This is a genomic window from Halomonas sp. IOP_6 (assembly GCF_021151565.1).
GTDB lineage: Bacteria > Pseudomonadota > Gammaproteobacteria > Pseudomonadales > Halomonadaceae > Vreelandella > Vreelandella alkaliphila.
The window spans coordinates 230,231-579,729 of record NZ_JAIRBO010000002.1 but is presented as its reverse complement, the minus strand read 5'-3'; the positions used below and the strand labels follow the sequence as shown (position 1 = coordinate 579,729).

Annotated in this window: 297 protein-coding genes, 9 tRNA genes, 5 pseudogenes and 1 riboswitch; of the genes and pseudogenes, 129 read left to right on the top strand and 182 right to left on the bottom strand. The window is 52.6% G+C overall.

What is annotated here, in order from left to right:
• Positions 1–46 precede the first annotated feature (46 nt).
• Positions 47–259, bottom strand: a complete 213-nt coding sequence (locus K7H08_RS06185) for a hypothetical protein (protein WP_231657474.1) — start codon at positions 257–259, stop codon at positions 47–49.
• A 740-nt stretch (positions 260–999) separates the two neighbouring features.
• Here K7H08_RS06185 and K7H08_RS06180 point away from each other — a divergent pair.
• The gene (locus tag K7H08_RS06180) at positions 1,000–1,797 is read left to right on the top strand and encodes a MipA/OmpV family protein (RefSeq protein ID WP_231657473.1); all 798 of its coding nucleotides are present in this window, start codon (positions 1,000–1,002) and stop codon (positions 1,795–1,797) included.
• 116 nt (positions 1,798–1,913) lie between these two features.
• Positions 1,914–3,572, top strand: a complete 1,659-nt coding sequence (locus K7H08_RS06175) for an alpha/beta hydrolase (protein ID WP_231657472.1) — start codon at positions 1,914–1,916, stop codon at positions 3,570–3,572.
• A 129-nt stretch (positions 3,573–3,701) separates the two neighbouring features.
• Here the strand turns inward: K7H08_RS06175 and K7H08_RS06170 are convergent, their stop codons facing one another.
• Together K7H08_RS06170 and K7H08_RS06165 are read right to left on the bottom strand one after the other, a co-directional pair.
• Complete coding sequence (locus K7H08_RS06170) at positions 3,702–4,388, bottom strand: type 1 glutamine amidotransferase domain-containing protein (protein ID WP_231657471.1); 687 nt, start codon at positions 4,386–4,388, stop codon at positions 3,702–3,704.
• 108 nt (positions 4,389–4,496) lie between these two features.
• Entirely contained in the window at positions 4,497–5,234 is a 738-nt protein-coding gene (locus tag K7H08_RS06165; protein ID WP_198350206.1) for a MauE/DoxX family redox-associated membrane protein, read from the bottom strand.
• 158 nt (positions 5,235–5,392) lie between these two features.
• Here K7H08_RS06165 and K7H08_RS06160 point away from each other — a divergent pair, with 158 nt between their 5' ends.
• Positions 5,393–6,178, top strand: coding sequence for a CLCA_X family protein (locus tag K7H08_RS06160; protein WP_231657470.1), 786 nt, complete (start codon positions 5,393–5,395; stop codon positions 6,176–6,178).
• 793 nt (positions 6,179–6,971) lie between these two features.
• On the opposite strand, the gene K7H08_RS06155 is transcribed toward K7H08_RS06160, so the two are convergent.
• The 13 genes from K7H08_RS06155 to K7H08_RS06095 all read right to left on the bottom strand — a co-directional run bounded on the left by K7H08_RS06155 (position 6,972) and on the right by K7H08_RS06095 (position 12,890).
• Positions 6,972–7,736 (bottom strand): SDR family oxidoreductase, encoded by a 765-nt coding sequence (locus tag K7H08_RS06155; protein ID WP_231657469.1) that lies wholly within the window; start codon positions 7,734–7,736, stop codon positions 6,972–6,974.
• Positions 7,737–8,079: 343 nt separating this feature from the next.
• Positions 8,080–8,167, bottom strand: a tRNA-Ser gene (locus tag K7H08_RS06150).
• 93 nt (positions 8,168–8,260) lie between these two features.
• On the bottom strand, positions 8,261–8,779 hold the full coding sequence (locus K7H08_RS06145; protein ID WP_231657468.1) for a YiiD C-terminal domain-containing protein: 519 nt from the start codon (positions 8,777–8,779) through the stop codon (positions 8,261–8,263).
• Positions 8,780–8,784: 5 nt separating this feature from the next.
• Positions 8,785–9,345: a nitroreductase family protein gene (locus tag K7H08_RS06140; protein WP_120385486.1), complete on the bottom strand. Its 561-nt coding sequence runs from the start codon at positions 9,343–9,345 to the stop codon at positions 8,785–8,787.
• Between the two features lie 47 nt (positions 9,346–9,392).
• Positions 9,393–10,226 carry an NADPH-dependent 7-cyano-7-deazaguanine reductase QueF gene (gene queF, locus K7H08_RS06135; protein WP_231657467.1) on the bottom strand — a complete coding sequence of 278 codons (834 nt, stop codon included), beginning with the start codon at positions 10,224–10,226 and terminating at the stop codon, positions 9,393–9,395.
• Positions 10,227–10,283: 57 nt separating this feature from the next.
• Positions 10,284–11,057 (bottom strand): ABC transporter permease, encoded by a 774-nt coding sequence (locus K7H08_RS06130; protein ID WP_095602341.1) that lies wholly within the window; start codon positions 11,055–11,057, stop codon positions 10,284–10,286.
• Positions 11,054–12,016 (bottom strand): ABC transporter ATP-binding protein, encoded by a 963-nt coding sequence (locus K7H08_RS06125; RefSeq protein ID WP_231657466.1) that lies wholly within the window; start codon positions 12,014–12,016, stop codon positions 11,054–11,056. The genes K7H08_RS06130 and K7H08_RS06125 overlap by 4 nt, the downstream gene beginning before the upstream one ends.
• A gap of 265 nt (positions 12,017–12,281) precedes the next feature.
• A tRNA-Gly gene (locus K7H08_RS06120) sits at positions 12,282–12,356 on the bottom strand.
• Between the two features lie 32 nt (positions 12,357–12,388).
• Positions 12,389–12,464: transfer RNA gene (locus K7H08_RS06115), tRNA-Glu, on the bottom strand.
• A 21-nt stretch (positions 12,465–12,485) separates the two neighbouring features.
• Positions 12,486–12,560, bottom strand: a tRNA-Gly gene (locus K7H08_RS06110).
• A 27-nt stretch (positions 12,561–12,587) separates the two neighbouring features.
• Positions 12,588–12,663 (bottom strand) — tRNA-Glu (locus K7H08_RS06105).
• Positions 12,664–12,684: 21 nt separating this feature from the next.
• Positions 12,685–12,759: transfer RNA gene (locus K7H08_RS06100), tRNA-Gly, on the bottom strand.
• 55 nt (positions 12,760–12,814) lie between these two features.
• Positions 12,815–12,890, bottom strand: a tRNA-Glu gene (locus K7H08_RS06095).
• A 338-nt stretch (positions 12,891–13,228) separates the two neighbouring features.
• On the opposite strand from K7H08_RS06095, the gene msrB reads away from it, so the two are divergent.
• The 4 genes from msrB (at position 13,229) to htpX (ending at position 17,016) form a co-directional block, all read left to right on the top strand.
• A complete protein-coding gene (gene msrB, locus K7H08_RS06090; RefSeq protein WP_038482587.1) occupies positions 13,229–13,627 on the top strand; it encodes a peptide-methionine (R)-S-oxide reductase MsrB in 399 nt (132 codons plus the stop codon).
• 120 nt (positions 13,628–13,747) lie between these two features.
• Positions 13,748–14,701: a ribosome biogenesis GTPase YlqF gene (ylqF, locus tag K7H08_RS06085; protein ID WP_095602343.1), complete on the top strand. Its 954-nt coding sequence runs from the start codon at positions 13,748–13,750 to the stop codon at positions 14,699–14,701.
• A 55-nt stretch (positions 14,702–14,756) separates the two neighbouring features.
• Positions 14,757–16,004 carry a pyridoxal phosphate-dependent aminotransferase gene (locus K7H08_RS06080; protein WP_089038711.1) on the top strand — a complete coding sequence of 416 codons (1,248 nt, stop codon included), beginning with the start codon at positions 14,757–14,759 and terminating at the stop codon, positions 16,002–16,004.
• Positions 16,005–16,110: 106 nt separating this feature from the next.
• Complete coding sequence (gene htpX, locus K7H08_RS06075; protein ID WP_038482579.1) at positions 16,111–17,016, top strand: protease HtpX; 906 nt, start codon at positions 16,111–16,113, stop codon at positions 17,014–17,016.
• A 97-nt stretch (positions 17,017–17,113) separates the two neighbouring features.
• Here htpX and pdxB read toward each other — a convergent pair whose 3' ends face one another.
• Entirely contained in the window at positions 17,114–18,289 is a 1,176-nt protein-coding gene (gene pdxB / locus K7H08_RS06070; protein WP_231657465.1) for a 4-phosphoerythronate dehydrogenase PdxB, read from the bottom strand.
• 84 nt (positions 18,290–18,373) lie between these two features.
• Between pdxB and K7H08_RS06065 the strand changes: the two genes are divergently transcribed.
• Positions 18,374–18,655, top strand: coding sequence for a hypothetical protein (locus K7H08_RS06065; protein ID WP_038486583.1), 282 nt, complete (start codon positions 18,374–18,376; stop codon positions 18,653–18,655).
• 98 nt (positions 18,656–18,753) lie between these two features.
• On the opposite strand, the gene K7H08_RS06060 is transcribed toward K7H08_RS06065, so the two are convergent.
• Both K7H08_RS06060 and rlmKL read right to left on the bottom strand, forming a co-directional pair.
• Entirely contained in the window at positions 18,754–19,089 is a 336-nt protein-coding gene (locus K7H08_RS06060) for a glutaredoxin family protein (protein WP_231657464.1), read from the bottom strand.
• Between the two features lie 19 nt (positions 19,090–19,108).
• The gene (gene rlmKL / locus K7H08_RS06055) at positions 19,109–21,331 is read right to left on the bottom strand and encodes a bifunctional 23S rRNA (guanine(2069)-N(7))-methyltransferase RlmK/23S rRNA (guanine(2445)-N(2))-methyltransferase RlmL (protein WP_231657463.1); all 2,223 of its coding nucleotides are present in this window, start codon (positions 21,329–21,331) and stop codon (positions 19,109–19,111) included.
• Between the two features lie 342 nt (positions 21,332–21,673).
• On the opposite strand from rlmKL, the gene rmf reads away from it, so the two are divergent.
• Positions 21,674–21,883 (top strand): ribosome modulation factor, encoded by a 210-nt coding sequence (gene rmf, locus K7H08_RS06050; RefSeq protein WP_009722578.1) that lies wholly within the window; start codon positions 21,674–21,676, stop codon positions 21,881–21,883.
• A 71-nt stretch (positions 21,884–21,954) separates the two neighbouring features.
• Here the strand turns inward: rmf and K7H08_RS06045 are convergent, their stop codons facing one another.
• From K7H08_RS06045 to K7H08_RS06025, 5 genes are all read right to left on the bottom strand, one after another.
• The gene (locus K7H08_RS06045) at positions 21,955–22,968 is read right to left on the bottom strand and encodes a quinone-dependent dihydroorotate dehydrogenase (RefSeq protein WP_231657462.1); all 1,014 of its coding nucleotides are present in this window, start codon (positions 22,966–22,968) and stop codon (positions 21,955–21,957) included.
• Positions 22,969–23,239: 271 nt separating this feature from the next.
• Positions 23,240–28,063, bottom strand: coding sequence for an NAD-glutamate dehydrogenase (locus K7H08_RS06040; protein ID WP_231657461.1), 4,824 nt, complete (start codon positions 28,061–28,063; stop codon positions 23,240–23,242).
• A 194-nt stretch (positions 28,064–28,257) separates the two neighbouring features.
• Complete coding sequence (trmA, locus tag K7H08_RS06035; RefSeq protein WP_231657460.1) at positions 28,258–29,373, bottom strand: tRNA (uridine(54)-C5)-methyltransferase TrmA; 1,116 nt, start codon at positions 29,371–29,373, stop codon at positions 28,258–28,260.
• Positions 29,374–29,431: 58 nt separating this feature from the next.
• Positions 29,432–30,229, bottom strand: a complete 798-nt coding sequence (gene murI, locus K7H08_RS06030) for a glutamate racemase (RefSeq protein ID WP_231657459.1) — start codon at positions 30,227–30,229, stop codon at positions 29,432–29,434.
• A 113-nt stretch (positions 30,230–30,342) separates the two neighbouring features.
• The gene (locus K7H08_RS06025) at positions 30,343–30,888 is read right to left on the bottom strand and encodes a hemerythrin domain-containing protein (protein ID WP_038482554.1); all 546 of its coding nucleotides are present in this window, start codon (positions 30,886–30,888) and stop codon (positions 30,343–30,345) included.
• Positions 30,889–31,142: 254 nt separating this feature from the next.
• Between K7H08_RS06025 and K7H08_RS06020 the strand changes: the two genes are divergently transcribed.
• Positions 31,143–32,477, top strand: coding sequence for a replication-associated recombination protein A (locus K7H08_RS06020; RefSeq protein WP_095602351.1), 1,335 nt, complete (start codon positions 31,143–31,145; stop codon positions 32,475–32,477).
• Between the two features lie 64 nt (positions 32,478–32,541).
• On the opposite strand, the gene lolA is transcribed toward K7H08_RS06020, so the two are convergent.
• Positions 32,542–33,195: an outer membrane lipoprotein chaperone LolA gene (gene lolA, locus K7H08_RS06015; RefSeq protein WP_038482548.1), complete on the bottom strand. Its 654-nt coding sequence runs from the start codon at positions 33,193–33,195 to the stop codon at positions 32,542–32,544.
• 168 nt (positions 33,196–33,363) lie between these two features.
• On the bottom strand, positions 33,364–36,840 hold the full coding sequence (locus K7H08_RS06010; RefSeq protein ID WP_120385495.1) for a DNA translocase FtsK: 3,477 nt from the start codon (positions 36,838–36,840) through the stop codon (positions 33,364–33,366).
• 118 nt (positions 36,841–36,958) lie between these two features.
• Here K7H08_RS06010 and aat point away from each other — a divergent pair, with 118 nt between their 5' ends.
• The 3 genes from aat to infA all read left to right on the top strand — a co-directional run bounded on the left by aat (position 36,959) and on the right by infA (position 38,882).
• Positions 36,959–37,711: a leucyl/phenylalanyl-tRNA--protein transferase gene (gene aat, locus K7H08_RS06005; protein WP_120385496.1), complete on the top strand. Its 753-nt coding sequence runs from the start codon at positions 36,959–36,961 to the stop codon at positions 37,709–37,711.
• A 78-nt stretch (positions 37,712–37,789) separates the two neighbouring features.
• Positions 37,790–38,524 (top strand): arginyltransferase, encoded by a 735-nt coding sequence (locus K7H08_RS06000; protein WP_038482539.1) that lies wholly within the window; start codon positions 37,790–37,792, stop codon positions 38,522–38,524.
• Positions 38,525–38,663: 139 nt separating this feature from the next.
• On the top strand, positions 38,664–38,882 hold the full coding sequence (gene infA, locus K7H08_RS05995) for a translation initiation factor IF-1 (RefSeq protein WP_007111068.1): 219 nt from the start codon (positions 38,664–38,666) through the stop codon (positions 38,880–38,882).
• A gap of 171 nt (positions 38,883–39,053) precedes the next feature.
• Here the strand turns inward: infA and clpA are convergent, their stop codons facing one another.
• From clpA to K7H08_RS05980, 3 genes are all read right to left on the bottom strand, one after another.
• Positions 39,054–41,330 (bottom strand): ATP-dependent Clp protease ATP-binding subunit ClpA, encoded by a 2,277-nt coding sequence (gene clpA, locus K7H08_RS05990; RefSeq protein ID WP_095602355.1) that lies wholly within the window; start codon positions 41,328–41,330, stop codon positions 39,054–39,056.
• A gap of 138 nt (positions 41,331–41,468) precedes the next feature.
• Positions 41,469–41,813, bottom strand: a complete 345-nt coding sequence (clpS, locus tag K7H08_RS05985; RefSeq protein ID WP_174412716.1) for an ATP-dependent Clp protease adapter ClpS — start codon at positions 41,811–41,813, stop codon at positions 41,469–41,471.
• 309 nt (positions 41,814–42,122) lie between these two features.
• Positions 42,123–44,360, bottom strand: a complete 2,238-nt coding sequence (locus K7H08_RS05980; RefSeq protein WP_120385497.1) for an NADP-dependent isocitrate dehydrogenase — start codon at positions 44,358–44,360, stop codon at positions 42,123–42,125.
• Between the two features lie 305 nt (positions 44,361–44,665).
• Here K7H08_RS05980 and K7H08_RS05975 point away from each other — a divergent pair, with 305 nt between their 5' ends.
• The 9 genes from K7H08_RS05975 to K7H08_RS05935 all read left to right on the top strand — a co-directional run bounded on the left by K7H08_RS05975 (position 44,666) and on the right by K7H08_RS05935 (position 53,512).
• A complete protein-coding gene (locus tag K7H08_RS05975; protein WP_231657458.1) occupies positions 44,666–45,268 on the top strand; it encodes a pseudouridine synthase in 603 nt (200 codons plus the stop codon).
• Positions 45,265–45,726, top strand: a complete 462-nt coding sequence (locus tag K7H08_RS05970; RefSeq protein WP_231657457.1) for an NUDIX hydrolase — start codon at positions 45,265–45,267, stop codon at positions 45,724–45,726. Before K7H08_RS05975 ends, K7H08_RS05970 begins: the two co-directional genes overlap by 4 nt.
• A 73-nt stretch (positions 45,727–45,799) precedes the next feature.
• Positions 45,800–46,942 (top strand): tRNA 2-thiouridine(34) synthase MnmA, encoded by a 1,143-nt coding sequence (gene mnmA / locus K7H08_RS05965; protein ID WP_231657456.1) that lies wholly within the window; start codon positions 45,800–45,802, stop codon positions 46,940–46,942.
• Positions 46,939–47,577, top strand: coding sequence for a high frequency lysogenization protein HflD (gene hflD, locus K7H08_RS05960; RefSeq protein ID WP_125746560.1), 639 nt, complete (start codon positions 46,939–46,941; stop codon positions 47,575–47,577). The genes mnmA and hflD overlap by 4 nt, the downstream gene beginning before the upstream one ends.
• A 93-nt stretch (positions 47,578–47,670) precedes the next feature.
• Positions 47,671–49,056 (top strand): adenylosuccinate lyase, encoded by a 1,386-nt coding sequence (gene purB / locus K7H08_RS05955; protein ID WP_231657455.1) that lies wholly within the window; start codon positions 47,671–47,673, stop codon positions 49,054–49,056.
• Positions 49,057–49,111: 55 nt separating this feature from the next.
• Complete coding sequence (locus K7H08_RS05950) at positions 49,112–50,293, top strand: cupin domain-containing protein (protein WP_038482513.1); 1,182 nt, start codon at positions 49,112–49,114, stop codon at positions 50,291–50,293.
• Between the two features lie 6 nt (positions 50,294–50,299).
• Positions 50,300–50,722 carry a GNAT family N-acetyltransferase gene (locus K7H08_RS05945; RefSeq protein ID WP_231657454.1) on the top strand — a complete coding sequence of 141 codons (423 nt, stop codon included), beginning with the start codon at positions 50,300–50,302 and terminating at the stop codon, positions 50,720–50,722.
• Positions 50,723–51,170: 448 nt separating this feature from the next.
• Complete coding sequence (locus tag K7H08_RS05940; protein ID WP_038482507.1) at positions 51,171–52,769, top strand: isocitrate lyase; 1,599 nt, start codon at positions 51,171–51,173, stop codon at positions 52,767–52,769.
• A gap of 275 nt (positions 52,770–53,044) precedes the next feature.
• The gene (locus K7H08_RS05935) at positions 53,045–53,512 is read left to right on the top strand and encodes a glycine zipper 2TM domain-containing protein (RefSeq protein WP_030070161.1); all 468 of its coding nucleotides are present in this window, start codon (positions 53,045–53,047) and stop codon (positions 53,510–53,512) included.
• A gap of 122 nt (positions 53,513–53,634) precedes the next feature.
• Here K7H08_RS05935 and K7H08_RS05930 read toward each other — a convergent pair whose 3' ends face one another.
• Entirely contained in the window at positions 53,635–53,916 is a 282-nt protein-coding gene (locus K7H08_RS05930; RefSeq protein WP_193061612.1) for a hypothetical protein, read from the bottom strand.
• Between the two features lie 179 nt (positions 53,917–54,095).
• Between K7H08_RS05930 and K7H08_RS05925 the strand changes: the two genes are divergently transcribed.
• A complete protein-coding gene (locus tag K7H08_RS05925; RefSeq protein WP_009722554.1) occupies positions 54,096–54,578 on the top strand; it encodes an FKBP-type peptidyl-prolyl cis-trans isomerase in 483 nt (160 codons plus the stop codon).
• 67 nt (positions 54,579–54,645) lie between these two features.
• Here K7H08_RS05925 and nikR read toward each other — a convergent pair whose 3' ends face one another.
• Positions 54,646–55,047 (bottom strand): nickel-responsive transcriptional regulator NikR, encoded by a 402-nt coding sequence (gene nikR / locus K7H08_RS05920; protein ID WP_231657453.1) that lies wholly within the window; start codon positions 55,045–55,047, stop codon positions 54,646–54,648.
• Between the two features lie 106 nt (positions 55,048–55,153).
• Here nikR and K7H08_RS05915 point away from each other — a divergent pair, with 106 nt between their 5' ends.
• Genes K7H08_RS05915 through K7H08_RS05895 form a run of 5 tightly spaced genes read left to right on the top strand, consistent with a single transcriptional unit; the run spans position 55,154 to position 60,009 of the window.
• Positions 55,154–56,734 (top strand): ABC transporter substrate-binding protein, encoded by a 1,581-nt coding sequence (locus tag K7H08_RS05915; protein ID WP_231657452.1) that lies wholly within the window; start codon positions 55,154–55,156, stop codon positions 56,732–56,734.
• Positions 56,725–57,705 (top strand): ABC transporter permease, encoded by a 981-nt coding sequence (locus K7H08_RS05910; RefSeq protein WP_231657451.1) that lies wholly within the window; start codon positions 56,725–56,727, stop codon positions 57,703–57,705. Before K7H08_RS05915 ends, K7H08_RS05910 begins: the two co-directional genes overlap by 10 nt.
• Complete coding sequence (locus K7H08_RS05905; protein ID WP_095602368.1) at positions 57,702–58,502, top strand: ABC transporter permease; 801 nt, start codon at positions 57,702–57,704, stop codon at positions 58,500–58,502. The genes K7H08_RS05910 and K7H08_RS05905 overlap by 4 nt, the downstream gene beginning before the upstream one ends.
• Positions 58,503–58,517: 15 nt before the next feature.
• Positions 58,518–59,372, top strand: a complete 855-nt coding sequence (locus K7H08_RS05900; RefSeq protein WP_231657450.1) for an ATP-binding cassette domain-containing protein — start codon at positions 58,518–58,520, stop codon at positions 59,370–59,372.
• Positions 59,365–60,009, top strand: coding sequence for an ABC transporter ATP-binding protein (locus K7H08_RS05895; protein ID WP_231657449.1), 645 nt, complete (start codon positions 59,365–59,367; stop codon positions 60,007–60,009). Before K7H08_RS05900 ends, K7H08_RS05895 begins: the two co-directional genes overlap by 8 nt.
• Here the strand turns inward: K7H08_RS05895 and K7H08_RS05890 are convergent.
• From K7H08_RS05890 to K7H08_RS05875, 4 genes are all read right to left on the bottom strand, one after another.
• Positions 59,966–61,153: an MFS transporter gene (locus K7H08_RS05890; RefSeq protein ID WP_231657448.1), complete on the bottom strand. Its 1,188-nt coding sequence runs from the start codon at positions 61,151–61,153 to the stop codon at positions 59,966–59,968. The genes K7H08_RS05895 and K7H08_RS05890 overlap by 44 nt on opposite strands.
• Positions 61,154–61,189: 36 nt before the next feature.
• The gene (locus K7H08_RS05885) at positions 61,190–61,828 is read right to left on the bottom strand and encodes a C40 family peptidase (RefSeq protein ID WP_231657447.1); all 639 of its coding nucleotides are present in this window, start codon (positions 61,826–61,828) and stop codon (positions 61,190–61,192) included.
• Positions 61,829–61,935: 107 nt separating this feature from the next.
• Positions 61,936–64,401, bottom strand: a complete 2,466-nt coding sequence (locus K7H08_RS05880) for a DUF1266 domain-containing protein (protein ID WP_231657446.1) — start codon at positions 64,399–64,401, stop codon at positions 61,936–61,938.
• Positions 64,402–64,660: 259 nt separating this feature from the next.
• Complete coding sequence (locus K7H08_RS05875; protein WP_009722543.1) at positions 64,661–64,903, bottom strand: GlsB/YeaQ/YmgE family stress response membrane protein; 243 nt, start codon at positions 64,901–64,903, stop codon at positions 64,661–64,663.
• 159 nt (positions 64,904–65,062) lie between these two features.
• On the opposite strand from K7H08_RS05875, the gene K7H08_RS05870 reads away from it, so the two are divergent.
• From K7H08_RS05870 to K7H08_RS05855, 4 genes are read left to right on the top strand one after another with little or no spacing between them, the layout of a single operon-like run.
• Complete coding sequence (locus K7H08_RS05870) at positions 65,063–65,932, top strand: D-hexose-6-phosphate mutarotase (RefSeq protein ID WP_120385512.1); 870 nt, start codon at positions 65,063–65,065, stop codon at positions 65,930–65,932.
• 60 nt (positions 65,933–65,992) lie between these two features.
• The gene (locus K7H08_RS05865; RefSeq protein WP_038482470.1) at positions 65,993–66,181 is read left to right on the top strand and encodes a hypothetical protein; all 189 of its coding nucleotides are present in this window, start codon (positions 65,993–65,995) and stop codon (positions 66,179–66,181) included.
• Positions 66,182–66,185: 4 nt separating this feature from the next.
• Positions 66,186–67,574, top strand: coding sequence for a YcjX family protein (locus K7H08_RS05860; RefSeq protein WP_231657445.1), 1,389 nt, complete (start codon positions 66,186–66,188; stop codon positions 67,572–67,574).
• Positions 67,571–68,608, top strand: a complete 1,038-nt coding sequence (locus K7H08_RS05855) for a YcjF family protein (protein WP_038482464.1) — start codon at positions 67,571–67,573, stop codon at positions 68,606–68,608. The genes K7H08_RS05860 and K7H08_RS05855 overlap by 4 nt, the downstream gene beginning before the upstream one ends.
• Before the next feature lie 402 nt (positions 68,609–69,010).
• Here K7H08_RS05855 and K7H08_RS05850 read toward each other — a convergent pair whose 3' ends face one another.
• From K7H08_RS05850 to K7H08_RS05815, 8 genes are all read right to left on the bottom strand, one after another.
• Positions 69,011–69,808: a Cof-type HAD-IIB family hydrolase gene (locus K7H08_RS05850; protein ID WP_231657444.1), complete on the bottom strand. Its 798-nt coding sequence runs from the start codon at positions 69,806–69,808 to the stop codon at positions 69,011–69,013.
• Positions 69,809–69,927: 119 nt separating this feature from the next.
• Positions 69,928–72,618: a beta-N-acetylhexosaminidase gene (locus K7H08_RS05845; RefSeq protein WP_231657443.1), complete on the bottom strand. Its 2,691-nt coding sequence runs from the start codon at positions 72,616–72,618 to the stop codon at positions 69,928–69,930.
• A 17-nt stretch (positions 72,619–72,635) separates the two neighbouring features.
• Positions 72,636–74,042 (bottom strand): OprD family outer membrane porin, encoded by a 1,407-nt coding sequence (locus K7H08_RS05840; RefSeq protein WP_231657442.1) that lies wholly within the window; start codon positions 74,040–74,042, stop codon positions 72,636–72,638.
• A gap of 191 nt (positions 74,043–74,233) precedes the next feature.
• On the bottom strand, positions 74,234–75,973 hold the full coding sequence (gene nagE, locus K7H08_RS05835) for an N-acetylglucosamine-specific PTS transporter subunit IIBC (RefSeq protein ID WP_231657441.1): 1,740 nt from the start codon (positions 75,971–75,973) through the stop codon (positions 74,234–74,236).
• A 1-nt stretch (position 75,974) separates the two neighbouring features.
• On the bottom strand, positions 75,975–78,554 hold the full coding sequence (gene ptsP / locus K7H08_RS05830) for a phosphoenolpyruvate--protein phosphotransferase (RefSeq protein ID WP_231657440.1): 2,580 nt from the start codon (positions 78,552–78,554) through the stop codon (positions 75,975–75,977).
• Positions 78,555–78,583: 29 nt separating this feature from the next.
• Positions 78,584–79,603, bottom strand: coding sequence for an SIS domain-containing protein (locus K7H08_RS05825; protein WP_120385520.1), 1,020 nt, complete (start codon positions 79,601–79,603; stop codon positions 78,584–78,586).
• Entirely contained in the window at positions 79,604–80,719 is a 1,116-nt protein-coding gene (gene nagA, locus K7H08_RS05820) for an N-acetylglucosamine-6-phosphate deacetylase (RefSeq protein WP_231657439.1), read from the bottom strand.
• An 8-nt stretch (positions 80,720–80,727) separates the two neighbouring features.
• Entirely contained in the window at positions 80,728–81,462 is a 735-nt protein-coding gene (locus K7H08_RS05815) for a GntR family transcriptional regulator (protein WP_038482427.1), read from the bottom strand.
• A 254-nt stretch (positions 81,463–81,716) separates the two neighbouring features.
• Here K7H08_RS05815 and K7H08_RS05810 point away from each other — a divergent pair, with 254 nt between their 5' ends.
• From K7H08_RS05810 to K7H08_RS05800, 3 genes are all read left to right on the top strand, one after another.
• Positions 81,717–83,657: an exoribonuclease II gene (locus tag K7H08_RS05810; protein ID WP_089040889.1), complete on the top strand. Its 1,941-nt coding sequence runs from the start codon at positions 81,717–81,719 to the stop codon at positions 83,655–83,657.
• A 132-nt stretch (positions 83,658–83,789) separates the two neighbouring features.
• Complete coding sequence (locus tag K7H08_RS05805; RefSeq protein ID WP_231657438.1) at positions 83,790–84,908, top strand: glycosyltransferase family 4 protein; 1,119 nt, start codon at positions 83,790–83,792, stop codon at positions 84,906–84,908.
• Complete coding sequence (locus K7H08_RS05800; protein WP_231657437.1) at positions 84,886–85,926, top strand: lysylphosphatidylglycerol synthase transmembrane domain-containing protein; 1,041 nt, start codon at positions 84,886–84,888, stop codon at positions 85,924–85,926. Before K7H08_RS05805 ends, K7H08_RS05800 begins: the two co-directional genes overlap by 23 nt.
• Positions 85,927–85,992: 66 nt before the next feature.
• Here K7H08_RS05800 and sucD read toward each other — a convergent pair whose 3' ends face one another.
• From sucD to sdhC, 9 genes are all read right to left on the bottom strand, one after another.
• Complete coding sequence (gene sucD, locus K7H08_RS05795) at positions 85,993–86,865, bottom strand: succinate--CoA ligase subunit alpha (protein WP_009722518.1); 873 nt, start codon at positions 86,863–86,865, stop codon at positions 85,993–85,995.
• Positions 86,865–88,031 (bottom strand): ADP-forming succinate--CoA ligase subunit beta, encoded by a 1,167-nt coding sequence (gene sucC / locus K7H08_RS05790; RefSeq protein ID WP_095602385.1) that lies wholly within the window; start codon positions 88,029–88,031, stop codon positions 86,865–86,867. Before sucC ends, sucD begins: the two co-directional genes overlap by 1 nt.
• A 149-nt stretch (positions 88,032–88,180) precedes the next feature.
• Complete coding sequence (lpdA, locus tag K7H08_RS05785) at positions 88,181–89,620, bottom strand: dihydrolipoyl dehydrogenase (RefSeq protein ID WP_231657436.1); 1,440 nt, start codon at positions 89,618–89,620, stop codon at positions 88,181–88,183.
• A gap of 114 nt (positions 89,621–89,734) precedes the next feature.
• Positions 89,735–91,300 (bottom strand): 2-oxoglutarate dehydrogenase complex dihydrolipoyllysine-residue succinyltransferase, encoded by a 1,566-nt coding sequence (odhB, locus tag K7H08_RS05780; RefSeq protein ID WP_038482415.1) that lies wholly within the window; start codon positions 91,298–91,300, stop codon positions 89,735–89,737.
• Between the two features lie 38 nt (positions 91,301–91,338).
• Positions 91,339–94,173, bottom strand: a complete 2,835-nt coding sequence (locus tag K7H08_RS05775; RefSeq protein WP_038486567.1) for a 2-oxoglutarate dehydrogenase E1 component — start codon at positions 94,171–94,173, stop codon at positions 91,339–91,341.
• A 433-nt stretch (positions 94,174–94,606) separates the two neighbouring features.
• On the bottom strand, positions 94,607–95,317 hold the full coding sequence (locus K7H08_RS05770) for a succinate dehydrogenase iron-sulfur subunit (protein WP_009722513.1): 711 nt from the start codon (positions 95,315–95,317) through the stop codon (positions 94,607–94,609).
• Between the two features lie 27 nt (positions 95,318–95,344).
• Positions 95,345–97,117 (bottom strand): succinate dehydrogenase flavoprotein subunit, encoded by a 1,773-nt coding sequence (sdhA, locus tag K7H08_RS05765; protein ID WP_009722512.1) that lies wholly within the window; start codon positions 97,115–97,117, stop codon positions 95,345–95,347.
• A gap of 3 nt (positions 97,118–97,120) precedes the next feature.
• Positions 97,121–97,468, bottom strand: a complete 348-nt coding sequence (sdhD, locus tag K7H08_RS05760; protein ID WP_038482412.1) for a succinate dehydrogenase, hydrophobic membrane anchor protein — start codon at positions 97,466–97,468, stop codon at positions 97,121–97,123.
• Positions 97,462–97,839 (bottom strand): succinate dehydrogenase, cytochrome b556 subunit, encoded by a 378-nt coding sequence (sdhC, locus tag K7H08_RS05755; protein WP_171880175.1) that lies wholly within the window; start codon positions 97,837–97,839, stop codon positions 97,462–97,464. The genes sdhD and sdhC overlap by 7 nt, the downstream gene beginning before the upstream one ends.
• A 486-nt stretch (positions 97,840–98,325) precedes the next feature.
• On the opposite strand from sdhC, the gene gltA reads away from it, so the two are divergent.
• The gene (gltA, locus tag K7H08_RS05750; RefSeq protein ID WP_083002030.1) at positions 98,326–99,612 is read left to right on the top strand and encodes a citrate synthase; all 1,287 of its coding nucleotides are present in this window, start codon (positions 98,326–98,328) and stop codon (positions 99,610–99,612) included.
• Between the two features lie 145 nt (positions 99,613–99,757).
• Positions 99,758–100,639, top strand: a complete 882-nt coding sequence (locus K7H08_RS05745; protein ID WP_231657435.1) for an NAD(P)-dependent oxidoreductase — start codon at positions 99,758–99,760, stop codon at positions 100,637–100,639.
• A 420-nt stretch (positions 100,640–101,059) separates the two neighbouring features.
• Here the strand turns inward: K7H08_RS05745 and K7H08_RS05740 are convergent.
• From K7H08_RS05740 to gltX, 3 genes are all read right to left on the bottom strand, one after another.
• Positions 101,060–101,135: transfer RNA gene (locus K7H08_RS05740), tRNA-Glu, on the bottom strand.
• A gap of 82 nt (positions 101,136–101,217) precedes the next feature.
• A tRNA-Ala gene (locus K7H08_RS05735) sits at positions 101,218–101,293 on the bottom strand.
• Positions 101,294–101,417: 124 nt separating this feature from the next.
• Positions 101,418–102,896: a glutamate--tRNA ligase gene (gene gltX, locus K7H08_RS05730; RefSeq protein WP_231657434.1), complete on the bottom strand. Its 1,479-nt coding sequence runs from the start codon at positions 102,894–102,896 to the stop codon at positions 101,418–101,420.
• A 285-nt stretch (positions 102,897–103,181) separates the two neighbouring features.
• Here gltX and K7H08_RS05725 point away from each other — a divergent pair, with 285 nt between their 5' ends.
• On the top strand, positions 103,182–103,706 hold the full coding sequence (locus K7H08_RS05725) for a helix-turn-helix domain-containing protein (protein WP_038482396.1): 525 nt from the start codon (positions 103,182–103,184) through the stop codon (positions 103,704–103,706).
• Positions 103,707–103,729: 23 nt separating this feature from the next.
• Here the strand turns inward: K7H08_RS05725 and K7H08_RS05720 are convergent, their stop codons facing one another.
• Entirely contained in the window at positions 103,730–104,311 is a 582-nt protein-coding gene (locus tag K7H08_RS05720; protein WP_231657433.1) for a hypothetical protein, read from the bottom strand.
• 328 nt (positions 104,312–104,639) lie between these two features.
• Here K7H08_RS05720 and dusA point away from each other — a divergent pair, with 328 nt between their 5' ends.
• Positions 104,640–105,668: a tRNA dihydrouridine(20/20a) synthase DusA gene (gene dusA, locus K7H08_RS05715; RefSeq protein ID WP_231657432.1), complete on the top strand. Its 1,029-nt coding sequence runs from the start codon at positions 104,640–104,642 to the stop codon at positions 105,666–105,668.
• Between the two features lie 62 nt (positions 105,669–105,730).
• Here the strand turns inward: dusA and K7H08_RS05710 are convergent.
• The 5 genes and pseudogenes from K7H08_RS05710 to K7H08_RS05690 form a co-directional block, all read right to left on the bottom strand.
• A pseudogene (locus K7H08_RS05710) lies at positions 105,731–105,838 on the bottom strand (catalase); the annotation flags it as partial.
• Positions 105,839–105,854: 16 nt separating this feature from the next.
• Complete coding sequence (locus K7H08_RS05705; protein WP_038482390.1) at positions 105,855–106,223, bottom strand: hypothetical protein; 369 nt, start codon at positions 106,221–106,223, stop codon at positions 105,855–105,857.
• A gap of 75 nt (positions 106,224–106,298) precedes the next feature.
• The gene (locus K7H08_RS05700) at positions 106,299–107,966 is read right to left on the bottom strand and encodes a phosphoethanolamine transferase (protein WP_231657431.1); all 1,668 of its coding nucleotides are present in this window, start codon (positions 107,964–107,966) and stop codon (positions 106,299–106,301) included.
• A 24-nt stretch (positions 107,967–107,990) separates the two neighbouring features.
• On the bottom strand, positions 107,991–108,677 hold the full coding sequence (locus K7H08_RS05695; protein ID WP_231657430.1) for a phosphatase PAP2 family protein: 687 nt from the start codon (positions 108,675–108,677) through the stop codon (positions 107,991–107,993).
• Positions 108,659–109,036 (bottom strand): diacylglycerol kinase, encoded by a 378-nt coding sequence (locus K7H08_RS05690; protein ID WP_231657429.1) that lies wholly within the window; start codon positions 109,034–109,036, stop codon positions 108,659–108,661. Before K7H08_RS05690 ends, K7H08_RS05695 begins: the two co-directional genes overlap by 19 nt.
• 246 nt (positions 109,037–109,282) lie before the next feature.
• Here K7H08_RS05690 and K7H08_RS05685 point away from each other — a divergent pair, with 246 nt between their 5' ends.
• Positions 109,283–109,945 carry a response regulator gene (locus tag K7H08_RS05685; protein ID WP_198348457.1) on the top strand — a complete coding sequence of 221 codons (663 nt, stop codon included), beginning with the start codon at positions 109,283–109,285 and terminating at the stop codon, positions 109,943–109,945.
• Positions 109,942–111,354 (top strand): ATP-binding protein, encoded by a 1,413-nt coding sequence (locus K7H08_RS05680; protein WP_231657428.1) that lies wholly within the window; start codon positions 109,942–109,944, stop codon positions 111,352–111,354. The genes K7H08_RS05685 and K7H08_RS05680 overlap by 4 nt, the downstream gene beginning before the upstream one ends.
• 71 nt (positions 111,355–111,425) lie before the next feature.
• Here K7H08_RS05680 and K7H08_RS05675 read toward each other — a convergent pair whose 3' ends face one another.
• On the bottom strand, positions 111,426–112,457 hold the full coding sequence (locus tag K7H08_RS05675; protein ID WP_038482376.1) for a succinylglutamate desuccinylase/aspartoacylase family protein: 1,032 nt from the start codon (positions 112,455–112,457) through the stop codon (positions 111,426–111,428).
• 209 nt (positions 112,458–112,666) lie between these two features.
• Between K7H08_RS05675 and K7H08_RS05670 the strand changes: the two genes are divergently transcribed.
• Both K7H08_RS05670 and K7H08_RS05665 read left to right on the top strand, forming a co-directional pair.
• Positions 112,667–113,278 carry a TetR family transcriptional regulator gene (locus tag K7H08_RS05670; RefSeq protein ID WP_038482373.1) on the top strand — a complete coding sequence of 204 codons (612 nt, stop codon included), beginning with the start codon at positions 112,667–112,669 and terminating at the stop codon, positions 113,276–113,278.
• A 62-nt stretch (positions 113,279–113,340) separates the two neighbouring features.
• A complete protein-coding gene (locus K7H08_RS05665; protein WP_198348459.1) occupies positions 113,341–114,273 on the top strand; it encodes an alpha/beta fold hydrolase in 933 nt (310 codons plus the stop codon).
• 10 nt (positions 114,274–114,283) lie between these two features.
• Here the strand turns inward: K7H08_RS05665 and K7H08_RS05660 are convergent, their stop codons facing one another.
• The 16 genes and pseudogenes from K7H08_RS05660 to K7H08_RS05585 form a co-directional block, all read right to left on the bottom strand.
• Positions 114,284–114,958, bottom strand: a complete 675-nt coding sequence (locus K7H08_RS05660; protein ID WP_120387284.1) for a hypothetical protein — start codon at positions 114,956–114,958, stop codon at positions 114,284–114,286.
• A gap of 247 nt (positions 114,959–115,205) precedes the next feature.
• Positions 115,206–117,224, bottom strand: coding sequence for an oleate hydratase (locus K7H08_RS05655; RefSeq protein WP_095602442.1), 2,019 nt, complete (start codon positions 117,222–117,224; stop codon positions 115,206–115,208).
• 210 nt (positions 117,225–117,434) lie between these two features.
• Complete coding sequence (locus K7H08_RS05650; protein ID WP_231657427.1) at positions 117,435–120,620, bottom strand: efflux RND transporter permease subunit; 3,186 nt, start codon at positions 120,618–120,620, stop codon at positions 117,435–117,437.
• Positions 120,620–121,888 carry an efflux RND transporter periplasmic adaptor subunit gene (locus K7H08_RS05645; protein ID WP_038482361.1) on the bottom strand — a complete coding sequence of 423 codons (1,269 nt, stop codon included), beginning with the start codon at positions 121,886–121,888 and terminating at the stop codon, positions 120,620–120,622. Before K7H08_RS05645 ends, K7H08_RS05650 begins: the two co-directional genes overlap by 1 nt.
• A gap of 92 nt (positions 121,889–121,980) precedes the next feature.
• Positions 121,981–123,456 carry a TolC family outer membrane protein gene (locus K7H08_RS05640; protein ID WP_198348462.1) on the bottom strand — a complete coding sequence of 492 codons (1,476 nt, stop codon included), beginning with the start codon at positions 123,454–123,456 and terminating at the stop codon, positions 121,981–121,983.
• Between the two features lie 380 nt (positions 123,457–123,836).
• Positions 123,837–124,681 (bottom strand): annotated as a pseudogene (locus K7H08_RS05635) (fructosamine kinase family protein).
• Positions 124,682–124,770: 89 nt separating this feature from the next.
• A complete protein-coding gene (xylB, locus tag K7H08_RS05630; RefSeq protein ID WP_231657426.1) occupies positions 124,771–126,255 on the bottom strand; it encodes a xylulokinase in 1,485 nt (494 codons plus the stop codon).
• The gene (locus K7H08_RS05625) at positions 126,255–127,742 is read right to left on the bottom strand and encodes a mannitol dehydrogenase family protein (RefSeq protein WP_231657425.1); all 1,488 of its coding nucleotides are present in this window, start codon (positions 127,740–127,742) and stop codon (positions 126,255–126,257) included. Before K7H08_RS05625 ends, xylB begins: the two co-directional genes overlap by 1 nt.
• Positions 127,743–127,779: 37 nt before the next feature.
• The gene (locus K7H08_RS05620) at positions 127,780–128,400 is read right to left on the bottom strand and encodes a nucleoside/nucleotide kinase family protein (RefSeq protein WP_231657424.1); all 621 of its coding nucleotides are present in this window, start codon (positions 128,398–128,400) and stop codon (positions 127,780–127,782) included.
• Between the two features lie 7 nt (positions 128,401–128,407).
• Positions 128,408–129,193, bottom strand: coding sequence for an L-iditol 2-dehydrogenase (locus K7H08_RS05615; RefSeq protein WP_231657423.1), 786 nt, complete (start codon positions 129,191–129,193; stop codon positions 128,408–128,410).
• Positions 129,177–129,875: an HAD family hydrolase gene (locus tag K7H08_RS05610; RefSeq protein ID WP_231657422.1), complete on the bottom strand. Its 699-nt coding sequence runs from the start codon at positions 129,873–129,875 to the stop codon at positions 129,177–129,179. Before K7H08_RS05610 ends, K7H08_RS05615 begins: the two co-directional genes overlap by 17 nt.
• On the bottom strand, positions 129,872–131,029 hold the full coding sequence (locus K7H08_RS05605; RefSeq protein WP_231657421.1) for an ABC transporter ATP-binding protein: 1,158 nt from the start codon (positions 131,027–131,029) through the stop codon (positions 129,872–129,874). The genes K7H08_RS05610 and K7H08_RS05605 overlap by 4 nt, the downstream gene beginning before the upstream one ends.
• A gap of 11 nt (positions 131,030–131,040) precedes the next feature.
• Complete coding sequence (locus K7H08_RS05600) at positions 131,041–131,895, bottom strand: carbohydrate ABC transporter permease (protein ID WP_083001876.1); 855 nt, start codon at positions 131,893–131,895, stop codon at positions 131,041–131,043.
• A gap of 48 nt (positions 131,896–131,943) precedes the next feature.
• Positions 131,944–132,807 carry a carbohydrate ABC transporter permease gene (locus tag K7H08_RS05595; protein WP_442908337.1) on the bottom strand — a complete coding sequence of 288 codons (864 nt, stop codon included), beginning with the start codon at positions 132,805–132,807 and terminating at the stop codon, positions 131,944–131,946.
• A gap of 78 nt (positions 132,808–132,885) precedes the next feature.
• The gene (locus K7H08_RS05590; protein WP_231657420.1) at positions 132,886–134,208 is read right to left on the bottom strand and encodes an ABC transporter substrate-binding protein; all 1,323 of its coding nucleotides are present in this window, start codon (positions 134,206–134,208) and stop codon (positions 132,886–132,888) included.
• A 251-nt stretch (positions 134,209–134,459) separates the two neighbouring features.
• Positions 134,460–135,416 (bottom strand): sugar-binding transcriptional regulator, encoded by a 957-nt coding sequence (locus tag K7H08_RS05585; RefSeq protein WP_231657419.1) that lies wholly within the window; start codon positions 135,414–135,416, stop codon positions 134,460–134,462.
• A gap of 95 nt (positions 135,417–135,511) precedes the next feature.
• On the opposite strand from K7H08_RS05585, the gene K7H08_RS05580 reads away from it, so the two are divergent.
• Positions 135,512–135,823, top strand: coding sequence for an NGG1p interacting factor NIF3 (locus tag K7H08_RS05580; RefSeq protein WP_120385533.1), 312 nt, complete (start codon positions 135,512–135,514; stop codon positions 135,821–135,823).
• A 60-nt stretch (positions 135,824–135,883) separates the two neighbouring features.
• Here the strand turns inward: K7H08_RS05580 and K7H08_RS05575 are convergent, their stop codons facing one another.
• Complete coding sequence (locus tag K7H08_RS05575; protein WP_089038795.1) at positions 135,884–136,441, bottom strand: NUDIX hydrolase; 558 nt, start codon at positions 136,439–136,441, stop codon at positions 135,884–135,886.
• 94 nt (positions 136,442–136,535) lie between these two features.
• Between K7H08_RS05575 and K7H08_RS05570 the strand changes: the two genes are divergently transcribed.
• The 4 genes from K7H08_RS05570 to K7H08_RS05555 are packed head-to-tail and all read left to right on the top strand — an operon-like array spanning position 136,536 to position 140,121.
• Positions 136,536–137,195, top strand: coding sequence for a CoA pyrophosphatase (locus tag K7H08_RS05570; RefSeq protein WP_198361489.1), 660 nt, complete (start codon positions 136,536–136,538; stop codon positions 137,193–137,195).
• Complete coding sequence (locus K7H08_RS05565) at positions 137,192–137,881, top strand: 2OG-Fe(II) oxygenase (RefSeq protein WP_231657418.1); 690 nt, start codon at positions 137,192–137,194, stop codon at positions 137,879–137,881. The genes K7H08_RS05570 and K7H08_RS05565 overlap by 4 nt, the downstream gene beginning before the upstream one ends.
• 6 nt (positions 137,882–137,887) lie before the next feature.
• Positions 137,888–139,420 carry a PAS domain-containing sensor histidine kinase gene (locus K7H08_RS05560; protein WP_120385535.1) on the top strand — a complete coding sequence of 511 codons (1,533 nt, stop codon included), beginning with the start codon at positions 137,888–137,890 and terminating at the stop codon, positions 139,418–139,420.
• A 32-nt stretch (positions 139,421–139,452) separates the two neighbouring features.
• Complete coding sequence (locus tag K7H08_RS05555) at positions 139,453–140,121, top strand: response regulator transcription factor (RefSeq protein ID WP_038482337.1); 669 nt, start codon at positions 139,453–139,455, stop codon at positions 140,119–140,121.
• Here the strand turns inward: K7H08_RS05555 and K7H08_RS05550 are convergent.
• Positions 140,114–141,079, bottom strand: coding sequence for a L,D-transpeptidase family protein (locus K7H08_RS05550; protein WP_038482333.1), 966 nt, complete (start codon positions 141,077–141,079; stop codon positions 140,114–140,116). The genes K7H08_RS05555 and K7H08_RS05550 overlap by 8 nt on opposite strands.
• 531 nt (positions 141,080–141,610) lie before the next feature.
• Between K7H08_RS05550 and K7H08_RS05545 the strand changes: the two genes are divergently transcribed.
• Positions 141,611–142,075: a PRC-barrel domain-containing protein gene (locus K7H08_RS05545; protein ID WP_231657417.1), complete on the top strand. Its 465-nt coding sequence runs from the start codon at positions 141,611–141,613 to the stop codon at positions 142,073–142,075.
• A gap of 212 nt (positions 142,076–142,287) precedes the next feature.
• Here K7H08_RS05545 and K7H08_RS05540 read toward each other — a convergent pair whose 3' ends face one another.
• The 3 genes from K7H08_RS05540 to K7H08_RS05530 all read right to left on the bottom strand — a co-directional run bounded on the left by K7H08_RS05540 (position 142,288) and on the right by K7H08_RS05530 (position 144,495).
• The gene (locus K7H08_RS05540; protein WP_038482328.1) at positions 142,288–142,710 is read right to left on the bottom strand and encodes an OsmC family protein; all 423 of its coding nucleotides are present in this window, start codon (positions 142,708–142,710) and stop codon (positions 142,288–142,290) included.
• Positions 142,711–142,815: 105 nt separating this feature from the next.
• Complete coding sequence (locus K7H08_RS05535; protein ID WP_231657416.1) at positions 142,816–143,703, bottom strand: flagellar motor protein MotB; 888 nt, start codon at positions 143,701–143,703, stop codon at positions 142,816–142,818.
• Positions 143,704–143,706: 3 nt separating this feature from the next.
• Positions 143,707–144,495 (bottom strand): MotA/TolQ/ExbB proton channel family protein, encoded by a 789-nt coding sequence (locus tag K7H08_RS05530; RefSeq protein WP_231657415.1) that lies wholly within the window; start codon positions 144,493–144,495, stop codon positions 143,707–143,709.
• 247 nt (positions 144,496–144,742) lie between these two features.
• On the opposite strand from K7H08_RS05530, the gene K7H08_RS05525 reads away from it, so the two are divergent.
• Complete coding sequence (locus K7H08_RS05525) at positions 144,743–145,648, top strand: DMT family transporter (RefSeq protein WP_231657414.1); 906 nt, start codon at positions 144,743–144,745, stop codon at positions 145,646–145,648.
• Here K7H08_RS05525 and K7H08_RS05520 read toward each other — a convergent pair.
• From K7H08_RS05520 to K7H08_RS05495, 6 genes are all read right to left on the bottom strand, one after another.
• Positions 145,602–146,447 carry an MOSC domain-containing protein gene (locus K7H08_RS05520; protein WP_231657413.1) on the bottom strand — a complete coding sequence of 282 codons (846 nt, stop codon included), beginning with the start codon at positions 146,445–146,447 and terminating at the stop codon, positions 145,602–145,604. The genes K7H08_RS05525 and K7H08_RS05520 overlap by 47 nt on opposite strands.
• Positions 146,448–146,553: 106 nt before the next feature.
• A complete protein-coding gene (gntR, locus tag K7H08_RS05515) occupies positions 146,554–147,549 on the bottom strand; it encodes a gluconate operon transcriptional repressor GntR (protein ID WP_231657478.1) in 996 nt (331 codons plus the stop codon).
• A gap of 132 nt (positions 147,550–147,681) precedes the next feature.
• On the bottom strand, positions 147,682–148,206 hold the full coding sequence (locus K7H08_RS05510) for a gluconokinase (RefSeq protein ID WP_084183663.1): 525 nt from the start codon (positions 148,204–148,206) through the stop codon (positions 147,682–147,684).
• A gap of 12 nt (positions 148,207–148,218) precedes the next feature.
• Positions 148,219–149,499 carry a TRAP transporter large permease gene (locus tag K7H08_RS05505; protein ID WP_009722466.1) on the bottom strand — a complete coding sequence of 427 codons (1,281 nt, stop codon included), beginning with the start codon at positions 149,497–149,499 and terminating at the stop codon, positions 148,219–148,221.
• 2 nt (positions 149,500–149,501) lie between these two features.
• Positions 149,502–150,128, bottom strand: a complete 627-nt coding sequence (locus K7H08_RS05500; protein ID WP_231657412.1) for a TRAP transporter small permease — start codon at positions 150,126–150,128, stop codon at positions 149,502–149,504.
• 72 nt (positions 150,129–150,200) lie between these two features.
• Positions 150,201–151,274 (bottom strand): TRAP transporter substrate-binding protein, encoded by a 1,074-nt coding sequence (locus tag K7H08_RS05495; protein ID WP_038482312.1) that lies wholly within the window; start codon positions 151,272–151,274, stop codon positions 150,201–150,203.
• 249 nt (positions 151,275–151,523) lie between these two features.
• Between K7H08_RS05495 and K7H08_RS05490 the strand changes: the two genes are divergently transcribed.
• Positions 151,524–151,973, top strand: coding sequence for a MarR family winged helix-turn-helix transcriptional regulator (locus tag K7H08_RS05490; RefSeq protein WP_038482309.1), 450 nt, complete (start codon positions 151,524–151,526; stop codon positions 151,971–151,973).
• A 158-nt stretch (positions 151,974–152,131) separates the two neighbouring features.
• The gene (locus K7H08_RS05485) at positions 152,132–152,557 is read left to right on the top strand and encodes an organic hydroperoxide resistance protein (RefSeq protein WP_231657411.1); all 426 of its coding nucleotides are present in this window, start codon (positions 152,132–152,134) and stop codon (positions 152,555–152,557) included.
• Here K7H08_RS05485 and K7H08_RS05480 read toward each other — a convergent pair.
• Positions 152,554–153,249 carry an aspartate/glutamate racemase family protein gene (locus K7H08_RS05480; protein WP_231657410.1) on the bottom strand — a complete coding sequence of 232 codons (696 nt, stop codon included), beginning with the start codon at positions 153,247–153,249 and terminating at the stop codon, positions 152,554–152,556. The genes K7H08_RS05485 and K7H08_RS05480 overlap by 4 nt on opposite strands.
• Positions 153,250–153,403: 154 nt before the next feature.
• Here K7H08_RS05480 and yghU point away from each other — a divergent pair, with 154 nt between their 5' ends.
• The 3 genes from yghU to K7H08_RS05465 all read left to right on the top strand — a co-directional run bounded on the left by yghU (position 153,404) and on the right by K7H08_RS05465 (position 155,891).
• Positions 153,404–154,267 (top strand): glutathione-dependent disulfide-bond oxidoreductase, encoded by an 864-nt coding sequence (gene yghU, locus K7H08_RS05475; protein WP_231657409.1) that lies wholly within the window; start codon positions 153,404–153,406, stop codon positions 154,265–154,267.
• A gap of 161 nt (positions 154,268–154,428) precedes the next feature.
• Positions 154,429–154,659, top strand: coding sequence for a DUF2798 domain-containing protein (locus tag K7H08_RS05470; RefSeq protein WP_038482296.1), 231 nt, complete (start codon positions 154,429–154,431; stop codon positions 154,657–154,659).
• A 167-nt stretch (positions 154,660–154,826) separates the two neighbouring features.
• Positions 154,827–155,891, top strand: a complete 1,065-nt coding sequence (locus K7H08_RS05465) for a linear amide C-N hydrolase (protein WP_095602463.1) — start codon at positions 154,827–154,829, stop codon at positions 155,889–155,891.
• Between the two features lie 247 nt (positions 155,892–156,138).
• Here the strand turns inward: K7H08_RS05465 and K7H08_RS05460 are convergent, their stop codons facing one another.
• The 11 genes from K7H08_RS05460 to K7H08_RS05410 all read right to left on the bottom strand — a co-directional run bounded on the left by K7H08_RS05460 (position 156,139) and on the right by K7H08_RS05410 (position 167,878).
• Complete coding sequence (locus K7H08_RS05460; protein WP_038482290.1) at positions 156,139–156,456, bottom strand: DUF6693 family protein; 318 nt, start codon at positions 156,454–156,456, stop codon at positions 156,139–156,141.
• 152 nt (positions 156,457–156,608) lie between these two features.
• Complete coding sequence (locus tag K7H08_RS05455; RefSeq protein WP_038482287.1) at positions 156,609–156,929, bottom strand: hypothetical protein; 321 nt, start codon at positions 156,927–156,929, stop codon at positions 156,609–156,611.
• A gap of 26 nt (positions 156,930–156,955) precedes the next feature.
• Entirely contained in the window at positions 156,956–157,945 is a 990-nt protein-coding gene (locus tag K7H08_RS05450; RefSeq protein ID WP_231657408.1) for a lipid A deacylase LpxR family protein, read from the bottom strand.
• A 196-nt stretch (positions 157,946–158,141) separates the two neighbouring features.
• Positions 158,142–158,681: a YaeQ family protein gene (locus tag K7H08_RS05445; protein ID WP_231657407.1), complete on the bottom strand. Its 540-nt coding sequence runs from the start codon at positions 158,679–158,681 to the stop codon at positions 158,142–158,144.
• 124 nt (positions 158,682–158,805) lie between these two features.
• Entirely contained in the window at positions 158,806–159,423 is a 618-nt protein-coding gene (locus tag K7H08_RS05440) for a LysE family translocator (protein WP_231657406.1), read from the bottom strand.
• Between the two features lie 100 nt (positions 159,424–159,523).
• Entirely contained in the window at positions 159,524–160,297 is a 774-nt protein-coding gene (locus tag K7H08_RS05435; protein ID WP_231657405.1) for an enoyl-CoA hydratase-related protein, read from the bottom strand.
• A gap of 121 nt (positions 160,298–160,418) precedes the next feature.
• Complete coding sequence (locus K7H08_RS05430) at positions 160,419–161,267, bottom strand: 3-hydroxybutyryl-CoA dehydrogenase (RefSeq protein WP_231657404.1); 849 nt, start codon at positions 161,265–161,267, stop codon at positions 160,419–160,421.
• Between the two features lie 18 nt (positions 161,268–161,285).
• A complete protein-coding gene (locus K7H08_RS05425) occupies positions 161,286–162,917 on the bottom strand; it encodes an acyl-CoA synthetase (RefSeq protein WP_231657403.1) in 1,632 nt (543 codons plus the stop codon).
• 46 nt (positions 162,918–162,963) lie between these two features.
• Positions 162,964–164,337 (bottom strand): solute carrier family 23 protein, encoded by a 1,374-nt coding sequence (locus K7H08_RS05420; RefSeq protein WP_231657402.1) that lies wholly within the window; start codon positions 164,335–164,337, stop codon positions 162,964–162,966.
• A gap of 199 nt (positions 164,338–164,536) precedes the next feature.
• Complete coding sequence (locus tag K7H08_RS05415) at positions 164,537–166,327, bottom strand: acyl-CoA dehydrogenase (RefSeq protein ID WP_231657401.1); 1,791 nt, start codon at positions 166,325–166,327, stop codon at positions 164,537–164,539.
• Between the two features lie 180 nt (positions 166,328–166,507).
• The gene (locus K7H08_RS05410; RefSeq protein WP_038482256.1) at positions 166,508–167,878 is read right to left on the bottom strand and encodes an MFS transporter; all 1,371 of its coding nucleotides are present in this window, start codon (positions 167,876–167,878) and stop codon (positions 166,508–166,510) included.
• A 348-nt stretch (positions 167,879–168,226) separates the two neighbouring features.
• Here K7H08_RS05410 and K7H08_RS05405 point away from each other — a divergent pair, with 348 nt between their 5' ends.
• From K7H08_RS05405 to K7H08_RS05390, 4 genes are read left to right on the top strand one after another with little or no spacing between them, the layout of a single operon-like run.
• The gene (locus tag K7H08_RS05405) at positions 168,227–169,729 is read left to right on the top strand and encodes an efflux transporter outer membrane subunit (RefSeq protein WP_231657400.1); all 1,503 of its coding nucleotides are present in this window, start codon (positions 168,227–168,229) and stop codon (positions 169,727–169,729) included.
• A 17-nt stretch (positions 169,730–169,746) separates the two neighbouring features.
• Complete coding sequence (locus tag K7H08_RS05400; RefSeq protein ID WP_038486553.1) at positions 169,747–170,817, top strand: HlyD family secretion protein; 1,071 nt, start codon at positions 169,747–169,749, stop codon at positions 170,815–170,817.
• Positions 170,814–173,573: a ribosome-associated ATPase/putative transporter RbbA gene (gene rbbA, locus K7H08_RS05395; protein ID WP_231657399.1), complete on the top strand. Its 2,760-nt coding sequence runs from the start codon at positions 170,814–170,816 to the stop codon at positions 173,571–173,573. Before K7H08_RS05400 ends, rbbA begins: the two co-directional genes overlap by 4 nt.
• A gap of 1 nt (position 173,574) precedes the next feature.
• Complete coding sequence (locus tag K7H08_RS05390; protein WP_095602474.1) at positions 173,575–174,699, top strand: ABC transporter permease; 1,125 nt, start codon at positions 173,575–173,577, stop codon at positions 174,697–174,699.
• 36 nt (positions 174,700–174,735) lie between these two features.
• On the opposite strand, the gene K7H08_RS05385 is transcribed toward K7H08_RS05390, so the two are convergent.
• The gene (locus K7H08_RS05385) at positions 174,736–175,371 is read right to left on the bottom strand and encodes a class I SAM-dependent methyltransferase (protein ID WP_038482247.1); all 636 of its coding nucleotides are present in this window, start codon (positions 175,369–175,371) and stop codon (positions 174,736–174,738) included.
• 39 nt (positions 175,372–175,410) lie between these two features.
• On the opposite strand from K7H08_RS05385, the gene K7H08_RS05380 reads away from it, so the two are divergent.
• The 4 genes from K7H08_RS05380 (at position 175,411) to K7H08_RS05365 (ending at position 177,579) form a co-directional block, all read left to right on the top strand.
• Positions 175,411–175,794: a VOC family protein gene (locus K7H08_RS05380; RefSeq protein WP_038482244.1), complete on the top strand. Its 384-nt coding sequence runs from the start codon at positions 175,411–175,413 to the stop codon at positions 175,792–175,794.
• A gap of 87 nt (positions 175,795–175,881) precedes the next feature.
• Positions 175,882–176,274 (top strand): DUF4870 family protein, encoded by a 393-nt coding sequence (locus K7H08_RS05375; protein ID WP_038482241.1) that lies wholly within the window; start codon positions 175,882–175,884, stop codon positions 176,272–176,274.
• Positions 176,275–176,277: 3 nt separating this feature from the next.
• The gene (locus K7H08_RS05370) at positions 176,278–177,210 is read left to right on the top strand and encodes a lysophospholipid acyltransferase family protein (protein ID WP_120385549.1); all 933 of its coding nucleotides are present in this window, start codon (positions 176,278–176,280) and stop codon (positions 177,208–177,210) included.
• Between the two features lie 18 nt (positions 177,211–177,228).
• On the top strand, positions 177,229–177,579 hold the full coding sequence (locus tag K7H08_RS05365) for a DUF4870 family protein (RefSeq protein ID WP_038482235.1): 351 nt from the start codon (positions 177,229–177,231) through the stop codon (positions 177,577–177,579).
• Between the two features lie 13 nt (positions 177,580–177,592).
• Here the strand turns inward: K7H08_RS05365 and K7H08_RS05360 are convergent, their stop codons facing one another.
• Entirely contained in the window at positions 177,593–179,002 is a 1,410-nt protein-coding gene (locus tag K7H08_RS05360) for a mannose-1-phosphate guanylyltransferase/mannose-6-phosphate isomerase (RefSeq protein WP_231657398.1), read from the bottom strand.
• Positions 178,999–180,612, bottom strand: a complete 1,614-nt coding sequence (locus K7H08_RS05355) for an alkaline phosphatase (RefSeq protein ID WP_231657397.1) — start codon at positions 180,610–180,612, stop codon at positions 178,999–179,001. The genes K7H08_RS05360 and K7H08_RS05355 overlap by 4 nt, the downstream gene beginning before the upstream one ends.
• A gap of 176 nt (positions 180,613–180,788) precedes the next feature.
• On the opposite strand from K7H08_RS05355, the gene K7H08_RS05350 reads away from it, so the two are divergent.
• The 4 genes from K7H08_RS05350 to K7H08_RS05335 are packed head-to-tail and all read left to right on the top strand — an operon-like array spanning position 180,789 to position 185,898.
• Entirely contained in the window at positions 180,789–182,318 is a 1,530-nt protein-coding gene (locus tag K7H08_RS05350) for a glucan biosynthesis protein (protein WP_231657396.1), read from the top strand.
• Entirely contained in the window at positions 182,311–184,290 is a 1,980-nt protein-coding gene (gene mdoH / locus K7H08_RS05345) for a glucans biosynthesis glucosyltransferase MdoH (protein WP_231657395.1), read from the top strand. Before K7H08_RS05350 ends, mdoH begins: the two co-directional genes overlap by 8 nt.
• The gene (locus tag K7H08_RS05340; protein WP_231657394.1) at positions 184,290–185,072 is read left to right on the top strand and encodes an FkbM family methyltransferase; all 783 of its coding nucleotides are present in this window, start codon (positions 184,290–184,292) and stop codon (positions 185,070–185,072) included. Before mdoH ends, K7H08_RS05340 begins: the two co-directional genes overlap by 1 nt.
• A 37-nt stretch (positions 185,073–185,109) precedes the next feature.
• Entirely contained in the window at positions 185,110–185,898 is a 789-nt protein-coding gene (locus K7H08_RS05335; protein WP_231657393.1) for a creatininase family protein, read from the top strand.
• Here K7H08_RS05335 and ribA read toward each other — a convergent pair.
• On the bottom strand, positions 185,895–187,001 hold the full coding sequence (gene ribA, locus K7H08_RS05330) for a GTP cyclohydrolase II RibA (RefSeq protein ID WP_231657392.1): 1,107 nt from the start codon (positions 186,999–187,001) through the stop codon (positions 185,895–185,897). The genes K7H08_RS05335 and ribA overlap by 4 nt on opposite strands.
• Positions 187,002–187,065: 64 nt before the next feature.
• Between ribA and K7H08_RS05325 the strand changes: the two genes are divergently transcribed.
• Complete coding sequence (locus K7H08_RS05325; RefSeq protein WP_331460282.1) at positions 187,066–187,920, top strand: RibD family protein; 855 nt, start codon at positions 187,066–187,068, stop codon at positions 187,918–187,920.
• A gap of 90 nt (positions 187,921–188,010) precedes the next feature.
• Here the strand turns inward: K7H08_RS05325 and K7H08_RS05320 are convergent.
• The 4 genes and pseudogenes from K7H08_RS05320 to K7H08_RS05305 form a co-directional block, all read right to left on the bottom strand.
• Positions 188,011–188,880: pseudogene (locus K7H08_RS05320) on the bottom strand (lysylphosphatidylglycerol synthase transmembrane domain-containing protein); the annotation flags it as partial.
• Positions 188,881–188,884: 4 nt separating this feature from the next.
• Positions 188,885–190,849 (bottom strand): glycosyltransferase, encoded by a 1,965-nt coding sequence (locus tag K7H08_RS05315; protein WP_231657391.1) that lies wholly within the window; start codon positions 190,847–190,849, stop codon positions 188,885–188,887.
• A complete protein-coding gene (locus tag K7H08_RS05310; protein ID WP_231657390.1) occupies positions 190,846–191,244 on the bottom strand; it encodes a 6-pyruvoyl trahydropterin synthase family protein in 399 nt (132 codons plus the stop codon). Before K7H08_RS05310 ends, K7H08_RS05315 begins: the two co-directional genes overlap by 4 nt.
• Positions 191,245–191,278: 34 nt before the next feature.
• Positions 191,279–192,268: a zinc-dependent alcohol dehydrogenase gene (locus K7H08_RS05305; protein WP_231657389.1), complete on the bottom strand. Its 990-nt coding sequence runs from the start codon at positions 192,266–192,268 to the stop codon at positions 191,279–191,281.
• A 227-nt stretch (positions 192,269–192,495) separates the two neighbouring features.
• On the opposite strand from K7H08_RS05305, the gene K7H08_RS05300 reads away from it, so the two are divergent.
• A complete protein-coding gene (locus K7H08_RS05300) occupies positions 192,496–193,230 on the top strand; it encodes a CDP-alcohol phosphatidyltransferase family protein (RefSeq protein ID WP_231657388.1) in 735 nt (244 codons plus the stop codon).
• A 167-nt stretch (positions 193,231–193,397) separates the two neighbouring features.
• Here K7H08_RS05300 and K7H08_RS05295 read toward each other — a convergent pair whose 3' ends face one another.
• A complete protein-coding gene (locus K7H08_RS05295) occupies positions 193,398–196,559 on the bottom strand; it encodes an efflux RND transporter permease subunit (protein ID WP_231657387.1) in 3,162 nt (1,053 codons plus the stop codon).
• Between the two features lie 6 nt (positions 196,560–196,565).
• A complete protein-coding gene (locus K7H08_RS05290) occupies positions 196,566–197,750 on the bottom strand; it encodes an efflux RND transporter periplasmic adaptor subunit (protein ID WP_231657386.1) in 1,185 nt (394 codons plus the stop codon).
• 480 nt (positions 197,751–198,230) lie between these two features.
• Between K7H08_RS05290 and K7H08_RS05285 the strand changes: the two genes are divergently transcribed.
• Positions 198,231–199,190 carry an AraC family transcriptional regulator gene (locus K7H08_RS05285; RefSeq protein WP_231657385.1) on the top strand — a complete coding sequence of 320 codons (960 nt, stop codon included), beginning with the start codon at positions 198,231–198,233 and terminating at the stop codon, positions 199,188–199,190.
• Between the two features lie 393 nt (positions 199,191–199,583).
• Positions 199,584–200,150 (top strand): manganese efflux pump MntP, encoded by a 567-nt coding sequence (locus tag K7H08_RS05280; protein WP_231657384.1) that lies wholly within the window; start codon positions 199,584–199,586, stop codon positions 200,148–200,150.
• Positions 200,151–200,581: 431 nt separating this feature from the next.
• On the opposite strand, the gene K7H08_RS05275 is transcribed toward K7H08_RS05280, so the two are convergent.
• The 5 genes and pseudogenes from K7H08_RS05275 to K7H08_RS05255 form a co-directional block, all read right to left on the bottom strand.
• A complete protein-coding gene (locus K7H08_RS05275; RefSeq protein WP_231657383.1) occupies positions 200,582–201,778 on the bottom strand; it encodes a multidrug effflux MFS transporter in 1,197 nt (398 codons plus the stop codon).
• A gap of 159 nt (positions 201,779–201,937) precedes the next feature.
• On the bottom strand, positions 201,938–202,366 hold the full coding sequence (locus K7H08_RS05270; RefSeq protein ID WP_231657382.1) for an SRPBCC family protein: 429 nt from the start codon (positions 202,364–202,366) through the stop codon (positions 201,938–201,940).
• Positions 202,353–202,844 (bottom strand): SRPBCC family protein, encoded by a 492-nt coding sequence (locus K7H08_RS05265; protein WP_231657381.1) that lies wholly within the window; start codon positions 202,842–202,844, stop codon positions 202,353–202,355. Before K7H08_RS05265 ends, K7H08_RS05270 begins: the two co-directional genes overlap by 14 nt.
• Complete coding sequence (locus tag K7H08_RS05260) at positions 202,837–203,166, bottom strand: ArsR/SmtB family transcription factor (protein ID WP_083007844.1); 330 nt, start codon at positions 203,164–203,166, stop codon at positions 202,837–202,839. Before K7H08_RS05260 ends, K7H08_RS05265 begins: the two co-directional genes overlap by 8 nt.
• Before the next feature lie 37 nt (positions 203,167–203,203).
• Positions 203,204–204,655 (bottom strand): annotated as a pseudogene (locus K7H08_RS05255) (MFS transporter).
• Positions 204,656–204,877: 222 nt separating this feature from the next.
• Between K7H08_RS05255 and K7H08_RS05250 the strand changes: the two are divergent.
• On the top strand, positions 204,878–205,672 hold the full coding sequence (locus K7H08_RS05250) for a helix-turn-helix transcriptional regulator (protein ID WP_146942716.1): 795 nt from the start codon (positions 204,878–204,880) through the stop codon (positions 205,670–205,672).
• 48 nt (positions 205,673–205,720) lie between these two features.
• Here the strand turns inward: K7H08_RS05250 and K7H08_RS05245 are convergent, their stop codons facing one another.
• Positions 205,721–206,569, bottom strand: coding sequence for a LysR family transcriptional regulator (locus K7H08_RS05245; protein ID WP_231657380.1), 849 nt, complete (start codon positions 206,567–206,569; stop codon positions 205,721–205,723).
• A 141-nt stretch (positions 206,570–206,710) separates the two neighbouring features.
• Here K7H08_RS05245 and K7H08_RS05240 point away from each other — a divergent pair, with 141 nt between their 5' ends.
• Positions 206,711–207,379 carry an FMN-dependent NADH-azoreductase gene (locus tag K7H08_RS05240; RefSeq protein ID WP_231657379.1) on the top strand — a complete coding sequence of 223 codons (669 nt, stop codon included), beginning with the start codon at positions 206,711–206,713 and terminating at the stop codon, positions 207,377–207,379.
• A gap of 61 nt (positions 207,380–207,440) precedes the next feature.
• Here K7H08_RS05240 and K7H08_RS05235 read toward each other — a convergent pair whose 3' ends face one another.
• From K7H08_RS05235 to K7H08_RS05210, 6 genes are all read right to left on the bottom strand, one after another.
• Positions 207,441–207,776: a TfoX/Sxy family protein gene (locus K7H08_RS05235; protein WP_231657378.1), complete on the bottom strand. Its 336-nt coding sequence runs from the start codon at positions 207,774–207,776 to the stop codon at positions 207,441–207,443.
• 159 nt (positions 207,777–207,935) lie between these two features.
• Positions 207,936–208,556, bottom strand: a complete 621-nt coding sequence (locus K7H08_RS05230; RefSeq protein ID WP_231657377.1) for a GNAT family N-acetyltransferase — start codon at positions 208,554–208,556, stop codon at positions 207,936–207,938.
• Positions 208,557–208,671: 115 nt separating this feature from the next.
• Positions 208,672–209,160, bottom strand: a complete 489-nt coding sequence (locus K7H08_RS05225) for a hypothetical protein (protein ID WP_231657376.1) — start codon at positions 209,158–209,160, stop codon at positions 208,672–208,674.
• 188 nt (positions 209,161–209,348) lie between these two features.
• Positions 209,349–209,675 (bottom strand): hypothetical protein, encoded by a 327-nt coding sequence (locus tag K7H08_RS05220; protein ID WP_231657375.1) that lies wholly within the window; start codon positions 209,673–209,675, stop codon positions 209,349–209,351.
• A 158-nt stretch (positions 209,676–209,833) separates the two neighbouring features.
• A complete protein-coding gene (locus tag K7H08_RS05215) occupies positions 209,834–211,294 on the bottom strand; it encodes a DUF835 domain-containing protein (protein ID WP_231657374.1) in 1,461 nt (486 codons plus the stop codon).
• Positions 211,291–216,138 carry an AAA domain-containing protein gene (locus tag K7H08_RS05210; RefSeq protein ID WP_231657373.1) on the bottom strand — a complete coding sequence of 1,616 codons (4,848 nt, stop codon included), beginning with the start codon at positions 216,136–216,138 and terminating at the stop codon, positions 211,291–211,293. Before K7H08_RS05210 ends, K7H08_RS05215 begins: the two co-directional genes overlap by 4 nt.
• A 726-nt stretch (positions 216,139–216,864) precedes the next feature.
• Positions 216,865–217,021, top strand: a riboswitch (TPP riboswitch).
• Positions 217,022–217,111: 90 nt separating this feature from the next.
• Between K7H08_RS05210 and tenA the strand changes: the two genes are divergently transcribed.
• Together tenA and thiC are read left to right on the top strand one after the other, a co-directional pair.
• Positions 217,112–217,810, top strand: coding sequence for a thiaminase II (gene tenA / locus K7H08_RS05205; RefSeq protein ID WP_231657476.1), 699 nt, complete (start codon positions 217,112–217,114; stop codon positions 217,808–217,810).
• Between the two features lie 44 nt (positions 217,811–217,854).
• Positions 217,855–219,801 (top strand): phosphomethylpyrimidine synthase ThiC, encoded by a 1,947-nt coding sequence (gene thiC, locus K7H08_RS05200; protein ID WP_231657372.1) that lies wholly within the window; start codon positions 217,855–217,857, stop codon positions 219,799–219,801.
• 60 nt (positions 219,802–219,861) lie between these two features.
• On the opposite strand, the gene K7H08_RS05195 is transcribed toward thiC, so the two are convergent.
• Positions 219,862–220,941: an NAD(P)-dependent alcohol dehydrogenase gene (locus K7H08_RS05195; RefSeq protein WP_231657371.1), complete on the bottom strand. Its 1,080-nt coding sequence runs from the start codon at positions 220,939–220,941 to the stop codon at positions 219,862–219,864.
• 188 nt (positions 220,942–221,129) lie between these two features.
• Between K7H08_RS05195 and K7H08_RS05190 the strand changes: the two genes are divergently transcribed.
• The gene (locus K7H08_RS05190) at positions 221,130–222,596 is read left to right on the top strand and encodes a DASS family sodium-coupled anion symporter (protein ID WP_231657370.1); all 1,467 of its coding nucleotides are present in this window, start codon (positions 221,130–221,132) and stop codon (positions 222,594–222,596) included.
• 65 nt (positions 222,597–222,661) lie between these two features.
• On the opposite strand, the gene K7H08_RS05185 is transcribed toward K7H08_RS05190, so the two are convergent.
• The 8 genes from K7H08_RS05185 to K7H08_RS05150 form a co-directional block, all read right to left on the bottom strand.
• A complete protein-coding gene (locus tag K7H08_RS05185; protein ID WP_038486547.1) occupies positions 222,662–222,841 on the bottom strand; it encodes a CsbD family protein in 180 nt (59 codons plus the stop codon).
• Positions 222,842–222,947: 106 nt separating this feature from the next.
• Positions 222,948–224,030, bottom strand: a complete 1,083-nt coding sequence (locus K7H08_RS05180; RefSeq protein ID WP_231657369.1) for a DUF2955 domain-containing protein — start codon at positions 224,028–224,030, stop codon at positions 222,948–222,950.
• Positions 224,020–225,081 carry an HlyD family secretion protein gene (locus K7H08_RS05175; protein ID WP_231657368.1) on the bottom strand — a complete coding sequence of 354 codons (1,062 nt, stop codon included), beginning with the start codon at positions 225,079–225,081 and terminating at the stop codon, positions 224,020–224,022. Before K7H08_RS05175 ends, K7H08_RS05180 begins: the two co-directional genes overlap by 11 nt.
• A 173-nt stretch (positions 225,082–225,254) precedes the next feature.
• Positions 225,255–226,583, bottom strand: coding sequence for a TRAP transporter large permease (locus K7H08_RS05170; protein WP_231657367.1), 1,329 nt, complete (start codon positions 226,581–226,583; stop codon positions 225,255–225,257).
• Positions 226,580–227,095: a TRAP transporter small permease subunit gene (locus tag K7H08_RS05165; protein ID WP_231657366.1), complete on the bottom strand. Its 516-nt coding sequence runs from the start codon at positions 227,093–227,095 to the stop codon at positions 226,580–226,582. Before K7H08_RS05165 ends, K7H08_RS05170 begins: the two co-directional genes overlap by 4 nt.
• A gap of 95 nt (positions 227,096–227,190) precedes the next feature.
• Positions 227,191–228,243, bottom strand: coding sequence for a C4-dicarboxylate ABC transporter substrate-binding protein (locus tag K7H08_RS05160; protein WP_231657365.1), 1,053 nt, complete (start codon positions 228,241–228,243; stop codon positions 227,191–227,193).
• Positions 228,244–228,590: 347 nt separating this feature from the next.
• Positions 228,591–229,100, bottom strand: a complete 510-nt coding sequence (locus tag K7H08_RS05155; RefSeq protein ID WP_038482147.1) for a porin family protein — start codon at positions 229,098–229,100, stop codon at positions 228,591–228,593.
• Positions 229,101–229,217: 117 nt separating this feature from the next.
• Positions 229,218–230,138, bottom strand: coding sequence for an EamA family transporter (locus tag K7H08_RS05150; protein WP_120385579.1), 921 nt, complete (start codon positions 230,136–230,138; stop codon positions 229,218–229,220).
• A gap of 153 nt (positions 230,139–230,291) precedes the next feature.
• On the opposite strand from K7H08_RS05150, the gene K7H08_RS05145 reads away from it, so the two are divergent.
• Together K7H08_RS05145 and pta are read left to right on the top strand one after the other, a co-directional pair.
• Positions 230,292–231,476, top strand: a complete 1,185-nt coding sequence (locus tag K7H08_RS05145) for an acetate/propionate family kinase (protein WP_231657364.1) — start codon at positions 230,292–230,294, stop codon at positions 231,474–231,476.
• Positions 231,473–233,656: a phosphate acetyltransferase gene (gene pta / locus K7H08_RS05140; RefSeq protein ID WP_231657363.1), complete on the top strand. Its 2,184-nt coding sequence runs from the start codon at positions 231,473–231,475 to the stop codon at positions 233,654–233,656. The genes K7H08_RS05145 and pta overlap by 4 nt, the downstream gene beginning before the upstream one ends.
• 181 nt (positions 233,657–233,837) lie before the next feature.
• Here the strand turns inward: pta and cyoE are convergent, their stop codons facing one another.
• From cyoE to K7H08_RS05110, 6 genes are all read right to left on the bottom strand, one after another.
• The gene (gene cyoE, locus K7H08_RS05135; protein ID WP_038482136.1) at positions 233,838–234,761 is read right to left on the bottom strand and encodes a heme o synthase; all 924 of its coding nucleotides are present in this window, start codon (positions 234,759–234,761) and stop codon (positions 233,838–233,840) included.
• On the bottom strand, positions 234,719–235,048 hold the full coding sequence (gene cyoD, locus K7H08_RS05130) for a cytochrome o ubiquinol oxidase subunit IV (RefSeq protein WP_009722391.1): 330 nt from the start codon (positions 235,046–235,048) through the stop codon (positions 234,719–234,721). Before cyoD ends, cyoE begins: the two co-directional genes overlap by 43 nt.
• Before the next feature lies 1 nt (position 235,049).
• Positions 235,050–235,661, bottom strand: coding sequence for a cytochrome o ubiquinol oxidase subunit III (cyoC, locus tag K7H08_RS05125; protein ID WP_038482132.1), 612 nt, complete (start codon positions 235,659–235,661; stop codon positions 235,050–235,052).
• Entirely contained in the window at positions 235,661–237,688 is a 2,028-nt protein-coding gene (gene cyoB / locus K7H08_RS05120; RefSeq protein WP_231657362.1) for a cytochrome o ubiquinol oxidase subunit I, read from the bottom strand. The genes cyoC and cyoB overlap by 1 nt, the downstream gene beginning before the upstream one ends.
• A 2-nt stretch (positions 237,689–237,690) precedes the next feature.
• Entirely contained in the window at positions 237,691–238,743 is a 1,053-nt protein-coding gene (gene cyoA / locus K7H08_RS05115) for a ubiquinol oxidase subunit II (RefSeq protein WP_193084776.1), read from the bottom strand.
• A gap of 274 nt (positions 238,744–239,017) precedes the next feature.
• A complete protein-coding gene (locus K7H08_RS05110; protein WP_231657361.1) occupies positions 239,018–239,785 on the bottom strand; it encodes a DeoR/GlpR family DNA-binding transcription regulator in 768 nt (255 codons plus the stop codon).
• Positions 239,786–240,045: 260 nt separating this feature from the next.
• On the opposite strand from K7H08_RS05110, the gene K7H08_RS05105 reads away from it, so the two are divergent.
• The 7 genes from K7H08_RS05105 (at position 240,046) to cdd (ending at position 247,072) form a co-directional block, all read left to right on the top strand.
• Entirely contained in the window at positions 240,046–240,888 is an 843-nt protein-coding gene (locus K7H08_RS05105) for an outer membrane protein OmpK (RefSeq protein ID WP_231657360.1), read from the top strand.
• A 33-nt stretch (positions 240,889–240,921) separates the two neighbouring features.
• Complete coding sequence (locus K7H08_RS05100; protein ID WP_038482121.1) at positions 240,922–242,205, top strand: NupC/NupG family nucleoside CNT transporter; 1,284 nt, start codon at positions 240,922–240,924, stop codon at positions 242,203–242,205.
• Between the two features lie 83 nt (positions 242,206–242,288).
• Positions 242,289–243,107, top strand: a complete 819-nt coding sequence (gene deoC / locus K7H08_RS05095) for a deoxyribose-phosphate aldolase (protein ID WP_231657359.1) — start codon at positions 242,289–242,291, stop codon at positions 243,105–243,107.
• A complete protein-coding gene (gene deoA / locus K7H08_RS05090; RefSeq protein WP_231657358.1) occupies positions 243,108–244,460 on the top strand; it encodes a thymidine phosphorylase in 1,353 nt (450 codons plus the stop codon).
• Positions 244,460–245,704 (top strand): phosphopentomutase, encoded by a 1,245-nt coding sequence (locus K7H08_RS05085; protein ID WP_231657357.1) that lies wholly within the window; start codon positions 244,460–244,462, stop codon positions 245,702–245,704. The genes deoA and K7H08_RS05085 overlap by 1 nt, the downstream gene beginning before the upstream one ends.
• Before the next feature lie 211 nt (positions 245,705–245,915).
• The gene (deoD, locus tag K7H08_RS05080; RefSeq protein ID WP_038482109.1) at positions 245,916–246,641 is read left to right on the top strand and encodes a purine-nucleoside phosphorylase; all 726 of its coding nucleotides are present in this window, start codon (positions 245,916–245,918) and stop codon (positions 246,639–246,641) included.
• A gap of 5 nt (positions 246,642–246,646) precedes the next feature.
• On the top strand, positions 246,647–247,072 hold the full coding sequence (gene cdd / locus K7H08_RS05075) for a cytidine deaminase (RefSeq protein ID WP_268764130.1): 426 nt from the start codon (positions 246,647–246,649) through the stop codon (positions 247,070–247,072).
• Positions 247,073–247,076: 4 nt separating this feature from the next.
• Here cdd and K7H08_RS05070 read toward each other — a convergent pair whose 3' ends face one another.
• The 6 genes from K7H08_RS05070 to K7H08_RS05045 form a co-directional block, all read right to left on the bottom strand.
• Positions 247,077–248,069 (bottom strand): LacI family DNA-binding transcriptional regulator, encoded by a 993-nt coding sequence (locus K7H08_RS05070; protein ID WP_231657356.1) that lies wholly within the window; start codon positions 248,067–248,069, stop codon positions 247,077–247,079.
• Positions 248,070–248,145: 76 nt separating this feature from the next.
• Entirely contained in the window at positions 248,146–249,408 is a 1,263-nt protein-coding gene (locus tag K7H08_RS05065) for an ABC transporter substrate-binding protein (RefSeq protein WP_231657355.1), read from the bottom strand.
• Positions 249,409–249,468: 60 nt separating this feature from the next.
• Positions 249,469–250,518, bottom strand: a complete 1,050-nt coding sequence (locus K7H08_RS05060; RefSeq protein ID WP_231657354.1) for a Gfo/Idh/MocA family protein — start codon at positions 250,516–250,518, stop codon at positions 249,469–249,471.
• On the bottom strand, positions 250,515–251,294 hold the full coding sequence (locus K7H08_RS05055) for a ThuA domain-containing protein (protein ID WP_231657353.1): 780 nt from the start codon (positions 251,292–251,294) through the stop codon (positions 250,515–250,517). Before K7H08_RS05055 ends, K7H08_RS05060 begins: the two co-directional genes overlap by 4 nt.
• Positions 251,295–251,488: 194 nt before the next feature.
• Positions 251,489–252,178 carry a CBS domain-containing protein gene (locus K7H08_RS05050; RefSeq protein WP_231657352.1) on the bottom strand — a complete coding sequence of 230 codons (690 nt, stop codon included), beginning with the start codon at positions 252,176–252,178 and terminating at the stop codon, positions 251,489–251,491.
• A gap of 123 nt (positions 252,179–252,301) precedes the next feature.
• Positions 252,302–253,732, bottom strand: a complete 1,431-nt coding sequence (locus K7H08_RS05045; protein WP_038482088.1) for a hypothetical protein — start codon at positions 253,730–253,732, stop codon at positions 252,302–252,304.
• 112 nt (positions 253,733–253,844) lie between these two features.
• On the opposite strand from K7H08_RS05045, the gene K7H08_RS05040 reads away from it, so the two are divergent.
• A complete protein-coding gene (locus K7H08_RS05040; RefSeq protein WP_231657351.1) occupies positions 253,845–254,837 on the top strand; it encodes a J domain-containing protein in 993 nt (330 codons plus the stop codon).
• 65 nt (positions 254,838–254,902) lie between these two features.
• A complete protein-coding gene (locus K7H08_RS05035) occupies positions 254,903–255,334 on the top strand; it encodes a hypothetical protein (RefSeq protein ID WP_231657350.1) in 432 nt (143 codons plus the stop codon).
• Here K7H08_RS05035 and K7H08_RS05030 read toward each other — a convergent pair.
• The gene (locus K7H08_RS05030) at positions 255,251–257,749 is read right to left on the bottom strand and encodes a mechanosensitive ion channel family protein (RefSeq protein WP_231657349.1); all 2,499 of its coding nucleotides are present in this window, start codon (positions 257,747–257,749) and stop codon (positions 255,251–255,253) included. The two genes, K7H08_RS05035 and K7H08_RS05030, sit on opposite strands and share 84 nt — an antisense overlap.
• A gap of 128 nt (positions 257,750–257,877) precedes the next feature.
• Here K7H08_RS05030 and K7H08_RS05025 point away from each other — a divergent pair, with 128 nt between their 5' ends.
• Both K7H08_RS05025 and K7H08_RS05020 read left to right on the top strand, forming a co-directional pair.
• Entirely contained in the window at positions 257,878–258,885 is a 1,008-nt protein-coding gene (locus K7H08_RS05025) for an amidoligase family protein (RefSeq protein ID WP_231657348.1), read from the top strand.
• Between the two features lie 29 nt (positions 258,886–258,914).
• Positions 258,915–259,586: a gamma-glutamyl-gamma-aminobutyrate hydrolase family protein gene (locus K7H08_RS05020; protein WP_095602523.1), complete on the top strand. Its 672-nt coding sequence runs from the start codon at positions 258,915–258,917 to the stop codon at positions 259,584–259,586.
• Between the two features lie 21 nt (positions 259,587–259,607).
• Here K7H08_RS05020 and tpx read toward each other — a convergent pair whose 3' ends face one another.
• Complete coding sequence (gene tpx / locus K7H08_RS05015; protein ID WP_231657347.1) at positions 259,608–260,111, bottom strand: thiol peroxidase; 504 nt, start codon at positions 260,109–260,111, stop codon at positions 259,608–259,610.
• A gap of 136 nt (positions 260,112–260,247) precedes the next feature.
• On the opposite strand from tpx, the gene K7H08_RS05010 reads away from it, so the two are divergent.
• Positions 260,248–260,964 (top strand): glutamine amidotransferase, encoded by a 717-nt coding sequence (locus K7H08_RS05010; RefSeq protein WP_231657346.1) that lies wholly within the window; start codon positions 260,248–260,250, stop codon positions 260,962–260,964.
• Here the strand turns inward: K7H08_RS05010 and nfi are convergent.
• Together nfi and K7H08_RS05000 are read right to left on the bottom strand one after the other, a co-directional pair.
• A complete protein-coding gene (nfi, locus tag K7H08_RS05005; protein ID WP_231657345.1) occupies positions 260,957–261,649 on the bottom strand; it encodes a deoxyribonuclease V in 693 nt (230 codons plus the stop codon). The genes K7H08_RS05010 and nfi overlap by 8 nt on opposite strands.
• Before the next feature lie 161 nt (positions 261,650–261,810).
• Positions 261,811–263,523: a DEAD/DEAH box helicase gene (locus K7H08_RS05000; RefSeq protein WP_231657344.1), complete on the bottom strand. Its 1,713-nt coding sequence runs from the start codon at positions 263,521–263,523 to the stop codon at positions 261,811–261,813.
• Positions 263,524–264,030: 507 nt separating this feature from the next.
• On the opposite strand from K7H08_RS05000, the gene K7H08_RS04995 reads away from it, so the two are divergent.
• Positions 264,031–264,228, top strand: a complete 198-nt coding sequence (locus tag K7H08_RS04995) for a CsbD family protein (protein WP_038482059.1) — start codon at positions 264,031–264,033, stop codon at positions 264,226–264,228.
• A 52-nt stretch (positions 264,229–264,280) separates the two neighbouring features.
• Positions 264,281–264,763 carry a PRC-barrel domain-containing protein gene (locus K7H08_RS04990; RefSeq protein ID WP_038482057.1) on the top strand — a complete coding sequence of 161 codons (483 nt, stop codon included), beginning with the start codon at positions 264,281–264,283 and terminating at the stop codon, positions 264,761–264,763.
• 124 nt (positions 264,764–264,887) lie between these two features.
• On the opposite strand, the gene K7H08_RS04985 is transcribed toward K7H08_RS04990, so the two are convergent.
• Together K7H08_RS04985 and K7H08_RS04980 are read right to left on the bottom strand one after the other, a co-directional pair.
• Positions 264,888–265,925, bottom strand: a complete 1,038-nt coding sequence (locus tag K7H08_RS04985; RefSeq protein WP_038482054.1) for a glutathione S-transferase family protein — start codon at positions 265,923–265,925, stop codon at positions 264,888–264,890.
• Positions 265,926–266,024: 99 nt separating this feature from the next.
• Positions 266,025–266,945 carry a LysR family transcriptional regulator gene (locus tag K7H08_RS04980; RefSeq protein ID WP_038482051.1) on the bottom strand — a complete coding sequence of 307 codons (921 nt, stop codon included), beginning with the start codon at positions 266,943–266,945 and terminating at the stop codon, positions 266,025–266,027.
• 632 nt (positions 266,946–267,577) lie between these two features.
• Between K7H08_RS04980 and K7H08_RS04975 the strand changes: the two genes are divergently transcribed.
• Positions 267,578–269,239: a peptidoglycan DD-metalloendopeptidase family protein gene (locus K7H08_RS04975; protein WP_231657343.1), complete on the top strand. Its 1,662-nt coding sequence runs from the start codon at positions 267,578–267,580 to the stop codon at positions 269,237–269,239.
• Between the two features lie 134 nt (positions 269,240–269,373).
• On the opposite strand, the gene K7H08_RS04970 is transcribed toward K7H08_RS04975, so the two are convergent.
• A complete protein-coding gene (locus tag K7H08_RS04970) occupies positions 269,374–271,014 on the bottom strand; it encodes a L,D-transpeptidase family protein (RefSeq protein ID WP_089038895.1) in 1,641 nt (546 codons plus the stop codon).
• A 127-nt stretch (positions 271,015–271,141) separates the two neighbouring features.
• On the opposite strand from K7H08_RS04970, the gene K7H08_RS04965 reads away from it, so the two are divergent.
• The 8 genes from K7H08_RS04965 (at position 271,142) to K7H08_RS04930 (ending at position 279,816) form a co-directional block, all read left to right on the top strand.
• Positions 271,142–271,867 carry a murein L,D-transpeptidase catalytic domain family protein gene (locus K7H08_RS04965; protein WP_231657342.1) on the top strand — a complete coding sequence of 242 codons (726 nt, stop codon included), beginning with the start codon at positions 271,142–271,144 and terminating at the stop codon, positions 271,865–271,867.
• A gap of 254 nt (positions 271,868–272,121) precedes the next feature.
• Positions 272,122–273,219, top strand: a complete 1,098-nt coding sequence (locus K7H08_RS04960) for a CZB domain-containing protein (protein WP_231657341.1) — start codon at positions 272,122–272,124, stop codon at positions 273,217–273,219.
• 104 nt (positions 273,220–273,323) lie between these two features.
• Complete coding sequence (locus K7H08_RS04955; RefSeq protein ID WP_231657340.1) at positions 273,324–274,343, top strand: patatin-like phospholipase family protein; 1,020 nt, start codon at positions 273,324–273,326, stop codon at positions 274,341–274,343.
• A gap of 301 nt (positions 274,344–274,644) precedes the next feature.
• The gene (locus K7H08_RS04950) at positions 274,645–276,006 is read left to right on the top strand and encodes a NarK family nitrate/nitrite MFS transporter (protein WP_231657339.1); all 1,362 of its coding nucleotides are present in this window, start codon (positions 274,645–274,647) and stop codon (positions 276,004–276,006) included.
• A gap of 115 nt (positions 276,007–276,121) precedes the next feature.
• Positions 276,122–277,408 carry a nitrate regulatory protein gene (locus tag K7H08_RS04945; RefSeq protein ID WP_038482027.1) on the top strand — a complete coding sequence of 429 codons (1,287 nt, stop codon included), beginning with the start codon at positions 276,122–276,124 and terminating at the stop codon, positions 277,406–277,408.
• Between the two features lie 77 nt (positions 277,409–277,485).
• Positions 277,486–278,172: an SDR family oxidoreductase gene (locus tag K7H08_RS04940; RefSeq protein ID WP_038482024.1), complete on the top strand. Its 687-nt coding sequence runs from the start codon at positions 277,486–277,488 to the stop codon at positions 278,170–278,172.
• Positions 278,173–278,305: 133 nt separating this feature from the next.
• Positions 278,306–279,298, top strand: a complete 993-nt coding sequence (locus K7H08_RS04935) for an LLM class flavin-dependent oxidoreductase (protein ID WP_038482020.1) — start codon at positions 278,306–278,308, stop codon at positions 279,296–279,298.
• A gap of 23 nt (positions 279,299–279,321) precedes the next feature.
• Positions 279,322–279,816, top strand: coding sequence for a GNAT family N-acetyltransferase (locus K7H08_RS04930; RefSeq protein ID WP_038482017.1), 495 nt, complete (start codon positions 279,322–279,324; stop codon positions 279,814–279,816).
• A gap of 54 nt (positions 279,817–279,870) precedes the next feature.
• Here K7H08_RS04930 and K7H08_RS04925 read toward each other — a convergent pair whose 3' ends face one another.
• Positions 279,871–280,419: a DUF1415 domain-containing protein gene (locus tag K7H08_RS04925; RefSeq protein ID WP_038482014.1), complete on the bottom strand. Its 549-nt coding sequence runs from the start codon at positions 280,417–280,419 to the stop codon at positions 279,871–279,873.
• A 97-nt stretch (positions 280,420–280,516) separates the two neighbouring features.
• Entirely contained in the window at positions 280,517–281,185 is a 669-nt protein-coding gene (locus tag K7H08_RS04920) for a GntR family transcriptional regulator (RefSeq protein WP_193084762.1), read from the bottom strand.
• A gap of 190 nt (positions 281,186–281,375) precedes the next feature.
• Here K7H08_RS04920 and K7H08_RS04915 point away from each other — a divergent pair, with 190 nt between their 5' ends.
• From K7H08_RS04915 to K7H08_RS04890, 6 genes are all read left to right on the top strand, one after another.
• Complete coding sequence (locus K7H08_RS04915; protein WP_120385600.1) at positions 281,376–281,933, top strand: chromate transporter; 558 nt, start codon at positions 281,376–281,378, stop codon at positions 281,931–281,933.
• Entirely contained in the window at positions 281,930–282,460 is a 531-nt protein-coding gene (locus tag K7H08_RS04910) for a chromate transporter (protein ID WP_095602539.1), read from the top strand. The genes K7H08_RS04915 and K7H08_RS04910 overlap by 4 nt, the downstream gene beginning before the upstream one ends.
• Before the next feature lie 20 nt (positions 282,461–282,480).
• Positions 282,481–284,088, top strand: coding sequence for a gamma-glutamyltransferase family protein (locus K7H08_RS04905; protein ID WP_231657338.1), 1,608 nt, complete (start codon positions 282,481–282,483; stop codon positions 284,086–284,088).
• A 170-nt stretch (positions 284,089–284,258) separates the two neighbouring features.
• The gene (locus K7H08_RS04900; protein WP_231657337.1) at positions 284,259–286,109 is read left to right on the top strand and encodes an ABC transporter ATP-binding protein; all 1,851 of its coding nucleotides are present in this window, start codon (positions 284,259–284,261) and stop codon (positions 286,107–286,109) included.
• 161 nt (positions 286,110–286,270) lie between these two features.
• Positions 286,271–287,953 (top strand): methyl-accepting chemotaxis protein, encoded by a 1,683-nt coding sequence (locus K7H08_RS04895; protein WP_231657336.1) that lies wholly within the window; start codon positions 286,271–286,273, stop codon positions 287,951–287,953.
• Positions 287,954–288,104: 151 nt separating this feature from the next.
• Positions 288,105–289,289: an EAL domain-containing response regulator gene (locus tag K7H08_RS04890; protein ID WP_231657335.1), complete on the top strand. Its 1,185-nt coding sequence runs from the start codon at positions 288,105–288,107 to the stop codon at positions 289,287–289,289.
• Between the two features lie 6 nt (positions 289,290–289,295).
• Here K7H08_RS04890 and K7H08_RS04885 read toward each other — a convergent pair whose 3' ends face one another.
• Together K7H08_RS04885 and K7H08_RS04880 are read right to left on the bottom strand one after the other, a co-directional pair.
• On the bottom strand, positions 289,296–291,524 hold the full coding sequence (locus K7H08_RS04885; RefSeq protein ID WP_231657334.1) for an ATP-binding protein: 2,229 nt from the start codon (positions 291,522–291,524) through the stop codon (positions 289,296–289,298).
• Positions 291,525–291,577: 53 nt separating this feature from the next.
• Positions 291,578–292,090, bottom strand: a complete 513-nt coding sequence (locus tag K7H08_RS04880; protein ID WP_231657333.1) for a hypothetical protein — start codon at positions 292,088–292,090, stop codon at positions 291,578–291,580.
• Between the two features lie 159 nt (positions 292,091–292,249).
• Here K7H08_RS04880 and K7H08_RS04875 point away from each other — a divergent pair, with 159 nt between their 5' ends.
• A complete protein-coding gene (locus K7H08_RS04875; protein ID WP_231657332.1) occupies positions 292,250–292,990 on the top strand; it encodes a response regulator transcription factor in 741 nt (246 codons plus the stop codon).
• A gap of 66 nt (positions 292,991–293,056) precedes the next feature.
• Here K7H08_RS04875 and arfA read toward each other — a convergent pair whose 3' ends face one another.
• From arfA to K7H08_RS04860, 3 genes are all read right to left on the bottom strand, one after another.
• On the bottom strand, positions 293,057–293,206 hold the full coding sequence (gene arfA / locus K7H08_RS04870; protein ID WP_084183661.1) for an alternative ribosome rescue factor ArfA: 150 nt from the start codon (positions 293,204–293,206) through the stop codon (positions 293,057–293,059).
• A gap of 162 nt (positions 293,207–293,368) precedes the next feature.
• Positions 293,369–294,268, bottom strand: coding sequence for a uroporphyrinogen-III C-methyltransferase (cobA, locus tag K7H08_RS04865; RefSeq protein WP_231657331.1), 900 nt, complete (start codon positions 294,266–294,268; stop codon positions 293,369–293,371).
• Positions 294,228–296,966 (bottom strand): nitrate reductase, encoded by a 2,739-nt coding sequence (locus K7H08_RS04860; protein WP_231657330.1) that lies wholly within the window; start codon positions 296,964–296,966, stop codon positions 294,228–294,230. Before K7H08_RS04860 ends, cobA begins: the two co-directional genes overlap by 41 nt.
• A gap of 655 nt (positions 296,967–297,621) precedes the next feature.
• On the opposite strand from K7H08_RS04860, the gene K7H08_RS04855 reads away from it, so the two are divergent.
• From K7H08_RS04855 to nirD, 3 genes are all read left to right on the top strand, one after another.
• Positions 297,622–298,962 (top strand): NAD(P)/FAD-dependent oxidoreductase, encoded by a 1,341-nt coding sequence (locus tag K7H08_RS04855; RefSeq protein WP_231657329.1) that lies wholly within the window; start codon positions 297,622–297,624, stop codon positions 298,960–298,962.
• A complete protein-coding gene (nirB, locus tag K7H08_RS04850) occupies positions 298,963–301,470 on the top strand; it encodes a nitrite reductase large subunit NirB (protein WP_231657328.1) in 2,508 nt (835 codons plus the stop codon).
• 81 nt (positions 301,471–301,551) lie between these two features.
• A complete protein-coding gene (nirD, locus tag K7H08_RS04845) occupies positions 301,552–301,941 on the top strand; it encodes a nitrite reductase small subunit NirD (RefSeq protein ID WP_198348528.1) in 390 nt (129 codons plus the stop codon).
• A 23-nt stretch (positions 301,942–301,964) separates the two neighbouring features.
• Here the strand turns inward: nirD and K7H08_RS04840 are convergent, their stop codons facing one another.
• Positions 301,965–302,852 carry a MurR/RpiR family transcriptional regulator gene (locus K7H08_RS04840; protein ID WP_231657327.1) on the bottom strand — a complete coding sequence of 296 codons (888 nt, stop codon included), beginning with the start codon at positions 302,850–302,852 and terminating at the stop codon, positions 301,965–301,967.
• A 188-nt stretch (positions 302,853–303,040) separates the two neighbouring features.
• Here K7H08_RS04840 and K7H08_RS04835 point away from each other — a divergent pair, with 188 nt between their 5' ends.
• The gene (locus tag K7H08_RS04835) at positions 303,041–304,366 is read left to right on the top strand and encodes an aspartate aminotransferase family protein (protein ID WP_231657326.1); all 1,326 of its coding nucleotides are present in this window, start codon (positions 303,041–303,043) and stop codon (positions 304,364–304,366) included.
• 32 nt (positions 304,367–304,398) lie between these two features.
• On the top strand, positions 304,399–304,956 hold the full coding sequence (locus K7H08_RS04830) for a carboxymuconolactone decarboxylase family protein (RefSeq protein ID WP_231657325.1): 558 nt from the start codon (positions 304,399–304,401) through the stop codon (positions 304,954–304,956).
• 291 nt (positions 304,957–305,247) lie between these two features.
• On the opposite strand, the gene K7H08_RS04825 is transcribed toward K7H08_RS04830, so the two are convergent.
• On the bottom strand, positions 305,248–305,766 hold the full coding sequence (locus K7H08_RS04825) for a GNAT family N-acetyltransferase (protein ID WP_231657324.1): 519 nt from the start codon (positions 305,764–305,766) through the stop codon (positions 305,248–305,250).
• Positions 305,767–305,908: 142 nt separating this feature from the next.
• Between K7H08_RS04825 and K7H08_RS04820 the strand changes: the two genes are divergently transcribed.
• The gene (locus K7H08_RS04820; protein ID WP_198348533.1) at positions 305,909–306,844 is read left to right on the top strand and encodes a cation diffusion facilitator family transporter; all 936 of its coding nucleotides are present in this window, start codon (positions 305,909–305,911) and stop codon (positions 306,842–306,844) included.
• Between the two features lie 115 nt (positions 306,845–306,959).
• Here the strand turns inward: K7H08_RS04820 and K7H08_RS04815 are convergent, their stop codons facing one another.
• On the bottom strand, positions 306,960–308,120 hold the full coding sequence (locus tag K7H08_RS04815; RefSeq protein WP_231657323.1) for an MFS transporter: 1,161 nt from the start codon (positions 308,118–308,120) through the stop codon (positions 306,960–306,962).
• A 136-nt stretch (positions 308,121–308,256) separates the two neighbouring features.
• On the opposite strand from K7H08_RS04815, the gene K7H08_RS04810 reads away from it, so the two are divergent.
• Positions 308,257–309,693: an aminotransferase-like domain-containing protein gene (locus K7H08_RS04810; protein WP_231657322.1), complete on the top strand. Its 1,437-nt coding sequence runs from the start codon at positions 308,257–308,259 to the stop codon at positions 309,691–309,693.
• Here the strand turns inward: K7H08_RS04810 and K7H08_RS04805 are convergent.
• Complete coding sequence (locus K7H08_RS04805) at positions 309,639–310,403, bottom strand: metallophosphoesterase (RefSeq protein WP_231657321.1); 765 nt, start codon at positions 310,401–310,403, stop codon at positions 309,639–309,641. The two genes, K7H08_RS04810 and K7H08_RS04805, sit on opposite strands and share 55 nt — an antisense overlap.
• 34 nt (positions 310,404–310,437) lie before the next feature.
• A complete protein-coding gene (locus K7H08_RS04800) occupies positions 310,438–311,265 on the bottom strand; it encodes an alpha/beta fold hydrolase (RefSeq protein ID WP_231657320.1) in 828 nt (275 codons plus the stop codon).
• Positions 311,266–311,870: 605 nt separating this feature from the next.
• Between K7H08_RS04800 and K7H08_RS18385 the strand changes: the two genes are divergently transcribed.
• On the top strand, positions 311,871–311,993 hold the full coding sequence (locus K7H08_RS18385) for a hypothetical protein (protein ID WP_267900575.1): 123 nt from the start codon (positions 311,871–311,873) through the stop codon (positions 311,991–311,993).
• 117 nt (positions 311,994–312,110) lie between these two features.
• Here the strand turns inward: K7H08_RS18385 and speG are convergent, their stop codons facing one another.
• Entirely contained in the window at positions 312,111–312,635 is a 525-nt protein-coding gene (gene speG / locus K7H08_RS04795) for a spermidine N1-acetyltransferase (protein ID WP_038481953.1), read from the bottom strand.
• A 98-nt stretch (positions 312,636–312,733) separates the two neighbouring features.
• Here speG and ltaE point away from each other — a divergent pair, with 98 nt between their 5' ends.
• Positions 312,734–313,741, top strand: coding sequence for a low-specificity L-threonine aldolase (ltaE, locus tag K7H08_RS04790; RefSeq protein ID WP_231657319.1), 1,008 nt, complete (start codon positions 312,734–312,736; stop codon positions 313,739–313,741).
• A gap of 16 nt (positions 313,742–313,757) precedes the next feature.
• Here ltaE and K7H08_RS04785 read toward each other — a convergent pair whose 3' ends face one another.
• The 4 genes and pseudogenes from K7H08_RS04785 to fhuB all read right to left on the bottom strand — a co-directional run bounded on the left by K7H08_RS04785 (position 313,758) and on the right by fhuB (position 317,912).
• Positions 313,758–314,369, bottom strand: a complete 612-nt coding sequence (locus K7H08_RS04785) for a LysE/ArgO family amino acid transporter (protein ID WP_038481947.1) — start codon at positions 314,367–314,369, stop codon at positions 313,758–313,760.
• Positions 314,370–314,544: 175 nt separating this feature from the next.
• Positions 314,545–315,044 (bottom strand): annotated as a pseudogene (locus K7H08_RS04780) (multidrug ABC transporter permease/ATP-binding protein); the annotation flags it as partial.
• A gap of 91 nt (positions 315,045–315,135) precedes the next feature.
• Positions 315,136–315,915, bottom strand: coding sequence for a siderophore-iron reductase FhuF (gene fhuF / locus K7H08_RS04775; RefSeq protein ID WP_038481942.1), 780 nt, complete (start codon positions 315,913–315,915; stop codon positions 315,136–315,138).
• Positions 315,912–317,912, bottom strand: coding sequence for a Fe(3+)-hydroxamate ABC transporter permease FhuB (gene fhuB, locus K7H08_RS04770; protein WP_231657318.1), 2,001 nt, complete (start codon positions 317,910–317,912; stop codon positions 315,912–315,914). Before fhuB ends, fhuF begins: the two co-directional genes overlap by 4 nt.
• Before the next feature lie 174 nt (positions 317,913–318,086).
• Between fhuB and K7H08_RS04765 the strand changes: the two genes are divergently transcribed.
• From K7H08_RS04765 to K7H08_RS04755, 3 genes are all read left to right on the top strand, one after another.
• The gene (locus K7H08_RS04765) at positions 318,087–319,031 is read left to right on the top strand and encodes a siderophore-interacting protein (protein WP_231657317.1); all 945 of its coding nucleotides are present in this window, start codon (positions 318,087–318,089) and stop codon (positions 319,029–319,031) included.
• A 206-nt stretch (positions 319,032–319,237) separates the two neighbouring features.
• Positions 319,238–320,035 (top strand): inositol monophosphatase family protein, encoded by a 798-nt coding sequence (locus K7H08_RS04760; RefSeq protein ID WP_198348540.1) that lies wholly within the window; start codon positions 319,238–319,240, stop codon positions 320,033–320,035.
• 279 nt (positions 320,036–320,314) lie between these two features.
• The gene (locus tag K7H08_RS04755) at positions 320,315–321,082 is read left to right on the top strand and encodes an ABC transporter ATP-binding protein (protein ID WP_231657316.1); all 768 of its coding nucleotides are present in this window, start codon (positions 320,315–320,317) and stop codon (positions 321,080–321,082) included.
• Between the two features lie 83 nt (positions 321,083–321,165).
• Here K7H08_RS04755 and K7H08_RS04750 read toward each other — a convergent pair whose 3' ends face one another.
• From K7H08_RS04750 to K7H08_RS04735, 4 genes are all read right to left on the bottom strand, one after another.
• A complete protein-coding gene (locus K7H08_RS04750; protein ID WP_038481928.1) occupies positions 321,166–322,254 on the bottom strand; it encodes a DUF1513 domain-containing protein in 1,089 nt (362 codons plus the stop codon).
• A 3-nt stretch (positions 322,255–322,257) separates the two neighbouring features.
• Positions 322,258–323,289, bottom strand: a complete 1,032-nt coding sequence (locus K7H08_RS04745; protein ID WP_038481925.1) for an imelysin family protein — start codon at positions 323,287–323,289, stop codon at positions 322,258–322,260.
• Positions 323,290–323,338: 49 nt separating this feature from the next.
• Complete coding sequence (locus K7H08_RS04740; RefSeq protein WP_231657315.1) at positions 323,339–324,778, bottom strand: di-heme oxidoreductase family protein; 1,440 nt, start codon at positions 324,776–324,778, stop codon at positions 323,339–323,341.
• Positions 324,779–324,855: 77 nt separating this feature from the next.
• Entirely contained in the window at positions 324,856–326,136 is a 1,281-nt protein-coding gene (locus K7H08_RS04735; RefSeq protein WP_231657314.1) for an imelysin family protein, read from the bottom strand.
• Between the two features lie 173 nt (positions 326,137–326,309).
• On the opposite strand from K7H08_RS04735, the gene K7H08_RS04730 reads away from it, so the two are divergent.
• Entirely contained in the window at positions 326,310–327,176 is an 867-nt protein-coding gene (locus K7H08_RS04730) for a LysR family transcriptional regulator ArgP (RefSeq protein WP_231657313.1), read from the top strand.
• Between the two features lie 141 nt (positions 327,177–327,317).
• Positions 327,318–329,111 (top strand): diguanylate cyclase, encoded by a 1,794-nt coding sequence (locus K7H08_RS04725; RefSeq protein WP_231657312.1) that lies wholly within the window; start codon positions 327,318–327,320, stop codon positions 329,109–329,111.
• Between the two features lie 22 nt (positions 329,112–329,133).
• Here K7H08_RS04725 and K7H08_RS04720 read toward each other — a convergent pair whose 3' ends face one another.
• From K7H08_RS04720 to K7H08_RS04710, 3 genes are all read right to left on the bottom strand, one after another.
• Positions 329,134–329,691, bottom strand: a complete 558-nt coding sequence (locus K7H08_RS04720; protein ID WP_038481916.1) for a cytochrome b — start codon at positions 329,689–329,691, stop codon at positions 329,134–329,136.
• Positions 329,692–329,772: 81 nt separating this feature from the next.
• Positions 329,773–329,967: a tautomerase family protein gene (locus K7H08_RS04715; RefSeq protein WP_038481913.1), complete on the bottom strand. Its 195-nt coding sequence runs from the start codon at positions 329,965–329,967 to the stop codon at positions 329,773–329,775.
• 37 nt (positions 329,968–330,004) lie between these two features.
• Entirely contained in the window at positions 330,005–330,877 is an 873-nt protein-coding gene (locus K7H08_RS04710) for a LysR substrate-binding domain-containing protein (protein ID WP_095602591.1), read from the bottom strand.
• Between the two features lie 102 nt (positions 330,878–330,979).
• Here K7H08_RS04710 and K7H08_RS04705 point away from each other — a divergent pair, with 102 nt between their 5' ends.
• On the top strand, positions 330,980–331,858 hold the full coding sequence (locus tag K7H08_RS04705) for a DMT family transporter (RefSeq protein ID WP_198348548.1): 879 nt from the start codon (positions 330,980–330,982) through the stop codon (positions 331,856–331,858).
• A gap of 4 nt (positions 331,859–331,862) precedes the next feature.
• On the opposite strand, the gene K7H08_RS04700 is transcribed toward K7H08_RS04705, so the two are convergent.
• Together K7H08_RS04700 and K7H08_RS04695 are read right to left on the bottom strand one after the other, a co-directional pair.
• On the bottom strand, positions 331,863–332,636 hold the full coding sequence (locus K7H08_RS04700) for an RsiV family protein (protein WP_231657311.1): 774 nt from the start codon (positions 332,634–332,636) through the stop codon (positions 331,863–331,865).
• 114 nt (positions 332,637–332,750) lie between these two features.
• Entirely contained in the window at positions 332,751–334,190 is a 1,440-nt protein-coding gene (locus K7H08_RS04695) for a hypothetical protein (RefSeq protein WP_038481901.1), read from the bottom strand.
• A gap of 315 nt (positions 334,191–334,505) precedes the next feature.
• Here K7H08_RS04695 and K7H08_RS04690 point away from each other — a divergent pair, with 315 nt between their 5' ends.
• The 3 genes from K7H08_RS04690 (at position 334,506) to K7H08_RS04680 (ending at position 338,837) form a co-directional block, all read left to right on the top strand.
• A complete protein-coding gene (locus K7H08_RS04690) occupies positions 334,506–334,886 on the top strand; it encodes a septal ring lytic transglycosylase RlpA family protein (protein WP_009722293.1) in 381 nt (126 codons plus the stop codon).
• A 194-nt stretch (positions 334,887–335,080) separates the two neighbouring features.
• Positions 335,081–336,085, top strand: a complete 1,005-nt coding sequence (locus K7H08_RS04685; protein WP_231657310.1) for an NADP-dependent oxidoreductase — start codon at positions 335,081–335,083, stop codon at positions 336,083–336,085.
• Positions 336,086–336,359: 274 nt separating this feature from the next.
• A complete protein-coding gene (locus K7H08_RS04680) occupies positions 336,360–338,837 on the top strand; it encodes a glucose/quinate/shikimate family membrane-bound PQQ-dependent dehydrogenase (protein WP_231657309.1) in 2,478 nt (825 codons plus the stop codon).
• A 74-nt stretch (positions 338,838–338,911) separates the two neighbouring features.
• On the opposite strand, the gene K7H08_RS04675 is transcribed toward K7H08_RS04680, so the two are convergent.
• A complete protein-coding gene (locus tag K7H08_RS04675) occupies positions 338,912–340,960 on the bottom strand; it encodes a TonB-dependent receptor family protein (RefSeq protein ID WP_231657308.1) in 2,049 nt (682 codons plus the stop codon).
• A 204-nt stretch (positions 340,961–341,164) separates the two neighbouring features.
• On the opposite strand from K7H08_RS04675, the gene K7H08_RS04670 reads away from it, so the two are divergent.
• On the top strand, positions 341,165–341,338 hold the full coding sequence (locus tag K7H08_RS04670) for a YqaE/Pmp3 family membrane protein (protein ID WP_035538925.1): 174 nt from the start codon (positions 341,165–341,167) through the stop codon (positions 341,336–341,338).
• Positions 341,339–341,489: 151 nt separating this feature from the next.
• On the opposite strand, the gene K7H08_RS04665 is transcribed toward K7H08_RS04670, so the two are convergent.
• Complete coding sequence (locus K7H08_RS04665; RefSeq protein ID WP_095602597.1) at positions 341,490–341,963, bottom strand: nucleoside deaminase; 474 nt, start codon at positions 341,961–341,963, stop codon at positions 341,490–341,492.
• A gap of 362 nt (positions 341,964–342,325) precedes the next feature.
• Here K7H08_RS04665 and K7H08_RS04660 point away from each other — a divergent pair, with 362 nt between their 5' ends.
• A complete protein-coding gene (locus K7H08_RS04660) occupies positions 342,326–342,532 on the top strand; it encodes a cold-shock protein (protein ID WP_009722287.1) in 207 nt (68 codons plus the stop codon).
• Positions 342,533–342,691: 159 nt separating this feature from the next.
• Here the strand turns inward: K7H08_RS04660 and K7H08_RS04655 are convergent, their stop codons facing one another.
• Positions 342,692–343,555 (bottom strand): putative RNA methyltransferase, encoded by an 864-nt coding sequence (locus K7H08_RS04655; protein ID WP_038481884.1) that lies wholly within the window; start codon positions 343,553–343,555, stop codon positions 342,692–342,694.
• A gap of 42 nt (positions 343,556–343,597) precedes the next feature.
• Positions 343,598–344,356: a helix-turn-helix domain-containing protein gene (locus tag K7H08_RS04650; protein WP_120385631.1), complete on the bottom strand. Its 759-nt coding sequence runs from the start codon at positions 344,354–344,356 to the stop codon at positions 343,598–343,600.
• Positions 344,357–344,490: 134 nt separating this feature from the next.
• Between K7H08_RS04650 and K7H08_RS04645 the strand changes: the two genes are divergently transcribed.
• Positions 344,491–347,655: an acyl-[ACP]--phospholipid O-acyltransferase gene (locus K7H08_RS04645; protein WP_231657307.1), complete on the top strand. Its 3,165-nt coding sequence runs from the start codon at positions 344,491–344,493 to the stop codon at positions 347,653–347,655.
• 56 nt (positions 347,656–347,711) lie between these two features.
• Here K7H08_RS04645 and K7H08_RS04640 read toward each other — a convergent pair whose 3' ends face one another.
• Positions 347,712–349,442: a mechanosensitive ion channel family protein gene (locus K7H08_RS04640; protein ID WP_231657306.1), complete on the bottom strand. Its 1,731-nt coding sequence runs from the start codon at positions 349,440–349,442 to the stop codon at positions 347,712–347,714.
• Between the last annotated feature and the right edge of the window lie 57 nt (positions 349,443–349,499).

The window sequence follows — 349,499 nt, the reverse complement described above, 5'->3', positions numbered from 1 at the left end:
CTAGCACTTCCCCTTGCCGGGCGTGCAGGGGACTTTCACCCCCAAGTCATCCTGAGGCACCACCCTCAGGAATAGCGCCTGTTAAGGCGCTGCGCGCCATGCCTGGCGCACCATAAAAAAACCCCGGCCATTCCTGGCCGGGGTAGTGGTATTTCCTCCGTAATCCTTCTTCACGAACATCCTGTCCATGCATCCCTGGTTTAACAAGCTTTCCTGCTTGGTCGTTATCCCTAACACCTTTCCCTGTGTTGTTACTCACCTTGAACCTCATATATGTCAAAAACATTAACCTGGGATATCAAAACATGAATTTTTTACTACCCGCTCATAAATAGATAGCTGCTTACATAAATGGCGAACTAGCCGTTTGCTGTTTATACTTTTTAAGCATCGTCACGGATGCATTTCTACACGGACGTTACCACGACTGAGCCCATTAACTCCCTTGCGGTAGGAGGTCAGCGTGAGACATATTATGATCAGCCCGACTGTATACGGCGTGGATATTATTTGCCGTCATTGCGGCAACGCGGAATCCTCGACAACGTCGTACCTAAAACGATTTCGCCTTGAGGGCACCGGCAAAGACAGCGCGACACTACGCTGCATGAATTGCCAAACGGCGGTATCCACACCAATGAGCAAACTCAGCGCACTGTTTTATCATCACGCTTGTTAGTCAGCAGTGCCGTTTGCCCATAAAAAAACCCCGACCATCGCACTGGCCGGGGTTTTATCAGGTCCTCCTTGAGCTTCCTTCACGAACCTCCTGTTCATGCGTCCTTGTGCACCACAAGCACTCCCTGCTTGCACTTCCCTGTAGCGCCATCCCTGCGCTATGTGCACACAGTGCGCCCTATAGCTGTTGAATTATCTAACCTAAGCTATGAAACAAGAAATAGTTTCAATTCATGAACCACACAGGCCTCTAGAGAGCTTGCAGTCGCTTGAATCAAAAACATACAATCACGCACGTTTGAATAATTAAAAGGACACCCCGTGACGACTTTCGTTTCTCGCGCGACTCAAAGCGCTTCTAAATATAAGTGTTTTACCCCCTGGTTAGCGGCTGCTTTTAGCATCGCATTAACCGCTCCCGCATTGGGAGACAGCTGGGAAGGCAGTATCGGCGCAGGCGTGACCTACTCACCTGACTACCTAGGCAGCGACGACTATGACACACGAGCGTGGCCTGTCCTTAACCTGACATACGGCGATCAGCTCTCAATCAACGTGCGCAACGGTATTGAGTGGCACGCTGTCCGTAACGGTAACTGGACCGCTTCGCCGTTCATTGGCTACACCTTTGGGCGAGACAATAAGGGCGATATCAGCCAGTTTGAAAAAGTCGATGCCGGGGCCACGTTAGGTTTGCGGGTTAGCTATCAACAAGGGTTCTGGCGTTATAGCGTTGCAGGCAGCGCGCCGGTAAGCGGCGACGTTGAAGGCGCAAAGTTTTCAGCCAATGCTGCTTTGCGTATGCCGGTTAGTGAACGGACACTTTTCACGCTAACGCCCAGCGTTACCTATTCAAACGAGAAATGGACCGAGTCGCTGTTTGGCGTATCAATGCAAGACAGCGCACGTAGCGGCGTGGCGGCCTATGCCCCAGACGGCGGTTACTGGCGAATGGGGGTGAATGCTAGCCTCAGCTACTTCCTGACGCCTGAATGGACAGCCACTGGCTTCGTCGGCACAACCCACCTAACTGGCAGTGCTGCCGACAGCCCAATCGTTAATGAGCTAGGCAGCAACTGGCAAGCCCTCACCGGAGTATCGCTAAGTTATCGTTTTTAAAGCTATCACTTCTAAAGTCGGCGGTTTTTAAAATCGGTCGTTATTGATACTGGCAGTTGACACTATCTTTATTATATAAGACTTTAATGCATCGTTTCATAACTCGAGAGCAAGCAATGGATAATAGCGCCAAGCGACTAGGGAAGGTCTTAAGCCTTAACCGCCTTTCGGGAACAGGGTTAGTGCTAGCAACGTTATTTTTTGCCCTCTCGTTAACTCCAAGCTTAGTTCCTCGTCCGCTGGTGGCCCAAGGGATTGTTTCCGGGCTTAGCTTTACAGCAGGTTATGCCCTTGGCGTGATTAGTCATATGCTTTGGCGCTACCTGCACTTGCCAGAGCCAAATCCCACATTAAAACGCTACCTGAAATGGCTAGCGGCGCTAGTCTGTTTAAGCATCTCAATTATTTTTCTTTGGCGTGCTGCTGAGTGGCAGGACAGTATTCGCGAGCTAATGGGCATGACTCCTGCTGAAGGCACTCGCCCGCTCTCTATTGCACTCATTGCACTGGGCATCTTCGCGTTTCTGAGTATTATTGGTTTGCTGTTCAAGCGCACCTTCAAACTGCTTTCTCACAAACTCGCCCATATACTCCCCCGCCGCACTGCCTATGTATTGGGAACGGTCGCTTCTTTCGCACTATTTTGGATGGTCATTGAAGGCGTACTTTTTACCTATGCATTGAAAGTGGCTGACCGTTCCTATCAAGAAATGGATGAAATATTCCAGGATGACCTCGACCCACCTGACGACCCTATGAAACCAGGTAGCGCCGATTCATTGATTAGCTGGGAAGCGCTAGGTAGCCGAGGCAGGCGTTTTGTGACTAATGGCCCAACCGGTGCTGAAATCAGTGAGTTTCTAGGCGAACAAGCCCTAGAACCGGTCCGCGTCTATGTAGGCCTCAATGCTGCCGACACGCCTATTGAGCGAGCCCAACTTGCCCTTGAAGAACTGATTCGCGTAGGTGGTTTTGAACGCTCTACGCTGGTGCTAGCCACGCCCACCGGCCGCGGCTGGATAGATCCCGGCTCTCAAGACCCCGTGGAATACCTTCACCGAGGTGACATTGCAACAGTAGCAGCACAATACTCCTACCTCCCCAGCCATCTATCGCTAATTTCCGAAGCGGAGTACGGCGTCGAAAATGCTCGCGCACTGTTCACTACCATCTACGAGTACTGGTCTGCGATGCCCCGCGATCAACGCCCCAAACTATACCTATTCGGGCTAAGTTTAGGCGCACTTAATTCAGATCTCTCCTTTGATTTATACGACATCATCAATGACCCCTTCCACGGCGCACTGTGGGCCGGCCCTCCCTTTCGCAGCGATACATGGCGCAATGTTACCGCCGACCGCGATCCAGGTAGCCCTGCATGGCTACCCACCTTCCATAATGGCAACGTGGTCCGCTTCATGAACCAATACCAAGGGTTGGATGAAGCCACAGGCAAGTGGGGAAATTTTCGTATTGCTTATCTACAATACGGCAGCGACCCCATTACTTTTTTTGAACCAGAAGCTTTCTGGCGCGAACCCGATTGGATGCGTGATCCGCGTGCCCCCGATGTTTCACCGCAATTACGCTGGTACCCAGTCGTGACCATGCTGCAGTTGCTAGCCGACTTAGCCACCAGCAGCGCCCCATCAGGCTTTGGGCATGAAATTGCAGCTAAACACTATATTGATGCCTGGGTAGCACTATCCGAACCTCCCGGCTGGAATGAACAAGCGCTCCAACGCCTGCGTGAGCGCTTTACTCAACGCCACTAAACACAAATGCATGCACTCCTACTTGTTAACTGCGCACGCCCATATTGACGTATAGCTTTTCATAGTCGCACATAAAAACGGCGGGCATTATGCCCGCCGTCATAGTTTCTGATGCTAAAAAAGAACTACTTAACGGGCCAGCCATGCCATCAGTGCTTCGGCGGTAGCCGAAGAAGAAGGCGGATTTTGGCCAGTAATTAGCTGGCCGTCTTCGCGCACATACGGCGTAAAGTCGTCTGCTTTGCTATAAATACCGCCACACTGTTGCAACGCGTCTTCCACCAAATGTGGAACGATATCCGTTAGACCAACCGCATCTTCTTCGCCATTGGTGAAACCTGTCACTTGGCGCCCTTTTACCAGCGGTTCACCACTGCTGCTTTTTGCATTAATCAACACGATAGGCGCATGGCAAACCGATGCCACTGGCTTGCCCTGGGCAATAAAATTTTCGATCAATTGGATAGAATCTTTATCATCAACCAAGTCCCACAGCGGACCATGGCCACCTGGGTAGAACACAGCATCGAAATCATCAGCACTCATATCGCTAAGGCGGTGCGTTTCCGCTAGCGCCGCATTCGCTTCATCATCTTGCTTAAAGCGCCGCGTTTCATCGGTTTGACTATCGTCTGCGTCACTTTTCGGATCAAGTGGCGGCTGCCCGCCGTTTGGCGAGGCCAGCGTTACGTCTGCACCTGCATCTTTAAAGACATAGTACGGCGCTGCTAGCTCTTCTAACCAAAAGCCAGTTTTTTCGCCGGTGTCTCCTAACTGATCATGTGATGTCAGCACCACCAAAATACGCTTGCTCATCTAATGACTCCTAAGTGTGAAGCGTGCGATAGCATCTTGCGTTACTTACTCTACCTTGGGGCGTGTTTTCTGGGTTACAAGGCGTATGACCTTTTCTACTCACTTGCGTTACAGCAGACTCTTCAGCGGCATCCATAACCCCATGGCGATCATGACAAGGTTTTCCGTCAACGAAATAAAGCCCAGCGGCACATTGCTATTACCGCCCGCACAGGCACATTTCAGTTCTCGCTTATCGATATACACCGCCTTAATCACCGACACAGCACCCACCGTACCAATGAACAGCGCCAGCGGTGCTGCCAGCCATATCAATGCCCCCGCCAACATCAATATACCCGCAAAGGTTTCCGCATAAGGGTAAACATACCCATAGGGGACATAGCGCTTAGCCAGCAAATCGTAATTCAGAAACATGGTGCTGAAGCTTTCCACGTCTTGAAGCTTCTGCAACCCAAGCAGCACCATGGCGGTAGCCACTGCATATTCAGGTAATCGCGCAGTCAATAGCGCCCCATGGGCCAGCCAACTAACCGCCAAACCGATCAACAGCGCCGTGATAAAAATGGCGATCACTGGCCGATAAGACGTTTCCTGAGCACTCGGCACGCTTAAGCCCAAATACTCGCGCACCTCTTCATAGCCACCGATGCGCTTATCATCAATATAGGTTTGCGGCGTCGTATCGACCTGCTCTTTCGCTTTAAATGCATCGATTTCGTCGCGGGATGTTAACGGGTGGTCATGCACCTCGTAGCCCTTACGCTGCAGCAATGAAACGGTTTTCAAACCAAAGGGGCACTGGTGCGCATCCGTTTTCATGCGATAAACATGTGCCGTTGCCATACTCCCTCCCTGATGTGGAACACAGTGCAGCCAATCATTCGCTGCCTAGGTATAAGGGTAGACACCTTAGCCGGTCTTGCCGAACAGCCTTTGGCGCTGACTCGCTACCTTCGATAAGATAGCTCAGTGAACTTCTTTTTTAGGTTAGCGAGCACGCCGTGAGCATTGAAGCACGAGAGTTTTACCGCCAAGGGCCAATGCACCGCCCGGAACGTGCCAGCAGCTTTGCGCTGATCCGTCGCCAGTTCGATTTTCGCTCAATTGAAATAGGCCGCTGGGTGACCACCGCAGAGCGCGACCGCGCCGCCGAGCTTTTCCACGATGCGCTGTGCGACTTAATGCTGATACTGCACGGCAATGAAGCGCTGATTTCACTACGTGGCTCGTTAGCCCTACAGTACGGCAGCGGTGGTAGACCCGGCGTTTCTGCCCATTACGACCCCAGCCAGCGCAGCTTTTCGCTCGCTAAGAATGCGGGGCCTGGCAGCATTGCCCACGAGTGGTTTCACGCCTTCGATCACTACATTGCCCAGAAGTGTTTTGACAATGTGCCGACTAGCACCTTCGCTTCGGCAGCATGGCTAGCGGATGCAGCCCCGATTAACCACCCGCTCAACCAGAGCCTACTCGCCTGCTTCCACGCTATTCTGCTTCACCCCGACGGCCAGCAACCCAGCGCGCTTTTCACCCACTCCGCCGCCATGGACAAAGCTCACGGCCAGCTCTATTACAGTAAGCCAGAAGAGCTATGCGCCCGAGCCTTTGAAGCCTTCGTGCAAGACGCCAGTATCAAAAACCACTTCCTGGTGAAAGGCACCAAAACCTCTCCCGAAGCAGAACGCGGCCTGTACCCACAAGGCGAACAGCGCGAACGCATCAATGCGCTGTTCAGCGCCTATTTTGCCAGTTTGGGGAAAGCACTCAGCAAAGAGAGCCGTTCATAAAACGTGGGATGTGCGAAACACGCCAATGACGGCTACGCTTCAATGACACTCATTTCTCAAAGGAAGAGAAAAATGCCATCTACCACCACCATTGTCGTTATCGTTGTTGTAATCGTCGCCGTCGCAGGGATAGGCTTCAGCGGCATATTTCCCTTTTAGAGGGAAGTGATACTCAGCTAACTATGGCCACCTCATCGCCGAGTGCAGGGTGATTGAGAGGCTGCGGTGGGTGAGCGAGGACATCTTGCAGCCATCAATTCCGACGCGGCACCTCTCGGGGTTTAGCCCAATCGGCAATCAAGGAACTCAGTACGATGAGCACGCTGGCGCTCAATACAGCTATCGTGGCCTCGCCGAATCAGGAGCATCACGGAGATCAGTGGCGCGCTATAAGCCAGGGTGCCTGCCCGGCAAACGCCATACCGGGTTACCACAACAAACATAGGTCCCAGCGGGGTAGCGTGTACGCCGCACTCGATATGAATCGGCTTACCTCGACTTTTATACTCGCCTGGTGTGACTGCTCAAGTGGTCATGTAACCTTGAACTGCCGCTTAACCCAAGCTCATGTGATACCTCGAGCAAGGAACGAGAACTCTCCAGCAACACTTTGCCCCGCTCCAATGTCTGGACCTGTTAAAAGCGCTTCGGTGTAGCACTTACCCACCGACAAAGCAGCCTTTGAAAGTGATACAGACTCAAATTCACGTGGGCGGCTATCTCTTCAAGCCTGGGTTGATCAATTGCCCGATCAACCAAATGATTCGGTCATAGCCTGACATGGCGCAGCCTCTCAGACACGATTTATGGATACACCGCCATCTACCAGCATCGCAGAACCCGTTGTGAAACTGGAGGCATCGGATGCTAAGTACAAGGCGGATTGAGCAATTTCATCTGGTGTCGCCATACGCTTGAGAGCATGCAGGTTATGAACAAACGCCAATGCTTCCGGCGTATTGGCAAATTCACGTCCCGCTGGTGTATCAATACCACCGGGCAGAAGGGCATTGACCCGGATATTCTGAGGCCCATGCTCTGACGCCAGCACTTGAGTCAACCCAATAAGGCCCGCTTTACTGGCTGCGTAGGCAGCCATGCCAGGCATACCTGCGGTGTAACCAACGAAGGTAGAGGTGAAAATTAATGAACCTCCTTTTCGGGCAGCCATGGCAGGCAGTTGGTACTTTGCGCCCAAAAATGCGCTGGTTAAGTTGGTCGCAATAACCTGATTCCAGTCCGTATGCGACATCTCCGGAACAGGACCCATAGCACCCAGGATAGCCGCATTGTTGAAAGCGATATCCAATCCACCAAAGTGACTTACCGCCTTATCTACCAACGCTTTGGCAAAAGCTTCCTCGCCAACGTCGCCCGCTACTGCCAGCACCTGCCCTCCTTCCGCGTTGATTGCGTCCGCAAGGTCATCAAGCTCCTTTTGTCGCCTTGCGGCCACCACGACGGCAGCTCCTTCTTTCGCAAAAAGCTTCGCGGCTGCGTAACCAATTCCGGTGCTGGCACCGGTAACAATAGCTACTTTATTGGAAAGTATAGTCATCGTTATTCCTCTAGGATCTGCTTACTATAAAAGGGCATATGCCCGAACAGATGCCATATTAGGAGACCGAACGACTACTGCCGACCCGAATCTTGCTGTACTTCAATGCGCTATAACAGTTTATTAGTGCGCATACGCGTTAGCATCATAGTCAGCCTTTGAAAATTGCGTATAAAAACAAACACACTAATCATAAGCCATTGTTTTATATATATTTATGCGCAATTTTATCACCTTGCATGGAAAAAAACAGGACTAACGTAGCGCAAACTGCATGTGGATAACTTAAATGGCAGGCACGAAAAAGCCCGCTGATTGCTCAGCGGGCTTTTTCTATATTCTTTGGCGGAGAGGGAGGGATTCGAACCCTCGAAGCCTTTCGACTTACACACTTTCCAGGCGTGCTCCTTCGACCACTCGGACACCTCTCCACTTTTTCGCTCGGTTGTTAAGGCGTTGCCTTTCCCAACAGAACGGCGCATATTCTATGGTCTAAGACCTAAAATAGCAAGCCTTTTAAAGATTTAAGCAACAGGCAGCACGGCGTAGCGCCCGCTGGCTTCCAGGCAGAGCGTGTCGCCACAGTAGAGCTGCTGAGTGAGCGCAATACTGCCCCTGCCCCGCGCATTAAGCTTTTCCGCTAGCTGCTCAGGGCCTTGGGAGTCGATGGGAGTGCAAATGATGCGGTAGTCGCTAGTGACTGGCGCAAGAAAGCGCTGGCTGGCTTCGGCTACCACAACATCTTGCGCCCGCCCTTGGGCACGCAGCCATAGCGTTACCCAACACCAGCCCTGCAGCGTGGTTTGCGCCGTTAACGCACCACCGAAGCCTGTACCTTTGTCGTTTAGATTGGGGCTAAGCGCTAGCTCCCACGTCAAGGCCCCGCCCTCTCGGGCGGCGCTTTGGGTCATGCCCTGAATTCCCAGTGCGCCCACCATGGGAATTGCTTCCCCTAGCCACCGCTGAAAGGCGACAAGGTCTTCCTGGGTTTCAGGGAGTGGCAAACGGGGGTAAGGCACTCCTGGTTGACGTGGCTGGCTCATTACCGTTAATCCCAACGCTCTACAAAGTCTTCCACATTGTGCTGAGGTAGCGGTTTATGGCGACCTGCCAGACTACCCAGATAGATAAACGCGACCACTTCGTCATTTTCGTCTAGCGATAGGCCTTTACGCACCACGGGGTCAAAGGCGTACTTACCGCTGCGCCACATGGCACCTAATCCTAGCGCGTGGGCGGCCAGCAAAATACCGTGGGCGGCGCAGCCGGCGGAAATCACCTGCTCCATTTTCGGCACGCCCGGAATATCCGGGGTGACCTTGGCAATCACGGCAATGATCATCGGCGCACGCAGCGGTTTTTTACGTGCGGAATTTAGTGTGTCGTCGCTGGCACTGGGGTCTTCTTGAAACTCTGCTTCTGCAAACAGCTCACCAAGGCGCTCGCGCCCTTCGCCGACAAATTCGATAAACCGCCAGGGGCGCAGCTCTTTATGGTCTGGGGCGCGCAGCGCAGCTTGGTAGATAGCGCTGAGCTGGTCGGTACTGGGCGCAGGCTCGGTGAGTTTCCCCATAGAACTACGTTCGTGAAGCAGCGTGAGTGCGTCCATTATGACTCCCCTTTTATTGATCGTTGAGCGCTAGGTTAGCGCCGTTGTTACTGCCTTGCTAGGCGCAATGGGCTGGGCGGCGTTAATCCTGGAGTTGCTCGCCATGGGCTGATATCAAGCCCGCCGCGGCGAACATAGCGGGCCAGCACCAGTAGCTCTTCAGGCTTAGCCAGTTGCATCAGGTCGGTAAAAATATGCTCGACACAGTGCTCGTGAAAGTCCTGGTGCTGACGATAACCGATTAGGTAGCGTAGCAGCCCTTCACGGTCGATTTTAGGGCCTTTATAGCGAATTAATACGCTACCCCAATCGGGTTGGCCAGTCACAGGGCAGTTAGATTTAAGTAGATGGGAGTGCAGTGTCTCTTCAACAATCTCTTCGCTGACGGCCAAATGCGCTGCACTGGGCGTGTAATCGCTGATGTCGATATCCAGGTCATCCAGGCATTTGCCCGGCAAGCGCTGGGGGGCAAGCTCAGCGTCGTCTACACCTAATAGCTCTACGCTAACGGCAGCACCCGCCGCGGCGGCCAGGTCGCGCACAAGCACGTGTTGCACCGCTTCTCGGCTTTCAAAGCGCGTTTGATTTAGGCTATTGAGATAGAGCTTCCAGGATTTGGATTCGATCAGGTTGGGTGAATCCGCAGGCAGGCGAAAACGGGCAACCGCCACAATGGGCTTACCACGGTTATTCAACCAGGAAACTTCAAACGCGTGCCACTCATCTTCCCCAACAAACGGCAGCTTATTGTCTTCAATGCCCAATGGGGCACGGTTAGCAGCACGGGGAATAGGATACAACAGCCCAGCGTCATACTGTTCTGGGTAGGCGGAATCGCGCCCTAAGGGCGCGTGTTCTAAGGTATCGGGGCGATGTGCCATGACTGGTTGCTCTCTTGATTAGTAGCGTGCTTTTTCCTACTGGGCGTTATCACACGCTTAACTGCGAATACCTTTGCCGCGCTCTAGCATGGTGAGTGCCACCATAAACAGCACAACGATAAAGGCAAAGATAGCGGCCAGCGCCCAGACGACCGGAATGTCAGAAACGCCTAAAAAGCCGTAGCGGAAAACGTTCACCATATACAGTATTGGGTTGAGCATGGAGACGCTCTGCCAGAAATCGGGCAGCATCGAAATCGAGTAAAACACGCCGCCTAAATACGTCAGCGGGGTCAAAATAAACGTCGGCACGATGGAGATATCATCGAATTTATTGGCCAACAGCGCGTTAATAAAACCGCCGATGGAAAACAGCGCCGAGGTCAGCACAACGACCAGCACCGTGAGCAGTGGATGCTCGACAGTTAAACGGGTAAAGAACAGCGACACCAGCGTAACAATTAACCCCACCCCCAAGCCACGGGCCATACCACCCAAAATAAAGCCGGATAAGATCACCCAGTTAGGCATGGGAGAGACCATCATCTCTTCAATAGAGCGCTGAAACTTATTGGAAAAAAAGCTAGAGGCCACGTTGGAGTAGCTGTTGGTGATCACCGACATCATAATCAGCCCTGGCACAATGAAGTCCATGTAGCTGAAGCCGTCCATATCGCCAATGCGCGAACCAATTAAGTTACCGAAGATGATGAAGTACATCGCCATGGTGATTGATGGCGGCAGCAAGGTTTGCGGCCAAATCCGCGTAAAGCGTTTGATCTCTTTAAGCACTAAGGTCCACAGCGCAATGAGGGTCTGCGTTGCATTCATGCCCGCGCCTCCTGCTGCTTGCGTTGATCAATCGCTTGCTGGCTACTTTCCACCATGGAAACAAACATCTCCTCTAAGCGGTTGGCGCGGTTGCGCATGGAAACCACGTTTAGCCCCCGCTCGCTTAAGGCACTGAACACATCGTTAAGCTGCTGACCACGATGAATCACTAACGCCAGTTGGGAAGGCTCGATCTGCTGAATTTCAAATCCTTCAATGACGGGCGCTTGCTCAACCGGGGCGGACAAGTCGAGCAGGAAGGTTTCAGTGTTCAGCTCGGTCAGTAGTTCACGCACACTGGTGTTACGCACGATTTCGCCTTGATTGATAATGGCGATATTGCGGCACAGGCTCTCGGCCTCTTCGAGATAGTGTGTCGTGAGAATAATGGTAGTGCCCTCATCGCGGTTAATACGCCGCATGTATTCCCACATACTGCGGCGCAGCTCGATGTCGACACCCGCTGTTGGCTCATCAAGAATCAGTAGCTTTGGGCGATGCATCAGCGCACGGGCAATCATCAAACGACGCTTCATACCGCCAGAAAGCATACGCGCACTGCCGTTGCGTTTGTCCCATAGCCCAAGGTCCGTGAGCAGTTGCTTAGCACGGGGCAACGCCTCTTTACGGGTCATTCCGTAATAACCCGCCTGGGCCAGAATGATATCAATGACCTTTTCAAACTGATTAAAATTGAATTCCTGGGGCACCACGCCAAGCTGGTATTTGGCTTTCGCGAAGTCTTTATCGATGTCGATGCCAAAAATCGACACCTTACCGGCGGACTTCTGCACCAGCGAGCAGACCACCCCCAGGGTGGTCGACTTACCCGCGCCGTTGGGTCCTAACAAAGCAAAAAAATCGCCCTGCTGGACGTCTAAATCAATACCTTTTAACGCTTGAAAGCCGTTGCCATACACTTTTGTGAGGCCACGGATAGACAATGCCGGTTCGGCCATGAATATGTCCTGTCAGCAAATGGGGAGCACAAGAAAAACAAGTTAGACGAGAGGATATCGGGGCATCCGTATGTTTTTTCAAGTCGCTCGAAAGACAGCCACGCAAAAATATCGCCAATTGATGTGCGATACGGTGTTCAAAAAACATAGGAAAACAAGCAATAAAGGGGGATAAAAAGAGAGTGTTTGCTTGGAGCGGGAAAAGAGATTCGACCGGGCTGGCGCTCCAGCTCTCGACCCTTGGCACCTATGTAGAACCGTTGTATGGAGCGGGAAAAGAGATTCGAACTCTCGACCCTCGCCTTGGCAAGGCGATGCTCTACCACTGAGCTATTCCCGCGTACAACAAACAGTGCTACGAAAAATGCGAGATGGCGTCCCATAGGGGGTTCGAACCCCTGTTACCGCCGTGAAAGGGCGGTGTCCTAGACCACTAGACGAATGGGACACTGTAAGCATATAAAATGCTTGGAGCGGGAAAAGAGATTCGAACTCTCGACCCTCGCCTTGGCAAGGCGATGCTCTACCACTGAGCTATTCCCGCTTAACCTGCATTACTCGCAAATCGGATTGGCGTCCCATAGGGGGTTCGAACCCCTGTTACCGCCGTGAAAGGGCGGTGTCCTAGACCACTAGACGAATGGGACACTGTAAGCATATGAAATGCTTGGAGCGGGAAAAGAGATTCGAACTCTCGACCCTCGCCTTGGCAAGGCGATGCTCTACCACTGAGCTATTCCCGCAATTCCGATACCTTGACGACCTCTTACTTTATACCACTAACTCTATAAGAGTAAGTGGCGTCCCATAGGGGGTTCGAACCCCTGTTACCGCCGTGAAAGGGCGGTGTCCTAGACCACTAGACGAATGGGACGTTTCATTGCCTCGTCGAGGTGGCGCGTATATTACTCAGCCCTTAATGTGCTGTCAAGCACTCTGAAATCGAAACGTTTTATCCTGCCACGAGCCGCGCCTGCTAAATGGGGTGCTTTGATCCCCCCAGCACTTTATATAAGAGCACCCGCTTATTTCTCATATACTTGCTACACCGTCACGGTAATGTCGCTAGCGTGTAAACGCCACACTGGCGGTTTTCTTACCTTTCACACATGCTGAACCTGAACAGGCTATCTACTGTCACTGTGCGTAGTGATACGCTAGCCTGCTTAGTAAGCCTCTGTTTAACGATAACCAGAGGGAGAGGAGATCCCCATGGCGAAAATAGAAAAATCCCCTGATGAATGGCGCAAGCAACTCACCCCGGAACAGTACCATGTGGCACGTGAGAAAGGCACTGAACGCCCCTTCACCGGAGATTATCAGGTCAGTGATGCCCAAGGTATTTACCACTGTGTGTGCTGCCATGCGCCGCTGTTTGAAAACGAACATAAGTTTGATGCAGGTTGCGGCTGGCCAAGCTTTGATCGCCCACTGGGAACACGCTGCATTGAAGAGCACAGCGACACCTCCCACGGCATGCGGCGCACTGAAGTTGTTTGCTCTCACTGCGATGCCCATCTGGGTCACGTATTTCCTGACGGTCCGCCAGACACGACGGGGTTACGTTACTGCATCAATTCGGTGTCATTAGAGTTTCATCCTGACGAGTAATCGTCACTAAATCCTCGTTCAACGTCAGAAAGGCGGGCGCCATCTGCTAGAATGGCAGCCCGCTTTTTTTGTGCCCGTTTTTCGTGCTTGTATTTGCTTTGCGCTAATTAGGAGAAACTCATGCTCGGCTGGTTCCCCGGACATATGAACAAGGCCCGCCGCCAGATTAAGGACGCGCTGCCCGAAATTGATGTCGTGATTGAAGTACTTGATGCGCGTCTGCCCTACTCCAGCGCCAACCCGATGCTGGCCGAGCTGACTCGCCATAAGCCGGTATTGAAGATTTTGTCGCGGGCGGATCTTGCCGACCCTGAACGTACTGCTGAGTGGGTAGCTTTTTTCGATGCCCAAGAAGATACCCGCGCCCTGGCAATTACCACTACCAATATTCGCGAGCTTAAAAAAATCCCTAAGCTATGCCACGAGCTGGCAGGCGCGGTACGCGCTGATAGAGATGTCCGCGTGATGGTGATGGGCATTCCCAACGTAGGAAAATCGACGCTGATCAACGGGCTCGCTGGCCGCAAAATTGCTAAAACTGGCAATGAGCCCGCGGTCACCAAGCGCCAGCAAAAGGTGCGTATCGACGGCCGCGTCGCGCTGATCGACACCCCTGGGGTGCTATGGCCAAAAATCGAAGACCAGGCTAGCGCCTATCGCTTGGCTGCTAGCGGTGCAATTCGTGATACTGCGATTGAGTATACCGATGTAGCCATCGTCACCAGTGCCGAGCTTGCCAAGCGCTATCCTGCAGAGTTGACCACCCGCTATAAGTTAAAGGCGCTGCCTACTTATGAAGCGCCCGTAGCACAAGAGGTGGATGCTGATGGCCCACAAAAGCCGGACTTCTTAGCCATTGCCGGTTTTGACGGCCACGCCATTTTGAAAGAAATTGCGAGTAAGCGCGGCGGCTTACGCCCCGGTGGCGAGGTCGACATACACCGCGGTGCCGAAGTACTGCTTCACGAACTACGCGATGGCAAGCTCGGTAGACTTACTTTAGAAACCCCAGGTGATATTCCACCGCCGCCGATACAAAACGACGAAGACAGCCACCTACAATCCGACGCATAATGGGCTGATCATCAGTAACACCCACGGCCACAGGACATTTTGGATAATAAACCCCATGGACACCCCGCAGCCTACAGAATCACACACACTGAAAAAATCGCACAAACTGCATAACGTCTGTTACGACATTCGCGGCCCAGTGCTCGACCATGCCAAGCGCCTGGAAGAAGAAGGCCAGCGAGTTTTAAAGCTTAACATTGGCAACCCGGCGCCATTTGGCTTTGAGGCACCGGAAGAGATTCTTCAAGACGTGATGCGCAACCTGCCCACTGCCCAGGGCTACTGTGATTCTAAAGGCCTTTACTCGGCGCGTAAGGCAATTATGCAAGAGTGCCAACGTAAACGGATTCCCGGGGTTGGCATTGAAGATATTTACATCGGCAACGGCGTTTCCGAGCTGATCGTGATGTCCATGCAGGCGCTGTTAAACGACGGTGATGAAGTACTGATCCCCGCTCCCGACTACCCGTTGTGGACCGCCGCAGCGAATTTATCTGGCGGTCACGGCGTACACTACTTGTGCGATGAACAAGCCGATTGGGCACCGGACATAGCAGACATCCGCGCCAAAGTTACCAGCCGCACCCGGGCTATTGTGATTATCAACCCGAACAACCCTACCGGCGCGGTTTACCCGCCTGAAGTGGTACGGGAAGTGCTGGATATTGCCCAAGAGCACAATTTGGTGGTGTTCTCCGATGAGATCTACGACAAGATTCTTTATGACGGCGTAGAGCACACTGCCACGGGTGCACTGGCGGATGATGACCAACTGGTCATTACCATGAATGGGCTATCGAAAAGCTACCGCTGCGCGGGCTTTCGTTCCGGCTGGATGACCATTTCCGGCACGCTAGCCAAACAGCGTGCCAGTGATTTCATTCAGGGCTTAACCATGCTGGCCTCAATGCGCCTGTGCGCTAACGTCCCAGCCCAGCATGCTATCCAGACCGCACTGGGTGGCTACCAGTCAATCAATGATTTGATTCTGCCGGGCGGCCGACTATTGGCTCAGCGAGATATTACGATAGAAAAGCTTAACGCCATCCCAGGGGTCTCTTGCGTGACGCCTAAAGGTGCGCTGTATGCCTTTCCCCGCTTAGACCCTAAGGTGTTTAACATTCAGGATGACCAACAGCTGGTGCTGGACTTACTGCTCCAGGAAAAAATCCTGCTGGTGCAAGGCACTGCGTTCAACTGGCCAGAACCGGATCACGTGCGCATTGTTACTCTGCCATGGGCCGATCAGTTGGGTGATGCGCTTGATCGCTTTGCTAATTTCTTGTCTCGTTATCGTCAATAAAAATAGCCATCAATAAAACGGCGACTTGAAACTGACATTAACAGCACGTATCTAAACTGTCATTCCACTAACGCTTTTTAATGACCTTTGAGGGAGAACCTGCACCATGATGCGAATTGTGCTGTTTTTAGCCACTAACTTAGCGGTGTTGCTGGTTGCCAGCTTAACGCTGCGACTGTTTGGGGTGGAAAGTTACCTAAGCAGTCAGGGTATCAACTTTACTAGCCTGCTGATTTTCTGCTTTATCTTCGGCATGGTCGGCTCGCTAATATCGCTGTTTATTTCCAAGTGGATGGCAAAGCGTTCGACTGGCACCGTGATTATCGAAACACCCTCTAATTCAACGGAGCAGTGGCTGCTGGATACGGTGGCTGAACTTTCCCGCGAAGCGGGTATTAAAACGCCAGAAGTGGGCATTTTTCCTGCTCAGCAGTCCAACGCGTTTGCCACCGGCTGGAATAAGAACGATGCATTAGTCGCCGTTTCAGCGGGCCTATTAAACCGTATGCGCCCTGAAGAAGTGCGCGCGGTGCTGGCCCACGAAATCGGCCACGTGGCCAACGGCGATATGGTCACGCTGGCGCTGATTCAAGGCGTCGTGAATACCTTTGTTATGTTCTTTGCTCGGGTCGTGGCTCAGTTAGTCGACAACTTCTTAAGAAGCCGTAGCGACGGCGAAGGTGGCCTTGGTTTTATCGGCTATTTTGCCGTGGTGATCGTGGCAGAAATCGTCTTTGGTCTTGTCGCCTCTGCAATCGTTGCCTGGTTCTCACGCTATCGTGAATACCGTGCTGATGAGGCAGGCGCACGCCTAGCGGGCACCGGCGCGATGGTGAATGCGCTGGCACGTCTGAAAGCCGAAACTGAAATGCCTGACCAGATGCCGGATACCCTGCGCGCGATGGCTATTACTAAAGGCCAAACCCGCTCTTTGCTAGAGCAGCTGTTCGCCAGCCACCCGCCGCTGGACGATCGCATTCGCGCTTTGAAAGAAGCGGCTTACCGTCAGTAAACGCATGTTCGCTAGCTGCATAACACACAAGGCCCGCAAATGCGGGCCTTGTGCTTTCTAAACACCACCTCACAATCAACCCACCGTCACCACACAGCTATACGCAGCGCACTTGAAAACCAGCCGCCAGCAGTGGCGCTTCCAACACCGTTGCGTCGTTCTCTAACAACACGCGCAGCGTGGCAAACTCTCGACGCAGTGGGTAATTTGACCGGCAGTCATCAAAGCCCTTTTTGATTCCCTGGTGAAACACGTGCCGCTGCAACGCATCGTGGTCGCGGCGCACATCGTAAACCGCGCGCGTGCATAGCCGGAGTGCTTCTTCTATCGGCATCGCTTGCTGCAGCGTTAATGCTGACAGCGCGGGTCGCGGGCAGAGTTCGCTAAACGTAACGCCACTTGGCCGCTCGATATGCTGAGCCAGCGCCTGCTGAATCATCCACGTACCACGCAACTTGCCATCAAGGCTATGCCCGGCAATATGTGGTGTCGCCAGCGCTACCAAATCACGCAACCCGGCATCAATCTCCGGCTCATCTTCCCAAACATCGAGAATCGCCGTGATATCCCCTTTACCCGCTAAACGACTACGTAGCGCCAGACCGTCAATACAGTCGCCCCGCCCGGCGTTTAGCAACACGGTCCCAGGGATTAGGTCATTAATACGCTCAGCATTAAGCAGTTGATACGTGGCATGGGGGCCCTCTTTCACCAGCGGAGTATGCAGGCACACTACGTCGCAGTGTTCGATGACGCTATCCAGCGAGCAAAACAGGCCCGCCTCCTGCACTGCTGCGGGCCCTTTTCCAGGATGTTCTTTTTCTGCGCGAGGCGGATCACACACCATGGTTTCCACACCCAATGCTTGCAAACGCTGCTGCAAACGGCTGCCAACGTTGCCAGCCCCCACAATACCCACCCTACGTGCCAGCAACGACCAACCTTGTCGCTCACTCATCAGCAGCAAGCTGCTAAGCACGTAGTCCACCACGGCGTCAGCATTACAGCCAGGCGCACTAGCAAAGCCAATGCCGCGATCACTTAATAACGCGCGATCAATATGGTCAGTGCCAATGGTGCAGGTACCCACAAAACGGACAGGGCTTTGTGCCAACAGCGCGTGGTTGACCTGAGTAATCGAGCGCACTATCAGTGCGTCGGCATCAGCCACATCGGCAGGACGGATCTCACGCCCAGGCAAGCGATGTAACGTGCCAAACGATTCAAAACAGAGGTCTGCGGCGGGAATATTAGCGTCGATAACAAGTTTCATAGGCGTTTTCGTATCCGGGCTTTACAATACGCCCGCAACGGCTTGCTGTGCAGGCATGATCAAGAAGCAGTTAAGGAGATGGGTGTGATCGTACGCTGGGAAACCGACCATGACTATGTGTTGGTGCATATTCACCAGGATATGTTTGGCGACTGGATTTTCAGCCGCGCCTGGGGGCAAATCGGCACCCAGTTTGGCGGGCTAAAGCATCAGTTGGCAGATACCCTGGAGCAAGCACAAATGTGGATGGAAGATGAGGCCACTATCCAGGCCTCGCGAGGGTTTCGCAAGGTACTGGAAGCAGCCGATCATACGCCCGAAGGACAGGAAGCCATGCGGCAGTTGTCGCTACTTGATGCACTTTAGGTGCATCGAACTCCATGTTAGCGACAATGATTCAAACCTTAAAGGCTGTTTTAAGAGCGGTTTCAATGACTGTCTCAAGGACTGTCTCAAGGGCTATCTCAACCCAAGTAGCGCCGTCCATTGCGCTGATGCGCGCCAATTGGCGGCGCATTTTCGGACGGTGTGGTAAGTGCCGCCAGCGCAGCCTCATCCAACCAGCCGCGCGCTTGTAACCAAGCGCTCAGCTTATCAAGATCAAAGCCTCGATCCAGCTCTTCCCCATTACCATCCATCAAAACCGGAATGCGTACGCCATAATGCTCCGCTAGCGTATCGTCGTCGCTGATTTCAATGTGATGCAGCGATACCTCTTGGTTCGCCAACGTTACCACCAGCGCTTCTAACTGAGCGCACAAGTGGCAGCCTAACGTTGTATAAATCGACAGCTGAATCATATCCGATCTCTTTGTGCCCTTACGCTTTATGGCGTAGCAAAAACACGTGATGCAGGTTGGTTCGGCGTTGAAAATCCGGATCAAACGTACGCGATGTAATATCTTCCACTGCGTAGCGCTCGCTGAGCCCCTCGTCTAACTTGAAGCGCCGCTGATTGTTCGAGAACACCAGGGTACCGCCGGGCGCAAGACGCGCCATGGCCAGTTCCACCAGCCGCGGATGGTCACGCTGAACATCAAGGGTATCGCGCATTTTCTTGGAGTTAGAAAATGTCGGCGGGTCCATAAAGATCAGGTCAAACTCGGCGTTCGCGGTTTCAAGCCAACGGAAACAGTCATCCCGCACCACACGATGTAGCCTTGGGTCCAGCTTGTTCAGCGCAAAGTTGTCTCTCGCCCACTCAAGGTAGGTATTCGACATATCGACGCTGACGCTGTCGCTTGCACCGCCCAAGGCTGCTTGCACGGTTGCTGTGGCAGTGTAGCAAAACAGGTTTAAGAAGCGCTTCCCGCTAGCCATCTCGTTAAGCAGGCGGCGCACTGGCCGATGATCCAAAAACAAGCCGGTATCCAAGTAGTCACGCAGGTTAACCCACAACCGAGCGTCACCTTCCTGCACTTCAAAGCGTTCACCGCTGGCATCCCGTTTCTGGTACTGGGCACTGCCAGTTTGCCGCTCACGACGCTTTATATACACCTTGCCTGGGTCGACGCCGAGGGCATCTGGCAGCACTTCCAAGGCATCAAACAAGCGCTTTTGCGCCTGAGCGGGGTTGATTGAGCTGGGTGCGGCGTACTCTTGAACGTGCACTCGGTCACCGTAACGATCGACTGCCAACGCATACTCCGGCATATCAGCATCGTAAACACGATAGCAAGTCTCAGCGCTTTTCTTGAGCCACTTTTTCAGACGTTTTTGGTTTTTCGCCAGTCGGTTGGCAAACATTTGGGCATTTTCCGACACAGCAGGCTTGGCACTGGTACTTGTTTGCTGCGCCTCTCCACCATTTTCTGAGACAGAAGAAACGCTGTCACTGCCTGGCATGCTGGCCGTGTGAGTGGCAATTTCCATCAGCAGCAACTTCGCATCCAGAGCACCGTTCTTCAGCGCATACTGCTTGTGAGCACGTAGCCCAAGGCGATGCCCCAAATCGGGGTTACCGGTAAACAGCGCCAGTGTCCAACCGGGAAACAGCGCTTTCGCCTTTTCTCCCAGCTGGGCATACAAACGCACCAACTCAGGCAATTCGCCTAAGCGCTCGCCATAAGGCGGGTTAGTTATCAATAGCCCACGTTCGGCAGTAATAGTCTCTGGCCTGGTTAGCTGACTTAGGCTCTGCCCATGCAAGGTAATTAGCGCAGGAATGCCCGCACGCATGGCGTTAGCTTTCGCTGCTGTCAATGCTGCCGGACTCTGATCAAAGCCCACCAGCGCCGTTTTACAGCGTTTACGGCCTATCGACGCCCGTGCCTCAGCTTCGCGCTTTAACTCTTTCCACAGCGGCTCGTCGTGGCCTGCCCAGCCCTGAAAGCCAAAGCGCTCCCGATTGAGATTGGGCGCTTGGTCGGCAGCCATTAGCGCCGCTTCAATCAGCAACGTGCCTGCACCGCATAGCGGGTCTAACAGCGGCTCACTGGCTTTTGCTCGTTCAGGCCAGCCAGCACGCACTAGCAATGCGGCTGCCAAGTTCTCTTTCAGCGGTGCATGTCCAACATCACGGCGGTAGCCACGGCGGTGCAAACTTTCGCCTGAAAGATCAATTCCCAGACTTAAGTTAGCGCGGTGTAGATGGGCGTAGATGCGCAGATCAGGCGTTTTGGTATCAACATTTGGACGCTCCTGACCTGCTAGCTGCAGCGAATCAACAACGCCATCTTTCACCGTCTGGGCACCAAACCGAGTATGGCGAATGTGGTCGCTGCGGCCATGAAAATCTACCGCCAGCGTTTTGCCTGGCGTTAAATGCTGTGTCCAGGAAAGCCGGGCAACCACGTCACGCACTTGCTCAGCGGTATCAATCATCGGCTCCCGAGCCAACAGCAAAATAATGCGGTTAGCTAGCCGTGACCATAGGCATATGCGATAGGCGGTTGCTAGATTGGCGGAAAAATAAACGCCCGCCACGGTCGTTTTACCTGGCTCGGCTCCTAGCGCTGAAAGCTCATCAGCTAAAAGGCCTTCAATGCCTTTTGGGCAGGTAGCAAGGAGGTTTAGAGGGGCAGTTTGGCTCGACTCAGTCATGTTTATCGCCGCGCGTAAGAGCGCGATATTCCTATATATGGCAAATGAGTTTACGTCTTATGACAATTTGATGGTCGACAAGTGACCCCATAATGAGCTAACAATAAGAGTGTAGCTACTGAAAAACGCATGCGTTGTTTGTCAGGGTTCTATTAGCAACTTGCTTTCAAGACCCCTAATTTGTCGAGTCTGCCGCTTTGCCCGTTCAGCACGTGAGTGCTAGGCACTAGCGTTGAGTGGCGGCTTGCCAAAGTTATCTATCGAAATAGCACTGATGCAAATATAGCATTTTTGCCCAGCGTGCTTTTCTTATCAAAGGCTTTCGTGAAAAGAGGTTAGCCAATGAAACGACAAAAACGTGATCGCTTCCAACGGGCTTATGTTCACGGCTATAAAGCGGGCATTACGGGTCGCTCCCGAGATGACTGCCCCAGTCAAGATGTCAATTTACGCGAATATTGGATGAGTGGTTGGCGTGAAGGTCGCGGTGATCAGTGGGACGGGATGACCGGCGTTTCCGGTATCCATAAAAATCCCATGGTGATGACCTAGTTTTTTTACCTTTTTAAACATGACATTTGGAGTACGGAGCCCGCTGACAAGCGGGCTTTTTTATTACTCAATTATGGCTGCTTCAATGCCTCGGCGCACGCTTTCACTAACCCAGGCCCTTGGTAGATCAACCCTGAATAGAGCTGCACCAAGTCTGCACCAGCGGCAATTTTAGCAGCAGCGGCCTCACCGCTATCAATCCCGCCCACACCTATAATAGGCAGCGTTGGAAGTCGCGCGCGTAACAGGCGAATCACCCTATTCGATGCTTCAAAAACGGGTTTTCCAGAAAGCCCACCCGCCTCTTCTGACTGAGGGTCACTCTTAACAGCATCGCGAGCTATCGTAGTATTTGTCGCAATAACACCATCCAGCGCATTACGAGCAATACTGCCAGCCACCAGGGCGACCTCTTCTTCACTCATATCTGGGGCGATTTTAACCAGTAGCGGTACCTTGCGGCCTAACGCGCTGTCCAGCGCTTGGCTGCGCGAACGAATAGGCCCAAGCAATGCATCCAGCTGCTCGCCGAACTGTAATGTCCGCAGCCCGGGCGTATTAGGCGAGGAAATATTGACCGCAATATAATCAGCCACGCTGTGCACCGCCTCTAAACAAAGCAGGTAATCATCGAGCGCATTTTCCACAGAGGTGGTTAAGTTTTTGCCAATATTGATACCCACAACGCCTCTGTAGTGGCGCTTTTTCACCTGGGCGACAAGGTGCTCAACCCCTTTGTTATTAAATCCAAAGCGGTTAATGATCGCCTCGTGGCCTGCAAGCCGAAACAGGCGTGGCTTCGGGTTGCCTGGCTGCGCTTTGGGCGTCACGGTGCCTACTTCTACAAACCCAAAGCCCAGCGCGCCCAGCGCATCCAAGTGATCGGCATTTTTATCCAGCCCTGCGGCAAGCCCTACCCGATTACTAAAATGCAGCCCCATCAGTTCGACAGGGTCGCTCACAGGCTTACCATATACCCGCTGCACACCACCCACCCGATGCAGAGTATCTAACGCACCCAGCGCCAACCCATGAGACGTTTCTGGGTCGAGTCGAAATAACAGCGAACGAGCGAAGTTATACATCAGCGAGGCTCTCCAGAGCAGTGGGCATAAAGCAGACGAGCGAACACGCTACATGTGGGCAAATAGACGACATAGCGCGCGGCGCGCAGAGTATAGCGTAAATCAAGTTATCTTCGCAGCGCTGAGCGGCGAGAAAGGCAATACCGTGAAAAAGCGATCACAAGAGCGGTATCAAGAACGGTCTCAAGAACCGTTATAAAAAAACCGCGCCCTGATTCAGGGCGCGGTAGGTGGTGTTACTTATCGAGCAAGTCGATAGCTAGCTTGCGACTTACGCTTCGCTATCACTTTCAGCAAGGTCGACCAGTTCACGTACGGCGACGGCAAACAGTGCAAAACCACCTTCACTGCCACCGCGCACCTCGTCAATCAGATGGCACCAGCGGCGGTGTAGCTCGGCGTGCTGCTCAAGCCACTGAGCCACACGCTCTTGAGTGTCACGACTACCCGCTTCCAGCTTCAGAACACTGGTCGTTAGTGCCAGTTGCTGGCGATCAATATCGTCACGGAAGGTTTCTCGCGCTTGCGCTTGCCACGCATCACGCACTTCCAGCTGGGTCACCTGCTGGATAATCCAAGGTAGCTCTAGACGGCTGCCAATTTCGTAGAACACTTCGGCCACACGCTGAGGCTTCTCATTGGTGACCCGTGCTGCGTGAATAATGCCCAAACCTGCATAGAGACTAGGCGATGCAGCCACCGTAGAGGCTAGCGCTTCTGGCACACCTGCTTCTAGCAGCTCGTCGCAACGCTTACGCCATGTCGCCTTCTCTTCTCCGCTGAGCAGTTCACCAATCCCTTCTTGCAGTTGAGCAAGGCGAGGTCCGAAGTACTCAATTGTATCTTGGGTCGACAATCCCAAATGCTGACGCAGGAACCAGCGCGTCGCGCGGCGAATCATGCGCATCAGGTCGAGCATCATTGAGTACTGCACACGGTTCGGCACTTGGTTGTCCAGCGCCTCAATCTGTTCCCACAGTGCCGTCAGGTTAAACGCGTCTCGAGCGACCACGTAAGCACGAGCAATATCAGCTCGACCTGCGCCGGTAGAGTCCATTAGACGACGAACGAAGACGATACCCATGTGGTCAACTAGATCGTTGGCCACTTGGGTGGCAACAATTTCACGCTTCAGACGGTGGTCGTACATCTCGGTCTGGTAGCGTTCCGTCAACACCTCAGGGAACAAGCGTTCTAAATGACGATGAATGTAGGGATCATCCGGCACATCAGAGTTGATCAAATCGCCTTTCAGGGTGCTCTTAGCGTAAGAAATCAGCACCGACAGCTCAGGTAACCGCATGCCCTGATCATGACTGGCGCGCTCTTTAAGCACATCATCGCCAGGCAAGAACTCTAATTCACGATCAATTTGACCGGCTGACTCAAGCTCACTGATAAAGCGACGGTATGGCCCCATGCCTTGGTGAGACAGAATTTCTGACAGATCCAGCGCTTGGGTTTGACGATAGTTATCGAGAATGACTAGGTTAGCAACTTCCTCGGTCATATCTGATAGCAGCTGGTTACGCTGTTTGTCGGTCATGTCACCACGCTTAACCACTTCATCAATCAATATCTTGATATTGACCTCATGGTCAGAGCAGTTAACCCCACCCGCATTATCGATAAAGTCTGTATAAACGCGCACACCTTTAGCGGCCGCTTCCATCCGGCCACGCTGGGTCAAGCCCAAGTTTCCGCCCTCACCAACAACGCGGCAATTCAACTCAGCGCCGTTAATACGCAGCGCGTCGTTGGCTTTGTCGCCCACGTCGGCGTCGGTTTCATCGGAGCTCTTCACATAGGTGCCGATACCACCGTTCCACAACAGATCAATCTTCGCCTTCAGCATGGCGCGGATCAGATCATTGGGTGAAAGGCGCGTTTCTTCGATACCAAACACCTGCTGCATTTCCGGAGTAATCGGAATCGATTTCGCGCTGCGGCTAAAGACACCGCCCCCCTGTGAAATCAGTTCAGCATTGTAGTCTTCCCAACTGGAGCGCGGCAGATTGAACATGCGCTTACGCTCGGCGAAAGCCGCTTCTGCGTCGGGGTTCGGATCGACAAAAATATGCAGGTGGTTAAATGCGCCTACCAGCTGGATTTTATCCGACAGCAGCATGCCGTTGCCGAAAACATCGCCGGCCATATCGCCAATGCCCACTACCGTGAACAAATCTTGTTGGGTATTCACGTCAAGGTTTTTGAAGTGACGCTTGACGGATTCCCAGGCACCACGCGCGGTAATCGCCATTTTCTTATGGTCGTAACCGTTAGCACCGCCAGAAGCAAAGGCATCCCCGAGCCAGTGGCCATACTCTATGGATATCTCATTTGCGATATCCGAGAAAGTTGCGGTTCCTTTATCAGCAGCAACGACAAGGTAGCTATCGTCGCCATCATGGCGTACCACATTTTGCGGTGGCACAACTTCACCACCCACTAGGTTGTCAGTGACATCCAGCAGTGCGCGAATAAATATTTTGTAGCAGGCGATACCTTCTTTCTGCTGGGTTTCACGATCAGCATTTTCTGGCATGCGTTTGCATACGAAACCGCCTTTAGCTCCCACAGGCACGATAACCGCATTTTTCACCTGCTGGGCTTTTACCAGGCCTAACACTTCCGTACGGAAATCTTCGTGGCGATCTGACCAGCGCAAGCCACCGCGAGCGACTTTACCGCCACGCAGGTGAACACCTTCTACGCGGGGTGAACAGACAAAAATCTCAAATGCCGGACGGGGCTTGGGCATGCCCGTAACTTTCGAGGGCTCCAGTTTATAGGAGATGTAATCTTTAAAACGGCCATCATCCGCTTTCTGGTAGTAGTTAGTGCGCAGAGTCGCTTGAATAAGCTCCATAAAGCGACGCAGCAACTGGTCATCATTGAGGCTGGCGACACTTTCCAGATTCTCATTTAAACGAGCAATACAGTCATCTAAGCTGCTTGGCTGATGCTTGGGATCAAAGCGCAACCGGAATAGCTCAACGAGCGCCTGGGTGATTACCGGGTAATTAGCTAGAGTAGCTGCGATGTAATCCTGCGACATACCAAAGCGAATCTGCTTAAGGTAACGGGCATAACCGCGCAGCATGGCGACTTCACGCCAATCAAGGCCAGCACCAATTATCAGACGGTTAAAAGCGTCGTTATCCGCCTCACCGGCCCATATACGCTTAAACGCTTCGCTAAAGGTGTCACGCATTTCGCTTAAATTAACGCCTTCGCGACTATGTTCCAGTTCGAAGTCATGAATCCAGTAACGCTGCTGCGGAGCATTAATGTCATAAGGGCGCTCGCCAATAACGCGCAACCCCAGGTTTTCCATCATCGGTAGCACATCAGACAGCGGGATCTGCGTTTCACGATGGAAAAGCTTTAAGTTCATACCGCCCGCTTGCTCTTCCAGGGGGCGATAAAGTGACAACGAGAGATCGTCACCGCTATCCAGGGTCAGTAGATGCTGAACATCAAACACTGCTGTGCGCGCGTTGAAATCTTCTCGGTAACTGGCCGAGAATGCGTCATGGAAGTTATCCATTTGGTGATTGGCACGCTCTTCACCAAAGCCTTCAATCATCGCTTCCTGAAGCTCATCACGCCAGCTACGTGCCAAACGTGCCACTTTGCTTTCTAAGCGCTTAAGATCGTATTGACTTGGTCCTTCACCATTAAAGCGCAGAATAAGCTGAATACGGGCTAAAACCGACTCTGATAAATAGGTGTTAAAGTCGCCAAAATGAGCGTCTAGTTCATCGCATAGCATCGTTTGTATGCGCTGGCGCAGGTCGGTAGAGAACACATCTCTTGGAACAAAGACTAAGCAAGAGTAGAACTTACCGCTGAGGTCCGCGCGAATAAACAAGCGCACTTGGCGGCGTTCGCGGATATTAAGAATACCGAGCGACGTGCTGGCCAGGGATTCGGTGCTGATCTGGAATAGGTCATCACGCGGATACACTTCCAACACTTGCAACAGCTGTTTACCGTTATGCCCCTGGGGGTTAAACCCGGCAATATCCATCACGGCTTTCAACTTGCGACGCAGTAGCGGAATATTGCGTGGCGATTCGTTATAAACCGTAGATGTGAACAAGCCAAAGAAGCGCCGCTCGCCGATCACATTGCCGTCGTCGTCATAGCGATCAACGGTAATGTAGTCTGGGTACGTGGGGCGATGCACCCGGGAGTGATGCGCGCTTTTAGCAAAAGACAGTAGCTGGGGTACTAACACATAGTCGCCATTCTCATCAACCCCCTCTTCAGTGCGAATACGCTCACGGTAACGCGGCTGATCAAGGCGGAAAACCCCCAGAACACTATTAGGATCGCGCTGCAGCTCTTTGCCTTCCAGCAGGTACTCGTCGTAACCCAGGAAGGTAAAGTTGTCTTTGAGCAGCCACTCTAAAAACGCGATGGCCTCTTCATGATCGTCAGGATCAATTTGCGGGGGGCAGTTTTTCTCTAACTCTTGAATAGCCGACGTGATTTGACCGCACATCTCGTCAAAATCGCTGACTGCGGTTCTAACATCACGTAGCACTTCATGTAACTTATTCTCAATTTTGGTCAGCGATTCAGGATCCGAGTGACGATCCACTTCAATAACCATCAGCGACTCACGCGCCTCAGGCGCATCTTCATCTCTTGGCGAGGCAAGTGCTTTGAGCTGATGCTGACCGTCACGCGCCACGGCAAGCACAGCGTTCTGAATAGCGTGAACCGTCAGTCCGCGACGATTAAGCTCAATCCGTACCGAATCAACCAAAAATGGCATATCTTCGTGCAAAACGGCAACGAAGGTGTGGGTTGACTGCCAGCCATGCTCTTCAAAGTCGGGGTTGAAGATGCGCACCTTGGGATTTTGGGGATCGTGATGCTGTAAAAACTGCCAAATCGACAGTGTGGCCCCATACAAGTCGTCTAAACGCCGGTCAACCAAGTCTTCAACGGGTACCGTGGCGTAGAAGTGGCGAGCAAAGGCTTCGACATCTGCTGCTCGCTCCGGCTCCAGTCGCGCATCCAATCGCTCTTGTAGCTGCTTCAAAAGATCCCGCCGACTCTCTTCAATCGCAACGTAATGCATCCATCACCTCGACTGCCTGGGGCCACAATTTAGGCCAAAAAACGAAGGACAATAGGCCTTTAGGCCACACTATCCACTAGCTTACGCTACCGTTGCTTATCCCCCTAACCATCTGACAGCTTATTCATGGTGTATGCCGCTTATGCATCATAAGCACTATTGACAAGAGCTCTTAAACATTATCGGCAACTTCTCTATTGCCCAGCGCTCTTTCGTGTGAGTAATACACCGCATTCACAATGCTCGGTAAACGGAAACTGATCAAAAAGCGCGAACCGTTCAATATGGTGTGTTTGAGTCAGTATGGTTAAGTTTTCGGCTAGCGTTGCAGGATTGCATGAAATATAGACGATTTGAGCGTATTCGCTGATTTGATGACAACTTTCGGCGTCCAGACCCGCTCTTGGTGGATCGACTAGCACGGTGGAAAACTCATACGCATCCAACGCCATCTCCGCCACTCGGCGACCTGTTTTCTCGCCCTTTAGCGCCAAGGCGAACTCTTCAGCGGACATTCTTGCGACCTGAGCATTGGTTACACCGTTAGCGTCCAGATTGACGTTAGCACTGGCAACCGAGGTGCGGGAAATTTCCGTCGCCAAAACGCGGCGGAAGTTATCCGCTAACGCAATGGTAAAGTTACCGTTACCACAGTAAAGCTCCACCAAGTCTTCACCCTGCCGTCCGGCGGTGGCCTCCCTGGCCCAGCTAAGCATGGTCTGGCAGATATGCGCATTTGGCTGAGTAAAGCTGTTTTCGACCTGTTGATACACCAGTTCACGGCCATCAACGGTTAAGCGCTCCCACACATGATCTCGGGTTAGCACCAAGCGCTGCTTGCGAGAGCGACCAATAATCATGATGCCAAGCGTCTCCTCCAGTGCGCGCGCTTCGGCTTCCCAGGCTTCGCCTAGCGGACGGTGGTAGATCAGCGTTACCAAGGCTTCGCCAGACAACGTGGTTAAAAACTCAACTTGAAATAAGCGCCGACGAAGTTCATCGCTGGCAAGAAACGCTTCTCGCAGACGCGGCATCAGCGCATTGATATGCTCACTAGCGACAGGGAACTGATCCAAACGCACGACACGCTTGTTTTTGGGATTGTGCGAATCGACCTCAAACATGGCGTAGAAGAGGTCATCATCTTCATGCCAAATACGAAATTCGCAGCGTTGCCGATAGTGGCTTGGCGGTGAGGGGTAGACTTCAAGCGTGGGCGTGGTGAACGCTGCAAAGGTTTTCTCCACGTAGGCTTGCTTTTCAGCGAGCTGTTCGGCATAGCGTTCTGGTTCTACAGTGGGGATCGCCAAGGTAGTTCCTCATTTAATTAAAAAAACATCAATAGAAACAAACAACCTAACAGAGGGACTACACCGCGTTAGGAATCGTTAATCGTTGTGGCGCGTGAAAACCAAAGCGTGCCAACCCGCTAGCAAGTTGCGACGCCGATGCTGTCGTGAAGCAACGCCCATCTTGAGCGCTGTTGGCTATGGTCGGTACCACTTGCCCTACCCGACGGGCAATTGCGTCGCCAGAATCCACCCACACCAAGGGTACCGGCGACAACCGGATTAGCTCAGTTTTCAACAGTGGGAAATGGGTACAGCCCAGCACAACCGTATCGAGTGCTGGGTTAGCCTGGGTAGCCTGCCATAAAGGTGTTAGCGCTAGGCTTAATCGCTGCTCGTTAATCGGTATGCCGGATAGCCACGCTTCCGCTTCTGTGACCAGTGCATCTGCCGCCACCCTGGTGACCACACAGTCACTCGCGAAGCTATTAATTAACGTCTGAGTATACGGCCTATTGACGGTCGCCGTTGTGGCGAGCAAGCCAATGTGACGTGTCTGACTACTCAACGCAGCAGGCTTGATAGCAGGCACAGTTCCAACAACCGGAATATCTAAAGTTGCACGCAATCCCTCTAACGCTAGGGTGCTAGCGGTATTACAAGCAACTACCAAGACACTCGCTTGACAGGCATCTACTGCCGCTTTACATACCGAGACAATACGCTGTGAGAGCGTCACATCATCACGTAGGCCATAGGGTAGCCACGCATTATCACAGGCATAACACATTGCCAGATGCGGATAATGCTGGCGAAGCGCATGGGCAACCGAAAGGCCGCCCACACCTGAATCAAACAGTAGTACAGGCCCAGACATCACTGCTTAACCATCCGATACGCGTTGTACATGCCACCCTCCTCAAGCCGCCAATAAAAAACGGGGCGTTAGTTTAACACGCCCCGTTACACCTTGAGTGATCAGCTTGCGCGCTACATTGATGGCACTTCGGCACCACGCAATTCAGCGTAAAGTTCGGGGTACGCTTGCTGTAAACGCTCTAGTTCTTTTTCAGCCCCCTCAGGTAACGCTTGACGAAGCTCCTCCATATCCTCTTCGCTGAAATGCTTATCTATCAACGGGAACAGACCCTCTCTCTCATGACGGAGATAGGCACGGTGTGCATCAAGGTACGCTTTCAACGCCTCTGCAAAGCGATCCATGGGGAGCACGTTATCCATTAGAATCATGTCGATATCATTGGATAAACGGGACAGGCGCGGCTTTAATTTTCGATAGTCACTGGCCATTTGCTCCATCAATGGAAGGTGCTCAGGAGCCTGCTCTTGCAGACGTTCCACGCAAATCTTTTCCAGCGGAGAAGCAAAACCATCCATATAAGACAAAATGTAGTCCACCACCTCACGCATCAACTGGAAGTCGGGCCGTTCACCGCTCACGAGTGTTTTTTGTTTTAGCTGCAACACATGGAGCATTCGCGCCATGTTGGCATGATCTAGACGCAGTTGGTTTAACATCTTGCCGTCTCCTTTGTAAGTGCCTTACCTTTCGCCCATTGCCTACTAGCGCTTAAGCGCATGGCATGAGCTGGGTTCAACTACACTGGTGTTAATCGTTACCATGCGCCTTTGGCATTACCTAGGCAAGCAGGCGCTTATCCGTCGGTTATGCCCAAAGGTAGCCCGACGTAACATTATTTACCACAGACACTTGTTAATCGTTGATTGTTCAACGGCAAGATTTACGATGGAAATTTATAGGGAACGTTTATATGGATCTTTTTGACCGCGCGTCCGTTACCACGAGTGAAGACGCGCCCCTTGCCTACCGTATGCGCCCTCTAACCCTTAACGATTACGTCGGCCAGCAAGCATTAGTGGGGCCTGAAAAACCCCTACGTCGTATGGCAGAGTCCGGTGCCGTGCGCTCAATGATTTTATGGGGGCCGCCCGGTGTGGGGAAAACCACGCTAGCAGAGTTACTAGCACGCGCTTCTGGCGCTCATCTTGAGCATTTAAGTGCCGTCATGGCCGGTGTAAAAGAAATTCGTTTAGCAGTAGAGCGAGCACAGCAACGCACATCACCCACACTTCTATTCTTAGATGAAATCCACCGATTGAACAAGAGTCAACAAGACGCGTTGCTGCCCCATGTGGAGTCCGGCCTGCTAACACTGATCGGCGCAACAACAGAAAACCCCTCTTTTGAGGTCAACTCGGCGCTACTTTCCCGTGCTCGGGTCTATGTACTTAAACCGCTGAGCCATGACGAACTTCTACAGGTGTTATCTCAAGCATTAAACGATGCGGAGCATGGTCTGGGTAAGCGCCGCATCGAGATGGAAGAGGGAGTATTAGAGGCTCTTGCTCATGCCAGTGCAGGCGACGCACGTCGCGCGCTGGGACTACTAGAAACGGCCTGCGATTTTACTGAACAGCATGGTGATAAAGAGGTGCTACACAAAGCGGTGTTAGCCGATGTGGTAGGTCATCAATCAAGCGCCTTTGATAAGCAGGGTGACGCTTATTACGATTTATTATCAGCCGTTCATAAATCAATTCGCTCATCACGTCCTGATTCAGCCCTGCTGTATATAGCACGCTTTTTACAGGGCGGCGGCGACCCGCTTGATATTGTGCGCCGCTTAACGGCGATTGCCTCAGAAGATGTAGGAAATGCTGACCCTCGAGCACTCCCCCTGGTCATTGCTGCCTGGGATGCCTATTTACGTTTAGGCGATTACGAGGGCCAGCGGGCGATCGCCCACGCCGCCATTCATTTAGCGGTTGCTCCAAAAAGTAATCGTATTGATCGTGCCTGGAAGGCTGCACAGCAGTTTGTGCAGCAGCAACCACAGCTGGAAGTTCCCAGCTATCTTCGTAACGCCCCCACCAAACTGATGGAGCAGCTAGGACATGGCCAAGGTTATCGCTACGCGCATAACGAAACCTATGGCTACCCTGCGGGCAGCGCTCATGACTGTTGGCCTGATGATTTACCCAAAACACGATTTTATGAACCGAGCGCCTTTGGTCAGGAGAAACGCTTTGGAGAGATAATGGCGTGGCGGGAACAGCAGGACCTAGAAGCAGATCAGGCACCATAAGGTGCCTGATCTAGTCATCGTGCGACATTATTACGAGAGTGTATTGCTCTTCTCACAACATTTTTTACAGCTCTTCGCGGATAACATCCGTACCTTCAGGAATATCAAAATTGAATAAGCTACGGTCAATACTACCGTTACGGGTAATGTCGCTAAACGTAATCGCAGTACGCTGACCAGTACTGTCCATCATCCACAGTTCCGTTAAGGTCTGATTGTCAAAGACCATGCTTAGCTCTTCAAATAACGTATCCGCTGAGATAGGAATCAGCGTAAATACGTCATCACCGTTCTGCTGCTCATGAAATACGTCATAGCTAGCAGTTAAATCGCTTGCACTGCCTGAAAGCAACAGCGCGGGGGTATGAGTGACCCGGTCATCCATTGCCTGAACAGTGACTTGCTCAAGATCAGGGTCATAGAGATAAACATCATCACCATCCGAGACGACGACTTGCGTATAAGGCGCATCTACTTCCCAACGTAGCATGCCAGGGCGCGAGAGCCACATTTCTCCACGCGCGCTTTGTAAACGCTCACCTCCACCGTCCAAAATTTGCTGTTCAAACGTCGCTTGATAGTTCTCAAGCGGGTCAAGCCGCTCAGTAAGGCGCTCTGCAGCCTCGTTTGCCCACGCAATAGGCGATGCAAAGGCTAACCCTAGCGCACTGGCTGCTAACGCTAACGCTGATGAGCGTCGAGTATGTGTATCGCGCATTATATTCTCCCTAGGCAGTCATTGCCGGATAGCGGACAAGGCAAGGAGCGTTAAGACGATCCGTGTAGCCTCTCAGACGCAAAACGCGCCGCAGGGTTTCACCTACGGCGCGACTTTCACGCTTATTGCATTATTGAGCCAAGCGCCGGGCACTCATTAACAGACAAGTCAGTGGCCTATCGGTGGCGGTGCCAACACTTCACGGGCACCGTTAGATCCCATAGAGGTAACCACACCGGCACCTTCCATTGCTTCCACCAGGCGTGCAGCGCGGTTATAACCGATTTTGAAGCGACGCTGAACGGCAGATATAGAAGCTTTGCGTGTTTCGGTAACGAACTGAACCGCCTCATCATAAAGCGCATCCTGCTCAGCATCATCGCCATCTACGCCCTCAGCCTCAAGACCCGTCAGTGCATCGGCGGTTACACCGCCTGACAAAATCTCTTCAATGTACTCAGGCGCGCCACGTCGCTTCCAATCATCCACGACCCGGTGCACTTCGTCATCGTCTACAAAAGCACCATGAATCCGGTTAGGTGGCCCTGAGCCAGCGGGTAAGTAAAGCATATCACCATGGCCGAGCAGGCTCTCGGCGCCCCCCTGATCCAGAATGGTACGCGAATCAATCCGCGACGATACCTGGAAGGCCATTCGCGACGGAATATTCGCCTTAATCAGCCCGGTCACCACATCAACAGAGGGGCGCTGAGTAGCCAAAATCAGGTGGATACCCGCTGCACGCGCCTTTTGTGCCAAGCGAGCAATGAGTTCTTCAACTTTCTTCCCGACGATCATAAACATGTCGGCGAATTCGTCGATCACCACCACGATGTAGGGCAGTTTTTCAAGGATTGGCGGCGTTTGATGCATTTCCCATGGCTGTGGCTCCCAAAGCGGGTCGGCAACTTGTGCGCCGGCACTCTCAGCCTCATCTAAACGACCATTAAAGCCTGCAATGTTACGCACCCCCATTGCCGCCATTAATTTGTAGCGGCGCTCCATCTCCGCAACACACCAGCGCAGACTATTTGCAGCTTCTTTCATATCCGTGACCACGGGAGCCAAAAGGTGTGGAATGCCATCGTAAACTGACAGCTCCAGCATTTTTGGGTCAACCATGATCAGCTTCAGCTCATCTGGGGTCGCTTTTAGCAGCATGGAAATCAGCATGGCATTAACACCCACTGACTTACCAGACCCCGTCGTACCAGCAACCAGAAGATGGGGCATCTTACCTAGATTAGCGACAACGGGCCCGCCGCCAATGTCCTGACCCAACGCCATGGTCAGTGGCGAGCTTTCTTGTTGATAACGGTCAGAGTCAATTACTTCACGCAGACGAATCATTGCTCGATGGGGATTAGGTATTTCAATGCCGACCGTTGGACGTCCAGGAATTACCTCAACCACACGTACACTCTTGACCATTAACGAGCGTGCTAGGTCTTTAGCAAGGTTACTGATTTTGGAAACCTTCACCCCAGCCGCTGGCTTAATTTCAAATCGGGTGATCACAGGGCCAGGCCATGTATCAACGACTTCCGCTTTAACACCATACTCACGCAGCCGCACTTCCAAGAGCTCCGCCATATCAGCAAGCTGCTCGTCCGTGTAATTTGGCTCATGCGGCTCTGGAGGCGTCAGCAGCTGGAGACTGGGCACATCCCCTTCTGGCTCATCAAATGTTTCAAACGCTGGACGCTGGCTCTGCAGATGCTCAACGGTCCACAGAGTAGGCCCATTGTCAGATTCTTTTTCCTCAGAAGACGCCTCGTCGGCAGACATGTCATTTGAATCCACCGTCTCAGAAGACTCACCTTGGGGAACCCCAACCCTGGGTGCCTCCGCCCTGGATACCTCAGTCCTGGATACATCAGTCCTGGATACATCAGAATCATGTAGCGTTGGCTCTTGGCGCGTAGCAGTAACGGCTGGTCGTGCGACAGGGAGATCATCTTCCTCATCATCCCATACTGGCTCTGGCACGACTTCAGGTACTCGTTCGGAACGAGGCTCAGGGGGCGTCGCATGTACAGGGCGAGAGTCACCAGCATCTCGCAGCGTGATTGCGGGCGTATGCTCGGGTTCAGGCATGCTGGTAGAAACAGGCGCCATCTCGCGTTCAACGTCGTCGCCTTGCTTAGCTGTATCATGCTGTTTTATTTCATGCGCTGCATAAGACATCGCCTGAGACGTAGCTTGATGCTCTGTTTCATCGCGTGATACGTCTGCCGATGAAGTAAATGGCTGCGTTTCTGCTGGCTGAAAACTAGGTGCAGGATGAGAAGCCGATTTTTCACCGGCTAGCTCATCACGCGCTGGCCGATCGAACGTTGGCTCTGCCTCTCTCGCGGAGAGCGGTACTGAAAGTGTTGGCTCGCTGCTTTCGTCCTTGATGCGCACCGCAAAAGCATCCTCGCGAGGCGCGCTGGGCAATTTTTCCTCGGCGTCTTCTACAGCGTCTTCCGCAGCCTTTTCCACATCGTTGTTCACAACAGGCTCTATTTTAGGCTCTGTTTTAACCTCTGTTTTAACTGCTGCTTTAGCTTCACGCCGCTCTTCAGCCGTGGTTTCAAGCGGCTGGTCATTAGGCTCAACCGACGGAACATCCTGAGGGGCGTCCATCTCAGAAGCAGGCTGTTCAGCCGCAGTTGAGGATGCACGCTTGGGCATCTCTTCCTCAGGCAACGCCCCTGAAAATGCAGCCGCTGCCCATGGAATTGAGGTATCTGTCGTAGTGGTTGAAAAACTAGGCTCACGACGTACGCGGCTGCTTTCTTGGGCGGGTGCTTGCTGGTGACTACTCTCTTTTGGACTTGGGCGTTGCGAGTCACTCTCTGGCTTAGCCGCTTTAAATTCAGCTAGTGGTTTCTCTTTTACTTTCTGAGACGCCGCTTTCGCGGCGGCACGCACAGCAGCACGCTGGGAGCGCCTCTCACGCCCTTTAGCACGCCGAGCGCTGAACCAGCCCCCTACTTTACACAGACGACGACCAAGCTCATCAGCCACCTGTAACCACGACATGCCGCTAAACAGTGGAAAACCGATCAAGATTAGCGCAGCAGAAATAAGACCAACACCACCATTGCTGACAAGTGGTTTTAGAGTGCTGACTAACCCTTCGCCCAATATACCGCCAGAGGCGTAAGGCAAAATGCTGTCAGGATGATAAAAATGCAGCGCACCCAACATCGTCGTGCCGAAGATAAGCAGCACTAATCCTCCGGTGTGGACAGCAATCGCTACCGGATCGATATCAAACCGCACTTGGCGTGACCTCATTAGCCACCAGGCTGCATAACCAAACATTCCCGGCCACCACAAGGCACTTGCTCCCAGCAGCGAATAAAGCACGTCCGCAAGCCAAGCACCAACAGGCCCCATCCAGTTATGAACATCCGTTTCCGGCCCTTGATAAGACCAACCTGGGTCGGCAGGGTCATAACTAAACAGTGCCAATAACAAAAATACGCACAGCGCAAGCAGCACCACGACCACGCCTTCGCGCGCCGAGCCCTGCAAGCGCAGGCCAAATCGACGAGCTTTATCCTTTGCGGCTTTAACTCGCCCAGTTGAGGCCGTTGATGATGGTTGACGCGAGTTACGTTGCGTTCGCTTGTCTACCGCCTTATTTACTTTCAAGCGATTCTCCCTTTACACCTCAATGGTGTCTTTAATCCACTTGCGAGTTTGCATCATACCGAGCATCCTTTCGCCGTCACAGCGCTTCTATCGAAGTGTTCAGTAACAGGAGCAAACAATGCTACCTTGGCTTTCATCGCCACAGCCTATCTTTCCGTCTACCGACCTTGCCCTCGAGTCACCGAACGGCCTTCTTGCCGCAGGCGGAGAGCTCTCCCCCCACTGGTTAATCCACGCTTACCGAAAAGGTATTTTTCCATGGTATAGCGATGATGAACCTATTTTGTGGTGGAGCCCCAACCCACGTATGGTATTGCAACCACCACAGTTTAAACGACGTCGTAGCCTTGTTAAGCGATTGCGTCATGGTGGCTTTATCGTCACTGTGGATCAACAGTTTGAAAACATTGTTAAAGCATGCGCTGCGCCACGCTCTGGGGAGCCAGGCACTTGGATCAATCAAGATATGCGTCACGCTTACCAACGTCTACATGAGCTAGGCATCGCGCATAGCATTGAAGTACATCTTGAAGGCCAACTGGTTGGCGGGCTTTATGGATTAGCAATGGGGCCAATCTTCTTTGGTGAATCAATGTTCTCGCAAGTGCCCGATGCCTCTAAAATCGCCCTCGCCCACTTAGCCCATGCTATGCAACACCATGAGGGTAAACTGATCGACTGCCAGATGCACACACCTCACTTGGCGAGCCTTGGTGCGACAACAGTCGCTCGTAAGACGTTCATCAACTATCTTGAAAAGTGGTTGCCTAACGAGGCATTTAACTTAACGAATATGACCAATGAAGCACCTACTATACCTGGATCACCGTGGCTTGGTGCCATTGCCTCAGGCCACTCTTCAGAATGGTAAGCGTATTCAAACTAGTCCATATTCAAGCTAGTCCATATTCAAGCTAGTCCATGTTCAAACTAAGCAAGGAGGCAAGCCGTGAGTAGTAACGCTCCTCGCCGCCCTGTGCGGGATTTGCGCTTCTTCCTAACCGTTCCCCACGCCTGCAGCTATCTTCCTGGCAAAGAGGCAACCACTCTGTTTCTGGATCCCCAGGAATCTCCCGTTCCCGGCGTTTATGACTCACTTTCGTTACTCGGCTTTCGTCGCAGCGGTCGCCACCTATACCGCCCTCACTGCGAGGGTTGCAATGCCTGTCGCTCAGTACGCATTCCTATCAGCGACTTTAGCGCTAATCGCACCCAACGCAAACTCCGGCGTCTTAATGCCGATATTGCTACACGTGTAGTGCCTGCACGCTATGAGGCAGAGCATTATGCACTCTATGCAGACTATATCCGCTTACGCCACGCCGATGGTGACATGTATCCGCCTAGCCGGGAGCAGTATCGTACCTTTTTAACGCTTGAAGAACCCTATGCACACCTTTTAGAGATGCACCTGGATGGGAAGCTCGTCGCGGTCGCGGCATTTGACCAACTTGAACATGGGCTATCGGCTATTTACACGTTTTTCAGTGTCGATAAGGCCTTGGAAAAGCGATCACTGGGAACGTTTGCTATTCTCAAACTTATTGAGCTGTGTGGTGAAAAGTCTCTCCCCCACTTGTATCTTGGGTATTGGATTGAAGAGTGCCGTAAGATGCGTTACAAGCGCGCGTTCACCCCAATAGAGGTGCTCGACGGGCGACATTGGCGGCCTTTAATTTGCTAAACTTGCCAGCTTTTTTGCCTTGATGGCAGGCTTACGGCACAATATAGCGCTGCTTGCTGGGTAACCGTCACCTGACGACACCCATTGAAGTGACTAATTAGACCAAACCATTACGTTAAATAAGTGAGGATCTGCCTATATGGCACGCGAAGATCATATTGAAATGGAAGGCGTTATTGTTGATACCCTTCCCAACACCATGTTCCGTGTTGAGCTGGAAAACGGCCACGTCGTCACCGCTCATATTTCAGGCAAGATGCGCAAAAACTACATCCGCATCCTGACAGGTGACAAGGTAAAGGTAGAGCTGACGCCCTACGATCTGTCAAAAGGCCGTATTGTTTATCGCTCGCGCTAAGCCTTGGTAACGCCTACAAGCAAATACTGCCCGCGCATGCACGCATCTTGACTGAAAATATAGCGTAAGTACGGCGCCGCTCTCTGGAAACGACAACGCCCCGTCGGATGACAGGGCGCTGTGCTTTAGTGAGGCATGAGATAAGGGCTTAATGTAGACTTAGCGCCCTTTTCAGGGCGCATCCGCCATCTCCGACTCCGTTGACAAATGCAGCTCACCTTCTTCAAGGCTAACGTGCACAATGCCGCCTTGATCAGCCAGCTCGCCAAATAGAATCATCTCAGCCAACGGCTTCTTCAGTTTCTCCTGGATCAAGCGAGCCATTGGGCGTGCTCCCATATCGGGATCGTAACCCTTCTCTGCCAACCAGTCTCTCGCGGTATCATCCACTTCAAGCTGTACACGCTTTTCGTCCAGCTGTGCCTGTAGCTCGATCAGGAACTTATCGACTACGTTACGCACAACAGACGTTTGCAGCGCATGGAACTGGATAATACCATCCAAGCGGTTGCGGAACTCAGGCGAGAAGGTGCGACGAATCACTTCCATCGCGTCGGTTGAGTGGTCTTGGCTTTGGAAACCGATAGAGCGCCGTGATGCCTGCTCTGCCCCTGCGTTCGAGGTCATGATCAGGATCACGTGACGGAAATCCGCCTCGCGGCCATTGTTGTCTGTCAAACGACCGTGATCCATAACCTGCAGAAGCAGGTTAAACACTTCAGGGTGCGCCTTCTCAATTTCATCTAGCAGCAATACACAATGCGGCTGCTTGGTGACGGCTTCCGTTAACAGGCCCCCTTGGTCATAGCCAACATAGCCTGGAGGGGCACCAATCAAGCGTGAAACAGTATGACGCTCCATGTACTCCGACATATCAAAGCGTACTAGTTCGATACCCATGATATGCGCCAACTGCTTAGCCACTTCGGTTTTACCAACGCCGGTTGGGCCAGCAAACAAGAAACTACCTACTGGCTTATCTGGCGATTTCAAACCGGCACGGGAAAGCTTAATGGCAGCGGAGAGAGTATCGATGGCCTCATCTTGACCGAACACCAACATTTTCAAGTCGCGGTCGAGCTTCTCTAGCAACTTACGATCAGAACTTGAAACACTCTTTGGCGGAATGCGCGCAATAGACGCCACTACCGCTTCTACCTGTTCAACATCAATAGTGTTAGTCCGCACTTCTGGCGGTAACATACGCTGGTGCGCGCCTGCCTCATCAATCACATCGATGGCTTTATCGGGTAGGTAACGGTCATTGATATAGCGATCAGCCAAACGAGCGGCACTCTCTAGCGCGCCATCGGTGTACTTAAGCTCATGGTGTTCTTCAAAGCGCGAACGTAACCCTTTGAGGATCTTGATGGTGTCATCCACAGAGGGTGCTAGCACATCCACTTTTTGGAACCGACGAGCCAGGGCGCGATCTTTCTCAAAAATACCGCGGAACTCTTGGAACGTTGTCGAACCGATACACCGCAACTCACCGGAGGAAAGCAAGGGCTTCAGCAAGTTAGACGCATCCATTACGCCACCCGAGGCAGCACCCGCGCCTATTACGGTATGAATCTCGTCAATAAAGAGCACGGCGTTAGGCTGCTTGCGTAATTCACTAAGCAAGCTTTTTAGGCGCTTCTCGAAATCACCGCGGTATTTAGTACCCGCTAACAACGCTCCCATATCAAGCGAGTAAACCACTGCATCAGCAATCACATCCGGCACATCTTCTTCAACAATGCGCTTTGCTAAGCCTTCTGCGATAGCGGTTTTACCAACACCAGCCTCGCCGACCAATAGCGGGTTATTCTTGCGCCGGCGGGCAAGGATTTGCACCACGCGCTCAAGTTCATGATCGCGACCAATCAATGGATCTATTTTGCCTTGGCGCGCCTGCTCATTCAGGTTGGTAGCATAACCGGTTAACGGATGCGCAGCCCCTTCAGAACTACCCTCTTCAGCATCTTCACTCTCTTGAGAAGACGGCGATGGAGCAGCCCCATGGCCAGCCACCTTAGAAATACCGTGAGCGATATAGTTAACAGCGTCTACGCGCGCAACGCTTTGTTGCTTGAGGAAGTAAACGGCTTGGCTTTCCTGCTCAGAGAAAATAGCGACCAGCACATTAGCGCCAGTCACTTCACTCTTTCCAGATGACTGCACATGAAATACAGCACGTTGCAATACGCGCTGAAACCCAAGGGTAGGCTGGGTTTCGCGATCCGCCTGACTCTCAGGAATCAATGGTGTGGTCGAATTAATAAAATCCTGCAGATCAGACCGCAGCTTATCGAGATTCGCCCCACACGCCTTTAGCACGTCAACTGCTGACGCATTATCCAACAACGCCAGGAGCAGGTGCTCAACGGTCATAAACTCGTGGCGCTTTGAGCGAGCCACGGTGAAGGCCGTGTTCAGGGTAAGTTCAAGTTCTTTGCTCAGCATGGCAGTCCCCTTTTCGCTACTACCTAGGGCGTGTCGCCACCTAGGGCTTGCGTCGGATCAGTTTAGTCGACCGGCACTTTCAACATCGGGTACAAATGGCGCACTTGCAAGGCCCATCGCTAATTTTTTTCAACGCTTTCAGTCAGCAGCTTCGATATCACACATTAAAGGATGCTCGCATTCGCGGGCATATTCATTGACTTGGTAACTTTTCGTTTCTGCAATATCCCGTGTAAAGATACCGCACGTCGCTTTACCTTGGGTATGCACCGCAAGCATGACCTGAACCGCCTGCTCACTATCCATATTAAAAAATTCCTGTAATACCTCAACAACAAACTCCATCGGTGTGAAATCATCATTGTGAAGTATCACTTTGTACAACGGCGGCCGAGCAAGCTCTGGCTCAGCTGGCTGAACGGCTAGATCATCATCATATTCAGGCGCATCTGGCCGAGTCATTCCTGCGTGCAGGATAGCCATGACGTATGGGCTGTCTGTAGTAGGCATAAGCAGCAAGGGTTATCGTCTCTTAGCTGGCAAGTGGTGTCTTACGGCGCTTGAATCATCCATCCTAGCTTGAAACTCACTAACTTTAACTAAGCTAGATTTAATCACTCTGATTTTGCTCTCCAAAGTAAGACGCCCGTTACCAGCAAGGGTTCATGGAAAATACAAAATTAGCATACTAAATAAGACAAAAAACCCTCGCCCACCAAAGCGGGCGAGGGATATCACAGCGTTTTCATGCGTATTGCCCAGCGGCAACGCAGACTGCTGATGATTTAAGTCTTAACCGTTTGCGACCATTGCAAGGGCTTCATTGAGCGTCTTACTCGGGCGCATGACTTGACTAGCCACTTCCCCATTCGGGTGGTAATAGCCTTTAAGGTCAACAGGCTGGCCTTGCACGCCATTCAGTTCGTCAATGATCTTAGCTTCATTGGCTTTCAGCGTTTCTACTAAACGGGCAAAGCGTGTTTTCAGCTCAGCGTCTTGATCCTGAGCGGCTAGTGCTTCTGCCCAATAGAGCGCTAGATAGAAGTGGCTTCCTCGGTTATCAAGCTCACCCACTTTGCGCGAAGGTGATTTATTGCTCTCAAGGAACTTGCCGTTAGCTTCATCCAACGCTTTCGCCAGCAACTTAGCACGGTCATTGCCAAAACGTTTGGCGAGGTGTTCCAAAGAAGCAACCAGCGCCAGGAACTCGCCAAGGCTGTCCCAACGTAGGTGGTTCTCTTCAAGCAGTTGCTGAACGTGCTTAGGTGCGGAACCACCGGCACCCGTTTCAAACAGACCACCGCCATCCATCAACGGCACGATAGAAAGCATTTTGGCACTAGTGCCCAACTCAAGAATCGGGAATAGGTCTGTCAGGTAATCACGGAGAATATTGCCCGTCACCGAGATCGTATCGAGACCACGAATCACGCGCTCAAGGGTGTAACGCATCGCCCGAACTTGAGACATGATATGGATTTCGAGGCCATCTGTATCGTGATCTTTAAGGTACGTTTTGACCTTTTTGATCAGCTCATTCTCGTGCGGACGGTAAGGATCAAGCCAGAACACCGTCGGCATACCAGAATCACGGCAGCGCTCAACCGCCAACTTCACCCAGTCGCGAATCGGCGCATCTTTGACCTGACACATGCGCCAGATATCGCCCTGCTCCACTGTCTGTGATAGCAGTACTTCACCCGTGTCCAGATCAGTGATGTTGGCAACACCATCCGCTGGCACCTCGAAGGTCTTATCGTGAGAACCATACTCTTCGGCTTTTTGCGCCATCAAACCAACATTGGGAACGGTACCCATTGTGGCCGGATCAAACGCGCCGTGCCATTTACAGAAGTTGATCATTTCCTGATAAATACGCGCGAACGTCGACTCAGGCATAACGGCTTTGACGTCCTTGAGACGACCATCAGCACCGTACATCTTACCGCCAGCGCGAATCATCGCCGGCATCGAAGCATCGACAATCACATCACTGGGTGAGTGGAAGTTGGTAATGCCGCGAGCCGAATCAACCATCGCCAGCTCTGGGCGCTTGTCATGGCACGCATGCAGGTCACTAATGACTTCATCACGCTGGGATTCTGGCAAGGTCGCAATCTTATCGTAGAGATTAGCGATGCCGTTGTTAACATCGACACCCAACTCTTTGAAGAGCTCACCGTGCTTCTCAAAGGCGTCCTTGTAGAAAATTTTGACGCAGTGCCCGAACACGATGGGGTGCGAGACCTTCATCATCGTCGCTTTTACGTGCAATGAGAACATCACACCGGTCTTACGCGCATCCTCGATTTCACGCTCGTAAAACTCCAGCAGCGCTTTCTTGCTCATAAACATGCTGTCAATGATTTCGCCTTCCAGCAGCTCAACCCGAGGCTTGAGCACCTTGGTTTCACCGCTGGCAGTGATCAGCTCCATCTTGACGTTGCGGGCGCGATCCAGGGTCATCGACTTCTCGCCGTGGTAGAAGTCGCCACTATGCATGTGCGAAACATGGGTACGCGACGCCTGGCTCCACTCCCCCATAGAATGCGGGTACTTGCGGGCGTACTCTTTCACGGCTTTCGGTGCGCGGCGATCAGAGTTACCTTCACGCAATACGGGGTTAACTGCGCTGCCTTTCACTTTGTCATAGCGCGCTTTGATATCTTTCTCTTCATCGCTGCTTGGGTCGTCCGGATACTCGGGCAGCTTGTAACCTTGTTCTTGCAGCTCTTTGATCACCGCCCGCAGCTGCGGCATAGAGGCGCTGATATTCGGTAATTTGATGATATTAGCTTCGGGAACCTTAGCCAGCGCACCTAATTCGGCCAGGTGGTCTTCGATACGCTGCTCTTCGGTCAAGTAGTCGGGAAATAAAGAGAGAACGCGAGCCGCCAGGGAAATATCCCGGGTTTCCACCTCGATACCCGCAGCGTCGGTGAAAGCGTCAATAATCGGTAGCAAAGAGTATGTCGCGAGCGCAGGCGCTTCGTCGGTGAGCGTGTAAATGATCTTCGGCGTTTTAGACATTTTGCGTTAACCTCTTTTTTCTATCGCTGTGATTATAGAGATCCTGAGCGACGCGACTTCTTCAACGAGAGACCATGCCGCGAAGCAGGCGGGGCCATTTAATTTGGCTTTCCCGGTTATCAATCGGTGGTTTTTACGGTGGTTATTTCAGTGGAAATTACGACAACTCCGGCACGACATAAACGCTATTCAAAGGCGGCTTTTCAAGAACTGCCTTTGAAATATTAGCCTCAAAGTATACCAGCGCTGCATTTTAATCGCATGAGAGATTGTCGACAAATCAAGGGCACCCTTCTAAAGAGATTATGAGCACTTTATATTTACTGCATAAACCCTATCGTATGCTCTCTCAGTTTACCGACAAACAAGGCCGCGCCACATTAGCCGATGTTATAGATGTGCCTGGCGTGTACGCCGCAGGGCGGCTTGATTATGACTCTGAGGGCCTGCTGTTATTAAGTGATGACGGCAGCCTCATCCACCGTATCGCCCACCCACGTCACAAGCAGCCCAAAACTTACTGGGTGCAGCTCGAAGGGCAGATTAATGATGAGGCAATTCGTGCTCTCAAAAACGGTGTCACCTTAAAAGATGGCCCAACCCAGCCAGCAAAAGCCCGGCGCATTGAGCCACCGGTCATCGCACAACGCGACTCAAGGATTGACCCGAAGCGCCACCCCACCACCAGCTGGTTAGAGTTAACAATTAGCGAAGGCCGCAACCGCCAAGTACGGCGCATGACCGCCCATGTAGGGTTTCCTACGTTGAGATTGATACGCGCGGCGATTGGCACATGGCAACTTGGCGACTTGGCCCCAGGCGAGTGGCGCAAACAAACACTACACGCTCCACGCCCCACTAAAGCGCCAAAGCGCAGCGGCGCACCTCGGCACAGGCACTCCAAATGAGCAGTGAGATGATAAAAAATGCCATCATCAGAAGTACCGTTGCCTGCGTGATTCAGCGCAATGACCACTTTTTGATGGTGGAAGAAGCCCGCGGCGGTAGGCAAACCGTGTTTAACCAACCGGCTGGACATGTAGAGCCAGGCGAAGGTCCTATGGTAGCCATCTTGCGTGAAGTGCAAGAAGAAACTGCTTGGCAGGTGACGCTAACCGACTACTTAGGTCTTTATGTCTTCCACACGCCAGAAGGCCTTACCTTTCATAGCCATGGTTTTATAGCCACACCAGACGTCATGCTCTCGTCCCCCATTGATAGCGACATCACCGCCACTCACTGGCTCACATTAAATGACATCAAAGCCCTCGGCAATGCCGGTAGGCTGCGCAGCCCCCTGGTGCTTAAACGGATCGAAAACGCCATTAACGGCCAATGTTATCCCCTGGCCGTGATTCATGAGTGAAGCACTCGAAGCACCAAGCCTCCATCGTGTATAATCAGCATCCAATTGCACACCACTTCAACTGAGGATGCCAATGACATCCACCCATGGCACGTCTATTCCTGAAGCGCCCGAGACCCAAAAAGTAATTGTTGGCATGTCGGGCGGCGTTGATTCATCGGTTTCTGCTCTCCTTCTACTCCAACAAGGGTATGAGGTTGAGGGCCTGTTTATGAAGAATTGGGATGAAGACGACGGCACCGAATACTGCACGGCGAAAGAAGATCTTGCCGATGCAGAAGCTGTGTGTGAGAAGCTGGGCATCAAATTGCATACGGCCAATTTCGCATCCGAGTATTGGGATAACGTCTTCGAGCATTTTTTAGCCGAATATAAAGCGGGCAGAACGCCCAATCCCGATATCCTGTGCAACCGAGAGATCAAATTTAAGGTCTTTCTAGACTACGCTGAAATGTTAGGCGCCGATAAAATCGCAACCGGGCATTATGTTCGCCAAGGAGTTCGCGGAGGACGCCCGCGCCTGCTAAAAGGTGTGGATAGCAATAAAGATCAAAGCTATTTCCTACACGCGGTGCCTGAAGCAGCGATTGCGCGCACCCTGTTTCCGGTTGGTGAGCTTGAAAAACCTGCCGTTAGAGCCTTGGCTGAACAGCACGATCTTATTACCGCCAAGAAAAAAGACTCTACTGGTATTTGCTTTATCGGCGAGCGCCGCTTTCGCGACTTTTTGCAGCAATACCTGCCCGCACAACCCGGCAATATTGAAACGCCCGAAGGCGATGTCATTGGTAAGCATATGGGACTGATGTACTACACCCTGGGGCAGCGCCAAGGGTTAGGCATTGGTGGTCTCGCCAACTATTCGGAAGACCCATGGTACGTAGCGGCCAAAGACCTTGAGCGTAATGTATTGATTGTCGTCCAAGGCAAGCATCACCCACTGCTGTTCACCAATGCGTTGGCCACTGAAGCCATGGACTGGGTAGCAGGTGAGCCGCCTGCCGCACAGGGCCGTTACACCGCCAAAACCCGCTATCGTCAAAGTGATTGCCCATGTGAAATCCATGCGCTGCCCGACGGCACTGTTGAGGTGGTGTTTGATGATCCTCAGTGGGCAGTCACACCAGGCCAGTCATTGGTACTTTATGATGGTGAAATTTGCTTAGGCGGCGGCGTTATTCGCGCCACTTGGAATACCACGGAGACCACTGCATGAGCGCTACCCCTATTCATCGCGCACCGGAGTCTCAAGCCGCCCGCCAAGCACTGGCGCTGGCTGGCGTTTTTCAATCCGCTAGTTTGGTAGACGAACTCGCGCGGACTGGACAAGTAGATCCTCGCGCCTGGGAAACACTCATCAATGCAACCGTGGACACCAACCCGGAAAGCTTTGAAGCTATTTATGGCGGCCACCCCAATAATTTACGCCGCGGGTTAGAAACACTCGAAGCCCTTGTTGGCCGCAAACAAGCCAATCCTGTGGTTCTCCGCTACGGTTTTTCGCTGCTACTGTTAATGAATAAACTGCGCACTGACCGCCATATGATGGATTTACTTGGTCAAAAGCTGTCCCACGTACAGGGGCAGGCAGAGCACTTCGGCAGCACTCATGAAAATGTGATTGCAAGCCTCGGTGATGCCTACCAAGAAACCATTTCGACGTTTAAAACCCGCATCGTGGTTCAGGGCGATCCCTCTTTACTGCAGACTCGCATGATGCCCGAGCGGGTGCGCGCCTGCTTGATGGCAGGCATACGTTTTGCGCTGCTATGGCACCAGCAAGGCGGCCGTCGCTGGAAGCTTGTTTTCCAGCGTAAAGCGTTGAGGCGCGCGCTTGATAGCCTTGGCTAACGCGCCCAAAGATCATCTCGGCACTTCGAGCAATTTCTTTTCGACATATTGCTGTTCGAACCATTGACTTCAGACCACCTTGGAAACCAAGCCATGCAACTCTCTGCTTTGACCGCCCTCTCCCCCGTTGACGGACGCTACGGCGCAAAAGCCGCCGCACTACGGGAGCACTTCAGCGAATTCGGTCTTATCCGTGCTCGCGTGATTGTGGAAGTGCGCTGGCTGCAGCGCCTTGCGGACCACAGCCAAATTGTCGAAGTACCGCCGCTGTCAGTCGAAGCGACGGCTTTTCTTGAGCAGTTGATTCGTGACTTTTCTGTCGAAGATGCCGAACGCATTAAAGAAATAGAGCGCACCACCAACCACGATGTCAAAGCGGTTGAGTATTTCTTGAAAGAGAAGATTGCGGGGCAGCCCGAACTCAACGCGGTCACTGAATTTATTCACTTCGCTTGCACCAGCGAAGACATCAACAATCTTTCCTACGGCGTTATGCTGGCAGATGGGCTAAAGGCCATTCTGCCCACCCTGCATGAAGTCGCCGATGAGATTGCCAAATTGGCCATTGCGCATGCAGCTCAACCGATGCTTTCACGCACCCATGGACAAACCGCCAGCCCCACAACGCTAGGCAAGGAAATGGCCAACGTGGCCTACCGGCTTAAGCGCCAGCTCAAGCAAATCGAACGCGTTGAGATTCTGGGTAAAATTAACGGTGCTGTGGGCAATTACAACGCCCACCTGACGACCTACCCAGACATTGACTGGGAAGCCAACGCACGCACCTTTGTGGAAGGCTTAGGACTAAGCTTCAACCCCTACACCACACAGATTGAGCCCCACGACTACATTGCCGAGCTTTTCGATGCAGTTTGCCGCTTCAACACTATTTTGATCGACTTTGATCGCGACGTATGGGGCTATATTTCGCTGGGCTACTTTAAGCAGCGCACCGTCGAAGGCGAAATTGGCTCATCGACCATGCCGCATAAAGTTAACCCAATTGACTTTGAAAACTCGGAAGGCAACCTTGGGCTGGCCAATGCCGTGCTTAATCACTTGGCCCAGAAACTACCGATTTCACGCTGGCAGCGCGACCTGACGGATTCCACTGTGTTGCGCAACCTAGGCGTTGGCTTGGCTTACGGCCTGATTGGCTATCACGCTAGCCTCAAGGGTATCAGCAAGCTTGAAGCAAATCCTGAGCGCCTAGCTGAAGACCTGGATAACAGCTGGGAAGTACTGGCTGAGCCAATTCAAACGGTCATGCGTCGCTATGGCATCGAAAAGCCCTACGAAAAGCTTAAAGAATTAACCCGCGGCAAACGTATTGACCAAGCAGGCTTTGCTGCCTTTATCGATACGCTTGAACTACCCGAGTCGGTTAAAAATGAGCTGAAAGCCCTCTCTCCTGCCAGCTATATTGGTAATGCGAAGGCTCAAGCCGAAGCACTTAACCAGCGGCTTGCTGCACTCTAAACGACGCACTGCGCCCTTAGTAAGGCGCAGCGCTCATTTGAACTAGGATAACGCCATGAGCCAACACGATAAGCCACTCACATTGCTGGGCGATTTAACGCCCGAAGACTTCTTGGCCAATTACTGGCAGCAGAAGCCGCTGCTGATTCGTGGCGCTATCCCCGACTTTATTAGCCCCATCGACCCCGATGAGCTAGCCGGGCTTGCCTGCGAACCCGGTGTAGAAGCGCGCCTTGTGGAAGAAAACGGGCCTGATGGTCCCTGGCAGGTTTCCCACGGCCCGTTTGACGACGCAACCTTTGAGCGCTTGCCGGAAGGCAACTGGAGCCTCCTGGTTCAAGCCGTCGATCACTATGTACCGTCTATCGCTGCACTAATGGATGAATTTGACTTCCTTCCCCGTTGGCGGTTAGACGACATCATGGTCAGCTATGCGCCGCCCGGTGGTAGCGTCGGCCCACATATCGACCAATACGATGTTTTCCTGTTACAGGCTAGCGGCCACCGGCGCTGGCAACTAGGCGGTAAGCAGCCAGACAACGCGCCCATTATCCAAGGTATCGATCTACGTATTCTTGAAACCTTTGAGATTGAAGCTGACTCTGACTGGACGCTATCACCGGGCGATATGCTGTATCTCCCCCCTGGTTGGGCGCACCACGGCGTTAGTCAAACCGACGATTGCATGACTGTTTCGGTAGGGTTTAGGGCACCATCAGCGGATGAAGCCATCACATCCTACGCCGACTATCTAGGAGAGCAGCTTTCTGACTCCCACCGCTATAGCGATGCGGGCATGTCTCCCGCAAGCCAAGTGGGTGAACTAGATGATGCGGCCGTTGAACGTATGCGCCAGTTTGTACTCTCCACCTTGGACAATCCTGAGCAAATAGCCCAGTGGTTTGGTCGCGTCATGACCCAACCGAAATACATTGACCAAGTAGCGCCCCTTGAAGAGCCAATGACGGAAGCTGACCTTGTTGCGCAACTACAACACGGTGAACCACTGTTTCATATGCCGGGTTCCCGCGTTGCTTGGCGAAGCGATGCCAACGGCACCACGCTCTTTGTCGACGGCGACGGACACTCCTGTTCAACTGAGTTAGCCAAGCGGCTTGCCGACCCATCGCCTATGTATGAAGACGTACTTGCCATTGATGGGGCAGCAGCGCTGATAACACAGTTAGTAAACACCGGAAGCCTAGGCTTTATGGGCGAAGAGGATGATGAGGAGTAGCTAGCGGTGTCGACGACAACCATTATTAACGGTGATTGGAGTACGCTAAAGGATATAGCTTCCGAGATCCGCCGCGTGGTGTTTATCGAAGAGCAGTGCGTGCCTCAAGAGGAGGAGTGGGATGGCCGTGACGAGGAGTGCAGCCACTTCATTGCCTATCTTGAGGATCAGCCAGTGGGGACTGCGCGACTGCTGCCCGACGGCCATATTGGGCGCGTCGCGGTACTCGATAGCGCGCGTGGCGCTGGCATTGGCTATCAACTCATGGAAGCAGCCATTCAGGCTGCTCGAGAAGCAGGCCATACCCATGTAGCGCTGAGCGCTCAATTGCACGCCCTCGCCTTTTACCAACGCTTGGGATTTGTGGCGCATGGTGGCACCTTTATGGATGCCGGAATACCTCACCGGGAAATGCTGCTAACGCTGTAGTCGCTTTTTTTTGACTACGATTGTGATCAATCAATGAGAGCGCCACTGCTATGTGGCGCTTTTTTTTGCTCCATTTTCAGCCCACCTGACGAAAAACGACTACACAAACAGAGCGTTTCAGTACGCTCCTGTAGTTGAACTACAACCCCTTCTGCCCCCAAGTGACAATTGTTGAACCTGCCGTTCTCGTTGATAGTTATTGCACCGCAGCGTTATGGCGAAACATCGAATTTAGCCAAACAGGAAACGCTGTAACCGACGTTTAAATAAGCGTCTCCACAATGATCACTCTCCGATGCGACGTTTGACTAAGAGACGTTTTGCTCAGAGACAATTGGCGTAGAGACAGCGCGTTAAATTTCGATAATGCTGAACACATCTTCGCAGGTGCAGCATAAGAATAAGCTAACTTGCGAAATAGCTATCATGACCCTGGAGGAAACAGCTTATGTCAGGACTGCTCGACGATATCAAAGCAATGGCCCAACTGCGCGAAGCTCAAGGCGGCAAATGGGAAGCGATCAAACCTGAATACGCTGCACGCATGCGTGCTCAGAACCGTTTTCATACCGGTTTGGATATTGCACGCTACACTGCAAAAATTATGCGTGACGATATGGCGGCCTACGACGCTGATACGTCTAAGTACACGCAGTCTCTGGGGTGCTGGCACGGTTTTATTGGCCAACAAAAACTGATTTCCATTAAAAAGCACTTTGGCACGACTAAGCGCAGTTACCTCTACCTGTCAGGCTGGATGGTAGCCGCCTTACGCTCCGAGTTCGGCCCACTGCCCGATCAGTCCATGCATGAAAAAACATCGGTCGCTGATCTGATCGAAGAGCTGTACACCTTCCTGAAGCAGGCAGATGCTTGGGAACTTAACCACCTGTTCCGTGCCTTGGATGAGGCCAAAGAAGCAGGCGACAGCGCTCAAGAGCAAGAGCTAATCAGCAAGATCGATAACTACGAGACGCATATCGTACCGATCATTGCTGATATCGATGCCGGTTTTGGTAACGCTGAAGCGACTTACCTGCTGGCCAAGAAATTCATCCAAGCGGGCGCTTGCTGTATCCAGCTTGAAAACCAAGTTTCCGATGAGAAGCAGTGTGGCCACCAGGATGGTAAAGTCACCGTTCCCCACGAAGACTTCCTGGCAAAAATCAATGCTGTGCGTTATGCCTTCCTTGAGCTCGGCATCGAAGATGGCGTTATCGTGGCGCGCACCGACTCATTAGGTGCAGGCTTAACCCAGAAAATCGCAGTGACTAACGAACCTGGCGATCTAGGCGACCAGTACAACAGCTTCTTAGATGGCGATGTCATCGAAAATGCTGGCGACATCAACAATGGTGATGTGGTTATCAAACAAAACGGTAAGCTTGTTAAGCCGAAGCGTTTAGCGTCAGGCCTCTACCAGTTCAAACCGGGCACCGGCGAAGACCGCGTTGTGCTTGACTGTATCACCAGCCTGCAAAACGGTGCTGACCTGCTGTGGATTGAGACCGAGAAGCCCCACGTCGGCCAAATTGCCAGCATGGTTAACCGCATCCGCGCCGTCGTGCCCGACGCCAAGCTGGTTTACAACAACTCACCGTCATTTAACTGGACGTTGAACTTCCGCCAGCAAGTATTTGATGCCTGGGAAAAAGAAGGCAAAGATGTTTCCGCTTACCAGCGTGACAAGCTAATGGGTGTTGAATACGACAACACTGAGCTTGGTCAGCTAGCGGATGAGTGGACACGTAACTTCCAACGCGATGGCGCTCGTGAAGCCGGTATTTTCCACCACCTGATCACGCTGCCAACTTACCACACAGCGGCACTATCGACTGACAACCTGGCTAAAGGCTACTTCGGTGATGAAGGCATGCTGGCCTACGTCGCAGGGGTACAGCGTCAGGAGATTCGTCAAGGCATCGCTACCGTAAGACACCAGGACATGGCTGGCTCTAATATTGGCGACGACCATAAAGAGTTTTTCCACGGCGACGCGGCACTTAAAGCCGGTGGTAAAGACAACACCATGAACCAGTTCGGCTAATCATTTAATTAGCACGACACAACAGGGGGCTTAGGCTCCCTGTTTTTTTATAAGCTAGCCTTACAACATCCCTCTCCTGATCAAGCATCGTAGTCACTTTTACACATTGCTTTCTTAATACTTGTCTACACTTTAATCCATGATCTTTCCTGTTGATGGCTAGTCAAAACTAGTCGCTTAGGTTATCTTTGGCGAACGCTGTTCTATAACTAGCTTACGTATTACCCCCGTTGCGGCTTAGCAGCCATGCGGGTCAAGACACACTGGAGGTTTGAATGAAACGTTTACTACCTATTGCAGCATTGAGCATTCTCACGCTGGCAGGTTGTGCCAACACTGCGCCTTATTCAGGTGATGTATACCGTGGCAATCAAGCGCAAACAGGCCAAAGCGTGACCTATGGCACCATCGTGGCGGTCCGTCCTGTACAAATCCAGGCAGACAGCCGTACAGGCAACCTGTTGGGCGGCGGTGGCGGTGCTGTCATCGGCGGCCTGCTGGGTAGTCAAGTTGGTGGTGGCTCTGGTCGTCAACTAGCAACCGTTGCAGGCGCATTAGGTGGCGCAATTGCCGGTACCGCAGCAGAAGACCGCGCTAACCGCATTAATGCGTTGGAAATGGAAATTCGTCGCGACGACGGCACAGATGTGATCGTGGTTCAAAGCGCAGACCGTCAATATCAAGCAGGCCAGCGTGTTCGCCTGATCGGTAGCGGCGCTAACTTAAGCGTAGCTCCTTACTAAGTTCGTCTTACCAAACGCTTCCTAGCCAGTAACACAGGTAGCGCCGTAATAGAAAAATGCCCGACCAAGCCTACTTGGTCGGGCATTTTTGTCGCCTTCGTTAATGGCTAACAAGGCATAAGTTAGTGAGCTACTTTATTGCTCGCCCAGCTTGCCAGCTTTGCGATTACCAAACCAATAATGGTCAACAGGATAACGACCAGAAGAATATCGACTGGACGAATCAACGTTGTAGCACCCAACACGGCTAATGCTGCCACCCATAAATAGCGGTTGTCGCCATGTGTTTTTAATACCTCAGGCAGCATTTTATCCAGCCCCTGACTGACACTGCTATCCCAGCGTTTGTTCGCAAAGTAGGCAATTAGCACAAAGGCGATAACCCAAATCAAGAAGATCGTCATAACCAGCTCCAGTGAATGTTGTCTAAAGGGGGAAAAGAAGTTGTCGTAGGGTATCCCCGGTTACCCCGTGGCGCAATAGCGCCAAAGGAGTGGGAGGAGGAAAAAGCCTGTTTACCCCCTGACAAGCAAGCTCTCACGCGTTACCATGTTGGGACATGCACTCACCGAAAGGTTATTAAATGCAAATTGCGCAAAACTCGGTTGTCGCGTTCCACTACACCCTGACCAATGATGCAGGTGAAGTGCTAGACAGTTCCGAAGGCCGTGAGCCGCTGACGTATCTACACGGCGCTGGCAACATTATTCCGGGTCTGGAAAAAGAGCTCGAAGGCCGTGCCGAAGGCGATAAGCTGAACGTAAAAGTAACCCCAGAAGAGGGCTACGGTGAAGTTCAAGAACAGCTGATGCAAGAAGTACCTCGCGATGCGTTCCAAGGCGTTGAAAGCATTGAGCCGGGCATGCAGTTCCAAGCCCAGACTCAAGGCGGCCCGCTGATGGTTACCGTCAAGAAAGTTGAAGGCGACACAGTTGTAGTTGATGGCAACCACCCGCTGGCTGGCCAACATCTTAACTTCGACGTTGAGATTGCAACCGTTCGTGAAGCAAGCCAGGAAGAAGTCGAGCACGGTCATGTGCACGGCGAAGGCGGCGTAGAGCACTAAGTTGCTTAACGCGTGCTTATAGGGGCGGCCTTGGGCTGCCCTTTTTAATGAGCGCCCCCCCCCCACTTTACTCCTCAGGGATAATCACTAACTGCCCATAGCGCACGCTACGTGATGAAGTCACTTCATCAGAAAACTGCTTCAACGCGCTGCCCTGCCCCTTTAATAACGCCACTTCCAGACAGCTATCATGATTAATATGCACATGAAGCGTCGATAGCGTTAGATCATGATGATCATGAGAGTGTCGGGTTAAGCGTTTCGATAAGTCTCGCGCCGCATGATCGTACACATAGACAAGCGCGCCCATACACGACGCTTCGGGCGTAACCTCCTCGTTGGCCTGCTTTAACCCACTGCGTGTTAAATCGCGTATCGCTTCTGAGCGGTTTTGGTAGCCGCGCGCATGCATCAATGCATCGACCTCGCTCAGCAGTTCCTCATCCAGCGTTACCGTTACCCGTTGCATATTCTCTCCTAAACTAACGCCGCAAGCGCGGTGCTGCCGTGACTTCCAGCCCTTATAGTATGATGTTATTGTAAAAACATCATACGGTTGGTTTCTGGGGTGCCTCATGCGTCGTACTATCTTACTGGGTCTGGCGGCTACGTGCGTCGCGTTTAGCTCCCCCGCCATCAGCAAAGAGCAATTGGTGTTGGCAATCGGCGGAGAGCCCGAGCAGGGATTCGACCCACTGCTTGGATGGGGCCAGTACGGTAGTCCGCTTTTTCAATCGACGTTGCTAACCCGCGGACGTGACCTTACACCAGAAGCCGGCTTAGCAACGGCATGGACACTGTCAGAAGATCGACTCACCTGGATACTCACTCTGCGCGATGACGCTCGCTTTAGTGACGGCACACCGTTGACTGCCAAGGATGTTGCCTACACCTTTAATGCCGCAAAACAAGCCGGTGGCCGGGCCGATTTAAGCGCACTGAACAACGCCAGCGCCATCGATAACACTACCGTGGAACTGTCTTTAAACGCGCCGCGGATTACCTTTATCGATCAGTTAATGACGCTTGGTATCGTTCCTGACGCTAACAGAGAAAATGGTTATCGCGAAGGGTACGGTAGACAACCGCTGGGCTCAGGCCCTTATCGGCTAGTCGAATGGCAAGAGGGCGAGCAACTAATTGTAGAGCGGAACCCCTATTTCCATGGCCCCATACCGGCCTTTGAACGACTGGTGTTTGTATTTACTGGCGAAGAGTCCACGTTAAGCGCGGCCCATGCTGGGCAGCTCGACCTTGCCGCTGTGCCACCAGCACTCGCCACCAACCTACCAAGCGATATGCAGCGCATCGTAATGGAAAGCGTCGATAATCGAGGTATTCTGTTTCCTATGCAGCCTGCCACGGGCGAGCAGGCCGCGTCTGGTGCGCCTATCGGTAACGATGTTACTGCCGATAGTGCGATACGCCGGGCGGTTAATCTTGCCCTTGATCGAAACACACTCGTTGACGTCGCCCTAAATGGTTTTGGACGCCCCGCCTTTGGCCCAGCTGATGGGCTACCCTGGAGCCTGGATGACGAAGCCTTTGCAGCGCCCGACAGCGACCGTGCCAATGCGCTACTCGATGCAGCAGGCTGGGAGCGCCATGCCGACGGGCTACGCTATAAAAACGGCCAGCCCGCCCGTTTTCGCTTGACCTACCCTGCCAGCGACACCACTCGCCAACTGCTCGCCCAGGTAAGCGCCGAGATGGTACGCCCCCTGGGCATTGAGATGCAGCCGACAGGCCGTCACTGGGACGAAATACAGCGTGAAGCACTGCACCAAGACGCCATCGTCTTCGGCTTTGGCAGTCACAGCCCACAAGAGGTGTACTACCTGTTTCATAGCCAGCACGCGGGGTTTGGCTTCTATAACAGTGGCTATTACTCAAACGCGACAGTGGATAACCACCTAGAAGCCGCTCAAGCGGCCGCAGGGGCAGAAGAAGCGAACCGCCACTGGCAAGCCGCCCAGTGGGATGGCAATACGGGCTATGGCTTTAGGGGAGATACTAGCTGGGCATGGATGGTTAACCTAGCCCATGTATATGCAGCCAATACCTGCCTGGACCTTGGGGAATTAGGCATTGCGCCTCACGGCCACGGCTGGCCAATTACCGCCAACCTGCTTGAATGGCGCTGGACGTGCGATTGATTAAGATCCTGGCAAGCCGCTTAGTACGGCTAGCATTGGTATTGCTGTGCGTCGCGATGGTGACGTTTGGGTTAGTCATGCTTTCGCCTATTGACCCTGTGGATGCCTATCTTGGCCCCCAAATGGCACAGGTAAGCCCCGAACAGCGCGCCCTGATCGCAGAAAGGTGGGGCTTTGATGCCTCGCCTGCCGTTCAGTTTGGTCATTGGCTAAGCCAATTGCTAAGTGGCGAGTTAGGCTGGAGCCATATCTACAATCAACCGGTTAGCGAGGTTATCAGTCAGCGTTTCCAACGCTCTTTTATCTTGCTGGGTAGCGCTTGGCTAATGTCGTTGCTTGTCGGCTTTGCGCTGGGCGTCATCGCCGGTGCGAAAGAAGGCTCACCACTCGACCGGATGATTAGTGGCTACGCCTATGTCACCGCCTCAACGCCTGCTTTTTGGCTTGGCATGCTGGCTGTACTAATGTTTTCCGTTTATCTCGGCTGGACCCCGACCTGCTGCGCCGGACCGGTGGGCGTACTCAACCAAGACGTTAGCATGCTGACTCGATTGCACCACTTAGTACTACCAATGACGACACTGGCCCTGCTAGGCATCGCCACAATCACCCTTCACACCCGCGCACGCATGATAACGCTGATGAACTCCGACATCGCCCTTCACGCTTTTGCCCAAGGAGCCAGCCGATCAGATATCGCCTGGCGTCATGGCCTACGTCATGCCAGCCTCCCGGCACTAACGCTCGCTTTTGCTTCGCTGGGAGAGTTGTTTGGCGGCTCAATACTAATTGAGCAGGTATTTGCCTACCCCGGCCTTGGACAAGCCACTGTTGAAGCAGGGTTACGTAGCGATGTTCCCCTACTGCTTGGGATAGCGTTGTTTACCGCGCTGTTTGTCAGTGTCGGCAATCTGATCGCAGATAGCCTGTATCCACTTATCGACCCACGCATGGCACAGGAACAGCCATGAGGATGATCCAACCACGCTTAGCCGCCGCTGGCTATATTGGCCTTCTACTCATAGTGTTGGTTTTGCTGATAAGTAGCCCATGGTGGGCAGGTCATAGCGCGGCACAAATGCAGTTTGATGCGCGCCTTATGCCACCGAGCACCAGCCATTGGCTGGGCACCGACGCTTTGGGACGCGAGCTATGGTCGCGAACACTGGCTGGGTTAAGACTCAGCTTTTGGGTAGGGCTAAGCGCTGCGCTACTCGGCACACTCATTGCGTTGACACTAGCGACGTTAGCCACACTTTCAACCACGTTAGATGCTCTCGTTAGCCTGCTGATTGACACACTGCTAAGCGTACCGCATCTGATATTGCTACTACTGTTAGCCTTTGCTTTAGGTGGTGGTACACAGGCAGTGATTATTGCCGTGGCGCTTACCCATTGGCCAAGTTTAGCTAGGATACTGCGGGCGGAACTCTTTTCATTACGCCATGCTCCCTATGTCGCTATTTCCCAGGCACTAGGAAAAAGCCGCCGTTTTATTTTAGTACACCACTTACTCCCCCATTTAATTCCCCAGTGCATTGTTGGCGCGCTGTTGTTGTTTCCTCACGCCATTCTGCATGAAGCCGCTCTGACTTTTCTGGGCGTAGGTTTAGACCCAACCCAACCCGCTATCGGGGTATTACTCGCCGATGCCATGCGCTACTTAACCGGGGGCTTTTGGTGGTTAGGGGTATTCCCAGGCCTAGGGCTACTGCTGATGGTGCTATCGATTGATCGTTTAGCGGTGCAATTGCGTCGCGCTCTATAACGGGAGGAAGCTAGTATGCTGAATATAGAGAACCTGATGCTGCAATTGCCCTACTACAAGCACTGGTGGCGACGAGAGTGGACCACCTGCATTGATAACCTGTCGTTAAGCATACAACCTGGTGAAGTACATGCCGTCATTGGTGCATCTGGCGCCGGAAAAAGCCTGCTAGCTTACACAATTATGGGATTACTGCCGGAAGCGGCAAAAACCAGTGGTCAGCTATTTTTTAAAGATGCGCCATTGACCACTGAGCGCCAGCGCCAGCTAAGAGGCCGCCAGTTGGCCCTCATTCCGCAATCGCTCAATGCCCTAGACCCTCTCGCGAGTAGTCAACGCCAAGTCAGCTGGGCAGCTCGCCGGGCAGGGCAAAGCAAAATCGTCGCTTGGCGCAGCGCAGAGCGCGCACTAAATCATTATCAGCTCAATCATCACGCCCAGCGGGCATACCCCCACCAGCTTTCAGGCGGCATGGCGCGGCGTGTTTTAGCCGCCATGGCCCAAATAGGTAACGCTAGCCTGATTATTGCCGACGAACCAAGCGTAGGTTTGGACCCTCAACAGCGCGATCGTGTATTGGCCTCTCTAAAGGCGCTCGCGCTTGAGGGGAAGGCCATCATGCTAATTACTCACGATTTGCGCCATGCATTACCTATAGCCGACCATGTAACGATACTGCGCCAGGGAAAGTGCATTGAAGCTACCCCTGCCATTGCCTTTCAAGGCAATGGGGAACAGCTTAAAAGCACCTATGCCTGCGCGCTATGGAATGCGCTACCCGACAACACCTTTAGTAATCAGGTGCGTGCTAACGAAAGCGCCACCCATGCTGATGCCATCGCCCCGCCTAAGGAGCCAACCATTGCTTGATGCGCGAAAAATCACCTTTGGCTTCCGTTCTCAAGCACCTCTATTAACGCAACTTTCGCTATCACTTGAACGGGGAGAATGGCTGGGGCTAAGCGGTGACTCAGGGGCAGGCAAATCTACGCTGGGAAAACTCTTGGCTGGCTTACTGCGGCCACAACAGGGGGCGATTTATAGCGACGGTAACCCATTCCCCTCTCGTGGACTGCGGCCGGTACAGTGGCTGCCGCAATCACCGGAGCTTGCCGTCAACCCACGTTGGCGAGTAAAGAAAGTACTCTGCGAGGCATGGTGCCCTTCCGAATCATTAATACAGGACTTTGGCATCCAACCTGATTGGCTATCGCGTTTTCCAAGTACCTTATCTGGCGGAGAATTACAGCGGGTATGCGTATTGCGGGCGTTAGCCCCTGGTGTGCGCTATCTGATCGCTGATGAAATCTCAACCATGCTCGATCCCATCACCCAAGTGGAGCTATGGCAGGCAATAAGAAAAGTTGCCGACCGCCACCAACTTGGCGTGTTAGTGATCAGCCATGACGCGGCACTGCTAGCGCGATTGTGTACTCGACGCCTCCATTTAGCCCAAGGTACGCTTAGCGCAGTTCACGACGCTCGAAGCGCCATAAACCAATGCTAATGATTAGCGTGACGCAAAGCAGTAGCCAAGACCCCACCGCTACGCCCTGCCACTGCGCCCAACGCCAAAATGGCTCTAGCCAGAATCCACCAATACTTGCCCCGAGATAGTAAAATACTAAGTACAGCGCTGAGGCACTGCCCCTAGCACCTTGTGCATAGCGACCCACCCAGCTAGAGGCCAGGGAGTGTGCTAAGAAAAACCCAAACGCGTTAATGGTGAGACCAACAATAATCAGCGGCAGCGAATTGGCCAGCGTTACCGCCGTTCCTAGCATCAAAATTAAGATGCCCACGCTCATGCAGCTTGCGGGTGAAAAACGTCCGGCTAATCGGCCTGATAGCGTAGAGCCAAGCGTCCCCCCCAGATAGGTCAGGAAAATCAGCCCCAAGCTGCTAGCCGCTAATTGATAAGGCTCACCAGCCAAACGAAACGTGATATAGCTGTACTGATTGATAAAAATAAGAAAGTTAATTCCGCCCAGGCAATAAGCCGCCAACAGCACCGGCGTGCGCAGATGCCCGAGCAAATCACCGGCCGCTTGGCGAAATTTAAAACGCTTGGGTGTAAAGGCCCGACTATTGGGTAGCAGTCGCCAAAAAACCGCGCACCCGACTACCGTCATGATTCCCACCGCTAAAAATGCCGCTGAGGGGCCACCTAAGGTCGCCGCCCCACCGCCTACAATTCGGCCGCTAATACCACCCAACGAATTGGCGCCGATATACAGACCAACCGCACTGAGCAAAGCGGGCTTTTCAAACTCATCCCCCATCCATGCAATCGCAACGGCAGGCAATCCTCCCAGCACAAAACCCTGCAGTAAACGCAGCAATAATAAGCTTTCGAACGTAGGTGCAAACGCCAATGCGAGGGAGAGACCGCCTGCTAATAGCAACGTGATGCGCATAATAGCCTCACGACCAATCGCATCAGACAGGGGGCCAAATACGAGTAGCGCGAAAGCAAGGGAAAGCGTGGAGGCGGACATCAAAAAACTAACACCTAAGGTAGATACCCCATAGGTGTCTTTCAGCCCGGGTAGCAGCGGTTGCGGGACATATAAGTTGATAAAAACAAGGAACGACCCTAGGCAAAGAGCCGCAGTCGCGCGCCACCAGGCGCGCGTTCTAGCCTCGATCATATGATGTCCACACTAAGCAAAACTGATAGCAGACATTTACGGCATATAGCGGTTACTAAGCTGGGCTAAATTGGTCGGCTCTAGCGCGCGCCGGGACTGCCAATAGTAGCGCTGCCAGTAGCTGTTATCCAAACGAGAGATCATGACTCCTTTGGAAGAGGACGCGTGTAAAAAGCGGCCATCCCCTACATAAATGCCCACATGGTTGTATCGACCTGGGGGGCGGAAGAAGACCAGATCGCCCGCCTGCAGCTCTTGGCGGTCGATCGGGCGTCCCTCATGTACTTGATCATAGGTAGAGCGTGGCAGCTCTAAATTAAACGTGTCACGAAACACATTTCTTACCAGAGCAGAGCAATCAATGCCTTGTTTCGAGGTGCCGCCAATTCGGTACGGCGTCCCCGCCCATCGCTGATGCTGCTCTAAAAGCGCTTGCCGAATGATCGTAGGTGGCGGCGTCTGAAGGCTACGCAGTTGGCCAGTGGCGTTACTGACCGGGGACATTGCGAGGTTTTCACCTTCTGCCAATCCCGGCAGCGCCATTGAGAAGTAATTCTCGGGTGGCTCCATGCCCTGGCGTGAGGCAGAGCCCGCACAACCAGTTAAAACAGCGACAACAGCACAAACACTTACAACACGGACAGCGGTCACAGCGGGGGGTGGTGACGCAACCATGCGCTTAACCTCGTAACAATAAAAATATTTAATGGGAATGAAGTATGAAAAAACTCATTTTTTTCAAACCCTGGACTATAAGCTAATTACCCTGTGCTTGGCGAGCTTCAATGCAATATTCGCTGATCGCCCGGTAACGTATCGATATGTAGCGGCGCAAAGTGGCGCGGTTTATTACCAGGAAAATCAAGGCTCGCCCAGGGACCAGCCAGTATAGGGGCGCCACACAACCATGCGACTAACGCCTGCCGAAACCCAGCCAGAAAGCTTTCTCGCTCAGGTGTTTCGCCCATAAAAAACGAAAAACCGGCGTACATTCCCGCGGAGTACTCTTGCCAGCCAGAATAGTGATTAGCCGCCAGCTTATAAGCACGATCCAACACGTCGGCAAACGCTTGCCGGTCTAACCAGCCAAGCTGGCGCGCCGCAATGGCGAGGTCGACTAATTGAGCAATGTCCCAGGCAGCCATATCTACATCGTTACAACCATCTTCATTACTTTGCACCCGACGCAAGCGAAGCAGATGATGGCGCTCCTCCTCGGCACAATCGCCCGACTCTAAAATAGCGATTTCGGCATCTAAGCGATCAGGATTAAGTGTGTAGGGCGCATAGTTAATCTGGTACTCCTGACGATCCCCAGACTCGAGCATGAAGGTCAAAAATTCCTGCATGTCATCGGCACTGGTCAGATGATAATGGCTTTCCACCCATTCACGGATATCAGCGCACTCTCTAGGGCTTTCCACTTGAGGCTCACTCCACACAGCGCTATTAAGCGGCCCAACCAGCGACATGGCCGTAAAATGACTTAGCGTTGGCCGTTCACCAGGTTCACACCACGCATCAGGATGCCAATTCAACCAATGGAAAAGACTGCCGGGATCCTCTAAGTGCCAGGCAATTTCATTAATTAATGAATCGTGCTCCGGCTCTGGTAAGCAGCTTTCCCAGGCAAACCATGCTTCAAGCAAACGCTTTGGTGTGGCATAAAAGCGACACAGGCAACTACGCAAAGCGCTGGCATGCGTCATCAGTGGTTCACGCTCAAAGAGGCTGCTGTCCAGCGCCATATGTAAGTAGAACGCGAACTTCTCTGCCATATGAATAGTGGCAGCATGACGGCTAACCCCTTTTACTGCATTACGCTGCTTTAGCTCGTCAGACGTAGGCTGACCAAACGGCGTCTGCGATGGCGGCATAACGCCATGAACGGCGTCTGCGGCAAGCTGATTAAGATGATGCGCCTGGGCCGGTAGCCAATAGCGCACCAACGCTTGGTGTCCCTCATCAGCATGCAGGTCTAACGAATCCTGAAGGTAGACCGCCGCCTCGGCACGGCGCTGCTCTGAAATAGGCGCTGATGGATTCAACTGGCGCAGCATTACATCAGGTTCTCGCACGCTGGCCAGGGCCAGTAACCAATGATGGGAAGTATTTCTCCAATGTTTAATACGTTCACGAGACGCACTCAGCGTTGGCTCATCCAGCAGCGAGCTTAGTGGACATTTCCACGGACTATGAGGTGCCTGCGTCAGTAGCTTATGGCGTGTACTCGGCGTCATACCACGCCGATCGACCCCTTCAAACAAGCTTTGGCCTCGCATATAGGCTTTCAGCACCGCGTACCAATCATGGTAACGACGGCTTATTAAGTCAGCCGCATGCGCTGCGAGATCATCAGCCTCCGCTTGGCTTAACCAGCCACAGCAAGCGCCCGCCCACGCCAATTCAACCAGTCGTAGCCAATCCCAAGCGGCCCACTCCAGTGGCTCACCTTGGCTGACGAATGTAGTCAACACCGGTGCATAAGGGGCATCTGCAACAGCACCCCGCTGCCACTCTTGGCGCTGAGCATGGTCCATAGTGAGCAGTTCACGGGCTTCGATATCCCAGCTCTGCCTCTCCCCCTGGGCGCTTAACCACAGCATCACTTCAAGCAACTGATCGCGATCATGAACCTGCCAGATACGTGCTAGCCATTCGGGGGCGTCTGGCCAGTCAGCAGCACTTGCCGGGTAACTGAGCACAGAGCGAAACAGCGCACATAGACGCCACGGCTGTGCTGATTGGCTCTCTGGCCATAGCGCCTGGGGTTCAGGTAATCGTGCCAGTGCGGCGTCAAGAACTTGCCAAGTGATGCCTTCGCCTTCACTTTCTAAATCCGCTAGCGCCTGACAAGCGTCAATAAAGCGATCATCCGCGCCGGTTTCCCACCCTTTCACGCCAAGCGCTCGGCGCAGGTCGGAAAGCCAAGCGCGCAGATCGCTGTAGTCAGACGTAATACGAAGGGTAATATGATGCGCCCACGTTTGCGCCTGAGATTGTGTCAGCCAGCCTGCCGCGCCTGCTAGCGCTGCCCACTCTAGCGCCCCCAATAGTCGATCAGCTTCACCGGCTGGGGCATCCAGCGCAAAAAAGAGCTGATCAGCCAACTCGCCACGGTGTGCAATACCCAGCTGTAGCAGACGTTGTTCGGCCGCTCCCGCATCCACCGTCAGCGGATGCGGCGTAAAGGCCCAATCACACAGCACAAGCTGTTGAGCCCACCAGGCATTCAGTGCATCGGCCAAAAGACACCTCTAAGAAACAGGAAGCTATTAATGAAAATAAAAAAGAGTGAGCAGCCTACACAATAAGGCCGCTTAAAATAAAAAGAGACGCCGTTATAACGACATCGTCAAAATGGCATTGCTAAGAGGGCATAGTGTAACGGAAAGTGGCGCGCAGGCCGATAGCGATGAAACGTTAAAACAAGGCAAAAATCGAGCGCCTAAAACAGCACTGCCCGGCGCAGGGCCGGGCAGTAAATAATGCACTAGGTTGGCTATGCTAAGCGCTTTTAACTTTACTGATTATCCATAACAACACGACTGCACCGACGGTTGCGGTCACCAACGAACCGATAAAACCGCCCGCTTGCAGACCTAACAGGCTAAATAAAAACCCGCCAAGCACTGCGCCAACAACACCGACACCAATATTGCCCAAAATACCAAAACCACCGCCACGCATGATGTTGCCAGCGATCCAGCCAGCCAAACCACCAATAATCAACCACGCAATAAAGCCCATAGTGCCTCCTTGATGTTCACTTTCGTCAGGGTTTTACCTATAACATCTTAACTGCAACGTTTTATCCGCATTGTTTTACGTATAACTGTTGCTTGTCCTACCATAGCACACGGCGCTACGGTCCTGCCCATTTGATACCCTTCCTTACAAGGAAACCCTATGATTCCCGATTCTCTCAAGCAATTACTGTCCGATGTAGACGGCCACCAGCAGGTAACCTGGCAAGGGCGCGACATAGCGCTGTTCAAGATGGCTTGGGGAGAAATGGCAATTAGCCTACAGGGCGCACAAGTGCTGCATTTTGCACCCGCTGACGACACCGGCTGGCTTTGGGTTACCCCCACACCGCAGGCGCTTCCAGGTGCGATCCGTGGTGGTATTCCCCTATGCTGGCCCTGGTTTGGCGACGAACGCTATGCCGATGAAAGCCCTGACCGTAACGGCCCTTTTCACGGACTTGCTCGTCACGCTCAGTGGCGTTTAGACGCGATTGATGATCACGCTGAAGGTATTGAAGTGCATCTCTCTCCTATCGAGCGTCTACATAGTCAGCTAACCGCTCGCGTCGTCATTCAAGCGAATGCCCAACGCTTGAACGTCGAATTAATTAGCGAAAATATTGGCGAAGTACCGGTCAAAATCAGCGGTGCGCTACATACCTATTTGGCGGTTAGTGATGTGCACCAGTGCCGCCTGGAAGGGTTGGCCGGCGCACGTTATTTAGACAAACTGCGCGGTTTTGGCGAAGACCAACAACAGGGCACGCTGGCTATTCGCGGAGCCGTCGACCGTATTTATCACACCAATGAAGCCGTACTGTTGAACGATGGGCAGCGTACGCTGCGTATTGCCAAACAATCCAGCGACTCCACCGTGGTGTGGCACCCAGACAGCGATTTGCCCAGCGATACGCCTGCCGACGCGGCACGTCACTTTTTTTGCGTTGAAGCTGCTAACACCCGCCTAGATCCAGTATGGCTAGTCCCCGGCGCACAACACCTATTAGGTACGACATTAAGCCGCGGTTAATCCTCGGTTCATCAAGGCTTTGTTATCATCAAAGCAATTAATGTTTTTAAGGGAGACATAATGGATCCACAGCAATGGCTGGAGGCTGCCACCTTTGCCTTTAACCTGATCGGCATGGTGGTATGCTTAGTTGGCTTAACACTTGCGCAAAAAATGCAGCGCCGCTGGCCAGGGTATAGCGTCGCTGTGGTTGGGTTTATCATCGCCACCCTACCCATGCTTTCCCAGGTTGTACTAATAAGGAATTGATAGGATGCGCCAGCCGTTAAGTCGCGAACTGAGCAATTTATTAGAGCGAGGCCGTGACCGGCAATTAAGGCTGGCGGTAACGGGGCTGTCTCAGGCAGGGAAAACCGCGTTTCTAACGTCACTGGTTAACCAACTGCGCCACGCTGGGGTAGAGGCTCAACTAGACTTGTTACCCGCCGCCCGTGAAGGGCGTTTGCTGGGTGCGCAGCGGTTGAACCAACCTGACCTTGGCGTGCCGCGTTTCCCCTATGACCCAGGCATGGCGGCGCTACGTGCTACGCCGCCGCGCTGGCCCGAACCCACCCGTGGCATCAGTGAACTGCGCTTACAGCTACGCTACCGCCCTGCCCAACAAGGCTGGTTCACCCCAGACATTGCCCACTTAACCCTCGACTTGTTCGACTACCCAGGCGAGTGGCTGCTGGATTTACCCCTGCTACAGCACGACTTTTACAGCTGGTGCCAGGCGCAGTCACTGCATGAAGGGCCATACCGGAAGGTGTTATTCAACGAATGGCTAGCGGAGGCTGAACAACTAGACCCTGCCGCCGAGGCTGATGAAGCTAAACTGGCAGCCCTCGCAGATGCCTATGCCCAAGGTCTTCGCCGGGCTAAACAGGCAGGCTTTTCCGATCTTCAGCCAGGACGTTTTTTGCTCCCTGGCGAGCTAGATGGCGCGCCAGTACTGCAATTTTTTCCGCTACCTGAATTAAATGCACCAAAAGAAACCCTGGAAGCACTACCTGATACTAGTATTTACGCCACCTTGGCCGCGCGCTTTCGCTACTATCAGCAGCAAGTGGTACGGCCCTTTTATCGTGACCATTTCCGTCGTTTCGACCGTCAGATTGTGCTGGTCGATGTGCTTGGTGCGCTTAATGCCGGGCCGGAACGCTTTGAAGACCTCTCCCATGCGCTGCGCCAGCTGATGCAAAGCTTCGATTACGGCAAGCGCAGCCTGTTGACGCGTCTATTTGCGCCGAAAATAGACCGTCTGGCCATTGCTGCAACTAAAGCTGACCACGTGACGCCCGACCAACACGGCAATGTTGTGCAACTGCTGGAGGCGTTACTTGCTGAGCCACTTAAAGACCTGCGTTTTGCCGACATTCCGGTGAAGGCATTGTCACTGGCTGCCATACGCGCCACTGAAGCCCGTGAAGTGCTCCACGAAGGCAAGCGCACCCCCGCGCTAAAAGGCACTACCCTTGAAGGCGAAGATGTACTGGTCTACCCAGGTGACGTGCCAAACCGTCTTCCGAAACCCGATTTTTGGCTGCAGCAGGGCTTCGACTTTCCCAGCTTTCGCCCAATGTCTGTTGACAGCGAAGCGCTTTCACACATCCGCATGGACGCCGCTATCGACTGGCTGATTGGAGATAAATTGATATGAGTAATCCTCAGCCGCGCCGGGATTTCCAGACAGAAGAAGCACCCGCCCCCAGCCCCGAACAGTTGCGGCAGCGTGAAAGCTTTGCCGCGACTGAATCGCATCAGCCGCTAACTCCCCAGGCAGACCTCCAAGCACTTCCGGAAGCGAGCCTGAGCACACCCCGAAAGCGCCGTTGGGGGTTGATGTTTGCCCTGGTAGGCGGTGCCACTTTGGGCAGCGTAGAACTTGCCACCGGCATTCCAGACGCCTTTTCCCAGTCACAGTGGATGACCATGGCCTGGCAGCTGTTTGGCATTAGCTTGATTGGTTTAGGCGGTCTGTCGTTGTTGAAAGAGCTTGGCCGCCTGCGCCGCTTAAAGCGCCATGACCGATTACGCCATGACCTAGCCGAGCTGCCACAACGCTCTACCAAGCAAGCCCAATCCATGGCAGAGCAGCTCAAGCGCCAGCTAAAACTGAGCGACGATGATCCTCATTGGCAGGCGTTTCAACGCGCCTGCCAGCCCCATCATAGCGGTGAAGAGATACAAACACTGCTGCGCTACCACCTACTAGCACCCCGCGACCGCGAAGCCCAACGCCTGATTACCCGTATGTCTGGCGAAACGGCCATTATGGTGGCCATCAGCCCGCTTACATTGGTGGATATGGCACTGGTGGCCTGGCGCAGCCTTGCCATGGTCGACAGACTCTGCCGACTTTATGGATTGGAACTAGGCTATGCCAGTCGCTTGCGGCTTTTCCGTAATGTGCTGCATAACATGGCCTTTGCGGGGGCCAGTGAACTGGCCACTGATGCCAGCATGGATATGCTTTCGCTTGATTTGGCAGGCAGGCTTTCCGCCCGTGCGGGCCAAGGTTTGGCCACAGGCCTACTGAGCGCCCGTTTAGGGCTACGCGCCCAGCGTCTATGTCGCCCGGTGGCCTTTACGGATGAAGAGCAACCCAAGTTGGCCGATCTACGCCAAGACCTGTGGAGGCAAATCAAACGGCTCGATAAAGAGCCTACCCCCGCCACGCGTCATCAAAAGTAAGCGCACTTTGTAAGCTAGCGCTCCCTCCCACAAAGTAGCGCTGAATGCCTTTGTGGGAGGCCGATCTATTTACGCCAAGCGCTGTTCAGTCTCGGCATCAAACAGCACGGCGCGGGCCATATCGACGCGTAGCGACAAGCGTTCGCCGGGGGCAATTGCGCTGTCATTCTGTAGCCCAGTAAAGTTCACTCAATTAGTCTATACCGGTCATATATAAGTATCTGTAGTTCGCGGATTTCCGAGTCGTCATCAATGACCATCAAGGTAGCAGGCGTGGTTGTCATGGTAGCAAAGCGCCCTTGGGTGGTTGGCTGGTTATTATCATTTTAGGGGCTAGATGATGGTGGAGTGGCCACCCTATCGCAAGCAGCCATCGACCAAGGTTGCAGCGTGAAGCGGTTATTACAGCGCGAAGCGTTTTGCTAGCCACCGAGCCACAGCCGCTTCGCCATGATGGCCGATACGCTCAGCGTTGGAAACTCGATCAAAAAGCTCAGGGTGGGCGTTGTTCATTACCTGGGCTTCCCCTGCCAGATTAAGCATTTCAGTATCGTTTAGGTTATCGCCAAATGCTAAGCACTCTGCCGGCGTCAGCTTTAGCTTTTCCAGCAGCGCCGTTAAGGCCACGCCTTTATTAACGCCACCCGCCATAATTTCTAAAGAGTCGATCGTTGAGTATGTGATATGTAGGCTGTGGCCATGCGCCTCCTGGGCCTGACATTCCAGTTGCGCTAACGCAGCCGGATCGCCTATGTAGAGCACTTTACCAACCCCATCAGCATCCATCGCTGCCTGCGGCACAACCTCGTAACGAAAGCCCGTCGAGGCATGCAATGACAACAGATGCGGTGCGTCGGCATCGATATACCAGCCGCTTTCACGGTAAAGGTTGAGCCTTACCTGGGGCGGGCGCGGCAACTGAATAAGCGTTTCGACGTAGGCTGGTTCAAGATGGGTCGCACTCAAAAGTGTGCCGTCTGGAGCATGGATATATGCCCCGTTGGTACTGATTAAATAGGCAGGGATATCCAACTGATCGCGAAACACGCGCATATCGTTATAGTGGCGACCAGACGCCAGCGCGACATGATGGCCCTGCGATACAAGCGCTCTCAGCACCTCAATAGTGTTGTCGTGCAGCTGGTGGTCGCTGCCTAACAGCGTACCGTCAAGGTCGGAAACGATAAGGCGTGATGTCATGGTGCACTCCTGATGATAGAACTTCTCAGCTTATCCGATTACGCTCGTCGCTCCCAGCCGGATCAGAGCCCTCTAAGGCAACGCCGCCTGAAGAGGGCTCTTCGCTATCTTAACGCTGGTTAATTTAGCGTCACGACACGGCTATGCCGCTGACCATTGGCACTGGCACTGCGTAATAGCACCGTATTTTCCACCTCGGGGGGCACGTTGTCCTGATAGACCTGCCAGCTCGCCCCGTCGTCCAAAGAGTACTCAATACTTACTCCTGGTAGCGCGACATTGGCCACTAGCCTACCCGCTTCAACCCGGGCTCCTGGCAGCGGCAGACGATAAGCGATTCCATCACGGTCTAGCCGTGGTAGGACACGCTGGCCAAGCAGGTTGGCAAAACGCTGCCAGTCCTCGATCAACGACTCATCGTCAACAAAGGACGTCTCGCCACCGATGAACGCCTGACCCGGTTGATGATCGAGTTCCCACTCGGCTTGGTGCCAGGCTCGCTCGGCCAACGCTAGCAGACGCGGGAAGATCATGTACTCCATCTGCGTCTCGCTACGTACCGTTTCACCCCAGGCTTGCGCGGAAATCCCCCGAGCACCTTGCCACCCCTGGGCGCTCTCGGAACGAAAGGTATTGCCGTCTCGGTCAACTGAGGTTTCCGCATTTTGCGCTAGATTATCGGGGGCAAAGGAGAACACTTTGCGAGTATCGGTGAAACGTGTCGCCCAGTAGTAGCCTCGTTCGTGTGGATTGACCTCGTAGGGCATATCGAAGTAGAGATAATCTGGGCTCGAAAGAATCACCTCATAGCCCCGCGCCTGCCACTCGGCCACTGACTGGCTACCGCCCCAAAACAGCGGATCCCAGAAATTGACAGCAACCTGCGGCGTCGCAAACTCGGCGGCGGACTCAACATGCTTAAGGCCGTCTTGCCAGGCTGACATCCGCGCTATTCCGTAGCTATCAGCGAGTTGATTGACCTGTAGGGCAAAACGGCTCGGCAGTTCCTCTACAGAGGCGACCTCTCCATCGGCAACGCTCTGTTGGCAAATTGGCGACGCCTCCCAGGGATGGTGCTGATCACTCTGGTCGATAGTTCCTCGCCAGTCGACCGGTTCTTCGGCATCGATATCCTGAAAACCATGACCCAGCAGGATATTCTTGGCTTCATCACCACCAAAGTGCCAGTTGTCCAGCGCCTGGCCCGCCTCTTGGTGCATCAATACCACTTCGCCCATCACTTTATCGACAAAGCGGTTCGTCGACTCAAGACAGGGATTGAGGTAGCTGCGACGATCATAGAGCTGAACCGACAGCGTATTGGACGTATCTTCGGGGTCGATTAATCGATACTCGTTGGCTGCCGCACTATCGCCCTCCATCAGCCGACGATGTCGCGCTTCCATAGCCACCACAGCGGCGCGAGCATGGGCCGGCATATCAATCTCAGGCACCACCTGAATATGGCGAGCCTCGGCATAGCGAACGATATCGATATAATCCTCACGGGTGTAGAAACCGCTACCGGCAGTATCGTCCTCTGGCCCAGAGCCCAGCTGAGGTAAAAGGCAGTTCGTTTCTGCCAGATCATGACAGCGCTTGCTGCCTACTTCGGTTAATTCCGCCAACCCCGGAATTTCCAGCCGCCAGCCCTCATCATCAGTGAGATGGAAATGGAAACGGTTGAGCTTGTACGCAGCCATCTGATCAAGCAAGCGCAACACTGAGGCCTTATCTTTGAAATTCCGTGCAACATCCAGCATGACACCGCGATAGTCGTAACGTGGAGCGTCATCAATGTCCATCGCTGGCACCAATCCCGCCTCATCCATGGCCGCTATTAGCGACTGGACAGCGTAGAAAGCCCCAGTGGCGTCAAAGGCCAGAATATCGGCACCGGACTCATTGAGCTGCAGGCGATAGCCCCCCTCCCGTGCCAATGCTTCATCGAGAACGTCTGACTCAGAGGCCAAGCGGGCTCGGATCACCAAGCTGTCGCCACCTTTGTTGACGGGGATGTCGAGCCGTTCAAAGCGCTCTCCCAGTACCGCTAGGCTGGCCTCGCTCAGCATTGGCATCTCGAGGCTGACCCCTTCAGACAAATCGAGAGTAGCCTCTCCCAGGCGAGATGAGCGCGGTGTCGGCAAAATAGCTCCACGCAATGCGTCGGCGGGCATTGCAGTGGCCGCAGTGTTGCGCTCGAAGCGTGTCTCGGCCGTCATCACCACGTTGTTATCGTCCGGTGTACGCATAAGCTGCTCACCGAAAGGCGCACGGACAAAATCGGTCAGCACTTCGTCACGGGTATTATCAATAACCGCTGTTTCATCGCCCACTGCCAGGTACCAGTTGGGCATCACATCGGTCATGAATAGCTGCCAGTACTCACCCACGATGGGAATTTCCAGGCTCTCTCCAGCGTCCAGTCCAGTAAAGGTGTCATTGGGTTCAAGGCGATGGAGATCCCCTGTGATACGCGTCAGCGACAGTTCAGGATGATCCATCTGCAGCAGACGACGAATACTCGAGAAATACAGCCCCCAGTCGCTCGCCTCAATGGCCTTATCGGAGGTATTGGTCAAAAGGATCGTCGCGGTGAAGCAGGCGGCGTAATCCGCCCCCAACCTCTGGCAGTCGATATCATGCGCCTGTGGCTGGTTGGCGGTTATCGTGTACTGCACGTCCAGCCGCTGCGCCAAGTCGCGGGCAGACGACGCGTCAAGCTGAGTGGTTTCGCTGGCTTGGGCTGCCGCCGAGCTGATTGCAACCCCGATAGCCAGTGTCGTTAGGGCCTTCGTCAATGTTGTCATTGTTTTCACCTCAAGCATTACAGAATCGAGAAAGGAGCCACGACCGTGAACTTGATGTCGTGTTCATCTTGAAAGGCATTTTTAAAGCCGCCATCTCCCCAGGAGGCGTAGTCGGTGCGGTTGTCGTAGCGGGTATAGTGCAGTTGAAAACGCGTGCCCTCGGCCCAGCCATTCTGAACTTTGTAATGCACGTCAAAGTTCCAGGCGGACTCACTAAAGCGGCGCCCGGGGTCCTCAAAACCTGAGTAGGGACGAGCATCCCAGCCATAAGCATGAGCCAAGCCCAGTGACCAACCAGGCAAATCCCAGCCTTCCAGGTCATAGGTGACACCGGCGTAGAGGGACTTTTCACCATCGTGATTCCAGTCGGACCGGGCATCCCACCAGATATCTAAGCGGCCGTTGGACGATGCATAAGGAGTGGTCATTCGCGGCAGGAAGTAGCCCTGAGACCCAGGTGCATGCACCCAGCTAAACTCAAGCCGCCAATCGAAGGCACCTTGATCATAGTGAGCGGTAAGCACCTGTTGCCAGGCAGTGCCGTCATAGACGTCGTTGGCCGAACCATCGTCATGACGGTCACGGGCGGCGTAGGCCTGGTAACTCAAACGCAGCGGGGAATCGTTCAGCTGGGTGGCATAAGAAACCTTACCGAACCCTTGATCCATATAGCCCTGGGCTTGCCCAAAAGCCGCCTCGAGCACCAGGTCTTCGGTGATTTCGTAGCGTGCTCCCAGCGAGTGCAGATAGTCGATCGTCTCTCCATCAGCTTGGCGGAACTCGTAGAAGCTCTGATACCAAGGGGCCTTGTAACGATCAGCATGAAAATAGCTCAGCGATAGGTCACCTATCCTGGCGCCGAGTTCTCCACCGCGATAAGTGCCTGGTAGGAAGGACCAGTTAGGGGCGATGACACTGGTGCCTTGGGGCTGCAGATACCCTAACCGCCCCCACATATCGCCAAACTTGAACTTGAGTGCGGCCCGGTAGAGGCTGGCACCATTCGTTTCCTTACCGTCCCAGCGCTCTTCCCACAGAGTGCTTGCTGGACGAAAATTGAATTCCGTGCCCTGGTGACGGTTCTGAAAGTCGTAGGCAGCAAAGGCGGCTAGATCCAGCCCCACAACGCCCCCCGCGTGACCACTCGAGAAGTCGACAGCCAGATTGGCGGTGGAGTGCTGCAGATTGGAAGCGTAAGCCCCTGGAGTGCCCTCGCCATCCGGCCCCATACCTCCCGAGCGACGATCACGGTCGCGATAGATATAAAACAGGGTGGTCTCAAGGCTGGCCTCTTCCATAAAGCCCTGAGGCTCGTCGGCGGAAGACGTCAAAGGAACCAACGATAAAGTACCGATCAGGGCTAGTTGACCAAAGCGACCTAACGGCTGCCCTTTTTGGGGCGTAGGTATGCTTGATATCAGCATGGCGTCGTATCCGATTGTTGTTGATTTTGTATTAGCGTTGCAGTGATGTGCGCGTTTTAAAGACGTGCGGGGTCTGTGGGGCAGCGCAACGCTGCCCCATAAACATGGGTCTATACGTAGAAGTCTTGGCTAAATCGCCACGGCTCCCCGTTACTCAGCCGTTGCCGAGTAACGGGTGTCGATTACGAGCGTTAGGCTCTTAGTGAATGCGCGATAGTAGCGGCTTGATCGCCGACGATCAGATGCCATGTATTGCCGTTCAACGCTTGGATGCCTCTACATCCCAGTTGGTCAAGCGCTGCGCTGTCTAGACCAGCGCCATCGACTAGCTCCACGCGCAGGCGTGTCTGGGCTTGGACGTCCAGCCGTTGCACGTTGGCATTACCACCTAAGGCAGCCATCCAGCGTTGGGCCACCTCGGCGGGCAATGCAGTCGGTTGAGAAGGGTTTGCGGGGGTACCAGGGCTATGTTCAGAAGGACTATGTTCAGAAGGGCTATGAGAAGAGGTATTAGCATCAACCGCCGCTCCACTCTGCTTGAGCGCTTGTCGAATCTCATCTGCGATACCATCTGCAATGGGCCCCATCACTACCTGGAGACCACCGCCCTGGAGACGCATAATCCCCCGAGAGCCCAACGATTTCAGAGCCGGCTCATCAATTGCCTCAGGATTCTCCAGCACCAAGCGTAACCGAGTCGTACAGGCACCTACGCTTTGCAGGTTGCTCGCGCCACCTAACGCCGTGACAAACGCGGGGCCACGCTCACCGAGTGGTGTTGGGGCTGCTGCGGAGGAAGCACTTTCCGGCTCGCGCCCTGGGGTAGGTAGATTAAAGCGGACGATGGCCCAGCGAAATACCGTGTAGTACAGAACAAAATAGACGAGGCCGACAGGCAGCATCAGCCAACCATTGGTGGAAAGCCCGTAAGAGAGTGCAAAGTCAAAGGCCCCTGCGGAGAAGGTGAAGCCAAGCTTCACGTCCAGCCAGTGCAGCAGCGCCATGGAAATGCCCGTTAACACTGCGTGCATGCCATAAAGCAGCGGTGCCAGGAACATAAAGGTGAATTCGATGGGTTCGGTGACACCGGTCAGGAAAGCCGTCAATGCCAGCGAAAGTAACAAGCCACCCACCTGGGCACGGCGTCCTTTTGGTGCGGCATGATACATGGCCAACGCCGCGGCTGGCAGGCCGAACATCATTACCGGGAAAAAGCCCGCCATAAAGCGCCCTGCTTCAGGGTCACCGGCAAAGAAACGATTAAGGTCGCCATTGGCCACTACCCCAGAGGCTGTCTCGAAATTACCGAAGACGAACCACACCAGGCTATTCAGCACGTGGTGCAGCCCCGTCACAATCAACAAACGATTAATCGTTCCGTACACGAAAAGTCCCAGCTCACCGGCGCCAATCAGCCAGTGACCAAGTGCATCAATGCCATGTTGGATGGGCGGCCAAATCACCCCAAAAACAACCCCCATTGCTACTGCAGCTAGGCCAGTGGCAATAGGCACAAAGCGTCGCCCACCAAAAAAGGCCAAATAATCAGGGAGCTGAATCGACTTATAGCGATTATAAAGCAGGCCTGCAACGCTGCCGGCAATAATCCCTGCCAGCACCCCCATATCGATCTCAGGGTTAAGCGCGGTTAGCACCGCATCTAGCACCAGATAGCCAATCACCCCGGCCAGGCCAGCAGCGCCGTTACTATCATCCGCGAAGCCTACGGCTAGGCCGATAGCAAAAATCAGCGCCAGGTTGGCGAAAATGGCCTGGCCAGCGCCAGCAATAAAGGCAATATCCAGCAGATCAGGCTGCCCAAGTCGCAGCAATAGACCTGCAATGGGCAATACTGCGATAGGTAGCATCAGAGAGCGGCCAAGCCGCTGTAGTCCGCCCATTAGGCGGGAACCGAAGGTCGTAGAAGACATTTCAGCACCTCTCAAGGGTCGTTGTTGTTATGTCGGTTTGGTTGGCCTTAGCAAGCCATGCGCTTAAGTGCTGGCGTACAGCGGTCGCATCGTCCAAGGCCAGTAGTGCGGGAAGTTCATCTGCCAGTGCGGCAGCATTCAGGCAACGCAGGGCAGCTTTCACTGCAGGCACACGTGCAGGTTCTACAGAGAGTTCATCGACACCCAGCGCGACGAGCAGAAGCGCGACCCGTTCATCACCCGCGGCGGCACCGCAGACTCCCACGGGGCAGTGCCCTTTCGCGCCGTCTACCGTCGCTTGAATCAGCCGCAGCACCGCGGGATGCAATACATCCGCTCGTGCGGTGAGCGCCGGGTCCTCACGGTCCATCGCCAGGGTGTACTGGGTTAAATCGTTGGTGCCGATTGACAGAAAGTCGGCTTCAACAGCGAGGCTTCTGGCGCACAGAGCAGCACTAGGCACCTCGATCATGGCACCAAGGCGCGGCCGCGCATCGAGTCCCATTTCGCTGGCCAACGTCTCTAAACGCTTGCGCACTTCGCGCAGCTCGCCAACCTCCGTCACCATCGGCAGCATGATATGCAACGTTTCCAACGGCGTAACGCCGAGTAGCGCTCGCAGCTGGGTCTCCAGCAGTTCAGGCTGGCTGGCCCACAAACGAGCGCCCCGCACGCCCAGCGCTGGGTTAGGTACTGACGGCAATCGCAGATAAGGAAGCTGCTTGTCTGCACCAATATCCAGGGTGCGAATAATCACAGGCTTGCCATCTAAGGCCTTCACCGCAGCCTGATACTCATCACGCTGAGTCGCTTCACTGGGGGCACTATCTCGCTCAAGAAAAAGAAACTCACTGCGCAGTAGGCCGACACCATCAGCCCCCGAATCTGCCGCCAAACGCGCCTCTTCGGCGCCACCGATATTGGCGCATACCTCAATTTCTCGCCCGTCCAGAGTCATCGCTGGTTCATGCGCCAACGCTTGCGCTTGCTCAGCTTCATAACGGCGAGCATCAATGCGCTCTGCCACTTCCGCCCGTTGAGTAGCGCTAGGGCTCAACGCCAAGCGCCCATTTTCCGCATCTAGAATGACGCTCTCGCTTGTGGCGCTATTAGCAGCGTCGATTAGGCTCGCCCCCATGGCCACGAGGCAGGGAATACCTCGGGCGCGTGCCAAAATGGCCACATGGGAAGTGGTGCCGCCGCCCGCGAGACACAGCCCAGCAGGGTGCTGGGTAGCAACGGCCACCAGCTCTGAGGGTGTCAGCTCATCAGCAACGACGACGGCCCCTTTAGGCAACTCAGGAAGTGCCGCTTGCTGGTCGTCGCTTAGTTCCACCATCACACGGCGCTGCAAGTCGCGCAGATCAGCAACTCTTGCGGCAAGCAGCGCATTTCCGCTCGCCGCAAGCCTTGCGGCCTCGCCATCAAGCGCCTCACGCCAAGCTTGGCCAGCGCTGCGACCTTCACTAATGTGCTTACCTGCAGCTGCCGCCAAATCGGGATCATCGAGCCAGGCGCCATGGGCAGCAAAGATTTCCGCCTCGGCGCTCTGCCCCTGGCGCGTTGCTTGCGTTTCAGCGTTGGCTAACGCCTCGCCAACGCTTAACAGCGCCTTTTTCAAGCTAGCTGTCTCAACGGCTTCGCCCTCGCCCATCAAGGGCACGGCGGGTAGCGGCAATTGATAAGAGACAAGCGGACCGATGGCTAAACCAGGGCTAGCCACTAAGCCAGCTAGTTCGCCCTCTTTAAGTGCCACTGCGGTTAATGTAGACGACGCAGGTGCGCTATGTTCTTCGGCTTCAGGCGTAGTCAACAGACGCTCGGCGGCATCCAGCGCGGCCTCAGCAGCCTCTCCCTGGGCAGTCAGTTTTAACGTTGCGCCTTCGGTCAGGCCCAAGTTCATTAATGCGCTAAGACTAGCGGCGCTAGCACTGGCAGCGTTGTCGCTTGAACACTCCTGTTGCACCGTCAGATTAACGTTATGCTTTCGAGCAATAGCACGCAGTCGAGCAGCCGGTCGCGCATGCAGCCCCGATGCCAAGGCTAGGGTCACGCGGCGTTCAGCTAACGGCCCATCGGCACGTGTATCGGATTGCTCAATAGCCGTGCGGGTTAGCACCAGTAAAGGCTCACCAAGGGAAACACGCTCACCCTCACGGTGCTTCGACGGCAGTAATTGCCAACCAGCCGCTTCGGTGATCACTAATGGAGTAATCAGCGCACTTGCGCCCAGCGCTAACGCATCGGCATCGAAGCGGCACAGCGGGTCACCCGCGCGCACTTGATCACCTACGGCGACCAAAGGCTCAATACCTTTCCCGTTTAACTCAACCGTATCCAGGCCAAGGTGAAGCAGTAATTCAACACCAGCCGCGGTTCTCAAGGTGAACGCATGATGGGTACGCGCGCACTGCACCACTTCACCATCACAGGGGGAATGCAGGCATTCGCCCAGTGGATCGAGAGCAATGCCCTCTCCCAGGGTTAGGCTGGCGAAAACCGGATCGGGCACTGCTGCTAGGGGTACCACAACCGCCGCCACGGGGGCCCGCAGCGTTAATGATTGATTTGAATCTGACATGGGAGGACTCCCAAGATTGTTGTTATACGTTACAGGGTGCAGGTAACTTTATTGAGGTGCCGTGGGCGATCTGGATCGCTTCCCCGGGCCTCAGCAAGACCAGCCACCATTTGATAAAAGCTCTGAATCACCGACAGTGGCTGCAGAGCCTCATGACCAGCATCTACCAAGGTCAAATTGCGCTGTACCACGCTCTTGTCGGCAGCAAGGACTACCCGGGCGCCAACACTCTTGAGCCACTCGGTTAACTCCAGCAAGCCAGCCTGTTCGGGCCCTGGTGGCGCGAATACCAGCACCGGATAATCAGGGCCAATTAGCGCCATCGGACCATGGCGAACTTCGGCACCGCTAAAGGATTCCGCTTGAATCGCACAGGTTTCTTTAAACTTGAGCGCCGCTTCCTGAGCGACTGCAAGACCTGCTCCACGACCAATCACCATCATCTTGTCGGCATTTAGTAATGCCTCGATGGCTGGGGACCAATCCATCGCCAGGGCCTGGGTCAGTCGTTCTGGAAGTTGTTCCAAAGCAGTGAGTAGCAGGCGGTCTTCCTGCCAGTGGCCGATAAGCTGCGCCATGGCAGAAAGCGTGGCCAAGTAGCTTTTGGTGGCAGCGACACTTTTTTCTTCTCCCGCGTAGAGCGGAATTTCACTATCGCTGGCCGCGCCCAGAGGCGACTGCGGCGTATTGACTAACGCTATCGTTCGAGCCCCAGCGGCAGCGAGCGACTGCTGCATCGCCACTAGGTCAGGGCTTTGTCCAGATTGGGAAACCGCCAAGGACAATTGCCCTGTTAGTCGCCAAGGTGCCTTCGCCAGGGTGGTCAGCGAGGGAGGCAGCGAGGCCACAGGAATGCCTTTACGCTGCATGCATTGGTAGGCGAAGTAGCTGGCGGCATGATCGGAACTACCCCGCGCCACGGTGACTGCGGCAGTCGGCTCGGCAAGGCGCAAGCGTTCACCTAGTGCAGCAAGCAACGCGTGATTACGCTGCAGCTGACCGCGAACACGTTCAGGGGCGTTGCGAGTTTCTTCAAGCATCAAAGACATTTAAGAGGCTCCTTGGGCGTTTCCACAGATATGACGGCCTTCGACATAGACCGCTTGGAGTTGAAGTTGGGGGTCAAGGATGACCAGGTCCGCCAATGCGCCCTCTTGCAGGCGGCCAATGTCGTCGATCTCTAGGAAGTCGGCAGGGAAACGTGACAGGCGATCCGAGGCGTCCGCCAGGGTAAGACCGAGACTAACGAAGTTACGTAACGCCTGATCCATGGTCAGCGTACTGCCTGCCAAGGTGCCGTCAGCCAAACGCACACCTCCCAGACATTTGGTGACGGTCTGCTCACCTAGACGGTAATCACCGTCTGGCATGCCTGCCGCTGCCGTGGAGTCGGTAACCGCATAGAGATTAGGGATGCAACGTAAGGCGGCACGGATGGCACCAGGGTGTACATGCAGCAGATCAGGAATCACTTCGGCGTACTGCGCATGGGCGAGCGCTGCGCCGACCATTCCCGGCTTGCGGTGATGCAGTCCGGTCATGGCATTGAACAGATGAGTAAACCCGCAGGCACCATGAGCCAATGCCTCAACGCCCTCTTCATAGCTGCCAAGCGTATGCCCTATCTGAACCCGCACGCCGCGTTCGCTGAGATGGCGAATTAATGCATAGTGGCCAGCTAACTCAGGGGCAAGTGTCAGTAAGCGGATGGGGGCCAAAGCACACAGCTCATCCACCTCCTCAATCACGCCATTACGCGCATGGGCAGGTTGAGCACCCAGCTTGCCGGGATTGATATAGGGACCTTCCAAATGAACGCCCAATACCTTAGCGGCGTCCGGCTCCTGCGCTTCCATATAGCGGGCGATATCGCCTAACACCTGACGGATCCGCTCATCTGGCGCCGTCATGGTGGTAGCAAGAAAACGGGTGGTGCCAAAACGCACGTGGGTGCGCGCTAGGGTGGCAAGAGCTGTGCCGCCCTCCATGGTGTCGGCACCACCACCACCATGCACATGCAAATCTATAAAGCCGGGAATAATGCGTGGATGGTCATTGGTATCAGGATCTACCGGATCGCCGTCAATGCGCCTAATACGCCCGTCTTCCCAGTGGATCTCTCCCAGGCGCCAGCCCTCAGAGGTGAGAATATTGCCAAACTGCATAAAACCTCCTAGCGGGTCATCTCGACCATAAAGTCGTAATAATCAGTGCGGCAGTAGGTAACGGTAAGCTCCGCCGGAGAGCCATCTGAGAGATAGCCTAGACGCGTCACTTTGAGCAGTGCCTGGCCCTCAGGCACCTCAGCAAGCGCCGCCAACTCCTCGCTGGCATTGATAGCCGTCACATGCTGCAAAGCACGTGCTATGCCTTTGCCGCTGGCTTCCAGCACCGCATAAAGGGATGTATCGACCCGGAGAGGATCGGGCAGCACCGAGATGGGGAGGCAACTCTCTTCGACCGCCATTACCACCCCATCGGCTAAACGCAAACGCTTGAGACGCGCGACTTGGGCATCAGCCCCCAGGCCAAGGCGCATGCTCTCTTCTGCACTGGGGTTGGCCAGCTTGCGTTCCAACCAAAGAGAACTCGGCGTAAACCCACGCTGGGTCAGCAGCTCGGTAAAACTGGCGAGCCGTGACAAGGATTGATTGAGGCGAGGGGTAATAAACGTGCCCGAGCCACGGCTTCGGCGAATCAGCCCAAGTTCTGCTAGGCGATCTAACGCCTTCCGCGCAGTAATGCGCGAAACCGCTAAGCTTTCGGCCAAGTTGCGCTCAGAAGGCAACGCCTCGCCGGCTTGCCAGGCTCCCGTATCAATTGCTTGTTCTAGCTGACGCGCTAACTGCTGATAAAGCGGTGTTGCGCCCTGAGGATCAAGATGTAGCTGAGTAAAGCGTGGGTCCATGAGTGTCTCCCAGTAGCGGCCATACCAATTAGATACCACTATAGACCCAATGAGATACCAATCAAATACCAATTAGCTACAACTATGGTTGAATAGTGACGTTCGAGCTGGCCAATAAGGCAATAAAGCACGCACAAGATTGAACGCAGATCGTTGATAGTTTGGGGCCAAAGCGAACTTCAGGGTAACCACGATTGGCGCGGCCTTTGGGAATCCGTATAGTGGCAGGCTACTCTCGCCAACTGATTGAACACATGCTGCAAAACAACTCATTGCTTGCCCAGCTCAAGCAACAGATCCGTGATACCACCCCACGCGCTGAAGGGGTGATCAAAGCCACCGAAAAAGGCTTCGGTTTCCTTGAAACCGACAGCGGTGAATCTTATTTCGTGCCGCCCCCCGCCATGAAGCAAGTACTCCATGGCGATCGCGTCGAGGCGGTGATCCATGAAAACGGCGACAAAAAGTCCGTAGAGCCTGAAAAGCTGATCGAAGCTGGGCTTGACCGCTTTGTTGCCCGTGTTCAGAAGCGCGAAGACCGTTTAGCCGTTGTGCCCGACCATCCGTCGATTCGCAATGTGCTAAAGGCGCGCATAAAGAACAGCCTGGATGAAGCCACCATTGCTGATGGCGACTGGGTTGTCGCGCGGCTGGTACGCCACCCGCTGAAAGAGAACGATCGCGGCTTCTTTACGCAAATTGATGAGCTAGTGGCTAAGGCCGACGATCCCGCCGTTCCGTGGCGTGTCACCCTTGCCCGCCATGCGCTGGAACAGGAATGCCCGGACGCAGGTACCGAGTGGCCACTGCATGATGAAGGGTTAACCCGTGAAGACCTCACGGCACAGCCCTTCTTTACTATCGATGGCGAAAAAACCCGCGATATGGACGACGCGCTTCACGTGGAAGCGCTGGAAAGCGGCGGCTGGCGACTAAGCGTTGCGATCGCTGACCCAACAGCCTACGTTGAAGAAGGCCACGCGGCCGACCTTGAAGCGCGCACCCGTGCTTTTACGGTCTACTTACCCGGCCAGAACGTGACCATGCTGCCTGAACAGCTGGCGGATGACCTCTGTTCGTTGTGGGAAGGCCAGGATCGCCCTGCCCTTGCCTGCTCGCTGGACATTAATGCCGACGGCAGCCTAGGTGATTACCGCTTTTTTGCGGCTAACGTAAAATCCCACGCCAAACTAGTCTATGACCGCGTTTCCGACTGGATTGACGGTCAAGGCGAGTGGGCTCCCGCTGACAATATCGCTGAACAGCTGAAAGCACTACGCGATTTGACCGAAGCGCGCACCGCTTGGCGCAACGAACATGCGCTGGTGTTTAAAGATCGTCCTGATTACGTTTTCGACCTGGACGACGCGGGCAACGTCTTAGGCATTCGCACCGAAGATCGCCGCATTGCCAACCGTATGATTGAAGAGTCGATGATTGCCGCTAACGCTTGCTGCGCGGACTTCCTCGCCAAACATATCGGTCACGGTATCTTTAATGTGCACCGCGCTTTTGAGCCTGAAAAAGCCGAATCTGCTCAAGAGTTCTTAGCAACTCAGGAGATTGAAGTTGCCCAGGAAGCGCTGACTGAGCTAGCTCACTACAAAGAGCTAAAGCGCGCCCTCGAAAGCCGTGATGATGCCTGGCTGGACGCGCGCCTGCGCCGCTTCCAAGGCTTTACCAGCATGTCAGCTCAACCTGGCCCGCACTTTGGTCTTGGGCTACCGGCTTATGCCACCTGGACGTCGCCAATTCGTAAGTACGGCGATATGGTCAACCATCGTTTGATCAAGCGTGTGCTTAAAGGTGAACAGGCTCCGGCAGAAGCCAGCCAGCAGCTCACCGAGCAACTCACTGAGCGGCGGCGCCTGAACCGTATGGCAGAACGCGACGTAAAAGATTGGCTCTACGTTCGCTACTTAACGCCAGCGGCTCAAAACCAAGATGCCTTCGACGCAGAGATCATGGCGATCAACCGTGGTGGTATGCGAGTACGCCTGTTGGAAAATGGTGCTACCGCCTTCGTACCCGCCCCACTAATGCACAGCGATCGCGATAAAGTGGTCATTGATGATAAAGAGGGGCGCATTCAGATTGAAGGCGAAGAGCGCTACAAGCTGGGCGACAGCCTGCGCATTGCGCTAACAGAAGCCCGTGAGGAAACCCGCTCACTGGTCGCCAAACCCACAGAATAACGTTACCTTGCCCTGCCCACGCCACGGCATTGCCGTGGCGTTTTATTTTCCCGCCGCCCATTAACTGTCGCAGAACTGACTTATTTCTTCCTTATGGTAATCCGATGACACCCTTGTAGTTCGGAGGTTACCTTGCACATCGCTGATGTGACCATGTTTCACGCCCCGGCAAGCGGCGGCGTTCGTACTTACCTGCAAGCTAAACACCGGGTGCTAGCGCACACGGCAAACCTACGCACTAGCCTGTTAGTGCCGGGAGCTGAGCGCGATAGCCTGGGTGACCACCACACCTTGCCAGCGCTACACCTCCCCCTGGGCCAGGGCTACCGCTTTCCGCTGAAAGGGTCACGCTGGCGCGATGCGCTGATTGATCTTAAACCTGATATTATCGAGGCTGGCGACCCTTATGTAACGGCGTGGGCAGCCCTCGCCGCAGGCCAAAAGCTTGGAGTGCCGGTGGTAGGCTTTTATCACTCAGACCTTCCGCGCTTAATGGGGGATCGCTTTGGCCGCTACGTTGAGAAACGCTTAACGCGCTATGTCAAAGACCTCTACTGCCAATTTGATAGCGTGCTGGCACCCTGTAACGCTATGGCTAATCGACTCAGGGAGTGGGGAGTCGATAACGTTCGCGTACAGCCATTAGGGGTCGACTTAAACCATTTCCACCCCCAGCAGCGAGATCCCTCCTTCCGCCAAGGCATGGGTATTCCCAGCGATAAAAAGCTGCTGATCTTTGTCGGTCGCAATTCCCGCGAGAAAAATATTGATGTGCTGCTGGCGACGATGCGCCAGCTCGGCAGTGATTACCATTTATTGCTGATGGGTCCCGGCATGCCCCATCAGGTACCCAACAATGTCACTGTCGTGGATCGCTGCTGCGGCGCACATGAAGTGGCCAAAGCACTCGCCAGTAGCGATGCCCTTCTGCATGCGGGAACTCGGGAAACCTTTGGCTTGATCGCTCAAGAAGCGATGGCCTGCGGTATCCCTATCGTGGGTGCCAGGGCCGGTGCGCTGGCTGAAAATGTGCCATTAGGCGCAGGCATTCTGTGCCAGCCACTCGACCCGGGGGCCATGGCCGAGGCATGCACAGCCTTGTTCAGCAATGACATCGCTGCCAGCGGGCGTTATGCCCGTCATTTTGTCGAACGACAGTTCAGTTGGGATAGCGTTATCCAGTCTCTTCTCGAGCACTACATCGACCTTTGCAAAATTGAACGGCCCAATGCCCTCGTCCACCACCACTAAGCCCCAACGACTACTGCGTTTTCGCCCGCTGCATGGTTTGCTACTGGCGGGGGCGCTCTTGGCTCCGCTAGTGCTTACCACTTGGCTGGGCGGTGCTGAGGCGCTGCAGCGTATTAAACATTTTCCATTCGCGTTATTGCTGTTGATGCTGGTATTAGCGTTTCTGTGTTGGAACCTGAATGCAACAAGGCTGCGGCTAATGTTAGGTGGCCGTGCAGGGCAACTTGGTCAACGTGGTGCACTGGGCATCGAACTGGCATCAAAGTTTGCGTTGTGCGCTACGCCTGGAGGGAGTGGAGGACCAGCCACTCTACTTATCCTGCTTGCACGACGAGGCTTTCCTCCCGCCAAAGGGGCAGCGGTGTTTTTGATTGACCAAGGCTGTGATTTGCTGTTCTTCCTTACCATGCTGAGCGGTTTGGTGCTCTTTTCGCTGGCCAGCGATACCCAGTGGCCGCATCAGTCACTAGTACAGTGGTCACTGGTCGGTTTAGCATTTATGGCGACGCTGGTCAGTGGTGTGATGTGTTATTTACCCAGCCTGCTGCGTGCAGGTGGCGTTATAACGACATGGCCAAGCCGTTACCGACGGCGCTGGTTAGTAAGGCGCTTATTACGATGCCGATATGCGCTCAAGGTCACACTCGCGCTTCCCCCTACGACGCTGCTCGCGATGATGATGCTTACCGCAGCGCATTGGCTAATGCGCTATAGCTTACTCTATGTCGCGGTGCTGGGCGTGGGCGGCCATGCCGATTGGATGTGGACGTTTTTAACCCAAATGCTGGCCATGGCGGCCAGCCAGCTGAGCTTTCTTCCTGGCGGCGCAGGTGCCGCCGAAGTGGGCGTTGGCAGTTTGTTGCTGCCCTTGATGGAACGCGAGCAGGCCGCAGCAGCCGTCTTAGTGTGGCGACTGGTGAGCTACCACCTCTATTTAGCGGTGGGGGCGCCACTATTTATTCTGTACAGCTACCGAATGCTACGCAGAAAACCCGACCATAAAACGCCGGAAGGATAACCATGCACCAACGAATAAGGGCGCCCCGAGGGGCGCCCTTATCGCGTGCGACTAGAGGTCGATAGCTTACCAGCCAGTGACTTCTTTCAGTGCATCGCCGATTTCAGCCAGAGAACGCACGGTTTTAACACCAGCATCTTCCAGGGCAGCAAACTTCTCATCCGCAGTACCTTTACCGCCAGAGATGATTGCGCCCGCATGGCCCATACGCTTGCCAGGAGGTGCAGTGACACCGGCAATGTAGGAAACCACAGGCTTAGAAACGTTGGCTTTGATGTAAGCCGCTGCTTCTTCTTCAGCCGTACCACCGATTTCACCGATCATCACGATCGCTTCGGTTTTCGGGTCTTTCTCGAACATTTCAAGAATGTCGATAAAGTTAGAACCCGGAATCGGGTCACCACCGATGCCTACACAGGTAGACTGACCGAAACCATGGTCAGTTGTCTGCTTAACGGCTTCGTAAGTCAGGGTGCCTGAACGCGACACGATACCGACTTTACCCGGCTGGTGAATGTGGCCCGGCATAATGCCAATTTTACATTCGCCAGGCGTGATAACACCTGGGCAGTTCGGGCCGATCAGACGTACGCCCAGCTCGTCACATTTTACTTTTGCTTCGAGCATGTCTAGCGTCGCGATACCTTCGGTGATGCACACGATCAGCTTGATGCCAGCGTTAGCAGCTTCAAGAATCGAGTCTTTACAGAACGGTGCCGGAACGTAGATCACGCTGGCTTCCGCGCCGGTTTTCTCAACTGCTTCTTTCACGGTGTTGAAAACGGGCAGGCCCAGGTGCGTCTGGCCGCCTTTGCCCGGCGTAACACCACCGACCATTTGCGTGCCATAGGCAATCGCCTGTTCGGAGTGGAACGTGCCCTGGCCACCCGTGAAACCTTGGCAGATGACCTTGGTGTTCTTATCGATCAGGATGCTCATTACTTGCCCTCCGCTGCTTTTACAACCTGCTGAGCCGCGTCGGTCAGACTGGTAGCAGCGATGATGTTCAGACCGCTAGACGCCAGTTTTTCAGCGCCCAATTCAGCGTTGTTACCTTCCAGACGCACAACCACTGGAACGTTAACACCAACTTGTTCAACAGCACCGATGATGCCTTCAGCAATCATGTCGCAACGAACGATACCGCCGAAGATGTTCACCAGAACCGCTTTGACGTTGTCATCAGACAGAATGATCTTGAACGCTTCTGCAACGCGCTCTTTGGTCGCACCGCCGCCAACGTCCAGGAAGTTAGCAGGCTTGCCGCCACTCAGGTTGACGATGTCCATGGTGCCCATGGCCAGGCCAGCACCGTTAACCATGCAGCCGATGTTGCCATCAAGCGCTACGTAGTTCAGTTCCCACTTCGCTGCATCAGCTTCACGCTGATCTTCCTGGGAAGGATCGCGCATCGCTTGAAGGTCCGGATGACGGTACAGCGCGTTGCTGTCGAGTCCCAGTTTCGCGTCGAGGCAGTGCAGATTGCCTTCGTCGGTAATAACCAGCGGGTTAATTTCTAACAGTGCCAGATCTTTGTCATGGAACAGCTTAGAAAGGCCCAGGAAGATCTTGGTGAACTGCTTGACCTGGTCGCCTTTAAGGCCCAGAGCAAATGCCAGCTCACGCGCTTGGTAGGGCTGTGCACCAACCAACGGATCGATTTCGGCTTTCAGAATTTTTTCTGGCGTTTCTTCTGCAACGGTCTCGATTTCAACACCGCCTTCAGTAGAGGCCATGAAGACCACGCGACGAGTGGTGCGATCAACGACGGCGCCGAGATACAGCTCGTCAGCGATATCGGTGCAAGTCTCAACCAAAATTTTAGCAACCGGCTGACCTTTTTCGTCAGTCTGGAAGGTTACCAGGTTCTTGCCTAACCACTGCTCGGCGAAAGCTTTTGCTTCAGCCGGATCTTTAATCAGCTTAACGCCGCCCGCTTTACCGCGGCCGCCAGCGTGAACCTGGGCTTTAACCACCCACATGTCACCGCCGATCTTTTTACACGCTTCTTCAGCTTCTTCGGGAGTGTCCACGGCAAAGCCTTTAGACACTGGTAGACCATAATCAGCAAACAGCTGTTTGCCTTGATACTCGTGAAGGTTCATCGATTCATGCCATTGGTTGCATGTGACTCGAACGATGACCCGCTGCTTTAAAAGAGCGGGGCATCCCCGTACCTTCGTCCCCGCTGATTTCTCACAGAGCCGAAAGTGTTGCGCCACCTGACGGTGGCGCTTGGTTGTTGCTTAGCGAATTACTTGCGCTTCTTACGGTTAGCCATATGAATGGCATGGCCATCTACCGCAAGAGCTGCTTCGTGCACAGCTTCCGACATAGTCGGGTGTGCATAGCAGGTCAGAGCCAGGTCTTCGGCGCTGGAGCCGAATTCCATTGCAATCACGCCCTGGGCAATCATCTCACCCGCGTGCTGACCAACGATATGCATGCCGAGAATACGGTCGGTTTCCGCATCGGCGATAATCTTGGCGCTACCTTCGGTGGCGTTGTTCGCCATCGCACGACCACTTGCCGCGAACGGGAAGCTACCGGTCTTAACTTCAATGCCTTTCGCTTTGGCATCTTGCTCAGTCATACCGACCCAAGCTACTTCCGGGAACGTGTAAATCACGTTCGGAATCGTGTCGTAGTTCATCTCGGCTTTGTGACCAGCGATGATATCAGCGACCATGATACCTTCTTCAGATGCCTTGTGCGCCAGCATGGGGCCACGCACACAGTCACCAATGGCATAAACACCGGGTACGTTAGTGCGGCACTGGTCATCAACAAAGATAAAACCGCGTTCGTCCAGCTCAACGCTCACACCATCAGCAATCACACCCTTGGTGTACGGACGGCGACCAACGCAAACAATCAGCTTGTCGAAGATCATTTCCTGTTCGCCATTGGCATCGGTGTACTTAACGATGACTTCGTCGCCGTTGGTTTCCGAACCAGTCACACGGGCGCCCAGTTTAATATCCAGCCCCTGCTTTTTGAGCAGTTTCTGCGTTTCTTTCGCGATCGCCGTATCGACCATCGGCAAGAAGCTATCCATCGCTTCCAGAACAGTAACTTCAGAACCTAAGCGGTTCCAAACACTACCCAGTTCTAGGCCGATAACGCCAGCACCAATAACGCCTAAACGCTTCGGCGTTTCCTGGAATTCCAGCGCGCCAGTAGAGTCAACAATCAAGCCTTCGGTTAGCGGCGTCGGCGGAATTTCAACCGGCACGGAACCTGCAGCAACTACGATGTTATCAGCGTCGTAAGTGGTCGTATTGCCGTCTAGATCGGTAACTTCGACTTGCTTACCGGAAACCACTTTACCGGTACCTTCAATAGCCGTAACGCCATTGGCTTTAAATAAGCCAGAGATGCCGCCGGTCAAGTTCTTAACGATCTTGTCCTTGCGAGCCATCATTTTTTTGACGTCCATCGTGACGTCACCGGCATTAATACCCATGTCGTCGAAATCGTGCTTGGCTTCGACGAACTTATGCGAGGCTTCAAGCAACGCTTTAGACGGGATACAGCCGACGTTCAAACACGTACCGCCGTGAACGACATTGCCTTCTTTACCAATCCATTTTTCAACACAGGCGGCTTTCAGGCCCAGCTGCGCAGCGCGGATAGCCGCTACGTAGCCACCGGGACCTGCACCGATAACGATCACATCAAACTTGTCAGCCATGTTGGCTCCTTTAGCTTGGTTGCCTCCCCCCATTTGAACCTAAAACGGGCAGGAGGCAAGGTGCGATTGCATTAGAACGCTAATACAGCAGAGGAGGCGGATCAGCGCGCTCCGTTATACGTCCAGCAGCAAGCGAGCCGGGTCTTCCAGCAGCTCTTTAATAGTAACCAAGAATCGTACCGCATCTTTACCATCAATCATGCGGTGGTCGTAGGACAGCGCCAGATACATCATCGGGCGAATCTCGACCTTACCATTCACAGCCATTGGACGATCCTGGATTTTATGCATACCCAGGATAGCGGTTTGAGGTGGATTGATAATCGGGGTCGACATCAAAGAACCAAATGTACCGCCGTTAGTGATAGTGAAGGTGCCGCCGATCATGTCATCCATGCCCAGCTTACCGTCACGACCACGCTTACCGAAATCAACAATGGTGCGCTCAACGTCGGCAATTTTCATGCTATCGGTATCACGCAGCACCGGTACAACCAAGCCACGATCCGTTGATACCGCAACGCCGATATCTTGATAACCGTGATAAACGATATCGGTACCATCAATAGAGGCGTTAACATCCGGGAAGCGCTTGAGTGCTTCAGAAGCCGCTTTCACAAAGAAGCCCATAAAGCCCAGTTTAATATCGTGGGTTTTCTGGAACGTATCTTTGTACTGCGCACGAAGCGCCATGATTTCAGTCATGTCCACTTCGTTATAAGTGGTCAGCATTGCAGCTGTTTGCTGTGCCTGAACCAGACGCTTAGCAATAGTTTGACGCAGACGCGTCATTGGAACGCGCTTCTCGACGCGATCACCTTCCACTGCCGGTGCGGCGGCGGCTGCTTTCGCCGGCGCTGAAGATTTCGCTGCTTTTTTGGCAGAACCATCTTTCACGGCTTTTTGCACGTCTTCTTTCAAGATGCGGCCACCTTTGCCGGTGCCCTCAATCTTGGCAACATCCAGATCATGCTCAGCAACCATCTTACGTGCCGCCGGCGCTAGGATCTTATCGCCGATTTTCTCATCAGAACCTTCATCATCGCTACCCGCAGCGCTTGAAGAAGAGGCACTGCTGCTCTCTTCACCAGCGCCACCAGCACCTTCGGTAAAGATGGCCAGAACCGCTTCGGATTCAACCTGGCTGCCTTCTTCGGCTTTAATTTCTGCCAGTGCGCCGTCGGCAGGTGCGACAACTTCTAGCACCACCTTGTCGGTTTCGATGTCGGCTAACACTTCATCGCGCTTAACCGCTTCACCTACCTTCTTGTGCCATGTTGCCACGGTGCCTTCCTGGATAGACTCAGGGAAGCTTGGGGCTTTTACGTCATGTTGCTTACCACCGCCGTTACCGCCGCTGGCTTTTTTCTCTTCGCTTTTCTCAACAGACTTTTTAGCACTAGCATCGTCAGAAGATTTTTCTTCTTTACTGCTAGACGCGCTGCCTTCACCGATTTTGCCTAACACTTGCTCAGACTCGACGGTCTCGCCCTCTTCGGCCATCACGTCAGTCAGGGTACCCGCTTCCGGTGCGACGACTTCTAGCACCACTTTGTCGGTTTCGATTTCAACAATCAGCTCGTCACGTTCAACGCTGTCACCCGGCTTTTTATGCCACGCAGCCACAGTGCCTTCGGCAACGGATTCCGGAAAGGTTGGCGCTTTGATATCAGTAGCCATGTCGTTTCCCTTATATGTTCTCTAAACCCGGTGGGCGCTTATAGGTTAAAAGCGTCTTCCACCAGCTGGCGCTGCTGTTCAGTGTGGACGGACATATAGCCCGCTGCCGGTGCGGCAGAGGCAGGACGTCCTGCAAATTTCAAATCACGTCCGAGGCCATCTTTCAGCATATCGGCGACGGCGCGCATGTGGTGCTGACTTGAGTACCAAGCGCCCTGGTTTAGGGGCTCTTCCTGGCACCACACGATGTCTTCCACATTGGCATACGCCTGGAGCACTTCCAAAAGTTCTTCTTTCGGGAAGGGGTAGAGTTGCTCAAGACGAATAATCGCCGTGTCATCACGCTCGTTTTCTGCACGCCAGTTGGCTAGGTCGTAGTACACCTTACCGGCACACATGATAACGCGAGTCACCTTTTCTGCTTCAAGATTCGCCTGATCCGGTAGCACCATGTAGAACTTGCCGTGAGCAAGATCCTCTAGGCTAGATACCGCTTCTTTGTGGCGCAGTAGCGACTTCGGCGACATGATCACCAGCGGCTTACGCAACGGACGAATGACTTGACGTCGCATCAGATGGTAAATCTGTGCGGGAGTCGTCGGCACACACACCTGCATGTTGTGCTCAGCGCACAGCTGCAAGAAGCGCTCTAACCGCGCGGAGGAGTGCTCCGGCCCCTGACCTTCATAGCCATGTGGCAACAGCATGGTCAGTCCACACAGTCGTCCCCATTTGGTCTCACCAGAAGAGATAAACTGGTCAACCACTACTTGGGCACCGTTGAAGAAGTCACCAAACTGGGCTTCCCAAATGACTAAGTCACCCGGCGCTGTCGTGGAGTAGCCGTACTCAAACGCCAGCACAGCCTCTTCCGATAGGAAAGAGTCGTGAATGGTAAAGCGCGGTTGACCGTCTGACATATTCTGCAGCGGTACGTACGTAGAACCATCTTTCTGGTTATGGATAACCGCATGCCGGTGAGAGAACGTCCCACGACCAACATCCTGACCGGTAATACGAATCGGATGCCCCTGATCAAGCAGCGTGGCATACGCTAGCGTTTCAGCGAAGCCCCAGTTAAGCCCCATGCCGCCCGCCTGCATTTTGCGACGGTCTTCATAGATTTTAGCGACTTGACGCTGAACTTCGACGCCATCAGGAATCTCGCACATTCTCGCGGCCAACTGCTGCAGACGCTTCATATCGAAGGTAGTGTCTGCATCACCGGTCCACTCATGCCCCAGGTAGGGAGCCCAATCCACAAAGAGTGATGTATTAGGCTCTTGCACCAAGGCATTGGCTACGTGATTGCCTGCCACAAGATCATCGCGGTAGGTTTCAACCATTGCCTTAGCGTCTTCTTCTGACAATACGCCCTGCTCGACCAGACGTTTTGCATAGAGTGAACGCGAAGAAGGGTGATCTTTAATCTTGGCGTACATCATCGGTTGGGTGCCCGATGGCTCGTCGGCCTCGTTGTGGCCGCGGCGGCGGTAGCACACCAGATCAATAACAACGTCTTTCTTAAACTGTTGACGGTAATCCAACGCCACTTGGGTCGCATGGATAACCGCATCTGGATCATCGCCGTTAACATGGAAAATCGGCGCCTGAACCATCTTAGCGATATCAGTACAGTATTCGGTGGAGCGCGCATCCAAGGGGTTCGACGTTGTAAAGCCCACTTGGTTGTTAATCACGATGTGTACTGTGCCACCGGTTTTATAGGCACGGGTTTGAGACATCTGGAATGTCTCCATGACCACGCCCTGACCAGCAAACGCTGCATCGCCATGAACGTTGATTGGCAGTACTTTGCTGCCCTCTTCATCATTACGGCGATCTTGACGTGCGCGTACCGAGCCTTCTACTACCGGCGCAACAATTTCCAAATGCGACGGGTTAAACGACATTGCCAAGTGAACTTCGCCACCAGGCGACATGACGTTAGAGCTGAAGCCTTGGTGATATTTCACATCACCAGAACCACGCTCAATCACCTTTTTACCGTCGAACTCGTCGATCAATTCAGCGGGATTTTTCCCCAGAATATTAACCAACAGGTTCAAACGGCCACGGTGAGCCATGCCAATAACAACTTCTTTAGTGCCATAGCCGCCGGAGCGCTGAATCAACTCGTCCATCATCGGAACAAATGATTCACCACCTTCAAGACCGAAGCGTTTGGTACCTGGATATTTAGACGCTAGGTAATTTTCCAAACCTTCGGCAGCGGTAAGGCGCTCAAGCACATGCTTACGCACATCGTCGCTGAATTTCGGCGCACTGCGCACCGATTCAAAACGCCGTTGCAACCAACGTTTCTCTTCGGTATCGACAATGTGCATGATCTCGCAACCGATAGAGCGACAATAGGTCTGCTCCAGCGCATCAACAATCTCACGCAGCGGTGCTTTATCAATACCTAAAAAAAACGAACCGGTCTGGAACTCGGTATCAAGATCAGCTTTGGAAAGCTGATGAAATGACAGATCGAGGTCTGGGACGGGGGTGGGATTACGCAGTCCTAGCGGGTCGATATTGGCCTTCTGATGACCACGAAAGCGGTATGCGTTAATCAGCTGCAGGACCTTCACCTGCTTTTTATTCTCACCGCTATCGGAGGCGGCGGCTACCCGGCCTGGGCGACTTTCACGACCCAGTTGGTAGAACTGATCACGAGTGGGGCTTAGTGGAACATCGTGGGAGGCACTGCCCTCAGAACGAGGCAACTGATCAAAATAGCTGCGCCATTCATCTGAGACAGAATCAGGATCGGCGAGGTACTGCTCATAAAGCGCTTCCACGTAGTGGACATTGCCACCACTAACGTGAGAGGAACGCCACATCAACTCCATTATGCCTTGTTGCATCTCTCGGTCACCCTGCACTGATGGGGTGGTATCGGTATCGCTGCAATCGCGCAACGACATCGCTATTGCCCTGCCGGCGGGGCGGGACATATGCCGGCGGCGCCGACCGAAGGCCGGAAGCCCTATTCATACTAGCTGTAAGTACTACATTTTCACTACGTACCACTTCAGTACGCTCTATTTCATACGTACTATTATACCTTCGTCTACTTACTACGTTAATACGAAGGCTTCTTTTATCTAGTCGTGCTCAATCAGTTCATGCTCAAAAGCCGGTACTTGCGGCACCGGCTTTTAAACTTGACTGGCTAGGTAGTGCGACGTGTCGCCGCACCACCTAACGCCCCTATGATAACAAGCGAAGCGCCACGATTTAAGTGGCTTTGTGCAGCAACTTACGTAGCGATCGCATTTTTTTCATAGGATTAGGCGTTTACGTCGCATCAGCCAACAACATTTCACGAATTTTACCAATTGCACGGGTCGGATTTAGCCCTTTTGGACAAACCGCAACGCAATTCATGATGCCGCGGCAACGGAACACGGAGAACGGATCTTCCAGGCTGGTAAGACGTTCGCGGGTAGCCGTGTCACGTGTATCCGCAAGAAAGCGATAAGACTGAAGCAAACCAGCCGGACCGACAAACTTGTCTGGATTCCACCAGAACGATGGGCATGACGTAGAGCAGCATGCACAAAGAATACACTCATACAGGCCATCTAGCTTGTCGCGCTCTTCTGGTGATTGCAGACGCTCAATCGCTGGTGCAGGCTCATCGTTCTGCAAGTACGGCTGAATGCGCTCGTACTGCTTATAGAACAGTCCCATATCCACAACCATATCGCGGATAACCGGCAGACCCGGCAACGGGCGCAAGGTCAGCTTATTGCCTTTCACAACATCTGACAGCGGCGTAATACATGCCAAGCCGTTTTTACCGTTCATGTTCATGCCATCGGAACCGCATACGCCCTCACGGCAGCTGCGACGGAACGCAAGTCCGCTATCCTGCTCTTTCATCAGATGCAGAACATCCAGCACCATCAGATCGCGGCCTTTGGTATCGACCTGGAACTCCTGCATATAGGGCGCGGAGTCGGTTTCCGGATTGTAGCGGTATACGGATACCTGAAGGTTAGACATGGTGACTCCCTCTCGTCAGTGCAGAGATTAGTAGGTGCGAACCTTAGGCTCGAATGTATCAACAGTTTTCGGCTTGAAGTTAACGTCGCGCTTCTTCAGCTCTTTCGTGGCCGGGAAGTAAAGCGAGTGCTTCAGCCAGTTGACATCATCACGGTCAGGATAGTCGTAGCGCGAGTGCGCACCACGGCTCTCATTACGCTCAAGGGCAGCAATCGCCGTTGCTTCTGCCACTTCCATTAGGTTATCAAGTTCTAAAGCTTCAACACGCGCCGTGTTGAACGCATTGGACTTGTCAGGCAGGTGCGCGTTGGCAATACGGCTGCGCAGATCCGCCAGCTTTTTGACACCTTCCTGCATATTCTTCTCTTCACGGAATACACCGAAAGAGGTCTGCATGATGTCTTGGAGCTCTGCTTTAAGCTCAGGAATGCTCTCGCCACCTTCCGATTCATTCCAGCGCGTAATACGTTTCATCGCTGATTCGATATCAGATTCAGAAGCATCCAGGTAATCAATACCTTCGTTCAGCGCGCCTTCAATAAACATACCCGCCGCACGACCGAAGACCACCAGATCCAGCAGCGAGTTACCGCCCAAGCGGTTAGCACCGTGAACCGATACACACGCCGCTTCACCACAAGCAAACAAACCGTTAACGATATGATCGTTGCCGCTTTCGTCCTGGGTAATTGCCTGCCCATGAATATTGGTCGGAATACCGCCCATCATGTAGTGGCAAGTAGGCACGACAGGAATCGGATCTTTAGCAGGGTCAACGTGAGCAAACGTTTTCGACAGTTCAACGATACCCGGCAGGCGCTTACCAAGAACTTCTTCACCCAGGTGATCAAGCTTCAAGAAGACGTGATCGCCCTTCTCACCACAACCACGACCTTCCAGAATTTCCATGACCATTGAGCGTGCAACAACGTCACGGCCTGCCAAGTCTTTGGCATTCGGCGCATAGCGTTCCATGAAGCGTTCGCCATCTTTATTGATCAGGTAACCACCCTCACCACGGCAACCTTCAGTGACCAGCGTACCCGCACCATAAATACCGGTCGGGTGGAACTGCCACATTTCCATGTCCTGCATCGGGAAGCCAGCACGTAGCGCCATGCCGATACCATCGCCAGTATTAATCAAGGCATTAGTAGTAGAGGCGTAGATACGACCTGCACCACCCGTGGCCAGAACAGTGGCTTTCGATTTAACGTGGACAACTTCACCCGTTTCGATGCACATGGCGATACAACCAACCACATCACCGTTGCTGTTTTTCACCAGATCTACCGCGTACCACTCATTCAAGAACGTGGTGTTATTCTTGAGGTTGTTTTGGTAGAGCGTGTGAAGCAGTGCGTGGCCAGTACGGTCAGCGGCTGCGCAGGTACGTGCCGCCTGACCGCCTTCGCCGAAGTTTTTCGACTGACCACCAAACGGACGCTGATAAATACGGCCATTATCAAAGCGCGAGAACGGCAGCCCCATGTGCTCAAGCTCAAACACCGCTTTCGGGCCTTCTGAACACATGTACTCAGCTGCGTCTTGGTCGGCAATGTAGTCGCCACCTTTAACAGTGTCGTACATGTGCCAGCGCCAGTCATCGTTCGGATCTGACGATGCGATGGCGCAAGTAATACCACCCTGGGCAGAAACCGTGTGAGAGCGTGTCGGGAACACTTTGGACAGTACGGCTGTCTTTTTGCCAGATTTGGCAAGCTCTAAAGCAGCACGCAAGCCAGAGCCACCGCCACCGATGATAATGGCGTCAAATGTCAGGCTACGAAGGTTAGACATGTATCAAGCTCCCCACAGAATTTGAATGCCCCACACCAGATATACGAAGATGGCCAGAATAATCAGAGTCTGGGCACCCACGCGCAGGCGAGTGGACTTGAGATAATCGGTGGTGACCGTCCACAAACCGATCCAGGCGTGCGCTGCAATGGAAACAAATGCGAGCAGCGAGAAAATACGCATCCAAGTTTGATCGAACAGTCCACTCCAAGCGTAGTAATCCAGATTAGGATTGAGCAGCAGGTAGGCGACGATAAAGACGGTATATACAGCCAGGATTACCGCTGAAACGCGCTGCATTAGCCAATCGGATAACCCGCTACGGCCAAAACTTGTGATGTTGGTTACCATACCCAAACTCCTGCCAGGATGATCAGAACGACACTGACGACAACAGTGATTTGTGCTTTTTTCACGCCACCTTCTAGGGTCACGCCGATATCCGCATCCATCAACAGGTGTTTGATACCTGCTACAAAATGGAATGCCAATGCGGATAACAATCCCCAGGCAATGAACTTGGCGAAAAAGTTATTGGCCAATGCGTTGCTGACGGCATCAAAGCCAGCCGGAGACGATAGTGATTTACCCAGCGCCCAAAAAGCGAAAATCAGGCCAACGAAGAGGATGACACCCGTAATACGGTGTGTAATCGACGTTAGCGCCGGTAGTGGGAAATGTATCGTAGTAAGGTCTAAGTTTACGGGTCGTTTGCTATTCACGGCGTTATACACACTCTCTTGGCCCGCTCTGCGACAGGTCGGGCATGGCCCGAGCGGGCAGTGGTTGCTGGAAGGGGCTCGGCCGTTGCCAAGTCGAGCACGACCTCCTACCTGCCGGTCGCGCGCCGTGGATTATAAGAACCTTCGCCCCTGCTGACAAACCGAACTCAAGCTTAACTCGACTATGGTGCAAGAAAAATGAGGTCAACCTGAGTCGATTTTGCGTTGCAGCATGGTTATAGTGACAGGAGATTGATGGTTTGATAAGTCCGTTAACGTGTCGTCAACCCCCTGACGCCTCTACCACGAACTCCACGCTTATCATATACAAAGATTATCCAACACAACAACAGCTGTACAAGGATACCTAGCGCTTAGGCTAATTGACAAAATGTCGCACACTTCTATAGTAGGCGAGCCTTTTCGCCGGCGCGGTATGCGAAACAACGACATTACGTCCCAAACCGAATTCGAAAGGAGGCCAGCATGGCTGACAGGAAAGCGACATTGACGGTAGACGGTCTAGAAAAATCGATCGAACTACCCATGTATTCCGGCACACTTGGCCCCGACGTCATCGACGTACGCGGCTTAGGTGCTGAAGGCCTGTTTACCTACGATCCCGGCTTCATGGCCACCTCTTCCTGCCAGTCCGCTATCACTTATATTGATGGCGGCAAGGGCGTGCTGCTACACCGCGGCTACCCTATCGACCAACTGGCCAAAGAGTCTAATTTTGTCGAGGTATGCTACACCCTACTATTCGGTGAACTGCCTAACGATGAACAGTATGCAGATTTCGAGTCGCGCATTCGTAACCACACCATGGTGCACGACCAAATCAACAATTTCTTCAAAGGGTTTCGCCGCGATGCGCACCCAATGTCTATTCTTTGTGGCGTCGTTGGCGGCCTAGCTGCCTTCTACCATGACCACATGGACATTACCCAAGAAGAAGATCGCGTGATCAGCGCTATTCGCCTCATTGCAAAAATGCCGACCCTGGCCGCAATGTCGCACAAATATAATGTCGGCCAGCCGTTCAACTACCCCCGCAACGACCTGAGCTATGCAGAAAACTTCCTCTACATGATGTTCAGCAATCCGTGCGAAGAGTACAAAATCAACCCAGTGTACGCGAAAGCCATGGACCGCATCTTTATGTTACACGCGGATCATGAGCAAAACGCATCGACCTCTACAGTACGCTTAGCAGGCTCAACCGGCGCCAATCCCTTTGCCTGTATCAGCGCCGGTATTGCGGCACTTTGGGGCCCAGCACACGGCGGTGCCAACGAAGCCGTACTGAATATGCTTGATGAAATTGGCGACGACTCTGAAGAAAACATTCAGCGGTTTGTCGACAAAGCAAAAGATAAAGACGACCCCTTCAAGCTGATGGGCTTTGGTCACCGCGTATATCGCAACTTTGACCCGCGCGCCAAAGTAATGAAAGAGACCTGTGATGAAGTCCTTGCCGAGCTTGGCTTAGCTGACGACCCGCAGCTCAAAATCGCCAAGCGCCTAGAGCAAATCGCCCTTGAAGATGAGTACTTCATTGAGCGTAAGCTGTATCCAAACGTCGACTTCTACTCTGGCATCATTCTCAAAGCCATGGGCATACCGACCAATATGTTTACCGTTATTTTCGCGGTATCTCGCACCATTGGCTGGATCTCTCACTGGCATGAAATGCTCAGCGAAAGCTACAAAATTGGCCGCCCACGTCAGCTGTATATCGGCCACGATATGCGCGACTATCCTAAAAAATAACGCCACGGTAACAACGTAGCGTGACTAGGATAATAAAAGGCCACCCACGGGTGGCCTTTTGCTTGTCGTAAGTTCTCTTTTCTTTATTACTCTACACATAATATTCCAGCCCCCTAATACTCATCACACACCCACAAGGTGCTCTATGCGAACCATCACTACTGTTGCTTTTATTGGCCTGGGCGTTATGGGCTACCCCATGGCAGGCCATCTTGCCAAACAAGGCCTTACAACGCGTGTTTACAACCGCACAAGCAGTAAAGCAGATACCTGGGCAAACGAGTATGGCGGCACCGCACATGCCACCCCCAAAGAAGCCGCTGACGGCGCTGACCTTGTTTTGATATGCGTAGGCAATGACGACGACGTCAGGCAAGTAACTATCGGCACCGATGGCGTGCTGAGCAGCATGACAGCCGGCACCTATCTCATCGACCACACCACCGCCTCTGCAGACCTAGCCCTGGAGCTAGACACCATCTGCCGCAAGCAAGGCGTGGCCTTTCTAGATGCCCCCGTTTCTGGCGGGCAGCAAGGGGCAGAAAATGGCGCACTGACGATTATGTGCGGTGGAGAACAGGCACACTTTGACGCTGTACAACCCATCCTTGATCACTATGCTCGCGCCGTCACTCTGATGGGCAGTGCTAGCAGTGGCCAGCTTACCAAAATGGTTAACCAGATTTGTATTGCTGGCTTGGTACAAGGTCTTGCCGAAGGCTTGCACTTCGCTGAACAAGCAGGGCTGGACCAACAACAGGTGATCGATGTGGTGTCTAAAGGCGCGGCAGGCTCATGGCAGATGGAAAACCGCCACAAAACGATGATTGCCAATGAGTACAATCATGGCTTTGCAGTGGACTGGATGCGCAAAGATTTAGGGATTTGTTTAGAGCAGGCTCGTCGACTGAGCGCCACGCTACCCGTCACCGCCCTTGTTGACCAATTTTATGCTGATGTGCAACGCATGGATGGAGGACGCTGGGACACTTCGTCGCTTTTGAAACGCCTCCAAAAGCCAGAATAATGCTTGACTTTTAAGCGTCTCGATCTTGAAAAGGGTTTTCCACACTATCTGTGGATAACCCTGTTCACAACCACTACAAAACGTCCCACAATCGCCATGAACAGTGACCCAGCCTTAAATTGATCATTTTTTAACCTAATATAACTTATTGATTTAAAAGGAATAATGCTAAATCACTGATTTTTTGAGACAACAGCCCGGGGTTGTGCACAACCCCTTCCGCAAACTTGCAAAAGTGGACAAGTCAAGCACAAAATCGTCCAAAAACGATTGAAATGAGAATGATTTCAGCCAGCAGCTATAATAACGGGAACGCAAAAACCGACAGATGAGTTGCCTCATTGTCTTTAATTAAAATGCGTATTTTGAGAAATGTTTGCCGACAATAAATCTGCAAATAAATTTCGGGGAAGTAGGAGATGGCGTCCCATAGGGGGTTCGAACCCCTGTTACCGCCGTGAAAGGGCGGTGTCCTAGACCACTAGACGAATGGGACGTTATTAACCTAAATAAATACGGCCTTGAGACGCCATATTGAAAACTTTGAATTGAAAATTAACAACCAGAGTTTTCGATATTGGTGGAGCCTAGCGGGATCGAACCGCTGACCTCAACACTGCCAGTGTTGCGCTCTCCCAGCTGAGCTAAGGCCCCACATGTCTCGAAGACGGAGCGTATGTTACTGATTACGCCCGCCTTCGTCAAGCCTTTCAAGCACCCGTATCACAGGCACCTCTGGAAAGCCCGCTAGTGCCAAGCCCTAAACATCAACTAGGCATTAGAGATCACGAAACTCTTTTTCAAAGCGTTTGGCTTGCTTCTTAGAAACACCGCCTAGTACTTCAATGGCATTACGTAGCCGTGCTCGCGTCACGTCAGAACCTAAGATCGCCATGGCATCCATTACAGAGGTACTCGACGTACTGCCAGTAATGGCAATAAAGACAGGGGCTAGGAAAGCCTTCATCTTAATATCGAAATGCTCAGCAAGCACTTTAACCTCGGCTAAGAGCACCTCTTTTGACCAAGCAGGTACGGCTTCAAAACGCCACACCAAGAATTGCAGCAGCTTAACCAGCTCTTCTTTCTCAAGCTTCACGCTAGCAAAGTCGTTTTCCGTTAGCGCAGGCAACCCAGAGAAGAAGTGCCCCGCCAGCGGAATTACTTGGGAAAGGGTTTCCACACGAGGACGCACCTGAGGAAGTATTTGCTTCACGTACTCTTCATTGAATGCCCACTCGCGAAGCGCCTGAAGTAGCGCGTCGTCATCTAAGTCTTCACGAATATAAACGCCGTTCAACCAGGTCAATTTTTCCAAATCAAACACTGGCCCACCTAACGATACGCGCTGAATATCAAACTCAGCCATCATATCTGACAGGCTAAACTTCTCGCGTTCGTCAGGCATCGACCAACCCATACGGCCTAAGTAATTAGTGACGGCCTGAGGCAAGAATCCCATACGACGATAATAGTTAATCGACGTCGGATTTTTGCGCTTGGATAGCTTTGACTTATCGGGGTTGCGCAGCAGCGGCATATGGCACAACTGCGGCATTTCCCAGCCGAAGTATTCATAAAGTAACTGATGCTTAGGCGCTGAATTAATCCACTCTTCACCGCGCAGTACATGGGTAATGTGCATTAGGTGATCATCAACCACGTTTGCCAGATGATAGGTAGGCATGCCATCTGACTTCAGCAGAATTTGCGCATCAACTTGCGCCCATTCAACTTCGATTGTGCCGCGCAACATATCGTTCACCACACAAACGCCGGTACTCGGCACCTTCATACGAACGACATAAGGCCAACCTTCCTGTTCACGACGAGCCTGCTCATCCGCAGACAACGCTAAATCAACGGGCTTCAAAGCCAAGTGCATACCAGCCGCTTTGCGAGCTTCCCGCAGTTCATCCAACTCTTCACTGGTGCGGTAACACTTAAAGGCATGCCCCGCATCCATAAGCTGCTGGGCGTACTGAGCGTAGATATCACCACGCTCGCTTTGCCGATACGGGCCGTGAGGGCCGCCCACATCAGGGCCCTCATCCCACTCCAGCCCCAGCCAACGTAACGAATCTAAAATCATCTGTTCTGATTCAGCGGTAGACCGAACCCGATCGGTGTCTTCAATGCGCAGAATGAACTGGCCACCGTGCTGGCGCGCAAAACAGAGATTAAACAGCGCGATATAGGCAGTACCTACATGCGGATCACCCGTTGGAGAAGGCGCGATACGAGTACGAACGGTCATCAAAATGTCCTTTTGGCAATAAAGCGTCTCGCCATTATACGCACCCTTACGGCAACCAGCAGTACCTTGCAGGGAACGAGTTTGACTTAAAAGCGTCTGATCAAAAGTTGGAAGCTCACTGATAGGAAGATGCGCGTTAAAGCACAATCGCTTAGTATGGCGCAGCCCCTATGATTCGTGTCCATACTTGAGAGCGCCTCGCGATTTTTAGTATGCACAGAGCGCCGCCGAATAGGGTGGAAGTACACTCAACGAGCTTGTTTAGCTCATCGATAGGAAAATGAAATGGAATCGCTAGGCTCACGTATAAAGCAACTGCGGCTTCGGGCCAAGCTCAACAAAGCTGCCCTCGCACGTAAAGTAGGCGTATCAGATGTCACCATTTCTTACTGGGAATCCGGTGCGATCAAACAAATCGGCCACGAACGCCTTGTTGCGCTCGCTGATGCCCTTGATTGCTCTTTGGCAACCCTGCTAGAAGGTGACAGCGCCGCCCCTCTGTTGACCCTGACACATACTGGCCCCCTCCCCTGGGAACAGGTTCAGGCAACTATGATGACGGTGCCGCATCATCTGCCGCTAAAGATTGACTGGAAAGCTCCCTGCATAATGGCAACTCCCGGCCAAGAAACGGATTTCTCACCGGTGTCAGCAGGCGACTTAGTGCTATTAGGCCCTACCCATGTGTTTCACAAAGCTGGTCATTATCTGATCCAGCAAGAACAAGGTTATGTTATTGAGCATTTTGCTAAAGCGCCCAGTGACACCACCATACATGCGGTACTGCTAGCACACTGGTCTCCTGCCTAAAGCATTTTTATCTCCCCCACGTCCTACATTTCTTCAACTACGTCCACCTGGTCGCGCGTACGTCTTGGTTCACTGCCCACTAAGAAACTGCGCGAGTAGGTGGCAACCTGCCCTAATCCATGGCGAGTTTGACTAACCAGCTCGCCAGCCAAGTGCTCCCCTTCACTTCCAATGCGCGCCTGAACCACTTCTGGCTGCACAGATGCTACTGAAAGCTGGACCTGCACAATATATCGTCCATCCGGTAAGCCACTGCCAGAACCAAAGGGGCCAGCATTAAACCGCCCTTGTAAAACACTGGTACGCTCCTGCCAACGCACTCGGCTTATCTCACGCTCAATAGTTACCTGAATAAGAGCGCCATCCGGCAGGTTGGTTTCGCCTTCTACCATTAAACGACGATCAGAGCGCAGAGAGGCCCTAGCCGAAATGGCTACAACGAGAGGATCGACCACCTCTTGTGGTTCGGCGCTTTGCTGTGGGCTAGGCATTTCAACGACCGACTCAGGCGGATCTGAGGGTGACTCCTCCTCCTGACCGCCACAGCCAGCCAGCAGCAGCACGCTCACCAACACTAAACTGATACCACCTAGTGTCTTATGCATAGAGACTCCTCAACAACGAAATATCAGCTTACCACTGCCTAGCCCTCATCACATTGAATTAGACCGCAAAAGAAGCAAAGTGCTGCAGGGCTCACAGGGGTTATTTCATTGACAAACGAAACTAATTTCGTTTTGTAGATTCAATACCTACGCGCCGGACTTTGAACAAGCGACATCTTCCACCTTTGCCGGCCTCTACCTTCACAATTAAGCAGCGCCTACTTTGTACTCAAACCCGCTTTTTGCGTACAATCGCTCGCCAATGACTCCCCCGCTGTTAAGCAACCACGACTGGCTTATACCGCATCGAATGATGCAAGTGATTGATATGACTAAAGCAAGCCCAGCAGACGCTGCTCGTCTGTTTTCTGTGGCCCCCATGATGGATTGGACAACCCGCGATTACCGCGCGTTTGCACGCACGTTAACCAAGCGGACATTGCTGTACACCGAGATGGTGACCACTGGTGCCATTTTGCATGGAACGCCCCGTGAGCGCTTTTTAGGCTATAGCGATGTTGAGCATCCGATAGCGTTGCAACTGGGTGGCAGCGATGCGGGAGAGCTGGCCGAGTGTGCAGCCATTGCCGAGGCGTGGGGGTACGACGAGGTCAATCTGAATGTCGGCTGCCCCAGCGACCGAGTGCAGAACAATATGATTGGCGCTTGCTTGATGGGCTACCCTGAAAAAGTGGCAGAGGCGGTGAAAGCTATGCAGGCGGCAGTGTCGATTCCGGTCACGGTGAAGTGCCGTATCGGGATTGACGATCAGGATGAAGATGCTGACTTGGCGCGGTTTATTGAGATCGTAGCGAATGTCGGTTGCGACGTCTTTACCATTCATGCGCGCAAGGCATGGCTGCAGGGTTTGTCGCCTAAGCAAAACCGGGATGTACCGCCCCTTAACTACCCCCGCGTGTATCGTCTGAAACAGAGCCACCCAGAGCTGCATATTGGCATTAATGGGGGGATTAAAACCCTTGCCGAGTGCAAAGCCCAGCTTGAGCACGTAGACAGTGTGATGGTGGGCCGCGAGGCGTATCAGAACCCGTGGCTACTCGCCGGGGTCGATGAGCAGCTGTTTGGTGAAGTGGGGCCAGCGCGCACGCGCTTGGAAGCGGCTAACGCATTTCGCCCGTATATTCAGCAGCGGTTAGATGAAGGGGCCAAGCTGAATCACATAACCCGCCATTTGCTGGGGTTATTTCAGGGCTGTCCCGGTGGCAGACGCTTCCGTCGCCACCTGTCTGAGCACGCGCACAAAGAGGACGCGGGCCTGCGGCTTTTCGATGAAGCGCTTAGCTTAGTTCGCGAACCCGAAACAGAGACCCAGGAAGCACTACAACCCGCGACCTAATTCGGCTTACATGTTAATACGTCGCCTAGCGACTTGGGCGCGCTAGGCGTAAAACGCCGCTATGGATTGCGGCCGGGCGACAGCTTACCAACGTCGATTGATGGGTAATCTTTATGGGACCAGACCTTGGTTAAATCGAAGGGGTTGATGCGGTATTTTTTGGCATCATCACGCATATTAATCGTGCTAACCCAATAAATATAAAATTATTACTGTTCCAACCCCAGCAGCTCCTAATGCACCGAGAGCATCTATTAAATCATTTCCAACAATTTTCAATACATTTACATAATAATAGCGTCTAATTAACTGAGATATACCGTTCGACGTTACACTGAATATGGCAATGGTGGTCTCGATTTTTTCTATTCCCATTAACCACAGTAGCGTCGCTAGCAAAGTAATTAAAACAACGCTAGCTCTAAAGGAAAGCCATTTAGCAGAATTAATAGATGTATTGCCACCGTCTACCAAGCCCTCCGCTGTTGCCATTTTCTTGGGTAGAAGCCGTCTCCAAAAACCTTGGTTAGAGTCCAATAGATGCGATAAAACCATGTGCATACACCAGAATAGTTGAGCGGAGTGAAAAACAGCTTGCCATGTAATACTTAACGATCACTTAAACATTCATTAATTGGTGCGGCTCTGGCACAGTTGGCTAATATCTTCTGCCTGCTGGTAAACGTCCGTTGCTATGTCTAGCAAACCCAGTACGCTGTGAAATAAGTTATCGTGCGAGGCGGCTTGATCAGAGATTTGTCGTAGGCAGTCCGTATCAAGCCCTTGCTGCTGTGAAAATGAGCTGGACAGCCACCAAACCATAGGCACATGCGTCTGTTCGTCAGGGGCAATGGCGTAGGGAATACCGTGCAAATAAAGCCCTTTTTCGCCCAGTGACTCACCATGATCAGAGAGATAGACCATTGCTGTTGCGTATTCATCCTGATGCTTTAGCGTCTCAATCACCTGATCCAACACAGTGTCGGTATATAGAATGGCATTGTCGTAGCTGTTGGTAATGGCATCTCTTGAGCACTTGGCTAAATCAGCGGTAGTACAAGCGGGAACAAAACGTTCGTAGTCATCAGGGTAGCGTTGGTAATAGCTGGGGCCATGGTTGCCTAGCTGGTGCAGCACGACCACCTGATCAGCTGAGGTACCGCTAATTTGCGTGGTTAAAGCTTGAACCAGTGCCTCATCCAAGCATCGCCCATCTTGACACAAAGACGCATAGTCCTCTGGCGCAAGCGCTTTTGTCGTCACTCCCTCGCAGACGCCTTTACAGCCTGACTGGTTATCAAGCCAGGTGACCTCTAAACCGGCGTGGGCTAATACGTCCAGCAACGATTCATGTTCCTGTGCATAAGATTTAGCGTAATCGGCACGCCCCGGTAATGAAAACATGCAGGGTAATGAGACTGCTGTGCTTGTACCACATGAGGAAACATCTGAAAAATTGATAACGTCAGGCTGCTGGGCAAGCTTAGGTGTGGTTTGGCGTTCATAACCATTTAACCCCCAGTTCGACGCCCGTACCGTTTCGCCCACCACAATGACGAGTAGTGTAGGTTTGTCGCCCACTTGCGAACTGATACGGGCGTCCTCCCCCACAGGAGAACGCACCGTATTCGCGGTAGCGTGTTGGCTGGAAAGAGCCTGCGCCATCGAAACAATATAATTACCAGGGGTCACCAAGTAGCGAAGCTCTTTATTGTTGCGCATGAGTGACGACAACTCTTGATAAGATAAGAAGATCGCCAACAGCAATATAGCAGTGCTGGCAAGACAATAAGCCGAGCGACGTAATATTGCTTTCTTCCAGGTTGAAGGTGTTACTTTAACTCGCCAAATCATGACGGTAGGCAAACCAAAAAAGATCGCCAAATGAATCAGCAAACCAACTGTGAGCAGTTCCTGTGCTTCGTTAGTGTCCGTTTGAAGCACATTTTCTAGCATGGAGGTATCAAAATAGGTGCCGTAGTAACTGGTAAAGTAACTAACGAAGGCGGCAATTAGAAACAGCAAGATTAATAAGGGTTTTACCAGCATTCGAAAAGCAAGGCTAACGAAGACCAAATAGTTAAGACAGGTCATCACCAAAAACATATTGACAAAGGTTAGCCACGTTTTGGCGGCAAAAGGGTCATAGCCAGCAAAGGCTTGTTGCCAAAAAGGGACATTGTAAAAAACACTGAAGATGACAACGGCCCATAAGACAAGCTGCTCCGTGCTTAATGCGGGACGATAATGCCAAACGGTGTCAAAGGTTTTTGAAGGCAATGATAGCAAAGAGGACATCGAAAGGATCTCTGTATGAAAAGATTAATGAACGCTTGGGCGTAATAAAAATCTTGAAAGAACAAAACTTACGGTCCAACAAATCATGACGGTCCAGAGGTCATGGGAGAGAAAGTGCGCCCCGCGAAACTGTTGAGTGATTCCAAACGTAAGGCCAAGCCCTAAACCCAGTGCGAGCCCTGCCCATCGCCATTGGGGCCGTATGGCGGCAAAAAAGAAGTAGCAGGCTATCCACGTATATCCTGCGCTGGCATGCCCGGCGGGAAAGCAGGCGGACGCTGGCATTGAGGAAGGCCGCATGTTGAACAAGCCAATAAAGTCACGTGCTCCACCATAGCGAACTAAATCCCAAGGGCATTCCATGCTCACCAGGTGTTTAATAGTTGCTACAAGTAACGCTGAAAGAAGCGTTGTGGAAAAAAGATAAAAAAGTGGCGTGCGATACGCTTTAAGACAAGTAACCGTGGTGCTTAGTATCAATAGTAGGAGTGTGGCTAACCCCATAGCCAAGCTTAGCCATTTACCGCCTTTATGAACGATATCTTGGGTAAGATAGATATCTTTCCATGCCCAAGCATTACCCTGAAGGCGATAGATAAAATCAGTTATCGTGAAGTCTATATTTAAAGCACTAAAAACCGACATGACGATTAGAAACAAAATCCATGCGCATGCTACTGGTTTGATAACATTTAGTTGATCAGTACGCATAGCCATACACCCATCATCATAAAAATGGTCATCATGACGGCGGCAGCTCCCATGTCTTTAGCACGCCCGCTAAGTTCGTTATTTTCTAGTCCGATACGGTCAATCGTGTTTTCTATGGCGGAGTTAATGAGTTCCACTATCACTACAAGGGTGAGTGAAGAAAACAACAACGCTTTTTCTACAGAAGTGGCATTAACAAAAAATATAACAGGGTAGAGAATGAGACAGAGCATCACCTCTTGTCTAAAGGCAGATTCATTTACCCAGCAAGCTTTTATACCCGACACTGCATTTATAGAGGCGCGAAAGATGCGTTTAACACCCGTGCCATTGCGTTTTGGTGTAGTTGAGATAGGCAAGACAGTACACTCGATAACGTAATAGTAGCGTCACTATAAAGTGCAAAACTTAACGAACAGTTATGCCGTTAATTCAGTCGCTAGAACATAAGTGGTCATCACTGTGTGGTGGTGCTACCCACTGCATTGGCTGGCTTACTGGTTGAATTCAGATGAGTGTGCTATTTGGAATAGTAAGTTACCGTATTTAAGAAAAGCTTAAGTTTTGGTAGCGAAGATAGCAGCTTGTCGATTGAGGGGATCAGCATGCGCGCACTGCTAATAGAAGATGACCCCTTGCTTGGGGATGGCATTAAGACGGCCCTAGAGCGTGAGGGCTACACGGTCGATTGGTTTATGCTTGGCCGCGAGGCAATCAGCGCTATCGACAGCGATACCTTCAGTGTGATTATTTTGGATCTTGGCCTGCCCGATATGGACGGTATGCAGGTACTGCGTTTACTCCGACAGCAATCTACTCTACCTATTCTGATTTTGACGGCTCGTGATGCGATGGAAGACCGTATTGGCGGTTTAGATGCGGGAGCGGATGACTATGTGCTCAAGCCGTTTAATTTGCAGGAGCTACTCGCCCGTTTGCGGGTCGTAATGCGGCGCGCTGAGGGGCGAGCCTCGCAAATATTAACGCTGGGTGCACTGAGCATTGATGAAGCTCGTCATACAGTGAGTTGGCGGGGCAAAGACGTAAAATTGGGTCGACGCGAGTATGCCTTATTGCTAGAGCTAGCTAGACACCCGGACAGGGTGCTATCTCGCCCTCGTTTAGAAAGTTTGCTGTACGGCTGGGGCGAAGAAGTAGAGTCCAATACGGTGGAGGTTCACATTCATCATCTGCGTAAAAAGCTTGAAAAGCATTTGATTATTAACGTGCGCGGGATTGGCTACCGGCTGGATAGCCAGGCGCAATGAGATCGATACGGCATTATCTGCTTCGCACGCTAGCCATTACCATGGTTGTCGCCGGGGGTGTTGCGGTTACCGCGGCTTATTTAATTACCGATCACGAGCTAGAGGAAATTCTCGATACACAGCTCAGTCTGCATAGCCGGATTGTGTCTAGCCAGCTCGATCCCAACGCGACCATTGACGACTATGCTCGCCTGGCTTCGCGTATGGGCCTTCCTGAACATCCAGCTCAACTATATCGCGACGGTAACCCAGTGCCCGTGAGTAGCTCTGAATCAGATCCCAAGCTTTATCATGAGGAAGAGCTTAAATTAGTCCTGGGTTTTTGGAATGCCGATGGCTCACCCAAGCTGCTAGGAGGCAAATGGAGTGATGCAGGCCCCTTCCCTGCGCCTTTAAAAGAGGGTTTTCGCTGGGAAAGCTACGACGGGCATCGTTGGCGAGTTTTCAGCATGTTCGATGTTGCCAGCGATACCTGGATTAGCATGGGGCTGCGAGGTTCGTTTCATGATGCAGTGGTGGAGCGCATTACCTGGAACAATTTGTTGCCGATGCTCCTGTTGCTGCCACTCCTGCTTTGGCTGATGAGTCGTATTATCCAGCGGGGTATTGCCCCCATCCAAGCGCTTTCCAGGCAGGTACAAGGCCGCTCCGCCCACGACCTGCGTAAAATTGATCATTCGGTTCCTCAAGAGCTTAAAGGGTTACGCCAATCGCTAAACGACTTTATCACTCGGTTGAAAGAAACCTTAGAACGCGAGCGGCGCTTTACTGCAGATGCAGCCCATGAGTTACGCACACCCTTGGCGGCGCTGAGAATCCACTTAGATAATGCGCAGGCAGGCGGAGAGCAATCATTACAAAAGGCTTATGTCGGGGTTGAACGGCTTCAGCGGGTGGTAGAACAACTGCTTATTTTGGCTCGATTGGACCAAGTTGCCATAACCTCAACGGCCACTATCGACCTCTATCCGATTATTGCTGAATTGGTAGCCGAGCTGTGGCCACTCGCTGAAGAGCGTCATCAGCACTTGAGGCTAATAGGCTTAACCCAGCTGGAGGTTCGTGCCGACGCAATTGAGGTAGGAATTCTCTTTCGCAACCTACTGGATAACGCCCTACGCTATACGCCGAAAGGCGGTCAAGTGGAGGTAGAATTAGCGCTTTGGGAGGGGTTGCCTCAACTCACAGTGAGAGACACGGGCCCCGGACTCCCCGAAGCACTTTTGGATAAAGTCACTGAGCGCTTTAGGCGCGCTGCTGGCCAGGGTACCACCGGTAGCGGATTGGGTTTATCGATTGTCTCGGAGTTGGCTCAGCGCCAAAAAGCACGCCTTACGCTTAGTAATCGCACGCCCAACGGGCTAGCGGCAAGTGTGACGTGGGAGCAAAACCAACATCAAGATAGTTAATTAGCTTCAACACAGTGATTGTCACCAACTCCAAACACTAAGTAATACGCACCACGCACTAAAGCCGAGTATCAATACATCGCATCAGGCTGAGGCGTCAGGCTTGATTGAAAATTCTCAATCGCCGTCTCAGCTTCTTCAATCTCATCAAAGCGGGCAATGTGATAAAGCGCTTCACCTTCGTTCGCTAGTGGCAGACGGCTCATACCAATAACAATGCCGTCGGCCATAGAAAGCACCTCACCTTCATCATTGCCGAAGGGATCTGCCACTTTACCGAGCACCTCGCCTTTTGCTACCCGAGCGCCCAGGCGCACCTTGGGGCGCAAAATGCCGTCGATAGGCGCCCTCGCCCAGCTGGAACCATTGGCAAGTTCAGCAGGCATTGGCGAGCGGCGACGCTGCTCGCCCGCCAGCATGCCTAAACGGCGCATCACGCGTAAAACACCACGCACGCCGGGGGCAATTGCCCACTCATCAAAACGTAGCGCCTCACCGGCTTCATAAGTAAGCACCGGAATGCCACGATTTTGAGCATAGTGGCGCAAGCTACCTTCGCGAAGCTCTGCATTGAGTACCACGGGGGCACCAAACGCATCGGCCATGCGCTCGGTTTCACTGCCTGGCTGTAACTGAGCACGAATTTGTGGAAGATTAGTGCGATGAATAGCACCGGTATGCAAGTCGATAATATGCGTGGCATGATCGACAATTTCATCGCGAAATAGCGCCGCAATGCGCCCACCTAACGAGCCCTTTTCACTGCCCGGAAAACAACGGTTCAAATCGCGGCGGTCTGGCAAATAGCGCGTTTGCTGTAAAAAACCGAAGACATTGACGACGGGCACAGCAATTAACGTGCCACGCAAGCTATTGATTGCCTTGGAACGCAGCAAGCGACGAACAATCTCGACCCCATTAATTTCATCGCCATGAATCCCACCGCACACCAGCATGACCGGACCATCTTTACGCCCATGCACGACTTCAACCGGAATATGCAGCTGCGTGTGGGTATATAGGCGTGCCACAGGCACATCAATTTGTAAGCGTTGGCCAGGCATTACAGTGCGCCCAGCCAGGGTAAAAGGTGCTCGCGCCATGCTGAAAATCCTATAGCGTGCCTAATAACGGTTTCGTTTCGAAACGGCGTTTCCAAATAAATCTTATACGCTTTTTACTGACAAATGACGAATTTGTTAATCCACGTTATGAGCTAAAGTAATTAACCATACAGTTTTGAATGTAAAAAGTGGTGCACATAAGATAAAATGGGCTTATCACGTGTCAATTACTGAGGTTACGTTTTTATATGGCAAGAAAAACCAAAGCGGAGGCTGCTGCAACTCGCGAAGCGCTGTTGGATGCGGCTGAAGAGGTGTTTTTCGCAAAAGGCGTAGCTCGCACATCGCTGGAGCAAATTGCTCGTCACGCCAACCTGACGCGCGGTGCTGTTTATTGGCATTTTAAAAATAAAGGCGACCTTTTTATGGCGCTAGTGGAGCGTGTGCGTATGCCCTTCCAGTCGCTAATGGAAGAGGTAAACAACGCCGACCCGACTATCTCACCACTAACTGCCATACAACTTGCCTGCCATGCCGGCTTAAACCGCATGGAGCAGCCGTCCCACCAACGCATTTTATCGATTCTGCTGCATCGCTGTGAATTCTTTAGCGATATCAACCCGATTCAGATGCAGGACGAGATCGCAGACGAGTGTTTTGATGAAATGCTGTCGGTATTTCAACTGGCCCAACAGCAGCAGTTGCTACGCGATGATTTAACCCCCGAGGTGGCAACGCGTCTTATGCAGGCGGCACTGGGTGGCTTGTTTCATGATTGGTTACGAAACCCAGAATCGTTTTCATTGCGCGAACGCGGCGGTGAGATCATCGATACATTGATCACCATGATGAAGCGCTAACCATCTCGCTGCGATGCAGCAATACACCTATACTGAGCAGATTGTCAGCATAGGATAATTTTATGGATGCATTGGAATTTGTTCGTATCCGCGAACTTGATATCGCTGTGCGCATTTGGAATCCCGACGCACCCCGCACGCTGATAGCATGGCATGGCCTTGCGCGCCACGGCGGTGATTTCGAAGCCCTAGCCCATCAGTTGGGCAGCGAATGGCGTATTCTTGCACCAGACACGCCTGGTCGCGGCCTTTCCAGCTGGTCACTGTTCCCTGCCCACGATTATCTCTACAGCCACTACATGACCGTGGCGATAGGCGTGCTAGATCATTTTCAATTAAAGCAGGTCGACTGGCTGGGCACTTCCATGGGCGGGCTATTGGGCATGCTGCTGGCTGCTGACAAAACACATCAACATCGGATTTCTAGGCTTATCCTGAACGATGTTGGGCCTGAGTTGAATAAAGACGGCCTAATCGCGCTCTCCAGTTATTTCAGCCTAACCCACCGCTTTACGAGCTTTGTAGACCTACAAAAAGAGCTGACACAGCACTATGCAAGCTTTGGAATTACCACTGATGATGAATGGCGAGCGCTGGCATTGGGAAGCGCTCGGCGACTACCTGATGGTAGCTGGACCTATCACTTCGACCCCCGTATTGGCGAGCAATTCATCCATGACACACCGCGAGACACATGGGCAGATTGGGCGAACGTTCACTGCCCTGTGATGGTGATTCGGGGTGCCGAATCAACGTTACTGGATGCCGAAACGCTGCCACGTATGAAAGAGGTGCAACCCGGTTTAGTTACTTTCACCGCCTCAGGCTGTGGCCATGCTCCTATGCTGAATCAACCCGAGCAAGTAACACCACTCCGTCAATTTCTCGACACGCCACTAAGCGCCTTCCCCCGCAGTAAACCAACAAGCGCCACCGCTACATTGAACCCTATTGGCCAGTGGCTCGTTAAGCAATGGCGGCGCCTATTTGGCTAGACAACACTCGCTAGGTGGAATAGCCATTTGAATGGTGCTTGCGGTGCAAGCGCAGCTTATTCACGCGAACCCGCGTATCGAGATATTGTTGCTCAAGCACACTGCGGTACGCGCCTTCGTTGGCAAGATATTTCACAAGCACCCGGCGCTCGCCAGCTTGCGGGCAGTCTCCCGCTTTGCAATGCAATTTAACGGCGCTGCTGGGTTCGTTTTCCAGCTGAGCAGATGCGTATTCATCATTTTGACGTTCTGAGACAACGACCGTAGCGCCCAATAAACAGCGGCGATTGAATGGCTGATAGCGATGAAGCGCACGCTGTAATGAATGGCACACCGCTGCCGCAACTGGCGACGCAACTGCAAATGAGACCCACAGCACAAGCACGCCAACAGGCACCCTCAACATACCCAGCGATAACCAGCGGAGGGCTAGTAGCTCAATAGCCAGCGAAATAGCACCCGCAAAAAGTACTAAGAGGCTTAATGCAAGCGTAGCAGGCACACCTGCAAAGCCCAGTGATACCAGCGTGCTGGCCATATGATCGTCGCGTAGGCTATCGCGCTCAAATAGCTCCAACGGTGCAAGCCTGATTAACACTAGCAGCCAGTAGAGCGCTATCAAAGCCAACAAGAAGGTAAAGACAATCGTTGGAAATTGCAGTAAGGCGGAAACAAGTGATTGCATCATGGCGTGTTCTCCTCCAGACGAAGCCTGGTGATGTTTTCGCTTGACGTTATATTTATTAGCACAAGCTAAAAACAGGGTCTCTTTTAGCGTAGACCACCTTACGCGTTTATGTGTTTAGCTACCTTGACTGCCATCACTTATCGACCAAAAACTAAGCCCTGCGTTTTGTACAAAAACTGCTTCAACTCACCGCACAAAGGCGGCGAGCTGAGACAACTAATCAACTAAGATAAATTACCTTAAATCAGCGACGCCCCCGCAGCTTATCCCGTAACGCTTGAAACCGGCTTTTAACTTCATCTAGAGTATGGCTTTCGCCCATCAAACCACGTATAGCCTGGAGCTGATGTTCAAACAGTCCATGATGGTGGAGATCCTCAGTGGTTTCTTCTCGGCCAAGCGGCAGGATATTTTCGAAGTAGGTTCCCCCCAGAATACGCCGTAATACGCCTTCTCCCAGAAATGCTTCATCACTGTTCAGAGTGCGAGTTGCCCGCAGCAAGCGACGCACATCGTATTGACCAGGATAGATGTCCGGCACCTGCTTCTTGAGCCCAAGTAAGCTATAAACACCAATACGGGCAGTTCTTACCGAGCTTTCCAGTGTGAACACGACATCGTTATGGGTTTCTACAAACTGCCCCATGCAGGCTAGGTTGGTACAGCCTTCAGGAACCACGCTGGGGCGATCTCCCTTGGCTCTTGGCATGAATTGAGCGGTGATATAAGGCATTAGCGCGATACGTGTTTTGGTGGCAGCCAGTATGGCGTCGAGCTGATCAATCAGGCCAAGGTGATAACACATCTCAGTCAGCACTTCTTTCCCAGTACACTCAGGCATTGGCTTTTTGACATAATCGCCGGGCTTGTCCATCAACAATGCGTATGTCCATAGCACAATCACATCATCGGGCTGGTCGGGAAAATGCGGTTGGCGATTACAGGTAAAGCTCATTAACCAGGAGGAGTCGGTAAAGGTGATAATCCCACCTGTAGCCGTGAATCCTGAATAGGGATCATTAACCGACAGTTCTTTAAGTTTATCCATCAGAGGCGAAGGTTTACAGGTAAGCGTTACTGACTCCCAGGTAGAGCGTGGAACGTCCCCGCAGAACTTTTCTGGCTTCCCGAAGATATCTGATTTTTCTGCGAGATTCTTCCACAGTTGCCAGCCTGATCCCTCGCCAGCCTGCACGTTGTCTTTCAACTGTGGAACGGTGTCATCATCGCCATAAGCCGTATCTTCGGTCATAGAACCGGTGGTGACAAACACCAGATCGCGAGTGCCGATAGGGATAGACTTATCGCCATCACTGCCTCGGCACTGAAGAGCGGTGACGGTTCTGCAGCCGTCCTGGGTATCCATGTCCAGGTTCTCGACAACCGTGTCGTACTGGATATTCACGCCCTGATCTTGCAGCCAGTTCATCAGCGGTCGAACAAAACTGTCGTACTGGTTGTACTTTGGAAACACCAGTGACGTCATGTCGTTAAGCCCATCCATCAAGTGCAGAAAGCGATGCATGTACAGCTTCATTTCAAGTGCTGAATGCCAGTTCTGGAAGGCAAACATAGTGCGCCAGAAGGTATAGAAATTGGTTTCCAGAAATCCTTCACTGAACCACTGCTCTACTGTGACATCATCCAGATCCTCTTTGCGTGCTAGCAGTAGCTTAACAACCTCTAACTGCTGGCGTTTGGTGAGATTCATGGTGGAAAAGTCTTTGATCTGGCCCTGCTTTTCCAACAGGCGCGCTTTTGACCAGTTTTTGTCGGCGTCATTCACGATGCGGTACTCATCCAGCACCGTAAATGGTGGCGGTAACTCCAGAGCCGGTATTTCCGAGAAGACGTCCCAGAAATTCTGGTAGGTCATCTCCATTTCACGACCTCCACGCACGATATAGCCTTCTTCCGCGTTGCCAGCACCATCCAGCGAGCCACCTTCTATGCCCTGTTCCTCTAGGAAGGTGATATTGCCAGCCGGCATGTGGCCATCACGAATCAGAAAGAAGGCAGCAGACAATCCTGCAATGCCGCCGCCAACGATCCAGGCACGGCGCCCCTCAATCCCCTCGGTCGGAAGCGGACGGTGATTGGTGTAGCTTCCATGCAGATCGGCAGGTGGGAATGACGTATCGATACCGTTGTGTAAGTGTCTTGATGAAGCATCTGGCGCAATATCGAGAGGCTGTCTCTCGAGTGCTTCAATATGGGTTTTCAGCGTTGAACCAGATGTTGTTGAGGCGTTAGATTTACTCATTGATAGATATCCTTTTCTGGGTAGCCACTATCAATTAAGTGTAGTTTAAAAAACTCACTAAACGCCTAAAACCATAAATAATTAACACAGAAAGCCGCTTAAGCAGCAGTATTTATTACAAGCATCGGCAATAACAGAGATAACGCATTCAAAAAAACGGGCACCATGAAAACAGGGTGCCCGCTAGCAAGTCGCTAAACAGCGTTACGCTTAGTCATGGCCTAGCGCTGCCTGCTCGTTGTTACCATCACGGTCGGGGTGGCGTTTCCGATAGAGCCAATCAGACACCGTGGCAATCATTGCGTAGAAGCTTGGAATAAACAGGCTTCCCAGCACGGCAACAGACGCCATACCGACCGCAACGGTGGTACCTATGTGGTGGCTGCTCACATCGCTCGCGCCAGAAGCCAGTGCCAATGGCAAGGTACCGAAGATAAAGGCCAGTGAGGTCATAACGATAGGACGGAAACGAAGCTCCGCGGCAGTAATCGCTGCTTCACGAATCGATTTACCATGCTCTTTGCGCTGCAACTCTGCAAACTCAACGATAAGGATCGCGTTCTTAGCGGCCAAGCCAACGACCACCAGCATCCCAATTTGGACATAGACACTGGTATCCAGGCCTCGCAACGCAATACCACCCACGCCGCCCAAGAAAGCAAACGGCGTGGCAGTAAGTACCGCTAGTGGTAACGACCAACTCTCATACTGTGCCGCCAGTATCAAGAACACCATCAAAATACCAAACACAATGGCGAGCAAAGCGGTATTACCAAGGTTAGACTCTTGGTAGGCAGTCCCCGTCCAGCCCATTCCCCAGTTTTGGCCCAATGTTTCCTGAACCACTTCCTCCATCGCCTCGATAGCCTGTGTAGAGCTATAGCCTGGCGCTGGATTACCCTGGAACTGAGCCCCCGCATAAACACCGAAGCGAGAAACAACAGATGGACCCGTTTGGCGTTCGAGCGTTACAAACTCAGAAAGAGGAATGCGCTCACCATTGCCACCACGTACATAAACGCTGCTCACATCATCGGGCGTTTTACGGAATTTATCTTCATTCTGTAAATAGACCTGGAAGTTACGGTTTTGGTAGCTAAAGAAGTTCACAAAACCATTACCGAAGGTGTTAGCTAGCGCCGAGTTGATATTCTCAAGGGCGACACCATAGCTCAGCGCTTTTTGCTGATCTATTTCCGCACGGTAAGAAGGCACATTGACGTTAAACGTTGTGAAAACGCGGCTTAATGCAGGATGCTGGTTAGCCGCCTGCATAATTTGCAATGACGCTTGATACAGCTCGCGAGGTGACGCGCCTTCAAAAGATTGCAAATAACCAGTGAAACCACCCGTTGTTGAAAGCCCCATGATCGGCGGTACGTTAAATGCCATCGCCGAACCACCATCAATGCTAGCCCCCAACTGCATAATACGGCCAACCAACTCATTAGCCGTTAAATCGCGTTCTGCCCAGGTTTTCATGTTGATAAACATAATGCCCCGTGCGGTATTGACCGCACTCGACAGAATGTCGTATCCAGCGACAGCAGAGGAGTACTCAACGCCCGGAATGGCTTCTATCTGTGAGCTAAGCTCATTCATATAGGCTTGAGTTCGGCTAAGCGATGCAGCATCAGGCAATGAAACGCTAACCAGCACGATACCTTGGTCAGTTTCCGGCACAAGAGTGGAAGGCGTATTTACATAGAGCCAGTAAGAACCGGCCCCCACCGCCACAGTCAGCGCAAGCGCTAACACCCAGAAACGCACCAGCTTTTTCACAAACCACATATAAGCGGCGGTAAAGCCAGCGAAGAGGCGGTCAAACAGACGCAGCGGTGTGGTAATTGCACGCTTAAACGCGGACTGTTTGCTTATGTGCAGGTTATGCTTAATGAAGATGGCCGACAGCGCAGGGGTGAACGTCAGTGCCATCAGCGCCGATAGCGCCACCGATATCGCCACGGTAATCGCAAACTGCTGATAAATCTGGCCGGTAAAGCCACCCAGGAACGCCACGGGTACAAACACCGCAGCCATAATCAGCGATGTGGCAATAACCGGGCCACCCACCTCTTTCATCGCGCGGATAGTGGCATCACGAACCGTAATATCATCCTCTTCGCTCAATACCCGCTCAACGTTCTCCACCACTAGAATCGCATCATCCACCACGATGCCTATCGAAAGCACCAAGGCAAACAGCGTTAACAGGTTAATAGAGAAACCAAACAAGTAAAAACCAGCAAAAGTGCCGATAACCGAGACCGGCACGACCGACATGGCAATGACCGTGAAGCGCCAGTTCTGCAAGAAGATGAACAGAATCACGATAACGATCAGAAACGCTTCGACGAAGGTTTTTAATACGGTTTCTACCGAGGCATCAATAAACAGCGTGGTGTCGTAAGGCGTTACATACTCAAGCCCTGGCGGAAAACGTCCCGATAGTTCTTCCATCGTGGCACGCACTGCTTCAGCGGTTTCCAGTGCGTTGGCACCCGGCTGCTGGTTAATAATAATGGGCGTCATGGTGGCGCCGTTTAAACGAGCATCCACGCCATAAAACGAAGCACCCAGCTCAATACGCGCCACATCCTCTAAACGAAGCGAGGAACCGTCCGGATTGGTGCGCAGAAAGATATTGCGAAAATCATCGGTTCCCGATAAACGCCCACCGGCAGTAATCGTATAGGTATAAGCACGCGGTTCACTTTGCGGTGTTGCCGCTAAGTTACCTGCGGGAATTTCGGTATTCTGCGCGCGAATCGCACTGGCCACTTCACTGGGCGTGAGGTCATACTGAGCCAGCTTGTCAGGGTTCATCCACACCCGCATCGCAAACTCACCGCCGCCTAACACTTCGGCATTACCTACGCCGGGCACTTGGCGTAGCTCATCCAAGATATTAAGCGTGGCGTAGTTTTGCATGTAGATTTTGTTGTAGTCACCGCTAGGAGACGTCAAGGCAACAAGCATCAGGATAGAGTCAGAGCGTAACTCAACCGTCACCCCTTGAGACTGAACCGCCTCAGGTAACTGCGAAAGCGCGCCCTGCACTCGGTTATTGACATTGATGGTGTTGATATCTCCATCAGTGCCAATGTTAAACGCAACACTCAGGCTCATAAGACCGTTATCAGCGCTGTTTGAGGTCATATATAGCATGTCCTCAACACCATTGATGGCCTCAGCAAGCGGTGCCGCGACGGTTTGCGCAACCGTCTCAGCATCTGCCCCGGGGAACTGAGCCTGAACTGACACAGTAGGAGGTACAACGCTGGGATACTGCTCTATCGGCAGTATTCGCATCGCCATCGTACCTACCAGCGTCAAGATAATCGCCAAAACGGTGGCGAAAATCGGTCGGCTGATAAAGAAGTTGGAAAAGTTCATTATTGCGCGCCCTCTTCCCCTTCAGCGGGCTGTGCGTCAGCCGCCTCATCCTGCATTGCCTCTGCCTGCCCGGTTTCTTGCTGGGCGTCTTCCTGCTCAGCTTCAGCGACGATGTCGGCAGCGTTACCTTCAAATGGCAGGGGGTCAATTAGCATTCCCGGCTCCAGACCAGCGGGGTCGCCTACGATGACACGCTCGCCAGCAGTAAGGCCATCATGAATGATTTGCCATGGACCAGCCACTTCACCGAGCTGAACCGTGCGCTCACGCGCTTTATTTTCATCATCGACAATAAAGACCCGCGGCCCCATCAGCCCCTGAGTAACGGCAATTTCTGGTACGGCCAGTACATCAAAACGCTTCAAGCCTTCAATACGAACCCTTACAAACTGACCAGGCAACACAGCACCCTCAGGATTCACAAACGTTGCTGACGCTTGAACCGTGCTAGTGCCGGTATCAACACGAGAACCCAAGAAGTCCAAACGACCTTCAAGCTCAGTGCTGTCGCCGCCATGTTGTCCTGGCACGCTCAAGCGCGCGGTAATGTCTGATGCATTACCGCTCTCACCCAGTTGTCGACGCAACTCAAAGGCATCACGTTGAGGTAGTTGAAAACGAACTTCAAGAGGATCAAGCGGCGTAATAGTAGCTAACTCAGTTCCTGGCGTTACCAAATTACCAACGTTTATCTGGCTTAAGCTGATCATGCCAGACACGGGGGCGGTAACGTTTGAGTAGCCTAAATCCAGGTTAGCACTAGTTAAGGCCGCTTCTGCTTGGGCTACACTGGCTTGGGCAACCCGCTGGTCAGCCAGTGCTTGGTCATACTGCTGACGACTCACCGAGTTTTGGCTTAACAACTGCTCAAAACGCTGCGCATCGCGCTGGGCTCGGGACAGTTCAGCGCGCGCACTTTGCAAGTCAGCCTCACGCTGATTGACCGTTGCTTGGTAGAGATCTGGCTCGATGGTGTAGAGGCGATCGCCCTGCTCTACCAGTTGACCTGGCTCAAAATGGCGCTCTTCAAGAAACCCGTTTACCCTTGCCACAAGCGTAACTTCGCTGTCGCTTCGCAGCAGGGATGGGTAGGATTTATCCAGAGGAATATCCTGGCGGGCTATTTCAGCTACTTCTACCGCATGGGGCGGAGCTTCCTGCTGCCCAGCCTGCTGTTGCTGAGGCTGCTCCTGGCCACATGCGGCTAGCGCCAATGCGGCTATCAGCGTCACTAGACTCGCTCGACCTGAGTGAATCATTTTCTTCATACGTTTGTTTCCCATTAATCTTTTCAACATTGACGGATAGCAGCACAGCGCGTGTTTTGTTTAATATGTTAGAAAACTAACAACTCGCTAGCTTATGCGCCCGGCGTGGGTGGAGCGCCAATATCCATAGCCCGCTGGTAGGCGTCGGGGTCGCCGCTTTCGGGCAGCGTGAAGTTCACCTCATCCCCCGTTAGCCACGCATTGACTTCTTCAATCGCCTCAACGTCTAACAGGCCCGCCTGCTGACGCAGAGAGAGCAAGTTCACCACATAGTCATAACGCGCTTCAGCATAGTTGGCGATAGCGTTATAGAGGTTTTGTTCAGCGTTCAACACGTCCACGATATTACGTGTGCCTACTTCATAACCGGCACGGGTAGCTTCTAAAGCACTGCGGTTAGAGACGATTGCCTGCTGACGAGCCTCAACGGTATCGACGTTGTTGCTGACCTGGGTATAGAGTGAACGCACTTGCTGGATAGTCGTACGGCGTTGGGACTCGAAATCGTATTGGCTACTTTCTAACTGGAAGGTACCTTGGCGGATACGAGCGCTGGTGCTGCCACCGGTATAAATAGGCAAGTTCGCTGAGACACCCACTTGGCTTGATGTGTTGTAGCCACTCACCAAATCACTATCGCTGTCCGAGTACTGGTAGTTAGCAAATGCTTGAACCGTCGGCATACGTCCGGCACGCGCCAGCTCGACGCCCACGCGAGAAAGCTCAATACCCGCCTGCTGCGCTAATACCTGCGGATTACGCTCTATTGCTTGCTCTACCCAATAGTTACGATCCGTGGGGCTCGGCAGGGCGATAGGCATGCTGTCGCCAAGTGCATCGATATTGGCATAACGTTGCCCAGTTAGTTGTTCAAGCACCTCAAATGCCACCTGAAGATTACTTTCTCCAGCAATGCGATCAGCGCGGGATTGATCAAAACTCGCCCGCGCTTCCTCTACTTCAGTGATGGCAATGAGGCCAACTTCAAACTGTTCCTGGGCCTGTTCTAACTGGCGGCCAATCGCACGCTCTTGAGCTAAGCGCGCTTCGAGCACTTCATGGGCACGTAAAATATCAAAATAAGCGGTAGCAACATCAATCAACAATTGCTGTTCAGTAGCGGCCAATAGGTACACTTGTTGATCAATCTGACGCTCAGCCTGATTCACTTCCTCACGCGTGACGGCATTAAATAGTGCCTGGGTCGCTTCAAGCTTTAACGACGCCGTATTATAACGATCATCGCCAACACCCCCACCATCTACATTAGAAGCAGCACCAGCACTCTGCTCCCCTCTTGATGAGGACTGGCTTTCGTACTTCTGGTTATGAATGACATTGCCAGAGGCATTTACCTGAGGCAACAGGGCACCACTTGCCACATCGCTTGCCGCTTCAACACTTGAAAACTCAGCGCGTGCTGAGGCCAAGGCAGCGTTATTGTTAAGCGCATCGCGGGTGATATTGACTAAATCTGCCGCTTGAGCAGGCAGGATGAAAGAAGATGTCAGCACTGCTAATAGCAGGGGACGAAAAGGGGCATTGACTGCCCAGTGTGCCAGTCGCATGGGATTGCCTCTAGGTGTCAACGTAGGGTGGCGATAATGATAGCCATTCTGAAAGGTGGCATTATAGTTACATTCATGTATGTATGCTAGGCTTGAACTTAGCCTAAATATATGAACAGCGTCACGTATAGATAACCGCACTACACAAGACTCTTTATTACCTTAGTCCAAAGCCCCATGAGCTTGCAGCTTTTTAGCGCTCCTTTTGCTCACTCGAATATTAAGTGAACTGTGTTACAGCTAATGTAATAACACGCTAACTCAAGTGAGCGTTTGAGTCTCTCAACAACATGCGAGAGTGATTGGCAATCCAAACAGATAGCTAATAAAGCGAGAAAAGCAGCACCATCACCACTATTGCTCCGTCAAACGCTGACCCATTAACTCTCAAAAGCTTCCAACACTGCTACACAGCGTTCAACGGCACTGCGATACTCTGAACCAAATAACAGTAGATGGTTAAGCAATGGATAAAGCTGAAACAGCGCTTCGCGTCTTGGCCAGTCGGTTGGCTTATCGCCGTTCCAGTAAGCATCAAAAAAGGTGCACCAGGCGACCCAAACAGGGCCAGCATGGCCAAATCAACGTCGGGATAATGGCGATAAACAGCAGGATCAATCAGTGCTGGCCCTCTAGTGGTCGTCAGCACATTACCCGACCATAGGTCACCGTGAATAAGGCTGGCAGGCGAATCTGGCAGCCATGTTTCTAGTTGCTCTGCTTGGTGTTCAACACGGCGGCACAACGCGCCATTCAGTAGGCCCTGCTGATAACAAGCTTGAGTAAGAGGCAGTAGACGCCGTTCGCGCTGAAACGCACGACCATCTGCCAGTGGGGAGTTGGGTTGGGGCGTACGCCCACACGCATTGTCCTGATGCCAGCCATGGGCATCACCTATCACACCATGCAACTCACGCAGCCCTTCGCCTAAAGCGACGCTACTTTGGGTATTTGCGGGTTGGGTATCGAGTGACTCTATCACCAGCCACCCCATCGTCTCTCCCAGCACCTCAGGTATCACTAATGAAGTGCCCGCCCCCTTGAGCGCGCGGAGTCCTTCTGCTTCACCAAGCAATCGCGCGGAATCGTCGTGTTTGATAACGACTTGCCCTTGGCGGGTAGTTAAGGCGTAAACAGCGGCTATGTCACCACCACTGAGTGGCTGAAGCTTATCAGTGGGGATTAATCCCAGCGCATCTAGTAAATCGCGCAAAGTGGCATCCATGACTCTCTCCGCTCAAGCGTAGCGTGTACTCCGTATCTCTCCTTAAACGGTACAAGGCAAAGCAATATCTTTCTAGGCAATCCGCATTATTAAACGCCATGACGCTGAGCAAGCGCCTCGCGATAACGCTGATAAATCACCTCATAAGCAGAAACACGCTCAGCATCAGGATCCGCAAGGGAAGCGGCATCCAGGTGCACCAAGCGCTCACAAAGCGATGCCAGGGTCACACCCTCCTGATGTAAGTCGCACCAAGCCGCTTGAATGGCTGCCCCTAACGCGGCGGCATCGGTAATCTCTGGGCAGATTACCTGGGTATTAGTAATGTCAGCCACCATTTGCCGCCAGACTGGGCTCTTGGCACCGCCGCCAATCAGCCTAATCTGGCTGGTGCCGTCAGCTAGATCACCTAATAATTCCAAACCATAGCGCAGGCCAAAGGTAGCGCCTTCCATCACCCCTCGGCAGAGGTTAGCTTGAGTCATATTAAGGCTGGTCAAGCCAAGGAAGTCGCCAGTCGCATTGGGCAGCATCGGCACCCGTTCGCCGTTAAAAAACGGCAGTACAATCACTCCCTCGGCCCCAATCGGGGCGCTTGCCACCTGCTCGCTGAAGGTAGCTAAGTCCAGCCCAAACAGCTCACGCACGCGAGTAGTCGCAGAGGTAACGTTCATAGTACAGATTAACGGCAGCCAGCCACCGTGGCTGGCACAGAAGTTGGCCACCATGGCGCTGTCGCACACCACCGAATTAGGTGAATAAGCGCACACCGTGCCGGAGGTTCCTAAACTAAGCGTTACCAGCCCCTGAGTAATATTACCGGTGCCAATTGCGCCCAGCATGTTGTCGCCGCCGCCAGAAGACACCACCACATCATCATGAAGCCCCAACTCTTGCGCCACTAGCGGGCGCACTCGCCCTGCTGGCTCGTGCGCCTGGATAAGACGAGGCAGCACACGGTCAGGGTCAAGTTCCGGCGCAATGGCTGCAAATACCTCTTTCTGCCAGCATTGGGCACGGGTATCGAAATAACCGGTGCCCGATGCATCACCCGCCTCGGTGACCCGCTCACCGGTCAGCCAGAAGTTGAGGTAGTCGTGGGGCAGTAGCAGAGTGGCTATACGCTGGTAGGCGTCAGGGTGATGCTCCCGCAGCCACGCCACTTTAGATGCGGTATAGCCAGTCTGTAACACCAGACCAAGCTTCTCCAGGCAGCCCGTTTCGCCTCCAAGCCGGTCGACTAAATCGCTGTTTTGAGCACTGGTTTCGGTATCGCACCACAGTTTGGCGGGATACACCGGCACACCATCCGCATCAAGTGCCACCATGCCGTGCTGCTGTCCGGAAACGCCAATCCCCCGCACCTGCTTGGCATCAATGCCAGCACGCTCAAGTGCTTGAAAAAAAGCCCCTTTGAGCGCTGCCAGCCACTCTGCTGGCGCCTGCTCCCGGCGGCCATGCTCTCCCTCGTCTAGGCTATGAGGACGACTGCCTTCACCCAGGATGACGCCACGCTCCACATCTACCACCACGACTTTGGTGCTCTGCGTACCGCAATCTACCCCGATATACATCACAACGTTCCTTTGGACGCGACCAGAGCCTCAAGAGTAGCCCGTGTTCCCCGTTCATGCAGCGACGTCAATGTCTTTAGGTAAGCGTTTAGAAAGCGAGGCTGGTCAGCCAAGTCACCAAACAGCTCGCGGTTCTCGACAAACGCAGCGGCGTACGTGCTGTTGTTAGTGGCAATAGCCATCAATGGCTCACGCAGACGGTCAACAATATCGATAGCCTCTCCCTGCTCATCGACGCCTTCAGCGTAACGTGCCCAGCTGGCGACCACGGCGGCGCTGCGCTTAATCTCACCTCCCAGGGCAAGTTGCTGGCGAATGACAGGCACGAGCCATTTGGGAATACGATCAGAGCTTTCAGCACATAGTCGTGCCAGAGTGTCTTTAATTTGCGGGTTGGCGAAGCGTTCAATCAGGGTCAGCCGATAGGTTTCTAAATCTACTCCTGGCACTGGCGCCAGCGTAGGCGTGCCCTCTTCACGCATATAGCCCAGCAAAAACTCGACAAACAGCGGGTCTTGGCACACTTCATGGGCGTAACGGTAGCCTGCCAAGTAGCCGAAGTAAGCAAGCGCCTGATGGCTTGCATTGAGCAGGCGCAGCTTCATCAGCTCATAAGGCTCTACATCATCGACAAGTTGCACGCCTACTTTCTCAAGCGCAGGGCGACCCAAGGGAAAGTGATCTTCCAACACCCATTGGGTGAAGGGCTCGCATACCACTGGCCAGGCATCTTCTACATCAAACCGCTGGTCCAGCTCTTCAATATCTGTAGGCGCTGTCACTGGTGTGATGCGATCCACCATGGCATTGGGAAACGCCACTTCGGCAGCTAGCCAGTCACCAAGCCCTGCGCTGCGGGCACGGGCGTAGGCACTGAACATGCGTTTAGCCACGTCACCGTTACCTTGAATATTGTCGCAGGACATCACCGTAAAAGGTGCAATGCCTCGCGCCCGGCGGCGAACCAGAGCTTCCACCACTAAGCCAAAGCTGGTGGAAGGCTGCTCTGGATGGGCGAGATCATCACGTACCTGTGGAGAATCCAGATTGAATTCTCCGGTCACTGGATGGAAGTTGTAGCCACCTTCCGTCACGGTGAGCGACACAATCTTGATGCTGGGATCGGCCATTTTTTCGATCACCGCTTCGGGGTCTTCCGGCGCAAATAGGTAATCCACCATACTGCCGATCACACGGGGCTGATACTCGCCGTCGGGGTGTTTCACCACGAGCGTATAGAGGTAGTCTTGCGCAGCAAGGGCCTTCTGCATACGCTTATCGCCGGGCATTACTCCCACCCCCACAATGCCCCATTCAAACGCCTCACCCTGGTTCATTAGTGCGTCTAGGTACATCGCTTGATGGGCACGATGAAAACCACCGACGCCAATATGCACGATGCCTGGCGTCACGGCCTGCCGATCATAAGTAGGCGTCTCAACCGCCGCGCTGAGGGCACCCATGTTGTGATTATTAAGCTGGGTCATCGTCACTCTCCGGGTCATTTGTTAGGCACGCCGCGTCCTAGCGCCAGCGCTGGTCAGGTGGCACGCTGCCGTTTTTTACAAGTTCAGCGTTAAGCATGTCTTTTTGATGAGCGCGCTCGAGGGCGCCGATATGATCTTGGCCCATGCACAGCCAGCGACTCACCAACCGCTCAACCAGTACGGCATCGTCCACATCGATAAACAGCGTCCAGTCGAACAGCTTGTGCAGCGCCTGCCAGGGCTCTTGATCCAGCAGCAGGTAATTACCTTCCACAATCACAATGCGGTGCGCTGGAGTAATCAACCGCCCCCCGGCTCGAGCAAGATCCAGCGGACGGTCAAACACCGGCACCGCTACCGGTTGATCTGCGCGACGAATGCGCGCTAAATCATGATGTAAGCCATCGACATCGAAGGTGTGCGGCGCGCCTTTCAACGGCAGTTGCTCATCACCCAACACGGCGTTATCGAAGTGGTAGCCATCCATCGGCACCACGGCGGCCAGCCCTGGCCGCTGCTGATTAATCGCATCGCATAACAGCGCGCTGCGATAAGACTTGCCTGCCCCGGGGGGCCCCGCCAGGGCAACCATAAAGCGCGCTTTGCCTTCAGCGGCATCCAACAGCTGGTGGCTTAACGAAACAAGATCAGGGGTCATAGGCGTCTCAACTCATCCAGTTGCCACCATCGACGTTGAGCGTCTGGGCAACGACGTAGTCACTATCCTGACTAGCAAGAAATACGGCGGCCCCCGTGTGGTCTTCCGGCAATCCCATACGCCCAAAGGGCACAGATTCGCCCACCAAACGCTTTTTCTCGCCCAACGGGCGATTCTCATAGCGTGCAAACAGTGCATCGACTTCTTCCCACATCGGCGTATCCACTACCCCCGGTGCAATGCCGTTCACGTTAATACGGTGCTTGATCAAACCCAGCCCGCAGGACTGGGTCAGGCTAATCACAGCGGCTTTACTCGCACAGTAAACGCTGACGAGTGGCTCGCCCCGTCGGCCTGCCTGAGACGACATATTAATAATTTTACCCCCTTGGCCTTGTGCCACCATGGCGCGAGCCACAGTCTGCAGGGTAAAAAATAGCCCCTTGGCATTCACCGCAAACTGCTTATCAAAGCTGGCCTCTGTCACCTCGAGCACCGGTGCCATATCAAACACTGCGGCGTTATTGACTAAAATATCGATCCCGCCAAATTGCTCGGTAACGCGTTCCACCATGGCGTTGATAGAAGCTTGATCGCACACGTTCAGCACGACACCCATCACACGCTCGGCGCTAGCGTCTTGTTGCAGCGTGGCGAGCGCATCGTCAATGGCGTTGGCATCGATATCGGCCACAATGACCTTCGCCCCTTCGGCGAGGTAGCGCTGAGCAATGGCTAAACCGATACCACGGGCACCGCCAGTAATGACGGCGCGTTTATTGAGCAGTTTCATTGTTATCTCGTCCTTGCAAATGGGATTGCCACTCGTCTACTAAAGCGTGAAGTCCGCGCATATGGGGCAAAATTCGCCAAGCGCCCGCCGCTAGTAACCGTGAGGACTGCTGTTCATCAACATGACTTGCCCCCACAAAACCAATCACTCGCATGCCCGCAGCATAAGCAGCGGTTACCCCTGCCACGCTATCTTCTACCACCAGACAGCGGCTGGGTGGGCAGCCAAGAGAACTGGCCGCTAAGTGATAAATAGCGGGGTCCGGCTTGGGGTTTTCGACCTGCTCGGCGGTGAAAATCGGCACATCGCCTAGCGCGCCGTTCAGTTGGGTAGTGGCGAGCGATGCCAGCACGCGGCAACGGCGGCTGTTCGAGACCACGGCCTTGGGTAAATCGATCCCGCTGATGGCTGCATGCGCCCCCGCAATGGCGGTTAATTCCCTCGCCAAGCGCGCCTCTATGGCGCTATCGACCAGTTCAGCGGCATTGGGCGGCAACAGGTGGCGGCTTAGCTGTTCCAGGTGCTGGAGGATGTTGGCCGTCGTCATACCCAGCGCTTGGCTAAGCAACGTCGGTATATCCAGATCCGGTAGCCACTGTCCAAGGTGGGTTTCCAGAGTCTCTTCAGCGAGTGCTTCGCTATCCACCAGAACGCCATCACAATCAAAAATCAGCGCTTTCATACCTGCTCCCCCGGAGAGGCAGATTCCGTAGCCGCGCGATTATCTTGGCGGGTCAGCCCCGCTAACGGGTGCTGCTGCAGGCTAGGTAGGGCTAGCCCGTCTGCGTCAAACAGATGGGCGCGCTCGGGGGCAAAACCAAAACGCACGCTATCGTTGACCCGGTAGGCCACATCACCATCAGCCATAATAGTGATCAGCTCATCGTCCATTTGAACGTAGAGCGAGGTTTGACCGCCGAGGCGCTCAAGCACTTTGATCTGCCCACTCAGCGGCCCCTGTTCATCAAGTACCAAGTGTTCTGGGCGAACACCCAGCTCAAGAGTGGCGTTAGCATCCAAGTGTGCACCATCGACCGGCACGCTGCGCTCACCGCCGCCGGGCAGACGAATCGCGACGCCTTCAGGCGTTACGCCGGTCAACGTCACCGGTAGAAAATTCATTTTCGGTGAGCCAATAAAGCCCGCCACAAAGCGATTGCGCGGATGGTGGTAGAGCGCCATTGGCGAGCCCACCTGTTCCACCACGCCATCGTGTAGCACAACGATTTTATCGGCCATGGTCATGGCTTCTATCTGATCGTGGGTGACGTAAATCATCGTGGCATCTAGCTCTTCATGCAGCCGTGCCAGCTCAATACGCATCTGCACCCGCAGCGCTGCATCCAAATTGGAGAGCGGCTCGTCAAACAGGAAGATGCTGGGATTACGCACAATCGCCCGGCCAATCGCCACCCGCTGGCGTTGTCCACCGGAGAGCGCTTTAGGCTTACGATCTAACAGCGGCTCCAGCTGCAGAATTTTGGCCGCCTCCAGCACTTTGGCGCGGCGCTCCTCTTTGGGCACTCCAGCCAGGCGCATGCTGAAACCCATGTTGCCCTCAACCGTCATGTGCGGATATAGCGCATAACTCTGGAACACCATGGCCAAGCCGCGGTCGGCGGGGCCCACATCGTTTATTCGCTTACCATCGATCAAAATGTCGCCGTCGCTTGCACTCTCCAAGCCCGCGATCATGCGCATCAGCGTAGATTTACCACAGCCCGAAGGGCCAACAAACACCACGAACTCACGGTCGTTCACCTCGAGATCAATGCCTTTGATGACCTTGGTGTCGCCAAACTGTTTGATAATGTTCTTCAGTTGTAAGGTTGCCATGGGGAACTCCTTTACTTGACGGCGCCAAAGGTCAGGCCGCGCACCATTTGTTTTTGGGTCATCCAGCCGAGGATCAGGATGGGGGCGATTGCCATGGTGGAAGCCGCTGAAAGCTTGGCCCAGAATAGCCCTTCAGGGCTTGAGAACGAGGCAATATACGCGGTCAGCGGTGCCGCTTTCGACGAGGTTAAGTTGAGACTCCAGAACGCTTCGTTCCAGCTCAAAATAACTGAGAGCAGTCCGGTAGAGGCGATGCCCGGCAACGTTAGCGGCAGCAGCAGGAAAAACACCTCCTGCAGAGTGGACGCGCCGTCCATCCTGCCGGCTTCCAGAATGTCTTTGGGCATATCCTTGAAGAAGGTGTAGAGCATCCACACCACAATGGGCAGGTTCATCAGGGTATAAATAATGATTAGCCCGGTACGGGTATCCAACAGCCCCACATCTCGGAAAATCAAATAGATAGGTACCAAGACACCGACAGGTGGCAGCATTTTGGTAGACAGCATCCAGAGCAGCGTGCCCTTGGTTCGCTTAGTGGGCAAAAAGGCCATGGCATACGCCGATGGAATGGCAATCAGCAGTGCTAAAAAGGTCGAGCCAAATGCCACAACTACGCTATTTAGCGCAAAACGCGCATAGCCCGAGCGTGCCTGAACGGCTTGATAGCTCTCAAGGGTGGGGGAAAAGATAAAGCTTGGATCTGCAATCGCTGCTGTTTCGGTTTTAAACCCGGTCAGCACCATCCACAGGATGGGAAAAAAGATAATCAGGGCAATTGACCAGCCCACTAGAGTTAAGACCAGTTGCCTGATGGGCAACGAGCGAGCGTTAGCTGGCGCAATGCTATTACGATGAAGTGTCATTGAAATGCTCCCAAGACGCCCTGTCACCGGGGTTAGTCTTCTAAGTTCTTAGCGACCGAAAATCGCGACGATATTGGCGAGAATGATGGCGATCCCCCCACCCGCTGAGGCCAAGCCCACATCGAAATCCAGCAGCGCTTGGATATAGATCAAATAGGCTAAGTTAGTGGTCGCGAGTCCCGGCCCGCCGGAGGTAGTGACAAAAATCTCGGCAAAAATCGTCAGCAAGAAGATCATTTCAATCATGATCACCACGCTAATGGCACGCCTTAGGTGCGGCAGCGTAATGAAGAAGAAAATCGCCAGTGGACCAGCACCATCCATACGCGCTGCTTCCACTTGGTCTTCATCCAGCGACTGCATGGCGGTGAGCAGGATCAATAGTGCAAACGGCAGCCACTGCCACGACACAATAATGATGATGGAGGTCAGCGGTAGCGATGAGAACCAGTCCAGTGCAGGAAGCCCCAGCGACTGCGCCAGCCACGCTAATACCCCATTAGAGGGGTGCATCATCATGTTTTTCCATACCAGCGCGCTCACCGTTGGCATGACAAAAAAGGGAGAAATCGCCAGCACGCGGGCGATGCCACGCCCGGCAAACTCCTGTTGGAACAGCACCGCGAGCAGCGTGCCGCCCACCACCGTAACTACCAGTACCGACCCTACCAGCAACAGGGTGGTGCCCATCGCCGACCACAAGGCAGGGTCAGTCAGCAAGTATTCATAGTTTTCCAGCCCGGCGAAGCCGGTCATCCCGGGCATGAGTAAGTTATAGCGCTGAAAAGAGAACCAGATCGTCATGCCCAGGGGCACAATCATCCAGAGCAGCAGCAGCGATACCGCGGGCGCTTGAAGCGAAAGCGTTCTTAGCCCGCCGACCGTTCGGCCGGAAGCACGTGTTCTATTCATGGAAATACCTGCAAGAAAACAGACCTGCTAGAACCACTGAAATACGTCTGCCCATAACTGGGCAGACGCAAGAGTGCATTAACGTTCGATGTAGCCAGACCGCTGCATGGTGCGCTCGGTGGCTCGCTGTGCGCTATCAAGCGCCTGAGTTACTGAGGTGTCACCGGTCAGGGCGGCGGCAATCGTTTGGCCCACTTGTGTTCCAATCGACTGGAACTCTGGAATACCTACAAATTGAACGCCGATATAGGGGGTTGGCTCTAGGCTGGAGTCGGTAGGATCAGCTTCTTGTATGGCGTTAAGTACAAAATCGGCAAATGGAGCAGCATCAACGTACTGCTCGTTGGCGTAGGTGGATTCACGAGTCCCCGGCGGCACGCTGGTCCAGCCGTTCGTTTCACCAACAAGCTCGATGTACTCCTGTGAAGTCGCCCAGGTAATGAATTGCTGGGCTGCTTCTTTGTGCTCAGAGGAAGCGGGAATCGCCAGCGCCCAAGACCACAGCCAATGAGAGCCTTTAGGGGTTTCGGCGATGGGTGCTGGCGCAAAACCTAGCGTACCTGCCACGTCCGACTCGTTTTCATCGTAGAGTTTGCCTGCTGCCGAGGTGGCATCAACCCACATGGCGCAGTTCCCACGAGAAAAAAGCGCTAGGTTTTCGTTGAAGCCGTTGGAGCTGGCACCAGGCGGACCGTAGTTGCTTAGCAGGTCAACATAGAACGCAATCGCATTGTTCCAGGCCTCGGAGTTAAGCTCCGGGTTCCACTGCTCATCAAACCAGCGGCCGCCAAAGGTGTTCACCAGCGTCGAGACAAAGGCCATGTTTTCGCCCCAGCCCGGCTTACCGCGCAAGCAAATACCTGCCAGGTTCTCTTCGGTCCCGTGTAGCTGCTCGGCCCAGTCGCGTACCTGCTCCCAAGTGGGCTGCGCTGGCATCTCGATGCCAGCCTGCTCAAACAGATCAGTGCGGTAGTACATCATGGAGCTTTCCGCATAGAACGGCAGGGCGTGCAGCGTGCCATTTAGGCTTAGGCCATCGCGTACCGATGCCAGCAAATCATCTTCATTGTAGTCATCGGGCAAGTTTTCCAGCGGCTCAAGCCAGCCACGCTCTGCCCAGATGGGCACTTCATAAGTACCGATGGTCATCACATCGAACTGCCCGCCACCGGTGGCAATATCCGTGGTCATACGCTGACGCAACACATTCTCCTCAAGCACGACCCAGTCCAGAGTGATGTCTGGGTGCGCTTGCTCAAAGGCATCGGTCAGGCTCTGCATGATGACCATGTCGTTATTGTTTACCGTGGCAACGGTGATTTCTGTTTGAGCGTGGGCTTGGCCAGCTACCGCAATAGCGGCCGCTAGGGTCGTGACGGGTAAATGACGGGCAAGACGCATACAGCTTTCCTCTTGGCAAATATTGGCATTATTTTTATCGGCACAGCTATTACTGGAATTGTCGTTATTAGCGCTGTCGTTATTAAGGACTGTGGTTATTGGCAATGTAGCTATTGGCACCGCAGCCAAATTGATCATATTGATCAACTGTCGATCAAATGATCGTACGAAAGCCAAAAAAAAGCAAAGCCTACTCTTTTAGACTTTATGCTAATTCATTCAGCTATTTGCATGTTGCACTGCGCTATAAATCATTGCGTAATGGTGTTAACGATTTGTCTCGCCGCAATTTCATCCGTTATCAATCCTTTTAACCAGCCTCCTCGCAATGCTGCCCGTATGGCGGGTGCTTTATCGTGCCCACCCGCTATTGCCACCATAAGATGCTTACCGAACCGCTCTAGAGGTAAACTGGTCACTCGCCGTGTTATTGAGCAATCAATTACCTCTCCCTGGTCGTTAAGCGGCCAGCCCAGCAACTCACCTACTGCTTTAAGGCTTAATAGCTCATCTAGCTCACTTTCGCTGATGAAGTGGTCTTGAAACAGCGTGGCTTGCCGATCAATTCTGCCGACTCCAATAAAGGCAGCTTCAGATTCTCTCGCCACATCAGCAATCGCTTTAAACAGGCGCTGTGTCAGCATGGCCTCTTTCTCGACTAACGACTCCGCTACCACGGGTGCAGGTAGTAAAAAGCGCTCGCCGCCCGTTTTATCCGCCAGCAGCATGACCGCGTCGTAGCGGTTAGCCGAACCATCCCTGGCAACATTACCCACCAGAGAAACAAAGCGATGTTGGGGCCGCTCAACACGGCTAAGAGCCTCTACCGCAGCCCGAACCGAGCGCCCAGTCCCCAAAGACAGCGTTAATGGATCGCTGCGCTCCACCAAACGAGCCATCCGTTCAGCACCTGCAACAGCTAAATAATACGCAGCATTTTCAGGTGCCTGGCTATCGGCGGGCACAACATCGCAATACGCCAAGCCGAAATGATCGCGAAGCACACTGCCTAATGTCATACAGGTAGAAATAGGATGGTCAATATGGACCTTTACCAACCCTTCTTGCCTTGCGAGCGCTAACAGGCGCTGGACACCGGGTCGAGAAACCCCTAGTTGGTTGGCAATTTCATCCTGAGTCATACCGCCGACATAAGACATCCAAGCTGCTCTGGCCGCCTGATCAAGCTTCACCTCAAACTTATCCATTGACACACTCACTGCCCTATAATTTGAAATATTGTCGCACAACGCCTTCACTAGGGCTCTTGCGCCATGGTTTATTAATAAGGATAAAGATGACTATGTACAAGCTTGCTTTTTTTGTTCCCATTGAAGATGCCGAGAGTGTTAAAGAAGCGGTCTTTGAGACAGGAGCTGGCCGACTTGGTGATTATGAGGCCTGCTGTTTTCAAACCCACGGTACCGGCCAGTTCCGCCCGCTAGAGGGCGCGCACCCCCATATTGGACACGTAGGGTCACTTGAAACTGTCGAAGAAGTGAAGGTTGAACTTGTTTGCCGCGATGAGTATATACGGGCAGCAATTGCGGCATTGAAGTTAGCCCACCCCTATGAAGAGGTGGCCTATGATGTTTGGCAATTGGCCGAGCTGTAATTCAGTAATACAAGGCTTTAATAGATGACGTTGCTAGCAACGCCTAAACAGCAATAAAACTTAGGCACTGCCAAAATATCGCTCCCTATCTTCAGGGGTAATCGAGCTGATGTGCAGCGGGTAGTGCGCATTTTTACGGTCTTCATAGAAGTGCTGTAACGTGCGCTCAATCGTTGGAAAAGCAAGCTCGTCCCAAGGAATTTCATGCTCTTCGAACAGCGCGACTTCCAAGCTTTCAGGGCCTGCGCTAAAGCCACCGAGAAGCTCTGCACGGAAAATCATATACACTTGATTGATATGAGGCAGATCAATGAGCGTGTATAACCCCTCCAGTTTGACCTCTGCAACGGCCTCCTCCCAGGTCTCGCGTGCGGCGGCCTGCTGAGTGGTTTCGGCGTTTTCCATATAGCCCGCGGGGAGTGTCCAATAGCCTTTACGCGGAGAAATCGCCCGTTTACACAGCAATATTTTATCGTCAATCACCGGCAGCGTACCCGCCACAATACGCGGGTTCTGGTAATGAATAGTGCCACAGGCATCGCATAAATAGCGCGAACGGTCATCGCCTTCAGGAACAGCAAAACGGACTTTTTCACCACACTGACTACAAAAATTCATCGCGTTTTCTCTACGGCTGATGGGGCAAGGCTTTAACGTACTTGACGTCAATAACCGCTGCTGGGTAAAAGAGAACAAAGTAAATGGAAGCCCTATGTTAGAGAAACTACGCAAACAACTGCAACAGCACTCCCCCCAACGGCTAGACCACGTTGTAATGCCCGAGGCTGCCGTGCTAATGCCTATTGTTGAGCGTCCATCGCCCACGCTGCTGTTTACACGGCGAGCGAGCCATCTCAGCACTCACAGTGGCCAAGTGGCATTTCCCGGCGGCAAACGCGAGGCCTGCGATGCCGACCTCTATGCTACGGCTCTTCGCGAGGCACAAGAAGAGATTGCGCTAGCGCCTTCCCTTGTACAACCCTTGGGAAGGTTATCAGACGTTATTTCACTACATGGCATCCGAGTTACGCCATGGGTCGGCATTATTCCGCCAGATTTACCGTTGGTAGCAGATCCCTCAGAATTAGACACCATTTTTGAAGTGCCACTCAGTCATTTTCTAGACGACAAGCGCACCCACACCGATGTAATAACGGTAGATGGCGTTGCTCACTACGTACCTAGCTACCATGTCGACGGCCACGTGATTTGGGGGCTTTCTGCCATGATGCTGGTAGAACTACTGGCGGAAGGGTTTGGCATGCCAATTGACCTTTACCAGCGCCCACCAGGGGCGTTACGTCACTACCCTGAGAGAAGCAGTCGCCTACCAAAAGCAGCTCGCATGCCGACTAAGAGAACCATGAAATGATTGCCTCTGCAGCGCCAAACTCTTTACCCAGTAGCAATACCCCCCCAGCGATCAACCCTATCGCCCATATTGCCCTGGTTGATGCGCTCGTTGAGCAAGGCTGGTACGTGGGTAACAACGTGATAGACCTTGATCTTTGCCAAGCGCTGCACCGAGAGCTGAACCATATGGCCGAACACGATGTGCTTGATGAGGCAGGCATTGGCCGCGGTAAAGAACATCACCTTCGCAAAGATATTCGTGGCGATGCCATTCACTGGTTGGATAGAGAAAGCGCAGCCCAGCGCCGCTACCTTGACGCCATGGCAGAACTCCAGCTATCCCTCAATCAAGCGCTTTTCCTGGGGTTGTTTGAGTATGAGGCCCACTTTGCCCACTACCCGCCCGGCGCGTTTTATCAACGCCACTTAGACAGTTTTCGAGGGCGAGCTAACCGGGTTATTTCAACCGTCGGTTACTTAAACCCTAAGTGGCCCTTAGATGGCGGCGGAGAGATGGTCATTTATCACCCCGACACCCCTTCTCTGGAAGTCGCCCGCGTAGTGCCTGAAGCAGGTACGTTCGCCTGTTTTTTATCCGAAACCATTCCCCATGAGGTACTGCCAACCCAGCATCCGCGTGCCAGCATCGCTGGTTGGTTTAGGCGCAACGCCTCACTGGGTGGCGTGCTCGACCCGGCGCGCTGAAACACTATGGACACCAGTAACGAAGCCACATTAATCGCCAGAATCAAAGCCCTAGAAGCGCAAAATGCAGTGCTAGAAGAAGAGAAGCGTCATTATCAGTGGCTGGCAGAAAGCACCACTGATTTGATATCTCGCCATGCCCGCGACGGTACTTTTTTATATGCTTCCCAGGCGGCGCGAGACTTACTAGGGTACGAACCAGAAGAGCTGATTGGCGTATCGGCCTATCAGCTGTTTCATCCCGCCGACCTAAGTGATCTGCTGAACAAATCACCCCGGGTCTACTATCACGACGGTTTTTATCAGCAAACGTATCGGTTTCGGGCTAAAGCAGGTCACTACATCTGGTTTGAAACCACCAGCCGAACCCGCCGAGATGATGCCACAGGCGAGCTAATTGATATTTTATGCGTCTCTCGGGACGTGAGCCGCCGAGTTCATGCCGAAGCCACAAGAGAGCGTTTAGCACAGGTGGTCGAATCCACTACCGACTACGTACTTTTTTTAGGGCCTAATCAGCATATTTTTAGTGCCAACGAAGCGGCACGGCGCTGTTTTTCACTCCCACGAGATGCCATGCAAGTTGCCCTGTCAGCGCTTTACCCTAGTGACTCGTTGGCACTATTGGAGCAGGTGGTATTCCCCGCCGTTGAACGCTATGGCTCCTGGAGCGGCGAGCTGGAAATGCTCAGCACGCACGGCTTAGTTCCCGTGCTTAGTGTCGTGCTTACCCACCGCAGCCGAGGGGCAGAACCAGGGCACTTTGCATTAATTAATCGCGATATTAGCGTGCGTAAAGCTGCCGAAGCCCAGGCACGTCGGCACCAAGAACAAATTGCCCATGCCAATCGGTTAGCTGCCGCCGGAGAGCTTGCGTCTAATATTGCTCATGAACTCAATCAGCCCCTTGGTGCAATCGCCAACTACACCAGTGGCGCCCTTTTGAAAACAACGCACACGCCCAACTTACCCGCCAGTGAGCTACGACTGCCACTGGCCCGCATTGATGAGCAAGTACAGCGTCTTGCCGAACGACTCCGCCATATGCGCAGCTTTGTGCGTAAACGCAGCCACTGTGTCAGGCCCCTGGTGCTTGAACAGGTCATTGCCGCCGCCTTTCAACTGTGCGACTGGCAGTATAAACAGGCCTCAGTTCAACTTACCCAACAATTGCCCCACGGGTTGCCACGTATTTATGCGGACCCTATTGCCCTTGAGCAAGTAATCGTTAACCTATTGCTCAACGCGCTAACCGCGAGCCGTGATACCCCTGGTGCCGATCAGGTCATCGTTTCAGCGCTAAAAAGCGGCAATCGACAGCTGACTCTTAGCGTTGAAGACCAGGGCCCAGGTGTAGCGCCAGCACATCAAGACACCATTTTTGATGCCTTCTTCACCACCCGCGATGAAGGGTTGGGAATGGGCTTGGCAATTAGCCGTTCGCTAATTGAGAGCATGGGCGGGGCGCTTACTCTGCGCCCCCAACAAAGCGCGAAAGGCGCCTGCTTTGACATCACACTTCGCACAGAAACAATATGAATGCGCAATCAGTGCATTAACAGGGGCCAGTAATGACCAGCAGTGTTGAACGACAGTCTACCGCCACTATCGCGGTTGTTGATGATGATCAAGCATTGCGTGAATCGCTGGTTTGGCTGCTTGAATCCGTCGGATTAACCGCTCAAGCGTTTCATGACGGCGAGCAATTCTTAGCGAGTCAGCACGATAAGTTGGGCGCGCTGCTGCTTGATGTTCGCATGCCAGGAATGAGTGGACTGCAAGTGCAGCAGCAGTTGGTTGATCAAGGCAATACCCTGCCGGTCATTATGATGACAGGGCATGGTGATGTCCCCATGGCAGTGGCTGCACTAAAGAACGGCGCATTTGATTTTATTGAAAAGCCGTTTAATCACCAGCAGTTGATTGACAGCGTGCAACAGGCGTTGGGCGATGCTCATCAACAGCAACGCGCTAAGCAGCAGTTGGCAATGCTGCGAACACGTTACCAATCGCTACGCCCGAAAGAGCAGCGCATTGTGATTCATGTAGCAGAAGGAATGACCAGTCGTGAAATTGCCGAGCACATGGAGATTAGCGGTAAAACCGTCGAGGTCTATCGGTTAAGAGCCATGAAGGCCATGCACGCTGCAAATTTGGCAGAACTGGTGCGACAAGCGGTGGCGCTGGAGCTCGTTTCCTCGCTCAGCGCCCCCCATGTTCATAGCGAACGGCCTAGCTAAGTGGAACAACCTGGCCATTGGCTTTTTCCAGCACATTACGCACCTGCTCGTAATCAATGCCGTGCTCATTACCTTCATGAGCCTCAATTAGGCTGACCACTTCTAACAGCGTTTCCATACCAAAACTCTGTTCATCCGTGGGCGTAAAAGCTTGAACATAGGCATTTCCGTTACTTTCCCAGCCCACCTTAACGGGGCTGTCGATAATGTTTACCTGCGTACCTACTGGAACACGCCAGAATACAGACTCAATGTCTTCTGGATGCATCCGAATACAGCCCCGGCTAGCACGCATGCCAATACCGTCTGGCTGATTAGTGCCATGAATTAAGTAGCCTGGGATATCCAGCAAAATAGCGTATTGCCCTAACGGATTATCTTCACCTGGTGGAACAACCGCGGGCGCAGGATCACCGCGCTCAGCAGCTTCTTGGCGAATAGACTCAGGTGGATACCATGCAGGGTTCTCAAGACGCATAGTGGTCTTAGTAATGCCCAGCGGCGTATTGTACGCATCGCGACCAATGCCAATAGGATACGTCTCTACTCGCGGCGCCTTGCCCTCTTCCACCTCTGGATAATAATAGAGTCTAAGCTCAGCAACATTAATCACAATGCCAGTGCGCGGCTCATCTGGCAGAATATATTGGCCGGGTATTTTCACCTCAGTACCTTCGCCAGGTATCCAAATACTGGTATCTGGATTGGCCATACGAATCTCTTCGTAACCCACATTATGCTCACGGGCAATGTCGAGCAGGGTATCCTCTTTTTTCGCCGTAACGGTATACACCTCGCCCACCATATTCCCTTCATCAGGGAGCAAAAAGTGGCCTTTGGGTAATTCACTTTCACTAGCAACGGCACTGGATGCAAACAACCAAGCTCCCAGAGCGACACTGCTAGCCCACAATTTTTTAACCTGTCGAAGCGTTTGATACCGCGCGGCAACTGTCATGGGGTCTCCTTATGATGTGGCCTCGATGCTGTGCTAATTGGGCCACTTGAGCATGAATATGCCGACTCACCATTACGGGGTCAACTCGATAGACTGTCGCAGGCGTTTGAAGCATCAGAATGATACGTTTATTGGTTAAAAAACGACATCCAGCCTAATTATAAACAACCGACATTAAAGAGCATCGATATACAACAACCACTTAGCTTTAAAAATTAAAAAAACATTAAAACTGTCATTGTAAAACTTGTCATAACGTCTATCTTACTAAGTACCTTATCGCATTGACGCGAAAGGCTCTGGCCTACTTTTATTGTGGTATTAAAATACCAAAAATAAATAGTCACGCTTAATTTAAAAATAAGCGTAATTATTTATCACCAGGAATAACAGCGACTCAACAACCGATATCATGGAATATATCAACAGCTTTCCAGGAAGGATTAAAAAGCTAACACTATTCGCTGTTAATTTGTTTAGACATCGACGTAGAAACGTTATGTCTTTATGCAAACGCAAGGAGCAAGAGCAATGAAAATGATCAAACCTGCACTTTTAGGTACGCTGATGGTACCCGCATTCATTTTGGCAGCAGGCGCTGCCAATGCTGAAAACACCACCGGCATGGAAGCTTCGTACTTGACCCAAGCGCCGCAAGGCACTTTCCACTCGGATTCTCTAACGGGCAATCAAGTAAAAAGCAGCGTTGAAAACGATGAAGATATCGGCACCATCAATGATTTAATCATTGACGAGGATGGGCAAATTAATGCTGTTGTTGTCGGCGTTGGTGGTTTCCTTGGTATGGGCGAAAAAGATGTCGCTATCGAATGGGATTCGCTTGAACTTACCAAGGATGAAGATGGCGAAGATTACATTATATCGGTAAACGCCTCTCAAGAAGCGTTGGAAAGTGCCGAAGAGTATGAGCGTGGCAATGACCTTCATACAGAACGCGATACTGAGATGAATAACAGCGAAAATGACGACGAGTAACGCGTGTTTTAACAAGCGGCTTTCGCAAACATAAATCCTGTTAAACTCGACTGCTATAGGGCCTTGCTTAGCTGCAAAGCCCTCTTCACAAGTGCCTTTTCATAAGCGCTTTTTCATAAGTGCTTGAAGCGGCTATTGTGCTTCCCCGAAAAAGAGATCATAAAAAAGCGCTGCATGTCTGCAGCGCTTTTCGGCGTTATCTGGCGTTCGAATCACCCCTTTAAGGTTGCGTCCATAGTAATGTCAGCATTTAATACTTTGGAAACAGGGCAGTTCGCTTTAGCTGTTTCAGCAGCTTCTTGAAAGGCTGCGTCATCGGCACCGCTTACGCTGGCTACAACGTCCAAATGAATACTGGAAATATCGAAACCATCTGCACTTTGTGAAAGCGTTACACGCGCATTGGTATCAATAGCATCAGCGGTAAAGCCTTTCTCTCCAAGAATCATGGAAAGCGCCATTGAGAAACAGCTTGCATGGGCAGCGCCAATTAACTCTTCCGGTGTGGTGCCGGGTGCTCCTTCAAAGCGCTGTTTGAACGAATAGCCAGCATCCAATGCTCCACTTTCCGTCGCCACATTGCCTTGACCATCTTTGAGTCCACCTTCCCAACGTGCGCTTGCTTTACTATCCATTCCGTTCTCCTTTCCTTTGATAGTTAGCGTAAACTCGTTTTAAGGACGCAAACACTACGTCCGCCAACTCAATCAGCGTAGCTGATTCTATCGCCGCTGCCGAATTTACTCGGCAGACAGACTGTCTAATTGTGCAGCTACATCACGTTCTGTACTGCTTTGCTCTGTAATGCCCTGCAGTGATCGAATGGAACGCTCTCCACGCTCTTCAAAAGAGTCGTTAAGATCGATCCTTAACTCAACGCGGCGATTGTCCGCCCGCCCTTCAGGCGTGTCATTGGAAGCCAACGGCCTAGTATCAGCGAAGCCTTGTATCATCAGTCGCTCTGCCGTTAGCTCTTCAGTGGCAATAAGCACGTTTGCAACAGAAGACGCACGCAACGCGGACAAATCCCAGTTACTTCGAAAACGGGACGTGCGGATAGGCACGTTGTCCGTATGCCCCTCAATTGAAACCGTTCCGGTGACAGCGGCTAATACCGTTGCCAGCTCTTCTAGCAGATCAGCAAACGCGGGCATGACATCGGCGTTACCAGAGCCAAATGTGCCCTGCTCAGAAATCCTGACGACCACTCGAAACTGATCGACCTCAATGTCGGCAACACCTTCTAACGACGATGCTTTAAGCAAATCTTCGAGACTAGCGGCCACTTGAAGGGTTCGCTGCTGTCGTTGTACATCCAGCATGCTACGCATGGATTCCAACTGTGGTTGCTGCTGGGTAGTTCGTTGTCGCACTTCGTCTAACAAGGTGCGGTCAGGTACTGCTGGAGAAAACTGCTGGAATACCGCACTGGTCCCCATAGGGATTTGGGTAGCCTCAACATCGCGCTGCACGCCGAAGGCTTTTGATAGCTCCTCCGCCACACGGCGAAACTTTTCAGCATCAATTTCTGCAAACGACAATAGCAACACAAAAAAGCATAACAATAGCGACATTAAATCTGCGTATGTCACCATCCAAGCAGGAATATTGGTCTGTTTTTGCGCCATGGATTACGTTCGCTCGCCAGCAGGGCCGGTTTCACCTGAACCTGGCAAGCCACGGTGCTCCGGGGGCAAATAGATGCTCAGCATTTGCTCAAGCACTCGTGGATTTTTATCGCTCTTAATGGCAATCAGCGCGTCGATCCACAGCTCCTGCATTTTGGCTTCCTGGTTCATCCGCACCCATAGTTTTTGAGCGATCGGGTTGGCGATCATCGTTGCAATCATTGCACCATATAAGGTGGTTAACAGAGCAACCGCCATAGCAGGCCCAATTAAAGAAGGGTCGCCCATATTGGAAAGCATTTGTACCAAACCTACCAGGGTGCCAATCATTCCCATCGCGGGAGACACTTCACCTAACGCCGAAAATACTTGGCCGCCTGCTTCGTTTCGTTCCAGCGTCAACAGGCGCTCTTTTTCCATCATATCTTTAATCATTTCGGCGCTGTAGCCGTCGGCCAACATTTGTAGGCCTTTCTTAAGAAACGGAGAATTCACCTCTCGGCTTTCTAACGCAATCATCCCCTCACGGCGGGCAACTTTCGCCAGCTCGACTAATTCATCGATACTTGCTTGAACGCTAGGCAACTGGAATTTAAACGCCCGCGCCGCCGCTTTTAAGGCAAATTTAAATTGGGTGATACTAAACTTCGCCAACACAACAAACAGGCTTCCCCCGACCACTAGCAGCAACCCCGTCGGGTTCATAAACACCTCAGGCGAAGTGCCCATGATTACAGAGGCCCCCACTAACACAGCAGCCCCTACCAAACCTATTAGCGTTGCGAGATCCACGGCCTTCCCTCAAGAATGTAAAAAAATGCTAACTAGCGATTTGCCGAGACAGTAGAGTTTCCTTGCAACAGCGTCAACGCCAAATCGATAACGTTACACAGGTTGACAAACGCACTAACTCTTTTTTAGCAAACGCTGATGCACGGGCAGTCTTGGGTATTCGCTTTCCAACGCTTTATCGTTAAGCTGAGCAGCACTATGGCACTCACCACACCTATGGTCGCCGCAATGAATCTAAGGACACATCATGTCATCGGCTGATGCGCTGCGTTTGGTTTTGCTCTCCTCCCTATGGGGACTGTCGTTTATTTTTATGCGCGTCGCAGTACCGGAGTTTGGCCCAGTCCCGCTCGTGCTAATAAGAATGGGCATCGGCGCATTGCTCTTAGTACCGTTGCTAATGAGCCTGCGCTATCTAACGCTCATTTGGCAGCATAAAGGGGCGTTATTGATTTTAGGCATCATTAACCATGTGCTGCCTTTTTCATTACTGGCGTTGGCAACGACTCGTTTAGAGGCGGGTTTTACGTCGCTTATTAACGCCACTACACCGATTTTTACCGCGTTATTGGGCGCTGCTTTTTTTGCCACACCCATTCAGCGCCAACAATATCTAGGGTTAGCGTTGGCGTTGTTTGGTGTGTATGTGCTTTCTGCTGATCGGCTAGACTTCGCCCTAGGCGGCGACGGCTGGTTTATTGTTGCCGTACTCGGCGCGACGTTTTGTTATGGGCTTGCCGGTAACTACTCGAAAACGCGCTTGAGTCATCTACCCAGCCGCGTGCTGGCGGCCGGTAGCAGCGCGATGTCAGCACTGGTGTTACTAGTACCTGGTCTGCTGCTCTGGCCAAGCGAGCCAGTCAGCGTGCTCGCCTGGGGTAACGCCCTGGCGCTGGCGATGCTAAGCACCACACTCGCGTTCCTGCTTTACTTCGGACTTTTAGCCAGCGCAGGCGCTACCGCAACGTCAACCGTTACCTTTTTGATTCCTGTCAGCGCGCTACTGTGGGGATATTTACTGCTTGATGAAACGCTTAGCCTTCAAGTGGTGACTGGGATGGTGATTACCCTGTCAGGCACCGCCATTGCCACCCGGCTATTAAAGTTTAGGTCTCGCGGTGCGTTGACACCACCTCGTCCCCCACACGAATAGTGCCTCCTTGCCCTGTGGTCAGCGTGGCATTTTGGCCAAAGTGAGCACCCTTCAGGTGAGGCTGAGTGTTCAGAGAAAGCAGTGTTTTCAGTGGTTCTGCCTGCGCCGGTATGGTGCCAGTATGCTGATCAACCGTGGTGATTTTGCAGCGCTGACAGGGCTTACGAAGCGTCAGCTCATAGCCGCCTTCACCCGCGAGTGTTGCCCACTGGTCTTCCGCCCAGGCATCATCACAGTCGACCACAATATTCGGCCGAAAACGGTTCATCGGTACAGGGGATTGCCCATTGGCAACAAGTGCTTGATTCAAAGCATCCAGAGAGCCGGTGGTGGTTATCAGGAAAGGGTAGCCATCAGAAAAGTAGGTATGGGCCTCGCCTCCCGCCAGAAAATCCTCTTCAACAGAACGCGTAAACTCTGTAGCAAAGCGCACCAAACTGATGCCTTGTGCTTGCTCCCCCAGCGCCGCCACAAGCCAGCGGGATACGTCGTCGCTTTCTGGCAGTGCTTTGCAGTGGTCGTTCCACACTTTTACAAGACGCAAATTGCCTTGGGGGTCTTCAAGGGGAATCGCGATCGGATCTACCTTGGGGTGAGAGAGCACCAGTGCTTGATCGGTTAATTCAACCGCGATGGTCGCAAGCTCTGGTAGCTGGCGCTGGGTGACAAAACGCTGCTGAGCATCCACTAACATCCACCGGCGATCCCAGGCCAACCCATGGCCATGGAGTTCACTTTGGGTAACGTTAATTCCCTTTAAGGATTTAACCGGATAGACAATGAGTTGGGTAATATTCACGGCGGTCTCATGCTCTCTATAGCGATTTTTTTAATGGCTTTTTTAATGACCAATCTTTAATTAACAGCCTATCGAGTTTACTGGCTCGCCGCTAGCTATCTAGAAACTAAAGTGTTTTACCCGCCTCAATTCGATACCCCAAATCCATTACTTGGTGTTCAGGTGTTTCGCCACGAATGCGCGACAATAGCGCTTTCGCAGCGACTTCCCCAATGGCTTGCCGAGGTGTAATGACACTGGCAAGGCGCGGGCTCATCGCCTGGCCGACATCGTGGCCATGAAACCCAGCAATCGCCATCTGTTCGGGGACATTAATGCCATGGCGCAAACACTCAAAGTAAGCCCCCACCGCAACATCGTCGTTGGTGCAGAAAACACCATCGGCACTAGAGTGATCTCGTTGAATTTCCTGCATAAGCGCCGCCCCGACGCTATAGGAAGAACGCTGACTGCTCTGCAGCGTTATCGGCTTTAAGCCATGCTCTTCCATAGCTTGGCGATAGCCTTGCTCGCGCTGGCGTGTCCGCTCATCCAGACGCACAGCTAGATAAATCACCTGACGCCTGCCACGGCGAATCATCTCACTGACCATATCGTAAGCGGCCTGCACGTTATCGTAACCCACCGCCTGCTGCAGCGGTGGGCGACGGGTATCCATAATTTCCACAATAGGAATACCGGCTGTCTCCAACATTCGCAGGCTACGCGGCGTGTGATCGCGGTCAGACAAGATGACGCCATCCACATTATAAGAGAGCAGCGAGGCCAAACTGCGCTCTTCAAGCTCAGGGCTGTAACCGTAGTGAGAGAGCATCAAGTGATAGCCGGCAGGCTCGGTGTACGCTTCGATACCGACAATGACATCAGCAAATACCTGGTTGGTCAGCGATGGTACCAACACGCCGATAGAGTGGCTGGTAGCCCGAGAAAGCAGGTCTGGTGCCCGATTGGGAATATAGCCAATCTGTTCAGCAACGCTGAAAATACGTTCGCGAAGTCCTTCTGATACCGTATCAGGGTCCCGCAAGCAGCGACTGACGGTCATTTTTGTCGCGTCAACGCGATCAGCAATATCTTGTAATGTCGGGCGTTTTTTCTTCAATGGCGTCACTGACTGTTCTGTTAAGTGCGTAAGTCTGTTAAGTACGTAAGCCTACTAAATACAGGTCTGTTAAATGCGCAGGGGCCATACCATAGCGAATAGTACGGCCCCTCGCCTATCCCATCCTTTAGCCTAATGAACGCGTAGCGTAGGCGCTAGCGCCGCCGTAAAGTGCTCGACAATCTCGCTAGGCGATAGCGCAATGGAGACCGTCATCGCTTCATCACTGCTTGGCGGCTCTAAATCGGCGAGCTGGCTTGCCAGCATATTATCACCTTTAAAGAAGTGCCCTGCCCTGGTTGCTAACCGTTCACGCAGAAGCGCATGGCTTCCTTCTAGATATAAAACATGCAGCGCAGGGTCACCTTCGCGCAGGCGATCCCGATAGCGTTTTTTAAGGCCGGAACAGGCGATGACCACGGACGCATTGCGCGCTTTATGAGCCGCGAACAAGTCAGCAAGCGTTGCCAGCCAGTCACGACGATCGTTGTCATTGAGTGGCGTGCCGCTGGCCATTTTCGCCACATTAGCCGGTGAATGATGGTCGTCACCGTCAATAAACGTTGCGCCCAGCTCTGCTGCTAACTGTTGTCCGATATGCGACTTCCCTGATCCAGAAACGCCCATGACAAGAATACGATGTGATGGCTTATTCACTCGATGCTCCTATCAATTGCCGCGCACGGCGGTGAGGTCAGGCAGCCAAGTAACGATGCCAGGGAACGCAATCAGCACCACCAGAACAACGATCAAGGCGGCGTAGTAAGGCAGCATGGCTTTTACCAGAGACTCCATAGACACCTTGCCGACACCACACCCAACGTACAGACAGGTACCAACCGGCGGGGTTAACAACCCAATGCCTAAAATAAAGGCCATTAGAACGCCAAAGTAAGCGGCATCAACACCCACCGATGTCACGATCGGTGCAAGCATTGGCGCCATAATCACCATGGCTGGCGTTAGGTCCATTACAAACCCCACCAACAGCAGTAGCCCCGCCACAATCAGCAGCAGCAAAAACGGCTCCTGGGTAATCGCCTGTACTTGGCGCACTAAGGTTTGTGGAACCATGTTAATGGTTAAAAACCAGGCAATAACGGTGGCAAAAGCCAACAACATCATCACCATCCCAGTAAGCCTTGCGGTGCGAATTAACATACCGCCCAACTCGCTGAGCTTAAATTCGCGGTATACCAGCAGGGAAATCGCCAACGAATAGAGCAGCGCAGCAACGGCGGCTTCTGTGGCGGTAAACACGCCGCCAATAATGCCGCCAATAACGATCACAGGAAGTACCAGGGCTAGCCAGGCATCCTTAAACGCTTTCCACAAGCGATCCCAGCGGAATTGGCGAACGCCGCCACCCTGCTTGCTCGCTAGAATAAAGGTGGTCACCATTAGCGCCGCGCCAATTAACAGGCCAGGCACAATCCCCGCGATAAACAGACGACTGATCGACGTCTCGGTAACAATGCCATATAAAATAAGCGGTATAGACGGTGGAATAATAATGCCGATCACCGACGATACGGTGTTAATCGCCGTGGCATTTGCGGCGGTGTAACCTTGCTGTTTCATCGAGGGGATCATCATCGCGCCGGTCGCTGCGGTATCCGCAACCGCCGAACCGCTGATCCCGCCAAAAAACATCGAACCGGTAATGGCTACCTGGCCAAGCCCGCCGCGCATAAAGCCAACTAACGCGCCAGCAAGCTCCATCAAGCGTCGTGCAATGCCACCATTACTCATCACTTCGCCGACGAGAATAAAGAAGGGAATCGCTAGTAGCGGGAAGCTATTCACGCCACGAATTGACTGCTCAATCATAATCGATAGCGGGATATCAGACAGCACCGCCATGACTAAGGCTGCTACCCCTAGGCCAAACGCAATCGGCAAACCAATCACAATAGACGCCAATAATATGGCTAGAAAAATCCACAGCATGATTAACGCTCCCCTGGTAAGTCAGCCGATTGGCGATGTGGTTGACGGATAACTCCCACGCTGATCCACATACGCCAGAGCGATACCGCCGCGATAAAAATGACGCACAACACCAACGACAGGCTGACCAAACTTAGCGGTACGCCCATGATCGCGGAGCGTCCGCTTGAGCGCGTGAGCACTTGATAACCACCCCAAATCATCACTAGCATCAACCCAGTAATAATCAGGTGTTGTAAGAAATAGAGCATGTGCGCAACACGCAATGGCAAACGTCTCACCAGCGCATCGACAGCAATATGCTCATAGCGTGCAAACGCCGCCGCTGCGCCGATAAAGACCAGCCAAATAAACAGCATGCGCGCCAGCTCATCGACCCAAGGCAGTGAATGATTGAACACAGAGCGGCCAACGACATTACTGGAAACCGCGACAATCAGCGCCACCAAAATAGCGCCAATCAAATACTCCATAGCGAGTGTTAACCAGCGGAACAGCGCAGGACCCTGACGTGTCTCAGTATCAATTTCAAGCAGCTTGCGATTAGGGTCGTTTAAATAAACCGACGGATCTTCCAACGTTGGTGCTGTAGAGGTCACCACGTTTGGGGGAGTAGAGGAGGTAGTCATAAGAACTCCGAGGGGCACTGACAAGTCGGGCAGGCGTGTGGGCCTGCCCGATGGTGCGCTATACGCAGCAGATTAGTGGCTGCTGTCTTCGACGATTTGTTGAATTTCAGCGATCAGATCTTCACCGATACGCGGCGCCCACTCTTCATAAACAGGCTGCACGGCGTCTTGGAAAGCGGCTAACTGCTCATCATCTAAGCGGGTAATTTGCATACCGCGTGCTTCTAACTGATCACGCGACCAGTCGTCATACTCGGCAGAAAGCTGGATTTCGTACTCAGCCGACTGTCGGGCGGCTTCCTGCACCAGCGCTTGATACTCAGGCGCCATGCGGTTCCAGGTACGCTCGGAAAGCATCATGATAAATGGCGTATAAACGTGACGCGTTTCGGTGCCGTAATCCTGCACTTCATTGAAGTTAGAAGTAAGGATGGTGCTCCACGGGTTTTCCTGGCCGTCTACAACGCCTTGCTCAAGCGCCGAAAATAGCTCGCCGAAGGCCATTGGTGTTGGGTTGGCACCTAACGCTTCCCAAATTGCCAGGTGAACCGGGTTTTGCATCGTACGAACACTGAGGCCGCGAACGTCCAGGCCCGCCACATCTTCTGGTGATTCGACAGGGCGTGCACTGTTAGACAACTGACGATAGCCGTTTTCAGAGAACGTCAGCGCTTTTAAGCCTGTACCCTCGAACGCATCCAGCATTCCCTGAGCCACGTCACTCTGCATAACAGCCACTGCGGCTTCTCGGCTCGGTAGTAGGAACGGCAAATCAAATGCTGACAGTGCCTCCACGTACCCAGTCGTTGCAGAGCTTGAAGGATAGGTCATATCCAACGTGCCGGTTTGCAGCATTTCCATCATTTGGACATCGTCGCCCAATTGGCTGTTGGGAAAAACATTGACCGTAATACGACCATCGGTACGCTGCTCAAGAATTTCACCGAAGTACTGGCTAGAGAGAAACTGCGGCGATGTTTCGGACAGGCCAATGCCCATACGCAGAGTGTGGCTTCCGTGGTCAGCCACTACGTCGCCTTCAATCGCGGGCGGATCAGAAAGTTCAGGGCCTTGCGCATGTGCCATGCCAAAAGTCAGAGTGGTCGCGCCGACCAGAGTAAGCGTGCTGCGCCAAATCGTTGTCATGACGTTATCTCCAGAATAGTCGTTGTTGTTGGTTGGCTATTTACCGAAAGGCTATCGAATCGTATCGGCCATTAGGTTTGCGGTTTATGTTCCAACAAATTGTTACCGGTAACATTCGATACGTGAAGGCTAGCCATCGCAGCACTCGGTGTCAAAACAAAACGTCCAACTTACGACCAACGTCTAGGGATAGCTACTCACTTCCCCGCGCGCTACATTACGCGTTATGCACCCTGTCCTGGAGTCGAGATGCCAGCGCTAGACCCTTGTAGCGAATTAGAGCTAGATCACCAGCTCTGCTTTGCGCTGTATTCAACATCACTGATGATGACCAAAGTTTATAAACCTCTGCTCAAAGAGCTGGGGCTCACTTACCCGCAATACCTCGCCATGCTGGTACTGTGGCAAGAAGATGGCCTAACAGTAGGTGCCCTAAGCAAACGCTTACTTACAGATCCTGGCTCATTAACGCCACTACTAAAACGGCTTGAAAGTGACCAGCTACTTATCCGGCAACGTAGCCTGCAAGATGAACGTGTCGTCGAGTTATTCCTGACCGATAAAGGCCGCTCGCTTCGTGAACAGGCGCGCCATATCCCTGGCTGTGTCGTCAACGCCAGCAAAACGTCGGTTGAAGCACTCAACCAACTGAAAGAGGATTTAGTCCAACTGCGCGAAAACTTACTTAAGGTCAAGTAACCCGCTGAACGTTGTGACCGGGTAGGTAATTTCTTCAGCTATTTACTTGCGCGCAAAATAAAGCTGCACTAAATTAAAACCCCAAACGCACGTCATGGCTCATAACAACTATGTCCATAACAACCATGTCCATAACAACCAAGTTTAGGAAATAATCTATGTCTATTGAAACTGTTGCTTACCGCGCACATGCTCACGCCACTGGCGGCCGCGAGGGCCATGCTAAGTCCTCTGACGGCGCGCTGGATGTTCAGCTCAGCACACCCAAAGAGCTAGGTGGCGCCGGCGGTGAAGGCACCAACCCCGAACAGCTGTTTGCTGCGGGCTACTCTGCTTGCTTTTTAGGTGCTCTTAAGCACGTCGCCAGCCAGGAAAAAGTTAAACTGTCCGACGATACTCAGATCGATGGCAGTGTGGGTATTGGCGCCATTCCCACTGGCTTCGGTATTGAAGTTGAGCTAAAAATCAGCTTGCCTGGTCTTGAAAAAGACGTTGCCCAAACTCTGGTCGACAAAGCCCATATTGTTTGCCCCTACTCCAACGCTACCCGCGGAAATATCGATGTCACACTGACGCTGGTTTAATTACCTAGCGCCCACTCCACCGCTTTGCTTGCGTGCAGAGCGGTGGTGTCATAAAGCGGTATCTGGGTGTGTTTCTGCTCGACCAATAGCGCTATCTCGGTACAACCTAGAATGATGGCCTCAGCACCCTGCTGGTGTAGCGACGTCATAATATCCAGATAACGCTCACGCGATGAAGCGCAGATATGACTATGGCATAGCTCGTCGAAAATGACTTGATGAATCTCAGCACGCTCTTGTTCATTCGGAATGACGACATCAATCCCAAAGCGCTCTTTTAAGCGCGTCTTATAAAACTCCTGCTCCATCGTAAAACGGGTGCCTATCAATCCAACCCGAGCCACGCCATCAATCTGACATTTTTCCCCGGTAGCATCAGCGATGTGCAAAAAGGGAATCTGAATAGCGGACTCAATCGCAGGCGCGACGTTGTGCATGGTATTGGTGGCCAACAGCAAACATTCTGCTCCAGCCTTTTCAATGCGTTTGGAGGCGCTTGCGAGTAACTGGCCAGCAGTCTGCCAATCGCCCTGTTTTTGCAGCGTTTCTATCTCAGCAAAATCGACACTTACCATCACAATCTGCGCCGAGTGGAAACCGCCGAGTGCCTGATTAACGCCTTGGTTCAGCGCCTGATAATAGCTTTGTGTCGACTCCCAGCTCATGCCGCCTAATACGCCAATAGTCCGCATAACATTTCTCCATGGTAAATAACTATTTATTATCAGGCTAACAACCCACTATCCTTGTACCCACGTTTTATGGCCCCATAACGCCTTAGTAGCCGCAACATTTCGGGTGAGTCGCTGCACCGCCCTTTTTAATTGTAGGAATAGCGAGGACATCATGAGCGACAACACGACCTATACGCCACCGCGGGTTTGGAAATGGGAACCTGGTAACGGTGGAAAATTCGCTAACATCAATCGCCCCGTTGCTGGTGCGACCCACGAGAAAGTATTGCCCGTGGGCAAGCATCCGCTGCAGCTTTACTCTCTTGCAACCCCAAACGGCGTGAAAGTCACCGTAATGCTTGAAGAGCTGCTGGAACAGGGTATTAAACAAGCGGAATACGATGCTCACCTGATAGAAATTGGCGAAGGTGATCAGTTTGGCAGCGGCTTTGTTGAGGTAAACCCCAACTCTAAGATTCCAGCGCTAATGGATTACAGCACCACCCCGCCCCAGCGTGTCTTTGAGTCAGGTGCGATTCTGCTTTATTTGGCTGAGAAATTTGGTGCGTTCTTACCCAACGACCCGGCGAAGCGAACCGAGTGCCTATCCTGGTTATTTTGGCAAATGGGCAGCGCGCCCATGCTTGGTGGCGGCTTTGGTCACTTTTATGCTTACGCACCAGAAAAATACCAGTACCCGATTGATCGCTATACCATGGAAGTGAAACGTCAGTTGGATGTACTGGATCGCCACTTAGCGGATAACCGCTTTATGGCGGGTGATGAGTACACCATCGCGGATATGGCAATTCACCCATGGTACGGCGCACTGGTAAAAAACCGCGTGTATGAAGCCGCTGAGTTTTTAGAAGCTCATACCTATCAGAACGTCTTACGCTGGACCGATGAGATTGACGCACGCCCTGCCGTTCAACGTGGCCGAATGGTTAACCGCACCTGGGGAGAGCCTGGCGAACAGCTCCACGAGCGCCACGATGCCAGTGATTTTGATCACAAGACCGAAGATAAACGTTAAACCCAAGACAACTGTGAACCGGTAAGGCGGCCGCATTGGCTAGCAATCGCTAAGGATGGCGATTTACCGTGTTCCACTATCGCTCTTTACTGCATTATCGATCCTGATTTAGTTAGCAATTTTTACTTCATTATTCATAGTGTGTCTGACAGAGGCAGTCCATGTTTGATCCAAAATACGCCCAGCTGATATTTTCTTTCTTAATGGCACTGTTTATGTCGTGCATTATGTCGCTGGTGATTACGCTCTACAATGTCGGCTTCATCGAGGGCATTGCCTTTGTTTGGTTGAAGGCATGGCTATTTGCTTTTGCGGTTGCTCTACCGGTAATTAACCTAGTATCTCCTATTGTACGGCGATTGGTTAAGGTGCTTATTAAGCACCCACACTGACCGCCTAAACTAACCGTTCACACTAATCTTCTATACTAAACACCTAAGCTGAGCACCTGCTTGTTTTTGACTTGACCAACAGCATTGGTGGAGCCGACAATTTTACGAGTGGTGCCGCACCACCAGTCGCGTGGACTGGTCGTCATATTTGATGGGAGATCAATGTTTTGAAAAGACACAATTCAGTTTGGCGCAGTCTGGCCTATGCGGCGTTGCTGTCGGTTGCAATCGCTTCAATCGCCGAAGCTTGTACACGCGTTGTCTATCACGGCCCAGAGGAGCGCATCCTGACCGCACGCTCGATGGATTGGAGCATGCCGATGCTCTCCAATCTGTGGGTGTTCCCACGAGGCATGACCCGTAATGGCGAAGCGGGACCGCGTTCTTTGGAATGGACATCAAAATACGGCAGCATGATTGTGTCGGGCTATGACTTCTCGACCGTGGATGGCATGAATGAAGCCGGCCTGGTCGCTAACATGCTGTGGTTAGTCGCGTCAGAATACCCCGAAGATGACGGCACCACCCCGCAAATGTCCCTTTCAATTTGGGCGCAGTATTTTCTTGATAGCTACGGCAGCGTCGCCGAGGCGGTGGCCGATATGGAAAATAATCCCTTCAACGTGGTGACGGCGGATGTGCCCGATCAGCCAGGCCGTCTGGCCAAGGTGCACCTGTCTCTGTCGGATGCCACCGGCGACAGCGCCATCCTGGAATGGCTGGACGGCAAACTGGTCATCCACCACGGTCCCGAATACCGCACCATGACCAACGATCCGCCCTATGATCAACAACTGGCGCTTGTCAGCTATTGGCAGGATGTCAACCCGCGCGAGGTTCTGCCCGGCACGACACGTTCGCCCGACCGTTTTGTGCGCGCCGACACATATATCAACATGGTAGAGCAATCGGCCGATCCACGGATCGCCGTAGCCGCCGCGATGAGTGTGATCCGCAACGCCTCGGTCCCCTTTGGAATCAGCACTCCTGATGCTCCGAACCTGTCTACGACGCGGTGGCGGGTGGTGGCCGATCACAAAGATCAGGTGTTCTACGTCGAATCCGCGATTTCACCGAACCTTTTCTGGGTGGAACTGAAAAATCTGGACTTCTCGCCCGAAGCCGGCGTGCGGATGCTTGATCTCGGCGTGGACATGACGTCCCTGCAAGAGGGCGAAGTTTCAGGAAGTTTTACCCCCGCCGCCCCCTTCCAGTTCGAACCAGTCAACTGATCTCTCTCCGACTGCGGCATAACCATGTGGCGCAGTCGGATCAATTTCTTCCATTTGTACAACTCAACAATAGATATCTTCCTTGACTTGGCTAAACGTGAGCCAAGACGTAGTAACTCGGCTGCCAAGAAAGGCAGACCACATGAGGCGGTCGGAAAATGACCGCCGATACGGTGATTGAGTCACTCTGAGCCCCTCAGCCGCTCAGAACCGAATTGATCAGTGGTTCCTTAAAAACACCTTCTACTTACTGAATACGAGAGTTATTCAGTGCGTAATTCCAAACACGATAGAAGTAAAAAATATATCCAAGACCAAACGTTAAAATTGAGATAATCATCCACAAAATAATATGACCAATATTGCTAAAAATATTGATATCACACACCATCTTACGCTCTGCGCCTGTTGTAATATCCACGACTGAAGTACGGTTAATCACAAAGCGTGAAAACGAATAGGGGAAGAAAAACAGTGCAATCCCGAAGGTAATAATCGTTAGCACCACCCAAATCAACAAGTGGCCAATAATATCTAGAATAGAGAGATTCGCTTTAATATTCATGGTGCGCCCTTAAGTGTTAAGAAATAAAGTGGCGCAGATTACCATCCACTTGTGTAAGCGTGAATGGAAAATTTCCGTTATAGCTATAAATTTATGATTTTTAATCATTTAGTAAGAGACACTAACACCGTTCAAGCTTGAACCCGTGCCATTTAGGAGTGCGACGCCCACCACTCTGCATAAGAACTATTGTGAGGGGCAAGACCACCTTCATCGGGGGCGCCGTCTTGCCACCATACCGGACCGCGCTCCCCCAGCAGTTCCTTGGCAGACTGCACTGCCTCGCGTGCTTGGCGTAGCGCTATTTCATCGTTTTGTTGCTGAGCATTGCGCACCGCTCGACGGGCTTTCATCAGTGTCTTTATGTGGGTACGTTTCTCGTCATCGCTCAATCGGGGGTCGGTACAGCGCCATAGCTGGTTTTTAGCTATAAAATAGCGGCCATCCGGCGTATGTGGATACTTATTGGCCATACCGCTCCCCTTCGCTTGTAGTTTTCTTAAAAGCGTTTCGTTAACGTAATCGCCCCGAATTTGTCCTGCTCATCTTGTCCGTCAAATTCACGAGTACGCTGAACAGCAGCATACGTTACTTGCCAGCCCTCCCAGGCCATGGCAAGCCCTGCGGAGGCTTCTGCTACCCATTCTTCACGGTCAACGGAGTGGCTATCTCTGAACGTATTACCATCCAGTGTTAGGTTCTGCGCCATGTAATAGCCTTCTACATTTGCAAACAGATACCACTGCCACCCACGATGGCCACTCATTAGGTGACGACTACCTGGGTTGGGTGTCAGCGAAGGAATACCTTCGGCATCGTCCCCCCAACGTACGCTATAGCCAGCACTGGCATAGGTATACAAGTTGCCTAACGCTGCCCCCACACTGGGGCCGTGGGAAAACTGTTTACCGGCTAGCGGTATGTCATTCCACCATTGGCGACGAACGGTTACATTCACCAGCACCTCATCGCCCAGCTGATTTTTCCAGCCTCGAGGACGATCACTATCGGTGACACGGTGTACTTCACGCTGAATACTGTCAGCAAGGGAGGATGGTCCCACGAGCCCAATATCGAGATGTAAATCAGTAGCTTGCGTCCATTGCCCCATCGGCACGTCTTCATAGAGCGACACTCCGCCGTAGACAAGACCTGCATAGGGGCGATCATCCTCGATCAACGCGCGGCGCTCGATATTGTTCGGCGTATAAATCTGGTGAATCAAACGATAAGACGCTCTATCCGCTCTGCCGATAAGGCTATCGGGCAGCGCTGTCGAAAGGCGCTGTAGCCAATTTGTTTCTTGCGGCGTAAAGGTCCAGTTAAGCTCGAAACCACTGGTAAAGTGGCCGTCATCGCTACTGGCAAAACCATCATTTTCAAACTTTACCGACAGAGAGCTGTCGCTAGCCACGGTCAATGTGGGTATTAGGCTTAACGGTAAAATAAGCAGCAGCACCTTTCTGCCTAGAGCAGAGGTATTATTCATGGCTCAATCCTTGAGTATTGGGGAAAGCAAGAGCGATCAATTATTAACAAACATGAATGATTGTATGTAATGGCACGAATAGATAGCAAGCGTACTTTCTTGCTATCTACATCGCTAACTCAATGCCTATCACGACATCCTGTCGTGAAAAAAACGTCGCCACACCATGCATGGCCACTCGCTAGCTTTGAACTTTCTAACGATCCCGGAGAAGCCACTGAGGAGTTACTTCATGCTGGCCATTCTCATCGGTAATGAACAGCGAGCCGTCGCTGATCATGACTGCCCAGTTAATGGACCGTGGCAGACCCTCTGCGATAGTAGCAAGTGCCTCTTGCGGTAGCCCCGCTACATGTACATTCTTAAGCGACGCCACCGCCGGTAGCACTTTATTTTCCCAAAGATCTACTCGCCCATAAGCTAATAGTGACACCCGCTCCGCACGGCGTGAACACCAAGTAAGACGCTCGGCATCCGGCAAACCTACTTCTATCCAATGCAGCACGCGGCCATCCAAGCTTTTTTCCCACAAGGCGGGTTCGTCCACATCGGAAAGGCCACGACCAAAAGCGAGCGCTTCGTTGTACCACAATAGGTAGGCGATTAAACGTGCGCACATCCGCTCTTCGGTTTCAGAAGGGTGCCGAGCCACGGTAAAACGCAGCGTCTCATAGACATTGCGATCAAGGTCGGTCAGGTTGACATCAACTTTGTAAGGGGTAGCACTCAACGCCATTGGAAATATCCATCTAAAATTTGCGCCAGTGTAGCGGATTTATCGAAACACAGGGCATATCCGAAGCGCTGCAAATAAGTAAAGCACAGGATGGGAAATTAAATCTGTCGATATAAAGCCATCCTTAACGCGCCGCCTGAGCTAGGGTATTGCCTCCTAATCCCATTAATACGCCGCCGCCAATGCGTTGAATCAATCTGGAGGAGCCATGGGACTTTTGTAGCCACTCCCGTAGCGGGCTAGCCAGCAGCACCACCATGACATCTGCAGAAGAGAACAACACATTGGTGGCGATACCAAGCCAAAGCAGTTGCCATGCCACCGGTATGGCACTGTCGGGCTGGACAAATTGAGGTAGAAAAGCCACAAAGAAGAGCGCCGTCTTAGGGTTGAGCACTTCCACCAGAAAGCTGTCACGTAGTACGCGCTTAGTGGTTGCCAGTGGAACGTCATCGCCATGGGAGCGGATGCCCTGCTTCCAGAGGCGCAGCCCCATCCAGAGCAGGTAAAGCCCACCGATAACCTTCATCGCAATGTAAGCTGGCGGAATAGCCGCAAACAGTAGCGCCAAGCCTAGCGCGGCAGCAATAACGTGGACGTAGCAACCGATATGCACACCGATAACTGCTAACCATCCTGCCCGTCGGCCTCGCCCCAGCGTTTGCGCTGCGGTGTACAACATCGCAGGTCCGGGTAGGTAAGCAAAACCAAGCGCGGCGAGGATAAACGCGGCCCATTGCATCGTGGCAACTCCAAAGAGAGCTAAGGTAGTAAGCCTGAGAATAAAACGGGGGTAGCGCAAGCGCTACCCCCTAAAGAAGTAAAATTGAATGAGTGAACGCTTAGAAGTTGGGTTTACGCTTCTCAACGAAAGCGCCCATACCCTCTTTCTGCTCTTCGCCAGCAAAACAGAGCGCAAACAGGCTGGTTTCCAGCGCCAAGGCGCTATCAAGATCTTGATCTAACCCATCGTGAACGGCTTGCTTCGCGCCGCGTACTGACAGCGGGCCGTTGCCTTTAAGTTGCTTGGTGAGCTCTTCTACATAGCTTTCAAGCTCAGCCTGGGGCATGACACGGTTGACTAGCCCAATGCGCAGCGCTTCCTGAGCATCGATTTTGCGGCCAGTGGTTACTAAATCAATCGCCATGGCAGGACCAACACGACGCGGCAACCGCTGAGTGCCGCCAAAGCCGGGAATCACACCTAGCAACACTTCAGGCTGGCCGAAGACAGCGTTGTCGCTAGCTACCGCCCAGTCGCAGGCCAACGCCAATTCGCAGCCGCCGCCAAGGCAAAACCCGTTCACTAGCGCGACCACCGGCACGGGCAACGTTTCTAAGCGCTTAATAGTACGCAGCGCCTGGGTAGCAAAAGCACGCGCCTCTTCTGGCGTTTTATCGCGCATTTCGGTGATATCAGCACCAGCAACAAACGACTTTTCACCAGCACCGGTAATGATGACAGCGCGTAAACGTGGATGCGTTTCAAGCTCCACAAGATAAGCTTCTAAGGCACTCAGCACATCACTGTTCAGTGCATTCAATGCCTTAGGGCGATTAATCGTTAGGTGTACCACACCATCGTTATCAACTTTTTCAATCACTGCATCGCTCATACAGGCTCCTTAATTGTTATTACGCATTTAAAGTGAACACCTACCAACCCTAGCGAACGCTTGGTTGGTAGGCAATCACTTCTTTTGTCGCGCTTGACTGACCTGATGCGCTTACGCGTGCTCACTCGTATATATGAAAGCCGCGACCACTCTTACGCCCCAGATACCCCGCATCCACCATGCGCTTTAGCAGCGGGCAGGGGCGATATTTAGGATCGCCAAACCCTTCCTGCAACACGTTCATGATCGCCAGACAAACATCAAGGCCAATCAAATCCGCCAGCGCCAACGGTCCCATTGGATGGGCAGCGCCAAGCTTCATCGCGTCATCGATGGCCTCTGGCGTTGCGGTTCCTTCCTGAACAATAAAGGCGGCTTCGTTAATCATCGGCACCAACAAGCGATTAACCGCAAAGCCTGGCGAATCACCAATCGGTACCGCCGTTTTACCCAGCGCTTTTGCCAACGCTTCTATGCGCTCAACGGTGGTATCAGAGGTCTGCTCGGCACGAATCACTTCCACTAATTTGAGCACCGGCACTGGGTTAAAAAAGTGCATACCCACTACCCGCTCGGGTCGCTCACACACAGCAGCCAGCCGAGTTAGCGAGAGTGACGAGGTGTTAGAGGCAAGAATAGCATCGCTGCTTAAATGACTCAGATCACGAAACAGCTTTTCTTTCAGCGCGGTTTGTTCTGGTGCGGCTTCAATAATAATACCGCAGTCACTCAATGCTTCGAGATCAGTGGTCGTGGAAAGCCGCGCCAGTGCTTCCTGCTTAGCTGGCTCACTCATTTTTTCTTTTGCGACCAGCTTGCCAAGGCCTTTATCAATATTGGCTTGGGCGCGGGTAAGCTGCTCATCAGCGACATCAAAGAGACGAACCGTAAAACCACTGGCAGCGACGACCTGAGCGATCCCTTGCCCCATGGTGCCTGCTCCCACTACACCGATTGGTTGTTCACTCATCGTTATTTATCCCCTGAATCAGTGCTGTTTCGCTTCTTCGCGCAAAACAAATTTTTGAATTTTGCCCGTTGACGTTTTTGGCAGTTCGCTAAAAATAATTGTCTTCGGTACTTTGAAGCTCGCTAAATGCTCTCGACAATGAGCAATAATGTCGGCTTCGGTAATTTCACCATAACCGATTTTTAATTTAACAAACGCGCATGGAGTCTCGCCCCACTTTTCATCAGGCTTGGCCACAACAGCGGCTTCCTCTACCGCTGGGTGGCTATAAATGGCATCTTCTACTTCAATAGTGGAGATATTCTCACCGCCAGAAATGATGATGTCTTTAGAGCGGTCTTTAATTTCGATGTAGCCATCCGCGTGCCAAACTGCGAGATCGCCGGTGTGATACCACCCCCCTTCCAAGGCTTCCTCAGTAGCTTCTGCATTCTTCAGATAGCCCTTCATTACGTTGTTGCCGCGCATCAAAATTTCACCAATGGTCTCGCCATCTTTCGCGACGGGTTCAAGGGTCAACGGGTCGGCGACACAAAGCGCTTCAAGCATGTGGTAACGCACCCCTTGGCGCGCCTTGATTTTGGCACGGGCTTCCAGCGGCAACTCATTCCACGATTCACGCCAAGCGCAAACCGTCACTGGGCCATAAACCTCGGTTAACCCGTACACATGGGTCACTTCAATACCAAGTTTCTCTACACCAGCAATCACTGATGCAGGCGGCGCGGCACCGGCAGTGGTCACTTTAACGGGATGATCAAATTCACGCTTCTGATCAGCAGGCAGGTTGACAAGGCCGTTCAGTATAATCGGCGCACCGCTGAAGTGTGTGACCTTCTCATCCACAATCAGGTCGTTAATCCGCTTTGGATCAACTTTGCGCAGGCACACGCTAACACCGGCGTTGGCGGCAATTGTCCAGGGGAAACACCAGCCGTTGCAGTGGAACATCGGTAAGGTCCAGAGGTAGACCGGATGATGCGGCATGGCCCACTCTAAGATATTGCTGACCGCGTTTAGGTAGGCGCCACGGTGATGGTAAACCACCCCTTTGGGCTTACCCGTGGTGCCCGAGGTGTAGTTCAATGAAATAGCTTGCCACTCATTTTCAGGCAGTTTGTAGGCATAGTCAGCATCACCTTCAGCGAGCAATGCTTCGTACTCAACCTCACCGATGCCTTGAGTTTCGCCTAAAAACTCTAGATCGAAAACGTCAATAATCAGCGGCTTATCGCCTAATAAGGCAACGGCTTCGTTGATGACCTGTGCAAATTCAGGGTCAACAAGAACAGCTTTCGCTTCACCATGGGCCAACATGTAGCTGATTGCTTCGGCATCCAGGCGAATATTCAAAGTATTGAGCACGCAGCCAGCCAGAGGCACCCCAAAATGGGCTTCAAGCATCGCCGGAATGTTAGGCAACATCGCCGCTACCGTTTGGCCGGGCTGAAGGCCGCGTTTTTCAAGCGCTGACGCCAATTGGCGACAGCGGGTCCAGGTTTCTGCCCAGGTGCGGCGTGTTGTGCCATGCACAACCGCCGGGTAATCGGGATACACCGCCGCCGAACGCTCAATAAACGTCAACGGAGAGAGCGGTACATGATTAGCAACGGTGGGCGGCATGCCCTGCTCAAAAATGGATGCGTTCATAAATCACCTTTTATGTTGATCGTTTTGGTGTTGGTCATCTTTATCGTTAGCGCTGATCTTGCTCTTCCGCGTCTTGGGTAGCCGAAGGCTCACGCCCGAACATATTTGTTTTTTGCACTAACACGTACAGTACGACTCCAGCGGCTAACCCCCACCCTGCACCATATACAGCCAGAACGACGGCCATCGTGCCTGCAACGCCACGCTCAGCAGTGGTTTTAGTCTGTTCAATACCCACCATTAAGCAAATATAGCCAGTCAGCAGCAGAGTAAGCGAAAGTGCAATGGGCAGCACCGGCTGAAACATGCTGACCAATGGCAGGGTGAATAGCGCAATAAAGCCGGTAATCCAGAAAGTGCCACCGCCGCTATAAATCGATTCCATCGCATGGCGGCCATTTTTATAACGCTCTGCCATGGTGGCCGTTACAGCAGTCCAGATCGGGCCCGCCAAACCAGGATAGGGAGCAAAGAAAGCATGCATGCCGTTACGAATAGCGGTGACGTGGTGGATACGATCCGTGCTGTAGTCGATTTTTTCATCGCTACGAATATGGTCAACACGAGACATCAACGTCCGCCCGACGACAATATCGCCGAACGCGATGACGTAGGCGATCACCGCGGTGGGTATGGCCAGCATAAAGACATCAGCGCCAGGAAAGCCGACCGTAAAGGGTAGGTAGTTCCACATCTCGGTGAAGTTCGGCTGGGTAATCCCCCACTCAATAGTAGGGCGCGGGTACTCACCAATCGCCCAAGCCACCAGGATCGCAATAATCATGCCTGGCACCATGCCGTAGTTGGCAATTTTGCGCATGATCGCGTGATCTTCTACCCAGCGCTTAAAGGCCGCCGAAAAAAGCATAAATATGGCAATTAACATACCAGCGATCAGTGACACCGGGGTCTCAGCTAAGCGCCCACCTTGCTGTATTTCACCAGTAATAGCCGCAATACCGGCACCGATAATAATGCCTGCCTGGAGGGAGTTAGGCACCAAGTGGACCAGCTTACGGCCCAGCCCAGTGACGCCTAAAATTAAGAAGATTAAAAAGACCAAGAATTGAAGTGCAAACAGCGCCTGAATAGCCTCTGGGCCTGGCTCAAAATCTCCTAGGAAGGCTAACACCACCGGCACCGCAGGCGTAATCCAACCAGGTACCATGGGCACGCCTAGCAGCGCAGGAAGCATAAAGCCGACGCCGCACACCACCACATAAGCCAAGGCAACATCATAAGGTAAACCAAGGTACTGCTCTAAAAGCGGAATCATCGCCAGGCTAACCACAAACATGATGAGCCCTTGAATCATCTCCGCCATTTCCCAGCGATAATGGACAAAGGGGAGCCGCACTTTAAACGGCCCTAAGGGCCAGTAGGGCTGCTCTTCGCCGTGCTGGCGGTGTTTAAGTTGCATGAAGTACTCCTTGGTTTGAGTCATTAATGTTGTTGTGAACCGGGAAAAAGAGTCAGCGCAACGATACGCATAGGCGCACTGGCGCGGTTAAGCACAATGATACGTTTTAAAACGACCGTTTCATTGCGTCTTAACGTAAGCCGCCGACCCAATGGGTCGGCGGAAATAAGTGGTTAAAGCACTTAAGCTTGTCGGTGGTTTATGGCGTTAATTCGAAATCACTCAGGCACTGCATACCCGCTTCGATAACCGCGCGTTGCGCGCGGCCAGCAGGCAGCCACTGGGTGATAACAAAGTTGGCACTGGACAACTTGACGCGATAAAACGGCTCATCGCTGCCTTTTTGCAGCGCTCTGGTCGCGTGAAGTGCAGCGTTGCCCATTTGCCAAGCACATAGCACATGGCCAGCTAGGTTGAGCAACGGCGTTGCATAGGCCTGCACTGCATCTGGGCCAGTTTCCGGGTCACTGCCTTGCTCAAGCACAAGCTGCATGGCAGCACGCAGATCATCGGCACCGACCGCCAGCGCACTGCCCATACCCGCAAGGCTAGGCTCTGAACGCAGTGTCTCAGCGGTTTTTTGCACTTCATCAATTAACGCAGATAACGCGGCTCCACCATCACGCTGTAACTTACGCCCCGCCAAATCGAGGGCCTGAATGCCATTCGTGCCTTCATAAATAGGCGCGATTCGTGCATCCCTAAGTAGCTGGGCGGCACCCGTTTCTTCCACATAGCCCATACCGCCATGTACCTGAATACCCATTGAAGCGATATCCACGGCCTGGTCGGTCGAAAAGCTTTTGACGATAGGGATCAGTACATCGGCGCATGCCTGAGCAGTTTGGCGCTCGCTGTCGCTTTCACTGTGTCGGGCAAGGTCAAGCTGGCCAGCGCAGTAAAGCGCCAGAGCCCGAAGGGCATCGGTGCGGGCACGCATTGAGAGCAGCATCCGGCGCACATCTAAGTGATCGCTGATCGTACATTCCTTACCACCACGAGATTTAGGCGCTCGCCCCTGAGTGCGATCCAAGGCGTAAGCAAACGCATGCTGGCAAGCACGCTCAGCCACTCCAATACCTTGAATACCCACTTTGTGGCGCGCTTCGTTCATCATAGTGAACATGTGGTTAAGACCACGTCCCTCTTCACCCACCAGATACCCGATAGCACCGTCGTTTTCGCCAAAGCTTAAGGTGCAGGTAGGCGAACCATGAATGCCCAGTTTATGCTCGATAGAGGCGCAGGTGACGTCGTTGCTCTCGCCCAACGAGCCGTCTGCGTTAACCATGAACTTCGGCACTAGAAACAGCGAAATGCCCTTGTTGCCTTCGGGCGCATCGGGTTTTCGCGCCAACACAAGGTGAATGATATTTTCGGCGGCGTCGTGTTCGCCCCAGGTGATATAGATTTTTTGGCCGCTAATGCGGTAATGGTCGCCTTCAGGGATGGCTTTGGTCCGTACTTTAGAAAGGTCGGAGCCTGCCTGAGGCTCTGTCAGGTTCATGGTACCTGTCCAGATACCTTCAACGAGCTTGGGGAGATAGGTCGTTTTTAGCGTTTCACTGCCATGATGCGCCAGTGCTTCGATTGCACCTGCCGTCAACATGGGGCAAAGACCCAAGGCCATATTGGCACCGTGAAGCATTTCTTGAACAGCGCTGGCGACCACCTCAGGTAGGTTTTGTCCGCCTAACGCTTCAGAAACACCAATGCCGTTCCAGCCGCCTTCTACATATGCCTGATAGGCCGCTGCGAAACCCTCTGAGGTGGTGACACTGCCATCGGTGTGGCGCTTAGCACCTTGTCGATCACCGACACTATTTAGCGGCCCCCACACATCGCCTGCAAGCTTTGCTGCCTCTTCCAGCACCGCCTCGACCAAGTCGGGCGTGGCTTCTTCGAAGCCAGGCAGTGCAAGCGAGCGGTGCGCGAGTAGCTCTTCGAGTACAAAACGTAAATCGCGTACCGGCGCGGCATAATAATTCATGGCGAAACCTCAGAGAAAATCGGTGATAAATAGCAATTAGTAAAAACACTATCACGAATAGTAGTTTCACTACTTTCATCACACCATTAGCCCAAGGTCTCACCTGCTGAATTAACGTCAGTCCGCTAGCTGCGTTTTTGGCTACGTTTTTGGCTACGTTTCACTCACTCCCAGCACTGGCTATCGACGCGCCTCAGTTTCCACATCATCGTAATAAACAATATGGGTTTGATCTTCTGAGGGTGGGCCAACGATGGGTTCGACAGCATCCACGTCAGGTACAACATCAGAAAGGTCTTCAAGGTGCTCGTGCTCGAGCGCGCCTTGCATCAGTTCCTCAGTAACCACTAGCTCGGCACCTGCTGCGGTCATCGGCGTTGTCGGTGTAAAGGGAGCCACAGGAACTGGCGCTGGCCGCACACTGCGTCGCCAGCTGAAAAATACAACAAAAAACAGGCTCAGCGAGCCAAACGCCCAGAACAACCCAGCATCGCCCATCGCGGTCATTACTGGAGAAATCATTAGCGGGCTGATGGTAGCCCCAATAGAGTTGATCAATAGTAGGCCCTGGCTCATACGTACCAGCGCTCCCGCCGGAGCACGGTCGGCGGCATGGCTAACCGCCACCGGGTAAAGCGCAAAGACACCGCCACCGAGTAAAAACAGCAGCGCCGCCAGTAAGGGGGTCGACATCGGAAGCCATATCATGGCTGCAGAAATCACCACACAAAAAGTGCTGATGGCGATCAATACGATTTGGCGGTCGTGACGGTCAGACCAGCGTCCAATCGGATACTGAAGCAGCATGGCGCCAAGAATCACGACGGCCATCATTTGCCCCACCTGGTTGACGCTCATACCAATGCGCTGCAAATACAATGGCAGCAAGGTGTAGGCAGCAGCCACCACCATGCCAGACCCTAAACTCCCCATTACCCCTGTTGGCGTCATTGTAATCAAGCGGTGCGGCGGTAGCGGCTCAGCGTGTTCCATGATGGGTGACACCCGCGGAATCATGGCCATGGGCAACACCGATAACGATGCCAATAGGCCAATCACCATAAAGGGCGCTGTCACCCCCATGGCACTGGTGACGCCTAATAGCAACTGTCCAATCACGCCCGCGGCATATAGCGAGATCATATACATCGCTAGCAATCGGCCACGTACTTTCTGCTCGCCTGATGTCAGCAACCAACTCTCAATCACTAAATAAACGCCCACGGTGGCCCAGCCGCCAATTAAACGCAGCACAAACCACGCCCAAGGATCGAAAAACAGCCCTTGCAATAGCACCGTGACAGCGACCAACGAGGCGAAGCTACCGTATGCACGAATGTGCCCTATGCGCAGCAGCAGGCGGTCATTGAATAGCGCGCCAAGTGCTAAGCCAATAAAGTAAGCCGAGGAGACAATACCTATCACCGTTGCCGACTCACCCGCAGCGTCTAGCCGCACAGAGATCAGCGTGGCGAGAAAGCCATTGCCAATCCCAAGAATAAACAGCCCTAATAAGGGCGCTAACGCCATGGCTAGCAGTTGCCGCGACATATCGCTATCTTGCCTCGCAGAATAAAAGCCCCCTACAGGGCTAACACATGGCTGGAGAAAACTCCAACCGCAGAATCGGGCGGCGAATCTACACTCGTTCCGTGGGTTTCACCAGTTTTTTTCGCTATCCATTGCCAGTGTAATCGGCAATAGTGAGAAGCGCATTTGCAACTCACCAGAAAGCATCCGATATTGAAAGCGGTGGCTCTGTCATGAGCCCTCTTGCCCTACATCAACAAATGCTAGAACAAACAGTGCCATACTTACGCTTCCCAGGCTGAGACACACGCATTGTATCGACACCCTTGACACGGAGAGGTCTCCTTTCTATTTGCTATGGCCAATCAGATGCCCAATATGTTCGCCCCCTTACCTGCGGTCATTCGCATGAAATATCGGCTCGCCCCTAAGAAAAAAGACAAGGTGGCATATTTAGCGATCATGCTGCTAGTCCTGGGCCTATCTGGCTGTACCTCGCTGGCACCACCTCACTCGGTGCCAGAAGCAACATTACCCGATGTTTACCCAGATGAGGGCATGCCAACAACGGCTGCTGATGCTGATATTGCTTGGCGCAGCTACTTTACCGACATCAAGCTACAAGCGCTGATAGAACAGGCACTCGCCACCAATTATGACTTGCGTGGTGCTTTATTGCGTGTTGAGCAGGCACGTGCTGCCTACGGCATTCAACGTGCTGAGTTGCTACCTACCCTTGGTGTGGAAGCCGCCGGTGAGCGTTCACGCACCCCTTCTGACCTGAGCCCTAGCGGCCATACGCTGATTGGCAATCGGTTCCAGGCGGGTATTGGTTTTAGCACCTGGGAACTAGATTTCTGGGGGAGAGTACGCAGCCTTAATGAGGCTGCCCTCGAGCAGTATCTAGCCACCGACGAGGCGCGGCGTGCCACCGAAATCAGCCTAATCGCTCAGGTTGCCGATAGCTATTTCCGCCTTCAGGAGCTAGATGAACGCTTGGATCTAGCCCGCCGCACCATCGACAGTCGGCAGGAATCACTGCGGATATTTACCCGGCGCGTAGAAGTGGGCGCCACTTCACCACTGGAACTCACCCAGGTTGAAATGTTGCTGCAGCAGGCTAAGGCACTAGGCGCTCAGCTGGAACAAGCCCATGCTCAGCAGGCAAATGCCCTGGTACTACTGGTTGGCTCACCCATCGAAACAGCAACAAGTGATGAGCATAAAATAGCGGAGGATACTCTAGCCCCTCTCGCGCCGGGGCTGCCATCAGATTTACTGATCCGCCGACCTGATATTCGCGCAGCCGAGCACCTGCTGCGCTCTGCCAACGCCAATATTGGCGCAGCGCGGGCAGCTTTCTTCCCGCGTATCGCGCTGACCGGGAGCTTGGGCACGGCAAGTGCCGACTTGAACGGCCTGCTAGGAGCCGATAGCCAAGCATGGAATTTCTCGCCCACCCTGTCACTGCCCATTTTTGATAGCGGTCGCCGACGGGCCAACCTGACTCTGACAGAGTTGCGCCGAGAACAAGCGGTAGTCGAATACGAACAAGCCATCCAGCAAGCTTTCCGTGATGTTGCTGACGCGCTGGCCGCAAACCGCTGGCTAGCTGAACAAGTGGAAACTGCCAATGACATGTTAGCAGTGCAGCGTGAACGCGCTCGCTTAGCCATGCTGCGCTATGAAAGCGGTGCGGTGCCCTACCTAGAAGTTTTGGATGCCCAGCGCGACCTGCTATCGGCGGAACAACAGCGGGTAGAGGTTCGCCGCCAACTGCTGTCAGCCAGAGTGGCTTTATATACCGCCCTGGGCGGCGGATCAGTTGCTGTGGTAAGCAACTCTGCCCTTATTCCACCTCATGCTGAATGACACTGGGGCCTCGTAATATGCATTTTCCACTTAAGAAACTGATCCTTGCCGCTGGGGTAGCCCTTATTGCTGCCGGAGGCTACTACTATTGGACTGAGTTACGCGACGAAGGCCTAGGGGAAGACTTCGCTAGCGGCAATGGGCGTATCGAGGCCACTGAAATAGATATCGCCACCAAGCTTCCTGGACGTGTTGACGCAGTACTGGTCGATGAAGGCGAGTTTGTCACCGTTGGCCAACCCCTGGCGCGCATGCAGATCCAGGTACTGGAAGCTCAGCGCGACGAGGCAATAGCTCAGCATCAACAGGCACTCAATGCTGTACTCAGCGCAGAAGCGCAAGTTGCTCTGCGCCAAAGCGACCATCTCGCCGCCCAGGCCGTAGTGACTCAGCGTGAAAGTGAACTTGATGCGGCTCAGCGCCGCTTGGCTCGCTCAGAAACCTTATCGCGGGAAGGAGCCGCTTCAGCACAAGAACTCGATGATGATCGCGCTCGGGTCAATAGTGCACGAGCAGCTGTTGCCGCCGCTAACGCCCAGGTAGATGCTGCACAGTCGGCCATCACGGCGGCTCGCGCCCAGGTGACAGGAGCCCGCTCTGCAGTCACTGCCGCCGAAGCCACTATCACGCGTATCGACGCAGACATCACCGATAGTCAATTGGTTGCGCCTCGTGCAGGGCGTGTGCAATTTCGCATTGCCCAACCCGGCGAGGTGCTTCCAAGCGGGGGGCGAGTGCTGAACCTAGTCGATCTTAGCGACGTACACATGACGTTTTTCCTTCCTGCCGAGCAAGCAGGTCGTGTGGCCCTGGGCAGCGAGGCACGTATTATTCTAGATGCGGCACCTGAGCTAGTCATACCGGCACGTATCTCGTTTGTTGCCAGCACTGCACAATTTACGCCTAAGACGGTAGAGACAGCTTCGGAACGACAAAAATTGATGTTCCGAGTGAAAGCACAGATTGATCGAGACCTTCTACAACGTCATCTTGAGCAAGTTAAGACCGGTGTCCCTGGAGAAACCTGGGTCAAGCTCGACCCCGACGCCGAGTGGCCCGCTGAGCTGGCTATTCGGGTACCGCAATGATAGTGACACCGCCCTCATCGCCAGCGGTAGTAACACTATCTGGCATTCAACTGCGCTACGGTAAGCAGGTTGCCCTGGCGGGCATTGACCTGGAAATTCCTGCGGGCAGTATGATTGGGCTGATAGGGCCTGATGGCGTTGGAAAATCTAGCCTGTTAGCGCTTATTGCTGGAGCGCGCGCTGTCCAAGAAGGGCAAGTTGAAGTGCTCGGTGGCGATATGTCCAGTAAGCGTCATCGCGATAGCATTTGCCCACGCATTGCCTATATGCCCCAGGGATTAGGCAAGAACCTCTACCCAACTCTTTCAGTAGAAGAAAACCTGCAGTTCTTCGCTCGCCTTTTTGGCCATGGGAATATCGAACGACGTCGCCGAATCGACGATTTGACCCGTAGTACAGGGCTGTACGGATTCCTAAACCGTCCAGCAGGCAAACTTTCCGGCGGTATGAAACAGAAGCTGGGGCTGTGCTGTGCGCTGATACATGACCCCGACTTATTGATCCTCGACGAACCAACCACTGGCGTCGATCCACTGGCCCGCGCCCAGTTTTGGGAATTGATCGCGCGTATTCGTCGCCAACGACCGCAGATGAGTGTAGTGGTAGCAACCGCTTACATGGATGAAGCCCAGCGCTTCGACTGGCTAGTGGCCATGGATGACGGCAAAATTCTTGCTACCGGAACGCCGGCGGCGTTGCTAGAGCGAACTGACAGCAGTTCCCTGGAAGCTGCCTTTATCGCCTTGCTACCGGAAGAGAAAAAACGCGACTATGCACCAGTGCATATTCCGCCGTTGGCGCAAGATGACGATGAAATCGCCATCGAGGCTAAGGACCTCACCATGCGCTTTGGCGATTTTGTCGCCGTCGACCACGTCAGCTTTCGGATCCGGCGTGGCGAGATTTTCGGCTTTCTTGGCTCCAACGGTTGTGGCAAATCAACCACCATGAAGATGCTTACTGGTCTGTTACCGGCCAGTGAAGGCCAGGCGTGGCTGTTCGGCAAACGGGTGGATACCCGCGATATCGACACCCGCCGCCGCGTGGGCTACATGTCCCAGGCGTTCTCACTGTATGGCGAACTAACCGTTGAGCAGAACCTAATCTTGCACGCCCGCCTTTTCCAGGTCCCTGAAGCGGAGATAGCCACCCGCGTGGATGAGATGGTGAAACGCTTCGGCCTACAAGAGGTACGCGGCAGCCTGCCGGAAAGTTTGCCACTAGGCATCCGTCAGCGTCTGTCCCTGGCGGTGGCAATGGTTCACAAGCCCGAGCTACTCATCCTGGATGAACCGACCTCCGGGGTTGATCCCATTGCCCGCGACAACTTCTGGCGACTCATGATTGAGCTAGCTCGCCGTGACCGGGTGACCATTTTCATTTCTACCCACTTCATGAATGAAGCCGAGCGCTGTGATCGCATGTCGATGATGCACGCTGGTCAAGTACTCGATAGCGACACGCCAGCAGCACTGGTGGAAAAACGTGGGGCAGCGACTCTGGAAGAGGCGTTCATCGGCTACTTGACCGAAGCTGGCGCCGGCGAGCAGGACCAAGCCCCCCCCGAGACAACGTCCACTCCAGAGGCCGCATTACCGCCCTCCATGCCTCATAACGCGGTAAAACACAGCGCTTTTAGTCTCCAGCGTCTACTTAGCTACACTTGGCGAGAATCGTTGGAGCTTCGCCGCGACCCGGTCCGCGGCACCCTCGCCCTGCTTGGCTCGCTAATTCTGATGTTGGTCATTGGCTATGGCATCAGCCTGGACGTGGAGGATCTCAGCTATGCCATCCTCGACCGCGACCAGACGACCTTGAGCAATAGCTATGCTCTGAATCTATCCGGCTCCCGCTATTTTATCGAACAGCCGCCATTGATTGATTACGCAGATATGGACAAGCGCATGCGCAGTGGCAAACTCACCCTAGCCATTGAAATCCCTCCCGGCTTTGGCCGTGATGTGAAGCGAGGAAGCCAGGTTGAAATCGGCGCCTGGATTGACGGTGCGATGCCCCAGCGTGCTGAAACCGCACGCGGCTACGTGCAGGGTATCCATCGACAGTGGCTACTCGAGCAAGCAGGGCAAGCCGCGACTAATTTCAGTGCCCCCGCTGCTAATGTCGAAACCCGTTTTCGCTACAACCCTGATGTTCAAAGCCTGCCAGCCATGGTGCCAGCAGTCATCCCACTACTGTTAATGATGCTACCGGCGATGCTGACCGCTCTGGCCGTAGTGCGGGAAAAAGAGCTGGGATCGATCATCAACCTCTATGTCACACCCGTCACCCGTAGCGAATTTCTAGTCGGCAAGCAGTTGCCTTATATCGCTCTCGCTATCATCAATTTTCTACTGATGGCATTACTCGCGGTCACGCTATTTGGTGTGCCCATCAAAGGCAGCTTCCTGACGCTGCTGCTAGCAGTAGTGATCTACAGCATTATCGCTACGGGTATGGGGCTGCTCGCCTCGACCTTAACGCGCAGCCAGATCGCAGCGATGTTCTTCGCCATCATCGGGACGTTGATTCCCGCCGTGCAGTTCTCAGGGATGATCGACCCGGTCAGTTCACTAGAAGGCGTGGGGCGTTTCATTGGCACCATCTACCCCACCTCCTACATGTTAACCATCACTCGCGGTGTATTTAGCAAAGCGCTGGGGCTTAGTGACCTCTATACCCTGTTTGTACCACTGTTGATCGCAGTTCCAACAATCATGGGGCTTTCTATTTTCCTGTTAAAAAACCAGGAGCGCTGAGATGCATAGTGTCTTGACTATCTACCGGCTGGGCGTCAAGGAACTATGGAGCCTTATCCGCGACCCGATTATGCTAATACTGATCGCCTACGTGTGCAGCATCTCGGTCTACACCAAAGCGACCGCCTTGCCCGAAAGTCTGCACATGGCTCCCATCGCTATCGTCGATGAAGATAACTCGCCGCTGTCATCTCGTATTGTCACGGCGTTCTATCCCCCCCAATTCGCCACCCCAGACAAGATATCACTTCATGAGGTTGACCCTGGACTCGATGCAGGCCACTACACTTTCGTCCTCAATATACCTCCCGATTTTCAGCGCAACGTGCTGGCTGGCCACGCTCCTCAGATTCAACTCAATATTGATGCCACACGCATGAGCCAAGCCTTTACTGGCAATGGCTATATACAGCAAATCGTCATGGACGAGATCAACGAGTTTACTCAACGTTACCGCAATCATAGTGCCCCACCCGTCGACCTAGTACTGCGAGCGCGCTTTAATCCAGGGCTCGAAAAAGCTTGGTTCGGGTCGCTGATGTCAATCATTGATAACATTACCATGCTCTCTATCATTCTCACTGGCGCAGCGTTGATACGCGAACGCGAGCACGGCACCATTGAGCATCTATTAGCAATGCCAGTCACCCCGACAGAAATTATGCTGGCCAAGGTCTGGTCAATGGGTCTAGTGGTTCTAATCTCTGCGCTGCTTTCGCTCTATTTAGTCGTTAGTTGGGCCTTACAGGTACCGATAGCAGGCTCGGTGGCACTGTTCACCGTGGGGGCAGCACTTCACCTCTTCGCTACCACGTCTATGGGTATCTTTCTCGCCACCCTAGCACGCAACATGCCACAGTTTGGCATGTTGATGGTACTGGTACTGTTACCGCTGCAGCTGCTATCCGGGGGTACGACACCACGCGAAAGCATGCCGGAAATTGTCCAGCACATCATGCTGCTTGCCCCAACCACTCACTTCGTCGAACTGGGTCAGGCAATCCTCTATCGCGGTGCGGGAATAAACGTAGTGTGGCCGCAGTTTCTGCTTCTACTGTTGATCGGTAGCGCTCTATTCGCTTTTTCTTTGTCTCGTTTTCGCAAGGCCATCGGCCAGATGGCATAAGTGATGTGTTATGGCACCTGGTCATCAAGATAATGGTCAGCGGCGAAGCAACACCACATCCGCCGCTGGAAACTCCACCGCCATATCCCAACGTTCGGCTATCCAACAAAACGTCGCTTCGCTGAAAAAGCACACATGCGTCGGGTCGTTTATATAGTGCCAGCGGGCAAATGCCTCTGGAGTACTGACACGCTTTGTCATTACCCCAAGATAGCCCCCAGGGACTAATTTCTCGACCAATTGACTAAGCTCTTCGCCTGGCCTTGCAAGATGCTCTAACACCTCGGTGGCAGTAATAAAGTCATACTGGCGGTTGAGTACTTCAACGTCAGGGGCGTAAAAAATATCGTAAACCGCCATCGCGAACCCCGCCTCCTCAAACATCACCGACAGCGTAGGCCCTGGGCCGCAGCCAAAGTCCAGCCCATGGGAATCTTGTGGCAGCTTAGCCACTAGCGGGGCAAATAAACGCCCCAAAAAACGCCGATATCCCGTATCATGCGGCGAATTCTGGTGCTGGTCGTACTCTGCTTTTTCTTGACGTGCATCTAAGTGCTGTTCGGCAGGCACAAACACCAAGGCGCACGTGGCACACTGGTAGTAATCGCGGCGACGGTCTTGGTGATAAAGGGCCGGTTTAGGCGTATTGCATAGCGGACAGCGTCGCATCATCGTATTCTCATGTTTTACGTTTGTTTTAAGGAAAGTGGCATGCTCTCAGGTTTTGACCATCTTGTTGTTACGGTGACTGATATGGGTCGCGCCGTGGATTTTTATTCCCGTGTGCTGGGGTTAGACGTGCGCTACCGAGACGCGCAGCGGGTGGATCTTATGCTAGGCGACACGGCACTACGCCTGCATCAAACCGACACTGATATTGCGCCTGTTTCTGCCACCCCTACCCCAGGCAGCCTGGATTTATGCCTGCGCTGCCAATTGCCACTGGATGAGTTCAAACAGCACTTGGATGCACTTGCTATTGACGTAGAACTTGGCCCGGTTGCTCGCCAAGGCGCTAATGGTCCAATTGAGTCGATTTACTTACGCGACCCAGACGGTAATTTGCTGGAAATCTGCCGACCTGCTACCCGCTAATGATAAGCCGCGCCAGCCGCGCTATCATAGTGAGCTTTAACGGCGTCCTCGGGGACGCCTCATAGCGAATAGCAAAAAGGATCGGTTATGCACGACGATGCCAACAAAGCACCTTTAGAAGGTGAAGTAATTAACGAAAGTACGTCTTCAGAACAGCCGGATACCACCATGGCGATGGTGATTTACGCGCTTTATTTGGCAAGCTTTTTGGTAGGGTTCACCTCGTTGGTCGGCATCGTTATCGCCTATGTCTATCGTGGTAAAGGCCCTGAATGGCTAGATGAGCACTACCGTTACCAGATCCGTACGTTTTGGATTGGGCTGCTCTACGGCAGCATTGCCACGTTGCTAACGTTTATTCTGATTGGCATTCCCATGCTATTGGCGTTGGCCGTATGGTTTATCGTTCGCTGTGTGAAAGGCTTTAAGGGGCTGCAGGAGAAGCGTGCGCCAACCAACGTTGATAGCTGGTTCCTGTAACTTATGACAGAGCAGTCACCTTCTAAAAAATCACGTTTCCAAGCACGTGCCATCACATCAATTTGGAAACTACTGGCGCGCTGGCCGCTTGGCGCGCTTTGGCGTATCGCCGTGCTGTTGGGTCCGCTGGTCTATCGCTTTAGCAAACGAGAGCGCCAGGTGACGGAAATCAATTTGGAAGTGGTCAACCCAGAAGCCACTGCCAGTCAGCGCAAAGCCCTTGCCATACAAAGCCTGCGCCACTCGGCAGCGACTATGCTGGAACTTGGCCATGCCTGGATGGCTGCGCCCGAAACAGTAGAGGCCAGCATTTTATCGGTTCATGGCCGAGATAAGCTAGACAGCGCCCGCGCCGATGGCCGCGGCGTCATTGTGCTTGCTCCGCACTTTGGTAACTGGGAGGTGCTTAATTTTTGGCTCTCCAGCCACTTCCCTTTTACCGCCATGTACGAACCACCCAAAATTGCCGACCTTGAGCCTATTATTCGCCATGGCCGCGAGCGCATGGGAGCCAGCTTGGTACCCACCAACGCCAGAGGCGTCGCTGCCCTTCTCAAAGCACTTAAGCGCAGCGAAGCTATTGGCATCTTGCCGGATCAAGAACCTAACTGGGGCAGCGGTGTATTCGCCCCTTTTTATGGGCGCGATGCCTATACGGCAACGCTGCTACCGAAACTGGTCGCCCGCACTCAGGCAAGAGTAGTCACTGGCGTTGCCTTACGAGTGCCTGGAAAGGGATTTGAAATTCATTTCCTTGACGCCGATGAGCAGGTTTACAGCGCCGATGATGTGGTTTCAGCCACCGGTGTTAATGCCAGCGTCGAAGCGTCAATTGCGCTTGATCCAACGCAGTATCAGTGGGAGTACAAGCGCTATCGCAAAGTCATAGAGCAACAGCAAGGACTGGCAAACGCCAAAGAATTTCGGATTTACTAACGGGTAACGAGGTAATTTATGACCCAGCGTTATAGTCCCACTGAGGAAACGCGCCCACCCCAGATCATTTACGCGCTCTACTTAGCGGGTCTAGTAACAGCCAATATTACACTGTTGATTGGCGTTATAGTCGCTTACGTGTATCGCAAAGAGGCAGCGCCGTGGTTGCAAGCGCACTACCGCTATTTGATCCGGACTTTTTGGATAGGCTGCCTCTACTTTATCGCCACCTTTACCCTTAGCTTAATGTTAGTAGGCACGCTGCTATGGCCACTATTAGCCGTGTGGCTTGGTGTCCGCTGTATTATTGGCTGGATCGCAGTGCGCAAGGGAGAGCCACCGGCTCGTCCTGGCAGTTGGCTCTGGTAACAACTAAGCTCCCCTACTCATCAATGTGTCGAGCGTATACATCATCTAATCGCTCGATATCATCTTCTCCTAAATAGCTGCCCGACTGGACTTCGATCAACTCCAAAGGGATTTTTCCAGGGTTCTCCAGCCGGTGTAGTGCGCCAATTGGGATATAGGTGGACTGGTTCTCACTGACAAGATAGGTCCGCTCGTCGACAGTGACTTGGGCGGTGCCACTCACGACGACCCAGTGTTCAGCACGGTGGTGATGACGCTGCAGCGAAAGCCGCCCTCCAGGTTTCACCGTGATGTGCTTCACTTGATAGCGCTCGCCACTATCCATAGCCTGAAAGCTTCCCCAAGGGCGATGAACTAACGGCGCAGCGTGGGGTTCACGTCGCCCCGCTTGAGTGAGTGATGCCACCAGTTGTTTAACCTGCTGAGCCTGATCGCGGTGGGCAACCAGCACGCTATCTGATGTTTCCACCACGATCAGATCTTCAACACCGAGCGTTGCCACCAGGCGGTGCTTAGCAATAACAAGCGAGCGTTGTGTATTGGTCAGGATCCCGTCACCGTTAACCACATTGCCTGCTTTGTCGGGCGTTTGCGCTGCCCATAATGCATCAAAGCTACCAATATCGCTCCATTGGGCATCCAACGGGACGACTGCCGCTCGGTCGCAGTGCTCCATGACGGCGTAGTCGATCGACTCCGCCGGAGATGAGCAAAATGCGTTTTCACCCAAGCGTAAAAAATCTAAGTCACGATGGGCTTCGTTAACAGCCTGTTGGCAGGCTGCCAGCATGGTTGGCTGCAGCAGTTCAAGTTGAGACAGATAAGTTGAGGCTTGCAGTAAAAACATACCGCTATTCCACAGGGTAGTGCCTGCCTCTAACAGATGCTGAGCACGCTCTGCGTTAGGTTTCTCGATAAATGATGCTATCTGATGGCCTCCGCCCAAGGGGCGGCCGCAGGCAATATAGCCATAGCCTGTTTCTGGATAGGTGGGAACTACGCCAAACGTAACGAGATACCCTTGGGCAGCAAGCGGTTCCGCGCAAGCGACACTGTGAGTGAACGCTGCTAAGTTGCCAATAACGTGATCTGCTGGAAGCACCAGCAGCAGTGGATCGTCGCCCGCTTGACGGGCTAATAGCGCAGCGCAAGCAATTGCCGGTGCCGTGTTACGCCCTTCTGGCTCTAACACCAACGTTCCCGATAGACCGCTCTCCCGCAACTGCTCCGCCATTAAGAACCGATGGGCATGGTGCCCCATCAATACAGGCGGCTGAGCATCTAACCCTGCCAAACGCGCAAGCGTTTGCTGCAGCAGGCTTTGGGAAGACGTTAACTTCAAGAACTGCTTTGGCATCTGCTCTCGTGAAAGTGGCCAAAGCCGCGTGCCACTACCACCGCTAAGAATGACGGGCTGGATCATGGTGTCGTCCCTGTCGTTGACCAAGAAGAGGTTAATGCTGGTGTGCCAAAGTCTTGCTGTAACCAATGACGCAGCTGGCTCATTTTCGCGGCTTCCTCAGGGCTTTCCAGTGACGGCAGCATGCCATCAATAAAACCACGTGCCTTAAAAGGTGCTAAGAGCTGGGGGTCACCGCTAATCACATGGACAGGCACCGCTGCACTGGCGTTGTCGCCGGTAATCAGCGGTGCTGCCTGATGATCTCCCAGTACAATCAATAGAGTATTGTCATCAACCACTCGCTCGGCCCAGCGCCCAGTGACCTTCACAGCGTAGTCTATCGACCAAGCGTAATGATCGCGGATGCGTTCAATATCCTGCCAGAGCACTTCTGGCGGATCGCCGGCCTCCTCCCAAGGGGCGAAAATACGCCCATCGCCAATCATCGACCAGTCTTCGAAAACGGGTAAAATTGGCGTCCATGGTGCGTGGCTAGAGATAAGTGCGAGTTGCGCGAATACCGGCGCCTCACCTAATAAGTGTCGTTGGGTGTAATCCAGCGTGAACTGATCGGGCATCGTGACCCAGTTCAGCGGTGGGCCGGCATAGGGTAAGTCTTTCGCTGCTGCAATCTCATCAAATCCGTAGGCCAGCCCTTCTGGCCAAGCCAATGTAATGGCAGGCATGACACTGAGCGTCCGCTGCCCAGTGCTACTAAAATCATTAATAAGCGTTGAATGATCGCTTTCCAGCATCAGCCGATACCATAGCTGATTATCAATCCAGCGTCCGCTTAGTGCCGTGGCATGGGCAAGCCAAGACTGACCTCCTCGAATAGGCGCTTCTAGCAACCCCGAAACAGCGTGTAGATCGCGCTGTCCCAAACGTTGCTGTATGTCATCTAGCGTAGGCAGTACGACATTGCTGTAGCGAGCATCATTAATGGCCGACACACCATAAGATTCAATAAACGTTAATAAGACGTTGCGCCCTAACAAACCAGGCAATGGTCTAGGCTCCAACGGTGTATCCTGTAACTGCTCGGTAAACGCCACTCTTGCCTGATGAGTCGCCACTACCTGCTTCCACTGGAAACGCGTGGTGTTAACAGCAGGCAGCGCTGATTTAGCAACTAAGCGCTTGCCATTAGCCTCGGAAACCGCGAAACCTGCTGCAGTGATCATGACGAAGATGGCTAAAGCACCTGGAGCACTCCTCACCGATAAAGGCTTAGCAGGCAGCAGCAACCGCAGCATCACCCATAAACTACCTAGCAGAGCCGCACTGCCCAGCAACATCAGGAAAGTTGCGGCGAGTTGACCTACATTACCTACTAGCAAATGGTAGATAGAGCGCACCAAGGGCACGTCCAGATAGAGGTTAAGTGATCGCCCAAACGCAGTGTGTGTCGCGGCATCACCTAGGTTGGCTGCCGATACCAAAGCAAGCCAGCCCACCAACAAAATAGCCAACCAGCGACGTAAGCTACCAGGGCGAATAAACAGCATTACGGGGGCTATAAGCCATGCTTCCCAAGCAATTAGAGGAGAGCCAATCTCACCGAAACGCCACCAAAGCGGCAATACCAGTAGAAAGTTGAGCGTTATACATGTGAGTAGAAGACGAATCATCAGCGCTTCAACAGCATAGCAATCACCTAAACATTACACGCTTAATGGAGTTTAAAGCTTGCACACGACCATAAAAATCATATACCAATAGGCTTAATGGTATAACTTTTGTTGAAATATTTCATATACTGATTTTATGGTTACCACGTTGGCATGCAATCGAAAGGAACTCGCCCATGAGTGTTCGTACTGCAGCAAAATGGATGTTGTCATTTAACTGCCTGATCGCCTTTTCTGCGATTGCCAACGATGATGGTGTTTTTGACCACGTTATTGAGCGTGCCCAAACCCTGGCCGATGCGCCTTATCAACCCCCAAATGAGACGCTTCCCAGCGCTTTGAAGTCGTTAGATTACGACCTGTATCGACAAATCCGCTTTAATCCCGAACGCGCCTACTGGCGCGATGAAAGCCCTTTTAGTATGCAGCTATTTCATAGCGGATTTATATTTCAAACCCCCGTCACAATTAATGTGGTCGAAAATGGTGACGTTGAACCACTCTCTTTCTCGGCAGATGACTTTCAGTACGATGGTGATTCCAACCGCTTGTTGGAGAATGACTTAACGGGCAGCGGACATGCAGGTTTTAGGCTGCACTACCCTATCAATAATGAGGATTATGCCGATGAATTTGCTGTTTTTCTTGGCGCAAGCTACTTCCGTCTAGTAGGACGCGACCAAGCCTACGGCCTTTCTACCCGCGGTCTTGCCATTGATACCGCACTAGCCAATGGTGAAGAGTTCCCTGAATTTCGTGAATTCTGGCTTTATAAGCCTGATGAAGATTCTGACAGCATTACGCTACTCGCCCTCATGGATAGCCCATCACTAAGCGGTGCCTACCGCATTACCCTAACGCCAGGCGAGAGCACTGAGGCAGCTGTAGAAGCAACACTGTTTGCACGTTCTGATATAGCAAAGCTAGGGGTTGCCCCGCTCACCAGCATGTTCACCTTTGGGGACGCCAGCACCGAACGAACTGACGACTTTCGTCCTCAGGTACATGATTCTGATGGCTTGCTAATACACACGGGGTCCGACGAGTGGATTTGGCGGCCGTTGCAAAATCCCTCATCCGTACGCGTATCAACGTTTATAGATGATGCACCCAATGGGTTTGGTTTAATGCAACGGGAGCGGGACTTTAGCCGCTACCTGGACCTTGAAGCCCACTACCATCGCCGCCCTAGCCAATGGGTCGAACCCCTTGCTGACTGGGGGCCAGGGCATGTAGAGCTCGTCGAAATCCCCACGCCAGATGAGACTCACGACAATATAGTGGCTTATTGGGTGGCAGAGGAGGCGCTCACTGCTGGCGAATCACGCCACCTTCACTATCGAACGTTTACGCTCAATGAACAGCCCGAGGCTAATTCACTGGGCAAGGTTGTGCGCACCCGCCATGGCAGCGCAGCGGTTCCAGGTGAGGCCGACTCCCCCTCTGCTGATCAGCGCCAATTCATCGTCGATTTCCAGGGCGGCAAACTGGATGACCTGACCTCAAGCGAGCCAATCGAGCTGGACATCAGCGTGCTCAATGGCGAGGTATTACTACCTCAGGTCAAAACACTGCCCAACAACGGACAACGGGCCACTTTCCGATTGCCCCCCAGCAGCGAGCCCAGCGATATCCGGCTACGGCTGACGGTTGAAGGAGAGCCGATTACTGAAACCTGGAATTACGTGTGGTATCCCGATGCCTGATCTCCACGCGTTGCGGCCTTTGATGCCCTGGCTTAACGGTCGCCGAGTCTTCCTTGCTTTCACAGTGTTAGCCACCAGCATCGGTGGCTGTATCGCAATGGCGAAAGTCGTTGCCAACCTTGCCATTGGTTGGCAGCTCACCATGTTGATCCTATTTGCATTAACGTTTACTTGGATAGCGCTGGCTTTCTGGGGAGCACTGTGTGGCTTTGTGCTTTGTGCGCTACGTCGCGATCCACTCAGCTTACGTCGCCAAGCCATTGTGAACCCCAATGCCAGCCTGCTAGTCAGCCGCACCGCGCTAATAATGCCTATTTATGCAGAACCTCCCATCCCGACCATTGCAGGGCTAGAAGCAACGTGTCGTTCACTTCTCCAGCAAGCAGAAACGTATGGTGCAGGGACACCCAGTGCTATCAACAAGCACTTTGAAGTGTTTGTATTGAGCGACACCCAAGATTCGGCCATGGCAGACATCGAAGAGGCCCATGTAGCTGCCTTGCAACAGCGCCTTGCCGGACAGATAGCCGTGCATTATCGGCGACGCCCTAATAATGACGGCCGAAAAGCTGGCAATATTGCAGAGTTTTGCCGCCGCTGGGGCCGCCGCTATGACTACTTGGTGGTGCTAGATGCCGACAGCCTAATGAGTGGCGCTACACTGCTGCACTTAGTCCACCGGATGCAGCGCCAACCCAGCGTAGGACTTATTCAAACGGTGCCTATTCCCGTTGGCCAACGCACGCTATTTGGCCGTTTTACCCAGCTAGCCTCAGCACTTTACAGCCCGATGTTGGCAGCGGGCCAAAGCTTCTGGCAGGGTGATGCGGCAAATTACTGGGGCCACAATGCAATTATTCGCACACGCGCCTTTATGGCCCATGCAGGGTTACCTATCCTTTCAGGTAAGCCACCGCTGGGAGGGGAGCTATTAAGCCACGATTTCGTCGAAGCAGCTCTCCTGAAACGGGGCGGCTGGCAGGTGTTACTGGATACCTCTGCGACCACCGCCGTATCTCGTCACAACCCTTACGCTAGCGCGTCACACAACAGCTTTGAAGCCATGCCAAGCAACATGCTCGACTTTGCCAAGCGTGACCGCCGCTGGCTACAGGGCAATCTGCAGCACTTACGCTTACTCACCGGCGCAGGGTTTCACCCGATTAGTCGGCTACACTTTTTATTTGGCGCGTTTGCCTACCTTTCTTCGCTTGTTTGGCTTGGGCTGCTACTCTGCACCAGCCTGATGGTGGGTTATCAAGCCATTGAGACCACCTCAAACCCGCCTCTGCCTGAAGCCCTCTCTTTGGGGCTGTTAAGCGTAACGCTGGGTATGTTGATTGCGCCCAAGCTGCTGGGTCTATTATTGACGTTCTGGCAATGTCCACATGCGTATGGTGGGCGACTCAAGCTTGTCACCAGCACGCTATTGGAAATTCTGTTTGCTGCATTGATTGCACCACTGATGATGGCGTGGCACAGCTTATTTATCGTTAACGTGCTGATTGGCCGGGCCATTGACTGGCAAACTCAACACCGGGGAGAGCGTTCGCTAAGCTGGCGTGAGACATGGCACCACACTGGGTGGATGACGCTGTGTGGTATTGCTTGGGCAGGCACGATGATGCTTTTTTCACCCTCTGCGTTTGGTTGGTTAACCCCCGCATGGCTGGGGCTGATTGGAGCCGCGCCACTGGTGAAATATTCCAGCAGTGCCACTTGGGGAGGCCTCGTTAGCCGCAAGTTCGGCTTACTGCAAACGCCGAGTTCAGCACAACAACCACCTCTTTTGGAGGAGTTTGCCGCGTTAGAAAGCCGTAGCCATCAATCCAGTGCCACCTTATCTAACCCGTCGCTAACACTTTCTCTAGCGCTTCCCCAAGAACAGCCAGGCGATATGCCCTGCCAATCGTTTCGCTATCACGTTCAAACAGCAACCAAACATGCCCCACCCGTTAAGGAGCCTTACTAATGCCTTCTGCTTTTTTCCATCGGCTCCGCAGTACCAGCGGTATGGCGCGTTCACTGTTTATTTACTGGCGGCCAGGAAGGCAAAGGAGTCTGAAGCAGTTATATCGTCCGTTTATTCAACCGGGCGATATCGCTTTTGATATTGGCGCTCACTTAGGCGACCGTAGTGCCGCCTTCCACGCGCTAGGTGCTAAGGTAGTGGCATTAGAGCCACAGCCAGCACTGGCCAAATGGTTTAAACGGATACTTAATCAGCCTAACATCACGCTCTTACCACTGGCCGCTGGACCGCAGCCCGGCTATGCGGATATCGCTATCAGTGTTAGCAACCCGACCCTCTCTACCCTAGCGACCGAATGGCGACATCAGGTGGGCGAACGAAACCCCGGCTTTCAGCACGTGCAGTGGGAACAGCAGTTAAGCGTGGAAGTCACTACACTGGATCAACTGATCGCCACTTACGGCGAACCAAGCTTTATAAAAATTGATGTTGAAGGGTTTGAAGCAGAAGTGCTGATGGGGCTTAACCACCCGGTAGCAGCGCTTTCAGTGGAATTTGTTGCGGGCGTGTTAGAGGTCAGCCATGCCTGCGTTGAACAGCTGTCCCGCCTTGGCGACTACCGCTTTAATGCAATTGCCGGTGAGCAGCGCCACTTCCGCTGGTCAACCTGGCAATCCCCTGAAACCATTACCCAATGGCTTAACGATGGCGTTGACGGCTTAGCCTCTGGGGATCTCTACGCCTGCCGCGCCGACCATCCGCTGTTAAACGCATCCGCATAAGTCTTTAAAACACGGGCTTTAAAACAAGAGAATCTACATGATTTATCACTGGCAAACCCTCACCGCTCCCCAGCTCGCCTCGATTGTCGAAGGTGATCCAGTCGCAGTGATCACCCAGGGGGCCATTGAGCAGCACGGTACTCACCTGCCGCTGGGCACCGACCTGATCATTGGTGAAGGGTTACAAGCAGCCATGTTAGACATGATCGACCCAGCGCTTGATGTATTATGCCTACCATCAATTGCCGTCGGTGCGAGCGACGAGCACGCCAGTTTTGCTGGAACGCTTAGCCTACCCGCCCCACTCGCCATCGCGACATTAGAAGCTTATGGCACAAGCATTGCTCAGGCCGGGATAAAAAAGCTGGTGCTAATTAATAGCCACGGTGGCAATAAAGCCGTGATGGACCTTGCCGCGCTGACCCTACGCAAGCAGTTTGAAATGCGCGTGGTGAAAGCCACCTATACGCGGCTACCGCCGTTGGAAGGCGCTATCAACGCCGATGAGCTGCGCTATGGATTGCATGGTGGCATGCTGGAAACCGCCATCATGCTGCATTTAGCACCGGAGCTAGTTCAGCTCGATAACTACCAACCTACCCCACCGGCAATGCCTAAAGGTGACGCCCTGGTCAGCCCAGAGGGTAGCGCCGCGTTTGCCTGGCTTGCCGAGGACTTAAGTAGGTTCGGCGTTGCCGGTGATGCAACGGAGGCTAATCAAGCATTAGGTGAACGGTTAGTCAGGCACTACGCCTCTCAGCTAGCGCAGGTGGTGGCCGAAACCGCCCACCTGCCACCGCTTATCACTGGTAAAACGCCAGATTAACGCCCACGACCTTCAAGCACTTCGTCTAAGAAATGCCCTGCCCGGTTGGCTTTGGCGCTTAGGTAGCGGTGATTGTGATCAGTCACACTGCCGTAGAGCGCCTGACGTGAGACGACCTCAATCCCCCCTTCACGCAGCGCCGCCATTTTTAGCGGGTTGTTGGTCAACAGCTGAACTTTATCGATCCCTAGCGCATTGAGCATATCCACCGCGACCGCGTACTGCCGCTCGTCGTCGCCAAACCCTAGCACTTGGTCGGCATCGACGGTGTCTAAACCGCCATCTTGCAAGGTGTAGGCACGCAGTTTATTGGCTAAGCCAATTCCCCGCCCCTCTTGTGCCAAATAAAGCAGCACGCCGCCCCCCATCGCTTGAATATCGGCCACTGCATTACGCAACTGTTCGCCACAGTCACAGCGCAGGCTGCCGAACAGGTCACCGGTGAGGCAAGCCGAGTGCATACGCAAAGGAACCGCCCCAGGGATAGAAGCCAAATCGCCAATCATCACGGCCACATGCTCTCGCAGGCCATCAGGTTCACGAAACAGCACGAAGCGACTCTCAGGCGCATCTTCAAGAGGAATACGCGCTTCACTGACACGCTTTAGCATCCCCGGCGCACCGGCTAAACACTTCTCTGCATCGCGGGCATTAACTTCTAACAGCTCGCCTTTTGATAACTGCTGAGCAATATGCTCGGCTGATGTCGCACTTACCTCTGCGCACAGCGCCGCCGGTATCAATAGCGCACGACGCATAAGTGCCACAGCGCCTCTCTCCCCCACGCCAGCAGGCTTCAGGCCGCTTAACAGTGAGTGGGACATCTTCGACGCTTCATGGGACACGGCAAGATGGTGCAGATCACGCTCACTGATTTGCTCAGTGAGCGGTAAGCAGGCCGCATCCGCCTTAAGCGACATGCCCATTGCCTGCAAGCGATGACGCGTTAATACTAGTGCTGGCCGAGAGCCGGAGAGTTTCGCCAGTGAATCGACCGACACACTGCCTTCAAGAGCCTGTACCAACAGACGTTGCTCTCCGGTATTAATTACCACGGGCAGTCCACGGCGAATATCGAAAATAGCGCGTTCAATGTGATACATGTAGGCCTCCAAGTTGCCGGTTGGGGCGGACAACGTTTGCTTGCGTCGGGCAACATGGCCCCGCATGATGAGTTGCTGTTTTTTGAGTGGAGATACCATGCCTAGCACCAATGAAGTGACGATCGATACCGACCAAGCGTGGGCATGGTTGTTGGACACTAAGCAGGGCATCAGAAGTGACGTCACAATGACGCTTGATACCCATGGTTGGCACTCTTCTGCCCCTGTTACAAGCGCCGCACAGGAGCTGTTGACGTGTTTGCTGCCAATGGTGCGTCATTCGAGCTGGGTGGTTGCCCAACTGGGGCAAAGCCTGGATGGGCGCATCGCTACGGAAAGCGGTCACTCCCACTACATCAATGGCGTTGAAAGCTTGGTGCATCTGCACCGACTGCGGGCGCTGGCCGATGCCGTGGTGATCGGCGCGGGTACGGCGAGTGCTGATAACCCCCAACTCACGGTACGCCACGTAACTGGCAAGCACCCTACCCGAGTGGTGATTGACCCACGAGGGCGCGTACCAGCTGATTTGGCGCTGTTTACCACGCCTACCGCACCCACGCTGCACCTCACCGGGCCAGAGGCAACGGTGGCGCCAACGGCCGCCGAACACTGCGTGCTGCCGTTGGATACCAATGGTCAGTTCCGCCCCGCCGACGTTATTACCTGGCTGGCAGATCGTGGCCTTAAGCGGGTATTGGTAGAAGGCGGCGGCGTCACTGTTTCGCAGTTCATTGAAGCGAACGCGGTTGACCGCCTGCATTTGCTGGTTGCGCCACTGATTATCGGTTCCGGCAGGCCTGGGCTGCAGATGACGCCCATCGACACCCTTGAGAGTGCGTTGCGCCCGACGATGCGCTCTTTCCGGTGCGGGGACGACACACTCTTCGACGTAGTGCTGAGCGGGCGCACTGCCTGACGCAGCACTGGATGGCGGATAACTGGATGGCATAGAACGTGTTCGCGAGGCCAGCGCCACCCAAATGCCTGGCAGGCTAGAAATCAGCACTAACACACCATAAGCCAGTGATATCGCCACACCTTGCGCCGAAGGCAAGCCAACAAACATCCAAATGCCTGCGGCGGCGCCTTCCCGCAACCCCCATCCGGCAATCGAAAGGGGTACCAGCATGGCAAGCAGTAACACTGGAGCCAACGCCAAAATATCTAATGTCGCCAGTTCAATGCCGATTGCCCGAGCCGCGCAGACCATCACCAGGCCATAGCTAAGCACAATAGCAAGAGAAGAGACCAGTTGCCGTGGCCATACGTCACGCTGCAGTAGCCCGCGACGCATATCCTGCCCTAATGCAGCGCACCAAGCGGGTAGCGTTACCGCCGAACGCCGCAACCAGATCATCAGCGTCACACCGGCCACCATCACGATACCCACTACGCCCACTACTACCATCAAGCCACTGAAGCCCAGTGCCATTAGCCAGAGTGGTGACGTGAACAAGGCGACTAGTGTGTAAAGTGCAATCGCCAGTTGCCCAGAGGCACGCTCAATCACCACCGCACGCCAAGCACTGCCCTTTGAAGAAGACTGACGGGCATGGCGATGGGCACGACCTGCATCACCCAGCACGCCACCAGGCAGCAACTGGTTAACCAACAACGCTAAGTAGTACTCCCGCAGTGCATAACGGTAGCGCAGCGGCACGTCGATTAAGCCTGCCGTCAATTGCCATCGCCACGCGCTCAGCATCACTTGCAGCACACTGATAAGTAGTGCGAGGGCCATCCAGCCCGGCGCAAAACGCTGCACTTCTGCCATTACCGCGTCTGGCTCTACCCACAGGGCAACAGCGGCCAGCAGCCCTAAGCTCACTAACCCTTTTTGCACCCACGGGGTTCTCAGCCAGCGCCAGCGTCGCATGGGGTTAGCCCTCGTCCGCTGGCAGCGCCAGCAAGTCGCGGTGGCCCACCCAAATACCGATCTCGCCTTTGGCTACCTGACCTAAGCGCTCATCACGCCACCGAGCAATACGTGACGCCGCTTCTGGAGCCTGTTCGGTAGCAGCGCTCGCCCATCCTTCAATCAACGCGCACATTAAGGGGTACTGCGCTGGCTTACCCGCCGCCAATCGCCACGGCGTTTCAGCCTCGTTAACACGATAACCGTAGTCAGCCATCGCTTTAACTAGCGCGCTGTGAGCAGCGCCGCCTAATGCATCGCCTAAGCCCTTATCCCGGCTTTGGTGTGCGTTGAACAGCTCGCTGACCCAACGATCGTCAAGGTCGTTCAGAGGTTGCTGCTGGGCATTGGTAAAGTACCATTCGCCAGTAATGCTTAGAGTGATAAGAAGCGCTTGGCGATGTTTAGCACACTGTGCAGCCAAGGCATCAATCCACTCTTGAGATACTAAATCGATCAGCGCAGATGCCGTCACTACGTCGCAGTGCGTAAGTGCTGGGTGGTCAAACTGTTTAAGGGAAACACAGTGGGTTTCCACCTGCAGCGGCTCACCTTTACCCGTGTTCAATTTCCCGGTTCGCGAGTAGGCTTCATTAAGTAAGGCAGAATCATGGTCAATCAGCATCCAGCGCTGGGCATGGTGCAAGCGAGGCGCAAGAAACTGGCTATTACTTCCCCGTCCACAGCCTAAATCCGCCAGTATCACTGGCGAGGAAGCTTCTGTCAGCAGCGAAGCTTCTGCTCTCCGCTGATGTTCTGATAACCAGCTCGCTAATCCATCGACCAATGTTTGGCTGCGCGAACTGGCATCGACGCTTTCACGCAGCGATAACCAATCCGCTGCAAATTGGCTTCCCGCCGACAATGTCGAAGATTGCTGCAGCGCCTCGGCAAACGCCTTTCCTGCAGCCTGCCAGTCGCCCAAGCGGGCACGCGCAGCGGCAGCACCTGCACGTAGTTCAGTGCGTAGTGTCTCATCATGGCAGAAAGCCGCCAGCGCCCTCGACAGCGCCTGAACATCCCCCGGTGCTACGCTGATGCCAGCCCCTTTGGGTAAGGTATCTCTCAGCGCACCGCCGGTGGTGGTGATAACCGGCAAGCCATGAGCTAGCGCTTCAGTCACCACCATGCCGTAGCCTTCATACCAAGAAGGCAACACCAGTGCATGGGCATTCTGATACGCAGCTTCCAGGGTCGCTGCATCACATTCGCCGTGCAGCGTTACCCAATCACCAAGTTGATGGTTGTCGATCAGCGTTTGAACGCGATCCGTAAACGCAGCATCACGAGCACCGCCAAAGCAGTCACATCGCCAATGCCCCCTCTCAACATTCGCCAAGGCTTGAACTAAAATGTCCTGCCCTTTACGCGGGGTAAGCGTTGCCACGCATAGCAGGCGGATAGGTTCGTTGGGTTGCGCCGCGGGGCTGACCGGGGCACGTTCAACCCCAGGTTCCACCACGCTGATAGAGGCACTAAATGGCAGCGCGTACTGTTCCGCCAGTGCTGTTACACGGCGTTCAGTAAAGCGACTGGTCACAATCACTCTATTCACATGCGCCAGCCCGAGCAGTTCGCAACGGTGAAAACGCTGCTGATCCATCTCACTCAAGCCCTGCTCATCACCTAACGGATGATGCAGTAACGCAGTGATATCAAGGCGCTCAGCATGGTCAGCTACCACATCGGGCAATGCCCCCATGGCTAGGCCGTCAATAATCACTCGCGAACGATCCTGTAATGCAGAAAGCGCACTGGCTAGCGCTTGAGCCGCCTCATCATCGGCATCAGGAAAACGCCCTGCCAACCCCACCACATTGATAGCCAGCCCACGCTTGCGCAGCGCAGCGACAATATGGGCGTCGTAAATATACCCGCCGGTACGCTGGTCTGGATCGCCAGCCACTATCAAGGTCAATGGCTGACTCATAGCGCTCCTTCATAACTTGCCCACGCCACATGAGATTCATGCAGTTTGATCTCCATATGCGTCAGCCCCTGAGCGGTGGTCCCCATTTTTCCTGCATTGATGGCAGCCACCAGCTGGTCAAAAATCACCTTGGCCATAAATTCCGTGGTGGTGTTTTTACCGCTAAACTCGCCCACCTCATCAAGGTTGCGATAGTTGTAATCCGCCAGCACCTCTTTAACCGTCTCACTAGCCAAACCGATATCAATCACTAGACCATCCTGGTCAAGTTCAGGGCGCTGAAACACCACGTCTACTACATAGGTGGCGCCGTGGGTGCGTTGGGCAGGGCCGAATATTTCCCCATTAAAACTGTGGGCAATCATAAAATGGTCACGAACGCATAAACGGTACATAGACACTCCTGTCGTGTTAAATAAGCCACATCGCCTAAGCGGGCAATGGATAACGAATTCGATGGCAAAGCGCTGTGCTACCTGGCCCAAACAGAGTAGGTGCCAGCGTTGGAAAATCGGCAAAATCGCTCTCACCGCTGATCAGTGCATCTAACCGCTGGTCGGTGAGTAAGCGTAAAGCGAGCGCTAAACGGCGGCGATAATTCCAGCGTGGCTGCAACTTGGCAGGCAATTGCCCAACCTGGCTGGCACGAAGCGTTAAACGCTGGGAGTGAAAAGCGCCACCGAGAGGCAGCGACACATCGCCTTCGCCAAACCAGCTCATTTCAATCACGCGGCCTTCGTTGCCCAACAAGCCCATAGCCAGCCTCAGGCCATCCGGCTGACCACTAGCATGGATCACGCAATCTTGGTCGGTGGGTGCCTGTTCCGGCGTACAGAAAGGAATGCCTAAATGCGTTGCCAGGTTTTCTCTCTGAGGATTAATGTCGATCAGGCGTACTTCTACACCTGGAATTTGCGCACACAGATACGCCACCAGTACACCGACGACGCCAGCGCCCACCACACACACACGCTCGCCAAGCATAGGGTTGGCATCCCACACGCCGTTAATGGCAGTTTCCATATTGGCGGTTAGCACGGCACGGTAAGCGGGCACATCGTCGGGGAGCGCTAAAACAGCGTCGACAGGCACGACGTAGTAGTCCTGGTGCGGAAAAAGGCAAAAAACGGTTTTATTAAATAAATGATCTGGCCCCTGCTCCACATAACCAATGTTGCAGTAGCCATATTTCACAGGAGTAGGAAACTCCCCTGCTTGAAAGGGGGCGCGCATGCGCGAATATTCACTTTTCGGCACTCGCGCGTTAAATACGAGCGATTCAGTGCCGCGGCTAACACCGCTGTATAGGGCACGAATCAGGACCTCATTTTCAGCGGGTGACGCTAGTGGCTCCTGCTTGAGCTCACCATGCGTAGGGTGGGTCACCCAAAAAGCCGTAGCGGTATCAGGCGGCAACATGACATTTCCTTATGGTTTAAGCGCTTCATCCCTCCATACAGCGTAGTCTAGAAAGCGAAGCGGCTGCTTAAGCCCTGGCTGCTTAACCCCTGTAAGCGCGAAGATGATTTGAAACAACTATATTCACATCATGGACAACCTTACCTTCTTATACAAGAATGGTACATAAGAAATAGTTTGCACACTTTAATTCAACCGCGGGCCGGTCAGCCGCTTTGCGAGTAAGCATGCCCTCTTTCTCCAACACCTCCAGCATCTCTTTACCTAAGCGGTTTTACACCTTGGCGGAGATAGCCCTGGCCAGCCTATTACTCGCAGGCTTAGGATCGATGCTGCCGGGATTAGTCGCCAGCGCTGCAAACTGGTGGTTGGCAGCTGGCTTCTACGTCGTGATGGGCGCACTGGTGGTAAGTTTTTGGCCCCATGGCCCGCTCGGTTGGGCAAACCGGGTAACGCTTGGGCGTGGCGTACTCGTCGCCATCGTGGCAGGGGCACTGGCAGCGAATGCCTTTACTGACGCAATTTGGCTATGGTTAGCGGTGGCCGTCATTGCACTATTACTGGACGGTGTGGATGGATGGATTGCTAGACGCACAAAGACTCATACCCCGTTCGGTGCGCGCTTTGATATGGAACTGGATGCAGTATTAATCCTGATACTCTGCATCGGATTATTGCAGAGCGAACATCTAGGCGCTTGGGTACTACTCATTGGCGGCATGCGTTATTTGTTCATCGCCGCCAGCTGGCCTTTTCCGTGGTTAAAAGCACCGCTCTTTGACAGCTTCCGCCGTAAAGCAGTGTGCGTGTGGCAGGTCGTTGCATTGCTGCTGGCGTTAACGCCACTCACCTCTCCTCTTGCTGCCAGCCTGCTCGCACTGAGTGCGTTAGTCACACTCAGCTACTCATTTGGCTTCGATGTGTGGTGGCTATACCGGAAACACAAAAATGACGCCCACTAACAAAGCGAAGATCACAGCATCATCTCGGCAAGCGTGTTCAACACGCCACTTTGGCCGAACCAAAGTGGCGTGTTGGATTACTCTACTGCACTAAACCCTCTTGGCCAGAATGGCTATGAGTAGTTCAGGTGGGCCCTCCTTCTAGCGCCCCTTCTTGGCTGGCATCATTATTCAGCGGCCAGAGTCGCGCTGTGATGACTGACAAGCGGGCGAGAGCCAGAGAGTTTACGCAGCGCCACATAGAATACCGGCGTGAGGAAAAGCCCAAACAGGGTGACCCCAACCATGCCGGCAAACACCGCCGTACCCAGCGCAGCCCGCACCTCGGCGCCCGCCCCGGTAGCAATGACCAACGGTAGCACGGCGGCAGTGAACGTGATTGAGGTCATAATAATGGGGCGCAGTCGCAGTCGGCAGGCTTCTAGGGCCGCGTCCACCACACTTTTGCCCTGCAGTTCCAGCTCGCGGGCGAACTCCACAATCAGAATAGCGTTCTTACACGCCAAGCCAATTAGCACCACCAATCCTACCTGTACGAAAATATTGTTGTCGCCATCACCAAACCAGACACCGATGAGCGCCGAGAGCATGCACATGGGGACAATCAGGATCACCGCTAAGGGCAACGTCCAGCTTTCGTAGAGAGCCGCCAGCACCAAAAACACCAGCAGAATCGACAGTGGAAAGACCACCAGCGCAGCGTTCCCCTGGGTGGACTGCTGGTAACTTAGGTCGGTCCATTCGAACGCCATGCCCGGCGGCAGCACCTCCATTGCCAAGGCGTTGATCGCATCCATTGCCTCGGCAGAGGAGAGCAACCTAGGGTCAGCCTCCCCGGCTAAGTCCGCCGCCGGGTAGCCGTTGTAGCGCAACACCGGGTCTGGCCCGAAGGTTTGTGTGATATTTACCATAGTGCCAATAGGCACCATTTCGCCCTGGTCATTGCGGGTACGCAGGCGGGCAATGTCTTCCTCGCTGGTCCGGTAAGGAGCATCCGCCTGGGCAATTACCTGCCAAGTTCGGCCAAAGCGATTGAAGTCATTCACATAGGTCGAACCCAGATAGATCTGCAGAGTGTCGAATAGCTCGGTTAATGCCACTCCCTGGGCTTTAGCCCTCAGCCGATCGACCTCTGCATCTAACTGCGGCACATTCGATTGGTAGCTGCTAATCGGGAACCCCATCCCTGGCGTTTGGGAGATAGCGCCCTGGAACTGATTAACCGCTCCCTTCAGCGCTCCGTAACCCAGGTTGCCGCGATCTTCGATGAACATCTGGTAGCCCGACCCATTGCCAAGCCCCAGAATTGGGGGCGGCATAAACGCAAACGCAAAGCCCTCTTTTAGGCCACCTATACCCTGATTAATCCTGGCGTTTATCTCTGCGGCGGTGAGGCTACGCTCGCCAAAGGGGCTAAGGGTGAGAAACACTACCCCTGTGTTGGAAGTGTTAGTGAACTGCAGCGCGTTAAGGCCAGGAAAGGCAATGGCGTGCTCAACACCGTCGGTCTCCATGGCAATACCTACCACCTCTTGGAGCATCTGATCGGTTCTCTCCAGGGATGCCCCCTCTGGCAAAATAACGCCGGCAATCAGGTACAGCTTGTCCTGCACCGGAATAAAGCCGGGTGGCACCACCTTGAACATCAATCCCGTTCCGGTGAGTAATAGAGCGTAAACCATGAATACCGCCCCCCTCCGTTTTAAGGAGCGCGCCACGCCGCCCTGATACTTTTCTGCGCTGGCGTTGAAGAAGCGATTGAAGGGCCGAAAAATCCAGCCGAATAGCCAATCGATTAGCCGGGTGAGTCGATCCTTAGGCGCGTCATGGGGTTTAAGCAGCATCGCCGCCAAAGCGGGCGACAGGGTTAAAGAGTTAATCGTGGAGATAACAGTAGAGATGGCAATCGTTACCGCAAACTGGCGGTAAAACTGCCCGGTCACCCCGGAAAGAAAGGCCATCGGTATAAACACCGCACACAGCACCAAGCCAATAGCAACGATCGGGCCTGAGACCTCTTTCATCGCCTGATGAGCTGCGGCCTGGGGATTAAGCCCTTCACCGATGTTGCGCTCGACGTTCTCCACCACCACGATGGCGTCGTCGACGACGATGCCGATGGCCAACACCAGCCCGAATAGGGTCAGCGTGTTGATGGAGTACCCCAACAGATAGAGCGCCCCGAAGGTGCCGATCACCGATACTGGCACCGCCAACAGCGGAATGATGGAGGCGCGCCAGGTTTGCAGAAACAGAGTAACGACCAGTACCACCAGCAGCACAGCTTCCAGCAGGGTTTTGACGACTGCCTTGATCGAATCGCTAACAAAGATAGTGGTGTCGTAGACCGCCTCATACTCAACACCGGTAGGGAACTGCGTGGCCAACTCATCCATGGCGGCCACCACCTGTTCGCGGATAGCCAGCGCATTGGCACCCGGGGCCTGGAAAATACCAATGGCGACCGCGTCATTGCCATCAAGCTGCGAACGCAGAGTATAGTCCCCAGCGCCCATCTCCAGTCGAGCCACATCCGATAGCCTTAGAATGTCGCCACTGTCACCGCGCTTCAGCACGATGTTGCCAAACTCCTCCGCCGTCTCCAAGCGCCCACGGGCGTTGATCAAGGTTAGAAAATCACTCTCTCCGATGGGCTCAGCGCCCAGCTGCCCGGCGGATACCTGGACATTTTGCTCGCGCATGGCAGCCACTACATCACTGGCGGTGAGACCACGCGCCGCCACCCGCTCAGGATCGAGCCAGGCACGCATGGCGTAGTCACCACCACCAAATATCTGGGCGTCCCCTACCCCTTCGAGCCGGGCCAGGCGATCTCTGACATGCAGCCGCACGTAGTTGCGCAGATAGAGAGTGTCGTATTCGCCCCCGGGCGAAGTAAGGTGAACAACCATCAGGAAAGTGGGCGACTGCTTCTGGGTGGTCACGCCCTGGCGGCGCACGGCTTCCGGCAAGCGCGCCTCGGCTTGACTTACCCGGTTCTGCACCCTGACGGCGGCCTCCTCCGCATCAGTACCAGGGCGGAAGGTGACGGTCATCTGCAGTACGCCATCAGAGCCTGCGACGGACTTGAAGTACATCAAGTCCTCGACACCGTTGATGGCTTCCTCCAAAGGCGTCGCCACGGTTTCGGCGATCTCCTTCGGGTTGGCACCCGGATAGACCGTCCGCACCACCACCGAGGGTGGTACCACATCCGGGTACTCGCTGATCGGCAGGTTGGGGATGGAGATCAGTCCGATCGCCAGGATGATAATCGACAGCACCGCCGCAAAGATCGGTCGGTCGACAAAGAAACGGGAGAAATTCATAGCGGTTTACTCTTCCCTGGCAGCAAGGGTGGCGGATGGGGCATCGACAGTCGATGCGGCAACGGCGCTTTGCGGGCTCACTTCCATTCCAGGGAAGAACACTTTTTGCACACCGTTGACGATGATTCGATCACCGGAGCTGAGTCCCTCGGTGATCACCATCTGCTCCCCCATCTGACGACCGGTCGCTACTTGGCGACGCTCTGCCCGATTGTCACCATCAACGACATAGACATAGCGACGATCTTGGTCGGTCAAAATTGCCTTACGTTCCACCAGCAGCGCCTGTTCCAAACTAGCTATCGGCATTTCAACCCGGGCAAACTCTCCCGGCCGGATACGGCCATCAGGGTTGGCCAACCGAGCTCGGAACTGCAGTGTTCCCGTGCTGGGATTTAAACGGTTATCAATAAAGTCCAGCGTGCCACTGTATTGACGCTGTGGGTCGCCGCCCAACTCAATCTTCAGGCTGCTTTCTTCATCAGTTAGCAGGGCTTGGCTGGCAAAAGCGGCCTGTTCATCCGCTTCGAAGTAGACATGAATCGGGTCGATGGTAACGAGAGTCGTCAGCAGGCTTTGGTCAGCATTAGCCAAATTGCCTCGGGTCACCATTGCCCGACCGGCACGACCACTGACCGGCGCTGTAATGCGGGTGTACTCAAGGTTAAGCTCGGCGGTCTGCAACGCTGCCTCAGCGGCATCGACCATGGCACGAGAAGTACTCAGGGCCGATTGACGCTGGTCGTGTACCTCCTGTGAAATCGCCTGACGCCCCAGCAAGACCCGAGCACGCTCAGCTTCACTGCCCGCTTGAGCCTGCTGGCTCCTGGCCTGGGCTAGATCCGCCTGGGCGGCACTAACACGGGCTTGGTATGGGCGCGGATCAATCAGGAACAGTAGATCCCCCTGCTCCACAAGCTCTCCCTCCTCGAACGCCACCTCCTGGATATAGCCGCTGACGCGGGGTCTTAGTTCCACCGTTTCCGCCGCTTCTACTCGCCCGGTGAAGGTTTCACTCAACACTACCGATTGGGAAACCATACTCACCACCTCTACCTCTGGCGGCGGTGGTGGCAAAGCTGCTGCCTCCTCGCTCTTGGCCTCGCATCCAGTCAGCAAGACCATTACCAGTAGCAACGGGATGATTCCCCGGCTACTCGTTGAACGAGCACTTTGATCTAAACTTCCCATGATTACTTGCTCCAGTGACTATCGGAAACCGATATCAGCGTTGGTTATATAACTGCGTACCGCATTGGTGGTTAGCGTTTAACTAGTCGGTTGGGTAGCGTCAGATTCGACATCCACTTTGCAACCTCAAGTTAAGTTGAGGTCAATAGGTCAACGGTCGATTTTTTATCAAGGAGGCTGACAGGGGGTTGCTAGCTCCTAATCAGAAGCTCTCTACGGTAGGGTCTTTAAGGGCAATGGAGGTATCGGGTTCCTGCGGTAAGATTGCCTATTTCTGTCGTGAGGAGTGACAGGCTTCACTTGGCGAGGTATTTGGATCATCGCGCTGTTTCGATTTTTTAGCATAATGACCGTTTTCTGACACGCGGCACGGATTGCCGGTTTCTACCCAGTGCTTGCCCGATCCTGCAAAAACAACTGAAAAAGCCTTCTATGCTCGCGGCAAAGACATATACTGCAGGCTGTTAGGGAGGAGAGCCATTGACCGATACCGTGCCTGAGCAGACCACCTATTTCAGTGACGGCCTGCCGCAGCAATTAAGCAAGCTCATCCGTCGTTGGACGCCCTTGGAGGAGCTTCAGAATACGGCGATTCCCGAGGTGCAACTGATACGTACTGACGCCCCCACCACCTTTCACTGCGCCGTATACGAGCCGTGCCTGTGCTTTGTCATTCAGGGCAGCAAGACGGTACTACTGGGTGACAAGGAGATCGTCTACACCGGGCCTAGCTACATTGGGAGCGCCGTTCACCTACCGGTGGTAGGCAGGATTGACCATGCCACTCCGGAAACCCCCTATCTAGCGGTTAAAGTCTCGGTAGACCCACAGGAGGTAGCAGGGCTGATACTGGAACTGGGTGATAAAGCACCACCCGCGGGAAATGATACTATCTGCCCCGAGACAGACTGCGGATTAAAATCGGCTCCCATGGACACACCTATGCTGGGTGCGCTCTATCGGCTGTTAAGCCTGCTCGACACACCGGACGATATTCAGATACTTTCGCCCCTAGCTAGGCGCGAGCTGATCTACCGGGCACTCATGGGTGCAATGGGGCCTCACATGCGCCGATTTGCCGCCTCTGACTCCCAAGCCAACCGGATTGCCAAGGTCATCTGCGCTCTTAAAGAACGCTACACGCAACCGTTCAAGATCAGCGAGCTGGCCGCCGCCGCCAACATGAGCGAATCGACGCTTTACCATAGCTTCCGACAAGTCACACGCATGTCGCCGCTGCAATACCAGAAGAAACTACGCCTGCACGAAGCCCGACGGCTGATGCTGGCAGAAGGGCTGGAAGCGGCCACGGCCAGCTACCGGGTGGGTTATGAAAGCCCTTCCCACTTCAGCCGCGAATATAGCCGCATGTTTGGCGCACCACCACGTGCTGATGTTACCCAACTACGCGGCATCGCTGCTGCCTCGCAGCCAGCTTAATTCTGAGTGTATTGTCGCTATGATGAGCCGATACTGGCAATACCACTCTGATTACTGCGCGTTCTTACTCAATATCCATTACTTATGAAACTAAGCTAACAAACTCACTACTCTTTTTAACATCCACTTTTAGCCTCACACTATTTAAAAACCTTGAATCAACTATTATAAAATATATAAAAGCTAAGAAAATAAGCTAATATAAACACTGTTAGCCAAGGCTATACTAGTTCACAACTACAAACTTTATTTTTAACTACGCTGCTTGTTTGCTTAATAAAATATGGTAGGATTCATCGCAACTGAATACCCGACCTTGTTACTCAGGCATACCTCTCTAGGTGATGCCCAAGGCATTTATACGCGGTAATTTTTGGCGAGAGTTCACACTCCATGACACCGACCACCATGTTGTTTCTAGCCGTTTCCATGTCGGCCGATGCGTTTGCCGCCTCGATAAGTAAAGGTGCCGAGTTAAAAAAACCCAGATTCCGACATGCCATTGGTATTGGTCTCGTCTTCGGCATTATTGAAACGTTAACCCCCTTGCTAGGCTGGATAGCGGGCAAGGCATCTCAACAGTACGTTGAAGCCTGGGACCACTGGATTGCCTTTACCCTACTAGCACTGATCGGCCTGCATATGATGCATGCTGGGATCACAAAGGAAGACAAAATAGAGCATCGCAAACAGACGCTCTGGTTATTGGTGTTGACCGCCACTGCTACCAGCATTGATGCCATGGCTGTGGGCGCCAGCCTCGCCTTCATCGATGCCAATATCATCGCCACCAGCCTAGCTATCGGCCTCGCTACTACGGTAATGGCCTCTATCGGCACTTTTCTGGGCAATAAGCTTGGCCATTTTGTCGGTCACTGGGCCGAACTTATCGGCGGTATTGTGCTAATCGGAATTGGCTTAGCAGTATTGGCCGAGCACACAGCTTTTTTTAATCCTTAACCAGCCAATTATAACCTTGCCCTCCTTTTAAACTTGGAATTCTTTCTTAAGCGATTGAGCTTTGACACATGAAGCCACCATAAAAAGCGTAAGAAGAAGCCAGTTATTTAACTAAAGACTAAAGCTTCGTTAGCAGGTCAGCCAAATGGCGTAATTTATCTGGATTACGCACAACGTATAGTGCCTGAATACGACTATCCACGACTTCCAGTGTCATGATCTGGGTTAGCCCTTCGTATTCGATCGTTAACCACCCAGGAAGCCCATTAACAATTACAGGGCTTACCCTGCAAGGGCTGGATGACGTCAACTTGTGGGCCAAGCCTGCAAACCGCGCCAATATTGCAGGTCTTGTTGCTTGGATAGCGAGGCCTGAGAGCAGATCGGTAACAGCACTCGTGCGCGGTTCAATGTGACATCTTTCAAAAGTCCTAGACCACGGCCTCTTGTGGCGTACCGCGCAAGGTCAACAGCGACAAGCCCGCGGCCACCAACGCGCACAGTGCGATGGCTGCGGTCAGCATCAGTGGGGTGCCGTCGAACACCACACTGACCACAGCGATGGCGACCGCGCCCAGCATCATTTGCAAGGTGCCGCCCAGAGCCGCCGCTGTACCGGCAATGGGGCCGTGTTCCTCCAGTGACAACACCATGGATGTGGGAATCACCAGACCAAGAAACGCAAAGGTTGTAATCAGCATTCCCACCAGCAGCGGGAAACTGGTGTATCCCAGCGCCATCAGCGTAAACATCAGACACGCCGACACGGCGTAACCGGCCACCGCCCATTTCACCACCGTGATGGAGCCGAAACGGACACCGAGATTGGAGGCAATCTGGCTGGTGGTAAAGAACCCTAGGGCGTTCAGTGCGAACGCAAGGCTGAACTGGAATGCTGTAAGGCCGTAGTAGCCAGTATAGAGAAATGAGGCGGTGGCCAGAAAGGCAAAGAAACTGGCCATGCCCATACCACCAATCAACGTCAGGCCCATATATCCCGAGTCCCGGAACAATACGCCGAAAGCGTTCATCATGGCGTTGAAGCGAAAAGGTGCGCGGTCGGCCGGGGCCAACGTTTCCTTCAAAGCGAAGCCGGTCAGAAACAGGCCCAACACCGTGGCAATGGCGACCGCGACAAAGACAGCACGCCAGCCGAAGGGCACGATGATCGAGGTGCCCATCAGGGGTGCCAGCATGGGTGAAACGGCAATCACCAGCATGATGGTGGACATCATGCGAGTCGCCTCGGTGCCGGTGTAGCGGTCACGGATCACCGCGCGCGGAATAGACATGACCGCAGCCGCCCCCATACCTTGCAAAAAGCGCAAAGCAATCAGCCATTCGATGGTGGGCGCGAATGCACAACCAATCGAGGCGACACCGAAGATACCAAGGCCAAAGTAAAGCGGTGGCTTGCGGCCAAACACATCGGAGGCCGGTCCGTAAAAAAGCTGGCAGATACCAAACGCAATGAAGAACGACATCAACGTCCACTGCGCGGCCGACACCGACGCCCCCAGGTCTTCACTGATGGTCGGCATAGCGGGCAGGTACATATCAATGGCAAAAGGGCCGATCCAGCTCAGCAGGCCGAGCACCAGTGCCATTTTGATCATATCGGCTTTCACTGAATATTCCTTTATCAATAAGTGTGTTCATCCGAAAGCCGAAATGGCTTCGTCCTATGCCAAGCAGTCGTGTGGGGAAGGTAAATATCGACAACAATTTGCAAAATATTATTCTAAAGGCTGATCGTGATTGCTTGTCACAATTGAACAGCGGCTCTACTAAAACGTCCGGGTCTGGTAATGAATACCGGCCCCTTCTTCACAGTATTGCTTAAGGCTCAGCAGGAATATCGCCCAGTTATAGTTGCAGAAACGGTAGAACTCGGTCACTTCACGCCAATCGGTATGTTTGAGAGTGACAGCCGTTTTGCCTCCTCGTTGTTCTAGCTCGAAACTGACGCTGGTCCCAATCCACTCCGGGTCTGAATCGATACATTGCCAAGTCATCTTAGCATTGGGCACCAGCTCCACGATCGTCATCCATGTCGGGTGCTCATCCCCAAATCGGAATTCATTGACCGCATCAAGTTGGGCAGTGAATGTTAAATCCTGGGTCCACACCTCGGCCAGGCCACGAGCCGTGGTCAACACTTCGTAAACACGTGAAAGAGGGGCATTGACGTATTGAATATGTTCAATGTGTACCATCAGTATCACTCCTTAGCAGAGGGCTGCTGCCTTCCAGCAAGCTTTTTAGGCTGGAAAGAATGACTGGCCAGCCGACGCTAATGCCTTGTAGTACTTTGCTGTTCTCCTCGAATTGATCGTGAATCAGCGTTAGGCGTACTTGGCCCATATACTCGCTAATTTCAAACGTCACCCGAGACGGTTTCTCAGGTCTCGTCAGATCAACTTTTTCGCCCTCGTATCCTGGCATCTCGTCATCGTTTTCAGGAATGAAGGTATAGGACAAACGGTGCGGCGGGTCTGACTCCAGCACCTCGCCGCGCCAATCCAGTGATCCATCGGCCTTGACGAGTTTAACCGTTGCTCCCGCCGTCCACGCCGACGTAATCTGCCGCCCACCCCAGTATTGGCGGGCAAACTCCCCTTCCGTCAACGCTTTCCACAGTTGCTCGGGCGTCGTGTTAATGTAAATAACGTAGGCAAAATCGGGCTTACTCATTGTGATGGTCCTCAAGCTTCTGTTTGAGACTGTCCACCGCCGCAATCCGCTGGTGAGTGAACTTACTGACCCAGCGTTGGTGGATCTGCTGAATTGGCTCGGCATTGAGGTAATGCAGCTTTTCTCTCCCCCGCCACGCCGTAACCACCAGCCCCGCTTCTTCCAGCAGCGCCAAGTGTCTGGTAACGCCCTGTCGACTCATGGAGAGTCGTTCGCACAGTTCATTGAGTGCCTGCCCATTATTTTCAAACAGGCTATCCAGCAGCTGGCGCCGCGAGGGATCAGCGAGCGCTTTGAAAACAAGATTGAGATTAGTTGTCATAACGACATTATGCAACCAAATAGTTGCATGTCAAAATTTAGTGCTCACCCTCACCAACTGCCTGTACATGCCGAAGGCTAGCAGCCGACAACAACGCCAGCGCCAAAATAGTGATGCCACTGACGATGGCCACAGCATTCATTCCTTGCGTAAACGCTGACTGTGCTTGCTCAAGTATCCCGTCGGGAAGTCGTTCAGCAACGGACGTTGCGGACCACAAGCTTTCTCCAAGGGCACGGGAGACATCGTCTGGCACCTCATCAGGAATCGCACTGGCAATCTGCACGCGATACAACAGGGTTGCCAGGCTGCCGAGAAGTGCGATGCCCAGTGCCACACCCAACTCCTGAACCATCTCAGACATCGACGACGCGGACCCGGCTTTTTCCGCAGGAGCCGCGCCTACCACCAAGTCGGTGCCCAGCGCAGCGATGGTGCCCAACCCCAGATACACTAATGAAAATCCCAAAACGACCTGGAGTACCTGAACAGACAGCGGGTCTACTTGAGCCAGAAAACCACAGCCGATGCTTGCAAGCATCAGCGCGACAGCAATAACAAACGCAGGCCGAATACGGCGCGCCAAGATAGGAGCAAGGATACCGGCAAGTACCATCATCAGCGCTGGCGGCCCCATCCACAGCCCAGCAATCAGCGGCGTGTAGCCCGCCACTAGCTGAAGATATTGAGTGACTAGAAGCATCATCCCTGCCACTCCTACCAACCCTAGCAACATTATGACCAGCGCAGCAGTGAAGGTTTTACTGGCAAACAGTTTGAGATCAAGCAAAGGATCGAAAAGCTGCTTTTGTCGACGAACAAAGAGCAATGTTCCTACGATCCCTAGCGCAAGTGTCATCACTACCAGTGGCGTCACACCTGCTTTAGAGAACGCCTTTATGGCATAGATACTGGGCAGAATTGCTATCAACAGCAGTAGAACACTCAAAATATCCAGACGACCTGCCTGCGGATTGCGATACTCCGGCAGCAGTAATGGCGCAGTTAATAACAGTACGATGACGATGGGCACGGCAATTAGGAAAGCCGCTCCCCACCAAAAGGGGGCTAACAGCAACCCACCAACCACCGGCCCCAAGGCCATCCCCAGTGCAAACATGGTGGCCCATATCCCAATCGCCAATGCGCGCTGGCGCAGATCAAAAAACATATTGCTAATCAAGGCCAGCGTAGAAGGCATCAACGTTGCTCCGGCAACACCCAGCGCTGCCCGCGCCACAATAAGCCACTAGGCATTAGGCGCATAAGCGGCAAACACTGACGCGACCGCAAACGCAAAGGCCCCGATCATTAGTAGTCGACGTCGGCCAACCCGATCCCCTAGCGTGCCCATCGTGATAAGAAAACCAGCGATCATGAAGCCGTAGGCATCCATAATCCACAGCGCCTGAGTACTGCTAGGCTGTAGATCTACCGCTAAGGCAGGAAGCGCAAGGTAGAGAATAGTGACATCGAGCCCAAGCAGCATGGTGGGCAGGGCCAATACCGCAAGCCCCGCCCACTCTTTAATGCCAGCTTTGTTGCAGGGGCTTCCGCCTGTATCCGTATAACCTGTGTCCGTATTACCAGGGGTGTGAACATCACAGCTGAATGACATGTCGCCTCCGACTTCATCAAGGAAGCAGGCATTCTCAGACACTCAATATGGGGTTACAATATAGCTAATTATCCTATTACTAGAGGTAATAGTATGGCCAATCATCGGCTTGAGCGAACACAGAGTGATCTCACTGAATTCATGCTGCGGCATCGTCAAAAATTAACGCCTGCTGACGTCGGGCTTCCCACTAGCGGGCGAAGGCGTACCCCGGGCTTAAGACGAGAAGAGGTTGCTGCGCTCGCTGGGGTAGGCCTGACGTGGTACACCTGGTTTGAGCAGGGCCGTGACATTAAGGTCTCCGAACGTTTTCTGCTCAACCTCTCCCGTGCCCTAAAACTGGATGACGCCGAGTGCTGTCACCTATTTCTATTAGCGCACCGCCGAGCACCGCCTGCAGAAGCGTATCAAGAGCAGAGCACTTCCCCCCGAATTCAGTCGCTAATGGATGACCTCTCTCGCCCAAGTTACGTGATGAACCTGCGTTGGGATGCTATTGGCTGGAATGCGCAGGCTGATGAACTACTACAGTTCAGCAGCCGAGAAGCGTCTGAGCGCAATCTATTAAGGATGGTATTTACCGCTCCCGACCTGCGTCGACGACTCCCTGACTGGCAACAGGATGCGTCGAATATGCTGGCACAGTTTCGTTGTGACTTAGCTGTCGCCCCTGAAGACCCAGTCATGCAAACGCAAATTGAAGAGCTTTGCCAGTTATCGCCAGACTTCCGGCACTGGTGGGAAGCGTCAAGCATGGAAGGTTACAACCGAGGAATCAGCAGCCTCCTTGATACAGAGGGCGAGCATCATACCTATACCCATGAGACGCTCATAGTTGATGAGCACCGTCATCTCAAGATGGTTGTTTACTTCGCAGCAGAAGAGTGAACAGACAAACCCTCTTATGGAGGAAGCTGATCACTCAGAATATAAATCTCAATCAATCATAGACTTAAGCCAATCGACAAAAGCCTGCATTTTGGCGCTATGCTGCCAGCTTTCGGTCGGGATGTAGTAACACAGCAATGAATCGACGCCTTGATACGAAATGGGCTGCAATGCGTTGGCTTTCACAAAGTCAGAAACCAGGGTCTCTGAACAAAACACCAGCCCTTTCCCAGCTATAGCTTCATACACACCATAAAGCTCCTGGTCAAAATACCTTATTTCAAAATTTGGCAGTGACGCTCCATTTTCAATTAGCCAGTTTTTCCAAGGTGAGTCCGGCAGTTTATTGTTCTTCCACTTAGTCAGATAGACCATAGGTGGCTTATCCACTGTGATGGAGCGGATAAAAGGAGAGCTCCCATATAGGTTAAAACGCTCTTTTTTTAATAAATTTGACTCATCAACCCGGGTTACTTCCCCCAAACGGATAGAGAGGGTATTCACTTTTGATGCCACTACTTCACCCGTTGATATTTCAACATCAATATTTTGATAAATTTTATTAAAGTCATGTAGCAACGGAATTAGCACCAGGGCGGCAAAGGATGAGGTGGTATCAACATTCAGTCGCGAGGCATCTGACTTTATATTATCTAGCGCAGTCTGAATTTTCTGCAAACCGGCGGTTGTCGCCTCAGAGAGCTGGTACCCTTCTGACGTTAAAGTCACGCCTCGATTGATTCGGGTAAACAGCCGCACTCCCAACCTATTCTCAAGGTTGCTGATGTGATGCGATACATTCGCCGACGTTATCGACAGCTCCTCCGCAGCATCTTTAAAGCTCCCCAGCCGAGCGGCTGCTTCAAACACCTTAATCGCCTGTAGCGAAGCATTCACCGCTAGCCTCCTATTTTTTTGTCTCAACCCGGCTTCTCAATAGATAAGTTTTTCTCACCTATCGATCCAGTTTATTCATTTGTCGCAGTATTGGCAAAAGGGCAGCATAGCCACTCCACACCGCTATCTGCTGAGGCCATCATGCGCACATTACTTCATATAGACGCTAGCGTACGTAAGGCGACAAACCCAAACCCCGATCACAACTCAATATCAAAACGTATTGCTATGCAGTTTGTTGATAAATGGCAATCTGCTAACAGTACAGATAATTACATTTATCGTGATATTGGCTTGAACCCACCTGATTTTATTGACCAAGATTGGATAGGTGCCGTTTTCACACCGGATGAGCGAAAAAGCTCTGAGCAACGTGAAAAACTAGCGTTATCAGATCAGTTATTTAGCGAGTTAGCGCAAGCGGATGTCATCTTAATATCTTCACCTATGTACAACTACGGCATGCCTGCCCCTCTTAAAGCGTGGTTCGACCAGGTAATGCGTATAAATAAAACATTTAGCTTTGATTTAGCTCGTGGCGACCATCCTATAGAGCCACTTTTGTCTGGGAAGACTCTTATTTTAGTCTCTTCATGCGGAGAGTTTGGCTTTGGGCCAGGAGGTGAACGTGAGCATATGAATCACCTAGGGCCACATATTAAAACACTGGGTAGATACTTGGGCGTCGAGTCATTTCATGAAATAACGTCAGAGTACCAAGAATTTGGAGATGAAAGGCATCAGAGATCAGTTGCTAATGCGCTTAAAAATGCCGGATTGCTAGCAGTGGATTTGGCTAGCAACGCATAAACCTTTGCTTTGAGTGGCCGCCGGGCAGTCTTAAGGGACTGCTCTCGTTGCTCTGGTCGCGTCAACGAGCTTTTTGCCGCAATGCCGCTTTATAAGCACGGTCAGCCCACTCCTTAGCATGTTCTGGATCTTCAAATATCTCCTCAGGTGCAGCGTAATAAGTCATTTTCACCCTTTTGCCGCTCTTCTCGTACTCAAACTGCTCCATTCCCAGCTCGATAAAAGAGCCTACCGAACGTTCGTCAACTTTAAGGTAAAGAACATCATCGGCGACTAGCGCAAACATAAGGCCATCGTGATAAACGCCATATCCTCCAAACATGCGCTTAGTTTGGATTTCACCAAATAGTGCGAATACGTCGCTAAGGTTTGCGATAAATTCGCTGGTAGCTTTCATTCCCCCTCCCCGATTTCGGCCGCATCGCGTAGCAGTGTTGATAAAGTTGCGAGGCTTGGTACTAAAGGGCATCCGGACATAGCAATCGATGCTGCTTAGCCTAGTTGTAGCGCCAGGCCAACCTTAGAAGCGATTCATTCCAGTCTCACACCATAAATCTCACTGGGCGCAGGATCGGCTTATCAAGTAGTTGAGGTGTGAGCACACCTCTGGCCACTCGCCCCTGCTCAGGCTATACATCACTGTATCGCGAATGGTCCCATCGCGGCGCAGCGCATGGCCACGGATTACACCATCTTTCTTTGCGCCTAGGCGCTCGATTGCACGCTGACTGGCGAAGTTGAAGTTGTCGGTACGCCAGCCGACCACGTTACAGCCCAATGTGTCGAAAGCGTGTGTCAATAGCAGTAGCTTACAGGTGGTGTTGACATGCGTACGCTGAACCCGCTTGGCGTACCACGTGTAGCCAATTTCAACGCGTTTTACGTTGGGCAGAACATCATGGTAACTCGTGGTGCCAACTAGCTTGACAGGCATCGCAAGTACCATACCACTAGCCTCTTCAATAACGGCGAAAGCAAAGCGATGGCCTTCCTCGCGGCTTTTCAAGGCGGTATCAATATAGTTGCGTGTCTCGTCGGGCGTTGGCACCGAGGTAATGCGCAGATTCCACAACTCGCCATCCGCAGCGGCGGCGCGCAAACCGGCTTCGTGATTGAGTGAGAGCGGCTCGAGCGTTACGCCATGCGCAGTAAGGGTGATAGGTGCGATAAAGGCCATGTGTATACTCAACTATCTTCTTGGAAGGTGGGGCAAACGCTTAACCAGACTGAGCCATCTTAATATCGGCATTCAGCCAAATAACCATAATTCGCTAACGTCTCAATATTATGCACTAGGCACTATAACTGCCACTGGCCTTGCCCCTTTCTACAGCCGCAACGCCTGAGTTAGAGCGCTTTTTCATAGATGGATACGTTATCCCCTCCGTAAAGCACGGTTTCGATATACGACCAGCCACTTCGCTCCAGAAGGCTGTTTGCTGTGCTTGTGCCGGAGTAGATTTTTTTGTACCCCAGCTTGCGTGCAATGCTTTCAAGCTCAACAGCCAATGTTGCGCCAATTCCACGACGCCGGTACTGGGGGAGTACCATGCCGCCACCAATCCAGCCTTCAATACCGCGATACCAAGCGCAGAACCATCGAGCATCGCAACGACCCCAATAGGAAGTTTATTGTGATTGGAGTATGCCAGCAGGTCTTCTTCTGCGTTTCCCCTGCCCCGCGCACCGTAATGCTCCGGCCATCCACACTCAAACATTTCTCGAAGTGCTGGCAGTAGCTCGGGATGACTGGCTAGAAGAGCCAAGTCTAAATTACTCACCATGGTTTCCAAAGCGCTCTAATGCCCGGCTCACCGAGCAAATTTTTGATGGCGGCTTTTGTGCGTGTTTTTGCACAAAATGTGACAGCGGAAATTTGTCCGGTGCAGCCGTTTGTTATGCAATTTACCCGAACATCTGAACATTGGCATCTTTGAACTCAAGACCGTCAAATGATGTGACGAATACACTATGCCCCCCAAAACAGATCATTGGGTTTATACCAGAACTCAACGCAATCAGCTCCACAAATAGAAATGCTACCTAACTCAAACTGGCTGATAAGTTGATTAGAATCCAATTTTGGATTCACCACTGCTTTTGTTGAGCCATCTTCTTGTACCTCATCATACTCATTCCAGCCCGAGTTATACGTTTCAAGCAAATCGCGGCTTACAATAGCCGCAGCCTTATTTTGGAGGCTTGAAATAGAAAAAACGACCTCTTCAGCGAGCTTTAAAACCAGGTCTTTTGGTGCCGAATCCAGGTCTATATTCAGGTAATATTTCACTTCCATCGATTATCACCTCACCTTCGAATGAGCTTATTTCCGCTTCTTTTGAAACAAGTTGCCCTAAAATCGGATGATTCACGGAACTCTCCTGATAAGTGCATAACGCTTGGCTTTGCGGCGTGCCGGAGCGCAGCGTAGGCGCGTCCGACAACAGCCACTTTTTAGCAAGTCGACTGAATTTGCTGAAGTATTGGCATAAAGATTTTATTCCGAACTTTTTGTTCTTCCTTCATACCTTTCTTATCAAAGAAGTCATTGTAATTAGGTTGAAGCGTTGTCCAATCCAAAAGCTTGTTGGAAACTTCAGAAATAAACCTAGGTTCAAAGCTCACATAACCTACAGGGAATGAAATATCACGTTTATCATCTAGTTGTGCATGGAACAAACTTGCAACCATTAGGCCGGGAATAATCATAAATTCCGCATTTTCACCGCCAAACCTAGCAGGTAAATCCATTAGTTCAGCATCAGACAGCTTCCAAAAATTATTCTTTAGGGTCATCGACTCCTGATAACTCTCACAAGCCATACCTAAAACTACTTTTGACGTTTTCTTCCTTTTGTCGAAAAAACTATAAACTTCATCTACTAATTTACTTAAATCAGTAGTTTTTCCCCACGTTTTAGATTCGGCATTGGTTAGCCAAATCAAACCAGAGTTATCTGGCTTATCTTCAAATACTACCTTAAGTCGACTCATTAGGATGTCTCGATTTCTCTCGGTATAAAAATTACCAAGTAGCATAAATGTGTCGTCATTTAGCTTGGTTAGTCCATTTTTATAATGATTAACTATAGCTTTAATATTGAGTGTTCTAGCATCATCATCCCAATACTGAACTAGCAGTGGATCATTCGATACCTCAAGGTACTCTTTGAAACTTTCATACAAGTCTTTTTCCGTATCAGCTTGAATAGTAGCGTCCATGAGTGAAAACATTGCTTTGTCCTCATCCCAGTCATCAACAGTATTTGAAACATATTTCATTTTCAAAATATTAGGTGATTCGGTATCTACAAAATACTCAACCTCAAGCGGGAGTGTTGAGTCAAACCTATCTGAGACTTGATTTATTTTATACAGATCTTTCACCTCTGAAAACACATCCTCTTTCAACACAACCTCTCTAAATAAATTGAAGTTTGTATCGAAAGCATTTTGAGCTTTACCCAATAAATTCCGGTAGCATTCGTCTGGCAAGTTGAGTGATACACTAAAATCTTGAGAGCCAGAACGTCTCACATCAGTAGACAGCATTCGGAAACTATACAATTCAAACTCGACTGGAGATGCTTCGTCAGTTACTTCAAAAAAGGTAGGTCTTAAATTCCCATCCTCTTCTGTAAACTTACTCATCGCATAGTACGTAAGTTTTATCTTTCCAGATTCCCACTCAATCAAATTCTCTTCTTGCAAATCATCAACAATAGCCAGCATTTCTTTACTCGTGAAACCAAAGTAATCCTGAATAGTTTCCATGCTAGTAGAAGTCAATGAATAAATAAGTCTAATTACAAACTCTTTAACAACCGGTAACTCGCGCTTCTTACTAACAGTATAATCCATAAAAAAAGACTTCATTGGTAAGCCAAAGCAAACCTTACTTATTTGAATCTTCATTTTTTAGCCTCCAGAAGTTGTGAATTTATAACCGAGTACTCTTTTCCGTTATTCCCTGAAATATACTTAAATACTCGTCCAAACGCAGAGCCTTCATTGTGACTCTGCCACATATCCGAATTACCAATTATGAACAAAGCTTCCTTAGCTCGGGAAAGTGCTACGTTTGCTCGGTTCTCTGAAGAAACATGACCCTGACTACCGCTTGAGTTACTTCTAACCAAAGAAACAATAATAATATCGTTTTCTTTACCTTGATAACTATCGATCGTGTCTACCTTTATGATTCCTTTTTCTAGTAATGTTCGAGCCCAGGCAACGCCATTGATCTCACGAATTAGATGCTTAACTTGTTCACCATACATACAAATGATGCCAATCTTAGGCTCATCATCTTCGATGAGGAGAAATTCAGCATTCTCATGAGACACTAGCTTACTCAGTAACTCCAATATAATTTCAGACTCATATCTATTGACATAACTTTTCTGGTTTGCATTCTTAGCCGTTGGTTTAGACTCAAAAGATTTACTTATAGCTTTACTAGTGTCAATCCAAGTCACTGGCGTACATATCTCTTCAAATATCTCTAGATAAGCTTTTTCCGTTACCCCCCTACCAGTTTCTAAACCACCTTCTTCTGAGTAAAAACATTCCGATACTAGGTTTCCTACAGCCGGAATCATTCGATATTGAATTTTAAGGAAACGCCCTACAGTCTTTCCATAACTAGACACAAATGCTCTTTCAAAATCACTGCGCTTGAACTCATCAGTGCTAACTGTTGGTAAGATTCTTTTTGCTGCCTTTATATGCTCATCATCAAATAATGGAGGGAGTTGCTTATGGTCCCCAACTAAAAGGACTTTTCGACCTACCTGCATTGCAATGGCAAGTTCACTTGCTGGCGATCTAGCAGCTTCATCAATAACTACTAAATCATAAATGTTCTCTTGGATCCCATAGTGGTTACGTCCTATCCCAACACAAGTTCCGCATACTAAAGTACGTGTCTTTGATAAGAAGTTTTGGAATTGCGATTGGCTAGAAGCCATAACGCTCAGCCACTCATTTGAAATAGAGACAATATTTTTGAATTTTGACAATAAATCACCAGAGAAAATTTCATAGTGTCTCGCCAGTGCTGAATAAATATACTCTCTATAATAAGCAAGCTCGATATCGACTAGGTTCAGATCCATACCTGCTTTCCGGGAAAAGAATTCCGATAATTTTTTGTTTAATCCTGTGATCTGATTCACTAAAGCGCCTGCGATGTCACTATCCGTGTCCTTCATGCGTGAAAGTATACGGTCTAATTGCTTACCAAATGACCTCTCAAATTCAGTAGCTACTTTTGTAAACTCTTCATCAATGCCTAACTCTCGTGCGACCCTAGTAATACGTTCTTCGTATTCAGCCTTAAATCTATCTCTATAGTGTTCTTGGAGCGCCTTCTCTCCTACATCGTCAAGCTGCTCAGAAAGTACATGCTGATCACCAAGACGAACGATATCTATTTCGGTGTTATTCCGTCCGAATAATGATCTAACTTTCTCAGTGGCATTATTGACAGCTTCGTGAGATTGACTGACCAATAGCACCCTTCTAGCACCATTAGAAATACAGTAATGGATGAAAGAACCAATAAATGCCGTTTTGCCGGTGCCCGGAGGACCTTGAAGCAAGCTTACCGGACCATATTTATACAAGCCTTTGAAAGCTTCTCGCTGCTGTTCATTTAGCTTAAAGATCACCTTCCCACTAGAGTCTAACTCAGTGTAAGAATCTAACTCAGCATCAGTTGGCTCTGATTGTTCAGTTGGTTCAACGGCAACTCCTGGGGAGAAGTAATCTGCAATATTACGGATAACACTTCTTTTATTTACCAAGTTCTCCGTCGCTAACTTCCTTTTATTTAATGATGATGCCGTCAATGCACCTTCAAGAACCAAAGTATCACCCTGCTCAACTCTCGCTTTACTCCGAATGTTTATTGCCATCGAATTTGGACCAATATCAACGAGAGTTCCTATTCTTCGCAGCTCTCCATGCCTCTCTGCATACACAAAAACACGTTCTGTATTTAAGTTAAAGTCTAAAGAAGCACTTTCGCTAGTATATTGAAACGTATACTTATCTCCCTGAATTCTCGGGTCTGTAGATATTTCAACTCTTGGGTTACTTTCATGTTCGGTTTCAACAAGAGCTTTCCAAACATCTCTTACATCCGTTACTTTGGAGCCTTTTATGTTAGTTGACGCTATTGTCACTTGATTAGAACTACCTCCCTCCGAGCTTGCAACATCTTTACAAAGTTCTTGGTATACCGGGCTTTCAAGTATTTCATCAAAAAAAACTTCAGAGCTTTCACCCTCAGACTCGCAAAAATGAATATCTCCACTTAGCTCGAAGGTTGATCTTTTCTTGTTACTGATGAAATCGTTGTGTTTAATCTCATCAAATTTAGCTGAAACAATAAATTTCTTTTCTGGATGAATAAGCATACTCAAGCGATGTTTCACGCCTGTGATTCGAACAGAAACTAAATCACCGTTATTTCCCTTATTTATTTCTAGATCTAGGTAGTACTTACCATCATCAGACAAAAACCCGCTCTGCCTATTCTGAAGGTTTTTATGATAAATCTTAAAAGTATTTACTAGTTTGAGAGGTGGGGGACTAATAATGCCCTCTAACTCATCATGCAGCTTTATAATTTCTTGGCTTGATATTTCAGGTAGTTCGCACAGTTGATTTACATATTTATTCAAATGAGTTAACTGCTTAAATACTGCCAATTCACTAATTATCTTCACAACAGCGTAACGATCTATACTTGCCGTAGGAATATTTTCGTGATTATCAGGAGAGTAAGTAGGCGTATATCTACTCTCATCTAGTTCGATGATATCGATAAACACCAAACCGTTGTCACTGACAATGATATTCTCGGGGTGTATATCACCATGATGAATATTTTCTGAATGCAATTCAATTAGTGACGATAGTAGCTGCTTGATCTGTAAAGTAGGATCATCAATTTGTTGAGACTCAACAAACTGCTTCCAGGTGCTGCCTTTTATCCATTCAAACTGGAAAAAGGCACAGGTCATTTGTGGGTTTAAGCCATAGTCAAAAATTTTGGGTAGACACTTTATATCTGCATTTTTTCTAATCTCTAACCTATTAAAAAATGACAGTAGCTGACTATTAACACCACCATCAGCTGACACGTCGCTCACCCCAAACCAAGCTTTCAGGCCAAATGAATCATCGATAGCTTTTAAGAAATTGAATGTCCCGTCAATCCTTACCGGGCTAGTGCCTCCAAAATCAACATAGATATTTTTTGAAGAGTGAAAGTTTGCTAACAGGCCTAGTTTATCTTCACCATCAGACTCACCTACATTCAATAGTTTATTAAGCTCAGTAAGAGCTTCTCGCAGATCTTTAAAACGAGCAGAAGCTTCAAGCTCTAACCCCCTTTCAAACCATTTTCCGAGCAGTTGGCATATTGAATTATCTTTAATTGGTTCCCAGAGGTAAATGCCATCTTCTTTTACAGGCGGCTTGCCGAACGCAATATAGTGACATGCAGCTGTAGCTAAATATACATCACGAGTAAAATGTGTACCGTCAGAATCATCGTACAACTCTTCAGGTGTTGCAATCTGGTTGTGCTGAAGAATTTTACGAATGTTAGACACTGTTTTATTTTTCGGGTCTGGATAGGTTGCCGTTAGGAAATTAGACAATACAACCTTACTTGGTAAAGATACCCAGATACTGTGATTGCCGAGGTCGCGGTGTGCTACGTCAATATCATGAAGGCTAGCTAAACGACTTACGAGAGCTTGAATTAGGTTGAGCCTATTTTCTTCAGTAAGCTTTGCACTGTTCTTTCTCACAAATGTATCTAGGCGTTCTTTTTTATTTGGCCATTCATACAATTCAACAAAATCAGAAGATAACTCGCTAGGTATATACTCTAATCGAAGATATGTATCCTTAAGTTCTTCATCTTGGCTTGCTATGTAGCCAAGTACATCACTTTCTCTGTGAGCTATTAAAGATCTTTGTTCTGGAGTTCTAGCATGCTCAACGATACAAGGAGAGGTGAAATTCCATCTACGCATCAGCGCTTTATAATTATGATTATCAGAACGTTGGCTGTGGTATTCAGAATACAATCCATCTCTATGCTGGAATAGAGGTTGGCCTTGTAAGACATAATTATTAGCTGAGTAATTTTTTGCTTTAAAATCGGCACTATTACTAGAAAATATTTTATCCCATTGTTTTAAGTTTTTATTAGGAGCATCCTCTTTTCGCTTTACCATCCATGATACATCATTTTTAAAATACTTCTTATAGACTTTTTCTTCGCCTATTTTAGAGAACTCCTCTAACGTGAACACATAGTCTTTTTCATCAGAATGTAGGTCCTCTTTACCAGCGGTTCCACATAAGACCACACAATGATCAACCCAAGGTACAAACCTGTTACTTAAGCGCTCTTTTAATTTAGTCGCTAATACTTGAGCCGACCTTCTAGCTTGGCGCACACCATTACTTCGATGTTCTTCTCGCCCATCAGGAAACTGTACTACCCACTTGCCATTTTTAGAAAAGATTTTCCCTGACCACTTTTTAAACTCAACGTTTATTATTCGGTCATGGGTTACGAGAATTAAATCGCCTTCAAATTCTCCACTTTTTCTTCCCCTCATCTCTAGGGATGAATAACCTTTCCAATTGTTAGGTAAAGTAGCCTCAAGCCTTTCGTTCGCTTCTCTTTCATAGCCGTTTATCCCTAGTGGGTCTAAACATTGTATTTTCATTATTTGACCTTCTATCCTCAAGAATAAATATTCTAAAGTTTGTCACATGCAACAAGGAGGAGAAAGCTCTAACATGAGCCCCCTGAAAATTTAAAAATAAGCTTTTATAGTCTTAACGGGTCTCAAACCTTGTACCACAAAACATGATCGCCAAAGTAGCCTACTAACTCACACGTAGATGGATAGAATCCATCTACGAAGACTGGACTAGGAAGAATCCTCTGAAAAGCTAACAGTGATTATACACCCCGCTACAAAACCCCAATAAACGCGCGACGGCACATTCATTGGGGTTTTGCAGCCACCCAATTTGACTCTACCCCATTGATTCCCAAGAGAGCAAAGCCAATTTTGGCAGCCTATCCAAAATTCGCGTGCTTGCGTGTTTTTCCCTGCTCAATAATTCTGTGCTCATGAACAGTATCTGAAGATATCTCTTATGAAACTGGTGGAACACGTCAAGGCGACCCTAAGGGTCAAGCGCTATAGCCTCCGTACTGAGAAAACCTATTGTTACTAAATTCGCTTTTTCATTCGATTTCACAACTTACGGCCCCCTGCCGCCCTATCAGGCCATGAAGTGCAGTAATTTTTAGAGTGTCTAGCAATCGAGAGACGCGTGGCGGCGTTAGGTTAGCCAAGTACATCAACGTTTCTAAGAAGCCTACTATTCACTCACTATCCCCCTTGCATCTCTTCTCTCGTCCTCCTAGACTGCTTGGCACTAACTGCTTGACGGGGTGCCGGTGAATCCGGCTGAGATGGCGCAGGGCGTATCCACTTGATACTGCCAAAGCGCTGGTCCCGCTGAACCTGATCCGGCTAATGCGCTGCTCCTATGACGAGCGCGGGTACCGGCGTAGGGATCAAGCGATGGCCTTGGCTAGCTCTTTCTCACGATCGCACGCCACCTTCAGCGCCATTCACTCGATCTCAATCGCTCGCCCTCCGGATCATTACTACCGGAGGCACCATGGGCTACCGCTTTGCTGATCTTACTAATGCCTGCCATGACGACTGGCGCGCCTATATTGAGCACGATTTTGTCCGCCAGCTGGGTACCGCCACGCTGCCAGAAGCATCCTTTCGCCACTATTTGAAACAGGATTACCTGTTTTTGATTCACTTCGCCCGCGCCTACGCGTTGGCCGCCTATAAAAGCCCTACGCTGGCTGATCTGCGCCAAGCCCATGAAGGTTTAAAAGCTATTGTGGATGTGGAGTTGGGTCTGCACGTGGGCTTTTGCCAAGAGTGGGGAATTTCCGAGCAAGAGCTGGAGGAGCTGCCCGAAGCCAGGGCTACCCTGGCGTATACCCGCTACGTATTAGACACCGGCAATCGCGGCGACCTGCTCGATTTACATGTAGCGCTGGCTCCTTGCTTAGTGGGCTACGGCGAAATCGCTAACTGGCTGAACGCTCAGCCTTCTACCCTACGCGGCAGCCAAAACCCTTTTGATGCCTGGATAGCGATGTACGAAAGCCAGGAGTTTCAGGCCGCCATGCAGGCTGAGCTTGAGTGGCTCAACGCCCGCCTTGCCGATGTTACCCCCGCCCGCTTTGCCGAGCTAAGCAAGATCTTCCGCGACGCCACGCGACTGGAAATCGATTTCTGGCAGATGGGTCTGGATCTGATAGACAGCGATCTAACAGACAAAAGTCGCACCCATTAAGCCAACACAATAACCATAATCAACAACGAAGGAAGACGACCGTCATGACGAAGACTTTAGAAACTAAAACTGTAAAAACTGAGACCTCAAAAAGTAAAACCAGCCACTTTTTAGCGGAAACTGCCCAGGTCGATGCCGCTGCCATTCAGCCGCTGCCCGCATCGCGCAAGGTGTACGTTGAAGGCTCACGGCCCGATATCCGCGTGCCGTTTCGGGAAATCACCTTGTCGCCCACTAAAACCAGCAGCATTGATGAAGAGAACCCGCCGCTGCTGGTGTACGACACCTCTGGCCCTTACACCGACCCAGCCGCCAACAACGATTTACGCAAAGGCCTACCCGCCCTGCGCCGCGCCTGGATTGAAGAGCGCAACGATACCGAGTTCCTTGACGGCCCCACCAGTGAGTACGGCAATCGCCGCGCTAACGACCCCACGCTTGCTCAGTTGCGTTTTGATTTAACGCGCACCCCGCGCCGGGCAAAACCAGGTAAGAATGTCACCCAACTGCACTATGCGCGCCAGGGCATTATTACCCCTGAAATGGAATTTATTGCCATTCGCGAAAACCAGCGCCGCCAAACATTAGGCACCGCTGAAGTTGAGCGTATTCTTGGTCACCAACATCCTGGCCAGAGCTTTGGAGCAAAACTGCCAGAAGAGATCACGCCGGAATTTGTGCGCGACGAAGTCGCCCGAGGGCGCGCAATTATCCCCAACAATATCAACCACCCAGAATCCGAGCCGATGATTATTGGCCGTAACTTCCTGGTCAAGATTAACGGCAACCTGGGTAACTCGGCAGTTACCTCGTCGATTGAAGAAGAAGTCGACAAAATGACCTGGGGTATCCGCTGGGGATCGGACACCATCATGGACCTTTCCACTGGCCAGAACATTCACGAGACCCGTGAGTGGATTATCCGCAACTCGCCGGTGCCGATTGGTACAGTGCCGATCTATCAAGCGCTTGAGAAGGTCAACGGCATTGCCGAAAACCTGACCTGGGAAGTGTTCCGCGACACCTTGATTGAACAAGCTGAACAGGGCGTGGATTACTTCACCATTCACGCGGGTGTGCTGCTGCGCTATGTGCCACTAACCGCCAACCGGGTGACCGGTATTGTCAGCCGGGGCGGTTCTATTATGGCCAAATGGTGTCTGTACCATCACCAGGAAAGTTTCCTGTATACCCACTTCGAAGAGATTTGTGAGATCTGCAAGCAGTACGACGTAGCGTTTTCTCTGGGCGATGGCCTGCGCCCCGGCTCAGTCGCCGATGCCAACGACGAAGCGCAGTTCGCTGAACTGGAGACCCTGGGTGAGTTAACAAAGATTGCCTGGAAACACGACGTTCAGGTGATGATCGAAGGCCCTGGCCATGTGCCCATGCACTTGATTAAAGAGAACATGGATAAGCAACTCGAGGCGTGTCATGAGGCACCTTTCTATACCCTCGGCCCACTGACCACCGATATCGCCCCCGGCTATGACCACATCACCTCCGGTATTGGCGCGGCGATGATCGGCTGGTTTGGCTGTGCGATGCTTTGCTATGTCACGCCGAAAGAGCATTTGGGTCTGCCGAATAAAGATGACGTGAAAACCGGCATCATCACCTACAAGATTGCTGCCCACGCAGCGGATTTGGCCAAGGGACACCCGGCCGCCCAGCGCCGTGATAATGCGCTTTCCAAGGCACGCTTTGAATTCCGCTGGGAAGACCAGTTCAACCTGGGGCTAGACCCGGACACCGCCCGTGAATTCCACGACGAAACCCTGCCGAAAGACTCCGCCAAAGTGGCGCACTTCTGCTCCATGTGTGGGCCGAAGTTCTGCTCCATGAAGATCAGCCAGGAAGTACGCGATACCTATCGGGACCGCGCGCCGGAAAATACCGCTGAAAGTGATTCCGAGGCAGTCAAACGTGGCATGCAGGAGCAAGCGGAGAAGTTCCGCCGCGAAGGCAGCGAGCTGTATCAGGAGGTGTAAAGTAGCACCTTGCTGAAACGTCTCGCTGACTAACGTGGCCCCTTGAGTGTTAAAGGAACACTATGAGACCTCAAGGGCCACTTTCAACACGCCGTCGCGCTGATGGGAAAACAGATCGTAAGCATCAACGATGTTTTCCAGGGCGTAGCGGTGGGTCACCATGGGGCCAAGATCCAGTCGCCCTGCGGCAATAATGCTCATCAGTCTGCGCATGCGCTCTTTGCCGCCAGGGCAAAGTGACGTGATGATCTTGTGGTCACCCAGGCCCGCACAGAAAGCACTCAGCGGTATGGTCAGGTCTTCAGAGTAAACGCCAAGGCTTGATAGCGTGCCGCCGGGCTTTAACACCCGCAATGCCGATTCAAAGGTTTGCTGCAGGCCGAGTGCTTCAATCGCGGCGTCCACACCGCGCCCGCCGGTCAGCTTTAGAACCTCCTCGACGACATCAACCTGACGAAAATCTAGGGTGACATCGGCGCCCATCTGCTTGGCCATTGCCAAACGTTCATCGACACCGTCGACAGCAATAATCATCCCCGCCCCACGTAACCGCGCACCTGCTGTCGCACACAGTCCAATCGGGCCTTGCGCGAACACCACCACCGTGTCGCCAATATTGATTCCCGCTTTTTCGGCACCCGCAAAGCCGGTCGACATGATATCGGGGCACATCAGCACTTGTTCGTCGGTTAGGCCGTCTGGCACGGGCGAGAGATTGGCCTGGGCATCAGGCACCAATAAGTACTCCGCCTGGGCACCGTCGATGGTATTGCCAAAGCGCCAGCCGCCCATTGGTTTATAACCGTGGCTGTGGTGGCCACCATCTTGCGAGGAGCAACCATCTTGGCAGGCATAAGAGGTGAAGCTCGGGCAAATCGCACCGGCGATGACGCGCTGGCCCTCTTGGTAGCCCTTTACGTTGGCGCCCAACTTTTCAATCACGCCCACCGGCTCATGGCCGATGGTTAAGCCTCGCTCAACGGGATATTCACCCTTGAGGATATGAATATCGGTGCCGCAGATTGTGGTAGTGGTGACACGCATCAGCGCATCATTGGGGCCAATCTCGGGAATGGGCTTGTCGTCAATCTCAATGCGGCCAGGCTCAACAAAAATAGCGGCTTTCATCATAGTAGGCATGGAACGGCTCCTATTGAAGTGAGTGATACCCCATCACTATTGAGCCCACTGGATTAAGGAACAGCAATTGACGTGGAACAATGAGAGATACATTAGATATATATAGACTTAAATAGCATTTACCGCGCTATCTTATTTATACCAAGTGTACCGCTAGCTGCTGCTTTTTTAATTTATAGGTATCCATTATGCTCACACTACCTTTCAAACCCTGGTCGACCGCAATTGCTGTGGCCACCACACTATTGATTTGGCTGGTAATTCCTTTGCCAGAAGGGCTGACACCAAACGCTTGGCTTATGCTGGCAATATTTGTCGGCACTATTGTCGCTATCATCGGCAAAGCCATGCCTATTGGGGCGATCTCTGTGATTGCGATTTCTATTGTCGCGGCAAGTGGTGTTACCGGCGACACGCCAGGTGAGGCCATCAATGTCGCCTTAAGCAGTTATGCCAACCCACTTATCTGGTTAATTGCCATTGCGATCATGATTTCACGTGGGTTGATTAAAACTGGTCTGGGTGCACGTATTGGCTACTACTTCATCTCGATTTTTGGCAAACGTACGCTGGGGATCGGCTATGGCCTCGCCTTTTCAGAGCTAACAATTGCGCCAGTTACCCCAAGTAATACGGCGCGAGGTGGCGGTATTATCCACCCCATTATGCGCTCTATCGCTCACAGCTTTGACTCACACCCTGAAGACAACACGTCTGGTAAAATCGGCAAATATCTAGCGCTGGTGAATTACCACAGCAACCCCATCACCTCGGCTATGTTCATCACTGCCACCGCCCCTAACCCATTAACCGTTCAACTTATCTCGTCCGCCACTGGAGCAGAAATACAGCTGAGTTGGTTAACCTGGGCGGTCGCCATGCTGCTGCCGGGCTTGGTCGCCATCCTGGCGATGCCGTACATTCTGTACTTGCTTTACCCGCCGGAAATTAAAGAAACCCCGAATGCCACCCAGTTGGCGAGAGACAAACTTGCCGAACTAGGAAAGCTAAGCCGAAACGAAGGCATCATGTTGCTCGTTTTCTTAGTGCTGCTTTTGCTTTGGGCGGATATCCCAGCGATTTTCCTGGGGGATGCGGTCACGCTTAACACCACAACGTCTGCGTTTATTGGCTTATCGCTACTACTGCTAACAGGGGTTTTGACCTGGGAAGATGTGCTGAAAGAAAAAAATGCGTGGGATACGCTGCTGTGGTTTGGTGCTCTTATCATGATGGCTAGCCAACTTAACGAAACAGGCCTAATTAGTTGGTTTTCAGCGAATATGCAGAGCTGGATTACCACGATGGGGATTGGTTGGGCGGGAGCCTCTGCACTTCTGGTACTCACCTTTCTTTATACCCACTACTTTTTTGCCAGCACGACTGCACACATCACCGCGATGATGGCAGCATTTCTCACCGTTGGCTTAAGTCTCGGCGCCCCACCTATGCCTTTTGTGCTGATTATGGCGGCCACATCTTCGATTATGATGACCTTAACCCATTACGCCACAGGCACTTCACCAGTCATCTTTGGCTCAGGCTACCTAACGCTGGGAGAGTGGTGGAAAGCAGGTTTCATTATGAGCGTGGTGAACCTGCTCATTTGGGTAATCGTTGGTGGTTTATGGTGGAAGCTGCTTGGCCACTACTGAGTTACCACCTAAAAGCCAACAGAGGTTATTGACCTCTGTTGGCATTGAAATGCCCAGGCTAGACGCTATTTCTTAGCCTTCTCCTTGGCCTTACCTTTACCTTTCTGCAGTTCGCCCTTTACTTGTTGGGCTTTACCCTTAGCTTCTGTTTTACTACTTCCGGTTACTTTGCCAGCTGCTTCCTTCACTTTTCCGGCGGCCTTATTGACAGTACCTTTCACTTTATCTTCTTTGCCACTTGCCATGACGAACACCTCTAATCCGTTAGTGGGGATGATGCCGCTCACTAAGTGAATACTCACTTCGAATGGCGACACCTTCCTTAGCGTAGCCTTTGTTAGAAAAGTTACCTCAATTACTTTTAGGCAGGCGCGTTGGCTGCCAGCAATTTAGCAAACAGTGTAAACAAGCCATGACCAACAAGGTGCCCACGAGCGCAACGCTCATCGAAGAGAACCGATAAAGCGCACTATAAACAAGGTCTTGCTGCGGGCCTAACGATTGTCCAAAGAGAATACCCAACGTTGTCAGCCCTCCAAAGCCAATGCCTGAGCCGCCACCTTCCAAAATATGTTCTCTAGCAAACAGCATTAGTCCAAGCCAATAGAGCAAAATCACCAGCAAAAAATGATGGCTTTGGGTGTAAAGCAATAGCTGCATTGCCAGCGCCAGATTACAGCCCAGTAGCGTGCCGATTGCTCGCTTACCTGCCGACACTCGAGCGCCGGAATAACCTAAAGCAAACAGAATCAGAATGGTGGCCATTTGCGCTGACAGTGAATCTCTGAGGTCAAACATTTGGAACACTACAAACGAGAGCGTGGCCGTAATGCCGCCCATCAATGTTTCATGGCGAATTTGAGCTGCGGGCTTTGCACTGCGCGGTGGTGGCTGGCGGGGATCAATATCGGGAAATAGCGTATGCATCAACATGGCGATAAATACCGCCAGCAGGCTAGCCATAATATTACTCGCCAATAGATCGCTTAAATCAACACCAGGGTAGCTAGCAAAGTGCAGCAATATGCTTAGCGTCAACACACCATTCGCGCCAAACAGAAACAGCGGGCCTTTTGCCATTAGATTGAAGCGCAGCAAAAACAGACCTAGTACGACCAGCGTCATCACTACCGGCATATGCTTTAGAAGCCCCACCACCATGCTGACTTCCAAAGCATTCAAGCTAACGTTGGCCAAAAACTGGCGAATGATGCTGCCATTTAAAATGGGCACCATACCCAACAAGAACATCGGGAAAACAGTAAAAAAAACTCCATAATTCCAGCCCATCAATTGGCTAATAATAAACCCCAGCGAACCGCCTCCCGCTACCCGCAGGCACTGGCGCAGGCCGTTTTGAGAGAGCGCTGGCTTATTAACAGCCTCTATGGGCGTTTTTTTAATAACCGTTTTAATAGCCGCTTTAATAAACATAGTGCAGCCAACTAATCAGGTGCGCCTGCAACCACGCAAACGGCTTAGCCATTGCATGTTCGCCCGGCACTAGTTGCACCGTTGCCCGCGCACCACTCGGGGGTAGTTCAGTCAACGGCGTATCTAACGCCACATGAATACGCGCACGTTGCGCATCTCGTATCCAACGATCTGAAGCAGGAATATCCACAAGTTGACCATCCACTGCCTGCTGGCCTGCGCGGGTACCGGCGTCAAAGGCACTGACATGCCCTTCAAAAATTCGTCCAGGCAACGCATCGAATACCACTTTTGCTTCATCGCCAAGCGCCACATGGCGCAGGCTCTTTTCACGAAAATCAGCCACGACCTCTACCGTGCTTGCGACCAGCGCCACCGCAGGCTGCCCCGCCTGCACATAATGGCCAGGCTGTAGCTGAAGATTAGCGACCACACCGGACTCTGGCGCTTTTACCACCGTATGGGCTAAATCCAGTTCAGCTTTTTCAAGGGCATTATTCGCTTGGCGAAGGCGTAAGTTATCGTCGCCCTCTTCTCCCAACTGTACCTCTAAGCTTTCAATCTGTGCCTGGGCAGATGCCACAGCCGCCTGTGCGGTATGTTCGGCCGCGACCTGCTGTTCGTATTGCTGGCGAGAAATCCCCTGACGCCCAAGCAGCGCTTCGGCACGACGGCGCTCACCGCTGCGCTCATCGAAAGTAGCCTGTGCCGAGGCAAGTGATGCCCTGGCAGCCGCTAGCTCTGCATTTAAGCGGGCGTTTTCTTGCTCCGCTTGCTCCCGGTTTAATTGGGCTTGGGAGTGAGCGATTTGAAAGGGCGATGGGTCTAAGCGAAACAGCACATCACCCTGGGTTACCGGCTGATGGTCGCTCACCACGACTTCTTGCACAGGGCCGCTTAGCTCAGGAGCAATGCTGGTGACGGGGCGCATTGCCCGCGCCTCAGGCGTCATGGGCATAAAGCTATCGGCCATTAAGAAGTAAACGAATAGCAATAAAAATACGGTCAGGGCTATTTTCACCCAGCGAGTAAATTTTTGATCAGGGGACATTGGGATTTCTCATTGACGAGCACCAAAGCGGCGATGTCACCGCTTGGAGATATTATTAGGTGGAATACTTTAGTCTAACAAATCATTAGCACGCTAACAATAATCTTGCTCCCCATAAAAAAACCGCCCTTAAAAAAGAGCGGCCAATAGAAAGCCATTCTACAAGTGATTAATTAACGCCAGGAAGGTCCTCCCATGACATCTGGTAACCACAAAGCAATTTCTGGAAACGCTAACACCAAAGCCAACACGACAAGCTGAGCCAAAATAAATGGCACAACCCCTTTATACATATGCTTCAGTGTTACTTCAGGAGGTGTAATTGCCCGGAGATAGAAAATAGCAGGTGCCAAAGGCGGCGTCAGATAACTGGTTTGCAGCACCACTAAGAAAGCGACACAGAACCAGATTTCGTCAAAGCCCAGCATCCTAACAATGGGCATTGCCACAGGGATAATAATGAGCACCACAGAGATCAAATCCAGTACAAAACCTGCGATAAAAGCGATCAGCAGAATAAGGCCTAAAATCATCCAAGGGCTCAAGCCCGTATCCATCAGCAGAGACTGCACTGTTGCCATGCCGCCTGAGGCAAAAAACACCCCAGCGAACATACTGCCCCCCATAACGATAAGCAGGATCATTGCGGAAATATTGACGGTCTTCACTGCTGACGACCAAAGTACCGCTACATTTAAATTACGGTAAGCAACTGCCAAGATGATGGCACCCAAGGCACCGCATGCTGCAGCCTCTGTGGGTGTTGCCATGCCCAAAAGAATAGTGCCCAGCACGGTAAAAATCAGCAGCATGGTTGGCACCAGCGCGACTAGCGTAATACGAATTTTTTCACCTAGAGCAATATCTGGCTCCTGCTCTTGAACACGTGGTGCCATTTCTGGTTTAAGGTAAGCAACCCCGATGATATAGATCAGGAACATTACCGCCATCAAGAACCCCGGTATTAGCAAACCACTAAATAGAGAACCAACCGACACCCCTGCGACAGGTCCAAGTACCACCACAGTAATAGAAGGCGGAATTGCGGTACCCAAAGAACCACTGGCGCAAATCGTCCCTGACATCAGACTTTTACTGTAGTGATGCTTGAGCATGACCGGAATGGCAAGCATACCAATCACGGCTTCTGTTGCACCAACAACGCCACTGGAAGCGGCAAACAATGTCCCTAATATAATGGCACCGATACCTAGCCCACCGGGTAAGCGACGCGTCCACATATGAATCGCTTCGAACAAGCGCTCAGCAATGCCTGAACGCTCAAGCATTGCGCCCATAAATATAAACAGTGGTACCGCAGCAAGAATCGAGTTAGAGGCAGTGTCTTCAATTTTGGTCAACAGTTGATAAGCCGCAACATCGCCAAACTGAATAATGCCAAACCCCGTTGCCACCAGGATCATTGAGAAAGCTATTGGAAAGCCAGCAATAATTAACGTCATCAAGGCAGGAAACATCAGCAACGCAAGATAGCTACTCATTCGGCTGGCTCCTCAAATTGATGTTTACCAGTTAATAAACAAATTGACTTCAGTAACTCAGCGAACACCTGAAGAGCTAGCAGTGCAAAACCAACAAACCATACTGTAAAAATCGGCCATACGACGGGGTTCCAGGCAGAACGCCCCGAACGTTCATTGGTTTCAAAAGCAGAGAGTGCGTACTTAGAAAGCTCCCATACCAGCCATACCAGCACCGGTAGGAACAGCAAATAGCCAAGTGCCCGAACGGCGGCATTAGCTCGCTCACTCAATTGCAGAGACACGATGTCGACGCTGACGTGTTGGCCTATGCGCAACGCATTGGCCATGCCCAGCATAAACATTGCCCCCATTACCATGTAGCTAACTTCAAAAGCCCATAGCGTAGGGCGGCCTGCAACGTAACGGCTCAGTACTTCAATGATTAACGCGCCAATTAAAGGAAGTACAAGAAGAGCACCCAACCAGCCAGCAAAGCGGGTCAGCGCTTCTATGGATCGAATTAGTTTCATGACGGGATCTCAGCGTATCAGGGGGACAGCAAGCAGACACCAATAAAAGAGAGGCCTTAAGGCCCCTCTGTTCATTTATATAGCTACATAGCTTCTTAGCGGGCCATTACACCAATCGGAAGGCGATATTCTGACCAGCTATCCATGTCACTCTTAAAGGAGCGCTGAGATTCAAGAACACGGGCAAACCACTCGTTTTCAGCGGCATACTCATCTTCCCACTTAGTCGTTTCTTCATAGATAGCATCAATGAAGGACTGATCCAGCTCTACAATCTCGTTAGGGCCATCCACGAGCTCTTGGTAAGCACCTAAGTCAGCAAACGAGCTAGCAAGCCAAGTATCAAAAACCGATAACTTACCTGCGAGACGCAGCATACGCTGGTCGTCTTCGCTCAGTTCTTCCCACGTATCGCTATTGACTTGGCACTCAAGAAAGCCACCCGATTGGTGTACGCCAGGAGTAATGACGTACTGTGCAACTTCCTGGAACCCTGTTGGCCGGTTCATTTCGGGGCTCCCCCACTCGGCAGCATCAATCACACCACGCTCAAGGGCGCTGTAGATATCACTCCCCGCCATGACGACCGTAGAAGCACCCAAGCGAGAAGCAATTTCTGCCCATGCTCCCGAAGTACGTAGCCGCAGCCCCTGAAAGTCTTCAAGCGTTCTGACAGGCTTATTTGAGTGAAGAAAAATTTCTGTGCCGAGAATGGCACACGGGAACGCTACGACATCAAACACTTCACGACGATACTCTTCGTAAAGGTCTGCGCCACCGCCCTCGTACATCCATAGCATGAACTCTTCCGGCGTTAGACCGCTAGAGTGGCCTGCCAATAGAGCTGTGGTTGGGTCGGTACCATAGTCATAGTTAATGTAGTTATGACTTACCTGAGCAACCCCAGATTTAACTGTGTTCGTAACACGCAGTGCACTGCCCAGCGTACCGCCAGGATAAACTTCGATAGCGATTTTTCCGTTGGTCAGTTCGCTAACGCGATCAGCAAACATCTGCGCATCACGTTCGAGCCACGGACCACCACTCCACGGTGTTGCCATACGCCAATCGATTTCAGCGGCACTCGCAGCCGTTGCGAGGCTGGCACTAAGACCTACTGCTAAGGCGATTTTACTAATCTTATACATGGTAGTTTCCCTTTGTAGAGCGTTATGAGGTTGTTCGCTGGCTACCTGTAATAGTTATTAATTTTCAACATTATCAGCTTCGCAAGAGCAGCATTTGGCCCAAACTATGCAAAGATATGCTCATCCTCTGAAATTAGAGGCGATGCTGTCTCCAGCCGTTAGCGAAGGGAAAAACCGCCATCTAGCGAACTATCAAATACTCTTGGCTCAACAACGAGAACATACAAAAGCCCCTACCACGTCAATGCGTGATAGGGGCTTCGCTGTGTTGTGATAACTGAACTGTTATATCAGTACGACTTAATGCCTATGTATTGGCACATTTCAGCGAAAGCTAAGCGCCTGCCTTAAAAACGGTACTTTAGGCCTACACTGGCAGCATCAAAATCATAGGCAGATTTATCCAGATAGCGCATGTAGTCAGCGCCTACTGATACATTGGAACTGATATCCATTTCCGCACCGGCACCGTAGGAGAAACCGGTTTCACGGTCGTTGTTAATATCAACCTCAGTGAAGCCCGCTAAGCCATACAAACGCACTTCCGGTGCAATGGGTACGATGCCTTTCGCATAAGCACCCGCAACGTGATCTAGCTCGGCGCCACCATCTGAACCACCGGTGCCCAAATGACCTTCTAAGGCGAAATAGTCATTGAACTGTGCCCCACCACGGAGACGCAAACCAACGTCATCGCGTGAAGAGCCTCTTTCTGGGTTCAGGCTCCAAAACATGGCATCGCCGCCCACATATCCTTGTGGGTACTGGAAGGATTGTTGCGCTTGAGCCGATGCCGCGAACGTACCCGCACCAACTAAAAGAGCGGCAGAGGTGAGTGATAATACGGTCATCTTCATAAGTTAAACCTCAGTTAAAAAACAGTGTTTCCTTACACTTTTTAATTGTGGCTCATACTTAAGGAGAACGCAATCTGCCGACCCAACTTGCATATAGTTTCCTTTTTCCTCTCCTGTTTACCTACCTTTAGAAAGGCTGAGCACAACAATGCCACCAACGACCACTGCTCCACCTACGAGTTGGCTTGGGCTTAGCATCTGACCTAGAACGATATAACCAAGCAGTAACGACGCTACTGGCTCGAAGTTCATAACTGGGGCATTGCGCGCCATGTCCAGGCGTGGCACAAAAATAAACAGCAGGGAAAAAGCACTGCCGTATAGCAAGGCTAATAACGCTAGTCCTGTCCAGCCTGCGCTGTTATCCGGCAAGCTCATTCCCCCAGGAACCACCCCTAGCAACCCGCCAACGATCATGACAATAAATACCGTTTGCATGGTCAGCAGGCTACGTAACGTGCTGCCTACCCTTGCTAATCGATGCTCGGTGACCCAAAGCGCGCAAGCAAACGCAAAAGCGGCACTTAGCCCGAACCCAATACCGACCAACCACTCGGGCCCCATGGCATTGGCATCCGCGAACCAACTCGGTATATCGAGCACCACTAGCAGCCCAATCAAAATAGTGCCCATAATCAGACAACTGCGCAGCGAAGGCCGAGGTCCGCCCAACGCCCAACTCAATAGCGCCAATTGGATAGGAAAGGTGTTAACGAGCAACAATGCAATGACCACCGGCAAACGTGCAACCGCTGAATAAAGGCTCACACTTTGGATGGCAATCAGAAGCCCTACTGCCAACTGCCATGGCCATGTGCCGGGCGGTAGCCAAAGCCGCTTTTTTTGAACCACGACCAGTGTCAGCAAAATCAAACACGCCACGCCTGAACGCATCAATACCGCAAGAAGTAAGCCAGTACCATTATCAAACGCAAGCCGCGCGGAAACGTGGTTAGCTGCGAACATAGTAGCCACCGACATCATCAAAAAAATGGCTAGGTGGCGAGGCAGTAGCGTTGGTAACGAGGTAGAAGGCATAGGAACAAAACGGCTCACGTTAAGTAGATTAAACAGCAGGATGACGACATTTTATGGTTAAGGCTAACGCAATACCGCGCTAATATCATGCAGCGCAGCATGTTATACTAAGGTCTACCCCTCTTTTACGCTAACTACTTTACAAAGGTTGTTATGAACACACCGGTGCTGGTCATTAACTGTGGCTCTTCTTCTATCAAATATGCATTGATTGATTCTGACCCTCAGGCACCGCGCTTAGCTGGCATAGCAGAGCGTTTAGGGAGTAGCGAAGCCCGCTTAAAAGGCAAGAACGGCGCAGGTGAAAGCTTTACCCAAGCCCTGCCCAATGCTGATCACGCTGAAGCACTAAGCGCTATCCTTAAGCGCCTGGAGGGTCGAGTACCCGGCGCAGTTGGACACCGCATTGTTCACGGCGGCGAACACTTCACCCAGGCAGCTATGATTGACGATAGCGTTATAGCCGCAATAGAAACCACAGCAGCGCTCGCCCCACTGCATAACCCTGCTAACTTGGCTGGCATTGCCGCAACCCGGCACGTCTTTCCAGACTTGCCTCAGGTAGCCGTGTTTGATACGGCCTTTCACCAGACACTACCGCCCCGCGCCTACCGCTATGCCCTACCGGAAGCGTTGTACACCGAGCACGGCATCCGTCGCTACGGCTTCCATGGCACTAGCCATGCGTATGTCAGTCAGCGCGCGGGCGAACTAAGTAGCCGCGGTGCAGGAGGTTGGTTAACCGCTCACTTGGGGAACGGCTGCTCTACTAGCGCTATATGGAACAATCAAAGCCTGGATACCAGCATGGGACTTACGCCGTTAGAGGGCTTAGTGATGGGAACCCGCAGCGGCGATGTTGACCCTGGCTTGCACGCTCACCTTCACCGCCAGCTTGGTTGGTCAATGGATGAGATCGATAACGTACTCAACAAGCAGAGTGGTTTGCTGGGCCTCTCCGGCCTAACCAATGATATGCGTGAAGTAGAAGACCAAGCGCTGGCTGGCCATAAAGGTGCCAAACTGGCGCTAGAGGTATTCTGTTACCGCATTGCTAAATCGTTAGCCGCCCTCTCTTGCGCCTTACCTCGACTCGATGGCGTTATTTTTACCGGCGGCATCGGCGAAAACTCACCGATCGTTCGCCGTGACGTACTGGCGCTACTGCCCCACTTCCATTTCAGTTTAGATGAAGTGGCTAACGAAGCCACTATTCGGGGCAAAGAAGGCAAGCTGGACAACACCGACCACGATGGCCCCGAAGTGTGGGTAATTCCTACGGATGAAGAGGGTCGTATCGCCATGGAAACCCGCCACTGCGTGGAGACGACTAAATGAACAACACCGTCGAGCAACCCCAAGCTATCTTACTGGTACCCACCAGCATGGGCGCTGGGCTAACTTCCGCTTGCCTTGGGTTAATTCAAGCACTGGATACCATCGGCTTAAAAGCCGGCTTTTTAAAACCATTTATGCAAAATGAGCTGAACGGCCCAGGGCTTGACCGCTCAACGGCCCTGGTGTCGCGCACGCTCAATCAACGCCCTCCGTCGCCTATTTCCCAGGCAAGGCTAGAACGCTTATTGCGTGATGATCAAACCGATGAGCTAATGGAGAACGTCATTGAGCTCTTTGAGCAGGTCACCCAGCAAGCCTATAAAGATGGCAGCGCACTAGATTTGGTCGTGGTAGAAGGCGTTGTTCCAACCCAACATACTACTTACGCCACCCAAACCAACGCCCAGTTGGCAGATGCGCTTAATGCGCGAATCATTTTGGTCGGCACTGGCGATTTAAATGAGCCGCAGCAGCTTGCCGAAGAACTGGACATGCATGCCAGAAGCTTTGGTGGCGTTAGCTCCAGCCGCACACTTGGCGGCATTTTAATGCGCATGAAAAACCTGCCTTATGGTCAGGAAGATGACCTTTCTGCAGCACCCGGCACTATTAAGCCCCACCTTGAAGAGCCGATACTGAATGAACTGCGTCGCTATTCGCCAGCACTAGCAACAGACAGCTTTCATCTGATTGGCGTAGTGCCTTACAGCAATACGTTAAGCGCACCGCGCACCTTAGATGTAGCGCGAGCGCTGAATGCCAAGATGCTCAATGAAGGGGAAGCCGCTAGTCGCCGCGTGCTTTCTACTAGCCTGTGCGCACGAAGTGCCGCCAATGCGCTGCATATTTTCAAACCGGGCAGTTTAGTTGTCGCCTCTGGTGACCGTGACGACGTAATGCTGGCGTCTGCCTTAGCAACCATGAATGGCACTCAGCTAGCGGGCGTGCTGCTCACGAATGGTTTCATGCCTAACGACAATATGATTGAAATGTGTCGCCCGGCACTAAAAACCGGCCTACCAGTACTGGCAGTGGAAACCGATAGCTTGACCACGGCGCAAAATCTGAGCCAGTTGAGCAGCGAAATCCCCATGGACGATTTCGAACGAGCCGAGCAGGTAGCACGTTATGTGGCTGCCCACATGGATTTAGAGTGGCTTAAGGCCAAGCTCAGCCGTGGCTATATCCATCGTTTGTCCCCATCAGCGTTTCGCCATCAGCTTGTCAAACTTGCCCAGCAAGCCAAGAAGCGCATTGTATTGCCTGAAGGCGATGAGCCGCGCACCATTGAAGCCGCGATTGTGTGTCAGCGGCGTGGCATTGCCGACTGTGTATTGCTCGGTAAGCGTGAAGATATCGAAAGCGTCGCCCGTCATCGCGGCCTGACGCTGCCGGATGCGCTAACGATTATTGATCCTGAGAGCACCCGGGCCAGTTATATCAGCCCGATGGTAGAGCGTCGCCGCGGCAAACTGAACGAGCTAACCGCTGAAGCCCAACTCCAGGATAATGTAGTGCTGGGCACGATGATGCTGCAATTAGACGAAGTCGACGGTCTCGTATCAGGTGCAGTACACACCACCGCCAACACGGTGCGCCCAGCGTTTCAGCTGATCAAAACGGCACCGGAATATAATCAGGTGTCATCGATCTTCTTTATGCTGCTGCCTGAGCAGGTAGTGGTATATGGCGATTGCGCGGTTAATCCTGACCCAGACGCCGAAACCCTAGCGGAAATCGCCTTACAAAGCGCCCGCTCCGCTGAAGCGTTTGGCATTGAACCGCGAGTCGCCATGATCAGCTACTCCACTGGCGACTCTGGCACCGGTGCCGATGTTGATAAAGTGCGCGAAGCTACCCGCATCGCCAAAGAGCGCGCCCCACACCTCGCAATCGATGGCCCGCTACAGTACGACGCGGCCGCCATTGATAGCGTTGGCAAGCAGAAAGCACCGGACTCCCCTGTCGCGGGCAAGGCGACGGTGTTTGTTTTCCCGGACCTGAACACCGGCAACACGACGTACAAAGCCGTACAGCGTAGTGCCCGTGTGGTCAGTGTTGGTCCAATGCTGCAGGGCTTGAACAAACCAGTGAACGATCTTTCCCGTGGCGCGCTGGTAGACGATATCGTTTACACCATCGCACTCACCGCGATTCAGGCGAGCCAGCGGGAAAGCTAGGCCACTAGCCACTCTTTGTACCCACTAATAAAAACGCCCCGAACAGTGAATAAACTGCTCGGGGCGTTTTAGGTTGAAGCCGCTATCAATGGTAAAGGGCTGAATCAACCCGAAGCGGGGGGCTTTCGCCAGGGATGATGGGTTTACAGCGCCCCCGCCAAGGGTTTTCAGTCCGTTCTCTTCACGCCCACATCGGCACCATGGCTTCCAGTACCATCACTAAGCTCATTGCGGTAATCGTCAGAATCGATACACCGAACACCTTTTTGGCCCAGCGCACGTCATCACCTAGTCGAAAACCACACAGCGCTAAGTACAGCCAGTAGCCTCCCATTGCTAATGCAACACAGAGGTAGCCCGTACCCGCTTGACTGGCTAGCACCAAGGCAAGCGACGCGGGAATAAACGCGACGATGTAGCCCAGGATGTGGTGTTTTGCCCGTTTGATACCATGCACCACCGGCAGCACTGGAATCGATGCCCGGCGATAATCCGCATAGCGAAAAATCGCAATGGCATACGAATGCGGCATCTGCCAAAGGCAGAAGATGACCAGTAGCATGAAAGCACCGCTATCAAACTGCCCCGTCACCGCACAATAACCAACAACCGGCGGCATCGCTCCAGAAAGGCTGCCCACCAACGTGCCGTATTCAGAGTGCCGCTTCATATAAAGGCTGTACACCCCAACGTAAACGCCCCAGCCTATCACCGCTAATGCCACGGTTAAGCCGTTGGTGCCCAGCGCCAAACACACCACGCCCGCTACCCCAAGCAGCGCCGAAACGCCTAATGCCTGAGTAATAGAGATACGTCCTTTGGCCAGAGGGCGATGGCGCGTACGCGCCATCAAAGCATCAATATCACGGTCAATAACGTTATTACAGGCGCAGCCAGACGCAATGACCAGTGCAATACCCAACATGACCGTACTAAACGTGACCCAATCAAAGGTACCGTGGGCGGCTAAAAAATAACCGCCTAAGGTCGCAATGAGATTGCCGCCAATAATGCCTGGCTTTGTTAGCGCGAGCAGGTCACGCCAACGGCTAGGCACCACCGTTAACCGATCATCATGTTGAGATGCAGATGCTGCATGATCCATAAAGAGCCCCCTACCACCAAGACAAGTATCGTCAGCGTGAAAACGAAAGACATCACGTTCCACCCTTCGTCGGCTTTGGTGTTCATATGCATAAACATGACCAGCTGAACCAAAATCTGCAGCACGGCTGTTACTGCGATAACGACCACCGTTGTGGCGATGCTTAGTGCACCGCTCATAACGACCGCGAATGGAATCACGGTTAGCACTAAAGATAGCAGAAGCCCAGTCACATACGATTTAACGCTGCCATGGGAAGAAGTTGAATTAGATGAAGAATGGCTCATCTCACAGCACTCCCATTAAATAAACGAACGAGAAAACACAGATCCAGACGATATCCAAAAAGTGCCAGAATAGGCTTAGGCACAGAATTCTGGGGCGAGTCATCGGTGTTAGCCCTTTGGTAGAAAGCTGCACCAACATGACGAGAATCCATACCAAACCAACGGTCACGTGCAGCCCGTGAGTGCCCACCAGGGTGAAAAACGACGAGAGAAACGCACTCTGATCGGGTCCATACCCTTGATGAATCAAGTGCTGGAACTCATAAACTTCCATGCCAACAAACGCCGCGCCCAGCAGGAAAGTTATCGCTAACCACGCCTTTACCTGGCCAATGCGCTCAGCATTCATAGCCAACACGCCCATGCCGAAAGTAAAGCTACTAAATAGCAGCAAGAAGGTTTCGACTAGTACGAAAGGCAGCTCGAAAATATCTGCCGCCGTCGGGCCGCCCGCCGTGCCCTTCATGAGCACGGCGTAGGTAGCAAACAGTGACCCGAAGATCACCAGATCGCTCATTAGATAGACCCAAAAGCCAAATACTTTGGTGCCGCTGGCATCATGGTGTTCATGGGGCTCAGACGTTGCGCCATGATGTAGAGTATCGGTAGCCATTACGCTCGCGCCTCCGCATAGTTTGTCTGCTTACTATCAGTTGAGTCACTGGCGGGCGGTGCGGTTTTGCGCTGCTGGTGCTCACGCTCAATCCGCTCCACTTCTGCGGCGGGTACGTAGTAGTCGATATCATCGTTGAAAACACGCGCTAGGAAGCTGATGACTACGCCAAGCGCGCCCACCGCGGCTAGCCACCAGATGTGCCATACCAGTGCAAAACCAAGTACCAGGGCAAACAAGCTGATAATCGGCCCTGCCACGGTATTACGAGGCATGTGGATATCGGTATAAGGCGCTTCATCCAACTGCTCATTGCTACGCTGTTTTTGCGACCAGAAACTGTCGATATCGCCAACTTCAGGCAAACGGGCAAAGTTGTAGAACGGTGCAGGTGAGGAAGTTGACCACTCCAATGTACGGCCATCCCATGGGTCGCCAGTCACATCGGCATTCAGCTTGCGATCACGAATGCTCACCCAGAACTGAATAATGGTGCAGGCAATGCCCATCATGATGATGACGGCACCTACCCAGGCCAGGATCATCCACGACTGCCACTCTGGGTTGGCATAGGACTGCATGCGGCGCACCGCACCAAAGAAGCTCAACACATAGAGCGGCATAAAGGCGACATAGAAGCCAATAAACCAACACCAGAATGAACGCTTGCCCCACTTCTCGCTAAGCGTGAAACCGAATGCTTTGGGGAACCAGTACGTTAAGCCCGCCATCATGCCAAACACCACGCCACCAATAATCACGTTGTGGAAGTGGGCAATCACGAACAGGCTGTTATGCAGTACAAAGTTGGCAGCGGGTAGCGCCAGCATCACGCCGGTCATACCGCCTAAGGTGAAAGTAATAATAAAGCCTAAGGTCCATAGCACCGGCGAGGTCAGTTCCAGGCTGCCGCGGAAGATAGTGAACAGCCAGTTGAATACTTTCACCCCGGTAGGAATGGCAATAATCATCGTCATAATGCCGAAGAAGGCGTTGACGTTAGCGCCAGCCCCCATGGTGAAGAAGTGGTGCAACCAGACAATAAACGACAGCAGCGTGATCGCCACTGTGGCCCATACCATGGTGGTGTAACCAAACAAACGCTTGCGCGCGAAGGTCGCGATCACTTCAGAGAACACGCCAAAGGCTGGCAGGATCAGGATGTACACTTCCGGATGGCCCCAGGCCCAGATGAGGTTGACGTACATCATCATGTTGCCGCCAAAATCATTGGTGAAGAAGTGCATGCCGAAGTAGCGGTCTAGGGTTAACAGCGCGATAGTCGCGGTAAGAATCGGGAAAGAGGCAATAATCAGGACGTTGGCACAAAGCGATGTCCAGGTAAAAATAGGCATGCGAAACATAGTCATGCCTTTGGTGCGCATTTTCAGGATCGTGACAAAGAAATTAATCCCAGTGAGCGTCGTGCCTATGCCGGATATTTGTAACGCCCATATCCAATAATCGACCCCCACACCAGGGCTAAACTCTATCCCCGAAAGCGGCGCGTAAGCGAGCCAACCCGTTTTGGCGAACTCTCCTACTACTAGGGAAATATTAACCAGAATCGCGGACACCGCGAACAGCCAAAAACTCAGGTTATTCAGGAAAGGAAAAGCAACGTCGCGTGCGCCAATTTGCAGCGGCACCACCAGATTCATCAAGCCGATGACCATGGGCATCGCAACGAAAAAGATCATAATCACGCCATGGGCGGTAAAAATCTGATCATAGTGTTCAGGAGGGAGATAACCCGCGGCCCCACCAGCAGCCATAGCCAACTGGGTACGCATCATAATGGCATCGGCAAAGCCGCGTAGCAGCATCACCAAGGCAACCACAAAATACATAATACCGAGCTTTTTGTGGTCAACGGAGGTAAACCACTCGTTCCACAGCCAGCCCCACTTTCGGTAATAAGTTAATGCGCCGATAAGCGCAGCACCGCCAATCGCCATCATGGCGGCAACGATCATAATGATCGGTTCGTGATACGGAATCGACTCTAACGTCAGTTTTCCAAACATGCTTAACCCCCCGCTTCAACGCTTGTGGGATGGCCGCTCATCGCGTGATCCTCACTAGCATGCTGATTGGTAACGTGGCCAAACGCGGCCTGATGATGGGTAGCGCCTGCGCTTTCTAGCTCGCCAGACTCGCCGTGGCTATCGTCAACATCACTGACGGCTTCGTGGTTAACATGGTCGCCATGACCACCGTGCCCACTGCCACCGGTATGAAAGCTGGTCAGAATCGACGTATAGAGCGCCGGAGATATCTCAGAGAAGTACTCGACCGGGTGGTATTCACTCGGTTTGGCTAAATCGCTATAACGGTCGGGATAGGTCAGGGTTTCATTGGAAGCCCGCACGTTTTCAACCCACGCCTCAAATTCTTCTGGGGTGGTAACGTGAGCATCGAAGGTCATTCCTGAGAAGCCAGCACCGCTGTAATTAGTGGAACGGCCTGGATAAACGCCGACGTCGTCTGCAATGAGATGAACATCGTTATCCATACCCGCCATGGCATAAATTTGGCTGCCTAAGCGCGGAATAAAGAACGCATTCATCACCGAGCCAGAACTGACTCGAAAACGCACCGGCGTATCCACAGGAAAGGCAAGCTCGTTGACACTGGCAATGCCTTGCTCGGGGTAGATGAACAGCCATTTCCAGTCCAGCGCTACCACTTGGATTTCCATTGCGGCGGTATCGCTTTCGATGGGCTTATGGGGATCTAAACTATGGGAGGTTTTCCAGGTAAGAAACGCTAAGACAGCGATGATTAAACAGGGCACTGTCCATACCGCGACTTCAATCGCATTAGAGTGCGCCCAGTCGGGTAGGTATTTAGCAACATTGCGATTGCTGCGCCGATAACGCCAACCAAACAGCAGCGTCATCACTATCACCGGAATCACTACAATTAGCATCAGCCCAAATGAGGTCAGTATTAGCGAGCGTTGCTCAACGCCAATCTGCCCTTTGGGATCCAACAATGCAGAACTGCAGCCCGTTAACAACAGGCACAACATGACGAGCACGAATGTGCCTCGCCTGCGCCAGAGGGTATGTCGTTGCATGGTGTGATCTCGTCAGAGAGTTGTCCAAAACAGCTCGCTATTTGACCAGCTGAATAGCCAGCTAAATAGCTCGCTAACTAACACCCCATACTTTTCCCAGAACAGTGAGGTACGTATGCGTTGCTCCGGGAAAAATATGCGCTACCGAAGGGATTGGCAGCGAGTCATAGCCAGCACACGCCAAGCGCGCATAAACTAAGACTAAAGTATTTTCTATTGATCTGGATCAATCAGAAAGAGACGCTTTGCCGCACCCTGAATGCTTCAGAATATGTTAGGTGACGGTCACGCTAAGCGATGCCTGGGGAAGGCAATCTTGTAATTTAGGTGCATGCTCATCGTCGGTTACGACAATATCAAAATCGGATAACGCGGCAAAATAGGCTGGGCGAACTAAGCCAAATTTGCTGGCATCAACAATCAACAGGCGCTGCATAGCCGTCGCAATGGCAGCCTGTTTTGGCGCCACCTCATGAAAATGAAAACAACTAACCCCACGTTCGCAGTCCACTCCCGCGGCAGAGATCAGTGCTTTATTAATGCCTAAACGCTCAATCGCAGCACGCATACCATCACTACCAAACGATTGTGATGAGGCATAAAACAGCCCCCCTAGCAGCACTAACCGCACATTAGGCAACGCGGCCACTGAGTTAGCCACGTTAAGGGCATACGTCACCACAGTCAGCTCGCGGAAATGGCTAAGCTGGCTAAGCAACGGAATCAGTGTTGAACCGCAGTCAATGAATAGCGTATCGCCGTCTTCGATAAAGCTGGCAACTCGCTGACAGAGGCGATGCTTAATCTGATAATGGCTGGCCTGTTGCTCAGTCAAGTCATAAACCGGCGTTACACCAGGATAGTTTGCCATGACCAACCGACCGCCCAACAAGCTAATCACCGAAGGCTGCGTAGTAACGTCCCGACGGATCGTCATTTCAGAAACACCGCACAGCTCAGCAGCATCGCGCAAATGCAATGTCCCCCCGCTGGCAAGCGCTTCTTGCAACATTGCCAAACGCTGAGCGCTTCGGTCATTCATGGCAAACCTCTCCTTTAATCCCAAGTTCAGGCGTTATTTGTTATCAGCGGTTAGTGGGTATCCAAAGCCTATGCTGAGCCAGCCCTCATTATATTTCCACTGTCAGACGCTGCTCTTCGACTATTTGAGAGTCATATCACATATACAGAGCGTTGATGGGGTAATACTTGCAAATCAACGTTAAAAAAATAACACTCAATGTTATAATTTTAACATCAACGCCAGCCCACACGACTCATAACAACCCTGTTGAGGCTTCCATGACTGCTCAAAACCCTTCTCGCTCTTCTTTCGTCACGCTTGGCGCTGGCGTTTTATTGGCTAGCTCTGCGCTGGTTACGCCTGCGTTAGCCAACGACACCCCCGCGTCACCAACGACGCCCCTTTGGTCGTTTGCCAACGTTTCGGTGAACTACTTGGATTGGTCTAACGGTACTGAAGCGCGTACCGCTAGTAACGCAGCAAAAAGCGACTTCACGTTTGTCGAAATCGAAGGCGGCGTAGGTTACAGCTGGGGCGAATTCTACGGTTTCTTCGATTTCGAGAACCCAACCAACGACCAGTTTGACGAATCAAGCGGTGGTAAAGACAACTTTCGTACCGCAGGCAAAATCACTTCGCATATTTATTTAGGCGACAGCCCGCTATCGATCTACGCGCACCTGTACGACTTCCGCGATTATGGTTTCAACGCTCGCGAGCAGGATCAAATTCTCGGCCTTGGCTACCGCACGACGTTCGGCAACGGCCTATGGTTCAAACCGTTTATTGGCGCAGCACGTGTACAGAGCGACGGCTACACTGGCATGAACGGCTTTATGGCGGGTTGGGTAGCAGGTTATGACTTCTCAGCACTCAACCAGAACTTCAGTGTCACTAACTGGCATGAACAAACCTTTGGCCGTGACGACGAGTACCTGGAACAAAACTACGTGGGCGGTAAAGCGGGCAGCGTGGGCACCAACGGCGCGCTTAGCTTGTGGTGGCATCCTTCTGAGCTGATTACCACCGGCGTGCAGTATCGCTACTCAGATAATAAGCTGGGTACCCCGAACGCTTACCAAAATGCGATGATTTACTCAGTAAAATTAAACTTACTGTAATCGCTTCACTTCACACGCTCGGAAGGTACCCACATGACTCTCATCATGAGCTTGGTAGGCATGGTTACGCTGGTAACCATCGCACTTATCTTCTCTTACGACCGTAAATCAATTCGGCTGCGCACCGTGCTTGGCGCGTTTGCCATCCAGGCGGGTATTGGTGCATTTGTACTTTATGTGCCCTTTGGCCAAGCAGTCCTGCAAGCCATTTCGTCCGGCGTTAGCCAAGTACTGGTCTACGCCAATGACGGCATTGGCTTTCTGTTTGGCGGCTTAGCCGATGTCGATAACGTCGGCTTTGTTTTTGCCATAAAAGTACTGCCAGTGATTATCTTTTTTTCGTCACTCATCGCGGTACTTTACTACATAGGCATTATGCAGTGGGTCATTCGGATTTTAGGCGGCGCGCTGCAAAAAGCACTCGGCACTTCTCGCACCGAATCGCTTTCTGCCACGGCAAATATCTTTGTTGGCCAAACCGAAGCGCCGCTGGTGGTACGTCCGTTTATCGCTCGCATGACGCCTTCTCAGCTATTTGCAGTGATGTGCGGTGGCCTGGCATCGGTGGCTGGTTCGGTACTGGCGGGCTACGCCGCCTTGGGTATTCCGATGGAATACTTGGTCGCCGCTTCCTTTATGGCGGCACCGGGTGGCCTGCTGTTTGCCAAGCTGATCATGCCTGAAACCCAAGACGCAACCGATAGCGACAGCGTTTCTAAAGTAGAAGAAGAGCTTAAAGAGCAGGAAGACAAACCCGCCAACGTATTGGATGCAGCAGCAGCGGGCGCTACGTCAGGCATGAAACTTGCCGCCAACGTCGGTGCCATGCTGCTCGCGTTTATTGCACTTATTGCCCTGATTAACGGTATTCTAGGCGGCATTGGCGGTTGGTTTGGCTTTGAATCGCTCAGCCTTGAACTGATTCTCGGCTGGCTATTTTCACCGCTTGCCTTCTTACTTGGCGTCCCTTGGGAAGAAGCCACCCTGGCGGGTTCGTTTATCGGTCAAAAACTGGTGGTGAATGAGTTTGTCGCCTTTATCAACTTGGCTCCCTACATTGATGGGGAACAGGTGGTGGCCGCCACGGGTCAAATGATGACTCCACACACCATGGCGATTCTTTCCTTTGCGTTATGTGGCTTTGCCAACCTGTCATCCATTGCCATTTTGCTGGGCGGCTTAGGCAGCATTGCCCCTACACGCCGTAAAGAGATTGCCCGTTTTGGCGTGAAGGCCGTATTGGCCGGTACACTCTCTAACCTAATGTCGGCCTCAATTGCAGGCTTCTTTATTGCGTTGAGTAGCGCCACGGCTTAACGCAGCAAGCACGACACTTTGCAACGGGCGCTGCTGTTTTCACGCAGGGCCCGTTTTGTCTTTTATTAATTTGCGAGAACTCCATGACTGCGACTGCCTCCTCTCAGCACACTCAAGCCCAACTTACCCAAGCTGCCCGTCAAGCACTCACCCTCATGGATCTAACGAGCCTGAACGACAGCGACACCGATAGCACGATTGAAGCGCTCTGCCAGCAACTTAAAACACCCTTTGGCAACCCAGCAGCGGTATGCGTTTATCCGCAATTTGTGGTTACCGCGCAGCGTGCACTAACCGCTCACAAGCTCAATGACCACGTTAAAATTGCCACGGTTACCAACTTCCCAGATGGTGGTGACGACATCATGGGCGCCGCCCGTGAAACCCGCGACGCCGTCGCTTCCGGTGCCGATGAAGTCGATGTGGTCTTCCCCTACCGCGCATTGATGGCAGGCGATGAAGCAATCGGCCTAGAGCTGGTCGAAATGTGTAAAGCTGCCTGCGCCGGTCAAGCACGCTTAAAAGTCATCATTGAATCGGGCGAACTCAAAGATCCCGCGCTTATCAAGCGTGCCAGTGAACTGGCGATTGAAGGCGGCGCTGACTTTATTAAAACATCGACAGGCAAGGTCGACACAAACGCCACCCTGGAAGCCGCTGAGATTATGCTCAACGCGATTAAAGTCAGCGGTGAAGATGTTGGGTTTAAAGCCGCCGGTGGCGTGCGCACCACTGAAGAAGCCGCCGAGTATCTAGCACTTGCTACGAACATTATGGGCGCGCAGTGGGTAACGCCTGAGCACTTCCGGTTTGGTGCCTCCAGCCTGCTGGGTAATTTATTGAATACTCTAAGCGGCGCCCCACAAACCGCACCGCTCGCCACTACTAACGGAGGCTACTAAATGTCATCTACCGCTTCTCATCACGCTCTCCTGCCCCAGGAACTGATTCGCCTGAAGCGCGATAGTCAGCCGCTACCCGCGGAAGAGATCAAAGCCTTCGTACAGGGCATTGCCGATGATCGCATCAGCGATGCCCAGATTGGTGCCTTCACCATGGCGGTGTTCTTAAACGGCATGAGCCGTGAAGAAGTCGTCGCACTGACCACGGCGACCCGCGACTCTGGCCATGTAATGCAGTGGGACTCCCTCAACCTGCCCGGCCCGATTGTCGATAAACACTCTACCGGCGGCGTTGGTGATTTAGTGTCGTTGGTGCTCGGCCCCTGGGTCGCCGCTTGCGGCGCCTTTGTGCCGATGATTTCCGGCCGTGGCCTTGGCCACACCGGCGGCACGCTGGACAAGCTGGAGTCAATCCCCGGTTACGATCCCTACCCAGCGCCGGAACGCTTTAGCAGTGTGGTGAAATCCACCGGTGTAGCGATTATCGGCCAAACTGGCAATCTGGCCCCCGCCGATAAACGCATTTACGGCGTGCGTGATGTGACCGCCACCGTGGAGTCCATTCCACTGATTACTGCCTCTATTCTGGGTAAAAAACTGGCCTCTGGTTTAGATGCCTTAGTGATGGACGTTAAGGTTGGCAGCGGCGCCTTTATGCCCACGCCGGAAAAATCCCGCGAGCTAGCCAAAAGCATTGCCAACGTGGCAACCCAAGCCGGCACGCCGACCACTGCTCTGCTCACCGATATGAGCCAGCCGTTGGCCCCCTGCGCAGGTAATGCAGTCGAAATTGTCGAGACCCTAGCTCTGCTACGCGGCGAACGTGCCAACAGTCGCGTTATGCAGGTCACCCGCGAACTGGCGGTGGAAATGCTGATCGCTGGCAAACTGGTCAACAACCGTGAAGAAGCCCTAACTAAGCTGGAAAAAGCGCTCACCTCGGGTGCAGCAGCCGAAGTCTTCGCCCGCATGGTGCGCGAGCTGGGCGGTCCCGCCGACTTTATGGAACGCTCGGATAGCTACTTGGCCACCGCACCGGTCATTCAGCCGGTATACCCCGAGCAGAGTGGCATCGTACAGCGCATCGACACCCGTGCCGTCGGTATGAGCGTGGTCGAGCTGGGTGGTGGCCGCCTGCGCAACGATGCTAGCGTCGATCACAGCGTTGGTTTTAGCGATATTGTCGAGATTGGTGACCGAGTCGATAGCCAGCGTCCGTTAGCCATCATTCACGCCCGCAGTGAAGATGCGGCCAAGCGTGCCGCTGCTCAGTTGCGTGCCGCCATGACGCTTAGCGAAGAGCCTGCCGCAGCGGACACACTGCTTCAAGACACCTTCCGAGGAGAAGCCTAATGCGTCGTGCGATTGTATTAGTCCTTGATTCGTTTGGGATCGGTAGCGCCCCCGATGCTGACAAATTCGGCGACCAGGGTGCTGACACCCTGGGCCACATCGCTGCCGCCTGCGCCCGCGGTGATGCTGATACCGCTGAGCGCTCAGGCCCCCTAAAACTGCCCAACATGGCGGCGCTAGGCCTGTTCCACGCCCACCGCGATGCAACGGGAAGCGTCGCCGAAGGCGTTAACTTGCCAGCTCAATTAACAGGTGCGTACGCCCACGCCAAAGAGATCTCCAGTGGCAAGGACACTCCCTCCGGCCACTGGGAAATTGCTGGCGTACCGGTGCGTTTTGACTGGGGTTATTTTCTTGATAAAACCAACAGCTTCCCCCTTGAACTGCTCGACGCCATCGTGCAAGAAGCCAGCCTCACTGGGGTGATTGGCAACTGCCACGCTTCGGGCACCGAGATCATCGCCCGCCTGGGTGAAGAGCACATAGCCACCGGCAAGCCAATTGTGTATACCTCGGCAGATTCGGTGTTTCAGATTGCCGCCCACGAGGAGCACTTTGGCTTAGAGCGTCTCTACGCGCTGTGCGAAACCGTGCGCGAGCTTCTCGAGCCCTACAACATTGGCCGTGTGATTGCCCGCCCGTTTAACGGCGATGACAGCGCCAGTTTTGCCCGCACCGGCAACCGCCGCGACTACAGCGTTGAGCCACCCAGCCCCACCGTATTGCAGAAACTGGCCGACGCAGGCGGCGAAGTGGTATCGATTGGCAAGATCGCGGATATTTACGCGCATTGCGGCATTACCCATAAGGTCAAAGCCAGCGGCCACGACGCCCTGATGGAAGCCACGCTCGCCGAAGTAGCCCGCACCGCGAAAGAAACCAGCGACCGCTCAACCATGATCATGACCAACTTTGTTGATTTTGATTCGGTTTACGGCCACCGCCGTGACGTGCCGGGCTACGCCGCAGCGCTTGAGCATTTCGATGCTCGCCTGCCGGAACTGCTTGCCGCACTGAACGATGATGACCTGTTACTGCTCACCGCCGACCACGGTTGCGACCCCAGCTGGGAAGGCACCGAACACACCCGCGAATATGTGCCAGTGATGGTGCATGGCGCAGGGTTTGCCCCCGGCCCGCTAGGCGAGCGCGGCACCTTTGCCGATATCGGCCAGACATTAGCCGCCTTCTTCGCCGTTGAAGCGATGGAAGACGGCAAGAGCTTTTTACCTAAAGCGGCTTAAAGGCCGATGACAAATCATTAGCACACTATTGTGCAAGGCCAGTATCAACCCGTAGCGGGGGTCTTTCGCCAAGGCCGGAAAATGTTCCCAACAATTCCGGCATTTCCGCCATCCATGGCGGTCAGATGGCGAAAGTAGCGCCCAGGGAAGGGTTTACAGCGCCCCCGCCTAGGGTTGTTCGGGCCAATCATTTTTTAGATAGGAGCGTTTTATGGCAACACCACATATCAATGCTGAAATGGGCGATTTCGCTGATACCGTTCTGATGCCTGGCGACCCACTACGCGCCAAGTACATCGCCGACACCTACCTGGAAAATGTTCGCCAGGTCAACGATGTACGCAGCATGTTCGGCTACACCGGCACTTACAAGGGCCGCGAAATTTCGGTCATGGGCCACGGCATGGGCATTCCGTCGGTGTCTATTTATGCCAAAGAGCTGATTACCGACTACGGCGTTAAGTCGATTATTCGTGTAGGTTCCTGCGGCGCGGTGCGCGACGACGTCAACGTACGTGACGTGGTTATTGGCATGGGTGCCTGCACAGATTCCAAAGTGAACCGCATGCGCTTTAATGACCACGACTTCTCGGCCATCGCTGACTTTGAGCTTACAAGCCACGCCGTTGCTGCCGCCAAGGCGCAGAATGTGCCAGTAAAAGTCGGCAATATTTTCTCAGCGGATCTGTTCTACAACCCGCAGACCGACATGGCTGAACTGCTCAAGCGCTACGGCATCGTGGGTGTGGAAATGGAAGCGGCAGGCCTTTACGGCGTGGCAGCAGAGTTTGGTGCTCGCGCACTAACCATCTGCACGGTGTCCGACCATATCCTGAAAGGCGAGTCGCTCTCCAGCGCCGACCGTCAGACCACCTTCAACGACATGATGACGATTGCGCTAGACACGGTACTGCGCGACGACGCTGCTAAGGCCTAATAGCCATTGATGAGGATAACGCCATGAGCCAAGCGGATCAGGCACTGGTTGACACGCTGCTGACCACTTTGGGCAACGCTTATGCCCCCTACTCCAACCACCCAGTCGCCGCGGTGATGGAGTGCCCGGATGGCCAGCAGTTTGCAGGCGCTAACGTAGAAGTGGCGCACTACAAAGGGCTGTGCGCGGAAGCCTCAGCGATTTCCGCCATGATCACCGCTGGCCAGCGTGAGCTTGCCAAGGTGTACGTGATGGGACCAGGCGAGCACCTGTGCACACCCTGTGGCGACTGCCGCCAGCGCATCCGTGAATTCGCCACCCCAGAAACGCAAATCATGGTGCTTTCTCACCAGGGCGACGTGCTGAAAACCTACACTATGGAAACACTGCTTCCCGATGCCTTCGGCCCCGAGCAACTGCCACCGCGCTAAGTGTTCAGGCTGTTTCCCGCAGTACCAGCGTCACCGGCAGCGATACATGCCGGGGCGCTTTGTTTGCTAGCGCTTCGCCCAACAGCTCCACACTCATTGCCGCAATCGCTGCAATATCTTGGCGAATGGTGGTTAACCCAGTGGCAAGGGTTGGCAGGTCATCAAAGCCGGTCACTGCGACTTGGTGAGGCACGTCGACTCCCCTGTCTTCTAGCGCAGCGACGCAGCCCAGCGCCAGCTCGTCGGTGGCGCATACTAGCGCATCAAATGGCAGCGTTTGGCCAGTTGTGATCTGCGCCAACGCGCGATTTAAATAACGATAGCTGGTCAGTGAGTCTGAGCTGAATCGATGTGGCAGGCTAATTAGTTGCTCACAGAGTCCAGCCTCATCAAGCGCCCGTCGGTACCCCTCTAAACGGCTGTGAGGACGCGGTATTTCCAACTCACCGCCAACAAAGGCGAGCTGTCGACGCCCTTGCGCGATGAGGTGGTGCGTCATTTCATAAAACCCTTGAGCATCATCCGGTGCGACCGAAAAACCTCGCCCTGGGTTGCCAATGCGCACAAAAGGCACGCCAGCGCCTTCTAGCAAGGTAGGGCGCGCATCCTCAGAGGTTTCCCCCAGTAGAATAGCCGCGCCCGCCCGTTCTGGAAGCTCGGCAGTTTGATCGTGGTGGAAAAAGATCGGCACCATGCCCTGCTGGTGCAGTGCCACAGTTAAGTGCTGATACAGCAAAATATAGTAGGGACGCAGCTCTATATCCTGGCGTCCCAGGGAAATTCCTACCACTGCAGCCTTGCCACTAATCAGTTGCCTGGCCGCTGCGCTGGGCTGGTACGCCACGTCGCGGCTGATGGTAAGAATTTTTTCCCGCAACGCGTCGCTTAGCCCTGGCTTACCATTAAGTGCCCGACTGACCGAAGCAATAGATACATCGGCCCGCCGGGCTATTTCGCGTATGGTCGCCGTTTGAGCGCTCTGTTTGGTCTGTTTCATGCCATGCCTCAGCGATTCGGCCTATGATTGTGCCAAAAATTGTGCCGAAAATCGCTGAGCATTGCGGCAAATCCAGCTACCAACCACGCCTACCTATACGGGCAAGCTCACTATCTAGCTGCTGAATTGCTTGTTCGGGGGAAATATCACCAGATAGGGCATCATGCACGCGGTTAAACACTGCGTTAGACACCCGTGGATACGCTTCTCCAGTAACGCTCGCAGGACGTGGTACGCCATTCATAACGGTTTCATAAAGTTCGCCAATAAACGGATGGGCTTCCAGCACCTCGGCATTTTCATAGAGCACAGGCCGCGTCGGGTTTCGACCAAACTCAATGGCGTGAGCTTTCTGTTGCTCTTCAGCGGCGAGATAAGCCACTAGGTCGGCGGCGATGTCAGGGTGCTCTGAATAGCGCGAAACCGCCCAGTTCCAGCCGCCAAGCGTCGCGACAGACTGCCCTTCGGACCCGCGGGGTAACGGCGCGACGCCAAACTTGCCTTGAATGGGCGTGCCATCTGCCTGCCCCAACGACCAGACATAAGGCCAGTTGCGCATAAACAAGGCATTACCCGCCTGGAACACCCCGCGTGCTTCTTCTTCCATGTAATTGCGCACACCCTCAGGGCTAATATCACCCACCCAAGAGGCTGCTAGCGTGATGGCCTCTACGGCTTGGGGATTATTGATGGTGACTTGCCCATCGGCATCCACAAAAGTGCCGCCACCGTAGCTGGCTATCCACTCCAACGCATTCGTGGTCAGCCCCTCATAAGCTCGCCCCTGAAACACAAACCCATGCATGCGCGCATTACCTGCGTCGCGCTCAGACTGCTGGATATGCCGCGCAGTATCAGTCAACGCCTGCCAAGTTGCTGGTACGTCGGCATCGTATTTGTCCAACAAGTCCTGGCGGTAATAGAGCAAGCCTGCATCCGTAAACCACGGCAACGCCACCAGCTTGCCCTGCACGGTATTGTTATCCATCAGCGAGGGAATAAAGCCGTCAGCCGCGCCTTCCGGCAGGTAGTCGTTTAGGTCAACCAAATGGTCGGCAAGTAGCCCTGGCCACACAATATCCACCATCAGCACATCGACATCTTGCGATTGGCTGCCTAATAGTTGCTGATAAAGCGACAACTTCTCAGTGGGTGATGCCGGGGTGGTGACGATATTCACTTGGTGACCATTAGCATCGGCCCACCGTTCTGCCAGGGTTGGGCAAAAATCTGCCGCCCCACCATCGCCACAGGCAATGGTAATTTCAGCCGCCATGGCAGGCAGCGTTGTGGGCAGCAGGGCAAACAGTATCGCTGACGAGCGCAGGTAATGACGCATAGCATTCACCTCTATTGTTATTGGTAGGTAGGGAGCTAGTTAAAGGGTCGAGTCATCCACCTAGCTGGCAATCGCTAGGCTGCGGTCTTCCTGGCTTGATACGAAACAGGCATCGAGCACGGTTTGAATCGCCGCGCCGCGGGCAAAATCCGGTTGATCGTTATTGCCACTACGAATGCTCTTGACGAAGCGCTGGTAAATACTCGGCGTGGACGGTGCTTTCACAGTGCTCCAGCGGGCAGGATGTACGTCATCATCGAGACATACCTGCACATCCTCTTTTGAGGCGTCCAGGTCAATACGAATCGCGCCTTTATCGCCGTGCACACTCAGCGCCAGCGAGTTGTGATGCCCTGTTGCCCAGCGAGTGGCCTGAATAGTGCCTTTCGCACCATTGGCAAATGACACTCTCATCAGCGCGGTATCATTGGCATCCAGCACATACTCACCAATGCGATTGTCTGGGGCTTTTTCAAAGCAGGTTAACTCGCAGTTAACGCGGGTAATGTCGCCAACGGGGAAGCTGGCAAAGTCGACAATATGTACACCAACATCGCCTAATACGCCTTTGCTGCCGTGGGCTTCAGAAAGCCGCCATAGCCACTGGCTATCTTCATTCCAGCGTCCCCAGGCGTTACTCACCAGCCAGCTTTGCCGGTAACTGGCATCGACATGACGAACTTGACCAATCGCCCCTCCCGCAATCAGCGCCCGCGCGTGCTGAATCGCTGGGGCATCGCGGTAGCTTAGGTTGACCATGTTGATCACGTTAGCGGCTTGAGCAGCGGCCGCCATTGCATGGGCATCTTGTGCATTTGTCGCCAGCGGTTTTTCACACAGGATATGCTTACCTGCGGCAATAGCGGCCAGCGACGTGGCATTGTGAACACCATCTGGGGTGACGTTACTTACCGCGTGAATATCATCCCGAGCCAACATGGCATCCAGGTCTTGATACACGTCGGCAATGCCATGATGCTCGGCAAACGCCTGGGCTTTGGCAAGGTCTCGGTCGCACACAGCCACCACTTCGATGCTTTCAAGACGGCCAAAATGCTTGGCGTGCTCGCCAGCCATGCTGCCTGCACCAATTATCGCTAAACGGATCATTTAAAGCCCTCCTCGCCGGGTTTATGCAGGCTTTCGCCTTTAATCTCGACCGGATTAGGCGCTTGGTCAGCGGGCACATTAGGGCAGCTGTCGATCCATCGCGAGCCTTCCGGGCGTGCCCAGTTCACGGCGTTTTTCAACACGGTTTTCACCTGGGCATCGTAATAAATCGGATAGGTTTCATGCCCAGGACGGAAGTAGAAAATCTTGCCGTTGCCACGTTTGTAGGTCAGGCCGGAGCGGAACACTTCGCCCCCCTCAAAGGCACTGATAAAGATCACTTCATCGGGGTTGGGCACCGCAAACGGTTCGCCGTACATTTCGGTATGAGGCAGCTCAATGTAGTCCCCCAGGCCCTGAACAATCGGGTGACCTGGATTCACTACCCACAGCCGTTCCCGCTCGCCCGCTTCACGCCACTTGAGTGAACACGTAGTTCCCATTAAGCGCTTAAAAATTTTCGAGTAGTGCCCCGAGTGCAGCACAATCAAACCCATGCCCTGGAGCACACGTTTTTGAACGCGATCAACCGTCTCCTCTAACACATCGCCATGGGCGGCGTGGCCCCACCATAGCAGCACATCGGTGCTTTCAAGCGTTGCTTCGCTCAAGCCTTGATCAGGATCCTGCAGCGTCACGGCAGAGGCATTTATGCCTTCCGCTTCGTTTAAACCTTCGGCGATGCACTGGTGCATACCCTTAGGGTAAATACGCGCCACGATGTCATTGGTCTGCTCGTGGACGTTCTCCCCCCATACAGTCGCGTTAATACTCATAGATTCTCCTTGCGAATTAAAACATCTTAAAAAATGACAGCTGAAGCTTAAAGTAAACGTTTACTCACAAAGAGTAAACGTTTACTTTAATACAACTTTAGTCGCTTTTTGCTCGTAAAAAGAGTGAGTATTAGCGCCCACAAAAAAGCCCGCTGCACTAAGCAACGGGCTGTTTAGCTAAGAAACACAGCGTATTAGAAGTAGCCCGCTCCACGAGGCATCATGCCAAGGTGATTTTCAACACGCTTGACGCCCTGGGTATTTTCAGCCGCTACGGTCACTGCCTGCTTCTGTTCTACAGACTCTACTAGCCCCCAAATCTCTACGCTTCCACCATCAACAATCACACTGAAGCTTTCGGTTCGCACGCCGGTGTTATTGTCGATCTCTTTGAGAATGGCTTCTCGAATAGAGCGATCATCCTCCGGCGACTGAGTGGGCGCTACAACCACGTTAGCAATCCCTTGAAGTAAGTTTGCGCGACTGACAATACCAACGAGCTTACCGTCTCGCACCACTGGCACCCGCTTGATGTGATGCTTTTCCAGCAAACGAGCAATGCTATGCAGTGGTGCATTTTCTTCGACAGTTAGTGGCTTGGAGGTCATTACCTCATGCGCCTTACGCCCATGGGATTTAATATATGTCCCCGCGTCTTTACCGCCACTGAAGAGCGAAAGCCACCAAGAGCGGTTATCGTCCGTTTCATCTTTCACTCGACGCATCAAATCGCCTTCGCTCACGATACCCAACACCCTACGTTCATCATCGACGACCGGTACGGCACTGATGCGGTTTTCAAGTAGCAACTGCGCTATATCGCGCACGTTTGCGTCGGGCCCTACACTCACCACGTTGGGTGTCATAATGTCGATAGCTTGCACAGTATCCTCCAGGCGACAGGGTCGTAGTCGCAAATTATATGGCTCACCTTTGAGACTAGTGTGCTACTGGTGATTTCGCTATGCAGACCCAGCCTCAGTGCCAGTCTATTGATCCAACGCAGTTTATTTGCTGGTTTTCTCTACACTTTCCTCAGCGACTTTCTCGACATCGACAATGCCAGAACGGCTCACAACCACTTTCCAGCGAGCTAGGTAGGTTGTGTCCTCACTACCGGTCTCACGAATGACCAAGTTAAACAGGTGACGTCTCTCGACACTTTCTCTAACGGCCTGCCCTTCCTTCAGACGGTAAATGAAGTGCTTCTCTTTGCTCATTAAGCGCGTCAGCATGGAAAGATCGATATGCAGCGTTTCACGGGTATGCTCATAACCGCTTAAAAAACGGGTAGGCGACATACGCGAGCTGGAACGATAATGAAGTACTTCTTCTTCACGCTGAGCGACCGTACGACGGCGCATTTGCTGAATATCAGCATCTAGTGCGGCATAGCGCTTATAGTCGAACCACTCTAACTGCCGACCCACTGATTGATTGCGCGTGGGGTCGATATATTGCCGCCGCCACTTTGGCCTTCCACGCCGAAGCCAGCGCCATAACGTGTTACGCAGGTCGTCTTTAAACACTTCCCGCATCGCATAAAGCAGCGCCAACGCCAATACAAACAACGCAGTGACATCGCCCAGCACACTTCGCAAGTGGAGCACACCAAGCGATACAAAGGTCATTACCACTGCCGTCGCCAACGCTTTTACTGCCTTCTGCTCGCCGCTCCCAAGCTCTAGAGCACGCTGTTTGAGCGTAATGGGATGCTCTATAAGCCGCCTTAGCAAGCGCATTTTATTCGACATCCGAGTGGGGTCTTCCATCACCCGTTCAGCGTTATACTCTTGCTCTTTTCGATAGTCGCTCTCACGCTGGCAGACGATGATAAAGCGACGCTTTATCTCACTAAACTCGCCGCCACGAGGCATATGCGCTACCAATGCCAGCAGTTGCTGCTCGGTAAACCAGGAAAGGTAATTATCGATGTTGGCAAAGTATTTATAGAGCCGCTCGTCGGTGGGCGAATTGCGCCGCAACCGTTTAAGAATGCCGTCACTCAAATCGCTCATTTCATACAGTTGGTCACGGAGCGCATCGGCAAGCTCTTGAAGCTCGCCGCTCTCCTGGCGCTGATCGCTAGTGGCATGGCGTAGTTTTCGGGCGCTGGCCAGCATTGCCTGAGTCGTTCGCTCTAACGCCCCAACATATTGATAAGCATACAAACTTAAACTTAATCGATAGGAATCACTGCCTAACTGATTACGGCTCGCTAAACGGCTATGGACCAACGGTAAATGGTACTCATCACTGTAGTAAGTGCGTGAAACGCTGATCGCGCCGTGATAAAACGCCTCTTCTGAAATGACATGGGTGCTAAGCCCAAGCTCTTTGGGCACAAATAGGTAAACATCGAGCGTGTGCGACGTTTCTTCCTTGAGCCGCCGAGTGAGCCTCAGCTGGAAGCTATTTTTACGCTCAACATTGATCACCTAACGAATCTCCTACTTCATTGCGTAACGCGATGATATACCATGGCCAATCATTATCAGGATGGCCGTTAAAGCACTTCTGCGGTTAACCTCTTTGCCTTGGAGCCAGGGAATGTCCATTGCCCGTTTTTCACCCTTTGAGCTGTTGCTGCTAAAGAGCCGCAGCCAAGTGGATACGGCAACACTACTACTGTTAGCCTGGGTGCTTGTACATCGCCAGCAGGTGTCTGAAGGCCAGCGGCGACGCCGACTGGCTCAAGTCACCGCGCAATTTCGTCACGGACACGAACTTGGGCCGGTGATGAGCATTGCCCATAATCAAGACCTTCAAGCTATTCAGTTAGCGGCCGAAGTTGTGCGCAAAGAGTGCTCCAATGAGCGCAGTCTCAGCATACTTTACCAAGCGATCACTGTAGCCACCGACGATGGCGAGCTATCTCTGAATAACCATTACATTCTGGGCTTTCTCGCTGATTTGCTAAATGTCACACCTGCCACATTCAGCACTCTCTTTCATGAGTTAACGGGCAAGCCACTGCAATCAGCAGAGGACCCCAGTCGAGATGCTTATTGGCAGGTGCACGATCCAGAATATCACGCGCGCAAGGCACGTGATGCACACGCGGCTGAGCAGAAAGCAAAAGAGGCCGAAGAGCGCCAGCGTGCTAATAAAGAACAACAGCAACAAAAGCAGCAGAATAAACAACGCCAACAGGAAGAAGCACACCGTGAGAAGGCAAAACAGGAGCAGGCCAAGCAAGAACAGAACAAGCGGGAACAGGACAAACAACAAGAGCGCCGCAAACGACAGGAACAGACCCAACAGCGTCAGCGCTGGCAACAAGAGCAGAAGCGTCAGGAAGAAGCCCGTCGCCAACAGCGGGAGCGACCCTCTTCACCACCTGATCGCAACACACGGGCGCTGGCAGTATTAGGACTAACACCAGGGGCTAATCGTGCCGATATCCGCCGTGCCTATCGCCGCATGGCGCAGTTGCACCACCCTGACCGTTTCTATTCGGGTAGTGAACATCAAATAGCGCTGGCATCAACGCGTTTTCAGCGTATCAAAAGTGCCTACGATTATTTGATGCAAAACACCTGATCAGCCTACTGTTAACGATTAAGGGCAGAGCACCCAAACCGACAGTGAGTATCGACTCGAACATTATGCGCGATTTGTATCAACGACTGACACTAACACCCGACGCGAGCGATCAAGAAATCAATAGCGCGGTGGCTCGCTGCCCAAACAGCGCGTTGCGCCAGGATGCTGAAACCGTACTTGGTGTTGCAGAACATCGCGACGCTTATAACAAGCTCCACAAAACCGTCAGCGACATAGGACAACTGCGGGCAAGGCTTGGACTCACTCACGCTGCTCACTGGCAAGGCGATGTAGCCAACGACTTTTCCCTACCACCTGATCATGCTATTTCACGCCATGACGAGCTGATTGATCGCGTTAGCCTTGCGGTATCGCTTTATAACCGCTGGAGGCGTTTCAGGGGTCCATGGCTACTCGTCGCCTTGTTGACCATAGGTGCTGGCATAGGTCTCGCCTTTGGGCTCGCCTTGGGCCTTGGGCTTAGCATAGGTTGATGGCTCTGTCCGCTCGCGCTCATCGCGGCGGGTTTCAGCTTCTGTCGGGCGCGGAGCAGGTTTTGGCGGCGCTGGCCGCTTTCGCGGGCTATCGCCGTCTTCATCACTGATATTCCCTCCCCTGCTCTTGTCACCCGGCTCATCGAGCGTGAAATCCGTGCCGGCGCGCTCTTTTCCCGTAGGCTCTGCTTTCGCAGTCTCATCGGGCATACGATCTTGCCGACGATCTTCTGAACGCGCCTCCATGCTGACACTGAGACGCGGTACGCCCAGATCGATTTCCTGCGCTTCCATGCGTTGCTTCAATAGCAAGTTAAAGGCACGCGATACGTCCCACTGCATTTCTGGTGCTGTGCGAAAACGCATGCGCAAAATAGGGCAACCATCTTCAAAGCCCTGCACACCCTGCATTTCTAAAGGTGACCAAATATAGTGGCGCATCATAGGATCTTTGCGTAACTCTTGCGCGGTCTCTTGCATCAGCGTAATTGCATCATCAATTTTCATCGCATAAGGGATACGAATACGCATCAGCGCAATACCGAACTGACGCGACATATTATGAATCGACTCAATACGGCTAAAGGTAATGATATGGACAACCCCATCTAAATCACGCAGCTTCACAGTACGTAGCGTTAATCCCTCAACGGTCCCCATATGGCCATTAATCTGAACGAAATCATCCACCGCTAGGGAGTCTTCTATCAGAATAAAGATGCCGGTGATTAAATCCTGCACCAACGTTTGGGCACCAAAACCAATCGCCAGACCGATGACACCCGCACCCGCGAGTAGTGGAGTGACGTTAACGCCAAGGTTTGCTAGCCCGGCAATCACCGCAATAATCAAAATCGTCACAAAAATAACATTACGAATCATCGGCGTAATGGTTTGCGCCCGAGCTTGATTCACTCGCCTACCGCGAGAACGCGCGGATGACGTTAGCGCCCGTTGAATAGCCGTATCAGCAAAGATCCATACCAGCCAAGCCAGCAGAATAGTTGCCCCCAGACTTACCAATGCTTGACCAATGCGGGCACTGGCTACCGCTTGCTGACCAAGGCCAAACAGCGAACCGCCCCAAACCTGCATAAACAGTTCAGCGAATACCATCCAGGCGCACAGGTGGGCAAGTACAAAGCCGAAGCGCTCTAAACGCTTACGATATTGGCTGTAACGACGGCGATGACGGCGTTTACCCAAGCGCTCTGACTGACGTCTCAACAAGCCCGTCACCACTAACGTCAACACTAATAAGCTTGCCGAGATAATCGAGCGCGCAAGCGCTGTACCCACATCGCCCACGGTGATAAAGATCGCCAATAATGAGCCACCCACCATCAGCAGCGCAGGAATATGCCAGAGGCCGCCCAGCGCACGGACCATCTCAACGGCGGCACTGGCATCACGGCGCTGCTTGTAAGGGCGGTTACAGATCAAATGGCGAACAGGTCGTTTAAACTTAAAGATAAAGCGCGCCGACAGCAGCGCAGCCAACATATTCGCAAGCACAGACACTAAGCTGGAAAGCTCACTACCCAGCAACTCAACCAAGCGGGTAGAGTTAACCGCGTCGCCCAAAGCGATTAATGCGCCAATGACAAACAGACCACGCAAGGCTTTTTGTTGCAGCACCTGTACCGCTGTAAAACGATGGCCGCGGCTGAAAAACGCAATGACCGTTTCAATCACCACCGACAACGCGCGACCACACACACAAACGTAAGCCACAACCAATACAACCGCTCGGCCTGGGCTGTAAGGTAATATCTGCCCAATCCCTAGCGTAATCGCGAATGACAGTGCCCAAGGCAGCATGCGACGTAAAAAGTGCACCGCCAATAACCATGCTTTCGGGTCTCGAGGCAAATCAAGCGGCCATTCTCGTCGTGTGGCGATCAAACGCCCAAACGCAATCATAACGACCAGCAGCGTCCCCCAAATAACACCAAGGACGGCACCTTCAGCCACTGCGCGTAACGCCTCCCCCTGGTCAGCACCATCATTTAATGCGCGTAAATCGGCAGCCCCTTGAACCAACTGTCGTGACCATTCATCAACCGGCGAATCGCCAGCCTGAGCCTGCTCGCCAATATCGGTCAGCGTATCGGCTAATGCGCCCAGCAGGCCTTGATGAACGATTTTGTCCTCTTCGCTAGCCTCGGTGGCAAGCTGCAATTCACGCAGAGAGTCGAGCAGCGCTCTACGCTGCTCTTCATTCTCCAGCATTGCAATCACATCGCTAAGCGAGCTTTGGAAGCGTTCACTACTGACACTCTGCTCTTCTGATGCATCACTGCCTCCCCCCAGGCTTGGCAGAGAAACGCTCTGCGCCTGAGCGAAGGTCATCACACCTATGAGTAGCGTCAAAAAAACGCCTAACACGATATTGATTGTCCAGTGCTGTCGCACGCTTGACTCCCGAAAATGAACTGACATAACACGCCGATTAGTGAGCGTTTACTTAACTTTATACTCTCAGCCTTAATGCGTGACTGTGATAGGCTGTTGGCTTAAACGTTCACCTCAAGGATACCGAGATGACGCTGCAAGCTCCCCCTAACCGTACCAATAGTGATGGAAAAACAAGGCGTGTCGGTGTGGAAATCGAATTCGCCGGACTTCCGCCGCATGATACCGCTGAACTGGTACGCGAGCTATTTGGGGGTGAGCTTAACGTGGTAAGTCCCCATCGGCTACTCGTTGAAGCGACTCGATGGGGCAAGTTCGGTATTGAGCTGGATACCCAGCATGCTCATCCTGATAAAACGTTACTTGAAGAACACCATGAAAGCGACAGTGAATGGGCACGCCAGCAGCGCCATCGGCGAATAGAGTTCCATCAAAAAACCCGTGAACTAATTGGCGACATGGTGACGGGCTTAGTGCCTACGGAAATTGTCTGTCCGCCGATTCCCTGGAATGAGCTAGAGGAACTAGACCAGTTATTTGGTGCCCTGCGTGACAAAGGCGCGAAAGGCACCGATGCCAGTTTACTCTACGGATTTGGCTTGCATCTAAATCCTGAAGTAGAACGGTTTGACGTTGGTTACCTTCTGGCCATGATGCAAGCGTACTTGCTTCTCGCCAGCTGGCTGCGCGATGAGATCAAAGTCGACATTACCCGTGAAGTACTGCCTCACGCCAATCCATTTCATAAAGAGTACGCTCTTAAAGTCCTGGATTCTGGTTATCAGCCTGATTTAGATACGTTTATCGATGACTATCTGCACTACAACCCAACGCGTAATCGAGAGTTAGACCTACTGCCGCTGTTTGCGCACCTGCGTCCTGACCATCCCCATGAGCTGCTTCATAGCCAGCTCACTAAACCACGCCCAACGTTTCATTACCGGCTACCCAATGCGCAGCTTTCTCAGCCCAGTTGGGGGTCAGTTGTGGAGTGGAATCGCTGGGTTGAGGTAGAAAAGCTAGCCGCAAACAGTGACGTGCTGCGTGCTCGCTGCGATGAGTATATTGCTGAACACAGCCAACCGTGGTGGAAACGCTGTAAAGCGAAGTTGCTTGGCCTATTGAAGTCATCCTAAACACACTGCCTTAGTGAGAACGTGCCAGCATGTCTCGACCGCTTATTGGGATTACAACCTCTGATCAAAAAAGCCATCTAGCGTGGTGGTTTGACTGGTTCGCCGTATGGCGACATGGCGGCCAACCGCTTCGCTTGTCCCCTTCACGCCCCTTACCTGCCCACCTTGACGGGCTAATTATTGGTGGCGGCGATGATATTCAAGCACATCTTTACGGCGGCGAAGTACAGCTGGATGTGCGGCTAGACCCAGCCCGCGATGAACTAGAGCTCAATCTACTCGGCCGATTTATTCCGCAAAATACTCCTGTACTGGGAATTTGCCGGGGGGCGCAGCTAATCAACGTCCATTTAGGTGGCACCCTCGACCCTGATATTTATACCACCCATGAAGGTCTGAAACGACGGCGTACTGTGCTACCGCGTAAGACAGTAGATATTGTCGGAGGTAGCAAGCTTTATCAGCTATTAGGCGTCACATGGTGTCGCGTGAATAGCCTGCACCATCAGGCGGTCAATCAAGCAGGTGACGGCATCAATATTGTCGCCCGCGACCGAGACGGGCTAGTACAGGGAATTGAGTCGACAAAACATGATTTTTTGATTGGCGTGCAGTGGCATCCCGAGTGGCTTATTTTCAACCGCCCCCAGCAGCGTTTAATTAGTGCACTGGTGGCGGCAGCGAAACAAGGTGCAGGTTAGAAACCTGCGTACCGCCTCTGGCTAGCCTTTTAAGGCTGCCAGCGCGGCCTCATAATCAGGCTCATTTTTCAGCTCGCTTACCAGCTCACTGTGCAACACGCGGTTGTCTGGATCGAGCACTACCACGGCACGGGCGCACAATCCTTCCATTGCACTATTAGCCAATGCGACACCCCAAGCTTCTTGGAACTCTCGATGGCGGAAGGTAGACAAGGTTTCAACGTTATCCAACCCTTCTGCGCCGCAAAAACGCTTGGCTGCAAATGGCAAGTCAGCAGACACGACCAGTACAACGGTATTATCCAATTGCGAGGCCAGTTCATTGAACCGCCGAGTAGACACCGCACAAGTGGGCGTATCCACACTGGGGATAATATTCAGTACTTTGCGCTTGCCCGAATAAGTATCGAGGGTAACATCTTCTAAATTGGCATTGGTGAGCGTCATCAGCGGAGCAGTTTGACCTGGAGCAGGTAGCATCCCTGCTACATCCATGGGCTCGCCAGCACGCGTTATCTGTTGCATATTAGGCTCCTAATATAAAGCTAAAAAGGTGTATGGTGAGGGCTACCACCTTACAGGGCAATGCCCTGATTGGGCTAACCTTTCCTCTCTAACCTTTCTTCGCTAACCTTACCTCTGACAGGACAACGAGAACGCCATGACCTCTTTAGTCATTATCAAAACCGGTGACGCCTTCCCTGAAGTGGTCGACCAATACGGTGATTTCGAGCAACTCTTTATCAATCAGCTTTCGACGGCACTGCCGACACATCTGTCACTCAAGGTTTGGGATGCACGCAAACAAGGTGTTCCTCCTTCACCCACTTCATTCGCCGGCATTATGCTCACGGGTTCCCACAGTATGGTGAGCAAACAGGAGCCGTGGAGCGAGGCGCTAAAACCTTGGCTTGAGCAAGCGTTAGCCGAGAACGTCCCTATGCTTGGCGTGTGCTATGGTCACCAGTTGATGGCGTCAGCATTCGGGGGCATTAGCGATTACCACCCTGCTGGAAGAGAATCAGGAACGCGCAATGTTCGGCTTACCCAAGCAGGCCATCAAGACCCCCTGTTTAGCAAACTGCCCACACACTTCTCGGCTCACCTGACCCACGCCCAGTCCGTCATGCAGTTGCCACCCAACGCCACGGTGTTGGCGCATAACAACCACGATGCTCATCAAGCATTACGTTATGGCCCCCGCCAATGGAGCGTGCAGTTTCACCCAGAGTTCACCCGACCAGTGATGCATGCTTATATCGAGCGCCAGAAAGCCGCATTGCGCGACCAAGGTGAAAATCCTGACGCTCTCATTGACGCGATCACCGACACTCAAGCGGCCTCTAGCCTACTGCGCCATTTCCTACGCTTTACGTAAGCCGCTTTTGGTCGCGTCTTGATGCAAGCCGATCCGCTAATCGCGTGGGTTCTGGTAACTTGGTGCGTCCTAAACAGCGCACCACCCAGTCAAGCGATGTTTCAAGGGATAATCGATGCCCTGGCGACACGAATACCGGTTTCACATTTTCCCGCGAGCGTAGCACGGCACCAATAACGTCGTTACCTGATGTTAGAGGCACCCAATCCCCCCGCGTGTTTCCCACCTCTGCATGCTGCCCCGTTAAGCGGGACTTAGCGATGCCGATCGTCGGTAAGTTTAGCCACAGCCCCAGGTGGGCAGCGACACCAAGCCGCCGAGGATGTGCAATCCCCTGCCCATCGACCATTACCAGCTCTGGTGTGATCGTCAGCTTAGCGAATGCTTCCAGAGCGGCTGGGATCTCGCGAAAAGAGAGCAGACCAGGAATATAAGGCATCCGCGTTGGCTCACGATGAACCACCTGCTCTACCACAGCCAAATGCTGTGTGCTGTCAGGCTGCCACGCTAAAACGACGACCGCCGCCCGAGTGATATCACCACCCGCTTCAAACCCAATATCGACCCCAGCAATGTGGTACACAGAACCGATACGATCAGTGGATTCAAGTCGTTTCGCCAGCTCTGCTTGCAGCGCTACGGCCTCTTTTGGAGCTAAATTCCAGTCATGTAGCGGTGCGTCCATGCAGCCTCCTTTTACTGAACCATCATCATACTAACGTAGCTCAACTTCCCAGCTGCAATTACAGGCAAAAAAAATCCCCTTAAGCCGCAGGGCGTAAGGGGATAGAACGATCGTTAAACGTCGTTTTAAAGCACCATTATAATATGGCGCTATACATTAACTTAAGCGCGTTCGCGGCGACGAACGGGTGCATCACCTTCATCACGACGACGACGTGGAGCACGCTCAGGTGCACTGTCTTCACTAATTTCTAACGGGCGACCAGCAACGCGGGCTCGCGCCATTTTCGCCAGAATAGTGGAAGGCAGGCCACTGGGTAGTTCAACTACCGAGAAAGCGTTGCGGATATCAATACGACCGATACGGGCGCCTTCGATGCCACCTTCGTTCGCCAGTGCACCAACCAGTTGACCAGGCTTAACGCCATCTTTATGGCCAACAGAAACACGGTAACGAATCATACCTTCGCTAGGTGCGCTTGAGCGCTCGCGACGGCCACCGGGCTTGCCACCAGGCGCGCTATCACGCGTAGTACGCTCTTTACGCGGTGCTTGCAAGCGTCCAATCGGCGCTTCGTCAGCACGTGCCATCGCGGCAAAAGCACAAGCTAGCTCAACGGCATCATGGCCTTCTTCTACCAGGCGCTCAACCAGTGCGCGCTGCTCTTCAGCACCTTTGGTCAGGGCTGCTACAACGCGATGATGGAACACGTCATCACGGTGAGCGCGAATAGCGGCTTCGTCTGGCAGCGGCATTTCAGTCATTTTCTGACCGGTAGCCTGCTCCATCCAGCCCACTTTACGGCCTTCACGGAAACCAGCGAACGTAATCGCGATACCGCTACGGCCCGCACGACCGGTACGACCGATACGGTGGGTATAGGCTTCTGCGTCTTGCGGCAGATCGTAGTTGATAACGTGCGTAATACGCGGAACGTCAAGACCACGAGCAGCGACGTCGGTCGCAATCAGCACATCAACCTTGCCACGCTTGAGACGTGTAATGGTGCGCTCACGCAGGCTTTGGTCTAGATCGCCAGACAAGCCAGCGGCATTAACGCCACGGGCTGTCAGCTGTTCAACCAGCGTGGTACAAGCAGCACGAGTACGCACGAAGACAATAGCGGCATCAACCGGCTCAACCTCAAGGATGCGTGCCACTGCTTCAAGCTTAGCGCCACCATCGACGCGTACAATACGCTGTTCAATGTTTTCACCGGTCGTCGTGCGCGACTCAATCGCGACTTTTACCGGATTAACCAGATAGCGGTTAACAATGCGTTCAATTTCAGTCGGCAGCGTTGCCGAGAAGAACACACGCTGAGCATCTTTAGGGGTATCGGCAACCACGCGTTTTACGTCGTCGATAAAGCCCATGCGCAGCATTTCGTCAGCTTCATCCAGCACGAGTGCCGAAAGACCGTCGAGTTTCAGACTACCGCGATCAAGATGGTCGATAATACGGCCAGGGGTGCCAACAATAACCTGGGCACCGCGCTTTAGCGCGCCTAACTGTTCACGGTATTCTTGGCCACCACAAAGGATAGCGACTTCAAGACCCTTGAGATTTTGGCCATACTTACTGAATGAAGCCGCAACCTGCTGAGCAAGTTCACGGGTCGGAGCCATAACCAGTACTTGAGGCTCGCGACGGGTAAGTTCTAAACGCGATAACAATGGCAATGCAAATGCAGCAGTTTTGCCGGTGCCGGTTTGTGCTTGGCCCAGCATATCGCGGCCTTCCAGCAACGCAGGAATCGTCTGCGCTTGGATCGGCGAGGGAATTTCGTAGCCTTGTGCTTCAACAGCAGAGAGAACGGCAGGCAACAGAGCAAGATCGCCGAAGCTCGGCGAAGCGACAGAAGTCGAGGTCATTAATCACACCTTGGTAGGCCGGTTTTTCCGGCAAAAAACATCGTAAGCGTCTCTGACTCTGCTCGTTAATACGCGTGACAATGCATATTAATAAACAAGGATCCGCAAGGCGGATATCATCATCAATGGAGTCGGAGACGCCGGTCGCACCTAGCATTCGGTTAGCAAACACCGCATAAACGGGCTAACCGCTGTGGCGACCTTCTGCGCCGATTTCACCCGTTTGGTGAAATGCTGGAGGCGCGCCATCTTCACAGCAATGAACATCTGCAGTTGGCAAGATGTTCCAGCAAGCATTTCACTTCGTAGTCAAAGCTACATAGGAAATTGCTTATCGTCGTGATGGAGGGGTCAACACATGCGAGGAGGGCGCATCCTAACACCGCCAATCGCTTATGACCAGTCTTTTTGCTTTAACCGTTCTTAATACTCAAGCTTGCACATATTCACTGTTCGTCTAACCTGAGAAGTGCCTAACGATGTTCACTAACTTCAAGGAGTGATGCTATGAACTGGGATCAAATTGAAGGCAGCTGGAAAGAAATGAAAGGAAAAGCTCGCGCAAGCTGGGGCGAATTAACTGACGATGAGCTTACCCAGATTGGCGGCAAGAAAGATCAACTTGTTGGCAAGCTACAGCAGAAATATGGCTTAGAGCGAGAAGAAGCCGAACGCCGTGCTGATGAATGGGCGAACGATCTTTAACGTTTGTCGTCTAATTAAACCGCACATTTTAATAGCTACATGGAGAGATGCTATGCGCAAGACAATGCTTACCACTGCTATCAGTACCGCCCTTTTAGGCAGCTTGGCCTTCGGTGTTCAGGCATCAACTGAACCCCAAGGTATGTATTCGGCAGATGACATAATGGATGCAGAGGTATTCTTTTCTGGTGGTTCTGGTGAAGAAATAGGTGAAGTCGAAGATATTCTTTTTGATGAAGAAATGCGCATTTCAGCGCTAGTCATTGAAAGCGGTGCAATTCTTGGCTTGGGTGGTCGTGAAATTGTTATTAATACCGATCAATTTACCCTGGAGACCCATACCGAGAGTGATGGTGATACCGAGCACCGCATAATGCTTGAAGCTTCCCAAGAGGAAGTTGAATCCTTCCCTACCTATGATCGTGATTGGTGGGAGCAGACTAAAAATAGTGCCCGCGATGCATGGCAAACGACCAAAGAAGGTGCTCAAAGCGCCTGGCAGTCTACCCGCGAAGCCGTTAATGATAACGAGTAAGCTACCAGCTTAAACCGCTTAAGCTAGCGGTTAACTAGCCAAATGGGCCACCCTGCAATTGGGTGGCCCATTCGTTAGTAACGAGGTTTGAGATGCAACTTCTGAGAAGCTCTCTGCTTATAAATTATGAAGCGCGACGACGGATGCCCTGCCCTGGCAAGCGTTCACGATCATGAGGGCGCTCTAAATCCAATAGCGGTCCGGCAGGCACAATACGCGTTGGATTAATCGTGTCATGGCTGTAGTAGTAGTGGCGTTTTATTTGTTCCATATTGACGGTCTCTGCAATACCCGGCCACTGATACAGCTCGCGAACGTAATTCGCCAGATTGGGGTAATCTTCAATACGTTTTAGATTGCATTTAAAATGGCCATAGTAGACAGCATCAAAACGGATCAGCGTGGTGAAAAGCCGAATATCTGCCTCCGTTAACCACTCCCCCGCCAGATAACGATGCTCGCTCAAGCGTTTTTCCATTCGATCTAAGGCATCGAACAGAGCCAGCACATGTTTTTCATACACGTGCTGATCCGTCGCAAAACCCGACTTATAAACACCGTTATTAATGTGCTCGTACACATCGTCGTTGATGTCATCAATAGTGCGACGCAAGTCATCAGGGTAAAAATCTAAATCGTTACCGGTCAACTCATCAAACGCGCGATTAAAAATGCGCATCAAATCAGCCGACTCATTATTGATAATTGCGCTACGTTGCTTATCCCAAAGCACCGGTACCGTGACCCGCCCCGTATAGGCAGAATCAGTCATCGTATAGAGCTGATGATGATAGTCGACGTGGTTAACAGGATCCCCACTGGAGCCCTCACTTTGGTCATACGTCCAGCCCTTATCCTGCATAAATGGGCTAACATGAGAAGTGCCAATGAGTGATTCCAGCCCCTTTAACTTGCGCATAATAAGAATTCGATGCGCCCAAGGACAGGCTAGCGATACATAAAGATGGTAACGGTCTGCTTGCGCAGGGTAGCTCTGCCCTTGCCACTGTTTGCCTGACGACGCACCGCCTGACAGTACCTCCATCATGGCATCGTCACCCACCCAGTCGCGCAGTTGGGCAGACTCGCGGACAAATTCTCCACCATGCTTCTTAGTGTCGTACCACTGATCAACCCATTCGCCGTTAACAAGCAGTCCCATCGGGCGGTCTCCTATTGTAATAATCGTATGTAGTAAACGTATTAATAGTGCTGATGACGTTTAGCATACGCCCGCCCTCCCGATGCTCAAGCGGATGTTTTACGGCGATTCATTCGATGAAATCGAATCCTTAGGACAGAGCTCGCTCACCCCCTGTTTCAATGCCTGTGCCATGGCATGGGCTGCAGGGCCAGCGCGATCTCGGTCTCTGAATATCAACTGCATAGGCACCATTCGCACCCCACCAGCACTGAGCGGCAAAGGTTTGAGCTGCCCACTTGAAAGTTCATCAGCAATACGGGTTTCAGGCATCCAGGCAAACCCTAACCCACGCTTAAGCATATCTAATGACGTGTTTAAGTGACTCACTGTCCATCGTTGCTCCGCTTTCAACCAGCCGGAATTAGTCGACTGGCGTAGCGCCGAATCACGCACTACCAGTTGACGGTGTTGGGTCAGATCCCTAAGGTCTAGCGAGCGACTAAGCTGGTGTAACTCATGACTTGGGTGTGCAACGGCTATAAACCGCACGTTCACCAGCGGTTCACCTAAATACCCTTGAGCCGCAATCCCTGAGACCACAAGGTCGGCACGACCATCGTGGAGCATTTCTGTACCACCATTTAGCACACTTTCATGCAGTTGCACTCTGACCTGAGGATACGTTTCCGAGAAACGCTCAAGTGCTTTCGCTTGAGCAGCCGCTGGAAAAATCTGGTCAATAGCGACCACGATTTCAGCTTCCAGGCCTGCAGCCAAACGGGTAGCAACATCTTCTAAAGAGGCGGCACTCTCAATTAACTGGCGAGCTCGGCGCAATAAGAGTTCGCCCGCCTCAGTTAGGCGTACCTGCCTGCCCACCGGCTCCAGCACCTGAACACCCAACTGCTCTTCTAGCTTGTGCACGGCATGGTTAAGCGTAGATGGACTTTTGTGAATAGCCTCGGCCGCCCGCGCAAACCCACCATGGTCAACAACGGCTGCCAGCATCTGCCACTGTGCAAGAGTTACTCGAGACATTTCGATTCCCTCGACGCTAAACAGCGAAATAATCCGCTTTATGTTCGAAAAACCCTTATAGAATGCCAGGAAAAACCGCTGAGTACTTGCCTGTAAACAATTATTCCTAAGCACTAGGCTACCTAAGGGAGTTCACCTGACACTTTTCCCTTAATGACAGCCAGTTGACGCCAAGCCCACTAGATACACAAAAAGACAATTTGTTACAAAAAAAACAATATTCAACGCACAGCAATTATTAAGTATATCTAAGCATGCTGCCTCAAGACCGTTTCATGATGCCTGTTTTGCTTTTCGGCCGCCAAAAGATATACAAAAACGATACAAAAATATCACAAAAGCATTGCATGATTAATTTAACTTCTAAAGTTGGCGGAAAATATTGATTAACGCCGCCTCCCTATGATTAATTATTGTGCCTGCTTAGTTTTAAGGCGGTTTGCGTTAAGTTACTTTTTTTAGCGAACGGCGTTCACAAATAGGTTTTCTTGCTTATTACCTCCGTATTTCAATGAAGTACATTTAGTGTACAGGCATACAGTCTGTTCACTCTTACCCTCATGGGGTATGGTTCTTGGGTATACTTTTTTTCATGTTACTCATTTACCACGAACTCGGCGGCCCATTTACCCATGTTGCGAATTCTTCATTCGCTGCCCCGCACACATAAATTGTTACTGTTACCCGTGGCTACAATGGTCACTGTGCTGGGCACACAAAAGTTAATTACGACCTACCACGACTTAAATCAATCTCATACGCCACTGGAAAGCGTGCTTGTACCGCTTCCCAGCGACTCTGCTCCTGGGGTTCCTTCATTGCGTCAAGAACGCACCCCCGTTGCTGAAGCCATTGATCGCGCTTCTCGCGCTATTGATGCCACGCGAGATAATATTCCGCTGAACGACCTCGCAGCTACAGAAATTGTCGATCTAGATGTCATCACTAGCGCCGAAGCCTCGATGACTAGCGTTACAGCGCAACCTCACATTAATGCCCAGCTGGATGACGGCGCGCTTCACATGGCAGTAGTATTAGGGACCCTCTCAAGCGGTATGCTCGATGTTGACAACACCGCTTCCGTCGAAATTGCCGATGCCACTTCATATGAAGATTATGGCAATGAGCTGTTTGGTGATATTTCGTTTCTCGAGCTGGAACTTGCTGCGGACGAGCCCTACGTCCCTAAGTGGAAAACACATATTGTTGAATCGGGTGAGACCTTTGCATTGCTGGCACAGAACAAGCTAGGCCTTGGCTACAGCGAAGTAATGGCGTTGCTAGAGGATCTCCCGGATCCACGTATGCTTACTCATTGGCGTGCTGGCCACAGTTTCGATTACAAGTTAGATGAAAGTGGTCGTTTACTGTCGTTGCGTATGATGAAAAACACCCGTGACGGTATCTTGCTGGAGCGCGATGAAGAGCACTTTGCCGCCACGGTTATTGAGCGCCAGGGTGAAGCGGTACAGCGTCTTTACGCGGGTAGCGTAAGCGGTAGTTTTGCGCGCTCAGCCCAGGCAACGGGGCTAAGTAGCAGCGCCGTTACTGAACTCACTCACCTACTTGAGCAAAAACTCGATTTTCGGCGCGACAGCCGTCGCGGAGATCGCTTTCAAGTGCTAGTTGAGTCAGACATGATTGATGGAGAAGCGTTTGACTCTCGCGTGCTTGCTGTTAAGTACGATGGCGAACGCATGGACTTAACGCTTCTTCGCAATGCTACCGATAGCAATTTCTATACGCCCGAAGGGAGTAGCTTAGACCCTGCTTTCTCGCGCTATCCGTTTGAAGGCAATTACCGTCTAAGTTCCAATTTTAACCCGCGCCGCAAACACCCAGTGACTGGCCGTATAAGCCCGCATAATGGAACCGATTTTGCGATGCCTATTGGCACACCTGTCGTTGCTCCCGCCAATGGCCGCGTGGAAAAAGTGGGCAACCATCATGCCGCGGGGCGCTACATTGTCGTTCGTCATGATAATGGCTATCAAACCCGTTATCTTCACCTCTCTCGCCCGCTGGTCACCGAAGGTGCGCGTATTGAAATGGGTGAGCGCATTGCGCTTTCGGGCAATACAGGGCGGAGTACGGGGCCTCATCTGCACTATGAAGTCATAGTCAACAACTCGCCTGTCAACGCGATGAACGTAGAGCTGCCTGAAAATACCAGCCTAAGCGGAGATACTTTGATTGCTTTCCAGCGCCAGGCTGAGCCCATGATGGCAGCATTGGATAGCGGTGAGACAGGTACTATCAGCGTTGCCAACTACGAGCGCCAAGAAGAGCAGTAACCTTCCCTCTCTTTACATTGAACAATAACGCCGCCCTGAAGGGCGGCGTTATTGCTTTGAAGCAAGTCTACGTTTACAAACCTTGCTTATAAACCATTCTTATAGAAAACCTAGCAATCAATCCGCCCTTCACGTTATACCGCTCGTGACAATGCAGCCAACAGGTCGGCGTCACGACGGTAAATATCATCGCGGAATTCTACTTCCCCTTGAGCATTTGGCCAGGCCGTTAAGTAGTGCAGCGCGACAGGAATACGCTGAGGGAGATTAACATTACGATCACTTCCACTACTGTTAAGCAACGAGGACAGTTGGTAGCGACTGCCACTATCTTGAAGCAGTAACTGCGCAAATTCCGTTACGCCTTCAACGCGCACACAACCAGAGCTGAGCGCTCGCTGATCGCGCTGAAACAACCCTCTGGCGGGTGTATCGTGAAGATAGATCATTTCGCTGTTGGGAAAACGTACCACCACGCGGCCTAGCGGATTACCGCCACCTGATACTTGGCGCAACATCACTGCACCAGGCCGTTGCCAGTCAATAGCGTCAGCGTTTAACCGCTCGCCGGAGTGGCTTATCACTTGGATATTACGCCGGGCCAAATAGCCTGGATCTCGTCTAACCTGAGGTAAGACGTCCTCGCGCATAATGGTCGGTGGAATCGTCCATGACGGGTTGATGGTTAAGTGGCTAATCGCCGAATGAATAATAGGCGTTTCGCGCCGCGGTGTGCCGACTACCACTCTGGTATCCCAGTGCTCACCATTAGGCCGAGTGTAGTGCAATCGATACCCCGCAATGTCAACCCACACGCGCGGTTCATTGGTTTGAATGGGCCTGATCCAACGCGCCCGCTCTAAGTTGACACGCAGTTGATCGATTCGCGACGTGACCGGCGTGTTCAATGCAAGCCGCGTGCGCTGACCCACAACACCATCTTCTTGCAACTGATGACGACGTTGAAATTGCTTAACTGCCCCTTCTAACTCAGCATCATAGGTACGCTGGTTGCTAACCGCAGATTGAACCTCAATCATTGGGTAGGCATTGCTATCTGCCGCCAGCAAGTTGGTTTCTCCCCAATAGGCCAAGCGCTGTCGCAATATCAGCACATCCTCATTAGTATCACCTGGGCGTAACGCCTCATCTCGACCTGCCAGGTAGGGAACATTGCCTTTTTCAGCCAGCGTACGGTATTGACGCAGCGCATCGCGTAGCTGAGCGTACTCCGTTGATGAGGGCCTCACATAGTCAAACGCGCCCTGAATATCGTCATTTTCCACCGCATGGGCAATGCGCAGCAAAGAGTAGCGGCGCTCAGGCCTAGGGATATCCCATTTCGGCTCGACCTCGTTTGGATTCACCTTGCCCCGCGAAAGGTGCTCAAGTGCGAGTAAAAGTGCTGTCGTGGCCTGAATATCAAAGTCAGCTTGCGCCAACGCACCTGCTTGCTGGCTAGTCTGAAATGCGTTTAGCAGGATGCCCGCATCGTAATCACTAGGCGCTAAACCATCATCTTCAAGACTATTTAACGCCTGCACCAGTGCTTCAACACGGCTGATATCTTGCCAGACGGGCCGTTGATTTAGCTGCTGGTAAAAGTCCTCAACAGGCAGTAACGCACTGGATTGAGTATCTAAACGCTGAGCTAACGCCTGCCCAAGAGCGCCTGTATCAGCTTGCGCGCTGGTAACCAACTGAGGCGCTTGGATCAGCGTCAGACATAGAGCCACCCCTATCGCCCATCGTCTAATTAACGTTGTCTCGTTCATCGCTCCTCCTTGCGTTACTATTCATCGTCGCTATTTATCATTGCGATTCATCATTATTACGCTACATCTATTTATCATAGCCGTTTACATGTCTCCTTCGTCGATATCTATTGCAGGATTGCACTCTATGCCTTTTTACCTACGTGCTTCTACCGCCATTTTGTCGCTTCCACTGTTGTTATTGAGCCTTCCCTTACAAGCCGCTAGCTTTTTCTCACAGGTCGCTTCTGCAGCACCTCCCGGCGTTTCGCCCTTGCATCATCAACTACTCCAACTAGCCCCATCAGCAACGCCAGAGGCGCTGCGACTCGCCGCTCAATCGCTTAGCTGTGCGGACCCAACCGCTGAGCGCTTAGCCGTCATTGATTACTCGCTTCCGTCTACCGAGCCACGGCTTTGGGTCTTCGACCTGCATCGACATAAGCTGCTATTTGAAGAGCTGGTTTCTCATGGGCAAGGCTCTGGCGATGCGTTGGCAGAGGTCTTCTCCAATACCCCCGAGAGCCACCAATCCAGCATCGGGCTCTTTCGCACAATGAATAGTTATTATGGTCGTAATGGCTATTCATTGCGCCTGGATGGCTTAGAGCCAGAGGTTAATGACTTGGCGTTTGAGCGAGCGATTGTGATCCATGGCGCTGACTATGTTAGCGACGACTTTATTACCCAGACTGGCAGGCTCGGACGTAGCCACGGCTGTCCTGCAGTACGCGAAGACATCACGTATCCTCTTATCGACAGTTTGAAAGAGAACCAGTATGTCTTCGCCTACTACCCTGATGAAGAGTGGTTAGCAACGTCGCAGTTTCTGCGCTGCCCAAACGACAATGCTCCCCACTTAGCCCAACGCTGATAATTTTCCCATCAAAACTGGTGAGCGGCGAAGCTGCCCACTTTGTGAGACCAGCCTTAAGGCTGGTCTTTAAAATTCGCCTTTGAGACTAATCTTTGAGACTGACTCGGATACATTAAGAAACATAGTCCTCAAAAACGCAAGAGACTGGTTTTCATCATTAATACCAGGTAACTCCGGCACGCACGGCAACCACCTGCAATACTTTGTGACAAAACATCACAAAGCTATTTACTATTTTGCAGGTACTGGCCATGTTTGCTTTTATGCATCCGTATCAAACTATCCATCGCCTAGAGCAAGAAGTGGCAGCGTTGAATGCCCAATTAGAGGCTGAAAAAAAGCGCCACCGCTGTCGCGCGATCAGCTTGATGACGCCGGTTGAGTCGCTCAGCATGCTTCAGGCCAGGGGCGCGGACATGCTTTGCTCATTGAGCAAAGGCGTAGAAGTGCATGCTCAGCACCTTGCTGCCGAGCAATCGACACTTACTGACACTTTCAGCCGACTCCATAAAGCCGAGCAAAGCGCACAAACGTTGCAGCAACACCGCCAACGCTGCCAGCAAATAGACACGTATTTAGCGTCCCCTTTAGTGACTGAGCAAGCCTTCCACGATATACGTCAGCTGAGTGTCGAATTAGGGCACAGCGCAGGCCATACACAAGCGTTAGCCATTACTGCGGCCTTGGAAGTCGCTCACTTTCATGAACAACCGGCAGGCATGCCAGCAATTGTCCAGGACCTGCAAGAGTTATCAGAACACTCTCGGCAATTAGCGCATCAGCTAGCGCAGTGGATCGAGCGCACGGCATTGCAAGTCAATGAAGATGCAAAGATCCGTGATTATCAGCAGCAGGAAATAAAGGCCTTAACCAGCGCCGCCCAAGCAGCAGAACATGTCATTGAGCAGTTGATAGACCAGTCACGCCATATGTATAAGGTCATACACCACAGTACAACTACGGCTTATTTGCACGCCGCCAAACTCGAGCATGCGGTATGGAAAAGCCGCCTTTATAGGCAACTACTCTCTGCTCATCTGGAAGAGAATTTAGAAGATCACCAGCACTGCACGCTTGGGCATTGGTACTTTATGGGGGACGGTCATCGCTATAAGCATACGGAGGCTTACAAAGCGCTGGCGGCACCGCACAAGCGTTTTCATGAAAGCGGTTTAGAAGCACTTAAGTTTGCCCGCCAAGGTGATCATAATGGCCAGCTTGCGGCACTGGCTATGATGGAAGAAGCCAGCAGTCAGCTAGCACTCCAGCTTGATAAACTGATGGAGCATGCCGTTTATGAGGTTCCCCTTTCAAATGGGCGCCCTTCACCATTAGCAGATTCACCTTGATGACGTGCTGTGGGCCTGCCTAGCAGGCGTACACATATCACACCCTTTTATGCCATGCTGAGTGGGTTACTGCGCTTTTAATCACTCACTCAGCAGGGAAGGCAATGTCGCAGATCAAAAAGCTAGATCTCGCTTTACAGGGCGGTGGAGCCCACGGTGCTTATACATGGGGTGTCATCGACCGCTTACTTGAAGATGACCGTATCGAAATAGAGGGCATCAGTGGCACAAGCGCTGGCGCAATGAATGGTGTGGTCATGGCAGACGCCCTCACCCGCGGTAACAAAGAGACAGCTCGCCAGGCGCTACACCAGTTTTGGAAAGCGGTTAGCCGAGCGGGTATGGCAAGCCCAATTCGCCGCTCGCCACTTGATGTACTTACCGGAAACTGGTCCCTCGATCACTCACCGGGTTATGTGGCTATGGACCTTTTAAGCCGCTTGGTATCCCCCTACCAACTGAACCCTCTGAATATTAATCCATTGCGTGACATTGTCGCCGAACATATTGATTTCGAACGTGTAAGACGTTGTGAGCAGCTTAAGCTATTTGTGACGGCCACTAACGTTCGTACTGGAAAACAGCGCGTCTTTCGCCGCGAAGAGATGAGTGTAGATGCAGTCATGGCCTCTGCTTGCCTGCCATTTGTATTTCAAGCGGTTGAGATAGAGGGCGAAGCGTACTGGGATGGCGGTTATATGGGTAACCCAGCGCTGTTCCCTTTAATGGAGGAGTGCAGCGCACGCGACATTCTGTTGGTGCAGATTAACCCCATCATCAGAGAAGAAGTCCCCACGTCTGCCTCAGCCATAATGAATCGACTAAATGAAATTACCTTTAATTCAGCCCTGATTAAAGAAATACGCATGATTGCGCTGCTTAAGCGCACACTGGATGAACAGGGAATCGAAAACTGCTATCAGCAAGCGCTCTTCCACCGTATCAGTGGCGAACAGGCGCTAGAGGATCTCTCGGTATCCAGCAAAATGAACTCAGAATGGGCGTTTCTATGCCATCTGTTCGAGCAAGGGCGCGATGCCGCCGAACGCTGGCTAGAAACTCACTTTGAAGCGATAGGTGAACGTTCAACACTGGATATTGACGCTGTTTATTTGCACGAATAACCAGCACTCAGGTGTCGCACGTCTTCACCGCAGATGCGCCACCTTGGTGCATTACCAGCCTACTGAAACTCTCCACCTATTAAACAAACACACATAAGAAACTGATTTTAAAATTAAAATAATCTTATGGCGAACTAATTGCTTCACTCTTACTGAATGATGGTAGGCGTGGACCAGGCCCAACGGGTACGAGTGCGTCGAACCTGCCCTTCAATGGCGAAGGCATGTTCTCGTTAACAACATAGCGCCTTTCCAAGCGCCATGTTTTGACCCACTCGTATCGTGCTCTGTGAGGCCATCCATGGACATTCGCAATAAAGCTAACCGCATTCGGCTATTAAACTTCTCTACCCCTCAAATGCGTGCGTTCCACTTCTCCTGGTTCGCGTTCCATATCTGTTTTTTTGGTTGGTTTGGCATCGCTCCACTGATGGCAGTGGTCCGTGAAGATTTATCACTCACCCAAACGCAGATCGGCAATACCATTATTGCCTCCGTTGCTATTACCGTTATTGTCCGCCTGCTCATTGGCGTGCTGTGCGATAAAATTGGGCCTCGTAAAACCTATACCGGTTTGTTGATGCTCGGCGCTGTGCCCGTTATGTGCATAGGTTTTGCCAATAGCTTTGAGACCTTCTTACTCGCTCGGCTGGCCATCGGAGCCATCGGCGCATCCTTTGTGATCACCCAATATCACACCACGATGATGTTTGCGCCGAATGTCGTTGGCACCGCCAATGCGACCAGTGCTGGCTGGGGGAACTTGGGCGGCGGTACGACGCAAATCCTGATGCCGCTGATCTTCTCAGGTCTACTAATGCTTGGCGTTAGTGAAACGCTAGGGTGGCGCTTAGCAATGGTGGTGCCTGGCGTCGTACTGTTTTTTACTGGGATTGGCTATTGGCTGTTTACCCAAGACGCTCCCGATGGCAACTTTAGCGACCTGCGCGCCCGCGGTGAGCTACCTGAAGCCACAGGTGAAAATAGCGCAGTACAAAGCTTTCTGACCGCAGCAAAAGATATTCGCGTATGGGCGCTGTTTATTGTTTACGGGCTCTGCTTTGGCGTCGAACTAACCATCAATAATATTGCCGCTATCTACTTCTTCGACAAGTTTGACCTGACCCTGGCAACCGCTGGTTTAATCGCTGGCTTATTTGGCCTAATGAATATTTTCGCCCGTACCCTTGGCGGCGTTTTTTCAGACCTGTTCGCCAAACAAGGCGGTTTAAAAGGGCGAGTTCGCTGGCTGTTTATCGCCTTGGTATGTGAAGGAATAGCACTCATTGCCTTCTCACAAATGCATGTCTTAAGCCTCGCAATTGGCATCATGCTGGTCTTTAGCCTGTTTGTTCAAATGGCCGAAGGAGCAACATTTGGCGTGGTGCCCTTTATCAATAAAAAAGCACTGGGGGCTGTTGCCGGTATTGTGGGGGCGGGTGGAAACGTCGGTGCCGTATCCGCCGCCTTTCTGTTCCGTAGTGAAAGTCTTGGTTATCAACAAGGGCTTTTTTACCTTGGCATTACCGTATTAGTGCTCGCTTCCTGTGTACTGGTAGTACGCTTCAGCGATGCCACAGAAGCCGAAGAAGCCGAAGAAGCCACCGCCTACCGTGATGCGGTTGGCGGCGACACGAGCGCAGGCGCACTCTCGCTGCGTTAGTATTCACTTACCCCTCTGTACGCTTTATCCGTGACGATTTTTTACGACACGTTTTCGCGACACTTATCGCAACAGAGGGGATTTCATCTCAGGCGGGGAGTAAAAGGAAACCACTATGTCTTCAGCCCAACAACTACTCTTAACCGCCCTTCGATGCGATATCGATAGCCTGCACCACTTAGCCACTACCTCAGAGATCGTTGGCGACATTAGCGGTTTTATCCATGCGCTCCAACGTGAACGAGGCGCCTCGACGATTTACCTTGTCTCGAAAGGTAAACGGTTTGCTACTCGGCGAAAGGAATTTTTACAGCATAGCCATGAAGCCGAGACCGTTATGCGCCAGCGGCTAGAAGCGCTTACCGAAGAAACACGACCACAGGCAGCGGCACGCTTACTCAGGCGGATCGCGGCGGTGTGGCTTGCCCTGGATGACCTAAACACGTTACGACAAGCCATTCATTCGTTTGCGATCTCTCCTGATGCGGCAACCCAAGCCTTTAACCACTTAATTAGTGGACTCCTCGCCATTGTATTTGAAGCAGCAGATACCTCGGTAGACCCGGATATCACTCGCGCACTAGTGGCTATTTTTCACCTTATGCAAGGCAAAGAACTCGCTGGGCAAGAACGTGCCTGTGGTGCCTTTGGCTTTACCCATGGGCATTTCGACGATGCTCATCGCGAGTTGATTCACCAATTAGTACGCGATCAGCAACGCTGCTTCGACACCTTTGAAGAGTTTGCCTCATCCGAGGCTGATCTTGTTTGGCAGCAGACTCTCTCGCCGCGAACACTCGCGGGGATTCAGCAGCTTCGTAACATTGCTTACCAACATGTTTGTCAACACTCTCATCAAGAAGGCCGCGTAGACAAAACGCTTAGCGAAACATGGTACGACCTAACCACATTACGCATTGATAGCATCAAAGCCGTTGAGGACATCCTAAACCGCCAATTAACGGCGCTATGTCATCAAAAAATCGCTCAGGTGCATTCGACGTTAGAGCAGGCTAAAACACCTCCTAACCAGCCAACTCTTGCTCCCTGTGAGCAGCTTCTTGCCTTGAGCGATACACAACCATTAGGAGAGCTGACAGCTAGCGCTTTAACCTCTCCATTAGGACGTTCACTGATTGAGCTTGCCCATGCCCAGTCGAGCCACCTTCAAGGTCTTAGCGATGAGCTGGAAAATACCCGTAAAGCCCTGCGTGAACGTAAGCTCATCGAACGCGCCAAAGGCCTTATCATGGCCCACCAGGAGATGACCGAAGAAGAGGCTTATCGTTTTTTACGTAAAACCTCGATGGATCACAGTAAAAGCATGGCCGATATGGCGCAGTCGATACTCGACCTTTCATCTATGCTCAAACGCAAAGACGAAAACACGCACACAAGCTGAAACAGCTCATTTGCAACACGGTGGGCAATTAGCCATTCTTATATCTCCCCTTTCTGAATGAGCTAGGAGCACACGCTATGCAGCACCGTGTCCTAATGATTACAGGCGCCTCAAGCGGAATTGGTGCCGCCACCGCGCGAGCAGCCTCACGTGAAGGTTATAAGCTGATACTTGCCGCCCGCTCTACCGACAAACTTACTGCACTATCCCAGGAGCTTGGCCCAGAAAACGTGCTGACATGTGCGTTGGATGTCACCGACATGGCGCAACAGCAAGCAATGGTCGATCAAGCGATTGAAACATTTGGGCGTATTGATGCAGTCTTTGCAAATGCTGGGCGCGGTGGTTCTCCCGGCGGTTTTAGCGGTGCAGATCACGACGCTTGGCGTGAGATGATCCTGACCAATATTTACGGTGTGGGGCTAACGCTTCAGGCATGCCTTCCCGCGCTAAAGCGGAGCAAAGGGCATGTACTATTAACCGGCTCAGCTGCTGGACGAACTACGATTCCAGGCTCGATGTATAGCGCCACAAAATGGGCAGTGACCGGTATAGGCTATAACTTGCGTGAAGAGCTACGCGGAACGGGCATGCGCGTTACCTTGATTGAACCGGGCATGGTGGATACCCCTTTCTTTGATAAGCCACCAGAGCATGCGCTTGAAGATCGCGATATTGCCAACGCCGTGATTTATGCACTTTCTCAACCATCACATGTCGATGTGAACGAGATTTTAATTCGGCCAACGCCACCCACTGATTAATCGACGCTGCGAACGGACAACAATGGCACCTTGCATTTCTTCTTACCTGCCCACATAACACTGGAATACCTAGCGTGCTAATAAATCACGCCGTAAATTTAGCCGCCCATACGCTTTTTAATGCAGGTGCCCCATGAGCCAACTCGCCAATACCGCCCTTTCCGTGCTCGATCTAGCACCGATTCGTCAAGGTGGTAGCGCTGAAGAAACATTTCGCAACAGCGTGTCCCTAGCGCAACGGACAGAACAGCTCGGCTATACGCGTTATTGGCTGGCTGAACATCACAACATTGCAGGCATCGCCAGCGCAGCAACTGCCGTATTAATTGGTCATGTTGCTGGGCAAACCTCCACTATACGCGTGGGCAGCGGTGGCATCATGCTACCTAACCATCCGCCCCTGGTGATTGCCGAGCAGTTCGGCACCTTAGAAACACTTTACCCAGGTCGGATTGATTTAGGACTGGGCCGTGCGCCCGGCTCAGATGGCGCCACCATGCAGGCGATGCGCCGCAATGCTCAGGCGGGCGTCGATGACTTTCCACAGCTGCTAAATGAGTTACAAAGCTACTTAGCGGATGCGGATCCACAGCAGCGTGTGAAAGCCGTCCCTGGACAAGGCACCCACGTACCTATCTGGCTACTCGGCTCTAGCGGCTATAGTGCGCAATTAGCCGCAAAACTCGGGCTACCCTTTGCATTTGCGGCCCAGTTTGCACCGGGTTACTTATTTGAAGCATTGCGGCTTTATCGTGATAACTTCCGGCCGTCGGAGCACTTAGACAAACCCCATGCCATGGTAGGGCTACCCGTTATCGCCGCAGAAAGCGATGCCATGGCCCATTACTTGGCAACGACCTCTCAACAGAAATTTCTTAGCCTTATTCGAGGCAAGCCGACCCAGTCGCTGCCCCCAGTTGAACAGATGGACTGGACCCCGATGGAGCGCTCCCAAGTAAGCCAGTTCCTAGGTGCCGCCATCATTGGTGGGCCCGATACGGTCAAAGCTGAGCTAGAGGCCTTTCAGGCGCGTACTGGCGCTGACGAGTTAATGATCAATAGCGACTTTTATGATCATGCCGACCGCTTGCGTAGCTATGAAATTGTGGCAGATGTCGCTCGATAACCCATTAACTAAACGCTAAAACCATGACCACACTTAGCTTTACACCCATGACGCAAGAGGACTTCACGGTCTTCTGGCCTACTTTTCAGTCCATCGTTAGCGCTCAAGAAACGTACGCTATCGATCCTGATATTACCTTTGCAGCAGCTTATGCATTGTGGTGTCAGCAGCCCAAAGCGTCATTTGCGGTAAAAGATAGCCAAGGCGAGTTACTGGGCACTTACTATCTAAAAGCCAATGCAGCAGGCCCTGGCCAACACATTTGTAACTGCGGCTATATGGTAACGCCTGCTGCTAGGGGGAAAGGTGTCGCCCGCCAGATGTGCGAACACTCGCAGCATGTAGCGCGTCAGCATGGCTTTGAAGCGATGCAATTTAATGCCGTGGTGGCCACAAACCAAGTGGCCGTCGCCCTGTGGCAACGGCTGGGGTTCGCAATTGTCGGCACGATTCCTAACGCCTACCGGCACGCATCCCAGGGGTTAGTCGATAGCTACGTAATGTATAAAGCGCTTTAGTGGCCACTTGATAAAATGGCACGCTTTATTGGTAGGGCGTCATAGGTCACCGGGTTACTTAAGGCAGCGTTGTAGAAGCTCTTCAGCGGCGTCGCTGCCTAACTCGGTTAAGTGGGCTATATTTCGCTCTGGGATTTGTTCCGTATCACCGTAAAAAGCAATCGCTTTTTCGACGCTGGCCTCGCGCAATAGATGAACCATCGCGTAGGGCGAGCGGTTAGTGTAATTCGCTGCGTCTTCAGGCTCAGCATCGGCAAAACAGTAATCAGGATGGAAGGTTGCTAGCTGATAAACACCTTCATACCCCAACTCTGCCAACAGACTTTCGGCCAGTTCGACATAATCCAGGTAATGATCAAAGCTTTTAAACAGCGTAGGAAATATCAGCAACGTGGTTTCCGTTTCCGGATGCTCGTTCAACCATTCTACTTCGGCTATTAGTTCCTCCAATGCCACGTCGATTTTTTTCGAGCGCACCACCTCGACCCGAACGTTACCGCCGTCAAGCTCGCGCTTAGCAAACGGGCATATATTGTGTTCCACAATAAAAGTGCGCACCCACGCTAACGTCTGCTCTGCTATCTGATTATCCGCCTCTTGCATCACGCCTACTACCTTACATTAGAGTGGCTACTACCACGGCTAGGACCTGCCCGTGTACCGGTAAGAAATAGTGTACCTGCAAGAACAAGCAAATGCTTCAGGTGTGCGCCTGGTACCGTGCCAACGCTACTTCATAAGACTTATGAATATGATCATCCATTAGGGCCCGAGCCGCTTTTCCATCTCTGTTTAACGCCAGTTCCACCAATTGATGGTGTTGCTCGTCCAACTCTTGGCGAATAGAGGGCATTTTGGGCCCCAAGCGGCGATAGCGATCAAACTGATCGTGCAGCTGCTCTATAAATCGAAGCAACCACACCGACCCACAAGGCGCCACCAGAGTGCGATGGAACTGAGTATGTAGACGTTCCCACTCCTCCCCTTTATCGAGTGATACATCCGCACGTTTTAAACGATGAGCCGCCGCTAAAAGATCGGCTTCCCATACCGCATCGCCGTGGGCAATGGCACGCTCAAACGCCATGCCTTCTAGTTCAGTGCGCAAGCGCGCAATGTCATCCAGCTCCTCCCTCGACAGCTTCGGAACCCTGAAGCCACGTTGGTTTTCTTGGATTAATAAGCCGTACGCCGCCAGTTTATTTAATGCTTCACGCAGCGGGCTTAGCCCTACTTGGTAATGCTCTTTCAGCGCATTAATGGCTAATTTTTCTCCAGCCGCAAAGCGGCCACCGACTAAATCTCTGCGCAACGCATCATAAATAGGACTAGAGGCAGTATCAGCAGGAGGTGGGATGTGCTTGTTCATTCCATGATCCTTTTGCGCATCTTCGCGAACGCGTCTGTTAACGGAGATTCTAGAGCTAGGTGTTGACGTCTCACAATAGCCTAACCTATATTCTATTTTATTCAGAAAAATCGATTTTAAATAAAATAAACGATGAAGAGGCAAAATTGATGCTTTTAATTGAGATGCCGCTGCTAATGGCACTGGGCATATGAAACAGTCGGCACTCTTTTGGGCTTTCTTGCGTGTTGGCATCCTCGGCTTCGGCGGGGGGCCTGCCATGATACCGCTAGTACGTGCTGAAGTTGTGACGCGGCACAAGTGGCTAACCGATGAGGAGTTTGCCGATGTACTTGCCATCGGCAACACGCTGCCCGGTCCTATCGCGACCAAGATGCCCGGCTACATCGGCTACCGGGTGGGCGGCGTCAGTGGCTGCATTGCGGCTGTTGTTGCCGTCATTGTGCCCATGATTGCGGCGATGATTGTCATGTTAGGCATTTTTAGTCGCTATCGTGACGTTGCCTGGATACGTGGCATGGGGCAGGCAGTTATTCCTGTCGTTATGATCATGATGGGGCAATTAACTTGGGATTTTTTCGACAAATCTCAAGCTGCTCTTGGTTGGCTAGCAAGCGCGCTCATGGCAGTCATTGCAGGTGGATTAATTTATTGGCTGGGTGTCCACCCTGGCTGGGTCATTGGTGCCATCTTGCTAACAGCCATGCTGCGCCCAACGGGTAAAAAACGCGTGGAGGGCTCGGCATGATCTACTGGGAGCTTTTCTTAGCGTTTTTCATTCCTAACATTATTGGCTATGGCGGCGGTCCCGCCATTATTCCTCTCATCGAGGCCGAAGTGGTTAGCCGTTATGGCTGGATGACCTCTCAGGAGTTTGCCGAGACCCTCGCCTTGGGCAACGCCCTCCCCAGCCCTATCGCGACTAAAATGGCGGGCTACATTGGCTATGACATCGCCGGCATTGGCGGCGCATTTGTAGCTGTTTCCGCGACGGTTATTCCTTCTTTACTGCTGATGCTGGGGGCACTGGGGCTACTTTATCGTCATCGTGACTCTCCCCGTGTCAAGCGTATGAGCCAGTGGGTACGCCCGGTAATCGCCATCATGATGGCGTGGTTAACCTTAGGCTTTCTACTCGAAAGCCTTAACACCAGCGGGGCTATCCATACGCTGATTATCGGCATAGCGGCTGCTATCGCCTTGTTGCGCTTCAACATGCACCCCGCCTTTGTGGTTATCAGTGCAGTAATTTACGGCGCTCTTTTTATTAGCTAACAAAAAATGCGAGGACTGGCATGCACACTGATCCACACTATTACCCTTCCGCTTCACGTCGCATGGTTACCTTTGGCAAACGCGGGATGGTCGCGACATCTCAATCTCTTGCTGCGCAGGTAGGTATTGATATTTTACGCAAAGGCGGCAATGCCATTGATGCCGCCATTGCGACAGCAGCTACTTTAACCGTTGTTGAGCCTACCTCGAACGGCATTGGTAGCGATGCCTTTGCTCTGGTATGGGTAAAAGGTGAGCTACATGGCCTCAATGCTAGCGGCCCTGCTCCAAAGAGTATTTCATGTGATGCCGTTAAGGCCCTGGGCCATGAGGAAATGCCTGCCCATGGGTTAGTACCGGTCACCGTGCCGGGTGCGCCTGGCGCTTGGGCTGCGCTTTCAGAGCGTTTTGGTAAACTGCCGTTTGAGCAGTTGTTAGCACCAGCAATAGAATTAGCCGAAGAAGGTTTCGCTGTATCTCCAGTAGCGAGTCAACTATGGGAAAGCGCCGTAGAGCGCTATGGTCAATACAAAGCAACAGAGTTTATCCCCTGGTTTACGCACTTTACTTCCAATGGCCAGGCTCCCAAAGCGGGTGATGTTTGGCGTTCTCCAGATATGGCAAAAACGCTGCGTGAAATTGCCAACAGCCACGCAGATGCGTTTTATCAAGGAAGCCTAGCAGATGCGATGGATGCCTTTTCACGTCAGCATGGCGGCTTCTTACGCAAAGAAGATTTACAAGCGTTCAAGCCAGAATGGGTCAACCCCATCAGTGTCCGGTATCGGGGCCATGATATTTGGGAAATCCCCCCCAACGGCAGTGGGTTAATTGTGCTTCAAGCGCTGGGGATTCTTGAGTCACTAGATGACCAATCGACAGATCCGGTGGAAACCCTTCACCGCCGTATCGAAGCAACAAAACTGGGTTATGTAGATGGCTTACGCTACATTACTGAACGCTGCGCAATGCAACCCAGCGTTGAGCAAATGCTATCGAGTGATTACCTCTCGCAACGCGCAGGTCTTATTGGCCAAGACGCCATTAACCCGGTCCATGGCAACCCGCTAAAAGGCGGCACCGTCTATCTAGCAACAGCAGATGATGACGGTAATATGGTGTCATTTATTCAAAGCAATTTTGAAGGCTTTGGCTCTGGAATGGTCGTGCCTGGCACCGGTATCAGCCTGCAAAACCGGGGTTGGTCATTCTCCCTTGATCCACAACATCCCAACGCGTTAGCCCCCGGCAAACGCACTTACCACACTATTATCCCCGGCTTTATCACCAAAGATAACCAAGCCGTTGGGCCCTTCGGCGTGATGGGTGGCTACATGCAGCCCCAAGGTCATGTGCAGGTAGTAACAGCGATGCTAGAGGATCACTTAAACCCACAGGCAGCACTGGATATGCCACGCTGGAAGTGGACCAACGGCAAAACAATTGAAGTTGAAGCCGACTTCCCCAACCACTTAGCACTTGCCCTAGCCCGCCGCGGGCATCACATCGTAAAAGTCGCCGACTCCATTACTTTTGGCCGGGGTCAAATCATTCTACGCGACCCTGACAGCGGTGTGCTCCAAGGCGGTACCGAGCCGCGCACCGATGGCTCGGTACTGCCTCTTTAAACTTTAGTTCACCCAACGTTCACCACGACCTTTCAATATCCGCTTTGCAATATGGTTTGATCTCCACCTACTGCTGGGCAGTTTACGCACTGCACAGCAGTAGGCTGGCTATCAACGCCAAAGCGTCGCATCATGGCACTCTTTCTTGCTAGGTACTTGCCTGTCTCACTATGCCGCCATTACCGTCCGACACTGCCTCTCCTTCACCGCTGAGCGGTTTCTTTAGTGTGTTCCGCTATAGCCGACGTGCACTTGCACTAGTGTGGGAAACCTCGCGCTGGATGATGCTGGGCTTAGCGTTATGCACCTTGGTGGCAGGGGTTCTACCTGCCGTGGCTGCCTGGGTCGGCCAACTGATTGTAGATGGCGTCGTGGCGGCGATGGACAGCTATCAGGCGGCGAGTTCGCCCAACCTCTGGGAAACACTAACGCCTGTATTAGGCTTAGTCGCCTTGGAAGGGCTGATTATTGCGTTTATTGCCCTAGCACAACGCGGCCTTTCGGCCCAGCAATCGCTACTGCGTGCGCTGCTGGGCCAGAAAGTTAATGTGATGATTCTAGAGAAAGCGGGCACGCTGTCACTCAGCCAGTTTGAAGATTCAGAATTGTACGACCAGCTCACTCGGGCACGGCGGGAAGCGTCTACGCGCCCGCTCGCGCTGGTGAATAAAACCTTTGGCTTGCTACAAAATGCTATTTCACTGGCTAGCTTTGGGTTTCTACTGGTGCAATTCTCCCCCTGGGCGTTACTCATTTTAGTGGTGGGGGCATTGCCCGTGTTTCTCTCAGAAGCGAAGTTTTCCGGCGATGCCTTTCGGCTATTTCGCTGGCGCTCACCGCAAACCCGTATGCAGATCTATTTAGAAACAGTGCTTGCTCGGGAAGACAGTATTAAAGAGGTAAAGCTCTTCGGCTTAGAAGGTCTGTTTCTCCAGCGTTACCGGGATATCTTTACCAAACTATTTGCCGAAGACCGCCGCCTAACGTTACGTCGGGAAGGCTGGGGATTTATTCTTGGCTTACTGGGCACGCTGACATTTTACGCTGCCTACGCCTGGGTAGTGATTGAAACTGTCGCGGGCGCGCTTACCCTTGGCCAAATGACCATGTATTTGATGGTATTTAAACAAGGCCAAAGCGCCCTTTCAGCAAGTTTGACTGCTATTAGCGGTATGTACGAAGACAACCTCTATCTTTCCAATCTTTACGAATACCTCGAGCAACCCACCGAAGGTGAAGAAGGCCACCTCACCAAAGGTATAGCGCCAGGTGATGGGTTACGCTTCGAACACGTCAGCTTTGCCTACCCCGGTGGCAGCGACGTACTGCACAATATTTCGCTACATTTAGCGCCGGGCAAAAGTATTGCATTAGTCGGGGAAAACGGCTCGGGCAAAACCACGTTGATTAAGCTATTAACGCGGCTCTACCACCCGACCAAAGGACGCATTTTGCTGGACGGTAGTGATCTCAAGCACTGGGATACCCAGGCATTACGGATGCGGGTTGGGGTTATTTTCCAGGATTTTGTGCGTTACCAACTCTCTGTTGGCGAAAACCTTGGGGTTGGCGACACTCAAGCCTTTGATGATCAAGAACGCTGGCAGCAAGCCGCTCACGATGGCATGGCGGATAGCTTTATCGACCGCATGCCACATGGCTACCAAACCCAGCTAGGGCGTTGGTTTAAAAATGGCCAGGAGCTATCGGGCGGTCAGTGGCAGAAAGTAGCGCTTTCACGCGCTTATATGCGTCACAATGCCGATATTTTAGTATTGGATGAGCCTACCGCAGCGATGGATGCCGCAGCGGAAGCCGAAGTGTTCGCCCGCTTCCGCGAACATAGCCAAGATAAAATGACGATTTTAATCTCCCACCGTTTTTCGACAGTGCGCAGCGCAGACCAGATCATTGTGATTGACCAAGGGAATATTATTGAGCGCGGCACTCATGAAGAACTGCTAGCAGTCAACGGAAGGTATGCTTCGTTATTTCATTTGCAAGCAGAAGGCTATCAGTAGCAATAAGAAGAATAACATTCTCTATTTTAGAGTTTAAAAAAGTTAGCTATAGAACTAATTTGAAATGTTAAAAAAGGTTACACGATCACATCGCTTATCGACTGAATGAGGCCTTTACAGCTATTGTCCACTCATAATTTCCTAGCCTAGGAGTGGCCAGCATGAGTCATATCCATCGAATTAGCTTTAAATACACCCTTGCTTTTATCAGTGTTGCATTAGCGCTTCTCGCTGTTGTCATTGCAGACGCTTTACTGGTTAATATGGTCAAAAACCGTTTAAATACGTTTACAGACAATTATATTCCTGCGCTATCAGCAACGCTGAATGGTGATCGTGACCTATATCAGGCCAGAGTTTCAGCAATTGAGTATATATTGACAGATCCTAATTCTGATCAAGCAGAAGTGCTTATTGCAAGCTATGAGGAGAATGCTCAGCAAGCGTATGACCGTATGCAAAGGTATGCCCAAAGCATGCAAAACTATCCTGAATTGATTAACCATTTTAATAATTTTGAAAATTTATATTCAAATTGGCGCCAGGAGAGTCAGCGCGTTTTTGACTTGCATCGTTCGGGTGAAACCTCTAGAGCATTAAGCACGCTCTCTGGCACATCTTTACAGCATTTTGAACGACTAAGAGAAATATATGACTGGTCTGATCAAAGTATTGAAGCCGCTATTATTACTGCGGAGTTAGCAGTCACTCAGAGAATTAAACTCCAGCAAACAAGTACGGTTATTTTTTCTATCGTTGTGTTCGTATTTGCCGTATTGCTAGCATTATTTGGCCCAATAATGATGTCTCGGGCAATTAAACACATCACACACAGAATTAAAGAAATTACTGACGGAGATGGCGATCTTACCGCACGTATTGAAAGCCGTCGTCGTGACGAGATTGGTGATTTGGCTCATCAGTTCAATGCCTTTATAAAACGCATTGATGACACTTTACAGTCAGTTAATCAAAGTACTAGCAGTGTGCAACATGCCTCTACTGAAATCGCTAAAAGTAGCCAGGAACTCGCGTCGCGCACGGAACAAGCAGCTGCCAACTTGCAGCAGACATCTGCATCGATGGAGCAGATTGCGGCAGTCGTGACCAATGCATCTGAATCTGCCCAGCAGGCTAACCAGATAGCCCTTTCGACACGAGACACAGCGCAACAAAGCCTTAACTCTATGCATAAAGTAGAACGTACGATGGATGCTATCAGTGACTCTTCCAGCCAAATTAGCGACATCGTTACCATGATTGAAGGTATCGCATTCCAAACCAATATATTAGCGTTAAATGCCTCCGTTGAAGCCGCGCGTGCTGGCGAACACGGCCGCGGATTTGCGGTCGTTGCACAAGAAGTGCGCACACTCGCCAGCCGTGCTAGCGATGCTTCAAAAAGTATTGCAGAGTTGGTGAGCACATCTGTTCAGCGAACACAGTCTGGTGTTACGCAAGTTAAGCAAACGGGAGCGACCATCAAAGAAATGGTTACCAGTATTGAGCGGGTTGCCGATGTTATCGCCGACATTAGCGCTGGCGCTAAAGAGCAAAGTGTTGGTATTGGTCAAGTCAATGATGCAGTGAGCGAATTGGATAGCATGACGCAGCACAATTCCTCCATGGTCGAGGAGTCTAGTGCGGCTGCCGCGGAGCTGCGTGAACAAGCGGATAAACTCAGTGCGCTGGTAGGCTCATTTAAGCTCAGTGACTCCTCTGTCGTGCACACAACGCATTACCAAATGCCCTTTAATCAAAGTAGTCATTATCAGCCTGCCCAAGTAGACGCGCCACAACGGCCAATACGTTCAACAAGCCAACCCGAGTGGGAGTCCTTCTAACGTTTTAGATTACCCCCAATTAAAATGTGCCCTTAGTTTCCCCTAAAACTAAGGGCGCTAGTTTTTGCCGTACAACGTTCACACTCACTGCCATCGCGCCAAGCCCCTGTTAAAAAAGCCGCCTGTGGCGCGAGTAATCAAAGGAAGATATATGCCATCTAGCGCGTTAGTCATTGATGACGATAGTGATGTGCAATTGCTGGGTAAAATGCTGCTCTGCAAGCATGGATACAACGTGGTGACAGCTGGCAGTTTAGGGGAACTGGCTCGACAGCCAGCATTATTAGAGGCCGAGTTGATCGTACTTGATTTTGGTCTGGGCGAATTTACCGGGCTTGATATTCTTGATTACCTCTACGATTTACGTTTGAACGCCGCCATTCTTTTGCTCAGCAGTTGCTCAGAAGAAACCGCAGATCATGCCATTGCCACTGGTAAGGCCAGAAGCCTCAGAATGCTGGGCTTTCTTCCAAAATCCCAGCTTCTTACTCATCTCACTCCGTTTCTTGAACAGTTAAAGGCGACACCTAAAGCACCAACTTGCGACGAGTTAGCGACTGCTATCAGCGCGAAACAACTCTGCTTAGCATTTCAACCGAAGAAAGACTTACAGAACGGCCAGGTTACTGGAGTAGAAGCACTAGTCCGCTGGGAGGATCCAAAGCGAGGCATGCTCTATCCAGATACTTTTATTCCATTAGCAGAAAAAAGTGGGCTAATGGGACCGCTGACTTGGTGCATTCTCGAACTCGCTTTTGAACAGCAGGAAAAGTGGCAAGCATTAGGCTGGAACCTGCAGGTAGCAATCAATGTACCTGCCGCTTTCCTTCAATCAGAGCACATGCTGGAGAAATTTGACAAGCTCACTCAACATCGAAAAAGTGCACTTCCTTATCTCACGCTGGAGCTTACTGAGTCTGTCGGCGTTGAGTGCCTGGGCTATGCACGCCATATTTTGGAGGCATTGCGCCAACGCGGATGCAAGCTCGCCTTGGATGATTTTGGAACCGGTTACTCATCACTTATTCAACTTCATCGGCTCCCATTTAACGAATTAAAAATCGATCGAAGCTTTGTATCACATATTGATCAAGACAGCCGCGCGCTGGCAATCACACTGTCGGTTGTCGACCTTGGAAAACAACTTGGCATGACAGTGGTCGCTGAAGGGATTGAGAATGCAGCTCAGCAAACACTGCTAGTGGAGGCGGGTTGCCCTGCTGGCCAAGGTTATTATATTTCCCGCCCTTTAACTGCACAGGCATTTAACCGCTGGATGAAAGAGGCCCTCGAACAACCGACACTGCGGAAGGAACCGGAAGAAAGAGTTCATTAGAAAAGGCTAGCAGGAAAGAGTTAACAAGCCAGCTGCGATTAAAGCTTGCTGAGATTTTTCGCGTAACGAGACCAATTCATCTATACATCTAGTCAGTTCCAAAGACTCTGCATTCAGAGCTATTTCTTCTAATTGCCCCGCCTTTTCCCCTATGGCAAGGCAGCCCAACGAAGCAGAGGCCCCCTTTAAGGAGTGGGCTTCTTCACGTAGTGCCTCTCTTTGCCCGTACTGATAGTGCCTAGTAAGCTTTTCCAGCCGCTCCTCAAAACGAGTAAAAAAGACTGTTAGTAACGTATTTAATGGAGCTGGTTCAAAAGCTTCCTTAAGTTCATTACAAATACACTGATCTAAAATATCCCTCTCCTTCAAACCGCTTTCATCTTCTTGATCGCTTAACATTAACGCTGGAGACGCTGCCTCTGTGATGATGTAACGGCTGATCGCCTGATACAGCTCTGATCGTGTAAAGGGTTTGGTAATCATACTATCCATGCCGCTTTCAATGCAGCGGTCACGGTGCTCAGCCATTACATTGGCTGTCATGGCAATGATTGGCAGTCGCGGCAAATTCTGTTCAGTTTCAAACTCACGCCAACGATTTGTGGTTTCGACACCATCTAAGATGGGCATTTGCATATCCATCAAGACTAAATCTAACTGTGCGGCATGTGCTTTTAAATATTCTAGGGCTGCGTAACCATTTTCCACTACTGTACTCCGCTGCCCTAGCTGCTCAAGCATGACATTGGCAACCATTTGATTAATCGGATTATCTTCGACAATAAGAATATGATGATCTTCGACTAATGCCAATCGAGGCTCGCTAGGCTGATAGAACTCCACGTTCTCGGCCCTGGGCATAGTAACCACAAACCAGAATCGACTCCCCAGACCTACTTCGCTGATCACACCAATCTCACCTTGCATCGCTTCCACTAATCGCTTGCAAATCGCCAGCCCTAAACCAGTGCCCTCATGCCGTCGAGCGATAGATGTGTCCACCTGAGAAAAGGCAGAAAATAATCGTTCATGATCGGCAGCAGCAATCCCACAGCCAGTATCATGTATCTCGACAAATAAACGGTCTTCCCCCCTAGGGGCAACATGGCATTTAACAAACCCTTCTTCAGTAAACTTGAGTGCATTATTGATCAAATTCATCATTACTTGGCGTAACCTAGCGACGTCCCCAACCACAAGCTGAGGTAACGCAGGATCAATTGAATAGCTGAAGGTCACGCTCTTATGATTATCCTGCAGCTGATAACCTACACACAGCTCTTCAATACACGCTTTCACATCAAATGCACGAGCATCGAGATCTAAATAGCCACTTTCAATCTTGGTATAATCAAGAATATCATTAATAACAGCGCGTAAACTTTCTGCACTACGTTTCAATGCTGATAAATATGTCTCTGCTTTCTCTCCCTCAACCTCATCGCTTAATAAGTCCGTCATACCTACCACACCATTTAATGGCGTACGTATTTCATGGCTCATTACTGCCATAAATTCTGATTTTGCTTGACTGGCTATTTCAGCTTGCTTCGCTGTCTCTTTAAGTTCACGACTTTTAACCTCTAAAGCCTGAGCTTTTCGCAAACTAGTTCTCCCCTCCCTAATCAATGCACGTACCAGCATCCCTCCCGAGAACATGAGTAACAATAGCAGCACCAACGCGAGGCCATAAAGTTGCATCATTTTTTCACGCTCAAGGGTTCGCACCCCTGCCACGCTGGCATTCGTTTCCAACAAAATACTGTTTGTTAAGCCCTGCAATATCAAAGTGTTAGCAAGCAATTCTACAATAACGGTAGCACTAATACTTTCAGGAGAATCCCGCTCCGGCGCTATCAGATTGTCCATCTCATTAATAATAAAGCTGGTTTTCTCGACTAAACTACCAACCCCCTCTATTTTTGAAACTGCGACACTAATTTCACCTTGTTGAAATAACATTTTACGACTATACAAAATTTCAAATCGAAGCAGTAAGTCTTCAACAGAAATATTGCCAACCTGTCTATCAACTAGCGCCAAATGAAACTCTCGAACCTCCCTATCAAACTGATAGCCTGCCCACACTAAATTTTCTAGCAATCTATTCTCAATGGCATGCTGACGCTGAAAAATAACCCCGCCAGTAATAATTGCTGAAAGAAAAAAAAGGATCGCTGAAAACGTAGCGACCCTAACACGGCGTGAAAAATAGTGTTTAAAAAACTTCAGCATAAGAGCTATCCGGCAATCCTGGTCTCGTAATATTCTCGTTTACTCTACCATTTTCATTCCACAACGACTCTTTTCACCTGCCATACAGAGCGAGTTAGGATCTCCTCACTCAGTAACGAGGGGGTTTCATCAAATGGATAGATGACAAACAGTGGACCATGATCTCGTACACGCAGCGCCTTACCATCTGCACTCATGGCAAAAATAACGTTATAGTCGTAAAAATCGCTAATCGGTATTGTTGACGCATAGTCATTCAACGCAACAACTCTCAGCTGTTCACCATTAGCGTCAACGGCTTCAAGGATGGCACGCCCTAGCGGACCTTCAAAACTCACTACACCGCTGTGCCATGGAGTGCTCGTCAATGTTGTGTGTTGATCCAGTGCCTCGAGCATCGATTTATCAAAATGCGCTTCATCACCAACATTGGTCATCGCAATGTTACCGCCAACTTCCAGCACCACAGGGCCTGTAGGTACGTCAAGCGCATGGGCTGTTGATGCTAAACTCAAGCAAACATAAGCCAAACCCCAACGTCGTTTTTTATTCAACTGGCTGATCATCTCCACCCTCCTCAACTGTGGAAATAGTATAGCTCTGCCACTTAAGCGTTAACTGTAAACCTTTGTGTCATCACCATCCCCTAAACTAGACTTAAGGTATGAATAATTACATTTAACGGTGTGAGATTTATCACACGATGAAATGGTAGGTAACGCGCTATGCATATCGGTGTGCTTGAGGACGACCTTGATCAGCAAGCTTTTATTGAACAGTGCCTTACTTCTGTCGAACATCAAGTGTCGCTGTTTAGTCGCGCAAGCGAATTGCGCCGAGCTACCCAAGAGAAACGTTTCGATTTTCTTATTGTTGATTGGCATCTGCCTGATGGCTGCGGAATGGATGTCGTAGGCCATCTCCGTCAAAATGATGGCTGGCGAGGCCCTATCCTTTTTATCACTGCAAGCCAAAACGAAGATGACGTCGTACAAGCACTTGAACAAGGCGCCGATGACTTCTTAGCCAAGCCGTTACGTCCAAGAGAATTAATTGCCCGCGTTATCGCACTTGGCCGTCGCGCAGGTTACGAGACTCCAAGACCAGCGATTACTTGCCCAGATATATTTTCTATTAATAAGGAAGAACATAGCATCAGTATCGCGGGGAGCTATGTGGCGCTGACTGAGCGGGAATACAGACTAGCAACCCTATTTTTTTCTAAAGTCGGCGAGCTGCTAACACGCGCCCATCTTTTGGAACTAGTGTGGGGGATTAAAGGTAGTGTCTCTACGCGCACGGTGGATACTCATGTCAGTCGACTACGCCGCAAGCTGGAATTGGATGGCCGCCATGGGCTTCGGCTGCGCAGCGTTTACCAGTCAGGCTATCGAATGGAAACGTCATCAACCTCCCCCTCATCAATACCTACTAAAAAAGCCGACCCAATAGGTCGGCCAAGCTGATGAGAGTTGCTCGGTAAAAAGGCCGAGCAATTAGATGCCTGGGGAAGGCATCGCCAAAACGCCTGCTCAAGCGGCTTGGCGATATCCTCGCCCGTCACTCTTACCTTTACGGGAGTAACTACCCTTACCTTTTTTCGGTGTTTGCTGCTGCATTTTGAACATAGGCGTTCGCAGCTGCGCTTTCAGTGCGTTATCGCGTATCTTGCCTTTTTTCACGGTGTACTCCTCAGTCTTTGAAAAAAACAGTCTTTGAAAAAACAGACATGAACAAACGCTTGTCTGGCAGCGCAGTAGTTTGTCCTGCCCCTACTGTTGCCGCCATTCCTATTGGTTTCGCCGCTTCTATGACCAAATGAGATTGATCAAGTTCCCAATGCCTTACGATGACGTTTGATCACCATAAGTGGCTAACGTGCTCGCGGCAGGGCTTTCCGCCACCATGCTCACCACGCTGCCCACCATAATCAAGCACGGTGAGGGTAACGGTTGAGCAGCGAGTCGCGCGGGCATATCCGCCAACGTGCCCACCAACGATTGCTGTTCGGGCTGGCTAGCATTGGCCACCAACATAATGGGCCACGTATCGGGCAGACCCGCTTGGCGTAGGCCGTGGCAGATGGCGTCTACTTTGGAAAGCCCCATATAGAACACTAGGGTTTCATCCTGACGGGCAAGGGTTGCCCAGTCCGGCGTGCCACCCTCCCGGCACAGTTGCGCCGTAATAAAGCGCAACTGTTGGGCATGGCCACGATCTGTTAGTGGAATCCCCATCCCCGAAGCGGCCGCCGAGGCAGCGGTAATGCCTGGCACTATTTCAGCAGATATTGAGGCATTCGCTAGCGCCCCCAGTTCTTCACCCATACGCCCAAATACGCCTGGGTCGCCACCTTTCAAACGCACAACCGACTTACCCGCCTGGGCAAGCGAGACGATCAGCGCGCCTATCTCATCTTGAGGCACGCTATGATGCCCGCTTGCTTTTCCCACGTAATAGCGTTCGGTGCCTGACGGTATCAGCCCCAGCACATCGTCACCCACTAAGCGGTCATAGACTACCGCATCGGCCTGCATTAACAGACGCGCTGCTTTCAAGGTGAGCAGTTCCATATCTCCACTGCCTGCACCGACTAAATACACTGTCCCAGAACGGCATTCGCCGCTAAGCGGAAGGCTTAAGCGCGTGGCTGATTCGCGGCCAAAGGGCGCTAACACCCGCTGGCTGAGGCGCATAAAGACCTCAAGCCATTTCTGGGTGAGTTGTTTGCTTAGCGCACGCATTTGGACGCTCCTCTTCAAGTAATGATTTTAATTCTGGAATACAGCTGCCGCACTGAGTGCCGCAAGCCAGTCGGGCGCCGAGGGCTTCAACACTGATATCGCCCCCACGAATTGCCTTAATGATAGTGGTTTGTCCTACTTGATGACAGCTACACACAACGGGGCCCGCATCTACCGCACCATCATCGCAACCTGCCAGTAGCCGTTGGCGATGGTGAAGGTCTAGCGTCGCGTCGTTAAAGCGCGCCTCAAGCCAAGCAAACCCCGGTAATTCTTGCGGTGGCCCTACCATTAGCCACCAGCGTAACTGGCCATTCACTATTCCTGCTGCGCGCAGTCTGCCGCTACCACTATCTTCGCACCACAGCGACGCGGGTACATCGAGCCAAGCCTCCACCGTTGCCAACCAATCGCTGACCGGTGCCCTATCAGCGAGCTGCCAGCGCTCGCAGTTACCCATAGGAATACGCGACCAATAAGTGTTTTCACACCAACTGGGGGTATCCGTACTGGTTTGGTCGTTGGCCACCAGTAGCGTTGCTTGCCAATCAATGGACAAATTCGTTAATGCTACCGCCCCTTGCTTGGTTTCTGGCTGGCCAGACACAGGGTCGGTATAGCCAGTGATCAGTGCGCCGCTTCGGCCCTGCTTGGTGAAGCAGTCGGTCCAGTGCATGGGCACAAACACTTCCCCTTGCCGTTGGGCGTTTGAAATACGTACTCGCCCACGGTACTCACCTTCAACTGCCGTCAGCATCGCAAGCCCTTGGTCAGCTACGCCCGCGTTGGCCGCATCCACAGGGTGCAGTTCAATAAACGGCTCTGCCCGATGATTCATCAGCCGCGGTGCTCTGGCGGTGCGGGTCATGGTGTGCCATTGATCGCGCACTCGCCCAGTATTCAGTCGCAGCGGATAGGTCGAACTGAGCGCCTGTTCTGGCAACCGTGGCGTAATCGGCAATAGTTTGGCTCGGCCATTGGCCGTGGCAAACACACCCTCTTCAAACAACCTTGACGTGCCCCGAGGCGCAGATTGATTAACCGGCCACTGAATCGGCGAGAGCGCATCATAAGCGGCCTGCCCTTTGCCTGCCAGTCCCGAAATATCAAACAACCGCTTGCTCGTGCCACAGTTTTCAAAACCGGAGAGCCGTGCGTGCTCGTCGAAAATTTCCCATGGATGGGAGTAGCTAAACGCTTCAGCAAACCCCAAGCGTTTAGCAACTTCGCAGATAATCCACCAGTCGTGTTGAGCTTCACCAGGCGGTGTCAGCATGCCGCGCTGGCGGGAGATTCGTCGTTCAGAATTGGTGACCGTCCCATCCTTTTCCGACCAACCTGACGCGGGTAGCACAATATCGGCATAGGGCAGCAGATCAGTGTTAGCAACGCATTCCGATACAATTACCAGCGGACACGCTGCCAACGCGCGGCGTACCTTTGCGCCATCCGGCAGGCTAACGGCGGGGTTGGTTGCCATTACCCACAGCGCCGTAATCTCACCACGGTCAATGGCATCAAACAGTTCAATCGCTTTATGGCCGGGGGCATCTGGCAGCGTAGGAATTAAATGTTCAGTGGCCCAAAAGCGGCTGACCAGATCAAGCGCACCGGGGGTATGGTAGTCCATATGCGCCGCCAGTTGATTGGCAAGCCCACCCACTTCTCTCCCGCCCATAGCATTAGGCTGGCCAGTGATTGAAAATGGCCCAGCCCCCGGCAGGCCAAGTTTACCGCCTGCCAAGTGGCAATTAATGATGGCATTGCACTTATCGGTGCCGCTGGTGGATTGATTAACCCCTTGAGAATAGAGCGTGACAACATGCAGCTGGCTGGCAAACCAGTAGTAAAAGGTTTCTAAGCGCTCCGGATCGACGTCACAGGCTATTGCGATATCATTCACGCTGCTGGCACTCTGCTGAGCAGCGTTTAATGCCTCGCTAAACCCTTCGGTATGCCGTTTAAGGTAGAGGCTGTCCAGTCGATGGTGTGCTGACATCCACGCCAGCAGCCCGTTGAACAGATAAGCATCGCTGCCCGGTCGAATACCAAGATAAAGATCGGCAATTTCACAGCTATCGGTCACCCTAGGGTCGATGACCACCACACGCATCAATGGGTTGCGCTCTTTGGCAACTTTCAGGCGCTGATAAAGCACCGGATGATTCCAGGCCAGATTAGAGCCGACCAACACTACCAATTCCGCTTCTTCCAAATCTTCATAGCTACAGGGCACCGCGTCGGCGCCAAAAGCGCGCTTGTAGCCCGCCACCGCTGACGCCATACACAGCCGCGAATTGGTATCCAGATGCGGCGTGCCTAAAAAGCCCTTAAACAGCTTATTTGCCACATAGTAATCTTCCGTTAACAGCTGTCCCGAAAGATACGCGGCAACCGTATGATTGCCATGCGCGTTACGCTGCGCCTGTAAACGCCGTGCCGTTTCGGCTAACGCCTGCTCCCAGGAAACGTCTTTTCCATCCACCCTAGGGTGTTGCAAGCGGTCATTCGCGCCCAGTGTTTCATGCAGCGCCGTGCCTTTAACACACAAGCGCCCGTAGTTAGCAGGATGTTCACGATCTCCTTCCACAGCGATGACGTTGCCACTGTCTATCGTTGCTTTCACTCCGCAGCCAACGCCGCAGTAGGGACACGTGGTGCGGATATCGCCTTCAGCGAGCCGATTAGGCTTTGGCATTGCGTTTTCCTCCGGCGTTAAAAAGCAAAAAGCGCCCAAGCGAGCTTCTCAAAAGAAGCCTGCCTGGACGCCGTTGTCACAGGGGCACCCACTTTGGTGCCATACTCATCAGTGGTTTGCTGCAGTTAGTGTTGTTCGTTGCTATTTGTCATTGTGTTTTATTTGGCTAATACACTGCAATGAGCCGTTATTACTTGTTATCAACATTACTGCAATCAATAAGCCCAACTCCCTACAAAAAACAAAATAACATTCAAAAACAAAATCTTATAAAAATAACCAAATCATTTGATAGCACATTCAACCCCCGCTGTTTGCCCACTAGCGTTCTATGACCGTGCGCAGCACTCGCCAAACGCACCAATAGTGTGCGCTTACTTATTTACTCAGGCGAGAGCTTGTGGGCACATCAAAAAACCAAGCAACTGATTAGAAAGAATTAATTCATATCAAGGGAGTAGCTGGCTAATTTTTTGCTGCGTATTAAGCATATGAGACAACTCGGCAGCCAACGGCGGTTGCACAGCGTGCTCATCGACGTGACTTAACGACGCTAACGGGCAACGACGCCCCTGACACACCTTTCTTAACGAAGGGCAGTGTCAGGGGCGTTTTTTTATTGCTCGACACACATGCTGAATGCAAGGAGCCACCTATGGAAACCGCTTCCCGGTGCGCATCTATCGACCACCTAATTATCATTGGCAATGGCATGGCCAGCCATCGCCTAATTGAAGCGCTGGTGCGCCATCCACGGCGCCCAACGTGTATCACCGTTATTGGTGAAGAGCCTGTACCTGCCTATAACCGAATACTGCTTTCCCCCTTATTGGCGGGTGAGCTCGCCACCGATGCGCTTACTTTCCGTGACCAAGCATGGTACGCCGAACAGGGCATTACCCTGCTTCTCGACGAAAAAGTAGTAACGATTGATCGCGACAACTGCCGTATTACTACGGAGAGCGACCGCTGCCTGGATTACGATCACTTAGTGATCGCGACGGGTTCACGACCAACGATACCCAGCGTTTCCGGCATTGAGCTAGCCGGCGTCCATAGCTTTCGCGACTTGAAAGACGCCACCGCCCTAGAAGCCATCGCCCAACGTGGCGGCAATGCGGTTGTTATCGGCGGCGGCCTGCTGGGTCTTGAAGCGGCTGAAGGACTGCGTAAACGCGGCAGTGACATCAAGGTGAGCGTGCTCCAGCGCAGCGAGCGGCTGATGAACCGCCAGTTGGATGAAACCGCCGCCTGCCTGCTCGAAAACACCCTGAGCCAGCGCGGCATCCATATCGCAACAAACGCTTCGCTTGCTGTGCTGGAAGATAACGGCCACGGACACGTCCAGGCGGTCATGCTGAGCGATGGCCGCCGTTTACCCGCCGATAGTGTGATTGTCGCGGCGGGCATTACGCCCAATGTGGAGCTGGGGCAGCAGGCGGGGCTTCGCTGCGAACGTGCCATTGTGGTTGACGCGCACCTGACCACGTCTGACCCGCATATCGCAGCCCTGGGCGAATGCTGCCAATTTGATCAGCACACCTATGGGCTAGTGGAGCCGATTTGGCGTCAGGTTGACGTGTTGGCAGCCGTGCTGTGCGGCGAAACAACCGATGGTTATCAAGAAGTCACCACTGCTACCAAATTGAAAGTCAGCGGTGTAGCACTCTACGCCTTTGGCCCCACCGAGGCCAGCGCCGAGCATGAAGTGCTGAATTATCACGACCTTGAGCGCGGCGACTACCGCCGCCTGCTACTGCGCAACGGCCAGATAGAAGGCGCGGTGCTTTACGGCGACACCAGCCAAGGCCCCTGGTACTTCGAGCAGGCGCTCGCGGGCACCGATCTCAACGCTTACCGCCAAGCCTTGTTGTTTGGTGCCGCTGATGTCGATGTGCTACGCGAAGCATCTCAACACAGCCCTGATTCTTCTGAGCTCTCTTCAAAACACTCTTCTTCAAAACACTCTTCTCATACAACGTCGGAGGCGGCTTAAATGTTTACCCAACAGCAGCTTATTATTATTGGTAATGGCATGGTCGGCCACCACCTGGTCGAGCAGCTCGTCGATAACGGCGCCCTTGAGCGCTATCAGGTCACCGTGTTTGGCGAAGAGCGCCACCGCGCTTATGACCGTGTACATCTGTCTGAATACTTCAGCGGCCGCGATGCCGATTCGCTCGCGCTTTGCGAAGCGGATTACTACGCCACCAGCGGCGTGGAGCTGCGCACTGGCAAGGCTGTGATTGAGATCGACCGCAACTCACAAGAGGTGGTCACCGAACAAGGCCGTTACCCTTACGACCGCCTGGTGCTAGCCACCGGCTCGTTCCCCTTTGTGCCGCCGATTCCCGGTAACGACCGCGATGGTTGTTTGGTGTACCGCACCTTGGACGACCTAGACGCCATTCAGGCTGCCGCCCAAAACGCCACCACAGGTGTGGTGGTTGGCGGCGGCCTGCTGGGCTTGGAAGCAGCAAATGCCCTGCGCGGCCTGAACCTGGATACCGCCGTTGTAGAGTTCGCAGCACGCTTAATGCCGATGCAGGTGGATAACGAAGGCGGTGAGCTACTGCGGGAAAAAATTGCAGCCCTTGGGGTACAGGTGCTCACCGAGCGCGCCACCCAGCGTATTGAAGATGGCGAGGCGAGCCGCCATCGCATGGTTTTCCAAGACGACAAAGTACTGGAAACCGACCTGATTGTGTTCTCAGCCGGTATTCGCCCCCGCGACCAGTTGGCCCGTGACTGCGGCCTGGAAATTGGTGAGCGCGGCGGCGTGGTAGTGGATAACCAGTGCCTCACCAGCGACCCGGCCATTCTGGCGATTGGTGAAGTGGCGCTGTGGAACCAGAGTATTTTTGGCCTAGTCGCCCCCGGTTATCAAATGGCCAAAGCAGCATTTTCGACGCTAACCGAAGGCGATACCCAGTTTGGCGGCGCGGATATGAGCACCAAGCTCAAGCTGCTGGGCGTGGATGTGGGCTCGATAGGTGACGCCTATGGCAATCAAAACCCCGGCGCGCGCATGTTTCGCTACTTAGACCCGATCAAGCAGGAGTATCGCAAGCTGGTGGTCTCCAGCGACGGTAAAAAGCTGCTCGGCGCCATGCTAGTGGGCAATAACAGCGTTTACGACACGCTGCTGCAGTACTACTCCAACGGCATTGAGTTGCCCGACGAGCCCGCCTCATTGATTCTGCCCCAAAGCAGCGGCGCCGCACCCACTCTCGGCCCCGGTGCGCTGCCGGAAACCGCCTCCATCTGCTCTTGTCACAACGTCACTAAAGGCGATATTTGCGCCACTATTGATGCGGGCGCGGTGGATCTAGGCGGTGTCAAAGCGACTACCAAAGCCAGCACCGGCTGCGGCGGCTGCACCGCGCTGCTCAAAAGCGTGGTTGACCATGAGCTAGAAGCCCGCGGCGTAGAGGTTGATAAATCGATTTGCGAGCACTTCGCCCATACCCGCCAGGAGCTTTACGATATTGTGCGCGTGGAAGACATCAAAACCTTCAGCGAATTAATCGCAAAGCACGGCAATCAAGACACCCACTGCCTGGGCTGCGACATCTGCAAGCCCGCGGTGGCGTCTATTCTGGCCTCCTGCTTCAATGAGCCGATCACCGACGCGGCGCATATTCCTCTGCAGGACACCAACGACACCTTTATGGCCAACATGCAGAAAAATGGCACTTACTCGGTGGTGCCGCGTGTGGCCGGTGGCGAGATCACCCCAGACAAACTCATCGTGCTGGGCGAAGTGGCCAAAAAATACAGCCTCTACTCGAAGGTTACTGGCGGCCAGCGCATCGACCTGTTCGGCGCCCGCCTGGAAGACCTGCCAGATATCTGGGGCGAACTGATTGCCGCAGGCTTCGAGACCGGACACGCCTACGGTAAATCGCTACGCACGGTGAAATCCTGCGTGGGCAGCACCTGGTGCCGCTACGGCGTGCAGGACAGCGTCGGCATGGCGATTCAACTGGAGAATCGCTACAAGGGCCTGCGTTCGCCCCACAAGATCAAGTTTGGCGTTTCCGGCTGCACCCGCGAGTGCGCCGAAGCCCAGAGTAAAGACATCGGCATTATTGCCACCGAAAACGGCTGGAACCTCTACGTGTGCGGTAACGGTGGCATGCGCCCTCGCCACGCTGAACTGTTCGCCACTGACCTGGACGACGATCATCTCTACCGCACCATTGACCGCTTCTTGATGTTTTACGTGCGCACTGCCGACCGTTTACAGCGCACCTCGGTGTGGCGCGAAAACCTCGACGGCGGCCTGGAGTACCTAAAAGAGGTGATTCTGGAAGACAGCTTAGGCATCAACGACGAGCTGGAGCGCCAGATGCAAAGCGTGGTGGATACCTACCAGTGCGAATGGGCCGACGCCATCAGCGACCCAGACAAACTCAAGCGCTTCCGCAGCTTTGTCAACGACGACCGCCCTGATCCGTCAATCATCATGACCTCCGAGCGTGGCCAGCTACGTCCCGCTTAAACACTAATGCCCTGCTTAAACACTAATGCCCTGCTTAAACACTACATAATCGCAAACCAGACAACGTTAATGAGGTAACTGATGACCGCGACCGCACTCAAGCACACCGTAAGCACCGACACCTGGCAGCCGCTCTGCACTAAAGCTGACTTAGTGGCATTTTCCGGCGTCGCTGCTTGGTTGAACACGTCAGAAGGCCCAGCCCAAGTGGCCATTTTCTACTTACCGAGGCAGCGCTCCCAAGGACAGGAGAAAGAACTCTACGCCCTTGACCACTTTGATCCGTTTTCTAACGCTAACGTCATTGCCCGCGGCATTATCGGTGATGTAAAAGGCAGCTCGGTGGTTGCCTCGCCACTCTATAAGCAGCACTTTCGCCTTGAAGATGGTCAATGCTTAGAGGATGAGAACATCAAGCTGCGTACCTGGAAAGTCGCGTTTAGGGGCGAGGAGGTATGGGTGGAGGGATAACTGACAGCGACTTTACGATGACGTCACTCCCGTCGAGGAATAGCGCTCGCGTAGGTATTCAGGCTCAAAAAATGCTCATCTGCCCGCTGCAACGCATCGAGTGCCTGTGACCGATCATCTTCTGCCAATAAGGTGCACAGTACTTCGGAGATGGCTAAGGCGGGCGTTAACGTGTGGAAGAAGCTGTCGCTTTCCGTGGGGCAAAAAATCGTCTGATCTGACAGCCCTACCAGTGGCGATACTTCACTATCGGTGATCGACAGAATCGTCAGCCCCTTGTCTTTTGCCAACTGCGTCAGTTCCAGTGTCGCTACTGCGTAAGGTTTGACGGAAACAACCAGCAAGGCATCTTCAGGGGTGGCACGAATTAGCGCATCACCGCCGGTTCCCGCCGGCCCATCTAGGTGGACCGAGCGGTCCCCCAGCAGTGACATAACGTAATGGAAATGCCACGCCACGGAGTGGCATGAGCGCAAGCCTAGCACATACACTTTTCTCGCCGATTTCAGCGTGTTAGCGATGGCTTCCAACCGTTGCAGTGAGTCAGCCTCACAGAGCCGGGTAATCTGAGCACTCAGCCCATGCAGCATATGCGCGGCGATATTGCCGTTGGCCGAGGCTCTAGCACCCTCGTTTCGCTGGCGAGCCTTGGCGGCAAAGCCATCACTTCCCCGCCGCAGCGCTGCCACATAGTGCTCGCGGATATCATCATATCCTTGCTTGCCCAGGAACTTTGCAAGCCGTGTCATGGTGGCAGGCTGCACCCCCGCATGGCGCGCCAGCTCGCGCATAGAAACCAGTGCCACCTCATCCGGGTGTTCCAGCACGTAGCGGGCAGCCTGCTGAAGCTGCGGCGACATAGCATCGTACTGGGCGATAATCTGTTCCCTTAAAGGGTCGCGCTGCGGCATGCGTGTTGCCTCTTATACGGCTTGTTAAAACGGCAGCCGATTTAAACGTTACTGTTGTAAAAAAACAATGATCTACATGTTTTAACATCAAACATAATGATTCAATTGTTGCATTTGTTAATGAGATTGTGCCAATCTCCTCATCATGGCGTGCTCACATCGCTTGGTGACCATAAGGAACAGCTTCCATGACTCGTATTCTTCATCGCAGTATCGGCCCAACACTCCCCCATGCCGCGTCGGCGCAAGGCGTCTACATTACAGACACCACTGGGCGCCGATATCTAGATGCCTCAGGAGGCGCTGCGGTCACCAGTGTGGGGCACGCCCATCCGGAAGTACTGGCGGCGATGCGCGCTCAAATTGATAACCTCTGCTACGCACACACCTCGTTTTTCACCACCGACGCTGCCGAAGCGCTTGCTGAAAAACTCGTCAATTTGGCACCTGAAGGATTGAATTACGTCTACCTCGTGTCAGGCGGATCAGAGGCCGTTGAAGCGGCGCTGAAGATGGCACGGCAGTACTTCGTGGAAATTGGCGCCCCCCAGCGCAGGCACATCATTGCCAGGCGTCAGAGTTACCACGGCAACACAATTGGTGCGTTGGCAACCGGTGGCAATGCGATGCGGCGTAAGCAGTTTCAGCCCATCCTGCCAGAAACTCATCATGTCTCCCCCTGCTACGCCTATCGTGAAAAAGGCGCCGATGAACCGCCAGAGGCTTACGCTATTCGGCTTGCCGACGAACTCGAGGCAAAGATTCTCGAACTCGGCCCTGAAGAAGTCATGGCGTTCGTTGCCGAGCCCGTTGTAGGCGCCACCCTTGGCGCTGTCGCCTCTGTCGCGGATTACTTTAAACGTGTACGTGCGGTTTGCGACAAATATGGCGTACTACTGATCCTCGACGAAGTGATGTGCGGCATGGGTCGCACCGGCACGGTCTTCGCCTGCGAGCAAGACGACGTCATACCGGACATCGTCACAATAGCCAAAGGCTTGGGCGGGGGTTATCAGCCGATCGGCGCAGTGATGCTGTCCGACAAAATTTACGACAGCTTTGCCAACGGCTCTGGGCTGTTCCAGCACGGGCATACTTACATCGGCCACCCTGTTGCCGCGGCAACTGCTAACAAAGTGGTTGAAATCATTGCGCGCCCCGAGACACTTGCCAATGTAAACGCCATGGGCGCGAGATTACAAAGCGGTTTGGAAGACATTCTCGGTGCATCCCCTTATGTCGGCGACATCCGGGGAAGAGGGCTGTTTCGCGGTATCGAGCTGGTGGCGGACCGGGACACTAAAACACCTTTCGATCCGAGCCGAAAAATTCACGCCAAGATTAAGCGACAAGCCATGGCACGTGGGCTAATCAGCTATCCTATGGGCGGCACGATTGATGGTATTCACGGTGATCATATCCTGCTGGCACCGCCCTATGTTATTGAAGCCGATGATGTCGACCTAATCATTGAGCGCATTACCGACGCCATCAACGCCGCCATCGCCGAGTGATGTCACGCACCCTATCTGAATGGAGCTCACCCATGACGCCCTCTTCTCCCTGCCCGCCTATTGCTGATGCCGATTGGCCAAACGAGATCGCTGAATTACGCGAAGACTTTGCCGGTGCTCTCAATGTCTATCGCACCATGGCTCATCACCCGGCTTTACTCAACGCCTGGGCACCTTTACGCCAGCATGTTGTTAAGGAAAATGCCTTAGGGTCAGAATTAACCGAGGTGGTGATTCTACGCGCTGGCCTGCGCATGGGGTCACGTTACGAGTGGGCTCACCACGTTAGCCGGGCGCTCGCTCTCGGGTTCACCACGGCTCGAATTGAAGCCATTAGAACTCGCCCCGAAGGCGTTGATGGTCTTATCGTCGACGCTGTGGATGCATTGTTTGACCAGCGAATGCTGTCCCCTGAGCAAGAAGCAGAACTCGCAGATGCTATCGGGCGCAAGGCCGTTATCGACCTAATTGCTATGGTGGGGTTTTATTCGGTATTGGGCTATCTGCTCAAGACTTACGACACGCCGGTCGACGACAACATTCAACAAGAAGCGCAAAAAATGCCAACGCTATTTTCATTAACTTCGTAGACATGCCTGTCCCTGGTGCAGGCTTCAACCTATCCCAGGGCAGACCATTAAGTACTTATGCATACGTTTGCGAGGATTCAGGTCTCATTAAATCAGTGACTGCCCATGATCAGTGCCCGCTTAATTTTATTCAGGCACTCAAGGCTCATCATCTAATGTAGGAGGCCGCTTTTAGCGGGCGATGGCGGCGTAGCCGCCCTTGCTATAACTAGGTAAATCAGTTGAATCATCGTCGAAGTGTCGAACCAAAGCTAAAGTCCTATCTCACAACAATACATTTGTTTCTAAACACTACACATCTGTTTTTTGCATCACCACACAGTCAAGCTTCCGCCCCGCTACTACCGAATACTCAGGTAGCTTTTCCATTACTTCGAACCCAGCTTTTTTCAGTACCCGCTGTGAAGCGTGATTGTCTAAAGAAACAGTCGCCGTAAGCGTATTAATTTGGTAAACGCAACGAGCTTCGCTAATCAGATGGTTCAGCGCCTTTTGCGCCAACCCATTACCACACGCATGTTGGGCTATCCGATACCCCACCTTAGCGTAACCATTTTCTATTTCACGTAGGTTGGCGCGCCCAACTATCGCACCTCGATGTTGGATAATAAGCGGTCTCATACGTCCTTGGGCATTTAACGCCAAGTACTCATGAATATGCTGGCTAATACCTTCCGGCGTGTAGAAGTGCTCCGCTCTGGCCTCTATATGCTGCTCAAACCAGTCACGTTCAGTGGCTTCGAACAACAATAGTTCGGCGGCATCTTCCGGAGCAATTTGTCTGAAGGAAAAAGCATCAGCATGGCGCATAAGCACATCTCTCCTTGGGTGCTAAATCAGTGCATCAAAGACTATCTCCATAGCCTTAGAATAAACAAATCACTGACATTGCGACCACTGATATTGCTATGCTTGCCAGCCTCTTGGGTAGGTAATATTGGAGCAAACGTTCGTGAAAACAGAATCCAGCACCTTAGCGTTTTCTGCCTTTATGGCGCTGCTGATTGGGTGTGCAGGTATCACTGCGACACTGGCATCTAACTCCCAGGCTATTTTGCTGGATGGGTTATTTAACCTTATCTACTTTAGCGTAGCGCTGGTCACCATCAAGGTCAGTAAGCTAGCCAGCCGACCCGATAGCGAGTCCTACCCGTTTGGCTACAGCTACTTCGAGTCTTTAGTAAATCTATGCAAAGGTTTATTGATATTAGGCGTTTCCATCTTTGCGTTAGTAGACGCTATCGCTGCGCTACTGACAGGTGGGCGGGAGATCTCAGCGGGGCTTGCGGTTATCTACGCACTGTTTGCCACCGCCGCTTGCTCACTCACCGCTTGGGTAATGCACCGCAGTCAGTGCCATGTTAGTAGCCCGCTGGTGGCTGCAGACAAGCTTAACTGGCTGGTGAACAGCATTATTTCGGCTGCTGTGTTAGCAGCGTTCTGCTTGGTGATGCTGTTTGAGCGCTTAGACTGGCGGGGAATCGTACCTTATGTCGATTCACTTCTGGTGATGGCCGTGGTGTTGCTATGCCTTGGCGTACCGGTGCGTATGGCCTCCCAGGCTCTGCGCGAGCTGCTCAATAAAACGCCCGACGAAGCAATCGCCGAGCCAGTGCGCCAGGCGGTTGCTCGTGGTCTTGCAGATATCGACACCCAGGAAGTACGGGTTCGCATGGTACGCCCTGGCCGCCTGCTATATATCATGGTTCACGTGGTGCTACCCAAAGCGCTGCATGAGTCTACGCTTGCCCATCAAGATGCCCTACGCCAGCAAATTGATGAAGAAGTACGCCGCATTTACTCACCGGTCGTCTGTGATGTGGTCTTCACCGAAGATGATCGTTGGGCAGCGCCTTCATGCGGGCAGTTAGTGAAGAAACACGCTTAATCGCGCCATGCTAAAAAGCGATCCATAGCCCAGTGCCTTATCTGAGTGGGAACGTTGATCTCTGGGTGGGCATAGATATAGCGCGGCCAGCACGGCAGTCAGACACACAGCCACCCTAATCAATCAGCGAGGGTCGATACTCTCGTTGATTCTGGATAACTAACCGTAGTGTTGTGACAACTCCCCCAAGTAAGGCAACTCCAAACAGCGTTAATGCCGCGCTATGCCCTAGGGCATCTATAAGCACTCCCGTTGTGACCACAGGAATACTGAAACCAATGTAGGCCATTAGAAAATATCCAGCGCTCGCTTGGGTAGAAGATGGGCCAGCGACGGCTAACACGCCACTTAATCCGCCTAGGTAAATAAAGCCGTAACAGGCGCTGCTAGCCATGATCGTGCCTAGTAGTAATATGGGTAAGTGCCCCGCGATAGCTCCCCAAGCAATCAGCCCATAAGCCGGTGGCAGAATCGCAAGTCCCAATAACGTAGACCGATATGACGACAACTTTCTGGCCCAGGGTTGAAACAACACGCCACAGCTGCAAATACCGAAAACAGCGAAACCACTCCAAACGCTTAAACCATGCTGCTCTAATGCGGAAGGCAATATGGCAATCACCAACCCCACCGTGGCCCAGGCAATTAGAATCGCAAAGCCAAATCGAATAGCCCCTTTTGGGTAACTTGGCAAACGTAACATGCTGCCTTTCGGCCCACTAGGTATGCTTTTTCGCAACGTCAACACGCCTATTAATGCGAAAGCGCTAATGCATAGATATAACCACAAACTGGGGGGCGTTAAGCTAGGCGTAGTAACGATAAAAACGCTGGTCACCGCTGCCCCTAAACCGAACCCAAGCGCGCTGCTAATCGTGACGTAACTGGTAGAAGCTTGTTTATCATCGCCTTGCCATAATTGTTGCATATAGGCTGGCGCTACCGCAGATGCCAGCGCGGTCCCCACCCCAAGTAGAAAACGCGCCACGCCAAGCATTACGATGCCAGGCGCTATTAGCATAAGGCAAGTGGCCAGCATATTAAGCAGTAACGCAGTGACAATGATGGCTTTATAACCTACCCGCTCGGCCAAGCCATTAAGCCCCAGCAATACAGGCATCACCCCTGCTACGTAACAGGCAAAAGCAATTGTCGTGGCACCAACACCAACCCCGCCTTGCGCTGCCAACGCACCATATAGCGGTGCCTGCAAATTAACGGCCGTGGTGATCATACATAGCCCGAAAGCAAGGCGGGCTGCGCTGAACTGGTTCATGCATTAACTCACTTGAGATTGCTAAAAGAACCATAAAGCTCGCACGCTTATTCAAGCGGGGTAAGATACACTGGGCCGCTATTATTGAGGCACTGTTCCGATTTTTTAATGAACAGTTGATCCAGCAGGACTTTATATGAAGTTAAAAGTTGATCGGCATGCCAATACGCCTATTGCACAGCAACTTGAAGAGGCGATCAGCACTTGGATTAAACAAAACAAACCTGGTAATGGCAGCCGCCTCCCCTCAATTCGCTATTTAGCTGCGACACACCACGTTAGCCGCAATGCGGCCATTGAGGCTTATGAGCGTTTAATCGCGGCAGGGTTGGTCCGCTCAAAACCGGGGGCAGGATTTTTTGTTGCCGATAGTCCACCAAGTGAGCACCAAACAGTTTCCAGCCCACTGCAGGAAGTGACCAACGGGCTTTGGGGGCTTTTTAGTGCTGATGATACGGCCCTGCCCCTTGGATGTGGTTGGTTACCCAGCCATTGGCGGGAGAGCGATGATTTAACCTATGCGATCCGCCAAGTTGCGCGTATGAATCGCGCGGACATTTTTGAATACAGTACCCCCCAAGGCCCCACGGCGTTACGGCACTTAATACAAGAGCGACTTCGGCTTTTAGCGATCTCGACAAATCATCAGCAAATTGTCACCACCAGCGGCAGCAGTCATTCGCTAGATTTATTGGTACGCTTGCTTCTCGAACCCGGAGACGTTGTCTTCGTGGAATCACCAGGCTATTACAACTTATTTGGCCTGCTACATCTGCAACGTGTTCGTGTTATCGGCGTGCCTCGCTTAGCCGACGGTCCTGACCTTGAACGCTTAGAAGAATTACTTGCAGAGCATCGGCCGACACTTTTTTATACCAACAGCGTTTTTCAAAACCCCACAGGGGGAACGCTAACGCCCACCATTGCGCATCGCTTATTACAATTAGCCGAGCAGTACGATTTCAAACTGATAGAAGATGATATATACGCAGACTTTCAACATACGCCAAGTGCTCGCTTAGCTGCGTTAGATGGCCTTAGCCGGGTTATTTACTTGGGCAGTTTTTCAAAAAGCCTCTCCTCTTCGCTGCGCGTTGGTTATATCGCGGCGCCTTCGTCAATGGTGCAACGCATTGTCGATATCAAAATGCTAACCAGCATTTCTTCTTCACGCTTTGCAGAGCAAGTCATTACCACCATGCTTCAAAACGGTAGCTACCGAAAGCTGACGGAGCGATTAAGTGCTAGGCTTTCCAACCACATGTCTAGGGCACTTGCGATGCTCAAACGTGCCAATTGGGATGTTTATACCGAGCCTACCGGCGGGATGTTTGTGTGGGCAAAGCCACCGGCAGCGATAACATCTGAAAGATTGAGTGAACTGGCTGATGACTGGAAAGTTACCCTGTCGCCTGGACATTTATTCTTTGCCGATCATCAGCCAACACCCTGGCGGCGACTCAACGTTGCTTATATGCAGGATCCAAGAGCGAAAGGGTTTATTGATTCAATGACCTATCAATCAACTTCAACCACCAAGCTCGGCTCAAATAACGCTGGAGTGAACTCATAGGGATAACCACCTGGATTAGCGATGACACGCGTGCCGTTATATAAAGTATCGACGGGCTCATGGACATGGCCATGCACCCATAGGTTCATCTTGCCCATCAATTGAGGTAGGTGGGAGGCAAAGGCTGGGGACAATGCATCGCCAAGATACTGTTCAGGAATGCAGCTGTGTAAAGGCGCGTGATGGCTAATAACAATGCGGGGCCCATCAAAGGGTTGCTCAAGCTCATTACTAAGCCAAGCAAGTGCTTCAACGTGTAATGCTTGGCTAGCTTGAGGGGTAAAGACCTGACCTGGAGCTGTTGTCACGATGCTAAAATCGGGCATATAGCGCAGTGCTTTAGCGCCGGTCTCTGCTGGGTTGTGCGTTGGGTCATCGGCATAGAGCGCAAAATCAGTCCATAACGTGGTGCCATAAAAACGCACTCCCCCGATAGTCACCGCTCGATTATCCAGCAACTCAATATTGTAGCGCTTGGCTTCGATGGCGAGCTCTTCACGGAGTAGCGGCATGCAGGCATCGTAAAATTCATGGTTTCCCGGCACATATAAAATAGGCATTTCTGGAAACCGCTGTCTGGCCCAAGCAAGCCCTTCCGTTTTCTGATGAATATCGCCCGCCAAAATGACGATATCGGCCTCAACTTCTGGCAATTCGCGGTCTCCATCAAAAAACTCCAAATGAAGGTCGGATAAAATTCGCAAGCGCATAGTATTCCTCACTTTTCCCTGTGTAACGGTCGTTTTATGGCGTAAGCCGCTCAATAAACTCTCTAACATAGTGAACCACCACGGCTTCCACTTCACGGTGGGGCACATGCCCAACGCCCGGCAGTATTTCACTGTGTGCTGAACCACGTGTATAGCGAGCGATACATTCAGGTTGGCGGTGCGAACCATATTCATCGTTTTCACCATGAAGCACTAGCGTGGGGCAGTGAACGCGGTTAAGGGCGGGAATAAGCGACCAGTGTTCAAATGCTGGATGTAACCACGTGTCTATCCAGCCATTCAGTACCCAACGAGCTTTATCACCGTGATACTTTTCTAATTTGGCAAATTGTTCCGGCATTTGAAAGGCGGCCCGTGCCTCTTCAATACCTTGTCGCGTACGCGGCTCATTTAACGCCTGCGCTGCAATGGTAATCACTCCTTGGCACTGCTCTACATACTGCCCTGCACAGTGCACAGCCATACAACCGCCGACGCTATGTCCCAGCACAATAAAATGCGTCAACTGAAACGCGTTCTGAAGTGCCGCAAAGCTAGTAGAGGGTTCATCGTCGATAAAGCTCAGCAGTGGCGGCGCCAGGCACGCATCGGAGCGCCCAAACCCGAGACGGTCATAAGCAATCACTCGTCGTTGGGTCGCCGCACATAGTGCTGCGGGAAAGCTACGCCATAAATCCACACAACCTAACGAGTCATGGAGCAGGACAATAGGCACGTCCGAGCACAAATGAGATGTTTCCCAAGCACGAGTAAACAGGCGACCACGTGGAGTTGCTACCCAGCGGTCTTGGAAGATAGGTTCAGGATTGAGGGTGTCAGAATCGGGAGTTGTTGGCGCCATGATATAACTCGTTGTTTTATTGATTAGTTATAGGTATGTCATCAGCATACCATTCTAGGTACATAAGATTGTGCACCGCTTATTTTGTTAACAATGGTTAAAATGCTGCACCGCAACAAAAATAACCTATACTCTAGGTGTGTCCCAATAGGAGGACCACCTTATGATCTCTACATTCGGATTATCGACACAAGATGACGAGGTACTTACTTTTTGGCACCGTCAAGCCCATTGGCAGCATGCTGCTAATGAAGCATTAGCGGCCTATTTCGGCTAAAAGAAGTATTTTTTATCGCCATCTCTCCCCTATAGACGAAAAGATAACGACACAAGCCGACTTTTTTAGTCGGCTTTTTTATATTATGAAAATCTTTTCCATTCAATGATGTAGGTGATCAGCTATTGATTTTGTAAGCCATTTCTTACACGTCATGGCACTTTTCCTACATCTTTAGGACTAGCTTTAAGGGCTGAAATGCGCATAGACTTTAACCCGCAGCTAACTTGCTGCGTCGCACAAAGCAAACTATGTATAACTAAACTAGGGTCACTAGAGCCCAGGATGGCTGAACCGTCCCTCAACCTCTGAATTAGGAGTACTCGCCATGTCATCTTTCGCTGCTCAAGGTCAGACAGTAGAAGTGGATGTGATGCAGGTTTGGGCTAACCGTGCCCAACAGCAACGCGCAGCCTTTGACGCCATCGCTGCTTATATGAGCCAGCAGTAAGTAACAACGCCTCAGCCCTTGGATAGTTTTCAGCCTGAGGCGTTGTCGTTCTGATCAATATTTCATCACAACACCTTTATGCAGCATTGGATTTGGCGACCATTCACGGCTTATTTATTAAGCCAACTGCGCTAAGTAAGTGTCCTGCAAGATATACATTCGCTTCACATCGCGGTATTTGCCGTTGATGAAAAACTCTTCAACCAAATGCCCCTCCTCTATGAAGCCGCTCTCCTCGTAGAGATGAATCGCTTTGACGTTTTCCACCGCCACAATCAGATATATTTTGTGTAGGTTTAAAATCGTGAACGAGTAGTGCAGCGCTTGACGGATCAATGACCGGGCAAATCCTTTGCCCTGGTGATCTGGCGTGATAATGATCTGAAATTCACCGCTGCGGTGAATGTAGTCGATTTCAATCAGCTCGACTAAACCAATGGCATGCCCATCGCTGTCCTCTGCCACAAAGCGCCGCTCGGCGTTGTCATGAATATGTTTGTTATAAAGCTCCTCCAGCTCATCAAATGATTCGTAAGGCTCTTCAAACCAATACGACATGATGCTCTGGTTATTATTTAGCTCGTGAACAAAGCGCAGATCGTTGCGTTCCAGGGCACGGAGCTTTAGATCGGTGGCGAGCATGACTCTGTCCTTTCTCTACGTATTGAGGTTTCGCTTTTCGCGCTTATTAGACATGCAGTATGCTCGAAAAGAGTTTTTTGTCATCACAGGAGTTTCGCATGATTGACCTACGCAGTGACACGGTGACTCGGCCTTCCCCCGCCATGAAAGAGGCCATGATGGCTGCTCCAGTGGGCGATGATGTATGGGGTGATGACCCAACGGTCAATACGTTTCAGGAAAAGCTAGCTGAGCAGGCAGGCAAGGAAGCGGCGCTGCTATTTCCAAGCGGCACACAAAGCAACCTAGTGGCGCTAATGGCCCACTGCGAACGCGGCGATGAATACATTGTGGGGCAGTCAGCCCATACTTATCGCTATGAAGGCGGTGGCGCAGCGGTGTTAGGCAGCATTCAACCGCAGCCAATTGAAAATGCCGCCGATGGCAGCCTGCCGTTAGAGAAAATAAGCGCAGCTATCAAAGCCGACGACTTCCACTTTGCGCGCACTAAGCTGCTAGCGCTAGAAAACACTATTGGCGGCAAAGTGCTAAGCGCAGACTACGTAATCCAAGCCACCAACCTGGCCCGCGAACGGGGATTGGCAACGCACTTAGACGGTGCGCGGCTGTTTAATGCCGCGGTAGCTACGGACACCTCACTGAAGCAACTCTGCTTGCCGTTTGATAGCGTGTCGCTGTGCTTTTCGAAAGGCCTGGGCGCTCCCATCGGCTCTGCCTTAGTGGGCTCGCAAGCCTTGATCGACCGCGCACGGCGCTGGCGTAAAATGGTTGGTGGTGGCATGCGCCAATCAGGCATTATCGCCGCCGCCTGCCAGTATGCTCTGGAGCACAATGTCGCTGACTTAGCCGACGACCACCGTCGTGCAGCAAGCTTGGCGGAAGGCTTAGCGAAACTGCCTGGCGTTGAGATTACCGCTCAGGCAACCAATATGGTGTTCGCGCACTTTCCCGACGAACACGTAAAGCCGCTCTCTGCTTGGCTGAAAGAGCATGACATTTTGATTGAGCTACTTTATGCCACGCGTTTTGTTGTCCACCGTGATATTGATGATGCCGATATAGATAAAGTAATCGCCGTTATGCAGAGCTACTTCAGCCGTCTCTAGTCAGCCTTGAGACCTGTCAGAGCAACGTAGACCCCAGCGCTAAGTGTATGGCGATGACCGCCATCATCAGGCCAATTAGCCCATCAATGGTACGCCACGCTACCGGGCGGGAAAGCCAAGGCGAAAGCGCGGCACCGCCCCACGCCAGCAGGCTGAACCAAAGAACAGAGGCAGTCGATGCACCTGCAACGAACACACCAGCACTCTCCTGCTGAGCACCAATGGCAGGAATTAACAATAGCGTGTCCAGATACACTTGAGGGTTCAATACCGTAACGGCCAAGGTCGCCAACAGTACTCCACGCAAGCTGCGCGCTTTTACGCTACCGGCCTCCAATCCTGCGCGCCCACTAACAGCCCGCAGTAATGCCTGTGCAGCCAACCAGCTTAAAAACGCTACGCCTACCCAGCGCATGGCTTCCATCGCGTTAGGCATTGTCAGTAAAAACGCGCTAGCACCAAACATACCAGCGGTTAGCAAGATAATATCCGCGCTCATACACAGCCCCGCCGACCACCAGTGATGTTCACGACGCACCGCCAACCCCAGCACATAGGCATTTTGCGCCCCGATAGCCATGATGATACCGCCAGATACTACCAAGCCCGTTAAGTAACTTTCCCACATTGCCCTGCCCCCAGTACCAGAATTAGCATCGCTTTAAAGAATCGTGGCACTAAGATAGCGGGCAACCTTAATAACTAAAAATCATCCTGCTAATGGGGCATTAGTTTTGCTTATATAGAAACCGTATTGATGGTTTGGGAAATGACGCAGAGTGATCGTACGGTGTATTAGTTAGCTACCCAGTCACCCTCGCCACCGCATCGCGGCTGGCCGCTTCTCGCTGTTCGCCGGTGAGTTCAACTAGTTGCCCACCGCGCATTTCCAGCAGACGATCGGCTTGTCAAAGTAGTGGTCATCATGGCTAAGCACTACCAGCGACTTACCCAGCGCTCGTAGCTGCGGCAGTAGCTCGCGGCAAAACACCCGGCGGAACTGAGGGTCTTGATCGGCGGCCCACTCGTCCAGCAGCAATAGGTCGCGCTGTTCAGCGACCGCCAACAACATCGCCAGGGTGGGTTCCCCGCTGCCGTTACCGCCAATTAGAAACACCACCTCGCCGCGCTTTAAGGTCACAATGGCAAAGCTTGGCCGTGCCTCTTCAGCGGGGTAACGATAGCAGACCTATTCCAGTGCTAGCACCTGCCAGTCTTGGCGCTGTGTGTCACTATCAAAGATATCGCGGTGTTCTGCTAGATCGAGCACGCTGACTTTCTCGAACGCCACTCGATCACCGACTGGTAATCCGCGTAGAAACGACCCTGTATGTCTCGGAGTTTGGCCATATGCCGATAGACCCAGGCCACCAAACGCATGCCAATTAAAAAAGCTAGCGTTGGCGTTTGGCCGGCTTATTCTCGGGTTTCAGCGGGCAACCGCCACACAGCGGCTCGCCGGGTAGCCGATATTTGATACAGCATAACCGCCGCACTCGAGCAGGCGTTTCACCGCCCAGCTCCAGATAACGCACCGGTTGATAAAGCGGGTTACGACGCCCATCGGGGAGCGTCTTGGTGGCGAGATAATCCAGCAGCGGCTCACCCGCGCCAGTGAAGTCTGGATGCCGCGAGCAGGTCTTGCCCACGAACTCCACGTAGTGACCAAGGTTGCTCCAGAACACTTTGGCAGAAAGCCCGGAGACCTCGGCCAGCGCTTCGATAAGCGACGCGCAGTGGTCATCGAATAGGCCGCTAAAGCGTGACTGGAACGCTTTTGAGGCCAACGGCACGCCACCATGCGGCAGCCAGATGCGCGCCGTCTGACCGTGATCACCTAACGCCAGCCGCAGCTCACCCCCGCCGACCGGCAGCTCATAGCCCAACAGCAGGTTGGCCACCAGCGTCGGAATCGCCACACTGCTGAAATGAAATTTCGACCAGATTGAAGCGGCCGCCAGAAAGTCGGCGTCGTCACCGTGGTATCGGCGGTAACGCGAAAGCTGAGCGCCTAGCACCTTATGATCCAGCAGTTCAGAAGCTGCCAGCGTCGGTATATTAGGCCGACCAAACGCAGGTGCCTTTAAGTTATCCAACGGCGGCTGGCGGTAGAGCGCCAACAAAGCATCTGCTGGATTCGTCGCTACCGGTAGCACGCTCGCCGCTTCGCTCATAGCCGCCGCAGCCCCCACATAAAGTAGGCACCGCCAATCAAAGAGGCGACCAAGCCCGCGGGCATCTCATAAGGGAAGATAATCTGACGACCTACCCAATCCGCCAACACCATTAATAACATGCCGATCAACGCAGCACCCAGCAGGTGCTGCCCTGCCCGAGAGAAGCCGACCAAGCGCGCCATATGTGGCGCCAGCAGACCAATAAACGACAGCGGCCCCACCACCAGGGTGGCGCAGGCGGTTAGCAGTGCCACCAGTAACAGCAATGCCAAACGGGCACGGTTGAGGGTTACCCCAAGCGCCTTGGCCGTCGGTGCGCCTAAGGGCAAAATATCCAACCAGCGAGTAAAGGGCAGCGTGACCAGTGCCAATACCGCGGCAATGCCGCCGACAACAATGGCATTGGTGACATCCACGTAATAGGTAGAGCCCGCCAGCCAAGCGATCACCTGCTGGCCCCGAGGATCGCCACCCGCCAGCATAACGCTACGCACCGCATCAAACAGGGCGCTGACGGCTACCCCAGTAAGCAGCAAGCGCTCGGGGAGATAGCCGCTCTTGCGGTTGATGCCCACCAACACCAGCAGCGTTGCAAAAGCCCCCAGGGTCCCCACACCAATCAGCATCATATTGGTGGGCGCGGGCAGTAAGAAGATCCCCAAAATTAGCGCAATGGCACAGCCACCGCTGATACCCAATACCTCGGGGCTAGCCATAGGGTTGGCGGAAAGGCGCTGAAGAATCGTCCCGGCAATTGCCAGCATTAGCCCACTCGCCGCTGCCGCCATTACCCGCGGCATGCGCCACTGCATCACGTTCCAGTTATCCGGCGACAGTAAGTACCAGCCATCGACACCCTGCCCCACCAGCAAGCCAAGCAATGTGGCGCCCAGTAGTGCGAGGAGTAAACCAGTCGCCAAACGGGCAGGCGAAGGATGGCGATGAGCAAAAACACCCGCCCCTTTCGGCGGCTGATCGCCCTGTAGTTTCAGGCGCGGAATCAGCCACATTAACAGCGGTGCCCCCAGGGCACCGGTAATCGCCCCAGTAGGGATAAAGGCAGCCACCATGCCACCGAAATGCTGTAGCAGCAGGTCAGTGGTGGCCAACAACACAGCCCCTAGTAACGTCGACCAAAGCAGCCGTGGCCCTAAGCGCCGCGCACCAGCCATGCGCACAATATTAGGCGCTGCCAAACCGATAAAGCCGATGATACCCACCACGCTAACAATGCTACCGGTAATAAATACTGCCAGCCCCATCCCCGCAAAACGCAGATAGGTCAGCGAGACCCCCAGGCTTTTAGCACTGGCATCGTCCAATTCCAGCACCGCCAAAGGGCGTAGTAGAAACCAGGCTGCCACGCAGCTAATCGCCAGCCGTGGCCAGAGAACCGCCACGCCATCCCAACCGTTTTGCGCCAGCGAACCCGCGCCCCAAATCAGCAGTCCTGAAAGCGCCTCGTGGTTAAACAGCAGCAGCGCTGTAGAAAGCGCCCCTAAGTACAGATTAACCACCAAGCCCGCCAGCACCACAACGATCGGCGCCAACCCTCGCCGCCACGAGAGCAGGAAAACTAACCCAACCGCCAGCGCTCCACCCGCTAAGGCAACCCATTCACGGCCCACTACCAATAGCCCTGGGGCCATAAGAGTGGCGGTCATCAACGCCAGGTTAGCGCCCGATGCCACCCCTAGGGTGGTGGGCGAGGCCAACGGGTTGCGCAGCACTTGTTGCATCAGTACACCCGCCAACCCCAAGCCGCCCCCAGCTAGCAGCGCGATCGAGAGACGCGGCCACCATGCATAGTGAAGCAACAACTCGTCGACGTTTTCAAAGGAGGGCGCCACTAACGCCTGCACCCCCAGCATAAAACCGCCCTGTCCCTGCAGCCCCACCCAAAACAGCACCACCATCGGCAAGCTAAGCAGCAGGCAAGCTTTTGCAGGCGACATCCCCCCCATTCGCTGGGTCAATTGCGCAGCGCTTAGCATAGCGAACAACCTCTTGTCATAGCCGGGCAGATCGCTACACAGGGCCTGATAGGCAGCAGAGTCATTTCTTAGCCTTACTCTTTTCTGGAGTTGGTGGTTGAATTATCCGCAACGATTCTAAATGATAATAATTAGCACTACAATTAACACCATTTATTAATGGAGACAGCTACGATGGCGGCTAAACAGACCTACCAGCTTTTCGATATCACTCTCGCTCGGCGGACCCAAGTCAGCGCCTCATTAGTCAGGTTCACCTTTACTGGCCCTGCCGTCAGCCAAATGGCGACCTACGCTCCGGATCAGCGCGTCAAACTGTTCTTCCCTGAAGGCGGTGGTAGCCTCGATCCACTGTTTGAGATTGCCAAGCTGGCAGAACACGATTGGTACAGCGCCTATCGCGCACTGCCAGATGCCCAGCGTCCCTCTGCGCGCACCTACACCATTCGTGACCTGCGCCCAGAGCAGGCTGAGGTGGATGTAGAGTTTGTGCTCCACGGCGACAATGGCCCTGCCTCACGCTGGGCAATGCGCGCCCGCCCAGGTGATCGGCTAGCCATGACAGCCCCCGACGCTAGAGCGGAAGGCCCCAAGCAGGGCTACGAATGGAAGCCACCTCAAGGCGTGCGCCGTATTCTAATCATCGCCGATGAAACCGCCCTCCCCGCTGCGGCCGGTATTCTAGAAACCCTTGATGACCTGCCTCTCAAACCCAAGGTCGAAGCACTACTCGAAGTACCTCGCCGCGACGATGTTCAACCGCTACCCCAGTCCGCAAAGCTGCGCTGGCTGGCACGTGACGCTGAGCCCGGCTGCCAGCATGGTGAGCTGATGATGAGAGCCCTGCGCGATATTGATTTACATAAGGAAATTCAAGCGCTAGGCGGCACGCCTACTAACGTCACTACCAGTGCCACGACCAACGATGAAAGCGACGATGAAGACGCCCCGCTCTGGGAACCCGCCACCTTGGATGATAGCGCGCCTTTCTACGCTTGGATCGCCGCTGAAACCAAGGTCGCCATGAAGCTGCGCCGCTACTTAGTCAACGAGTGCGGGTTACCCAAGCAGTACGTTACCAGCATGGGCTACTGGCGCCTGGGCAAGGCCAATGGTTAAAGGAACGGCAAATAACAAGGTGTTAAACAGTGACTCCATAAGCAAGCCAGCTCTCGTGACTGCCCCAGTTTGATAGGGACGACACTCATACACCAAGAGCAAGCCACCAAACCAAGACTGCCCACTGTCATCGCCACGTCACGAATGGTTAGTTACCTTTATCAAACGATTTGATAACAGCCATACAAGCCCCCAGGAGAAACCACATGCTTGAGAGCGAAAACAGCTTGCTGGAAACAGTTAAGCAAGCAGCCTATGAGGCTGGCGCGCTGTTGCGCGAGGGGTATTCGCAAAAGGGACGGATTGCATTTGAGCAAAAGGGGACATCTGACTTCGTTAGCTACTACGATACGGCAGCCGAGAGTATCATTATCGACTGCATCAGCAGCGCTTTTCCCGATATCGCTTTCCTTGGTGAAGAAAGTGGCCTGACGCCCACCGATAGCGACTATACCGTGATTATTGACCCCCTTGATGGCACCAGTAATTTTCTGCATGGCGTGCCTCACTTCTCGGTGTCTATTGCGGTCACCAAAGGTGATGCGCTGATCATCGGTGTTGTCTATCAACCACTCCTTGATGAAATGCTTTGGGCAGGCCAAGGCGCGGGTGCCTTTCTCAATGATCGCCCGTTAACAACACCAGCCCCTCGCCCGCTAACCGAGATGCTGGTGAGCACTTGCCTGCCTTACCATGCCAAAGGCGACTGCACGACAGCGCTAAATCAACTCGCGGCATTAATGCCACATGTGGCGGGCATCCGCAGCCCGGGCTCAGCGGCGCTCGAGATCGCCTACCTTAGCCTCGGCCGCTTCGATGCATTTTGGTCTCAGGGTGCTGAGCTCGACTTCTGGGATATCGCCGCGAGCATTGTAATTGCCCGAGAAGCTGGCTACACCGTCACAGACCTCACTGGAGAGCCCAATCCAGCTCAATGGAATAGCCTAATGGCAGCGCACCCTGAGCGGCATAGCCAACTGCTAGCATATTTAACCTCTTACTGAAAAACGGCCAATGTCACTGCTGAGCTTCAACATTTCCTATTTGTTGAGGCATACAAGCAGCCGCTGTAAACAACCCGCTTATTTTTTGTGCTTTCTGCCCTGTCGCGTTTTAAAGAGCCGCCCGCGACATTTTGACCACGAAGCAATCGGGATGGCGGTTCGTGGCTGAGTACTTAGAAAGATTCACACACCGGCGAAAATCTTTTTATTTTTTATTAAAAATGAGAACCATTAGCACTAGAATGGAGCCACTATTTATCCTATCGCCAGGAGTGATTCATGTTCGAGGTCAAAGGCGCCACCTTTGAAATCAATGGTAAGCAGATTTTAAATCCCATTGACCACAGCTTTCATGAGGGCAAGGTTTACGGCCTGATTGGCCATAACGGCTCGGGAAAGTCGACGCTGATTAAACTCATGGCCCAGCAGCAACCTACTAGCCAGGGAGAGATTCACTTCGACCAACGCCCACTGAGTGACTGGGGAAACCGCGAGTTCGCTCGTCAGGTGGCTTACCTGCCCCAGCATTTGCCCAGCGCTGAAAGCCTGACTGGGCGCGAGCTGGTGGCTTTTGGCCGCTACCCTTGGCACGGCCTGCTGGGTCGCCACAACCAGAAAGATAAAGATGCCATTGATCGCGCCATCGCCCTTACCCACACAGAGGCCTTTGCCGACCGCTTAGTCGATACACTCTCCGGCGGCGAGCGTCAGCGAGTATGGTTGGCTATGCTACTCGCCCAGGAAAGTCGTTTCTTGCTGCTCGATGAGCCGCTAGCAGCACTAGATATTGCTCACCAAATTGAAGTGCTAGCGCTGGTTCGCAAGCTATGCGATGAGCTGAACCTTGGCGTCATTATTGTGTTGCATGATATCAATATGGCGTCACGCTACTGTGATGAACTGATGGCACTGCATAGCGGTCGCTTGCTGGCCCATGGCAGTCCGGATGATTTGATGAGTTGCAGCACCTTAGAAGCGATTTATGGCCTGCCCATGCAGGTGATGAAACACCCCAATGGGGAGCACAATATTGCCGTGGCCCAATGAGATTACCTTGGCCGCTGGCTTTTTCGCGCTTTCGACTGTCGGAATGAATGCTTTTCGCTATTTAAGTCAACGTTAAGTACCTATCAGGTCAGATGGTTATCCCAGCGGAATTCCTGGGTGACGAGCAACTCGGGCACTGCCGTGTCAGGCGTTACACGGTAGAGCCCGCCCTGGCCGGAGGAGACCAGAAAGCCGCCGTTACCATCACAGCGGGCCCCCGCAGCGTCGGGTAACTCCAAGTTAGCGTTCAAGCGGCCTTGTTCAGCATCCAGCAGCAGCACCCGATTGCCGCGAGGTGCGGTCACCAGAACAGTTGCCGAAACACGGCTAAACGCGACACTAGCGGTGTAGTGCCGCAGGCTGGCGGTGACCTCATCGGGCAGCGCCAGCTCAGAGAAGTCTCCGGCAGCATCCAGACGACAAATCAGCGGATAGGATTCCCACTCAGGGCCTTCAAATTGGTATCCGGCGATCACCGTGCCGTCCGCTGCCACGTCCAGATGGCGGCAGCTAAGCTGGTGGTGCGAAGGAGCGTGGCGGGCTACTACTTCGCCGCTGTGGCGGTTCATAAGCATCAGTGCTGGGGCCATGGTGTCCAGATTGAGCTTTACCCGGCCGTAGTCTGGATGAGTCTGGATGCCGCCCAAACCAATAACTAGAGTGTCGCCATCCGGCATCAGCCGAAGCTCATGGGGCCCGATACCACCCAGCGGCATATCACGGACATGGGTGTAGTCGTTGGCAGCATCGTAAACGCGCACTAGCCCGGCGCTGTCCTCCAAACGATTAGCGGTGACATACAGGTAGCGCCCGTTCAAGTCGAAAACGCCATGCCCGTAGAAGTGATAGCCCTCCCCGGCCGCAATGGTGTGGGCTAATTGGCGGCTGTCCCCATCGATCACATGCATCCGTGTACCGGGACGGCGAGCGAACAATACTGCCTGGCGGGAATCAGGCCGTAAACAGCCGCCGTGACAGCGCTCGGGCACTTCGATCATAAAGCGGTTTTTACCATCCAGTGCTACCCCAGCGATGTAATGCTTCCCATCAAGACCATCAACCGCGCTAAACAGCCAGTCAGCATTTTCGCGCCCTGGCATCGCCCAGCTCAGCGGTGTTAGTGCCATTACGACACTTCCCAGGCCAGCTTTCAGCACCTGCCGTCGCTGCATAGCTCAATCTCCATCGCTAGAATTAAAGCCACGCACCAGGCCAAGCTCGGCCGCAATTTCGGTCCCCAGCAGATAGTTCAACTGACCAATATTGAGGTAAAGCGATTGCTGGCCACGAAATGCCTCGTCGTCAAGTGACGTTGTCAGCCCCGGTGGCAGATCACCCGTCTTGGCTAACGTCTTATCCAGTTGATCACGAAATGCCTCGGCGAGTGGCAGTGCATCGGCTTCACGCAGCAACGCCGAGAGCCCTGGAAGAAACCCCGTCCGCAGCCCTTCAAGCGTACTTTCCACCAAACGAATGGAGTTACCGCTACGCCAGGCTTCCGCTAAATAGCGGTTAGCGGGCGATCCTTGCAGGCCCATTGGCTCACCAAGACGTTTCTGTTCGAGGGTTTCGAGCGCTTGAATAGCGTTAGCCAACGTGGTTTCGGTGTAACGCGGGGTATCACGATAGTGCACGCCAAAGGCCTGCCAGTCGCGTTCCAGCGCGTTACTAGTGTCTGCGAGATGGGTAGAGATAGCCTGCAACAAACCACACATCGCCGGCTCACCAAGTGGCCGGTCACTCATGGCGTCGTCATAAAGCAAGTACTCAATAGCCGGAAATCCCTGAATCGCGACGCTATCGCTAGCGATGTCTTCAACCGTTGGCGTGGTGCCAGCTTGCAACCACCCTTCTACCTTGCTACCTACTAGGTTCTTGCGGTCTGGCCAAAACTGAAGTTGCCAGCCACGGCTGTTCTGCTCAATGGGTCCAAACTGGACAAAGCGCACCGCCTGCCAAGCTTGATAAGCACCCAGCCAGTCGCTTTCAAGCCGCTGTTTAAGCGATTCATCGGGAGCTTGGCAAAAACGCGTTGCGCTAGCCTCCAGGCGCTCAGAGGCATTACTGAGTTCGGCATACTGCTGCGCTATCGCGCTATGCCAGATATCACGCGGTGTATTGGTGTCCGCATCAGCAGAAACCAATGCAGAAAGGGGGGCCGCTAAAAACGCAACCGCCACCCCCAAACGACGAAGAGAAGCAATCACATAAACTCCTTACCAATAGTCGATAGCAGTAACAGAGGCGTCGCAAAGCTCACAGAGACTCAAGAAAGCGAATAAGTTCCGCGCGCTGGTCAGTCGGTAGATGTCGATAGGCTTTGGTGGCCGCCTCTGCTTCGCCACCATGCCAGAGAATCGCCTCTTCGAGCGTGCGGGCACGGCCATCGTGGAGAAAGCCAGCTCGAGGATTCACCGTTTGTGTCAGGCCAATACCCCACAACGGTGGGGTGCGCCATTCGCGCCCATCCGCTTGGAATTCACTACGATGATCGGCCAAGGCTTCGCCCATATCGTGGAGCAGTAGATCGCTATAAGGCCATATTTCTTGATTCGCCAACGCCGCTCGGGGGGCATCCGAGGCGGTACGATGTCGAGGGGTATGGCAGCTTGCGCAGCCCAGTGCGTTAAATGTCTCGGCACCCTGTATTACCTCAGGATCATCCATGTTGCGGCGCATCGGTACTGCTAGGCTAGAGGCATAGAAGGTGATGAAGTCTGCAATTTCATCGCTGACTTCAGGCGTTCCACCCTCAGGAAAGGCATCGCACCCCTGACTATCCATACAATCAGTTTGTGGCACTAAGCGAGAAGTTAGCCCCATATCGCCGGCGAAGGCGTGCATGCTCTGCTGCTCAATGCTTGGTTCACCCGCTTTCCAACCAAAGCGCCCCATCACCGTGGTGCCACTGCGCACATCCCAGACTTGGTTATAGCGCCCAGAAATACCATCGCCATCAGCATCGTTGGGATCGGCTGCAGCCATAAGGTCTGCTTCAGGAATCGCCTCCAGCAGGCCCAGACCAATCATTGGTGGCGCCAACCTCGGCGACGTCAGCAACGTATTCGGTAACTCACCGTAGGCAGGTTCGGCAATTGAGTAAAGCGGCTCCAGCAAGGTAACGCTATGGCCGTCGGCAAAGCCCACTTCCCGCGGACGGTACTCAATGATCAGTTTGCCCTCCGGCTGCACGCCAGGAATCGCAGAGGTTTGTAGCTGCAAACCGTAGTTGGGTACCGGGAGCGCGCCCCGTTGCTCCAGAATTTCCGGCTCTGCCTGATTGGAAGACAGCGAAAGACGCAGAAACAACGCGATGGGGGTTTCATCTCCCATTGGTGGGTGGCCCCGCCCATCCTTGAGATGGCAGCCTTGACAACTATTGGTATTAAACAACGGGCCCAGGCCATCACGGGCCTCAGTACTGGCAGGTGCTACCACCCAGGGGTTACGGAAAAAGCTATTGCCGACGCTGAAATCAAGCCGCTTGGTCATCGACATGTTACGTAGCGGTAATGAATAAGCGTTGTGATCAAATTGCTCCACTGCCCCATCGCCACCGCTCATCGGCGACGATTGAATGGCGGGAGATTCAGCCGCCTGTAAAGAGACCACAAACAAAGAGGCCGCCAACAGTGCTAAGAAAAGGCAGCATTGAGCGAGTCGCCTGAAGGCAAAAAAGCGAGAGAGGTGGCACATAAATATACCTTGAGACAAACGACAAAAGCCGTCCGACAGCCAAGCTGCCAGACGGCTCATAAAATCAAACGAATGATTTAGAAACGATGGCCTGCATCATCCGGCTGCAAAGAGGTAACCCCCAACTCACCGGCGGCTTCTTCAAGGGATACCGTTTGCGCCACCAGGGTGAGAATCGCTTCGTTGATCAATTCACTGCCCTGCTCATTACCCGGCGCAATCATCATATCGAATGCCATCGGCGAACTCTTCGCTTCAGCCGCTTGCTTGATAGCATCAAGCCGCGCCATGGTGGCTTCAAGCTGCTCACCAAGGGTATCGGCTAGCTCGCTATCTGCCTGAGACAGTAAGTCTTGCAGCGAAGGCCCCTCTACCACACTGCCATCAAGGCGCTGATAGCTGCCGGTGTAGATATTCTGAATCCCCTGGCCGTTGTAGTAGTGAGAGTTGTGGGTATTATCGCTGAAGCAGTCATGCTCATCTTCAAAAGAGTTGGCTTCAAGCGCGACTTTTAAGCGCTCCCCCGCTAGCTCACCCAACGATAGCGACCCCATACCAAATAGCATACGGCGCAGGCCTTCCTGATCACTTTCAGCTAGCAGCTCCTGACGATAGTTGCCTTCAACTTCCGGCGACCACTGGGCAACCATCCACTCAAGATCACTGACCAGCAGGTCCGACACTGCATCCAAGTACGTCCGGCGACGATCGCAGTTACCATGGGTGCAGTCATCGCCGGTTTGGAAGTCACTCATCGGACGCTCACCACTGCCTGCTTCGAAGCCATTAAGATCCTGCCCCCAGAGCAGAAATTCGATGGCGTGGTAGCCGCTGGCGACGTTGGCTTCTGAGCCACCCACTTCGTTAAGGTCAGCTAAGAGCTCTGACGTAATATCACTGACATCCAGGACTTCTCCCCCTATCGTGATACGTTCGTTGGCAATGATATTAGCAGTGGCCCCTTCATTACCCAGCTCATGTTGATAGCCATCGCTTTCGACATAATCAATCATGCCCTCATCCAAAGGCCAGGCGTTCAGCTGCCCTTCCCAGTCATCCACCACCACATTGCCAAAACGAAATACTTCGCTTTGCTGATACGATACCCGTGCTTGCAGCCAGGCTTGCTTAGTTGCGTTAAGAGCCTCAACAGTAGGGTTGGCCAGCAATTCGTCGATACGCTCGTTCAACACCTCGGCGGCATTGAGCGCATCGGCGTAATTAGCATGCGCCAAGTCGGCATAGTGATGAACCACAGCGTCGGCGCTAACAGCATCGTCAGCGGAAACGGCTAAAGGCATCAGCGCGCTAAGCGCAACGATACCTGCAAGAGGGCGACGGAGCATGATGACAGGCATTACAGTGTCCTTTAAGCGATGGCATTGAGAGTTTAGTGTCGTTTCCCTGCAGATTAATGTAATTCATTTACTTATGACATTCAATCTCACTTACATAAGGATATGGCGCTTTTATTTGTTAAATACGCGTCTTTTGCATAACGTCATTACTTTCTTATCCTGGGAAGACGGCCATGTTGGATTACAAACTTCTCCATGCCCTGGCCACAGTGGTGGAGAGCGGCGGTTTTGAACGAGCAGGCGATATATTAGGGCTTTCTCAATCAGCCATTTCCCAACGTATAAAAGCACTGGAAGTACGCCTAGGCCAGCCAGTGCTAATGCGCCACCCTAAGCTTTCACCCACACCTGCTGGTCAGCGGCTACTCACCCATTACCAGCAAGTACAGCTGTTAGAACACGACCTACAGCAGACGCTACCTACGCTAGATAACGCAACGACCCGACTAAGAATCGCCATCAACGCTGACAGCGTGGTGACGTGGTGGGCAAACGCAGTGGCAGATATCTGTCAAACCGAGGGCGTATTGCTCGATTTAGTTATTGAGGATCAGGACGTTGGGCTTAACCGTCTGCGAGATGGCGATGTCGCAGCCTGTCTTTGTTCTACGCCAACACCCATCGCGGGCGCTCGCTGTATTAAAGTAGGCGAGATGCGTTATCTCCCGCTAGCATCACCTGCCTACGTGCAACGCTACTTTCCTGAAGGCCTTTCTCCAGAAGCTTTTCAGCAAGCCCCGGTAATTGTGTTCGGCCCTCATGACCAGCTTCAGCATCAGTTTCTTGCTCAGTGCGGTTATCACGGCCATTTCCCCTACCACCTGTGCCCTTCATCAGAAGGATTTGTGCGTCTCGCCACCGCAGGCATTGGCTACGGAATGGTTCCACAACTACAGGCACTAGACCAACTGCAAAAAGGCCACCTTGTCAGCATCGCCCCCGGTCACTCGCTGACAGTGCCACTTTATTGGCATTTTTGGCGCCACAGTGGACAACTAGTCCAGCGCCTAACTAAAAGTCTGATCTACATCATGCTTTAGACCCAATGTCGGCCACTCGCTTTGAAAGAGGTCTACACTTCGCCTAGGAGCAAAACCCGCCCAAGGCAGGCAAGGGATCCTAGGCACTAAGACCTAGAAGCGATAAAGCCCAACGCAAAAATAACCAAAATAGCGATATTTATGGATGCTTACTGTTGGTTAAAGCGCCTTCCGGCTGGCTTGTTAGTGCTTATTATTAGCTGGCATTCCCAAACAAGTGCAGCGGCTACTATCGTCGTCTCTTCCGAGCAGGCGCGTTACGATTTAAATGAAGTAAGCGGTTACTGGCATACGTCAAAATCGCTAAACCTGCGTGATATTGTAGCGTTATCCCCCTCATTTCACCCGGTCCGTCACGCCTCTGATTTGCATTTCGGCTATACACAAAGCGATGTCTGGCTAAAAACGCAAATTCATAATACATCGCCCCTCCCGGCTACCTGGATGGTTAAATTCGAATACCCATTTTTAGACCATGTCACTCTTTATACGCTGAGAGGACACGCTAGTGACGTTCAGCACAGCGGGATCGCCGTGCCAATTGACGAGCGATCAATCGCCCACCGACAGGCTGTTTTTCCGGTGATGCTGCTCGGCGGGGAAACCGTGACGCTTTATACCCAGGTAAAAGCCACGGGCAGTAAATTTCTGAGCTATAGCTTAATGACGCCAGAGGCTTTTTATACTCAGAATGACCAGCATAATTTCTGGCTGGCGACTTACTTCGGCATGCTGCTAACATTAAGCGTTTACAACCTGCTGCTATTTTTTGTGCTTAAAGAGCACGTATTTCTCTACTACGCGCTATTTGCCTTCGGGTTTACACTGGCAAGTTTGACGTTCAATGGTCTTGGCACGCTGATGTTTTGGAGCTTCCTAGGCGATAACACCGCGCGCCTGGTAGCGATTGGCTTTACGTTTGCTTCTGCGATGGGAGCCCTATTCACTCAAAGTTTTCTTAATACAGCCATCTACTGCCCACGCTGGCATCAAATCATTACGCTATTTCGCGGCTACTGCTATATAGCGCTGGTAGCAATGATATTTTTGCCAATTCAACCCGCCCTACGCTTAATGGATATAACAGGGTTTGCTGCCTCACTATTAATGCTCGTGTGCGGTATTTATTGCAGTTTGCGCCGCGTGCCTAGCGCCCGTATTTTTGTGCTCGCCTGGTCAATATTTCTACTAGGGGCTAGCGTATTTGCACTTCGAAATCTTAGTATTCTACCCGCCAACTTCCTAACCCTTCATGGGATACAAATCGGCTCAGCCATTGAGATGTTGCTGCTATCTTTCGCACTGGCCGCACGTTTTAATAAATTAAAATGGCAGAAGGAGCGCGCCCAGGCAGAAACCGTCGCAATGCTCAAAAAGCAGGAGGCTGTTCTAGAAGCAAAAGTAGCTGCTCGTACTCAGGCACTAGAGAAACTAGCCAACCACGATATGCTCACCGGCTTGCTTAACCGCAATGGACTGACGCGCTGTGCAGAAGCGGCTATTGAACATTGCAAACAAACGCATACATCTTTAGCGCTAGTCATGTGTGACCTTGACTGCTTCAAACCAATTAACGACCAGTATGGCCATGAGATAGGCGACTTCGTGCTTCAGCAAGTTGCCAAACGTCTCGTGCACGTCGCACGTGGGAGTGATCATTGCGCGCGCTTTGGCGGCGACGAGTTTATTCTCTTACTAGAGGGGATAACTGATCAGACTGCGTTAGAGGAGATGCGTAACCGTATCGAACAGACCGTTCGCTCACCTATCAAGCTACCTGATGGCACGTTAGTTAGCGTAGGCGTCAGCATCGGTATTTGTATTAGCCATGACGGTAACGATACGTTAGCCAGCCTGCTTCGTGAAGCGGATAGCCAGATGTATGCCGTCAAGTCACGCCAAACCACCCGTTACTATGGCTATGGTTCAGCGTGATCATGATGGATAGAAAACTATATCAGTCAAACAAGCTCATACGTTTCATAACGTTATCGCGCTTGATTCGCCAGTGAAATAGAGCACCCGCAATATGCAGCGTAATAAGCACAACTAACGCCCACCCTAAACGCTCATGCCAAACAAACAGCGTTTGCGAAAGCGCTTCGTTTTTGCCCAACAACCCCGGCAAATGCCATTGAAAAAACTCAACAGGAAAGCCGCCGGTAGCAGTGGCTGTCCAACCAATCAGTGGCATAACCACTAGTCCCGCATAAAGCAAGTGATGCACGCTAGTACTGATAATTCGCTCGAAGGCATTGAGCGGCGGCTCGTGGTCGGGCACAACAAAAGCTAGCCGCGTAATAATCCTCAGCGTCATTAGCAACAGTATCGTCACGCCTAAGGTTTTATGGCTAGTGTAGAGCACGTTGGTAAGCGCATTCCCCAGCAAAGCAACGGCGCGTTCATACCCCAGGAAGCCAAGCGTCAGGCCACTTAACAATGACAGCAACACGGCGACTGCCACTAGCCAATGCAACACTCGGTGAGGATAAATATAGTGATCTAGCTCGTGCATTCAGAACTCCTGGCTCATTCGCGTCATGGTAATTAGCTTAGTTCAGTCAGGTTACGTTAAAAAAACTAATTATCGAGTTCCTCACTGAGCAGTATCACGATCAACCCCCATTTGGCCGCCTTTGGACCAATTTTCCCGCGTTACTTCTTGAAAAAACACCTGCACGCTCACCGGGTCGGTACCATACACATCGCAGAACGCGTCAGTAATACGCTTTGCCAATTCTCGCTTTTGGGCAAGATCACGGGGGAATTGCTGGATAGTGACTATAGGCATCTTAACTTCCTATCAAAGAACACGTTAAAGCAACACCTTATAACGCTTCACTAGGTGCCGCTAGCTGTTCGCGAATCAATTCCCCTAAACGCCGCGCAGGTTCAGAAGGACGGTGTGGAGCACGATGGAGCGCTAGCTCAATCATTGGCAAGGCCGGAAGACCACTGCTGTCATCCAGCGGGCGCAGCGATGGGGTTAACATACTACGCGTTACCACAACAACGGCTAACCCCGCTGTTACGATAGGAGCAAGACCCGCCATTGACTGGCTGGTATACGCAACGCGCCAATCACGCCCAGCCCCTTGTAACGCCTGCTCGGCAACCTCGCGAAAAACATCAGCGCCGGGTGAATAAAGCGCTAGCGGAATAGGGTCACTTAGCGAAGGCTGCTGATTTACCCCTACCGCCCATATCAGCGGCTCACGACGAATCACATCGCCTCCTGGCGAGTTTCGTTGGCGAGTCACCAGCGCTAAGTCCAACTCCGCTGCTTTGACCTGTTCGACCAAGTGAGCACTGGTGCCACACTTTACGGTTAGCCCCACCGCAGGATACAGCTGGTGAAAGTACGCAAATACTGACGGCAATAGCGACGCATAGTCTTCAGGAATACCCAACGTTAAATCGCCCGTTATCTGGCGCGCCTGCATATCGCTCCACGCGTCGTCATTAAGTGCCAATAGGCGGCGCGCGTGAGCCAGTAAGCGATCTCCTTCTGGGGTGAAACGCAGCCGTCGCCCAGCTCGCTCATGCAAACTCACATCAAGCTGCGTCTCTAAACGCTGTAACTGCATGCTCACTGTTGACTGGGTATACGCTAGCCGCTTTGCCGCTGCCGTGACGCTCCCGGTATCGGCAATCGCGACCAGCGTACGCAACAGAGTTAAGTCAAACGTCGGCGCGCGCATACATCACCATTATTGATAATAATGATCATAAAAGATCGATATTGTGATGAGGTGTTTACTGAGTATGCTGCGCGTCTCAGGTTTAACGCAAGGAGAGATGCCATGCATCCCGTTCATTCCCCGGTTGTCATATCACCCAGGTACAGTGTATGCGCAGCACTTGTGGCGGTGATGTTATGGAGCATAGCGCCACTATTAGCAGAGTTGGCGCGGGATACCTCTCCGCTTCAGCTCACCGCACTTACGCTGCTGGCAGGTGCACTAGCGACACTGCCACTCAGCCGTCGCGTTAACGTCGCGGCTTGCCGTCTGCGCTGGCAAATTAGCGTATGGCTTGGTCTACCACTGTTGATCGTCGGTGCTGTTAGCAGTTACTACATTGGCATGCGTCTAGCACCTGCCGCAGAAGCCGCGTTGATCACTTACACCTGGCCAGTGCTGTTTGTGCTATTAAGCCAATGGAGCCGGTTTGGTCGTCTGCATATCGCAAGCGTAACAGGCGCGCTAATTGCTTTTTCGGGTGCCACTATTTTGTTACTGCCGCAAGCCTTAAGTGGCGGCTTTGGTGGGGCTGCTTCAGGATATGGGTTAGCGCTACTGGCGGCTTGTTGCTGGGCGCTCTACTCCTGGCTCGGGCAAGTAGCTCCTGTATCGCTGACGCCATTGCTCCCGCGCTTATTAATGGTCGCCTGCGCTGTTGCAACCTGCGCCAGCTTGATAGTGGAAGGAACCTTCATCATGCCGCAGGGCGAAGCTCTGTTGGCGGGCATCGCGCTGGGGCTTGGGCCGTACGGCATCGCCATGGTGGCCTGGGATAAAGCACTACGATTTGGCCAAGCCAGCCTAGTCGGCAGCCTTGCCTATGGTGTACCGATCCTAGCGGCACTGCTACTGGTACTGGCAGGCGTCAGCGTGTTCGACTGGCGGCTACCAACGGCCGCCTTGTTGGTCGTTATAGGCTGCTTAAAAGCGAGCCGCTGAAGCACTACTTACCTAAATAGCGAGGCTTTGCGATACCTTCCAGCGCATCAAGGGATAACGTCAAGACAGGTTGGCCGGCTGCATAAGGGGCAATTTCATAGACGTTATATTTAACTTCCCAGGCAGTTGCTAACGGGGCTATGTTGCGGCTCTCGCTGAGCGGCCAACTTAGGGCAAACTGCTCATCATGGCCCATCTCCTCTATCCAGCGCTGGTGGGCCTGATCGAGCAGTGCTTGAAAAGCGCCCTGCTGGTCTTCCAACAGCATATCGTCTGGATCAACCACACGCTGCTGACGCTCGTCTATCACCATAAACTCAGTCATTGGCAAACCATGCGCTTGCCCCGCGTGATAAACGTAGCTACTTAGTTCAAGTATCAATAAGTCGTTGTGCTGCCCATAAACCTTAGCTTCTAACATCGCCTCGCTAGTCATTGCTCCAGGTGAGGTGCGATTATCTTCCTCAACTAGCTCAAAAAAGTTTTGTGCAAAGGCATCCCAGCTATCAGCTGGCAATGCATCCTCCTCAGTAATGCCCATTGCAAGCGTTAACAGCCGCTTTCGTAGCTGCTCCGTTAGCTCTGCAGACTGCGGAAACGCAAGCGCAGACACGGTAACGGTAGAGCACTGTTCAGCTTGACACTCAGGTGCTATGTACTCTTTTTCAACCGTTTTTGAAACAAGCGCAAGTGACTCTTCAGAAGCATTATCCGACGACTGACAACCACTTAATAACAATAAACCAATCACCGTTAAGCCGAATGAATAGCGCAGCATAAAACCTCCTTGTGAATAACGTAGCCACCTTCAAGCCACGTAAATAGTAATACAAAAGCAAACGCCCCTGCTGTCACCAGCAAGGGCGTAGTTAATCATACAACGTGCGCTAAATTACGCGTCAGGCTGCATTTCTGTTGGCTCTGCATTGACTTGCAGCTCAAACATACCACTGCCGCTAACAGCGAAACCACGTGCAATAACGGTGTAGGTGCCCGGCAAAAGCGCCTGCTCTAAACGCGAGTTAGTGCCACTACCGCCGTCATCATCACTGTAAGAGTCGCTTTCTCCATGAATCTCTAAATACGTATCAAAGTCACTTGAACGCATATTAAGCCTGACCAAAGAGCTTTCTTCTAAGGTGAGTTCATAGGTCAACGGCTCACCGCTATACCAGCCATTGAGCGTTTCATTGGGTGTTAACTCACCTTCATTACGCAGCTCTACACCATCCGGTAATTCACGCGGCTCTACTGACAGCGTAAACAAACCACTGTCGGAGCCATACGCCGTGCGTGCTGTTAACTGATAACTACCCGGCGCCAAGAAATCGGCAATACTGGCGTCCAGATTGCCAGCACTGTCGTCATCTTCGCGGAAATATCCATTAGGCCCCTCCAGCACAAGATATGAATCGATATCGCTTGAACGCATATCGATTTGATACATACCCGCTTCTTCGATCTCTAGCTGATAACTCAGCTCCTGACCACTCAACCAACCACTAAGCGTATCACTAGGCATAACGCTACCATCGTTGCGTAGCTCACCATCGCCCGGCAACTCACGCGGTTCAGCACTCAACGTGAAAAGGCCACTCCCTTCGCCGAAGGCAGACCGTGCGGTGACGGTATAATCACCAGGAGCAAGGAAATCTGAAATACGTGCATTTAAGTTGCCCGCACCATCATCATCTTCACGGTAGTAGCCGTTCGGGCCAGATAGCTCTAGATACGCATCAAACTCATCAGCGCGCATCTCGATTTGATACATGCCTGCTTCTTCGACGGTTAACGATACCTCCCGAGAGGTTCCATCTAACCAGCTATCCATCGGCTCGCCAATGGCCAGCGTGTCAGAGTCGCTCAGCTCAACCGTGCGGCTATTAAGGGTGAATGGGCCATAGCCACTTGCATCCGCCCCACTGACAATCACCAGATAGTCTCCAGTTTCTTCGACATGGTGACGAACTGTCTCAGCACTCTCTAACAGCTGTAGCTGATCGTCATAGAGCGCTACCAACCCCTGCAAGGCGCCGCTAAGAGAAAGTTCTACTAACGAACCTTCTTCAAGGCTGATCGCATAACGCAAATAGCGACTACCGTCATTACCGTTTAACTCACCTGCCGAGGTAATTTCACCTCTAGCACGCTCGCCAAGCGTGACGCTATCAAGCCCTGCTAATGCCGAGGAAGCCTGCCCCTGTTCTGAGCTGGCAGACTCTTCAACGGGGGCCGGTGTCGTAAAGCTCGGCACGGCCTGAGCAGCTAAAAAACCAACAGCAACCCCGCCGACAGCAACCAAAATCAGCGTTAGAGAAGAAGACTTAGCCATAGGTGCATCCTTGTTTATTGGCAAACATTTAAAACCTAGCGAGCGTTAATTATATGATGCTTACCTGATTAAAGTGAGCCTTTATCTAAAATTTATAATAGACACGATACATTGCTTAGTTACATCGACCACACTTCTTTAACTTGCTGAATTACAAAGGCACTGAAGAAAGTTGCAAAAAATCTTAATTTAGAAGCCAATTGCATCGATCTTCTTAAAGCTTGCCGTATCAAAATAGCCACGTTACTATCGGCAGATATGTCGGTAACATACCGATACGTATAGAATCAGCACTATGCAAACTGAGGCACTCCAATGGGAGCATCTAAACGTTTTATCCGAACGAGTTGTGCAGCGGCATTACTCATTTTTTTTACAGCTAGTCATGCGTTTGCCATCGATATTGAAATTCGTGAAGGGGTTGCATCCTTCTACAGCGACCGTTTTCAAGGATCACCCACTGCCAGTGGTGAACCATTTGACCAACAAGCACTGACGGCAGCTCATCCAACGCTTCCTTTTGGTACCAAGGTGCTAGTTACCCGCCCAGATACCGGACAGGAGGTTGAAGTACTGATCAATGATCGCGGTCCCTTTGTTAAGGGACGTATTATTGATCTATCAAAACGGGCAGCTCGCCAACTCGGCATGATTCGACGTGGCGTCGCACCCGTCATGATCACCCTGGTCGATTAACGGATAGCACACCCGCAAGCGTGTGATACCCCTTAAACAAACAGCGTTGAAGAAGATTCAGCTTAATTGAAAGCGGCTCACCAGGGCCGCTTTTTTATTGCACTACAAATTAATTCTTTGACGAACTTGAAAGCACGCTAATGGTCTCTATGCTGCAAGGAGATTTGTTTAAATCACACATGCAGGAGGCACCCATGCAATCTCGCTTTTTTACCTTAACTAATTACCCCACAGGCTTACCAAAGCGCGAATTATTTTCACTGGAAAGCCAGGAACTCCCCGACCTTGACGAAGGTGAAGTCAGGGTTCGCAACCATTGGCTGTCCGTTGACCCATATATGCGTGGACGAATGACAGGAGTGCGCACCTATGTCGCCCCTTTTGAGCTGGGCAAGCCGATGGAAGGTGGCGCAATTGGCGAGGTCATTGCGTCTAACCACCCTACCATTAAGGAAGGCGATAAAGTCAGCCACATGGGCGGTTGGCGAGATATCGCTCAAGTGCCAGGCGACAGTGTTACTGCACTACCAGACAGCGACATACCAGAACAAGCTTATCTAGGTGTATTGGGCATGCCAGGCATGACGGCATGGACAGGCTTGAACCTTATTGCTGAGTGTAAGCCTAGCGACAATGTACTGGTAAGCGCTGCCAGTGGTGCTGTTGGTTCGCTTGCTGTACAGCTGGCGAAAGCCAAAGGTTGCCACGTGGTTGGCATTGCTGGGGCTGCCCACAAGCTTGCGTGGCTTGAGTCATTGGGCGTTGAGCCGGTTAGCTACCAAGGCCGTAGTGCACAGGATCTCAGCGACGCTATTAAGCTTGCTAGTCCTAATGGCATTGACGTGTATTTTGAGAACGTTGGTGGTACCTGCTTAGAAGCAGCGCTAAGTCAACTCAATGACGGTGCACGCATTGCCGTATGTGGCATGATTGACAGCTATAACGCCGAAGCACCAACACCAGGGCCGAGCAACCTTTCCCAGCTGGTGGTACGCAAAGCTAAGATGCAGGGATTTATTGTCGCCGATCACTGGTCTAGCTATCGCTACTTCCTCAACGAAGTCTCTCCTCAGGTAGCGAAAGGCAATATAGCCTATAAAGAAACCGTCAAAGAGGGTCTTGAAAGCACACCGGATGCCTTTTTAGCGCTTTTTGAAGGGGGCAACACCGGCAAAATGCTGGTGAAGCTCACTGACTAAGCCATGCTTACGTCAAGTTAACCCCACATTGCCTACCTCACTATTTCCTACCCCAATAACAAGCCGCGCTACGGTAACAGGCGCGGCTTTTTGGTTTATAGCACTACTTAGCAAGCAAATGATTAGACCAAAAGTGAATTGATTATTAAAATTACCCATAATCAATGTGTGTTTTAACCCATCATCACTGCCAATGGGTTAGGGCACGTTGCAGATCTGTCGCTTTTCTAATTTTACCAAGCGGCTTCAATTCGTTGTTAATAGGGGTTTTCTCATGGATGGACACACGCGTGCCCACGGCAAATGGCCAGCGCTACTGCTTGGCCTGCTACTCACGGTAGCTGGTGTTGCACTGACCATTGGCGGCGCTAAGCTGCTTAGTTTAGGTGGTAGCGCCTACTACTTAATCGCTGGGGTCAGTATTTTTGTTGTCGGTGTACTGCTGGCAATGCGCAAAGGCATAGCCTTATGGCTTTATGCAGCGGTACTTTTTGCAACGCTGCTATGGGCACTCAGGGAAGTTGGCTTAGACTGGTGGCAGCTGGTCCCCAGGGTTGCCATTGTCTGTTTAATTGGCATCATTTTACTGCTTCCCTGGTGGCGAAAACCGCTACACTCACGCGGCGGCAGCCTAGCGCTAGTGGCAAGCATTGTCGCAGCGATTATTGTGGCAATTGCTAGTCAATTCACCCATCCAGGTACTGTGGCAGGCACGATGGAGTCTGCCAATAATAAAGAGGTTAACCCAGCCCAGGCTGCAGGCGATGACTGGCCTGCCTACGGCGGCACTAATGCAGGGACGCACTACTCCTCGCTTAGTCAGATTACTCCTGAAAATATAGGCGAACTGGAAGAGGTGTGGCGTATTCAAACCGGTGATGAACCCGGCCCCAATGCACCGCCTGAAATCACCAACCAAAACACGCCGTTAAAGGTCAACGATAGCCTTTATATTTGCACATCGCACAGCCGTGCGATGGCACTGTCGCCCGAAACCGGCGAGACTCTGTGGGCGTTTGATCCCAACATTAGCACCATGGGCGCAGAGGACTTTTCCGGCTGGGCGCATATGACCTGCCGTGGCTTGGCGTATTACGATGCAGCTAACTATTTCAGCAGTTCTGAAGATTCCACCATCGATAAACCAACACTGTATGCCGATGGCAGCCAGTTTGAACTCGACCTATCCTTCTCGCTCACCTCTGAAGAAGACTCCACTTCTGAGTTGTTAAGCGCCACCGATGTCATGTGCCCACGCAGACTTTACCTACCCACCGCCGATGCCCGCCTGATTGCACTCAACGCCGATACCGGAGAGCGCTGTGAAAGTTTCGGTGAAAACGGTGAGATCGATCTGACGAACAATATTGGCGAGTTCAGACCAGGGGGCTATTACTCAACATCGCCCGCTACTGTTACTGAAGACTTGGTGATTTTGGGTGGCCACGTTACCGACAACAGCTCAACCGACGAACCTTCTGGCGTAATACGCGCTTTTGATGTGCACACTGGCGAGCTGGTGTGGAACTGGGACAGCGGTAATCCCGAAGACACCACACCATTAGAAGAGGGCGAGACTTACACACGTAACTCACCCAATGTGTGGGCGCCGATTAGCGTCGATGAAGAGCTTGGCCTCGTTTACCTGCCCATGGGTAACGCTACGCCGGACCAGTACGGCGCTAACCGCTCTGAAAATGATGAGACCTATAGTGCAGGGCTAGTAGCGCTTAATTTGGACGACGGCCAAGTGGCCTGGGTGTACCAGTTTGTGCACCACGACTTATGGGACATGGACACACCCGCACAACCCGTATTAATTGACTTGGCGACGACAGATGGCAGCCAGCCAGCTGTCATTCAGCCCACTAAACAAGGCAGCTTGTATGTATTAAACCGTGAGACTGGCGAGCCGATTGTGCCCATTGAAGAAGTGCCCGCTCCTCAAGGTGCTATTGAAGGCGACTGGACGGCAGAAACTCAACCTCGCTCAGCGCTGAATTTGCTGCCACCGCCGCTGACTGAGCGCGACATGTGGGGCGCATCACCCTTTGATCAGATGATGTGCCGCATCCAGTTCCGCTCGCTGCGTTATGAAGGCCAGTACACACCGCCTTCGCTGGAAGGCAGCATTATCTACCCCGGCAACGTTGGAGTGATGAACTGGGGGGGTGTTGCGGTAGACCCCGAACGCCAAGCACTGTTTACCGGCGCGAAGTACTTAGCGTTTGTTTCCAAGCTGATTCCACGTGATGAAGTTGAGGATGGCCAAGGATCCGCTAGCGAGCAAGGTTTGCAGCCCAACACAGGTGCCCCTTACGCAGTCAAACTCGGCCCGCTGCTATCAGTACTCGGCCTTCCCTGCCAAGCACCCTCTTGGGGGGATGTGGCAGGAATCGACCTACAAAGTAACGAGATTGTGTGGAAGCACCGCAATGGCACCACCCGCGACAGCATGCCCTTTGATCTGCCGATTGGTCTGAACGTCGGCGTTCCTGCGCTAGGTGGCCCGCTAACGACTGCGGGTGGCGTTTCATTCCTAAGCGGCACTCTGGATCAATACCTGCGCGGCTACGACATCACCACTGGCGAAGAGCTGTATAAAGCTCGCTTGCCTGCAGGTGGCCAAGCAACGCCGATGACCTACACCGGTGCAGATGGCCGTCAGTATGTAGTCGTTACCGCCGGTGGTCACGGCACCTTCGGCACCAAAATGGGTGACTACGTGATTGGTTACGCGTTACCGGAATAGCCATCACTCAGCGTAGTAATAAATGAGAACGGGCGCCCCGATGGGTCGCCCGTTTTTTGCTAAGGAGCCTCTGATTAAAAACTCAGCTCCACGCCGCCATAAACACTTCGCCCTGGGGCTGGCTCATAAAAGCGGCCAAAGGTGCCGTTTAAGCGCACATTGGCATAGTGCTCTTCATCAAGCAGGTTGCGCAGACCAAGATAAGCGCTTAGTCGCGTACCTTCACTTAACTGCCAACCATCACCCACTCGGAGGTTGAGCAGCCAATAGCTATCTACCTCCGTCGCATTAGCGTTATCCGCTACTAAATCACCGATGTATTCGGTTTCCAACGTAGCGAAACGCTGATCAAGGTTTTCCCAGGTTAATTGATTGACCCACGCCTGCTCTGGCAACCCAGGAATCCGGTTGCCATCAAAGCGTTCACTAGGTGTTGCAAACTTATCGAATTCATAACGCGCGAGGGTTAAAGCGCTATCCAGACGCCACTGGTCGGCAAGCTGCCAGCCCAGCGCCAGTTCTAGGCCATCGCGATTTGTGTCGCCTGCATTCTGATAGAAGGTACGGCCACCCTCATCATACGGCACCAGCTCATCGCGAACGCGGACCGAAAATAGTGCGAGATCGTAATCCATCGCCAACGGCTCAATGTAGCCACGCAACCCTATTTCGCGATTCCATGCTTTTTGCGGCTCAACAGCGGGGTTGAAACCACCGCCGGTCGGGTTGGCAAACTCAGAAAACGTAGGCGTCTCAAACGCGGTGCCGGTATTAATATACGCTTGGTGCTGCGGACGATAGCGATAACTTAGCCCCGCCGAGCCACTCCACTCGTTAAAGGTACGCTTCCCGCTTTGATCTCCATCATCAAGAAACGTATCGTCGACGTCTAGCGCCACCCGGTCAAATCGCGCGCCCAACGAGAGCGTGACCTGTTCCGAGAGCGCTAAATCCCCTTGGGCAAATACGCCAGCGGCAGTCGCCGTTTGGGTTTCATCCGCTAACTGCTCGCCGACAGTCCCTTGGGCATCGACATCGTTACGAAAACGCTCATCCTCTTGGCGCGCCACATCCACCCCAACGATATAACTCAGCGGCAGGCTCCCTAACGCCACCTCGTGATGATATTCAGCGTTTGCGCCCATATAGTCACGCTGATAGCCCAAACGACTACTACCTACAAAAGGCAGTTGCTGTTCAAAATCACGCTGAGCAATAAAGCCCTTGAGATACAGCTCGCCATCACCCGCCGCTAAGTCCTCGTACTGCAAACCCAACAGCTGCTGATCGACGTTTTGCCCAGCATCTAGCGCTAGCGAATTGGGCGCGGCCTGATCGCGCCCAGCGGCAACTTCACGGGCATTAAGTGCACCGGGATCTTCCGAACGGGGGTTATCCAACAGATTAATAATCGCGGTAACCGCCTGCCCACTACCGAGTTCTCGACGCAACTTTGCATTCAGCAAATACTTCTCGGTTGAGCTTTGTTCACGATAACCATCAACGTTAAGCGCCGTCAGACTGATATGGTGAGACCAATTGCCCTGAACACCGCCATTTTGCAGTGCAACTTTTTGATAGCCATCACTACCTGCGCCCAACCGCAGCCGAGTACCAGGATTATCACGTCCATCGGCAGTGGTCACATCAATCACCCCGCCAGCCGCATTACCGTAAAGCACTGAAGACGGCCCGCGGATCACCTCAATGCGCTCGGCGCTGTCTAAATCAATGGCATCCAACTGCGCTTGACCATCCGGAAGTGTGTAAGGAATGCCATCTACCACAACGGTAATCCCACGCACACCAAATGGAGCACGTGCGCCAAAGCCGCGAATAGCGATTCGTTGCCCTTGGGCGAAGTTATCGCGGTTTTGTAAAAACACCCCCGGCACTCGGTTAAGCGCTTCATCCAACCTCACCCGCTGCTGACCTTGGGCAATTTCTTCACGCTCCAAGGTAGAAACGGCCGCTGGCGTGGCATACAGCTCGCGGGCTAAGCGCGGAGCGCTCACCTCTACTGTAGGCAGTACCGCGTCCTCACTGCTGGGTGCCTGCGCCCACGCAGAGCTGGCTAAAACGACACTCGCAAGTAGCAGTGATGGCGGCAAGGTGTGAGTCATGGCATCCTTTCCTATTCAGTATTCGGCGGGATTTTGTAGACACATTTACTTAGGCATGTGAACGATAAAGAAGAAACAGCATCATACCTAAGTCGTATTGGTTCGCTAAGCGTAACTGTTGTGACTACACTCGCAGTAGTACCAGCAACGCATTGTTATCAAAGCAGCAATCAGAACACAGACTATGTAAGCAAAGGAGGCTTCATGGCGTTTACCGCAACTGACCCAATCAAGATGATCTTTGCCGTTATTCTGCCACCGTTAGGGGTGTTTTTTGAGGTCGGTTTCAAAGGACATTTCTGGCTGAATATCATTCTCACGCTGTTTGGCTTTATCCCAGGCATCATTCACGCCTTCTATGTCATATTGAAACACTAGGCATAGTGAAGCACTGATGCTCTTTTTTGCATCGATTTAACAAACGCCACCTTGTCGAGCACAAGGCGGCGTTTGTCTTTATGGGCCATGCATTGCTTACCGAGCCTTGCCAGACAATTAATACCCAGCCCTTCAAAACCCGGCCCTGATGTTATGCATGCAAGCGGCGATGCAAGGCATGGACTTGCTCGTCCAGCCCAGGCACTGGGCCATCAACAGTCAAACCAGGCACCACCTCATTAATCGATAGCGGAGCGACAGGCGGTGGCGCTACGCCAAGTGCAGCCAACCATGCTCCTAACTGCTCAGAAGAACTGACGTAAACGATACGACCTAGCCCTACCCACCCATGAGCCGCTGCACACATTGGGCAGTGCTCTCCAGAGGTATAGACGGTCGCTTTCGAGCGCTCTTCAGGCGTCATATGATTCGCTGCCCAGCGGGCCAGCGAAAACTCTGGATGCTGAGTAGAATCCCCACCGGCAATGCGATTTCGATCCTCGGCTAATACCTTACCTTCAGCATTTACCAGCACACTACCAAATGGCTCATCCCCTGCATTTAAAGCCTCCTCTGCTAAAGCCACAGCGCGCTTTAGATATGCCAATTCATGTTCGGCAATCATTGGACTCTCCTCGTTTTGATAACGTGCCTTACCGACCGGGTTGTCGTTTCAAAAGTGCTGCGCCAAAGATACCATTTTTAACATTGAAGGTCTGACTCACCGTAAAGCCCCAAGCACCTGAAAAGTGGGGTGGAAGTAACCGCGGCCCTGACACCACCCCCAGAAAATATTCATAAAAAAGCTTTGACCCGAAGAAAAAATCATGTCACTGTAGCGTCAGTTGGTTAGCAAGCAGCATGGTTTCAGAAGTGTACGATCTATTTCGGCAGCCTGATATTGTATTCCTTGTTTCACCCGCTACTATTCATCTGGGTAATACCAGGAACTTTATTACGGCGCATTAGCGCGAAAGGATCTACATCATGGCAACTGGCACAGTTAAATGGTTTAACGACACTAAAGGTTTTGGTTTCATCGCTCCTTCTGACGGCGGCGACGACCTTTTTGCTCATTTCTCTGAAATTCAGTCTGACGGTTTCAAAACCCTTCAAGAAGGTGCTAACGTTTCTTTTGACGTTACCCAGGGTAAGAAAGGCCTTCAGGCTTCTAACATCAAGCAAATGTCCTAAGCCTTAACGGTTTAAGAGTTTGCTCGAACCTTAACGGGTTCGGATAACAAGGCCCGCTTATGCGGGCCTTGTTGCGTTTGCATGTTGAAAATGAAAGACAAAGTGAAAGGCAGTTGTAATAAAGATGCAGAAAGAGAGTATGGTCGGATTTTTACCCCCCTATTTACGCTCATACACCATTAGTTTGGCATCCACCGTCAGGGTAAGCTCATCAAGTGCCGCTGCACGTGCCCGCCCCTCCTGACTGGCACGGTAAAGATGGGGCGTCATCGTTAATAGATCACCAATTAATGCCTGCCCTTCCAGCGTTATTTGATAGTTAAGTGACTCGGTGTGCAACTGGGTAAAGCCCTCAGGCACTTCCCGTTCACTTGTCGTGTCTGGCTTAAGCGTGGGATAAATCACCTCCCTCAGCTCACGCAAGTGCCCCACTCCTGCCTCAACCTGCACCAACAGGCCACCCGGCTTTAATACCCGCGCAAATTCGTGATGCACTGGAAAGCCAAACATACACAGCACGCTGTCGAGCGTCTTCGCTTGAACTGGCAAGTGCGCATTGCTCCCGACGACCCAACGACAAAGCGGAGATTTTTTATCATCTTGCCTGGCCGCCGACAGCACTGCCCACTTGGAAATATCTAATCCCAGCAGTGAAAGTGGCCGCGAATTCGATACAGCACGAGATAGCTCACGCAAGTAATAGCCTTCACCGCAGCCAGCATCCAGGCAGCTAAATAGCGAACTAGCAGGTTGAGCCTCAGCATGGCTTATCAGATGTTTGCTTACCGCCTGGGCAATGGGCTGATAGTAACCAGCCTCAAGAAAACGCTGCCGCGCCGCCACCATCAGTTTACTGTCACCAGGGTCAGCGGAGCGCTTTTGCTGTACCGGAAGCAAGTTGACGTAACCTTGCTTAGCAACATCGAAGCTATGCCCAGCAGAGCAGCGCCAAGTACTGCCTGCAAGATTAAGCGGCTCGCCATCTAACGGACAGGCTAGTAATTGAAAAGGAGTGCTATTCATAACAATGTGAACTCATAAAATATATGCCCATAAAACGTTGGTTTATAAAATTTTCTTTTGCCTATACGACCCGCGGGCGACATCTTTAAACAGCGTTGACTGCCACTGACGCACAGCCAGCACCGAGGTGGTGCCAAAGCGCTGATGAATGGGCAGCCCGCTTTCGCGTTCACACAGGGCGTGAAACTCTTTTGCCAGCCGCTGCATCGTTTGTTGCCATTCAGCATTACCCGCATGAGAAAGCAGGCCATTCAGCACAATTAGCTTTTCGTTGTCGCTATCGAAACGGGACTGAAAAAACTCTGTGGCAATATATTGCTGGAAAAAACGCTGAATGGGGCCGCCAGGCCGCCAACGAAAATTCGCAGCCACACGCCGCCGGATTCGATTACCCGGCAATAGGTCAATCAGCTTTAGCCGTTCTAGCGCCAGCAGTTGCCGAGTGCACTGCGCCTCGCTGAGCTGGTACTGGTGATGAATTTCATCAAATCGATAGCCGTTAATCACACACACAGCGACCAAAAACAGCTCACGATCATCGACAATGCTCTGCTCCTGCGCCTGGGTCAGCTCCTGCAAACGGTGCTCTTCCTCTTGCATGGATTGCACCAACTCAGCAAATTCCAGGTTAAGCTGATCGCAAATACGCTCTAGCCGCTCTAGGGTGATGTGCTGCTCAGCGAACAATCGCTTGACCGAGGCCTCGCTCAACCCAAGCCATAACGCCACATCAGCGTAGGTTTTCCCCTGGGAGCGCAGCTGGCGTTTTAAGGTATCAATAAGCGCGCTTGTCTGAGACACACAACCTCCAGACATATAAAGTAGCGTATAACGATACCGTAAAGCCCAAATAACACAACTTGAACCACCAGAGTTGCAACATTAACCCCATTTACCGAAAGTGCCCTAACTTCTGGTTTATAAGGCGTCATTTCATGCAACCTTTACTACGCATCACGGGTGTTTGGCCCTATCTGATTGCCATTTTCTTGAATGCCTTTGTGGATTTAGGACATAAAATCGTCATTCAAAACACGATTTTTAAAAGCTACGACGGCGAAACCCAGGTGGTACTGACGGCGTTGGTCAATGGGCTTATCCTTTTGCCGTTTATTTTGCTGTTTAGCCCCGCAGGTCATGTGGCAGATAGCTACCCCAAAGTTCGCATTCTCCGGGGTTCCGCCTGGGCCGCTGTCGCTGTTTCACTGGGCATCACCGCCGCTTATTACCAAGGCTGGTTTTGGCTGGCGTTTGCCATGACGCTAGTGCTGGCAATTCAGTCAGCCTTTTACTCCCCCGCAAAGTATGGCTTGGTGAAAGGGCTATTTGGCAAACCCCGCTTGGCAGAAGCTAACGGACTTATCCAGGCCGTCACCATTGGTGCCATTTTGGCCGGCACCGTGGCCTTTACCGCGCTGTTTGAAAGCTGGATCTTACCCAGCGCCCAAACACCCGGCGAGCTATTGCGCAGCATTGCGCCGCTGGGTTGGCTGCTGGTGTTGAACAGCGTTATACAAGTGATGGCACTGTATCGCTTGAAACCGGATAACGCACAGCCCTCGACGACCCCGCTCACCTGGCAGCGCTATATCAAAGGCAGCGCACTTAAAGACAACCTGAGCATTCTGGGCCGTCAACCGGTGCTGCGGCTGTCAATTATCGGTCTTGCGACTTTCTGGTCGGTGGGCCAGGTGCTGCTCGCCGCTTTTCCCGCCTATGCCAAAGATGCACTCAGCATTGATAACACCTTAGTGCTGCAAGGAATTCTTGCCGCTAGCGGTATTGGGATTGCATTAGGGTCATTGCTTGCCAGCAAACTGTCTCGTAACCGTATTGAAACCGGCTTGATTCCATTAGGCGCTGTCGGCGTTGCGGTGGGTCTGTGGTGCCTGCCACTGCTCACTACCCCCATCAGCCAAGCGCTGAACTTTGTATTTATTGGCATGATGGGCGGGTTATTCATTGTACCGCTCAATGCACTGATTCAATTTCATGCGGCAGACCATGAACTAGGCACTGTGCTGGCTGCCAACAACTGGATTCAGAACCTGTCTATGCTGGGCTTTCTGGCGCTTACCGCGCTGTTTGCCCTGGCAGGTGTGGATAGCCATTACCTGTTGCTGCTCGTGGCGACCGTTGCCATGGTGGGCGGTGGCTACACTATCTTCAAATTACCCCAAAGCTTGGTGCGCTTTCTACTCAGTTTTCTGCTCACCCGCCGCTATCGTGTTGATGTCCAGGGGCTGGAAAACCTGCCCGCCCAAGGCGGTGTGCTGCTGCTTGGCAACCATATTAGCTGGGTAGACTGGGCAATGGTGCAAATCGCCTGCCCTCGCCCCGTGCGTTTTGTCATGTTGAAGGATATTTATCAGCGTTGGTATTTGCGCTGGTTTTTTAAGGCGCTGGGCTGTATTCCTATCGAACGGGGCGCAGGAGCCGATAACGCCCTAGCCGCCGTTGCCGAACAGCTGAATAACGGTGAAGTGGTATGCCTGTTCCCCGAAGGCGCGATTAGCCGCAACGGCCAGTTAGGCGAGCTGCGCCGAGGCTATGAACGCGCGTGTAAGCTGGCCAACCCAGAGGTACGTATTGTGCCGTTTTACCTGCGCGGGCTGTGGGGTAGCCAGTTTTCTCGCTCATCCAGCAAGCTAAAAGAGCTGCGTAACGCACCTCTACATCGCTCAGTCGTCGTGGCGTTTGGTAAGCCGCTTTCTAAGGACACCCCTGCCGACGTGCTCAAACGGCGCATCTTCGAACAAGCAACTAACTCGTGGCAACATGCTATCGATGAACTGCCTTCGCTGCCCGACGCCTGGATTCGTAGCGTGAAGCGTAACCTTGGCGCACAAGCACTCACTGATACCCTTAGCCACCCGCTGACGGCAGGCCAAGCACTTACCGCCAGTCTGCTTATTGCAAAGCGCATCCACACGCTAACCCCTGGGCAAAACGTGGGCCTACTGCTGCCTAATAGCAGCGTGGGTGCACTAGCCAATATGGCAACACTTCTGGCTGGAAAAACACTGGTTAACCTCAACTATCATTTTGACGACAGTCCCAATGGCACCGCGAAAGAAGACACGTTTTCTGCGGCACTCGCCCAAGCCAACATCGACACGGTGTTTACCTCGCGCCACTTCGTCGAAAAACTCCAGCAACAAGGGTTAAAAATCAGCCAGCGGCTAGCAAATACTCAGACGATTTACCTGGAAGATCTGCAAGCCAGCATCCGCCGTCATGAACGCGTCAGCACTTGGCTTGCCGTTCGCCTGCTGCCTACGTGGCTGCTTCAACGCCTTTACTGCCGCAGTAGAGATGCCAATGCCACCGCCGCCATTGTGTTTCCAAGCACAAGCGAAGGACAGCCTAAAGGCGTCATGCTGAGCCACCGCAACCTGATGGCCAATATTAAGCAGACCTCCGATGTGCTTAATACCCAATATGACGATGTGGTGATCGGCTCGCTGCCTCTGTTTCATGCCTTTGGTCTCACCGTTACCCAACTGCTGCCACTTATCGAAGGCCTGCCGTTGGTCTGCCACGCGGACCCCAACGACACTGCTGGTATTGCCAGCTCTGTCGCCAAGCACAAAGCCACCCTGATGTTCGGCACATCAGACTTTCTACAGCACCTAAACCACAGCCCCAAAGTGCACCCACTCATGCTAGAAAGCCTACGGGCAGTCGTTGTCAGTGCCGAAACATTGGATGAGCAGGTATGCAGCGACTTCGTCCTAAAATTCCATAAGCCTATTTATAAAGGCTACGGGGCAACCGAAACCGCTCCTGTGGCATCGGTCAATCTACCGGATTCGTTGGGCGCTCATTACCAAACAATACAGCAAGGCAGTAAAGCGGGTACCGTCGGTATGCCGCTCCCCGGCACCAGCTTTAAAATCGTTGAACCGGAAAGCTTTGCGGAACAGCCTACCGGAGAAGCAGGCATGATTTTGATCAGCGGCCCTCAGGTGATGCAGGGCTACTTAAACGACCCGAAACGCACAGCCGCCGCCATTAAAGAACTCGATTGCCAACGCTGGTTTGTCACCGGCGATAAAGGGTTTATCGATGAAGACGGCTTTTTGACACTTTGTAAATAAACACTGAGCGATAGAACTGATAAAAGCAGCGGCGCTTGCCGCTGCTTAGTTGACTTCTATTCAGGCGGTTTACCCGCAGAACTATTCGCGTCCTGCGAACGCTTGCCTTGCCCTTCTCCGCGTGCAATATCCTCATGGCTGATAACCATGATTTCCCTTGGCCACCACTCTGGATGGTTATCGCGGATAAAGGCCAGCATTTTTTCACGAATGTTCATCTCGGCAGTCCAGCCTGCCATGGGGTCAGATGTCATTAAATAGCAGGTGATAGTCTGGGCCGTCCCCGTTTGTGCCGTCACGTAACAGAGCAGCTTATGGTGTTCAACAACGTTCTCCTCCTCTTTGGCGAATTCGAGGAATTTATCTCTTAGCAGCCCTATATCGGCACTGAGGTGAAGCGTCAGCACCAAGGATCGGTACATCTTGGTGCTCTTCACTGACAAATTATCGAAAGGCTTGGAGGTGAAGTAGGTTACGGGCACTATCAAGCGTCGTTCGTCCCATGATCGCAGTCGAATATAGGTATAAAAGATCCCTTCGACATAACACCACTCCCCTTCAAAGATCACCAAGTCGCCGATACGGATAGGCTTGGCAAGCGATAGCTGAAACGAGGAGAGAATATTGCCAAGAACCGTTTGCCCCGCCACACCCACTAATACTGCCAATACGCTGGCAGACGCCAAAATAGACAAGCCAAGGGTTTCGAAAAGCTGAACTTGGCCTAGGATGTAGATAGATACACCGGTCACGGTGATCAGAATAATGGCCCGGCGCAATGCGTATAGCGAGGTTAGCAGCCGTCGCTGATCTTTAGGCTTCGTGTCGTCAATTTCCCCTACCAAGCGTCGCGTTAAACGCAGCATAATCGTGTCAACAAAACGCAGCGCAATAGTACCTGCGCCCCAGGCCATGATAGAGATCAACAGCACGCGGAACGTCGTCGTCGCAATAGCGGAAAACGATACAACGTAGTCCAGTAACATCTGTGTTACCAGCGACATAACAATCATCGCCATGGGCACGCCAATTTGATCGGCAAAAATAGTAGACACGCCAGAGGGCAGGATGCGTGCCACTAGCCCAACAACGTAGTAAGTAACCACTCCCACCGTACCAATGGCGATTAAAAAAATCGGGATTGCTAACCACTCCCAGATTTTTAGCATGCCAAACGATGCTTTTAACCGTTCGGGAATATAGCGTTCCAGCATTGAAGGCCCGTACTCTTCGTAGAGAGCCGGAATAAACGACACGCTTTCTGGCATCACTAACCACACAGGGTCTTCTTCACCTACGCGGTAGCGCCCCAGTCGGACATCGTAGGCTTGGCCATCTACCTTTAGGGCAGCCAGCTCAATATTGCGCTGTGGCTCTCCTGCCAAGGGGTTCTGTCCGGAAGGATCTTCTATCACCGCATCTTGACGGCCAGACATATTAGACGCATTCAACCATTCACCACGTTTTAGTACCTCCGCTAACTGCCTAGCGAGCTCGGCGCCCTGAGACTGCTGCTCGCCTGGGTCAATATCGTTGAGGTTCAGCATATGCGCCGCTGTGGCGTAATCTTCGCTTTCGGTGAACGCTAAAAAACTGCGAACCATTTCCCGTGGCGACATCCGCCCAACCTCTTCGGGCACATCGCCTAGCCCTGTGTTAAGCGAGTCAATAGCGAACCACCGCTCATTTTCGCTCTCATCTCCTTGAGTTTGCGCTATGCATGCGCTGGAAAACACCAGAGTGACAACCAGCGCAACCCGCACAAGCCACGAGCTGTTCTTTTTCATACCAACCTTGTCATTTAAAGTAAGTGAGCCAAACAACCAGTCACCAACTGGCGAAAA

What these genes read in the sequence shown, in the direction of transcription:
- cyoA (WP_193084776.1), bottom strand. Translation starts at nt 238,743, where the DNA reads ATGCAACGACATACCCTCTGGCGCAGGCGAGGCACATTCGTGCTCGTC.
- K7H08_RS05875 (WP_009722543.1), bottom strand. Translation starts at nt 64,903, where the DNA reads ATGGGCTTTATTGCGTGGTTGATTATTGGTGGTTTGGCTGGCTGGATC.
- K7H08_RS05770 (WP_009722513.1), bottom strand. Translation starts at nt 95,317, where the DNA reads ATGTCTAACCTTCAGGTATCCGTATACCGCTACAATCCGGAAACCGAC.
- K7H08_RS05695 (WP_231657430.1), bottom strand. Translation starts at nt 108,677, where the DNA reads ATGCGTACTGATCAACTAAATGTTATCAAACCAGTAGCATGCGCATGG.
- K7H08_RS04915 (WP_120385600.1), top strand. Translation starts at nt 281,376, where the DNA reads ATGAAACAGTCGGCACTCTTTTGGGCTTTCTTGCGTGTTGGCATCCTC.
- K7H08_RS05650 (WP_231657427.1), bottom strand. Translation starts at nt 120,620, where the DNA reads ATGAACTTTTCCAACTTCTTTATCAGCCGACCGATTTTCGCCACCGTT.
- K7H08_RS04950 (WP_231657339.1), top strand. Translation starts at nt 274,645, where the DNA reads ATGGACATTCGCAATAAAGCTAACCGCATTCGGCTATTAAACTTCTCT.
- K7H08_RS04925 (WP_038482014.1), bottom strand. Translation starts at nt 280,419, where the DNA reads ATGCAAGAGGCGGATAATCAGATAGCAGAGCAGACGTTAGCGTGGGTG.
- deoD (WP_038482109.1), top strand. Translation starts at nt 245,916, where the DNA reads ATGGCAACACCACATATCAATGCTGAAATGGGCGATTTCGCTGATACC.
- K7H08_RS06140 (WP_120385486.1), bottom strand. Translation starts at nt 9,345, where the DNA reads ATGGACGCACTCACGCTGCTTCACGAACGTAGTTCTATGGGGAAACTC.
- nagA (WP_231657439.1), bottom strand. Translation starts at nt 80,719, where the DNA reads ATGCAGTTTGGCAATATTCTCACCTCTGAGGGCTGGCGCCTGGGAGAG.
- K7H08_RS04825 (WP_231657324.1), bottom strand. Translation starts at nt 305,766, where the DNA reads ATGCGCCATGCTGATGCTTTTTCCTTCAGACAAATTGCTCCGGAAGAT.
- ribA (WP_231657392.1), bottom strand. Translation starts at nt 187,001, where the DNA reads ATGTATCACATTGAACGCGCTATTTTCGATATTCGCCGTGGACTGCCC.
- K7H08_RS05390 (WP_095602474.1), top strand. Translation starts at nt 173,575, where the DNA reads ATGCATAGTGTCTTGACTATCTACCGGCTGGGCGTCAAGGAACTATGG.
- K7H08_RS05590 (WP_231657420.1), bottom strand. Translation starts at nt 134,208, where the DNA reads ATGCGTCTTGCCCGTCATTTACCCGTCACGACCCTAGCGGCCGCTATT.
- K7H08_RS04680 (WP_231657309.1), top strand. Translation starts at nt 336,360, where the DNA reads ATGGATGGACACACGCGTGCCCACGGCAAATGGCCAGCGCTACTGCTT.
- K7H08_RS06155 (WP_231657469.1), bottom strand. Translation starts at nt 7,736, where the DNA reads ATGACTATACTTTCCAATAAAGTAGCTATTGTTACCGGTGCCAGCACC.
- sdhA (WP_009722512.1), bottom strand. Translation starts at nt 97,117, where the DNA reads ATGTCTAACCTTCGTAGCCTGACATTTGACGCCATTATCATCGGTGGC.
- K7H08_RS05815 (WP_038482427.1), bottom strand. Translation starts at nt 81,462, where the DNA reads ATGGACCCACGCTTTACTCAGCTACATCTTGATCCTCAGGGCGCAACA.
- ptsP (WP_231657440.1), bottom strand. Translation starts at nt 78,554, where the DNA reads ATGTCAGATTCAAATCAATCATTAACGCTGCGGGCCCCCGTGGCGGCG.
- K7H08_RS05680 (WP_231657428.1), top strand. Translation starts at nt 109,942, where the DNA reads ATGAGATCGATACGGCATTATCTGCTTCGCACGCTAGCCATTACCATG.
- K7H08_RS05885 (WP_231657447.1), bottom strand. Translation starts at nt 61,828, where the DNA reads ATGGTTGCGTCACCACCCCCCGCTGTGACCGCTGTCCGTGTTGTAAGT.
- K7H08_RS04890 (WP_231657335.1), top strand. Translation starts at nt 288,105, where the DNA reads ATGCCATCTAGCGCGTTAGTCATTGATGACGATAGTGATGTGCAATTG.
- K7H08_RS05675 (WP_038482376.1), bottom strand. Translation starts at nt 112,457, where the DNA reads ATGGCGCGAGCACCTTTTACCCTGGCTGGGCGCACTGTAATGCCTGGC.
- K7H08_RS05645 (WP_038482361.1), bottom strand. Translation starts at nt 121,888, where the DNA reads ATGAAGAAAATGATTCACTCAGGTCGAGCGAGTCTAGTGACGCTGATA.
- K7H08_RS05025 (WP_231657348.1), top strand. Translation starts at nt 257,878, where the DNA reads ATGACGCTGCAAGCTCCCCCTAACCGTACCAATAGTGATGGAAAAACA.
- K7H08_RS04685 (WP_231657310.1), top strand. Translation starts at nt 335,081, where the DNA reads ATGCAATCTCGCTTTTTTACCTTAACTAATTACCCCACAGGCTTACCA.
- nikR (WP_231657453.1), bottom strand. Translation starts at nt 55,047, where the DNA reads ATGCAACGGGTAACGGTAACGCTGGATGAGGAACTGCTGAGCGAGGTC.
- K7H08_RS06060 (WP_231657464.1), bottom strand. Translation starts at nt 19,089, where the DNA reads ATGATTCAGCTGTCGATTTATACAACGTTAGGCTGCCACTTGTGCGCT.
- K7H08_RS04720 (WP_038481916.1), bottom strand. Translation starts at nt 329,691, where the DNA reads ATGCACGAGCTAGATCACTATATTTATCCTCACCGAGTGTTGCATTGG.
- K7H08_RS04715 (WP_038481913.1), bottom strand. Translation starts at nt 329,967, where the DNA reads ATGCCTATAGTCACTATCCAGCAATTCCCCCGTGATCTTGCCCAAAAG.
- K7H08_RS04665 (WP_095602597.1), bottom strand. Translation starts at nt 341,963, where the DNA reads ATGATTGCCGAACATGAATTGGCATATCTAAAGCGCGCTGTGGCTTTA.
- sucC (WP_095602385.1), bottom strand. Translation starts at nt 88,031, where the DNA reads ATGAACCTTCACGAGTATCAAGGCAAACAGCTGTTTGCTGATTATGGT.
- queF (WP_231657467.1), bottom strand. Translation starts at nt 10,226, where the DNA reads ATGGCACATCGCCCCGATACCTTAGAACACGCGCCCTTAGGGCGCGAT.
- K7H08_RS04705 (WP_198348548.1), top strand. Translation starts at nt 330,980, where the DNA reads ATGCATCCCGTTCATTCCCCGGTTGTCATATCACCCAGGTACAGTGTA.
- K7H08_RS05210 (WP_231657373.1), bottom strand. Translation starts at nt 216,138, where the DNA reads ATGAAAATACAATGTTTAGACCCACTAGGGATAAACGGCTATGAAAGA.
- K7H08_RS04965 (WP_231657342.1), top strand. Translation starts at nt 271,142, where the DNA reads ATGCCTTTTTACCTACGTGCTTCTACCGCCATTTTGTCGCTTCCACTG.
- K7H08_RS04765 (WP_231657317.1), top strand. Translation starts at nt 318,087, where the DNA reads ATGGCGGCTAAACAGACCTACCAGCTTTTCGATATCACTCTCGCTCGG.
- ylqF (WP_095602343.1), top strand. Translation starts at nt 13,748, where the DNA reads ATGCTCGGCTGGTTCCCCGGACATATGAACAAGGCCCGCCGCCAGATT.
- K7H08_RS05340 (WP_231657394.1), top strand. Translation starts at nt 184,290, where the DNA reads ATGCCTTCTGCTTTTTTCCATCGGCTCCGCAGTACCAGCGGTATGGCG.
- K7H08_RS18385 (WP_267900575.1), top strand. Translation starts at nt 311,871, where the DNA reads ATGTCATCTTTCGCTGCTCAAGGTCAGACAGTAGAAGTGGATGTGATG.
- fhuB (WP_231657318.1), bottom strand. Translation starts at nt 317,912, where the DNA reads ATGCTAAGCGCTGCGCAATTGACCCAGCGAATGGGGGGGATGTCGCCT.
- K7H08_RS05535 (WP_231657416.1), bottom strand. Translation starts at nt 143,703, where the DNA reads ATGGCGCAAAAACAGACCAATATTCCTGCTTGGATGGTGACATACGCA.
- K7H08_RS05405 (WP_231657400.1), top strand. Translation starts at nt 168,227, where the DNA reads ATGCCCAATATGTTCGCCCCCTTACCTGCGGTCATTCGCATGAAATAT.
- K7H08_RS05190 (WP_231657370.1), top strand. Translation starts at nt 221,130, where the DNA reads ATGCTCACACTACCTTTCAAACCCTGGTCGACCGCAATTGCTGTGGCC.
- htpX (WP_038482579.1), top strand. Translation starts at nt 16,111, where the DNA reads ATGATGCGAATTGTGCTGTTTTTAGCCACTAACTTAGCGGTGTTGCTG.
- K7H08_RS06145 (WP_231657468.1), bottom strand. Translation starts at nt 8,779, where the DNA reads ATGAGCCAGCCACGTCAACCAGGAGTGCCTTACCCCCGTTTGCCACTC.
- K7H08_RS05175 (WP_231657368.1), bottom strand. Translation starts at nt 225,081, where the DNA reads ATGTCCCCTGATCAAAAATTTACTCGCTGGGTGAAAATAGCCCTGACC.
- hflD (WP_125746560.1), top strand. Translation starts at nt 46,939, where the DNA reads ATGAGCGCTACCCCTATTCATCGCGCACCGGAGTCTCAAGCCGCCCGC.
- speG (WP_038481953.1), bottom strand. Translation starts at nt 312,635, where the DNA reads ATGCTCGCCACCGATCTAAAGCTCCGTGCCCTGGAACGCAACGATCTG.
- K7H08_RS04940 (WP_038482024.1), top strand. Translation starts at nt 277,486, where the DNA reads ATGCAGCACCGTGTCCTAATGATTACAGGCGCCTCAAGCGGAATTGGT.
- pdxB (WP_231657465.1), bottom strand. Translation starts at nt 18,289, where the DNA reads ATGAAACTTGTTATCGACGCTAATATTCCCGCCGCAGACCTCTGTTTT.
- nirB (WP_231657328.1), top strand. Translation starts at nt 298,963, where the DNA reads ATGTTTACCCAACAGCAGCTTATTATTATTGGTAATGGCATGGTCGGC.
- K7H08_RS05620 (WP_231657424.1), bottom strand. Translation starts at nt 128,400, where the DNA reads ATGACCCCTGATCTTGTTTCGTTAAGCCACCAGCTGTTGGATGCCGCT.
- K7H08_RS04730 (WP_231657313.1), top strand. Translation starts at nt 326,310, where the DNA reads ATGTTGGATTACAAACTTCTCCATGCCCTGGCCACAGTGGTGGAGAGC.
- K7H08_RS04690 (WP_009722293.1), top strand. Translation starts at nt 334,506, where the DNA reads ATGGGAGCATCTAAACGTTTTATCCGAACGAGTTGTGCAGCGGCATTA.
- K7H08_RS05460 (WP_038482290.1), bottom strand. Translation starts at nt 156,456, where the DNA reads ATGAATATTAAAGCGAATCTCTCTATTCTAGATATTATTGGCCACTTG.
- K7H08_RS05505 (WP_009722466.1), bottom strand. Translation starts at nt 149,499, where the DNA reads ATGCTGTGGATTTTTCTAGCCATATTATTGGCGTCTATTGTGATTGGT.
- tenA (WP_231657476.1), top strand. Translation starts at nt 217,112, where the DNA reads ATGGGCTACCGCTTTGCTGATCTTACTAATGCCTGCCATGACGACTGG.
- K7H08_RS05185 (WP_038486547.1), bottom strand. Translation starts at nt 222,841, where the DNA reads ATGGCAAGTGGCAAAGAAGATAAAGTGAAAGGTACTGTCAATAAGGCC.
- K7H08_RS05295 (WP_231657387.1), bottom strand. Translation starts at nt 196,559, where the DNA reads ATGAATTTCTCCCGTTTCTTTGTCGACCGACCGATCTTTGCGGCGGTG.
- K7H08_RS04860 (WP_231657330.1), bottom strand. Translation starts at nt 296,966, where the DNA reads ATGCCAAAGCCTAATCGGCTCGCTGAAGGCGATATCCGCACCACGTGT.
- K7H08_RS05415 (WP_231657401.1), bottom strand. Translation starts at nt 166,327, where the DNA reads ATGAATTATTATGCCGCGCCGGTACGCGATTTACGTTTTGTACTCGAA.
- K7H08_RS05975 (WP_231657458.1), top strand. Translation starts at nt 44,666, where the DNA reads ATGAGCACTTTATATTTACTGCATAAACCCTATCGTATGCTCTCTCAG.
- K7H08_RS05700 (WP_231657431.1), bottom strand. Translation starts at nt 107,966, where the DNA reads ATGTCCTCTTTGCTATCATTGCCTTCAAAAACCTTTGACACCGTTTGG.
- rmf (WP_009722578.1), top strand. Translation starts at nt 21,674, where the DNA reads ATGAAACGACAAAAACGTGATCGCTTCCAACGGGCTTATGTTCACGGC.
- K7H08_RS05105 (WP_231657360.1), top strand. Translation starts at nt 240,046, where the DNA reads ATGACTGCTCAAAACCCTTCTCGCTCTTCTTTCGTCACGCTTGGCGCT.
- K7H08_RS05545 (WP_231657417.1), top strand. Translation starts at nt 141,611, where the DNA reads ATGAAAATGATCAAACCTGCACTTTTAGGTACGCTGATGGTACCCGCA.
- K7H08_RS04930 (WP_038482017.1), top strand. Translation starts at nt 279,322, where the DNA reads ATGACCACACTTAGCTTTACACCCATGACGCAAGAGGACTTCACGGTC.
- K7H08_RS04670 (WP_035538925.1), top strand. Translation starts at nt 341,165, where the DNA reads ATGGCGTTTACCGCAACTGACCCAATCAAGATGATCTTTGCCGTTATT.
- K7H08_RS04840 (WP_231657327.1), bottom strand. Translation starts at nt 302,852, where the DNA reads ATGCCGCAGCGCGACCCTTTAAGGGAACAGATTATCGCCCAGTACGAT.
- K7H08_RS04660 (WP_009722287.1), top strand. Translation starts at nt 342,326, where the DNA reads ATGGCAACTGGCACAGTTAAATGGTTTAACGACACTAAAGGTTTTGGT.
- K7H08_RS05235 (WP_231657378.1), bottom strand. Translation starts at nt 207,776, where the DNA reads ATGAAAGCTACCAGCGAATTTATCGCAAACCTTAGCGACGTATTCGCA.
- K7H08_RS05900 (WP_231657450.1), top strand. Translation starts at nt 58,518, where the DNA reads ATGCTGAATATAGAGAACCTGATGCTGCAATTGCCCTACTACAAGCAC.
- K7H08_RS04640 (WP_231657306.1), bottom strand. Translation starts at nt 349,442, where the DNA reads ATGAAAAAGAACAGCTCGTGGCTTGTGCGGGTTGCGCTGGTTGTCACT.
- K7H08_RS05110 (WP_231657361.1), bottom strand. Translation starts at nt 239,785, where the DNA reads ATGAATGACCGAAGCGCTCAGCGTTTGGCAATGTTGCAAGAAGCGCTT.
- K7H08_RS04815 (WP_231657323.1), bottom strand. Translation starts at nt 308,120, where the DNA reads ATGAACCAGTTCAGCGCAGCCCGCCTTGCTTTCGGGCTATGTATGATC.
- K7H08_RS05410 (WP_038482256.1), bottom strand. Translation starts at nt 167,878, where the DNA reads ATGTCGCGGCAACTGCTAGCCATGGCGTTAGCGCCCTTATTAGGGCTG.
- K7H08_RS05355 (WP_231657397.1), bottom strand. Translation starts at nt 180,612, where the DNA reads ATGATTCGTCTTCTACTCACATGTATAACGCTCAACTTTCTACTGGTA.
- K7H08_RS05890 (WP_231657448.1), bottom strand. Translation starts at nt 61,153, where the DNA reads ATGATCGAGGCTAGAACGCGCGCCTGGTGGCGCGCGACTGCGGCTCTT.
- K7H08_RS05315 (WP_231657391.1), bottom strand. Translation starts at nt 190,849, where the DNA reads ATGAGTCAGCCATTGACCTTGATAGTGGCTGGCGATCCAGACCAGCGT.
- lolA (WP_038482548.1), bottom strand. Translation starts at nt 33,195, where the DNA reads ATGCGCGATACACATACTCGACGCTCATCAGCGTTAGCGTTAGCAGCC.
- K7H08_RS05625 (WP_231657425.1), bottom strand. Translation starts at nt 127,742, where the DNA reads ATGACCCAGCTTAATAATCACAACATGGGTGCCCTCAGCGCGGCGGTT.
- K7H08_RS05840 (WP_231657442.1), bottom strand. Translation starts at nt 74,042, where the DNA reads ATGCTGATATCAAGCATACCTACGCCCCAAAAAGGGCAGCCGTTAGGT.
- K7H08_RS05705 (WP_038482390.1), bottom strand. Translation starts at nt 106,223, where the DNA reads ATGGTTTTATCGCATCTATTGGACTCTAACCAAGGTTTTTGGAGACGG.
- K7H08_RS05775 (WP_038486567.1), bottom strand. Translation starts at nt 94,173, where the DNA reads ATGCAACAAGGCATAATGGAGTTGATGTGGCGTTCCTCTCACGTTAGT.
- K7H08_RS04735 (WP_231657314.1), bottom strand. Translation starts at nt 326,136, where the DNA reads ATGCCTGTCATCATGCTCCGTCGCCCTCTTGCAGGTATCGTTGCGCTT.
- clpA (WP_095602355.1), bottom strand. Translation starts at nt 41,330, where the DNA reads ATGCTGAGCAAAGAACTTGAACTTACCCTGAACACGGCCTTCACCGTG.
- K7H08_RS04955 (WP_231657340.1), top strand. Translation starts at nt 273,324, where the DNA reads ATGTCGCAGATCAAAAAGCTAGATCTCGCTTTACAGGGCGGTGGAGCC.
- mnmA (WP_231657456.1), top strand. Translation starts at nt 45,800, where the DNA reads ATGACATCCACCCATGGCACGTCTATTCCTGAAGCGCCCGAGACCCAA.
- K7H08_RS05385 (WP_038482247.1), bottom strand. Translation starts at nt 175,371, where the DNA reads ATGATGCGACGCTGTCCGCTATGCAATACGCCTAAACCGGCCCTTTAT.
- K7H08_RS05325 (WP_331460282.1), top strand. Translation starts at nt 187,066, where the DNA reads ATGATGAGTTGCTGTTTTTTGAGTGGAGATACCATGCCTAGCACCAAT.
- K7H08_RS04990 (WP_038482057.1), top strand. Translation starts at nt 264,281, where the DNA reads ATGCGCAAGACAATGCTTACCACTGCTATCAGTACCGCCCTTTTAGGC.
- K7H08_RS05375 (WP_038482241.1), top strand. Translation starts at nt 175,882, where the DNA reads ATGCACGACGATGCCAACAAAGCACCTTTAGAAGGTGAAGTAATTAAC.
- K7H08_RS04805 (WP_231657321.1), bottom strand. Translation starts at nt 310,403, where the DNA reads ATGCGCTTGCGAATTTTATCCGACCTTCATTTGGAGTTTTTTGATGGA.
- K7H08_RS05860 (WP_231657445.1), top strand. Translation starts at nt 66,186, where the DNA reads ATGCGCCAGCCGTTAAGTCGCGAACTGAGCAATTTATTAGAGCGAGGC.
- fhuF (WP_038481942.1), bottom strand. Translation starts at nt 315,915, where the DNA reads ATGAGCGAAGCGGCGAGCGTGCTACCGGTAGCGACGAATCCAGCAGAT.
- tpx (WP_231657347.1), bottom strand. Translation starts at nt 260,111, where the DNA reads ATGCAACAGATAACGCGTGCTGGCGAGCCCATGGATGTAGCAGGGATG.
- K7H08_RS05195 (WP_231657371.1), bottom strand. Translation starts at nt 220,941, where the DNA reads ATGCCTACTATGATGAAAGCCGCTATTTTTGTTGAGCCTGGCCGCATT.
- thiC (WP_231657372.1), top strand. Translation starts at nt 217,855, where the DNA reads ATGACGAAGACTTTAGAAACTAAAACTGTAAAAACTGAGACCTCAAAA.
- cyoD (WP_009722391.1), bottom strand. Translation starts at nt 235,048, where the DNA reads ATGAGCCATTCTTCATCTAATTCAACTTCTTCCCATGGCAGCGTTAAA.
- K7H08_RS05810 (WP_089040889.1), top strand. Translation starts at nt 81,717, where the DNA reads ATGCTGCAAAACAACTCATTGCTTGCCCAGCTCAAGCAACAGATCCGT.
- cyoC (WP_038482132.1), bottom strand. Translation starts at nt 235,661, where the DNA reads ATGGCTACCGATACTCTACATCATGGCGCAACGTCTGAGCCCCATGAA.
- K7H08_RS05865 (WP_038482470.1), top strand. Translation starts at nt 65,993, where the DNA reads ATGGATCCACAGCAATGGCTGGAGGCTGCCACCTTTGCCTTTAACCTG.
- K7H08_RS04900 (WP_231657337.1), top strand. Translation starts at nt 284,259, where the DNA reads ATGCCGCCATTACCGTCCGACACTGCCTCTCCTTCACCGCTGAGCGGT.
- K7H08_RS05745 (WP_231657435.1), top strand. Translation starts at nt 99,758, where the DNA reads ATGCGAACCATCACTACTGTTGCTTTTATTGGCCTGGGCGTTATGGGC.
- K7H08_RS05350 (WP_231657396.1), top strand. Translation starts at nt 180,789, where the DNA reads ATGAGTGTTCGTACTGCAGCAAAATGGATGTTGTCATTTAACTGCCTG.
- nirD (WP_198348528.1), top strand. Translation starts at nt 301,552, where the DNA reads ATGACCGCGACCGCACTCAAGCACACCGTAAGCACCGACACCTGGCAG.
- K7H08_RS05550 (WP_038482333.1), bottom strand. Translation starts at nt 141,079, where the DNA reads ATGACAGTTGCCGCGCGGTATCAAACGCTTCGACAGGTTAAAAAATTG.
- gltX (WP_231657434.1), bottom strand. Translation starts at nt 102,896, where the DNA reads ATGACCGTTCGTACTCGTATCGCGCCTTCTCCAACGGGTGATCCGCAT.
- K7H08_RS04675 (WP_231657308.1), bottom strand. Translation starts at nt 340,960, where the DNA reads ATGACTCACACCTTGCCGCCATCACTGCTACTTGCGAGTGTCGTTTTA.
- K7H08_RS05905 (WP_095602368.1), top strand. Translation starts at nt 57,702, where the DNA reads ATGAGGATGATCCAACCACGCTTAGCCGCCGCTGGCTATATTGGCCTT.
- K7H08_RS05555 (WP_038482337.1), top strand. Translation starts at nt 139,453, where the DNA reads ATGACCAGCAGTGTTGAACGACAGTCTACCGCCACTATCGCGGTTGTT.
- K7H08_RS05565 (WP_231657418.1), top strand. Translation starts at nt 137,192, where the DNA reads ATGATTGCCTCTGCAGCGCCAAACTCTTTACCCAGTAGCAATACCCCC.
- K7H08_RS05310 (WP_231657390.1), bottom strand. Translation starts at nt 191,244, where the DNA reads ATGTACCGTTTATGCGTTCGTGACCATTTTATGATTGCCCACAGTTTT.
- K7H08_RS05570 (WP_198361489.1), top strand. Translation starts at nt 136,536, where the DNA reads ATGTTAGAGAAACTACGCAAACAACTGCAACAGCACTCCCCCCAACGG.
- K7H08_RS05145 (WP_231657364.1), top strand. Translation starts at nt 230,292, where the DNA reads ATGAACACACCGGTGCTGGTCATTAACTGTGGCTCTTCTTCTATCAAA.
- K7H08_RS05040 (WP_231657351.1), top strand. Translation starts at nt 253,845, where the DNA reads ATGTCCATTGCCCGTTTTTCACCCTTTGAGCTGTTGCTGCTAAAGAGC.
- deoA (WP_231657358.1), top strand. Translation starts at nt 243,108, where the DNA reads ATGTCATCTACCGCTTCTCATCACGCTCTCCTGCCCCAGGAACTGATT.
- K7H08_RS05605 (WP_231657421.1), bottom strand. Translation starts at nt 131,029, where the DNA reads ATGGCAACCTTACAACTGAAGAACATTATCAAACAGTTTGGCGACACC.
- rlmKL (WP_231657463.1), bottom strand. Translation starts at nt 21,331, where the DNA reads ATGACTGAGTCGAGCCAAACTGCCCCTCTAAACCTCCTTGCTACCTGC.
- K7H08_RS04785 (WP_038481947.1), bottom strand. Translation starts at nt 314,369, where the DNA reads ATGTGGGAAAGTTACTTAACGGGCTTGGTAGTATCTGGCGGTATCATC.
- K7H08_RS05640 (WP_198348462.1), bottom strand. Translation starts at nt 123,456, where the DNA reads ATGCGACTGGCACACTGGGCAGTCAATGCCCCTTTTCGTCCCCTGCTA.
- odhB (WP_038482415.1), bottom strand. Translation starts at nt 91,300, where the DNA reads ATGGCTACTGATATCAAAGCGCCAACCTTTCCGGAATCCGTTGCCGAA.
- K7H08_RS05450 (WP_231657408.1), bottom strand. Translation starts at nt 157,945, where the DNA reads ATGAATAATACCTCTGCTCTAGGCAGAAAGGTGCTGCTGCTTATTTTA.
- K7H08_RS04725 (WP_231657312.1), top strand. Translation starts at nt 327,318, where the DNA reads ATGGATGCTTACTGTTGGTTAAAGCGCCTTCCGGCTGGCTTGTTAGTG.
- K7H08_RS05370 (WP_120385549.1), top strand. Translation starts at nt 176,278, where the DNA reads ATGACAGAGCAGTCACCTTCTAAAAAATCACGTTTCCAAGCACGTGCC.
- K7H08_RS04910 (WP_095602539.1), top strand. Translation starts at nt 281,930, where the DNA reads ATGATCTACTGGGAGCTTTTCTTAGCGTTTTTCATTCCTAACATTATT.
- K7H08_RS05845 (WP_231657443.1), bottom strand. Translation starts at nt 72,618, where the DNA reads ATGACAACATTGACGAAGGCCCTAACGACACTGGCTATCGGGGTTGCA.
- K7H08_RS05260 (WP_083007844.1), bottom strand. Translation starts at nt 203,166, where the DNA reads ATGACAACTAATCTCAATCTTGTTTTCAAAGCGCTCGCTGATCCCTCG.
- K7H08_RS05000 (WP_231657344.1), bottom strand. Translation starts at nt 263,523, where the DNA reads ATGACCTCGACTTCTGTCGCTTCGCCGAGCTTCGGCGATCTTGCTCTG.
- K7H08_RS06125 (WP_231657466.1), bottom strand. Translation starts at nt 12,016, where the DNA reads ATGGCCGAACCGGCATTGTCTATCCGTGGCCTCACAAAAGTGTATGGC.
- K7H08_RS05360 (WP_231657398.1), bottom strand. Translation starts at nt 179,002, where the DNA reads ATGATCCAGCCCGTCATTCTTAGCGGTGGTAGTGGCACGCGGCTTTGG.
- K7H08_RS05560 (WP_120385535.1), top strand. Translation starts at nt 137,888, where the DNA reads ATGGACACCAGTAACGAAGCCACATTAATCGCCAGAATCAAAGCCCTA.
- K7H08_RS04740 (WP_231657315.1), bottom strand. Translation starts at nt 324,778, where the DNA reads ATGTGCCACCTCTCTCGCTTTTTTGCCTTCAGGCGACTCGCTCAATGC.
- ltaE (WP_231657319.1), top strand. Translation starts at nt 312,734, where the DNA reads ATGATTGACCTACGCAGTGACACGGTGACTCGGCCTTCCCCCGCCATG.
- K7H08_RS05070 (WP_231657356.1), bottom strand. Translation starts at nt 248,069, where the DNA reads ATGAAACAGACCAAACAGAGCGCTCAAACGGCGACCATACGCGAAATA.
- K7H08_RS05440 (WP_231657406.1), bottom strand. Translation starts at nt 159,423, where the DNA reads ATGCAATGGGCCGCGTTTATCCTCGCCGCGCTTGGTTTTGCTTACCTA.
- K7H08_RS04800 (WP_231657320.1), bottom strand. Translation starts at nt 311,265, where the DNA reads ATGGCGCCAACAACTCCCGATTCTGACACCCTCAATCCTGAACCTATC.
- K7H08_RS05300 (WP_231657388.1), top strand. Translation starts at nt 192,496, where the DNA reads ATGCCCTCTTTCTCCAACACCTCCAGCATCTCTTTACCTAAGCGGTTT.
- murI (WP_231657459.1), bottom strand. Translation starts at nt 30,229, where the DNA reads ATGTCTGGGCCTGTACTACTGTTTGATTCAGGTGTGGGCGGCCTTTCG.
- K7H08_RS05600 (WP_083001876.1), bottom strand. Translation starts at nt 131,895, where the DNA reads ATGACACTTCATCGTAATAGCATTGCGCCAGCTAACGCTCGCTCGTTG.
- K7H08_RS05470 (WP_038482296.1), top strand. Translation starts at nt 154,429, where the DNA reads ATGTTTGATCCAAAATACGCCCAGCTGATATTTTCTTTCTTAATGGCA.
- K7H08_RS04880 (WP_231657333.1), bottom strand. Translation starts at nt 292,090, where the DNA reads ATGATCAGCCAGTTGAATAAAAAACGACGTTGGGGTTTGGCTTATGTT.
- K7H08_RS05150 (WP_120385579.1), bottom strand. Translation starts at nt 230,138, where the DNA reads ATGCCTTCTACCTCGTTACCAACGCTACTGCCTCGCCACCTAGCCATT.
- gltA (WP_083002030.1), top strand. Translation starts at nt 98,326, where the DNA reads ATGGCTGACAGGAAAGCGACATTGACGGTAGACGGTCTAGAAAAATCG.
- K7H08_RS06025 (WP_038482554.1), bottom strand. Translation starts at nt 30,888, where the DNA reads ATGTTAAACCAACTGCGTCTAGATCATGCCAACATGGCGCGAATGCTC.
- K7H08_RS05670 (WP_038482373.1), top strand. Translation starts at nt 112,667, where the DNA reads ATGGCAAGAAAAACCAAAGCGGAGGCTGCTGCAACTCGCGAAGCGCTG.
- K7H08_RS05425 (WP_231657403.1), bottom strand. Translation starts at nt 162,917, where the DNA reads ATGAACGCATCCATTTTTGAGCAGGGCATGCCGCCCACCGTTGCTAAT.
- K7H08_RS05305 (WP_231657389.1), bottom strand. Translation starts at nt 192,268, where the DNA reads ATGTTGCCGCCTGATACCGCTACGGCTTTTTGGGTGACCCACCCTACG.
- K7H08_RS05055 (WP_231657353.1), bottom strand. Translation starts at nt 251,294, where the DNA reads ATGAGTATTAACGCGACTGTATGGGGGGAGAACGTCCACGAGCAGACC.
- clpS (WP_174412716.1), bottom strand. Translation starts at nt 41,813, where the DNA reads ATGGCTATCCTGCACGCAGGAATGACTCGGCCAGATGCGCCTGAATAT.
- K7H08_RS05420 (WP_231657402.1), bottom strand. Translation starts at nt 164,337, where the DNA reads ATGCAACTTAAACACCGCCAGCACGGCGAAGAGCAGCCCTACTGGCCC.
- K7H08_RS05610 (WP_231657422.1), bottom strand. Translation starts at nt 129,875, where the DNA reads ATGAAAGCGCTGATTTTTGATTGTGATGGCGTTCTGGTGGATAGCGAA.
- K7H08_RS05655 (WP_095602442.1), bottom strand. Translation starts at nt 117,224, where the DNA reads ATGAGTAAATCTAACGCCTCAACAACATCTGGTTCAACGCTGAAAACC.
- K7H08_RS05290 (WP_231657386.1), bottom strand. Translation starts at nt 197,750, where the DNA reads ATGGGAAGTTTAGATCAAAGTGCTCGTTCAACGAGTAGCCGGGGAATC.
- K7H08_RS06080 (WP_089038711.1), top strand. Translation starts at nt 14,757, where the DNA reads ATGGACACCCCGCAGCCTACAGAATCACACACACTGAAAAAATCGCAC.
- pta (WP_231657363.1), top strand. Translation starts at nt 231,473, where the DNA reads ATGAACAACACCGTCGAGCAACCCCAAGCTATCTTACTGGTACCCACC.
- K7H08_RS05265 (WP_231657381.1), bottom strand. Translation starts at nt 202,844, where the DNA reads ATGAGTAAGCCCGATTTTGCCTACGTTATTTACATTAACACGACGCCC.
- K7H08_RS05850 (WP_231657444.1), bottom strand. Translation starts at nt 69,808, where the DNA reads ATGACATCACGCCTTATCGTTTCCGACCTTGACGGTACGCTGTTAGGC.
- purB (WP_231657455.1), top strand. Translation starts at nt 47,671, where the DNA reads ATGCAACTCTCTGCTTTGACCGCCCTCTCCCCCGTTGACGGACGCTAC.
- K7H08_RS05720 (WP_231657433.1), bottom strand. Translation starts at nt 104,311, where the DNA reads ATGCATAAGACACTAGGTGGTATCAGTTTAGTGTTGGTGAGCGTGCTG.
- K7H08_RS05725 (WP_038482396.1), top strand. Translation starts at nt 103,182, where the DNA reads ATGGAATCGCTAGGCTCACGTATAAAGCAACTGCGGCTTCGGGCCAAG.
- K7H08_RS04710 (WP_095602591.1), bottom strand. Translation starts at nt 330,877, where the DNA reads ATGCGCGCGCCGACGTTTGACTTAACTCTGTTGCGTACGCTGGTCGCG.
- nagE (WP_231657441.1), bottom strand. Translation starts at nt 75,973, where the DNA reads ATGTCTTCTACGACCTTCGGTTCCCGCCTAATGGGCGGACTACAGCGG.
- K7H08_RS05220 (WP_231657375.1), bottom strand. Translation starts at nt 209,675, where the DNA reads ATGGAAGTGAAATATTACCTGAATATAGACCTGGATTCGGCACCAAAA.
- K7H08_RS04760 (WP_198348540.1), top strand. Translation starts at nt 319,238, where the DNA reads ATGCTTGAGAGCGAAAACAGCTTGCTGGAAACAGTTAAGCAAGCAGCC.
- K7H08_RS05490 (WP_038482309.1), top strand. Translation starts at nt 151,524, where the DNA reads ATGCCAGCGCTAGACCCTTGTAGCGAATTAGAGCTAGATCACCAGCTC.
- K7H08_RS05575 (WP_089038795.1), bottom strand. Translation starts at nt 136,441, where the DNA reads ATGAATTTTTGTAGTCAGTGTGGTGAAAAAGTCCGTTTTGCTGTTCCT.
- K7H08_RS04755 (WP_231657316.1), top strand. Translation starts at nt 320,315, where the DNA reads ATGTTCGAGGTCAAAGGCGCCACCTTTGAAATCAATGGTAAGCAGATT.
- K7H08_RS06175 (WP_231657472.1), top strand. Translation starts at nt 1,914, where the DNA reads ATGGATAATAGCGCCAAGCGACTAGGGAAGGTCTTAAGCCTTAACCGC.
- K7H08_RS04700 (WP_231657311.1), bottom strand. Translation starts at nt 332,636, where the DNA reads ATGCTGCGCTATTCATTCGGCTTAACGGTGATTGGTTTATTGTTATTA.
- xylB (WP_231657426.1), bottom strand. Translation starts at nt 126,255, where the DNA reads ATGTATATCGGGGTAGATTGCGGTACGCAGAGCACCAAAGTCGTGGTG.
- K7H08_RS05455 (WP_038482287.1), bottom strand. Translation starts at nt 156,929, where the DNA reads ATGGCCAATAAGTATCCACATACGCCGGATGGCCGCTATTTTATAGCT.
- K7H08_RS06040 (WP_231657461.1), bottom strand. Translation starts at nt 28,063, where the DNA reads ATGCATTACGTTGCGATTGAAGAGAGTCGGCGGGATCTTTTGAAGCAG.
- K7H08_RS05165 (WP_231657366.1), bottom strand. Translation starts at nt 227,095, where the DNA reads ATGAAACTAATTCGATCCATAGAAGCGCTGACCCGCTTTGCTGGCTGG.
- K7H08_RS05400 (WP_038486553.1), top strand. Translation starts at nt 169,747, where the DNA reads ATGCATTTTCCACTTAAGAAACTGATCCTTGCCGCTGGGGTAGCCCTT.
- K7H08_RS04960 (WP_231657341.1), top strand. Translation starts at nt 272,122, where the DNA reads ATGTTTGCTTTTATGCATCCGTATCAAACTATCCATCGCCTAGAGCAA.
- K7H08_RS05380 (WP_038482244.1), top strand. Translation starts at nt 175,411, where the DNA reads ATGCTCTCAGGTTTTGACCATCTTGTTGTTACGGTGACTGATATGGGT.
- K7H08_RS04935 (WP_038482020.1), top strand. Translation starts at nt 278,306, where the DNA reads ATGAGCCAACTCGCCAATACCGCCCTTTCCGTGCTCGATCTAGCACCG.
- dusA (WP_231657432.1), top strand. Translation starts at nt 104,640, where the DNA reads ATGACTAAAGCAAGCCCAGCAGACGCTGCTCGTCTGTTTTCTGTGGCC.
- K7H08_RS06045 (WP_231657462.1), bottom strand. Translation starts at nt 22,968, where the DNA reads ATGTATAACTTCGCTCGTTCGCTGTTATTTCGACTCGACCCAGAAACG.
- deoC (WP_231657359.1), top strand. Translation starts at nt 242,289, where the DNA reads ATGACTGCGACTGCCTCCTCTCAGCACACTCAAGCCCAACTTACCCAA.
- aat (WP_120385496.1), top strand. Translation starts at nt 36,959, where the DNA reads ATGCTACCTTGGCTTTCATCGCCACAGCCTATCTTTCCGTCTACCGAC.
- K7H08_RS04750 (WP_038481928.1), bottom strand. Translation starts at nt 322,254, where the DNA reads ATGCAGCGACGGCAGGTGCTGAAAGCTGGCCTGGGAAGTGTCGTAATG.
- K7H08_RS05970 (WP_231657457.1), top strand. Translation starts at nt 45,265, where the DNA reads ATGAGCAGTGAGATGATAAAAAATGCCATCATCAGAAGTACCGTTGCC.
- K7H08_RS05615 (WP_231657423.1), bottom strand. Translation starts at nt 129,193, where the DNA reads ATGAAACTGCTCAATAAACGCGCCGTCATTACTGGCGGTGCCCGTGGT.
- cobA (WP_231657331.1), bottom strand. Translation starts at nt 294,268, where the DNA reads ATGCGTGCGCTAAGCAAACAACTCACCCAGAAATGGCTTGAGGTCTTT.
- K7H08_RS05925 (WP_009722554.1), top strand. Translation starts at nt 54,096, where the DNA reads ATGCAAATTGCGCAAAACTCGGTTGTCGCGTTCCACTACACCCTGACC.
- K7H08_RS05060 (WP_231657354.1), bottom strand. Translation starts at nt 250,518, where the DNA reads ATGATCCGTTTAGCGATAATTGGTGCAGGCAGCATGGCTGGCGAGCAC.
- K7H08_RS05870 (WP_120385512.1), top strand. Translation starts at nt 65,063, where the DNA reads ATGATTCCCGATTCTCTCAAGCAATTACTGTCCGATGTAGACGGCCAC.
- K7H08_RS05855 (WP_038482464.1), top strand. Translation starts at nt 67,571, where the DNA reads ATGAGTAATCCTCAGCCGCGCCGGGATTTCCAGACAGAAGAAGCACCC.
- yghU (WP_231657409.1), top strand. Translation starts at nt 153,404, where the DNA reads ATGAGCGACAACACGACCTATACGCCACCGCGGGTTTGGAAATGGGAA.
- lpdA (WP_231657436.1), bottom strand. Translation starts at nt 89,620, where the DNA reads ATGGCTGACAAGTTTGATGTGATCGTTATCGGTGCAGGTCCCGGTGGC.
- cyoE (WP_038482136.1), bottom strand. Translation starts at nt 234,761, where the DNA reads ATGGATCATGCAGCATCTGCATCTCAACATGATGATCGGTTAACGGTG.
- mdoH (WP_231657395.1), top strand. Translation starts at nt 182,311, where the DNA reads ATGCCTGATCTCCACGCGTTGCGGCCTTTGATGCCCTGGCTTAACGGT.
- K7H08_RS05020 (WP_095602523.1), top strand. Translation starts at nt 258,915, where the DNA reads ATGTCTCGACCGCTTATTGGGATTACAACCTCTGATCAAAAAAGCCAT.
- K7H08_RS05270 (WP_231657382.1), bottom strand. Translation starts at nt 202,366, where the DNA reads ATGGTACACATTGAACATATTCAATACGTCAATGCCCCTCTTTCACGT.
- K7H08_RS05065 (WP_231657355.1), bottom strand. Translation starts at nt 249,408, where the DNA reads ATGCGTCATTACCTGCGCTCGTCAGCGATACTGTTTGCCCTGCTGCCC.
- K7H08_RS05950 (WP_038482513.1), top strand. Translation starts at nt 49,112, where the DNA reads ATGAGCCAACACGATAAGCCACTCACATTGCTGGGCGATTTAACGCCC.
- K7H08_RS05430 (WP_231657404.1), bottom strand. Translation starts at nt 161,267, where the DNA reads ATGAGTGAACAACCAATCGGTGTAGTGGGAGCAGGCACCATGGGGCAA.
- K7H08_RS04920 (WP_193084762.1), bottom strand. Translation starts at nt 281,185, where the DNA reads ATGAACAAGCACATCCCACCTCCTGCTGATACTGCCTCTAGTCCTATT.
- K7H08_RS04830 (WP_231657325.1), top strand. Translation starts at nt 304,399, where the DNA reads ATGACGCCCTCTTCTCCCTGCCCGCCTATTGCTGATGCCGATTGGCCA.
- K7H08_RS05335 (WP_231657393.1), top strand. Translation starts at nt 185,110, where the DNA reads ATGATTTATCACTGGCAAACCCTCACCGCTCCCCAGCTCGCCTCGATT.
- K7H08_RS04995 (WP_038482059.1), top strand. Translation starts at nt 264,031, where the DNA reads ATGAACTGGGATCAAATTGAAGGCAGCTGGAAAGAAATGAAAGGAAAA.
- K7H08_RS05035 (WP_231657350.1), top strand. Translation starts at nt 254,903, where the DNA reads ATGCGCGATTTGTATCAACGACTGACACTAACACCCGACGCGAGCGAT.
- K7H08_RS04835 (WP_231657326.1), top strand. Translation starts at nt 303,041, where the DNA reads ATGACTCGTATTCTTCATCGCAGTATCGGCCCAACACTCCCCCATGCC.
- K7H08_RS05500 (WP_231657412.1), bottom strand. Translation starts at nt 150,128, where the DNA reads ATGACTACCTCCTCTACTCCCCCAAACGTGGTGACCTCTACAGCACCA.
- K7H08_RS04645 (WP_231657307.1), top strand. Translation starts at nt 344,491, where the DNA reads ATGCAACCTTTACTACGCATCACGGGTGTTTGGCCCTATCTGATTGCC.
- cyoB (WP_231657362.1), bottom strand. Translation starts at nt 237,688, where the DNA reads ATGTTTGGAAAACTGACGTTAGAGTCGATTCCGTATCACGAACCGATC.
- K7H08_RS05155 (WP_038482147.1), bottom strand. Translation starts at nt 229,100, where the DNA reads ATGAAGATGACCGTATTATCACTCACCTCTGCCGCTCTTTTAGTTGGT.
- K7H08_RS05540 (WP_038482328.1), bottom strand. Translation starts at nt 142,710, where the DNA reads ATGGATAGTAAAGCAAGCGCACGTTGGGAAGGTGGACTCAAAGATGGT.
- K7H08_RS05485 (WP_231657411.1), top strand. Translation starts at nt 152,132, where the DNA reads ATGTCTATTGAAACTGTTGCTTACCGCGCACATGCTCACGCCACTGGC.
- K7H08_RS06020 (WP_095602351.1), top strand. Translation starts at nt 31,143, where the DNA reads ATGGATCTTTTTGACCGCGCGTCCGTTACCACGAGTGAAGACGCGCCC.
- K7H08_RS05160 (WP_231657365.1), bottom strand. Translation starts at nt 228,243, where the DNA reads ATGTATAAGATTAGTAAAATCGCCTTAGCAGTAGGTCTTAGTGCCAGC.
- K7H08_RS04810 (WP_231657322.1), top strand. Translation starts at nt 308,257, where the DNA reads ATGAAGTTAAAAGTTGATCGGCATGCCAATACGCCTATTGCACAGCAA.
- K7H08_RS05825 (WP_120385520.1), bottom strand. Translation starts at nt 79,603, where the DNA reads ATGTCTTTGATGCTTGAAGAAACTCGCAACGCCCCTGAACGTGTTCGC.
- K7H08_RS05585 (WP_231657419.1), bottom strand. Translation starts at nt 135,416, where the DNA reads ATGGATAAGTTTGAGGTGAAGCTTGATCAGGCGGCCAGAGCAGCTTGG.
- sdhD (WP_038482412.1), bottom strand. Translation starts at nt 97,468, where the DNA reads ATGGTAACCAACATCACAAGTTTTGGCCGTAGCGGGTTATCCGATTGG.
- K7H08_RS04905 (WP_231657338.1), top strand. Translation starts at nt 282,481, where the DNA reads ATGCACACTGATCCACACTATTACCCTTCCGCTTCACGTCGCATGGTT.
- K7H08_RS05665 (WP_198348459.1), top strand. Translation starts at nt 113,341, where the DNA reads ATGGATGCATTGGAATTTGTTCGTATCCGCGAACTTGATATCGCTGTG.
- K7H08_RS05660 (WP_120387284.1), bottom strand. Translation starts at nt 114,958, where the DNA reads ATGCAATCACTTGTTTCCGCCTTACTGCAATTTCCAACGATTGTCTTT.
- K7H08_RS05280 (WP_231657384.1), top strand. Translation starts at nt 199,584, where the DNA reads ATGACACCGACCACCATGTTGTTTCTAGCCGTTTCCATGTCGGCCGAT.
- K7H08_RS05100 (WP_038482121.1), top strand. Translation starts at nt 240,922, where the DNA reads ATGACTCTCATCATGAGCTTGGTAGGCATGGTTACGCTGGTAACCATC.
- K7H08_RS05915 (WP_231657452.1), top strand. Translation starts at nt 55,154, where the DNA reads ATGCGTCGTACTATCTTACTGGGTCTGGCGGCTACGTGCGTCGCGTTT.
- K7H08_RS04975 (WP_231657343.1), top strand. Translation starts at nt 267,578, where the DNA reads ATGTTGCGAATTCTTCATTCGCTGCCCCGCACACATAAATTGTTACTG.
- K7H08_RS06130 (WP_095602341.1), bottom strand. Translation starts at nt 11,057, where the DNA reads ATGAATGCAACGCAGACCCTCATTGCGCTGTGGACCTTAGTGCTTAAA.
- K7H08_RS05930 (WP_193061612.1), bottom strand. Translation starts at nt 53,916, where the DNA reads ATGACGATCTTCTTGATTTGGGTTATCGCCTTTGTGCTAATTGCCTAC.
- K7H08_RS04655 (WP_038481884.1), bottom strand. Translation starts at nt 343,555, where the DNA reads ATGAATAGCACTCCTTTTCAATTACTAGCCTGTCCGTTAGATGGCGAG.
- K7H08_RS05595 (WP_442908337.1), bottom strand. Translation starts at nt 132,807, where the DNA reads ATGAATAGAACACGTGCTTCCGGCCGAACGGTCGGCGGGCTAAGAACG.
- K7H08_RS04855 (WP_231657329.1), top strand. Translation starts at nt 297,622, where the DNA reads ATGGAAACCGCTTCCCGGTGCGCATCTATCGACCACCTAATTATCATT.
- K7H08_RS05250 (WP_146942716.1), top strand. Translation starts at nt 204,878, where the DNA reads ATGGCCAATCATCGGCTTGAGCGAACACAGAGTGATCTCACTGAATTC.
- sucD (WP_009722518.1), bottom strand. Translation starts at nt 86,865, where the DNA reads ATGAGCATCCTGATCGATAAGAACACCAAGGTCATCTGCCAAGGTTTC.
- K7H08_RS05435 (WP_231657405.1), bottom strand. Translation starts at nt 160,297, where the DNA reads ATGAGCGATGCAGTGATTGAAAAAGTTGATAACGATGGTGTGGTACAC.
- K7H08_RS04875 (WP_231657332.1), top strand. Translation starts at nt 292,250, where the DNA reads ATGCATATCGGTGTGCTTGAGGACGACCTTGATCAGCAAGCTTTTATT.
- K7H08_RS06170 (WP_231657471.1), bottom strand. Translation starts at nt 4,388, where the DNA reads ATGAGCAAGCGTATTTTGGTGGTGCTGACATCACATGATCAGTTAGGA.
- K7H08_RS04945 (WP_038482027.1), top strand. Translation starts at nt 276,122, where the DNA reads ATGTCTTCAGCCCAACAACTACTCTTAACCGCCCTTCGATGCGATATC.
- K7H08_RS04695 (WP_038481901.1), bottom strand. Translation starts at nt 334,190, where the DNA reads ATGGCTAAGTCTTCTTCTCTAACGCTGATTTTGGTTGCTGTCGGCGGG.
- K7H08_RS05525 (WP_231657414.1), top strand. Translation starts at nt 144,743, where the DNA reads ATGTCATCGGCTGATGCGCTGCGTTTGGTTTTGCTCTCCTCCCTATGG.
- K7H08_RS05010 (WP_231657346.1), top strand. Translation starts at nt 260,248, where the DNA reads ATGACCTCTTTAGTCATTATCAAAACCGGTGACGCCTTCCCTGAAGTG.
- K7H08_RS05935 (WP_030070161.1), top strand. Translation starts at nt 53,045, where the DNA reads ATGAAACGTTTACTACCTATTGCAGCATTGAGCATTCTCACGCTGGCA.
- K7H08_RS05480 (WP_231657410.1), bottom strand. Translation starts at nt 153,249, where the DNA reads ATGCGGACTATTGGCGTATTAGGCGGCATGAGCTGGGAGTCGACACAA.
- msrB (WP_038482587.1), top strand. Translation starts at nt 13,229, where the DNA reads ATGGCGAAAATAGAAAAATCCCCTGATGAATGGCGCAAGCAACTCACC.
- K7H08_RS05980 (WP_120385497.1), bottom strand. Translation starts at nt 44,360, where the DNA reads ATGTCTAAAACGCCGAAGATCATTTACACGCTCACCGACGAAGCGCCT.
- K7H08_RS05495 (WP_038482312.1), bottom strand. Translation starts at nt 151,274, where the DNA reads ATGACAACGATTTGGCGCAGCACGCTTACTCTGGTCGGCGCGACCACT.
- K7H08_RS04980 (WP_038482051.1), bottom strand. Translation starts at nt 266,945, where the DNA reads ATGTCTCGAGTAACTCTTGCACAGTGGCAGATGCTGGCAGCCGTTGTT.
- K7H08_RS05170 (WP_231657367.1), bottom strand. Translation starts at nt 226,583, where the DNA reads ATGAGTAGCTATCTTGCGTTGCTGATGTTTCCTGCCTTGATGACGTTA.
- K7H08_RS05230 (WP_231657377.1), bottom strand. Translation starts at nt 208,556, where the DNA reads ATGGCCTTTATCGCACCTATCACCCTTACTGCGCATGGCGTAACGCTC.
- K7H08_RS05180 (WP_231657369.1), bottom strand. Translation starts at nt 224,030, where the DNA reads ATGTTTATTAAAGCGGCTATTAAAACGGTTATTAAAAAAACGCCCATA.
- K7H08_RS04970 (WP_089038895.1), bottom strand. Translation starts at nt 271,014, where the DNA reads ATGAACGAGACAACGTTAATTAGACGATGGGCGATAGGGGTGGCTCTA.
- K7H08_RS06165 (WP_198350206.1), bottom strand. Translation starts at nt 5,234, where the DNA reads ATGGCAACGGCACATGTTTATCGCATGAAAACGGATGCGCACCAGTGC.
- K7H08_RS04885 (WP_231657334.1), bottom strand. Translation starts at nt 291,524, where the DNA reads ATGCTGAAGTTTTTTAAACACTATTTTTCACGCCGTGTTAGGGTCGCT.
- K7H08_RS05215 (WP_231657374.1), bottom strand. Translation starts at nt 211,294, where the DNA reads ATGAAGATTCAAATAAGTAAGGTTTGCTTTGGCTTACCAATGAAGTCT.
- K7H08_RS05800 (WP_231657437.1), top strand. Translation starts at nt 84,886, where the DNA reads ATGCCCTCGTCCACCACCACTAAGCCCCAACGACTACTGCGTTTTCGC.
- K7H08_RS05940 (WP_038482507.1), top strand. Translation starts at nt 51,171, where the DNA reads ATGTCAGGACTGCTCGACGATATCAAAGCAATGGCCCAACTGCGCGAA.
- K7H08_RS05240 (WP_231657379.1), top strand. Translation starts at nt 206,711, where the DNA reads ATGCGCACATTACTTCATATAGACGCTAGCGTACGTAAGGCGACAAAC.
- K7H08_RS05365 (WP_038482235.1), top strand. Translation starts at nt 177,229, where the DNA reads ATGACCCAGCGTTATAGTCCCACTGAGGAAACGCGCCCACCCCAGATC.
- rbbA (WP_231657399.1), top strand. Translation starts at nt 170,814, where the DNA reads ATGATAGTGACACCGCCCTCATCGCCAGCGGTAGTAACACTATCTGGC.
- K7H08_RS05085 (WP_231657357.1), top strand. Translation starts at nt 244,460, where the DNA reads ATGCGTCGTGCGATTGTATTAGTCCTTGATTCGTTTGGGATCGGTAGC.
- nfi (WP_231657345.1), bottom strand. Translation starts at nt 261,649, where the DNA reads ATGGACGCACCGCTACATGACTGGAATTTAGCTCCAAAAGAGGCCGTA.
- K7H08_RS05580 (WP_120385533.1), top strand. Translation starts at nt 135,512, where the DNA reads ATGTACAAGCTTGCTTTTTTTGTTCCCATTGAAGATGCCGAGAGTGTT.
- infA (WP_007111068.1), top strand. Translation starts at nt 38,664, where the DNA reads ATGGCACGCGAAGATCATATTGAAATGGAAGGCGTTATTGTTGATACC.
- K7H08_RS05445 (WP_231657407.1), bottom strand. Translation starts at nt 158,681, where the DNA reads ATGGCGTTGAGTGCTACCCCTTACAAAGTTGATGTCAACCTGACCGAC.
- K7H08_RS04985 (WP_038482054.1), bottom strand. Translation starts at nt 265,925, where the DNA reads ATGGGACTGCTTGTTAACGGCGAATGGGTTGATCAGTGGTACGACACT.
- K7H08_RS05685 (WP_198348457.1), top strand. Translation starts at nt 109,283, where the DNA reads ATGCGCGCACTGCTAATAGAAGATGACCCCTTGCTTGGGGATGGCATT.
- K7H08_RS04895 (WP_231657336.1), top strand. Translation starts at nt 286,271, where the DNA reads ATGAGTCATATCCATCGAATTAGCTTTAAATACACCCTTGCTTTTATC.